The sequence below is a fragment of the Priestia sp. SB1 genome, from assembly GCF_038898415.1.
The window spans coordinates 461,200-922,572 of the sequence record NZ_JBBJSS010000002.1; the positions used below are offsets into that span (position 1 = coordinate 461,200).

The 461,373-nt window shown below is 32.5% G+C and carries 529 protein-coding genes and 5 pseudogenes (2 of these 534 cut by a window edge); 215 read left to right on the plus strand and 319 right to left on the minus strand.

Translation table 11 applies throughout. From position 1 onward, the window contains the following. Positions 1-692: the 5' portion of a hypothetical protein gene (locus WKH56_RS07770; RefSeq protein ID WP_342835167.1), read on the minus strand. 1 nt of this gene lie to the left of the window's left edge; the window shows 692 of its 693 coding nt (coding positions 1-692); the start codon lies at positions 690-692; the stop codon is cut by the window's left edge — 2 of its three bases fall inside, at positions 1-2. Between the two features lie 113 nt (positions 693-805). Next, complete coding sequence (locus tag WKH56_RS07775; RefSeq protein WP_316911385.1) at positions 806-1,270, minus strand: hypothetical protein; 465 nt, start codon at positions 1,268-1,270, stop codon at positions 806-808. 32 nt (positions 1,271-1,302) lie between these two features. On the opposite strand from WKH56_RS07775, the gene WKH56_RS07780 reads away from it, so the two are divergent. Next, entirely contained in the window at positions 1,303-1,890 is a 588-nt protein-coding gene (locus WKH56_RS07780) for a hypothetical protein (protein ID WP_316911384.1), read from the plus strand. Between the two features lie 28 nt (positions 1,891-1,918). Here the strand turns inward: WKH56_RS07780 and WKH56_RS07785 are convergent, their stop codons facing one another. Beyond that, complete coding sequence (locus WKH56_RS07785; RefSeq protein WP_316911383.1) at positions 1,919-2,224, minus strand: hypothetical protein; 306 nt, start codon at positions 2,222-2,224, stop codon at positions 1,919-1,921. Positions 2,225-2,374: 150 nt separating this feature from the next. On the opposite strand from WKH56_RS07785, the gene WKH56_RS07790 reads away from it, so the two are divergent. Then, positions 2,375-3,973, plus strand: coding sequence for a putative polysaccharide biosynthesis protein (locus WKH56_RS07790; RefSeq protein WP_342835168.1), 1,599 nt, complete (start codon positions 2,375-2,377; stop codon positions 3,971-3,973). Between the two features lie 288 nt (positions 3,974-4,261). Here WKH56_RS07790 and WKH56_RS07795 read toward each other — a convergent pair whose 3' ends face one another. Then, on the minus strand, positions 4,262-4,693 hold the full coding sequence (locus tag WKH56_RS07795; RefSeq protein WP_342835169.1) for a terpene synthase: 432 nt from the start codon (positions 4,691-4,693) through the stop codon (positions 4,262-4,264). Between the two features lie 483 nt (positions 4,694-5,176). Further along, positions 5,177-5,344 carry a hypothetical protein gene (locus WKH56_RS07800; RefSeq protein WP_316911381.1) on the minus strand — a complete coding sequence of 56 codons (168 nt, stop codon included), beginning with the start codon at positions 5,342-5,344 and terminating at the stop codon, positions 5,177-5,179. A gap of 566 nt (positions 5,345-5,910) precedes the next feature. On the opposite strand from WKH56_RS07800, the gene WKH56_RS07805 reads away from it, so the two are divergent. Beyond that, the gene (locus tag WKH56_RS07805; RefSeq protein WP_342835170.1) at positions 5,911-6,171 is read left to right on the plus strand and encodes a hypothetical protein; all 261 of its coding nucleotides are present in this window, start codon (positions 5,911-5,913) and stop codon (positions 6,169-6,171) included. A 142-nt stretch (positions 6,172-6,313) separates the two neighbouring features. Here the strand turns inward: WKH56_RS07805 and WKH56_RS07810 are convergent, their stop codons facing one another. Continuing rightward, the gene (locus WKH56_RS07810) at positions 6,314-6,601 is read right to left on the minus strand and encodes a hypothetical protein (RefSeq protein WP_342835171.1); all 288 of its coding nucleotides are present in this window, start codon (positions 6,599-6,601) and stop codon (positions 6,314-6,316) included. Between the two features lie 169 nt (positions 6,602-6,770). Between WKH56_RS07810 and WKH56_RS07815 the strand changes: the two genes are divergently transcribed. From WKH56_RS07815 to WKH56_RS07830, 4 genes are all read left to right on the plus strand, one after another. Beyond that, entirely contained in the window at positions 6,771-7,028 is a 258-nt protein-coding gene (locus tag WKH56_RS07815) for a SunI/YnzG family protein (RefSeq protein ID WP_316911378.1), read from the plus strand. 47 nt (positions 7,029-7,075) lie between these two features. Then, entirely contained in the window at positions 7,076-7,249 is a 174-nt protein-coding gene (locus WKH56_RS07820) for a hypothetical protein (RefSeq protein ID WP_316911377.1), read from the plus strand. Between the two features lie 464 nt (positions 7,250-7,713). Next, positions 7,714-7,848, plus strand: coding sequence for a hypothetical protein (locus tag WKH56_RS07825; RefSeq protein WP_342835172.1), 135 nt, complete (start codon positions 7,714-7,716; stop codon positions 7,846-7,848). A 738-nt stretch (positions 7,849-8,586) separates the two neighbouring features. Beyond that, positions 8,587-8,823 (plus strand): hypothetical protein, encoded by a 237-nt coding sequence (locus WKH56_RS07830; RefSeq protein ID WP_316911376.1) that lies wholly within the window; start codon positions 8,587-8,589, stop codon positions 8,821-8,823. Positions 8,824-9,102: 279 nt separating this feature from the next. Here the strand turns inward: WKH56_RS07830 and WKH56_RS07835 are convergent, their stop codons facing one another. Next, positions 9,103-9,453, minus strand: coding sequence for a hypothetical protein (locus WKH56_RS07835; RefSeq protein WP_316911375.1), 351 nt, complete (start codon positions 9,451-9,453; stop codon positions 9,103-9,105). Positions 9,454-9,603: 150 nt separating this feature from the next. Between WKH56_RS07835 and WKH56_RS07840 the strand changes: the two genes are divergently transcribed. From WKH56_RS07840 to WKH56_RS07865, 6 genes are all read left to right on the plus strand, one after another. Continuing rightward, positions 9,604-10,128 (plus strand): DUF2695 domain-containing protein, encoded by a 525-nt coding sequence (locus WKH56_RS07840; RefSeq protein ID WP_316911374.1) that lies wholly within the window; start codon positions 9,604-9,606, stop codon positions 10,126-10,128. Between the two features lie 87 nt (positions 10,129-10,215). Further along, positions 10,216-10,602, plus strand: coding sequence for a DUF7668 domain-containing protein (locus WKH56_RS07845; protein ID WP_316911373.1), 387 nt, complete (start codon positions 10,216-10,218; stop codon positions 10,600-10,602). Between the two features lie 365 nt (positions 10,603-10,967). Then, positions 10,968-11,207, plus strand: a complete 240-nt coding sequence (locus WKH56_RS07850) for a DUF3923 family protein (protein ID WP_316911372.1) — start codon at positions 10,968-10,970, stop codon at positions 11,205-11,207. A 102-nt stretch (positions 11,208-11,309) separates the two neighbouring features. Beyond that, positions 11,310-11,795 carry a hypothetical protein gene (locus tag WKH56_RS07855; protein ID WP_342835173.1) on the plus strand — a complete coding sequence of 162 codons (486 nt, stop codon included), beginning with the start codon at positions 11,310-11,312 and terminating at the stop codon, positions 11,793-11,795. Positions 11,796-12,119: 324 nt separating this feature from the next. Next, entirely contained in the window at positions 12,120-12,713 is a 594-nt protein-coding gene (locus WKH56_RS07860) for a hypothetical protein (RefSeq protein WP_342835174.1), read from the plus strand. A 406-nt stretch (positions 12,714-13,119) separates the two neighbouring features. Beyond that, positions 13,120-13,389 (plus strand): hypothetical protein, encoded by a 270-nt coding sequence (locus tag WKH56_RS07865; RefSeq protein ID WP_342835175.1) that lies wholly within the window; start codon positions 13,120-13,122, stop codon positions 13,387-13,389. Between the two features lie 48 nt (positions 13,390-13,437). Here WKH56_RS07865 and WKH56_RS07870 read toward each other — a convergent pair whose 3' ends face one another. After that, entirely contained in the window at positions 13,438-14,022 is a 585-nt protein-coding gene (locus WKH56_RS07870; RefSeq protein ID WP_342835176.1) for a hypothetical protein, read from the minus strand. Positions 14,023-14,221: 199 nt separating this feature from the next. Between WKH56_RS07870 and WKH56_RS07875 the strand changes: the two genes are divergently transcribed. Continuing rightward, complete coding sequence (locus tag WKH56_RS07875) at positions 14,222-14,602, plus strand: hypothetical protein (RefSeq protein ID WP_342835177.1); 381 nt, start codon at positions 14,222-14,224, stop codon at positions 14,600-14,602. Between the two features lie 18 nt (positions 14,603-14,620). Here the strand turns inward: WKH56_RS07875 and WKH56_RS07880 are convergent, their stop codons facing one another. The 5 genes from WKH56_RS07880 to WKH56_RS07900 form a co-directional block, all read right to left on the minus strand. Next, a complete protein-coding gene (locus WKH56_RS07880) occupies positions 14,621-14,824 on the minus strand; it encodes a hypothetical protein (protein ID WP_316911366.1) in 204 nt (67 codons plus the stop codon). A gap of 116 nt (positions 14,825-14,940) precedes the next feature. Further along, the gene (locus WKH56_RS07885; RefSeq protein WP_342835178.1) at positions 14,941-15,345 is read right to left on the minus strand and encodes a hypothetical protein; all 405 of its coding nucleotides are present in this window, start codon (positions 15,343-15,345) and stop codon (positions 14,941-14,943) included. Between the two features lie 21 nt (positions 15,346-15,366). Then, on the minus strand, positions 15,367-16,131 hold the full coding sequence (locus WKH56_RS07890) for a hypothetical protein (protein ID WP_342835179.1): 765 nt from the start codon (positions 16,129-16,131) through the stop codon (positions 15,367-15,369). 88 nt (positions 16,132-16,219) lie between these two features. Beyond that, positions 16,220-16,642 (minus strand): hypothetical protein, encoded by a 423-nt coding sequence (locus tag WKH56_RS07895; protein ID WP_316911363.1) that lies wholly within the window; start codon positions 16,640-16,642, stop codon positions 16,220-16,222. A 25-nt stretch (positions 16,643-16,667) separates the two neighbouring features. Continuing rightward, complete coding sequence (locus WKH56_RS07900) at positions 16,668-17,633, minus strand: hypothetical protein (protein ID WP_316911362.1); 966 nt, start codon at positions 17,631-17,633, stop codon at positions 16,668-16,670. A gap of 289 nt (positions 17,634-17,922) precedes the next feature. Between WKH56_RS07900 and WKH56_RS07905 the strand changes: the two genes are divergently transcribed. After that, positions 17,923-18,666: an SGNH/GDSL hydrolase family protein gene (locus WKH56_RS07905; RefSeq protein ID WP_342835180.1), complete on the plus strand. Its 744-nt coding sequence runs from the start codon at positions 17,923-17,925 to the stop codon at positions 18,664-18,666. A gap of 70 nt (positions 18,667-18,736) precedes the next feature. Here the strand turns inward: WKH56_RS07905 and WKH56_RS07910 are convergent, their stop codons facing one another. Then, a complete protein-coding gene (locus WKH56_RS07910; protein WP_316911360.1) occupies positions 18,737-19,099 on the minus strand; it encodes a toprim domain-containing protein in 363 nt (120 codons plus the stop codon). Between the two features lie 178 nt (positions 19,100-19,277). Between WKH56_RS07910 and WKH56_RS07915 the strand changes: the two genes are divergently transcribed. After that, complete coding sequence (locus WKH56_RS07915; protein ID WP_316911359.1) at positions 19,278-19,655, plus strand: hypothetical protein; 378 nt, start codon at positions 19,278-19,280, stop codon at positions 19,653-19,655. Positions 19,656-19,849: 194 nt separating this feature from the next. Next, positions 19,850-20,146, plus strand: a complete 297-nt coding sequence (locus WKH56_RS07920; protein WP_316911358.1) for a hypothetical protein — start codon at positions 19,850-19,852, stop codon at positions 20,144-20,146. Positions 20,147-20,252: 106 nt separating this feature from the next. Here the strand turns inward: WKH56_RS07920 and bacA are convergent, their stop codons facing one another. Then, on the minus strand, positions 20,253-21,050 hold the full coding sequence (gene bacA, locus WKH56_RS07925) for an undecaprenyl-diphosphate phosphatase (RefSeq protein ID WP_316911357.1): 798 nt from the start codon (positions 21,048-21,050) through the stop codon (positions 20,253-20,255). Between the two features lie 422 nt (positions 21,051-21,472). On the opposite strand from bacA, the gene WKH56_RS07930 reads away from it, so the two are divergent. Next, on the plus strand, positions 21,473-22,261 hold the full coding sequence (locus tag WKH56_RS07930) for a hypothetical protein (protein ID WP_342835181.1): 789 nt from the start codon (positions 21,473-21,475) through the stop codon (positions 22,259-22,261). Next, on the plus strand, positions 22,254-23,432 hold the full coding sequence (alr, locus tag WKH56_RS07935) for an alanine racemase (protein ID WP_316911355.1): 1,179 nt from the start codon (positions 22,254-22,256) through the stop codon (positions 23,430-23,432). The genes WKH56_RS07930 and alr overlap by 8 nt, the downstream gene beginning before the upstream one ends. Before the next feature lie 25 nt (positions 23,433-23,457). Here the strand turns inward: alr and WKH56_RS07940 are convergent, their stop codons facing one another. Beyond that, on the minus strand, positions 23,458-24,399 hold the full coding sequence (locus tag WKH56_RS07940) for a hypothetical protein (RefSeq protein ID WP_316911354.1): 942 nt from the start codon (positions 24,397-24,399) through the stop codon (positions 23,458-23,460). A gap of 158 nt (positions 24,400-24,557) precedes the next feature. Then, a complete protein-coding gene (locus WKH56_RS07945) occupies positions 24,558-26,738 on the minus strand; it encodes an RHS repeat domain-containing protein (RefSeq protein WP_342835182.1) in 2,181 nt (726 codons plus the stop codon). Between the two features lie 223 nt (positions 26,739-26,961). On the opposite strand from WKH56_RS07945, the gene WKH56_RS07950 reads away from it, so the two are divergent. Next, entirely contained in the window at positions 26,962-27,282 is a 321-nt protein-coding gene (locus WKH56_RS07950) for a hypothetical protein (protein WP_342835183.1), read from the plus strand. A gap of 118 nt (positions 27,283-27,400) precedes the next feature. After that, the gene (locus WKH56_RS07955) at positions 27,401-27,637 is read left to right on the plus strand and encodes a hypothetical protein (RefSeq protein WP_316911351.1); all 237 of its coding nucleotides are present in this window, start codon (positions 27,401-27,403) and stop codon (positions 27,635-27,637) included. Between the two features lie 170 nt (positions 27,638-27,807). Here the strand turns inward: WKH56_RS07955 and WKH56_RS07960 are convergent, their stop codons facing one another. After that, entirely contained in the window at positions 27,808-28,422 is a 615-nt protein-coding gene (locus WKH56_RS07960; protein ID WP_342835184.1) for a hypothetical protein, read from the minus strand. A gap of 52 nt (positions 28,423-28,474) precedes the next feature. Beyond that, positions 28,475-29,026, minus strand: coding sequence for a hypothetical protein (locus WKH56_RS07965; RefSeq protein WP_316911349.1), 552 nt, complete (start codon positions 29,024-29,026; stop codon positions 28,475-28,477). Positions 29,027-29,149: 123 nt separating this feature from the next. Here WKH56_RS07965 and WKH56_RS07970 point away from each other — a divergent pair, with 123 nt between their 5' ends. After that, entirely contained in the window at positions 29,150-29,485 is a 336-nt protein-coding gene (locus WKH56_RS07970) for a PilZ domain-containing protein (protein WP_316911348.1), read from the plus strand. Positions 29,486-29,632: 147 nt separating this feature from the next. Here WKH56_RS07970 and WKH56_RS07975 read toward each other — a convergent pair whose 3' ends face one another. Next, the gene (locus tag WKH56_RS07975) at positions 29,633-29,929 is read right to left on the minus strand and encodes a hypothetical protein (RefSeq protein WP_316911347.1); all 297 of its coding nucleotides are present in this window, start codon (positions 29,927-29,929) and stop codon (positions 29,633-29,635) included. A 338-nt stretch (positions 29,930-30,267) separates the two neighbouring features. Between WKH56_RS07975 and WKH56_RS07980 the strand changes: the two genes are divergently transcribed. Next, positions 30,268-30,576 (plus strand): hypothetical protein, encoded by a 309-nt coding sequence (locus WKH56_RS07980; protein ID WP_316911346.1) that lies wholly within the window; start codon positions 30,268-30,270, stop codon positions 30,574-30,576. Between the two features lie 79 nt (positions 30,577-30,655). Further along, entirely contained in the window at positions 30,656-31,174 is a 519-nt protein-coding gene (locus WKH56_RS07985) for a hypothetical protein (RefSeq protein ID WP_316911345.1), read from the plus strand. A 78-nt stretch (positions 31,175-31,252) separates the two neighbouring features. Here WKH56_RS07985 and radA read toward each other — a convergent pair whose 3' ends face one another. Next, positions 31,253-32,641, minus strand: coding sequence for a DNA repair protein RadA (gene radA / locus WKH56_RS07990; protein ID WP_316911344.1), 1,389 nt, complete (start codon positions 32,639-32,641; stop codon positions 31,253-31,255). Positions 32,642-33,130: 489 nt separating this feature from the next. Between radA and WKH56_RS35110 the strand changes: the two are divergent. The 5 genes and pseudogenes from WKH56_RS35110 to WKH56_RS08005 all read left to right on the plus strand — a co-directional run. Beyond that, positions 33,131-33,838: pseudogene (locus tag WKH56_RS35110) on the plus strand (exonuclease domain-containing protein); the annotation flags it as partial. Positions 33,839-34,519: 681 nt separating this feature from the next. Continuing rightward, positions 34,520-35,221: pseudogene (locus tag WKH56_RS35115) on the plus strand (hypothetical protein); the annotation flags it as partial. Positions 35,222-36,083: 862 nt separating this feature from the next. Further along, a pseudogene (gene polC, locus WKH56_RS08000) lies at positions 36,084-37,070 on the plus strand (PolC-type DNA polymerase III); the annotation flags it as partial. Between the two features lie 186 nt (positions 37,071-37,256). Continuing rightward, positions 37,257-37,517, plus strand: a pseudogene (locus WKH56_RS35120) (helix-hairpin-helix domain-containing protein); the annotation flags it as partial. Between the two features lie 101 nt (positions 37,518-37,618). Continuing rightward, complete coding sequence (locus WKH56_RS08005; protein WP_316911341.1) at positions 37,619-38,011, plus strand: hypothetical protein; 393 nt, start codon at positions 37,619-37,621, stop codon at positions 38,009-38,011. A gap of 211 nt (positions 38,012-38,222) precedes the next feature. On the opposite strand, the gene WKH56_RS08010 is transcribed toward WKH56_RS08005, so the two are convergent. Together WKH56_RS08010 and WKH56_RS08015 are read right to left on the minus strand one after the other, a co-directional pair. After that, on the minus strand, positions 38,223-38,747 hold the full coding sequence (locus tag WKH56_RS08010; protein ID WP_342835187.1) for a hypothetical protein: 525 nt from the start codon (positions 38,745-38,747) through the stop codon (positions 38,223-38,225). A 13-nt stretch (positions 38,748-38,760) separates the two neighbouring features. Next, positions 38,761-39,975, minus strand: coding sequence for a S8 family peptidase (locus tag WKH56_RS08015; protein WP_342835188.1), 1,215 nt, complete (start codon positions 39,973-39,975; stop codon positions 38,761-38,763). 233 nt (positions 39,976-40,208) lie between these two features. Between WKH56_RS08015 and WKH56_RS08020 the strand changes: the two genes are divergently transcribed. From WKH56_RS08020 to WKH56_RS08035, 4 genes are all read left to right on the plus strand, one after another. After that, the gene (locus tag WKH56_RS08020) at positions 40,209-41,075 is read left to right on the plus strand and encodes a hypothetical protein (protein WP_342835189.1); all 867 of its coding nucleotides are present in this window, start codon (positions 40,209-40,211) and stop codon (positions 41,073-41,075) included. 399 nt (positions 41,076-41,474) lie between these two features. Beyond that, positions 41,475-42,341 carry a hypothetical protein gene (locus WKH56_RS08025; RefSeq protein WP_342835190.1) on the plus strand — a complete coding sequence of 289 codons (867 nt, stop codon included), beginning with the start codon at positions 41,475-41,477 and terminating at the stop codon, positions 42,339-42,341. Positions 42,342-42,478: 137 nt separating this feature from the next. After that, the gene (locus WKH56_RS08030) at positions 42,479-43,357 is read left to right on the plus strand and encodes a hypothetical protein (protein ID WP_342835191.1); all 879 of its coding nucleotides are present in this window, start codon (positions 42,479-42,481) and stop codon (positions 43,355-43,357) included. Positions 43,358-43,475: 118 nt separating this feature from the next. Further along, on the plus strand, positions 43,476-43,982 hold the full coding sequence (locus tag WKH56_RS08035) for an acyl-CoA thioesterase (protein ID WP_342835192.1): 507 nt from the start codon (positions 43,476-43,478) through the stop codon (positions 43,980-43,982). A 46-nt stretch (positions 43,983-44,028) separates the two neighbouring features. On the opposite strand, the gene WKH56_RS08040 is transcribed toward WKH56_RS08035, so the two are convergent. The 3 genes from WKH56_RS08040 to WKH56_RS08050 form a co-directional block, all read right to left on the minus strand. Next, positions 44,029-45,030, minus strand: a complete 1,002-nt coding sequence (locus WKH56_RS08040) for a DUF3137 domain-containing protein (protein ID WP_342835193.1) — start codon at positions 45,028-45,030, stop codon at positions 44,029-44,031. Then, positions 45,027-45,644, minus strand: a complete 618-nt coding sequence (locus WKH56_RS08045) for a LemA family protein (protein WP_342835194.1) — start codon at positions 45,642-45,644, stop codon at positions 45,027-45,029. Before WKH56_RS08045 ends, WKH56_RS08040 begins: the two co-directional genes overlap by 4 nt. A 737-nt stretch (positions 45,645-46,381) precedes the next feature. Continuing rightward, entirely contained in the window at positions 46,382-47,131 is a 750-nt protein-coding gene (locus WKH56_RS08050) for a GDSL-type esterase/lipase family protein (protein WP_342835195.1), read from the minus strand. Positions 47,132-47,490: 359 nt separating this feature from the next. On the opposite strand from WKH56_RS08050, the gene WKH56_RS08055 reads away from it, so the two are divergent. From WKH56_RS08055 to WKH56_RS08075, 5 genes are all read left to right on the plus strand, one after another. Continuing rightward, positions 47,491-47,703 (plus strand): hypothetical protein, encoded by a 213-nt coding sequence (locus WKH56_RS08055; RefSeq protein ID WP_342835196.1) that lies wholly within the window; start codon positions 47,491-47,493, stop codon positions 47,701-47,703. A 117-nt stretch (positions 47,704-47,820) separates the two neighbouring features. Continuing rightward, positions 47,821-48,147, plus strand: coding sequence for a hypothetical protein (locus tag WKH56_RS08060; RefSeq protein ID WP_342835197.1), 327 nt, complete (start codon positions 47,821-47,823; stop codon positions 48,145-48,147). Between the two features lie 350 nt (positions 48,148-48,497). Beyond that, a complete protein-coding gene (locus WKH56_RS08065; RefSeq protein WP_342835198.1) occupies positions 48,498-49,673 on the plus strand; it encodes an HNH endonuclease in 1,176 nt (391 codons plus the stop codon). A gap of 612 nt (positions 49,674-50,285) precedes the next feature. Next, positions 50,286-50,468 carry an aspartyl-phosphate phosphatase Spo0E family protein gene (locus WKH56_RS08070; RefSeq protein WP_316911327.1) on the plus strand — a complete coding sequence of 61 codons (183 nt, stop codon included), beginning with the start codon at positions 50,286-50,288 and terminating at the stop codon, positions 50,466-50,468. 110 nt (positions 50,469-50,578) lie between these two features. Further along, positions 50,579-50,755 (plus strand): hypothetical protein, encoded by a 177-nt coding sequence (locus WKH56_RS08075; RefSeq protein WP_316911326.1) that lies wholly within the window; start codon positions 50,579-50,581, stop codon positions 50,753-50,755. 91 nt (positions 50,756-50,846) lie between these two features. Here the strand turns inward: WKH56_RS08075 and WKH56_RS08080 are convergent, their stop codons facing one another. After that, the gene (locus WKH56_RS08080; RefSeq protein WP_342835199.1) at positions 50,847-51,263 is read right to left on the minus strand and encodes a hypothetical protein; all 417 of its coding nucleotides are present in this window, start codon (positions 51,261-51,263) and stop codon (positions 50,847-50,849) included. A 179-nt stretch (positions 51,264-51,442) separates the two neighbouring features. Between WKH56_RS08080 and WKH56_RS08085 the strand changes: the two genes are divergently transcribed. Beyond that, a complete protein-coding gene (locus WKH56_RS08085; protein WP_342835200.1) occupies positions 51,443-51,730 on the plus strand; it encodes a hypothetical protein in 288 nt (95 codons plus the stop codon). A gap of 72 nt (positions 51,731-51,802) precedes the next feature. On the opposite strand, the gene WKH56_RS08090 is transcribed toward WKH56_RS08085, so the two are convergent. Then, on the minus strand, positions 51,803-51,976 hold the full coding sequence (locus tag WKH56_RS08090) for a hypothetical protein (protein ID WP_316911323.1): 174 nt from the start codon (positions 51,974-51,976) through the stop codon (positions 51,803-51,805). Positions 51,977-52,261: 285 nt separating this feature from the next. On the opposite strand from WKH56_RS08090, the gene WKH56_RS08095 reads away from it, so the two are divergent. From WKH56_RS08095 to WKH56_RS08125, 7 genes are all read left to right on the plus strand, one after another. Beyond that, on the plus strand, positions 52,262-52,897 hold the full coding sequence (locus tag WKH56_RS08095; RefSeq protein WP_342835201.1) for a hypothetical protein: 636 nt from the start codon (positions 52,262-52,264) through the stop codon (positions 52,895-52,897). Between the two features lie 233 nt (positions 52,898-53,130). Then, entirely contained in the window at positions 53,131-53,445 is a 315-nt protein-coding gene (locus tag WKH56_RS08100; protein ID WP_316911321.1) for a hypothetical protein, read from the plus strand. Between the two features lie 361 nt (positions 53,446-53,806). After that, on the plus strand, positions 53,807-53,944 hold the full coding sequence (locus WKH56_RS08105) for a hypothetical protein (protein WP_316911320.1): 138 nt from the start codon (positions 53,807-53,809) through the stop codon (positions 53,942-53,944). Positions 53,945-54,256: 312 nt separating this feature from the next. Next, the gene (locus WKH56_RS08110) at positions 54,257-55,033 is read left to right on the plus strand and encodes a hypothetical protein (protein ID WP_342835202.1); all 777 of its coding nucleotides are present in this window, start codon (positions 54,257-54,259) and stop codon (positions 55,031-55,033) included. A gap of 83 nt (positions 55,034-55,116) precedes the next feature. Continuing rightward, a complete protein-coding gene (locus WKH56_RS08115) occupies positions 55,117-55,254 on the plus strand; it encodes a hypothetical protein (RefSeq protein ID WP_316911318.1) in 138 nt (45 codons plus the stop codon). Between the two features lie 101 nt (positions 55,255-55,355). After that, complete coding sequence (locus WKH56_RS08120; protein ID WP_342835203.1) at positions 55,356-55,913, plus strand: hypothetical protein; 558 nt, start codon at positions 55,356-55,358, stop codon at positions 55,911-55,913. A 200-nt stretch (positions 55,914-56,113) separates the two neighbouring features. Continuing rightward, positions 56,114-56,368, plus strand: a complete 255-nt coding sequence (locus tag WKH56_RS08125; protein WP_316911316.1) for a hypothetical protein — start codon at positions 56,114-56,116, stop codon at positions 56,366-56,368. Positions 56,369-56,414: 46 nt separating this feature from the next. On the opposite strand, the gene WKH56_RS08130 is transcribed toward WKH56_RS08125, so the two are convergent. The 3 genes from WKH56_RS08130 to WKH56_RS08140 all read right to left on the minus strand — a co-directional run bounded on the left by WKH56_RS08130 (position 56,415) and on the right by WKH56_RS08140 (position 58,401). Then, on the minus strand, positions 56,415-56,714 hold the full coding sequence (locus WKH56_RS08130) for a hypothetical protein (protein WP_316911315.1): 300 nt from the start codon (positions 56,712-56,714) through the stop codon (positions 56,415-56,417). 241 nt (positions 56,715-56,955) lie between these two features. Continuing rightward, complete coding sequence (locus WKH56_RS08135) at positions 56,956-57,777, minus strand: YwqG family protein (RefSeq protein WP_342835204.1); 822 nt, start codon at positions 57,775-57,777, stop codon at positions 56,956-56,958. Positions 57,778-57,933: 156 nt separating this feature from the next. Next, entirely contained in the window at positions 57,934-58,401 is a 468-nt protein-coding gene (locus WKH56_RS08140) for a hypothetical protein (RefSeq protein WP_342835205.1), read from the minus strand. 150 nt (positions 58,402-58,551) lie between these two features. Here WKH56_RS08140 and WKH56_RS08145 point away from each other — a divergent pair, with 150 nt between their 5' ends. The 4 genes from WKH56_RS08145 (at position 58,552) to WKH56_RS08160 (ending at position 60,669) form a co-directional block, all read left to right on the plus strand. Next, positions 58,552-59,034, plus strand: a complete 483-nt coding sequence (locus WKH56_RS08145) for a hypothetical protein (RefSeq protein WP_342835206.1) — start codon at positions 58,552-58,554, stop codon at positions 59,032-59,034. A gap of 125 nt (positions 59,035-59,159) precedes the next feature. After that, on the plus strand, positions 59,160-59,681 hold the full coding sequence (locus WKH56_RS08150; protein ID WP_342835207.1) for a YxiJ family protein: 522 nt from the start codon (positions 59,160-59,162) through the stop codon (positions 59,679-59,681). Position 59,682: 1 nt separating this feature from the next. Beyond that, positions 59,683-59,928 (plus strand): hypothetical protein, encoded by a 246-nt coding sequence (locus WKH56_RS08155; protein WP_342835208.1) that lies wholly within the window; start codon positions 59,683-59,685, stop codon positions 59,926-59,928. Between the two features lie 195 nt (positions 59,929-60,123). After that, entirely contained in the window at positions 60,124-60,669 is a 546-nt protein-coding gene (locus WKH56_RS08160; protein WP_342835209.1) for a hypothetical protein, read from the plus strand. A 322-nt stretch (positions 60,670-60,991) separates the two neighbouring features. Here the strand turns inward: WKH56_RS08160 and WKH56_RS08165 are convergent, their stop codons facing one another. Then, on the minus strand, positions 60,992-61,192 hold the full coding sequence (locus WKH56_RS08165; protein ID WP_342835210.1) for a hypothetical protein: 201 nt from the start codon (positions 61,190-61,192) through the stop codon (positions 60,992-60,994). A 174-nt stretch (positions 61,193-61,366) separates the two neighbouring features. On the opposite strand from WKH56_RS08165, the gene WKH56_RS08170 reads away from it, so the two are divergent. Beyond that, entirely contained in the window at positions 61,367-61,786 is a 420-nt protein-coding gene (locus WKH56_RS08170; RefSeq protein ID WP_342835211.1) for a DUF2283 domain-containing protein, read from the plus strand. Between the two features lie 181 nt (positions 61,787-61,967). Here the strand turns inward: WKH56_RS08170 and WKH56_RS08175 are convergent, their stop codons facing one another. Beyond that, positions 61,968-62,429, minus strand: coding sequence for a hypothetical protein (locus WKH56_RS08175; RefSeq protein ID WP_342835213.1), 462 nt, complete (start codon positions 62,427-62,429; stop codon positions 61,968-61,970). 453 nt (positions 62,430-62,882) lie between these two features. On the opposite strand from WKH56_RS08175, the gene WKH56_RS08180 reads away from it, so the two are divergent. The 3 genes from WKH56_RS08180 to WKH56_RS08190 all read left to right on the plus strand — a co-directional run bounded on the left by WKH56_RS08180 (position 62,883) and on the right by WKH56_RS08190 (position 66,805). Beyond that, positions 62,883-63,239: a PH domain-containing protein gene (locus tag WKH56_RS08180; RefSeq protein WP_342835214.1), complete on the plus strand. Its 357-nt coding sequence runs from the start codon at positions 62,883-62,885 to the stop codon at positions 63,237-63,239. A gap of 254 nt (positions 63,240-63,493) precedes the next feature. Further along, positions 63,494-65,374, plus strand: coding sequence for a phosphoadenosine phosphosulfate reductase domain-containing protein (locus WKH56_RS08185; RefSeq protein ID WP_342835215.1), 1,881 nt, complete (start codon positions 63,494-63,496; stop codon positions 65,372-65,374). Between the two features lie 318 nt (positions 65,375-65,692). Continuing rightward, positions 65,693-66,805 carry a hypothetical protein gene (locus tag WKH56_RS08190; protein ID WP_342835216.1) on the plus strand — a complete coding sequence of 371 codons (1,113 nt, stop codon included), beginning with the start codon at positions 65,693-65,695 and terminating at the stop codon, positions 66,803-66,805. A 100-nt stretch (positions 66,806-66,905) separates the two neighbouring features. Here the strand turns inward: WKH56_RS08190 and WKH56_RS08195 are convergent, their stop codons facing one another. Beyond that, on the minus strand, positions 66,906-67,223 hold the full coding sequence (locus WKH56_RS08195) for a hypothetical protein (RefSeq protein WP_342835217.1): 318 nt from the start codon (positions 67,221-67,223) through the stop codon (positions 66,906-66,908). 312 nt (positions 67,224-67,535) lie between these two features. Here WKH56_RS08195 and WKH56_RS08200 point away from each other — a divergent pair, with 312 nt between their 5' ends. Then, entirely contained in the window at positions 67,536-69,878 is a 2,343-nt protein-coding gene (locus WKH56_RS08200) for a class I SAM-dependent methyltransferase (RefSeq protein ID WP_342835218.1), read from the plus strand. A gap of 415 nt (positions 69,879-70,293) precedes the next feature. Here the strand turns inward: WKH56_RS08200 and WKH56_RS08205 are convergent, their stop codons facing one another. Together WKH56_RS08205 and WKH56_RS08210 are read right to left on the minus strand one after the other, a co-directional pair. Further along, positions 70,294-70,515, minus strand: a complete 222-nt coding sequence (locus WKH56_RS08205) for a hypothetical protein (protein ID WP_342835219.1) — start codon at positions 70,513-70,515, stop codon at positions 70,294-70,296. Positions 70,516-70,622: 107 nt separating this feature from the next. Then, positions 70,623-70,838, minus strand: coding sequence for a hypothetical protein (locus WKH56_RS08210; RefSeq protein WP_342835220.1), 216 nt, complete (start codon positions 70,836-70,838; stop codon positions 70,623-70,625). 256 nt (positions 70,839-71,094) lie between these two features. On the opposite strand from WKH56_RS08210, the gene WKH56_RS08215 reads away from it, so the two are divergent. The 3 genes from WKH56_RS08215 to WKH56_RS08225 all read left to right on the plus strand — a co-directional run bounded on the left by WKH56_RS08215 (position 71,095) and on the right by WKH56_RS08225 (position 72,535). Then, the gene (locus tag WKH56_RS08215) at positions 71,095-71,274 is read left to right on the plus strand and encodes a DUF8096 family protein (RefSeq protein WP_342835221.1); all 180 of its coding nucleotides are present in this window, start codon (positions 71,095-71,097) and stop codon (positions 71,272-71,274) included. Between the two features lie 201 nt (positions 71,275-71,475). Beyond that, positions 71,476-72,114 (plus strand): GIY-YIG nuclease family protein, encoded by a 639-nt coding sequence (locus WKH56_RS08220; RefSeq protein ID WP_342835222.1) that lies wholly within the window; start codon positions 71,476-71,478, stop codon positions 72,112-72,114. A 142-nt stretch (positions 72,115-72,256) separates the two neighbouring features. Further along, positions 72,257-72,535 carry a hypothetical protein gene (locus WKH56_RS08225; RefSeq protein ID WP_342835223.1) on the plus strand — a complete coding sequence of 93 codons (279 nt, stop codon included), beginning with the start codon at positions 72,257-72,259 and terminating at the stop codon, positions 72,533-72,535. Between the two features lie 478 nt (positions 72,536-73,013). Here WKH56_RS08225 and WKH56_RS08230 read toward each other — a convergent pair whose 3' ends face one another. The 3 genes from WKH56_RS08230 to WKH56_RS08240 form a co-directional block, all read right to left on the minus strand. Then, on the minus strand, positions 73,014-73,280 hold the full coding sequence (locus WKH56_RS08230) for a hypothetical protein (protein ID WP_342835224.1): 267 nt from the start codon (positions 73,278-73,280) through the stop codon (positions 73,014-73,016). Positions 73,281-73,387: 107 nt separating this feature from the next. Next, complete coding sequence (locus WKH56_RS08235; RefSeq protein WP_342835226.1) at positions 73,388-73,546, minus strand: hypothetical protein; 159 nt, start codon at positions 73,544-73,546, stop codon at positions 73,388-73,390. 75 nt (positions 73,547-73,621) lie between these two features. Beyond that, positions 73,622-74,404, minus strand: coding sequence for a hypothetical protein (locus tag WKH56_RS08240; RefSeq protein ID WP_342835227.1), 783 nt, complete (start codon positions 74,402-74,404; stop codon positions 73,622-73,624). Between the two features lie 405 nt (positions 74,405-74,809). Here WKH56_RS08240 and WKH56_RS08245 point away from each other — a divergent pair, with 405 nt between their 5' ends. Together WKH56_RS08245 and WKH56_RS08250 are read left to right on the plus strand one after the other, a co-directional pair. Further along, a complete protein-coding gene (locus WKH56_RS08245) occupies positions 74,810-75,007 on the plus strand; it encodes a hypothetical protein (RefSeq protein ID WP_342835228.1) in 198 nt (65 codons plus the stop codon). A gap of 33 nt (positions 75,008-75,040) precedes the next feature. Beyond that, complete coding sequence (locus WKH56_RS08250; RefSeq protein ID WP_342835229.1) at positions 75,041-75,289, plus strand: hypothetical protein; 249 nt, start codon at positions 75,041-75,043, stop codon at positions 75,287-75,289. 76 nt (positions 75,290-75,365) lie between these two features. Here the strand turns inward: WKH56_RS08250 and WKH56_RS08255 are convergent, their stop codons facing one another. After that, complete coding sequence (locus WKH56_RS08255; protein WP_342835230.1) at positions 75,366-75,833, minus strand: GyrI-like domain-containing protein; 468 nt, start codon at positions 75,831-75,833, stop codon at positions 75,366-75,368. 225 nt (positions 75,834-76,058) lie between these two features. Here WKH56_RS08255 and WKH56_RS08260 point away from each other — a divergent pair, with 225 nt between their 5' ends. The 6 genes from WKH56_RS08260 to WKH56_RS08285 all read left to right on the plus strand — a co-directional run bounded on the left by WKH56_RS08260 (position 76,059) and on the right by WKH56_RS08285 (position 79,949). Then, on the plus strand, positions 76,059-76,268 hold the full coding sequence (locus tag WKH56_RS08260) for a helix-turn-helix transcriptional regulator (protein WP_376186657.1): 210 nt from the start codon (positions 76,059-76,061) through the stop codon (positions 76,266-76,268). A gap of 3 nt (positions 76,269-76,271) precedes the next feature. Further along, positions 76,272-76,673 (plus strand): hypothetical protein, encoded by a 402-nt coding sequence (locus WKH56_RS08265; protein WP_342835231.1) that lies wholly within the window; start codon positions 76,272-76,274, stop codon positions 76,671-76,673. A 398-nt stretch (positions 76,674-77,071) separates the two neighbouring features. Beyond that, entirely contained in the window at positions 77,072-77,341 is a 270-nt protein-coding gene (locus WKH56_RS08270) for a CPCC family cysteine-rich protein (protein WP_342835232.1), read from the plus strand. Between the two features lie 408 nt (positions 77,342-77,749). Next, positions 77,750-78,331, plus strand: a complete 582-nt coding sequence (locus WKH56_RS08275) for an NDxxF motif lipoprotein (RefSeq protein WP_342835233.1) — start codon at positions 77,750-77,752, stop codon at positions 78,329-78,331. A gap of 659 nt (positions 78,332-78,990) precedes the next feature. Further along, entirely contained in the window at positions 78,991-79,737 is a 747-nt protein-coding gene (locus WKH56_RS08280) for a hypothetical protein (protein WP_342835235.1), read from the plus strand. Between the two features lie 23 nt (positions 79,738-79,760). After that, a complete protein-coding gene (locus WKH56_RS08285; protein ID WP_342835237.1) occupies positions 79,761-79,949 on the plus strand; it encodes a hypothetical protein in 189 nt (62 codons plus the stop codon). 23 nt (positions 79,950-79,972) lie between these two features. On the opposite strand, the gene WKH56_RS08290 is transcribed toward WKH56_RS08285, so the two are convergent. Further along, complete coding sequence (locus WKH56_RS08290) at positions 79,973-80,188, minus strand: hypothetical protein (RefSeq protein ID WP_342835238.1); 216 nt, start codon at positions 80,186-80,188, stop codon at positions 79,973-79,975. Positions 80,189-80,393: 205 nt separating this feature from the next. Between WKH56_RS08290 and WKH56_RS08295 the strand changes: the two genes are divergently transcribed. Together WKH56_RS08295 and WKH56_RS08300 are read left to right on the plus strand one after the other, a co-directional pair. Further along, positions 80,394-80,594 (plus strand): hypothetical protein, encoded by a 201-nt coding sequence (locus WKH56_RS08295; RefSeq protein WP_342835239.1) that lies wholly within the window; start codon positions 80,394-80,396, stop codon positions 80,592-80,594. A 181-nt stretch (positions 80,595-80,775) separates the two neighbouring features. Beyond that, positions 80,776-81,609: a hypothetical protein gene (locus WKH56_RS08300; protein ID WP_342835240.1), complete on the plus strand. Its 834-nt coding sequence runs from the start codon at positions 80,776-80,778 to the stop codon at positions 81,607-81,609. A 155-nt stretch (positions 81,610-81,764) separates the two neighbouring features. Here WKH56_RS08300 and WKH56_RS08305 read toward each other — a convergent pair whose 3' ends face one another. Further along, complete coding sequence (locus WKH56_RS08305) at positions 81,765-82,088, minus strand: hypothetical protein (protein WP_342835241.1); 324 nt, start codon at positions 82,086-82,088, stop codon at positions 81,765-81,767. 366 nt (positions 82,089-82,454) lie between these two features. Here WKH56_RS08305 and WKH56_RS08310 point away from each other — a divergent pair, with 366 nt between their 5' ends. Both WKH56_RS08310 and WKH56_RS08315 read left to right on the plus strand, forming a co-directional pair. Beyond that, entirely contained in the window at positions 82,455-83,276 is an 822-nt protein-coding gene (locus tag WKH56_RS08310) for a hypothetical protein (protein ID WP_342835242.1), read from the plus strand. A 270-nt stretch (positions 83,277-83,546) separates the two neighbouring features. After that, positions 83,547-84,293, plus strand: a complete 747-nt coding sequence (locus WKH56_RS08315) for a hypothetical protein (RefSeq protein WP_342835244.1) — start codon at positions 83,547-83,549, stop codon at positions 84,291-84,293. 100 nt (positions 84,294-84,393) lie between these two features. On the opposite strand, the gene WKH56_RS08320 is transcribed toward WKH56_RS08315, so the two are convergent. The 6 genes from WKH56_RS08320 to WKH56_RS08345 all read right to left on the minus strand — a co-directional run bounded on the left by WKH56_RS08320 (position 84,394) and on the right by WKH56_RS08345 (position 90,619). After that, positions 84,394-85,086 (minus strand): hypothetical protein, encoded by a 693-nt coding sequence (locus WKH56_RS08320; RefSeq protein ID WP_342835245.1) that lies wholly within the window; start codon positions 85,084-85,086, stop codon positions 84,394-84,396. A gap of 318 nt (positions 85,087-85,404) precedes the next feature. Then, complete coding sequence (locus WKH56_RS08325; RefSeq protein WP_342835246.1) at positions 85,405-86,121, minus strand: hypothetical protein; 717 nt, start codon at positions 86,119-86,121, stop codon at positions 85,405-85,407. Positions 86,122-86,307: 186 nt separating this feature from the next. Then, positions 86,308-86,970, minus strand: coding sequence for a hypothetical protein (locus tag WKH56_RS08330; RefSeq protein WP_342835247.1), 663 nt, complete (start codon positions 86,968-86,970; stop codon positions 86,308-86,310). Between the two features lie 232 nt (positions 86,971-87,202). Further along, positions 87,203-87,853: a hypothetical protein gene (locus WKH56_RS08335; RefSeq protein ID WP_342835248.1), complete on the minus strand. Its 651-nt coding sequence runs from the start codon at positions 87,851-87,853 to the stop codon at positions 87,203-87,205. Positions 87,854-87,855: 2 nt separating this feature from the next. Further along, positions 87,856-88,713: an ABC transporter ATP-binding protein gene (locus tag WKH56_RS08340; RefSeq protein WP_316911271.1), complete on the minus strand. Its 858-nt coding sequence runs from the start codon at positions 88,711-88,713 to the stop codon at positions 87,856-87,858. Between the two features lie 10 nt (positions 88,714-88,723). Further along, on the minus strand, positions 88,724-90,619 hold the full coding sequence (locus tag WKH56_RS08345; protein WP_342835249.1) for a hypothetical protein: 1,896 nt from the start codon (positions 90,617-90,619) through the stop codon (positions 88,724-88,726). A 548-nt stretch (positions 90,620-91,167) separates the two neighbouring features. Here WKH56_RS08345 and WKH56_RS08350 point away from each other — a divergent pair. Then, entirely contained in the window at positions 91,168-91,644 is a 477-nt protein-coding gene (locus tag WKH56_RS08350) for a DUF2975 domain-containing protein (protein ID WP_316911269.1), read from the plus strand. Between the two features lie 327 nt (positions 91,645-91,971). On the opposite strand, the gene WKH56_RS08355 is transcribed toward WKH56_RS08350, so the two are convergent. The 3 genes from WKH56_RS08355 to WKH56_RS08365 form a co-directional block, all read right to left on the minus strand. After that, a complete protein-coding gene (locus tag WKH56_RS08355) occupies positions 91,972-92,454 on the minus strand; it encodes a hypothetical protein (RefSeq protein ID WP_316911268.1) in 483 nt (160 codons plus the stop codon). Positions 92,455-92,750: 296 nt separating this feature from the next. Next, on the minus strand, positions 92,751-92,942 hold the full coding sequence (locus WKH56_RS08360; RefSeq protein ID WP_316911267.1) for a hypothetical protein: 192 nt from the start codon (positions 92,940-92,942) through the stop codon (positions 92,751-92,753). A gap of 58 nt (positions 92,943-93,000) precedes the next feature. After that, entirely contained in the window at positions 93,001-93,525 is a 525-nt protein-coding gene (locus WKH56_RS08365) for a hypothetical protein (protein ID WP_342835250.1), read from the minus strand. Positions 93,526-93,641: 116 nt separating this feature from the next. Here WKH56_RS08365 and WKH56_RS08370 point away from each other — a divergent pair, with 116 nt between their 5' ends. From WKH56_RS08370 to WKH56_RS08405, 8 genes are all read left to right on the plus strand, one after another. Further along, a complete protein-coding gene (locus tag WKH56_RS08370) occupies positions 93,642-93,932 on the plus strand; it encodes a hypothetical protein (RefSeq protein ID WP_342835251.1) in 291 nt (96 codons plus the stop codon). A 215-nt stretch (positions 93,933-94,147) separates the two neighbouring features. Beyond that, positions 94,148-94,534 carry a DUF4304 domain-containing protein gene (locus WKH56_RS08375; protein ID WP_316911264.1) on the plus strand — a complete coding sequence of 129 codons (387 nt, stop codon included), beginning with the start codon at positions 94,148-94,150 and terminating at the stop codon, positions 94,532-94,534. Between the two features lie 35 nt (positions 94,535-94,569). Further along, positions 94,570-94,980, plus strand: a complete 411-nt coding sequence (locus tag WKH56_RS08380) for a hypothetical protein (RefSeq protein WP_342835252.1) — start codon at positions 94,570-94,572, stop codon at positions 94,978-94,980. A 171-nt stretch (positions 94,981-95,151) separates the two neighbouring features. Further along, positions 95,152-95,565, plus strand: coding sequence for a GRAM domain-containing protein (locus WKH56_RS08385; protein WP_342835253.1), 414 nt, complete (start codon positions 95,152-95,154; stop codon positions 95,563-95,565). Positions 95,566-95,856: 291 nt separating this feature from the next. After that, entirely contained in the window at positions 95,857-96,459 is a 603-nt protein-coding gene (locus WKH56_RS08390) for a hypothetical protein (protein WP_316911261.1), read from the plus strand. A gap of 59 nt (positions 96,460-96,518) precedes the next feature. Then, positions 96,519-96,899 (plus strand): hypothetical protein, encoded by a 381-nt coding sequence (locus WKH56_RS08395; RefSeq protein WP_316911260.1) that lies wholly within the window; start codon positions 96,519-96,521, stop codon positions 96,897-96,899. Positions 96,900-96,924: 25 nt separating this feature from the next. Continuing rightward, a complete protein-coding gene (locus tag WKH56_RS08400) occupies positions 96,925-97,368 on the plus strand; it encodes a YrvL family regulatory protein (RefSeq protein WP_342835254.1) in 444 nt (147 codons plus the stop codon). Between the two features lie 372 nt (positions 97,369-97,740). Next, a complete protein-coding gene (locus tag WKH56_RS08405; RefSeq protein WP_342835255.1) occupies positions 97,741-98,472 on the plus strand; it encodes a hypothetical protein in 732 nt (243 codons plus the stop codon). A gap of 197 nt (positions 98,473-98,669) precedes the next feature. Here WKH56_RS08405 and WKH56_RS08410 read toward each other — a convergent pair whose 3' ends face one another. From WKH56_RS08410 to WKH56_RS08460, 11 genes are all read right to left on the minus strand, one after another. Beyond that, on the minus strand, positions 98,670-99,050 hold the full coding sequence (locus WKH56_RS08410) for a hypothetical protein (protein WP_316911257.1): 381 nt from the start codon (positions 99,048-99,050) through the stop codon (positions 98,670-98,672). A 953-nt stretch (positions 99,051-100,003) separates the two neighbouring features. Continuing rightward, entirely contained in the window at positions 100,004-100,351 is a 348-nt protein-coding gene (locus WKH56_RS08415; protein ID WP_316911256.1) for a hypothetical protein, read from the minus strand. A 149-nt stretch (positions 100,352-100,500) separates the two neighbouring features. Further along, entirely contained in the window at positions 100,501-100,713 is a 213-nt protein-coding gene (locus WKH56_RS08420) for a hypothetical protein (RefSeq protein WP_342835256.1), read from the minus strand. A 496-nt stretch (positions 100,714-101,209) separates the two neighbouring features. Beyond that, positions 101,210-101,755, minus strand: a complete 546-nt coding sequence (locus WKH56_RS08425) for an SMI1/KNR4 family protein (protein WP_342835257.1) — start codon at positions 101,753-101,755, stop codon at positions 101,210-101,212. A gap of 206 nt (positions 101,756-101,961) precedes the next feature. Further along, positions 101,962-102,924, minus strand: coding sequence for a hypothetical protein (locus WKH56_RS08430; protein WP_342835259.1), 963 nt, complete (start codon positions 102,922-102,924; stop codon positions 101,962-101,964). Between the two features lie 301 nt (positions 102,925-103,225). Then, a complete protein-coding gene (locus tag WKH56_RS08435) occupies positions 103,226-103,816 on the minus strand; it encodes a GNAT family N-acetyltransferase (RefSeq protein ID WP_342835260.1) in 591 nt (196 codons plus the stop codon). Positions 103,817-103,935: 119 nt separating this feature from the next. Next, the gene (locus tag WKH56_RS08440; protein WP_342835261.1) at positions 103,936-104,169 is read right to left on the minus strand and encodes a hypothetical protein; all 234 of its coding nucleotides are present in this window, start codon (positions 104,167-104,169) and stop codon (positions 103,936-103,938) included. Further along, entirely contained in the window at positions 104,169-104,294 is a 126-nt protein-coding gene (locus tag WKH56_RS08445; protein ID WP_342835262.1) for a hypothetical protein, read from the minus strand. The genes WKH56_RS08440 and WKH56_RS08445 overlap by 1 nt, the downstream gene beginning before the upstream one ends. Before the next feature lie 65 nt (positions 104,295-104,359). Then, positions 104,360-104,521 (minus strand): hypothetical protein, encoded by a 162-nt coding sequence (locus WKH56_RS08450; RefSeq protein ID WP_342835263.1) that lies wholly within the window; start codon positions 104,519-104,521, stop codon positions 104,360-104,362. A gap of 72 nt (positions 104,522-104,593) precedes the next feature. Further along, positions 104,594-104,779, minus strand: coding sequence for a hypothetical protein (locus WKH56_RS08455; RefSeq protein ID WP_342835264.1), 186 nt, complete (start codon positions 104,777-104,779; stop codon positions 104,594-104,596). 298 nt (positions 104,780-105,077) lie between these two features. Further along, positions 105,078-105,308 (minus strand): hypothetical protein, encoded by a 231-nt coding sequence (locus tag WKH56_RS08460; RefSeq protein WP_342835265.1) that lies wholly within the window; start codon positions 105,306-105,308, stop codon positions 105,078-105,080. 303 nt (positions 105,309-105,611) lie between these two features. On the opposite strand from WKH56_RS08460, the gene WKH56_RS08465 reads away from it, so the two are divergent. Continuing rightward, positions 105,612-105,791, plus strand: a complete 180-nt coding sequence (locus WKH56_RS08465) for a hypothetical protein (RefSeq protein ID WP_342835266.1) — start codon at positions 105,612-105,614, stop codon at positions 105,789-105,791. A gap of 375 nt (positions 105,792-106,166) precedes the next feature. On the opposite strand, the gene WKH56_RS08470 is transcribed toward WKH56_RS08465, so the two are convergent. The 3 genes from WKH56_RS08470 to ftsW all read right to left on the minus strand — a co-directional run bounded on the left by WKH56_RS08470 (position 106,167) and on the right by ftsW (position 108,027). Further along, the gene (locus tag WKH56_RS08470; RefSeq protein WP_342835267.1) at positions 106,167-106,385 is read right to left on the minus strand and encodes a hypothetical protein; all 219 of its coding nucleotides are present in this window, start codon (positions 106,383-106,385) and stop codon (positions 106,167-106,169) included. Between the two features lie 45 nt (positions 106,386-106,430). After that, a complete protein-coding gene (locus WKH56_RS08475; protein WP_316911246.1) occupies positions 106,431-106,619 on the minus strand; it encodes a hypothetical protein in 189 nt (62 codons plus the stop codon). A 214-nt stretch (positions 106,620-106,833) separates the two neighbouring features. Next, a complete protein-coding gene (gene ftsW, locus WKH56_RS08480) occupies positions 106,834-108,027 on the minus strand; it encodes a putative lipid II flippase FtsW (protein ID WP_342835268.1) in 1,194 nt (397 codons plus the stop codon). 528 nt (positions 108,028-108,555) lie between these two features. Here ftsW and WKH56_RS08485 point away from each other — a divergent pair. After that, positions 108,556-109,218 (plus strand): hypothetical protein, encoded by a 663-nt coding sequence (locus tag WKH56_RS08485; protein ID WP_342835269.1) that lies wholly within the window; start codon positions 108,556-108,558, stop codon positions 109,216-109,218. Positions 109,219-109,341: 123 nt separating this feature from the next. Here WKH56_RS08485 and WKH56_RS08490 read toward each other — a convergent pair whose 3' ends face one another. The 14 genes from WKH56_RS08490 to WKH56_RS08555 form a co-directional block, all read right to left on the minus strand. After that, positions 109,342-109,932 carry a hypothetical protein gene (locus WKH56_RS08490; protein WP_342835271.1) on the minus strand — a complete coding sequence of 197 codons (591 nt, stop codon included), beginning with the start codon at positions 109,930-109,932 and terminating at the stop codon, positions 109,342-109,344. A 42-nt stretch (positions 109,933-109,974) separates the two neighbouring features. Next, complete coding sequence (locus WKH56_RS08495; protein WP_342835272.1) at positions 109,975-110,559, minus strand: hypothetical protein; 585 nt, start codon at positions 110,557-110,559, stop codon at positions 109,975-109,977. Between the two features lie 224 nt (positions 110,560-110,783). After that, complete coding sequence (locus tag WKH56_RS08500; protein WP_342835273.1) at positions 110,784-111,041, minus strand: hypothetical protein; 258 nt, start codon at positions 111,039-111,041, stop codon at positions 110,784-110,786. Positions 111,042-111,217: 176 nt separating this feature from the next. Then, positions 111,218-111,820: a hypothetical protein gene (locus WKH56_RS08505; RefSeq protein WP_342835274.1), complete on the minus strand. Its 603-nt coding sequence runs from the start codon at positions 111,818-111,820 to the stop codon at positions 111,218-111,220. A 263-nt stretch (positions 111,821-112,083) separates the two neighbouring features. Continuing rightward, positions 112,084-112,947: a hypothetical protein gene (locus tag WKH56_RS08510; protein ID WP_342835275.1), complete on the minus strand. Its 864-nt coding sequence runs from the start codon at positions 112,945-112,947 to the stop codon at positions 112,084-112,086. A gap of 139 nt (positions 112,948-113,086) precedes the next feature. Next, positions 113,087-113,287: a transcription initiation factor TFIIIB gene (locus WKH56_RS08515; RefSeq protein WP_098433035.1), complete on the minus strand. Its 201-nt coding sequence runs from the start codon at positions 113,285-113,287 to the stop codon at positions 113,087-113,089. 362 nt (positions 113,288-113,649) lie between these two features. Then, entirely contained in the window at positions 113,650-115,818 is a 2,169-nt protein-coding gene (locus WKH56_RS08520) for an AAA family ATPase (RefSeq protein ID WP_342835277.1), read from the minus strand. Positions 115,819-115,945: 127 nt separating this feature from the next. Then, positions 115,946-117,115: an HNH endonuclease gene (locus tag WKH56_RS08525; protein WP_342835278.1), complete on the minus strand. Its 1,170-nt coding sequence runs from the start codon at positions 117,113-117,115 to the stop codon at positions 115,946-115,948. After that, the gene (locus WKH56_RS08530) at positions 117,102-119,369 is read right to left on the minus strand and encodes an AAA family ATPase (RefSeq protein ID WP_342835279.1); all 2,268 of its coding nucleotides are present in this window, start codon (positions 119,367-119,369) and stop codon (positions 117,102-117,104) included. The genes WKH56_RS08525 and WKH56_RS08530 overlap by 14 nt, the downstream gene beginning before the upstream one ends. A 393-nt stretch (positions 119,370-119,762) precedes the next feature. Continuing rightward, positions 119,763-121,079: a hemolysin family protein gene (locus WKH56_RS08535; protein ID WP_342835280.1), complete on the minus strand. Its 1,317-nt coding sequence runs from the start codon at positions 121,077-121,079 to the stop codon at positions 119,763-119,765. A 61-nt stretch (positions 121,080-121,140) separates the two neighbouring features. Next, positions 121,141-121,371 (minus strand): hypothetical protein, encoded by a 231-nt coding sequence (locus WKH56_RS08540; RefSeq protein ID WP_316911237.1) that lies wholly within the window; start codon positions 121,369-121,371, stop codon positions 121,141-121,143. Positions 121,372-121,579: 208 nt separating this feature from the next. Beyond that, positions 121,580-121,741 (minus strand): hypothetical protein, encoded by a 162-nt coding sequence (locus tag WKH56_RS08545; protein ID WP_316911236.1) that lies wholly within the window; start codon positions 121,739-121,741, stop codon positions 121,580-121,582. A 159-nt stretch (positions 121,742-121,900) separates the two neighbouring features. After that, positions 121,901-122,767 (minus strand): hypothetical protein, encoded by an 867-nt coding sequence (locus tag WKH56_RS08550; protein WP_342835281.1) that lies wholly within the window; start codon positions 122,765-122,767, stop codon positions 121,901-121,903. 321 nt (positions 122,768-123,088) lie between these two features. Continuing rightward, on the minus strand, positions 123,089-125,515 hold the full coding sequence (locus WKH56_RS08555) for an MMPL family transporter (protein WP_481861960.1): 2,427 nt from the start codon (positions 125,513-125,515) through the stop codon (positions 123,089-123,091). A 242-nt stretch (positions 125,516-125,757) separates the two neighbouring features. Here WKH56_RS08555 and WKH56_RS08560 point away from each other — a divergent pair, with 242 nt between their 5' ends. Together WKH56_RS08560 and WKH56_RS08565 are read left to right on the plus strand one after the other, a co-directional pair. Further along, positions 125,758-126,747, plus strand: a complete 990-nt coding sequence (locus WKH56_RS08560; protein WP_342835283.1) for a ketoacyl-ACP synthase III — start codon at positions 125,758-125,760, stop codon at positions 126,745-126,747. 5 nt (positions 126,748-126,752) lie between these two features. Continuing rightward, positions 126,753-127,355 carry a lysophospholipid acyltransferase family protein gene (locus tag WKH56_RS08565; RefSeq protein ID WP_342835284.1) on the plus strand — a complete coding sequence of 201 codons (603 nt, stop codon included), beginning with the start codon at positions 126,753-126,755 and terminating at the stop codon, positions 127,353-127,355. A 57-nt stretch (positions 127,356-127,412) separates the two neighbouring features. Here the strand turns inward: WKH56_RS08565 and WKH56_RS08570 are convergent, their stop codons facing one another. From WKH56_RS08570 to WKH56_RS08605, 8 genes are all read right to left on the minus strand, one after another. After that, positions 127,413-129,893 carry an ABC transporter permease gene (locus WKH56_RS08570; protein ID WP_342835285.1) on the minus strand — a complete coding sequence of 827 codons (2,481 nt, stop codon included), beginning with the start codon at positions 129,891-129,893 and terminating at the stop codon, positions 127,413-127,415. After that, on the minus strand, positions 129,890-130,657 hold the full coding sequence (locus WKH56_RS08575) for an ABC transporter ATP-binding protein (protein WP_342835286.1): 768 nt from the start codon (positions 130,655-130,657) through the stop codon (positions 129,890-129,892). Before WKH56_RS08575 ends, WKH56_RS08570 begins: the two co-directional genes overlap by 4 nt. Before the next feature lie 214 nt (positions 130,658-130,871). Next, positions 130,872-131,339 carry a hypothetical protein gene (locus tag WKH56_RS08580; RefSeq protein ID WP_316911229.1) on the minus strand — a complete coding sequence of 156 codons (468 nt, stop codon included), beginning with the start codon at positions 131,337-131,339 and terminating at the stop codon, positions 130,872-130,874. A gap of 199 nt (positions 131,340-131,538) precedes the next feature. Then, positions 131,539-132,225, minus strand: a complete 687-nt coding sequence (locus WKH56_RS08585; protein ID WP_342835287.1) for a hypothetical protein — start codon at positions 132,223-132,225, stop codon at positions 131,539-131,541. Between the two features lie 215 nt (positions 132,226-132,440). Continuing rightward, entirely contained in the window at positions 132,441-135,197 is a 2,757-nt protein-coding gene (locus tag WKH56_RS08590; RefSeq protein ID WP_342835288.1) for a hypothetical protein, read from the minus strand. 114 nt (positions 135,198-135,311) lie between these two features. Beyond that, entirely contained in the window at positions 135,312-135,803 is a 492-nt protein-coding gene (locus tag WKH56_RS08595) for a DUF2716 domain-containing protein (RefSeq protein ID WP_316911226.1), read from the minus strand. Positions 135,804-136,377: 574 nt separating this feature from the next. Continuing rightward, positions 136,378-136,584, minus strand: coding sequence for a transcription initiation factor TFIIIB (locus WKH56_RS08600; RefSeq protein ID WP_342835289.1), 207 nt, complete (start codon positions 136,582-136,584; stop codon positions 136,378-136,380). A gap of 329 nt (positions 136,585-136,913) precedes the next feature. Beyond that, positions 136,914-137,552, minus strand: a complete 639-nt coding sequence (locus WKH56_RS08605) for a GIY-YIG nuclease family protein (RefSeq protein WP_342835290.1) — start codon at positions 137,550-137,552, stop codon at positions 136,914-136,916. 205 nt (positions 137,553-137,757) lie between these two features. Between WKH56_RS08605 and WKH56_RS08610 the strand changes: the two genes are divergently transcribed. Beyond that, on the plus strand, positions 137,758-138,252 hold the full coding sequence (locus WKH56_RS08610) for a hypothetical protein (RefSeq protein ID WP_342835291.1): 495 nt from the start codon (positions 137,758-137,760) through the stop codon (positions 138,250-138,252). Positions 138,253-138,317: 65 nt separating this feature from the next. On the opposite strand, the gene WKH56_RS08615 is transcribed toward WKH56_RS08610, so the two are convergent. The 5 genes from WKH56_RS08615 to WKH56_RS08635 are packed head-to-tail and all read right to left on the minus strand — an operon-like array spanning position 138,318 to position 141,152. After that, complete coding sequence (locus WKH56_RS08615; RefSeq protein ID WP_342835293.1) at positions 138,318-139,001, minus strand: DUF7003 family protein; 684 nt, start codon at positions 138,999-139,001, stop codon at positions 138,318-138,320. Positions 139,002-139,018: 17 nt separating this feature from the next. Then, positions 139,019-139,435, minus strand: coding sequence for a hypothetical protein (locus WKH56_RS08620; RefSeq protein ID WP_342835294.1), 417 nt, complete (start codon positions 139,433-139,435; stop codon positions 139,019-139,021). Between the two features lie 46 nt (positions 139,436-139,481). Next, positions 139,482-140,117, minus strand: a complete 636-nt coding sequence (locus WKH56_RS08625; RefSeq protein WP_342835295.1) for a hypothetical protein — start codon at positions 140,115-140,117, stop codon at positions 139,482-139,484. Positions 140,118-140,160: 43 nt separating this feature from the next. Further along, positions 140,161-140,631: a hypothetical protein gene (locus tag WKH56_RS08630; RefSeq protein ID WP_342835296.1), complete on the minus strand. Its 471-nt coding sequence runs from the start codon at positions 140,629-140,631 to the stop codon at positions 140,161-140,163. A gap of 26 nt (positions 140,632-140,657) precedes the next feature. After that, a complete protein-coding gene (locus tag WKH56_RS08635; protein WP_342835597.1) occupies positions 140,658-141,152 on the minus strand; it encodes a DinB family protein in 495 nt (164 codons plus the stop codon). Positions 141,153-141,270: 118 nt separating this feature from the next. On the opposite strand from WKH56_RS08635, the gene WKH56_RS08640 reads away from it, so the two are divergent. Beyond that, the gene (locus WKH56_RS08640) at positions 141,271-142,014 is read left to right on the plus strand and encodes an alpha/beta fold hydrolase (RefSeq protein ID WP_342835298.1); all 744 of its coding nucleotides are present in this window, start codon (positions 141,271-141,273) and stop codon (positions 142,012-142,014) included. Positions 142,015-142,286: 272 nt separating this feature from the next. Next, the gene (locus WKH56_RS08645) at positions 142,287-142,730 is read left to right on the plus strand and encodes a hypothetical protein (RefSeq protein WP_316911217.1); all 444 of its coding nucleotides are present in this window, start codon (positions 142,287-142,289) and stop codon (positions 142,728-142,730) included. A 72-nt stretch (positions 142,731-142,802) separates the two neighbouring features. Here WKH56_RS08645 and WKH56_RS08650 read toward each other — a convergent pair whose 3' ends face one another. From WKH56_RS08650 to WKH56_RS08660, 3 genes are all read right to left on the minus strand, one after another. Continuing rightward, positions 142,803-143,168: a hypothetical protein gene (locus WKH56_RS08650; protein WP_342835299.1), complete on the minus strand. Its 366-nt coding sequence runs from the start codon at positions 143,166-143,168 to the stop codon at positions 142,803-142,805. A 207-nt stretch (positions 143,169-143,375) separates the two neighbouring features. Further along, positions 143,376-144,326: a hypothetical protein gene (locus WKH56_RS08655; RefSeq protein WP_342835301.1), complete on the minus strand. Its 951-nt coding sequence runs from the start codon at positions 144,324-144,326 to the stop codon at positions 143,376-143,378. A 175-nt stretch (positions 144,327-144,501) separates the two neighbouring features. Next, positions 144,502-145,203: a hypothetical protein gene (locus tag WKH56_RS08660; protein WP_342835302.1), complete on the minus strand. Its 702-nt coding sequence runs from the start codon at positions 145,201-145,203 to the stop codon at positions 144,502-144,504. A 245-nt stretch (positions 145,204-145,448) separates the two neighbouring features. On the opposite strand from WKH56_RS08660, the gene WKH56_RS08665 reads away from it, so the two are divergent. Beyond that, a complete protein-coding gene (locus WKH56_RS08665) occupies positions 145,449-145,829 on the plus strand; it encodes a hypothetical protein (RefSeq protein ID WP_342835303.1) in 381 nt (126 codons plus the stop codon). Positions 145,830-146,054: 225 nt separating this feature from the next. Here the strand turns inward: WKH56_RS08665 and WKH56_RS08670 are convergent, their stop codons facing one another. Next, on the minus strand, positions 146,055-146,678 hold the full coding sequence (locus tag WKH56_RS08670) for a stage II sporulation protein M (protein ID WP_342835304.1): 624 nt from the start codon (positions 146,676-146,678) through the stop codon (positions 146,055-146,057). Positions 146,679-146,912: 234 nt separating this feature from the next. On the opposite strand from WKH56_RS08670, the gene WKH56_RS08675 reads away from it, so the two are divergent. Beyond that, entirely contained in the window at positions 146,913-147,551 is a 639-nt protein-coding gene (locus tag WKH56_RS08675; RefSeq protein WP_342835305.1) for a class I SAM-dependent methyltransferase, read from the plus strand. Between the two features lie 107 nt (positions 147,552-147,658). Here the strand turns inward: WKH56_RS08675 and WKH56_RS08680 are convergent, their stop codons facing one another. Further along, the gene (locus tag WKH56_RS08680; protein ID WP_342835306.1) at positions 147,659-148,063 is read right to left on the minus strand and encodes a GyrI-like domain-containing protein; all 405 of its coding nucleotides are present in this window, start codon (positions 148,061-148,063) and stop codon (positions 147,659-147,661) included. A gap of 527 nt (positions 148,064-148,590) precedes the next feature. Here WKH56_RS08680 and WKH56_RS08685 point away from each other — a divergent pair. Continuing rightward, the gene (locus WKH56_RS08685) at positions 148,591-149,193 is read left to right on the plus strand and encodes a hypothetical protein (protein WP_316911209.1); all 603 of its coding nucleotides are present in this window, start codon (positions 148,591-148,593) and stop codon (positions 149,191-149,193) included. A gap of 51 nt (positions 149,194-149,244) precedes the next feature. On the opposite strand, the gene WKH56_RS08690 is transcribed toward WKH56_RS08685, so the two are convergent. The 5 genes from WKH56_RS08690 to WKH56_RS08710 form a co-directional block, all read right to left on the minus strand. After that, positions 149,245-150,279 carry a DUF4030 domain-containing protein gene (locus WKH56_RS08690; protein WP_342835307.1) on the minus strand — a complete coding sequence of 345 codons (1,035 nt, stop codon included), beginning with the start codon at positions 150,277-150,279 and terminating at the stop codon, positions 149,245-149,247. Next, positions 150,276-150,788, minus strand: a complete 513-nt coding sequence (locus WKH56_RS08695; RefSeq protein ID WP_316911207.1) for a sigma-70 family RNA polymerase sigma factor — start codon at positions 150,786-150,788, stop codon at positions 150,276-150,278. The genes WKH56_RS08690 and WKH56_RS08695 overlap by 4 nt, the downstream gene beginning before the upstream one ends. An 854-nt stretch (positions 150,789-151,642) precedes the next feature. Continuing rightward, positions 151,643-151,906, minus strand: a complete 264-nt coding sequence (locus tag WKH56_RS08700) for a hypothetical protein (protein ID WP_342835308.1) — start codon at positions 151,904-151,906, stop codon at positions 151,643-151,645. A 168-nt stretch (positions 151,907-152,074) separates the two neighbouring features. Next, positions 152,075-152,230, minus strand: a complete 156-nt coding sequence (locus tag WKH56_RS08705) for a hypothetical protein (RefSeq protein ID WP_342835309.1) — start codon at positions 152,228-152,230, stop codon at positions 152,075-152,077. 727 nt (positions 152,231-152,957) lie between these two features. Further along, positions 152,958-154,250 carry a hypothetical protein gene (locus WKH56_RS08710; protein WP_342835310.1) on the minus strand — a complete coding sequence of 431 codons (1,293 nt, stop codon included), beginning with the start codon at positions 154,248-154,250 and terminating at the stop codon, positions 152,958-152,960. A 174-nt stretch (positions 154,251-154,424) separates the two neighbouring features. Between WKH56_RS08710 and WKH56_RS08715 the strand changes: the two genes are divergently transcribed. From WKH56_RS08715 to WKH56_RS08725, 3 genes are all read left to right on the plus strand, one after another. Next, complete coding sequence (locus tag WKH56_RS08715; RefSeq protein WP_342835311.1) at positions 154,425-154,688, plus strand: hypothetical protein; 264 nt, start codon at positions 154,425-154,427, stop codon at positions 154,686-154,688. Between the two features lie 13 nt (positions 154,689-154,701). After that, positions 154,702-155,073, plus strand: coding sequence for a hypothetical protein (locus tag WKH56_RS08720; RefSeq protein ID WP_342835312.1), 372 nt, complete (start codon positions 154,702-154,704; stop codon positions 155,071-155,073). A gap of 207 nt (positions 155,074-155,280) precedes the next feature. Beyond that, a complete protein-coding gene (locus tag WKH56_RS08725; RefSeq protein ID WP_342835313.1) occupies positions 155,281-155,601 on the plus strand; it encodes a hypothetical protein in 321 nt (106 codons plus the stop codon). Between the two features lie 164 nt (positions 155,602-155,765). Here WKH56_RS08725 and WKH56_RS08730 read toward each other — a convergent pair whose 3' ends face one another. The 4 genes from WKH56_RS08730 to WKH56_RS08745 all read right to left on the minus strand — a co-directional run bounded on the left by WKH56_RS08730 (position 155,766) and on the right by WKH56_RS08745 (position 157,594). Continuing rightward, entirely contained in the window at positions 155,766-156,125 is a 360-nt protein-coding gene (locus WKH56_RS08730; RefSeq protein ID WP_342835314.1) for a hypothetical protein, read from the minus strand. Positions 156,126-156,141: 16 nt separating this feature from the next. Further along, positions 156,142-156,528, minus strand: a complete 387-nt coding sequence (locus WKH56_RS08735; RefSeq protein WP_342835315.1) for a hypothetical protein — start codon at positions 156,526-156,528, stop codon at positions 156,142-156,144. Between the two features lie 361 nt (positions 156,529-156,889). Next, positions 156,890-157,069 carry a hypothetical protein gene (locus WKH56_RS08740; protein WP_316911199.1) on the minus strand — a complete coding sequence of 60 codons (180 nt, stop codon included), beginning with the start codon at positions 157,067-157,069 and terminating at the stop codon, positions 156,890-156,892. Between the two features lie 165 nt (positions 157,070-157,234). Next, positions 157,235-157,594, minus strand: a complete 360-nt coding sequence (locus WKH56_RS08745) for a hypothetical protein (RefSeq protein WP_316911198.1) — start codon at positions 157,592-157,594, stop codon at positions 157,235-157,237. A gap of 151 nt (positions 157,595-157,745) precedes the next feature. Between WKH56_RS08745 and WKH56_RS08750 the strand changes: the two genes are divergently transcribed. Then, complete coding sequence (locus WKH56_RS08750; protein ID WP_316911197.1) at positions 157,746-158,033, plus strand: hypothetical protein; 288 nt, start codon at positions 157,746-157,748, stop codon at positions 158,031-158,033. Between the two features lie 170 nt (positions 158,034-158,203). Here the strand turns inward: WKH56_RS08750 and WKH56_RS08755 are convergent, their stop codons facing one another. After that, complete coding sequence (locus tag WKH56_RS08755; RefSeq protein WP_342835316.1) at positions 158,204-159,388, minus strand: hypothetical protein; 1,185 nt, start codon at positions 159,386-159,388, stop codon at positions 158,204-158,206. 114 nt (positions 159,389-159,502) lie between these two features. On the opposite strand from WKH56_RS08755, the gene WKH56_RS08760 reads away from it, so the two are divergent. The 5 genes from WKH56_RS08760 to WKH56_RS08780 all read left to right on the plus strand — a co-directional run bounded on the left by WKH56_RS08760 (position 159,503) and on the right by WKH56_RS08780 (position 163,254). Next, positions 159,503-159,796, plus strand: coding sequence for a hypothetical protein (locus WKH56_RS08760; RefSeq protein WP_342835317.1), 294 nt, complete (start codon positions 159,503-159,505; stop codon positions 159,794-159,796). A gap of 3 nt (positions 159,797-159,799) precedes the next feature. Beyond that, entirely contained in the window at positions 159,800-160,051 is a 252-nt protein-coding gene (locus tag WKH56_RS08765) for a hypothetical protein (RefSeq protein ID WP_342835318.1), read from the plus strand. 799 nt (positions 160,052-160,850) lie between these two features. Next, entirely contained in the window at positions 160,851-161,495 is a 645-nt protein-coding gene (locus WKH56_RS08770) for a hypothetical protein (protein WP_342835319.1), read from the plus strand. Between the two features lie 272 nt (positions 161,496-161,767). After that, a complete protein-coding gene (locus WKH56_RS08775; RefSeq protein ID WP_316911191.1) occupies positions 161,768-162,379 on the plus strand; it encodes a hypothetical protein in 612 nt (203 codons plus the stop codon). Between the two features lie 350 nt (positions 162,380-162,729). Continuing rightward, positions 162,730-163,254: a hypothetical protein gene (locus WKH56_RS08780; protein ID WP_342835320.1), complete on the plus strand. Its 525-nt coding sequence runs from the start codon at positions 162,730-162,732 to the stop codon at positions 163,252-163,254. A gap of 118 nt (positions 163,255-163,372) precedes the next feature. Here the strand turns inward: WKH56_RS08780 and WKH56_RS08785 are convergent, their stop codons facing one another. Beyond that, positions 163,373-163,927, minus strand: a complete 555-nt coding sequence (locus WKH56_RS08785) for a restriction endonuclease (RefSeq protein WP_342835321.1) — start codon at positions 163,925-163,927, stop codon at positions 163,373-163,375. 144 nt (positions 163,928-164,071) lie between these two features. Between WKH56_RS08785 and WKH56_RS08790 the strand changes: the two genes are divergently transcribed. Then, positions 164,072-164,578, plus strand: coding sequence for a hypothetical protein (locus tag WKH56_RS08790; protein ID WP_316911188.1), 507 nt, complete (start codon positions 164,072-164,074; stop codon positions 164,576-164,578). A 166-nt stretch (positions 164,579-164,744) separates the two neighbouring features. Here WKH56_RS08790 and WKH56_RS08795 read toward each other — a convergent pair whose 3' ends face one another. After that, entirely contained in the window at positions 164,745-165,041 is a 297-nt protein-coding gene (locus WKH56_RS08795) for a hypothetical protein (protein ID WP_342835322.1), read from the minus strand. Positions 165,042-165,204: 163 nt separating this feature from the next. Here WKH56_RS08795 and WKH56_RS08800 point away from each other — a divergent pair, with 163 nt between their 5' ends. Next, positions 165,205-165,486: a hypothetical protein gene (locus tag WKH56_RS08800; protein ID WP_342835323.1), complete on the plus strand. Its 282-nt coding sequence runs from the start codon at positions 165,205-165,207 to the stop codon at positions 165,484-165,486. A 165-nt stretch (positions 165,487-165,651) separates the two neighbouring features. Here WKH56_RS08800 and WKH56_RS08805 read toward each other — a convergent pair whose 3' ends face one another. The 11 genes from WKH56_RS08805 to WKH56_RS08855 all read right to left on the minus strand — a co-directional run bounded on the left by WKH56_RS08805 (position 165,652) and on the right by WKH56_RS08855 (position 173,710). Next, positions 165,652-165,906: a hypothetical protein gene (locus WKH56_RS08805; RefSeq protein ID WP_316911185.1), complete on the minus strand. Its 255-nt coding sequence runs from the start codon at positions 165,904-165,906 to the stop codon at positions 165,652-165,654. Between the two features lie 31 nt (positions 165,907-165,937). Further along, positions 165,938-166,435 carry a hypothetical protein gene (locus tag WKH56_RS08810; RefSeq protein WP_342835324.1) on the minus strand — a complete coding sequence of 166 codons (498 nt, stop codon included), beginning with the start codon at positions 166,433-166,435 and terminating at the stop codon, positions 165,938-165,940. A 250-nt stretch (positions 166,436-166,685) separates the two neighbouring features. Further along, positions 166,686-167,135: a hypothetical protein gene (locus WKH56_RS08815; protein WP_316911183.1), complete on the minus strand. Its 450-nt coding sequence runs from the start codon at positions 167,133-167,135 to the stop codon at positions 166,686-166,688. Positions 167,136-167,877: 742 nt separating this feature from the next. Continuing rightward, on the minus strand, positions 167,878-168,807 hold the full coding sequence (locus tag WKH56_RS08820; RefSeq protein WP_342835325.1) for a hypothetical protein: 930 nt from the start codon (positions 168,805-168,807) through the stop codon (positions 167,878-167,880). Between the two features lie 170 nt (positions 168,808-168,977). After that, positions 168,978-169,655, minus strand: coding sequence for a ribose-5-phosphate isomerase RpiA (gene rpiA / locus WKH56_RS08825; protein ID WP_316911181.1), 678 nt, complete (start codon positions 169,653-169,655; stop codon positions 168,978-168,980). Positions 169,656-170,134: 479 nt separating this feature from the next. After that, on the minus strand, positions 170,135-170,446 hold the full coding sequence (locus WKH56_RS08830; protein WP_316911180.1) for a hypothetical protein: 312 nt from the start codon (positions 170,444-170,446) through the stop codon (positions 170,135-170,137). Between the two features lie 108 nt (positions 170,447-170,554). Further along, positions 170,555-171,127: a hypothetical protein gene (locus WKH56_RS08835; RefSeq protein ID WP_316911179.1), complete on the minus strand. Its 573-nt coding sequence runs from the start codon at positions 171,125-171,127 to the stop codon at positions 170,555-170,557. 117 nt (positions 171,128-171,244) lie between these two features. Beyond that, entirely contained in the window at positions 171,245-171,610 is a 366-nt protein-coding gene (locus WKH56_RS08840) for a hypothetical protein (RefSeq protein WP_316911178.1), read from the minus strand. Positions 171,611-171,621: 11 nt separating this feature from the next. After that, positions 171,622-171,984, minus strand: coding sequence for a hypothetical protein (locus tag WKH56_RS08845; protein ID WP_316911177.1), 363 nt, complete (start codon positions 171,982-171,984; stop codon positions 171,622-171,624). Between the two features lie 349 nt (positions 171,985-172,333). Then, positions 172,334-172,900 (minus strand): tyrosine-type recombinase/integrase, encoded by a 567-nt coding sequence (locus tag WKH56_RS08850; RefSeq protein WP_316911176.1) that lies wholly within the window; start codon positions 172,898-172,900, stop codon positions 172,334-172,336. Positions 172,901-173,200: 300 nt separating this feature from the next. Further along, entirely contained in the window at positions 173,201-173,710 is a 510-nt protein-coding gene (locus tag WKH56_RS08855) for a hypothetical protein (RefSeq protein ID WP_316911175.1), read from the minus strand. A gap of 238 nt (positions 173,711-173,948) precedes the next feature. Here WKH56_RS08855 and WKH56_RS08860 point away from each other — a divergent pair, with 238 nt between their 5' ends. Continuing rightward, positions 173,949-174,686 (plus strand): HD-GYP domain-containing protein, encoded by a 738-nt coding sequence (locus WKH56_RS08860; protein ID WP_316911174.1) that lies wholly within the window; start codon positions 173,949-173,951, stop codon positions 174,684-174,686. 67 nt (positions 174,687-174,753) lie between these two features. Here the strand turns inward: WKH56_RS08860 and WKH56_RS08865 are convergent, their stop codons facing one another. The 5 genes from WKH56_RS08865 to WKH56_RS08885 form a co-directional block, all read right to left on the minus strand. After that, entirely contained in the window at positions 174,754-177,876 is a 3,123-nt protein-coding gene (locus WKH56_RS08865) for a fibronectin type III domain-containing protein (protein WP_342835330.1), read from the minus strand. Between the two features lie 298 nt (positions 177,877-178,174). Beyond that, entirely contained in the window at positions 178,175-178,474 is a 300-nt protein-coding gene (locus WKH56_RS08870) for a hypothetical protein (RefSeq protein WP_316911172.1), read from the minus strand. 209 nt (positions 178,475-178,683) lie between these two features. After that, positions 178,684-179,133, minus strand: a complete 450-nt coding sequence (locus tag WKH56_RS08875) for a hypothetical protein (RefSeq protein WP_342835331.1) — start codon at positions 179,131-179,133, stop codon at positions 178,684-178,686. A gap of 122 nt (positions 179,134-179,255) precedes the next feature. Then, positions 179,256-179,786 (minus strand): hypothetical protein, encoded by a 531-nt coding sequence (locus WKH56_RS08880; protein ID WP_342835332.1) that lies wholly within the window; start codon positions 179,784-179,786, stop codon positions 179,256-179,258. 142 nt (positions 179,787-179,928) lie between these two features. Beyond that, positions 179,929-180,459: a hypothetical protein gene (locus WKH56_RS08885; protein WP_342835333.1), complete on the minus strand. Its 531-nt coding sequence runs from the start codon at positions 180,457-180,459 to the stop codon at positions 179,929-179,931. Positions 180,460-180,727: 268 nt separating this feature from the next. Between WKH56_RS08885 and WKH56_RS08890 the strand changes: the two genes are divergently transcribed. Then, entirely contained in the window at positions 180,728-181,162 is a 435-nt protein-coding gene (locus tag WKH56_RS08890; RefSeq protein WP_316911168.1) for a hypothetical protein, read from the plus strand. 219 nt (positions 181,163-181,381) lie between these two features. Beyond that, entirely contained in the window at positions 181,382-182,104 is a 723-nt protein-coding gene (locus WKH56_RS08895; RefSeq protein WP_342835334.1) for a hypothetical protein, read from the plus strand. A 69-nt stretch (positions 182,105-182,173) separates the two neighbouring features. Here the strand turns inward: WKH56_RS08895 and WKH56_RS08900 are convergent, their stop codons facing one another. Together WKH56_RS08900 and WKH56_RS08905 are read right to left on the minus strand one after the other, a co-directional pair. Continuing rightward, entirely contained in the window at positions 182,174-183,265 is a 1,092-nt protein-coding gene (locus WKH56_RS08900; protein WP_316911166.1) for an HTH domain-containing protein, read from the minus strand. 81 nt (positions 183,266-183,346) lie between these two features. Beyond that, complete coding sequence (locus WKH56_RS08905; RefSeq protein ID WP_316911165.1) at positions 183,347-183,625, minus strand: hypothetical protein; 279 nt, start codon at positions 183,623-183,625, stop codon at positions 183,347-183,349. Between the two features lie 178 nt (positions 183,626-183,803). Here WKH56_RS08905 and WKH56_RS08910 point away from each other — a divergent pair, with 178 nt between their 5' ends. The 3 genes from WKH56_RS08910 to WKH56_RS08920 all read left to right on the plus strand — a co-directional run bounded on the left by WKH56_RS08910 (position 183,804) and on the right by WKH56_RS08920 (position 187,052). Then, on the plus strand, positions 183,804-183,992 hold the full coding sequence (locus WKH56_RS08910; protein ID WP_316911164.1) for a hypothetical protein: 189 nt from the start codon (positions 183,804-183,806) through the stop codon (positions 183,990-183,992). Positions 183,993-184,298: 306 nt separating this feature from the next. Further along, positions 184,299-185,729: a flagellin N-terminal helical domain-containing protein gene (locus tag WKH56_RS08915; protein WP_316911163.1), complete on the plus strand. Its 1,431-nt coding sequence runs from the start codon at positions 184,299-184,301 to the stop codon at positions 185,727-185,729. A 156-nt stretch (positions 185,730-185,885) separates the two neighbouring features. Next, on the plus strand, positions 185,886-187,052 hold the full coding sequence (locus tag WKH56_RS08920) for a cation:proton antiporter (protein ID WP_316911162.1): 1,167 nt from the start codon (positions 185,886-185,888) through the stop codon (positions 187,050-187,052). 61 nt (positions 187,053-187,113) lie between these two features. Here the strand turns inward: WKH56_RS08920 and WKH56_RS08925 are convergent, their stop codons facing one another. Then, a complete protein-coding gene (locus WKH56_RS08925; protein WP_316911161.1) occupies positions 187,114-187,479 on the minus strand; it encodes a hypothetical protein in 366 nt (121 codons plus the stop codon). Between the two features lie 143 nt (positions 187,480-187,622). Here WKH56_RS08925 and WKH56_RS08930 point away from each other — a divergent pair, with 143 nt between their 5' ends. Next, positions 187,623-188,162, plus strand: coding sequence for a hypothetical protein (locus tag WKH56_RS08930; RefSeq protein ID WP_342835335.1), 540 nt, complete (start codon positions 187,623-187,625; stop codon positions 188,160-188,162). Positions 188,163-188,330: 168 nt separating this feature from the next. On the opposite strand, the gene WKH56_RS08935 is transcribed toward WKH56_RS08930, so the two are convergent. The 9 genes from WKH56_RS08935 to WKH56_RS08975 form a co-directional block, all read right to left on the minus strand. Beyond that, entirely contained in the window at positions 188,331-189,788 is a 1,458-nt protein-coding gene (locus tag WKH56_RS08935; RefSeq protein ID WP_342835336.1) for a flagellin N-terminal helical domain-containing protein, read from the minus strand. 220 nt (positions 189,789-190,008) lie between these two features. Next, positions 190,009-190,518 carry a hypothetical protein gene (locus tag WKH56_RS08940; protein WP_316911158.1) on the minus strand — a complete coding sequence of 170 codons (510 nt, stop codon included), beginning with the start codon at positions 190,516-190,518 and terminating at the stop codon, positions 190,009-190,011. Between the two features lie 11 nt (positions 190,519-190,529). Then, positions 190,530-191,150 carry a leucine-rich repeat domain-containing protein gene (locus tag WKH56_RS08945; protein ID WP_316911157.1) on the minus strand — a complete coding sequence of 207 codons (621 nt, stop codon included), beginning with the start codon at positions 191,148-191,150 and terminating at the stop codon, positions 190,530-190,532. Between the two features lie 100 nt (positions 191,151-191,250). Then, positions 191,251-192,072, minus strand: coding sequence for a leucine-rich repeat domain-containing protein (locus WKH56_RS08950; protein ID WP_342835337.1), 822 nt, complete (start codon positions 192,070-192,072; stop codon positions 191,251-191,253). A 372-nt stretch (positions 192,073-192,444) separates the two neighbouring features. Beyond that, a complete protein-coding gene (locus WKH56_RS08955) occupies positions 192,445-192,717 on the minus strand; it encodes a hypothetical protein (RefSeq protein ID WP_316911155.1) in 273 nt (90 codons plus the stop codon). 77 nt (positions 192,718-192,794) lie between these two features. After that, positions 192,795-193,397: a hypothetical protein gene (locus tag WKH56_RS08960; RefSeq protein ID WP_316911154.1), complete on the minus strand. Its 603-nt coding sequence runs from the start codon at positions 193,395-193,397 to the stop codon at positions 192,795-192,797. A gap of 105 nt (positions 193,398-193,502) precedes the next feature. Next, on the minus strand, positions 193,503-194,093 hold the full coding sequence (locus WKH56_RS08965) for a hypothetical protein (protein ID WP_316911153.1): 591 nt from the start codon (positions 194,091-194,093) through the stop codon (positions 193,503-193,505). A 138-nt stretch (positions 194,094-194,231) separates the two neighbouring features. Continuing rightward, the gene (locus WKH56_RS08970) at positions 194,232-194,822 is read right to left on the minus strand and encodes a hypothetical protein (RefSeq protein ID WP_316911152.1); all 591 of its coding nucleotides are present in this window, start codon (positions 194,820-194,822) and stop codon (positions 194,232-194,234) included. Between the two features lie 131 nt (positions 194,823-194,953). Continuing rightward, positions 194,954-195,880, minus strand: coding sequence for a hypothetical protein (locus WKH56_RS08975; RefSeq protein ID WP_342835340.1), 927 nt, complete (start codon positions 195,878-195,880; stop codon positions 194,954-194,956). Positions 195,881-196,046: 166 nt separating this feature from the next. On the opposite strand from WKH56_RS08975, the gene WKH56_RS08980 reads away from it, so the two are divergent. The 3 genes from WKH56_RS08980 to WKH56_RS08990 all read left to right on the plus strand — a co-directional run bounded on the left by WKH56_RS08980 (position 196,047) and on the right by WKH56_RS08990 (position 197,736). Further along, positions 196,047-196,217 carry a hypothetical protein gene (locus tag WKH56_RS08980; protein WP_342835341.1) on the plus strand — a complete coding sequence of 57 codons (171 nt, stop codon included), beginning with the start codon at positions 196,047-196,049 and terminating at the stop codon, positions 196,215-196,217. Between the two features lie 262 nt (positions 196,218-196,479). After that, complete coding sequence (locus WKH56_RS08985) at positions 196,480-197,325, plus strand: hypothetical protein (protein ID WP_342835342.1); 846 nt, start codon at positions 196,480-196,482, stop codon at positions 197,323-197,325. Positions 197,326-197,379: 54 nt separating this feature from the next. Then, positions 197,380-197,736, plus strand: coding sequence for a DUF4181 domain-containing protein (locus WKH56_RS08990; protein WP_342835343.1), 357 nt, complete (start codon positions 197,380-197,382; stop codon positions 197,734-197,736). An 89-nt stretch (positions 197,737-197,825) separates the two neighbouring features. On the opposite strand, the gene WKH56_RS08995 is transcribed toward WKH56_RS08990, so the two are convergent. From WKH56_RS08995 to WKH56_RS09010, 4 genes are all read right to left on the minus strand, one after another. Continuing rightward, a complete protein-coding gene (locus WKH56_RS08995) occupies positions 197,826-198,422 on the minus strand; it encodes a hypothetical protein (RefSeq protein ID WP_342835344.1) in 597 nt (198 codons plus the stop codon). 88 nt (positions 198,423-198,510) lie between these two features. Continuing rightward, complete coding sequence (locus tag WKH56_RS09000; RefSeq protein WP_342835345.1) at positions 198,511-199,122, minus strand: YdcF family protein; 612 nt, start codon at positions 199,120-199,122, stop codon at positions 198,511-198,513. Continuing rightward, entirely contained in the window at positions 199,103-199,432 is a 330-nt protein-coding gene (locus tag WKH56_RS09005; protein WP_342835346.1) for a hypothetical protein, read from the minus strand. Before WKH56_RS09005 ends, WKH56_RS09000 begins: the two co-directional genes overlap by 20 nt. A gap of 139 nt (positions 199,433-199,571) precedes the next feature. Continuing rightward, complete coding sequence (locus tag WKH56_RS09010) at positions 199,572-199,871, minus strand: TIGR04104 family putative zinc finger protein (protein WP_342835348.1); 300 nt, start codon at positions 199,869-199,871, stop codon at positions 199,572-199,574. Positions 199,872-200,060: 189 nt separating this feature from the next. Here WKH56_RS09010 and WKH56_RS09015 point away from each other — a divergent pair, with 189 nt between their 5' ends. Then, on the plus strand, positions 200,061-200,756 hold the full coding sequence (locus tag WKH56_RS09015; protein WP_342835349.1) for a hypothetical protein: 696 nt from the start codon (positions 200,061-200,063) through the stop codon (positions 200,754-200,756). Positions 200,757-200,782: 26 nt separating this feature from the next. On the opposite strand, the gene WKH56_RS09020 is transcribed toward WKH56_RS09015, so the two are convergent. Continuing rightward, positions 200,783-201,187, minus strand: coding sequence for a hypothetical protein (locus WKH56_RS09020; protein WP_342835351.1), 405 nt, complete (start codon positions 201,185-201,187; stop codon positions 200,783-200,785). 155 nt (positions 201,188-201,342) lie between these two features. After that, positions 201,343-201,732, minus strand: coding sequence for a hypothetical protein (locus WKH56_RS09025; RefSeq protein WP_342835352.1), 390 nt, complete (start codon positions 201,730-201,732; stop codon positions 201,343-201,345). Positions 201,733-202,206: 474 nt separating this feature from the next. Here WKH56_RS09025 and WKH56_RS09030 point away from each other — a divergent pair, with 474 nt between their 5' ends. Next, positions 202,207-203,112, plus strand: coding sequence for a hypothetical protein (locus WKH56_RS09030; RefSeq protein ID WP_316911139.1), 906 nt, complete (start codon positions 202,207-202,209; stop codon positions 203,110-203,112). 80 nt (positions 203,113-203,192) lie between these two features. Here the strand turns inward: WKH56_RS09030 and WKH56_RS35125 are convergent. From WKH56_RS35125 to WKH56_RS09035, 3 genes and pseudogenes are all read right to left on the minus strand, one after another. Beyond that, positions 203,193-203,324, minus strand: a pseudogene (locus WKH56_RS35125) (glutathionylspermidine synthase family protein); the annotation flags it as partial. A 98-nt stretch (positions 203,325-203,422) separates the two neighbouring features. Next, positions 203,423-203,554, minus strand: a complete 132-nt coding sequence (locus WKH56_RS35130) for a glutathionylspermidine synthase family protein (RefSeq protein WP_481861961.1) — start codon at positions 203,552-203,554, stop codon at positions 203,423-203,425. 235 nt (positions 203,555-203,789) lie between these two features. Further along, positions 203,790-204,200, minus strand: a complete 411-nt coding sequence (locus WKH56_RS09035; RefSeq protein ID WP_342835354.1) for a hypothetical protein — start codon at positions 204,198-204,200, stop codon at positions 203,790-203,792. A gap of 414 nt (positions 204,201-204,614) precedes the next feature. On the opposite strand from WKH56_RS09035, the gene WKH56_RS09040 reads away from it, so the two are divergent. Beyond that, complete coding sequence (locus WKH56_RS09040; RefSeq protein WP_342835355.1) at positions 204,615-205,193, plus strand: PH domain-containing protein; 579 nt, start codon at positions 204,615-204,617, stop codon at positions 205,191-205,193. A gap of 85 nt (positions 205,194-205,278) precedes the next feature. Here the strand turns inward: WKH56_RS09040 and WKH56_RS09045 are convergent, their stop codons facing one another. The 4 genes from WKH56_RS09045 to WKH56_RS09060 all read right to left on the minus strand — a co-directional run bounded on the left by WKH56_RS09045 (position 205,279) and on the right by WKH56_RS09060 (position 209,673). Then, positions 205,279-206,535, minus strand: a complete 1,257-nt coding sequence (locus WKH56_RS09045; protein ID WP_342835357.1) for a stalk domain-containing protein — start codon at positions 206,533-206,535, stop codon at positions 205,279-205,281. A gap of 220 nt (positions 206,536-206,755) precedes the next feature. Continuing rightward, positions 206,756-208,036, minus strand: coding sequence for a stalk domain-containing protein (locus WKH56_RS09050; protein ID WP_342835358.1), 1,281 nt, complete (start codon positions 208,034-208,036; stop codon positions 206,756-206,758). A gap of 218 nt (positions 208,037-208,254) precedes the next feature. Then, positions 208,255-209,253 carry a DNA methyltransferase gene (locus WKH56_RS09055; protein ID WP_342835359.1) on the minus strand — a complete coding sequence of 333 codons (999 nt, stop codon included), beginning with the start codon at positions 209,251-209,253 and terminating at the stop codon, positions 208,255-208,257. Between the two features lie 192 nt (positions 209,254-209,445). Continuing rightward, positions 209,446-209,673, minus strand: coding sequence for a hypothetical protein (locus WKH56_RS09060; protein WP_342835360.1), 228 nt, complete (start codon positions 209,671-209,673; stop codon positions 209,446-209,448). Between the two features lie 284 nt (positions 209,674-209,957). Here WKH56_RS09060 and WKH56_RS09065 point away from each other — a divergent pair, with 284 nt between their 5' ends. Continuing rightward, on the plus strand, positions 209,958-210,338 hold the full coding sequence (locus tag WKH56_RS09065; protein WP_342835361.1) for a hypothetical protein: 381 nt from the start codon (positions 209,958-209,960) through the stop codon (positions 210,336-210,338). A gap of 41 nt (positions 210,339-210,379) precedes the next feature. On the opposite strand, the gene WKH56_RS09070 is transcribed toward WKH56_RS09065, so the two are convergent. The 4 genes from WKH56_RS09070 to WKH56_RS09085 all read right to left on the minus strand — a co-directional run bounded on the left by WKH56_RS09070 (position 210,380) and on the right by WKH56_RS09085 (position 212,092). Beyond that, a complete protein-coding gene (locus tag WKH56_RS09070; RefSeq protein WP_342835362.1) occupies positions 210,380-210,751 on the minus strand; it encodes a hypothetical protein in 372 nt (123 codons plus the stop codon). A gap of 140 nt (positions 210,752-210,891) precedes the next feature. Further along, a complete protein-coding gene (locus WKH56_RS09075; protein WP_342835363.1) occupies positions 210,892-211,389 on the minus strand; it encodes a hypothetical protein in 498 nt (165 codons plus the stop codon). 113 nt (positions 211,390-211,502) lie between these two features. Next, entirely contained in the window at positions 211,503-211,727 is a 225-nt protein-coding gene (locus tag WKH56_RS09080) for a hypothetical protein (protein ID WP_342835364.1), read from the minus strand. 2 nt (positions 211,728-211,729) lie between these two features. Beyond that, positions 211,730-212,092 carry a hypothetical protein gene (locus WKH56_RS09085; protein ID WP_342835365.1) on the minus strand — a complete coding sequence of 121 codons (363 nt, stop codon included), beginning with the start codon at positions 212,090-212,092 and terminating at the stop codon, positions 211,730-211,732. A 193-nt stretch (positions 212,093-212,285) separates the two neighbouring features. Between WKH56_RS09085 and WKH56_RS09090 the strand changes: the two genes are divergently transcribed. Then, the gene (locus WKH56_RS09090) at positions 212,286-213,416 is read left to right on the plus strand and encodes a flagellin (RefSeq protein ID WP_342835366.1); all 1,131 of its coding nucleotides are present in this window, start codon (positions 212,286-212,288) and stop codon (positions 213,414-213,416) included. A gap of 32 nt (positions 213,417-213,448) precedes the next feature. Here WKH56_RS09090 and WKH56_RS09095 read toward each other — a convergent pair whose 3' ends face one another. The 11 genes from WKH56_RS09095 to WKH56_RS09145 form a co-directional block, all read right to left on the minus strand. Next, positions 213,449-213,898 (minus strand): hypothetical protein, encoded by a 450-nt coding sequence (locus tag WKH56_RS09095; RefSeq protein WP_342835367.1) that lies wholly within the window; start codon positions 213,896-213,898, stop codon positions 213,449-213,451. Between the two features lie 116 nt (positions 213,899-214,014). Beyond that, the gene (locus WKH56_RS09100; RefSeq protein ID WP_342835368.1) at positions 214,015-214,668 is read right to left on the minus strand and encodes a hypothetical protein; all 654 of its coding nucleotides are present in this window, start codon (positions 214,666-214,668) and stop codon (positions 214,015-214,017) included. Between the two features lie 126 nt (positions 214,669-214,794). Continuing rightward, complete coding sequence (locus WKH56_RS09105) at positions 214,795-215,490, minus strand: hypothetical protein (protein ID WP_342835369.1); 696 nt, start codon at positions 215,488-215,490, stop codon at positions 214,795-214,797. Positions 215,491-215,660: 170 nt separating this feature from the next. After that, positions 215,661-216,335, minus strand: coding sequence for a hypothetical protein (locus WKH56_RS09110; RefSeq protein ID WP_342835371.1), 675 nt, complete (start codon positions 216,333-216,335; stop codon positions 215,661-215,663). A gap of 207 nt (positions 216,336-216,542) precedes the next feature. Then, positions 216,543-216,740 (minus strand): hypothetical protein, encoded by a 198-nt coding sequence (locus tag WKH56_RS09115; protein WP_342835372.1) that lies wholly within the window; start codon positions 216,738-216,740, stop codon positions 216,543-216,545. A 214-nt stretch (positions 216,741-216,954) separates the two neighbouring features. Beyond that, positions 216,955-217,374 carry a hypothetical protein gene (locus tag WKH56_RS09120; protein ID WP_316911121.1) on the minus strand — a complete coding sequence of 140 codons (420 nt, stop codon included), beginning with the start codon at positions 217,372-217,374 and terminating at the stop codon, positions 216,955-216,957. 201 nt (positions 217,375-217,575) lie between these two features. Next, positions 217,576-218,061, minus strand: a complete 486-nt coding sequence (locus tag WKH56_RS09125) for a hypothetical protein (protein ID WP_342835374.1) — start codon at positions 218,059-218,061, stop codon at positions 217,576-217,578. 125 nt (positions 218,062-218,186) lie between these two features. Then, positions 218,187-218,702 (minus strand): hypothetical protein, encoded by a 516-nt coding sequence (locus tag WKH56_RS09130; RefSeq protein WP_342835376.1) that lies wholly within the window; start codon positions 218,700-218,702, stop codon positions 218,187-218,189. Between the two features lie 184 nt (positions 218,703-218,886). Beyond that, complete coding sequence (locus WKH56_RS09135; RefSeq protein WP_342835378.1) at positions 218,887-219,342, minus strand: hypothetical protein; 456 nt, start codon at positions 219,340-219,342, stop codon at positions 218,887-218,889. 165 nt (positions 219,343-219,507) lie between these two features. Next, on the minus strand, positions 219,508-219,984 hold the full coding sequence (locus WKH56_RS09140) for a hypothetical protein (protein WP_342835380.1): 477 nt from the start codon (positions 219,982-219,984) through the stop codon (positions 219,508-219,510). A 492-nt stretch (positions 219,985-220,476) separates the two neighbouring features. Then, positions 220,477-221,313, minus strand: a complete 837-nt coding sequence (locus tag WKH56_RS09145; RefSeq protein WP_342835382.1) for a hypothetical protein — start codon at positions 221,311-221,313, stop codon at positions 220,477-220,479. A 513-nt stretch (positions 221,314-221,826) separates the two neighbouring features. Between WKH56_RS09145 and WKH56_RS09150 the strand changes: the two genes are divergently transcribed. Together WKH56_RS09150 and WKH56_RS09155 are read left to right on the plus strand one after the other, a co-directional pair. Then, complete coding sequence (locus tag WKH56_RS09150; RefSeq protein WP_342835383.1) at positions 221,827-222,219, plus strand: hypothetical protein; 393 nt, start codon at positions 221,827-221,829, stop codon at positions 222,217-222,219. A gap of 138 nt (positions 222,220-222,357) precedes the next feature. After that, a complete protein-coding gene (locus tag WKH56_RS09155; RefSeq protein ID WP_342835385.1) occupies positions 222,358-222,702 on the plus strand; it encodes a hypothetical protein in 345 nt (114 codons plus the stop codon). A gap of 49 nt (positions 222,703-222,751) precedes the next feature. Here WKH56_RS09155 and WKH56_RS09160 read toward each other — a convergent pair whose 3' ends face one another. Further along, positions 222,752-223,189 carry a hypothetical protein gene (locus tag WKH56_RS09160; RefSeq protein WP_342835386.1) on the minus strand — a complete coding sequence of 146 codons (438 nt, stop codon included), beginning with the start codon at positions 223,187-223,189 and terminating at the stop codon, positions 222,752-222,754. 149 nt (positions 223,190-223,338) lie between these two features. Beyond that, a complete protein-coding gene (locus WKH56_RS09165) occupies positions 223,339-224,490 on the minus strand; it encodes a tetratricopeptide repeat protein (protein WP_342835387.1) in 1,152 nt (383 codons plus the stop codon). Between the two features lie 338 nt (positions 224,491-224,828). Here WKH56_RS09165 and WKH56_RS09170 point away from each other — a divergent pair, with 338 nt between their 5' ends. Further along, the gene (locus WKH56_RS09170) at positions 224,829-225,269 is read left to right on the plus strand and encodes a hypothetical protein (RefSeq protein ID WP_342835388.1); all 441 of its coding nucleotides are present in this window, start codon (positions 224,829-224,831) and stop codon (positions 225,267-225,269) included. A gap of 564 nt (positions 225,270-225,833) precedes the next feature. Here the strand turns inward: WKH56_RS09170 and WKH56_RS09175 are convergent. The 3 genes from WKH56_RS09175 to WKH56_RS09185 form a co-directional block, all read right to left on the minus strand. Continuing rightward, on the minus strand, positions 225,834-226,121 hold the full coding sequence (locus tag WKH56_RS09175) for a hypothetical protein (RefSeq protein ID WP_342835389.1): 288 nt from the start codon (positions 226,119-226,121) through the stop codon (positions 225,834-225,836). A 242-nt stretch (positions 226,122-226,363) separates the two neighbouring features. After that, a complete protein-coding gene (locus WKH56_RS09180; protein ID WP_342835390.1) occupies positions 226,364-226,648 on the minus strand; it encodes a hypothetical protein in 285 nt (94 codons plus the stop codon). Positions 226,649-226,818: 170 nt separating this feature from the next. After that, complete coding sequence (locus WKH56_RS09185; protein WP_342835391.1) at positions 226,819-227,463, minus strand: hypothetical protein; 645 nt, start codon at positions 227,461-227,463, stop codon at positions 226,819-226,821. 270 nt (positions 227,464-227,733) lie between these two features. On the opposite strand from WKH56_RS09185, the gene WKH56_RS09190 reads away from it, so the two are divergent. Further along, complete coding sequence (locus tag WKH56_RS09190; protein WP_342835392.1) at positions 227,734-230,241, plus strand: VgrG-related protein; 2,508 nt, start codon at positions 227,734-227,736, stop codon at positions 230,239-230,241. Between the two features lie 25 nt (positions 230,242-230,266). Here WKH56_RS09190 and WKH56_RS09195 read toward each other — a convergent pair whose 3' ends face one another. Next, complete coding sequence (locus WKH56_RS09195) at positions 230,267-231,427, minus strand: hypothetical protein (RefSeq protein ID WP_342835393.1); 1,161 nt, start codon at positions 231,425-231,427, stop codon at positions 230,267-230,269. A 111-nt stretch (positions 231,428-231,538) separates the two neighbouring features. Next, positions 231,539-232,999, minus strand: a complete 1,461-nt coding sequence (locus WKH56_RS09200; RefSeq protein WP_342835394.1) for a hypothetical protein — start codon at positions 232,997-232,999, stop codon at positions 231,539-231,541. A 205-nt stretch (positions 233,000-233,204) separates the two neighbouring features. On the opposite strand from WKH56_RS09200, the gene WKH56_RS09205 reads away from it, so the two are divergent. The 3 genes from WKH56_RS09205 (at position 233,205) to WKH56_RS09215 (ending at position 234,740) form a co-directional block, all read left to right on the plus strand. Further along, on the plus strand, positions 233,205-233,558 hold the full coding sequence (locus WKH56_RS09205) for a hypothetical protein (RefSeq protein ID WP_342835395.1): 354 nt from the start codon (positions 233,205-233,207) through the stop codon (positions 233,556-233,558). A gap of 122 nt (positions 233,559-233,680) precedes the next feature. Next, positions 233,681-234,109 carry an IS200/IS605 family transposase gene (tnpA, locus tag WKH56_RS09210; protein ID WP_342835396.1) on the plus strand — a complete coding sequence of 143 codons (429 nt, stop codon included), beginning with the start codon at positions 233,681-233,683 and terminating at the stop codon, positions 234,107-234,109. A 157-nt stretch (positions 234,110-234,266) separates the two neighbouring features. Continuing rightward, entirely contained in the window at positions 234,267-234,740 is a 474-nt protein-coding gene (locus tag WKH56_RS09215) for a hypothetical protein (protein ID WP_342835397.1), read from the plus strand. A gap of 63 nt (positions 234,741-234,803) precedes the next feature. Here WKH56_RS09215 and WKH56_RS09220 read toward each other — a convergent pair whose 3' ends face one another. From WKH56_RS09220 to WKH56_RS09260, 9 genes are all read right to left on the minus strand, one after another. Beyond that, complete coding sequence (locus WKH56_RS09220) at positions 234,804-235,775, minus strand: DNA adenine methylase (RefSeq protein WP_342835398.1); 972 nt, start codon at positions 235,773-235,775, stop codon at positions 234,804-234,806. 276 nt (positions 235,776-236,051) lie between these two features. Beyond that, the gene (locus tag WKH56_RS09225) at positions 236,052-236,465 is read right to left on the minus strand and encodes a hypothetical protein (RefSeq protein WP_342835399.1); all 414 of its coding nucleotides are present in this window, start codon (positions 236,463-236,465) and stop codon (positions 236,052-236,054) included. 27 nt (positions 236,466-236,492) lie between these two features. Next, the gene (locus WKH56_RS09230; RefSeq protein ID WP_342835400.1) at positions 236,493-237,560 is read right to left on the minus strand and encodes a hypothetical protein; all 1,068 of its coding nucleotides are present in this window, start codon (positions 237,558-237,560) and stop codon (positions 236,493-236,495) included. 134 nt (positions 237,561-237,694) lie between these two features. Next, positions 237,695-238,681, minus strand: a complete 987-nt coding sequence (locus WKH56_RS09235) for a GIY-YIG nuclease family protein (protein WP_342835401.1) — start codon at positions 238,679-238,681, stop codon at positions 237,695-237,697. Between the two features lie 128 nt (positions 238,682-238,809). Further along, the gene (locus WKH56_RS09240) at positions 238,810-239,688 is read right to left on the minus strand and encodes a hypothetical protein (RefSeq protein ID WP_342835402.1); all 879 of its coding nucleotides are present in this window, start codon (positions 239,686-239,688) and stop codon (positions 238,810-238,812) included. Positions 239,689-239,848: 160 nt separating this feature from the next. Then, the gene (locus WKH56_RS09245) at positions 239,849-240,292 is read right to left on the minus strand and encodes a hypothetical protein (RefSeq protein WP_342835403.1); all 444 of its coding nucleotides are present in this window, start codon (positions 240,290-240,292) and stop codon (positions 239,849-239,851) included. A gap of 483 nt (positions 240,293-240,775) precedes the next feature. Continuing rightward, positions 240,776-241,339, minus strand: coding sequence for a hypothetical protein (locus WKH56_RS09250; protein ID WP_342835404.1), 564 nt, complete (start codon positions 241,337-241,339; stop codon positions 240,776-240,778). Between the two features lie 140 nt (positions 241,340-241,479). Further along, positions 241,480-242,358, minus strand: a complete 879-nt coding sequence (locus WKH56_RS09255; RefSeq protein ID WP_342835405.1) for a hypothetical protein — start codon at positions 242,356-242,358, stop codon at positions 241,480-241,482. A gap of 362 nt (positions 242,359-242,720) precedes the next feature. Then, complete coding sequence (locus WKH56_RS09260; protein WP_342835406.1) at positions 242,721-243,170, minus strand: hypothetical protein; 450 nt, start codon at positions 243,168-243,170, stop codon at positions 242,721-242,723. A gap of 226 nt (positions 243,171-243,396) precedes the next feature. On the opposite strand from WKH56_RS09260, the gene WKH56_RS09265 reads away from it, so the two are divergent. Beyond that, the gene (locus tag WKH56_RS09265) at positions 243,397-243,804 is read left to right on the plus strand and encodes a hypothetical protein (RefSeq protein ID WP_342835407.1); all 408 of its coding nucleotides are present in this window, start codon (positions 243,397-243,399) and stop codon (positions 243,802-243,804) included. Positions 243,805-243,836: 32 nt separating this feature from the next. Here WKH56_RS09265 and WKH56_RS09270 read toward each other — a convergent pair whose 3' ends face one another. From WKH56_RS09270 to WKH56_RS09285, 4 genes are all read right to left on the minus strand, one after another. After that, positions 243,837-244,247 carry a hypothetical protein gene (locus WKH56_RS09270; protein ID WP_342835408.1) on the minus strand — a complete coding sequence of 137 codons (411 nt, stop codon included), beginning with the start codon at positions 244,245-244,247 and terminating at the stop codon, positions 243,837-243,839. 38 nt (positions 244,248-244,285) lie between these two features. After that, the gene (locus tag WKH56_RS09275; protein ID WP_342835409.1) at positions 244,286-244,747 is read right to left on the minus strand and encodes a DUF2691 family protein; all 462 of its coding nucleotides are present in this window, start codon (positions 244,745-244,747) and stop codon (positions 244,286-244,288) included. 70 nt (positions 244,748-244,817) lie between these two features. Then, entirely contained in the window at positions 244,818-245,012 is a 195-nt protein-coding gene (locus WKH56_RS09280; RefSeq protein ID WP_342835410.1) for a DUF4083 family protein, read from the minus strand. A 191-nt stretch (positions 245,013-245,203) separates the two neighbouring features. Further along, complete coding sequence (locus tag WKH56_RS09285) at positions 245,204-246,043, minus strand: hypothetical protein (RefSeq protein ID WP_342835411.1); 840 nt, start codon at positions 246,041-246,043, stop codon at positions 245,204-245,206. 227 nt (positions 246,044-246,270) lie between these two features. Between WKH56_RS09285 and WKH56_RS09290 the strand changes: the two genes are divergently transcribed. From WKH56_RS09290 to WKH56_RS09300, 3 genes are all read left to right on the plus strand, one after another. Continuing rightward, positions 246,271-247,215: an AEC family transporter gene (locus WKH56_RS09290; protein ID WP_342835412.1), complete on the plus strand. Its 945-nt coding sequence runs from the start codon at positions 246,271-246,273 to the stop codon at positions 247,213-247,215. Positions 247,216-247,332: 117 nt separating this feature from the next. Further along, positions 247,333-247,755, plus strand: coding sequence for a hypothetical protein (locus tag WKH56_RS09295; protein ID WP_342835413.1), 423 nt, complete (start codon positions 247,333-247,335; stop codon positions 247,753-247,755). Between the two features lie 186 nt (positions 247,756-247,941). Next, positions 247,942-248,439: a hypothetical protein gene (locus WKH56_RS09300; protein ID WP_342835414.1), complete on the plus strand. Its 498-nt coding sequence runs from the start codon at positions 247,942-247,944 to the stop codon at positions 248,437-248,439. An 89-nt stretch (positions 248,440-248,528) separates the two neighbouring features. Here WKH56_RS09300 and WKH56_RS09305 read toward each other — a convergent pair whose 3' ends face one another. The 4 genes from WKH56_RS09305 to WKH56_RS09320 all read right to left on the minus strand — a co-directional run bounded on the left by WKH56_RS09305 (position 248,529) and on the right by WKH56_RS09320 (position 251,712). Further along, positions 248,529-249,038, minus strand: coding sequence for a DUF2179 domain-containing protein (locus WKH56_RS09305; protein ID WP_342835415.1), 510 nt, complete (start codon positions 249,036-249,038; stop codon positions 248,529-248,531). Between the two features lie 319 nt (positions 249,039-249,357). Next, positions 249,358-250,185 (minus strand): TetR family transcriptional regulator, encoded by an 828-nt coding sequence (locus WKH56_RS09310; RefSeq protein ID WP_342835416.1) that lies wholly within the window; start codon positions 250,183-250,185, stop codon positions 249,358-249,360. Positions 250,186-250,207: 22 nt separating this feature from the next. After that, positions 250,208-251,041, minus strand: coding sequence for a hypothetical protein (locus WKH56_RS09315; protein WP_342835417.1), 834 nt, complete (start codon positions 251,039-251,041; stop codon positions 250,208-250,210). Positions 251,042-251,268: 227 nt separating this feature from the next. Further along, positions 251,269-251,712: a hypothetical protein gene (locus WKH56_RS09320; RefSeq protein ID WP_342835418.1), complete on the minus strand. Its 444-nt coding sequence runs from the start codon at positions 251,710-251,712 to the stop codon at positions 251,269-251,271. Between the two features lie 176 nt (positions 251,713-251,888). Between WKH56_RS09320 and WKH56_RS09325 the strand changes: the two genes are divergently transcribed. The 3 genes from WKH56_RS09325 to trhA all read left to right on the plus strand — a co-directional run bounded on the left by WKH56_RS09325 (position 251,889) and on the right by trhA (position 253,702). Further along, positions 251,889-252,293, plus strand: a complete 405-nt coding sequence (locus WKH56_RS09325) for a hypothetical protein (protein ID WP_316911078.1) — start codon at positions 251,889-251,891, stop codon at positions 252,291-252,293. A 57-nt stretch (positions 252,294-252,350) separates the two neighbouring features. After that, complete coding sequence (locus tag WKH56_RS09330; protein WP_342835419.1) at positions 252,351-252,641, plus strand: YesK family protein; 291 nt, start codon at positions 252,351-252,353, stop codon at positions 252,639-252,641. Positions 252,642-253,057: 416 nt separating this feature from the next. Continuing rightward, positions 253,058-253,702 carry a PAQR family membrane homeostasis protein TrhA gene (trhA, locus tag WKH56_RS09335; RefSeq protein WP_316911459.1) on the plus strand — a complete coding sequence of 215 codons (645 nt, stop codon included), beginning with the start codon at positions 253,058-253,060 and terminating at the stop codon, positions 253,700-253,702. A gap of 87 nt (positions 253,703-253,789) precedes the next feature. On the opposite strand, the gene WKH56_RS09340 is transcribed toward trhA, so the two are convergent. Then, on the minus strand, positions 253,790-254,125 hold the full coding sequence (locus tag WKH56_RS09340; protein WP_316911076.1) for a hypothetical protein: 336 nt from the start codon (positions 254,123-254,125) through the stop codon (positions 253,790-253,792). A 179-nt stretch (positions 254,126-254,304) separates the two neighbouring features. Between WKH56_RS09340 and WKH56_RS09345 the strand changes: the two genes are divergently transcribed. The 3 genes from WKH56_RS09345 to WKH56_RS09355 all read left to right on the plus strand — a co-directional run bounded on the left by WKH56_RS09345 (position 254,305) and on the right by WKH56_RS09355 (position 257,855). Beyond that, positions 254,305-254,802 carry a hypothetical protein gene (locus tag WKH56_RS09345; protein ID WP_316911075.1) on the plus strand — a complete coding sequence of 166 codons (498 nt, stop codon included), beginning with the start codon at positions 254,305-254,307 and terminating at the stop codon, positions 254,800-254,802. Between the two features lie 1,124 nt (positions 254,803-255,926). After that, positions 255,927-257,090, plus strand: coding sequence for an FtsW/RodA/SpoVE family cell cycle protein (locus tag WKH56_RS09350; RefSeq protein ID WP_342835420.1), 1,164 nt, complete (start codon positions 255,927-255,929; stop codon positions 257,088-257,090). Between the two features lie 498 nt (positions 257,091-257,588). Beyond that, positions 257,589-257,855, plus strand: coding sequence for a hypothetical protein (locus WKH56_RS09355; RefSeq protein ID WP_316911073.1), 267 nt, complete (start codon positions 257,589-257,591; stop codon positions 257,853-257,855). Positions 257,856-257,976: 121 nt separating this feature from the next. Here WKH56_RS09355 and WKH56_RS09360 read toward each other — a convergent pair whose 3' ends face one another. From WKH56_RS09360 to WKH56_RS09390, 7 genes are all read right to left on the minus strand, one after another. Continuing rightward, on the minus strand, positions 257,977-258,288 hold the full coding sequence (locus tag WKH56_RS09360; RefSeq protein WP_342835421.1) for a hypothetical protein: 312 nt from the start codon (positions 258,286-258,288) through the stop codon (positions 257,977-257,979). A 138-nt stretch (positions 258,289-258,426) separates the two neighbouring features. Beyond that, the gene (locus WKH56_RS09365; protein ID WP_316911071.1) at positions 258,427-258,720 is read right to left on the minus strand and encodes a hypothetical protein; all 294 of its coding nucleotides are present in this window, start codon (positions 258,718-258,720) and stop codon (positions 258,427-258,429) included. Between the two features lie 118 nt (positions 258,721-258,838). Then, positions 258,839-259,024 (minus strand): hypothetical protein, encoded by a 186-nt coding sequence (locus WKH56_RS09370; RefSeq protein WP_342835422.1) that lies wholly within the window; start codon positions 259,022-259,024, stop codon positions 258,839-258,841. Between the two features lie 109 nt (positions 259,025-259,133). Next, complete coding sequence (locus WKH56_RS09375) at positions 259,134-259,403, minus strand: hypothetical protein (RefSeq protein ID WP_316911069.1); 270 nt, start codon at positions 259,401-259,403, stop codon at positions 259,134-259,136. Positions 259,404-259,613: 210 nt separating this feature from the next. Continuing rightward, the gene (locus WKH56_RS09380; RefSeq protein ID WP_342835423.1) at positions 259,614-259,955 is read right to left on the minus strand and encodes a hypothetical protein; all 342 of its coding nucleotides are present in this window, start codon (positions 259,953-259,955) and stop codon (positions 259,614-259,616) included. Positions 259,956-260,113: 158 nt separating this feature from the next. Continuing rightward, complete coding sequence (locus tag WKH56_RS09385) at positions 260,114-260,329, minus strand: helix-turn-helix domain-containing protein (protein ID WP_316911067.1); 216 nt, start codon at positions 260,327-260,329, stop codon at positions 260,114-260,116. A 10-nt stretch (positions 260,330-260,339) separates the two neighbouring features. Next, complete coding sequence (locus WKH56_RS09390; protein ID WP_342835424.1) at positions 260,340-260,816, minus strand: DUF2975 domain-containing protein; 477 nt, start codon at positions 260,814-260,816, stop codon at positions 260,340-260,342. Between the two features lie 905 nt (positions 260,817-261,721). Here WKH56_RS09390 and WKH56_RS09395 point away from each other — a divergent pair. After that, the gene (locus tag WKH56_RS09395) at positions 261,722-262,612 is read left to right on the plus strand and encodes a hypothetical protein (RefSeq protein ID WP_342835425.1); all 891 of its coding nucleotides are present in this window, start codon (positions 261,722-261,724) and stop codon (positions 262,610-262,612) included. Between the two features lie 106 nt (positions 262,613-262,718). Here the strand turns inward: WKH56_RS09395 and WKH56_RS09400 are convergent, their stop codons facing one another. The 3 genes from WKH56_RS09400 to WKH56_RS09410 form a co-directional block, all read right to left on the minus strand. Next, on the minus strand, positions 262,719-263,156 hold the full coding sequence (locus WKH56_RS09400; RefSeq protein WP_316911064.1) for a helix-turn-helix domain-containing protein: 438 nt from the start codon (positions 263,154-263,156) through the stop codon (positions 262,719-262,721). A 195-nt stretch (positions 263,157-263,351) separates the two neighbouring features. Next, positions 263,352-263,948 (minus strand): hypothetical protein, encoded by a 597-nt coding sequence (locus tag WKH56_RS09405; protein ID WP_316911063.1) that lies wholly within the window; start codon positions 263,946-263,948, stop codon positions 263,352-263,354. Between the two features lie 500 nt (positions 263,949-264,448). After that, positions 264,449-264,943 carry a YqeG family HAD IIIA-type phosphatase gene (locus WKH56_RS09410; RefSeq protein ID WP_342835426.1) on the minus strand — a complete coding sequence of 165 codons (495 nt, stop codon included), beginning with the start codon at positions 264,941-264,943 and terminating at the stop codon, positions 264,449-264,451. A 109-nt stretch (positions 264,944-265,052) separates the two neighbouring features. On the opposite strand from WKH56_RS09410, the gene WKH56_RS09415 reads away from it, so the two are divergent. Then, on the plus strand, positions 265,053-266,051 hold the full coding sequence (locus WKH56_RS09415; RefSeq protein ID WP_342835427.1) for a 5'-3' exonuclease: 999 nt from the start codon (positions 265,053-265,055) through the stop codon (positions 266,049-266,051). An 82-nt stretch (positions 266,052-266,133) separates the two neighbouring features. Then, positions 266,134-266,415, plus strand: a complete 282-nt coding sequence (locus tag WKH56_RS09420) for a hypothetical protein (protein WP_342835428.1) — start codon at positions 266,134-266,136, stop codon at positions 266,413-266,415. A gap of 118 nt (positions 266,416-266,533) precedes the next feature. Here WKH56_RS09420 and WKH56_RS09425 read toward each other — a convergent pair whose 3' ends face one another. The 5 genes from WKH56_RS09425 to WKH56_RS09445 all read right to left on the minus strand — a co-directional run bounded on the left by WKH56_RS09425 (position 266,534) and on the right by WKH56_RS09445 (position 269,612). Then, positions 266,534-266,908, minus strand: a complete 375-nt coding sequence (locus WKH56_RS09425; protein ID WP_342835429.1) for a hypothetical protein — start codon at positions 266,906-266,908, stop codon at positions 266,534-266,536. Positions 266,909-267,160: 252 nt separating this feature from the next. Beyond that, positions 267,161-267,400 (minus strand): hypothetical protein, encoded by a 240-nt coding sequence (locus tag WKH56_RS09430; protein WP_342835430.1) that lies wholly within the window; start codon positions 267,398-267,400, stop codon positions 267,161-267,163. Between the two features lie 174 nt (positions 267,401-267,574). Continuing rightward, complete coding sequence (locus WKH56_RS09435) at positions 267,575-267,799, minus strand: hypothetical protein (RefSeq protein ID WP_342835431.1); 225 nt, start codon at positions 267,797-267,799, stop codon at positions 267,575-267,577. Between the two features lie 117 nt (positions 267,800-267,916). Next, entirely contained in the window at positions 267,917-269,080 is a 1,164-nt protein-coding gene (locus tag WKH56_RS09440) for a YfbR-like 5'-deoxynucleotidase (protein ID WP_342835432.1), read from the minus strand. Continuing rightward, the gene (locus WKH56_RS09445; RefSeq protein ID WP_342835433.1) at positions 269,070-269,612 is read right to left on the minus strand and encodes a hypothetical protein; all 543 of its coding nucleotides are present in this window, start codon (positions 269,610-269,612) and stop codon (positions 269,070-269,072) included. The genes WKH56_RS09440 and WKH56_RS09445 overlap by 11 nt, the downstream gene beginning before the upstream one ends. A gap of 165 nt (positions 269,613-269,777) precedes the next feature. Between WKH56_RS09445 and WKH56_RS09450 the strand changes: the two genes are divergently transcribed. Next, positions 269,778-270,701 (plus strand): tRNA nucleotidyltransferase/poly(A) polymerase family protein, encoded by a 924-nt coding sequence (locus WKH56_RS09450; protein WP_342835434.1) that lies wholly within the window; start codon positions 269,778-269,780, stop codon positions 270,699-270,701. A gap of 40 nt (positions 270,702-270,741) precedes the next feature. Here WKH56_RS09450 and WKH56_RS09455 read toward each other — a convergent pair whose 3' ends face one another. Beyond that, positions 270,742-271,656, minus strand: a complete 915-nt coding sequence (locus tag WKH56_RS09455) for a hypothetical protein (protein ID WP_342835435.1) — start codon at positions 271,654-271,656, stop codon at positions 270,742-270,744. Positions 271,657-271,824: 168 nt separating this feature from the next. Between WKH56_RS09455 and WKH56_RS09460 the strand changes: the two genes are divergently transcribed. Next, complete coding sequence (locus WKH56_RS09460) at positions 271,825-272,301, plus strand: GreA/GreB family elongation factor (protein ID WP_342835436.1); 477 nt, start codon at positions 271,825-271,827, stop codon at positions 272,299-272,301. 107 nt (positions 272,302-272,408) lie between these two features. Here WKH56_RS09460 and WKH56_RS09465 read toward each other — a convergent pair whose 3' ends face one another. The 4 genes from WKH56_RS09465 to WKH56_RS09480 form a co-directional block, all read right to left on the minus strand. Next, positions 272,409-272,591: a hypothetical protein gene (locus tag WKH56_RS09465; protein WP_342835437.1), complete on the minus strand. Its 183-nt coding sequence runs from the start codon at positions 272,589-272,591 to the stop codon at positions 272,409-272,411. A gap of 44 nt (positions 272,592-272,635) precedes the next feature. Next, positions 272,636-272,815 carry a hypothetical protein gene (locus WKH56_RS09470; RefSeq protein ID WP_342835438.1) on the minus strand — a complete coding sequence of 60 codons (180 nt, stop codon included), beginning with the start codon at positions 272,813-272,815 and terminating at the stop codon, positions 272,636-272,638. A 117-nt stretch (positions 272,816-272,932) separates the two neighbouring features. Next, positions 272,933-273,118 (minus strand): hypothetical protein, encoded by a 186-nt coding sequence (locus tag WKH56_RS09475; RefSeq protein ID WP_342835439.1) that lies wholly within the window; start codon positions 273,116-273,118, stop codon positions 272,933-272,935. Between the two features lie 188 nt (positions 273,119-273,306). Then, a complete protein-coding gene (locus WKH56_RS09480) occupies positions 273,307-274,614 on the minus strand; it encodes a D-alanyl-D-alanine carboxypeptidase family protein (RefSeq protein ID WP_342835440.1) in 1,308 nt (435 codons plus the stop codon). 150 nt (positions 274,615-274,764) lie between these two features. Between WKH56_RS09480 and WKH56_RS09485 the strand changes: the two genes are divergently transcribed. Next, positions 274,765-275,811 carry a site-2 protease family protein gene (locus WKH56_RS09485; protein WP_342835441.1) on the plus strand — a complete coding sequence of 349 codons (1,047 nt, stop codon included), beginning with the start codon at positions 274,765-274,767 and terminating at the stop codon, positions 275,809-275,811. A 16-nt stretch (positions 275,812-275,827) separates the two neighbouring features. Next, entirely contained in the window at positions 275,828-276,286 is a 459-nt protein-coding gene (locus WKH56_RS09490) for a hypothetical protein (protein WP_342835442.1), read from the plus strand. A gap of 615 nt (positions 276,287-276,901) precedes the next feature. On the opposite strand, the gene WKH56_RS09495 is transcribed toward WKH56_RS09490, so the two are convergent. From WKH56_RS09495 to WKH56_RS09525, 7 genes are all read right to left on the minus strand, one after another. Further along, positions 276,902-277,606 (minus strand): hypothetical protein, encoded by a 705-nt coding sequence (locus tag WKH56_RS09495; RefSeq protein ID WP_342835443.1) that lies wholly within the window; start codon positions 277,604-277,606, stop codon positions 276,902-276,904. Between the two features lie 14 nt (positions 277,607-277,620). After that, the gene (locus tag WKH56_RS09500) at positions 277,621-278,079 is read right to left on the minus strand and encodes a DUF6843 domain-containing protein (RefSeq protein ID WP_342835444.1); all 459 of its coding nucleotides are present in this window, start codon (positions 278,077-278,079) and stop codon (positions 277,621-277,623) included. Positions 278,080-278,222: 143 nt separating this feature from the next. Beyond that, the gene (locus WKH56_RS09505) at positions 278,223-279,164 is read right to left on the minus strand and encodes a DNA-directed RNA polymerase subunit alpha (protein ID WP_342835445.1); all 942 of its coding nucleotides are present in this window, start codon (positions 279,162-279,164) and stop codon (positions 278,223-278,225) included. A 53-nt stretch (positions 279,165-279,217) separates the two neighbouring features. Further along, positions 279,218-282,802, minus strand: a complete 3,585-nt coding sequence (rpoC, locus tag WKH56_RS09510; RefSeq protein ID WP_342835446.1) for a DNA-directed RNA polymerase subunit beta' — start codon at positions 282,800-282,802, stop codon at positions 279,218-279,220. A gap of 64 nt (positions 282,803-282,866) precedes the next feature. Next, a complete protein-coding gene (rpoB, locus tag WKH56_RS09515) occupies positions 282,867-286,343 on the minus strand; it encodes a DNA-directed RNA polymerase subunit beta (RefSeq protein WP_342835447.1) in 3,477 nt (1,158 codons plus the stop codon). Between the two features lie 103 nt (positions 286,344-286,446). Next, entirely contained in the window at positions 286,447-288,087 is a 1,641-nt protein-coding gene (locus WKH56_RS09520; RefSeq protein ID WP_342835448.1) for a ribonuclease J, read from the minus strand. Between the two features lie 49 nt (positions 288,088-288,136). Beyond that, a complete protein-coding gene (locus WKH56_RS09525) occupies positions 288,137-289,981 on the minus strand; it encodes a glycosyltransferase (RefSeq protein ID WP_342835449.1) in 1,845 nt (614 codons plus the stop codon). A gap of 156 nt (positions 289,982-290,137) precedes the next feature. Between WKH56_RS09525 and WKH56_RS09530 the strand changes: the two genes are divergently transcribed. Next, entirely contained in the window at positions 290,138-290,353 is a 216-nt protein-coding gene (locus tag WKH56_RS09530) for a hypothetical protein (protein WP_342835450.1), read from the plus strand. 43 nt (positions 290,354-290,396) lie between these two features. On the opposite strand, the gene WKH56_RS09535 is transcribed toward WKH56_RS09530, so the two are convergent. From WKH56_RS09535 to WKH56_RS09565, 7 genes are all read right to left on the minus strand, one after another. After that, complete coding sequence (locus tag WKH56_RS09535) at positions 290,397-291,107, minus strand: tetratricopeptide repeat protein (protein WP_342835451.1); 711 nt, start codon at positions 291,105-291,107, stop codon at positions 290,397-290,399. Between the two features lie 102 nt (positions 291,108-291,209). Next, entirely contained in the window at positions 291,210-291,554 is a 345-nt protein-coding gene (locus WKH56_RS09540) for a hypothetical protein (RefSeq protein WP_342835452.1), read from the minus strand. Positions 291,555-291,584: 30 nt separating this feature from the next. Further along, the gene (locus WKH56_RS09545; RefSeq protein WP_316911038.1) at positions 291,585-291,884 is read right to left on the minus strand and encodes a hypothetical protein; all 300 of its coding nucleotides are present in this window, start codon (positions 291,882-291,884) and stop codon (positions 291,585-291,587) included. Between the two features lie 150 nt (positions 291,885-292,034). Continuing rightward, complete coding sequence (locus tag WKH56_RS09550; RefSeq protein WP_342835453.1) at positions 292,035-292,733, minus strand: tyrosine-type recombinase/integrase; 699 nt, start codon at positions 292,731-292,733, stop codon at positions 292,035-292,037. After that, positions 292,663-293,313 carry a hypothetical protein gene (locus tag WKH56_RS09555; protein WP_316911036.1) on the minus strand — a complete coding sequence of 217 codons (651 nt, stop codon included), beginning with the start codon at positions 293,311-293,313 and terminating at the stop codon, positions 292,663-292,665. Before WKH56_RS09555 ends, WKH56_RS09550 begins: the two co-directional genes overlap by 71 nt. A 13-nt stretch (positions 293,314-293,326) precedes the next feature. Next, positions 293,327-294,151, minus strand: coding sequence for a TIM barrel protein (locus WKH56_RS09560; protein ID WP_316911035.1), 825 nt, complete (start codon positions 294,149-294,151; stop codon positions 293,327-293,329). Then, positions 294,148-295,602 (minus strand): GGDEF domain-containing protein, encoded by a 1,455-nt coding sequence (locus WKH56_RS09565; RefSeq protein ID WP_316911034.1) that lies wholly within the window; start codon positions 295,600-295,602, stop codon positions 294,148-294,150. The genes WKH56_RS09560 and WKH56_RS09565 overlap by 4 nt, the downstream gene beginning before the upstream one ends. 183 nt (positions 295,603-295,785) lie before the next feature. Between WKH56_RS09565 and WKH56_RS09570 the strand changes: the two genes are divergently transcribed. Beyond that, on the plus strand, positions 295,786-295,953 hold the full coding sequence (locus WKH56_RS09570) for a hypothetical protein (protein ID WP_316911033.1): 168 nt from the start codon (positions 295,786-295,788) through the stop codon (positions 295,951-295,953). Positions 295,954-295,973: 20 nt separating this feature from the next. On the opposite strand, the gene WKH56_RS09575 is transcribed toward WKH56_RS09570, so the two are convergent. The 6 genes from WKH56_RS09575 to ftsZ all read right to left on the minus strand — a co-directional run bounded on the left by WKH56_RS09575 (position 295,974) and on the right by ftsZ (position 302,103). Next, positions 295,974-296,849 carry a cell division protein FtsX gene (locus tag WKH56_RS09575; protein WP_342835454.1) on the minus strand — a complete coding sequence of 292 codons (876 nt, stop codon included), beginning with the start codon at positions 296,847-296,849 and terminating at the stop codon, positions 295,974-295,976. Beyond that, a complete protein-coding gene (locus WKH56_RS09580) occupies positions 296,849-297,562 on the minus strand; it encodes a cell division ATP-binding protein FtsE (protein ID WP_342835455.1) in 714 nt (237 codons plus the stop codon). The genes WKH56_RS09575 and WKH56_RS09580 overlap by 1 nt, the downstream gene beginning before the upstream one ends. 120 nt (positions 297,563-297,682) lie before the next feature. Then, positions 297,683-298,615 (minus strand): hypothetical protein, encoded by a 933-nt coding sequence (locus WKH56_RS09585; protein WP_316911030.1) that lies wholly within the window; start codon positions 298,613-298,615, stop codon positions 297,683-297,685. Positions 298,616-298,930: 315 nt separating this feature from the next. Continuing rightward, the gene (locus WKH56_RS09590; RefSeq protein WP_316911029.1) at positions 298,931-300,049 is read right to left on the minus strand and encodes an FtsW/RodA/SpoVE family cell cycle protein; all 1,119 of its coding nucleotides are present in this window, start codon (positions 300,047-300,049) and stop codon (positions 298,931-298,933) included. Positions 300,050-300,168: 119 nt separating this feature from the next. Next, on the minus strand, positions 300,169-300,819 hold the full coding sequence (locus tag WKH56_RS09595; RefSeq protein ID WP_316911028.1) for a DivIVA domain-containing protein: 651 nt from the start codon (positions 300,817-300,819) through the stop codon (positions 300,169-300,171). Between the two features lie 75 nt (positions 300,820-300,894). Further along, the gene (ftsZ, locus tag WKH56_RS09600; RefSeq protein WP_316911027.1) at positions 300,895-302,103 is read right to left on the minus strand and encodes a cell division protein FtsZ; all 1,209 of its coding nucleotides are present in this window, start codon (positions 302,101-302,103) and stop codon (positions 300,895-300,897) included. A gap of 213 nt (positions 302,104-302,316) precedes the next feature. On the opposite strand from ftsZ, the gene tnpA (WKH56_RS09605) reads away from it, so the two are divergent. Both tnpA (WKH56_RS09605) and WKH56_RS09610 read left to right on the plus strand, forming a co-directional pair. Beyond that, complete coding sequence (tnpA, locus tag WKH56_RS09605; RefSeq protein WP_316911026.1) at positions 302,317-302,721, plus strand: IS200/IS605 family transposase; 405 nt, start codon at positions 302,317-302,319, stop codon at positions 302,719-302,721. A gap of 110 nt (positions 302,722-302,831) precedes the next feature. Beyond that, positions 302,832-303,110, plus strand: coding sequence for a hypothetical protein (locus WKH56_RS09610; protein ID WP_316911025.1), 279 nt, complete (start codon positions 302,832-302,834; stop codon positions 303,108-303,110). A 124-nt stretch (positions 303,111-303,234) separates the two neighbouring features. Here the strand turns inward: WKH56_RS09610 and WKH56_RS09615 are convergent, their stop codons facing one another. Further along, a complete protein-coding gene (locus WKH56_RS09615) occupies positions 303,235-305,976 on the minus strand; it encodes a type IA DNA topoisomerase (RefSeq protein WP_342835456.1) in 2,742 nt (913 codons plus the stop codon). A 52-nt stretch (positions 305,977-306,028) separates the two neighbouring features. Then, complete coding sequence (locus tag WKH56_RS09620; protein WP_342835457.1) at positions 306,029-307,051, minus strand: HD-GYP domain-containing protein; 1,023 nt, start codon at positions 307,049-307,051, stop codon at positions 306,029-306,031. Between the two features lie 118 nt (positions 307,052-307,169). Here WKH56_RS09620 and WKH56_RS09625 point away from each other — a divergent pair, with 118 nt between their 5' ends. Next, positions 307,170-307,355 carry a hypothetical protein gene (locus WKH56_RS09625; RefSeq protein ID WP_316911022.1) on the plus strand — a complete coding sequence of 62 codons (186 nt, stop codon included), beginning with the start codon at positions 307,170-307,172 and terminating at the stop codon, positions 307,353-307,355. 6 nt (positions 307,356-307,361) lie between these two features. Here the strand turns inward: WKH56_RS09625 and WKH56_RS09630 are convergent, their stop codons facing one another. The 44 genes from WKH56_RS09630 to WKH56_RS09845 all read right to left on the minus strand — a co-directional run bounded on the left by WKH56_RS09630 (position 307,362) and on the right by WKH56_RS09845 (position 346,316). Then, a complete protein-coding gene (locus WKH56_RS09630; protein WP_316911021.1) occupies positions 307,362-307,760 on the minus strand; it encodes a septum formation initiator family protein in 399 nt (132 codons plus the stop codon). 194 nt (positions 307,761-307,954) lie between these two features. Beyond that, complete coding sequence (gene dnaE / locus WKH56_RS09635) at positions 307,955-310,873, minus strand: DNA polymerase III subunit alpha (protein WP_342835458.1); 2,919 nt, start codon at positions 310,871-310,873, stop codon at positions 307,955-307,957. A 193-nt stretch (positions 310,874-311,066) separates the two neighbouring features. Beyond that, positions 311,067-311,873 carry a hypothetical protein gene (locus tag WKH56_RS09640; RefSeq protein ID WP_342835459.1) on the minus strand — a complete coding sequence of 269 codons (807 nt, stop codon included), beginning with the start codon at positions 311,871-311,873 and terminating at the stop codon, positions 311,067-311,069. A gap of 37 nt (positions 311,874-311,910) precedes the next feature. Continuing rightward, positions 311,911-312,498, minus strand: a complete 588-nt coding sequence (locus WKH56_RS09645) for a hypothetical protein (protein ID WP_342835460.1) — start codon at positions 312,496-312,498, stop codon at positions 311,911-311,913. Between the two features lie 146 nt (positions 312,499-312,644). Beyond that, on the minus strand, positions 312,645-313,553 hold the full coding sequence (locus WKH56_RS09650; protein WP_342835461.1) for a flagellar hook-basal body protein: 909 nt from the start codon (positions 313,551-313,553) through the stop codon (positions 312,645-312,647). A gap of 9 nt (positions 313,554-313,562) precedes the next feature. Next, positions 313,563-314,300 carry a sigma-70 family RNA polymerase sigma factor gene (locus WKH56_RS09655; RefSeq protein WP_316911016.1) on the minus strand — a complete coding sequence of 246 codons (738 nt, stop codon included), beginning with the start codon at positions 314,298-314,300 and terminating at the stop codon, positions 313,563-313,565. Positions 314,301-314,402: 102 nt separating this feature from the next. Further along, a complete protein-coding gene (locus WKH56_RS09660; protein WP_342835462.1) occupies positions 314,403-315,464 on the minus strand; it encodes a flagellar biosynthesis protein FlhF in 1,062 nt (353 codons plus the stop codon). Between the two features lie 33 nt (positions 315,465-315,497). After that, on the minus strand, positions 315,498-317,576 hold the full coding sequence (locus tag WKH56_RS09665) for an FHIPEP family type III secretion protein (RefSeq protein ID WP_342835463.1): 2,079 nt from the start codon (positions 317,574-317,576) through the stop codon (positions 315,498-315,500). A 22-nt stretch (positions 317,577-317,598) separates the two neighbouring features. Next, on the minus strand, positions 317,599-318,657 hold the full coding sequence (locus WKH56_RS09670; protein WP_342835464.1) for an EscU/YscU/HrcU family type III secretion system export apparatus switch protein: 1,059 nt from the start codon (positions 318,655-318,657) through the stop codon (positions 317,599-317,601). Positions 318,658-318,673: 16 nt separating this feature from the next. Next, positions 318,674-319,438: a flagellar biosynthetic protein FliR gene (locus WKH56_RS09675; protein ID WP_342835465.1), complete on the minus strand. Its 765-nt coding sequence runs from the start codon at positions 319,436-319,438 to the stop codon at positions 318,674-318,676. Between the two features lie 14 nt (positions 319,439-319,452). Beyond that, complete coding sequence (locus WKH56_RS09680) at positions 319,453-319,719, minus strand: flagellar biosynthetic protein FliQ (protein WP_316911011.1); 267 nt, start codon at positions 319,717-319,719, stop codon at positions 319,453-319,455. Positions 319,720-319,814: 95 nt separating this feature from the next. Beyond that, entirely contained in the window at positions 319,815-320,567 is a 753-nt protein-coding gene (locus WKH56_RS09685; protein WP_316911010.1) for a flagellar type III secretion system pore protein FliP, read from the minus strand. Next, positions 320,557-320,805, minus strand: coding sequence for a nuclear hormone receptor family protein (locus WKH56_RS09690; protein ID WP_316911009.1), 249 nt, complete (start codon positions 320,803-320,805; stop codon positions 320,557-320,559). The genes WKH56_RS09685 and WKH56_RS09690 overlap by 11 nt, the downstream gene beginning before the upstream one ends. Positions 320,806-320,933: 128 nt before the next feature. Further along, positions 320,934-321,305: a FliM/FliN family flagellar motor switch protein gene (locus tag WKH56_RS09695; RefSeq protein WP_316911008.1), complete on the minus strand. Its 372-nt coding sequence runs from the start codon at positions 321,303-321,305 to the stop codon at positions 320,934-320,936. A 31-nt stretch (positions 321,306-321,336) separates the two neighbouring features. Then, positions 321,337-322,323, minus strand: coding sequence for a flagellar motor switch protein FliM (locus WKH56_RS09700; protein WP_342835466.1), 987 nt, complete (start codon positions 322,321-322,323; stop codon positions 321,337-321,339). An 11-nt stretch (positions 322,324-322,334) separates the two neighbouring features. Continuing rightward, positions 322,335-322,709 carry a response regulator transcription factor gene (locus tag WKH56_RS09705; protein ID WP_316911006.1) on the minus strand — a complete coding sequence of 125 codons (375 nt, stop codon included), beginning with the start codon at positions 322,707-322,709 and terminating at the stop codon, positions 322,335-322,337. After that, a complete protein-coding gene (locus WKH56_RS09710) occupies positions 322,684-322,971 on the minus strand; it encodes a FliM/FliN family flagellar motor switch protein (protein ID WP_316911005.1) in 288 nt (95 codons plus the stop codon). Before WKH56_RS09710 ends, WKH56_RS09705 begins: the two co-directional genes overlap by 26 nt. A 16-nt stretch (positions 322,972-322,987) precedes the next feature. Then, positions 322,988-323,224, minus strand: coding sequence for a flagellar FlbD family protein (locus WKH56_RS09715; protein WP_316911004.1), 237 nt, complete (start codon positions 323,222-323,224; stop codon positions 322,988-322,990). Between the two features lie 108 nt (positions 323,225-323,332). After that, the gene (locus WKH56_RS09720) at positions 323,333-324,847 is read right to left on the minus strand and encodes a flagellar hook protein FlgE (RefSeq protein WP_316911003.1); all 1,515 of its coding nucleotides are present in this window, start codon (positions 324,845-324,847) and stop codon (positions 323,333-323,335) included. Positions 324,848-324,961: 114 nt separating this feature from the next. Continuing rightward, the gene (locus WKH56_RS09725; protein ID WP_342835467.1) at positions 324,962-325,444 is read right to left on the minus strand and encodes a flagellar hook assembly protein FlgD; all 483 of its coding nucleotides are present in this window, start codon (positions 325,442-325,444) and stop codon (positions 324,962-324,964) included. Then, a complete protein-coding gene (locus tag WKH56_RS09730) occupies positions 325,413-326,831 on the minus strand; it encodes a hypothetical protein (RefSeq protein WP_342835468.1) in 1,419 nt (472 codons plus the stop codon). The genes WKH56_RS09725 and WKH56_RS09730 overlap by 32 nt, the downstream gene beginning before the upstream one ends. Beyond that, the gene (locus WKH56_RS09735; RefSeq protein ID WP_316911000.1) at positions 326,821-327,264 is read right to left on the minus strand and encodes a hypothetical protein; all 444 of its coding nucleotides are present in this window, start codon (positions 327,262-327,264) and stop codon (positions 326,821-326,823) included. The genes WKH56_RS09730 and WKH56_RS09735 overlap by 11 nt, the downstream gene beginning before the upstream one ends. A gap of 11 nt (positions 327,265-327,275) precedes the next feature. Continuing rightward, the gene (locus WKH56_RS09740) at positions 327,276-328,571 is read right to left on the minus strand and encodes a FliI/YscN family ATPase (RefSeq protein ID WP_342835469.1); all 1,296 of its coding nucleotides are present in this window, start codon (positions 328,569-328,571) and stop codon (positions 327,276-327,278) included. Further along, positions 328,549-329,292 (minus strand): FliH/SctL family protein, encoded by a 744-nt coding sequence (locus tag WKH56_RS09745; RefSeq protein ID WP_342835470.1) that lies wholly within the window; start codon positions 329,290-329,292, stop codon positions 328,549-328,551. Before WKH56_RS09745 ends, WKH56_RS09740 begins: the two co-directional genes overlap by 23 nt. Continuing rightward, positions 329,279-330,289: a flagellar motor switch protein FliG gene (locus WKH56_RS09750; protein ID WP_342835471.1), complete on the minus strand. Its 1,011-nt coding sequence runs from the start codon at positions 330,287-330,289 to the stop codon at positions 329,279-329,281. The genes WKH56_RS09745 and WKH56_RS09750 overlap by 14 nt, the downstream gene beginning before the upstream one ends. Positions 330,290-330,337: 48 nt before the next feature. Beyond that, positions 330,338-331,978 carry a flagellar basal-body MS-ring/collar protein FliF gene (gene fliF / locus WKH56_RS09755; RefSeq protein WP_342835472.1) on the minus strand — a complete coding sequence of 547 codons (1,641 nt, stop codon included), beginning with the start codon at positions 331,976-331,978 and terminating at the stop codon, positions 330,338-330,340. A 21-nt stretch (positions 331,979-331,999) separates the two neighbouring features. Beyond that, positions 332,000-332,299 carry a flagellar hook-basal body complex protein FliE gene (fliE, locus tag WKH56_RS09760; RefSeq protein WP_316910995.1) on the minus strand — a complete coding sequence of 100 codons (300 nt, stop codon included), beginning with the start codon at positions 332,297-332,299 and terminating at the stop codon, positions 332,000-332,002. Positions 332,300-332,324: 25 nt separating this feature from the next. Further along, positions 332,325-332,738, minus strand: coding sequence for a flagellar basal body rod protein FlgC (gene flgC / locus WKH56_RS09765; RefSeq protein WP_316910994.1), 414 nt, complete (start codon positions 332,736-332,738; stop codon positions 332,325-332,327). 14 nt (positions 332,739-332,752) lie between these two features. After that, on the minus strand, positions 332,753-333,136 hold the full coding sequence (flgB, locus tag WKH56_RS09770; protein WP_342835473.1) for a flagellar basal body rod protein FlgB: 384 nt from the start codon (positions 333,134-333,136) through the stop codon (positions 332,753-332,755). Positions 333,137-333,242: 106 nt separating this feature from the next. Continuing rightward, a complete protein-coding gene (locus tag WKH56_RS09775; protein ID WP_342835474.1) occupies positions 333,243-333,524 on the minus strand; it encodes a hypothetical protein in 282 nt (93 codons plus the stop codon). Further along, positions 333,508-333,966, minus strand: coding sequence for a hypothetical protein (locus tag WKH56_RS09780; protein WP_342835475.1), 459 nt, complete (start codon positions 333,964-333,966; stop codon positions 333,508-333,510). The genes WKH56_RS09775 and WKH56_RS09780 overlap by 17 nt, the downstream gene beginning before the upstream one ends. 43 nt (positions 333,967-334,009) lie before the next feature. After that, a complete protein-coding gene (gene fliD / locus WKH56_RS09785; protein WP_342835476.1) occupies positions 334,010-335,344 on the minus strand; it encodes a flagellar filament capping protein FliD in 1,335 nt (444 codons plus the stop codon). A gap of 29 nt (positions 335,345-335,373) precedes the next feature. Continuing rightward, positions 335,374-336,246, minus strand: a complete 873-nt coding sequence (gene flgL / locus WKH56_RS09790; RefSeq protein ID WP_342835477.1) for a flagellar hook-associated protein FlgL — start codon at positions 336,244-336,246, stop codon at positions 335,374-335,376. A gap of 43 nt (positions 336,247-336,289) precedes the next feature. Further along, complete coding sequence (flgK, locus tag WKH56_RS09795; protein ID WP_342835478.1) at positions 336,290-337,645, minus strand: flagellar hook-associated protein FlgK; 1,356 nt, start codon at positions 337,643-337,645, stop codon at positions 336,290-336,292. A 24-nt stretch (positions 337,646-337,669) separates the two neighbouring features. Continuing rightward, positions 337,670-338,128 carry a hypothetical protein gene (locus WKH56_RS09800; RefSeq protein WP_342835479.1) on the minus strand — a complete coding sequence of 153 codons (459 nt, stop codon included), beginning with the start codon at positions 338,126-338,128 and terminating at the stop codon, positions 337,670-337,672. Positions 338,129-338,256: 128 nt separating this feature from the next. After that, complete coding sequence (locus tag WKH56_RS09805) at positions 338,257-338,721, minus strand: DUF327 family protein (RefSeq protein WP_342835480.1); 465 nt, start codon at positions 338,719-338,721, stop codon at positions 338,257-338,259. A gap of 147 nt (positions 338,722-338,868) precedes the next feature. Further along, a complete protein-coding gene (locus tag WKH56_RS09810; RefSeq protein ID WP_342835481.1) occupies positions 338,869-340,458 on the minus strand; it encodes a DNA cytosine methyltransferase in 1,590 nt (529 codons plus the stop codon). Between the two features lie 647 nt (positions 340,459-341,105). Beyond that, positions 341,106-341,594: a hypothetical protein gene (locus WKH56_RS09815; RefSeq protein WP_316910982.1), complete on the minus strand. Its 489-nt coding sequence runs from the start codon at positions 341,592-341,594 to the stop codon at positions 341,106-341,108. A 175-nt stretch (positions 341,595-341,769) separates the two neighbouring features. After that, complete coding sequence (locus tag WKH56_RS09820) at positions 341,770-342,009, minus strand: hypothetical protein (protein ID WP_316910981.1); 240 nt, start codon at positions 342,007-342,009, stop codon at positions 341,770-341,772. Between the two features lie 333 nt (positions 342,010-342,342). Continuing rightward, positions 342,343-343,170, minus strand: a complete 828-nt coding sequence (locus WKH56_RS09825; protein WP_342835482.1) for a VirB4 family type IV secretion system protein — start codon at positions 343,168-343,170, stop codon at positions 342,343-342,345. A 289-nt stretch (positions 343,171-343,459) separates the two neighbouring features. Beyond that, positions 343,460-344,239, minus strand: a complete 780-nt coding sequence (locus WKH56_RS09830) for a hypothetical protein (RefSeq protein ID WP_316910979.1) — start codon at positions 344,237-344,239, stop codon at positions 343,460-343,462. A 1-nt stretch (position 344,240) separates the two neighbouring features. After that, positions 344,241-345,059, minus strand: a complete 819-nt coding sequence (locus tag WKH56_RS09835; RefSeq protein WP_316910978.1) for a TraC-like domain-containing protein — start codon at positions 345,057-345,059, stop codon at positions 344,241-344,243. A 29-nt stretch (positions 345,060-345,088) separates the two neighbouring features. Further along, positions 345,089-345,439, minus strand: coding sequence for a PrgI family protein (locus WKH56_RS09840; protein ID WP_316910977.1), 351 nt, complete (start codon positions 345,437-345,439; stop codon positions 345,089-345,091). Between the two features lie 478 nt (positions 345,440-345,917). Beyond that, complete coding sequence (locus WKH56_RS09845; protein ID WP_342835483.1) at positions 345,918-346,316, minus strand: pilin; 399 nt, start codon at positions 346,314-346,316, stop codon at positions 345,918-345,920. Between the two features lie 240 nt (positions 346,317-346,556). Between WKH56_RS09845 and WKH56_RS09850 the strand changes: the two genes are divergently transcribed. Beyond that, positions 346,557-347,915, plus strand: a complete 1,359-nt coding sequence (locus tag WKH56_RS09850; protein WP_316910975.1) for a CpaE/TadZ family protein — start codon at positions 346,557-346,559, stop codon at positions 347,913-347,915. Between the two features lie 27 nt (positions 347,916-347,942). Here WKH56_RS09850 and WKH56_RS09855 read toward each other — a convergent pair whose 3' ends face one another. Next, the gene (locus WKH56_RS09855; protein ID WP_316910974.1) at positions 347,943-348,545 is read right to left on the minus strand and encodes a chemotaxis protein CheW; all 603 of its coding nucleotides are present in this window, start codon (positions 348,543-348,545) and stop codon (positions 347,943-347,945) included. A 187-nt stretch (positions 348,546-348,732) separates the two neighbouring features. On the opposite strand from WKH56_RS09855, the gene WKH56_RS09860 reads away from it, so the two are divergent. The 3 genes from WKH56_RS09860 to WKH56_RS09870 all read left to right on the plus strand — a co-directional run bounded on the left by WKH56_RS09860 (position 348,733) and on the right by WKH56_RS09870 (position 351,795). After that, positions 348,733-350,055, plus strand: a complete 1,323-nt coding sequence (locus tag WKH56_RS09860) for a DUF8128 domain-containing protein (protein WP_316910973.1) — start codon at positions 348,733-348,735, stop codon at positions 350,053-350,055. Positions 350,056-350,314: 259 nt separating this feature from the next. Continuing rightward, positions 350,315-351,154 (plus strand): type IV secretory system conjugative DNA transfer family protein, encoded by an 840-nt coding sequence (locus WKH56_RS09865; protein ID WP_316910972.1) that lies wholly within the window; start codon positions 350,315-350,317, stop codon positions 351,152-351,154. A 290-nt stretch (positions 351,155-351,444) separates the two neighbouring features. After that, entirely contained in the window at positions 351,445-351,795 is a 351-nt protein-coding gene (locus WKH56_RS09870) for a hypothetical protein (protein WP_342835484.1), read from the plus strand. 20 nt (positions 351,796-351,815) lie between these two features. On the opposite strand, the gene WKH56_RS09875 is transcribed toward WKH56_RS09870, so the two are convergent. Continuing rightward, positions 351,816-352,196 (minus strand): hypothetical protein, encoded by a 381-nt coding sequence (locus WKH56_RS09875; protein WP_316910970.1) that lies wholly within the window; start codon positions 352,194-352,196, stop codon positions 351,816-351,818. A gap of 149 nt (positions 352,197-352,345) precedes the next feature. Here WKH56_RS09875 and WKH56_RS09880 point away from each other — a divergent pair, with 149 nt between their 5' ends. Together WKH56_RS09880 and WKH56_RS09885 are read left to right on the plus strand one after the other, a co-directional pair. Further along, positions 352,346-352,642 carry a hypothetical protein gene (locus WKH56_RS09880; RefSeq protein ID WP_316910969.1) on the plus strand — a complete coding sequence of 99 codons (297 nt, stop codon included), beginning with the start codon at positions 352,346-352,348 and terminating at the stop codon, positions 352,640-352,642. A gap of 101 nt (positions 352,643-352,743) precedes the next feature. After that, positions 352,744-353,433 carry a sigma-70 family RNA polymerase sigma factor gene (locus WKH56_RS09885; RefSeq protein ID WP_316910968.1) on the plus strand — a complete coding sequence of 230 codons (690 nt, stop codon included), beginning with the start codon at positions 352,744-352,746 and terminating at the stop codon, positions 353,431-353,433. 160 nt (positions 353,434-353,593) lie between these two features. Here the strand turns inward: WKH56_RS09885 and WKH56_RS09890 are convergent, their stop codons facing one another. The 6 genes from WKH56_RS09890 to WKH56_RS09915 all read right to left on the minus strand — a co-directional run bounded on the left by WKH56_RS09890 (position 353,594) and on the right by WKH56_RS09915 (position 361,295). Beyond that, positions 353,594-354,433 carry a sigma-70 family RNA polymerase sigma factor gene (locus WKH56_RS09890; RefSeq protein ID WP_316910967.1) on the minus strand — a complete coding sequence of 280 codons (840 nt, stop codon included), beginning with the start codon at positions 354,431-354,433 and terminating at the stop codon, positions 353,594-353,596. A gap of 235 nt (positions 354,434-354,668) precedes the next feature. Beyond that, on the minus strand, positions 354,669-355,784 hold the full coding sequence (locus WKH56_RS09895) for an FUSC family protein (RefSeq protein ID WP_342835485.1): 1,116 nt from the start codon (positions 355,782-355,784) through the stop codon (positions 354,669-354,671). 45 nt (positions 355,785-355,829) lie between these two features. Then, positions 355,830-356,741 (minus strand): GGDEF domain-containing protein, encoded by a 912-nt coding sequence (locus tag WKH56_RS09900; protein WP_342835486.1) that lies wholly within the window; start codon positions 356,739-356,741, stop codon positions 355,830-355,832. Positions 356,742-356,955: 214 nt separating this feature from the next. Beyond that, complete coding sequence (locus tag WKH56_RS09905; protein ID WP_316910964.1) at positions 356,956-357,537, minus strand: hypothetical protein; 582 nt, start codon at positions 357,535-357,537, stop codon at positions 356,956-356,958. Between the two features lie 322 nt (positions 357,538-357,859). After that, positions 357,860-358,978: an ATP-dependent Clp protease ATP-binding subunit ClpX gene (gene clpX, locus WKH56_RS09910; protein WP_316910963.1), complete on the minus strand. Its 1,119-nt coding sequence runs from the start codon at positions 358,976-358,978 to the stop codon at positions 357,860-357,862. Between the two features lie 217 nt (positions 358,979-359,195). Further along, positions 359,196-361,295 carry a penicillin-binding transpeptidase domain-containing protein gene (locus WKH56_RS09915; protein ID WP_342835487.1) on the minus strand — a complete coding sequence of 700 codons (2,100 nt, stop codon included), beginning with the start codon at positions 361,293-361,295 and terminating at the stop codon, positions 359,196-359,198. A gap of 165 nt (positions 361,296-361,460) precedes the next feature. Between WKH56_RS09915 and WKH56_RS09920 the strand changes: the two genes are divergently transcribed. The 18 genes from WKH56_RS09920 to WKH56_RS10005 all read left to right on the plus strand — a co-directional run bounded on the left by WKH56_RS09920 (position 361,461) and on the right by WKH56_RS10005 (position 379,111). Then, complete coding sequence (locus WKH56_RS09920; protein ID WP_316910961.1) at positions 361,461-361,937, plus strand: hypothetical protein; 477 nt, start codon at positions 361,461-361,463, stop codon at positions 361,935-361,937. 13 nt (positions 361,938-361,950) lie between these two features. Further along, entirely contained in the window at positions 361,951-362,922 is a 972-nt protein-coding gene (locus tag WKH56_RS09925) for a single-stranded DNA-binding protein (RefSeq protein WP_316910960.1), read from the plus strand. Between the two features lie 82 nt (positions 362,923-363,004). Next, positions 363,005-363,607, plus strand: a complete 603-nt coding sequence (locus tag WKH56_RS09930) for a DUF1064 domain-containing protein (protein ID WP_342835488.1) — start codon at positions 363,005-363,007, stop codon at positions 363,605-363,607. Positions 363,608-363,643: 36 nt separating this feature from the next. Further along, positions 363,644-365,620 (plus strand): hypothetical protein, encoded by a 1,977-nt coding sequence (locus tag WKH56_RS09935; RefSeq protein WP_342835489.1) that lies wholly within the window; start codon positions 363,644-363,646, stop codon positions 365,618-365,620. Between the two features lie 95 nt (positions 365,621-365,715). Then, the gene (locus WKH56_RS09940; RefSeq protein ID WP_342835490.1) at positions 365,716-366,636 is read left to right on the plus strand and encodes a hypothetical protein; all 921 of its coding nucleotides are present in this window, start codon (positions 365,716-365,718) and stop codon (positions 366,634-366,636) included. Next, positions 366,623-368,164, plus strand: a complete 1,542-nt coding sequence (locus WKH56_RS09945) for a CpaE/TadZ family protein (RefSeq protein ID WP_342835491.1) — start codon at positions 366,623-366,625, stop codon at positions 368,162-368,164. The genes WKH56_RS09940 and WKH56_RS09945 overlap by 14 nt, the downstream gene beginning before the upstream one ends. Before the next feature lie 111 nt (positions 368,165-368,275). Next, positions 368,276-369,586, plus strand: a complete 1,311-nt coding sequence (locus WKH56_RS09950) for a TadA family conjugal transfer-associated ATPase (protein ID WP_316910956.1) — start codon at positions 368,276-368,278, stop codon at positions 369,584-369,586. A gap of 21 nt (positions 369,587-369,607) precedes the next feature. Further along, complete coding sequence (locus tag WKH56_RS09955; RefSeq protein WP_342835492.1) at positions 369,608-370,654, plus strand: type II secretion system F family protein; 1,047 nt, start codon at positions 369,608-369,610, stop codon at positions 370,652-370,654. A gap of 21 nt (positions 370,655-370,675) precedes the next feature. Further along, positions 370,676-371,587, plus strand: coding sequence for a type II secretion system F family protein (locus tag WKH56_RS09960; RefSeq protein ID WP_342835493.1), 912 nt, complete (start codon positions 370,676-370,678; stop codon positions 371,585-371,587). A gap of 109 nt (positions 371,588-371,696) precedes the next feature. After that, positions 371,697-372,218, plus strand: a complete 522-nt coding sequence (locus WKH56_RS09965) for a prepilin peptidase (protein ID WP_316910953.1) — start codon at positions 371,697-371,699, stop codon at positions 372,216-372,218. Positions 372,219-372,223: 5 nt separating this feature from the next. Continuing rightward, positions 372,224-372,790 carry a TadE/TadG family type IV pilus assembly protein gene (locus tag WKH56_RS09970; RefSeq protein ID WP_316910952.1) on the plus strand — a complete coding sequence of 189 codons (567 nt, stop codon included), beginning with the start codon at positions 372,224-372,226 and terminating at the stop codon, positions 372,788-372,790. Positions 372,791-372,826: 36 nt separating this feature from the next. Further along, positions 372,827-373,606 (plus strand): TadE/TadG family type IV pilus assembly protein, encoded by a 780-nt coding sequence (locus WKH56_RS09975; protein WP_316910951.1) that lies wholly within the window; start codon positions 372,827-372,829, stop codon positions 373,604-373,606. A 105-nt stretch (positions 373,607-373,711) separates the two neighbouring features. Further along, positions 373,712-373,951, plus strand: coding sequence for a hypothetical protein (locus WKH56_RS09980; protein ID WP_342835494.1), 240 nt, complete (start codon positions 373,712-373,714; stop codon positions 373,949-373,951). Between the two features lie 111 nt (positions 373,952-374,062). Continuing rightward, the gene (locus WKH56_RS09985; protein WP_342835495.1) at positions 374,063-374,332 is read left to right on the plus strand and encodes a hypothetical protein; all 270 of its coding nucleotides are present in this window, start codon (positions 374,063-374,065) and stop codon (positions 374,330-374,332) included. 2 nt (positions 374,333-374,334) lie between these two features. Next, complete coding sequence (locus tag WKH56_RS09990) at positions 374,335-375,273, plus strand: ATP-binding protein (protein WP_342835496.1); 939 nt, start codon at positions 374,335-374,337, stop codon at positions 375,271-375,273. 23 nt (positions 375,274-375,296) lie between these two features. Then, positions 375,297-375,692 carry a hypothetical protein gene (locus tag WKH56_RS09995; protein WP_342835497.1) on the plus strand — a complete coding sequence of 132 codons (396 nt, stop codon included), beginning with the start codon at positions 375,297-375,299 and terminating at the stop codon, positions 375,690-375,692. Positions 375,693-375,701: 9 nt separating this feature from the next. Further along, positions 375,702-376,706 (plus strand): replicative DNA helicase, encoded by a 1,005-nt coding sequence (locus WKH56_RS10000; protein ID WP_342835498.1) that lies wholly within the window; start codon positions 375,702-375,704, stop codon positions 376,704-376,706. 347 nt (positions 376,707-377,053) lie between these two features. Next, a complete protein-coding gene (locus WKH56_RS10005) occupies positions 377,054-379,111 on the plus strand; it encodes a DEAD/DEAH box helicase (protein WP_342835499.1) in 2,058 nt (685 codons plus the stop codon). Positions 379,112-379,346: 235 nt separating this feature from the next. Here the strand turns inward: WKH56_RS10005 and WKH56_RS10010 are convergent, their stop codons facing one another. The 4 genes from WKH56_RS10010 to WKH56_RS10025 form a co-directional block, all read right to left on the minus strand. Then, positions 379,347-380,165, minus strand: a complete 819-nt coding sequence (locus tag WKH56_RS10010) for a hypothetical protein (RefSeq protein ID WP_342835500.1) — start codon at positions 380,163-380,165, stop codon at positions 379,347-379,349. A gap of 334 nt (positions 380,166-380,499) precedes the next feature. Further along, positions 380,500-380,808 (minus strand): hypothetical protein, encoded by a 309-nt coding sequence (locus tag WKH56_RS10015; RefSeq protein WP_342835501.1) that lies wholly within the window; start codon positions 380,806-380,808, stop codon positions 380,500-380,502. Positions 380,809-381,088: 280 nt separating this feature from the next. Continuing rightward, positions 381,089-381,925 carry a hypothetical protein gene (locus WKH56_RS10020; RefSeq protein WP_342835502.1) on the minus strand — a complete coding sequence of 279 codons (837 nt, stop codon included), beginning with the start codon at positions 381,923-381,925 and terminating at the stop codon, positions 381,089-381,091. Between the two features lie 67 nt (positions 381,926-381,992). Continuing rightward, the gene (locus WKH56_RS10025) at positions 381,993-382,496 is read right to left on the minus strand and encodes a hypothetical protein (protein WP_316910940.1); all 504 of its coding nucleotides are present in this window, start codon (positions 382,494-382,496) and stop codon (positions 381,993-381,995) included. Between the two features lie 132 nt (positions 382,497-382,628). Here WKH56_RS10025 and WKH56_RS10030 point away from each other — a divergent pair, with 132 nt between their 5' ends. The 5 genes from WKH56_RS10030 (at position 382,629) to WKH56_RS10050 (ending at position 387,778) form a co-directional block, all read left to right on the plus strand. After that, positions 382,629-383,726 carry a hypothetical protein gene (locus WKH56_RS10030; protein WP_342835503.1) on the plus strand — a complete coding sequence of 366 codons (1,098 nt, stop codon included), beginning with the start codon at positions 382,629-382,631 and terminating at the stop codon, positions 383,724-383,726. Between the two features lie 112 nt (positions 383,727-383,838). Next, positions 383,839-385,038, plus strand: coding sequence for a D-alanyl-D-alanine carboxypeptidase family protein (locus WKH56_RS10035; RefSeq protein WP_342835504.1), 1,200 nt, complete (start codon positions 383,839-383,841; stop codon positions 385,036-385,038). A gap of 375 nt (positions 385,039-385,413) precedes the next feature. Then, on the plus strand, positions 385,414-386,157 hold the full coding sequence (locus tag WKH56_RS10040; RefSeq protein ID WP_342835505.1) for a DsbA family protein: 744 nt from the start codon (positions 385,414-385,416) through the stop codon (positions 386,155-386,157). Then, the gene (locus tag WKH56_RS10045; RefSeq protein ID WP_342835506.1) at positions 386,154-386,579 is read left to right on the plus strand and encodes a disulfide oxidoreductase; all 426 of its coding nucleotides are present in this window, start codon (positions 386,154-386,156) and stop codon (positions 386,577-386,579) included. The genes WKH56_RS10040 and WKH56_RS10045 overlap by 4 nt, the downstream gene beginning before the upstream one ends. A gap of 125 nt (positions 386,580-386,704) precedes the next feature. Next, positions 386,705-387,778, plus strand: coding sequence for a tyrosine-type recombinase/integrase (locus WKH56_RS10050; RefSeq protein WP_342835507.1), 1,074 nt, complete (start codon positions 386,705-386,707; stop codon positions 387,776-387,778). Positions 387,779-387,889: 111 nt separating this feature from the next. Here the strand turns inward: WKH56_RS10050 and WKH56_RS10055 are convergent, their stop codons facing one another. The 6 genes from WKH56_RS10055 to WKH56_RS10080 form a co-directional block, all read right to left on the minus strand. Beyond that, positions 387,890-388,243 (minus strand): macro domain-containing protein, encoded by a 354-nt coding sequence (locus tag WKH56_RS10055; protein ID WP_342835508.1) that lies wholly within the window; start codon positions 388,241-388,243, stop codon positions 387,890-387,892. A 189-nt stretch (positions 388,244-388,432) separates the two neighbouring features. Beyond that, a complete protein-coding gene (locus WKH56_RS10060) occupies positions 388,433-388,933 on the minus strand; it encodes a dihydrofolate reductase (protein ID WP_342835509.1) in 501 nt (166 codons plus the stop codon). 12 nt (positions 388,934-388,945) lie between these two features. Next, positions 388,946-390,085, minus strand: a complete 1,140-nt coding sequence (locus tag WKH56_RS10065) for a thymidylate synthase (RefSeq protein ID WP_342835510.1) — start codon at positions 390,083-390,085, stop codon at positions 388,946-388,948. Then, positions 390,082-390,852, minus strand: coding sequence for a glutamate racemase (locus WKH56_RS10070; RefSeq protein WP_342835598.1), 771 nt, complete (start codon positions 390,850-390,852; stop codon positions 390,082-390,084). Before WKH56_RS10070 ends, WKH56_RS10065 begins: the two co-directional genes overlap by 4 nt. Before the next feature lie 119 nt (positions 390,853-390,971). After that, positions 390,972-392,459, minus strand: coding sequence for a type II toxin-antitoxin system PemK/MazF family toxin (locus WKH56_RS10075; protein WP_342835511.1), 1,488 nt, complete (start codon positions 392,457-392,459; stop codon positions 390,972-390,974). A 448-nt stretch (positions 392,460-392,907) separates the two neighbouring features. Then, positions 392,908-395,097, minus strand: a complete 2,190-nt coding sequence (locus WKH56_RS10080; RefSeq protein ID WP_342835512.1) for an ATP-dependent Clp protease ATP-binding subunit — start codon at positions 395,095-395,097, stop codon at positions 392,908-392,910. A gap of 327 nt (positions 395,098-395,424) precedes the next feature. Here WKH56_RS10080 and WKH56_RS10085 point away from each other — a divergent pair, with 327 nt between their 5' ends. Further along, positions 395,425-395,820: a hypothetical protein gene (locus WKH56_RS10085; RefSeq protein WP_342835513.1), complete on the plus strand. Its 396-nt coding sequence runs from the start codon at positions 395,425-395,427 to the stop codon at positions 395,818-395,820. 132 nt (positions 395,821-395,952) lie between these two features. After that, positions 395,953-396,249 carry a hypothetical protein gene (locus WKH56_RS10090; RefSeq protein ID WP_342835514.1) on the plus strand — a complete coding sequence of 99 codons (297 nt, stop codon included), beginning with the start codon at positions 395,953-395,955 and terminating at the stop codon, positions 396,247-396,249. A gap of 63 nt (positions 396,250-396,312) precedes the next feature. On the opposite strand, the gene WKH56_RS10095 is transcribed toward WKH56_RS10090, so the two are convergent. Continuing rightward, positions 396,313-397,197 (minus strand): hypothetical protein, encoded by an 885-nt coding sequence (locus WKH56_RS10095; RefSeq protein ID WP_342835515.1) that lies wholly within the window; start codon positions 397,195-397,197, stop codon positions 396,313-396,315. A gap of 267 nt (positions 397,198-397,464) precedes the next feature. On the opposite strand from WKH56_RS10095, the gene WKH56_RS10100 reads away from it, so the two are divergent. Both WKH56_RS10100 and WKH56_RS10105 read left to right on the plus strand, forming a co-directional pair. Continuing rightward, a complete protein-coding gene (locus WKH56_RS10100; RefSeq protein ID WP_342835516.1) occupies positions 397,465-398,925 on the plus strand; it encodes a hypothetical protein in 1,461 nt (486 codons plus the stop codon). 73 nt (positions 398,926-398,998) lie between these two features. Beyond that, positions 398,999-400,309 (plus strand): vWA domain-containing protein, encoded by a 1,311-nt coding sequence (locus WKH56_RS10105; RefSeq protein ID WP_342835517.1) that lies wholly within the window; start codon positions 398,999-399,001, stop codon positions 400,307-400,309. Positions 400,310-400,451: 142 nt separating this feature from the next. Here the strand turns inward: WKH56_RS10105 and lepB are convergent, their stop codons facing one another. Beyond that, positions 400,452-400,976: a signal peptidase I gene (gene lepB / locus WKH56_RS10110; RefSeq protein WP_342835518.1), complete on the minus strand. Its 525-nt coding sequence runs from the start codon at positions 400,974-400,976 to the stop codon at positions 400,452-400,454. A gap of 113 nt (positions 400,977-401,089) precedes the next feature. On the opposite strand from lepB, the gene WKH56_RS10115 reads away from it, so the two are divergent. From WKH56_RS10115 to ssb, 3 genes are all read left to right on the plus strand, one after another. Then, on the plus strand, positions 401,090-401,479 hold the full coding sequence (locus tag WKH56_RS10115) for a hypothetical protein (RefSeq protein WP_316910924.1): 390 nt from the start codon (positions 401,090-401,092) through the stop codon (positions 401,477-401,479). A gap of 74 nt (positions 401,480-401,553) precedes the next feature. Next, complete coding sequence (locus tag WKH56_RS10120; RefSeq protein ID WP_342835519.1) at positions 401,554-402,051, plus strand: hypothetical protein; 498 nt, start codon at positions 401,554-401,556, stop codon at positions 402,049-402,051. Positions 402,052-402,166: 115 nt separating this feature from the next. Then, entirely contained in the window at positions 402,167-402,688 is a 522-nt protein-coding gene (gene ssb / locus WKH56_RS10125; RefSeq protein ID WP_481861962.1) for a single-stranded DNA-binding protein, read from the plus strand. Between the two features lie 153 nt (positions 402,689-402,841). Here the strand turns inward: ssb and WKH56_RS10130 are convergent, their stop codons facing one another. From WKH56_RS10130 to WKH56_RS10150, 5 genes are all read right to left on the minus strand, one after another. Then, a complete protein-coding gene (locus WKH56_RS10130) occupies positions 402,842-404,164 on the minus strand; it encodes a GIY-YIG nuclease family protein (RefSeq protein WP_342835521.1) in 1,323 nt (440 codons plus the stop codon). Between the two features lie 148 nt (positions 404,165-404,312). Further along, positions 404,313-405,068, minus strand: a complete 756-nt coding sequence (locus WKH56_RS10135) for a TPM domain-containing protein (RefSeq protein WP_342835522.1) — start codon at positions 405,066-405,068, stop codon at positions 404,313-404,315. Next, positions 405,068-405,637: a LemA family protein gene (locus WKH56_RS10140; protein WP_342835523.1), complete on the minus strand. Its 570-nt coding sequence runs from the start codon at positions 405,635-405,637 to the stop codon at positions 405,068-405,070. Before WKH56_RS10140 ends, WKH56_RS10135 begins: the two co-directional genes overlap by 1 nt. A 198-nt stretch (positions 405,638-405,835) precedes the next feature. After that, positions 405,836-406,324, minus strand: a complete 489-nt coding sequence (locus WKH56_RS10145; protein ID WP_342835524.1) for a phosphatidylglycerophosphatase A family protein — start codon at positions 406,322-406,324, stop codon at positions 405,836-405,838. A 91-nt stretch (positions 406,325-406,415) separates the two neighbouring features. Beyond that, positions 406,416-408,059, minus strand: coding sequence for a LysM peptidoglycan-binding domain-containing protein (locus WKH56_RS10150; RefSeq protein WP_342835525.1), 1,644 nt, complete (start codon positions 408,057-408,059; stop codon positions 406,416-406,418). 127 nt (positions 408,060-408,186) lie between these two features. Here WKH56_RS10150 and WKH56_RS10155 point away from each other — a divergent pair, with 127 nt between their 5' ends. The 6 genes from WKH56_RS10155 (at position 408,187) to WKH56_RS10180 (ending at position 415,142) form a co-directional block, all read left to right on the plus strand. Next, a complete protein-coding gene (locus WKH56_RS10155; RefSeq protein ID WP_342835526.1) occupies positions 408,187-408,459 on the plus strand; it encodes a hypothetical protein in 273 nt (90 codons plus the stop codon). 101 nt (positions 408,460-408,560) lie between these two features. After that, the gene (locus tag WKH56_RS10160) at positions 408,561-410,462 is read left to right on the plus strand and encodes an AAA family ATPase (protein WP_342835527.1); all 1,902 of its coding nucleotides are present in this window, start codon (positions 408,561-408,563) and stop codon (positions 410,460-410,462) included. A gap of 125 nt (positions 410,463-410,587) precedes the next feature. Beyond that, positions 410,588-411,703 carry a non-hydrolyzing UDP-N-acetylglucosamine 2-epimerase gene (gene wecB, locus WKH56_RS10165; protein ID WP_342835528.1) on the plus strand — a complete coding sequence of 372 codons (1,116 nt, stop codon included), beginning with the start codon at positions 410,588-410,590 and terminating at the stop codon, positions 411,701-411,703. A 14-nt stretch (positions 411,704-411,717) separates the two neighbouring features. Continuing rightward, the gene (locus WKH56_RS10170) at positions 411,718-412,434 is read left to right on the plus strand and encodes a DUF1963 domain-containing protein (protein ID WP_342835529.1); all 717 of its coding nucleotides are present in this window, start codon (positions 411,718-411,720) and stop codon (positions 412,432-412,434) included. 118 nt (positions 412,435-412,552) lie between these two features. After that, positions 412,553-413,953, plus strand: a complete 1,401-nt coding sequence (locus tag WKH56_RS10175) for a hypothetical protein (RefSeq protein ID WP_342835530.1) — start codon at positions 412,553-412,555, stop codon at positions 413,951-413,953. A gap of 889 nt (positions 413,954-414,842) precedes the next feature. Further along, entirely contained in the window at positions 414,843-415,142 is a 300-nt protein-coding gene (locus WKH56_RS10180) for a hypothetical protein (RefSeq protein ID WP_342835531.1), read from the plus strand. Here WKH56_RS10180 and WKH56_RS10185 read toward each other — a convergent pair. The 3 genes from WKH56_RS10185 to WKH56_RS10195 all read right to left on the minus strand — a co-directional run bounded on the left by WKH56_RS10185 (position 415,135) and on the right by WKH56_RS10195 (position 417,108). Then, positions 415,135-415,809, minus strand: a complete 675-nt coding sequence (locus WKH56_RS10185) for a hypothetical protein (RefSeq protein ID WP_342835532.1) — start codon at positions 415,807-415,809, stop codon at positions 415,135-415,137. The two genes, WKH56_RS10180 and WKH56_RS10185, sit on opposite strands and share 8 nt — an antisense overlap. An 82-nt stretch (positions 415,810-415,891) precedes the next feature. Then, a complete protein-coding gene (locus tag WKH56_RS10190; protein WP_342835533.1) occupies positions 415,892-416,671 on the minus strand; it encodes a hypothetical protein in 780 nt (259 codons plus the stop codon). 89 nt (positions 416,672-416,760) lie between these two features. Next, entirely contained in the window at positions 416,761-417,108 is a 348-nt protein-coding gene (locus WKH56_RS10195; protein WP_316910908.1) for a hypothetical protein, read from the minus strand. 84 nt (positions 417,109-417,192) lie between these two features. On the opposite strand from WKH56_RS10195, the gene WKH56_RS10200 reads away from it, so the two are divergent. Next, positions 417,193-418,944: a single-stranded-DNA-specific exonuclease RecJ gene (locus tag WKH56_RS10200; RefSeq protein ID WP_342835534.1), complete on the plus strand. Its 1,752-nt coding sequence runs from the start codon at positions 417,193-417,195 to the stop codon at positions 418,942-418,944. Between the two features lie 273 nt (positions 418,945-419,217). Here WKH56_RS10200 and WKH56_RS10205 read toward each other — a convergent pair whose 3' ends face one another. Beyond that, entirely contained in the window at positions 419,218-419,697 is a 480-nt protein-coding gene (locus WKH56_RS10205; RefSeq protein ID WP_316910906.1) for a cell division protein SepF, read from the minus strand. Between WKH56_RS10205 and WKH56_RS10210 the strand changes: the two genes are divergently transcribed. The 3 genes from WKH56_RS10210 to WKH56_RS10220 all read left to right on the plus strand — a co-directional run bounded on the left by WKH56_RS10210 (position 419,664) and on the right by WKH56_RS10220 (position 423,969). Beyond that, entirely contained in the window at positions 419,664-421,484 is a 1,821-nt protein-coding gene (locus tag WKH56_RS10210; protein WP_342835535.1) for a pyruvate formate lyase family protein, read from the plus strand. The two genes, WKH56_RS10205 and WKH56_RS10210, sit on opposite strands and share 34 nt — an antisense overlap. Before the next feature lie 73 nt (positions 421,485-421,557). Next, the gene (locus tag WKH56_RS10215) at positions 421,558-423,552 is read left to right on the plus strand and encodes a hypothetical protein (RefSeq protein WP_342835536.1); all 1,995 of its coding nucleotides are present in this window, start codon (positions 421,558-421,560) and stop codon (positions 423,550-423,552) included. Between the two features lie 114 nt (positions 423,553-423,666). After that, the gene (locus WKH56_RS10220) at positions 423,667-423,969 is read left to right on the plus strand and encodes an ATP cone domain-containing protein (protein ID WP_342835537.1); all 303 of its coding nucleotides are present in this window, start codon (positions 423,667-423,669) and stop codon (positions 423,967-423,969) included. Between the two features lie 47 nt (positions 423,970-424,016). On the opposite strand, the gene tmk is transcribed toward WKH56_RS10220, so the two are convergent. Beyond that, positions 424,017-424,784, minus strand: coding sequence for a dTMP kinase (tmk, locus tag WKH56_RS10225; RefSeq protein WP_342835538.1), 768 nt, complete (start codon positions 424,782-424,784; stop codon positions 424,017-424,019). A gap of 526 nt (positions 424,785-425,310) precedes the next feature. Between tmk and WKH56_RS10230 the strand changes: the two genes are divergently transcribed. Continuing rightward, the gene (locus WKH56_RS10230) at positions 425,311-425,646 is read left to right on the plus strand and encodes a hypothetical protein (RefSeq protein ID WP_342835539.1); all 336 of its coding nucleotides are present in this window, start codon (positions 425,311-425,313) and stop codon (positions 425,644-425,646) included. A 104-nt stretch (positions 425,647-425,750) separates the two neighbouring features. Here the strand turns inward: WKH56_RS10230 and WKH56_RS10235 are convergent, their stop codons facing one another. Next, positions 425,751-426,101 (minus strand): transcription termination/antitermination NusG family protein, encoded by a 351-nt coding sequence (locus WKH56_RS10235; protein WP_171778688.1) that lies wholly within the window; start codon positions 426,099-426,101, stop codon positions 425,751-425,753. Positions 426,102-426,208: 107 nt separating this feature from the next. On the opposite strand from WKH56_RS10235, the gene WKH56_RS10240 reads away from it, so the two are divergent. From WKH56_RS10240 to WKH56_RS10285, 10 genes are all read left to right on the plus strand, one after another. Next, on the plus strand, positions 426,209-428,155 hold the full coding sequence (locus WKH56_RS10240) for a DNA gyrase/topoisomerase IV subunit B (RefSeq protein ID WP_342835540.1): 1,947 nt from the start codon (positions 426,209-426,211) through the stop codon (positions 428,153-428,155). 14 nt (positions 428,156-428,169) lie between these two features. Further along, the gene (locus tag WKH56_RS10245) at positions 428,170-430,722 is read left to right on the plus strand and encodes a DNA topoisomerase (ATP-hydrolyzing) (RefSeq protein ID WP_342835541.1); all 2,553 of its coding nucleotides are present in this window, start codon (positions 428,170-428,172) and stop codon (positions 430,720-430,722) included. A 4-nt stretch (positions 430,723-430,726) separates the two neighbouring features. Continuing rightward, positions 430,727-431,530: a hypothetical protein gene (locus WKH56_RS10250; protein ID WP_342835542.1), complete on the plus strand. Its 804-nt coding sequence runs from the start codon at positions 430,727-430,729 to the stop codon at positions 431,528-431,530. A 116-nt stretch (positions 431,531-431,646) separates the two neighbouring features. Then, complete coding sequence (locus tag WKH56_RS10255; RefSeq protein ID WP_342835543.1) at positions 431,647-432,621, plus strand: DNA double-strand break repair nuclease NurA; 975 nt, start codon at positions 431,647-431,649, stop codon at positions 432,619-432,621. 201 nt (positions 432,622-432,822) lie between these two features. Beyond that, positions 432,823-434,535 (plus strand): ATP-binding protein, encoded by a 1,713-nt coding sequence (locus WKH56_RS10260; RefSeq protein ID WP_316910895.1) that lies wholly within the window; start codon positions 432,823-432,825, stop codon positions 434,533-434,535. A 49-nt stretch (positions 434,536-434,584) separates the two neighbouring features. Beyond that, on the plus strand, positions 434,585-435,595 hold the full coding sequence (locus WKH56_RS10265) for an acyltransferase (RefSeq protein WP_342835544.1): 1,011 nt from the start codon (positions 434,585-434,587) through the stop codon (positions 435,593-435,595). Positions 435,596-435,750: 155 nt separating this feature from the next. Further along, a complete protein-coding gene (locus WKH56_RS10270) occupies positions 435,751-436,965 on the plus strand; it encodes a metallophosphoesterase family protein (RefSeq protein WP_342835545.1) in 1,215 nt (404 codons plus the stop codon). After that, positions 436,952-439,363: an AAA family ATPase gene (locus WKH56_RS10275; protein WP_342835546.1), complete on the plus strand. Its 2,412-nt coding sequence runs from the start codon at positions 436,952-436,954 to the stop codon at positions 439,361-439,363. The genes WKH56_RS10270 and WKH56_RS10275 overlap by 14 nt, the downstream gene beginning before the upstream one ends. Positions 439,364-439,575: 212 nt before the next feature. Further along, positions 439,576-440,844, plus strand: coding sequence for a UDP-N-acetylglucosamine 1-carboxyvinyltransferase (murA, locus tag WKH56_RS10280; protein ID WP_316910891.1), 1,269 nt, complete (start codon positions 439,576-439,578; stop codon positions 440,842-440,844). 170 nt (positions 440,845-441,014) lie between these two features. Further along, positions 441,015-441,287: an HU family DNA-binding protein gene (locus WKH56_RS10285; RefSeq protein ID WP_316910890.1), complete on the plus strand. Its 273-nt coding sequence runs from the start codon at positions 441,015-441,017 to the stop codon at positions 441,285-441,287. Positions 441,288-441,382: 95 nt separating this feature from the next. Here the strand turns inward: WKH56_RS10285 and WKH56_RS10290 are convergent, their stop codons facing one another. Both WKH56_RS10290 and WKH56_RS10295 read right to left on the minus strand, forming a co-directional pair. Then, the gene (locus WKH56_RS10290) at positions 441,383-442,276 is read right to left on the minus strand and encodes an RpnC/YadD family protein (RefSeq protein WP_342835547.1); all 894 of its coding nucleotides are present in this window, start codon (positions 442,274-442,276) and stop codon (positions 441,383-441,385) included. Positions 442,277-442,459: 183 nt separating this feature from the next. Beyond that, positions 442,460-443,032: a hypothetical protein gene (locus WKH56_RS10295; RefSeq protein WP_342835548.1), complete on the minus strand. Its 573-nt coding sequence runs from the start codon at positions 443,030-443,032 to the stop codon at positions 442,460-442,462. 26 nt (positions 443,033-443,058) lie between these two features. Here WKH56_RS10295 and WKH56_RS10300 point away from each other — a divergent pair, with 26 nt between their 5' ends. After that, positions 443,059-443,775 carry a hypothetical protein gene (locus tag WKH56_RS10300; protein WP_342835549.1) on the plus strand — a complete coding sequence of 239 codons (717 nt, stop codon included), beginning with the start codon at positions 443,059-443,061 and terminating at the stop codon, positions 443,773-443,775. 61 nt (positions 443,776-443,836) lie between these two features. Here WKH56_RS10300 and recA read toward each other — a convergent pair whose 3' ends face one another. Both recA and WKH56_RS10310 read right to left on the minus strand, forming a co-directional pair. Further along, positions 443,837-444,883, minus strand: a complete 1,047-nt coding sequence (recA, locus tag WKH56_RS10305; protein WP_316910886.1) for a recombinase RecA — start codon at positions 444,881-444,883, stop codon at positions 443,837-443,839. A gap of 435 nt (positions 444,884-445,318) precedes the next feature. Continuing rightward, positions 445,319-445,867, minus strand: a complete 549-nt coding sequence (locus WKH56_RS10310; protein WP_316910885.1) for a hypothetical protein — start codon at positions 445,865-445,867, stop codon at positions 445,319-445,321. A 228-nt stretch (positions 445,868-446,095) separates the two neighbouring features. Between WKH56_RS10310 and WKH56_RS10315 the strand changes: the two genes are divergently transcribed. The 5 genes from WKH56_RS10315 (at position 446,096) to WKH56_RS10335 (ending at position 450,238) form a co-directional block, all read left to right on the plus strand. Next, on the plus strand, positions 446,096-446,476 hold the full coding sequence (locus tag WKH56_RS10315) for a hypothetical protein (RefSeq protein ID WP_342835550.1): 381 nt from the start codon (positions 446,096-446,098) through the stop codon (positions 446,474-446,476). A 717-nt stretch (positions 446,477-447,193) separates the two neighbouring features. Next, positions 447,194-447,622, plus strand: coding sequence for a LytTR family transcriptional regulator DNA-binding domain-containing protein (locus tag WKH56_RS10320; RefSeq protein WP_316910883.1), 429 nt, complete (start codon positions 447,194-447,196; stop codon positions 447,620-447,622). Continuing rightward, positions 447,619-448,356 carry a hypothetical protein gene (locus tag WKH56_RS10325; RefSeq protein ID WP_342835551.1) on the plus strand — a complete coding sequence of 246 codons (738 nt, stop codon included), beginning with the start codon at positions 447,619-447,621 and terminating at the stop codon, positions 448,354-448,356. Before WKH56_RS10320 ends, WKH56_RS10325 begins: the two co-directional genes overlap by 4 nt. An 84-nt stretch (positions 448,357-448,440) precedes the next feature. Continuing rightward, positions 448,441-448,917, plus strand: a complete 477-nt coding sequence (locus WKH56_RS10330; protein WP_316910881.1) for a hypothetical protein — start codon at positions 448,441-448,443, stop codon at positions 448,915-448,917. 460 nt (positions 448,918-449,377) lie between these two features. Further along, positions 449,378-450,238, plus strand: coding sequence for a sigma factor (locus WKH56_RS10335; RefSeq protein ID WP_342835552.1), 861 nt, complete (start codon positions 449,378-449,380; stop codon positions 450,236-450,238). A gap of 67 nt (positions 450,239-450,305) precedes the next feature. Here WKH56_RS10335 and WKH56_RS10340 read toward each other — a convergent pair whose 3' ends face one another. Together WKH56_RS10340 and WKH56_RS10345 are read right to left on the minus strand one after the other, a co-directional pair. Beyond that, entirely contained in the window at positions 450,306-450,791 is a 486-nt protein-coding gene (locus WKH56_RS10340; protein WP_342835553.1) for a metal-binding protein, read from the minus strand. A gap of 105 nt (positions 450,792-450,896) precedes the next feature. Then, positions 450,897-451,298, minus strand: a complete 402-nt coding sequence (locus WKH56_RS10345; RefSeq protein ID WP_342835554.1) for an SH3 domain-containing protein — start codon at positions 451,296-451,298, stop codon at positions 450,897-450,899. 186 nt (positions 451,299-451,484) lie between these two features. Between WKH56_RS10345 and WKH56_RS10350 the strand changes: the two genes are divergently transcribed. Continuing rightward, positions 451,485-451,856, plus strand: coding sequence for a S1 RNA-binding domain-containing protein (locus WKH56_RS10350; protein ID WP_316910877.1), 372 nt, complete (start codon positions 451,485-451,487; stop codon positions 451,854-451,856). 46 nt (positions 451,857-451,902) lie between these two features. Here WKH56_RS10350 and WKH56_RS10355 read toward each other — a convergent pair whose 3' ends face one another. Together WKH56_RS10355 and WKH56_RS10360 are read right to left on the minus strand one after the other, a co-directional pair. Next, on the minus strand, positions 451,903-452,052 hold the full coding sequence (locus tag WKH56_RS10355) for a hypothetical protein (protein ID WP_316910876.1): 150 nt from the start codon (positions 452,050-452,052) through the stop codon (positions 451,903-451,905). Between the two features lie 103 nt (positions 452,053-452,155). After that, complete coding sequence (locus WKH56_RS10360; RefSeq protein WP_342835555.1) at positions 452,156-452,947, minus strand: NAD(+)/NADH kinase; 792 nt, start codon at positions 452,945-452,947, stop codon at positions 452,156-452,158. Positions 452,948-453,104: 157 nt separating this feature from the next. On the opposite strand from WKH56_RS10360, the gene WKH56_RS10365 reads away from it, so the two are divergent. Both WKH56_RS10365 and WKH56_RS10370 read left to right on the plus strand, forming a co-directional pair. Next, positions 453,105-453,380: a hypothetical protein gene (locus WKH56_RS10365; RefSeq protein ID WP_342835556.1), complete on the plus strand. Its 276-nt coding sequence runs from the start codon at positions 453,105-453,107 to the stop codon at positions 453,378-453,380. Between the two features lie 15 nt (positions 453,381-453,395). Further along, positions 453,396-453,665, plus strand: coding sequence for a hypothetical protein (locus WKH56_RS10370; protein WP_171778713.1), 270 nt, complete (start codon positions 453,396-453,398; stop codon positions 453,663-453,665). 10 nt (positions 453,666-453,675) lie between these two features. Here the strand turns inward: WKH56_RS10370 and WKH56_RS10375 are convergent, their stop codons facing one another. The 3 genes from WKH56_RS10375 to WKH56_RS10385 are packed head-to-tail and all read right to left on the minus strand — an operon-like array spanning position 453,676 to position 455,784. Continuing rightward, positions 453,676-454,206 (minus strand): flagellar basal body-associated FliL family protein, encoded by a 531-nt coding sequence (locus WKH56_RS10375; protein ID WP_316910873.1) that lies wholly within the window; start codon positions 454,204-454,206, stop codon positions 453,676-453,678. Then, positions 454,199-454,981, minus strand: a complete 783-nt coding sequence (locus WKH56_RS10380) for a flagellar motor protein MotB (RefSeq protein ID WP_316910872.1) — start codon at positions 454,979-454,981, stop codon at positions 454,199-454,201. The genes WKH56_RS10375 and WKH56_RS10380 overlap by 8 nt, the downstream gene beginning before the upstream one ends. Beyond that, positions 454,981-455,784, minus strand: coding sequence for a motility protein A (locus tag WKH56_RS10385; protein ID WP_342835557.1), 804 nt, complete (start codon positions 455,782-455,784; stop codon positions 454,981-454,983). The genes WKH56_RS10380 and WKH56_RS10385 overlap by 1 nt, the downstream gene beginning before the upstream one ends. Positions 455,785-455,874: 90 nt before the next feature. Here WKH56_RS10385 and WKH56_RS10390 point away from each other — a divergent pair, with 90 nt between their 5' ends. The 5 genes from WKH56_RS10390 to WKH56_RS10410 all read left to right on the plus strand — a co-directional run bounded on the left by WKH56_RS10390 (position 455,875) and on the right by WKH56_RS10410 (position 461,334). Next, positions 455,875-456,309, plus strand: a complete 435-nt coding sequence (locus tag WKH56_RS10390; RefSeq protein WP_316910870.1) for a hypothetical protein — start codon at positions 455,875-455,877, stop codon at positions 456,307-456,309. Between the two features lie 88 nt (positions 456,310-456,397). Further along, positions 456,398-456,982, plus strand: a complete 585-nt coding sequence (locus WKH56_RS10395; protein ID WP_342835558.1) for an ATP-dependent Clp protease proteolytic subunit — start codon at positions 456,398-456,400, stop codon at positions 456,980-456,982. A 148-nt stretch (positions 456,983-457,130) separates the two neighbouring features. After that, positions 457,131-457,847 carry an HNH endonuclease gene (locus WKH56_RS10400; RefSeq protein ID WP_316910869.1) on the plus strand — a complete coding sequence of 239 codons (717 nt, stop codon included), beginning with the start codon at positions 457,131-457,133 and terminating at the stop codon, positions 457,845-457,847. 201 nt (positions 457,848-458,048) lie between these two features. Continuing rightward, positions 458,049-459,938 carry a hypothetical protein gene (locus WKH56_RS10405; protein WP_342835559.1) on the plus strand — a complete coding sequence of 630 codons (1,890 nt, stop codon included), beginning with the start codon at positions 458,049-458,051 and terminating at the stop codon, positions 459,936-459,938. 250 nt (positions 459,939-460,188) lie between these two features. Then, entirely contained in the window at positions 460,189-461,334 is a 1,146-nt protein-coding gene (locus tag WKH56_RS10410; RefSeq protein ID WP_342835560.1) for a hypothetical protein, read from the plus strand. Positions 461,335-461,354: 20 nt separating this feature from the next. On the opposite strand, the gene murC is transcribed toward WKH56_RS10410, so the two are convergent. Then, on the minus strand, positions 461,355-461,373 hold the end of the coding sequence (gene murC, locus WKH56_RS10415; protein WP_342835561.1) for a UDP-N-acetylmuramate--L-alanine ligase. Its footprint extends 1,298 nt past the window's final position; the window shows 19 of its 1,317 coding nt (coding positions 1,299-1,317); the start codon falls outside the window, past its right edge — the gene reads right to left on this strand; it ends in the stop codon at positions 461,355-461,357.

Consider the following 461,373-nt stretch of genomic DNA (forward strand, 5'->3'; position numbering starts at 1 on the left):
CACCTCCTTCTGAAAAAGATGAATAAGACAATTGCTACTACAACAACAATTCCTGCAATTATGTATGCAAGGGTATTTTCATACCACTTAACACGTAAATCTTCTGCATATTTTTCTGTCACTTTATACAACTCTTCTTTATTAGAATAGGGGGTAAAGTTTTTTAGAAACGGTTTGCTGTCGTTGTAACTAGAATAAAGCACTTCTTTATCTTCTTTGGAGATGCTTAACTTCTCATTTTTCTTGATATATTCAAGTGATAAATTTAAGTTCTCTGAAGCGGTAGGTGCATAATCCTTTGAAATGGAAATTTTAGATTTTGGAATTTCGGGGATGAACTGAAGAAGTAATTCATTTAAACCTACTATGTTATTTACCTCATTGCTATCGTAATACTTCGCAAGCAAAGCGGTAACCTCTTGAATAGCCTCAGGATCTTTTGTCTTAACCTTCTCCTGAATTGCTTTAGGAACATTAATAAATTCAATATAATTTCTTCCTTTCTTATCAGTGTCATCATACCTCAGTGTTCTTATTAAGGTTGTACCATCGTATTTTTCGCTCATTAGAGTTAATGATGGGATATCGTATTTTTGTTGAGCTGCTTCTACTTTAGTTGCAGTACTTGTCGAAAGTGCAAGTGCAGGAACTAGAAGGGTAGAAAGTGTAAAAGCAGTTATAATTTTTTTCATAGTTTCACCCCTTTATGAAATTAAGATTCCTATAAAGAATATAGTCGCGAATTAACTAAAATCAAGGAGAAAAATAAAACAACGTGTGTATATAAGTAGCGTTTTGAAACGAATTAAAAACGCGTTTTTAGATTGAAAAGATCTGTTAAATGGAAGAGGGAGCTCACGTTTAGTTCTTGAGCTTTTAAAAGAAATTTATTATCTGTACAGTGAGTAAATACGCTAACTGGAATTTTTGTATCATTCAGTTGTTTTAATAAGGCAAGTTCTTCTCGACTTCCAGAACTAACTTCCACAATAATCTTGGTGTAATCTTTATTTTGACATTCTTCAATAACTTTCTGAATGGACTTATTGGTAAGAATAACTCGGCTCGGATCTGATAGAACACCGCTTTTGTGAAGCTTTCTTCGCTTTTGTTCTTGTATCTGTATGTAAAAATGTTCTGCTTGAGATGATAAGTTTTTATTTAAGTACCTAAGAAGATAGGGAGTCACCTCAAAATCGTTTTTATACAAGGAACAAAAAGAGAAATGGAATAACATACTATTTGAAAGTAACAAAATTTTGGGTTTCAATTTAATTCTCCTTTCATATATGGAGGTGGAAAATGGTAGCATTTATAGTTGCTATTGTTCTATCAGTTACACAATTGCTATTTTCTCGCTACATTAACACTAAGAAAGCAAAACCTCTGCATAATGCTTCTGCTAGGATTAAGAAGGAGCTCCTTAGTTATGTAGAAAAACTTGAAGAAGAGCATAGCATAGAAGTTAAAGTAGAGATATACAGGTTAAGAGTGCTGGGGCTTTTTGCGTCTATTAAAGATGAGGACAAAAAAGAAGAAATACGTACTCGAATGAAGGAGATTGTGCAAGAAAATAAAGGACAACCAAAGAAATTAATGTTTTTCACTATACTTCCTATGGCTACCGCTTCATTTTGTGCAATGTTTTTAGCGTTTGCTTTTCGTACTGAGCCAATACTATGGCTTTCAATTGCACTTAATATACTATTAATCTTTTTGCTCATAGCAAGAAAAATGTGGGTTTTTTTATTCATTTTCGGAACTGTAGGATTTATCTTGTATCCACATTTACCGGCCCATCTTGTAACTTTTGCTTTATTAAGTCCGCTAGTGTATTTAACATTAACAATTAAAAAGATAATTAAAACAAAAAATAAGAAGAGCGCTTAATCTGCTCTTCTTATTTTTTGTTTTCTTGTTATTTTTTTGACAGAAATTCTTCTAAAATGTTGCAGTAATCTTCTAGATGTTCTTGTTCATCATCTAGTACCTGCTTGCGATCTCTAAGTTCAAAGTACAATGCTGCAAATTCTTCAATTGTAAATACTTTTGTACTTAAAGAAGCTGGTTCAAAGTCTCCCACCGCTAAAATATCTAAATCTAAAGCGTGTGCTACTAGTTTAAATTCATCCGTTCTATCGCCTGTTTCAATGTACTGTACGTTGCTATACATATATTCTAAATAGTAATAAACATACTCTTTACGAGCTACTAATACTTTCATTAACCACACCTCCTATGATTATTTATCAAATTAATAATCAAATAACGATCTCCTTTATTTATTGCTGTGTTCAAACATTGAACTTATCATACTGAAAAAAATAAAATTAGTAGGAAATTTTAAGAATTTTGGAGAGAAGGGAATGGTTAAGTGAGTAACTCGTTTCTAAGAGGGACGTTTATGCTTACAATTGCTTCGTTTATCGTTAAGATATTTGGATTTATATATGTAATTCCATTCGTAGCAATGGTAGGAGAAGAAAAATATATCCTCTTTGAATATGCATACAAACCTTATATTATTTTACTGTCAATTGCTACACTAGGTATCCCAAGCGCAGTATCAAAATTTGTGTCTAAGTATAGAGAAAAAGGAGAGTTCCATATTATAAGAGCCTTGATGACATCAGGCTCAATAGCGGTAACACTGATGGGCATTACTTCTTTCTTAGTTCTATATCTAGGTGCAGATACAGTAGCTTCTTGGCTTGTAGATCCATCTGATAAAACAGGAAACTCTGTGCAGGATGTAGCTTATGTCATTAGAATGGTAAGTTATGCGCTAGTTATTGTTCCGTTACTTGCTATGACACGGGGATTTATTCAAGGGTATCAAGAAATGGGACCTACGGCTATTTCTCAAATCATTGAACAGATTGTCCGTATAGCAATTATCTTGTTAGGTACATACATTATTGTGGTTGTATTGCACGGATCTCCTGTAAAGGCTGTAGGACTAGCTACGTTTACAGCATTCATTTCTGCAGTAGCAGCTCTCATCGTAATCTTCTGGTATCTTCGTAAAAAGGATTTTGGAATAAAAGGTGCCAAAGGGAAAGTTTCTTATAAAAAGCTTTACAAGGAACTTGTTATGTTTGCTATACCTTTTGTATTTGTAGGTTTGGCTATCCCATTATTCCAAAGTATTGATACATTTATGATTAACAATGTCTTAATGAACAAAGGGTATAACCTCGGCCAAGCAGAGTTAATTAACACACTGGTTGCTCTAATTCAAAAAATCATTGTAATTCCAGTAGCATTAGCAACTGCATTCAGTGTTTCATTAGTGGCTTATGTAACAAAGGCGCACCAGGGAAACAGAGTAGATGAGATAAGAGGTCATATTAACCAATCGTTTAAGGTAATGATGATCTTCGTCCTTCCATCAACAGCGGGTATGCTTATTCTTTCAAGACCTATTTATGGTTCAGTATTTGGTACAGGGTATTTAGAACAAGGCGGAACTCTAATGGCTTGGTATGCTGCAAGTGCATTATTCTATTCGATGTTTTCTATTACATCGGCAGTACTTCAAGGATTAGACCAACAAAAGTGGGTTGTGTACAGCTTACTAATAGGTCTAGTTGTAAAGGTTATCTCAAATTATCCACTTATCCTTATATTTGATGGGGAAGGAACGGCTATTTCTACATACGTAGGCTTCGGAGTAGCAATTATAATACAGATGGCGCTTATTCAGAAAGTAGGGAAGTATAAGTGGTCTGAAAACTACGTTGCTCTAAAAAATGTGATCAAGCAAACACTTGTAATGGCGGTTGCTTTAATTCCGCTGGGAGTAATTTCATACTTTTTCACATCGTATATCTCGCAGGCCGTTATTTTATTTGTAGGATTAATTGTTGCAGGAATTATTTACTGTGTCCTAGCTTACAAGAATAAAACATTATTTGAAGTAGTAAGCAAAAATAAAATAGATAAAATACTAAAGAAATTAAAATTAGCATAAACAAAAGCCCATTCCAAAGAATGGGCTTTTAGTTAATAAAGAATAAAATTAAATCAAATCCTAAAATTCGGCAATCGGACATATGAATAAAAGGTGTGGTTTCTATACATCTTCCTGCTTTTGATTTTTCAATTCATCGTTGATTTATCAAAGGTGTATAAAAATCTGCATAAATCATAAAGAGGGCCGTTTTGAGAACCTTTGCTCTCAAGGGTTCCTTTTTGTGATATCTTCCGAAAAGAGTGTTTATATAAACTAGTTTTGTATATGGTATACATAGCTTATATTTTAATCTTGAGATAAATAAATCCAATTTCTTTCATCAAATTCTTCAATAATATAACTTGAACCTATATCTTTTAAAATTTTATTGAAAAATTTTATGTCAACTTCGTGATCATACAAATCTTCTTGAACGTATTCTGTAAAGATAAAATTTGTTAAATTTGTATTGTTAACAAAATCTGAAAAGAATGATTTTAGAAAGTATGAATTTTCTTTACTTAATTTTTCGTCATTGATTAATGAAATCCTGAAAACATTTAAAATCGCATTAATATCTTCTTCATCCATATAACATAATGGATCTAGTTTTTTATCTTCTTCTGTGAATGGTTTTCTAGTGTCTTCAATTACTACATAAGAGAAGATTTGTCCGTCTTTTGATACTCGAAAAATTTCCAAATCCCGCAATTTTATAATTCTATTAAACGATACCATAATTTCCTCCTACCCAAATAACAATTCAAATTAGATACTACTAAGTTTAAAGGTATAGTATTTATTTTATAGTAAAATAATCTTATTTGTTGTTAATGAATATATACATACACATAAAAAAGGGATTTGCAGGTATAAATTTCTTTTCTGTTCCCTAGAATATGGATTATACAAATCTAATTTGCATACGATGTGCATATTATAATAGGTCGATTAATGCAAAGATAATACCTAATATGAGCGAAAGAGTAAGTATTAATTTCCATTTAGTTTTTTTCTCTAACTGAAAGACATTTAGTTTTTCTAATGCAAATGAAACAAGCCACGTTATAATTATCGTTTCGAAAAATTCAACTATAAAATTAAAAATAAAGTCCATTCGTTCTGACTTTCTTGTTTTTAAATATTTACATTTCTAATAATCCGCTTATAGATAAACATTAAAAAATGTTCATTTCAATAATGCTACTATGGTAACTATCTTTAGTTACTGAGTTTATCTAACTTGTCAGAAATAGCTCTTAAAATCTTAACCTTTTCTTGTTGTAATTTAAGAAGTTTAATTGCATACCAAATAATTAAGACAATCGGAACTATGTACAAGCATAAAATTAAAATCCTTAAAAGAATAAATATTGCGTCTGCTTGCATCCTACTGAACCCTCCTGAAATGTAATATCCTTATGTTATCACATTATGGAAATTCTGTAATTTAATGAGTGTTACTAAAATAATGGTTATAAAAACTATTTTTGTATGTGGTATTCAAAGCGTTTTTGCTAAAAAGGCACAAACCTAATTGATGAATAGAGACACAAAACCATAAATAAGCATAATTGCTAATGAAGATGCCAATATCCACCACGCAAACAAACTTATAGGGTTTTTTAAATTCATTGCTTCTTGCCAGGATACTTTGAAAGATCGTTCATTTAGTTTGTACCGTTTTAATTGAACGTACTGAAAAATATTCAGGAGTATAGAAAATAGAAATAATATTAGTACACAGGTTAGTACTTGTTCATTCATTCTTTTCACCACCCAATATGTATTAGTTTATATATATTACGTTTTTCTTTAAAAAAAGTTTCTTTTTATGGAATTTATTTCTTTTCTCACTTCGATAAGAGGTGTTATGGAAGCTGCAGTTGTATATAGTATGCATAGTCATTAATGTGCTGATATCCAATAAGATGTAGTTATGGGAGGGTAATCAGATGGAGGAGTTTAAAGATTTACTGTCTTACAGTATTTTAATGAGGCCAACTTCTTATTCAAAACGAAAACTAGCGATAGAAGAATTAACATCTGAAGAGTGGTTTAGAGAATTATACAAAGTTTCATCTTACAATACTGTTATCTGGAAGAATAAAAAGATCAAAAAAATCCTTTTAGATCCTAAAAAAGTAAAGATGATAAAGAAAAATCAACAGCATTCAATGGACTTTATTAATTTAGTCAAAGAACTAGCTAAATAAATGATTAAACCTCTGCTTCTTGGTAGAGTTTTTTTAGAAATAAGATTTCGGATAATGCACATTATGTTAACTAAATGTATGAAATATGCATTGCACAGAATTAAAAAAATAGCACTACCCAAATTGGGTAGTGCTATTTTCCCTAATTTATTATATAGATTAATGCTGCTAACAAATTAGGAACAGCTAGTGAAATATACCTTTTGGCGTTTTCTCTACGCCCTATTTTACGTGTTTCTTTTTCTGAAGAGAAAGATCCTTTGTTTCCTAAAATTAAACTATCAATTAGACTTGCTAAGGATAATGCAACAAATGCTACTCCTAAGGTTCCTGAGATGTAATAAAGATAACTCCAATTTCCAGTAAAATAAGAAATTCCTAATACAATGATTAATGTTATTGTCCCTGCTATGAACCCTTTTTTAATCATAATAATCCCTCTTTTCCAAAAAACAACTTATCTATATCTTACCATAATATTCCTTTTGATGTGAGAGTGCCAGGATTACATAAATTAGTTCTATATATGGAATTTATTACTTTTTCTGTACTTATAATGTGTTAAAATGTAATTATAAGGAAAAAAGAGGGGTGTTTATATGTTCACAGTGGGGATTGATGTTAAGAAAACTGAAAAAGAATTAATTATAAAATGGCAACTTGCTAAATTCAATATTGCACTAGAAGATATTATTGAAGTTACGGAAGACGATACATATGGCGGTAAACAAGCTGATGCTATCCGTATAGGTCCTCCATATGGAACAACTGATCGAATTTTTATTAAAACTAAAAAGCAAAATTACATACTTTTCACTACAAACAAGGCAACAGTCTTAAACAGAATACACTCATAATCAATTAATTCATATGTTATCCGTAAGTAGAAGCGAGGAAAGTATAAATGAAAAAGAGGAATATGTTAGTCAAATTAATGTTTTGGTTAAGCTCACTTTCTGTAATAGTTTTTAGTTTTATATTAAAGCAGGGATTAACTGCATTACTTGTTTCTGCTGCTTTTATTGCGTTAGCAGGAATTTTTATGAAAACTAAACCTACAAATAAAGAAAGCAACTAATTTTATATTGGCTGCTTTCTTTATTTGTTCCTTTTGAAATGAAGATCAGAGGTCTATTTCATTTATGGATTCTGTAATTTCTGGCGTATTGTTGTTCATTTATATGGCTCTTATGAAAGTAAGCTGTGAATTCATTTTTAAAAGAATGGACCAAAAAGGTTTCAGCTATGAAGTTTGTTTAGTCCCTTGTTATATGCTTGTGTCTGCTACGTCTTGTTTAATATCTGCTTTTTCTTTTAAGTTTCCTGGAAAGCTATTTATTACATTTACAATGCACTTCTCTTTAATATTATTATCTTTGCTTATATGCCTGAGGTTATTAAAAAACATTAATGGCAGATGGTACAGCAGTATTCTAAGTAGAATAAAAAGGTAAAAGTTCTTCTAAATAATATAATTCTTTAAATTATGTAAATATGTAACTTTTATGGAACTTATTCGTATATATTATAGGAGGCGATATTATGAACATTATAAGTATTAATTGGGTAGATATAACTTTTCAATTTTTTTGGTTAATTTTCTTATTTTCTCTAGGCTTGTTTATTTGGAAAGTTGTTAAAGTTAAAAAACAAAATAAGCGTTTAAATAGGAACTAATAATTTGATTGCACCCAGAATAATGATATTTTCATTGCGGTCTTAGTAAGTATTTCAATTCTGTTCTTTGCTTGGTTTTTTAAACGAAAAGAAGAGCAAAAAGAAATAAGCATACTATGTTAAGCCTATATGTATGTAAAATGAACAGTTTTAAATAATTTATTTTAAATGATTAAATCACGAGTTTGATCTCTGGAGGGAGTGAAGTTATTTGTCTCTTAGAAAAATGTACATTGTAACATTTCTAGAAGTTGTTTTATTTATAGTAATTGGCTCAATTACAAGTGAAACTTTGTTAAAGTATGTATATGAAGGGCTAGGTATTTCTTTTACAGGAAATATAGGAGTTATATTTTTAGCGGTTTCTTTCCTATTATTTTGTTTATATACACTGTTTAGAACCTACTTATTGTCCATAAAAAATATGTTACTAAAAGAAAGAGTAACCTCTTTAACTTTTTGGCTTGTCTTTATATGGTCTGCTTACTCTGTATTTTCGCCTTTTATTAGAGGTTCCATATAAAAGCCAATTTCCACCTGAAGGGTAAACAAGTATTTAAGATTTATCAGCTCTTTTAAATGTTTACTAATATTAATAATACAAACTTTTTATATGTGGAAAATGAGAAATTCATATGGATGTTTTTAAACTATAATATCGTAAATATAGTTTTGTTGTAGAACCAATATTTTAACAATATAAAGAACTTGCAGGCTGAAAAAAGAGGGGGTAATATTTTGAAGAAGTATATAGTATTTATTTCTAGCTTTATAGTATTGTTGTTAACTTTTCAAATTCTTTCAGGTTTATTTCTTACACTTACATACGCACCTGACACTTCTCAACAATTTAGTAGTTCAACCGTAAATTTCTATGACAATAAAGGCTTTAATTACACGATTTTAAGTGCTGTTGTATCAGCAACTTTTTCATTTATTATTTCTAAAAAAGTGTTTGTATCAAAAAAGTCATAAAATAATTGTTGATATAATTATTAAGAGAAAATTTATTAGGAGAACTTAATGTGAAAGAGTTTGTAATTACAGTGATATTCAGTTTAATTATTATAGTATTAATTTTCACTATCGCTGATTGGTTTAATATAGTATGGCTTCAAGGGAGTACTATTCGTATTCTTCTTATCTTTCCTGTTACTTTTGTTACTAGTTGGATAGTTTCTTATATCAATCAAAAAAGACGTCTTAATTGAACGTCTTTTTTTGATTGGGCATTAATAATTCCCTTTATAATAACTAGTCTTTTATATCATACTTATCTAAATAAATATTGATCATCTCTACGTTCTTTAATATATAATTACAACCTTCAACTGTTTTTGAAGCTAAAAGTTCATTAATTGGTTCACCATAATATTCCCATCTATCTGAAATAGACTCTAATAAATACTTTAATTCGCTAAGGGTTAAATCTTTCTTCACTTCTAAACTTAATTCTACAACATACATATCATTAAATTTCCAGTAAGGTTCTAATTTTTCTACGTTTGTTTTAATTAATATTGATTTTAACTTTTCTAAAACAATTATTAAATTTCCTTTTGCTTCAGGTTCATTTTGCGCTGTGATATATAAGCGTACAAACAATATTAATGCCTCCCATAAAAAAGCGATTTCTATATGGTTCTAGAACATTATTGTACAGGATGATAAACTTAAATGGGGACAATTTAATGCTTTTAAAATTTATATTAAGGATTGTTTGTTTCTTAATTCCATTAATAAGGAGTTATTTAAATGAGCTGTTTATTAAAATTGCAAAATGAACTAATTAAAGGTCAAAAATTAGCAATGCAAGGTTCTTATCAAAGAAGAGCTCCTTCGAAAAAAGCCATTCCTCATCTATTGGTAGCAAGAAAAGGACTTAAAGAATATGTCAAACAGTATCCGAATAGCTCTTTAGCTTGGCAACTTCTATCTCTGGCAGAGGAGTATTTGCTAAATTATAATGCAGCTTTGACTGCTCTTCAGAACGCAGTATTTCTTAATGAAAAAGATAAGAAATTGTTAAAAAGGTTAGCTTTATTAACAGAGTATGCGGGTAAATGGCAAGAGTTAGATATGACACCAGAGCATTTGCGTTCATTAGAAACCTACCTACAAGAAAGGTTAGAATTACGCCTATGTGATCATACACTTATATACACAAAAGAGTGGATAGATATAAGCACTCTACATAGAAAGAAATCCCATATAGTGAAGGCAATACAAAATCAAGGTGGTTTTTGTGACTGTGAAGTTCTTATGAATGTAATTGATTAGGTTATTGTATAACCAAGAAGGACGTTCACGTAAACTAGTTTGTTTATAAATACATATGTGTTACACGCAAAGAGGAGAGAAGCTCTGGTGGAGAATGAAAAGAAAGTCGCAGAATTAGTTAAATGCGCTGTCGAAAAGTTAGTTAAAAACAATATAGATACACTGCCTTTAGAAGATAATACTGATATAGAGGATTTAAGAGAGGAATTAGATTACTACCCAGGATTTATGACACTTCCTCCAGAAAAAGCCTATTATCAATTAGATGATGTTCTTTATATTTATAAACAAACCGTTCCGCATTTCCGTTTGGGGAAAAATGGTTTTAAAGAGGTGTTTCCTAAATTGCTGTATATGGTGGACTTTGATCTGTATTATGATAATGAGCGGAGTGACTTGACTCTTCAAGGTAATGTCTATGAAGATAAAAATGGAGAATGGTTTTTTAGAGTTAGTAATATACACGTAATGTGATAAACGTCTTCTAATATGCCCATAATTTAAGTAAGGCTTTTAAAACATATTAAGCCTAAATTTTTGTTTGGGTAAGGAACATTGTGCTAAGTCAGTTCAAACAAACAGACTATTTCTTTGGAACAAGTTTTTAAGTCCCCTATAATTAAAACAAAGAAGTCATAAGTAAAATAATGGAAGGATATATATATGGAAGGTGTATTGCTTTTGTGTTCTCCTTGTAGTTTCTAGAATTATCGTTAATTTTTAGGGAATGTATAAAAAGCTACACAAACTAAAAGAGAACTCAACAAGCCCCTTGTGCCGCAAGGGGTCTCTTTTGTTATGTTTTCTAAAGCTATTTATTAAAAGAAAGTGGGGATAAAGTGAAAATAAGTTGGATTTGTTGGTGGATAGCCAATCTTATCTGGGGTGTTCTTTTTGGGGTAGGGCTTGTTATTGTTTGGGTAAGAGATGTTGATGCAGCTGGTGTAACTCAAACTCCTACTTTGAAGCTAATTGCATTTTCGGTTTTAATAATAGCGTTTATCATTCCTCTTATAATTCAATTGGTATGGTTAATTGTTAATTTTACAATAGGTAACAAAAAGCAAACTAAAAATTGAAGAAATTACTGCAGAGACTAACGTTTTTCAGAAGCAGGTATAATTACTGTTAGCTTCGAATACTAGCTTTATGCTCTTAAAAGAAAAGTGGAGGTAAGTATAATGTTGGTAAAAGAAGTTTTAAATAAAATACACGAAAAAGAACTAACAATTAAAGAATTGGCGGATTTGTATGGGGTAAGCGCGCGAACCATTCAAATGAAAATTAAAAATTTAGGATACGAGTGGAATAATAAGCAAAGCGCCTATTATTATACAGGAACAGGATTAGAACCTTTAAATACTAATTTTAGCGGCCTTTTCTCTAAAGCTAACCAAAAGCTAGTAGAGCAAAAGCAAGCTAATAGTGAAATAGCTTCCGCTTCTGAAGGTAACAGAAACCTAGAAGAAAGCATAGCAAATGGAGAATTAGATACCATAGATATTCTGTTGCAAAGCCCAAAAGATCGCTCTAAAAGAGTGTACAGAGGTTTTTATTTTGACAACGATGTGTTAAATATTATTGAACGAGTTCCTAAGAGTTATAAATCCGAATTAGTAAATGAAGCTCTTAGAAAGGTGTTTAAGGAAAAAGGTTTATTGGACTAATTTTTCAGTCAGTTATCTTATTGTAGGTAAGGTAACTTTTTGAGTTAAAACAAGGAGATGCACTACGGGTTATCTTCTTGTTTTAACGTCTTATATTGAAATACCTCCACTTAACAAGCTTGGTGTAGGGGTCTTCTCAGTTAAAGTGAAAAAGAAAAATAAAATTTAATGAGAGAACAGGGCGTAGGAATGTTAAAGTACATAAAAAATAAATGTTGTTTCTATTCAAATACCATTTTTGTTTAAAACTAATATATACATCACTATAAGAACAAATATATAATTAAGCTCTAAAAATGAGTAATCTCGGAAAGAGGAAAATGTGTGAAACATAGTAAGTTTTTAATTTTATCGTTTATAAGTAGTCTGTTAGTTATCCTGGTGAGATTGTTTCAGTGGGATTTGGTCGATGCAATAACAGAATTTTTAATGTTACCTGTTTGGTTATTTGTATATGTATTTTTCATTATAGTAACTGTATGTACAGTAATTCATCTTTTTAAAAATAAAAAGTGGCAGCCACTTGCTATTCAACTCATTGCTATTGTGATGTGGATTTACTTTCCGTTCAATCAAGTCAATTTAGACCTAAACTTCAAAATGCATCAAAATAAGAGAGAAGAAATTGCGACTAAGATAGAAAATGGGGTTGTTAAACCTAATGTGCCGGATAGTCCATCGCTCATCCAATTACCGAAAGAGGATAGAGTATTATCTAAAGGTGGTGGGGAGGTTGTTCTAGAACCAAAAGGGAAAATCAAATCAATTCTTTTCTTCACATACCGAGGGATGCCGGATGGTTTTTCAGGCTTTGTGTATAGTCCAAACGATGCTAGACCTTTAAAAAACGATTTTAATGGAAATATTAGCGAGATAGAAAGAGTACATAAAAACTGGTATTACGTATCTTCGGACTAAAAATGCGTGTAATTATTTTTTATGGTTTTTAAAACCATTTTACAATAAAATTGTAAGTAGTACTAATTCAATGCATAGCAAATCGTTTTAAAAAATAAAGATTATGGGAGGGAATTAATAATGGAATTAACAGTACTATTCATTATGATTTTATCTGTTTTTCTTTTACTGCTAATAATTAGTTCAACCCTAAACATACTTTTTAAAATGACTGAAAGAAAACATTGGGTTATATCCTTAATGTTAAGTATAGCGCTATCAGTTATCATAGTTGCGATATACAATTTAGAAAATTGGAGATTTTAAACTTTATTACGTAAGGGGAAAAGGAAGAATGGAAAGTATCTTCTTTGTCATAGTGTCTTTTGTGTGTATATTGTTTTTAGTTGATCACCTTGCTAAAATTATGGCTCATAATAAATTCAAAGAAATAGAAAAAATGTCACGTAAAACAAAATTCTACATAACGTTCTTGTTTCTAATAGGAACATTCTTATACTTGTTTATAATTGGGAATATATACGAACTATTTGTTTTTCTGGGAGGTCCTGATCAAGGGGCGGTACCATTTTACATTCTGTTTGCTGTAGGGGTAGCACTACTTATATTCATTAATAAGTATTCAACGTTTACAGAAAACAGAGAAAAAGAAAGATTAAAGCAAATAGATAGTTAAAATAAAAAAGCACCACTGCTGCGTTTACACAGCTGGTGCTTTTTTATTTTAATTTTTTAAGACCATCAAACCAAAGTTAACAAAGTCAGGCTTAGTAATGTTTGTTATGTAGTAATGTTCTTCAAATTTCTTTTCTTTATTTGTTTTTACCTTTACAAAATCGAAATCAATTACTACATCGTTATAAAACATCGAATGAGGACCTTCGGGGACAAATACGTTTGCTAAGGAAATAAAATGAGGGGGAATGCTTAATTTTTTAAGCTCTAAAAGGAGGCATTTATTTAAATAAACTTTTCTACCATCGGGATATGATCTGAAAAACTCAGGTTCTTTAATATCATTAATGGCATCTTTAAGGCTAGAAATCCATTTGTTCTCAAAGATATTTAAACGTTTCATATCTAGAAAGTACAATTTGTTTGGGTGTTTAATTTCTACGCCAAACAGAATATTTTGTTCGGCATAGTAGTAAGTACTGTGTTGCTTTTCAATGCGGCTTACGAGCCTTGCTGTGGCTCCTAGGAATATACCTTCGTGCAAGCCTATTTCTTGCGCTTTTCTTTTTGTATCCTCCGTTAAATAAACTTCGTAATTTACGTCGTTCCAAGAAAAGTCTTTTATACGAATCATTTTTTGCACCTTCCATCTTTACATAGTCAAACAGATTATATTATTATGCTTTATCAAAAAAAATAGATAAGCGGTTAAAAGCATAGTTTTCTTTGTATCCCTTTTGACAGAAGTGAAAGTTAAATATTCTGATAAATTTTTAGTGGATTATTGATTTTTTTATAAAAATAGTTATAAAAGAACAAAGGGGGCGGTGAAAATGCAATATGTACAAGAAGAACTATTTCATTTTCTGGAGGACTCTTCATATTTTTATGAAAAAACTCCGGCTGTTGCTATGCAAAGGAGTGATGACTCAACTGCAAGAGAGGGAGATTTAACGCATATAATTTATACATTTTTCGAACAGGAAAATCCTTATCAAGCGATTGCAGAAATCTCTATACCTGTAAGTAACCCTAGCGAAGAAATAAAGTGGAAGTTTATTCAGATGAGCGAAGACACGAATAAACCAACCTTTCAATCATTGAATCCAGATATTCACTTAATGCCAGAATGGTTTCGTCCATTACTGTTAGAGACACAAGTATTGTATGAGAAAAAAACGATCTTATTTAAAATATTTTCTCCTGAAATATAAAAAGCTGATGTGCATTCATCAGCTTTTCTTTTGCAATAAAGTCATATATTTTTGTAAGCGAAACACGTCATTCATAATTTCATTTTTAAAAATAGAAACGTAAGCCTCGTTTTCGCTTTTCTTTTCTTTGGTTAAAATAAGGTTTAGTCGAAACTGTAAAAGACGATCAGTTTGAACTAACTCTTTTACGATGTTTTCCTCGTAAGCAATTGATAAATGCATTAAAATTCCCCTCTCAAAATTCACTTATACATATTATAAGAAGGTAAAATAATTAGAAAAAAGGGAAGAGGAGGAAGAATTTTATATTTCATTATAAAAAAAGGGGTTAACCCCTCTTATGCAGCTCGAACAAGTTTCTTAACATAAAATAAATACTTTAGTGATCGATTTAAATAAAATTTATTTGTTTCTCCGTATTCTAGAATAAATAAGAAACGTTTTCTATCTTTTTTTGTCAGAAGGTTTCCTGACCAGAAACTGATTAAAGCTAAACGTAGAACTTCTAAATAGTAGTGTGGGAATACTACAGATTCAAATCTAAAAGAATAATAATCGTATACTTCTCCTGTGTAACCTCTAATTTCGCATTCTAACGAAATCTTTTGATCAACAATTTTAACGTTTGAAAATACAGCCTTTACAGCTTCACCGGCTAAAGAGGTTTTTTCTTTCTGAGACTTTAGTGCTTCTTTAAAACACTCATCGATAAAAGAAGACAATTCATTTTCTACTAATGGCATATTTAAAATCCTCCAACGAAATTAGATTAGTTTATAAATAATTCTAAAAATGATTAAGAGTAAAATAACACCTAAACCAGACATCCATACAGCGGGTTTCTCTACAACGTCTACAACTTGAGTAAAGAAGGTGTCATTTTTCCCTACATTAGATAGTAATTTATTGTTTAAGAAATCCATTTTACCCTCTTTTATATTTGAACTAAGGGCACTTGGTGAAATAGTGAACGAATTATTAATAGTAGTTGCTTGTTTGAAAAGCTCTTCGTTATTTTCAAAATGATAAAATTCAAGTTCAATTAAAGTTCCTTTAAACTCTTTCCAAAATATTGTAGTTCGAATTTCTCCAAAAGCAGAAGAAGTTTGACTCATCTGCAACTCCACTGTTTCATTCAATTCGTCTATATTGTAACTCTTAATGGTTCTTCCTAATTCAATTGAGATAGGATCCAACACCTTGTTTAACTTCTGTTTTTCTTTGGGAGTCTTCTCAACGTAACTAATTAAGTTTGTATATAATTCAAATTTGTTGTTATTAGATGATAAATGTCTTATGTACATTTGAGACGAACCATCTTCTTTTGTAAACATAGCTGGAGAGTTTTCTCGAACATCAGGGGAAAGACTTTGCTCCATTTCGGTAGAAAAGATATACCAGTCACTAGGGAAGGTGATTGTATATTGATAATCTTTGTTATAGTAAATATTGTTTTCCTCTGCTGATACGTGGTGTTGAGGAATTAAAAAAGCCATTAGAAGTAGTGTAGGAATAAAACGTTTAAACATAGAACCCCTCCTCATAATGTTGACTTATAGTAATTTTCGTAGGCAATGTAAAGAAAAGAAGCAAAAAAAATAAGGGACTATGCCCTTATTAAAAGTCGTATTTGTCATCAATAGCAGTTATTTTCCATTTGTTATTACTAACTGATTTGAAAGTAAAAGTCTGCATAACATTATAGCTGTCATACTCTTGACTCTGGTTTACTCCGGATACAGTTAGGGACACACTTGCTACTACAACATCTTTAGAAACTTCATCATACGAAATTTCTTTCAGTTGATAAGAGTAATTAAACTTTTGAAAAGTATCGCGATATTGATCGTATAAGTCATAATACTGCTCACTATCCGTAGAAATTTGTTTCATAACGGCATCGATATCTTCCATAAGTAAGTTGTCGTAGAAGCTATTTATTTCCTGTTCTATTGTCTTTTTTACAGTTTCTTCGCTGAAGGTGGAACAGCCGCTCAGAGTAACGACTGCACATAGAAGCAATAGTAGTAACTTTTTCATTTAATAAGGCTCCTTATGAAGAAGTTTATTGAGTAGTCACAGTCCCATCTTCGACTGTTTTTGTTACAGGTGCGGTTTTAGTTGTAGTTGTTAATTGAGTAGTGGGTTGAGCGGTTTCTTCGGAAGCTTCTTTTTCAACTTTTTTCTTTTCTTCGTAGGCCTTAGTTAATTGAAGTGTATTTTTTATGTATCTTTTAGCTTCGCCTTTTTCGTTCTTTTCTTTAACATAACCGTCCATTTTGTCTTGGACGAGTAAGAATGCACTATTTAATGAATCTGGGGATAGACTATCTGTTTGGCTTACATACGATGACACTGAATTAGACGACTCAAAACTCATAATTTGAGAAAAATCATTTTCCATACCTACCACGTAACTAAATAATGATGAGTTCGCTTCTTGAAAGGCTGTGTCACTTCCTCCGTTTAACGTAAATGATTGCGCATTGACTTTTTCACGAAGGGAAATAACCTCGGGATAGATGTTCCTAGCTGCAAGAAGTAAAGAGATTGGTTGTGTTTTTCCGGTCTCTGCTAACTTAACTGCGTTGTCCCATTCCTCGGCAATGTCTTTTGTTTCAATATAAGATTCCTCTAAATAACGGGCGAATTTATCAAATTTAACCTGTTCATCGTTCGCTTTTTTTACTAAACTATATGCTTTTTTTACTTCTTTATCGTCAGGAGCTCCCGCTTTAGCAACTTCTGCATACTTTAATGCATTTTTTAAATCTTTTCTCTCGTAGGCCGCATTAGCTAATTCCTTAGCTTTTGTAATTAATGCGTTATCCACTTTTGCAACCCACTTATCTACACTGCCATCTTTAGGGTTTTTTGCAGTGTAATCGTTAAAGAATTCTTTAGCTTTAATCAAATTTTCGTAATCACCTTTTTCGTATAATGAAACGCCTTTTGCGTATTCGTCTTTCGGTCCACCGCACCCGCTTAATAGTAAAGCTACAGATGCAAAACCTAATGTCGCTTGTTTCAACAAAATAATCACCTCTTATCAAAAAGACAAAAAACAAAGCGTAAAAATTTGTTTCGTAAACAGCTTTCACAACTATGGTGTGAAAATCATATTTATAAATAACCACTTATTATTGAAGTCATACTATATAAGATTAAATCAAATATTAACCCTATAAAGTGAATGTTAATGAGGTTATCTTAAAAGGATTTTGTGTGCCGTTCAGTATATTTTCTGAACATAAAATACCCGAAAATTTTAATTCAGGGGAATTTTTTCATTATGATAATGATAAGGAGGGGATAAATCAATGAAAAATGATTATAAAAAGATGTTTGTTGCCTTCACACCTATTGTTGCCGGTGCAGTTGGTTATGGTGTTTACCAAGAGACGGTAAGAAAACGCCGTATAAGCGCTATTCGTCTTAATCTTATGGAGAACATACCAAAGCTTCAAAATGTACTTATATTGGGCGATTCTGTAGCTAGAGGGTGCGGTTCATCTAATGGGGGATTCGGATCTATTCTAATCTCGCTAATTGAAGAAAGAACAGGGAGAAAAGCGCAATTAACAAACTTAGGCGTAGATGGTTTAACATCTGGAGGATTAGTTAACATCTTAAAAGCAGAAGAAACAAAAGATTCTATTGCTCGCGCTGATTTAATTGTTTTAAACATTGGAGGAAACGACTTGTTAGAGTTGTTTACAAGCGGCGGTCCTCATAAAGTAATTAAAGAATTTAGAGAGACGAGAAAAACATTTAAGAAAAATTTGCTCTACATAAAAGAAACCATTCGCACCATTAATCCTAACGCAGCATTAATTGCAAATGGTCTGTATAATCCTTGTGAAAAAGAGTATGCGTATTATTCTGTAGCTGGACAGCTTATAAAAAGCTGGAATAAAACGTATAGGTGCTCAAACAGCATATTCGTAGATACTTTCGGTTTGAGTAGAGAGGGGATTTATTGGGCAGATGAAGTCCATCCAAGTGAGGAGGGATATAAGATTTTAGCTGACCTCATATTTAAACAAGCGGTTGATTGTTCTTAGAGTCTCTAATAAGAGGCTTTTTTAGTTTTGTTAAATCTTTGTGAATAAATAGCTTGTTGGAAGGAATGAATTAAGATATTAGAGAAGTTAATTCCATATAGGAAGAAAAAAGAGCACGTAAGTACTTATTGCTACAATATTCAACTCCGTACTTGTAGCCTCTCTTTTTTAAAACCTTTGCTTCATTAGGATCTACTTTTAGCCTTTCTAGTTCAGGGAAGTTCTTTTTAATTAATTCTGCAACCTTGTTGCCAGCTTCATCCGGGTCTGTTAACACAAACACACTATCGCAAGTATCGATAGCTTTATTAATTTGATTAATTTGTTCTTCTCTAAAGTTAATTCCGTTTAAAACAACAAAATAAACTTCTTCTTTTAAGACCATTTTTATCTTTTTTACATCGCTTTTACCTTCAACAATGAGTCCAATCATATATGCAACCTCCAACGACTATAGTTATATAAATAACATTCACTTTTTTAGTCGTTTTTCCTTGAATTTGATGGGTAACTCATTACAAACAACCTTGTATTTTAAATGTTTTTTTCGTTCGAATATTTTTTTATGCTACAATTCTCAAAGTGAATTTACAAAAGGAAGTGTACGGAAATTGTTATTAGAAAAATGGAAGATGAAAAGACATAAAGGCAAGATAGAAAAATTAATAAAGAAGGTCCTTTCAAATGATATCGAGGTCGTAGAAAGTGTAGCTAATATATCTCCGCAACAAAAAGTGAAGTATCGTACTATGGAAGATAATAATCAAGAGAATTATTTAATAATAAGAAGAGAAGATGACGATACCAAAAGAATTTTATTTGGGTATAGAGATATGAGCAGGCTTAACAAAAGTAACGCAGCAATAGATATCAAGAGAATCTTCTTGTACGATTGGATATATAAGGACGGAACACTTAAGGAAGGCGCAAAGCCAAATAAATATATAAAATTAGAAGATATTTTAGGTGTCCTGAATATAAGTCTATAAAAATATATACATATTAAGAAACGTTCTTTTAAAGAATAAAGAACGTTTTTAACTTGAAAGTTGTTAAATTTTGAACCATCAAAGCCAAAAGAAATTACAATTTGAAAATAATTTTTATTTACACCTCTTTTTTTACACTTTATGTTTTTGGTGATTTAAAATTATAAAGTAAAAAACAAAAAGAGGTGACTGTATTGACAGTAAAGGCAACTGTAGAGGAAAAATACATCGGTAATGAAATTACGAAAGGGAAAGAAGTTTTAACAGGTTCGGTTTTCACAGATTTACAATCACTATTTAAAAAACACAATTTTGTTTACATCAAAGAGTATGTAGACGCAAAAGATACAATGGCTAAAATTACATATGTCGGTGCGCGTTTTGCAACGGTGGAGTTACCAAATGGTTATAAAATCGCTATCAATTATGGCGGAATTTTAGATAATCAAAATCAAAAAGAAGAAATTGTATCTCAAATTAAATTTGTTTAATTATTAATACATATATACATAACATACATAATTACATACGCTTTAGAGCAAAAAAGCCCATTACTTTTATACAAGTAACGGGCTTTTTACTATTAGGTTTTAATGCTTATAGAATAATAAATGCAAAAACAATAGCTAGAGCAATACGATAATATCCGAAAACAGAAAGTTTTAATTTGTCGAGGAGTTTTAGGAAACTAACTACCGCGATCATTGCTACTACAAATGCTGTAAGGAAGCCAATAACAAACACCGGGATGTCTCCACCCGCTAATTGATCATAACTTTTAATTAAATCTAGACCAGTAGCACCAATCATAATAGGTAATGCTAAGATAAACGAAAATTCTGCCGCAACTTTTTGGTTAGCACCGAATAACAATCCACCGGAGATAGTCGAACCTGCTCTTGAGAAGCCTGGCCATACAGCTAGACACTGAAAGAGACCAATGGTTAAAGCTTGCTTATAAGAAAGTTCATCTAAGGTATTAGCCGTAATATTTGTTTTCTTCTTATCAGCGAAAATCAATAATAGAGCTCCTAAAACCAATCCAATTAATACTGCTTTAGGAGAGAAAAGAACATCTTTAATAAAATCGTGCAACAATAATCCAACAATAACCGCTGGGATAATCCCTAGAAAAATATGAATTAAATTTAACTGCTTATTTGTTTTGTCTGTTAACGTTTTGGGGTTCAAAAGTGAGAATAGCTTTTTTCTATATAAAACTGCGATAGCTAATATAGATCCCAACTGAATTACTACTTCAAATGTTTTAGCTTTTTCTCCTTCAAAACCAAATAAGTGCCCCGCTAAAATTAAATGACCTGTTGAAGACACAGGTAAAAACTCAGTTAATCCTTCAATAATACCCATAAAAAAAGCTATTAAATGCTCGCTCATTACAACAATCACTTCCTATAAAATTATTCTGTTTAACCTTTACTAAAAATGCGTATTACCCTTTGACATTATGTTAAAAAGCGAGCTTGTTTTAAAAGAGAAGAGTTTATCAAATTTATATATCACCAATTGTTATATTTTAAAATTGTTCTTAATAAAACTTTAAAAAAGAATAAATAACTTTAGAAAAGTGCTATATACGGTGGAAAATAAGCAATAAGTAAAAGAAAAAGATCTATTTTGAAATAAATAACAAAGATTTAAATGGTGGTTTTCGATGGTGTAAACAGAGGTGACAAATAGAAGAACATTTGTGGAGAAATAGTGTGAACAAGCTCTTTTAAAACAAAAAGTTTAAGAATAAAATTAGCAAAACAAATAGCCGCTAAAACTACATAAGGTGTAATCGGAGGAAGTTTCATATGACATTGTTATACGCTGATTTTATTTGCCCTGTTTGTCAAAATGAAGATAAACAAATGCACGAAATTAAAGATGGTAAGAAGAAAATGTTATTTCCAGGAGATGCTTTTTTAGAAGAAAGGGTCTTTGAAGCGGAATGTGAGTATTGTGATGGGAAATCCAAAGTACATTTAAAAGTCACAAATAATAAATTTGCAGGGTTTGCTAATGAGAATGAATTAACCAACAGCAAGTATAAGAATGATCCTGATAAAGGTGAAGTATTTGAAAAATGGAAAGGGGAAAAAACTTTTTCTCCTAGTGAACGATTTGATTTTAAAAAACAACCATTTAAGCCTAATACGGATATAACTTTAAATAATGAGAAGTTTAGTATAGAAAAAGTGTACCGAACTGAATGGGTAGAAAAAGATGTAGATATTAGATTAGATCACCCTAGACCAGATATCTACTGGTATGAGTTAAGAACTCAAAGCGGGTTAAAACGTTGGTTGAAAGTAGAGAATGTTGAAGGTGATAATGTCTTTTTATCTGATAAAGGGATTGTTGTAATGGATAAGGAAGATATGGTTGAAGATATCACTCATAATCCAACTAAAATTAAAGTGATTTATAAAGACAACTGGTTTGGTGGTCGTGAGATTGAAGCCTATCAGTATGTAAATGGTGTTCGTATTATTGTATTAGATCATAAAAAACGCACTGAGATGGATATATTTGAAGATACATTCGAAGAAGCAATGGAAGCAGTTGAAGAGAATATGGAATTAGGTGTCTTTAATGAATAACCTCAAAATTGGTTACTCGGAATTATTAACGTCTTCTAAGGTTTCTAGTCCAGTTTTCAATAGAGCTACAAAAGCTGTTATTAATTTAAATACTTACAAGGAAAACTTATTAAAAGTAAAAGAAACTGTTAACAAGAAGGTAATGGCTATTGTAAAAGCTAATGCTTATGGGCACGGAATTACCCCTCTATCAATAGAAGCTGAAGAGGTGGTTGATTCTTTTGGAGTAGCTATAATTGAAGAGGCAGCTACACTAAGAAATGTAGGTATTAAAAAACCGATACTTGTATTGGGCTACGTTGATTCAGAGTACTTTGCATATGTAGCTAATGAAAATATAAGGGTTACTTTATATTCCTATGCTCAGTGGAAAAAGTGGCAAGAGCAAATTTTTAAGAAGAACCGTTTAACTAATAAACCGGTAATTTTCCATTTAAAAATTAACACCGGTATGAATAGACTGGGATTTAAGAGTGAAGAGGAAATGTTAAAAACCATACAGGAAATAGAATCAACAAAAGGTGCTTCCATAGAAGGGGTGTTTACTCATTTTGCTACTGCAGATGAACCTGGTGACTCGTTAATTATTGAACAGGAAAATGCTTTTTTGAAGATGATATCTAAAATTGATAAAAATAAATATATTGTACATATAGCTAACAGCGCTTATGCATTAAATAGAGATTCAAAAGTTCCTTTCGATATGATTCGTTTAGGAATTTCAAGTTACGGAATGCTCCCTGACTCTAAATTAGAAAATCTATTAAAAGTAAAAACTAAGCCTGTTTTGCAGTTAAAAACAAAAATTGTTCATATTCAAGAGCTAGAAGCGGGAGATAGAGTTGGGTACGGAGCAACTTACGAAGCGAAGAAGAATGAAAGAGTAGGAATAATCCCTATTGGATATGCAGATGGTCTTTTAAGGAGATACGCTTTAAATGCTTACGTTTTGGTAAATGGAGAACGAAGATACTTTGCTGGAAGGGTCTGTATGGATCAGGCAATGATTAAACTAGAACCAGAAGATTGTTTGGAAGATGAAGTTGTTATTTACGGAGAACAAGGTGAGGAAAAAGTTTCTTTGGAAATGGCTGCGGAATGGTCTAATAGCATTAATTATGAATTATCCTGTCTTATTTCTGAACGCGTAAAAAGAATATATACTAAATAAAAAAAGCTAGAATACCTAGCTTTTTTTATTTTCCTTTTGCACCAGCATCTGAAATGCCTGTTACTGAAAAATTGTATTTCATAGTATATAGATTGCTTGATCCATTATCCAAAGTTACACACTTAGGTCGGAAATTAGTAGCAGTAACAGAAGAAGGAGAAAATCCTTTGTAAGAACAGTTAATAAGGTTTGAGGAAGCGGCTTTATATGTAATAGTTACTGTATAACTATATTTATAATTCTTGTAATCTGTACCACCTTTATAAACTTCTCCTGAATAATCTTGTCTCCATTTTCTAGTATCGTTATCCTTTGAATAAACGGTACCTGAATAATACTGAACATAATCTCCATTAATATTTACTACGTAATTGTTGTTTTTAAATAATGTTCCACTGTAGTTATTTTTGTTATATTCAAGTTTATCCGGTAAATAAGAAGGATTAGAGACCGTTTGAGAGACTGTAACTGTTTTGTTTGAAGGAGGAGTGTAAGATCCGCTAACTATATAGGCAGAACTTAGGGGAGTCAATGTTCCACTATAGTCATTGTCATCTAGATAACTAACAGCGTCAGGAAAAGAATTTGTATCAGAGTATTTGACAGAAATTGCTTCCTTAGAATGTAAGGTAGGGTTATAAAAGCTTTCCTTACTTGAAACCTTTCCATTAAAGACATTGATTGTCATTTCGTTTCCGCTAATAGAATAGTCTACTTCACCTGTGTTAACTGAAACTAATTCAATAGAATCGAAATTAGAAGGTAGAGTTATTACCTTGTTCTGCTCCTGAGTGGGACTTTCAGCAAAAGTAACTGTTAAATCTTCTGTTCCCGCAGCAAACGTTTTTACTGGATGGAATACGATGGATGAAGTTAATAATATGCTTAAAGACAATGTTAAGGTTTTGTTAAGAGTACTTTTTTGTCTTTTGTGCTTTAAATTTAGAGATTGCTCTTTAGTTTGCATTAAAAATCACCACGCTTTCTAAATAGGTTATAACTCAAATTGAGTGCTTTATTGTAAATTTGCACAAAAAAAATTGAGCGAAAGATACCCACCGTTCCTGTTTTTTAATAATAAATAAAAAAATAAAAAGACCAGAAGTTGGTCTTTTTATTTTAACCTTAGTTTGCGCTACTACTGTTAGAAATACCGGTTACGGTAAAGTCATATTTAAATAAATATAAATTGTTTGAACCGCTATCTAGGGTTACGCATTTAGGAAGATAATTAGAAAGTGTATTGGAGGCTGGTGACATACCTTTGTAAGAACAAGGGCTAATAGTGGTTCCACCAGATGTACCTACCACATTATAGTTGATAACAGCATTATAAGCATACTTATAATTAGTGTAATCAGTAGCACTCTTATAAGCGGTGCCGCTATAATCCTGTCTCCAAATTCTTGTATCTACGTTATCTGCGCTAACTGTTCCAGTGTAATATTGAGTATAAATATATTCGCGAGTATCTGATGCTGGTTTATTTACTGTTCCAGTATAATCATTTTGCCATACGCGCGTATCAAGCGGCTCTGGTGTTATCGCAGTGCCGGCATAATCTTGAACGTAAGTACGGTCTATTTTTGTCCAGAACCATTCTGTAGCATATCCAGGCATAATGGAGAAGTCCCCGTATCTTATGTCAAATTTACTATCTCCACCGTGATTATTGTAAAAATCCCACCAATCGTATTGACATTCAAGCGATAAACCTGATTTTACCCATAGGTTAGAAGAAGAAGTAGGGCAAGGATCTCCTGTTTTAGAAATGTACCAACCCGTACTTCCGTTGTGAGTATCTCTAAACTTAGGGTATACCAAACTAAAGCCTCCTACTGATGTTCCTTTTACCCAATAACCATACTGTGTAGGTTTAGTTCTCGGTTGACCCAGATCTCTGTCAGTAACAATTGCACTCGTATAATTGGAAGTTTCTACATCTATTGTTCTGTAAGAACCATTTTTACCTAGTGTAGCAGTATAACCTGAACCATCAGAGTATGGAATTGTATCAGGTATATCCGCTACATCTGCAAAATTCTTATTATTAATGGCAACAGATTTTTTAGAAGCTGCCTTTGTAACGGTACCTGAATAAGTCTGTGTGTATGTACGATCTATTTTTGTCCAAACCCACGTTTTAGCATAAGCAGTTGTTTTATAGAAAGTGGGTTGATTAATATCAAAGTTATATTTACCACCGTGATTGTCGTAATAATCCCACCAATCGTATTGACAGTTCCAGTTAGGACTAAAACCAGCAATTGTTGTCCACTCGTTACAAGATTGAGAATCAGAGGAATCTTTTATATACCAACCTTTACTGAGTGTGTTTGAAATAGGTGACCACACCTGTATGTAATCTACGCCTGATGTAACAGCTGTATTAGTCCAGTAACCTAAAGTAGTCGGTTTATAACTAGGAGCCTCGTTTTTACTAATACCTACAGTTTTATCAGTTTTATAATTTGGAGTCTCAACATCTTTAATGACCATAGCAGCATTTTTAGTAAGAGTTCCTATATACCCATTAGCATCTGAGTAATTAATGCTATCTGGAATAGCACTAAGGTCTGTTCCTGTTTTAGTATCGTTCACAACTTTAGTTTGTTTAGGCGTATAACTACCGCTCTTTACATAAGGAGTTCCTCCAGTAAGAGTTCCTGAAAATCCATCTTTGTTATAACTAATAGTAGACGGAAAGCTATTTGTATTACTTGTTAAGCTTTCTGTAACACTTTTATCTTCTGCAGGAAAACTTTCACCATTAGTAATGCTCTTAGTCGGAGTTCCTGATTTAGAGAGTGTTCCTTTATATCCATCTTTATCGTAAGCCATAGTAGAAGGAAAATTCGAAGTACTTGTACTAGTCTGGGTCTCAGTAACTGTTTTACTTGAGCCTGCACTATAACTACCGCTAGTTACATAAGGAGATCCAGAAGCATTCAGTGTACCTGAAAAGCCATCATAATCAGTAAAAGAGTATGTACTAGGAAACGAATTAGTTGAGTTGTACTGCATTGTATCAACCTGTTTTTGCTCGGCTTGAGGATTTGTATAAGAGTCTCTGCTAGTATATGCTCCATTGTCAACTGTAACTGTCATTTGAGAACCATCTACTTCATACGAAATGTCACCAGTGTTTACAGTTGCTGAACTGACAGAATCAAAATCCGAAGGTAGAGTTATCTTTTTAGTCTGTTTTTGCGATGTGCTTTCTGGAAATGAAATGTTAATTTGCTTCGTAGCGGCGTAAACTATTTCATTTGTAAGAGCATATGGAAAAGATATTGATAAAGCCATTCCAACAGCTAAAATTTTTTTGGTTCTAGAAGAGAGATTGACTTTTTTGTTAATAGGTTTCCTTAAAAAAGTTTTATTTTTCATATTTTCACCTCACTTAATATTTAATTAAATTAATATCCTTATTTTTATAAACGAAATTAAGAAAAAGTGTACTTTTTTTAGAAATTTTCTTTGTTTAGAAGTGGTTAGGAGTAAAATCTGATGGAGAGGAGGCGATAAGATGTTTTATTATGAAGAAAAGGCTGATAAAAAGCCGGGGGATATTGCAAAACACTTAAATACGACTTCTGAAAAAATTAGCGAATGGGCAAAAGACTTAGAGAGATACGGGGTTATTAAATTTAGTAGAAGTGGATATGGATCCTTAATGTTTAAAGAAAGCGATATAAAAGTATTAAGGGAGTATGGTCTTCTTAAAAGTGCATTAGGAAACCCAAAGGATGCTATTGAGATATTAAAAGAAACGGATGTTATGCCTACGGAACAAGAAGATATGTCTTGGACTAAAGAATTAAAATTTGCCATTTGGAGAAGACATTGACAGTGCCTTTTATGTTTTTCGGCTAATAAAAAAATATGAGGAAAAATGATTGCTTATAAAATGAAGTATATGGTAATATATTTACAGAAATCAACAAAGAGCCAAGGAGGAAAGATGAGTGGCACAACTTAGTCGCATCCAAGAATACATAGAAGAACCAAAAGGGTTTGTAATTTTCTTAGGAAATAAATGTCCGGTAACGTGGAAAAGAGAAACCCAAAGGTATGTCTTTGATGTACGCAGAATTGAAAAAACTGAGGAAGATGATCAAATGTGGATGATAAACAAAAAAGTCTTTGACGAGAAAATGGATAAGGAAGAAATTTACCTTATGAATGGAAGTACATATCGTTAATTTAGAAACATATTGTTAATCGTTAGCCAATACATACTTACATACTTACATATTTAACATACAGTTATAAATTAATACCTTTACATACATATGGAGTTTATAATATCTTTTCAAGTCAAGACGTGTTTATGCACGTCTTTTAATTATGAAAAAAGCAGCTGCTATGCTGGTTAATTTGCCTTTTCGTACACTTGCTTAATTAATTCTTTAAAAGACTTTTCATTTAACGTGTTTTGATCAGTTGTGACAGAAACAAAAACAGGTATTAAAGAATCATCTAAAGTTGTAATGCCATATGCTTGAAACTTTAAAGGGTTTGAAGACTCAATGGGAACCACAGGAACAATTCCATCAAGATAACCCACTACTTTTTCTGCTGATACTTCTTCGTTATAGAATAAAATTGTATGATGTTTCTTCGCTAATTCAATAAAGAGTTTTTGATTTTCTTTAACCATATACTTGTCATCAACAATAACTATAGAAGTTTTCTCTAAATTAGAAAGTTGCTTTAAAGTTGTTTTATGGAACATTGCATAGCTATCATTTTCAAAAGGAGACTTACCAAGCGATAAAACATTAATTGGCTTTTTTGGGGCTTTTGAAGTTGTACTCACAGTCGTTGTGACAGTCTTGTCCTCAGTGGATGTAGTAGTCGTCTTGGGGCTTACCTGTTTAGTGTTATTAACATAATGATTCCAAATAAAAGCTAATACAATAACTGATGCTAATACAAAGATACTTCGGTATACAAGGCCTTTTTTAAATTGTTTATGTTTATCCATTAATTGCACCCCTTTGCTAGTAAAAAGGAAAGGTTGTTAAGTAGGTAAATGCTTATAGTTTAAAGGAATTATCTATGCGCTTTTGAAAAATCCCTTTATCAATTTGGCAATCTAAACAAACTACTTTATTGTAAAGTGGGCTGTTTAATTCATAATCCCAATTACCTTCAGCGCGTCCCCAAGAGTTAATTTTTTCATAAAGACTAAAGTGAATTGGTTGCTTGCATAAATCACATATACACTTGTTGGATGTTTTAGATTTGTAAGTAGTTTTCTTCTTTTTATATTTCTTTTCATTGTCTACTTTTTGTTCTTGCTTAACGGCATTTAGAATTGCTTCTTCCATTTTTTCTTTTCTTATATATCCTTCGGATTTAACCTCATAAAATTTATTGTAGGCTAGTTTTTTTGCTTTTAAGTACGAATCTTCACCATTAAAGCGGTTAATAACATTTCTACCTTTATTGTTAAATTTACCCTGATGAAATACAACTTGGAAGTTGTTATAACCTAGTTTAATTAGCTCAATATTAAAAAACTCAAATCTACCGCTATTTAAATCAATAAAAACTAATTCTTTAGGCCACTCTTTTTGCTTTGTCAAAGGTACAACACCTCCTATGCAGATATACTACTGATACACTAAAAAAACACAAGAAAAAAATATGGAAAACATTTCTCTTAAACAATTTTTTCATTATAATCTTTTCGGATTGGAGGGATGGTTATGGATAACAAAAGAGAATTCTTCCGCTTAGAATTGAAAGATGAGGATGTAACAGTTATTCATCCTGGCGGTAAGGAAGCTGCAATGATTAAAGACATTAGTGCCACGGGATTAAGCTTTGAAGCTCACTATGAGTTTGTTTTTGAATGGGCTATATTATTGTTTCAAGTAAATAAAATTAAGTTCGAAAGAAAAGCTCTCTTTGTAAGAAGAAATGGTCTTGCGTCTGGTAAGTATTTTTACGCTGTTCGCTTTATTAACTTCGATGAAGAAGAGAGGAAAAAGTTATTTCAAGCCATTATGCAAGAACAAGCAAAGAAATTAGGCAATGGATAACAGATAGGTTATGACTGTGCCAAGTTAAATTTTAATTAGCACCTAACAATTAAAAGTGGTTAATAGCCGCTTTTTCTATAAGTAAAAAAAACACTTTTATATGTAATAAAAAGTGTTTTAGGTGTATATGCGATTTAAAGAGAAGAATTAAACCTCGTCTTTTTTCATCTGACTACCAACGGCATAGATGAATGTTTTAAGTTCTTCATTAGTTACGTCATTAGTAACCTCTGGAAGAAGGATACCTGCAGTACCTTTAGCATAAACGGAAGAGTAAAAACCTTTCTTGCGATCTTCAGAAATGCTAACGGTATAACCTTGGCAATTCGATAAACTAATATTAGCCTCATTAAATAATTTTCCATCAAATGTACTCACTTCATTAATGATTTGTCCTAAAAAGTTAATCGGTTGTTCTAGTGTCTCTCTTTTATAAATGCTCATAATAGAGCCTCCTTTAAAGTTATGTTAGGAATGTTATACCTGAATTTTGGCTTAATGGTATAAATTTTTCATTTTATTTATGAAGATATTATTTAGTCTATGTAAGTCGGTGAGCCTACTGCTTCTAAAAATTAAATTACACAGTTCTCAAGTTGTCCCTTTAGTATTAATTAAAATGAGCTTTGCTGAAGTTTGCATAAATGAGTCCTTACTATTATTTATGTTAAATGTTAATGTGCCTTTTATCCTCATTTAAATATAACGAATTATTTTTTTTACCCAAAAAATATAAATGGTGTTATATATATAAAGGAGTTTTAAATGAAAGGTTGGAAAAAATGAACAACATTAGCGGAAACCTTAGGGGTATGATTGGTAGTTTAAAAAACAATATTGTTATTGATAAAATTGTGGGTTTTGGAAAACACTTTGTTTTTCGTTTTGACAATTCCTACGGTCTTTCCGTTTTAGAAAAAGGGGAAGGACAGGGACCACAATATATTGCTACAGTAACAAAGTTTGATGTTGCCGATGAAGATTATGAATTGGATTACACAACACCTGTAGCTAATAATGACGTCCAAACAGATAACACAGATACAATTAAGCATTTATTGTATTTGGTTAAGAAATTAAAAAGCAACTGACAAACTTTATATATAAAATAAAGCATCATTTTATTTAACATAGATAGAAATAAGAAAATAAATAAGGATGTGAATGATAATGGGGGAAAAGTTCAAGTTTAGCAAAGATGGTTTCTGGCTTGAATTAAGGATAATGGAAGACAACCGACTGCACATTGATACTAATAAAGAGGAACGTAGGGAGTGGCCTGAAGAAGGTTGTATATTCTACGCAAAAGTTCTTCTTGATTACACTGTTAAATGCGGGGATAGCTTAGACGAAATAACTAGAAAAGCTAATTTTTTTGAAGCCAAAGGCTTTAGATACAAAAAAAGATTATATAAAGAGTTATTTCGGATGCCTTGGGGAGATTATTCGGAAGAAGATCTTAAATACATAGAAGAAACTAAGCAAGAAGCGGAAAAATTCTTTTCAAGTGTATTTAATAAAACCGCTAACCCAAGTAGTGTAAAAGACAATATAAAAGAACAAGTTGTTAGTGAAATTTCTCTAGATAAGAAAAAGAAATTAGAAAGCGAATTGCTTCACTTAAATTCTCTAGAGATAGATCACGAAAACACGCAACTAGAGTTATTTAAAGACTACGCTGTTTCATAACCTTTGCTTTATTTGCAAATTGACAATAAATAAAAAAGATCTAATTAATAGATCTTTTTAATTGGTGTAATGCTTCAATTAAAACAATACTTTAATGCAGTCATTTAAATTTCGGACAGGGGTAATAAGGAAATCCTCGGTTTGAAGTTTTTTTAATTGTTCAAAAGATCCCATTGGTACAATTACCTGTTTAAACCCTACGCGCTGAACCTCTCTTACAAGTTGCTCAATTCTAGAAACAGGCCTTACTTCTCCAGCTAATCCTACTTCTCCAATCATTACTGTTGATGAATCAATCACTTTATTTACATTAGAGGAGTAAATGGTCATAGCTACACCTAAATCAGCTCCAGGTTCCTCTACATCCATACCACCTACTACATTTACATAAATATCTTTAGCGGACAGTTCTCGAGAATTACATTTCCTTTCTAAAACAGCGGTTAAAATGCTTAAATTATTTCGGGAAAAACCTTTTGCTGTTCGACGAGGGTTAGTGCCGGGGACTACAGGCGCGGATACTAGAGCTTGTACTTCTATTAGTAAGGGTCTTGTGTCACTGATACATACAACGCCTGAACCACTAGAATCTTCAGGTCGATTAGCTAACAAGTACTCCGAAGGATTAGGAACCTCAATTAAACCTTCCTCTGCCATTCTGAATACACCAAGCTCCATATCACTGCCAAATCGGTTTTTCCGACACCTTACTAACCTCAAATCACTGTACTTTTCCCCCTCAAGATAGAGGACAGTATCTACCATATGCTCCAACTCTTTTGGACCTTTAATGTCTCCATTCTTTGTTACCTGCACAATAATAAAAATTGTAATACCGTGTTCCTTTGCCAAGTTCATTAATCTGTTAATACAATGCCTTACTTGAGATATATCGCCAGGATTACCGGCCACCATTGGATCGCCTATTGTATTAATAGAATCTAGTATCATTAATTTAGGGCGATATTCTAACGCTTCTGTTTCTATTTCATCTAAATTACGTGAGAAAATAATCTTGAAATTGTTATTATCTGCACTCATTTTCATTCTTCCTTGCATTCTTTTCTTTAATTGATATTCTGATTCTTCTCCAGAAGCGTAAAACACCTTTTCGTTTTTAGAAACATTATCGGAGACTTTTGATAATAAAGTGGATTTTCCATTACCAGGATCACCACCAAGTAGAACGAGAGAGCCTTCTGTTATTTGACCTCCCAGTACTCTGTCCAACTCTCCAATACCGCTAGAAAAACCTTGTTCCACAAAACCTTCATTTACTTGATGTAAATAAACAGCCTTTTTATTATTAGCGGAAATAGTCTTTGAAGATTTTGTTTCTTTTTCTTTGCCTGTGAAGTAACTTTCTTCTCGGAGAGAGCCAAAAGTACCGCAACCAAAACACTTTCCAGCTGCTTTATATGTTTCATAACCGCATTCTTTGCATACGAACTTTGATTTTTTAGCCAAATTAACACCGTCTCTTTTATGTTTTTCGCCTAAAAAAAATATCAGTCTATTTTTGAATTATTTTATATGTATTTATGATATTATTATTAAGCTATAAAAGAAAAGAAAGGGTGATGTAAAAGAATGATGAAAGTTGACATCTTAGATATATTCTCAGGGAAACTTACTAACTTGAGAAACATAATGATTGAGGGAGAAGTTATTGAATTAAATTACCGTAAAACAAAAAATGATTCCCTTATTATAGAAGGAACTATTTTTGACGGAACTTCTTCTATGTACTTTTCCTACTTTGATGAAAATGAACCTACATACAAAGTAAATGACATACTAGAGCTAAAAGGTAGTGCAGCCCCCAATAAATTTAATCAATGGGAACTAACTTTTAATCCAACAAAAAATGGTGTTAAGAAAGTTGGTACAAAACAACCTAAAGTGTATGACGATGGTTCAGAGGAACACCGCGTAGAATTACAGACTTTCTCCTTTATGACAGAGAAAAGAGGAGCGGTACCTGTTTCAAAGTATTTCGAGGTAGCAAAAGCTCTAGGTCATAAAGCGGTTGCTATTACAGATGTTAGCGTGGCTCAATCGTTTCCTGAAGCATATTCCGCTTCAAAAAAACACGGTGTTAAAGCTATCTTTGGGATGACTGCTTTATTAGCTCCTCAAACGCATATGGTTTATAACAATGAAAAAAGATTGTTAACATCTGATATTGTAGTATTTGACGTTGAAACCACAGGTTTATCTTCGCGCAATGATCATATTATCGAACTCGGGGCTGCTAAAATATCAAATGGTAAAGTAGTAGATAGATTTCAAAAGTTAGTTAAATCACCTAAATCAGTAAATCCTTTTATTGAGGAGCTAACTGGTATTAATGATGCAATGTTAGCTAAATCAGGTGAAGATTTAAAAAGTGTCCTTGAAGAATTCAATGAATTTGTGGGCAGTTCAATGTTAGCCGCTCATAATGCTTGGTTCGATCTCCATCATCTCGAAATGGCGTATATAAAAGCTAATATAGATGTCCCGAAATTAATTGTCATTGATACACTCAAGATATCACGAAAAATTCATACTGAAGGTTTTAAAAACCACCAACTAAAAACATTAGCTAAAAAATATGACATACCTTTACATAATGCCCACAGAGCTTGTGATGATGCTGAAGCAACTGCTTGGGTACTAATTAAGATGATTGAAAAGTTAGATGCTGTAGATATAAGAGATACAGAAGAACTTGAAAGTTTTAAAACAGATATTAACCCGTTAATTGAATTCCCTAATGAAATTACAATATGGGTTAAAAACCAAGTTGGTTTAAAAAATTTATATAACATAATTACTGATTCTCATATACATAGCCTTTCGTCAATGGGTAGTCCAACAGGATCAAACAGACCAATTGTTTCGTGGGATCTTATTAATAAATACAGAGAAGGATTAATTATAGGTTCAGGTTCACACGAAGGGATGGTATTTTCTAACGCTTTAAATAAACCGGATTATGTTATAGCGGAGGAAATGGAAAAATACGATGTGATTGAAATGCAACCAGCAGAATTAGCAAGACATTGGTGGCATAACGAAAGAACAGAAACAGATAAAGAAGAGTACATCATAGATGCTTGGAAAACTGTTTATCGTATTGCAAAAGAAAAGAATAAATTTATTGTGGCATCAGGACACGCGCATTTTGTAGAAATAGAAGATGCACTTCTTCATAACATATTAATATATTCGCAATTACCTCCTAAACGTCCACACTTCTCAAGAAAAGGAAAAATGGAATTTCCATTTGGTCCCGCTCCGTTTCGAACTACAAAAGAAATGCTTGAGTCGTTCCCATACTTATCAAAACAAGAAGTACATCAAATTGTTATTACAAATCCTAATTTGTTAGCGGATCGTGTAGAAGAGCTTTCTCCAATTCCTCTTGATGAAAAGGAATTTCCAAAGTTGTTCACACCAAAAATTGATGGAATTGACGATAAGTTCCGAGAGCTAGCAATGAAGAACGCTCGTAAGAAATATGGAAACCAGCTTCCTGAACTTGTGGAAAGTCGTTTAACTAGAGAGCTTGATGCTATTATTGATAACGGTTATGCAGTAATCTATATGATTTCAAGAGACCTTGTAAAGAAATCTTTAGAAGATGGATATTTAGTAGGTTCCCGCGGTTCGGTTGGTTCATCTTTTGCTGCTACAATGACTGAAATTACAGAAGTAAATCCATTACCTCCGCATTATGTTTGTAAAGAGTGCCAATGGAATTTATTTTTTACTAAGACTGAGGAAGTTTTATCAGGATTTGACCTACCGCCTTCTTTTAGTGCTTTGCTTAATTCAGAAAAGTACACAGAAGAGGGAATTAACTATTTTGTTGAAACGTTTATGGAAAACTTTAATATAACGGATAAAGATAAGATGGTTATATCTATGAAAAATCATAACCCTAAAGTTTGTCCTCAATGCAAGAAAGAGTCTCTGATAGCTGATGGACATAACATTCAGTTTGAAACATTTTTAGGTTTCGATGGAGATAAGGTGCCGGATATTGATCTCAGTGCGTCACGTTGCTAATTGAAAAGATTAGCCACTAGTTTTTAAAGCTAGTAGAACTGCTATTTTGAAGTGTGGAATGATGGGGTAACGCTCTGAAACGCACTCACTGAAGCTGCGGCAGGCATTAGAAGTATTGCAAAAACAACTTTTGTCTGAAGCCCGCTAAAGTGGGCTGAAGTTCACCCTAACAGTACGGCTGAGGAAAGGGAGCTATAAAGCTTCCGTGAATGATAGGTCTGGTGTCTATAAAATCTATATGGTTAGAATCAGTAGAATAACTGGGACGAACCCTTGATTGACTTCTCGTGAATGTCACATATCAGAAATGATATGGGTTCCTAATAGGAATTTTGAGTGTGGATGAGTAAGCGTTTGGTTATGAAAGTCCATACTGTGTTAAAGGTACAGTCAAGCTCAACGGGATTTAGGGGGAACCTAAGTAGATTATGTAAAGATAGAAATAGTGGAACGTGAGAAGCTTCCAACACATCAGAAGGTTGCACTTCGTTAAAAGTGTTTCTATGGAAAAGTAACAATTATAACATAGATTTATGGAAGTGGCAGTGATGCCGTAGTACCGCTTACAAGATTGCCTATGATGACTGAATAAACAATAAGTCGGAGGATAAAACACTCTTGAGGGAAGGGCATTAGTCGTTAACGTCGATACAAACCTACAAAAGTCAGGTTCTAGTAAAACTTAAAGAAACGAAAACTTTCGAGAGGAAGTGATTAGTTGACTGACTTAAACTTAGCTGAGTAACTTCGACAATGTTAACGATGGAACGCCGTATGACACTGAAAGGGTCACGTACGGTGTGAGATGGGGGAAAAGCTGGAGATAACTTCAAATGCTTACCTATCATCATATTTCAGTTCAGTTTATCAAAGTAGAGCCCACGCTTATACAAAGGTTTTGTTTGGTGAAAACAACGTCTTTAGAGCTGGAACTATTGGTACCGTAGCGGATAGAACAGCATTTGGATCAGTCCGTGGATACTTTGCAAATCACGGTGTAACAGTATCAAAGGCTGAAATTAACCGAATAGCTAATAAGATAACTGGGGCCAAAAACTCAACTGGGCAACATCCTGGTGGTATCATTGTTTTGCCTGATTATATGGATATGACAGATGTAGCTCCTGCTCAACTTCCAGCCAACAACAAAGATGCGGAGTGGAAGACTACACATTTTGACTTTCATTCTATACACGATAATCTTTTAAAATTAGATATTTTAGGACACGATGCTCCTACTTTGCTAAGATATGCAAAAGATTATACTGGGATTGATCCACGCGATGTGCCATCAGCAGATCCAGATGTAATGAAGTTGTTTTATTCTCCTGAGGAAGTATTAGGGTTTAGCCCAAAAGAAGTGGGAGTAAAAGCAGGAACATTAGGTTTACCGGAAATGTGGACAAGGGTTGTTCAAGACGTTATTAATGAAACAAAACCAAAAACCTTTGCAGAGCTAATTACACTATCTGGATTAACCCACGGAACGGATGTATATTACGGAAACGCTCAAACGCTTATACAAGAAGGTACTTGCACAATTCGCGAAGTAATAGGTTGCCGTGATGATATTATGCGTTATCTTACGGCCAAAGACTTAATCCCATCCCACGCCTTTAAAATTATGGAGTCTGTACGTAAGGGGAAGGGTGTAACAGAAGATTGGGAAAAGGAGATGCGCGATCATAATGTGCCAGATTGGTATATTTGGTCTTGCAAGCTTATTAAGTATATGTTTCCTCGCGCTCACGCTGTAGCATACGTACTGGATGCTACACGAATGGGTTGGTATAAATTAAATACGCCTGTAGAATTTTATGCTTCTATTATGTCCTCGCGGTATAAGACTGAAAACATATTTGAATTTCAATATGATATAGCTGGCACTAAAAAGCGTATGGAAGAAATGGATAAAGAAATTAAACAATTAACAAAAGATGGGGAAACAAATGCCGCTAATAACTTAAAGAGAACTAGAGCGGCAATGAATGTTGTTTTGGAAGCTAAATTACGCGGAGTAAAATTCGGTAAGGTAGACATCTACAAATCTCATTCTTATCGTTATCTAATTGATCCAGAGACAAAGGAATTAATTCCTCCATTTATCTCAATACCTGACCTAGGTGATACTGTAGCAATTAAGTTATATGAGGAAAGACAAAATGGAGTATTTAAAGGAATTAAAGACTTAAAAAAACGCACAAAGGCTAAAGAGAAAAATATTATTGCTTTACGTCAATTGGGTTGTCTTGAAGAAGTAGAAGAGATTCAGCCTACATTATTTTGATAAAAAGAGGTGACGAGATATCGTCATCTTTTTTTATTATTTTTCCGTGCCAACTAAATTAGGCTATATACTTTTAACAATACATTTAAGGAGGATTTACAATGTCAGCACACGATTTTTACACAGTTGTACAACAAAATAACCAAGGAGGTTTAGGTTTCTTTGAAGCTGTAGACTTTGGTGAATTTGAGGACTATATGAGAGATACAATTAGAATTTATGAGAAAAATACAGATATATCTCATCAACAATTCGCAAAAGTTCCCAATAATGTAGAAGGGTTATGGTTTGTTGCTACTTTAACTAAAAAAGAGCAATTAGCGGGTTACGAGTTTAGAACAGCAGGGGAACTGAGAACGCAAATGCCTATATTGTTAGACGAGGCTCTTAAGTGTGATGATTGTCATATAGAGCATTCGGTAGTTATTTATCCTCCAACCGCTAAGTTGGTTAACGAAAGTATGTGGAGACATATGAAAGAAAACTGTTTATAAATAAAAAACTCCATTCTTTTGAGTGGAGTTTTTTGCTACTTAAAGATGCAAAGGGTAGGGAAGAAAAAGTAAAGAAAGTAATGCCTGATAACTTCCTTAAGAGACTAAGTAATGCTATTACAGCACTTGTAAAACAATGATTGATTAATAAAAAGACAACCAGTTTTTTTAAAACTGATTGTCTTTTTTATTACTTGTATTATGTTTTCATTTATTTGAAACTAATATTATCTGCAGCGGTTATTTCCTGTTGCGTTTTTTCTTTGTTATCTTTGTTAACCCAAGAAGTCTTAATTTCATTAGTTTCTAAAGCAGTTTTTATATCATCTTCACCTAAATTTTTTGTATATAAAACGAACTCCTGAGTAAAGACCTCTTGATTGCCCTCGTCGTCCTCTTTGGCATCTCCTTTACCAAACCAGTACCTTGTTTGCTCGTCTTTATCAATATTATTAAAGATTTTTTTATAATTTGGCATATCCACTTTCTCTTTTTCAATCTTATCAACTTCAGATAAGGTTACTTTAATATTAACTTTACGGAAATCTTCTTTTTTAGGGTCCTTGAGTTCATCAGTACCAACCTCTCCGTACTCTTTATCGCTCAAAGTGGAAACCTTTGTAACAACTTTTGCTGCTGGCTGATCTGTGTTTGAAGCATTGCTTTCGTTACTACAAGCTCCAAGTAGTGATGCTGACATTAATAATGGAATAACTAATAAAGGCTTAAACTTCATACTAATTTCTCCTTCAGTTCCAATGTATTTTTTGGTACGTTTGTAAAACAGCGGGTTTCTCTTTTTTTGCTAAAGAAGATTTTAAAGCACTTGTTATGTTTAAAATACCATTTCCGTATTCATAATGTCTACCGAATTTTATAGAATTATTAACAAAAATGTATGTTATTTCATCATTTGTAACATTTGGGTTCGCACTCTTGATAAGAGCTGCAGCTGCGGCCACATAAGGTGATGCCATAGAAGTCCCGCTATTGTAATCGTAACTATTATTAAGAGAGGTACTAAAAATTTCTTGTCCAGGTGCCATTGTATCAATTTCGTTTCCTACGCTTGAAAAGTTTGAACGTTTGCCTGTAATATCAACAGAACCGACTGCGAAAACGTGTTTAAATTTAGCAGGGTATGTAACATTTGATGATTTATCATAACCGTTATTACCAACAGGAGCCACAATAAATATGCCCTTTTCATATGCCTTATTAATTGCCTCTTCTAAACCTCTAGAATATTCTGATGTTCCAACACTCATATTTAAGATATCCATCTTATTATTTATAGCCCAGTCAATACCTCGTATAATATTAGACCAACTTCCGTCTCCTGAATCAGATATTGATTTTATTGCATAGACTTCGGCATCTGGTGCAATTCCAGTCTTTCTTGAGGCAATAATGCCAGCAACAAATGTACCGTGTCCTACATAATCCATATAATTCGTTCCTTCATTCCTATCAACAGGTGCAGTTCCACCCTTTATATTTAAATCGCTATGGTGATAGTCAATTCCAGTGTCCAAAACACCTATTTTTACACCTTTACCTGTATATGTATTATATAATTTGTTGTTTCTAAACTTTTCAGCATTAAAAAAACCGATATATTGATTCTCTTCAAGGGAAGGTTTAATATTTGAAGCATTTTTGGTTGAAGCATACGAGTCTTTTTCTATAAAACTTAAATGATCTCTGTAATTTTGTTTTAAAAGTTTAACTTGTTTTTGCGAAATTAGGACACGTGCAATATGCAAATTCTTATAGTCTTCAACTATCTTTATATTATTTTCTTTCGTAAATAAGTCAGTTTTCAAGGTGTTCTTATATCCAATAAGATAATACTTAGGGTTATTAGAAGTAGGCATTGCAAAAACTGGGTTAGTTAAGCAAAGTATTATAAAAATGATAAAAAAAGAGGTGATAATATATCTAATTAAAAGAAAAAAATTCACATAAAATACCTCCTATTTACTTACTCATAGGTATATATAAAATAATTTAGCACATAAAAATGCAATATACTACTATTTTTTTACATAATTAAAATAAATTTAAAAATATTTAAAAAATTGTAGAATATTGGAATTTGGTGTGATAATGTATATTTAAATCCGGCCGGATAACAAAAACTTCCTTGTTTAACATAATGTTCTTAATACAAAAACACATTTTTCGGGGGTTATTTATGTTAAAGAAAACGTTCGCTGTAGTAGCTACATTGGGGTTAAGCGTATCTATTTTTGGGGGAAGTGCATATGCACAGAACTCTACTCAGAGCAAAATAGAGTCTGCTCAAGAACAGAAGGCGCAAGAAGAATACGAAGCTAAGGAAGAGGTTCAATTAGCGGCTGAGGTAAAAGATGATAGCGTTGAAAACATTGAGGAACAAAGCGAAGAGTTAACAGAAGAAGTCGCTGACCTTTCTGATGAAGAATATACTCGATTCATTCACAATTATGTTTCAGAAAATAACGAGTCCACTGAAGAGATGCAAGAGAAACTGGATCTTGTGGGGGTAGAGTTTGTGCCTGAAGAAGATAAAGGCGTACAAACAATGGCAATAAAAGATCCTTCAAAAATATCTCTTTCTGTCTATTCTACGAAACGAACTGGTCAAAACTATTGGTACCTTCAAACATCTTGGAGAAGCAAAGAAATAGAGTTTGACCCAGCTACGCTTGATGTGGTATCACTTGAGTGGGATCCTAAATACGGAAAGTTTTATACTGCAATAGCTGGAGGAAAAGGGATATCAACTAAAAGAGATGGTTCGAAACGCGATAAAGGAATTTATCTCTTCAACGTAAATGACTCAAAGTACAACTTTGATTCTTATGCTTCTGTTCAAGTAACCAAAAAGAAAAAAGGTTGGTTAGAATATGGAGCAAAATACACACATACTTATTCTACAACTAAAAAAACTAAGACTGGACAAGCTGGCATAAACTTTGATGCAACTGGTCCTTCAGGTGGTTATAGTTATTCTGTTACTAAAACAACAAATGTATCTAGCTGGCCTAAGTACAACGAAAATGCTGTTAAATTAAATTAAATGCCAATATATATGGAACATCGTATTTATTCTTCATTCTAAATACGATGTTTTTTTGCTATTTGAGTACTGAAGTCTTTAGTAACATACGTTTTAGAAGAATGTTTTAATTTGAGGAATAAAAACAAAAAAAGCTGATTGATCAAAGCTAATCAAACAGACTTTTTAACCTTCATAATAGAAAAATATGTATGCGATCTAAATATATTAGCACGTATAAAAGTTAATTACTACTATTTATTCTAAATATTAAAAATATTTTACATATTGAGAAAAAGTTGTAGAAGACTGGAATTTATTGTGCTAATGTATATATAAATCCGGCCGGATAACATTACATCTTTGTAACCCATCTTTGTATTTTAAAAATCGATTAAATAGATTTTACGGGGGTTATTTATGCTAAAGAAGACTTTTGCTGTGGTAGCTACATTAGGGTTAAGCGCATCTATTTTTGGAGGAAGTGCATATGCACAGAACTCTACTGAAAACAAACCAGGGCCTGTTCAATACGAAAAGGCTCTAAAAGAATATGAATCAAAAGAAGAAGTGCAATTAGCTTTAGATGTTAAAGATAGTAACCTAACAGAAATAAAGGCTGAAAGAAAAGATCTGACAGAGCAAGTAAAGGACTTAAGTGACCCAGAGTTTGATCGTTTCTTGCACAACTTTGTTAAAGAAAATAGTGACACAGTGAAAGAGAAAAAGGAAAAACTCAATCTTCTTGGTGTGGAATTTGATCAAAAAGCTGGCAATAAAGTAAAAACAATGGCTATCACAGACCCTGCTAGAATTAAATTATCTGTGTACTCTGCAAAAAGGGGCGGGCAAAACTACTATCATATTGGAGTTAGTTGGATAAGCAAAGATTTTGAAACTAAGCCCGCTACATTAGATGTAGTTTCTTTGGAGTGGAATCCAAAGTACGGAAAGTTTTATACAGCAAGCGTTCCTGCTGATGGTGTTACAACGAAGCGTGACGGTTCTAAATATGATAAAGGTATCTACCTTTTTAATGTAAATGACTCTAAACTCATCTTTGATTCATATGCAACTGTCCAAGTCACACCTAAGAAATCAGGTTGGTTAGAATATGGAGCAAAATACACTCATACTTATTCAACAACGTCTAAAACTACCACTGGTCAAGCGAGCATCGGATTTGATTCTACTGGACCTAGCGGAGGGTATAGCTATTCTGTAACAAAAACTACGAATGTATCTAGCTGGCCAAAGTATGACGAAAATGCTGTTAAATTGAATTAAATTAATCTTGTTATAAAAACATCGTGTTTATACAGCTTATAAATACGATGTTTTAATTATGTGAATTCCTTTAGATATAAGTTGAAGACCTTTGCATTTTATCTTGTAAATAGAAAATAAATTTAATGGGGGCATTTATGTTAAAGAAAACTTTTGCTGCAGTAGCTACATTAGGGTTAAGTATATCTATCTTTGGAGGGAGTGCGTATGCTCAGACACAAAGCTACACTCAAAGTAAACTTGAATTAGCTCAGTATGAAAAAGAACTAAAAGAATATAACGCAAAGGAAGAAGTGCAGCTTGCTTCTAATATTCAAGACAGTAGTTTAAAAGAAATAAAAGCGGAAAAGAAAGAATTGATGGATCAAGTAGAGAATCTAAGCGATGATGAGTTTAATCGCTTCCTATACAATATTGCTAAAGATAATAGTGATACTATAAAAGAAAAACAGAAAAAATTAGATCTTTTAGATGTGGAATTTAGGCAAGAGGAAAAAAGGCCAATAAGCACAATGGCTATAACTAACCCAACTAAAATATGGATAGGTGTTTATGATGGAAAGAGGGGTGGGCAGGATTTCTACCATATAGGAGTTGCCTGGCAAAACAAAGAAGTTGAAAAAAATCCAGCTACGTTAGATGTAGTTTCTATAGAATGGGATCCTAAATACGGAAAATTTTATACTGCTAGTTCCACTGGAGATGGTATAACAACAAAGCGCGATGGGTCTAATCGCGATAAGGGGATATATCTCTTTAATGTAAATGACTCTAAAAAGAAGTTTGATTCATATGCTACTGTCCAAGTTACCCGTAAGAAAGCGGGATGGTTGGAATATGGAGCAAAGTATACTCACACTTACTCAACAAAATCTAAATCTACGACTGGTCAAGCGGGTATTAACTTTAATAAGGGAGGTTCGAGCGGGGGTTATAGTTATTCAGTAACTAAGACTACCAATATATCTAGTTGGCCAAGATATGATGAAAATGCAGTTAACATTAAGCCCTTTTAAAATAAGATAGCTAGTCGATAAACACCGTGATTATATTTACCATAAACACGGTGTTTTTATTTTGGTCAAAGTTGAATATCATTAAAAAGTTCTTAATTTTATGTAGGAGATGCTTTTTATGAAAAGATATTCAAAAGAATCTAGGGTAATTAGAACAAGCAGGGTTTTTCCTAATGATGTAAATAATCATAATACCCTGTTTGGTGGAAAGCTAATGAGTGACATAGATATGGTTGCTTCTATATCAGCAGCCAGACACTCTAGAAGTGGTTGTGTTACTGCCTCAACAGACTCAGTAGATTTCCTTTCCCCGATTGGTGTAACGGATTCTGTGTGCTTTGAAGCTTACGTAAGCTGGGTAGGAAAGAGCTCAATGGAGGTCTTTGTGAAGGTTGTGGCAGAGGATTTGATGTCAGGTATTCGCAGAATGGCCGCTACAGCTTTTTTAACGTTTGTCGCCCTAGATAAAAGCGGAAAAGCCTCTATTGTTCCAGAGATTATTCCCGAGACAGAAGAAGAAAAGAAATTGTTTCAAACAGGGGAAGAAAGAGCAAAAGCAAGGAAGGTTAGACGAGAAAAAAGCAAAGACCTTGCTAATTATTTAACAACTGATAAGCCTTGGTAAGGTAATAATATACACAAAAAAAGAAGAACTGCTAGCTCTTCTTTTTTTATTGTGCTTTTTTAAAATCCAAACCTATTTGTTCAACATAGGAAATAGTATCTAAAACGATAAGAATTTCTTCCCAAATCACATCAGGATTAAAGTTTTCAGGGGTAAGAATCTCAAATAAATCACGATCACTTTTAACTACAAGCATTATTTTTCCATTCTTCACACCAAGACTGATGTATTTATTAGTTCTTTCCATTAGTTGAACCAACTTATCTATATTTCTCGGTTGAAGGAGTTTATTTGTAACTACACTATCATTAGTTAAAACTCTATAGTGTTGATCAACATATAAATTTGAAAGACTTATTTCGTGCAAGGTTTTTCGGTTACTTGCTTTAAAAGAATCGTTGTTATACGTTTTATAAGTAAGATACAGTTCGACATTAGAATCAAGCTTCATATCCACTTCTACAACAAGAGAATCGAGGAATTTAATTTCCCGTCTTGAGTCTTTATCCTCTTCTACTCTGTAAATAGAAACTTCACTTACACGAACTTCTTTGTCGTTAAAGTTCCCTATTATTGCATCATCTGTTTTAGCAATGTCTAAAATTTTTTCTGAAAAGAAGGACGTGTTTTTTAGTTCTTTTTCGGTAATGCCTTTACTAGGAGCATAGGTGAAATTAGGTAAAACAGCGGGAATAATCTCTTCAAGAATTGGTTTTTTCGAAGCCATCTGAAAATTATTGTAGCTTCCATAAGAAGAAAGTGTAACTATAGAATCTTTACTATCTGTTTTAATAAACTTTGCTCTTATACGAGCGTATAGTGTTAAAAGCCCCACAAGAACAAAAAATCCAATAAAAACACCGCTTACTCCAAAAACTATATTACAAGCAACTAAAAAGAAGAAAAACAATAAACCAATAGCAATACCAACTGTTCTATATTTCTGAAACCTCTCTTCTATTAATGCTACTTTTTCTATTTCTCCTTCATACTTAGGTCTAATATTATTTTCAAAGTAATCTACAAATTCTCTCTTATTTCGAATCATAGAAGAGGATTCTCTTTTCTAGAAGCAGGTGTTTCATAAAGATCTTCTTTTTCAAAGTTAAACAGCTTAGCAAGAATGTTCGAAGGAAACATAGCAATAGATGTATTATATCTATTTACATAGTCATTATAACCTTTTCTAGAAGAAGCAATGTTTGCTTCATTATTTTCTATCGAGTCTTGTAACCTCAAAAAGTTCTCATTTGATTGTAATTCTGGATAGTTCTCAAATGTCGCTAATACTCCTGGAATTTGTCTTTCAATTTCGTTATGAATTTTTGTTTTATCTTTAAATGACATATTTTCTTGTGCTACTAACTGTCTAAGCTTAATGATTTGTTTAAGTGTATCAACTTCATAATTTTTAAATTCCTGTACTATTTTATACATTGTAGAGATCTCTTCAAATCTTTGTTGTAAGTAAACACCCATATTTGATTTAGCTTCAGATATTTTAATTTTTTCTGCTTTCATTCTATTGTAAGCACTAACTATATTTGCAACTAATAATACCAAGACAACAATAATAGCCACAGGTATTCCTAAGCTAGCACCATAACTAGTAGAAGCAAATATTATTGCAATAAAGCCTAAAACCATAATAGTATGATTCATTTCATCACCTCGAGAATGAACATACTCAATATTAATATGTTGTAAAGAAAAAAATTAGTTTTAAAAAAACAAAAAGCAACCGTACTGTAGTCCACATACAGTAGGGTTGCTTTTTGTAACTCATAAAAATTGATGCTATAATCTTATAATCTTATATTTGCTATGTAATCCTTTTATAACAACAATAGCCGCTATAAATGGTACTTAGCTAGTATATAACGGGTTTTTAAAAAACGCAACATTTATTTTTTGATAGAAAAACATAAAAGGTAAGAAGGTTAAAATTGTTATATAGATAAAAAAACAGACTTCTCAGGTGCTTGAGAAATCTGTTTTTTTGGAAACGTTATGTAGTATTTGTTTAGCGTGCGTTTTTTGTTAATGTTATTACAATAGATATGAACCAATTATTCATTCGTATAAGACATATTATATTAGAATTAAATTTAAAAATCAACAAATTTATAAAAGGTACGAAAAATATAAAAGGTAAGATGGGTGATTGGAGTTAAATTTGGATTTTGAGTTTTCGTTTATGGATTAACATAAAAAAAACGGACATCTCTTTAAGAGGTGTCCGTTTTTAGAGAACTTGCATTGGCGAAGCCAATTATATCATTATAGTTAGAAATGAACTACTATTTTATACTCAGAAAAAGAAGGAGGAGGAACCCTCCATATGTTATCGTATGCCACGCACGTATAGTATTTGCTTAGTATCAAAAATATATAAGTGTTTATTTTTGATTTAAATTAATACTTTTCATAAACTCATTCGCTACAAGTTGGTAGGCGTCTAGTGTCAAATGAATATCTTTTGGATTAGGAACATACTCTTTTTCATTTGTTTTAATAATATCAGCAGTAGGAACATAAATATCTCCATTTGCAGCTGCCAGTCCTTGAATAGTCTTATTTAAGTTATCTAATAAAACTAAAAGGGGAGCTTGTTGTTCTGCCGGATAGTGAGGGAATGGATTATAGTAACCCATAACATATACTTTGGCTTTAGGATTTAGATTATTAATTGTTTCAAGAATTATTTTTAAGTTACTATTTACGCTTACAAGAGCGTCAGTTATATGTGAAGGATCTGTGTAAAGCTTTTTGACAAGATCGTTTGCACCAATATCCAAAGTAATAACATCCGCTTTTTTAATTTCTTTTCTCATTTCATCGTTAGTTAAGACATCATTCTTTACATTTTCGGTTGTATATCCGCTAGCTCCAAAATTGTCGTAGAATACTTTGTGATTAGCTTGCTCAAGAGATTGTACTATGTAATCAGGGTAACCTTTATCAAACAAATCGTATGGAGTGCGGCCTGCTGCTAGAGAATCACCTAATGCTACGTAATCAACTTTATGTTTTAAACTATCTTTATGTAATTGACCAATATCGCTTGCTGCACCTGCAGTTAAAGGTAGGCTCATAACTACTGTTCCAGCAATTAAAATACCTGAAAGTTTCTTTTTAATAGATGTCATTTGTATTCCTCCTTGTATGTATAGTTATTATAACTATTTATAAAGTAAATTTTTGTCGAAATTTGTTGAACTTAAGAAAAAAATAACAAAAAAAAGAGTATATTTTATTATAAAAATACAGTTAATGTAAAAATATAAGGAAATAGACTTCGCTTTATTAAAAACACCGAAATAAACAACGCTAAATAAGTTAGCAGCCACTATAAAAATACAAGCAAAACACTTCCAGAATGTACGCTTGTTATGTTCTTTACTTATCTTTTTTATAATAATATTTTGCTATTAGAAAATAATAAGGAGGAGACATATAAAGGTTTGCCGAATTTATAAATCACACTTTAAAAAAAGGGGATGGTAATATGCTGAAAGAAGATTTGCTTAGAGATATTAGAGAAGCTAGCCACAAAAACCAATTCTCTTTAACATTAGAAAGAGCATCTATAGACAATGAAGAAAGCTTTGAAAGTTTAATAAGAGAGCTTCAAGATGAACAAAAAATTAGAATAAGAGAGTACTCAAAAAAAGAGGACTCTATAAATTTAATTGGCTTCTTAAAATACGCATCCGACTAATTGGGTGCTTTTTTGTATCTTTTTTACATACTATCTTTTTAAGAATCTATGTATTATTATAGTTATTATACATATAATTTAACAGCTAAAGTGTTAGAGAGGACAAAGTGATTACTTATGAGCTCGCGTTACGAAATTGAAAAGGCAAAGGGAAAGCAACGTAGAAAGGTAGCTTATGTTTATATGTTGTTTGGTATTGTAAATAACATATTTGTAACATTATCAGTTAAAAATTCTACTTTAGGACATCTTGAGCCTGGTATTATTTTTAATATTTCTGTTTGGTCTTCAGTTGTTTGGGTTTTTGCTCTTATTTATTTAAAAGATTATATAAGCGGAGCATCTTGGAATAAAGTGCCGATACTTGGAAGAGTATTGTGGTGGGTATTTTTTATATTGCCACTAATGCATTGCGCTAATGCTGTCTGCACGATGTTTTTTTAAGAATAGTTAAAGTTATTATAAAACGGTATACCAAAAGGAGAATCCAAGTACAGGGTTCTCCTTTTGTCTTTTGTTAAACGTGGATTTCTTGCGGTTTTAAACGTATGGATATATAGGAAATTAAGTATTTTATAATTCACTGTTTATAACATCTATATCTGCATACGCTGCAATTACACCATTAAAATAAAAAAGACATACCTTGGTCCGCATTGTTAAGAGGCGTGGTATGTTCTGTTGAAATAATCGTAACCTTTAATTTAAACTGTGTCAAACTTTAATAGACAGGAGAATTCACCATTGGTAAGATTAACTAAAATAGTGTGGCGAATGTTAAGGGGGATTGGGATGTGTCAAAAGAAAGTTATGTACATAAATATTATTTTTACGAAGGAACTGAAACAATTGAAGAGCTAGAGGAACATTTAACCTTTTTAAAACTTTCAAAGTCCAAATGTTATTTTGTGAAGTTTTTAAATCAATACTATGCCGTTTTTTACGACACGATTGATCGTGAGATAATAATAGGTAAAGAAAAAATGTTTTATACAGATAACGGCCGATTAGAGGAAGTAGTCGTAGGAGCTGTAAAAATTCCTTACGATATTAAAACCAGAAGTGTAGGATATATAACTGATACATTGGCACAGGAATTAAATAGAATTGATCCAGAACTTCAATTATTTTATTATCCCAACGTTAGAAGCAAACATTTAAAAGAAGCGTCAGATGAAGTCAAATTTTCGAAATTTGTTGTAATCTTGGCTGTTACTTTCGCTTCGAAATTTTATAATGTAACAAATTCAAACGAAATGTACCCGTATTTTAAATTAACTTCTGAATTAATTGGTTTTCTAAGAAGAACAGCGGGAGCGGTAGCAATTGATCCTTTTTCCCAGTACATAAAATTTCAAGATGGTAGCTTAGGTAAGTATTCAATTACCTTTTATGCGGATAGCTATTATTCCAGAAGAGCTACTTTTGTCCTCACAGAAAGAAACCCTTATCGCCAACAAGGAAGGCAATGGATTTCCCTAACAAGATATCAAGCTCTGTACCCAGGTGATTTTATTATGTACCCTAAACCTGACTATAGAGTAGAAAAAGAAACTTGCAAGTGGTGTGGTACTAAGATTTCTGAAGGTAAAAAACACTACTGTACAGATTCCTGTAAATATAATTTCTTAAAAGCCACTACAATAGATAAAGGTTCGTCTCTCCCTTATAAAATACTGTGCCGGGACAATTTCACTTGTCAAAAGTGCTATAAGGATTTAGCTATGATAAATGAACACGGAATGAAAATTCCAATTTCTAAAAAAGCGGATTCGCCTGATAAAAATGGTAGATATAGAAGTGAGGCAGAAGTACACCATTTAACGGCTGCAGAAGACGGAGGAGAAGATTTCCAAGAAAATTTGAGCACCCGTTGTCAAAGTTGCCATAAAAGAGAACACGCCTCAAGAACTCCTAAAGAAAAAACAAATGTAATTCCTTTTAGACCTAGAAAAAAAACGCGTTTTTAATAATATAAATAAAGAATATCTCTGTTTAGATTAACTAGAGAGTATTAATAAGCATTATATTAATACTCTTTTTTTGTAGGTTAAATGCATTGGAAAAGCGTGTGTGACAAATAACAATAATTATGAAAAACACATTTTTGCCTCTTGTCTGCAATTGGTTAAATATAGTAATATAAACTCATACAAAAAACAGGTATTACCAAAAATGGTGTCTAATAGGTCTGAATTGGATTCTTAAATTTGTTCTAAAACCTGTAATAAGAAAAAAGAAGGGAGGGTTATCTAACTTCTATGTTTGGGCACTTATTTAACAAATTGTTATAATTCATTTTGAATTGTTTCACACTATAAAAATAAATTCTTATAAGGTAGCTACAAAAATAAGTATATAAACGGAATCAATATGGTTGTCTTAGGAGAAATTACCTTTTATTTTTTGCTAAAATTTGTAGATATAAAGGATATTTTTAGTGTATGATTGTCTTTTGTTGTTAATTACTTAACAAAGTTAAGTTTATTCGGTTTAACAATTAGTAAGAAAAACAAAGACTTTTTATATAACAAATTGTAAATAAATAAGTTAATTCCGAATAGAAGGGATAGATAAAGTATATGAGCGTTAAGGAAAACATATATGTTAACTGTTTACCTTTAAAAGAAAAGATAGAACACTTTAGGAATTTAATGATAAGAACTGGTATGGAAGAGGGATTTTCTAATCCTAAGACAATAGAATTAAGCCAAAATCTTGACAATCTTTTAATAGAATATTTCATTGTTAAAAAGAAAAGTTAAGGTTTTTTTTTGTGGACTGTTAAATTATAATAAATAGACTTAATCGCAATTTAAGAATTGATTAATTCTAGATGTTAATAATATTATGTGTATAGTAAAGGAGTATATCATTGCAAGAGAAGAGCTTTTTAAAGAAAGATATATTGAAAATAGTAGACGTACTGAAACATCAGAAAAAGAATATGCCTGGGTGCAATTCATATAAAGATGCTTGGGAAAATTATATGAACCCACTTATAAAGAAACAAGCAACCCTTGAGGAAGTAATGAAACATATAGGCAAATAGAACAAAAAAATAGTACATATAGAAAATAGACATAGTATACATAAAAAACGAAAACCCTGTACATAAAATACAGGGTTTTCGTATGTGAATATTAGTTATTTTGAACAAGAGGTTTCTTCACTTCGTCTATATCTTTATAAAGGTCTTCATCTTCCTCGTAATGAAGATTTGCAAGAACAATAGGTGTTTCTACTTCTTTTTCTTCATAAACTTTAGGTTGTTTAAATTGACTTGGTAAATCATTTAATGATCCGCCGTTATTAATATGTTCTCTATCCATTTTATAAGTTTCTTGAATGTCTACTAAAGTCTCTTTTGCGACTCTTACTGCAAGTTTACACTTTGCCATTGTTTTTTCTGCAGACATTTGCGTTTTAGTAACACTCTTTCTAACAACTGTTAAATCTTTAAATGACTTAACGCCTTCTTTTTCTTTTTGCTTATTTACTGCCTTAATCGCTAGTAAAGTCGAAGCAGCTACCACTGATGCAATATATCTCTTTTTCAATTCTTGTTCCCCCAAAAGTTTCTTTTTTTACATATATATAGATTAAATTATATATTTTTCTGGATTAAAAACAAGATAAAAGTTATTGTGTTCAAAATAACATAAACACCCCAGTCGGGAGGAGATTCTGGATACAACCTCGAAGTGCTATCTTAAATATGTTACAAGAGGGAGGAAAAATGATACTTATAAATAACTGTGAAGATAGAAATCCGCTACTGTTTATTAGCGGTGAACATTTAGAATCAAATGAAAAGTTCAACTTATATCTCTTGTATGATGAAAAAACTCTTAAGTGGAAAAAAGATCTTGGTACTAATCCGAAAATAACAGAGGCGTTTTGTGAAGCGGTAGTAGAAATCGTAAAAAACAGTCCCCACAATAAAACAATTAAAGAAATGGAAACAAGAGATATGGAGATAGGGAATTTTGTGAAATATACTTTAGAAGAAAACAACGAGCTATAGAATTAGATGAATTTTTTAACGGGAAAATTTTAAAAATAAAAGCACTTGAACTTTGACTAAGTTTAAGTGCTTTTATTTTGCTCGTTTATTAGGGTGTTTTTCTTGTATTTCCTCTAGTGCTTTAAGAACCTTCTTGCTCGATTGTCCAACTTTCTCCATATAATCCGCTGTGTATCTCTTTCTTTCAGAAGACGGCTTTGAAGAGATAACGACTACCTCTGTATTATCATACTGCATTTTTTTCATTGTAGTTTACCACACCTCCAACAACAAATAATACGATCTAATTATAACGGTTCCTTCTTAAATAGACATTATTCTGTAAGAGGAAATATCAGTTTGAAAACAAGTTTTAGTAGTTAGTTTGTGTTATTCCTTTTAGGTTTTAAGGCATCGTCTATAAACAGCTGATACATATACCTAATGCTTTTTATGTAAGTTCGACTTAAACAGAAAAAAATGTTTTTCCTCCAAAAATTAAGAAGAGACACTAAAATATTAAAAATGATCAATAAATGGAGGAAAATCACTATGAATAAGTTAAAGAATGAAAATAAGGAAAAGAAAATTAACTACAAAAAAGCCGGCGCTAAGCTTGCTAATGGGCTAAAAATTAACGAGTTAATAGAAGAAATTGAAAGACAATACACTACCAGTGATACGATTATGACAGATAACGGTGTGTATAAATCGATGTTTATTAAATCGTTGCTTACTGTTGAAAGTCCCTATCAGCATTTAAGAATAGAAATGGCTGCAGAATACGAGATCATTACAGAGAAACAGAAAAACAACTCCTATTTAAAAGGGTTGAAAGAAAGGGAAGCATTCGCAAATTCTTTCCGAAAGCGTATCTTGTCGTTCGAAAGTGGGTTTAGTGCTCGTTTAAAGGAGATAAGCAACTTACCTGGAGCGTTTCATTTAAGTGTTAAGAGGGATGCAAATAGTCCAGAAATAGAAGAATACGGCATCTTTTACAAAGGAGAACCTTTTAATTTAAAGTGTTCAAAATGTGAAGCAAAGTTTTATGAAGGGTTAAACGTTAGTGGTATTAACACTATAACTTGCCATAACAAAAGAGGAAACTGCAGTAATAAGGAGGAAGCGGTGAATGGGAATTTTCGTTACTTCACAAAAATTAACGAAAGAGCTTCGCAGCTAGTGTAATTTAATACTAAAAGTAAAAGCCTTAGCTCTTGTAGGTATTTGGTAAACATATTAGAGACTGCACTCTTTTAGAGAGCGGTCTTTTTTTTACTATTACTCTTAAAGCTTTAGTCTTAAAAAGCCGTAAAAGTTTTTTAGACTAATTGCTCTTTTTCCATTAATGGTATATTCTGAAATGTATAGTACTTGTTAGTTTTGTGTTATTCATCTAATTAGGAAAGGGATGATTCGCAATGTCAGTAAATCAACAAGTAACGAACTGTGAAATTTCAGAGTTGAAAATGCAATTTAAAAAGTATGATACTTTTGCTAGTGACAACTATGAATTAACAGATATCTTTCCAGAAGCTAGATCCTTTGGTAATGTAAGTGACATTTTAAAAGATGCTCCTCGTTGCCTTCGCAAAGTGTATGAGTATATGGGAAACATCTATATTTCCGGAGATATAAATGATACTGGAAATATAGAAGATGAAATTATTGTAGTAGGAAAAGTTAAGCCGTTCCTTGAAACTAAAGTAAGAGATGCCTTAAAAAGAATGCAGTAAGGACTGAAAATCGTACTAGGAGCTGCTTACTATGAGTAAAACAAACGAAAAATAGTAATAGACCTTGATAAATCAGAAATTGACATTAAGACAATAGAAAGGTATGCCCGAAAAGCTAGAAGCATTTTAATGGTACTTATAAAGGCCATAAAAAAGATGCTACTGGTCCTAAAAATAGATAGAAACAGCATTATAGTCCAAAAAATGCTCGGACATATTAAATAATTAAAAAGACAAGATTTTTAAACTTACAAATAGTTTAAGGGTCTTGTTTTTTTTGTATTTAATTAGGTTAATTACCATTTAAGTGTTGTTATTACAAAAAAATTACATTATTCTTAATTAAAGGGGGAGAAGCTATATGAGTAGTAACAAAAGGGAGAATACAGCTTTAGTATTAAGGGTTGTAACAGTTGTTTTATTACTTGCAATAACGGTTGCGCTTTACAGAATTTCCGGCAGTTTGATGGACATTGCACAAGCGCTAATGGGTTCTTAATTAAGGTGTGTTTTTTAATAAAGGCTGTAAGTTAAGAAAGGAAGACTTTTTAAGTGGATTACGATATATTGGTGGCTGTTAGTATATGTATTTGTGCTGGACTCACTATTTTTTTGTTCAGTAAACCAAATAAAGAAGATGAATAAACTCGTAAAGGTTACATAACAAATTAGTAATTATTAGCGGGCTTGAGTAGTGTTAAACTAATTCAAGCTTTTTTGTATTTAATGAAAAGAACGTTAATGACACAAGCAAAATAAGTATTTTACATAGGTAGAGTTACAATATTGATAAGTTTAAAAGGAGAAAAAAATGAAAATTCTAGATTGTTCTAATGTAAAGACTACAATAACATCATTATGTAAACTATTTAACACTACTGAAAAACACTTAGAAGAATTCATTAAACAAAACACCTATAGAGTAGTTAAAGATAGAGGAATGACCACTTACAACGGTTTAACGATAGAAGACGTGACAACATACTTCGGCGTAAAGAAGGAAGGAATACTACCGGATAGAGTATTAATGTTCCACTTGACTTCTGCTGCAAATCCAGAGACTTATACTCAAAATGGGCTGTTAAATTTACATACAATAGTAACAAAAGGATTGATGGATGAATTTTTTAGCGAATGTGATTTAAGACTAATTTACAAAGAAGGCGAAATGCCTTTAGTCCAATTTAATAATAACGTTGTGGAATTTGCTATGCTTGATCATAGATTTAAAAGTGATCAGTGCATTAACGGATTTTTAATAAAGGAAGACGCTGAACATAACAGCAATGTTGAACATTTAAGAAACTGTCCTGAATTTATAATTGATATGGGAAAATTGCCTGGGATTCCAAGCTTGAAAGAAACCTGGACTAGAAAAGCGGTGCCTTTAAAATTAACCTTAGAAGTTAACTTTGATGATATTAACGAGTGGGATGTCTATAATTACATTTTGGAACCTTTAAAATATCTCATATTTAAGAAAACATTTAGTTGGAGTTCAGGTGATAACTTTATGGTTTACCTAAAAGAGAATATAGATGTACCGCCTGAAAAGATTATAAAGATTGAGGAATTAGAAGAAATTTAAACCATTGCTAAATATAGAAAGAACGCCTATAAAAAGGGCATTCTTTCTATATTTAAAAACTTTAAATGGAGAGGAGGTTAAGTGTGCGGAAAATCAAATCACCATTCTTAAAAAACAAATTAAAAAACGAGTTACCTAAACAAGAAAGAAAAGGATCATATCAGTATGAATTGCTAATTAGAGCTGACAACGCTATAGAAAAATTAAAAAAGAAAACATAAATAGAAGAAGATTAGTGTTTACCTCTGTCGCATTATTTTGTTTTTATTAACTCTGGTTAAGAGTATATAATTGTATGTAATTAACAAGACGGGGTGATGTTTTGAGGGGTTCTAGAGATTTAGAGAGAGTAGACACGCTAATATGTTCTGTTATTAATAAGGATATAAATATTTACAATGGTCTAGAAGTTATTAATGATGCTATTGACGAATTAAAAAGAGACTCATTTAACGTAAACCAATATAAAACTTATTTACATATTGGTTATGAGCAATTCGAGGAAAACATTAATAAGATTATAAAGGAAAATCCGCTTCCCGCTACTATTAATGCTTTTAACTTTGGATTATATGAGAGCAGTTTGCAATTTCACTTGTATTTAACCGGTTCTGAGGAATGGGATAATGACGATGATGATTGGGCTACAAATAACGATTTTCTTCCAGAAGAACATATAATTAATAATAGTCTCCTTCGAAAACTATATCAGTATTGGCGATTTAACCCTGATTTAGGCGTATTTTTGACTGTTGTATCCGTTGCAATGCTTGTTAATACATACGTTAATAAGTATCCAGAGGATTTTCCAAACAATGTTGTATTGGCTACGGGATTTGACGATGGTGATCTCTATACTTTTCGTAACGCCCTTACTTAATTTATTTTGCTGGAGTGCGGTTTTTTTTAACAAAACATAAATTATGCTACTACCTTGTTGATTAAAAGAAGTTAAAATAGTTAACCCTACCAATTAAACCTGAGTAGGGTTTTTAAATGCGGAAATTAAATAGTTTTTTCCATTTCCTTAAATAGCAGTTAATATATTGACAAATAATTGTTATTAAAAGGAGAATAAATATGCCAAGTGAAAAGGAATTAGTAGAAGAAGTAGAAAATTTTTTTAATGAAGAGGATCGTGAGGTTGGTTTCTTTGCAGTAGGTGTAATTGATAAAATAGTTATAGATGAGTTTAAAGAAGCATTTTGTGGAATTGAAGTGATTTCGTATACTAAAAGTGATTTAGAGTTTAAAGTTGGTAATGATAGTTATATGTTAGCATCAAGTACCGCTTATGACCGATGGAGAGTCTACAAACTAATTAAACTTTGTTAAACAAAAAAAGCAGAGGAAATTTATTTTCCGCTGCTTTTACTCTGTATTAGTTTGTTTCAGTGTATTTAGGGTGTTTCTTAGCAAATTCAATTAACCCCTCTTTAATCTCAGGTGTAAACCCAATAGGTAGATCATCTGCATCTACTCCATTTTGATAAACTAAAACGCTGGTTGCACCATCATTATGAAATGTCACGCTAACAAAATAAGCTGGAAGTTTTTGTTCAACCCCTACAATATTTAGAAAATCAACATTAATACATACTTCTGTTCTATTTTCTAATTCCTCAAAACCTTTTGCTTTGTAAGTCATTTCCCCTAATTCTGTAACTGTAGTGTTATACATATTATCCTCCTCGTGCGCATCCTTAATAGGTGCCACTCATTTGTTTTTTCATCCTAAAGAGTTTACCTTGCAATATTTTTTTATGTGAAAATAAATAAAATTTTTACTGGAATTAGGAATAAAAGAGTAGTTGAATATAAAAAGCAACCGATTTAAAATAAGCCGGTTGCTTTTATGTATATTAGCCGCGTAGCAATGATTAAATTTCTAAAGTAAAGGTTAACTCTTAATATGTTAATGATCAGCTGCAATCCCAATTATATAAAACGTCTTTAAAGCTAAGTTTCTTTAAATCTTCTTTTTTAATAAAAAAGTTGGCAACGCCTGCATCTCCAAACATAATATCTCCAGCTTCATTCTCATCTGAATCAATTTGAAGGAGGAGGACATCGTATTCTCTAAGTTCATCGCTATAAACTCGAGGATCTGTTTGAGTACAATAGCAATAACCACCCACTTTATGTCCTCTTCCATAAAGGTCAGAGTATAGATCAAAATCATCGTCATTTTCGCACAACGCATTCATACTTTCGTTTGTATCACATAGCTCTTCAAAACGATAATCTTCACAAGAAAGCGGCTCCTCGTTCATCTCGAATGAAAGTCCAATCTCTCGTTGAATTGGGAACATATCAAAATCCAGATCGTACTCGTTAATGTATGAAAAATCTGTAGTTAACTGAGTTTCTTCTGTAATGACATTATCATAATAGATAACTCTAAAGTTCTTCTGACTGGTTATATCGTCGGGATCTTGTCCGTAATCAATTTCTTCTTTTGCTGTTATAAAGAATTGAAGTATACCTGTTTCCGGCATATCTTCAATGCTAGGTGCTTCTGAAAAGTTAATTTGAGCTAATAGCAACATTGGTGCTCCATAAGAGTCAATTGGATGCTCTGCTCCTTTAGGTAAATAAGGGTTTCCTCCAAACTTACTTTCAAAAATTTTAGGCTCTTTATCTAATTGCTCCCTTATTTTAATAAATGGTAAAATTGTATGCTCTAGTGCTTTTTCGTAGGGCTCTAATTCTTTTGGGAAAGTAAATGTAGTTTCTTTTTTCAATTTAACACTACTCCTTTTTGCTTTAATTAAGTTTGAGTACTTAGTGTATCTAGCGGTTCTAGATAGGTTACTATGTATATTATTTTAAAGAAGTATGACACATAAAGCGGTTTATAGAAAGATAATTATACATAATAATATAGAAGTAAAAAAGCTTTAGGCAGATGCCGAAAGCTTTTTATTTTTACAATTATTATAGGAACCTTCTGTATCTAGTTTAAAGGTGAATTCGTGATTAGGTATGATAACATCAGCAATGATATCTCCGTACTTACTTAAGAGGGTAAGAATAGAATAGCTGCCATCTTCGTTATCTATCCATTCTACTTTGACTTCCATAAGTGCTTTGGCTTTGTTAAGTATCTCAAGGTCCAATTGCTCATTCATAATAGAATGGTGTTCTATTTTAGTAACAACATATCCATACTCAATATCGTTGTCCATACTGTCATCGTTATTAACTTCTTCTTTATATTCGTCATCAATTTCTTCAATGACAATATGCATAGGTTTATGAAGATGGTTCGCTCCAAACCCACCATAATTAAGAATAAGAACTTCTTTTTCCTCAATTACATTCTCTTCTTTGGTTCTTTTATATGCTTGATACAATTTATATAACATAATCGATCCTCCATATTTGTTTGATAGTGCTAAAAGCATAATCAATAATTATATGTTTTGAAGAAAAAGCACAAAAACAAAAGTCTGATATTTCTGTCAATTAAGTTATATAATTAAAGTTGGGAGTATTAAAAAAATTAGGGGGATAAAATGAAAAAGGTATTTAAAGTATTTATTATTTTGTTGGTTGTTACTGGAACACTTTTCTTCTCTTCAACCGCTAGTGCAGCATCTGGTGAAATTATGCTAAAGAAAACTACGTTAGATCAGACAAAAGGAGTGAGTATTACAACAAAGGTTTATATAAAAACCGAAGAGAAAAAGAACGTAGAATACTACTCTATAAAGAAAGTAACTGGTACTGTCAAATTGCTCGATGGTAGAACGTATATTAAGGGAATTAAGCTAAGAATAGGTCAAAACGGTTCTTACAGCGGGAAGCCTATTGCCACCCAAACAAAATATGAAGATATAAAAGCAAAAAATTTCTTTTCATTTACATCATATCCAGTATCCACTTGGAAACCAGTTGCAAAGACTGGCCCCTGGTCAATTGTAGGGAGCAGTGCTACGGTGAGCCTTCAAAGAGGGACATCAAAGTGGAGTTTTAACCATATAAACAATTTGCCTTAACTTTAAGATTTAAAAGAAGTCTATCTATTTAGAGGCTTCTTTTTTCTCCTCGTTGCTTATATATGCCCTGTAATGATTAAAACGTGCTATAATTTTGAAACAACGTACATAATAGGTGATATTTATTGAATTCCGAATTAAAGCAAATTGAGTTAAGACAGATGCATCAAGCAATTAATGTAAAAATCAATACTCCCAAATACTCGTTAGAATACTTTTATAGATATGTAACAGATCTAGTTATTAGTGAACCGTTTCCAAGTATTCTAGCGGAAATTCTAAGGCTACCTCTTAATAGCCCATTCCCCACCAGAGGGGTGAGCAAAATAGAGAATAACTATGCTGGTGAATTAGGAAAAGAAAATTCTTTTAGTACTAATTTGAACTACTACTGGTCTTCTATAGCTGGAGTAGTTAGTCGCATTATAAAAGGGCGTATTAGCGAATATTTACAAGAAGCAAAAGAAATACTGCAAACATCTTTTTGGGAGCTTCATACAACATATAAGAGCTTTAAAGAAGACTTTAAAGAGTTTGAAGACGTTTATAAAGAGTTTTTAATTTTTGAAAGGGCTAGGATGTTAGGCCTTATATACATAACTTTAATGGATTGCAAAAGTTTTAATATAAAAAGTGAGGAACATTAACTTGGTAGCAGTAATTATAATATCTTTAATGATTTTAGTTGGTTTGTTTTTAATGGGTGCCGCTTTCTTTGCAAAAAAGGAAAGTTTTGAGAAAATTTTTATAAGCGGGCAAGATAATATTATAGTGGGAATAATTGCTCTTATTTTTCAAAATGCACCTATAAGGGTACAACGCATTATGCTATTTACTTTTGGGTTATTGTGGTCAGGAGGATTTGCATATTTTTTGATAACCGGAAAATATTAATACAATATAAAAAATACAAAGCTATAGAAAGCCTTAAAAAAAGAGTAAAGATACCCTCATCTTGCTCTTTTTTTGTTATATAAATTCGAATAACAAATAGATAATACTTTCTTTTAACTTTAAGTAAAAGAAGGGGTATTCAAATAATTTCCATACTCTTGTATAATAATTCCAAAAGGTAAAAAGGAGTGTAAGATGACAATTTACATAAGCATAGCAATTACATTTGCTATAGTATTCGGCATACTTTTTGTGTTATTTCAAAAAATGAAGAGAAGCACTGAGCAAACAACAGTTTCAATGCTTTTTGCTATGATGATTGCTTCGGGATCAATTTGTTTAATATTTGTATTGCCTGCAGCAATCCTTTTTTGTTCATTTTGGGGTATAAGTTATGCATTTCCCAACTTAATAGATATCAGTAATTTTAAGTCACTGTTTTCTTTATCATTCTTGGCTATAGGTATTGCTTTTATAGTTGAGATTTTCTTTAGTGGAATATTCTCCGGCATAATTAGGCATTTTAATCTGCATTTAGTCGTAAGTATGATTCTTAAAATAGTTGTTTACTCTACACTTCTTTACGTGCTGTCATCAAACTTACTTTTAAATATTAAACTTACTTTTCTAGCGGCTTTAATTGTATCAACGTTCATTATTCTCCTAGAGAAATCAATAGAGGATATCTATGTAAAGAGGAAAGGTAAGAATGCAAATATTGATACAAATAAACATATGTAGTTGGCACAAATGTTTATGTGAAAATGATAAAAAAGAAAAGACTTAAAAATACATATTTTAAGTCTTTTCTTTTTTATCAATTGTGTGCCTTTATTCCTCTGTGTTATTAGATACCTTAAAGCTTTCTATAGCTTCTTTATGCAAGGGCTATCGACAAGTGTTAAATATGAAAATAAAAAGTCGTAGAATAACAACATAATATTTTTATATAATATATTTTTGGTGAAAACCCGTGATTTTTAGCATATTAGCTATTAAAAGTTATCTCCTGAAAATAATTTGGCTATATTTAAACTAAATAATGTCTTCGTTTTCTTTAAAATTAGTAGCCTTTTTTCTTTTTTAACCTATTAAAAGTCTTCTGTAAATCTGGAGAATTGGGAAATACTGATTCAGCATCAAGTGCCCAGAAATCAAAAGAGTAGTCGCCTAACGGAAACTTAATTGGACTATCTTCGTATGGCTTTAGCTCCTCTAATTGTTGTTTTACAAAATCAGAAAGTTCTTTAGAATTATGGTTCATATATGATCCCCCTTAATTACATTATATACAGTTTAAATATACAGTTTAAAAATTGAATTATATTTTAGCATTAAATACAAATAAAACATTGTTTTACAAAAATGACTTAACCATATACTATTAAATTGTTAAACAAAGAGAGTAATTTACACAAGTAATTTCTAAGGAGTAAAAATGATAAGTTCTTTTAAACACATTACATATGATAAAGAAAGTAAAATGGCTTATATATACTTAGTTGACCCGTTAAAACACAGAATAGCAAGCACAGAAGAGTTAGAACAGAATGATGAAATTGTTCTTGATTTAGGAGAGAGTTGTCCGATTGTAGGTATTGAATTAGAGGGAAAAGCGGCTTCGCAAATTGTAACTTTACCTGAACACCCTAAATATAAGAAAGTAACATCAAAAGATGGAAGTATAAATTACATACTGCTATTAAGTAATCAAGAAATTAAAAGAGAAGTGCAATACCCAGGCGTTAACACTGTGACATTTCTTTTTGCCAATCAGGAATGTGAGGAGTTTGTTGGGATCTCAATTGTAGAGAGTAAGTGGTATTGTGAGGCACATTTTCTTGGTGGAAATAGTTAAGAACATAAAAAAGAGAGGGGAACAAAGCCTCTCTTTTCATTTTGCAAGCTATTCTTTACTTGCAATGTCTAAAATTTATGTGCAATTCAGGAAGAACGTGTCAAATAACGCGTTTCGAATAAAGTATATATTAATGACTACTATTTGTAAATAACTCCAATAGATAAACCTCGTATTAAAATCATTTTACAACAATGTTTCCTACGTATTGAGCTTGACCTCTATCTGTGTAAAGATCAACTTCAATAACGTACTTTCCTTTTTCTTTTGGAAAGCTGAAAGTTCTATCTTCCTCGTTTAGTTTAAGCTCCTGTTTCTTGTTGTTTTTGATTACGGAAACAGTTAACCCACCTATAGAAAAATCTTGACTGTCGAATCTTATATTTCCTTCTGTTTCTGTGCCTACTGCTAAGGACTGCTGTTTCATAGCTAATTTGGAAATGTCTTTTGTCTCTTTCTTATAAGGTTCGTTATTTTCTCCTTTCCAATCTACGTTAGCCTCTTTTAGTTCAGTGTCAATAATGTCATTTACAGTTGGAGATATAGTAACAGTGGGTGGGGAGAAATCGTAGTCTTCACCAAAGCAACCTCCTAAAGGTAATAGAGCCATAATACCAAGACACATCTTTAAGATATTCTTCATAAAAGATAACTCCTTTCTTCTTTGTTCTCTGTATAAAAGAATTGCTACTATGTATATTCTGGTCTTTAAATACTTTTAAAGATATATGTTCAAACTCCTAGTAAAGATTACTTTTCCAAAGTAAAAAGGTCCAAAGTAAAAAGGAGCGGTTACAGCAGTACCGCTCCTTCTTCGTATATCAATGTGTGCAGCATTGATATCCATTAATATTGTTGTTCTACTTGGAAAAAGTAAGTGAGAATAAAATATAACATAAAAATTAAATTGTGTAAATTTCTTAACTATTATGCTTTTATGTATCAATTTTACATATTACCTAAACAGAAAACCTCGTATTATATAAGTCTATAAAGAATAATCTAAACACCTTTAATTGGATAAATTCTATATAATAGGAGAGAAGTTATTTTTAAGATGTGCACGCATTGGCAATCTTTAAGGGAGAGTTAATCTATGAAGGCAAGTTTGGTAACAGCAAAGAAGTATTTAAAAGAAAATGAACAGTTATTATCCTCTCTATATTGCAAGATTCACCTTAATAACATTAGTAGATCAGGAATTTTGGTAGCAACTACAGAAAGACTGTTGTTTTGTGCAGACGCAATAGTAGGAAAAGGATATAAATGGGATTTTTTATACTGTGAAATTTCCAATATTAGCGAAAATAAAGGGTTTGTACTAGGAACGACTCCATTTATTAAAAAGTTACTTGTGTACACCCAGGAAGAAATAGTGATTTTTGAAAACTTTTCTAATTCATACGAAGTAGATGAGTTTTTAAAATTAATTAAGTTAAAAATAAACAAATAAAAAAAGAGCGGTGGAATGGCCGCTCTTTTTTGCATTAATTAATGTGCATACTCATTAATCAAAGGTAGAAATAAAAATGACAAATCTTTTGTTAGAATTTATACAGCAGGTTAAATAATAACATACAGGATAATATACGTAAAGTTAGATATATAATCCTTTAATGGCTTTAATTCGTTGTTATTTCTCTTTTTTTCACACATACGCCCAATATTTTTTACAATCATAAAAAATATTCAAAAGGTGTGATTGAATTGGCAACGGAACAATTAACTTTGGATTTAAGCTACATTAATACTTTAGACACAATAAATTGGGATCTAGAACCTGCAGGAATGATTAATAATGAGGGCAGTGAGTTTGACGAACTTTATGATACATTGCGTCTATTAGGTGAATTAAATTCTGGAGAATTTGAACAAAAGTTTGAAGAGATTATCTCTTTCTTAGAAGAACTTTATTTTAAAGAAGATAAGGAATGGATGGTAACCTATTCTGGAGGAAAAGACAGTACTTTAGTGTTGGTTCTAGTCTTTAGGATGTTGAGTCGCCTAACTAAAGAGAAGCGATTTAAACGTGTTCATATTGTGAGCGCGGATACAAAAGTAGAAACATATCAAATGAGTACATACTTAAAAAAGAATTTACAATTAATTAAGCTTTTTGAAACGGAACTAAATCTAGTTGTGCATCTAGTTGAACCAGACCTAAAAAACTCATTCTTTTGGAATGTTATAGGTAGAGGCGTAGTAGCTCCTAAGCCACCTTCACCTTTTCAGTGGTGTACAAAAAAGATGAAGATTAATCCAATGAATGAAAAAACGAAAGAAATTATTTCACAAGCTCCTGTTGACTTAACAGAAAACTTACTTGAAAGCGAAGATGTAGATAAGGAGCAAGAAAGACATTACGATGTCATAATGATGCTAGGAAGTCGTTTAGATGAATCTAGTAAACGAGCAAAATCTATAGAAAAGTATTCATCAGAAGAAATGTACTTTGGGTGGAATCCGGACTTCAATAATGTAAAGATGTGTTATCCGATTAAAAAAGTAATAACAACTGATTTGTGGGCTTATATTATGACCGAAGAAAAGCTTCCTTGGGGACTACCTACTGCAGAACTGTATGCAATGTACTCAGATGGTACGGAATGTCCAATGACTAAAACGGAGCTTGCAAGTGAAAAAGGCTGTGGCTCTACTAACAGTCGAAATGGTTGTTGGGTCTGTCTCTATAGTGGATCCACCGACAAAATGTTAGAAACACTTATTTCATCAGGGCAAACTGAGGTACAGTATTTAGCAGACTGGAAAAGATTTTTATACGATGTTACATTTGATATTCGTTACCGCGAATCTCTTAGACGTATAGAAGTAAAACAAAACAATAAAAAGTTGGTTCAATCTAGATTTGAAACGTTAGATATGTTTAACTTTTTAGAAGATGATCCAATTGTATACCGTTACAATCAGTATAAACTTGGTGGGAAAGAGGAGTATGAACCAGGTGGTTTTACCATTGAGCTGCGTTTAATTCTACTCCAGAAATTGCTTTATACTCAGGAGATGGCGGGCTATGAGTTAATTTCAAACGAAGAATTATTTGCTATCTTAGATAACTGGAAAGAAGAAGGTTATTTGATTCCGGAAGAGGAAATTAAACCAGTTAATCATCAATACGATGGAGCCTTAGTGTTTGCTAAGGATGGTGAAATTAACTACAAAGAAACAACTAACAGCAATGATACTTTCTTTGTAGAAGTACACTTACGCTACAATGAAATGGATATTAAAGAATTAATTAAAGAAAGACAAAGAGCAACAGGAAAGAGCTTTTATTGTTTCTTTAAAAATCAAGACCTTAAAAATCATCACGTTGCTTATCACACCTTAACTATCGTTGTCTGTAAAGAGGAAATAACAACTCAGACAGATGCTGAAAACCTTGTTTACAATTGGTTGTTTGGTAAGGATGTAAATCATTTAAGTAAACCTGTGCCTTATAAGGATCAAGATCGTTTTAATAACTCATTAATTGTTAGTGCTATTAATAATGTTCTACCAAACATTGGTGAAATACCAGCAGAATTTGCTGAGTTTGTAAAAGATTTAACATTAAAGAACTTAATGTAATATTAAATATAAAAGCGGCTAATTTATTAGGCTGCTTTTTCTATTGTTTTATATAATTAAAAAGTTTATCTTCGTAAAGTTTCTGCATTTTTATAAATAAAAAAGATACTCCCCCGTTGTTATAGGGATAAACGGGGAAATCAACAGAGGAAAGTATTGTTTTTTGCAGTTCTATGCTTTTTAACAATTTTAATAGTATCTATTTTTATAAGAATGAGTACAACTACAATAAACGGTGTATAGAACCCTTCATTTGTAATGCCTAAATAGAAGAGATAAGATATAATTATAAATAAAAAATGGATAAGAGGGATAATTATGGGTGGGAAAGACGGTGCAAGAGGTTACTTATATCAAACTATCGCTTCTGTTTTAGAATCATTACATAATGATGGTTGGAAATATGTGAAAATTGAGCCTAATACTCCAAAAGAAAAAATAGATGTTTTATGGGAATATAAAAATAGCAAGGAAAAAGCGGTACAAGTAAAATCTTCAATCAATAATTTGAGTAAGGCTGATATTAATAACTGGCTAACGGAATTGGCTGGCGACGCAAGTAGTGTTGAAAAAATATCGCTGCTTTTAATAGGAACTGTCAATGATACTACCAAGGCTTTTCTTAACAAACTAAACAACCTAAATGAACTTAGTCAAGAGGAAAAAGAAAGTTTAGAAATTCCATTTTTATCTTCTTATGAGGGCGACGTCTGTATACAATTAGAAAATTTTGAACATAAGGCTTTAGAAGCAAAGATAAACACAGCGCTAGATAATTTCCTGACGAAGAGAGGATATATTGCAAGTTTTCCTCAAAGGGAAATGATGGTAGGAGCTATAATTTATCAATTTTTCGGATTTACAATGAGCGGGAAAAAAGTTAGTAGAGAAGAGTTTGAAAATAATATCTTAGAGTGGGTGCGTTTTAATTACCCTCAAATAACGAATTCAATTCATACAAATTATCTTCCATTTAAAGTTGCTGAATATGATTACAGAAAAATGCTGGAGCTAAGCGACATATTCTACAGCCTTCATCAATTAGATAACATTATAATTGTGGGGAGTAACAAGGTTCACGATGGGTGGGCAAATTTTGTAGAAGGCTTGGATCAATATTGGAAAAACTCTTTTGGACCATTCATAGATGGTAAAAACCAACAATTATTTTCCGAGCTACTTTTAACAATAAATAAATATGCAAAAACTCTTTCTAATGCTTCAGACCCAACGCTTATGCAACATTACAAGGAGAATCCTATTATTAAAATTTGGGGAGAAGATCTCTCTTTAAACGTTTATGGTATTAGTCAAGTGGAGTTCTCCGATATAAAAATGCAAGCAGAGAAATGCTTAGAGTGTTGGGGAAGGTTAAAAGCGGAAATAGAAAATCGGTACTATAGAGAGAGGGCAAGGGGCATTTATTTGTAAATAAGTGTTTTGATTAACTCGTATATAAAAATTCTGACAAAAGAACAAAGTTGTTCATAAAACTTTGTTCTTTTGTGTTAAAAAAAGTGTTTTTTATATTTTAGTTTTCATTAAACTCAACTTCCAACTCTGCCATAGCTGCTAACACCTTATCTAAGTCCTGACCCAGAATATGACAAGGATAAAGTTCTCTAATTTCCTTTTTTCTTCTTGCTAAATCAAAGTCAGAAGTAGTTCCGTACTGTACAAATGGAACACAAGCTTTATGGTAATTACCAGCATCCGCTTCTCTCCAATGGACAAGTCCATAAAATATTCTATAGTACCGTTTTTGTCCCTTTAATTCTCCCGCACTAGAGGGAATAATTCTGTGTCCCCATTCCTGATATATGCCATCCTTAATCCCTTGAGTTCTCATACTCACATCATCTCCTTATTTCTTATACATAAAGATACTCTCGTTGTTTATGAATGGCAAACAACCATATCGACTGTTTTTGTTATGAACTTCCTATGCCGTCGCTATAAAAATCTTTAAATTTCTCTCGTTTTCTTAAAGATTTAAATTATTAAAGTTTAAAGAAAACGATTTGCATAACTAAGTCATATACCTGCAATTTAGTTAGTTGAAGGGTGTTCTATAGAAGTAACAAACAATTTTAATTTTTTACCTCCAAAAATTAAAAATTCCATTAGAATGAGAAAAATAATTTTTGAGGTGTGTGAGACTATGAATAACAATCCAAACTTTTATCCAACTCCAAAGGGACTACTTAAAAAAATGACTGACAGTATTGATTTTAAATACATTAAGAGTGTGTTGGAACCAAGTGCAGGTAAAGGAAATATTGCAGAATTTATTATTGAACAGCATAAGGAGGCTCACTCTTACAGAGGACGTTATTATGATGGTGGAAAACTTGATTTAGACGTTATAGAACTTGATTCTAACCTTCAACATATATTAACGGGAAAGAAGTTTAGACTGGTACACAATGATTTCTTAACTTACCCATCAATGAAGCGTTATGATCTAATAATAATGAATCCTCCTTTTGATAGAGCGGACGAACACTTGCTTCAGGCAATTAAAATGCAGGAAAAAGGCGGTAAAATTGTTTGCTTAATGAATGCTGAAACAATAAAAAATCCATACTCAAATACAAGGAAAGACTTAAAGCGAAAGTTGGAAGAGCTAGATGCTGAAGTTGAATTTCTAAAAGATTCATTTGCTAAGGCTGAACGTAAGACAAACGTTGAAGTTGCAATGATTAAAATAGATATTCCACAAGCTGAACTAAAGAGTACCATAATTACAGGTATGAAAAGTGAGGAACAATACAAGTTTTATGAAGAAAACGAAGAAATAGGAAAAGACTTAGTAATAGATGAATTCCTAAAAAGAATTGTTGAACATTATAAATTTGAGGTAAACGCTGGTGTTCGTTTTATAAATGAATACCATAGTATGAAACCTAATTTTATTAATAGCTTTAAGGAAGATAGTTTTAAAAAAAGCATTTTAACACTTACTGTAGATGGAGATAGTCATTCTGAGTCCAACAGGGATATGATTAATAGCTACATAAAGTCAGTTCGCTATAAATATTGGGAAACTCTGTTTACTAGTAATCAATTTAACGATCTGTTTACTTCGGCTCTCAGAACTGAATATCACAATCGAATTAGTTCATTGGTTGATTTTGATTTTTCGTTGTATAACATCTATAAAATACAAGAAGAAATTAGCAAAGCATTAACAAAAAGTGTAGATGATAGTTTAATTGAATTGTTTGATGAGTTTTCACACAAACATTCTTGGTATGATGAAATGAGTAAGAACATTCATTTATATAACGGATGGAAAACCAATAAAAGTTGGAAAATAAACAAGAAAGTTATTATCCCTTTGAGAAGTTACTCTACTTGGGACAAAGATAGACTTGAAATTAGCTACTATGATGTAGTAAATAAACTAACGGACATTGAAAAGGTGCTTAATTACTTAGGGCAAGGCTTAGTTAATCACGATGAGTTACGTTCCACGCTACAAGCTGCTCAGGATAAATGGAGAAAAGCTCAAGATAGCGGGGATAAAAAGATGATAAAAGCAGCCGAACCTAAAAAGATTAAGTTAAAATACTTTATGGTATCCTTCTTTAAGAAAGGAACCTGTCATATTGAATTTACGAACCAAGAATTGCTGGATAGATTTAACCTTTACGGAAGTATGCAAAAAGGTTGGCTACCACCGACTTACGGTAAAAAAGAATATGCTGATATGTCCAAAACTGAACAAAAAGTAGTAGATGAATTCCAAGGAGAAGCAGAATACCAGAAGGTAATGGATAACAAAGAACTGTATCTCCCTGAATACACTACGATTAACCTTATGGGTAAAGGATTACCCGCTCTTGAACAATTACAACAACCAGAAGAAATCAATGTTGCTTCTAAAGTAGTTCAAGAGGAAACTGATTCTGATGTTTCTGAGACTATTGATGTTGCTGAAGTTTTAGTAAGTGAAGTTGTAGTAGAAAAAAGCACCGAATCAGAAAAAACAGTTGTCGGTCCAGTTAATTCTGTTGATGATCATAATGTTAATAACAAACTGGACGTAGCTATTGTTGAATCTAATGAAGTTACATCTTCTGAAATTAATAGCGCACCAATTGAAAAGCCTAATTTAACAAGTGCTTTAGGTGAAAATGTGACTCTTATTACTAAAGTTGAAAAACCAAAGAAAAGCTCTCAACCAGTAAAAGAGATTATTATTGATGCTGAAGATGTAGAAGTTGTCTTACCAAGTGCTGTACAACAGGCGAAAGAAATTGCATCTAGTACCAATGTGAAAACTCCTTTGTTACTGTGTGCTCCTGTTACAGAAGTGGCTGAAATTGTTGAAGCTAAACCACTTGAAGACAAAAGTACAAAACAAAACTTAAAAGAAATAAACATAGAAGATAAAGAAATAAAAAAGAAGTCAAAACCTGAAGATACATTACCTGAATTTATCTCCATTAATAAAGAGGTTAAAGAAGGTGAGAATATTCAACTAGGTTTTGCAATTTAACCTTATAAAAACAACAGACTGCTTACACACAATTAAGCAGTCTTTTTTTATTTCAATACTTGATATAAGGTTAATTAGAACTATATTTTTACTTTAAATAGCATCATTATAAATCTTTAGTTATAGTATAATTTATAAAAAGTGTTTTGGAATAAATTATGCTGAGGAGAAAAAATGATAAAAAAATTAAGATTGTATCTATTTAATAAAGCTGTGTACTGGTATATGAAAGAAAGGAAAGAATATAGAGAGAAATATAAGGAAGTCTACGGGAAGTATCCTGACTAAACAAACTCTACATACAAACTACCTAAAAACCCCTACTCAATTAGTTGAAGGTAGGGGTTTTTATACTTATATGTATTTTGTTTATGCACTTTCACTTAAAGTAAGAGTAGGGTTTGTTAAGTGTGAGCTACCTTTTAATAAGTGCAATAATTGAGTCAATCTTTTCTAAAACTTGTGGTGTACACTGTTCTTTTGGGATATTAGAAACTATGTCATAAATAGCATTTAATCTATCCTCTTTAGCATCGACTGCTCCAAATACGCAACTAATTTCTTCTGGAGCAATTTCACTAGTGTTAATCCACTTATTTTCAACGGCTTTTAAATCAAACTTATTAATATCAAACACAATTTTCATATCCTTTCGGTGACTTCAGTATAAGTAATTAAGCAACTAATTATAGCAAATCCTGCTATTGCTTTGGGAATTAGATTTAAATCTCATTTCGAGTCTAATTATACGCGAAGAGAATTGCTAATAGAGCTGTATATGGCGCTTGGATAGCTCTTATATTCCTCGGTTGCTTCATATATGTCAAAACTAACAGTATTAATGTTAGTTAGATCATAACGATTTAACAGATCGATTAACTGTTTACCGCTCAAGTAATTAATTTTTATTGATTTGTTATTAATAATTAAAACTTCATCAATTCCACGATCAACTACCACTAGTTTTTTATTCATTTAATTTTCCCTTTCTAGATGCCTATAAAGTGGACTTTGAGCTCATTATACATAAATGTACCTTGTCGTTGTAAAAAACGTCTGTGCACCCTTAAAAACCCTTAAAACCTATGCGTATTTGTCTCTCAAACTATGAGTTAATAAAGATGTTTGTCCAAAAGGTGTAACAAACCAGGTATAGCATTAAGACGCTTTTTGTTATAATGAATGTAACAAAAATAATTAGAAGAGAGTGTTCTTATTGGAAGAGAAGCAACAGGAAGAAGTTATAGATCTTAATAAAGTTTATAATTATGAGGAATATCCAGATAAAAGAAGCGGCCGGTGTGATAACTGCAACTCAGCTGCATTCAAAAACTCCATAAAAGGTGGAGTGTTCCTTAGAGAATGTAATCAATGCGGTATGAAGAAGAGCATTTAAATATAAAGGATTATGAGGGGAAGTTTTATTGCTTCTTCTTTTTTGCGATTTTAGAAGCTCTAGTTCAGGTTATATATACTATATATGTGCTATTTTAAATCTAAATCCGGTGTTTAATAAAAATACGTTTTGTTCTCTAAAATCAAAGAAAAGGTTTGTTATTTAAATGCATTCAAATCCTTGCTAAATGGAGTGAAATAAATGAGAAAGGAATTATTAAAAGCTGGAATATACGCCATTATTAATAAACGATTAAAAATGGTTTACATAGGAATAACTCAAGATTGCTTTTTAGTTAGATGGATTGAACATTTAAAGCGTATGCCTATGTACTTACATAATAACGATAGAACAAGGCTCTATTTGGCTAAAGATACGCAGTATATTGTGTTAAAAGAAATAGATGTTGCAATAAGCGATAAAAAGATGTTTTACGAATTAGAAATAAAGGCTCAGGAATTTTATAAGGAAAGAGGCTGGATAGTATTATCAACCTCAACTTACAACAAAGCTACTGAGTACTCACCTTGGAATTCTACCATAGAAGCAAAGAAAAAACGTTACAGACGAGCTATTAGTCATATGGTTGCTACTATTGGTAAAGAAATTAACCAAAGTGAAGTTGTAGCTAGGCTCTATACAGCTCATCACAATGAGGTTAACCGTTCATTTGATACCTATATGTGTAACAAACCAAGACAAACCACTATAGAGGAATTAGGAGCCACTGAGCTCCAGCTTATAATGTTAGATTTATACCCGCGATACAAAGTAAAGTCCACTGATAAAATGCGTGAACAATACATACAGACAGATAGACAATTAGATTTATTTACGTGAATTGTGAATCTTTAAGAGTGACTAATAAACACAAGGGGGATTACAAATCGAAGAAAAGCGCCACTTTAAAACAATTAGTAAGCTAACGAAAAACTCTATAACGGAAATACGCAATTATGATACGTTTGAGGAAATGCTAGAAGTGTATGGAAAGAAAAGTGATTATTACGAAATTAAATTTCTAGACTCTGTTGATGATACAGAACTGGTACAACATTTCATTAATGGTGAGAATCAGAGAAAAGAAAAAGTACTAAAGGTTCCGGATCAACCTCTGAATGACGAAGACAATTTCTTAACTAGGTACTTTAAAGCTGCTCCTAGTCGCAGGGAAAACCAAGTTGAATTATTTATTGATGCACTATCTGGAGAAGATACCTCTAAACCAAAAGTTTCGGTCCTTAAAGGTGGTAAGGATTAAATTTTTAAAAAACCAATTGTAGATGGAAGCATTCGATACATTGTTTAAGCTAATAAAGAAAAAAGACGATCAGAACTTTGATCGTCTTTTTATTGATTGTTTCGTTGAAATTATTTGCTGTTCCAAAATCTTAGTAAGATAAAAAAGCAACGAATATCAGTTGGAAAGATGCAGATTATGGTTGAATTATTAACATATGTGGTTTGTAAATAATGCCACTAGTGTCTTTCTTTTTGTTTGCGGTCATCTATCCAAATTAAAATTCTTAAGGATAACAAAATCAAAAAACAACAAAATGTAAAATAACCAGGCCATTCAATACCTTTCCATACAAGGTTAACAACCATAGAGGAAAGAATTAAAGTGAACGCAATTACATAATAACTACTTTTAATAATTTTCAAGTTTTAACTCCTTTGCATTTGCACGCATTATAGAACTAATGTGTTAGTTATTACATATAGAATAACATTTAAGATTAGACAGTTTTACCAGGAGTATTTTTGTATTTTGTAAAAAAAGCCGCTAACAGTAAGAAAAGCACACCAATCCCCCAACTAATAATACCAAAGTTGTTTAATAGGAGAGACACAAAGCAGTTTAAAGAAAATAGGAGCAAAAACAGATTCGACATAATTGTCTTCATACGAACGTTGCCATTATTATTTTTCTTCTCAGTTGAAATTGCTGTTAAAAATGCGCCTATAGCAAAAACGGTCATAATAACTATAAAAAATAGTTTCAATTTAAAAACTCCTTTATAACATTATTTAATGAATATAGCGGATAAATCTAATTTCAATATAAAACAAAAACCACTCCTCAATAAAAAGGAAGTGGTTTTTGCTTTGCCTATCTTAGTTTGGCTCTTGCTATTCCTGTAACTATAAGGCTTGTAACAAAAATAACTACAATTCCGATATTGCTTGGGGTATGAAAAAATATTTTAGAAACGGCTAAAGCAATAATAAGTCCAATAGCTATAATTGATAATTCTTTAATTAATTTCAATGCTAACACCTCTTAAAAAATAACAATCAGGAAAAGCTTAACATTCTTGGTAAAGTAATTTCAAATGATAGTAGGTTATCCGAAGAATTGTGTGCAGATTTCATTAGCACTTGCTTTACCATATTGTGATTCAATGAAAGCACATAGGCCAATACATACAGCAGCTCCTACAACTCCAAATAGAGCTCCGCACGTTAAACCACAACTTGCTAGTCCACCATTAGTAACAATGTCACCAACTAAGTCTTTACATTTACTTAACTTGCTATCTGCCTTTACTGCCATCGTTGATACTTTTGCTGTTGAATCATTATATGCTTTAGTTAATGTTTCAGTAGTAGGAGAAGTCTTGTTCTCAAATTCGTTAGGATCAATAACTTTTCCGTTTTCATTGTTGATTAATTTACCATCACTTTGGACAGTGATATTTGCCATTAAAATGCCATCAGCAAACATTTTATATTTTACGTCGCCTGTTTCTTTATCAACGTTTACTTCACCTTTATATGTAATAAACACATCTTCTGTATTTAAATTAACATAGTGCTGATAAGTGTTGCCTTCAGATGAATATTGAACTAATGCTACCTTGTTTGTGTCGTCGTCTAATACTGTTACAAATAGTGTATTAGGGTCTACTGTTAGTCCTTTAAACTTAGATTTAACAATATCAAATGCTTTGTCTTTGTCTTCTTGAGATCCTTGCGCTTTAACTGTTTCGTGGCAAGATGGACATTCTACAGAGTCGAGCATTTTTTCGCTGTTTGTAGCTGCTAAAGAACTGCTAGCAAACGTAAAAACTAGTACTGCTGACATTAGAGATAGAATCCATTTCTTGCTGTTTCTGATGAAATCCATCAAATTCCTCCTTTGTATTTGTAATACATTAGAAAGTCTAACATAAGACATTTTTTATCGTAAATTGTATATTATACCTATTTTAGGAAGGGTGTAGGCAATGTAACAATATGGGTTTTTATTAATAACGGTAATAAATTTCACCGTTATTTAAATGAAAAAACCAAATATTTAGGACGTTTTGCCCTCGTTTGATGTCACCTGTAAAATCCAAAAAATAGTGTAAAAATTTTATAAATGTAATAAAAGTAATCTGTTATAAATAAGACATAGTTAAAAATACTTGGCTTTCTCTTTAACTCGTAATTAATTTTCAAGTGTTTATTTCTGCTTTTTCCCCTAAAACAAAAAAATCGCATTAGAATTGTTACAGTACTTAGTAAATTAACAAAAGGAGACCTGATAATGATTAAAGTAAAAGCGCTAACAACTGATGAATCTCTAAGAGTAACCCAAGGAAAAGTTTATCTAGCCGAAGAAAATGATGGTGAAAAAGAGTTAATTATTTTAGATGATGATCAAAGTAGAAACTCAAGTGTTGCATATCACAAAAAGGGCTATATGTACGATCAAGATTTTCAGAAGAAATTTTTATGCTTATAAACATAGAAACAAGAACTTACTGGAGGAATTACGATGAAGAAAGAAAAAACGTTTGTATATGAGGGGTTAGTGTTTGAGCCTTATAAATTGTTACAAGGAGAAGAGGCTACGCTTTTCAATATAAATCAAAGAAGAGTTCATTCAGGCCTTACGCCAGTTAATTGGGACAGCGAAACATTCTTTCAAGCTGCTCAAGTGGTAAATGGAAAAGAGTATGATTTATTTAAGGTAAAAGGGATAGTTGTTTTACCAGGAAAGACTAGTCTATACGAATATAAATAACAAAACAAGAGCTGCTATGAATTTAATAGCAGCTCTTTATTTTAAGTAATTGGATAAGATGGGTGTAGATAACTATTTAAAAGGTTTCTATAGGAATCCATATTTCCATTTCATATCCGCTAGACTCTTCTTGCCCAAACATATTAATATCTACTATTTCGATTTCAGGCATCCCAGGTTTCATTGTGTAGCCTTTTTTATCAAATGTATCCCATAGCTCTCTATATGTATTAGAAATTGTAGTAGCGGGCCCAGTGTGTTTGAATACAACATAATTTCGCAAAGGGAAAGTGTGAATGGTCATTCCTTCTCTAATTTCACTATAGAGAACAGCATCTATTTCTATTCCGCACGTATAGAAATAGTGATCGCTACGTGGCGGTAAGCATACACCTATAATTTGTTTTGGATTTTTATTAGAAAAAGATAAATAAGCTTTTTCCCACAGTTTAGGGATTGGGTACGCAATATCTTTAGTCCACTTTCCCGCGTCACTAAAGCCTACAATCACAAAATCTTCTTTAATGATCTCCTTAAATTCCAAAGTTAACCCCGCCTTTTTAAAAAAGATTAGATATCAATTATAAAAGAGAGAGGATTTTTAAACTTAACCATTCTTGCTAATATTCCTGGTAATAGAAAAAGCTTTACGTTTAAACTACACCGCTTACATTTCACACCTATAATATGTAAAATATGTTTGACTTTTCTTTTTAATTATCATAATATGGAAATGTAAAAGATGTTTTACTTTTAAAAAGACGAGTTGATAAACGTGAACAATCGAATTAAAGAACTTAGAAAGGGTAAAAAACTGTCGCAAGAGGATTTGGCAAACGTTTGTGAGGTTTCAAGACAAACCATTAATGCTGTTGAAAAGAGTAAATATGATCCTAGTTTAGAATTAGCTTTTCGTTTAGCTGAAAACTTAGGAGTTAGTGTTAATGAATTGTTTTTGTATAAAGAACAGGAGGGGTAAACAATGAAAAAAGAAACGTTAAACAATTTATTAGGCTATGGTTTTTTAACATTAGTAACTTTGTTTGCTGCATCAATGTATATAACTGATTATAAGAACGGTCTTAAAATAGAATCTAGCGGTGTCTTAGGAATAGTAGTGTTAGTAATGGGGTGGGCACAGTTTATTACTTGGGGAAATAATAAAAAAGCCCAAAAAGATGAACTGGGTAAAAAGATTACAACGGTAAGCGCAAAAACAAGTTACCATATTTTGAATATAAGTCTTTTTATTCTCTGGATGGCTGATTACACAGTGTTTAATAGAGAGAATGATTTTGGGAATATTTCTTTGTTTGTAGCTGTATGTCTCTCTATGTTGGTGTTTCCAATAGTACAGTTAATTTCAGCAAGAAAATATAGATAAAAGCATAATAAATAGCAGTATGAGTACAGATAGTTAGTAAGAAAAGAACCGACTTAATTTAAGTTGGTTCTTTTCTTATTTTAAACATAAAAAAGAGAGGGGTTACCAATCCCTCTCTTAAAGAGAATATTCGAGGATTCTCTTATGCATTAATTGTTAGTGGAGAAACAATTAGTGCAGAAACTTTTTTTACCAAGGAGTATTATACCCCTAGTTTATGAGTTATGTAAAGTTGTTATTATAAACCCTTAAAAATCTCAATTTTGCTACTTGAAGTTATTGTATTAGCTTTCCACTTATTCTACTAAAAGGTATTATTATTGCATATTCACCAATGTTTCTAAGGATTAGTCCGAAGATATGCAGAAATATATATAGAATATAGAGAGGGGAATTTTATGAGTCATAAATATACTTGTCCTTGTTGTGGTTACAAGACGCTTGAAGAAGAACCCCCTGGCACCTTTGATATATGCGAAATATGTTTTTGGGAAGACGATGGCGTGCAGTTTAATGATCCTGATTATGAAGGTGGAGCTAATGTTATTTCATTGAAAGAAGCGCAGAGAAACTTTGCTGAATACGGAGCTTGTGACAAGGATAGTGTGAAATTTGTAAGAAAGCGAAATGAATTTGATAAGAAGGATCCTCAATGGAGACCTTTCTAACTTCGGGAGTACTTTTATTAAATATTTTTTAGGTAATAGGAAGGAAGAGATTAAAATTAACAAAGTAAACGTTATAAGCGCACTAGTTATACTGTTAATACTAAGTGCTTTACTTTATCCAGCAGGATACATAAAGTCATTTACCGCTTTTATATTATTGTACGTAATGGGTATGGCTTTAATTGTGACAGGAAGAATAATGATTAAGAAGAAGTCTTGATCATTATATATCTAATTAAAGGACATATAGCTATGGAAAATAGAGAGATATTTAACTTAAATATCCTTTTATAACAAAATGCAATAAAAAGATATCAGTCTCTAGACGTATAGCACCACCTGATTTTTAATGTTAAAATTTTCAATGTAAATAATTGGTGTTTGTTAGCGCTAGAGGGAGAGTTTTAATTGAAAAAATTTTTTATTAGTGTCAGTTTGTTGTTTGTAATGCTATTAGGTGCCTGTTCTCAGGAAGAAAGTTCAAAAGAAGTTAGTAAAGAAATAGTAGTACCCACATCCATATTTAGTTCCGCTAAGAAAGATAGTCTAATTCAAGAAGAAGAAATGAAAAAAAGTATAGAAACATACTTGAATAGCAATGAACGTTTATCTAATGTAAGTGATCAGTTCGATGATGTTACGGATTCTGATGGGAACTTAAATAAAGAAAACAAAAAGAAGTTAAAACAAGTAAAAAGCTTAATTAGAGAAAACGATGCTAATTTTTCGAGTTACATATCGCATAACACTTTGCCCTCAGGATACGAAAAGGCTTCGCAAAGAATTTATAAATACATACAGGGCACTAATCAAATGTTAGAGGACGTAGATCAAGCAATTGATAACATAGATGATGATAGTTATTCTGATTTAGATATTGATTTAATAACTAGCAAAGATTCAAATGTAAGCGGAAGAGAACAGAAAAAAATAGAAAAGTTTTTAGATAAAAATGAAATTGATACAATTGCATTTGGTCGAGGAAATTAGTCGAGGAAATTAAATGTTATTTCAACAAATAGTTTCGTCTTTTTAAAGTTGTCAACGTACATAAAAAATTATAATTTTCTTAATAGTAGCAGTTCTTTCTATTAGAAAGAGCTGCTTTTTAATCGTTTTTTGTTGGGTTTTTTAAAGAGTAAATGGGGCCGTGAAAGTAAGAAATACAAAAAAGTGCTATCGCTTTCCGATGTCCTCTACATTTGAAGAATTATAACTAGATTTACTGCTTATGTCTGTGTAGATAGAGAATAGTAAAACACTGAGCCAAATCACCCCACCGATTAAAAATATCACATATTTACATAAGTTCTTCATATTCCTCAATCCCCCATATTCTAAAAGAAAACAACTATCTCCATAAGAAGATAGCCGCTTTCTACTGATAAATATAGTTGAGAGTGAATCCTGTTAGGACCTCAATAATAGTTTGCACGACTAACTTCATTTTATTCAAGGCTCCTAAAATTAATATTAAATACTATAGTTTTTAGGTCCAAGCATTAGAAAAATGGACTTTTTTTTATTGAAGATTAAAAAGTGAGTATGATTAGTTTCGGAAAGGAGGGCGCTCATAAGCAAACATTGCACTACAAAAACGGAAAGGTGTGTTTATCAACTTAGAGAAGAGTACAGGGGGTAACTGTTTTATGAAAAAAAGTAATTTAATAATGAATGTTTGTATTTTAGTGTTAGGAATTGTATCTGGTATTATTACATACCAAACAATTGATTTAACCGCATTTAAAAGCAAGTCAATTTTAATGGCTATACTGTTCACAAAGCTAAATGTTAGCATTGTAGCTTGTGTTGTGTACACAATCTTATTCTTGTTTGTAAAAACACTATTAACGAGTGAGACAAAGAGTTTCGGTATTCCTAAGTTTTTAACCTGGGAAGCAAAAGATACTCCAGTAGAAACTGTATTGAGTCAAACTGAAACAATGTTATCCAACAGCACTTTTTTAAATTCATTCCGAATAGCAAGTCAGTATCCTTTACTAGCCTCAGTAGAACGTGACCAACATATTAATGTATTTTTAAAGAAAATCGTTGAAGAGATTCATTTATTTTGGAAAAACGAAAGCGGTTTAAACCTTCAATACAATATGGTCGAATACAATGAGATAGAGGATGAAACAATTAAAGAATTATTCGAGGAATCTTTAGAAAGTGGAAAAGCTGAGATTATGGAGCAAGTTGGTTTGATTAAAAAATCACGCGTTTTACTTTATGCTTATGAATTTGAAGATAAACAGTATGCTGTCATATTTAAATCATATAAAGCTCTAAGCCACAGCGATGCAGAATTTGTAACCGCTATGTTTGGTATGGGCTTTGATTGGTATGCCTATGCAACATTGCTGCTTGATATACAAGAAGACCATTCTGGATAAACAAGATTGAAAGGATGATTACAATGTTTGGGAAACAAACACAAAGTATGAAGCGACACAAGAATGGAAGAAGCAAAGGAGATACCAGAACAAGTTATGACTCTTATGTTCCAGGTCAGGCTTATACGCATTTTCTCAAAGAAAAGAAAAAGCCCAGCTATACTGCAACAATAAGAAACTTCAAGAACCTTCTTGGAGTAAAGATTAGGTAAATATAAAAACCTCTAAATTTATTTTAGAGGTTATTTCTTTTTTTAAAAACCTTTTGTTTCTTTTTATTGAAAGCATCTTGCATCTCTTGGGAATCTGGATAAACGGCCTCAGCATCTAAAGACCAAAAGTCGAAAGAGTGCTTGGTAACAGGGGAGTTAAATATATTACCTTTATGAGATTGGATTTTCTCAATTTCCTTCTTAGTAAAATCTGATAACTTGGTTTGCTTGTTGTTCATAAAGATCACTCCTTCTCTGTTTATATAGTACCAGTATAGCTAAATTACGTTTTTTTGGCACTATTTATGATATTTAAATACAACAGATATAACGCGTGCGTTCTTTTTAATTCCTGCTTAAAAAAGCATTAACAAAAAGTTATTATGTTAAAATTGCTTAGAACCTTTTGGTTAGATAATTGAATTAAATAAGGTGGTAATATTATTGCGTAAATACGGAGCAATATTCTTTGTAACTATTTTTATATGTATAGCTCTTTACGGTGTCTTTGGATTCCTTTTTGGTAATGGTGGAGACATAGCAGAAGATGCAATTAAAACTTTTGGTTTAATCATTGTTGTACTGCTATCATTTTTAATTGCGCAGATGTTTTATGCAATTGATTTGCTGAAAAAGAAAAACTAAAAAAGTAAGAAGAGGTGGTTAAATGACACACTCTAATAACGATTGTGAAGCTTGTAAACTGTCGGCTGTAAACAAAGTAGAAACAGTTGATGATAATGAACAACCCTATAAAGTATGTCGTGACTGTCACCAAAGGTCAGTAACATATTCTTTACGCCCTATAGAATGGTACAACTTAGCGGTGATCCACTCACACAACAAGTATTTGCTAAGCGATGATTTTTACGATGATAACGGGGTATCTTACGAATCAGAAGAAGATACAACCTCATTTTCAGGTTATCAGTCCCCAACATTAAAAAACGTGGAAGGTAATTTAGCTGACTTAATAGACTTTTCTATAACAAGGTGGTCCCTTGAAGATGAAGTTATAGTTTCCCTAAGTGCTCATAGTCCTTTATATGTCTTGGATTATGTTAAAACAAAATTTCATAGCGTAAACAACCTTGAAATTAAATCCCGTATGTTAGAGATAGCAGCAGAAGTCTTGGGGCCGGTTGCTGCTGATTGGATAAGAGAACTGTGGAATAATTACAGTGAGGAATTGCTATATCCGCTATCGCTGGCCACAGCAACTAGTCTACCTACTAAAGAAGGCTTACATAATGTTTTAACAAGATTAGATATCATAAATGAAAAAGACTTGCCTATAGTTGCGTTTAGCTGTTTATACCGCTTTTGTTCAAGTGACGTTTTAGACTGGATTGAAGAAACGTGTACAGAGTTCAATGATAATTGGGGACGTTTAGCAGCAGTTAGTCATCCTACCTGGGATAGAATGAAGGATTGGTTAAATAAAGGAAGACCATTGAGTTTGGTTGCTCTTGATGCGATGGAAAACTGCATTAAGAACTTGGATGATCCAATCGTTGAAAAAATCTCTCCTAAAGTAGCAGGCTTAGGTACAGATAACCTTGAGCAGGTATTAACTGCTTATTATCAAAACGATGCTGTTCCTCGAGTTAAAAGAAAAGTAGAAGGAATAATGGAAAATAAAGACGTTGTTTTTGAGTAAACTTTGGAGTATTAACAAGGATAATGTCTCTATATAAGAATTTAAAAGCTTAAGGAAGTAACTTTTAAAATGATAAAAGCCACGACTCGTGAATATGAGTTGCGGCTTTTTTATTTACCATAGTACAAGCACACTTTTGAATTAAAATGTTTTCGTTATAGAATTACTTTGAAATTGTGATGTACCTTGTGATCAGACGCTCCTAAAATAACCTCGTTCTCAGTAGATATTCTTACACAAGATATTTTTAATGTAAGTTCATTAGCCTCACTAAATTTTGCGAACATATATTTAGGGTAAATTATTTCCCAAGTACACGTTTTTAGTTTTAATTTAGCATTCACAATTTCGTGATCGGAAAAATGATATTTAACAAGATTTAGTTGTTTAAACATTGAATAAATTTTACTTTTTATATCAATAGGTATTTCACTTTTAAATTCCAGTTTTTTATTTGGGTCTAATTTAATTAATTGCATTTCTTCCACTCCAATATGATTAGTTTTAATTTAGTTCCTTCGTCTGGAAATATTATACTTCTGTTTTTTGGAGTATAAGAAAATAATAAAAATTGCTGATAGAAGAGAATTGTTAAGTCTTTGCTAAAGAAATACTGCTTACTAGGTGCAAACTGGATAAACAGTACAAAACAAAGAGGAAAATTGTGCTAGAATAGTAATAAACAGTTTTACAGGTTGTTATTATTAAGCAGGAAGGACATAAGGAATACCGCTATGTTGTGTTTAAAACAAATAATTCTAATTAATTAGCGGTAGAGATAAAAGAGGAACTAAAGAAAGTTCATCGTAGTAGCAGTTAAACAAAAAAGGAAATGGAGTTTCACAATGAAGAATGCAAGTAAAATAGCGGCCGGAGCAGCTACTCTAACATTAGCTCTTAGCTTAATAGGATGTACCTCAAAAGAACCGGTTAACAAAACCTCAGAACAAGAAGAAGCTCAAAAGAAAATAAAAATAGAGCTTTCTTTTCTCCAGAATGAATGTGATCGCCTTATTAATAAAGAAGAGGACACTGAAAAAACATTCCCAAGCTATAAAAATGATTTTAACTTGTTGTCTACATCGGTTAACAGTGCTTCAAGGGTTGCTGAAATGGATAATAATGAGTTGCAAGTAAGCATTAATTGGCTTGAAAAAGATATAGAGAAACTAGATGAAAAAGAATCTTTAAAAGCTTACAAAAAATATACTTCAGCCAAGACAATATACCAGGTAACAATGGAGGATAATTTGCACTCAATTGTAGATGCCACTAGTGGATGGGACGATGGAAAAGATCGGGGTGCCGCTTTCTTCTATAGCCATATTCACTCTTCACAAAAGGATATTAATAAAGATATAAAGCCGGCGCTCAATGATATAAAAAACGGGCCAGTATACAAGTTGACTTTAGTGCAAGACGAATTACAAAAACATCGTGATGACTTTAGTAAAAAACAACTTGAACAGTTAGAAAATGCGACTCAATCTTTTAAATCTTCCTTAAATGCCCAAATAGTAACAGTGAACTCTTATAAAAATTTAATTAAAAATCCATACAATACTAGTACCTATACTATGGAGGAGGAAGAAAGACACAACAATGCTCTTACTTACCTCACGGATTTTGAATCAGACCTAGGGATTGTTAATCCAAAAACACACTAAAGATTTGCTGTTATTTTTATTAAATAAAAAAAGAGATTTATTCGAAAGTTAAATTGCAACAAAACAGGTGGCTTATATAAGTCGCCTGTTTTGTTCAGGGGTTATATACGTAGCAGGAAGTTGACTATTGTTTAAAACTTGTAAGCTTGTCTTACCTTTAAGTTGTATTCAAAAAAAACGTATGTATATAATTGGAATGTATAAATTTTCTAAATCTTATACAGGTTCACAATAGTAAATTGGCACCACACTAGAAAGGAGTTACCATTAATGAAAAAAAGCAAATCATTGTTCACAGCATCATCGTTATTATCTATTTCTTTACTCTTATTATCTGCTTGTGGCACCACGTCCAGCGAAGATCATTCACAACCTACCAGTAAGGCCGAAACATCAAACGCTCATAAAGAAGGTGAAAAAAACAATACTGAAACTGGCAGTAAAGGCAGCGACAATAAGAAAAGCGAAACAAAAGATGTAGCCACACAAACTATGTCTCAGGAGAGTCAATCACATTCTAATGCTGATTCTAAAACTGCTAATTCTTCTAACAATGCTAATAAAAGTAGTAATGACACACAAAAAGTTAGCATTAGTGAAGAGAAAAAGTCATCAACAGCTACAAATGATGTATCTAGACAAAAGGAATCACAAACCAACAATATCTCTAATTCAAGCGGTGCTTCTTCAGCGACTCAGCCAAACACAAATCAAGTAACTAATAAAATTACAAATGAACAGAGCGCAACATCAGATGCTACAAACGAAAGCGAAAAAAGCATCTCAACACCTGATAATTCTTTAAGCCAAAATAACGAAAAGAGCGTGGCAATAAACCGTCCATCAGGAGCTTGGGTTGATAAGTTTGAAAAAGATTTGTACGCTGGTTATCACGTTACACCAAGTCGCTATAAAAGTATAGGAAGCGGGTACTGGGAGGTCTGGGTTAAAGAAGTGGACACCGGAGAAAACGGCTATGTAACTGTAAATCAGAATACAGGTAATTTTCACGGTTAAAAAAACAAAAGTAGCAAGTGCATTAGTATTAAGCTAACCCCAATAATTGAACAAGTAAAAAAGCCTGCTGTATAATACGGCTGGCTTTTTACGTTTAACATTAAAAGATAGTCTCATCTGGCTTTAGTTTAAATAATTTAATTCCTTTTACATCAGCTTTATCCAGTAAATCTTGTTGGTACTTAGTTACATCAACTACCTTATTTTTGCTTGCAATAAGGTAGAGGCGATAATAGTTAGCATCTAAATCTATCATTTTTGAATTGTTTTCTTTATCATACAAAACAGAATCGGACAATTGACTAAAGTTTTTCTTATCTTCACCCTTTAGAGAATTATATGTTTTTTTCATAGTAGTGTCGTTTACTAAATACTTCTTGGCATATGCTTTTGATAATGTTTGATGCAAGAAATAACCTTGTGGAATAACGCTAATATTCCCCTTAGTTTTATCCTTTTCTACAAAATCAACAATTTCCGCATATTTTTTATCAAGTTGTTCTTGTGTAAAACCTAGATCTTTTAACATTTCCTCTTCTATGGCAATGTTTTTAATAACAGATTGAGAGTCTAAATTCATTTTTTTATATGTATCCTGCATATAATTCTTTTTATATTGCTTTATATCTTTCTCGCTTAATTTTTTTCCATTGATACTTATGTTAGAAACCTCGGACATAGAAATACTCTGACTAGTTTTTCCGCTAGCGGAAGTAGAAGACTCTTTTCCGCAGGCTCCTAAGATAGATGTTGCTAATACCAATGATGCTCCAATTAATACAGTTTTCTTCATAGTTGTGTGTTTCCTCCTTGAATTATAGTACCAAAGAATTATACTCTACATTTTTGTTGACAAGGTAAAAATATCTACTTTTATTGAAAAAAATATAAGATAAAGGTGATATGTATCCTCTATTTAACACGTTTTTAAATATTATTTTTAATTAATGCCTAGTACTGCAGCGATAAAAAGGTTGCTTTATTGGTAAAAGGGAGGGGGATATTAAAAACTTTTCTACGAAAAACGAGACTGTTTCTTGATTGATCAGTTCTTTTATATTAAGTGAAAAAGTCTGCAGTACTATATACGGCAGACTTTTTGTATTTATAATTACAACATAACTTCGTCATCTTTTAATTTTGTTAATTTAATGCCTTTTACGCTTGATTTATTAATTTGCTTTTGCTGGTATTTAAGCATATCTACTACTTCGTATTTTTGAGCAACATAATACAATGAATAAGCATCAAAGAAAGTTAATTTGCTATTACCACGATTGTTCTTCATATCGGCTTTTACTGTTTGGAACAATTGGTCATAAGCCTTTTTCTCTTCTCCATTTACAGAGTTAGATAATTTTTTAAGAGTAGAATCATTCAGCAAATATTTTTTTGCGTATTCTCCTCCAAGTGTTTGATGTAAGTATAGACCTTTAGACTGAATAGTAGCCTTATCGTTGGGATCTCTCTTTTTCAGTTCTTTCAAAAACTTAAGGTTCTCGTCATAATTTTTATTAAATTGCTCTTGAGTCATACCTAAATCTTTTAATAAAGCGTCTCTTAAAGCTATATTCTTAATAGCTGATTGAGTGTCCAAATTTAAATCAAGGATATTGGATTCTTTAATCTCCATATAATCTTTTATGTATTGTTTTAGTTCCTTTTCACTTAACTGGTCACCATTTACTGTTACTTTAGAAACCTGTGACATAGAAATAGTTTGACTAGATCCACCGCTAGCAGCAGTTGAAGACTCTTTTCCGCAACCCGCTAAGACAGAAGTCGCTAATACCAATGATGATACCCCAATTAATACAGTTTTTTTCATAGTTGTGTGTTTCCTCCTTGAATTATAGTACTAAAGGATTATACACTACGTTTTGGTTGTTAAGGTAAAAATATCTACTTTTATTGAAATATTAAATTGTTAAGGTGAGTTAATACTGTGTTATGAATGCAAAAAAGCTGAAATCCAATATCGTAGAGGGTTCAGCTTTTTGTGCGTATATAAAAGTTAAATCTTTCGTCTATATAGAATAAAATGTCCTATACTCGCTAGAGCAAGTCCCACTACAGCGTTTTTAATAGCTAATACGATGATCCTTGGATACAGCTGCATATCTATATTAAATGACATTATGTTATATAGCGGAATTATATTGTCCCCCATAGTCCAGTACTTAAAAGCAACATATGCTAACAATATAAAGAGTGGAACCGTAATGTTTCGTGATAGAACCATAAGGAAAAATCCTAAATAACAGTACACTATAGTCTGCGGAACATAGATAACACTTAAATTAAGTAGTGAAATGTAAGGGTAAGGGTACCTTAATGTAATAGTAAAAAACAAAACGTATAATGCCGCTAGAAAAATAAGAAAGAAAGCTGTTACCCTAATAAGTCCATAAGACAAAGCAGATGTAGCGTATTTAGAGTTCAAATTAGTTTCTTTATCTTTCTCTACAGAACGTTCTGAAAATAAATATACGGGCCACCAAGCCGCTATAGGACATACAACAAATTCTATTATTCTTGATATATACTGCAAATTAACCAAATCAGGAGAAAAGCACGTATAAAGTATTGCTATTAGAATTACTAAAAAGGGAACATAGAAGTCCATTCCCATTAATTTAGCTTCTGACGAGATATTTATTTTCTTAACAAAGGTCATTGTTTGTCTCCATTCTCTTAATTCTAAAATTGCGTTTGTAGAAGCTTTAATGACCTCTACAATAAAGGTTCGATGAAAAATAATTACTATTGTATAATTAAAACATATTTAGGAAAACAAGTAAAATAGTAATTTATCTATATAAAAATTCTCAAAAGGTTATAAACACCATAAAATAAAAAGCTGAATCCCAATGTTGTAGAGGGTTCAGCTTTTTGTACATATATAAAAGTTAAATTTTTCGTCTAGATAGAATAAAATGCCCCATAGTTGCTAGAACAAATGCTAGTGCAATATTCTTTATTGCTAATAAAATAATTCTTGGATATAGCTGCATATCTACAGAGAATGACATTACATTATACAGCGGAAATAAACGATCACCCATTGTCCAATACTTCATTGCTACGTATGCTAATAGTATTAACATAGGCACAGTAATGTTTCGTGACAGTACCATAAGAAAGAACCCTAAATAGCAATACAAGATCGCCTGAGGAACATAAAGAACCACTAAGTTGAAGAATGAAACATAAGGGTATTTTAATGTGATAATAAGTAACAGAATTAAGAATGCTGATAGATACATTATAAAAAAAGTTGTTACCCTCATAATGCCGTGATACAAGGTAGATAGCGGGTAGCTAAAGAGCGTTTCAGCTGTCTTATCTTCGTAATAATCGAGGAATAACTCCATAGACCACCAAGCCGCTACAGGGCAGACAATAAACTCTAATATCCTTGACGTGTATTGAATAATGTCAACGTTAGGAGAGAAGCAGGTATAAAGTATTCCAATAAAGATAGCTAAGAAAGGAATATAGAAATTTGCCTCCATTGATTTAATTTCAAATGATAAATTTAGCTTTTTAAACGAATTCACGGTTATTCTCCTTTCCTAGTGAGGAATAAATAAGCATCCTCAATAGTTGGGGAAATAGTGGTCTGTTCTGTAATCTTCTCATCTACAAAATAACGAACAAGACATCGTTCATTTTCTTGCTTAAGAGAGATAACTCTATCTTGAATAGCATCAGCTTCATCAAGTGTTAAGTATTCTTCTTTAATCTTATCTTCAACAAGGGATTTAAGTTCTTCTTTTCTTCCTACAAAAATAAGCTTTCCTTGTTTTAATATTCCGATGTAATCACAAATCATTTCAACGTCTTCTACAATGTGCGTAGAAATAAGGATAGTACGATCCTTTCCAATTGTTCTTAACAAATTTCTAAAACGAACACGTTCTTCGATATCTAAACCGACAGTAGGCTCGTCCACAATTAAAAACGGGGGATTCCCAAGTAGTGCTTGAGCAATACCGACTCGTCTAAGCATACCACCAGATAATTGCTTTATTTTTTTCTTTTTTTGCTCCTGCAAGTTTACTTCTTGAAGGAGAGAAGAAATTTCTTCTTTTGCTTTTGATTTTTTAATTCCTTTTAAGATAGCTAAATGAAGTAAACACTCATTTACAGTCATATTTTTATACAGAGAAAAATGCTGTGGTAAGTATCCAATATAAGAACGGACTGTATTAGGATCGTTCCAAGATACCGCATCGTCCATAAGGATTTCTCCTGAGTCAGCGGGTACCAGTGTAGTTAAAATTCTCATTAGTGTTGTTTTTCCGGCACCGTTAGGTCCTAAAAGACCAAACGAACCTTTTATGTCAAACGTGAGGTTTTGAAGAACTTGTTTGTCTTTATATGTTTTATTAATTTCTTTTAAATAAATTTGTTTCATATTGAGCTCCTTATTGTACTTGTTCTTTTTTTAGGATGTCGTTAAGTAAATTCCACTTTTGAGGAGTCGGATTTTGTATAAGAGAGTACCATTCCTTATAAACTTGATTATTAGCATCCGTTGAACTTTTAGTTCTTAGCCATAAAGTTAGTAATCTAGTTGTCTCTAATGGTGCTGAGCTTTCACTTAATGAACTAACAAGATTATCAAGTGAATCTTCTACATCGTCATTAGGGAGGTGGAATTGATTATTTAATGCGCGACTATAAGCATAAGAAAACAACATATTAAAGCTAAAGTCATTTTCTTTTTCATACTCTTCATACCTTTTTGTTTCTCCGAAAATCAACTCTGGAGTAACACGCCCTAAATGGTCTTTGGTAAAGAAGGAGTTACCTGAATAAGGGTAGTCTGCCTGATGGAATCCCCAAATTAAATAGTTGTCATTCCACCAAGTTCCTTCGCCGCTAACTCCGTCATCTAAGTTTTGATTTGGTATAAAATAGATAGTGTGCGGCATAGCAATATGCTTATCATTAAGCGTGTCTTTCATAGAGGTCATAAGGTTTTGCAAGTAGTTACGAATGCTGTCTGTTTGTTTAAATTGGGCCTCCCAAGCATTAGGGAAAACATAGGTTATTCCATTGTCTTCTCTTGAAGTTAGTTGCCCAGACAGTATGGAAAGTCCATCACTAGAAAAACCTTCCCACGTATTAAAAGTAACTTCTTTTAAATTGGTATGTATTCTTTTACCATTCTTAACGACTAGATGGTATTCCTTTTTCTCATTAGGCTGATGAGGTACTCTGTGTAATAAGTGATACTTAGTAACAATACTAAAAGCGGGACTTAGATTTTCGCTTGGTAGCCAAGAGAAATAATTTGGTAAATATATGGCTTGTTTGTTGCCAAAGTAGAGGTTTGATTGCAATCCGCTGTATTCAAATTCAATCTCTCTCCTATCATTTGGTTTCCAAGGCCTATTTTTAAAGGCTAGCGTAACTAAATCTCCATCTTGTTTAAAATCAATTTTTTTAGCATCCATTTTTACTTGTTTAATGCGTAGTTCGTGAAACAAGGTTAAATTAAGTTGTTTAATGCTTGTGTTTCCTGTGTTGTGTGCTTGTATTTTAACCGTAGCTTCGAGGTTAGCGCTGTTCTCTAATTTTATATCGTACTTTTTAAAGGAAACCGGACTGCTAATGGGTTTAGGGTCATTATCTTTATAATTTCGATAGTAACCTTTATATACATAGTCATTATCAGAAAGCACCTGAAAAGGTTTGGATAAATATAAAGAAGATCCTGCTAAGCAGACTAACAGGGGTATAAAAAGTATTTTAAAGGTAGTGGTAGATATCGTTTTTCTTCTCCGCCAAATCACTGTGTATATAGTTAACAGAAGGGCAATAACAAATATCTTTTTATACCAGTGAATGACATCTAACGAGAAACCATAAAAGCTATTATATACTCGAGTTAAATTAGGCTCTCCTAAATTTAAAATCTTATCTACTCTAAAGTGAGAGGATGTCATTATTTCGGTTCCAAACACAGCATAGTTTATAGGAATGGTAACAGCGAATATAATAAGGGCTAATAAATAGACAAGTTTTCCTCTTAATAAGAGTGTTAATAAGTTTCCGGTTAAAAACATAATCAAAGAGGACATTCCCCAATAGAGCCAGATATATTTCAACGCGGACCAAAAGAAAGTTAAATCGTTAAAATCTTTTGTGAAGAAAAAATAAACAAAGAGTACAAAGAAAAAAACAGTCATTAAAACGACAAAGCTCAAGACAAGCAAGAACTTCGAGATGGTTTTATGTAGTATAGCGTTTCTTATAACACCAATGGTTTCTTGAATTTCTTCCTTTTCATCAATTTTCCCTAAGTAGATACCCATAAATAAGTAGCAGGCCATAAATCCACAGACAATGGGGTTTGCGACTAAGGTAGTAGGGGCGTCCTTTAACGAGGCGTATAGGTAAAAAACATATATACCGTATACAAAAGTTCCTATTAACAGTATGGGGACAACCTTTGTTCGAGCTAAAAGCTTAAGATAAAATGTGTAACAATTAATTAGTTTCAATCTTTTACATCCTTTCAAAAAAGCATCACAAACAACCAGTGTATAATTAAAACATATTTAGAAAAACAAGTAAAATAATATGAGGATTAGACGTAAATGGCGCTCTCTACTTACTAAATAAAGAAAATAACATAATTAAAACGTGTATCTAGTTAATAATGTTTCAATTGAGAGACAGCTAATAACCCACTCAAACAGCTCTTTTAAAAAGCGAAAAATACAAAAAACTATCCTTATAATAAGCTAATTAAAAAACATCACTCCAAAATTAAGAGTGATATTTTATTATATTAAAGAATAAATATTTATTGTTAAACGATATACATTGAATTATACTGGTAAAAAAAGGCGGTGCTTTTATGGGATATAAAAAAATAAGTTTTTTAAGGATGTCCATTTTTTCAATTGGGTTTATTGTGTTAATAATGTGTGCTTTTTGGTTACCTACTGTGGCAAGGAAAGCGGCGGTTATGAATCCTGAGTATGCATATTTAAGGTTTCCAGTTCTTTTTGCTTTATATATAACAGCAATACCTTTTTTTATAGCTTTATATCAGTCCTTAAAGCTGTTGAATTCTATTAAGAAGGATAATGCTTTTTCTAAGTTAGCGGTAAACTCATTAGGAAACATTAAAAATTGTGCACTTATTATTATTGTTTTGTATGTTTTAGGAATGCTTACTCTTGCTATGTTAAATGCATTACATCCGGGGCTAGCTGTTATGGGTACGGTTATTGTATTTGCGACACTTGTTATAATTCTTTTTACTATGCTTTTACAACAGTTATTGAAAAATGCAATTAGTTTAAAATCAGAAAACGAATTGACAGTATAAAAGCTAGTTGTAATTCAATTAGTGACCATTTATGGGGTGCTGCTAGAATCTTATAAATAGAAAAAGGAGACTAAACTTTGTTTTAGTCTCCTTTTTTATCTAACCTAATATACATAAGTGCAAAAAATAACAGGAATACAATGCTAATAGGGAATACGATGTAGGAGTCTGTATAATGACTTACACTAGGCTTTAGTGTGTAGCTATAAATGCAATATGCAATTCCTACAATAGCTATTAATACCTGATATGTTCTTTTTTTAGTAAACATAAAAGACGATCTCCTTTATTAAAGTCTTAAACGGATTTATTGGCGCTTAACTCTAATTATAATATTGCTTCCTGTTTTTTATATGTATCACTGAATAAGAAGAAATAAGAATAAATTAGAAAGAATGCTGCAAGTAAAAGGCTGTTTGAACAGTGGATTCTTTGAAATAAACCTAATACAACTACTCTAGTTAACAAAAAGCTACAGGAGACCAATAAGACAAACGATAGTAACTTATGATATAACGATGACAATTTTATAATATTACGTTGTTTGAGAACGATAAAAATCACTTCTAAGATCATTAATACGCTATAGACAGATGATAATGCTAAGAGTATGTATAAGACGTTAAAAATATTGCTATCAAAATAATTTACGTATAGCAGGCTGTTTAGTTGAAACTTTTCAAAGATATTCATTAATCCGTAGAAACCAAAGACAGGGAGAGAAGCAGCTGCAGCTACAACAACAAGTATAAATGCCGCTAAAATTACAAACCCCGCTACAGTAGGTAGATCTTTCTTCTTATTAAACATAGGCACAACTCCTTTTTATTTACCTTTTTTGTAAAATATATCTAATTTTATTATAAACGTTTTATTGCTGGATGGCATTGCTTAAAAATAGAATTAATTTAATAAAAAATAAAAGAGCACGCATTTAAGAATAAGTAGTTCAGTTTTGAAGTAGAAAATGTTAAAAAGCAAACAGTATAACAAGTGGTTTCATACCATTTTTTTGGCGCAAAACTACAAACTAAAAAGCATAAAAAAAGGTGCCAGCTTTTTCTGACACCTTTTTTAGTCTTATTAGTCATCTCAAAATGAGTAATTCATTCATCTTTAACATCTTTAAACACCTTTTTTATTGCATAAATTTCAACAAGGAACATACCAAATGCACAGCCGAATGCAACTGAAAAGGCTGTTAGTGTATTCAAATTATGCTTTAACAAGGCATTTACAATTAAATTGCTAATGAAAAAGAATACAAAAGTTAATAAAAATCTGTAAAACGATTTCAAGACTTTACCTCCTGAAAAATAGAAGTCATTCATTTAATTATTAGTTTCCATTTATTCCTTATACAAAGGCTTCTTGTTTTCTGTATGTATCTTTAAATGAGAACAAGAAAGAATAATAAGTAAAGAAAGCGACAAGTAAGAGTATACTTGAACAGTGTACTTTTTGAAAAAGATTTAATATCACTACTTTAGTCAATAAGGAACTAAAGAAGACTAATAATATAAAAGAAACTACCTTTTGAGAGGTTAGAGAGAGATTTGTAATATTTCTCTTCTTTAAAAACGTAAGAATCATCTCCAATACTACAGTTACTATATATGCGGATAGTAACATCAAGTGTATGTAGATAGCTTTCGCAACATTGCTATCAATGTCATCAATTTTTATAATTCCTCCTAAATGATGTCTTTCAAGTATGCCTATCCATCCCTGGATTCCTAAGAATGGGAGATAGGAGGCAGCAATAATAGCAGTTATAACAATTACTGCAATAATTGCATTACCTATCTTACTGGATAAAAAATTCTTAATACTAAACACAAACAAAACTCCTTTTAGATCTTTTATTAAACCTTTTAACAAATGTCAGAAGGTTTATGTACTAATTATAGCCATTTAAAAGGAAATTTGGTAAAATAATACCTTAATTTGTGATATTACATTACAAATCATATTTATATATTTAAAGGTGGAATTAGATGGAGAATTTATTTACCCTTGGTCTCATTATAGTGGCATCTTTAGGAACGATTGGCCATTATGTGTTAGAAAGCATAAAAGTTAAAAACGGCAATATTGGTCGCTATCAAGGTTATAGCGGAGGTTTATTAGTGCCAAAAGAAGAGTTAAATAGTTTTCTAGGTATTAGAAAAAAAGATCTTCAAGACTTTCTTGATCAGTTTGAAAAACAGTTAACTATACATACGTTTAATGGCAGGGAGTACTATAGCGCTGATAATATAAGAGAAGTTATTAATGCTAATAAATAAACATAACAAAAAGGTCTTGGACAAGTATCAAGACCTTTTTGTTATATTGTAAACTTAGAATAGCGAAGGATACCAAACAGAAGCTTCGCAGCGTCTTTTTTAGTATGTTCTTAATGAACTGTTTTAATTCAAGTAATGAGTTTTCCTTTTAAAGTATACAGCTTTATCTAATTAGTGAAGGGATTGATAACAGAGTGACCATAGAGAGGGAAAATATGATACATTCCTTAAAAAAGAATGTTGTGCCTATTTTAAGGGAATGTGGCTTTAAAGGATCCTTTCCTCATTTTTATCGTAAACTTGAGTGCCGCTTAGATTTAATAATGTTTCAATTTAGTGCTTGGGGTGGAACTCTTTATGTGGAAGTCTCTAAATGTGCTCCAGACGGCCATTTAGACGTCTCAGGAGAGTTTTATACACCAAATAAGGTGAAAGTATATTGCATTGATTTAGCGCACAGGAAAAGATTAGGAAGACATACACAAGAGATGTTTAAGTTTAATGAAAATAATACAGTAGTGGTTTCTACATATGTAAGAGAAGCGTTACAAGAAGCTGAGGACTGGTGGAGCTCTTATCCTAACTGGTGGATCCAATATTAGTAAGTATAAATGCCAATGCAATAGGGAGGTAAGTAATGAGAGAGATTCTAATAAAGAAGATATATGAGCAAGGTTATCCTGATGAAAAAACTGCACCCCTAGTATCTCTAGAAGAGTTTTTCGAGGGGAATAAAGATGAGGATTCTATTGGATGTAACCTTATGGAGCATCCAGGCATTAACACCTTTTATAAAGTATTGCTCCAAATTAGAAATAAACCGAATGTTCAAGTTGTATTTGTTGAAATTATGGAAGTAGAAGAGGATGATTATTGGCCATTTTCCGAAAGAGTATATATTCTAGCTAGTGCTAGCTTTGATGAAATAAAAAATTGGGTTAGCATATTAGAACCTAGTGAAGTTGAGGAAGGTTATATGTTTGGTAAACCTCCAATAGCTCCAGACTTACAATCTAATCATAAGGTTTTTGGGGTTTGGTGGGACTAACAAAAAAAGTGCTTGCGTCTGTGGAGATGCAAGCACTTTTTCTACGAGAATTAAGTACGACTAAAAGAATTAGTTTACGTAATAAGTCTCTAATTTTACAAATAAATGTAATTAATATAAAATTTAGGTAGAAAGACTTTTTAAAAACGTAATTTTACAGGGGGAGATAGTATGAGCTTAAAAGAGAGAGCGGTTAAAGAGTTCCAAGAAAAAATAGATAGTGGGGAAGAAATTAAAGAGTCTATTTTAACTTACTATGAATGCGAAAGTGGGCTTTCGGGACTTGTAGGTGTACCTAACGGAAATCCTGTACCTGTTAGAGGTGTTTTGGCTTATACAAATAAAAGTCTCCTTTTTTACGGAGAGATTTTTACTAAGTTACCTGTTGTACTACATATTCCATTTAAAGAAATTAATGAAATAAAAACAGGAAAACAAATTCTTACAATATTTAAATCATCTCTTACTATGGTTGTGGTTCATAATGATTGGGAAATTTTCTCCACCCGTGGAAACAAGGAAGAGTTTATTAGTTTAAAGACATTTTTTGAAAATGCAACCGAAGAAATGTTTATTACTAAATAATTAAATAAGGTCTGTTTTAATATGGCATTTGTCAGGAACCTTTTTAACAAGAGTTTAGTAGAAAGCGGTTGTTACGTTTAAATTATAATAATATTTAACTTTAAAGGTAGGTGTTAATTATGCTTAAAAAAGATAAGGGGTTCTGGATAGCTTATCTTGTTTTTGCAGTTCTTATGGTTTTGAATTATATATATGTTCCAGCTGAGACCAAGTTTATTGTTATTATTGTGCTTCCTCTAGCCTTTTGGTTTGTTTATGAGTTTGTATTAAAGCGCAAGAATAAACGTTCCAATGAATAAACTAAAAAGAATATTAGTTAATATAGTTGTTTTCTTGGCTCTAGGCGGAGCTTTAGGAGCGGTAGCAAAATACTTAGATACTATGGAGAGTTTCGATGGTGGTTGGCAAAAAAACATTCTCCCACACCTAGGAGATTTGTTTTCAAGATTAGGGGTTTGGATATTCATTGCTACTATTATTGCTGCGTATAGCAAAACACGAATTACAGCGGCTCTTAATACGTTTATGTTCTTTATAGGTATGTTAGTTAGTTATTACATATATTCAGCTTATCTATTTGGATTCTTCCCAACTAATTATTTTGTTGGTTGGGGATTAATTGCGTTATTCTCTCCGTTATTAGCGGTCATTGTATGGGAAGGAAAGAATAATATAAGTTTGTCTTGGATCCTACCGGCCTTACCTATAGGATTATTGTTAAGTCTTTCTATAGGCATTGGATTATTTTATTTACGTCTAAATTATTTAGAAGAGTTAATTATGTGCTTTGGTTTATGTCTAGTCTTTTATAAATCAATAAAGCAAATGCCTGGAGTAATTATAATAACGTTTGTTGTTGCATTTATTGTAAAACAAATAAACCCATTCGTTTAAGTCTAGAAAAAACAAAATGAGTCCGCTAAGAATACAATACTGGTACGGAGTGAATAGAGTTGAGTAAAGTCTTTAAAATAATTTTAGGTGCCTTTATAACTGTTGTTGTTTTAATGGTTGTTACGCTTATTAATTGGGAGTATATATTTGGTGATAATCGCCCAATAGCAAATGCTAAAGCTGTTTATCAGATAGAATTTAAGGACAAAGATATTGCAGAGACATCAGATGTAGACAATAGAATCTTATACGTAGTCCCTAAAGGGCATTTAGATACATATATTAAGATGATGCGTAAAAAAGGATATGAATTGACAGAGAGAGATCCAAAACATAATACTTTGTTATTAAAAAAGGGGAACAGCTACACAGAGATTAATTACAGAAAGTTTGCACGTAAATATACGATAATTGATAGTCCGTTTCTAAAAGAAGTTTAAAAAGGTTGTGTTTAACATAAATAAAGTGAAAACGATAGTTATTTGTTTATCTATTGTGCTAATAATTTTATTTGCTATTATGTTCTTTGAATTTTTCACTTTAAAACTACTCGGATTGCAATATGATTCAATTGGTTCTTTAGTTTACTTCTTTGTCTTATATTTACTACTTGAAATACCTCTTTCATTAATAGTGAGTGCAATACCAAAAGCATTAAAATCTGTTGGTATAATTCAATCCAGTAAAGGGTTGTTATCATTTTTGTTAGATACGGGGTTAACATTTGCGATAATTAATTTGCTTGATATTTTTATGACACACATTAAGATGGAATGGCTAGGTGCTATTTTATTTTCAATTATTGCTGGGTTTATTAGTTCGAAATTAAAAGAGAAAGACGAAGAGCCGCCATTGATTGATAGTGAAGAATTTAAAGAAATAGAAAAAGGATTTGAATTAAGAAAATAACAGTAAAACACTAAGGGTATGGAAAAGATACCAAGTGTTAATATCTATATTGGTGGTCAACCTTGTATTGATTTTGTGCTTCTAGATAAATATAATAATTTTACAAACTTAAAGGTGAAGTATGTATCTAAAGCTCGGTAGCAATTACCGTTTTAGTGCTTACTTTGCCTTTTTTATTTAACAAAGCGGGAGTAGTGGAGGACATCACATAGAAACGAACCGCTGCGCTTTAGTAATTTAGAAATCCTATAACACAGCCCTTTAAGACACGAACAGACGTTTGGTATCAGAACTAACACTGATATATATTAATGGTACAGTTTATAAATTGGTAGAACTTACTAGTCGTTTTAAAAGGGGAGCGGTAAACAGGTGAAAACTTATTCATTACAAGTTTCAGAAAAAGAGTTAAGAGCAATGTTAGACAGCTTATATTTCACGGCTCAAAAGCAAATATCGGATTTCTATGGGTTGTTTATACAAAGTTACGCTGCTGCTTATCCAGATGATACAATTAGTAGCATAGAAGAATTGTCTAAACTACAAGAATGGCTACCTAATCCAGGGGAGTCAAAATACTTGATAGTTGCCCTAATGCGTTGTTTTAGAACGTTAGAAGGTAAAGACAAGCACGAGAATATTATCTTGCCACCTGATATTGGAGGCACCACAGAGGAGATTCTTCCTAATTCATTACGAGTTTCAGAAGAAGAGTTTCGGGAGATCTTAGGGAGTTTGTTTTATGCAGCTCAAGAGCAAATACCAGGCTTTTACGAGTTGTTTATGCAATGTTACGCTGTTAGTTTTCCAAATGAAACGATTAACGCTAAAGAAGCGTTGTTTAATCTACGAGATCAGCTACCAAATGAAATGAAGCAAGAATTCTTAATGGTTTCTCTAATACGTTGTTATAGAACGTTAGAAGGCCAAGAAAAGCACGAGAACGTTACCTTTCCTCCTGGTATTGAAAAAGTGACAGAGGAACTTCTTTCTAATTATCCTGAACTGCGTAATATGAGCCTTAAAGAAATGGAACAGTTTATGAAAGATAATAGCGGAGCCATTTCAAAGATGTTTAATAAGGGATGGCGTAACAATGGATAAAAAAGAAGCTCTTTATAAACAAAGCTATTGGATGGAAGTTGAAACTCTAAATACACGGCTGGAAGTTAAGATAATTAATTGTTAAAAAAAGCGGCAAGGAATACAAACATTCCCTGTCGCTTTTTTAGTGTTAGTGACTAATTAAAGTATTATCTTTTGGAAAAAGTGATTGTCCCAAGTTAATCACGGTTTAAAATTTAAAAACAGGTAAAAGAAACGATTTGTCTTGTATCAATGCCTAATATCGTCCAAAAGCGCCCATTCCATCTAAAACCAGCAACTGATCCTGTTCCTACAAAAATAGGGAAGTACCAAAAACTAGATCCATTTCTTAGCCAAACATAGGTGTTGCGAAATAAACACAAGGAAATGGCTCCTGGGTCAACAACGGATGAAGGAAATGGAGGAGTAAAGGAAGGGGATGGCGGTAATATAAAAGGGAGAATTAGCAAGTTTAGTAATAAGTTTAAGTTCGGAAAAATGTTAGGGGTAATTTGATTGTTTATGCTTGTCATTTCATTTTTCTGGTTTTGATTTCCTGTGTTACTGCAATTTTGACAAGCTTTGCGATTATCCATTTTATTCATCTCCTTTTTGAAAGTATGTCTTACATAATAGAATATGTAATTAAGTTAAGGAGGGTTTGGACAAGCGTTGATATATGAAAAAATAATTAGATGAACTATATTTTAGTTTTGTGTTTCGGAATTGGTTCAAGTATTAGCTACTTATTGTCTTGGAAGCTACGGTCATCAAGTTCTGGTGGAGTCCGAAAAGTTTAACTTTGAAGATGGATTTAATAATATAAATAAGCTACGATCTCATACATAGAGATCGTTTTTTTATTATTCCTTTTTAAAAAACTACGGAGTACGCTTGTAACTGGAATTCTCAGATAAAATGTACAAGGAGGGGAGTAACAAGCATTTAACAAGAAATGAGTTATCAAGTTTCATTTAACAAATAACAAATTTTAATACGAAGTTATTTAGAAGTTATATTATTAGATATGGTAAAAATAGGATTTACCGGTAAGAGTTAAGAATGTTAGGGTAATGGAGTATGTGTATATAGAAACAAAAGATGCCATAATAACGTGTTTATAAGTGGCAGCGTCATTATTTATTAAATGCAATTGAAGTTAACACATAGCAAACTAAATTAAACATTATCAAATTAATAAGTATTAACAAGAATTATTAATCATATACATAGCTTGTCCATAAAAATTTTCAGAGCTGCTGATGAAAATTTTTGAATGGATTTTGAAAACCAAATTTACGACTGATTCTTTTTTATTTTTTCTGTCTCAATGATTAAAGTATACTTTTAGAAATGAGATATTTATAGTACATTCCAGATAATTCTATATTATCTGGAATGTAGAATCGCTTTAAAATAGAGGTTTTTGAGCATTTTTTTAAAGAAAATAATATTATCTCGGAATGTAAAAACGTTTTTTAAAAATTCATCTTAAAAAAAATCCGTCTCAAATTTGAAACAGATTTTAACTTTAAATATGCATTTTGACTCAATCATAAATTTGCGGCGCTGTTCTTATACCACAAACAAATTGAATTGATGGTCGAATCAAATCAAACAATTCTTCAGTAGTCATTCCTTTTTCTAAACAGATTTCTTTTGAATTACCGTCTCTGAATTGCAATCTCCAGTTTTGTGTATCTATTGTACTAATGTACATTTGTGTCATCCCTGGATATTTTGTTTCTTCAAACTCCCAATTCCATAGATCAACCATAACAGCTGACCAAAAATATTGAGGATATTTCTTCTTTAATTCTTTCTTATTCAGCGCAATCATTTCTGGTAAGTACTTTTTTAATCCAAATAGTATTTCTAACTTATGGTTTTCCTGCATTTTAATTCATCTCCCAAATCATTTGATATTTTGTTTATACAGGTTTTTATCAAATATGTGAGATTTTGCAAAAAATATAAATTGTGATATATTTGTTCGGAATTCTGCATTGAGGTGAAATTAATGGATCGCTTTAAGTATTTCTTATATCAATCAATTTTCTTTTGCTCAGTTTTACTTGTTAACGTCATATTTAACAAGTACGTCAGTAAGCCATTTACACAGACGGATATAATCGCAATATGTTCTAGCATCCCTTTTTTTCTAGCCATTATTGCTGTAATACCTAAGATATACAACAAGAAAAATATTGGTCTAACAAATAAGTTTTGGCTTTCCGTGCCTGCATTTGTATTAGCCATAGTCTTTATGGATTTACTAGAGTTCTTGATTTTCTAAACACCCTCCCTCTGACTACTGCCAGCCGCTACCGATAGCAAATACCAACGACTGGAATTATATGTTAAAATGGGGAGGTAACTCATTTTAAAGCTATAAGGCTGATTAGCAACCGGTCGTGGTTATGTGATTATTATGATTGATGGTTTTTTTCACAAAGAAATTTTTCTTACAGGAAAAAAATGCTCTAAACAACAATTGCGACAGTTATATTTTGAGGCAAGAAAATTTACTTATGAGGAAACAGATTTCTCTAACGTGTTTTGTAGGCTTCATAAGTTCGATAGAATTCCCTTTTCAAAAGGTATAAAGGCTGATTTTATTTTAGATACAGATACAGACAGAGTTTATTCGCCATCATATTAGATATGATCTTAGGGAGCTTTTGTAACAAAGGGCTCCCTTCTTATTTTCAAGTAGAACAACAGCGAAAATTAATTACTTAATCATATAAAATAACTAATTAAATTCAAAGTAAACTTCATCTTTTAGATTCTTCTTCCCCTCTTTAATAACCTCAACGATAAACTCTTTAAGAGTTCTAAATGTCTTAACAACTTTCTTTGTTCTAAAATCAATCTCCAACACGTTCTCATTGCTATCTATTACATAATATGAGTTATACACCAGAGAATCAGCAAAAATAAAATGATTTTTAGGTGTTCGCTTTCTTAAATGTATTTCTTGAATATCCTGAACATCTACAGTAGATCGAGTTGTTTCCTCAATAGATAAACCTTTATAGCTATCTAATTCCTTCCCACCCATTCTTAATAGATCAAATAAGTAGCAACCGTTATAAAAAGTTAAAAATTCTTTATATGCTAAAGGAAACTGTGTGCCTGTCCTCGCTTCAAACTGTTTAATTTCGTCTGTTGTTAGTCCAGGATGAAGTTGAGTATGCCATCTACCTTCTAATGCCCCATATAACACCGTTTTTGTTCTTAATCTTTTATAATCGTCTTTATAAACATTTTCAATTTCTTGTTTTATAAACTTATACATTGGATTCCCCTCAATAACTATTAGTGTTACTACCGCTAAATACAAAGAAAAATGTATATACTACTTTAATTAACAATTCTAGCGGATAAATTTAGTATAACTCCTTGCTCTTCTTAAGAGTGAGGTTTTTCGATTTTGCTGTAAGTTGAACAATAATAAAAGCCACAATACTTAATAGTACGGTGGCTTAATTAATTTATTTTATATTACATTTGCTCTGCTAGTGACTTCTTTAACCATAAACCTGTTTCGTCTAGCGAGGTATTAAGTGATACATAATCTCGTTCTAAAACTGAAACATCTATTGGTTCGGCAGTTACTCCCCAATTATCAAAAATTTTATCAAATACTTTCTTGTTATCTGTTACTTTTAATAATTCGGCATAGGAGCTAACTAACATAGACTTATTGTTAAAATGGGATAACGACTTTGTTCCTGTAGCGGTTGCAGAATCAAACCAATTACTTGACCAAAAAAATCCAGTGATATAGTCGTGTCTTTTTGAAGGTTCTACATTCTTAAAGACGTAGGTTAAAAAGGATTTTACACTTGAGTTATACTCATAACCGTGCTTATGCTTTTTATCCATAATCTCTGCCTCAACTTCATCTGGTGTAGTGGCAGCAAGAATAGCCTTATCCCACATAGCGCTAAGTAACTTACTCCATTCTACTTCGCAATGAGGATAAAATTTACAAAAATCTCTATATGTTTTAATTCTATCGGCAAACGGAACTGCTTTTAACTTTTCTACAAGTTTAGAATAAATGGTATCTGGATCGTCAAGCTTATAATTAGGCTTATACCCCTTGGTAATAATCTCGACTTCTGCTCTTACATTATTAGTAAAATCAACAAATCCCCTCTTTTCCATTACTCTTTCCTTACCTTTTCCGTTATAACGAGGCATCCATTCTTCAAAAAAGTAATGTGTACCTTCTACGCTTACTCGGGGACCGCTGAGAACAAAAATACCTTCTCTTGAAAAATGTTCACCATATGTAATTCGAATGTAGTCTCCAGGAGTTAAGTCTTTTAAATCTTTACACTTTATTATTGCCTCTTTTACTTCTTCTCTTACTTCCTCTGGCATAGAAGCAAATAAAGGGTTAACCTCTAAGTCCAGTGTAAAAAATCCTAATTGATTAGCTGTGTCTAATGTAGTCACTTGAAATTTCTCCTTTGTATAAGGTGAATTCACCCATATTTTTTAGTATTATACAAAGGATTTATAAAAATAGAGGAATTTGTTCATATTCTTATTTGTTCTGCATCTCACTTATATAGGTAGATACAACACAACAAACCATAAAACTATTAAGGAGATAATTATATAAGCTGTTATAAGAAATACGGCAGCCGCTAGGCTCTTTAAAAGACCTCTGTTTGGGTTTTATATATAGACATAAGAAAAAGCCCTTAAAGGTACCTGTATAGTTCTTAAAGAGCTTTTAAAGCTAGTTATAAGCTTAGTGTGTTTTATTGTATGATCTTGCTAATAGTTTTTCTAGTTTACCTTTAACAAGAGTCCAATCGTTATTGGTAATGCTATATACTACTGCATCACGAATACGTCCATTATGTAAGATTCTTTCGTTTCTTAGAACTCCTTCTTTAATTGCTCCAATGCGCTCTAAGGCTTTTTGTGCTTGTATGTTTTTAACGTCTGTCTTAATCTGAACTCTAATCATATGTAGGTCTTCAAAAGCCAACTTTAACAACAAGTATTTGCACTCTGTATTAATGCTAGTCTTCTGAGCAGATTTATCGTAAAAAGTAGATCCTAACTCTACAGTTAAACGTTCATAAGAGATATCGTATAAACGAGTGCTTCCAATAATGCTATTGCTGTCTTGATCGATTACTACAAAGGGTAGTTCTGTTTTCTTCTCTAGGTTAGTTAGAGCCTCCGCTACTAGTGTTTGCATATCTTCAAAGGAATTCATTCTTCTAACCATATAAGTCCATAAGGTAGGATTTTTCTGCACAATGTTATAAAGTTCTACCACATCATTACTTGTCATTAATCTTAACTTAGCTTTATTTCCGCTTAACTTCATAAAAAGCATCCTCCTATTGCGTACTATTTGTCTAAAGGAGATAAATAAGAAAACAAATATAGCTGCTATCTACGATCAACGTAATTAACTGCTATTAAATTGTGTAATATGGATACACTTTACTGTTTTTTAGTAGATCTCTTATAAGTAAGAGCAATAATTGTCACGGTTATTAATGCTCCTATAGCAATCCAAATGTTTAAGATATGTAACCAAATACAAATACCTACTATTAAAATAAACAAAAATGCGTTTACAGCGTATGGAATTTTTTTGCGCGTATTAATGGCTGTATAAAATAGACTAAATGCAAAGAAAATTATTATAAGTCCAAGGGTTATGTTGATCTTCATCACTCCTCGTTTTTAAATGTAGTTACTTTATTTACATTTACAATTACGTTCGGACCTTTAAAAATAAATAAACAAATTAAACCAATAACACCTACCAGTACTGAAGCAAATCCATACTTATTCACTACCTCACCCCCTTTGCTTAGTAACTTAATTACTAGCATACTCCGCTGCAAAATATATAGGGTTCCTATACAGGTTTATTAAATAGCTTATGTATTGATAAAAAGATAAGCATACTCCCTAGAACACCAACGCTTACGAAAGCGGCCGACTTACTAGAAAGATAAATACCAATTGTTTGCAAACAAAATCCGCTAATTAATAAAAAGATAAAAAATACTTTCCTCACGCTTTCCAACTCCTTATGCCTTTAAGCCTGCATATCCTGGGTTAAAATTTTATTCCGCTAGTTACTAGCCGCTTAATCAACAGAATAAAAGCTAATTAGCCCTAGAATAAATAAGAAAACAAATATAGCCGCTATTACAATTAATGAAATTAATACAATCTTCTTAAGACTGATTTTGTTTTGGTTCTTTTCCTCTGTTAGTGCTATTAAATATTCGACTTTCTTTTCAAGTTCTTTTAAACGTTCATCTGTATTCAAAAATGTTCCTCCTAATATATCGGTTGTTCTAATATTTAATTGAATTCTCTATAAAATTTCTTTAAGTAGCAACATAATATATACATAGAGCAATAGCCGTCTGGACAGTTGAGATTATACCTAGATCACTTAATGGGCTCTTTGCTTTTTTTATATACGTGTCATAAATAAAGTTTATAACGAAGAAACATACAAATCCTATAATAATCTCTAGAATTATCATTTAAACGCCCCTTTTAGATAATCTTTTTTTCAAGCGGTTATATCTAATATAAAGGATGTTGTAACTCAAGAATATTTAACTTTTTCTAGTTGGTTTTTTTACTATAAGTACGATAACCGCTACAGTTATTAGTGCTCCAATAGCAACCCATATGTTTAAGATATGCAACCAAACGCAAATGCCAAGTATAGAAATAAACAAAATTGTCTCAGTAAGTGGTAACTGCCTTTTCATACGTGCGTTCATCCCTGTATAAAGTAAGCTGAAAATGATAAAAACAATGGTAAGTCCAAAGCCTATATTCATTCTTTATCACTCCATATTGTTAAAGGTGTTTACTATTATAGGATTCACAATTACATTAGGACTTTTTTTGTGACAATTAAACGCAATAAGTTAGTGGTGGATACACACAATGAAGAAAGTTTGTGCTTATACCCTGCTGTTTCATTTCTGTGGTGTTAACTTATTTACTAACATACTCTATTTACACTCGATTGTAAAATTATAGATTAATTGGATTTTATTTTCCTTTTAAAGTGTTATAATTAATCTATTAAATACTTAGCAAGGTGGAGTTTTATGCAAAACAAAAAGCTTTTAGGATAGGTGTTAATTATTTTATCTTTTGGTGCGGCTATTTATTTACTAAGTAGTCAAAGCGCATTAATGCCGGCAGGATATGATTTAGGTGTTAATGGATATCTAGTAGCAAGAGCTCTTATCTTTTTATTTATTCTTTATGCCTTATTTAAATTTGGATACTTTCTTCTAACAAAAAAGGACTAGTTATCTTGCTAGTCCTTTTTTGTTTGGACTCCCATAAATGAGTTCCAGCTTACTCTCGTAGTTATAAAACTAATTTTTTTCGTTTCTTTTAGAATTAGGGGATTTTTCATTTTGCATAAACTTCATAAGTATACTGAAACCACAAATGTTTAATAATACGCTAATACCTAGTAACGCAGCAAACAAGAAACCAGATATATTCATTGTTAAGGTCAAAAGCAAAAAGATTGATCCTGTACAAACTAGAAGTATTCCTAAATTACGATTACCCAGGTAAATCACCACCAATATTTACAATTAAGATTATATGAATAAGCTTTAATAAAGTTATTGTAAAAACCATTTCGCTTCATATGTATTAACTAGACATTACACTTAGAGAATTGATTCATCTTTATTGCTTAACTTAATAATAAACGGAAAAATAATTACAAAAGCTAGACTAACCCAACCTAGAGTAAGCCATTTTTTAGTTTTGGCGGATACGTACTGTTTTTTTCTGCAGTTAGGACATTCTTTGCCGGTTGTTGAAAAACCAACTGTCCATACATCACCTAAACTCCACTCGCTGTTGCAATTCGAGCATTTAGTCAACGGTCTCCCTCCTCTCTGCCTTAATATAAATTTACTATGTAGTTGTTATTGGCTCTTCTCCTTATTTACTCTGGCGTCAAGTAACGTAATCATAAGAGCCCAGAATATTAAGCCTACGCTTGTAAATGTCATAAGCAACTTCAGAACAAGGTTTGTGTGCAAAATAAGAGATAAAGAGCATAGCGGCAAACCAATACCAAGTAGCGTTAAAGCCTTTTGATTTAAAGAATTCACTTTTATCACCTCCTGACATTACATTGAGTATACATAAAAAATAAAACTACATTTAATTAATAAATAGTCGTACTTGTATAGTTGTCCTAATACATATACGTGTGAATAACAAGAAAAGTTCCATTTTTATCTAAAATTTCTAATATATTGTCTATCAGCTGTATCTTTTATACATAAAAAAGGTAGCGGCTTAATATGATCCGCTACCTTTTATTTAGACACTTTCCAAATGTGTGGGCTTTGTAGTGCTTTGTTTATATTTCTTTTTAAACTTGTCCACCATAGAGATATTTGCTAGTACTCCAGTTGAAAATAGTAGCAAGGTTATTGATGAACCACCGTAACTCACAAATGGTAGCGTTACACCGGTAATTGGTAAGATACCAGATACAGCACCTAAATTAACAAATGATTGAATACCAATCATAGTAGAGATACCAATGGCCAGTAGAGAACCAAAAGGATCTGAACATCTTTTTGCAATTAATAGCCCTTGTAAGACAATGAAGAAGAGTAGTCCTAATACGACTATTACTCCAGCAAAGCCTAGCTCTTCTGATATAACAGCCATAATAAAGTCAGTGTGTGATTCGGGAAGATAACCAAATTTTTGAACACCTTGTCCTAAACCTTCACCGCCAAGGCCTCCACTCCCAATTGCTAGGTAAGAATTAACTAACTGATACCCTTTTCCATCTGGATCAGCAAATGGATCCACAAAGCCTGTAAAACGCCCTAAACGGGTTGGAGATAATATTTTGTCCACTTTGCCGGTTACCCAAATCACAAAAGTCATTAAGCTGGTTCCTATTAAAGTAATAAAAAAGATTTTAAATCCTGTTTTTACAGAGATTCCTGAGCAAAAGACAAGTGCTGCCACAGTTCCTAACATAAGAAGAACTCCGCCATAATCCGGTTGCGCAGCTAACAGGAAACAAATAAGCATTACAATAATAATTGGTGGAATAAAAGCGCGAGTTAGTTGATTTATGTACTCTTGTTTTTTTGTAAAGGCAGAGGCTAAATAGACAATAACCGCTAACTTTGCAATTTCTAGTGGTTGTATACGAAGAGGTCCAATTGTAATCCAGCTTTTTGCACCACCAGCTGTATGCCCTAGAACTAATACCAATCCAAGAAGAAGAAACGAAACCATTAATATAGAGATAATGACCGCTTTTTCTTTAAAAATCTTGTATGGCACAAAGAAAGCAGTTGCAAAGAAAAGGAAAAAACCTAATATAAGAGCGCCCATCTGCTTTTTATAAAAGTAATCTGTTGGAACGTGGTAACGGGTAATAGCTGTAATCATACTGGAACTATACACCATTACAAGACCAATAAGACATAGCACAACTAAGGAGATTATAAGTTTATAATCTTGGCTTTTAAGTATGTTTTTTAACATAAAAAATCCTCATTTCTTGCGTTCATTAATATGTAGTGAGTTACCACAGGAAAAGCTTTAATACGTTGCATAGGAAGAAACTAATACTACCTATTGCAAATGCCATTCCTAGTGATTTATTTCTTGCTGTTAAATAGTAATTAATACTATGGAATATAAAAGCAAGGGAAACGATAAGGATTACTATGTCGTACCACACCGAGCTTTTAAAATACCAAGCTAAGCCCATAAAAATAAAAAGTAGAGCCAATGTGGTGTTGGTTATTCTACTCTCTGTTACAATTTCTGCGTACCTCATATAACACTCCTTACTTTTAATACAAATTCTTACTTTTTCCCCTCTTTTGATAATAAAAGGGAAAACAGTAGTAAAATTATATCACAATGTAAACTTAAGTAAATACAGTTATTTGAGCCCAATAGGTGTAGGAAGTGGAATACTTTTTCGGTTTTTTCTCTAATTTTCTCTAAATATTATTTTTTTGCTTATAATCTTGGAAATCAACACATTATAAGGAGAATGATAATATGTATTCAATCGTTAGTTCTAAAGATGGAGCAGAAAATTACAAATCACTTTTTACAGAGGCTTTAGGAGAAATTACAAAAGAACTAAAGTTATTTCAGGGTGAGGAGTTAAATTTCACAGCAAGTAAAGAAATTAAAAACCCCTCTAACTTTAAGTTAATGGCACCAGTAAGTTTAGATCCTTTAAAATGGATGGGTTACGCTGCTGAAAATATGCATTTTTGGATTAGTGTAGATATGGTTTCTAATCAAAGAGAAATTGTCTACAAACCTGCTTTAAAGTTTTATAAACTTAATGGGGATATAATAACTTTAGATGTTTCTAGTTATGCTAATACTGATGTTGAGTTTGTGTACGACAGAATTAATATGAGCTACACTTGCCGCTTTAAACATCATAAGCTAATTAAACATTTAGAGATTATTGAGTATTATGCTACTAAATGTATAAAGAATGTCTCATTTTCTGTAGGTATTGATATGCTTACTAAAAAGGCTAATAAGTACGAAGATGAGGATAAGATGGTAATAGCCACTTGCTTAAAAGGGATTATTAATACTATTAATGAGCACCTCTCAGTAAAGACGTTAACTGCTGAAGACAAGAGGATCCAAACACTTACAAACGAACTGAAAGATATTATGTTAGAAATGGAATGTTAATTAAATAAGTAAGTAATAAACATAAAAAGCTAAATGCACTTAATGCATTTAGCTTTTTGACATATTAACAAGTTACTATCTGTCGCTAAAATGGTAAATGTGTCAGGCCTAAAGCATCCTTCTTTAAATATGTTTATTGTAGCGATTTAAATCTGAATAGGAAGAACTTTTCTTTCTAACCCAGGACATAACAACCTTAGAAAATATAAGAGATGCTATCATAAATAACGCATAATAAAAGGGGAATTTTAAACTGTCTATTAAACCAGGTGGTTGGTTGATCATAAATTCCTCCATTGGCATCCCTGCTAGTGCTAAATCCACAAACATTAGAGGAAAAAGAAATGAGAACAAACCTAGGCTGGATAAGTGGAACATAAAATTAAAAAAACTACTATATCCTTGTTTTCTCTTCGCGAAATAAAAAGTCACAACAAACATTATCATAATTACAAGTCCAGTTATTTGAGCAAGTTCAACTAACATATGAGAAACGGCTATGGCAACGGGATACAATATAAAGCATATAGCTATCAAAATACCAAATACAATTCCCCACCCGCTAGCGCCTCCAGAATAATAATCGTCATCATTGTCGTTATACTGATCTAGCCCTCGTCTTTTGTATTCGTCTTCTGCTCTTTGATTAGACGGTTCATTTTTATGCTCACGTTCTACTTCCCAATCGAGCATTTTTCTATAATCCTTCCCCAAATTATCACTTCCTTAATCTTATTATTTTACAAATGCGTATTGTTACATTCGTTTTGTGTAATGAGAGAACTCTGCATACAATGCATATTTTTTCTTAGTTCGAGAAATGACAAATCTAGCGAAGAAATAAGAAACTACCATAAACAAAGCATAAAATAACGGAAACTTTATTATATCAACAAGGCTTTTTGAACCTTCTACATACTGATCAAAGGATAATCCTTTTAAGGCCAAATCTTCAAAGAAAAGAGGGAAAAGAAGTGTAAACATACCGTAGGATCCTATGAAGAAGAAAATATTAAAAAATTTGTTATAGCCTTGTTTTCTAAACATAAAGTAGTAAGTTGCAAAAAATAGCCCTAAGGTAAAAAGCCAATGATTTAGTGCCACTTGAACAGCGTACATAGAAATGACTGCGCTTATAAACATAATAATTGCTAGTAGAATTAAAAAAACCGCCAGACCACCAATACCAGCCACATCTGCTTCTGAATAAGAATCGTCACTATCATACTGATCTAGCCCTCGTCTTTTATACTCTTGCTCCGCCCCCCAGCTGCCGGGATTATTATATTTGTGCTCCCATTCTAATTCTGAATCCGACATATTTTCGTACTTCCTCCCCAAAATATTACCTCCTTCGACTTTTAAAGATTAAACATTCCATAAACAGGATAGAATTTCCTTCTAATATCATATTTTATTTTCATTTTATCGAAATATTCAGGTTATAAGTTCTAGTTCTTTATGCTGATTTGAGTTTAGGGGGATTAACAATAAAGTTTAAAGGAAAAAAACCTGATTCAATTTATGAGAATCAGGTTTTTTAATTAGTAAAATTATAGGTTTTTCTACAAAAAGCGCGTGCATACACCAACTACTACAATAATAGCAAGTATAGCTAGTACTACGCCAAATCCCCCACCGCCAGCACCACCAGGACTTCCTCCTTCAGAACCACCCTTGCCACCACCTAACCCTCCAGAACCACCGCTACCACCAGCTAAGGCGTATAAATAGCCACTACCTAGCTTTAAGAAAGGTTTTAAATTATTTGTGTAGTACTTTTTACTATTGGCATTAAAGACGTTTTCAAGAGCTTTTTGCACACTAGTTCCTCCTTTGAGTTTTCAAAGAATAAACATTCCGTAAAAAGGGTAATGTATCCTTCTTAAACTATAAATATGTGCTCCCTACCGCATAAACAGTCTCTCAACAATAAAACCCTCATTCTAAAGATAAGAACGAGGATCTGTTTAATGATTAAAGGTAAAAGATTATAGAATTAATTTGAATTCACTTTTTTCTTATTTAGAATATAAAAATACCAAAGACTTATAGCTAACATTAAACAATTAGTTGTACTTTGAGCTATGCCAATTGTATCTACCCAAGCGCGTGTGCCGTTGATACATAGCTGCAAGATTACTCCTGCCGGAAAGATTAATAATACATAGGGTTTACTTCTAAAGACAAAACCTGTAATACCTCCTAAAATCCCTCCAAGTACAGAAGCGCCGTACCAAGTTATTAATACGTAGGCTAAGCTTTTTAAACCCAAAGCAAGGATATTTGGGCCACCGCTATAACTGCTGCCAATCACAAAGTAAATAGTAATTGCTATTAGAGTATATATAGTGCTGTAAGTAGCGGCGCTTTTTATGTTTTTTCCAAATATACGTCCTGTTATCATAGCTAGGAGAAACCATATTGGTAACGAATCAAACATAATTGCAAGATATGAAATGATAAACCGCGGTGTTGTTATGGGGCCATCCAAATATATAAACTGGAGATTGTCAGATATAACAGAAAGAATGGCTGTTGCTCCACCTAAAAATAGCGCATATAAGATAAACCATAATTTATTTTTTTGCTTTTTGTGCACTTATAAACCACCTCCATACTGCCTAGTACTACAATAAATAAGACGTTTAAAAGACAAAAGAGTTTCAAACGGTGTAAATAACTTAAAACATATAGTTAGTGTTAATAGTGCTTGGTTATAACAAATTATAGTTGAGCGGCTAGCATAAATATCTTCGCGTAGTTATTATGTAATTAGCAGAGTTTTAGTTTGGTACTATTTTGTAAAAAAAAGAAACCATAAAGAATATTTAGTTCTTTACGGTTTTCGGTTTATTAATTGTCTTATAGGGTTTGAACTACTCCTTCAACCTCTAATTTATCCCACATATCAAGGATTCTATTTTTCATCCAACTGTGCTTTAAATAAATTGCGCCAATACAGGGTATTTCTTTGTCACAATAACATTCTTGTTTAATATGTTTTTCTGAAAACTTAATTAGTCTTTTCTGTTTGTCGATTCGCATAGATAAACTTTGTACTAACTGTTTTTCTTTAATATAATCCAATATCTGTTTAATTTGTTTATCGCTTAGCACATTATTTGTCTTATTTTTATCATCTAAAACACCTACATTTTTAAAATTAGATTCTAAATCATAGACAACATCTGCTACATCGTATACATAATAAAGATCTTTAACTTTTTCTTCTGGGCGCACTATATTTAAGTAAATGCTAGCTGTGCTTTCTTCAGTAATTAAACGATTAAAGCTAATGCTCATAGGTTCAGGTTGAATTTGACTATTTTCGTTTAGGAAGGGTGTATTGTTCGCTTTATTGTCTGTTTCACTTTCCTTTTCATAAACTGTCCCAACTATATAAGTGTAGAAGTTGTACAATACTTCATCATAGTCATCTCCAACAATGTTACCAATAGCTAAAGATAAGAGCTCTACAAAATTATCTTCAACAATATTTTTGGTGTAACCTCCCTCAGCTAATTCTTTCTCAGCAGCATCCCAAAAGTCACCATCTACAAAACCTTGATTGGTTATTTCGGTAAATAGTAGATTAATTTCTTCTTTAATTTTTTTGGCTTTCTTTAATTCTTGCGGATAGCTAGGGTTTAGAACAATTTTCCCTGTTGCATATTTTAAGAAATTACGATTTGCAGTTATTGCTGTTTCTAATAAGATGTTATTCATTATTTTTCTCTCCTTAGGCTTTATGATTTTTAAAAGTTTAAATCAAATAAAGTTTTTTAGAGAAAAAAACAAAAAATGCTCTTATCTAGTTTGATAAAAACATTTTTAATAATAAACACAAATAAAAAACAGTCTGCTATTAGAGTGTATTCTTAAATTTTTGTGGGTTTTTTACGTAACTTTCAATAAGTAAACCGCAGTTTGTGCAAACCTTATGTTCGACCTCTGTTCCAATACTCAATTTGTTAGCAGGGTGTACGTTTGCGTGGCCACCTTGTTTTCCTAAACCTAGTTCTGTGCTTTTGCATTGCGGGCATTCTGTTGTAGTAGAATTAGTCATTGCATTCACCTCTTTCTCTTATAAATTAGAGAACTGTAAGTTTTGTTTCCGATGTCTTTGCTACCTTATAGAAAAGTTCCCTTCTTTTACGTATTAATTTTATGGAATATAATTCCTTTTATTTTATGCATTTGTTATTTTTTCTCTGTAATAGAAGTAATCCTATGTTGACTGTAAAAAAGCGTTGTTATAAATTGAATAGGCTAATAAAAAAATAGCAATGTCCCTAACCACCTTATTTATTTAAATGAGGTGGTTTTGTATATAAAAAGCCAATGGCTGTTAATCCATTGGCTTTTTATAGCTGCTTTAAATACATAATGTTTATGCTTTTAGTAGTATCTGTTAATGGCAATGTACTACTATTTTTTTGAGTTATGCTGTATTTCGCTTAATAAAGAATTAACTTTTTCAACGCTATAATCTCCAGCCTCTCTAAAATTTTCTATTAGTGACCTTACTTTCTCTTCGCTTTTCCTTTTGTTAAACTTTTTATTGTACATATCTTGTAGTTTATTTCTTATAATAGGCTCACCAATAATTTGAATTATCCTTTGTATCTCTTGTTGAGAATGTATTGTTGCTTCTTCAGAATCTGAATTTAACATATTAATTATGTCTCTTATTTTCCTTTCGGAGAATTGTCCAATTGTAGAATCCATAAAGAAGTTATTCATTAACAAGCTGTGGATATTGGCAGCGAACGTTTGAGTGAAAATTTCTTTATTAGTAGGTACTTTTTCTTCTACACCATCCAATTGTTTTCTTTCTAAATAAATTATATTTTGAGTAGGGATATCTGCTATTAAAAATGGAACATTGGTTGCTAAAACGATTTGTATGGACTTACATTTAGAATAAACATATGGAAGGTATTCTAAAAGGTTGTTAATAAGTATTCGTTGCCATTCAGGATGCAAAGAATGTTCGATCTCATCTAAGAGAATTACAAGATTATCTCCCAAATCTTCTTTTGATATGCTGAAAAAACGAGAATATATTCCCAACAGCGTATCTTCCCCGCTACTAAGACCTTCCCACTGTATCTTTATAAAATCTGTACCTGTATCAATCTTACCGTATTGATCTACAAATTGTTGAAGAAAGTCCATTCCTTCAGAATCTAATGGCACCTCTATAATTGCTGTTTCCTGTTCGATTATAGACGTTTCTTTGTCAGACTTTTCTTTTGACAATTTAACGCTCCCTCTTCGGAGATGGAATGTTGAGCTTTGAGTCATTACATTCTCAGTAAAATATCTAATAAAGTTAACGTAACTTTCAGTCAATGTTCTAAACTGGAACTCGTTAAACTTTAGGTTAAATTGTTTTAATTCTGGGGAGCTAGCATCTCTTAAGGTATCAATTGTTATTTTATTAAATGCTTCCAGTAAATCAAGCAAACCTTTTCCTTCTAGTTCACTATCTTCCATAGCATTAATTGTCTCTGTTAAGAACTCGTATCTCTTTGATACCGCTATAAAACGCTCTACATCGTCAAAATAAGCATCTAGAATTCTAGTTAAATATGTTTGTTTGGCTAAGTTTTTAATATTTCGATTTACAGGTATTGAATCAAGTTCATTATAAACAAGTCTTTCTATTTTATTACAGGTAGTTCTATCTTTTTCAAATCTCAATAGCTCCGACTTCTTTATGTTAAAAAAATCAAAGTTATTGTTCTTATAAAGAATGTAGTCCAAATTTAAAAAAACACTTTTTGGAAAAAAACCGTGCTTTTCTATAATTTCTTTACTTCGAACATCATTTAATAAATTTATTCGATTTTTTAACTCTGAAATATAATATTCGTTTAAAATCCCTACGTTAAAACGCAAATCTTTATTTGTTAACTGGTTTGGATTCTTGATGCTAAAGGTTGGCTTAAGTTTCATTTCGGTGTCAATTTCAGTAAGGATGCCTTTAGTTGAAATATCAAAATACTTTTGTTTTTTAACGGTAGAGTCCTGATTAAAATCAACATTAAAGGTATGAGAGAAAAACACACAAGAGGTATGCTCTAGCACCTCTGTACCGTTTACTCTGTGTAAATCGTGACTAAATTTGTGCATACTTTCTTCGCTAATACCGTGGCTAATAAATTCAAACTTGAATTTTTCTTCTAGTTGATTTCCCTCAAAACTTATTGAATCATTACCAAGAGATAACAAGTCCTGATGATATATAATTTTGTAAACATCCTGATGTTTAATGACCAAAATTCTTTTAGTACGATACTCGACCTTATCTTTTATACGTTTCCCAAGAATTCCGCCTTCATAAATTAGGCCTCTTAAAGCTTTTAAAAACGTGCTTTTTCCAACACCGTTTTTTCCAACGACAGCGGTTACATTTGTAATTTGATTGTTTTTTTCTATATTAAACAAACCATTTACATAAAATTTATTTTCCTTAATTACTAAATTCATTCTAAGTGGATCAAAATTAAAGATTAATTCACTTCCGAAGTTGTAACCTTGTCCTTTAATAGTGTCTCTGTATTCATCCAACCAGTAATAACAAATTTCCATTCTTTATTCTCCTCTAACGTATGTTATTGCTTACGCCTTAAAGTGAAGTAATCGCAAGCAATAGATAAAATTTTAACTGTGTGTTATAAAAGAACTCGTTTTACAAATGTTAACGAGTTCTTGTTAATTAACTATCTTTATCTATTTGGGTCTCTAACAGACCTAGTTCTTTGCAAATATCTTGAGTAAGTTTAGCTAGGGGTCTCTTTCCTAAATCTTGATCATTTACGTAATTTAAAAATACACTCTGCAGTACTTCATCTCGATTATTAAACAGATCTCCGAACTTATCGTAGATTTCGTCTATTCTACTTTTATTGTTTACAATACCATTTCTAATTAAGTCTCTTACAAAGTCTTGATGCGTATTGTATAACCTGTCCAAGCCAAAAGTGTAAATCGTTTTATTTATTTTCCCTTTTAAGTCTTCATTCTTTGTATTTATGTCTAATATGATTTTAAAATCTTTTGATAGGCCTAAAAGATATCTATAATCATACGGCTCTTTTTTATTAAAGTCTGTTTTAAATGTCGCTGCACCCAAAAATTCCTCTTGATAAGGATGAATTGCATTTTCTTCATAAAAATCGACTACGCCTTTAAAGCTCCCGTTACAAGTACTGCAAGACGGAATTAAATTATAAAAAGATAATGCTAGATAAGGGTATCTTGACTTAGGATAATAGTGATCAAGTTCAGGACGTGTTTGCTTATCATCGTCTTCTACCCTTAATAAGGTGGTTATATAAGACCTATTACAGTATGGACAAACACTAATATCTAAGTCTGTTACAAGTTGATAGGCACCCCAACCATCTTTATTCTCACTAAAAGCATTATAATTAAATATTTCTTTGAGGGTTTCAAGATAACTGCCCCATTTTCCCCCTTCCTTGTGTAGTGAGTTAACCTCTTCCTCAAATTGTTTAACAGTAAAAAAGGCGCCCTCTGATAGGTGGTTAAAAAGGTGTTCCTCTTGTGCGAATTTAGTGAGAAGCGTAAACTTTTCATCTTTCTTCAATTTTTGTGCCGATTCTCGTCTACTAAGAATAGTAGTCATCTTCTTTTCTGAGATAAAGTAATTTTCTTCAATGTATTTTATTTTGCTTATAAGCTCAGATGGGGTTCCGCAAAGTAGAACGTCTATCTCTTCATTTAAAAACTTTAGGAAATTGCCCAAATTACTGTCCTGCTCAAGAGCAATTTTCTCTTCTAATTTCTTTTGTACTTCTGGTTTTAAATTGTCTAAGTGTTTTTGGCGCAGTTCCTCTTCGTTTGCTAAATTAATTTTTATCATTTTTTGTCTTCCTTAATATTTTTTCTAAAAGATCTTTAACATTATCAGGAATTTCTTTTTGTGTTTGCTGAAACTTATCTATTAACTGAACTATCTCTGTATTCTTCTTATCGTCTCTATACTTACTTGAATACATTGATTTAAGTTTGTTTTTTATAATTGGTTCTCCTATAACTTCAATTGTCGCTTTGATTTCATCTGGCGTATAAGTTTTTCTTTCTTTAATAGCATTTTCACTTGTACTACCAACGCTATTTAAATTTTCTATTAGGTCTGTAATTTTTGTTTCAGAAAGCTGACCTAAAGTTGAACTCATAAAGAAATTATTCATTAACAAACTATGAATATTGGCCGCAAATGTTTGACTTGAAAGGCTTGGTTTTTCACTAACTCCTAATTTGTTTTCAAAATGAACCTTTCCGGTTTCCGGATTTACTTTTTTTTGTTTAAAACGTTCTAGGTAAATAACATTAGAGGTAGGAATATCCGCTATTAAAAAAGGGACATTGGTTGCCAATATTATTTGTATAGACTTACTGCTAGAGAATACATAAGGTAAGAAACTAATAAGCTTATAAAGGAGAGTTCTTTGCCACTCTGGGTGTAAGGAGTGTTCAATTTCATCTAAAAGAATTATTACATTATCGTTAGAATGTTTTGAACCTCGTTTTTCGACTAAAGGTTTTACATTAAAAAATCTGGAATAAATATTTAATAATGTATCCTCTCCCGTGCTAATATTTCCCCATTCAACCTTTATAAAATTATTATTAGTGTCAAGTGAGTCGTACACTTCTAAAAAATCTCTTAGCAACTCCAATGCATCAAAGTTTATAGTCTGTGAGTTTGATCCTATGCTTATCTCAATAGTTTTTATATTTTTATCTAATATGTGTCTGCCACCATCGTTTCCTGTTTTAGCTAGTACTGTATAGTTATTTTTGAATTTTATTAGGGGGTGTGGACTTAGTAGCATTTTAATAATCAATTTTACAAATTCCTTATAACTTTCTGTTAGGTTTTCGAAATCCAGTTTATTAAAATTAAAATTTTCTTTGTCGTAAAGCTCTATAATTCTTTCCTTAAAGTAATTTAACAATCCTAATATGTTTAAACCTTTATACTCATTTTCTTCAATTTTGTTAAGTTTCGATTTTATGTTACTTAGTTTAAAGAAAAGAAACCGTTCTACATCTATAAAATAAGAGTCTATAATTCGTCTTAAATAGGTTTGAAATACTACTTGTGAATCACGAGTTAACCCCTCTAAAAGCTTATCTTTGTCTAGCGTTTCTATATAGTCATAAATGTAAATTTCAATTTTATTAAGATTTCCCCTAAATCCTTCAGACCTTAGAAGTGCAGATGATTCTTCATTGTCTACAGCTTCTCTGTTATCAAATCTATATATAATATAATCCAAATTTAGTTCAACGGTTTTTGGAAAGATGCCAAGTTCTAAGATGGTATTAATACATCTTTTATCTTTTAGTAGTTTTATTCTTTCTTTGGTTTCTGATATATAAAACTCTTTTAATATACCTATATCAAAACGTTGATCATTAAAATTTAAATGATTTGGTTGATTGGTTGCTAAACCAAAGGGGCTATGGGGTGTTAATTCTTTTTTAAGTTTATTTAGTATTCCTTTTGTAGAGATATCAAAATAACCCCTATTCATTTGAGTAAAGTCGCTATATAGATTATGGTCAAAAGAATGTGAAAAATATATAGCGGAAGTATTAGAAAGAATTTCTGATTCATTTACTCTCCAAAAGTGATCGCTAAATTTATGCATATTATTTACTCCATCGCCGTAGGGAATAAACTCAATAGCACCTACATACTTGGTTTTTATTTCTCCGCTCGCAAATTTCACATCATCAGTTGAGAATAAATCCTTATGGTACATTATTTTATACTTACCTTTTGACTTTAGGACCAGTATGCGATTAGGGTATTTAAACTTATCTTTCTCTTTTTGAAGTACTCTAACCAATAAACCGTTATCTCTCAACAGTCCTTTAAGGGCTCTTAAAAAGGTACTTTTACCAACCCCGTTTTCTCCACAAATCGCTGTAACATTTTTAATTAAATTGCTGTTATTCAAATTAAAGAACCCTTCAATATATTGGCTGTTTTCATCAATAAACAACGTTTTATTTTTATACTCAAATGTTAGTTGACTTCCAAAGTTATATCCTTGTCCTTCTATTGCAGCAAATTTATCAATCCAATAAAAACAAATCTCCATATTCCTTCTGCTCCTAGTTGCCCTTTTATTCGTATATAATAGCAAGGCAATATTATGTAAAACTTGAACGGTAAGTATATCTATTTAGTTACTTATAAAAATTTTTCATAAAAAAAGTATTTATTAGATACTCCAATAAATACTCTAAACCTTCCAACACTTATCGTAAATACCTATTTTAACTTTTAAAGTAAAGAATATCCTTTGTTTATGTGAGAAAGCTTTTCATTTTTTATTAATATAGCCATTCTATTTTTTTAGTGGATTCCACAGTTGAAATAGATAAAAAGCTTGCTATGATTTAGGAATTATAAAGTATTTATCTTATTCAGAAAAAAACAATAAAAAACAGCAAAAGAGATAAATATTCTAATGCTGCAAGATCAGGGTATATTATTTAGTTACTGTCAATAATTCTCTACGTACTGCTTCAATTGTTTGGATATGCCGTCCTTTAAGTTCTTTTACACTAAATTCAAAGTCACCATAGAAAAACGATTCGTTGACCTGGGTATTAATCTTTTGAGACAAAATCCATCCACCTAGAGTGTCTATGCCTTCATTGCTAATGTCAGTGCCTAACATAGTATTTATTTCCTCTAGCAAGATACGGCCGTTAAAAATGTAGTGGTTATCGCGAACTTTTTGAACATCAAGCACTTCATCTGCATCAAACTCATCCTGTATCTCACCAACAATCTCCTCTAAAATATCTTCAACTGTTACTAAGCCTGCCGTTCCACCGTATTCATCTAATAAGATGGCCATATGAATCTGTTCTTGTTGCATTCGTTTTAATAACTGATTAATAGGAGTTGTTTCAATAACTTGAATAACCGGCATTACATAATCGTGAACTAAGTCCTTGTTTAGGTTGTTAGTAAAGACTTTATCGCTTAAGACTTCTTTTGTATTAATAAAACCCACTATCCGGTCTTTATCCGCACCAATTGTTACTGGGTAGCGGGTGTATTTCTCTACTACCGCTACTTCTAAAAACGACTTAATTGTGTCGTTTTCTGAGATAATTAACATCTCTGTTCGAGGAACCATAATTTCTTTAGATAACCGCTCGTCAAATTCAAAGATGTTGTTTACATAGTTTAATTCGCTTTGATTAATCGCACCGCTCTTATAACACTCTGATAAGAGAAGACGCAGTTCTTCTTCTGAATGGGCTAATTCGTGTTCGGACGCAGGTTTTAGTCCAAATAATCCAACTAATAGACGTGCAGATCCATTTAGCACCCATATGAAGGGATACATCACCTTATAAAATAAAATAATTGCAGGAGCAAATAACAGTGTCACAGCTTCTGCTTTTTGTATAGCAAAGGTTTTAGGTGCTAGTTCTCCTATGACAACGTGAAGATACGTCATTACAATAAATGCAATACCAAAAGATAGAAAGTGAGTAAGGGATTGATTTAGGTTAAATTCTACAAAAATAGGATGTAATAATCGTTCTACCGTGGGCTCACCTAACACTCCTAATCCCATTGCAGTTACAGTAATACCTAACTGACACGCAGATAGATACTCGTCAAGATGAGAAATAACTTTCTTAGCGGAAGCGGCACCTTTTTTTCCTTCCGCTACAAGTTGATCAATTCGAGAACTCCGAACTTTAACAATAGCAAATTCAGTGGCTACAAAGAAGCCGGTTAAACCAATAAGTGCTGCTATTAATAACAAGTTAACTATGTCCAAATAAATGTCTTACTCTAGTAAGACTCTCACCTCCAAAAATTTATGTAAACTACATATTTTTTTATACTTCCTTTAGAACCACTCTTTGTGTAGGTACGCCGAACATACTGATTGTTTTTTCAAATACTGTGTATTTTTGACCGTCAACTTCTATTGTATGCTGGTCAATTATTTCGCAACTTTTCCCTTCTTCTCCAAAGTGCTTTACCAAGGCTTTTTTTAGGTCAGTTAAATTGTAATATCTTGTATTAAGCCTGATAACTATCTTCTTTTTCTTAAAAAAGTTTAACAATTACATCCCCTCCTAAATGTATATACGAGAACAGGAGTCAAAAGTTCCTTATTTTCTTAAATATTGAAATATTTTCATTGTTTTTAAAATACAGATCCTCTTTAAACAATAAAACTCTATTTCTAAGTATTTTAAGGCACTAAAAAAACCGCTATATCGTATTTGATAAGCGGCTTAATTATTTTATTTTAAATCTATATGTTATAAATTATTTCGTATGTTCTGTTTGACTATCTTCTAATTCAAGATGTTCTTCTAATTCATCTAAATACTTTTTTATCTTTTCGGTATCTTTTTCACTTCTAATAAGTCTAAATAACTCAACCGCTTTTTGGTCTCGCGCTTCTTTGTTTTCCTCTAAAGAACTCATTAACAACACTCCTTATAATACTTATGTAATTTTAACTATTCCTGTAACGTCATACACAAAAATAGGAACGTTTGTTCTATTCTATACTATTTCTCAAATATGGTAAATACATTTAAACTAAATATAGGATTTATTTTGTGTTTTTTACTATAAATACATTTAGCCATCATTCAAACTTGTTGCAAAGTCTTTGTGCATTAAGTGAGCACACTGTTGTAGGTTTCTTAAAAAGAGCAACACTTCGGAGTTATCCATATTGCAGTGTGTTAAGTGAAAGATGTTATTTTTCCCTATAATTAACTCATCTAAAGATAAATGAAGAGGCAAGTTCCGGAATACATACCAAGGATAATACAAGGAAACAAAAGTCTCCTTAAAATAGATGCCTTCTTCAGAAATAATGATTCCGTCCATTTTTTTTAGAGAGAATGTAGATAGAAACGCGATAATATGGTTATCCGGTCGTAAATTAAAATGCTCTCTCAGCTTTTCATTCGTTTTTTCGGAAATATGTCCTCCTACTACTAAACCGTTATTAATTTCAAATGCCTTATCGTATTTTTCAAATAGAGTACAAGTGTTTTTTATTTCGTTAGTTGTTGTATAAGAAGGAAGAGAATACGCTTTAAGAAGTAACTCGACTGAATGTTCTCTTAAGTAATCTCTTATAACTACTAATAGCTCTATAAATAACGTAGCGGGATAATTAGAACCTCCACCTAACAAAAAAACTTTTTCGTGATCAAAATTAACTTCCACATTGTTATAGACACTTATATCATTTACATTTGCAAAGTCTTCCCAACTTATACTCCCAGGCTTGCCGCCTAAACTACGGTATCTAATTCCATAATCCGTAAAATAAATGCCGTTCTTTCCTGAGCCTAATATTGTGGTATCCAAATAAGCTATTGCTTTTTCTTCTGTTAAAAGGTTAAACCTTTTTTGCGATTTTAATAGAATGGAATGAGGAACTTCTTCACCATATAATTTATCTTGCTGATACTTATAGCATAATTCACTCAAATGGTTGTAACTCTTATTCATAAGCATAATGTAACTCCAATCATTATTATAATTACTCGTCCTTTTTCCTTTTTTGCGCCTCTCCTATATAACCAACAGCAATACAAGCAAAAATGCTTCCTATTAAGATTAAGATTGTCGTCAACATTCTCCCTCCTGTATGCTTTCGTGTATAATTTTTCAATATTATAAAATATATAACATATATACATTTTAGCAGATAATGGTAGTTGAAGTAACTAATAGGACTTAACAAAGCTTTAAGGACGCTTTTAGAGAAAAAACCACTACCTTAATAAAGGACAGTGGTTTTTCTTTAATTTATTTTTTTGCATCTTTCAACGACTTATTTTGTTTTTCATTCTGTTCTTCAATTATACTTTCTCCCTCTACATCTATATTAGGTAGAAGTTTATCAAGCCATTTTGGTAAATACCAAGCTGACTTACCCATTAATGTCATTATAGCGGGAACAATAGTAAGTCTAACTACAAATGCGTCAAATAACACACCAAATGCTAACGCCATTCCCATTGCTTTAATCATTGCATCTGGTGTCATCATAAAGCCAATGAAAACAGACATCATAATTAGACCTGCAGCAGTAACGACTTTTCCACTATCCCGTATACCATCTAAAATTGCTTTTCGGGGGTCACCTGTACAAACGTATACTTCTCGCATTTTACTTACTAAGAAGATCTCGTAGTCCATTGCTAGTCCGAATAGAATTCCAATTAAGATGACCGGTAAGAACGCCAGTATAGAACTTGAAGCCGGAAAGCCAAATAGGTTAAGGAGATGACCATCTTGAATGACGAACACTACAAACCCAAGTGTGGCTCCTAGGGATAGCAAGAACCCTAAAACCGCTTTTAGAGGAAGTAAGATGGATCTAAATACTAACACCAGTAGAATATAAGCTAATCCTACAATTAGTGAAGCAAATATAGGCAGAGCGTCATTTAACTTCTGAGAGATATCAATATTCATTGCTGTTGTGCCCGTTACCATTAATTCAATGTCGCTTTCTTTTTCAGTTTGACTTGATTTATTGCGAATTAATTTAACAAGTTTCTTTGTTTTTATGTCATCGGGCCCAGAGTTTGGAACCACGTTAATCATATATACTTTTCCTGAAGGACCAGGGATAGCTGGAGTAACCATCTTAACATTCGATAGCTTTTGAAGGTCTTGTGTAATGCTATTCAAAGCATTAGGGGTTTTATCAGTAGGTTTACTTGTTCTTGCTACTACCACTAAAGAAGAATGAATACCTTCTCCATATCCTTCTGTCAGTAGGTCGTATGCTCTTCTCTCGGTTGTCTCTGTAGACTTCGAAGTGCCTTCTGTAGGCAATCCAAGATTCATATGAAAGAACGGAAGCGCAATAACAACTAGTAATGCAATTGATACAAACGAAACGATAAACGGATGCTTAGTAACCATTCTTCCCCAAGCATTCGAGTCATCTTTTTCTTTAATTTTATCCTTGGTAGCGTTTTGTTTCTTTAATGAAGAGCGGGTGTATTTAAATAGTGAAAATAAAACCGGTAAGACAACGATAGCTACAAATACGTCCTTTAAAATCATATTTAGAGAAGATGAAACACCGATTTCCGCAAAGAGTGAAGTCTTTGTTAGAGCAAACCCTATCATACCAATGATTATTATAGTAGCTATAAATATTACTGGGTTTTCTTCACGCTTCTCTTTATTAGAAACTTTCTTTTTGGCAGGTGCAATTTTGTGTCCGATTATTCCTAATATAGATGGCAAGACAACAATGGATACTAACACCGCCGTTAGAATGCTCACAGCTGCCGATATACCCATCATTGTTAAGAAAGGTATCTTTGTAACAGCTAATCCTAAAAGACCAATAATAACGGTTAAACCGGCAAATACGACTGCGCTACCTGCAGTTCCGGTTGCGATGGCTACAGATTCTTGAACAGAAGATCCTTTAGATAGCTGTTGTCTAAATCTTGTAATAATAAATAGAGAGTAATCAATGCCTACAGCTAGCCCTAACATAGCGGCTAATGTCATTGAAACAGACTGGATGTTAATAAAATTAGTTCCAATTAAAATGACTAACAAACCAATGCCTAAGCCAATAATGGCCGTAAGAATAGGTAATCCCGCTGCTATGAAGGAAGCAAACGTTATAGCTAAGATAAGGAATGCCATTACAATACCGGCAATCTCAGCAAATTTGTTCATTGATTCTGAGAAAGAAATATTATCTCCTCTTACCTCTGTTTGAATGCCTTTATCATTTGTTTTACTAATACGATCTACTATTTTGTCTTTAGAAGAACTAGTCACCTTTTCTGGCGATACCTTGTACGTAACTTCTGCATACCCAATTTTCTTATTTAAGCTAACATTGTTTAATTGAAATGGAGACATTACGGTGTCTACAGAAGAATCCTGTTTCTTAATATCAGCTAAGGTATTAGTAATTTCATTCATTACCTTTTCTGATTCTAATGTATCGCTTTTAGGTGCTTTAAACACTATTTGTATTTTGGCTTTAGGATTTTCATCTACATTGAATTCTTTACTAATTACTTTTCCTGCTTGATCAGCGGGAGTATTAGGAATTGTCATTTCTTCGTTAAATGACGTACCTAACTTAAAAGTAAGAACCGCTAGAATGATAAGAATCCCCAAAGTACTAAAGAATACTTTCTTTCGATGCCTAAAAGACCAGTTTCCTAATTTGTATAAATACTTTGCTATGTTAATCCCCTCCAGTTATATAAGGTTCATTCTTTTTATTATGCGTAGTGATAGTTACCCCTTGTGTTTTCACTAATCAGTACAGATTAGTTTGAACGGGTACTTAGAACTCGTAAATTTTCCGTTACTTACATACAAAAAATAACACTAATTAACATTTTTTTCTTATAAAACTATTGACTATATTAGTACCTAGTACTAATATCTATTAATATAACTTAATAATAAAAAGGGTGAATTGTATGAAATCAACTGCTAGAATTACAGCATTAGGTACCTATGTGCCGGAAAAGCGACTTACTAATGACGATTTAGAAAGAATTGTAGACACGAACGATGAGTGGATTGTCCAAAGAACTGGTATGAAGGAAAGGAGAATTGCTTTTGAAAATGAATACTCCTCCCATCTAGCTATTAAAGCGGTTGAAAGCTTAATAAGCGACTACAACAAGAAACTAAACGATGTAGGGTGTATTATTGTATCAACAACGACTCCTGACTATGCATTCCCTAGCGTAGCCTGTCAAGTTCAGGAATATTTTGATATCCCAAATACAGGTGCATTAGATTACAATGCTACTTGTGCAGGATTTACCTATGGATTACATATGGCTAATGCGTTTATTACGTCTGGACTTCACAAAAAGGTTCTAGTTATTACTGCTGAGACCCTTTCAAAAGTTACGGATTATACAGACCGTAGTACTTGTGTATTGTTTGGGGATGGAGCCGCAGCTGTTTTATTGGAGGAAGATTTACATAATTCAAGTTTTAAGGCGACGCATATAGGCACAAATGGTAAAGGTGGAAAACACGTATACCGTACAAATTTATCAACAAGTATGCACGGTCAACCTTTAGAAACAAGTGGTAAGATGGTTCAGAATGGTAGGGAGGTTTACAGATGGGCTTCTCGAACAATTCCATTAGGAATAACTGAGCTACTAAAAGAGGCAAGATTAGAGCGAAATGATATTAATTGGTTTGTTCCACATAGCGCTAATTTAAGAATGATAGAATCAATTTGCGGTAGAGCAGATATCCCTGTGGAAAAAACGTTAACTAGCGTAGAGTATTTTGGAAATACTTCGTCCGTTTCCATTCCTTTGGCACTAAAGTTAGGAGTAGAACAAGGAAAGTTACTTAAAGGAAATACCCTCCTACTTTATGGATTTGGTGGAGGCTTAACCCACGCCGGGCATATAATTAAATGGGATCTAGATGAGGTGTAAGAAATATGTATAGCTTTGCAACAAAGATTTTAAAACTTCTATTGTTTATAGTAAATGGACAAATGAACGTAATAAATAAGCAAAAACTACCCACTAATCAACCTTTCATTATAGTTTGCACACATAAAAGTTGGATTGATGTAGTTTGCTTGGGCATAGCTTTATATCCCCTGCCTGTCTACTTTATGGCGAAAAAAGAATTGTTTCAAACAAAACTAATTAGAAAGCTATTAGAAAATTTGAATGCATTTCCTGTAGATAGAGAAAACCCTGGTCCCAGCGTCTTAAAAATTCCTTTAAAATTACTTAGACAAAACAAAGTGGTGGGGATTTTTCCAAGCGGGACAAGGGACTCAGAAGAGAAGGCATTAAAAAACGGAGCAATTCACATTGCTTCAAAGGCAAATGTACCAATTATGCCTGCAGTTTATATTGGGCCATCTTCTATAAAAGGATTGTTAGCAAGAAAGAAAAGAACAATCATAATAGGTGATTGCATTGAAGTTCCTAAATTAAATAACGACAAAGAAACTATTATAAAAGCAGCAAATGAATTAATTTCAAACGAGTTTAAAAAGTTAATACACACGGAAAGTAATCTCATATAAACACATAAAAACAACTTAGTCGCTAAAGATATCTTAGCCGCTAAGTTGTTTTTTAGTTTATTTGTTATCATTGGTAAGCTCAATAGAAAGCTCTTGAAAAGAAATTTTGTTGCCAACAAACCAAAATATAAACGTGCTGCCTACCAACATTGAAAGCGATACAGCAATAATTACTTTATAATCTATTATAAACTTCCCAGGGTCTACTAGTAGTAATATAAAGGTCATTAATAAGCCCATTATTATACCAATAATTAATCCAATAAAAATATAAAGGTTTACTTGTGACAGTATGACTTTACGAAGACCTTTTGGAGTCACACCCATTGCACGTAAAACCGCAAATTCTTTTCGTTTAGAGTAAATATTATTTACTAAGGAGTTAAATACTCCTACCATTGTTGATACAACTAATGTAGCTATAACTAGAATAAAAATTCCCCAGCGCTGGTAAAACATTTTATCTGCTTCTTTAGCTGACTGTTCGTAATTACTGATTTTTATTTCTGGATATTGACTCTTTAAACCCTCTAATTCGCTCACTGCGCTTTTTATGTGATTAGACTCAACATAAAGTGAATAAAAATCGACATCCATAAATCTTCGGTTACTCCAATCTAAATACGCGTCTCCACCATTTAACATCTTCTTCTGAATAGATGTAACAATGTAGCTCCCATTTGGTTCTACAGCTTGTTTAGGTTCAGAAAACTCCCCTAGTTGAACGGCTTGACCCATTTTTAAATGATTCTGTTTAGCAAAGCGCTCAGATATAATTAAGCTGTTATCAGCAACTTTGCTTTTTAATGGAGAAATTAACCCTTGGGTTTGTAACCTTTTTAGGTCAACTACTGCATAATCTATATTTATATCTTTGCCCTCTTCTTGTAAATATGCCAATCCTAAAGTACTAAAATTACTAACGGACTTTACATCCGGTAATTCTTCTACCACTTTTGTAAATTCTACAGGGTTTATTTTTGTATTATTGAGTCGAGTTTCAACTAAAATTGGAGTTGCATAATTCTCCTTTAATTGATCCTGCTGGCTTACTTGAATAGTACGTAATGTAACAGATCCAAATACAGCAATTATCATTAAGCTGCTAATCATTAAAATAATAGCGGTGTTCTTCCTAACTTGTGGAATAAGGTTTTTTATAGAAATATAAAACTCTTGTCCAAATAACTTTTGCCCATAAGGTAAGAACCATTCTAAGACCTTTGGTAGCAAGATAGGGAAAATCAACACAAAGCCTAGCAATACAAAAACTACTGAAATTAATAGAATAGCGGGTCCATATGTCTCCCTAGTAGGGAGTACTTGGCTACAAACAATTAAGAACAATGAAATACCTACTAAAACTTTAAAGACAATAACTCTTGCCTTTGAATAACTAAAGTTAAGTTTTTCGTTTTTCTCCATTGTTTTAAGCGGCAATACTTTTGTACTTCGATACGCCGGAATAATTAAAAAAAGTTGGATAACTATAAACGCTAGAATTGCAATAATAACAGCAGCGCTTATACTAAATTCCGATGGTGTGGTTGGAATATTAAATAGCTTTTCTATCCACTTATATAGGCTTCTCTGGCTAAAAAAGGTTAATATAAAACCTAAACATATACCAGCAATATTTATTGCGGTACTTTGTATCGTGATAATTTTACTGATTTGCTTGGTACTTGCCCCTAGTGAACGCATAATTGCGAACTGATTACGCATTTTATAAAGCAGCAATTCAAAATTTGAAATGATAATAAGAGAAGTAACAATTAGCACTAATACAGATAATACAACAATAAATATATGTAAGGATTGCAAATTGCTTTTAATGCCGTAATCTAGCTCAGCGACATCAATACGTAAGTTCTTGTTGTAAGATTTTATTTCATTGGATAAAGTTAATGGATTTACGCCCTTCTTTGCTTTAATTAATAGATAAGTGGCTTCAGCATTATTATTCTGCTTGGTTTGGATGTATTTTTTTACAACCTCTTGGTTAAGAAATAGCATATCTGGGGCAGCACCCGTAGCAGTTAAGTCATTTACTGTTTCTACTAACGTGTATCTTTTGTTTTCGATAAGAAACTTGTCACCGATCTTTGCGTGTAAAGCTCTTGCTAACCCTTTATTCATTACAACAGATTCTTTATCAAGATATTTAGTAAAATGGTATCTGCTTTTAGTTAGGTAATCATTTTCTACGCCTACTGTATAGATAGCGCTATCCAGTTTATTTAAATTTAAATGAGCAATAGAGACTTTTGATACCTTATCAACCATTTTGGTTTGATCAATACTTTCTACTAGCTTTGGAGTTAAAACATCGCTCTGATCCATATTAAAACCTACAGATAAATCCATTTCCCCATAAGACTGTTTTAGTTGACTTTTAAGTGTATCTTGAGCGTTAAATGAAAACAATATCATACTAAGTACAAGCATTGTAGAGATAGCAATGCTTAGAATAGATGAGAAAACAATAAACTTATTGGCTTTAAACAAACGCAAAGCTACTCCCTGTATGGTTCTCATAGCGTTTGTTTCTCCGGTTTTGTGATAAGTTTAAATTTCTCCAATATGTAGTCCAAATCATTACTTCCGTTACAGTTATACATATCAACAATGCTCCCATCGTGAAAGAATAAAACACGATCTGCATAAGTAGCTACGTTAGGATCGTGAGTAACGAGCAATATACTTTGGTTAAGCTGCTTCTTCGTAGACACTAATGTGTTTAATATATCTTCTGAAGTATTAAAATCTAAATTACCTGTTGGCTCATCTGCCAATATAATAGGTGGTTCTGTTATAATAGCTCTTCCTATTGCTACCCGCTGTTGCTGACCACCTGAGAGTTGAACAGGTCGATGTTTTCTCCAGCTAGTTAAGCCCATCAGGTTAATAATTTTTTCTACCTTAGTATCAATTGCATCTTCTTTTATTCCTTTTAGAACTAAAGGAAGAGCGATATTTTCTTCCACTGATAAATCCTTAAGTAGATGAAAAGACTGAAAGATAAAACCTACGTTATCTCGTCTGTATGCTGATGCCTGGGGCTCCTGAAACATATCTTTTGAATACACTCCGTTTAACTTAATTGTGCCTGTAGTTGGTTCATCAAGTGCTCCTAAAATGTTTAATAATGTACTTTTTCCTGAGCCGCTAGTTCCCATAATAGCAACCATTTCTCCTAGTTCTAATTCAAAGGATATTTGGTTTAATGCTTTTACCTCATAACCTTCTCCTTTATAAACTTTAGATAAATCTTTGATGTCTAATATAACTTGCCTATTCACAACTTCACCTCAATATAAATTTCTATATTTAATTTTAAAACAAAAACAGTAAATCTTTAGCGGGCGATAATCGCTACGAACCTCCACTATAACTATTACGTTTAACAACAGGAATAGTTTTACATTTTTTAAAATTTCTCAAATTTGTTGTGAATTATAAACTCATAAAAAAACACAGCTGGGATTTTTCAGCTGTGTTTTTTATTAGCGTTTATTATCTATCAAGACGTGTAATTTCTATAGTAACTACTTTATTTTTCTTATCAATGCTTTTTACTTTTATATATGTTTCTAAATCGATATCAAAAGATAAAAGACCAACGCCTTGGTATCCTAAAGTTGTGCCACTGAAACTTCCTCTAGTTTTAGCAATCTCGCTACTGCCGTGAGATGCTTTGTTAACAATTTTAGTCCCATCTTTTTTTACAGACATAGGAAGAGAAACGTTTTCTACTTTTTGAGTTACTTCGTTAATTCCAATCCCATATTGATTAGCTGTAAAATAAGTAGTTGTGTTAATAGTGCTACCGTGCATAACTTTTCTATTAACAATTCCATAACCACTTCCGTACTTTACTTTTTGTGTAACTGTTGATGTTGCTGCACTTGCTGATGATGGAATTAAGTTTGTAAATGCAACTACAATCACCAAAGCCATAAGAATACTAACTATTTTTTTCATTTTTGTTGTTCTCCTTCTAGATGAGTAATTATTACTAGGTAATTATACCCCGAAATAACTATATTGCAATACATATTTTTTTGTGTTTTACAATAAAAATTTACGTAAAAACTATTGACAAAATAACTTTATTAATCCATCTATGTATAAAAAATCCTTCTTTTTTTTGTAGCATTAAACATTGATTAGGCTTAAAAGCTTATACTTTATTTGTTTTCCTGTCTTTTCTTCTTATAAAAGTCGCCCATACAGCATAATAAGCAAATGAAACAATAATAACCGGTAGCAATGAAACTGGAACAAAATATTTGTATTGAGATAAAGGAAGTTCGTAATGAAAAACTGTTATTCTTACAGTCTTTCTAACAAGTGGAGGTATAGAAAAGAGGTTAATGGCAATAAACCCGCTCATAACAAATAAATGAATTTTTGATCTTGTAAATTTGAAAGGCCGGGATTCAGTTTTAGGCGTTAAATAAATATTCTTAAGAGCAACCCATAGATAAACGATAAAAAAGATTACATTAGGAATTACTTCATACCAAATTAAATGAGAATAAATTACTTTAAAAGATTCTTGAGAATAATTATATAGAGATGCTGCGAGTGAAAACATCGGGGCATTAACTGAAGCAAATATAGCAAACGCTGTAACGTTATTTAAATATGATTGTTTAAATAATTGATTAATGGGTTTATTACCCGCAAGGATAAATATTATGCCAAATAGCAAAGTGTAACTAATGACATCCGCTGCTACTACGTCTAAAGTCAGGTGGTTTCTATAGTTGGACTGCGCTCCAGAATAAGAACAGGCAAGTAAAATTGACAGCCATAGGAGTATCCAAAGGAAAAACACTCCTTTTTTTATAAAGATTTTTTTCATTAATTCTCCCCCTCGTTAATGCTTAAATTTGATTTAAATTATTTTATCTTTATTAGTTTGTCAAGAAATCATTTGAAATTAAAGTGCGGTTTATTATTTTTTACATTTTGCACATACATAAAAGGTAGCAACTTATTAAATAAGCCACTACCTTTTAAAGTTAAATATATATTTATAAGTGATTCACTAAAATAATTAATCACATTTTAGGGTTTTTATTTTGGAATTCTGACTAAGGATTGTGACAACCAAGAAAGTTTAGTTGGATTCGTACTGTCAACTTCTAATCCTGTTAATAGACTAAAATAGTTAGGTAAAACCTGTTGGAATTCCGGTTCAATACCTTCTAATTTAATCCCGGTACTCTCAATAGCCGCAAGCAACCTACTGCCCGATACACGGCATCCATCTTCGTCGCAGATTAACTCGACTCCGTTACCTTCGCTGTTTAAACTAATGGCAACTATTTCTTTGTTTGAATTGTATCCTACATCTATAAATGTTTTTTTAGAATCTTTAATAATGGTATTAAAAGCGGCCGATAAAACTAAAACGGTTTTATTTGCTTTCTTAAAGTATAAAGGAGAAGCATTTGAAACTCTTAGCACCTTATTATCTTTAATGCTATCTTGTGTAGAAACATCTTCTGAATTCACTATCTTAAATAGTGATGAATCAATTTCTTCAAGTACGTATGTCTTATTTGCTTTAAAATGTGCAACTTTGCTATTTACTCTATTAAAGAAGTGAGAGGCTCCAAGCCCACTCGGATGATGAGGTAAATAATCTCTATTGGAATCAATTAAAGAAAACCCATCACCGTTGTTATTGAGTTCTACGAATGCGTGGTTATGGAATAGAGCAAGTTGAAAATGCGTAAATTGATGTTCAACGCAGGTATTATAAAAAGCCTTAGATAGTGATAAATATGTGCTAGTTTTACGAGTTATAAATTTAAAAGTAAGTTTTTCCTTTTTAATTTCATCTATCTCTCTGTTTGTTCCGTTTTTCTGATAAATGCTCATTTTTTCAAATAACTGTTTATCCGCTTGGTCTTCCTTGATTTTTGCTGCCTTCAGCATCTCTTTAACAGATTTCAATTCTTTTGTTTTTAGTTCTTTTGACAACTGTTGCTTAGCATTCGTTATGATAGATAAGGTTTGGGATACCCAAAAAACACGATCAGAGTGTTGAAAGTCGTTCAGGTCTTGATTAGAAATAATGTTAAAGGAGTTAGGTGACGTTTTTCTAAATTCGTATTCAACATTGTATTCCATTTTTATACCGACTTCTTTAATAACAGCTAATAATCTTGCTGAAAAACGATCTCTTTTGACCCCTTCTTTCCTTAGCAGTACTCCTCCGTCATTATCATTAAATTTTAAAGCCACAATTTGCATATTCTCATTATAGCCAATATCTAAATACTTATTTTGAGATTGCTTTATTGTTCTTTCTAAAATGTTTGAGAAAGTCAATTTGTCTCTATTATATGAATCAGTCTGCTTTTTCAAGGTTAAAGGAGGGGTGTTTAATAACCAAACTACATCCTCAGTGTTCGTCTCATTACTTAACGCAAGTACTTCGGTACCTTCCACCAAGTATATCGTGTCAGTTAATCGTTTTAGGGTATATGTTTCGTTCAGTTTTAAACGTTCAACTTCTTTGTTTATTTCTTTAAGTGAATAAGTTGCTCCGAACTGAAGTCCTTTGTATTCACCTCTAGAGTCAACCAAAGAAATTCCCTCAGTATTTTCGGTAACCCTTAAAAAAATGTTGTGATCCGTTATTCCAAATTGAAGATGAGTAGCTTGTTGCTGAATGCAAGCGCGTCGGAAAGCTTTCGATATAGAGAACATAGTTCCTTTTTTACCTGGTTTGTCCGCAAACCTGAAAGTAAATCTATGAAACGGGCTGTTTTGGTTTTCTTGATTTTTTTCTCTTAATTTTTTCGTTTGATGTTGGTTTTCATCAAACTCTGCAGTAATTCGATTCTCTTCTTTTAGTTCTTTAGCTTCCAGTGTTAAAGATTTTCGTTTCTCAATTATTAGTTTGCGTTTTTTGCGCTCCTCAGCTTTTTCTTTAATACTTTTTAAGTGTCTTTCTCTAAACTCTATTTGTTCAGGAGCAGATGGTTTTTTTGTAGGTATCCAAACTATTGATTCGCTATTTACATTTGCTGTAGGTTTAGAAGTTGAAATCTCGTAGATAGAATTGTCTACTGGATGTAAAAAATAAGGGTTTAAATACTCAACATCAATACCTGTTAAGCTAAGGTGAGCTAGAATGTTGTTCGCGACAATTTGTGACTCCTTGTATTCATTTAACGCATCTAACAGTCCCGCTCCATTTCCACGGTTATTTGCTCTTATGAAAAGAGATTTCGTTTCTCTATTGAACCCAAATTCCAAATGCGTCATTTCACGTTCACTCAAAATAGTTAATAATCCCTTAGAAATGCGAATAAATCCTCTTCTTATACCAGTATTGTAAAATTTAATCCATAAATCATTATTTAAAGATTCACTTTGAATTTTAGCCTTACTAGATTCCGTACTAAGCCATTTAATAGAAAGTTGGCTATCATCTATTTTTTCTTCTTTTGTAGCATCAACAGTCAACAGATAAATATCTTTGCTTACTTGTTGCAGAAAAAGAGGTTTAGATAAGTCGTATTCAATGTCCTCATTAATTAAATATCTAATAAGAATTGATGCTGCTATTGTATTTCTTGGTTCTCCTTCTTTCCCTAATAAGGAACTTCCTTTTTCTTCATTATTTAATCTTACATATATTCCGTTTTGCTTAGTGTCAATGCCATATTCTAAATAAGATGCATTGCTGGCTTGAAATAATTCTCTTAATCCCTTTGAGATACTTGCTGTCCCAACCTTTTTTTGTCTGACAACACTAAACTTTATATATTTTGGTTCTTTATTAATAGCGTTTATTGTATTTTCCTTTTGAAACATTCAAAATGCTCCTTCATATGTAAATCGTTTTTTTGTACAATCTATTATAACAAATTTAAGCTTGATAACAAAAATGAAGACAGCAGTTTATATAAGCCGCTGTCTTTAATAAGTCTAGCCCTGTCTTAAAATATTACACATTATTTTAGGTTGCTGTTCATTAAAAGATTTTATAAAATCTTCTCCAAAAATAGTTATGCTTTTTTCCCAAGGATGCCCTAAGAAACCCCACTGAAAATCTTTTTGAATAAAGAAGTAATAATCGCCATTTGGAACCACTGGCACCACCCATTCCCCAAACTTATCTTTTTTAAATTCTAGGTGTGGATTTACCCAATAACATTCGTGTTGCCAATCCAGCGCTAGTATGTACTCATCAACTAATGTATTATTTTTAAATGCGTTTAACGCCTTATTTTCAATTCTGTCATAGAGTTCTAAGTCTGCTGTTTCTCCAAAGAAGTTTGAAATATCATAGGTAATAAAAGGAGACGGTACCTTAAACGAAGGAAACCTGGAGGTACTTGGCTTAAACTTAAATTCTTTATAAATTCTTTTCCAAAACTTTTTCTCTTCTTGTTCCGAGAGCTGGATCCAATTCTTCATAAAATAACAGCTTTTCCTCTCTATTTGCTCTTTTTCTTTTTAAAAAGGTTGTAAACAAATATTCCTAAACCGATAAATACGACTAAAACAAAAAGTTACCAAATAACATTTAGAAGATTTATATTTACTGTGCTCATAGTTATTCTTCCCATCCTTCGTATTTTCTAATTAACCCCTCTAATTATTAGAGCAGTGTCAACAGACTGCAGAGTAACCAAATATTAATACTTGTTAAATATATAAGGGAAATTAAACTCCTTAGTTCCATTGATAATTTCAATAATTTAAATCCTACCCACAATACAAATGCTAAGTATAAGAGCTATAATTATAATGCAGATTTGAGAATTAAACACTGAAAAAAAAGTATTTAATTCTACATTTAGCGTATCCCACATTTTAAATATCCTCCTGAAAATGACTGCTTATGTATTTCTTTAATAGCTGCGTTCAAAACAGCTTTTAAAGCCTTTAAATTCACTATTGGTCTTCCTTTCTAATCTGCACTAATATAATTCCAAGTTTTGAATAATAAATTATAGCTCTGATAATAAGACTTATAATTTATTATTCATTAAAAAGAACCTTTAAACTTCTCAGGGTTCTTAACATAGCTTTCAATGATAAGCCCACAGTCTGTACAAATAACGTGTTCAACTGCAGAACCTAAGCTCACTCTTTTATATATCGGACGTACTACGGCATAACTATCTTGTCTACCTTTCCCCAATTCTTTGCTTCCGCATTTTGGGCATTCTCTGGCCAGCCGACTGTTTCCCATTTTATTCACCTCTTCTTAGTTTTAATAGGAATATGTATAACGTTCTGCACCTTATAAATTTTCTTCTTATTAATTAATACGTTTTACTGTCCTAAAAGTTACACTTTTACCGCAGATTGTATAAAATTAGCATTTTTTAAGAGCATTTTCTTTTGAAACAGATTAAAACAAATTTGATAAAGTGGTTTTACAAACAAAAGAAGGCAGCAGCTTATGTATTAAGCTGCTACCTTACTAGCTAAACAAGAACGATTTTGAGGATCTTGGGTAAGTAAAATAGAATATGGTTTCTTGCTCTAATATATAGCTTTTTTCTATTATATATGGTGTTACAAAGACAAAGTTTTTTTCTCCATAACTCCTTTTTCTGTTGTAAACTTAACGCTCTCCGATAATTGGCGAACACATTCTGCTAAAGTTTCAATTTGTTCCCCATTTTTATCTAACGACTTTAGGAAATAATTATTAAAGTTATTTTGTTGCTCAATTACTCTACTGACAAGTGTATTATTAGCATCTAAGAGTTTTTGTATTTCTTTTGCTATTGATGGAGAACTATCATTTTCCACTTTCTGTGAGTCGCCACTACTTTCCACATCTACGTCTTTAAATAACCCTTTTTTATCTCTCTTATCCTGTTTGTTATGCCTTCCAAGATATAAACCAGAGTTTATAAAATAGTACTCTAAAATCACAGCATCGAGATCCGTTTGGCAACAAAAGATTTTAATTTCTTTAACACTGCCTTTGGTTATTTCATTTAAAACCTCTGAGTCACAATTTGAAGTAGTATAAGCCTTTATTCTTGTTCGTAAGTTCTCTGCTTGTTCCGTGAAGATAACTTTATCGTCTTGATCAATCATAACGTACACGCCTGGACACTCTGGGTAATTGAGAGGCTCAATAGATTTATTAATACGTTCAATAAAGCTAGGAGCCGGAACAAATGAACTTAAACTAAAACTCATACACTTACCACCCTTTTCCTTTTTCTTATCTTTTACAGGAAGTAATTATAATCTTCTAATCCTTTTATAAGTTAAATGACAAAAAGAAAAATTTAATTTATATAACTTCTACTAATATGAAAAGGTTAATTTAAAAACATATTTTTATCCAAGATGGAAGCTTTATAGATTAAAATAAGAAAAATTTAAGGATGGTGCTTTAATAATGATTAAGCAATTAGAAAATGAAAAAGTATTAGTAACTCATATTACCTTTGATAGTAAAAACGCTGGAAAAGAATACGTTGAGGATATTATTGATGTGTGTCTAAGCTACCTTCAACCTTACGTGACCGGCGTAGTATTAGATTCAAAAGAATTGGATGCTAAGTATGCTGGAAAGCCTGTCACGATTGAAGAGTTCATTGAAAAAGAACAGTACGCTTTAAGTAAACACAATGCAATAGACATTGATTTTAAAACAGTTGGAAGCTCAATCGATATTTTTATATCTGCTAATCAGTCCACATACGAGAAGTCAATTTTCGCTAATGAAGAGTTGTTAAAGAGTCGTTATGGAATTAAAAATGTTACATTAGATATGGTAGTTAAAGAACTGGAATACAATATTGAGAAAAAGAAACTTCCCTTTATGTTTGTCATTCCGGAAACTAGGCATTTAATTGTTAACAGATTTAAACGAGTTAGTTGTAATAGCTAAAATTTTTACATAAATACACTAAAAGCCAAGTGCATATTAAAGATGTACTTGGCTTTTTAAATTATCTAATTCTCTTCCTGTTTCTCAAAGTCACTCCAGACCCAATTAGACCAATGAGTATTAGGATTGCTATTAACTATTATAGATGTGTCATTTAATTCAATTGCTTTTGCTAGGCTTTGAAAAAACGTGTTTTCGCTTGGCTTTTCTTCATCTGTATGTGCCCATTCCTCAGTCTGATAAAATAAATTAAGTTTATCACTAAGTTCAATTTCTTCTGATAGCATTTCTCTATCCAACCAAAACCTCTCTTTACATACAGAACTCAAGTAACGACTAAGCTTTGTTGGCGTAAACGGTTGAATTGATAGGTCTAAATTGTTATATTCATCCGCTTCCGGTTTTAAACAAAGTGGCTCACCATTAATCATAAGATTTAAGTGAAGCGGATCTACTAAAAATTCTCCATCGTCATCAAATAAGTCCTCTCCATTTTCAGACGATACAATATCATCTATGCTTATAATAATACCTTGTTGTTTAGCATCACTACCGTATACAAAAAGGTCATTAGCTATAAACAAGTTTGCATTGACGCCAACTATTTCAAATGCAATTAACCATTTGTCTGTACTTCTATATACAGAAAGTCTGCATTGGGCTAGATGGAAGTTATAGTTATCTAATACTGGAAAATTATAATCCTCTGCATATTTATCTAAGATTTTAAGGATAAGGTTAGCTTCCATTATGCTAATTACACCTCTCAAAAGGGTCTCTGTAGTATAAATCTAGGTGACGGAAGAACTTCTTGTTCCGCTTCGAAATAAGCTAGTTTGTTCGGTATACAAGCTATAATGGTGGGCATTCCATATCCAACGGCTTTCTCTAAAGCTGTCAACAAAGGAAGTTCCTTACCGTCTATTTCTTCATTCCAGGATACCACGTAACAGGTGTTTCCAGCACCATTCTTTTTAAGTAACGCCGCTATTTCTACAGGGTCTGAGTTTGGCTTTTCTATAGCGATCATATACTCTTCCTTTAAGGTTGTCTTATATGTGTGGCAGAGGCGACTTAAGGCATCTTTTCGTTTCTTAGTAGAAGACAATTCAAACAAAACTCTATCCTGAATTCTTTTAGCAAAAAACGATTTTATAATTATTTTTTCTATCTCTGTATTCACGCCAAAAACCTCTTTCTTACCTTGAAATATTTTATAATTCAAGTATTTAATTATGAATTTCTCCTACTTCATTACCAGCGGGTAAGATGCTAATTGTTAACGGAAAATGATTTGATATATGTTCTGCTGATGAAAATAGCTTACTATTTGATATTGCTGTAATGTGTTGACCGTCAAAACCAACCCAAAATACGCTGCTATTATCTTCTAATGACACTATAGGGGTATGTAACTTTCTTTTACCAAAAATCGTTTTAAATTCTCTTTTCCCGAGACTAAAAACATCTTTTTCTAATGACCATAGGGCTACATTGTTCATACTTCCTGTGCTATATAGGTAAGGAAATATTGCATTGAAAGATTGATTATTTTTAACGGTTGCCTTATATGCTCCATCTCTTTTATTTTTTATATTTAGTGTTTCGTATTCAATATTGTGGGCATTGCAAAGTTGTTCAAATTCATCTTTTTGAAATTCAAAAATTTCAACATATATATAAATGGGGAATCTATTTATATTAACCATCCACGCGGGCACAACCTGAAATGGATCCGCGTCATCAAATAAAAAATCCACTACATTGTTTGGGGCACTCCCCTCTATAACAAAAGGAAAATCATTGCCATTGTTGGACATACCCGAAATAGTTTTTGGTGACATAAAGCATACTTCAACTATCATTAATGAACCTGCTTTCTTATTAGTTATTTAATTGCAACCATATCTATTTAAAACTTTCTTTATCAGCGAGAAGGTCATTTAAGAGTTTTTCAATATCTCCTTTTAAATTATAAGTAAAAGAGTTATACAAGGTGCCTTGACCTTTGTTGTATCCCCCGTGGTAATACCACAACTGTATGTATGTAACAAAAATATCGTCATTATCTTCATAGTCAAAATTAATAGCAACTAAAGATCGGTATTCCTTTTCAAAGAACCTATTAAAAGTTATATCTTTAATCTCATCCCCATCAATATCACGCTGAACCCATATTTTTAAGTTAGGTTTTCCTTCTTCTTTAAACTGTATCACATATTTACGTTGAAGCTCCTGCGCAAGGATCTTCGCATTATTCTCTAGTTTGTATATTCTATTCTTTAATTCGCTATCCATTTCATTTTCTTCTACAGTAATATAAGCATCACTCTCTTTCTTATCTTGCTTTGTAAGAAATCTTCTAAATCTGTTGAACATATTGTTATTCTCCCTTGAATATATATCTATTTTTCTAAGTGTTGCTTATAGTACCTTCTTAGTAACGCTATGTGAGCTTGATGATAACGGCTATGATCAGCTATATGCCAAATCCCCCAACGTATTGTCGCTTTTTTGCCTTTTTCGTAAACAACAACCTTGCTTATATCTTTATTAGATAGGTTTTTACATTCAAAATAAAACAACTTTTGAACTGCTTCATAATTTCTCATTAATTCTAAAAAGGTTGTATTTTTTGATATCGTAGGAAGCTTTCCATATGAATTAAGTAGAGGACCAAACCTCATTTTAATCTCTAGCGGAATTGGTTGACCTCTAAACCGATACACCCAATGTAAGTCAACCACAGCTAAATGTTTAAGTAATTGTCCAATGCTATTCATATCTCCAGTGGGGCCTGTATAGTTTAATTCCTCTATTTCTACACCTTTTACAAGATCCTTTAATCGTTTATATGTATCAGCAACAATCGCATAAAGCAGAGCTACAGTTTGTTCCATTTCACTATCTAACTTTAAATCTACTAACAAAGTTCTACACCACCTTCTATTTTTTTCTTGTAAATCCATAATAGCACATTTACACTAATGTATATGGTTATATATGGGAGGTTGTAGTATGAAAGATACAGTTGGAATTGGAAAGATGCAAGATATTGGCGGTATAAATCTCTACTACGAATTTGTAGAACAACCAAAATCCACTGTTACGGTGGTTTTTGAGTCTGGTTATGGTTGCTCTTCAGAATATTGGGGACCAATCAAAGAAACAGTTGGTGAATTTGCGCAGTATGTTATGTACGATAGACAAGGGTTAGGGAAAAGTGAAAATGATGATAGACCTAAAGACAGTAACCAAGCTGTAAAAAACTTACGAGCATTGTTACAAGGAGCTAACATAAAGCCACCATACGTGCTTGTAGGTCATTCAATCGGAGGGATTAACGTAAGGCTGTATGCAAGTGAGTATCCGGAAGAAGTAGCTGCTATAGTAATGCTTGATTCTTGCCACCCTGATCAAAACATCATATTACCTCCTTTGTTTGATACTGAACTCAAAAAAAATTATTTTAAACAGTTTGTTGTTGAAGGTAATTTAGATGATATTGACACTAGCTTTAATGAAGCGCAATATTGCTCTTCACTGGGAGACACTCCCCTTAAAGTTGTAAGTGCAGGTTTGCAAACATACCATACAAAAGCTTCTCATACGGCTTGGAATCTACTTCAAAGAGATTTGTTGCATTTATCGAAGAACAGCAAGCAAATTGTAGTAGAAAACGCTGGGCACGTTATACATATTGATCAGCCAAATGTTGTGACTAGTATTATTCGGTATACATTAGAAGAAATTAATTTTTAATTTAATAAAATTTATTTATTAAAAACCCCTTTATATCTGTAAACAAAGCGGTTTTTCGTGTATTGTTCAATAATATTTTCTTATTCTGTAGCTTCTATTGCGTAAGAGTGTTCGTTCCTTTAAAAAGAATAGGAGAAATAACAAATTAGAATAATACAAATTGCGTCAATATAATCCAAATAATCCCATAATGTGTGCTATTATAATGCTTAAGTTAATTCTTATTGTTATAAAATTTTACGTTAACATTACAAAAGAAATGGGGAGATGTAATGAAAAAATTTGCACAATTAACACTAGCGGGAGCAATTGCGATTGGTGGTTTAGGACTTGGAGCTGCGGCTGATTTACCATTGCCAGGTGGTAAAGCGCAAACTGCAGATGCTGCCTCTTCATATGGCGTATCCGTTAACCCTACTAAAACTTATTGGACAAACAAAGATGGAATTAGTATTAAAGTAGTTAATAGTAATACTTATGAGGTTCGCCTTATTGGGCAACTACAAAAATTAGAAAAGGGTAAATGGGTAAACAAACGTTCTACAAGTCAATGGTACGCACTTCCAGGGGAGAAATTTGGCTTGGGTCTAGATCCTATTGCAACCAATGGCACATATCGCTATCGTATGGCTGTATACAAGGTTACTCAGCCTGAAACTAACTACGATGGAACATTTGCCGGTTATTTGTATACAAGTAATTTTCACGTTAAATAAGAACGTTTTAAAGGTCTTGCCAAAAGCAAGACCTTGTTTTGACAATGTGAAATTCAGTAAGTTTAGCGTTAACTACTTTTTAATGCCTAGTTTTTTAAGTTCTTTTTCCACTCTCTCATTAATAGCATATTGAAGAGTAGCATCCCACTCTCTTTTTGCCTTTAATTCCGCTTCATACATAGCCAATGTAGCTTTATCAGCAAAAGCAGCTGTAATGCGGTCAAACTTTTCTTGTAGCACGGGATCTACGTCAGGCTCAAAGCTACTGACTTCTCTAAATTTACCCTTATAAAATTCCACTTTTTCTTTGTCCAACAATATTGCTTCACCAAATTCTTCTTTTAGAGCATATTCAAAAGTGGCCATTCTATCCCTTCTTATATCGTTTACCTCTTCGTATGCGGCTAATGTTTTTTTATCAGCAAAAATAGCATCCAATTCTTTAAATTTCTCCTCTTTGCTCATAGTTATTTTAACTCCTCCTTAATGATCTAACATTTAATTAACCGTATTTTAATTGGTTTTTTTGGTAAGTATATTTTACTGTAAAATTCTATATAAATCTTTACGAATGAATCTTAACACCATATAAGTAAGTAAAAAAACAACCCCTATTTATTTAGAGATTGTTTTAGATTTTTATTATTATTTATATTTAATTTGCTTCATATCAATAGAAAGTGATTTATCTAACCACAGACCGCTATTTTCTTCAGCTGATTCTACTAAATAATACTTTTTCAATAAGTCTTCTTCACTTACGCCACGACTTTGTACTCCCCAAACATCAAAGAGTTTATTGAAAACTTTTTTATCATTAGTAACTGCTAGTAGCTTAGCATATACTCCATCTGACATCATATTTGTTGTAAAGGTGTTCAAACTTCTATGCTTTTTCTTCAATCCACGATGATACCAAACCTTTGACCAGGCACATCCTTTAATGTATTCAAACCTTTGGGAAGGTTCAATGTTCTCAAAAACGTAATCTAAGAAAGGTTTTACAAATGGTTCGTAATATCTTCCGTGCTCTTTCTTTTCAGTCATAATCATCTCTTCAACCTCTTCAGGAGTAGTTACTTCGGCAATTGCGTAGTCCCATACATCATTTAATAAGCGATGCCAAGTTACTTCATACTGTGGATACGACTGACAAAACAATCTATATGTTTCTATTCTCTTATTTAAGGGAACACTTTTAAGCTCTTCTACAAGCTTTGGGTAGACAGCGCTTTTATTAGGGAGCTGATAATCTGGAGCGTAATTCTTGCTTAGAATTTGAACCTGATCTCCCTCTGAAAACTCGGCATAACATCTTCCTTCAATTACCTTTGGTCTTCCCCCATAGTGACTAACTTTTTTTTCGAAAAAATATGTAGTTTCCCTTGCAGATACTCTGTCGCCATAAAAAGCGTAGATACCTTCGGAAGTGTAACCATTCCTTAGAGTAACCTTAATAAGGTCTCCACGAGTTAATTCGCTTAATTTATTGTATTTTATTGGTTGATTCAAATAATTAGAATTAACTTCTAAGCTATCTGTAAAGAATCCTAGTTGATCCATTGTATCTAAAGCTGAGTGTGTGTTCATCGTCATTTAGAAAATCTCCTTTGTATTAGGTTAATCCACCTAAATTTTTCATATTATACAAGGAGATTTATTAAAAAGAGGAATTTTTAAATTTAGTCACCTTTTAAAAAGAAGACAATAAAATAACCAGCACTTACAGTTATAAGGCCGGTTATTACTCTACTCTAAAAATTATAGTGCTTTAATCTAGAATTACTTCTTCAAGTTGCTCTACCCCCATATCAATAATTGAAAAGTCGCAGCTAACTTTGTATTGGTTTAATACATAGTCAGATACCATTTTCTTTTCAAACTCAGGAGTGTATTTATTATGTTCTATTTTAACTTTAATGACTTTGCTTTTTCCGTTCTTGTTAAAATGAACACCGTATGTTTTAAAGATCTTCGGCAATAAGTTAATTTCACTACCTCTGTTATCTAATTCGGACTCAGGGAGTTGATTTTCATCAACGTTAAACAGATCCTCTTGAGGCTGTTTCCTTTTTTCCTGTTCGAATTTGTAAACAAATCTGTCTCCTTCCTTTTCAAAGGAGAATTTATCTCTTGCTTTGACACCTGCAAGATCGACTAGCTTAGCAAAAACCTTGGCAGCAAACGCTTGAGTCGTGTATTCTTTTTTACCGTCTTGAGTAGTTTTTACATAGGATAATGCCTCAGCATTGTCAGTAAAGGTTAAAATTAAACGATGAAATACTATATCGTATGTAAAAAGTATACGTGAGTAACCTGATTCTTCAAGCTCACTTAATAAAGCTCTGCTTATACTAAATTTAACTGCCGAAATTTCATTAGATTCAATTTCTTTTTTGCTTGTAGGTACAATTTTAAGAGTGTACGTTTCTTTATTCCTTAAGGTTTTTTCGCATAAATTAATAGTTGTCATTTTATAATCCTCTTTCCTTTTGGTGTGCTTTAAATCTTTAATAGTCTACTAAGAAAATGAGAATATGGATAAAAAAGATCAAATAGTATTTAGGAAATAATCTAACTCAAATTTTGCATACTTCACCTATTTTGGAAATTAATTATGTCAAAAGTAACATTTAACATATATAATAGGAACGGCCGTTCCGTATTTTGCGGTTAACATAACATCTAGAATTACACTTAATAAGGAGATATTTAATAATGAGAACAGAGGATTTAAAACGAATTATCACTGAGGAATTTACACATCAAATCACAATAAAAAGAGAGAGCTTACTCAAAAAGAATAAAAGTCAATTTAACTCTGCAGATAACCAAGAAGAAAGTAATTCAGCTTTTAATAAAGCAGTGCTAGAAGAATGTGAGTTTTTATCAAATGTATTATATGAGCACAAACTCATTCCACGAGTAAGTATATTTAAATTAGTTGGACCCTACATTTATACTTACGGAACTATTTCAGGTGAGAAAAACACACTAACTGAACAAGAGAAGCTAATTTTATTTGCTGAGAGAGTGCGCGAACATTCAGATGGGAAATTCGCGTTGTTTTCAGATCGAATTGCTAGTAACAATAATTAATTATGCTAAAGAAGGCAGTTTTACATAAGAATAATGCTTAGTAATTAACCAAGGATACATAGTAAAAAAACCGATTTTAATTAATCGGTTTTTTCTCTACGTTAAGAGTTTTAATGCCCTCTTTTGTTGTATGGAGGTTATTTTTCGTTTTAAAGTTATGTATAAACTTTTAATGTAGCAGGAGCATTAAGTTTATGTACTTTACTTATATTTGTTGTTTTAAAATCAATAATTCAATAAAAAACGACTTAAATATCCTTCAATAAATGCCGCTAAGAATATAGCTGGGGTAATTACACAGACAAATATTATTAAGGTTTCTTTCACTTGTTTCCATAGCTGCGGTACATCTTTGTTTTTAGAGCGCAACTTGTTTGTTATTTTTCCTATAATAATTTTATTAATCTTTCTGCCATAGTAAATAGCCAGAATAAACGTTGAAATTTCAAGTACAGCGTGTGGTAGTAAACCCGCTAAAATTGTATGAATTAGACCAAGTCCTGCTTTTTGAGATAAATATACCACGACTCCTATAAGTGCATTAGTTAAGATTAACGAATACGTGTACAAAAATGGAATTGGTATAAAGGACAAAATTAATACTTGAAGGCATACTCCCCAATTGTTTTTAAAGATTGTGAAAGTCCCTTCCCAGTAGCTTTCCTTTCCACCTGTTCCAGAAAGTGCATTACGTATACCATTCATAGTTTTCTTAACATCAGGATCTACAAGGTAAGTAATGAGATAAGCTACAACAATAATGGCAAAAGAGGCTACCCACCATTTCCAAAGTGTCTTTCCTACATTGCTTAAATGTTCTTTTGAAAAGAATTGAGTTAAATAATCCAAAGATGTTCCCCCTTAAAATTGTCTCCTACTCTCCTATATTGCTATTAACAATCTTAAGTTATTGTTATATATAACCTTACTGGCTACTTCTTTTGTAATTGCAATAATAAAAAGAATAGAAAAGTTTCCAAAACTAATTATTAGCATTTTTTTCTAATATTGTAAAGACTTTATTCTACATTTAACTAGGATTATAATAGGAGAAATTTTATATTGATTGGAGATGTAGGATAGTTGATTAAGCAGAGAGAATATTGGGATGAAGTAGCAAATGATAAGAATTTTACAACTCCTTTTCGTCACGATTTATTTTCTAAATACGTGAGTCAAAATGCTGTTATTTTGGATTACGGATGTGGGTATGGCAGAAGCCTAGTTGAATTAAAAAATAATGGCTATAAGAATCTTCACGGTGTAGATTTTTCTAAAGAGATGATAAAAAGAGCAATATTAAATAGCGATGAAATTAATTACCAAGTCGTTACTAGTGGTAAACTTCCCTATCCTACTAACTATTTCGATTCTGTTCTCTTGTTTGCGGTACTAACTTGTATACACAGCGATGAAGAGCAAAACAAAATTTTAAATGAATTAAAAAGGGTTTTAAAGCCTAATGGGATTATTTATGTTAATGATTTTCTGTTAAATAGCGATGAACGCAATAAAAATCGTTATGAAAAATTTTATAGCAAATATAATACATATGGTGTATTTGAATTGCCGGATGGAGCTATTCTGCGCCACCATAATACAGAACGCACTTATGAGTGGGTAAATGACTTTGAACACTTAGAATATCAAACTGTGGAATATGTAACAATGAATAATAACCGCTCTAATGGCTTAGTTTATATGGGTAAACTGAGGAAGTAATTAAATATGGAATTTGGACATAGTATCTAAAAAACAGCGTACTATGTCCTTTTTAATCTAAATAGAAAACTTTATAAGTTACTGACAAATTAAGATTACATAAAACATTATGCTATAGCGATAAATATTTCGATCTTTCCATTTGGGTCGTATTTTTCAAAATCATATGTGTAAGTCCTCTTTAGCTCTCCTGATTCTTCAAGCTTCCATATCTTCTTCCAGGTATTTATAACCCCCAGTTCATCTTTAAGGTCAACTTGAAATTGTTCATAATTTATGTCATCCGGTATATTTAAAGTGGTCTCGCTATTGTTGCTATCATCTGCAATAGCTATACTTAAGGTGTAATCCCCTTTGTAATTACTGCTATATTTGTGATATACACCATATGTAGCAACCTTATCTTTCGGAAAATGAATGGAGGCTTCTCTCCATATTCTTTGTATTTTGTCCTCTAAATAAATGTCGTTAAAATTATTAGTGCGAATGCTTTTAAGAATCTTTAATTTCAAGTGCTTCCATCCTTTCTAAATCATTTTACAAGTACGTAGATTAAAGCAAGAATACCTTGTAACATTACTGAAATCTCAGTAAGAAAACGATTATTAATGAGTGACTTTATTAGATTTTCTTTGTTGTTAGAAAACATAAAAAGATTCCCTCCCTAATTATTCTTGCATAAAATTACTGTATTTACTTTATATTACCTTACGAATTGTGCTGTATCCAGATGAATATATATAACTGTTTGTTATAAAAACCTAAATAGTAAGGATAAAAAAATTTGTTTTACCTGTTTACTGCTTATGGCAGATAGAAGTTAAATAACTACATTATTCCGTTAGGAATAAAAGGTAGACTTTACGCGAACAAAATAGCAAAATGTGTCTACTGGCAATGCATATTATTGTAATTTAATAGGTTATTTTCTCCTTTTTTATCCATAAACAGTAATTTCGGTCTTACTTTGTTTATTCCATTTATGTATAATAGTGGTAGTTTCAGAAAACTAAATTAATAGATAAAAAGAGGGGAATTTATGAAGAAACTCGCACTAACAGTTGGAGCAACAGTCATTCTTGGATTTTCTACAATTAGTTTTGGCGCACAAGCAAGTGCTGCAACAGTCTCAACATCTACGGAAAAACAAGTAAGTACTAATTATGATCCGCTAGGCAAAAAATATGGCACGAAAGAAGGAACTAGCAACCCTGCACTTCAAGTAGAAAACGAACAAGATGGCGACAACATTATGGTTACACCTATAATTACAAAGGTATCTGATAGCATTAATCCAGATGCCGGAGGATATACTACAATGGCATCTGGTTGGCAAAAGTTAGGTACTTCTACCTTTAAACAGAGATCAAAAACTTTTTACTCTGGTGGTGGAAGAATAAAGATTAAAATAGTGCGACCGGATCTTGGACCAGGCTTTAATTGGCTATTTTACCTAAAAGAAGATGACGGTGGTGTAGGCGATGATCTAGTTTCTAAGTTTACACTAAACAATGGCCCAGGAACTTACATACTAGAGTTTCCTGTAAGTGGTGATGTTGATGGAGCTAACAAAAAAGCAGAACTGTATTTAACAAAAGTTGGAACTTCATCTGCTAGTGTAACTACAACTTGGTGGGATTAATTATTAATAGCAAAAAGCCTTTAAGGATTACCTTAAAGGCTTTTCTGCAACCTAATTCAATTTCTCGCCGTTTTTACTGTAAATTACTACTTTGTATGATTTTCCGTTTAGTTTTTCTTTTACATTTTTTAATTCTATTAATTGGTTTACTTCTTTTGCTATGCTTTGTGCTAGAGCCTTGGATGAAGAATCTGAAGCACTAACAGACGTTTTGATATTAAATGTTAGCGGATCTTCAACATAACCTACTTCTGTAACTTTGTATTCTTTTTTGGAAAGAAGACCCTCTCCAATTTTAGATGTAATATCGCCACCGACATCGTTTTGTTTTTTTATAATTATTGGCGTAGAGTTAGTAATGTGTACTTTATATTCGCTGTGGTCTACCTTACTTAAAGCTTCTTTAACTGCCGTGTTTGCTAAATCTTTGTGGTCATCATAGTAGGAAATATCACCTTTTAAATCAACAAAAACTTCTTTCCCAAATGGATCAACTTCTATTGTGTTGAAATTATATTTTTTCTGGGCCATTTCTTTTGAAACTGCTTCTGCTATCACTTTTTTATCTTTTTGTTGTTGCTCAGTTAATCCTGGGTTTTTCAGCTCCTTATATTTTGTCAGTTTAATGCTATAGCTGTCGTAACCTTTTGCTTGTAATATTTGTTGTACCTCATCTTTTACATCCGCTTTAACAGCATTGAAGTATTGGTCGTTTCCCATAATGTTAATTTCCATTTCTTTTGATGGAAGATAAGTTGCAGATACACTATTAATTTTGTATCCCTTTTTATCAAGATCGTTCATAACTACACCGGTTAGATCACTTGATTGGAAGACAGCGCCTAGATAAGGAATTTTAGAAGCCATACTCCCTATCGGAGCAAAAACAAAAGCTGAACCAATAAAAATTGAGAAAAATAAGATTGCTGCTGCAGATACATAAATAGCTAATCTATTCTTTGGAGTTTTTATTTTTTGTTTTTTTCCTTTGTTTATAGCCTCTTGTATTGCTGTATCTAATTTACCTTGAGGAACTTCTATTTTATCGATTTCATTTTTTAAAACGCTAGGTGTATCTTGTTTCATTTCGCATACTCCTTCCCTAAGTCGAGCTTCAGTTTTTGCATTGCTCTGTGTATATGGGTTTTGACTGTACCTTCTGGGCATTCAAGCGTTTCACCAATTTGCTTAATAGTAAAATCTTTATAAAAACGAAGTATGATTGTTGTTTTGTAAGGTTCTTCTAACCGTTTTACTGCTTCTAACACATCAATTCTGTCGTCCATCCTGTCATTTTCAGCATTGTTTAGTCTGTCTATTTCGTTTGATAAAACAATTTTTTTCTTGTTTTTCAAAAAATTAAGAGCTGTATTTATCAGTATTCGCGTAATCCACGTTGAAAAGTACTCTTCCTTAACCAAAGTATCCCTATTTATAAAAGCCTTGTAGACAGCATCCTGAACAATATCTAGGGCATCCGTCTCGTTTTTTACGTATAAGAAAGCGATGCGGTATAATTGTTGCTTTTCTTTCTCAAGTAACTCTTCAAATGCTTTCTCATCCCTCTGTTTTTTTGCTTTTCTGTAAAAAGACATTTTCTCCCTCCGTTCATATATACATTAGACAATCCAACGGTTAAAAACGTTTCAATAAATTTAATTTTTTTATGTATTTTTGAAAAAATGTTAAAAAGATGTTTGTATGTTTATTTTAACAAGAAATAAAAAGGTATGTACAAGAGAGATTAAGTAGCCAGTGTAGAATTTCACAGCAAACCATTGCTTATAAAATAAAACCACAAAAAAGAGCCTACAACTTAATGTAATGACTCCTCTTACACATTTTCTTTTTTAGAAAGCATCTCAATTATAATACTCAATATTAAAGTAAAGATGGTAGCTAGAAAAAAAGTACTGATCCACGCTATGCTTGTTAAGATTGCAAAACCTCTTACAAAAAGCAAACAAAACATTACAGCTAACAAGCTCAAAGCTGAAAATAGCAAATTAACAATTAGGTTATACGGTTTTGTCGGAAATTGTTTTTTTATAAAATAAGAAATGAGCATTTCTAATACAAAGATGGTTAGACCTATCTCAATGAAAAATTCCACTTTTACCCCTCTTTAGTTCTTTTTCTTTTCTCTTGAATTTTTTTATCAACAAAGTAAACAAGTCCTACTGCAATTAAATAAACTAAAATAATAACGTAATGAGCTATTAATTGCCTATAATTATTTTTTAAAAGGTTCCATATCGTAGAAACTATTATCCAGACCGTAGGATATATAATAAATAAAGACTTAAATTTATCACTCAGTATAAACACCGCCTTCATTTTTCCATTTTGTAAAAACATCCTAATAATTATAGTTGCTTTCTTTATAGGTTTTCAGCACACGAAATTTAATAAAAGCGTTATTAAGTACAACTACTTTTAATAGTGTCTCTTAAAAATGAACAATACTTATTCCTGCTATACCATTGCCAATTATCAAGAAAAATGTAAACACTAGAATTAATCCGTTAGTTAAAACGCCCAATACTCCATAAGTCCATCTTTTAGAAATTAACGCAAATATGATACCTAATAGCGAAAGGAATCCTAATATGTAGATTGTTGTTGTCAAATTTACATTGGGTCCTCTGGTTGCAAAAAAATAAATAACATTTACTAAAACCATTGCTATAGATAAAAGACCAAACTTGTTCATATGAGTAGAACCTCCTGTAATCGCCATAATGGTTATTTATAACAATAATATCATAATTCACCATATTTGATGTGCATAATCTCACAAAAGGGTCCTATAAAATTTAAAGGAACTCATAGAAAAGAGCGGCAATAAAATACCGCCGCTTTTCAAACGAGAGAATGGTTGCTACTTGGTCTTTCTTAGATCATTAAGTTCAATTTCAGTTATGCGGGTGCTTAATAATATAAGTTCGTCTTCGACATATCCTATTAAACCTTTAGCGGCTTCAAGTTTAGCTTCATTTTGCACTTTCAGGTTTAATATTTTAAATATTTTTTTCAAATTATACCCTCTTTTTTAAACATATTTAGAGAAGTATTGACCTTAATGTTCTTCATTATTTAGTACGAATACAGTAAAAAGGAAGTCAATGTTTCCATACTAACAATTGCTTATAATGCTTGCCCATCTGTAATATATTCCATATTAAACACAATTTTAAAAACTTGTTTATTTAAACATTAATACTTTTTTAAATCATTGCTTATACAGATCCTTTATCATTTTGTTAAAGGCTAAATAATTTCTTCTTGAAATATATTATGGTGAACTGTAGCTTTGTACACCCTATAGTAAGAAAAGGAGAAAAGATGTTAGATAAAATAACCTTGCCTCAAGCTTTATTTTTATTGTTTTTTGTTTTGCTGGTTGGAATTGTTTTAAAGATCTGTCACATCCCAATGTATGGGCTTATGCAGTGGAATTTTCTATTTTCCATTGAGTAGTGTTATAAGGGGTTTTTATTTTTTATGAAATAAAGTTGCTCTAAAATGCTGAAGGCTGCTCCCCAGGAAGGAAACAGCCTTTTTTGACAGCATATTTTTGCTTTTTCTATAATATGGGTATGTATGACTAGATATCCACTAAAAAGTAAGGATTAGTCATACAGTTGACTTAATAATAATATCAAAACTTTGAAAGATTTACTAGCCTTTTGTCACATATATAACAACCAGCCCCTGCTATTGTGCTAGTAGCAAGGGCTATTTGTTTTGTATATGACGTATTTTTAAAATAAATCTAGAGATAGCTGGGTGGTTTCATATTCGCTTTCAACAGAAGTTTCTAGAACTTCGTTTTTATCAGGGGTTTGTTTTATATTTTTATTGTCATTAAAATGCGTGTCGTAGTCAATTAACCCAAATTCAAAGGCTTTCTCTCGTATTTGTGAAGCGTATGTCCTAAATTTATAGCTATTGAACTCCCTTGCAATATAAGAGCAAGTCTTTTTCTCTAAAGCCTTTTCTAGCCACGCCTTATTTTCATATGAGAATTGGAGGTTTTCCGCTTGCATATATGCTATTAATCGATAGCTTCTTATTCGAGATCCTGAAATTTCTTCTATTTCTTCTGTCATTTCGGAAATACTCATTTTAAAATGATTTTCATTAACATATTCTCGCCACTGCTTTTCAAGAATATCATAGTTAATTACTTCCACAGGGCTATTAGTATGTAAATTAAGATGGCATTGCTCACATAGCGTTATTAAATTTTCTATATCATTAAGTCTACTATCCGCTACGCATATTTCTATAAATTTTTCCTTATCTTCTTCTATTTGAATGTTTAGCTCAGGATGCTCGCTTCTAATTTCTTCAATTATTTCTGCAAAGGCTCTTTTATGATGAACGTGTTTTGTGCCTGCTCGAACTCCGCAATTTTGACAGGTGTAATTATCTAGCCTCATTCTTTTTTCAGAAACGGCTGCCAAACGATTTCTAATAGCATTCCTAATAGGCGCTACGCCACCCTTCCAGAGACCGTGTTGTTCTCCCCTTCTTCCGTACTTTTCCTTTCTTTCTTCTAGGGTATAGTCTTGCATTGAAGTTCTTGTCTCTATCTCATAGTGCTTTAAACGCTTTCCAATTAATGTGCTACTGCACTCGGCTATATCAGCTATATCTCTTATTGAAAGCCGTTGGTTAGTATAGTGTTCTATAAGAAACTCTTCATTAACATTTGGGAATTCTTTAAAATCGGTTGTTTCTTCTTTTTCAATACCGAACTTTAAAAGGTATCTTACAATGGCGTCTGTGCTGCAATTAGCAGCTTTAGCAACTCCCTTTATAGTTAAATCTTGTTTTATGTAGTGTTCAACTAAAAATTCTTTAGTAACGTGAGGAATGTTGCTCCCTTTTGAATTTTTTATTTCAATTTGAAATAGGTGTAGCCTCCTTAAAATGATGCTGTGCGAACATTTAGCTAATTTCGCTACCGCCCTTACAGATAGATTATCGTCAACATAGTGTTTAATAAGAAACTCCTTATTAACGTGTAAGTGTTTTTTTATTTCTTGCATAACTGTTCCCCCTTATACAAAGTTAATTATTGCACATTTATAGGGACTAATCAGCTTAGAGATTCACAACAGAGAAATATATTACAAATAAATGGTTTAAATTGGTATAATTAACACTTAAGTATTTCTGTAAATAAATATAAATTTCATTAAGGGAGAAAGGTGGGAACCTACTTGGGTCCAGAACAACAGTTGATTTTTTTAGGAGGATTGTTTGTTGGCATTGCTTTTTTTATAATTGTTTACCTTATTTTTAAACAATCTATTAGAGATTCTGGGCTAGCCACAATAGTACTAGGAGCTATTGGCATATTCTTTTGTTTACCTTTTGGGTTTACAGGAATGGCATATAGCTTTGGTGCGGCCGGTATAATTGCAGCTGGAGTTATAACTTTTTTTGTTGGTTTAGCCAGCACTAAACAAGTGAACCGTAAGTAGAAAGAAGAAGATTATGAAAGATATAGTAAAAGCAATTTTGTTTGGGTTTATAGCAATGTGCGTTATTGGATTAGGTTTTGCAGGCTATTACGTATATGAAGTTTTTCTCAAGGAGACTCCTGTATTAACAGATGTGTCTGATGATCAAAAAGCAAGTATTAAAATTGTACAGACTGGGGAACCCTCCTTTTTTGGACCAACTTCGATTAAAGCTTACTACCAAAAAGATAATGGTTATCAGGAGTCAAAAACTGGAACTCTTTATAACGATGGTGGACCCGCTACTTCAAATGATTTTTCAATCAAGTGGCAAGACGAAGATAATGTAACCATTACACTTAATAGTGAAAATGGATCTACTTTAGATGAAATTACCTTTAAGTAATTCACAAAAAAGCAAAAGTCTTTTATGTTTTAAGCTAAAGACTTTTGCTTTTAACGTTTGGGTTTTAATCTAATCGCTGTTATCCTAAATTGGAAATAGAAAAGTATTGAAAAGATAATAGAAGGTGATGAACCTTTGTTTTTTACACTCTGTTATTTCAATCTGTTATAATTCGTCTTGCAAATACATACCAAGGAGTTTCTAATTATGACACTTGATGAATTAAAGCAATATCTACTGCCATTAGCACATACGGGGAAATTAACATTAGAGATAACAGATTCAGAAGATGGTGGGAAGAAAATTTCGGCTATTGATAAAGACATTAATGAAGTAGAAATAGACGGTGGAAAAAGGTTACTGGATTCTAGCACAACAATAGGCTGTTTTTACACTTCAACCCATAATGTAGACGGTGTACAACGAATTAGTTTCATTGAGCATAACTATAATGCTATTACAGCTGCTAACCATAAGGATATTGTACACCTCTGTAACTTAATAAATACCCCTATTATGTTTAACTAAATACTACAAAAACGACTGTTTTCGCAACAGTCGTTTTTGTATGGATAGCGTTATTTTATTTAATCATAAAAAATTTAAAGTCTCTTAGTCAATAAATTCTAATTTATCCTTTGTATATTTAAGCATACCGCTATGTATTTAGCTTGGCTTGATATGTGTTATTTCTACACCAGTTTAATTCCTCTTCCTAAATCTTTAATTATAGTTTTTACACGTTTTAGGAATAACTGTTTGTGCCTTCTTGTAACAGGTTTACCGTCATCTGTTATCTCTTTTTGTTCAATTAATGCTTTTACCATAGATTCTTCTAAACCAATACTGAGGTTATCCCCTTGATCAACCTCTTTCTTCGTTAGAATTACCTCTAAAACATTTCTCAAAATAAACTTTTCTTCTACTGTTAACAACCTATCATTAAAATAAAGTTGGTTTGCTAAAAGAAGTTTTATAATGCCGTCATTAGGAAGTTTTAGCGTGTGTCTTGCTGTTGGTTTAAATTTTATGACATTGCTCGCTTCTTTCATTGCATACAAGCTCCTTTCAAGAAATGATATGGGGCTTTTCCTCTAAAGAAATTACATTTATAATATGATCTTCGCATACAAATTGATAGTGCACAAGAGGTGACTCAGGGTGAATTTCTTCAGCGTAAGTCATTGACCTTATATAATTCAAGTAATTGGATTCCTTATAAATTCTAATTAGTTTTCCACTGAAAATTTCTTTCTCATCCACGCGATCAAATTGTTCTGCTATTACTTCAAAGGCAACATAACTTTCAAATAATATTTTTCTTGTTATTGTTTTTTCTTTAGAGCTTGGCGAATCCATAAACTCTAAAGTAATTTCTAATTCAAGTGGACCAAACTCTTTTATGTCAATTAAGAATAGAAAATTATCAAATGGCATTAAGTCCCTAAATTTCATAATTTGTTACCTCTCATATATAGTAGTTATTGTCTTAAGTATCCCTTTTGAAAGCCGCTAACTATAAAGGTATTATACATCGGCGCCACATAATAAATATACTAATTGAATTAAATAACACAAAAAAGTCATTATGTTGCAGGGGCATAATGTGTGGTATCACTTTTCTTATTTATAAGTGTTAGAGGTGGAACAAGTTTTTTGTAAAAGTGACGTGAAAAATTTCTATATAAAATTGACTTAAATCCTAAACAGCAAGCTTATTATCAGTAACCTTTTATAAAATCCCTTTTAATAGACAAAAAAGAACACTTATTAACTAAGCAATTCTTTTTCTATTACTCGATATTCACTTAACCATTTAAAAGAAAAAATTAATTAGCTTAAGACCAACCTGGAAGCCAATTATGGCCGCTGCTACACTTAAAACAATAAGTAGTCCTTTTCTAAGAGCTTTTCTATTTTTATTTTCTTTCTCCGTCCTAGTTATTATTAAATCCACTTTTTTATCTATTTCGATTGGATGTTCATCTGTATTCATAAAATCTCCTTCTTATGCAACTTATATAGAGTTGCCCTTTAAAAAAGTGTCTAATTAAAAGCTCCAACCCTTATTGCATTCTCAGTATATATTTTATTTTAAAACAGTGAAAAATTCCATATATGTAACAAATATACTAAAGGCACCCATTTGTTAAAGTGCTTTCTAGCTTATTTTGGAGTACTGAACTAATATGTTTTGCTTTCTAACTTTCTTTTGCGCTAATGTATAAATGTAAGAAGAATTCCTAAAAGCATTAAATGCGGGCAAAGTAATTCTGAGTTCACTTGTTGCTTCTACAACCGCTGCAACAAAATCAGGATCTCTTTCAGTAGCTAACTTAATTTTTGCGAACTCTTCTAAACAATCGCTTGATAGGTCATAAAGAAAAGTAGCGTTTTTTATAATATCTCTATACTTACTATTACGATTTTTATACCAATTTTTAAAATAAAACAATGCCTCGTCAATTGTAGGCGTAGTTTCTATAAGTTGTTCAATAGTTGTGTTTTCTAAGTTTCTCAATTAATATTCTCCTTTACTTCTTCCTTCTTTGTAGTTTACAGATTTGGTGAGCAGAAGTGGAAAAAAGATATTATAATTGATAGAAAAGATGGTTTTTGTACATAAAGATGTTTTTGAAACTTAATTCAATGAAAAACGAGGTGATTTAATAATGGATAAAGACTTTAAAAAATACATTAAGTGTATGGAGTTTATAGAAGCTCACCCAGAATTACGTGGTAGATATGAGGTTTATGTTAAGAATCAAGCCGAAAAAGAGCAATTGCATAAAGCTGAACAAAGAATATATGAGGCCTCTTATCAAAAGGCTTTGAATGCAGAGAATGGCGAAAAAGTTAATGAAGTAAAGAAACGATTTGTTGAGCACTTCGAAGCTCAAGGTTTGACTAAAGATCAAATAAAAGAGCAATATGGAGATATAATAGGTGATTACATTTAATCCTTTTATTTTTAACGAAACAAAACAAGCTGCGCATTTTAAGCGCAGCTTGTTTTGTCTTCTAGAGTTTCAAGTAAACATACAAAGTTGGAAGAAAGTTTAACAGCAACCATCCTAAAACCTATTTTAACCTTACTTTCTGAACTTTATACAATGACCTTTTCAAGCATTTAGCCAAAAATGTCACTAATCTTAAATGAATACTCATCTGGCAATTTATCTGCCCTTCTTGAAAGTTCTGCTCTATAACTACTTCTGCCTTTGATTGTAATAGAATCTTTTTTTAAATTAAGGCTACCAAAGCTATAAGGGCACCAAAACAAGTTAATATCGTCTATTTTCGCTGTTTTAACGATACCAGAAGCAAGATCCGTAACCCTTAAAACAAATGGAGCATTTATTAAGTGCGATTGTGGTACTTTATAAATAACTTCAGCTAAATACTTGCTGTTTCGCTTTGAGAAATAAGTTAGTTCAAGATCAGTTCCCTCTTCTTCTACTCTTTTAATAACAGCCTCTATTTTGCTCTTATCTAAGTGTTCAAAGTCAGCAATGTATCTCAGCGCTTCTGCTATGCTATTTAACATCATTTTTGATTTAGTGGTCGTATCACTCGTTATATATTTTTTAGTATCTAAAATAGCAAATGTATCTTTTCCACGGTCATTTGGAGCACTTTCTTGTTTTGCTTCTACCATTGTATCCGCTAGACGTATAAAAATGTGGTTATAACCAGGTAGCATTACTTCCGCTTTTCTAAGAAGATTGCTAAATATCTCTGTGTATATAAAGGAAAAGTCCGGTTCTGTTTCATCAATCGGGCTTGATACGTTAACCGTTATTAAAGGTTTTGTTAGCGGCCTTGGATTTAGTGCTGCTCTTTCAATTAAAAGGTCAACCATCTTAGCCCAGTTATACTGCTTTGTTTGTTTTTGGTACGCTGAGTATGCTTTTAACTCATTTACAGTAGTTGGAGCACTTTTAATAGCATTTTGTAAATCGCTTAAAATTTTATGTTCATTAAAATCAAGCTCAGTTTTTAGCGTAATTGTCTTAACCATTAAAATAGCCTCTTCTATTTTATGTAAACCGGTTGAAAAATCATCAATATTCAACTTGGTATCTTTTCTAAAATGACCTTCTAGTTCAATCTCCGCAATATCGTCATATAACACGCGTTTTCTGTATTTCTTTTTTGAAGTTGGATTATTTATAAAGCGAACTAAAATGCATTCAAACGTACTGCCGTAAAACTCTCCTATTAAGTGTTCATTTAGAAAAGTTTCCAATAATTCTAGAGAGACTTGCTTCTCTTCTTTTGTTCTAAAATCTTTGTATTCAATAAGAAATCTCATAAGAATCTCCCTTTTTTATAGTATAATTTTACTATAGCTCATAACTAAACATATATCTATTGTGCAATTGTACACACGTAAAAAATCCTTCAAAGTAGAAAAGAGGAATGGCTTATGGAAGAAGGTTTTAAAAAATACATTGAGTGTATGGAGTATATCCAATCGCATCCTGAATATAAAGATGAATACGAAGCTTATTTCAAAAACGTTACCGATGAAGCAAACAGATTATATACGGCAAGAGAAGAAGGAAAACAAGAAGCAAGAGACGAAACTAGAAAAAACCTAGTCACCATATTGCTTGAAGAAGGTTATTCTCCTACATATATAGAAAAAGAGTTTGATTATGATCCTATCCCTTATATTGAGTCCCTATATAATATATCTTTAAACCAAAAGAAGGAATAGCATATGGAGAAAGGCTTTAAGAAATATATTCAATTACACCCAGAATACAAAGATAGATATGAAGCTTATTTTAAAAATGTTACCGACGAAACAAATAGGTTATATACCGTTGAACGTGAAGGTGAGCGTGAAGGATATTTAAAGAGAATACAAAAAGCGGAACTAAAAATTGTTAAGAATTGTCTAAATCACGGATTGACGGTTAAACAAATTGAAGAAATGGTTGGTTTTGATTCAAGGCCATACATAGACTAAAAAACAATCCCTCTGCCTATTTAGACAAAGGGATTGTTTTACTCATAAGAACTAAGTATAGTCACTTCGGAGAACTATAAGAACCTCACTACTGGTTCTTTGCAATTGTTACCTTATTATTGCTTTTTCATACACGATTAAGGACCAAATATTAAAGTTCCTAAAATCATATAAGCAAAAGGAACTAAAAACAAAATGGAACATAAAATTATTCCCCATAAACATAATCTATCTTTTTTAGTTGTATACCCGAAAATAGATGGAACAACTGCTATCGGAGCTAAAAACGCAGGAGCCAAGATTGGCATACCTTCTAACTCACCAAAAAGATTACCTCCGTCAACTACTTCCGTAAAGAAATTTACAATGAGTAAAGTATTGATTACGAAATAGATAATAGAAATGCTTCCTTGGATTTTGGTTAGAGTAGTGCTTCGATTGTTGTTGTTATTGTTTTTGTTAGTGCTAATACTAGTACTTATTACTCTCCCCTCCTTACTACGATAAAATGACTGTTATTTAGACTATTTGGCGTTAGTCAATGTCTTCTGTTACGTATAGAAAAGACAAATTAATCATACAACTATATGGATTTTATTGTAAAGGTATAATTTATCATTTAAAGAAAAAAGAGCAAACTTCCTTATACAGTTTGCTCTTTTTATAATTTATTTTACCCAAAAGAATTAGTTCTGTTCTATAATAACAAGGCATTAGGACTTAGATATTTCTTAAATATGGATATAACGGTGAATATAACCACGTATTAGTGTATAATATTTACTGTTGTAAATAGAGTTTGAAGGAGATTTTAGAAAAGATGAATTTTCGGAGAGAAGAACAGATTAGAGACAATGCTATTAATGACGCACAAAACTCTAATGGATGGGCTAGCAACAGGCCATCTGATTATGAGGGAAGAATGATCTACGATAGAGCATTTGAGGATGCTCAGGAGGCCAATCGAAGCGACGAAGAGATAGACGCTGAGGTTGCAGAAGAAATGGAAATGCACGACGCTAACGCCAAGGGAGTAATGTTTATTGCTATGGCAATAGGTTTGTTGTTCTTTTCAATACTTGCTCAAGGGGCACTTGTAGGATATTCAGTCAACTATACACCTTTTGTAATCATCGGTTTTATACTAACAGGTGTATTTATGTATATGGCGAATGGTTCGAACGCATTTTTAAACGGCCTTTTCTATGTAGGTTGCTTTGCAATTGCTACTCGTTTCTTTGCAGTAATAGTTGAATATTATGAAGGTGTTCCCTACGTAAATTACATAATGGCAGATACTACGCACTTAGGCGATCTTATTAAATATACGTTCTTTTATTTTGTATATATTTGCCTGGTTCCTTATGGATTAATGAAACTAGTTACTATGATGGTAAGAGAATTTAAGACTCCTAAACAACAAGAAAAAAAGTTAAATATATAAGCTAAAAAGCAGAGGAATCCCCTCCTCTGCTTTTTTTATGCTGTTTTTAATGTATTAGCTCCCCCTATTCTCTTGTATCCTTTACGCCCTCTAGCGAATATATAGAAATTTTTTATCTTTATTTTTTCCCTAATGAAAAATTCGATATATACTCTCTGAGAGTATTAAGAACTATCGATTTCACAAATATGGATATAGCGGTGAATATTATCATTATTTCCTGTATAATATTTTCGTTATAAATAAATTTTAAAGGAGCCTATTAGGAAATTATGAAAGCTTACGAAAAAGAGAGTATTAGAAGAGACGCAGAACAAGATGCTGCTAATGGGAATTATAGTCACCAACCTTCGGCCTTTATGAATTATAAAGCTCGTGATATTTATGACGAAGCTCATAGGAAAAGCGTAGAGTTAAATGGATATGGAGGTCAGGATCCTTTTCATAATGTAGAAGATGCTGACAGAAACATCAAAATTGTTCTTATAGGAGTTGGAATTCTAGCCGCTATATTAATTGCTGTACTTATAGCAGCAGTGATTATAGTAACACAAGAAGAAATTGTTGTGTATGCGGTAAAATTTCAATACTACGTATATGTAGCAGCCGCTTTAACAACATTACTTATGTATTTTGTAGGTAAAGGTGCTAATAAATCTTTAAATATTCTTTTCTACATAGGGATTGGTGCAGTGGCTTCTCGCTTTTTTGCGGTAATTGTAGAAATGCGAGAAGGCGTTACATATATTAACTACGTAAAAGCATACACTAATGGATTTTGGTATTTAGCAAAATATACACTTCTTTATTTTGGATATATTGCTGTAATTGTTGGAATAATGATGTTAATTACACTCTTAATTCGAAAAAATAAGAGCTCTTAAATCATAGAGACAAATTAAATACATACATAGTAAAAAGCAAAAGATTAGTCTTTTGCTTTTTTTTATTTTTCTAATCTCTTCCCCTTCTTCTCTTTTATGTTTTTTTGACAATTTATTTTTTTAGTATATAATTGGTTGTGCATAAAAAAATATACATAACTAGTAACAACAAAGGTTCCACTATTTAGAAGAGATTTTTAATCGCTTATTATTTTGCTTTTAACGCGCATTCTTTTTTACATTTTCAGCAGAACTTTGTTTCATTAAGTTCTGCTTTTTGTTTTGGGTATTAAAGTACATATGATTCGGTTGTATTGTTGGTTGTTAGTTGGAGAAAGTTGGAGAAGGAAATGAACAAATTAGCAAAAGGATTATTAGTAACAGCTTTAGCAACATCAGTCTTAGGAGTAGCAGCTTGTGGAAATCAAGATAGCAGCAGCAAAACTGAAGACACTAAACAAGCATCTACTAAAGAAAATGCTACAAAAAAACCAGTAAGTAAGTACCCTTTCCCTAGTGATATCAAAGAGTCTGGAGACGCTAAAATTGTTTTAACTTCAGATTCAGGTTCTTCTGAGAACGGAAACGTACCAGTAGTATTTGCTTCAAGTGATGACATTTTAATTCAACTTGGATTAGACGCTTATGACTTTGACGGTGGTAAACAATCATTCATCTATGTTGATAAAATTTTCTCTAACACTGAGCAATTTGGTGAAGAAACATCTACTTCTGTAGAACTTGACCAAGAAATGGGACACTTAAAACCAGGTGTTCACACAGTTTCTATCGTTCAATTTGAAAACGATGATCCTAAAAAAGGCGCTGTAACAGTTTATACTCAAGCTAAATATGAAATTAAAGAGAAGAAGTAAAAAGACACACAATGGCTAACTGCCCTAAATAATAGCGACCTGTAAAACCACCCATAAAAAAGAGAGCAAAGGAGCTTTATGAAGCTGCCTCTGCTCTCTTTTTTTCTCCTTTATAGGTTCATTTTAAAAGACGATGACTTAATTTGATAAGCCCTTCCCTATCGATAAGTCGTACATTGTTAACAGATCCCAAGTTTATAGCTGATTTTGAATAATAGCTGTTTGTTACTACCCATATGTCATCAGCATTATAATACTTTTGAGCACCTATTATCTCTTGAACGGCGCTTATACCTACGCATCCCTTATACCTTTTTGCTTGAACAGCTATAGTGCGTCTATTTTTTCTTAGTATCAGATCCGCTCCATAGTCACCACTACGAGGAGTGCTTTTTACTTTATAACCCAAAGTTGTAAACAGCTCCATTAGATACTCTTCAAATTGCACACCATTCATAAGATCTATTTGTTCAATATTAGACTTTCTTAAAGCACTATGCTTTTTAAACTTTATGTACAAAAGAAAGGAAACTACAAATAGAGAAATTATAAAAGGAGTAACAAATACTTCAGGGACTGTGAAAACACCCCATAACATCACAAAACCAAAAATAAAGATTGCAGAGGCATCAGTGCTTTTAGCCTTCTTTTTGGTTAATTTAAGCTTAGTCATATAACGCAGTCTCCCCTAAATTTAGTAAGTTAAAGTACCTAATACTACGGAATATTTATATTTAATATATTTTATCCATATATGTACTGATTTAGTAATATATACTATAATTAAACGAACTTAAATTTTACAGCGGAGGATATTATGAAAAAGACTTATATGTTATTTTTGGGTTGCTTCTTAGTTTTCAGTAGCCTTTTAGGATGCTCGAAAACTAGCGAGAGCGACGTGAAGGAAAAAGAAGTAAAATGGTATTCAAGTGAAGAAAAAGCCTTTAACGAGGCAAAAAAAGAGCGTTCTGATATTCAGGACATAATCGGAGAGAGTAAGTATTATGAAAACGAAAAAATTGTTATCTATACCATTAAAGATAAATCTAGCGTGGGTGTAGGAACCGCTACAATTACTCAAAAAGATAATAAAGTTAGTTGGGAGACTAACAACAATCCGTTTATTATACAACAACCCAAGGGTGATACAGATGCATCGTATGAATTTAAAACTACCTCAGGTAAAAAGTATGAACTATACGCTGGTACTCCGACTGGGCCAAATATGAAAATAGAAACAAAAATCGATACGGAAGTTAGTCCGCATATAGATAAAGAACAAAACATTTATTATTTCCTTTCACCTATTCCAAGTAATTAAATTATTTACCTATTTCTAAATACAAAAAACCTCTAGGGTACAGTGTCTTAGAGGTTTTTTGACGAGTACATTTTGGAGGAAGAGATAAAAGTAATTCAAGCTCTTCATTAGTAATATGTGCTATTAACTTTAATGTATTCTCACTTGAACAAATACCGGAGAAGTTTTAAGATAACTGATAACTAAACAGCAAAGCGTCATCTAACCTTTTATCACCGGTAGTAAACCCTTCTTTTAAGTATTCTTTTACAACTTTAGCAAGGAACTCCATATTTTCATCTAGTTCTAATTCTTCGGGACTGGTAATTTTTCCGTAAGCAAGTAATATTGCGATACTGTAAGCTTCTACTTGGCCTTTCGCGTTTTCAATAGTAAGAAGATCATAGCCTCCATACACAGTGTTTGCAGCTATTTTTGCACTTTGATCACAAAGCTTTTTTAACAGTACTTTTCTCGTATCCACTTGGCCATCTCCTTTGCTTTTTATAACCGTTCTATTCTTTATTGATTGGTAAAAATCCTTCTCTAAAGCCTATAAGCAAAGAAACCAAAGAACATATTCCTCATCTTAAACACTTGGTGTAAAATTAAAGAAAAATAAAATATGTTATTTAGGAGGTTTTTCAATGGATCAAAAGGAAGAAGCACCATTAGACTTAGTAATTGTTCGATCTTTAATTATTGATATGTATGGACGATATGGAATGGAGCAACAGCTAAAATCTACTAGACCTGGAGTGCTAGCAACAATGTTTGAAGATTGGCAAGAACGGGTTTCTATAGAACTTCTCCACAAAGGCTTAATAAATGAGGTTTACAAAGCTGAAAATTACAACAAACTAGGCGACTACGATGCACAAGTACTCTTAAATGAAAAGTTTTTGTGTGATTATGATGATTACCGTTAAATACATAACATTACCGCTATAAACAACAAAAAACGCCTCAGGAGGGCGTTTTTTTGTTGTATACGTGTGAAATAACTCAGCAATGAAAAAATCGACTTACATATATAATGTCCATTAACAACATTACTATACAACGAATATAAAAGTCTTTATGTAAATGCTCTTCTATAACCAAGTTTCAACAATTGTGGGATGTTCATCAGGCTGCCTATTAATGCGTGTTAATCCTGCAGGTATAACGTTTCGAATTTCTTCTAATGTGTTTTTAATAACAACAACATTCGTGGGGCGGTTTAGATCCAGTAACCTCGCTGCGTATTTATTGGGAATATCTAATGTATTATAAAAAACAGCAATGACAGGCATCTGCAATCCTCGCATATCTACGTTTGTAAAATTATCTAGTATATGTTGTTTCATAAAAAAACCCTTCCTTTAAAAGCTTCCTTGATTATTTCAACTTTATTTTGTTTATAATTTTCAGCAAATCTTCGCGGTTTTTGCTAAGTTTAATCCATTTAGGAAGAGTGCTCTCTACACTGAGATAGTAAGGTGCCGGATCTCTTAATTCGGCTCTAATGTATCCCTCTAAATAGTTTAAATGCTCATAATTAAAAGCCCAAAACGTATTTCCTTTAAAAGGCGCTTGTAAATAGAGAGGTAAACCGAAAAACCAATCAACTGCCTCTTCGCTTATGTTTACTTCTTGATATTCGTATTTCCAATCGCTAAATGGACCTCTTTTAGCTTTCGTTTCTTTCATATAACCACAACCAGTACATACTAGCCGTCTTTTTAAGCTGTTCCAACGATCTCCGTATTCTTCGCTATTGTCTATTTTTTCAGGAATAACAATTTTAGCTACGTTATTGCATTCCGGACACTCAACAAGTACTTGATCAGTAAATCTAAATAACATTTTATTTCCGTTAAGAAATCTTTCTTTCATAAATATCACCTTAAATTATAATAGCATATAGCCACTAAATTTTGCTTCTGGTATTAAAAAATAAAAAATACATTTCTTAGAAAGCAATTGAACTTCCCCATTCTGCAAACTTGAAGCGGGATTTTATCGGTCATCTTTGATAAAAAAAGCAACTCTTATGAAAAGAGATGCTTTTGGATGGTTTACATTATATATGATAAATCCACGAAACTTTAAGGCTTATTAATTTTAGTCTTGAGATGTATATTCCTTACTTGCTCTTAGGTGATGTTTTTAACAATTGTCTAATAAAATTAGAGACAATAACTTTGTGATTGTCATTAAGATCGGAGTATAGGTTTTTAAACAGTTCTACATATTGCTTACAGTCATTATCATCTAAAATGTAGTAAACAAAGCTAGGTTTTTTATCGCCATTTCTTGGATAGACATTCATACTTTGAATGTTTCTGGAACCAATTAATATATTTGACTGTTGCCTAATTGTTAATTCCATTCCAGATGCCAAATTATCTATAATTACCTTTTCTTCTTCTGCAATGTCTTCTGTCATTAACTCTTTAAATGTTAAGTAAAGATCGGCTAATTGTTTATCTAACAAAAATAAATATCTTAATCCGTATTCATTTAAGTTTAAAGGTATAGAGTTAAGTTCTACTGGATAACGTTTTTGTCTGTTCTCTTCTCTTCCATTATGCATAGCAATTCTCCGTTTCCATTTAAGTTTTACCATAAGAAAGTTAAGGTCACAAATATGCAAATACTATTACTAACTTTAAAAATTGCATAAAATAAATCTTAGCGGCAAACAATAAAAAGACACCTGTTTTCAAAGATGTCCTGCTTAAGAATTTAAGTGTTAAGAGTTTTATATTTAACTGGTGCAAAACTACACCCTAAAATTTCTACTGACGTTTTAACATAAATAACATTATGTAGACTAATTTTAACACAATTTGAGGAGATAAATTGTTGGCATTTCCTTCCGAGTTACATATAAAGAGCTAAATACACAAAAGAACTTTTTGACTTCTTATAATTATATTTAGTTTGTAAGAAATAATAACAATTTTTTTAAATTCATTTTAGTTTACATAACTATATTACAGTAAAGACAAACCTTGTATAAAAATATTAACTCGTCTATTGTCTTTTTTGAAATGTAAAAATTAGATCTTCTTTAGTATATAGACATATATTATATTATTGACGAATAGAAATTGTGGTTTTTGGTTAAGATGTTCATATGGGGAGTGAATGTCCAACCCACTCCTTTTATACCTCGAATGAAATTTTTACATAAAAAAACTACCTAGAGAGAGGTAGTTTTTTTATGTATCCGATGTATTGTATATAGAACAAAAAGTCGTGTATTATTTAAAATAAACGACTTTTTATAGTTTAAAATCGTGTAATCGTTCAAATAAAATCAAAAGTTTTTATCACATTGTATCTTCTAAAATATTGTAGACCTTTAATTGATGTTCAAAAGCCTCTATCTCACCTATTTCTACGTTGTTATGGATACTCCCTATCCTTACTGTATTTGAGTAAATTTCTATTTCATTAGGAACAGTTCTTCTCTGACCGGACACTGTTACAACAGTAACGTTTAGTACGGTTTTCAGTTCATTATGTAGTAATTTAAAAGCTTTAATTGCCTTTCTTACACGCTCGTCTAATATTAATTCTCTTTTCAACTCTTTATCCGCTGCTATACGTGCTAATTGGTTCTGAGTTGACTTAGGGCTTTTCTCAATATAGTTGGATACAAACTCTTTTATATACTGTATAGGGTTAGATAAGTAGCGGTAATACATTTCATAAGAAACTTCACGTCTAAATTTCACTGGATCTAAGTTTAACAAGTAAGGTAACACTTCACCTCTAATTATCTTTCTAAAGACAATAGCTCGTTGTTTAACTTTCATTTTTTCAATGGAATCAGTAGAAATGTTTGTTAAAGAGGATACTCTGCTGGTTCTTTCTCCTAGTTCTTCTTCTACTTCGTTGCTTATTTTTTCCGTTAATTCTTTTTTTGAAAAGGAAAGAATATCTTTTAAACCACTAAACACATCGTTTGCAACATATTTATCTTCGTAAATAAAAGCATTTAATTTTGTAAAGAATACGCCACAGGGAATTATGTTTTTATCTAACCTTATTGAAGATAAATAAGGAAAATTGGTATTTGCTATATCCGATACAAGAACTATTGGATTATTATTAAAGTAGTCTAATACCTTTGTAAGTCTTCGCGTAACATTCTTACCATTTTCTTTTGTTATAAAGTTATAAAGGTAAGAAAAATCCTTATCTTTAAGGAACTCTTTAAAGTTATTTTCTTCAAAAGTAGTTATTTCCGTTTTCATAGGTTATTGCTCCTTAATTCTATATATGTAAATTACAATTAATTATTGTATTTTTTTAAATCACTTTCATAAAGGGTATGTAGTAGGAATATAACATATTTTATGTATTATTCACATCATTTTCTCTTTACATACAAAGAAACTCTGCATACTCGTTGCAGAGTTTCGCTTCAATTTTTTAGATTTTGAAACATTTTCACCTTTTCATTTAAGATAGTAATGACATCTGTAGGAACATCCACAAATAGGCCATTTTCTACTACTCCTGGAATCATATTTAAGCTCACTTCCAGCTGAGCAGGATTAGTTATAAAGTTAAAATTACAGTCTAATATATAGTTTTTATTATCTGTTACGTATGGCTTGTTATCGGAGCGTAAGCGAAGCTTGGAAGAACCTCCAAGGCGTTGAATATGCCTAGCAGTCATTTCCCAACCAAACGGAATTATTTCTACTGGTAAAAGAAATCCACCTAATTTCTCAACATTTTTTGAGGAATCGGCAATAATCACCATTCTCTTAGCTGCTTTGGCAATCATTTTTTCACGCAGTAATGCTCCCCCTCCACCTTTTATAAGATTAAAATATGGATCCATTTCATCTGCTCCATCAATAGCGATGTCAATGTGCTCAACTGCTCCTAAATTGACAAGCGGAATTTTAAATTCTCTTGCGAGTTCAGCAGTCTTATCGGATGTAGCAACTCCTTGAATATGCAATCCTTCGCTCACTAAAGAGCCAAGTTTTTTCAAAGTGTAGAAAACAGTACTTCCGGAACCTAAACCAACCACCATTTTATTTTCTACAAGCCTAGCGGCCGCTTCACCAACTAATTGTTTTTGATGCAATTAAAGTCCCCCATTTTATTAAAATTTGCTTAAGTATGTGTTTTAAAATGTAAAAACTTAAAGAGTAAAAAACATTAATTTACTACTGAATAACTTTAATAAATCCTTGTTTAATGGACTTTTGTTCAATTTAGTCACTCTGTATGGATATAATTACCACGAGCGTTTTTATAGCAGCTGAATATAATGTTAGCGTACTTCCTAGTTCTAATTTAATTTGATGTACACCCTAATTCCTATTGCACAGCAAGTTTTTAACTTGCTGTATTTTTTGTACTTTAATGCTAATTGATGAATATACTGTACAGATAAGACATTTGTGTGCTCCGATTCTAGCTAAATAATTATAATCCGTACCTTGAAGCAGCCTAATGGCTTGCTTTTTTTTTAGTAAATATAAAAAAGTTTTAAAAAAGCTACAACTCTTATGAGTGGTAGCTTTGTTGTTTATTTATAGAGATAATTAAAAAGTAGGTTTATTAAGATATTAAGAATTCTTCAATGCTATTGTATCGATTTTTACTATTTGCATTTTCATTAAACTCATTTAAGATGTGGAGAATTGCCTTGTTAGGGTTGTAATATCTTCGGCTACACGTACTTGTGCCATTTGTGTTGACTCCTTCTAAAGAGAATGCAAATGGTGCATAATTAGGTTCTTCTTTTTTAAGCGTTAAATTCCAGTGTCTATATGTGAAATTTTCAGATTCCCCTATGTGCCACTCGTTGCATCGTTTCAATAAATCAACTAAATACCTCTTATTAGTTAAATAATTTACATCTTTAAACATCATTCATTTCTCCTTTTATGTCATTTGGTAGGTCTAGCACTTTGAAATGTGTTGCTATAAAAGCCTTGTTTTTTATAAATAAAAATTCGTAATCTAAATGATTTACTTTTAATCCTTAAAAAGTTCGTAATAAGGAACTAGTTGATCTTTTGTTATTTTTCCTTCGTCAGATAGCAAATGTAGCAAACTTGTATAGATGCTTTTTGAACACATATTTTCGGGTGCTATTATTAAAAGTGCCTCGTTTACAAACCCTCTTTTATTTGCTCTATCCACACGAATATTATATTCTTCAATAGTTACCTGAAAATCAGGCTTCTTCCTATCAACTGAGTCATTAAAGGCTTTACGGGTCTCAAATATTTTTTTCTGTAAATTATTTAACTCATCCTGTTTAAAGGCTAATAATTTTTCTAATTTCTTTAAATCAGTTTCGCGAGCAATTCTGCTGGGTTGTCTATACATAATTTGGTCATCTTTTTGTACATACTCAAATACAATTATTTCATTCTCGTAAGGAAGAAATAGTAGCCAGTCACCTGCTATTTTACCTTGAGTCAATTCCATAGGGCTAAACAAGTAATAACCTTTCGGGACCAATGCTTGCTGTTCCAATACATCAGATATATAGCTAACCTTGTCAAGTAAAGACATAATACTTTCCACTGCTGAATTCTTCATCTAATAACTCTCCTTTAAATTTAATCTGTTTATAAGATTATTTTAGTAGCAATTATTCAAAATGGTAAAAATAACAAAAAAAGACCGCTATTTAATTAAATAACGGCCCTAACAAGTTTAGATATCTATATTTAATTTTTTATACTCTTCTTCTGAAATTGGATAATACTTTAAAATTACCTTTAACTCGTCACCACTAACCCCATCACTCAGTACTCTCTTTACAAACCTAATATTCATTTCTTTTTCTATTTTTTTGACTTCCTTATCCACTTCTTTTTTAATATACTTTCCAAATGGACCAGGATACCTTTCATCATAATGAACTTCACGATCATTTAACTCAGTCTCAATATCTTTAATGTGTGTTTCTAACAGTCTGCCTACATTATTTAGTTCTTTATTAGATTTTATAAAAGCTTTACTGTTCTTTCTTATTTCTAGGAGTCTTTCTGTAGTTAGTAGAATGACGTTTAAACTCATATGTATTCTCCTTATACCCTGGTACAAAATTTGTTTTCTAATTCCTCCAATATACCTTCAGGAAGCTCATAATACTTCATAACCGTTGCTACACTTTCAGTAAATTCGCCAGTTTCGAGAGCTTCACTAACTATTGATTCTGCTTTCTGCTGATCGTCTTTATCAATAACTTCTTGAATGAATCTTTTCATAAAACCGGCTTCCTCATTTTTTAGCTTTTTATAATATTTACTCCCTGCATATTCTATCTCTTCTTTGTTTGTTGAATCAAATAGACTAAACATCTCGTCTGCTATTTCTTCAATTATTGAGTTGTTTAACCCTTTTGTTTTTGCTGCTGTTAGAAAGTAAGCTACTGCCTGACGGTTATTCAATTTTCTTCCTCCTATGTATCCTTTATAAGTTCTTTGCTATTAAAGGGGTTGCTTTTAAACATTAGTAATTGAAGCTGGACAAATTATTTTCTGATACTAATCTTGTTCTTCCTTGAATTTATATTTTTTAGAGTGAGTAACTTATAAAATTCTATATAAACCCAACAAAATCCTATGTAATATCTGACAAAAAATAAATTCTGAAACAAAAAAGAGCAAATCCGTTTTCACTACGGATTTGCTCTTTAAATTTGTGACTTTAATTCGTATACTTAATTAAAAACTGTAAATACTATGCTTTACCATCTATATTTTAAGACTACATTAAAGGGGGCTGAATTAGCCCTCTTTAAATTTGTACAGCAAGCTTTCTTGATACTCTTATAATTGTTTTCTCATCCATACCAATATATCTTAAAGAATCTGATGGGTACTTATGGCCAAATTCCATTTGAAGTGAAACAGCATCTTGTGTTCGTTCATATAAGTGATAACCATAGGTTTTTCTCATTGTATGTGCTCCTATATTTCCCGACACACCACTGACTTTTGCCGCGTCGTTAATAAAGCGCCATATTGTTTGCCTGCCAATTGGCTTGTCACCTTTTCTTGATGGAAAAAGAAGCTGTTCCTCTTTCTTGTGATCGGTATATTTAGAAATTTCTTTCTTGAGTCCATTTGAAAATACAATTGTTCTTATTCTTCCTGAACCGTTCTCATCTACTTTTATGTAATCTTTATCACGAATATCTTTTACGCGCAAAGCTAAAATATCGCTTAAATATAATCCAGTATTGATACCAAAAACAAATATGAAATAATTACGATATGATTGTTCTGCTAAGTATTGCTTCATTAAATTTATTTTTTCTTTTTCACGGATAGGTTCAACGAATTGTCTTCCTGCTCGTTTCATTCTTTCTCTCTCCTCGTTGATCGTAAGCTGCAAATTAAATTTAAAAACCGAAATAGGTCTATATAAAAAAGGGTCAAATGTTTTTTATAAAGTAGTAGATAATGAAGTGAAACTTAAGATATGTATTGTTACAACACACGTATATGCGTATTACTAAAGTTATATTGTGTTCATAAGTATAGCATAGGTTTTCGAAAAACGGTTAAAATTTTTTTGGTACAAAAAAATAAAAGAGCTTCTTGATGAAATGCTTATTTACTTAAAAATAAAAAAACACATAAAACAAAAATTTTGGACAGTTTAATCCAGTTTTTTTGTTTTGTATGTTTTCAATAAATCTATTGGGTCTTCATCTCCCGTTACCGCTCTTTGTTCATATATAAACCATTTGTCTTTCTTTTGTTTAAATATATAGTAATAGGTCATTTCAACATTAGTAGCGGTAGTGCTCGTTTTGTAGGTGGCATCTTCAACAACAGTAGCAATTGCCAAATTATCTTGAACATCTAATAATTTATAGTCTGAAATCTCAATGTATGTCTTTGTTTTATCACTGTTGTTGTTACGCTGTTCGTTTTTATTAGGAATATAGTACTTTACGCGTTTATAGTAAGGAGAGTTTTTATAGGCAATATTTTTATAATCCTTAAAATTACTATGTTGCTGGATCTCTTTATTTTCATTAATTAACTTAATAAAGGGGTCTTTATTAGAGTTTATATCGGTTGTTTCTCCAATGGTATCTGTACAAAGAAAGAACACCGACAACACTGCTAGAAGAGTTACGCTAATTATTATATATTTTTTCATAATGCCCTCCTCTAATGTAAGTTGGCTAAAAGGCTAAATAGAGTATACTAAAATTTTTCAGTTCGTTAGAGTATAAACATACTAATCGAAAAAGGAACCTAATTGATTACTTTTTTATCATCTTGTACTAATTGTTGCAAATATATAAGCCTTTGTACATTTTTTAAAAAAATTCTCCCTAAACTCATTTTTTAATTATAGTAAAGTCACTACAGGAACAAACAAGGAGAGAATTAAAATGACAAAAGAAATGTACAATGAATTCACTTATAACTTAAATCACATTAACTTCACTAACTTAGTAGCTACTACTGGGGCTATGATGAGTTTACTAAAGAACCATCATTACGGTTCATTTAAAACTGCTGTAGATACTTCAATTATTTGTAGTGCTCTAGAGGTTGAACACGGTACAATGCAATCAACTAAGAAAATGGATAACTTTGAAATTTACTTACTTCACGATGCCGGTAAACTGGGTATGTCATCTGAATTTCTAAATTTTAAAGGAAGATACACAGGTGAAATGTTTGCCGAAATGAAGAAACATTCTCTAGGAGGAACTAATCTTCTTATGAGGATAGGTTTTGATGAAACGGTTTATCAAACAGTAAATTACCATCACAGCAATTATGATGGTAGCGGTTATCCAAGTGGTGTAAAAGGCGAAAACATTCCAGAGCTTGCTCGAGTAATTAGAATCGCTGATAGTGTGAATGCTTTCTTAACAAAGTTTTGTGAAAAAGAAGGTGGTTCAGGAGTCTTTAACGATTTAGACAAATGGACTGGAGATTGGTATGATCCAAGCTTAATTACTTCTTTTGAGTCTCTTCATAACAAAGTGATGGACGCTTGTAAGAAACTAGGGGTTTCTAATCCGTCTAAATCTGTGTATATGGAGCAATTGGTTCACTTATACTCTAACTCTCTTCCGCTTAAAAGCGTTGAAGAAGTTGAACAGCATTATTCGCTGTAAAAGATCTATTTAAACCACAAAAAAGACGTAAACTTTATACGTCTTTTTTCTTTTGGGTAAAATCTTATTAGAGTTTTATTTTAAGTATTTTAGTAAGTAGAAAACTAATTGCTCCTAAAGATAATACTGAAATACCTATTGAAGACCAAAGTATCCATTTAGAATTTTTATGGCTTTCTGTTTCAGGTGTTGGTGAACCTTCTCTTTCTTTCTTGTTATTTATAGAAATCTTACTTTCATCATTTAAAGGATCGGTAATATTCTTTTTAACGTAAATCGAAGAGGGAGAAGCGCCAACATTTGAGTTAATGGTATCTAAATCCCCTTTTTCCGCTGACGGAAGTGGCCTTCTATTATTGGTTGTTTTTGTTTCAAGATTTTTTGGAGTACTTATCGAAACCTTAGTTCCTGAGCTTGGTTCTTCCTTAACTGCAGAGTTATTATCTCCACTGCTTTTCAATTGTTCTTCTATAGCATAACGGATTTTCTTTGGAGATTCCGCTGGTATAGTTAAATCTTCTTTCGGTTCATTCGGATTTGCTTGAACTGGGTTAATAATGTCTAAAGCTTTTCCTGTGATCTGATTTTCCCTATTTTTAATGCTTTCAATTATGTTATCTACATATTTAGGCGCATAAAGTTGGGGTGTATCTGTTTTCTTATTTTCTACAGTATAAGTAATAACGGGAGAAGAAATAGATTCATTTCCAAACTCATCTACAGCTGTAGCAGCTATTCGATATATACCAGGTGCTAAATTAATTGAACTATCTTGCTCTCTAATTAATACAACGTTACTTTTGGTATCATTAACATAAAGATTAAAACCCTTGGTGTCCATATCATTTGCCATTAGTTTAATATTTAATTGTTGTGTTTCTGGGTTATAATTTGGAATCGCTACACTAGGAGGATTAGGTGCTATTGTATCTTTTACTAATACGTCAATTAAGTTGCTTTGAGCTGATTCATTTGCTGATGTATCTATTGATGAAACACTAACTTGATATGTTTTGCCGTCCGCTACTCCTGATATTTCATAGTAATTACCTTTCACGGGAGAGCTGTTTTGCTTCACTCCGTTTAAGTAAACATTGTACCCCTCTAAGTCGGCTTCAATATTTGAATCCCAATTAATTTTTATTGTTCTGTTTTCTCCATTAGCTCGTATGTTAGTTGGAATTTCTGGAGGAGTTCCGTCCACAACTAGTTCTATAGGTTGTGAAATCTCTGATTCATTAAAAAATTGGTCTAGTGAGGTTGCAGAAAAGCGGTATACGCCTGGGAGCAAATCTAGGGTAACGGTTTGCTCTTGAATAAGAGAGGAATTATAAACGATACCGTTTATATAGAGGTTGGTCCCGTAGACGTCAGGATCACGGTTTTCTATTTCTAAAGTTACCTTGCGTTCAGGAGCATTGTACGAAAGTACTCTTAATGCTGGTCTGTTAGGAGCAATGGTATCAAATACATATGCGTTAATTACATCACTTGAAGGTGATTCGTTATTAGCCGTATCCACTGCAGTAATAGATATTTGATAGGTTTTCCCACTGTCTAAACCCGTTACTTGATATTGATTATTCTGTGTCGGAATAGAATTTTGTTTTATGCCGTTAACATAAACGTTATACCCTAAGAAATCTGGCTCAGTGTTAGCCGCCCAACTTATATGAATAACTCCGTCCTTGCCTACTGCTTCGCTATCGGCTGGAACGGCTGGAGGTGTAATATCAACAGTTTTAATGTGGAGCATCGTGCCCAATGACTCGTTTCCAAATTTATCTACTGTAGAAATTCTGTAATCATAATCTGCCCCATCATTTAGACCAATTTCATAAAAGAAATTAGATGTCACAGAATGAACTAATACGCCATCTCTATATACATTAACGTGATCAAAATACTTGTCTGTAGGGTTAAACCAATTTAGGGTTACAGAATTGTAGTTGTGAACTTCACCTAAATTGCTAATTTCTGAAGGAGGAGTGTGGTCCCCTTCAATTCTATAAACTGCTGCATCGGCTCCCATAAGTGAATAATCTTGGCCATACGTTGTTCCAGTAAAGAGATAGTCTCCTGTATTAGTTAAAACTCCGTCCATAATATTATCTCCACCAATTCCTCCAACTGCTTTTTTCCACATAATATTTCCATAAGGATCGTACTTAACAACAATCCCATCGCTTACACCATTAATTTCCGGCACTTCTGAATTAGAAGGTGAATTGGTAAACCCACTGGCAACATATCCTCCATCTGGAGATTCTAAAATTGAGTAAAACGCGTCACTCCCTGTTCCTCCAAAGCTTTTCATCCAAAGCTTATTACCGTTGCTATCAACTTTAATTATAGTGGCGTCAATAACTCCTTTGTTTAATCCAGTCATATCTCCGTTTGTTGATTCTGAGTAGCCAACGCCAACAAAGCTGCCATCACTAGTTTCAATTACTGATGAGAGATAGTCGTTTTTTGATCCACCAAAACTCTTATGCCATAATTGATTTCCATTAAAATCGTACTTTGCAATCACCATATCAGCATAACCTCTCCCGCCAATAAGATCGCCATTAATAGAAGAAGATTCAGCTGACAATATTAAATTGCCATCCTTAGTAAGGTTTACTGTATTAAAATCTTCTTGTTTAGAACCTCCTATGTTCTTAACCCATATTTTATTTCCGTTCTTATCAACTCTAACCATTACAGCATCGTATGACCCCTTTAAGGCTGTAATATCTCCATTAGATGACGCTGTTAAACCAACGGCTATATAATCCCCTCCTGGTATTTCTACGACATCATAAAGGAAGTCTGATGCAGTCCCACCATAATTTTTAATCCACTGCTTATTTCCGTTTGAATCAAACTTTGCAAGAATCATATCTTCATAACCATTATTGCCAGGAATGTCCTTGTCATTAGACGATGAAAACCCCGCTGCTATATAACCCCCACCTACTGTAGGTCTTATTCCATAAAAATAATCAGATTTACTTCCACCGTAACTCTTAATCCATTCTTTATTACCTTGTCCATCAAACTTTGCTATTAGAAAATCTGAGCCGCCTTCGTTTTTGGTAAAATCGCCATCAGAAGAACTTGTATAACCTCCCGTTATGTAACCTCCATCAGGGGTATTTGCGGTTGTCATAAAACTTTCATTACCTGTACCGGCATAACTTTTCATTGATAAGATATCCCCCTCTTGAGCTTGGACAGTGATTGTAGTGAGTGATAAGCAAACGAACACGGAAAACATAGCAACAAGGTTCTTGCCATTAAAGCACTGTGAACTCATATATTTCATTTTTCATCACTCCCTTAGGGTGTTTATAAAATAGTTTTTTAAATTTAATACTGATAAAAATTACAAAGTCAATTAAATAACGAGAACATAAAAAAATCCACTTCATAGAAGAAGTGGACCATATTTTTAAATAATAAGTTCATAAATTAAAAGTTGTTATTACATTAACTTTTTAAAATCACCAAGAAATAGTTGTTGTGTTATTTATGATTAACTGATTACTATTGATGACTATATCCTTAATAAGTTTAAGCGGTAAACCAAACATTATATTAGAAGGCATTTTACTAGTAGAGATTTCTATCCTATCTGCAGAAGATATTTCGTCATATACCTTGTCCCCTTTAAGTAAATCACCTTTGTAAACAATCTCTCTTGGTCCTTTATGAGTTAAAACCTTCATTTTAAAAGTTACTGGTTTTCCTCTTAACAATTCAAGGTTTTCAAACAGCTCGTTAATCTGATTTCTTCGTGACATAACAACATTCCCCTTTTGCTAGTGAATTTTTAGAATTATAAACCCTAAAAAGTGAAATGAGAAAAAATGTAAAATTATGTTTTGTATGTAGATTATTTACCCAAGTTAGAGTAAGACTTAATCTTTTTTCTAAGTAAAGCTGCTTTAAGCGTTTGTATACAAAAAAGGAGCTAACTTATTTATGTTAAAGTTGCTCCTTACGTTTATACTTATACTGGTAACAAGTGAGTAACCAGAAGTCCAGCCATATATTTTTCTACATCAGTGAACTGCTTAAATCTCTTTGGGTCAGAAATTACTGATAAAGTTGAACCATATTTTTTTAATTGTTTATTTCTTAATCTTTTCTTTTTTGGCAAAGGGTTATTAGGGACTTTATCAGTAAACTTGGTAGTTGCTACCTCCCAAAAACCTTGAGTGTGACTCCCTCTCACTACACTAGTACCGTAGTTATTAGGGAATTTATAATGGAACTGTTGGTAAATACCATCATTAAACAAAATATCTCTACCTATAACATTTCTTATTTTCATATATTCTTCTAAAGTATAGTTTTTTGTTTTATCAAACAATAAAAACTTGTCGTAAAACTTATCTCTACTAGCTAATTGTTGCTTAATATCCTCCTCAGACAAGCCACCGAATAGGCTAAAATCCATTGGGCCTAAATCTAAAATATTAGATTTAAATACACTTGTTTTTTTCTCATAAATGTTTCTCCTTCAATTTTGCTGTTTGCCTGTATGTATAATTTCTTCTTTTTCCAGTTCTCGGCATTTAATTATTTATTACTATGAAGTAGTTTTAAGTCGCTTCCATTTTCATCGTCACAGGCTATAGCTGTTATTTCTTCAACTCGCAAAATTGTCTCGCCATCTTCATTACCGAATGTATCTATATTAGTGATTTTAAGGAAAGCCTCATCGCTTTCTTTTACAAAACCTTGAACTGCATATACATCTGAATCCAACATCACAATTGATACAATTAATCTTTTTTGTTTAGCGAACTCCAGTAAACCTAAAAATAGATTGTCTTTATCGCCATCATATTTTAAATGTTCTTGTTGTTTTAAACTGTACAATTTTTTTATTTTTTTAATGTAGTTTGTTTCTGTTTGCCAACCGTTAACATTTGTGTGTTTTAACAAGTAAAAGCCATCTGAATTTCCTCCAGGCGTTACATTAGCTAAAAGATAGTAATCATCATCTTCCGCTATAAGTTTAGCTACAGAAAAACTTTCAAAGTCACTGTCATCCGTATAAATTTCCAACCAAGTATCGGTTTGTACCGTTTTATTTTTAAGTGCCATAATATACTCCCCTATATAAAAATTCTTATGAAATTACTCATTTATTATCTCATATATTCTCTTTAACACGAACAGAAATAGAGTTAACAAAATAAAACCGCCTTATTATAAAGCGGTTTTTGAGGTATAGGAACTAATATTCTTATTTGTGATAGGCATAAACTTTTGCCATATGCTCTTCAACATCGCTAAAAAGTAAATAGCGATTTATATTAGAAGTTGTTACAGGATCTGAATTGTATTTTGCCATTAGCTTTTTTCTTAACCTTTTTTTCTTAGGTAGAGACTTCTTTATGGGCTTGGTTGAGAAATTCATATCCGTTACTTCCCAATAACCTGCTGTGTAAATACTCATTACCACGCTAATACCGCTGCCATTAGGGAACTTATAAATTAAACGCCGGAAATCCCCTTCCCACATTTGCAATTCTCTTCCTAATAGCTTTTTCAATTTGTTATTCTCCTCTATTGAAAGAGATTTAGAGCTATCAAATATTATAAATTGATTATAGAAAGGATCGCGTTTCTTTAGTTGTAAATTAACTTTTCGTTTAGCGCTAGTGGTACTATCAACGGGCTTTTTATTCACTCTTTTTTGAGGTTTCTTGCTTTTGGTTACTTCTGTCTTAAAACATAGGACTGTTTCCTTCTCTTGTTGTTTTAACAGTTCCATAAAGTTCTCTAGACCTTCTCCTGAGCTAGACACTTGTTAACACTCCCTTTTCCTTATGGCATTTGTTTTATACAACAGTTATTTCCATAAAAGAAATTTGTTAAAAGCTGTTTTAAATATTTAATGCTATAGTTGAATCGTTTACATTAAAACCTTGCTTGTGGGAATATAAATTTGAAACGTTAATCTCCATTCTACATTTATTGTTTATTTTTCTTTTCCGTCATTATGTGAAGTAAAATAGTTAAAATTTAAGGAGGCTATTATAATGCCAGAAAAGGAAAGAGAACAAATGATGAAGTTTATTGAAACGTTAGAGGATCTTATAGGAAAGAAAAAAAGCAAGGTTATACAAGATTCACTTATAAAAGCGATGGTACAACTTATATCTGACAATGGAGAAAATGATACATCAACTAAATGCACTTGTGCTGATGATGTGTTCTATTTATTCCAAGCAATTGAAGCAGTTATACCCGTTCTTAATAAAGAGCAACAAACCGTTAAGCTTCGTATTCAGATGAACCGTAAAGTGTATAGAAATTTTCTAGAAGTCTTACACAAATTAAATTTGGAGAAGGACGATTCACTAAATAATGAAAACAGAGATAATTGGATTATTAGCGTTAGGTATTGTAAGTCCACCAGTGGTTTAAATATGTTTTTTAATCCTTTTCATCGTTTAAGACAATTAAGACCGTAATAGACTCATTAAAGAAGCGGAGCAAACTTAACCTCCGCTTCTTTTTTTGCTTATTTTAAACAATCACAACTCTTTGTAGGTTTGAATAGAAACTTTTTATGAAAAACGATTACTTTTTAGATAAGACAGTGTTATATTAATTGATAACCTAATATTTAGAAAATATATACTGAATTAGACATTTATTCTGTTGCAGCTAAATAGATAAGTTAGGAGATGGTGATTATTAAAATCAACCGTGCTTTTTTATGGTATTTAGGAATGGCTTTAGCGGTATTGTTATCAGGTTGCTCAAGTAATGAGGAAGATCCGGCTCCTACATCTGCAACAAGTCAAAATGAAACCTCGAACAAAAAAAATAAAGAAAGTGTCAATCCTACTGATAACTCTTTTATTGATCAAGATTGCGAAAAAGCTTATAGCAAGGAAGAATGCGCTCAGTTTGCTGAATATTATAATTCTGGAGATGGAACGAATGAGTCTACTACACCTCAAGTAGACAGCGGTAACCAAGAGCAAACAACTGATCAAACACAAAAGATTTATAATACGGTTGAATACGTAGTCAAGAGAATGTTTAACGCTCCAGAACGTACCACAGTGGCTTCTTTTGAGGATACTGTTATAAACAAGCGAGATGATGGACTGTATTACATCTCCTCTTCATATGTGATTTCAGGTAACGCTAATCAACCAGTTGCTCATTACACGTTTGAAATGTTAATGAGTGATGACTACAATATTGTGGATGCCTATTTTCCTGGAAGCTATGGGAGGTTTTCTCGCCCAATGGTTTATGACCGGTTAAAGGATTATACTCCTCCGCCGAAAGTTGAAGTTTCTCCTGAAGAACAAAGAAAACAAGATGAAAGAAATAAAGAAATTATGGAAAGTATATATGGAAAAGAAACTATGGAAAACGCAGGTGAAAATAATAACTAATTGCTGAATTTTATAAACGCCCATATAAAAAAACAAAAAAGTAAAATCGTTAAGATTTTACTTTTTTCATTATACTTCTGTTTCTTTTTCAACTTTATTAAACTTAAACTTGCTGTGATTCTCTTTATACATTTTTTTGTTTAATATTTCTATACGTCGCTTTATAGCAACCTTAGTGCGATTTAATCTCTCAGCTATTTCGTTGTTGGAAAGGTGCAATCCATACTTTAAATAAAGCAACTGATTTTCCTCTTCGGTAGTCCACGACTTCCCTTGTCTTTGAGGAATACTTAAAATTTTCTTTTTTATTTCTTCTTCCAACCATTTTGGTTCTGGAACTAAAACCCTCCGCTCCATCTTATGGAATGGAACAAGGTGCTTATTGTCCTCTGCCCATCTCCAGAACTTAGGAATATCAATCATTAAATGTTCTTTTTTATATTTTAATATTACTCTTTTGTGAGGAAGTTCTTTTGTTTTAATCCATTTTAGAACTGTATGAGTATCCACGTTTAATATTTGTGATAGCTTATGGGCAGTAATTAATCCTGCATATTCTGTTGTAGAACCAAGGTTTTCTTTCTCGATTTTCCTTCGTATCTTTTTTCTACCTAGCTTTTTTTCTATTTTGTAAACCGGCATTTCTCCATAGTTCTCTAATAAAATTCCCTCTTCTTCTGCCGTCCATTTGGGTCTTATGTTGTTTTGTCTTGCAACTATTTCTTCATCATTTTTTCTGGCTTCTTTAACCCATTTAGGTTCAAAGGATAATGTATTAGGTGCTATCTTAGAGAAATAGATTAATTCTTTGTGTTGTTCTGCCCATATCCAAAATTCTTTACAATTAATATAAACCGTTTTTTCTTCATATCCATAATCTACTCTCTTGCAAGGTAAAGCCTCATCCTCTACCCATTTAAGTATAGTTTTTGGATGTACCTTAACAATTCTTGCAAAGTCACTGGAATTTATATAGAATTTTTCTTTTTTTCTTTTTTTCAGTCCCAATCTTTTTGCCTTTTTTTGAATTGACTGTATGCTATTTATTTTAAGTGTCTTAGCAATATTACGAGCTGTAGTAGTGGGATAAAGCTTTATTAACTGCTCTTCTTCTTCTTTTGTCCAAACGTGTAGCCCCTTCTTTTCGTTTACGTTATTCATCTTTAAATCATTCCTTTAAAATCTTTTTGCATATCAAAATCCGTATACATAGGTATACGGATCAGTCATTTTTGTTAAGTTTTAAGCTTTACGGCTTGCCTTTAGGATTAATTCTGAAAAATTGATTGCCAGGCTTTCGTAACTCAAGTTCTTTTCATTACTGCTATTTTCATATGCTTCTTTACCTATAACGCTGAGCACATCATCCTCATACATCTTTTTAATAAGAAGTCCTAAACTTCCTATAAAACCGCTATTCCCTTGAGATTCTAATCGATAACGACGAATGGTGTTAGCTGTTTCCAATTCAAATGATTTTATAACCTTGCTATCTTGTGTGGTGATGCCTAAAGCTGCCATTGTAAAACCTCCGTTATGTTATGTATATATACCATTATTAATTTAACTTGTAGTTGCTTAAAAATGCAAAAAAACTCAAAAATTAATTTTCCACTGCTTTTATTTACTATGATAAGATAAAAAAGTGTTTTTTAAAAGAAAATTTTTTTACTAAAAAAATATAAAGGAGTCGCTGGGAATGGTTGATATAGAAAAGGTCGATTGGAACAAAGTAAGCGGCCTTAACATTGGTATGTTTCGATTTGATAATGTATGTGGATTGCCAATAGTTTGGAATTCCGAAACAAAATCTGTTGATGTGCTAGTGAATGGAAAAGTTCTTCTTAGTTACAATCAAAATCAAGTTACAGGCGTAGTATATAACTAAGCTTGACATAACTTTAAGTGTACATAATTAACATTGACTGCTGCACAATATTTATAATAGTATTTATATACTGATATACATAACTTATTACATCGTTACTTAAAGAACCGTATTCTTTAATCGATGTAAAAAACAGAACCCACTAAGAAAAGGTCGGGGCCCTTTTACTTAGTGGGTTTTTTTGTTTGAATAATACCTCTAGAAATGGTCAATACCTCTTTAACCCTCGCGCTCTTGGCAATTTTAAAAATCTTATTGACAGATAAAAAAGTGTATTTATGATGCGCCTTATAAGGGGTGATAAATGTGAATATACGTACTGATCAATTGAATTTGCAGCTTCTACAACAACAAAAGCTATCACTTAAGATGATTAATCAAGCCACAGAAAGAATTGCATCTAATTCAAGAATTAATCAATATTCTGATGATATAGGAGCCTTAGCTGTAAGTTCACAATTAAATAGTTTGTTAAGAGCAAACGCTCAAGGAATTAATAATACTCAGGATGGCATTAACTTGTTAAATGTAATGGACAGCGGATCTTCCACAATTAAAGATATGGTCCAACATCTTCACGATTTAATTGTAAAAAATCAAGACAGCAGTTTATCTCAATCAGAAAAAAGTGCTTTGCAATTCGAATTTAAACAAACCATTAGCAATATACAAGACATTGCTGAAAACACTAAGTACGCTAATAGAACGGTGTTAAATAATCAATCTATTCAACTTAATGGATCTAATATGTACGTGGATATGGGGCTTTCATATAGAGGTATCGCTACAACAAATCACACATTAGAAACTACGTTTACAATTGACAAACTTCCGACTGACAAACGAGCTTTTATTTATGGTTTTGAAGGAAAACATCACGCTATTGAGTTAAATCCGGATGGAAGTCTTATGTTCCAGACTTGGTTTGTGGATTCTTCCGGAAACGCCACTTCAAATACAGTTGAAACCAAAGCTGGATTTGTTAAAGAAGGCGAAACTTATAAGGCTATTGGTGTAATTGATACAGATAACAGAATGATGCGTTTTTATGTAAATGGCAGCGAAATTGGGAACCTTGCTATTCCTCCTGATCAAACTTTGTTTGACTATACAACTAGTTACTGGGGTAATCTCCGTGTCGGTATTGGAAACAATCCTGGAGGTACATTTGACTACCCTTTCTCGGGCACAGTTAGTAATGGGAAACTATATAATTCAGCATTAACAGCCGGCCAAGTTACTTCCGCTTTTAACAGTAAAGATCCGGCTAGTGGCTTACTAAATGAATGGTCTGCATCAAGCGGGAAATATAATACAACTGGAACGCTAATGAATGGTGCTACTTACGTAAATGATCAAATTGGAATTCGTAGTGGAGCTAGTATAGAAGATAAAACTCATATTGAGTTAGCTAATCTTTCTGCTAAAGGGTTAAACCTATATTCTTTATCAATAGATGATGCAAATGCTTTACAGACAGTAGATTCCGCTCTAAGTACAGTATTGAGTACGAGAAGTAAAATTGGGGCACAACTAAATGCTATGAATTACAGACAACAACAGCTCTATTCCTCATTTACATCCTCAAGTAAAGCGGTAGATAATATATTCAGCGTAGATACTGCAAAAGAATCAAGTGTAATTTCTAAAGAACAAATGCGTCTACAGACTACATTAACAATGATACAAAATTACAATGACTTTAAATTAAAGGCTGTTAAACTGTTAAATGAATAAAAAATATTTTTTTGAAACCTTTTTGAAACTAATTCGTATATAAAGGTAAGAAAAATATTGTTTTATTTGGAGGAGCCTGTCACCAAGGGATACGTATGCCCTTGGTGACAGGCTTTTTCTGTTTTCTTGCATATTTTAACGAAAGATGGTGTATATATGGAGATCATTTTACAATTGCTTATTATTCTTGTCGCTTCTAAAGTTGCAGGAAGTATTAGTGTCAAACTCGGTCAACCAGCTGTACTAGGAAAGCTTTTAATCGGTATTGTAATTGGACCAACAGTATTAGGGTTAGTAAGTGAAACAACAACATTAGCAGAATTTAGTCAAATAGGTGTCATTTTATTAATGTTTATTGCAGGACTAGAAACGGATGTTAATGAATTTAAACGCACAGGAAAAGCCTCTGCGCTTGTAGGTTTTGCTGGTATTATTGTTCCCCTTTTATGTGGTTTCCTTGCGGGTCTTGCCCTCAATCTTAGTACTATTCAATCTTGGTTCCTTGGGTTAATGTTATCAGCTACAAGCGTGAGTATTTCTGTTCAGGCACTCAAAGAAATGAATAAGTTAAAAACTCGTGAGGGTGCAACAATATTAGGAGCTGCAGTTATTGATGATGTAGTAGTTATTATTGCCTTAGCTTTCCTAATGAGTTTATCAGGCGGTGATGTTAACTTATCAGTAGTAATTTTGAAAAAAGTATTGTTCTTTGCTGGAGCTATTCTAGTGGCGTGGAAAGTAGTTCCTTGGTTCTTAGCTAAATTCTCTAATTTAAAAGTAACAGAGACTGTTATTTCTGCGGCTTTAATTGTTTGCTTTGCTTATGCTTATTTAGCTGAGTATACAGGCGTTGCCGCTATTATTGGGGCCTACATTGCCGGTGTAGCAATAAGTCTAACAAATTTTAAAGAAGAAGTTTTTGAGAAGGTTGAAACAATTGGTTATTCTATATTTGTTCCAGTTTTCTTTGCATCTATTGGTATTAACGCTAAGTTTGATGGCATTGCTAACCACATTGGGCTAATTATCGGGTTAAGTGTATTAGCTATCTTAACAAAGTTAGTTGGTTCAGCATTAGGAGCTAAAATTGCAGGGTTCTCTTGGAACAGTTCATTGGGCATTGGATCAGCAATGGTTTCTCGTGGTGAAGTTGCTCTTATCATTGCTTCTATCGGTCTAGAGGCTAAGCTATTAAGTGCCGATTTATTTGCGGCATTAGTAGTTGTAGTTCTGATAACCACTATCGTTACCCCGCCTATGATGAAGCTGTTTTTCAATAAGAAAAATGAAACAGTTAATAAAAAAGTTTCAAAAGCTATGTAAAAATTATAAAATGAAATAAAAGAAGCTCAAAATACAAAACGTATTTTGAGCTTCTTTTATTTCATTTGGAATTCTCGTAGTATTCGGTTATATCAATTTCCTTTGTAAAAGCGGAAAGATCCACTAATCTACCGTCCTTGGTATAGTTCTGAGATGCTCCCATCCTTTCTCCTTGTCTCCATCCCCACAGCCACAATGCCATATCATAAAATGGCGTAATTCCTCTCTCTTCATAAGAGAAACTCCATTTATAACGATTTGCAGTATAACCTTCTTTCTTATCATTTTTAGACTTAAAAAGGTGGGCTTCTCTTGGTACTGGAAATCCTTTAATTCCTTCGGCTTCAACATAAGCAAATTTAAAATAACAAAAAAGCAAAGCTATTATTGCAATTGGGACTAAAATTTTCTTTCGATGTTTTTTCAAGTGTTCTTCCTCCTGATAAGCAACTTACTTTCCTTAATAATAAAAGATGCAACTAACTAAAGATACACTTTTTTCTATTTTTGAGTTTTTTTCACTAATGGTTTTAATTCCTGTTATAGTTTCCTTGGATTAAATCCTATTTTTTGGAGGGAGTGATTTTAATGAAACAAAAATATCTAATCAAAAGTTTAGCGGTGAGTACTTTAGCTCTAAGTTTACTGGTGCCAACAGCGGGAGCAGTTCAGGTTCACGCAGCCACTACTACAGCTTCTGTTTCTACTTCTAACTTAGATGCCTTCTACGATAAAGTAGACTATAACTTTGAACAAGAGGTGTTGGAACACATAAACGATAAAAGCCATTTTGCAGAACGTAAGGGAATTTCTGATACATTAGATCTTTATGATAATTACAAAGATACTAAAGAACAAAAATTCGGTATTTCAAAGGCCATACGAGCAATTTACGCTAAAAATCAAGTGAAGATTAAGTATCAAACAATTGATGCCATTAATTCAAATTATAAGGGCTCTTCTATTGTGGATTACTTAAAGTCTGCTAAACAGCCTTCTAGTTTTAAGGATCGTAAAGCATTAGCGGAAAAATTGCTATTTAATGATTACTCAGGTACAGCAAAACAGAATGCTGAAATGCTTAAGTTACTGCGAAGTAACGGCAAATAAACATAGCGCCAAAATGATGTAAAAAGCCCTTCCGACTTCTTAAAACAGGAGGGCTTTTTTGCAGATTTAAAAGTCACACAAGAACGCTATTATCTAAATGACTTAAAAAAGCTATTCCCGCATTAGAGGAATAGCTCTTTTAAGTTGAGTGAAGAGTGTTAATAGATCTTATTTCTTAAGGGACTTTAAAATAATATCCATTTTTTCTTGAGAGTATTTTAAATCCTTAGAGAGCATCTTGTTAGTTGTTTCTAACTGTAGCTGGTTCTTTGACATTTCAGATGAAACCTCTACCATATCTGCTCCTACCATATTCTCTAAACTCTTTTCTTGTACAGTCAACGAACTATTTAAATCGTTTAATTTAAAATTAAACACATTCATTTTTGCTCCCAAGCTTGTTCTTTGTGTCCCGACACTATTTAGTGCATTATCTATCTTGTTTACTAAATTGGGATCATCTAAAGAGATATTGGTTAGATTTAAGGATTGGGTACTTAAATTATATAGGCCTATATTATCTGAGGAACCTGCAGTTGCATCAGTATGCACTCTTATGCCTTGTGAGATTCCACTTCCTAATGAAGCTCCATTAATAAATTGACCATTATTTCCGTTTTTGGTTTCATCCTTTAAAGAAGCATCATCAAACGTCCAATAACCTAATAGATTTTTTTCGTTCCCTGATAAAGAAGAGGTCATTTCGGACTGTATTTGAGACTGTGTTCTAGCACCATCCCAAATTCTTAAATCATCAATACTTCCGCCGAAATCATAGTTGTTATCGTTTCCCCAACCTCCTATATAAATTGTATCTGTAACGGTTCTACTAGAAGTTGTCGGATAGCCTGGAACCATATCCTGTATAGCCTGCTTTTGGCCATTAAGGTACAATTCTACGTTATTGGTATCAGGGAGACCATTTGTAAATACCGCTGCTACGTGTACCCACGTATTTGCCATACCTGATGACTGAACCCCTAAAATGTTTTGATTTCCTGTGTTAAATCCAAAGGCCGGATTAGTTGTGCCTTGAAAACCTAAATCATACTGATTGTTCCAACCGAATGGTTTTTCGGTCCCTAGCGTACCATCCCATTTCATCCAGAATTCTACAGTTGTTTTAGCACCGGCTGCGGTATTAACGGGAATACCTGAAATTTTAATTCTCTGATTAGCAATGCTATCACCGCTAACAGTGGCTCCTGTACCCCCTGCAAAAAGAGATATGCCGTTATACGAGGTGTTCTCTGCTAGCTTATTTATAGAGTTTAACGTCAAATTCATTTCATTTTGCATACTTTGTTTTTGGTCCGCAGTATATGTAGTGTTGCTACCTTTAATAGCAAGTTCTCTTACGTGTTGAAGCATTTCTTGTACTTGACTAAGTGTACCATCAGCAACTTTCATAAGTGACATACCGCTATTAACATTTTGAATAGCCATTTTAGTACTAGTAACCTTCGAACTTAAACGCGTACTAACTTGAATAGCAGCTGGATCGTCTACTCCTCTATTTACGCGCTTTCCTGTTGCTACTTGCTCTACATTGGTATTTAAAAGTCTAGTGTATTTATTAATTAAACTTTGTTGAAATTGATTGAGGCCAACATTCATAAATGTCATTTAATCCCCTCCTTCTACGCATTATCTTCATAAACGGAGGATGGAGAATGTCAAACAAATAATTAAAATTCGTCTTACTATGAAAACTATGGTATTATATATGTAATTGCGGTGTACATCTTCGGAGTACACTTAGGGTAGCTGGATGCGTCTGGCTACCTTTTTATTTATGGAATTAAAATACCCGTTTAGGCTAATTTTTAGCTAAACGGGTATCGTCTTATCTATCTAATTTAAAAATATAATTAAAAGAACTGCTTATTTGCAAAGTATATTTTTGATTCTTTTTACTAGTCGTTAAATTATATATTCCTTTGTCTTTATAACTACTTACCCTTCTTAAAGAATTGTCTTCTCCGGAAAAGTAAAAGCCGTCTTTTTCTTGATGAAGTTTCTTTTCTCCGGGGAAATAAACTTCAATTTCAACACCTCTTTTTTTACTGTTAGGATAAGGGAGAAGAGAGGCATTCTTATAATAATTTAGTATTTCTTCCTTGCTTAGGCTAGTTGATAAATTCATATTAGCTACTACAGGCATCTCGCCTCCGCTACCAAGTAAATGACCAAATGAATATCCGTAGAAATAATGTCTTTCCAGCACTTTTGTTTGTGGTGGAAGGGAATAATCAAAAAGATTGTTAGCAAATTCTTTTGAATATCTTTCTTTTTCGGTCGAAGCATAGATTACAACTGCTATTATTGCACATAGAGCTATTATTGCAATAACCAAATAACGTTTCCTCATTTAGATTTCAACTTTTCTTTTAAGAGTTCATCCATTTTTTGATCTTTAATGTTGTAGTGTCTTTTGTTCATATAGCCTGTACTCTCAATAGTTGGATGATTAACTATAGGGCTTAAATCACCATCTAAAACATTTGTATCAACAAATCTAAAGTCAATTAAGTTCGGTAGCTCTTTTAAAAAAGATAAATCTTTTAGGTCTCCACAAGAGTTTAAGCGTAGGTAACGTAAATTTTTTAATTTTACTAACTCGTCCGACGGAATGAATTTTTTGCAGTTGTTAATATACAAGTGTTCTAGTGTTTCGCAAACTTCACCTAATCCCATATCTGAAGAGATTTTAGTGCAATAATGAAGTTCTAGCCTTTTAAGATTTGTAAACTTCCCTAATCCTTCAAAATTCTTTATGTTTGACCAAGTTAAATCTAAAAAATGAAGACTTTCGGGAAAAGGGGCCGCAGTAAGTTTTCCTTCCCTTGTGTTGTAGTGCCACAGCGTGAGATATTCAGTTAAAGAACTCGTGCATTCTTTCATATTTTCTTCTTCATAGTTAAACCAACTACCAAACATTTTTGGTAACTTCTCAAAATTAACTGTATGTTCTCTCCAGTACTCCATTGCTTCACCTATTTACGCTTTTTTTGTAATTCTGTTTTTAGCTTAATAATACATAACTTATATTAAAGCGCTTTTTGTTACATAAATTATCTCATAAATATTATATCTTATATTTTTCTTGTAAAGCTTTAAACCGCTCTACATACTTTTGTAACCTTATTTTGTCTTCTCTAGTGCTTAATAGTGGTTTTCTCTTACCTACTACCATTACATTTTTTCCATCTATAGGGCTTCCTAAAAAAGTATAAGCTTTAAATTTTTCGCATTTAGTGTGTGGTAGCTTCACCGATAACTTTGCATACTCTTCTGTAGGAAATTGATTTGAAATACTAAGTTCTTTTAACTGTTTTAGTTCTGTAATGGGTTCAAGCGACTGATCCAAAACTTTAATATTTGAAAGTCCTAGGTATTTCAATTGCTTTAATTCAGCTAATTCTTTAAGCGTATCAAGCTTTAAAGGCTTTGAATTCCCTCCTGCTAGGCTTAAGATATTTATATTGTAGCCGCCTGTAATTTGAGATATATCGTGTAACCTAGAAAAATCCTTTATGCACAGAGCTTTTAACGACTTATTTCTAGATATATCCCATAATTTTTCGGCTTTTGTATTCCACTCTATGTCCAATACCTCTAAATTTGTTAATCCCTCTATAGGAGATAGATTACTTACTTTAACATCATAAATGTATAACATTTTTGGGTTAATTAAATTAATAATTAAGTTAAACTCTTTTTGGTTCACATAAGATAACCATACCTTTGTCAATTCGGAAAAATAGCTTAGCCTATTAATGTTTTTGGTGTCTCCGTGAATGTAAAGCTCTGTTACATCTGGAGTTTCCTCATTCAAATCTTTCGTATATTTTGGGCGTTTCTTTTCTCGAAAAACATACTTCGGATTTACTTCTATATAATGTTCCATTGCATAGCACACGCTCCTAAAGTACTTGTTTCAGAAATAAACCCAAGAAAAGTACTGCCATTAGAATATGTAGCCAGACCATAATTCTTATAACAACTATTGCCCATACTTTTTCTTTTTCACCAAAGTAAATAACTACAAAAGAAAAAATGAGAGTAAATATTCCTCGAGCAATGTGGTTTCCTGCTGTAAATGATATTGAATTGTAAATGCTAACAAGGATAAAAAGTATTAAATAGACATTAAGCTTTTTATTAAGGTTCTTATTAGCTATAGGTAATAGTTTTATAGTTTTCGCCTCTTCCTAATTGGTATATTTCTTATATATAGTAAACATAACTTTTTTGTTTTTTATTAAAGTTTTTATTCTATTTAAATTTGGTTTAGAGAATAAGCGGAAATAATAATTCCTATTATACAAATTACCGTTGAAAGTAACCACTTCAAAGTTACAGGCATTTTAAAACGATCAAATAAGGCTGTCAGACAAGCTGCTATTACACCTGTTAATAAAACTGCCCAAATACCTTTCCTGGCAGTAGGTGTAAAAAAATATATACACCAGTAAACTCCAAACAAAAACATAGTGCTTGGCCAATTTATATAGCTGGCATTTTTATGACGTTCCTTCCTGGTTGGAAACATACTATTACTCCTCCTTAAAGTGATAATAAAAACAACCCCTGCTTACTGCAAAGGATTGTTTCTACTAGTGGTTTTGTCTAGTCAATTTTGTTAATACTTTTTAAATCAAAGCGGGCTATTTCTTGGTCATTTTTCATTACAACTAAAGTGCCTTTTAAAGCATTTTCTTTGAGCTCATTAAGTTTGTCTTTGCTAGGTAACTTAGGAATTTCATCGCTATCCACATTAGCACCTAGTATGTATGTAAAATCCAAAACCCCTTTTCCTTCAGAATTAAAATCTGAAACTCCTTGACCAGAGCCATACAAATCAGAATCATCGGTATTAAACAAATTAAAACCTACAGCTTTTTTAGAAGCGTTTAATAATTCTTGATTTGGAACAATTTTTAATTCTATTTTGTCCTTTGTAGTTTTAAGAAGTTTGCTACTTCCGTTACGTTCTAATTTAAATTCATAATGTAAGGATGTTGGGACTACTTCTACTTTCTTTCCATCTTTAGTTTCTATTGTATCCGAGCCCACTAAAGATTTGTCATTAGTTATAATTGCAGTTGCTTCTTTAATTTTAAAGGTATAACTTTCTTTTTTAGGTTCTGTTTCAGGCTTACTTGTCGAACTGGAACAAGCAGATAGTGCCAGTGTTAAGACTAAGCCTAAAATTAAAGGTAACTTTTTCATACTGCCTTCCTCCTCTATTATTAACTTCTATGTAATTGGGTTTACTAATGTGCTTTCCTCATAAAAATAAAAAACAACCTATTAACAAGGTTGTTTGCCAATTTGTTAATGATTATCATTCTTTGAGTAATCGTAAGCTAATAACTGAATGCCAATTACCTCATTGCTTTCTATAGAAAACTCTAAATTTAATTTGTTGACCTTATCAAAGTAGCCGTATACTTTTGCTCCAGTGTCATTCCTCTTATAATAATTATTACCATAAGCTTTAATGACATCATTTTTGGAACTACCTACACGAATTCCTTTAGAGGATCCATATTTTTCAGTGTAGAGTGTATAACTTGTTACTGCATTCTTAACTATTCTAAAATCCAAATCATAATTGTTTTTCGACTTTCCATAGGAAAAGTACTCTGATTTTGGTTCGGAAACAAGTTCAATAGAAGTTGGTTTTCCAAACAACTTTGTTACATCATATTTGTTAGAACCAATATGTAAGCGTTCAATACCCTCTTGTGATAGGTTTGTACTTTTTGTCGATTTGTAGTAATCATCTTTAGAGGTAGCGGACGGATCACAACCTGAAAAGACGAGGATTAATAACATTAATCCTAAAAATAGGTACATCTTTTTAAATATCATAACTTGTGAAACTTCACCCTTTCTAACTGTACAGCAACGCAATTGTACCATAAAATTACACCAATGTTACAGAGTGTAAAAAACATAAATGAATAATAACTTTTACAACGTTTCTATTAATAGAAAAAAACTCCAAGCAATTATGCTGGAGTTTCAATTTTATATACAATAATTAACCTTAGTTCTTCCTTACTTCTTTTTTTTACATACTAATTGCTTCTCGCACTCTGCTGCTACCTTTAAAGGTTCTTTAAAAATATTGGTAGCTTCGAAGTGATCGCTGAAGAAAATTGAAATTTCTTTACTTTTTTCAATAGATTTATCAACCTTTAGGTAAAACTGGTTACTTCTTTTACGTGTTTCTGTGCAAATAAGATCTTTATTAGTTTTAAATAAAATAGTTTGAATAGAATCCTCCTGAGAAGACCTAACAACTTCAATACTTACTGTATTAATTAAGGTCCCTTCCTTATCACAAACAAATAATTCGTTGCCCTCATTAAGAATAAGATTACAATAATTTGATAACGCTGTTGAATTGTTATAAAGATTATCAATATTCATTGAGTTACCGTTAAGTTCTCTATACTCAGTTACTATAGCTGCCTGAATATAGCTCCATTCTCTTTTGAGAAAACCAATTTGCTCGTCAATTAGTTTAATTTGTTGAGTATCTTTGATTAATTCTGCAAAGTGTTTCTGTGTATGCAATGAGATAGACTCTTTTTCGTTCTTTAAATATCTGGCTGCATAGACTTTTAAATAAGAACTTGTATTCATAATATATTTCTCCCTTTGTGAGTGCTTATAGCACGTATTTTTAATATTATAGGGTGTATATTTGGAATATGGAAAAAAAGTTAAAATAAAAAAGCCTTTACAAATAAGTAAAAGGCTTTTGGTTTTTATCATTAAGAAATTAATTCTTGCTCGTGCTTAAGGCTTTTATTTTTGTAAGCTTCTTCGCACTTTTTATAAGTTTTAATTGGGTTATAAAAAATATGATTTACTTGCTCTGATAGCACCTCTGATTTGTACTCATTGCCTGGGTTAATATCCTTCACAATAGGATAGATGAGAATGCGATTTATACCGGTATACTCCTTTGTGTAAGTAAGGTGAAAGCGCGTATACTTAGAGCCAGTTCTTTCGTCAACAATAGGATCAAAAGTTAAAAACGTATAACTAATAATTTCCGCAGTTTTGGTTGAATTGTAAGTTCTTTTTGTTACAATTACCTCTTCAACATTTTCATCCTCTTTAGCGTTTTTCTTATTCCAAAACTCTAAATATTCGTCAGTAAAGTCATAAACTAATTCTGCTTGGTCTTGCTTTATACACTCCTCTAGCAGTAATCTAGCATCATCAAAACCGTAACTAACTTCCCCTGTAGTATGGAAGTGATCAACATCGCAAATATATAAGCACATCGTTCCAAGTTTTTTATTGTAATCTAGACGAAACAAGTCCGTATCTTCGTATTCGGTTGGAACCATTTCGCTTGTTTCAAATATATACATTAACTCATTATCCTTTTCAATCTTACTAAGAACATCAATTTTTACAGAAAAAATAATTTTCTCATCTGAGTTTATCACTGATAAACAATTGTTCACAACCTTATCGCAATAATTAAATAACTGCTTTTCACTGAATGGTTTTGCTGGATTACTATCTAGAAATAAAAGTTTTAATAAAGGATTTTTGATTGAATTCAACTTATGTACCTGTTCAGTTATCGCATCTTTTTCAGACATATTAGTTATAGTTTGAATTGTGTTGTATACCTCTAGGTATGCCTTCGATAATTGATAAAGTTCTGTAGTCATTTTTGTCATAATTACTATCTCCTTTTAAAGTGTGGGTCACACTAAATTTTTAAAATTATACATTCATAAATGTTTTCTTTATAAAAATCATAAAAAAAGATAGTTTTTAATATGTATCTTGAAATTATAGATATATAATCTTTTTAACAAGCACATCAAACTGGAGGAATTTGATTTGGAGAAAAAAAGCATTAGTAAACCTATGATGACATTAAAAGATAAAGAAAAAATTAAAGGTATAGTGTCGGAACGAAGAGTTCAGCGCAACCAAGAACTATCCAATATTGAAGAAAGTTTTGAAAAGAAAATTAGTGAGTTAAAAGAGTCTTTAAACTCTAGGAAGTAAATTATACAAAAAAAGAAACCTTTCGCCACTACATAGGAGTGAAGAAAGGTTTCTTTTTGCTTTAACAGATGTGTGATAAAGCTATTTGCATACGCCAATATACTCTTAGTATAATAAACGTTTCATTCTTGTTATGTCAAGCCAACACGCAAAACGACATACACACAACCTTAATATACCAAAAATATAGTGCTAAAAAATCACTTAAATGCTATATTGTAACTATATTTATTTTAAGTAGACAAAAAGCTAGGAGGGAAAAATGCGAGGTTATAGATACTATGGGAAATCCTCTTTTGGTTGCGTTGGTATGCTGTTTTTCATTTTTGGTTTACCTATTTTAATAGTTACTTCGTATATTTGGCTTCCTATTTTAAGATTCTTTTGGGATATTTTTTTATTTTTTGCCGACATAGGCGAAATGATTTTTGGAGAAGGAAATGCCGCTCCTTTTTTTCTTATACTAGGAATTATTTTTATGATACTTCTTGTTGCAGTAAACAGATTTCTACAGATACAACCTACTGATGTGAAAGGAACGGATAAAATAATAATGACAAGAACTCAATACAGACTTAGACAAGAAGGCTGGTTACATAAAGTGAGAAAGTTTTATAATGCCCCAACTACTCAGGAAAGAATTCATCTAGAAAAAATTGATTTACTAAAAGCCCAAATAGACATCGCAGATGAGTTTTTACGTAATAAAGTAAATATAATAAAAAGGTTTGAAAATAGAAAAGATGCAATTGAAAAATGGTTTCACCAGTACTTCTATTTAAAAGAGGAACCTAAGTACTTTACTCAGTCCTCCGTAGTAAATAATTCTATAAGCTTGACGATAGCTGAGACAGTTTCACTTGAAGAACTACTTAACTTAAGGTCGGAACATTATATCCCTCATAGAAGCAAAGATCCTTCTAAAGAGGCAACGATGTTATTCATAATTGAGAATTGTCCAGTTATAAAAGAGTTAACTGCAATTCAAAAGAGCAGAGGTTATAGATTATCCATTGATTTTCACTTGGTAAATCAACAAAAAAAATCTGTTGTGGTTTGTTTTGGGTTAGCTAACATAGTGAAGCCCGTTCCCTTCTACAAACGTTAAATAGAAATGTATTGTATATTATTTAAGCTTATATAGTATGTATCCGGAGGTATTATGATAAAAACAATAATATTCATAGTAATAATGATAGTAATTGCACATTTCTTAGAAAAGTATCTGCGAAGAAAAATGAATTTAGAAACTGATGTGGAAAAGCTAAAAGAATCAGTTTCTAAAAGCCATAAATGGGTTTCCAACTCCTTTTATATTATATTTATTGCCACATTCATATACTTTGATAACGTTCCAATATGGGTAATGTTAGCTGCATACTGCATATGTTATCAGGGGTATAAAATATTTATGGAGTTCAAGCACGATAAAGCTTCAAGAGAATATGTTTTATCAGTACTCTTCTTCTGTTTTTATGGAGTTAGCATAGTCTTAGGTACCTTTATTGGTGTATTTTAAACAAATGTATTAAATAAAAAAAGAGTACCCTTTTATTAGGTACTCTTTTACTTCGCAAGTATGTGCATTAATTGCTAATTATTTTGTAACTATTGGTCGAACTTATTTAAGTTTGTTACTTCCCATTCATCTGTTATAGGATCTGCCTTACTTTCAATATTAAACATATACTTATCTTCAATTGTTGGTACTTCAAAAGACACATCTAAGGTTAAAGAGTTATTAGGTTCTAATTTATATGTCATTGGGTTTCTATCTGGAAGAAGTCTTCCCTCAAAGTTCTTGTCTGTCTTTGAATCATTAAGGTTAAATCTTAATTCTGACAGATCTGCTATTTTACCATTATCACTAACATTAGCTACCTTTACACTAACTACCACCATATAAGGGCTACGGCTGTTATTGCCGTCTTCTGGCATAATTCTTTCTGAATAGGCAGTATTAACTGTTGTTAAATATAAACCACCTTTTGTTCCTTCTCCGTATACTAAAATGCCCTTTTCCATACGTTTTAATCTTGCTTCTTCTTCTTTAGAAACAGCATTAGGATCATTCTCAGAAGACTGCTTTTGCTTTTCGTTAACTACCTCTTCATCAACTGATTTGGATTCTGTTTCCCAGCTACAGGCTGCGAGAGTGCTACTAAGGGCTAATGCTCCAATTGTTGCAATAACTATTTTCTTCATATTTTTCCTCCGTGTATACCGTATTTTTAGTAATAATGAATTAAAATCTACGCTTTTTTTAATGCTTATAAACAGGTAATGTTAGAAATTATTTTGTATATGTAGAGTTTCTAAAAGGATAAGTTATTAAGTAACCTTCGTAGAAAAACAATTCTCTAAAGAAAAATAAAGTTTTACTTTTAAATGACTTATATACACTAGTCTGCGTTGGAGAAGAGTTTACAGCCAAACCAAGGTTATGAGCCATAACAGTAGAGCGTTTCATATGTAGCGGATCGCTCACTAAAATAAATGTTTTAAGATTATGTTCTCTAGAAACATTAAAAGCATATTCAAGGTTTTCTTCTGTTATTTTTGACTGCGTTTCTATAAGTATGTCGATTTCAGGAATTCCTTTGTCCATTGCATATTGCTTTGCTACTTCGGATTCTGAATAAGCGGCCCCTTCTCCTCTTCCACCGGTAAAGATAATTTTTTTAACATAACTGTGTTTATAAAGCCATATTGAATGATTTACTCTTTCTCTGAGTACAGGAGATGGTTTGTCACCCCAAGCAGCTGCACCTAGCACTATGGCTGCATCAGCTTTAACCAATTCGTTTTTATGACTAAACGCTATTATTGAGTAACCCAAATAGCTTGTTAGTAACACAAATACCGCTAAGATTATAAATAGTGTTTTAACTACTAATTTTCTCATCATTGACTATCTTGCTTTTAGTTATTTTTTTAAATATAAAATAGATAATTATTAAATATATAGGTAGCGCAATTATTACCCCCACCACATTTAAAATCCAAGGAAGTGTTCCCATAAGTACGGTTGAAGAAGCTTTATCGTACCAACTAACAATTGCTATTAAAAATACAAAGCTAGCAATTAAAGTGCCTAAGAACCCCTTTTTATGGCTACGGGTCTTCAAAGATACAAAAAGACCAATTATTAAAGCTAGAGCTGCAGCTATTAATACAAAGATTAAAAAAAGGTTTGCTACTTGTTGTACATCCATCTTTCTACACCTCTCTTGCTTAAAGTTTTCTTATTTTTAAACGTTTGTTATAGATAGTGGTGGACCCTTACATTAATAAGAAAGGCAGAAATTACAGCTTCTGCCCTCTTAAAAAATAATTATAAAATTATGTATTAGCTTAAAAAAAGTATTCTTTTTCATTACTTAGTTTGTAGAAGAAAGGCAAAACTAATATAACTAGTGCGTACCCTATTATTTCTACAGTTATTATGATGGCTGTAGTAACACTAAAAGCTATTAATATAAAACAGATTAGCATTGGAATCATTGCTACCATACTCATATGGTTTCTAGCTTGTTTAGATACATATTGAGCTGACTGGCAAGAAGGACAGTAAACTTCATCCTTAAAAGTAAATAGTTTTTTGAAACTATAAGACCAGCTCCAACTGTGCTTACAGTTATTACATTGAGCCATTTTTGTCCTCCTCTCTTTTATTAGGAATTTCAACAACTTACTTATTATACCATTATTGGTTATATTCTGAGAATGATTTAAGTATTATTTTTTCAATGCCGCAGGAGTTTATCAGACACTTAAAGAATTAATAGAAAATAAATTTCTTTATATAATTAGAGACAGTTTTTTAACTGGAGGTTATTGATGGTGAGCACGGTAATAGCAAAAACTAAAGAAGAGCGTATGGAAAAGATTTATAGCGGAGAATTCGAAAAAACATTAGAGAAATTAATTACTGCTTTTGCTGCTGAAAAAGGAACTTTTGTTTTAAATGACTTCTTTTTAAGTGATTATACAGAAGAGCTAAGGAATAATATTTTAAGTAGAGTTGCTGAAGTTACTGACAATAAAGTTAATCTATTAGACAGTTATAAGAAAAATGAAACGGCCGCTTATTTTGAGGATGAGGAATTAAAATTTAGTATTATCCTTAAGCAAATAGATAAAAAACTAAAAGAAATATCCGAAGGTTCTCTTTTAAGGCCGGATAATATGCAAGAATTCCGATCTAAAAGTCATTGGAGATTATTAGAACTAGTTCAATTTATTCTAAAACAAATGTCCAAAAGTACACTAGACTTAATTCGATTTGAATGTGATCCAGCTCTTATTAAAGAAATTAAAATAGATAAAGAAAATTACTTCGAAGAGAAGTTTCAACCAGGGACTACTTTTTTATATGGGGATATTAGTTGTAAAAGAGCTAAATTAAAATTGGTATACAACCATTCAACTCAAAAATACAATCTCTTAAATTTAGAAGACTATAGCCTATTATTTGAAAGCGGCGTTGATTTAAACCTTATAATAGATGATGCGTTACTTACTCCTTGCTATGAATGAATAAAATAAAACAAAGAGAAGAAAGTTTACACTCTCTTCTCTTTGTTTGTACTGTTGGATTTAATGCTATTTATGTACCCTTTAGCAAACTTTCTTGCTAGGTTGTAGAAGATTAATTGCAGAACAAGACTTATGACTGTAATTAGCAGTAACTGCTCTACAGGGTTAACTGGTGTGAAAAAACCAGCTCTCTTTTTATCAATCATTGCTAGAGAGTTGTAAAAATAGGAAATACTAAAAGAAAGTATATTCCCCAATATCAAAGGTAAATCGCCTCGAATAAGCCCGCAAAAATAAGATAAGGATACAATAACAAAAAACATTATTATGTAGTACACCTTTGAATCTGATACATAGTCCTTTTGCAATGATAAATAAGCAAAAGGAATAGAATAAAGACCTATAATACAAAGTTTTATAAAGAACTTCACTATAACGCTCCCCTTAACCTTTGAAAATTTCTATTAATTATAAAGTAAGCTGCTAAATTTTGCTATTGCCTGTTATGTATCTATTATCAATCTTTTGTAAATAGTGCATTTCTTTTAAACTTAAAGAGGTAAAGTCAAATTGTACTGCAGTATGTTTAGTATAGGTATCCAGGAGAATGAGCCCAAAAATGTTTCTGTAAAAAACAAAGCAATTCTTCTTCTGAATGGAGAATCACCCTGTTTGTATAACGTGAATGCAGTCTTGAATAAACCTCTAAATTATTACTATCTATTGAGAGAAAGATTTCTCCCTCGCTCTCAGGATCTAAAAAATAATCTAAAGTAAACTGATTATTCTCTTTCGTTACGCTGAAAAGTTCATCCCGCTGTATTTCATCTACTGAGCTGAAAAACCGCCCTGATTTATAAACACTTACTACGCTGTCGTCCTTAATGTCAACTTCTACAGTAACAGCGTCAGTAATTGATTTTTCTATAGCCCATTGCAATGTTTTTTGTTTAATAAAATTTAAAATATTCTCCAAAAGTAGTCCCCCTAATGTGTATAGAGCTTTCCTTTCTTTTTAAGGAAAGCTATTAACAGTAAACAATATTATAGATTAAATTAGATATATTTACCACTTATCAGTCTCATTGTACTATTTCTCAAGATTTGCACCTATAAGGTATTGTATTACCGCTTAAAACATATTCTATTTGTTGCTTACCTTTCCGATAGTCTTACCAAAAGTAATATAGACAAAGTAAGTAGTAAGCCAATAAGAAAAAGTGTCTGCAGGAATACAGACACTTTTATATTACGCTATCGGGAAAAATGGCTACTTATTTGCTATGGGGAGCTAAGTAGCCGTACACAAAATTTAATTGCTAGAATATAATATCTTTTATTCAAAGAATTGTCAATATCTTATGTGTGAGCCCATTCTTTTTTTGTTTTTTATCTCCACTCCTGAAAATGATGCTAAAATCTTCAAAACCTTTAAGGAGTGTTTATTTCTATGAACAGTTTAAACAAAGTAAGTAAGGAAGAATATTTGGATTTTGAGTTAATCTTCCACGGAAGTGTAAGAAATGTGGTAAGCCTATTTTCAAAAAGAGAAGGATTTAATCCTGACTACATTACAGAAGAACTAGTTGAAACAATTAGCAGAAATGTTATAAAAGCAGTCTCTACAGTGACTAACAACCAAGTGAATTTGAATGGATATAAATCTTCAGAAGTTAAAAAGTCTGTTAATTCTCTTCACACTAGGTATTTAGCAGAAATGCTTAATGAAAAAGCAGAGAAAGTATTTTCTTCTGTGAGCGAATCTGGACTAAAGTTAAGTGTAATAGATCGCATAATTTCCTTCGTAATTTATGCCCAAGCGGGAGTATTAAAGCCCAATTTAGAGGGTATCAGTAATTCTTATAATAATTTTTACTTATTAGAAAATAATGTATTAAGCACTTCAACTCCAACTAATTTCTTTGATACAACCTTATATTATTTAGTTTGTACCTTTGTAGCAAGGCAAGGGTTGAATTTGAGCTTAATAACTAAAGAACTGATAGATGATGTCGGAACAAGAATAATTGAAGGTGTTTTCGACTGTTCTAAGGGAAAAATTAATTTGTCCCAAGTTAGATCAACTATCAAATCTAACAATTCGCTTAATCAAATCGAAAGTTTGCACTTAAAATGTTTAGAACAAATTGTGAGAAAAGAAATGAATTCTTACCTATTTTTTAGAAGTAATTCATATAAGAATTTTAGCCTAATTGATCGCATCATTCATTTGGTGAATAGCTTAATCTTTAGAACACTTGAAGATCCAATGGAAATAATACAAGATTACGGATTAGATTTTTTTGAAGAAGTAACTACAAGTGATGTAGCTGCTTTTATGAATATTAACGCTTAACAAAAGAGTGAAATTTATTTTCTAACAGTTATTAAAAGAGTCAAGGCGGGCCTAAAAATATTTAGCCTGCTTTTTTTGTTTTATTGCTCCTGTGCAATTCCACAAGGTAGAAAGTAAGATAAGTTATCTGTTATTTGATTACCATCCCTAAATCCAAAGGCGCTTGGTATACCATTCAGTAGAAAAGTTCCTATCATAATGTGACCTTCCTGCTGTGCTTTTTGTGTCTGGAATTTTACTTTTGGTAAATTTACATACTTCTGATAAACAGAAACATATTTAGCCTAGCTCTTATGTGGGTCTTCTAAGACTAAATTCTCAGAGGAAAATAGATTTCTACAGTATACCCTTCTCTTCCAAATACCGGTTTTTTTACATACTTCTCTTTTTGTTCTACAAATTTGCTGCTATCGAGGTAAGTAGGTAAAAAGTATGCGTTAATTCAGCTATGTTCTTCTTCTGTGAAAAAGGAGCTATTCTCTTCGTGTAATCCCTATATAACAGCCATAACCGCTTTGTTTTGAAGCAAAAAAGCACTTGGTGGATTAATCCGCAAATTATTAAGCGTTTTTTATTCCCTTGACTATAAACACATAATATAGCCAATCAAGTAAATAAGGAGTAAAGACAAATAAAAAAGTTCCCAAAAAGGAACTCTCTTTTAATTAATAAAATTTTTATAAGAAATGTTGAATTCGATAACTGAAACCACCAGTTATCATAATACGTCGTATAAATTTCTCAGTACAATTATAAGATGTTCTGTACTCACTTCTCATTTCAAAGTACTGGTCTGTTTCTTTCACAAAGGTATGGTAGGCCCTATGTGTAATACGTTTTAAGTGCTGAGCTGCTTCAAAATCTTTGCTCTTTAATTTTTCCTTTAAAATATCTAATTCTTTGAGTATCATTTGATCAACAATTGAAAGAAAATATTCAAAATCACTTAGACAAACTTCCTCATCATTAAAAGATACCAAATAAGTTTGAAGAGCATAAATGGTAGTGAGTTTATCCTCTCCAATTATTTCTAGAGATACTAAGGGCTGGGTTAGATCTGTCCAATGATCATAACATTCTGTAATCATTTGCTTTCCTCCATATATAGTAGTCCTTATAGTTATAACGTATAACTTTAAAAATGGATAAAAAAGTGAAATTAACACTATATAAACTTATTATTACTTTTGTAAAGTTAATTACTTTTTTTAAGGATTGATAAGAAGGCATTATCTGGCGTTTCCCAATTAGAGCGTTAAAGCAGATTTGTAAAATTAGTAGAAATATGACTCTTCAAATTCGTTTGTATAGGGTTTTTAATTATTTTTAGCGCCGTAGGTATCACTTAATATAAATCTTCATATAGATAGTTTTGAAGACTTTAGAAAACTATTAAGTTTAAAACGCATATTTATCAGGAATATATATATTCAAATTCTTTTCTCCAGTGTAAAATTATTCTATAGAAAGAAAAAATAGAAGTTTAAAAGCGGGGGCTATATATGTCAAAAACGTTAGAACAACTCGAAGATGAATGTAGAGAAGCTTACACAAAACACACTGATATAAATAAATACGAAAGAACATACAATGACGTAAAAAAAGCATTAAAAACCATTTCTGTTGATATGGATGAACAAATTATTTTTTGTACAGAATTTATTGCTGGTAGCGCCTCGTTCGGGCTGTTTATTTTAACTAATAGACAATTTATTGTCACCAAACCTAAAATTGCAAGGGTTGAAGTTGAATACTACCCTTTTGATAAAATAAAGACAGTAAAATACAAAAAGACAATAATATGGTCTCTAGTTCAAATTTATGTAGATTCTGATAAGGATGTAGAATTTACACATTCTAAGTGCGACAAAATTGTTAATGTTATTAACGAAGCTATTAACAACTATAAATATCCAAAAAAAGAGCTAAATGAGAAAGAACAAAAAGATAAAAATTTAGAAAAAGTAGATAAACCAGATCCAATTAGCGAAATTGAAAGATTAGGTAGCTTACTCGAAAAGCAGTTAATTACAGAGGAAGAATTTCAACTATTAAAAACTAAAGTCATTAATAGTTTATAAAGATAAAAAAACACTTGGAAAAGTTAGTTCCCAAGTGTTTTTTGTTTACGTACTGCTATTTATAGTAATACAGCATACCCTTGTGTTAGTATGTCCACTCGTAATTAGGTTTACCGTTTTTATATGGAACAGCGTAACCCCAATACTTAGTTTTAGGTGCAAAAAAGTGACCATAAAAATTAAATATACTATGCGATTCCATTGCAAACAAGCTATTAGGATACGGCCTTACATTGTAATAAACTGAACGGCCGAAATGACTTCTCAAACTTTCAACCTTGTCTTCTACTATGCGATAATTTACCACCTGTTTTGTGGATGAAGGAGTTCCTATTCCAAAAGCATTATAAGTGTATCCCTGTTTCACATTTTTAGGGTAATATTGTGTTACTGCTTGAGTGAGATTACCTCCAAGAGAATGACCAACAAGATATACAACTGGTTTATTGTATTTTGAATATACTTTTGTAAATAACTTAAGTGCGTATGGTTTTTGAGAATTTGCAATTACTGTTCCTTTTGAAGCTGATAAAAAGTCAGATGGCTGCTCGGACCCACGATAAGCAATGACAACTTCTTTTGTTTTTAAATTTCTAAAAGCAAAACCATCAAATCCTGTTTTTTTCATTTTGTCATATTCTTTTGTGCTTGTGAAATCTGACTTTGTTAAATACGTAAGAAATTCCCAGTCTCCCATTTGATAGTATTCTTTTAAGAAACGATCTACGGATATATTTCCTTTTCCATCAGAGTTATAAATGTATAGCTTTTTTTGAACCCTTTCAAAATCTGCTTTAATTTTTGGTAAGTTATTAAAGTTAATATCCTTTAATTTTTTCCCTTGGGGCACACTGTATAAATTGTCATAGGAAAGGTTCGCTAATATAAGTAATTGATTCTGCCACAGCTCGTAAGAGGAAACATAAATATTATTTGTGCTAGCTTCCCAAAACACCTTTGCGTCAAAAGCTTCAAATAAACGAATTGGTACATATGTTACACCGTTAATTGCTACTGAATTTTGTAATAAAGTTCGACTTTTGCTTCCCACATTAACTTTATTGGTGCCTATTTTATGAGTAATGTTTGTAGAATGATATGGATCTTTAAATGTAATTGTATTTGTTTTGCCATCATATCCCACGGTTAGACCTAATTTTTCAGCAATTTGCCTAACGGGTACTAATGTAGTCCCATTCTTTACAATGGGTTTGTTAGAGAGACTTAATATGTTGCCATCAATATAAATTTTAGGTGTAGTTGAAGCGGCACTAGCTGTTTGCCAGGTAGCACCCATTAGGCCTGCAAATAAAATAATTAATACGGTAAGCTTTTTAAACAAATCTATCTCCCCCTATGTTTCTTCATTTTTTGAATCACACTACCCACCTTTTTAGAATTATTTTCTAACAAAGTAATTATATAATACTCTATACAAATATAGGACATATTTCTTACGAGTTTAAAAGAATTATAATTCTAACGTTACATTGCTAACGCAAATTAGTAGAAACAAGTAGAAAAAGCAACACCTATATTCTATAGATGTTGCTTTATAAGTTTTATTTGTCTTTATAAGTCCATAAATAATCTGGAAGCCCGTAAGTATAAGGTATATCCTTTCCCCAGTACTTTGTCCTAGGGAGAAAATAGTATCCGTAAAAGTTAAATAGCCTATGAGAGGCAAATCCCATAGGATCCAAAATATTAGATATTTGACTTACATAAAAAACAGAAGTGCGACCATAGTGAGAATAGAAACTAGAAACGGGATCAGTATAAATGCGGCTGTTAAGTACTTTTGTGGTAAGCATTTTATGATTGGTGCCTGTAGCATTATACGTGTAGGCTTGCTTGTATTCATCTGGAAAATGAGAAGCAGTGTCTTCAACTAAGTTCCCGCCTAGAGAGTGGCCAGTTAAATATATTGTAGGTTTGTCATACTTTTCCACAACTTTTTCAAACAATTTAAAAGCATATTGCTTTTGGTTGTTAGTTCGTAATAGACCGATACCTAAATTTGTTTTTATATCACCGCTAGCCCAATTAAACTCTGTGCCTCTATAGGCAACCGTAAACTCATTTGTCTTTCGGTTACGAAATGCATAACCTTGGAAACCACTTTTAATCATCTTATTATATTTAGATTTAGAAGAAAAGTCTGATGGGCGTAAGTAAGTTGCAACTTCCCAATCACCTAACCTTACATATTTTTTAAAGAATATATCTGTAGTTAGTGCGTCGTTTTTCTCAGTGGTGTATATGCCTAAATTATCTTGTACTTTTTTAAAGGTTTTATTAATCTTAGGCATTCTGTTGAGGTCAACATCCTTTAAATGCTTTCCTTCAGGAAGAAGCTGAATGTTGTCGTATGCAAGGTCTGCAAAAGCTAGCGCTTGGAGTTGCTTTAATTCGTATGTATATATGTATATTGAGTTTTTAGCAGGTCTCCAAAAAACATTAGCGTCAAACGCTTTAAATAATTCAAGGGGTACATAAACTATGTCTTCAACCTTAAAAGATTTGTTTCGTAATTTCATATACCTATTCCCGACCAGCACCTTCTTTGTGCCAACTTGGTGTGTAGCGTCAATAGAACGATACGGGTGTTTAAATGTAATTTTACCTAATGAACCATTGTGAGCAATTTTTAATCCTAGTTTTGGTGCAATTTCTTGTACCGGAACATAAATAACTTTGTTTATTACTATGGGTTTATTAGACGTGCTTATTAATTTTCCATCAACATAGACTTTTGGAGGATTTGCCGCTGCAAAAATTCTATTTGTGTTAAGTCCCACCACTCCCAATATAAAAATTAGTATTAAAACGATTATTTTCAACAGTTTAGCTCCCCCTACATTCTTCTATCCTTTCCAAAGATAAACTCTCTACCCACCTTTATCCTATATTTTCTATTAAAGTAATTATATATTACCAATACAAATTAAGGGGTTTTTTTCATAAAATTAACTAATTGTAAGCCTTACCAATTTTCAAAAAAGAAGAAAATAACTAGAAAAAAAGCCAACTTGTATAAATAGCTGGCTTTTTATAATATTTATGCGTTTAATTGATAAACTACTTGATCTTTCTTCGCAAAGTAATTAAGTCGTTTACAAATTTTTTGTACATTTTCATTCAATTTTTCTATTAAGAATGCAAATCGGTTAGTTAATAGTGCTGCTGCGCCTAGATTACCACTACCTGCGAACTGATCTAATACAATTTCTCCAGGCTTAGTAACAAAATTAATAATTTGTTGATATAGTTCAATGGGTTTTTCTGCCTGATGTATCTTGTTACGATTACTAGCCGGTTGAGCATCTATCTCTGAAACTTCTCTTAAATCCATTTCCATTTCAGTTTCAAAATCTGTTGGGAGCATACCTGCAGCACCTGACATATAGTGTTCTCCACCTAAACGTTTTCGTTTGCTTTGGTCAGGTCTTAATGACCGGGCTTTCCCTTTAGTAAAAAACATAATATCTTCAGTGTTTTTACTCTTTCTTCCTGTATTAAATATCAAGTTGCCTTTGCGCCACGGAACCTTAGCATAGTATAACAATCCACACTCTTCTGCCATTTCTTTAATTTTGTAGAGATACTTGTAGTTATTTTCATTTTCTGCAGGTAATATTTCAACCAAAAATGATCCATTTTTAAGTACTCTTGCTTTTTCTTTAAAATCCTCTAACTTATATAAGAACGTATCATACGAGTTATCAAATTTACGATTTGTACCCTTATTAGATTTTGGATCGTGCCAAGGATGATCTGTGATAATTGCGTCTACAGACTCATCTTCAATATAAGACATATCTAAGCCGTTGCCTTCTAATAGCATTACACCAGAGGTTTCTTCCTCACTAACAAACCAATAGACTCCTCTTGCTACTCGTTTAAATAACTTATTTACATTTTCGTTAATTCTTCCTCTAATGGTTGTTACAGGCTTATCAGAAATTTCTCCTGAAATCTCCTTAATACTTGCTGGTCTACCGATGTTTTTTAATACGCTAACAATTCTATATTTTAATGCCTTTTCATTTGCACTCATTTATATCTCTCCATTCATTTCTTTATGCTTTCTGGAGAAATTATATATGAAAAAGTAAAAGTTGATGGAAAAAAGTTTATTTAAAAAAGCTTTGCACTTTGGCAAAGCTTTTTTCTTATTTCATAGTAAACGTAATGTATACTTTAAAATTATAAATAATTACTATGATATCTTAGCGTTATAAAGCCTTATTTATGCAAGAAGATGTTCTATAAAGCCATATCTTATGTCATAAATTAATTTCGTACTTCCATCAGGCTTAATTTTTAATATATGCAAGACATCATTATCCTTTAAACCGCACTCTGCTACGTATTGTTTCTCTCCTTTTATTACCTGCTCTAGGGATTGATTTTCCTTAATATCTAGTGTGTAACCTTCTCCAACTGTAAAGAATAGTACAGCGTACTTCTCCTGCAATGAAATTACTCCCTTTGCTATGTATTTCTTGATGTTTGCTTTAACTACCTTAAGTTAAAGACCGCTCGTTAATGCTAATGCCTAGCTGAAGTTTCTTCTTTTTTTATGTACATATCTTTTAAATACTGTTATTTAATAATTCTACACTAAAATTTCAATTTAGAAAAAACATACAATTAAACCATAATATATTCACTTATCTACTGTACCAACTTATAATGTAAACAGACAACTGAAAATTTCATCTTAACAAACTATTTTAACTTTTGATTGGAGAATTTGTAATGAAACAATTATTATCAGTCTTTATATTCTTGCTGTATTGTGTACCCTATGTATATCTATCAATGCACAATGATTTTGCTAGCCATTCAATGCTTATGTATGGAATAATGCTTCTTGCTGTTATTGTTTTAGCGGGAACAAGCGGCTATTTAGGAGTCTGGATACCAGTTATTCTAGGGAATATAGCATCTGTGGCATTTTCTTATTATTTTAACAGTAAAATGACTTTAGTTCCTAGATGGGAAGATTATTTTGTACCTTTGTTTTCAGTCAGATTATTAATTTTGGTAAGTTTTTTAATCATCATCCTTCAATTTATTTTTTATAAAATAGGCAAGAAGATCAAACAAAAGAGATTAAGAAATTCTGTCACTACTTAACATACTAAAAATAAAAAAGGCTATAATAAGCCTTTTTTGTTTTATTGCCCTGGTTGAGTATATATAACTTGTTGCTGAGGTACCGGTTGTGTATAAATCACCTGCGGTTGCGGAGCTGGAGCTACAATTACAGGTGGAGCTGTTTGAGTGTATATTGGGACTGGAACAGAGTAGATAGGTGGACGTCCCCACCAAGGTTTTCCCCAAGGTCCACCCCAAGGTCCACCTCCCCAGTGTCCACCTCCACCCCAAGGTCCTCCGTGTCCGCCTCCAGGTCCGTGTCCACCACCGCCCCAAGGTCCGCCTCCTCCAGTTCCGCCTCCTGGATGGTGTGATAACCCACCTCCTGTGCCCTGACCTCCTTGATAAAACCGCGTATCTTCTTCATATAAATGATGATAATTATAATCCATATCAAACTCTCCTATCTATTTTTTGTCTTTGCAATTTATGTAGATATTCTCTTTAATGTCACTGTTATATAAGCCTATCTTTATAATAAGGAGTATGTGTTCAGGTATTAAGTCACGAAGTTTCGAAGAAAAAGCATCTACTAAATTAGATGCTTTTTTTGTGTATTTATAATGAACTGTTCATATAACCCAACTCCACGTCTTAAGTTAAGTATTTTCTCTATTTTTGCTGATTCGTCGCTGTAAAAGCTAATTGATTCTTCCAGTTCTTTAATTTCGATATCCATAATTTCTTTTTTTGTAAGGCTTGTAGGTATTCTTTGGCTATTATGTATATCAGGCATTACTGCTACTTCAATAAACGTGTCTATACCATAACCACAAAACGAGTAAAATAACCTATTTACAATCTTATCTATGTTTTTATCTGCGTTATAGATTAAAACAGCTACATAATCAGAATAAAATTCTAGATTAACCAGAACTGATTCTTCATACTTTTCAACTTCACTTACTTGTACTAATTCAGCAATACCTTCATCTACATCTACTGTATAATTCCAACGGAATATTTCTGGGAAAACCCCACCTGATACGCTATAAAAGAAATATTGAGTGGCTAGTTCTAAATTGTTCATTCTTTTGCTCCTTTGCAACTGTGTATTTTTAATATCATAGTTACTTCTGGAGCCTTTTAAAAAAATAATACAAAAATAAAAAACAGGTATTTTATGCACCTGTTTTCTAACGTTTATTTACTATTTTTGCTTATTTCTTGTTTCTCTTTCGAATCGCACTTTTCCTTACAAGGTACGCATATGCACCATTCATCGTTTTTCTGTTTTTCAAATACATAATCTATTCCTTCTTTAGATTCAATTAAATAATGGTCAATACCGCAGTGTGAACAAACTAAATCTGCAGCTGTTTTTAATTCATTACTTTTAATAACTTGGATTTTTTCCGTTGTTTGCATTATTAATCATCCTTTTTTCTTTTATGTAGTATTTGAAAAATAAATCGTATAAAACGTAATATAAAGTTCTCTTTTTTACACTTTTTCAAAAGAGTCGCATTCTCTATTAAGGCTTTTTTCTGTTTTAAATTTTTGGACGGGTAATGTATAAAGTACGGACCATCTGAAAATTCTAATGGATCCTCTGTAGGTAACGCGCCTGTAAACTTATTAAATTTCCCCTCCTGTATCCTTTTAATATCATCTATAGGTAATTTCTTTAGTGCGTCTACTGTAGCGGATATAGTTTCTGACTCACCAATAGTGTCATCAAACATTTGTAGTATTCTTTTCCTAGAATTACTACTACCGCTTTTTTCATTCAAAGTAGTACCTCCTTATCAAAACCTGCTCTTTAGATTTTTACTATATTACCACAATATTAAATTTATTATAATAAATTTAATACATTTATGCTCTATTTATAAATAACTAAAAGATAAAATAAGCATTAAAAAACAACCTCTATTTGTTGACGTATAATCTTATTTTTTTATACCTTCATACGGAGGTGACTTTGTGTTTATACAAACCAATATTCGAAATAATAAATTACAATATTTACAGAAAGTAAACTCTTCTCTTACCTTAGAAAATATTGAAAAGTTATCTACTGGATTAAGAATTAACACCACCAAAGATGATGTTGCAGCTGCAAATGTTAGTGTAAGAATGTCTTCTCAACTAAACGAGGGTAAAGAAAGAATTAACACAGAATTACAATTAAAATCATTATATGAAACAGCAGATGGCTATCTCTCCGGAATAATTGATCAAATACAAAGAATACGAGAACTTACCATACAAAATCATAACGGCACTCTCTCCAATAACGATCACGCTTCATTGCAAACTGAAGCAAATATGCTGGTAAATTCAATAACTAATACAATTAAGAGTGCAACCTATAATACCTTAAACATTTTTCAAAAGAGTAATAATCTATTTGATCTTTCACAATATATTGCTAAGAATCCAACAGCATACCAGCTAGAGGATGAAAATAGTTTTAAGGTAAACGAGTTGGGATATTTTTATTACAATCACCCTACTTTAGACTTAAAAGCTGGTAAAACCTATACTGTTTCTTATTCTAATTCATCAGAACCAATGATTCTTGAATTAAAAAGAAATGACGGTTCTATCTTAGTAAATCAAGTTATAAACGGGGCTTATTCCTTTACTCCATCTACTGATGAAACAGTGTATACTAAATTTTTCACTTCTACAGAAGGCACAATTTTTAAGGGTTTGCAAATTAAAGAAGATGGTAACGTAACTCCTTATGAAAGTTATGGTTTAAAGTACTTGGGCTATGGTACAGAAAGCATTGACTTAGATTCTTTAGACTTAAACAATCTAGATCTTAATAGTAAGGAAGCTTTAACAAAGCTTGATAATGCAATGAGTATATTATTAAAAAATAGAACTGCTTTAGGTACAAAGCTTGAAAAGGTTAATTTCGCTATAGATATCTATCAAAACCAAGTAGTTAATAATACTGGTGGACTGTCAAAAATACAGGATACAGATTTCGAAAAAACAAGCAGCGAGCTCACAAAGAATGAATTGACAGCACAAACCATCGTTCTGCTAATGAACGAGAATAAACAAACAAGAGAAAACGCAATGCAGTTACTAAAGGGATAGCTGCTATTCAACCTCATTTAATTATGGGGTTTTTAAGTTCCGTAAGGTTCGTCTATAACCCAAGGTACTTCTACTGAAAAATCTAATTGCAATACAGGTGAAGGCATAGTCCCAGGCACAAATATTAAATCTTTTGAAAACACAAATGAGAAATTATCTACTTCTGCAACGTTATGATCATCCCAGCTGCTTGTGTTTACTGATTTTCCTTCTTTTATACGGCCTATTATATGGTAGCAACCCATATACAAGTTTAGACCGCTCTCAGTGGGACCGAATTCAGATAAATGAACACATTTTGATGGAATGATTCCAAGACTGTTAAATAAGTCAGTTAACTTACTGCTAGTGGTTTTCATTGCTTGGAAAAAATTTAAGCAATATGTACAGTCGCATAAATCCCACTTTTCATTTTTATACTGTTCATAAGTTTTTTTAACATCTACTTCTAATGTCCAGTTATGTATCTTTAGTTCCTTCATTTATCTTAAAGCCTCCCTTTTGTAGTAGAGAATACCTAATACAAATATAACTTATATAATCTTGTTAAGATAGCTATTAAAAAAGGCTCGCCTATATATAAGACGAACCCTTTTTTTTAGATATATAATAATAAGTAAAGCCCACTTTTAAGTTTATACCCCTTAATATCATCCACAAGAACGTATTCTGTAGGAGTACCTATACTAATTTCTTTATGACTAATTTGTAATGTCTTAGGGACAGTGACCTTGCTACCGTCTCTTTTCACAATAGTTACCGTCTGTTCATCTTTAAGTGTAGAATTAAGAATTCGGAAAATCTTAAGAGTGTGTTGATAACTTTCTCTATCTTTCCATTCCTTTTGTAATTTTTCGAATGCTAAAGACGTTAAAAATATTTCTTTAACAGATTCCACGTGATCTTTCATAAAGTTTTTAATAAAGCTCTGAATATATCCCTCTGTTTCTTTAAAGTGTTGTAAAACTAAAAAACCTAAGTCAACACCTTCTATACGAGAAATGTTTTCTTGAAACCAGTTCTCTTGAGTTTCCTCTTGCAATATTCTCGAAACGAAGAAACAATAGTTCTCAGAGATAAAACTATCTGCTACCTCCAGCAGATGATGCGCTTGAATGAAATCATCCTTATGCTTAAAAAGTTCTGTGTTTAATTGCGCTTTAATTTCATTTGTTATTGTATCCTCTTCGGAGAAATAAGTTGGTCTTCCTTTCCTTTTAATAACAGTATTTTCATTAGTGTTTTCTGGCATTATAAGCCCTCCTATGTAAGGTTATTCACCTTTAATTTATAAGATACTACCACGCCTTTATTTACCTTGGAGAAAAAAATAAAAAAAGCTTGCTACATAATATAGCAAACCTCGAACAATTTCAGTTTAAAAAATAGCCTCTTCCGTTTTTAGTTTGGATAACTTAATACCTTTTACATTAGCTTTATTCAACAGGTTCTGTTGATACTTGAGGACTTCGGCTTCGTTGTGTTTGTTAGCGCCGTTATAAAATAAGAATAGGTTATAATAATTAAAAGGTAGATCGTATGTACCTGGCGTTTTTTTATCCCCTGGTATCATAGAAGTGTTGGAAATAAAACTTTCTTTTTTATCTCCTTTGAATGAATCAGATAACGTTTTTAAAGTATTATCGTCTGATAAGTATTTTTTTGCGTATGCTTTTACGAGTGACTCGTGTAAAATCAAACCTTTAGATGAAACTGATAATCCTTTTGGGCCATTCTTTACTCGTTCGACGTTTAAAGAAAACTCTTTCTCAAGTTGCTCTTGCGTTACGCCAAGGTCTTTCATTAACTCTTCTTTTAGTGTTATATTTTTAATAATAGATTGATTGTCTTGAGTAAGTTTTTTTCGTGTATCCTGCATATATTCTTCTTTATATTGTTTTACTTCCTTCTCACTTAATTGTTTACCATTTACCGTTACCTTAGAAACTTGTGATAAAGCTATTTGTTGATTTGAGCTTTCTCCACTAGCAGCAGTTGATGATTCTTTTCCGCACGCTCCTAAAATAGATGTTGCTAATACTAATGACGCTCCAATTAATACAGGTTTTTTCATAGTTGTCTTCCTCCTTGAGTTCTAGTACTAAAGGATTATACAACAGAAATTTACTTACAGGTAAGAAATACTAAAAATACATATATTCTGAAAATATCCCAAAGCATATTTAATTATACAAACTAAAAAGAACTTACTGTATATGTACAGTAAGTTCCATTGATATGTAATTAAAAGATAATTTCATCTGTTTTTAACTTGGGTAATTTTACACCTTTAATATCTGCTTTATTCAATAGATCCTGTTGATACTTATCTGTATCCATTAAATCGTATTTTTGAGCTAAATAAAATAAATATACATAAGAGTAATCACCAATTGGATGGTCTTCTTTCATCGTAGATATATGGTTTTTAAAACCTTTTTCATCTTCTTTTGTCATTTTCTTCTTGGCTAGACTATCTGTTGTGCTGCTAGTAGATAAGTATTTTTTTCCATAGGCATCTTCAAATACCATTTCTAAAACTACTCCTTTAGCTACAACTTTCTTACCATCTAACTTAACACTTGGAGCTCCATCTTTTACCGCCTTCTCATATATATTATCAATATCTTTTTGAGTCACACCTAAATCTTTCATCATACCGTCTTTTAAGATCATATGTTTAATAACCGCTTGAGTATCCTTATTCATACCAACGTATTTTCCCGCCTGCATATACTCTTCTCTATACTCTTTAATCTTCTTATTGCTTAATCGCTCTCCGTTTAACGTTATATCAGCAACTTGCGACTGAGTAATCTTTTGATTTTCAGCATTAGCGGTTGACGACTCTTTACCGCACGCTCCTAAAATAGATGTTGCTAATACAAGTGATGCTCCAATTAATACAGGTTTTTTCATAGATGTCTTCCTCCTCCAGTTCTAGTACTAAAGAATTATACAATAGAAATTTATTTACAGGTAAGAAATGCTAAAAATACATATATTCTGAATATATAGGAGTTTTATTAGCAAGTGGAAATTTTCTTTTACAGTAGCTTATTATGGTACAAAAAAAGAATGCTGCTAGCATCCTTTTTATTTATTCTTAGAAAATTAGAAGTGTTTTTACGTAGGAAATCTCATACCCTTTTGTTCTTTTAGTTCTTGCATTAATAACAAGTAAAGATCTTTGCTAATATCTTTCCATTCTAGCTTAGACACTGTTCTAAGTCCTATGCTATATGAGTTGGTCATATCATCCTTTACAACAGTAAGTGCGCCTTCTGATGTTTCTAATAAGGCTGTTATAGTAGCTCCGTTCATATGTATCGTCCTCACTATCTTTATAATTTCTAATTTATATATAGGTCACAATTATGTATATCTTTTAATTGTTCATTTCCACTTTATTTTAAACGAAGAAGAATATAGAGTGGAAAAAAGATTTTACATATTAAATATTATTTCAACAAAAAAAGAATGCAGATCGCATTCTTTTTACTTTTTTATTAAAGCGACACAAATGACTATGCCTATTTTATTTTTCGTAAAAAGCCTTTATTGTTATATCATCACCTTGCCAATTAAGACCAGGAGCATACATATCATTTTTCATAGCAGCTGAGTTAAGTCCATACTTATCCAACCATATTTCACCCAACTCAAACATTCTAGAGATATTATTGATATACCGCTCATCTAATTCCTGAGTAGTTAAGTTACCGTCATTATGTGTTAAATAATTAATTCTAGCCTCTAAAGAACACATTGTGACATTTCCTCTAAGGTAAGCTTGTACTTTCCACCGCTTACCTAACTCAGGAGTTACATAAACATATACTTCTTTATTTACTTTCTGGAAAACATTAAACTCGTTAAAAATGTATCCTTCTGGAACAACTACACCTGCTAGAGCCAGATTAGATGCCCAAACCTTTGTTTTAATATCTGTTTTCACTTTATCACCTGCTCTGATATGTATTTTTTATAAATCTATTTATTTTGCATAACTTTTCATAATTCTTCTTGAGTTCGCATAACTGTTCTGTGTATTGCATACTTCATACTAACATTTCTAGCACTTATAAAAAAGTCAATAAACAATAAGAAAAGAGTCATTTCTAGGATAGAAAACGACTCTTTTTTTTATCTAAAGTAATTAAATTTCTAGCGTAGCACTGTAATTCCAGACTTCTGTTGCGCATTCCTTTTCATCAGAAGAATTAAATTTAAAGATTACTAAATCGTCATTTTCGGGTCTATAACGTTCAGTATCCAGTATTGCTAGTTCCTCGTCTTTGACTTGCTCCAATGTTGTATTCCGGTAGATTCTTAGTGCTCCTCCTTCTCTAAATAATTTCATAACCAAGAAAGAAGTTTCCCTAACGAATTTCGGCTCATTTTCTAAATAACTTAAACCGGTTGATACTCCACCCCATTTAAGATCAAATGCCTCGTGTAATTCCTTAGCGTCTGAATTAGGATCAATAGCGTAAATAGTCAAGATATCTCTGTCTAAATCAAGCTCAGCTTCTTCTGCATATCTAAATTGTTCTTCTTTTACCTCTTCAATTGTGCTATCTTCCCATAATTCAATAACTGGTGCGTCATCAACTATACCTACTACTAAATAATTTTTTCTCATTACTAGTTCTCCTTTTTGCTTGCTTCATAATCAATAAGGCAGATTATAAAAACATTTTTTATATATTAATGCCTTCTATGGATTTGCAGGCAAAATAATTTAAAAATATGTTTTAGAACAAAGCTTTAATCCTTAATTAAATTTGCATAAACCTCATCTTTTTTAAGATTTATAGCAGTAGTAGCGTATGGAGAACTAAATGTTATAACGCTGTTACCTTTAGACCATTTAACATCATCAGTACCCAATAGCGCAAGATCATCTCCCACATAGCTTCTAGTCATAATATCCACTAAATCAGTGTTAATTTTTTTGCTAACGCCTGGGATAACTGTTGTTTTATAAAAATTATAAAAATGATGAGTTTCTCCTAAGCTAGCATTTCGATACTCAATAGTTATTTTATGAGGACCACTTGGATACCTCACTGTGCTATAAGAGTTATCAATCAGTAGAGCGTTAAGGATGAAATTGAATAAAAGTATAGGCAAACAAAGTATTAACACACAAATAGCGGCATACTTTCTTGCTTTTGATTTAAATTGAAATGCTACTATAAATGCAGCTATTACTGAAAGAACTGTTAAGGCAAGGTTGCCGGTGTTCATTAATAGTGAAAAATAGTAGCCTTTTGTTTTCATTATGCAGATAAGAATATCAAACAAGATTATTACTACTAAAAACTTTTGCATTCCATTTAACTTTTTTATATAGCTAAGCATTGTATAAAATTATTCCTTCCTAAATTATTCCTTCCTTAGTTGTAATTATATCGCAAGAAAAAGAAACTGGACACTTTATCCAATTCCTTTTGCACATATATACTCAATAAACTTTATTAAACTGTGTTTTCTTGCGTTTATACCTATTTTCTTCTATCCAAGTGAAGCATAAATTTTTTGGGTTAACTTTTTTAGCATCTATTAAGGAGGTATTCATTGCTAATATATCCTTATCAACCTTTACTAAATTATAAGCTGTGCATAACTTAATTTCTGGTAACAAATTAATTAGGTATCGAAGTAAAGTTGTAGTAGCTACTGCGGCCTTAAGCTTCCCGTTATCGTTACAGACACGTAAGCCTTTGGTTCTGTTAATTTTTACAGCCAACACTTTATAATCCAAGTTATAGCCCAATTCTATGTAATCCATCTCTAAGTACTTAATAAACTCTCTTAGACCGGAGGATAAATATAAAGAAGTCATATCGTCATATCCTGCTTTGTTAAATTTAATAAACATCTTTTCTTTAGGGTTTTTGTTTTCTAACGTAAAGTTCACTTATGTATTCTCCTTATCTCTTTTCGTAATTACACTTCTACTTTAAAGCTTTAATATTTTAGTGCATATTTTACATTAAATTTACATTTTTTTAAATAGTAAGAACTATAAAATATATAATTTTTGTAATTAGTATAACTAAAGGAATAAAAAACAGCAATTTACTTAATCACTGTTTTTTCGTTTAATGCAGATAGTGTATATAAGAGAGTATACTGCCATTATTATTAGATTCGGTATGATTGTTGCAAATAAAATATTGACATTAACATTTGGGGTTTCACTCATACTAAACAGACCTCTAAGGTCTAAAAAAGCCGTTAATCCACTAACATTTACTAGTACTAAAAATATAACTAATATACTGTGACGATATAAAAACACCAATACCTTATTGTCTTTTCTGTTGCCATTATCTTTAACCTTTCCGGACTTAAATCTTTTGTACTTGCTTATAAAATATAAGAGGAAGAACAAGTTAGGAAGAAAGATTAAGTAAAATGCTGGCCAATAATAGAAAGGAACTAACGCTGCAGAGTCAGCTGCTATCGCTTGTGCAAACACTCCAAATGGAAATAAAGTCAAATTTGTTATTGCAAAGAAAACAACAGCATCAGGAATTTGTTTTAAGAATCTATTCATTGTTTCACCTCTTTATCTGTAATTATTAGATAATAACTAATTGACTAAAAAAAGCCATTAATTATTTCAATATTAATAAGTTTATTTGTATTATTTTGGGTATAGATTAAAAAGGCTTAGCTAATAATGTAAATTACAAAAGAAATGCATTTAAGGAAGAAAAATACGAAATTCAGTATTTAGATTTTAATTAGGAGGATTATAAAATGTTATTTATGTCCCAAATTAAAAAATGCTTGTTTTGCGGAAATACTAAAAACGTTGTATTTTATCCCAGTGAATGCACAAAAAATGCTTATGTTTGCCAAGAGGGTTGTGGCTGTAGAGAAAACAATGACAACCGCTTGAAAGTGAAGAACAGCCTTTTCCAGTCCTGATTAATTTATTAAACTACTTAATAAATGTTAAAAATAAAACGCACCATTAAAATTGTTTTTAATGAGAAAACAGTTTTAATAGTGCGTTTTTAAATTAAATTATTTTAGTTCTAATTTATAGAAATGGTACTTCTTCTATGTGATTACTTTTTATATTTTTATCAGTTAATAATGGAATTGAAGCCGTGTTATATTCAATGCTAACTACATCATCTATTTCCACGCTATCAGCTGCAGTTCCAATTCTAACAACAGTTTCAAGTATTTTAATTTCATTTTTAACTTTTTTACGATCACCAGACTCTAATGTTACCCAAGCGGTTCTAGCTCTTTTAAAAGTTTCATTATCATAAAGCATTTGTCCAAGTCTTGCGGTCTTCTCTGCTTTACATTCTTTATTAAATTCTACGTACTTATCTATAAAGTTAGATACTGCCTCAGCAGGATTCGCTATATATTGCTGAAGAATATCGTATGGTTCATATTTTCTAAACTTATAAATCCCCATAGGAAGCCCTTTTTTACCTTTTCTTTTTGTGATTAGCTTTTCAAATACTGGCTTCCCTTCTTCATCCTTTAAATCCTTATATCTTGCTGTTAGTTCAGCGTTTGCTTCCATATAAAGTTGATGAAAAAGCTTCTCCTGAGAGTACACTTGAAACTCTGTACAGGCTTCCCCTATCTCTCCAAAGATAGAATCTTCTGTGTATATAAAGTAGTCTCCGTATTTAAAATATATACCACAAAATTTCTTCGCTTCTTTTGGAAACAAATTTTCTAATGTAGAAATTCCTACTAGTGAAATATCCAAAACTACTACATAGCTTCCCGTTGGATCAGCTACTTTTGCTAGGGAAACTTCTTTAAAACCATCTTCTGCACTTGTACAAAAGCTATATGGTTTGGGGGATGTATTAATAAGAAAATCAACGAAGTCATCTTCATTGAACATACTTTGATCTGAAAGCATAATATTTTTTCTCCTCAAAACTTTAAATATTTTCTATTTACAAAAGGAATGTACCTAAAGATATATTTTTGACTTCTACTAGTATATAAAATTTTTTCTTTTAACGCGATACTTACATTCAAATTTGTACAAAAAAATATTATAGAGCAAAAATATAAAAGAAGATCATCATATTTGCACAACTTCTTTATTTATAACTTTAGGAATTTTAGTTAAATTGTATTTTTACCGGTTTTTTAAATAAATTTAGCATAACTCATAAATTCCAATTCTAAAATCACGGAATATTATACGTGTATTTTGTGTATAACTTGAGGAAAAAATACGGAAAAACACCTATGAAACCCTCTCCCATCAATGGAAAACTCTTGTCAAGATGTAATTTCACATTTATAATGGAATTATTATGTAAGCGAACTAACGTTCCAGCTTTTTATATACTAATAAATGTGTCGAAAATATAATATAAGGAATAAAAGAAAGCGGGGTGTTACTATGGATGTAACACAGGTAAAAGAAATGATTATTAAAGAGCAGATTTCTGTCATATCAGGTTCTACCATTGAAAAATTTGGATGTAGTAAAATTCATATAACCGAAGAAGCGATAAAAAATACTGGTCTAAAAGCAGTTGTTATCGATTGCGCCTTTTTTAATAGCGGCTATTCTATTATTAAAAGTATAATAGAGACTCAAGAAAGAGATACCTTAATATTTAATAATCTTTTTCAATTAAATACTAAGAAGGCTGTTGAGACTTTTATTAACTTTATTGAAAAGTGTAAATTTAAAATTGTATTTCTGAATCCTAAAGAACGTACAATTCATACGGCTATAGAGGAATTCTTAAATAAATTCCCTTCAACAGATTTTTCTTTAATCCACTAATATATGAAACAGGCAACTAACCCTAGTTTGGATTAGTTGCCTGTTTCTTTTTTGATACAACTTTTTTGTTTTTTTATCCAATAATGTTTTTTACATTCTATAATCAATTCATAAATATTAATGAAATGAGGAATTAAAATGGCAGATGTAGAAACTTATGGTGGTAAATGTCCAAAATGTACAAAGGCTATGTTACAAAAAGGCGACGATAAGGGTTATGATACTTGGTTCTCTTATGATGCTTGCCCTTGGTGTGGATTTGCATATGGAACTTCTCCAGAATCTGAAACACCTTGTAATGAAACCTATATTTGGGATGCTATATTTGAACATCATAATGTAAAAAGTCGTGAAGAACTAATTAAAACTTTGAAGTTAGTGGAATTTGTATCTAAAGAGGCCTCTGAATTCTATCCTAGTTATTTTAGGTACACACGAAAAGACTTTTTTAAGGATTATGAAAAGTTAAATTCTTGTTCTTAAAAGAATAGATTTTAAAAAAGCTCAATTTACTTATTGAGCTTTTTTTTTATTAATCATAAAAGTTAACCGGTAACTCAAAGGCCTCAATAAGTAACGAGAAATCTCCATCAACCTCTTTAAGAGCTTCTTTGAGTGTAAGATTTTCAATTGTTTTAACCTTATGTTCCAGCACTTTAACTATTTCTTCGTTTGTTACAGGCTTAATAATTTTTACATCTAATTTGGACCACCGTTGGCCAAATTCCTCAAGAGTTCCATAAGCATAACAGCACCCGTAACCGCTGTTCCTGTTATACTCCACTTTTTCAATAGTTGGTAGATCCCTATGAGACGTTGCCACGACAATATTGTTTTTTATATAGCTTTTTAAAGGCTTATAATGCTTATTTTTTGTGTTTATATAAAGGTAAGGCAGATTAAATAAAGGTTCCTTATCAGGCAATTCAACATTGCTGTCGTACTCATTATCATTAAGTATGTTATTCATTTTTTATGTCTCCTTTTATTTTTTAATACTGTACCATTCACTAAATAGTTTTAAGAAATTTTTAGTGAATAATTATTTTAATAACTCAATACGACAAAAAAAACCTCCATACAGAGGTCTTATCTTTGTTATAAATGTTACAGTGGTTGTTATCTTTCATAATTTAAATTTGGGTTATTGTGTCTAAAACAACCATAGAAATAACAAGTTGTTTCTAAATAAGGCTCAAACCTCACAGTAGGTCTGATGCCAGCGGATACATCTTGTATAGTCTTTCTAACAAATGCTATTTCTTCTCTTGTTTCAGCTGCATACTCTACTGGATCGAAATCATCACACTCTTCAGGATCATTTAGCACTTCTTCTATTTCTTTTTCCTTATTCTCAATTATTTTGGCTGCTAATTTTTCAATCTCTTCTGTATGCCCAAGTTTCCACAGAGAATAAAAATATGGTGGTAAATATTCTACGGAATAAAAAACCCAATCTAATTTTGAGTATTCATTAACAAACTCTTCGTAATCATCTATGAAGTAATAAATTTCTGCAATATCAGACTGAAACTCTTGCTCTTCTTTTATGCTTAAAATTAACATTTCCTTAGCAACTGCCTTAGCTTCCTCTTTTCTTCCTAATTTAGCTAGACAAACGCCATAGCATAGCATTGGCCATAATGTTAAATTTCTTTCTGTGCGAAGTGCGTGAGCCTTACCGAAATAGTCTACAGCTGTTTCTATCATTCCTTTTTTGTAATAGCACATACCAAGATTATGTAAGTTCTCAAGAGAAGGTGTATGGCCGACAGCGCGTTCTAAAAAAGTAATGGCTACTTCATACTCTTCTTTTTTCATATACATCTCTGCCATTAAATTATATGGAAAGTAATGTTGCGGATTTAATTTTATAATTTTTTCTAACAGCTCAAAAGCTTCATCATCAGCTATTTCCCAACTATATTCCTCTTCTTCCTCTATCTCTTCTTCCGAATTTTTGTTTTTTGGCTTCTCTTCTTCAACGGCCGGTTCAACTGTTATTGGCTTACCTTCCGTAGAATAGAAAAAAGCCAAATTAAAAAGTGATTGAATATTTGGGTCACGCTTTGCTGCTTCCTCAAAATGAAAAAAGGCTTCCTCATAACGATTTGCTTCCATTAAGGATATGGCTAAGTTATTTCTTAATTTAGTATTATTGGGCTCTTTAGTAATTTGCTTCTCAAGTTTATTTACATAGTCGTTAGCAAGTTTTATATGTTCTTCATACTTAGTCTCATATTCTGTAAAATCGATTTCTTCAAAGTTCAAAATGGATTCTCCTTGTTAAATAGTTATAGTCTTCGTTTATTATAATCTAAAAATTAGCATAAAGAATTTAATTTGATTTCTAATTTGATGAGTAATTATAAAAAAATTATTAGCATTTTAAAAACGATTCTATAGTCTTGATCTGATATAATATTTTAGACACATAAATTTTACATTTATCATATTTTTTGGATGTTAAAAGTTGAACATATTACCATTAATATAGTTAATTTGAATTGTATCACTGGTACCTTTTATGTTTTTTGCTGTTTTTTATTTTAAACAGAAAAACGATATGTTAAGCTATAAAAATCGTATAGAAATCTTGGAGGGTTAAAATGGCACTAACAGCATATACAGAAACAATAATTAATTCTTTATTAGAAGCAAATAATAGCGAATTTAATATAAATAAATATATTGATCTTGTAACGAAAATGGACAAGTGCTACCCTACTGAACTTGAACGTGGTAACTATTCATTGCTTGAGTTAGAAAATAATCACAGCAACATAACGTATATCCAAAAACAAATTAACACACTAAATGATAAATCTTTTATATGGTTGTATTCTTCCATTATGGAGACAATTCTTTCTGAGAATATGGTGTCTTGCAAAGGCGCATTGCACATCCTCCTTGGAGCTAATGAAGCACAAGTACGAATTGAAAGCATTATTGGCTTTTGCAAAAAAGAACAGTGGTATCAAAATGCCTATTATCAGTTGTTAAATATGAATAACAAAAGTAATTCCTCAATAGAACTAAAAGCTGTATAACAAAAGAAGCCTTCTAATTAGTTGGCTTCTTTTGTTATTTAATAAAATTACGATTTAAAATACATTATTTCATTATATAAACGATAATACTTTGTTGTCATTTATGTTTTTCATATAAAATAATTATTTACAAATTTCTATATGTGTTTTATAATGTTTTTTGTCGAGTCTAGCAGATGACGTTGATCTACATATTATTAAAGTTTTCTCATTTTGTTCAATCCCATATTATTGATTCGGTTATAGTAGTAAAGTTATAATGTCACAAAAAGAGGTTCTTCAATGAGAAGAGCTTCTTTTTGTGACAAAAATTATCTTGCAGAAAAGTTATTTTTTGCTTATAATAGAGGAGAAATTCCATAAAATTTTCGTCCGAAAAGCCACCCTCTTCCTAAATCAAGGGTGGCTTTTCACGTTCATATAATATTATTATGAACACGAATATTATTATTTGCATATGTCTATTGAGTTCTTCGGAATTCCTACATTGTTGATAAAAAAAGGATTCACTATAGAGTGAATCCTTTTTTCAATAATATATGTATATATTTTTTATTCTTTTAATTAAAATGCTCCGCCTTTCGGATCAAAATTCTCTTGATTACTAGGCTCTGAGTAACTTACATCTTCTTGTTTAACAAATTCAGTATCTTCGCTGTCGATATTGTGGCGCTGTTTATACTGTCTTGATCTTTTGAGGCTTCTGAAAAACATAAAATATGCCCCGGCAGCCATTACTGCACCTACTCCTGCAGAAATGTAGTGTTCTTTATGCTGTCCATAAACTGCTTTAATAAGAGCATTTATTGCTGGAATTGCACAGAAAAACGTAGCAAATATAAACCAAAACAATCTGTAAATGGCACCTGTTATTCCTAACATAACTAAAATCATTCCTTTTTCTAAAAATGTGTATTAACCTATTTCGCAATAGAAAAAAGCTGTTATATAAGCCAAAATAAGTTAATAAGCTCATAAATAGTATTGTACACTTTTATCCTTTCCAAATATATATAATGTAGGAAAGAAAAAGAATTCATTTCAAATGAATTCTTTTTTACGTTTTAATCGTTTATTTTTTAACACAGTAAGACTTAAAAAGCACCACTATTTGGATTGTAGTTATTAGTTTCTTGATTTTCAGACGAATTCAAATCATCTTCAAGGTCTTGATTATTAATATTGTGGCGTTGCTTATATTGTTTTTCTCTTTTTCTTTCTCTGAATATAAAGCTATAACCGATATAAGAAGTTATTACGCAAAATAATACAGCAACTATCTGAATTAATTCACCTTTAAACACAAGAAATTTTAGAGCAACATAACCAGGTAAAGCAAAGAAAAATGTAACTAATAAAAACTTAATAAGAAATTTCATAATTATCCCATTCCTTTTTTTGTATTTTTGGTTTTAAGTTCTACTGATTAAATCTTTTCTAATTCAACTATATAAGCCTCCTTAATCCTATTGATTATCAGCATTATAACGAAAAATATTGAAAAAAGAGTTTTTTTCAATATTTTCAAATGAAGTTTATTAGAAGCTTGCTATATTAAAGAAATTCCTATAAAAAGCAACATTAATATTACTGTTATAACGATGGCTATTCTCAGTTGTACTGTTCTATCCAAATTATTAAACTTCTCTTTGGTAAAACTCTTAACAGGTTCAGTTAAAAAATTCGGGTTTTTTTCTTTTTGTTCTTCCTCTATTTTTCCTAACCCTTTTTCCTCATCTGTAAGAATATAATCATAGATAACAAATTCTATAGGATCTGTATCAATAAATTCTTCTAATTCCATAATTTCCTGAATTAACAACTCTTCCTCTGATTGATGCTTTTCTACTTCTTCCCGCTCTCCCTTTGTGCCCATTAGAAGGTTCTTAGTAGCGTTAATTCCCAATTCTAAAACGTTAAATTTGTATAATTTCTTTAAACCCTTACCTGTGCTTTTAAGTACAGATGCGGCCTTATTGCTGTTTTCGCCGTTGTAATACTTGTATTTTAATTTTTCTAATACTATTTCCGCTTTTTGTTGCTCCTTTTCTATTTCAGCGTAATATTTATCTACAGCTGGATCAGTTTCAATTAATTGAATAGCTTTATCAATATATTCTTGGCAATTCTTACATAAGGGGTTATTAGTATCTTTTAATTCATCTCCACACCTACCACACACTTTTTCTTCCAAGTTTAAACACCACCTACGATACGAAAAATTAAAGTTCAAATTAGACTTCCGTGCAATGGTAGAAATTTTATTTACTTTGCTATAAAAGTCAATTTTTAAAGTATCTAAGTTATTGAAAGGTTTATAAAGCCTACATAGTAAAGTTTCTATTTTTACTAAGATTAGTGAATAGAAACTCTTTTTTATTGAAATTTTACATTCTGCATTTATAATTAGAAAAATTTTAAAATGAAAGTAGGTGATGATTTGCCTATAGCTCTAAAATACGCTGTGAAAGCACTCTGGAAGTTGTTTAAACAATACGCTAAGAACAAAGTCAAAGACTCTGACCTTTTTAAAAATATAATTATTATAGCTGCTGTTTTAATTGTCTCGGTTTTAATTTTAATCTTTAGCTTATTTGGCTCATTGCTTTGTCCTATCCTTTCTTGTGATGATGACACTGGAAAAAAGGAAGACGTTGTTACAATTGGAATGTTGAAAGATGTGTCTGAACGAATGGTTCAACTCAGAATGAGTGCAAATTCGAGTGTTAGCAGTCCAGGAAAAAACTATGGTTGGTTTAATATTCAAGCTGACTCTAAAGTAGATAAGACTGCAACTGAGAATAGGGGTGCCGAAGATAGCGTTAAACCTATTGAAACGAACGAAGAAGTAGAAGCTCAACAAGCTAGTACAACTACTGTTCCTACTGCGAACCCCTCACAATGGATAAAAGGTGAAACGGCAGGATTAAATCAAGGATTCCTTAATAGATTAGCAGCTTTTGGTGAAGCATACGGTAAGCCTGTTCCAATAAATTCTGGATTTCGTACTTTTGAAAAACAAGCATATTTGTATGCAGGTTATAAAGCTGGGAAACCTGGTTTTAATAAAGCGGCTGCTCCAGGAGCCTCTAGGCATAATTACGGTTATGCAGCAGACCTTTCAGGTTGGCCGCAACAGCTCCCTAGTTCAGCTCTAGCACCCTTTGGACTTTACAAAGCCGTTGAGGGCGAAAACTGGCACGTAGAGCCTGTAGAAACAAAAGGATTACACGCGGCTCAATTAACAGGATTAAAGATAGATGGAATGGGTTCTAGTGTCACTGGTGCTGGTATGTCTGGTAGTGCTGAACAAGGCGATGTTTCGGAAGCTTATGTACATTTACTAGCTCTACAACAAGCTGACGACACAGAAATGGTATTTTACACTAAGAGTGATTTAGATGCAGAAGAAAAGAAAAAATCAAACTTAGGTAAAACGTGGACATTGGCTAAAGCGATGAAAAAATTAATAAAGAATCATTCCTATAGTGATCCTGATATTAATAAACGAGCCAACGACGACAAATGGACAAATTTACAGTATATGAAATTAGCCCGCTGGGAAATACAAAAATGCTTTTTAATTGGTGATGAAAGTAAAGATGGTATTTTCGAAAAAATTTTCGGTGGTCCTAAACCTTGTGCTCAGGTCAAAAAATTATCTGGTATGGAAATTGTTCCGGAAAAACTACAAGGTACAATCTCAAAAACAAAGAAAACTGACAACGGCGAGACGATTGCTTTTCAAAAGCCTGAAGACATACTATACTCTTATGGTGAAATTAGCCTTTACAAAAAGCAAAAGCAATTTAAACCAGTTATGAAGGAAATTTTAGAATTTTTATTTGAAAAATACGTTGCCGCACAAGATTTATCCTCCGGTGGAATGACTGCCCCAACATTTATTTCCCCAATTGCAAACGGAACATATACAATTGAAACAAAATACGGAGAAAAACTAGAAGATGGTTCTCTTTCAAAAGGAATTGTAATGAAAACAACAGCCTCCATTCCTATTTGGTCACCTATTGGAGGTAAAGTGGTTGGGACATACAAAGACGAAAGTGGCGGTAATACAGTAGTAATACAAAGCCCTACATATGGATTTGTAGAAATTAAGGGTCTTCAAGAAGTTTTAGTAATAAAAGACGCTACCGTTTCTCAAGCGATACTACTAGGAGCAACTTTTAAAGATAAGCCTTTTGAGTTTAGAACCTGCACAAAAGTTTCTACTAACTCACCTACTCCTACGTGTGAAGATTCTAGCGATCCTTCGGCTGGAAATGCTAATATCTCATTCTCTTCAGGAATAAATCAAAGTGAAAGCGATAAAGCTGCGAAAGCATATCCTTCTCAGAAAAGTGATGCTTTAAGCGGAAAAATAGTAACTATGCCGGGCTATTCAAATTTATCTATGCTGGGAACGTTAAGTGCTGAATATGAGAGTTCAGGAGATCCAGGGGTATGTGAAATGGATACTGCACAAGGCGGTTTACAATGTGGTACTTATCAAATATCTGTTGCTACAGGAACTATGACCGACTTTATGAATTACTTGAAAGCCAACTATCCCCAATATTATCAAGTGTTGGGTCCAGTACCAAAAGTAATTGGTTCCTTTAAGCCTGCTTGGAGAAACTTGTATAATTCAGATAAACAAGGATTTGCTACAGCTCAACATAACTTTATTGGAGCTACTCACTATACTCCTGTTAATGAGAAGATAAAGAAGAAATATGGATTTGATGCTAATACAAGATCAAGAGCAGTTCAAGAAATGATTTGGTCGTATGCGGTTCAACATAGATACAACACAGTTACAGCTTGGGGAAATGCCATTGGAACTGGTTGGACAAATATGAGTGATGCCGAAATTGTAACAAAAATGTATGATTATAGATTAGCGCACTGGCCTTATACGACTCGCTATAAAGCGGAAAAAGCAAAAGCCCTTGCTATGTTAGGGCAATAAAAAAAGAGAACTTAGTTCTCTTTTTTTATTGCTTTTCGTAATAGAAATAATATCCGGATCCTTCTGATTCATAAGTTGGTGAGACATCGCCTGTTTCTACGGATTGGGAGAAAATAATATTTCCATCAACTACCGCTGCATTATTTGCGTTTTTAGATACTACTTTATTTGTAAGTGTATCCTTATTAATAATCATTAGATTATTTCTTACATTTGCTAACAAATACGTGTCATCAATTGGATACATATCAAATATATCGTTATTTTGAAGTATAACTTTACCTTGGTAAATGACCTTTGATATCTTTGCTTTTTCGTCATATGCATAGATTAGCGGTTGATGATTCCATATCTTAGTATCCTGAATTGTATAATTGGGAAGCACTCCTAATTTTTGCAGTTTCCCTTGAACAACTTTATAGTAGGCTGCACTGTTTATTAAATAAACGTCGTTTCCATCCTGTTTTAAGAAGCTTCCGGCAGGAATTTCGTACATTAAGTTGTGTATGTAGGAGATATCATTGTTGGGGCTCATATTTACTGCCGTAAGGTAACTTTTGCCTTTCTCAACTAATATGTAATAAATTACACCCCCGCTTTTAGCTACACCACCAATATTCTGACCATAACTAAAGTTATTAACTTCTTCTTTGTCTTTAGTAACAATGTCGTATTCCATTAATCTTGTGCCTATTTTATCTTGAACTTCTAAATAATATATTTTATCTCCCTCTTGGTAATGTAAGAAAGATACGTCTGAAATTACATTCTTTTTGCCAGTCTCTAAATTGTATGTATAAAGACCATTTTCAACAGTCTGAAATAATATGTGGTTTTTGTAAGAGTCTAATACTAAATCCGTTGTATTAATAAAAGCATTGCTTAATTTAGTAATGTCAGGCGTTTTGTATGTTAGTTTTTCAAACACGAAAGAATTTGTTAAACTTTGATTTAAAATAGTCGCCTGCTGTTCTTTTTCCGCTTTTGCCTCTATTTCTGCTTCTTTTATTACTTTTTCTTTTACAATATCTTTGCTTACAGGTGCTGGTTTTGCACTTTCCTTTGCGCTTAATATGAAAATCACGAGCAAACAAACTATTAATCCCCCTCCTATAATTAACCCAATGACTCGACTGTGTTTAATTAAATAATCGGGATCAGTTAAATTTTTAAATATCGTTTTCATTAGCTCACCTCCCCAAAAAGTATGTTTACTATAATTGTTTTTTTCATTTATGTACTTTTTCCTAAAAAAAAGAGCCAAAGGGCTCTTTTTGCTTTAAATCCTTTTTTATTTTTATTTGTCGTCTTGTTCAATTTTAACTCTTTGAACTCGATTTGCTTTTGCTGCTTCTTTCCTATCTTTGCTATACTGCTGACCAAAGCCTGCTCGTGTAATCTTGCTTTTTGTATGACTGGCAGCAGATGATGCAAATGCTCTTGTCGCTCTGTTTGCGAAACTTCTTTTTGTACCAGACTTAGCGTCTGCTGCCCTAATTTCTTTGTATTTATTACGAGTAGCAAGATGCATATCTTGAGCCTCACCTTTAAAGAAACCAGGTAAATTCATTCTAGCCATCCCTCTTTCAAATTTGTGTCCATTTCCTAAAGTATTATACGAACCTAGTAATTGATCTACATACCCAGGGATAGCAGTTAAAATATTTAAGTAAAACGCCAAGATAAATACTTTCAACAAAGGTGCGCTAATCATATTTACCATATCATTAATTACAAAAGGCGCAGATGCTAAGTAAATAATTCCAAACACCACAGGGGCAAAAGCGGAAGTAACTACAGTTTTAAAGTATTGACTAAAAATATCTTTCGTTTTGTAAGAAGGTATTAGACCAGCAAGTATTGGCACTAAAATAGCTGATGAAACTAATGTAATTAACCTTTTTAAGCCATACACAGCTATTTGAAGTAAATCCTTAATCATAAATATTATTACAATAAGCTTAACGAGTGTCATAACTCCCAATAATCCTACAGAAAATCCAGGAATCTCATTAAGTACATCAGGGGCAAATGCAAATTCAAGGTACGTAGAAAATATAGTAGGAAAATTTAATAAGTCCACTGGTACTACATCTTCCTTACCTGCAATATTTACATCTACCTGATAATGTGACACAAAGTATCCTAATACATTTGCTATATCAAATATACCCTGCAATATATACCCTGAGAAGGCTATCATTCCACCGGCGAATAGGAACATTCCTACCTTCGAAACAATTTCTTCTCCAATAGTCCCCTCTTTTCGGTTTAACTCGTATATTGCTAATACGGTTACAATCCCTAATACTAAAATACTAATTGTACTAACAACACTAGATAGAGTACCTATAAATGAAAAATTCTCAAGAACAACTGGGAAGAACATTACTTGCAACAATTGAGAAGGTGCAAATCCTAAGTAGCAAGCAGCATCAAAGATCCATTTAGAAACTAGATTTCCTATGTAAATCATTATTGAATTAAGCATATCAACTGCTTTCCCAGCCAATCCAGATACTTCATCATCACCATCAAATTTAAACTTATCTTGTTGAATATCATTTATCTTCGTATAGAACTTGTTGTATGATTCAGAGCAACTATCTTTATCAAAAGCAAGTTTCCCCATAAATTGGGTTCCGTACTTTTTGGATGTAACTGCTTCTTCTTTGGCATATACCGTCACAAGCGGAGGCCCAACAGCGCTAAAGAAAATAAAAAACGACAAGAGCATAAATAATGTTTTTTTAAACAAATACTTCACCTCCATTAAATATAAGATTTTTAATATAATAATGGATTTTATAAAAAGCACAAGAAAATTTGACAGTCTATTTGACTTTCTTAGAATATCGTTGAAAATATAGACAGTGAAAAACGTTAATTTATTTTTACATTTTGTGCCTACATATCTTTTGTTCAATAGAAGGCTATGTAGTTACTAAGGTGAGGTGAGTGAAATGATTATTAACAAGCTTAAATTTATTATTTTCGGTGTTTTAAATACATTTATATTATTTGTTTCTTCGCCGCTGTTTGTTCTAGCAGATAGCGGTAGTAAAGCTGCAAACGCAAAATTAAAAGCAGCGGTAGAAACACAAATAGTTGAAGTAATGGACGCGTGGATTAAAATAGGTCTTGCAACAATGTTGCTACCAATTATTGCTGGTGGTGCATTAATGATGATGGCCGGAGCAAATATTAAACTAGCTACATCCGGAAAGTCATTAGTGCTTGGTTCGGGTATAACTATTTTGCTTCTATCTTCTGTATATGCAATTATAAGAATTTTCTTAGGTATTTTTGGTTTATAAGCTATTTCAAAAAATATTGAATGTCTTTTATTCAATATTTTTTTCACTGCATAAACAACTATATGTAAGTCCAAAATTACTTTTATATTGCTTTTAATAAGTAGTTTTTTTATACTATATGTATGGAAAAATTTACAGAGTCGGGTGTAATTAGCGCTAGAACTTGTGTTTATGAAATGATGTATCGTTTAATTTGGACTGTACACGATGGAAGATGCGTTCTTGAATATGATATTGAGCTCTTTATACAGGATGTCTTAAGGCAAATAGCTAATGAAAAAGATTTTATTGTACATAGCGTAAAAGTTTTAAATCAAAACTATATTGATGTGACAGTATCCGCTCATCCTAAGATCGCACCTTCTTACATCGTAAAAATGTTAAAAGGAATATCCGGTAGAAAAATTTATTTGAAATTTCCAGATATTAAACAAAAACTAGAGAAAGGAATGTTATGGACTAATAATTTTTATATACAAACTATAGGCAACTATTCGGAAGAGACTGTAGAGGATTATATAAAGAAACAGTTCAAAAAAACTAAACAATAGATTTTTTGTGTTATTCAAACTTCATTTAACTAATAGTTAGTTTGGCTAAAGAATTTAAACCGCTGTAAAGTACTTTCCTCCACAAAGATTATATTTCAAAGATTGTTTAAGCTAAAATTTACGGATGTTTTAAGGATGTTGGCGGAGGTATAAAATTATGTTGTCATTTATAGCAAGTTATTTTGTTGGTGAAATAAGGTATCCAAAGCTTCGTTTCTTTACGAATGCCATACTTATGCTGGCGTTTATATCGTTTACTTATTATATGGATTATGACTCTGGATTAATAAGTGACGATACTTCGCACGAGGCACACGTTAAACACTTTTATTATTTTTATGGCTTCTATGCCCTGTTTATAGTATGGCAGTTTAATAAATGGGTAATTAACGGTAAAGTAAGTAGTGTGTACACAATGGATATAGAGTGCGATAGTTGCGAATACATTTACTATGGTAAATATCATTACTGCCCAAATTGTAACCAAGAGAACTTTGTAATTGCTGAAGCTAAAGGTAGAAAATCTGCAAGACGCCAGCGAAGAGCAGAGGCATCTGCTAGCAAAGCTTCAAGGAAGCAACCAAAACCACCAAAAAAGAATACAAATAATCCTAACGATGCTGCGTTTTAAATTAAATACATAATAAGAAAAGCACTTAAGAAAATTTCTTAAGTGCTTTTTGCTTTATTATTTTTAGAAGAAACTTAATTGGGTCTCCTCTTCTTTACCAAAATTGAATAAGTCAATTTCTACTTTTGGTTGTACAGTTAAATGCTGTTCAAAACTAATTTTATTATGATTTTCATCATAGTTCATTAAAAACAGCTCTGTTTCTTTCTTTTTCTTATGACCTTCTCCTCGCGCAACAGTGCCGACATAAGCCTCTTTTTCGTGTCTTCTCCACCCTTTATAAATTTCATCGATTAGCGAATCAGGATAATACGTTACAAGTGCTTTACCTTTAATGTTGCGAAGTAGTTCAGCCAATTCACGATGTGTGTCCTCTGTCCATCCACCCTTATACATAGATTCACGTCCAACGTAAGGTGGATCAATGAAGAAAAGTGTCTGTTCAGAATCATATCTACGAATACAGTCTTTAAAATCCAGCATTTCAATATTTACAGTGCGCAGTCTTTTCTCAAATTGTTGTAAGCGAACAACGGAATTTTGAAAGTCTACTGCTACGCTCTTTTTCTTTCCTGATCTAAAACCACTTCGGATTTCTGAATTGTTAGGAATGAGCATATGACGAAGATTGTAGTACCACCGTACAGCTCTTTCAAAAGAATCTTCAGGTAAAGGTTCTTTTGACCATTGGTTAAAAAGTTTACGACTAGTATGTAAGGATTCTAAGGCGGACAGCAGTTCCTCTCGAGAGCTTCTAAGCGTTAATAGAAAGTTTATTAAATTCTCATCCAAATCGTTATAAACTTCCACCTTGCTAGGCTCTTTTTGTGTCAAAACGTGACCACCTCCCCCAAATGGCTCTACATAACAATGATGTTTAGGCATTAAAGAGATAAGTTCCTTAGCGAGATAATACTTGCCACCGAACCAACGAATAGGTGAATGAATACCTTTCACTCGTTTTACAGGGCTTTCTACTAGCTGTTCAAATGTATTTGAAATTTCGATATCATTATTTAATAGTAAGTTTGTCATTAGAAAACACTCTCCATATTCCGATTTAATTTATACAATCGGATGGAGGCGGAACTCTATTGTTGTTCCTTCCCTACTTACAGTTACAAGGGGTAAGCTGGGCGCTACTCTTCCCGGTCGGGACGTCAGCAGAGGTGGCCTCATTGGACACAAACTTAAAATAGCTCAATACAATTCCCTCAAAGTGTATCGTTTCAAGTTCCTCTATCGCACCTTAATTACTGAGGTTTTCTAAACAATCTATCTATCCACTTCATTAAAATCATTCCTTTATATTTATACTGCTTTCTTTTTAGCTTTAGCGGCTAAGTTTGTAATGAAAGCTTCTAATTTGTCTCGAATTTCTTTATAAAGATCATCTGATAAATTTTTTTCATACTTTTCGTTTACAATTTTAAAAATAGTTTTTACCATTTTTGTTTTTGCTTCTTCTTCTCTTCCTTTTTTGACTAACATCATATAAGCACCTGATGGACGCTTTTGACCAAAAGGCATAAGCACATATAGCTTTTTCGTGTCCTTAATATTAATTTCGCCTTCTTTGTTACTTTTTTTGAAGAAGTGTCTAAATTCTAGACTTATGTCTTCTAAGCTTTTGACTTCCTCTTCATCGAGTTGAATTTTAATTCTGTCTTCATCATTAATGAAGTCGAAAAAGTCTCCTACATAGAAATATAGCGCTGTATACAACTGCGTTCTCCCCTTTACAAGTAATTATTATGAAACCCCGTCTAGCATCTTTGTCTTGTTATTTTTAGCACCTTTTCTTTCTTTCCTTCCGTTAACGTTTTTAATTGTTTTCTTTGGTCTTTCCGGTTGAAACGTTGTATTAATAGAAGGAATTGACCGTGTAGAAGTAATACCTTTAACAGCCTTTGTTTTTGTGGCATTCTTCTTCATTAATAAGATGCTCAAACGATGCATAATTGTGTGAATACGATATTCTGCGTTTACTACATAACCTTGTTTAATTTTGTAGTATTCGTATTTAGAAAGCTCTTTATTAAACTTTTTATTAAAGTATTCATATCTAGAATCTTCCTTATAAAGACCTTGTAAGGTTTCTGCTTCTTGAATGAATTCCTGGAGCTCTTCTCCATCGATATGTAGATTTAGAGCATCTTCAAACTCATTAAGAGCTTTACGCATATCTTTGCTGCGATTATAGTGCTTTTTACGATAAGCTTTTAGCTCTTCAAAGCTTGCAACTACTTCCGGTTCATAAATAGCCGGATTTGTTTCGTATTGTTTGATAGCCATTTCTGCTTGGGCAGGTGTTTGATATTCAAGTGAGTTCACTAATCGCAAACGTCCTCTTTTAATTTCTTTTGCTCTAAGCTTTTGATCTTCTTTTTCAATTAAATCCTCGTATACTCCAGGTTTTTTGCCTAGCGGTACAGATTCAGCATAAATTTTATAGGAAAATCCATACTCATCCAGTAATTTGCAAAGAGAAACTGAAATGTCTTTACCTGTATGAAGTTCTATAAATGGCTTTTCTTTAAATCTCAATAAAAAATCAAGTATCTTTAATGCAAAAGTATTTTTTTCATCCGCAGTAATTCTTTTTTCACTTACTGGGTAGTAGTTAATAACCTCATTAAAAGAGATAATTCGCTGCCCATCAAAGTTAAGAAAGTAACTAGCATCTTCCATACCCCGTTTTTCAATATACTTAATAATTTTATTTACCCAGTGATTATAAGAACCTTGATAGAATTTTTTTGCTACTGTTGGTTTTTCTTTCCTTGCTTTAGAACTTGTTACAAGTGCTATTCTTTTCAAAGTGCATTACCTCCGTAATTTTTTTTGAGTATACTCGCTTATAAAAAAACGTGGAGATATTCTAAAAATAAAAAAAGACCACCTTTAGTTAATAAAAGTGGTCTTACATTTTATGAAATTTTCAAATGTAACAATTAAGCTGACTGAACATCATAATCTTTTAACTTTTTACCATTAATGTCTCGCCATACACTAGGACCGCTGGTTCTAGTACGGGCAACAAAGTTCCCTGCTGCAGACACTGTATCAAAAAGATAATCTTCTACAAACACGTAACAGTCTTCTTTTTCCTCAATTACACCAGATGCCAAGAGATCGTAAAATTTATCTTCGTGAGTTTTTTTCAAATTTTCAGGGAAATTTGTTGTTGTAAAATCGCCCATAACTGAACCTTTACACACTAAGAAACTCTTTCCATCCATTTTCTTTCCAATGCCTTTTGAGTCATTATTAGAAAGATAGAAAGTAATGTCGGCTAACGGTTTACTTTCAGGAAGTACTGCCGTTTGAACTGCAGTTCTTTCTGCTTCATTTGAAGTATATGTATTTACAGCTACTTCTTCTTCAACAACAATATTGGCAGGAACATCTTGTTCCTCTTTATTCGTATGTCCTTCGCCTAAAAGCGGGAAATCTAAAGAACCTAATAAATATCTAATGTCCTCGAAAATTCTATTCAGTTCATTTATATGGAATTGGTCTATCTCCTGGAATGACGGAATAGTTTGGTTTAAATTATAAACGTTCGCTTCCATCGCGATAAGGTAAGCCATATTTTCCAAGTTTTGAGCATCCATCTTATTTAAATCGTTTGATGAATTTTTCCCAACAATGGCTACTGCAACTTCCCAAAACTCTTTACCGCTTGGACTAGCGTGTTGTTTTAGCCTGTCATAAACTTTTGCTGCTTCTCCAATATAAGCTTCTCTTCCGTTTCCGAACAAGAAGTATATAGCCGGTCTTTTAAGCTCTTCTTCGTCTTTTAGCTGATGCAATAACGGTCTAGGTATAAAGACTGCCTGAATGTTAGAATTACGCATCTCGACAATTTTAATACCATTCGGATTGTTGTCATCATAAAAACAAGTATGTACTCTTCTACCGCTATTTTCTTTTAACATTTCAATTTCCTCCGTATTCACCTTTTTGTAAGCATTATGATAATACCATAAAAAATGAAGAATATGGTTAGAGAACACAAAAAAACCACCCCTTTATAATTAAGGAGTGGCGCAATTTATACTTTAAATCATTTCATTAAGGCTAATGAATCATTCATTTGATCTTCATTAGCTAACACAAACTGACTACCTACAACTTCCGCACCACGATACGTGTACTTTGTATTTTGTAAGAAATCAAATGCAAATTCTTTAATAGGTGTACTTGAACTATAATGTTCATCGATTGCTGTTGATTTGAAAATGTTTGTTAACATATACTCGTCGTTATGAATATCTTTCAAATAATTATTTGTTTTATATTCATTAACAATAGAGTCTTCAAATTCTTTTAACTCTTGATCAGTTAAACTATATTCCATAGCCAACTTACTCACTTCGTCAAACTTCTCAGTTTCTGATTTGTCAGAACCGGCAATATCTTTCACTTGAACTTTCCAATCATTTAAGTCCACCGTACCATCTTTTGAAGTCTCAGTGTTACTGTCTTCGCTTAGTAAGCCTAATTCACTTTTTAAAACAACTTTTTTATCTTTGTTTGAAAAATATATGTAAGCCAAACCAAAATTATCGTCTGAGTAAGACCACATAGTTCGGCCCTTACTTTGAACAACATTATCCTCAGTTACTTCTCCAAGGTCTTTTTTAATTTGATCTTGTGTAGCACCCATTTGCACATTTTCGTATTGCTCTTTTGTAATGTTCGCTTGTTCTTCTTCTGTTTCTTCTGGTTCTTCAGTATCTGCAGAAACTTCCTCACTAGCTTTATCATCACTATCAGAAGAATCGGCAAAATTTATCATAACAGCTCCAATGAGCGTAACTACTATAGCTGACGCCGTAATTACCCTTCCTTTTTTTCTGGTTTTTGGAATTGCTAATGTAACAAGACCTACAAGTATTGCAAGTCCCCCAAGCAATATCAGAATGACCGCTAAATATTCCATTACTTTCTCTCCTTTTATGTTTTTCGCTAATTAAAAAAACTAACCTTTTGATTATACACCTCCCAATAAAGGATTAGGGTGTTTAATCAAAATTTGTAATTATATTATTTCTTACTTTTAAAAAGTCACTACCTATTAGAAAGTAGTGACTTTTACAGTTTTATTTCTTTTGAGACATAAAAATCATATTTTTGACAATTACATCTTTATAACAAATACTATAAGTTAACTCTTCTGTAGTCGCATTGTGTTCAGAATCTACAAAAAAATCTCCTTTAAGGTTAATATTGGTGTTTAAAAAATCCGTAAAGCGTTTTTCATATTCCTCTACAAGCACCTCTGCTATCCTTTGTGTGGCAATGCCATATTGAGTTGAGTTCTTAAGCAACTTATACTCTATTGCACGCATAATTTCAGACTTCTCGCCTAATTCTATTGTGAATTTCATAAATTCCTTAACCTTAATAACTTGTTCATACGTACCTAACCCTATAAAACTACGGTCTGCTACTTTATATAAAATTCGTGCAGCCTCCTTTAGTTTTTTAAGGTCAAGACCACTTGCATATTCTTCTGCTATTTCTTTTACTGAACCTATTATCATAGGATAACCCTCCGTTATATATAATTTTCCTTATCATACACGGGTCTTCAGTTTTGTCACTAAATATATGGATTTTTATCTTATGCCCTTCCTTCATCGCGATTAATTTCCACATAAATATGATCTCTAGAAGCAGAGTTAATAATTTTGTATCCATAGGTTTCTATTTTCTGGACTACAAAGTTCCTTTCATACTTATTAGGAATGTAGAAGGACCATACAACTTCCTTGAACTCCTCAATCTGTTTATACAAAAAAGGTAACGACAGGTGGTTATATTTTACTGTAGTTAGTTAAGTTTATGAAAACTTACTACATTTGCATAAAAACTAATAAGTTAGCGTATTTTTTCATAAATATTATGTATCATTCATCTCGTTACGTTTTATTTAGTTTTTATTCATAGTATTTCATTTGAAATATGAAACAATAGTATTTAATGTGAAATTAAAAGACTGCATATAAATATATGCAGTCTTTTTTTTATCTACTTAAAGTTAAACATTCTTTGCTGTTGTTGCTTTCATTATCTTTTAAAGCATCTGTAGTATAATACACAGATAATTTGTTTGGTTCTGCTGCAATAGTAAAGTGTGCAACACTCTTTCCGCTTTTTGAACCTTTAAACAAGTACACTTTGTTTACCTCATCCGTGCGAATATGTTCTAGATTACTAAAGCCATTTGTTTCTAGAAGAGTTTTTATAGATTCCTTCTCTTTGTTATTTTGCATTACTCTAATTACTTCCTTAATGTTTCGAAGAAATTTTTCGTTAGTACTATGATCCCGAACAGCAAACCACTCGTCCGCTTTTTTTAATAGCAAGTCTTTAATATGAGAAACTTCAAAATCTGTTTTATACTCAAGTTTCCAAACATTATTGCTAGGCGTCCAAACATTTAAATAGGTTCCATCCTTTGCATCTACAAAAAGCGTGTAGGTTTCAGAATGTAGTTCATTAAGCTTATACCTCATAAATAGAATGTTATTAAACCTTTGCACTTCCCCTGTGGTAAATACGTTAATTACTTCTCTGTTATCCTTCATTTTCTTTCACTCCTAATACAAATTCATTCAGATTATAAACGTGAAAAGTCCATCATTATAAAAATTTTTAAAATAGAGAGGTTGAACTATCAACAAAGAAAAAAAGCCTCTTCCTAAATAGGAAAAGAGACTTTTTAGGTTTATGCTTTATCGTTTGAAAGTTTAAGCAATGTTGAGAAAGAATAAATAACTTTATTTTTATCCTTAAACTCAAGTGTTTCTTCTTCCAAAAACTCGTAGCCGCTTGTTTCAACTAAATTATTAAATTCACTTATACCAAGGGAAACAAGTTCATTAAAGTTAGCTGCTTTTTGTTCAACAATTTTGACCATTTCTTCTCTAAATGAACGCGTTTTGGCATCTACAATTTCTACACAAGTTTCTTTTAATACGTTTATAAAAATTAATTCAAATCCAAATTTATATAACTCAAGAAGGACTTGGCTATAGTTATCTGCATCAAAAATAAATTTCTTCGGTTCATATGTGTACGATGATGTTTCTGTAGGTACATTAGCATTCAATTTAGATTCGTAAATTGTTACTTCTTTATTACCCATTGAGACACAGATGTGCTTTCTTACGCTATTCATTGTCGCCTGGAAATAAACGTTACCTGCATTGTTGTGCATAAAATTTAAATGAGAGCAGCCAATGTGTTTTAATACTTTTTCTGCTTGCTCTATACAAAATACATAACCCAAATGTTCACGAACATCATTGAACATTTTTTGGATGCACATATCGCCTGTATTAACTGCTTCTTTAAATTCTGTTGCGTTAACAAGATGTGTCTTAAGTTCTTGATAATAAAGATGATCCACAGGGCTCCAATGCCATTGTGTATGACTTTGCGAATAAAAATTAACTCCGTTTCCAGTGTTCTTATTTAAATAATAGGTAAATTGCATATCTGGTTTATCTTTAAACGTATAGGATACATATACAAGCTCCTCATATTTAAATACATTACCTAAATCTAAATTGTTAATTCCCTTTTTCTCTGCTACTTGGTTCATATGTGACACTCCTTAAAACTTTATTTTGCTTAGTTTACATCGTAATTTTTTTTTAGGTAGAAATAATAAGAAAAGTAAGAAGTGCTTTATTTAGAAGCATATTTTCTTAATCATTCACCAATAGTGATATATAAAAATTGTTACGAGTATTTTTAAGAAATATTGATAAATTAACCAGAAACCTATGTTTTATGATAAAAAAACCGTTCTACAGAAGAAAAAAAGTATTAAGTTCATAGAAATACTAATAAATTTAATTTATTAATTTTATTCTGCGTAGCTCTTTGTATAAGTTCTTAAACAAAGAAAAAAGAACCTGAGTCAGGTTCTTTTTCTAAAATATATTTCTACATATTAATGACTTATGGTTGGATTTTAATAATCTCTAAATTATCCAATAGAAGTTTATATGGATCATTTATTTCACCCAACTTTATTGTTATAGGGGGGTTAGAAGAGCATTTGTCTTCTTCCCCATCACCGCACGTAAACATTTCAATTTGTTGGCTTTTAGATAGCTTAGATACAGCTTCTTTTAAATAATTGAATAGAATTTCCACACATTTCTTTTCATCTTCATTACGTGTTTCTTTTCCTTTTAACGGTATTTTGTTTGCATAAGCTATTGCTTCAAATTCATTTGTTAAGCACTTACTATAAGAAAACTTCTTTGTTGCTTTACTTTTGGGGTTATGTTCAAAGTATAAGTGAGTAAAATCAAGTTCTGTAGCCTGTGCCGGCAAAGTTGAATTTGAGCCGAAATTATTTTTAGGTAACTCTTTTGGAGATGAAATCATTATATATTGATTCATTACTAGTTCCTTTCTAAAACAAAGCTAGTGTTTACACAATAGTGATAACACTAGCTTTGTTCGGTAATAATATGTAATGTAATTGCTTTTTCTTAAACTGAGTTAAATCTATTATCAAGGTACTGGTTTAACTCTGTGAGAAAAGCTCTGCACATTGTGTCTTTATATACTCTTCCTTTATATGTATACTATGTTTAGTATTAAAATAATTATAGGAGAGTTCTAGATGGCTGAAAACAAGAAAATAAAAGATAAATTTTCTACTGACTTTTTAAGTGGTCAGAGCAAATTTAAACACCATACAGAAGTTATGGAAAGAATTGAATCGCTCAGTGTATCTACTTTAGATGCCATAATCCTTAGAATAAGACACTGCTCTATTGCTTTGCAATTTTTGGATCCATATAACTTTATAAATTACTCAAAAGAAGAAGACGAATTTATTAGTAATGATATTAAAGAGCAAGAAACGCTTTATCAGACGCAAATGAATGAGATTTTGCACTTGCTAGAAATAGACGATATGGAAGAAAGAAACCATCACTTCTCTATAATTAAATACAGTATGTCAGACAAACCCTTTCATATCCTCTACGAAATCATAGAAAACTCTATGCTTTATCATAAAAACTGAACATATAACGGTTGTGTTTGGTGCTTAGTTTTTTATAAATACTTTAATTCTTGCTTACTGTACGTGCTACCATTCCAAGAAAAAATTAATTCTTCAACACCCAATAAAGCGGTACTAGGTTTATCCCTTTGATTATTAATCCATTCTTTAATGTTAGGTATTACAGTATTAGAGAATTGAGCTGCCGCTTCTATGGTTAACTTACTTTTTGAAATGTGGTACAGAGATAAGAGAAACTCTTTTTCTCGATCATAGCTTATTGAAATAAGAACTGGTTTTGTAAGTGTAAGTTTCGTTGAACACCTGCTGTCTGTGTCATATTCCCTGCTTAAACCGAACACTATCGACATTCCTTCGACATCTTTAAAATAATCTTTGATGACCTTTTTGGAAGCTAAATAAGTTTCGTTTTCATTTAGTCCCCTATAGTATGTAATTCTCATATGAACCTCTCGCACCCTTTATGTATAATGTAATATTGTTAATTACTTAAGTGAGTTCTGGCATCGTTTTCATTTGTTATATACTCTATATTTTTAAAGCCTTTAGCAATCGCTTGATTATATAGAACCTCTAATAAGTGAGGATTTTTACAGTAGATTGTTACAACAGTACAATCAGCTATTAGTAAAACCAATTGGCAATTACTCTGTAAGAAGTCTGCATACGTGCTTGCTACGTCAATAGTGGGTGTAGAATAAGCTTTCAAGTCACTAAATATAATGTAATATTCGTTTCCTTCTAACCTCTCCCAAAAGGGCTTGTTTTCTATAGTTGTATTGTTTGGAAACAGAAGTGTATCGCTTAATCTATCACCTTGTACAGTATATATTTCTTGTTCCTCTATTGACCAAAATAGTTCAAGTGCGCTTAATGGTTCTAATATGTCCGATAAATAGTTTCCATAAGTATTTGGGATTTCAAATGTGATTCCACGTTTCATCCTTAATTCTTTCCTCTCAGTACTTTAGCTAAGTGAATCTTAAAAATAAGCTATCCTTATTATGCCTTAATTACATACTTTTGTCCTTTTCAAGAAGTTCAATAATTCTATCCAATTTCTCCTCGAGTTTTGCTGAATTTACGTTTCTTGTAGAGGTATTGTTAATCATCCTCCTTACAAATACGAAAAAGGAAAAAACAAACAGAATGATAAGGATAAAAACTACGCATATAAGTACTATTGAGAGTGCATTATATAGATCCATTTTAACTCCTCCGCTTTCTATATTTAATACAACTATTCATTTATACAACCATTTAGTTCAGCAATAAAGAATTATATTCTAGAAAGATAATTGAATATCCTTTAAATTCCATATAGGTTTAATAACGTAAAAAGAACAAAGCATATTCCTGCTCTGTTCTTTTCTTATTTATACTTTGACTTATATTAACTTTAAATTACCAAGGGAATTATATCCTTGTAAGTTTCAATTGCATTCTCCCAACGCTCAAGTTCCTCTGCCGGGCACCATCCACCGTACACTTGCTCTAAAAAATCCTCTAAACTAGGAACGAATTTAAAATCTTGTTTTTCTGCTACGTTTATCTTTAGTTTGCTCTTAGCATATCTGTATAGTTCTATTAACGAGCCTTCAAAAGCCATTGCCATAGTAAAGATATCTATAGCTTCCTCTATTTCTCCTAATTCTACTGCAGCGGCCGCTAGACAAATAGACTGATCAAAATAATGTTTATACTCTTCATTTAAGTCAATTGTTGAAAAATACTTTTCTAAAGCTTTCCTTTTTAACTGAAAAATCATTAGGTTATTCTTTTTGGTGCGCCCTATATATTTAAAACCCACTGCTCTAAAGCTAAACCCAGGATTAACGGAATTTACTTTGCTGTCGTCTACATAGGTGATAATACCATCTTTAAGGTTATCTACTCCTACGTGTAGAAAGCTTGCAAGACAGGCATAAGAAATTAGGTAGCTTGATAAATGTAAGGACTCATTGCGAAAGATAGTGCATTCGCAAGCATCCAGACCATCTCTCCTGAACTTTCCGTACCAAGTTGCCCATACAGCATCTCCTTCAGCGGTTCTAAGAACTAAATTCTTTCCTGGTCTTGTGAATCTTGCTGCGCCTATTGTTTGTCTTGAATAGTGACGATCAGCAAGCTTCCTTCCGGCCTCATCACAATTATGCGTTTGTATCCAAGGACCAAATACTTCTTTATCTTCAAAATTAAATAAAAGCTGTGTATCTTCTTTAAAAGCTAAGGTGCTCATTAGAATTACCTCTCCTTATTTGTTTTTTATGGTCACATTGTAGTCTGTTTTTTTCTACTTTTTATAAAAAGAAAAACAAAATAAGAGGTAGCAATGCTTGAAAAGATAATTAAATTGAGTAGCATTATTTTTTAGTTCCGCTGTTAATACTTTATCCATTAGCTTTAGAAGTGCGGTAATACTATTAATAGGTTGAACTCCATATTTTATTTTAGGAGATGTTTTAAATGAATGTGCAACAAATTTTAGTTATTCTTGCTCCTGTTTTCTTTGTAATCTTTTTAGGTTATATGGCGGGTAGGTTCAAGAAGATTAGCGCAGAAAATGCCAAAGGCTTAACTACATTCGTAACGAAATTTGCATTACCGGCTTTCTTATTTGTAGGAATTATGTCTACATCTAGATCTAAAGTTATTGAGAATATGCCTTTCTTCTTAACTATTGTAAGCGGATTATTAGGATTCTACATAGTTGTTATGTTGGTTAGTAAGTTTGTATTTAAAACTCCTCTAACAAGAGCTTCAATTTACGGATTAAACTCTACTCAACCTTCATTCGCATTTGTTGGTATTCCGGTTTTAGGTGGTATATTCGGAACAGACGCCGCTACTATTCCTATTGCTATTACTGGGGTTGTAGTTAACGCTATGCTTATTCCATTAGCTTCAATCTTTGCCACTATAGGACAAAATCAAGATAAAGATAGAAGCTTGATTAAAGTGTTTTTCTCATCTTTATTAAAAGGATTATCTTCTCCGCTAGCTTGGGTACCTTTATTAGCATTGGCATTAACAATGTTAAACTCCCCTACGTACCCTCTATTCCACAAAATGTTAGAAATGGTTGGTGAAACAACTTCTGGTGTTGCTTTATTCGCTATTGGTGCGACAGTAGGTATTAGAAAAATTAATTTAAGCGGTAAAGCAATAGGACTAGCTGGTTTAAAAATGATTGCACTACCTTTATTTGCGTTCTTTGTAGCTCAATTGTTTAACTTATCTTCTGATGATATAGTAAAAGCTGTTTTAATTGTTTGCTTCCCTTGTTCTTCGGTAGCGGCTATGGTAGCTTCCGAGTTTAAAGAACTTGAAAGCGAAACTTCTTCAGCGTTTGTACTTAGCACAATTTCTTCTTTAATAACGGTACCAATTATTATTAGTCTTTTAATGTAACGTTGTTCTAAATAGATTACTTAGGATGGAGAATAGGTGAATTAAATTCATTTATTTCTCCATTTTTTTGTCTTTCAACTAGAATTAAATAAATGTTAATAGAAGGAGCTAGTATAAATGAGCAAAAAAGAAGTGTTAACACCTTATCAGTATGGAGAAAAAGCTTGTAGAGAGAATAAAGCATTTCTTTCGTTTATGGATAAACAGTTTGAAAAGAACCATATAGACGGTAAAAACTTGGAGGAAATGAGAGTCTCAGACGCAGAGTGGTGCAAAGGTTTTCAAGATGAATCAGCTAGGATAGGAAGAACTATGGAAGATTCCAACAAAGCTAAGAATAAACTAATGACACCATACGAATATGGAGAGAAGTCGGGCAGAGGAAAAAAAATCCCCTCTTCCAATTTGGATAAAGAGTTCTTTGATAACTATTTGAGTGGCAAAGATAAGGAAACGGTTGAATCTTTAGAAGCGCAATGGATCGATGGTTATATGGATGGGTTTATTGCTAAAGTTTTGAGATCTGGAAGTATGTTTTAGTAAAATATTTAAATTTGTCTGTTTAAAATGAGTTGTAATATTAAGAGTAATCAACGATAAAGATCAAAAGAGACCTGAGTAGTGAATTACAGGTCTTTTTTACATTTAATTAATTCCATTTATTTCTCCTTTTCTATTTATATTGACTAAAATATATAAAATCGTATTTAAAAGGAGCTACTAATTATGAACAAGAATAAAATGTTAACACCTTACCAATATGGTCAGAGAGCTTTTAGAGAAATGAAACCGCTTGTATCTCATCTTGATCAAAATTTCTTCGATAACTATTTAAACGGAAAAAATGAGTTTCAATTCGTTATGTTGGATGCAGAATGGACGCAAGGATATATGGATGAGTCAAATAAAGTTAAGACATTAAATGCACGTATGGAATTATATAAAAGCAAGGTATTAACACCGTTTGAATATGGAGAGAAAGCTTGCAGAAACAAAATACTGTCATCTCCTTATTTAGATATCGAGTTTTGTAATACTCATCTATCTGGTGGAAAAGGTGATCAAGAAATTTACAACCTAGAAAACCAATGGTACAAGGGATATGAAAATGAGCTAGATAAACAAAAAGCGGAGTTAGCAAAACTACAATTTAAGTTACAACAAGATCGATTAGCTGCTTTAGATAAAATTAAGCAAGCGTATCACTTGTTACAAAGCCGTTAAATCTTATATTACTTAACAAAATAAATACAAAAAAAGACCTGAATAATTACAATTCAGGTCTTTTTACATTAAATATAGATGCCCGCTGCTTATTTCACTCTATTCAGTAAGAATCCACCTTTAAATCTTCTAGGTTCATAAGAGATAATAAATGCTTTTGGTTCGTAATGTTCTACCGTAGCAATCAATTCATTTTCACGGTTTCTTTTTGTTAGAACTTCCATTCTAAATCGATTACTATCTCTTCCCTCTCCTGTATAAACAGTAACTCCAAATCCATTATTTCTTAACATATTGATAAGCTCTGTATTTTTTTGTTGCGTATTTACAGTTACATTTATATATCCAATAGCAAGTTTGTTTTCTAGCATTGTACCTAGAATAATTCCTATTCCAAATCCTACTGCATAGACAACCATTTGAACGAGACTTTGCTCGCCGCTAAATACAATAGATAAACCAAATACGTATATTAACATCTCAGCCACACCAAGGATGGCCGCCAGCGCCGTCACGTTTTTTACAAGGAATATGGTACGCAGTGTATAGATAGGAACATATAACAGCTGCAACACAAGGATTAACAAAATATCTTTCATACGTAGCACCTTCTAATTAGAATTTAATATAGCATAGATTAATTAACAAATAAGACTAGATATTCCTCTGGAAATATAAATGTTATAATATTCTTTTTAATTCCCCCGTTTTTGCGCAATAAACTTTTTAATTGCTTTTGATTGCACGTATTTTGTTTACATAATAATATTATGGTTTTATTATTTTGCATAGAAAAACCGCTACCTATACAGTTAATGTATAAACAGCGGCTCGGTGTTATAAGACATATTACTTGCTAAGTATAGTATGTACAGATATCCAAAAATAAATACCTATTTAAACAATAAAGTTTCAAGATTAGTTGTAAGCACTCTCTTCTTCTATTCTTATACCTTTTAAGGAGCTGTCCGAAATGGAAACAAAATTATTGTGCTCCCTGGGGCCCAAACCACGAACTGTATGAACTTCTAAGAAACCTACTTTAACAGCATTTCCGTTCCCTAGTTCACACCTATATAATTCATAGCGGTTATTGTGAGGGCTATAGAAATAAGCAACACGATTTCTTATGTTTATGGCTTTGGATCCTTCCATTCCACTCGGTATAGTATAAAGACCAGAAACTTTCTTATTCTTATCCAATTCAACTATATCAAAGTCAGGAAAGGCACATAACCATAATGCATTTGCTTTGGATTTACAAATGGCATAACAATCGCCAATAACAAGCTCTCTATCTAGGTCTGAATGAAATCTAAATATGGGTTGGCCGCCGTAACTAAATAGCACTAAGCCCTCTGTAGAAATTCCTTTCCCAAATACACCCTCATCAAAGTAACTTATCCAGATCCCCTCTTTATTAGGAGACACATCTTCAACAGCATCTCCGCAATAAAAAGAACTCTTAGCCTCTCCATCTTTACTTAGAATATATAAGTTATGGCTTTTTGAACGAGTTCGGGAATTTACGATGAGAAATTCTTGTTCGTTAACCCAACGGATTAAGGGAGTGGTGATTTTAAAGGGAGAGTCTATTGCGCAGTTATTAATTACTATCTGATATTTAGTTCCTGTTTTGAGAACAACAAGATGGCCATATCTGTCGTTCCAATCCGCATCTACAATTACGCTTTTCTTTTGTTCTGCAGGTATAGAATATAAGTTAGTTTCAATAACATTTACCATATAGACACCCCTTTTTACATCATTAAGATACTTTAAACACAGCAACCGTTGAATTATTAAAGCCTATAAAATGATTATTCTGGCTTTCTGGTAGTCCACGGAGGCGTTCACTTTTAATATCACCAATTTTGCGTGGAGCACCTTTTTTACGTTGGTCCCAAGCGTATAAATCAGTACTTGTCCGATATGGACTATGAAAGAAAGTGATAGTTCCGTCAAAGCTGATTGCATTAGTTCCGTGTAGCTTCTCTGGGATTTTTATTTTTTTAGAAATCTTCTTATCTTTATCTAACTGTATTAAATTAAAGTTAGAGTAAGGTAATAACCATACTCCTCCCTCAGCCGCTCCGCACATTGCATAGCAATCCTCAATAATGAAGTCGTCTTCATCTTCGTTGTCACTCAGGTATCCTAACTCTTTATTGAATTTAAAACGTGGTTTTCCGCTATAGTCAAAAAAGACAAGTCCTTCTGTAGAAATGCCTTGCCCGTATATCCCTTCTTCAGAGTAACTAACCCATATTCCTTTATCCGTAGGAAAGATCTCTTGTACACAATCACCGCACTCAAAAGAAGACAACATTTCACCTTCGCTATTTACTATAAAAGCATTGTGTTCTGACGAGTCGTTAATTGGATTAACCAAGATGAATTGTTGGTTATTAATCCAACGAATGAGCGGATAATCCAGTTTTAACCTTGGATAAATTAATTGCTCATTAAAAAGAATGCCGTAGCTCTTTTCAAACTTAAGAACAACCAATAATCCGTATTCATCGTGGTAATCAGCGTCTATAACTTTTGCTTTCTCATATATGTCAGGTATTGTGTACAGTTCATTTTTTGTAACTTTCATTTTAGCGCCCCTTTTATTAAATAGATAAACAGAATTATACAGGAAATGTTTAGGTGACAACTAGCAAAAAGCGTTGACTATTCTTTAGTGCTTTGATAGATTAAAACATAGTAACTCTCTTTTGTTAAGTAGTTAATTTATTAACCCCTTAACATTTATTCAGTTAAGTTAAAAACAACGCGAAAAGAAAGCCAAAGGATTAAATTCCTTTGGCTTTCTTTTTTACTCTAAATAATTTTTTCTTTTAAATAAGGTTTGGTTCTCTTGGGGGATTTACGTTTCTTTTTTCTGCCTTCCTCAGCATCCCACCGCTCTCCATCCCACTTAAAGGTTAGCTCGTATTGTTGACCGTTTTTTTCTCTCTCTAAGACTAGCTTTCCCTCTAACATTAAGTCACAAAGCCCTTCTTCTACATCGTATCCCCAATCCGTAACGCTCCCTTCATAATATAGATCATCTCTTGCTGGAATGTAATCGGGATATTGATCTCTAAGTCTTTTTATATGTTCGTAATTAAGGTGGTAAGGTCCATATGTCTTTGTATTCTCAGGATGCTTAATAGGAAATAGAACTGGGCTTCCGTAATAATGAAGTGCAATAATTACTTCATTTCCTTTGTAACCGTATGATTGACCCTTAAATCCGTTTACAGTAATTACTTTTTGTTCCACTTTATCTCCTCCAATGTATACAAATTGCTGGTCATTCCTATCTCTTACATTCCATCTTACATATTGAATTGAACAATTACCATAATTCTTTTATACAGTAAATATATTCTACAATTGTATATATCAGTGTGGTAGGATAGAAAGTGGATTTATAAAGTAGAGAGGAGGTTACGAAAGTGAAATTTCTAGAGTATTTACCGCTACTCATTATTGTTGCAGTTACTCTCTTATACGTGTTGATTCCTAAAAGTACAAAACCGCTATACAAAAAGATATTCTCTATATACTTCGTGGCTATTGCTGTTATCTTTGTTATTGGCCGTGAGTACATAGCTTATAAATATAACGGAACACCCGTACCAGATAGTTTTTGGAACTTAAATACAGGTTGGACTGACATAATAACTTTTGCTTACCTTGTACCAGCTGCTATATTCTTTTTGTTTATATACGTAAGAACCATTCGCTTCACAAAAGAAAGAATACTGAAGTGGTTTATAGGTTTTAGTATCATTCCAATGAGTTTAGGTTTTATCGTAGCTTTATTTATTTTCGGTTTAGGATACGGATATAGCCCTTAATTACATTTAATGAGAGATTAATACATATAAGATTTTAAATTCAGGAGGAAGAAAATAATGATTGGCGTACCACTCTTAGCAGCTCTTTTACCAGGAGCATTTATAATACTTCTTACTTGGTGGTTTAGAAAGAACGAAACAACTCTTTTGTTACAAGTGTTACCTGCAACTTTAACAATTATAGCGGGTCTAATTTACCTTTACATAGGATTTGTTCACATCGGAGGATTTGCAGGAGCAGCTTATGGATATCTAGCTTTCTTCCTTATTTTATTTGCAATTATTGCGCTCGCATTAGCACTAAGGAAGGTTCCGACTAGTAGCGGAAATGCAACTCCTTCTAAATAAGATATGGGCAGAAATATAAAAAAGATCTTAACATTGCGTTTAAGATCTTTTTTATATGAATTAACTGTTATCAGGGTCCCTCATAATTTCAACCATAGCGTAAAATACATAAATCCAAAAAGCAGTGAAAAAGTATTTGGTAACGAGGTTTATATGAAAACCTTCGTATACAAAAAGCAGTAAAGCAGCTCCTCCGAAAATTAAAAGGATTAGTCTTATATTATAAGACAACAAAAGCGTATGAATCTTTTTACTTATTCTACTCTGCTTCCTAAACTTTATGATTTTTGCCACTGCTTATTCACTCCTCAATTAAAAGATTCTGTATTAGACATTACTACCGCTATTAAAGGATTCGTTTCTTACCTAAGTAAAAGTATTATAGTGCTTGTGAAAACGAAAGGAGTTGTATTTTAATGGCTGACACTCATACTTATACAAAGGGTGAAGAAATAGCAAACTCAATATCTCACGGCATTGGAGCGCTTCTAAGTATTGCCGCTTTAGTATTGTTAATTGTCTACTCTTCTTTGTATGGCACACCTTGGCATATTGTTAGTTTTACGATATTTGGTTCCACAATGTTGCTTCTGTACATCTCTTCTACAATGGTTCATAGCCTTCCACAAGGAAAAGGAAAAGATATTTTTGAAATACTTGATCATTCCTCAATTTATTTCTTTATTGCCGGTACTTACACGCCTTTTTTATTAATAGCTGTTAAAGGTACATTAGGTTGGACGTTATTCGGAATTGTTTGGGGTGTAGCAATAGTAGGTACAATCTTTAAAGTGTTTTTTGTAAAGAAGTTTCTGTATACTTCCACTGCCTTGTATATTCTAATGGGATGGATGATTGTTTTCGCTTGGAATCCGCTAAATGATACAATTCAACGCGAAGGCATTTATTATCTAGTAGCTGGTGGAATAGCATATACAGTTGGAGCTGCTTTTTATGTTTGGCGATCTCGATTTAATCATTTAATATGGCACATATTTGTTATTGTAGGTAGCTTATTGCATTTCTTCTGTATATTCTTATATGTATTGCCAATTAGATAAAAAAGAATAACTAGAGGAATATTAACTAAAAAAAGCAGGATAGACCCTATAAGGTTTATCCTGCTTTTTATATACCATTATTTCATTCTATATTGCGCGTCTGTCTTTCTTACAAAACCCAATAACGAACAAAATAGAAACCATACCGCCGTAGCCGATAATTGATTTTATAGGTTCTGGCATTAAATTTTGAGCGACTATTAAAAATAATGCGGTAAATATAATAAGTGTATCGTATTCACCTTTAACTAATGACCAAACTCCGCGATAGTTATGCTTCTTCTTCTTGCTCTTTAAAATAATGAAATAACTAGCAATCAGCAAAGCAAAAGATATTATGTACAGTGAGATCCACGAAAAAACATTAAACGCACCTAACAGCATACCAACAAACATTAATAAGATAGGAAACCGATATTCCAAATAATCCCCTCTTTTTCTACTAATTTAACCGCTGTGCAAGTATGAAACATTCACCCTTTTTACATTACGGTAACTATACTTACTCTCTATAATATATAATTTCTTCTTTTTTTACCATATTGTCAAATTGCTTTTATACTCTTAGCAAGAATATAGAAATTTATAGGAGGCTCTTATTTATGAGTAAAGTAAAGGAAAATAAAAAGTTTAAAATTGTAGAAAAAGACAACAAACCTAATACGCTAAAAGTAGTTTGGTTTATTGACGATGAGCTAGGATATGGAGTTGAGTATTCTGATGCTGAAGCTATCATTGCTTCTTGGTCATTTGGAGATAACGGTATTGAATCTTTCATTCTTTCTAAAAAATTGTATGGTTATATGGTCAATATCCTGAGTGAATTAGAAAGTAAGCAAAAACTTAGCAGAAAAGATCCTAATTCACCATTTGTAGAGGTATCTTTGCCAAGTAAGCTTACATCTGCTACGTTCTCCATTAATAATGGAAAGACAACAAAAAAGAATAATGACGATGTGTTATCTGTTGTTCAGCTTCTTGAAGAACATTTTGGTCAACATCCTTTAAAAAACTATGCAGAAAAAAAGAAACAAGATATCCAGTTAGTTAAAGAAAAGGGTTTATGGACACCCCTAACATTCGTTCAACATTCTGCTTAATCAATTTAGGTATTATACATTAAGGACTGTATGCTTAGCATAACAGTCTTTTTCTCTGCTTTAAATAGTTTAAATCTCTTTTATACTTTAGAGATTTAAACTATTTAACTGTTCACCTAAGGGTTAGGTTTATATATACTGTATTTATCCTTATAAATCACTTATGTGGTAAATTTTTATAGTAACAATTTCAATTATGGAAATTATAATAGTTGAGTGTTTCTGGCTGATTTTTAAATGTTTTAGAATATTTAATGAGCTATCTGATTCACAGCATTCAGAATCATCTTTGTTCATCTATTTATAGGTATAAGTTCTATATCTATGCCATCTCCCTAGAAAAAGTTAGTTTATTTTACAGACAACTTTTCCGTCATTTACTTTACTATCCTTTTATATTTTTCACCTTTTATTTTTTTCTCAGTAAAAAAGAAGTGACATTTCTTTTTCTTTGTTGTACAATTCTCTTTGTAAGATATATTGATGACACAATGCAGAAACTTCAACCAACCTTGTTAATGCTTTAAACCTTATCTTATTAATCAAACATTTCTGGATGTGCTACTAATAAAAAGTAGTCATTCAACCTCAGTAATACATAACTGTTTTGAAAATGTGAAAATTTTATTTTGAATTGATACTAGGTACTAAGTATAAAATTCAGCTAACATCTTAGGTATAAACTTTCCATATTTGCAAGTAAGTTTATGTAAAAAAAGATCTATCACTTATGTTGTTGTATATTAAATATTTCTGACTTGACTAATGACTTATTTATCACATTCATACAATATGTCCTAATGTAAATGATAGTATCGCTAGAAACAATAAGGAACTATACTCTGTATAGTAAGGCGCTTTAATTAACCGTTAGGCCGCGGTGTTAAAGTGACTCAACCTTATTGTTTCTTTTTTTGCTTAAAAAGAGATATGATCTGCTAGGTGCAAACCTACAATAGAAAAGCACTTTGCTTCTCAAGGAAAGTATAATGTAAATCATATAACTTGTGCTGTTATGTAGTAGGTATTTAAAATTCAACTCAATCCTTGATTGTGTTTTTTTATGATGCAAATCTATAAATAGTAACTTAGAACTAACAAACAATGTAGAAAATGGTGTAACGATGCGTAACAGAAAATTAGAAAGCTTTAACTTTAATATAGCTGCAACTTTGCTTCTTCTCTTTTGTGTAAGTTGCTTTGCAATTTATGCAGCTCAACAAACTGGTCAATATGGTTCGAATTTTGTTTTAAGGCAAGCGATATGGTATACAATCGGAGCGGTTATTATTGCAATAGCAATGAGACCAGACTTAGAACAACTTAATCAGTTTACTTGGTATTTTTATGGATTTAATATTCTTTTGCTTATATTGCTCATAATCTCCCCTTCCAGCATTGCTCCCTTAAAGAATAATGCAAAGAGCTGGTTTGTATTGCCGGGAATAGGTTCTATTCAGCCATCAGAGTTTATGAAGATTGCTTTGGTTCTTGCTCTCAGTAAAGTTGTATCTAAACATAACGAAGCGAACCCTTCAAGAGATATGCGAAGTGATATTGCGCTTATTATTAAATTATCCGCTACACTTTTTGTACCAATACTTTTAGTAATGAAACAACCTGATTTAGGAACAACACTGGTAATGGTATTTTTATTTTTTACAATGTTGTTTATATCAGGTATAACATTTAAATTAATTATCCCAATCTTCTCCTCTATTGTAGCTATTGGGGTAGCACTCATCTATATGGTGCTTTATCACGCCACGCTATTAGAGAAATACTTAAAAGTGCAGGCTTATCAGTTTGATCGTATTTATGCCTGGTTTAAACCTGAAGACTATGCCGGAAGCTTATCTTATAATTATATGCAGGTCTTAAAAGCTATTGGATCAGGACAAATAGTTGGTCGAGATTTATCTAGCGGAGCGGTTTATGTTCCTGAAAAACATTCGGACTTTATTTTTAGTGCTATTGGAGAAAACTATGGTTTTCTTGGTACCAGCGTAGTGCTTCTTATGTTTATGTTGCTGATCTATCATATTGTTATGGTTGCTCATAATACAAAAGACGCGTTTGCTTCTTACATATGCACAGGTGTTATTGCTATTATCCTCTTCCACGTTCTTGAGAACGTTGGAATGTGTATTGGTATTCTTCCGATCACCGGAATTCCGCTACCTTTTATAAGCTATGGAGGAAGTTCCCTTATGAGCAGTATGTTTTTAATCGGGATTGTTCTAAATATTAGTTACAGGTCAAAAGTGTATATGTTTAATCAAAAATAAGACCTAACTATAAAAATACTTATTGATATTAACGCGGTAAATCACTATACTTACATATGAAGAGCTTGATACACTCTTTACATAACCCCCTTCATCTAATAGTTATTTGAAGGAATTAAAGTAAATCTCCTGCAAGGTTTACTTTACGAAAACAGACCGCTTCAACGGTCTGTTTTTTTGTGGTGTTTATTAACGTAAGGTCTTGACCACAAGGCTGAATATATTCTAGTACAAAGCGCTCTGGTTTCCACTCCTATTCCCATTACTTTCTTGGCACATCAACTACTACACACAATTCTTTCAATTATACTGAAGGTGGTTAATTGCTCTCAGGTAGATTCCCAGTAGATACAATTAATTTGTAAAGTAATTACCACACATTTAAAATTCTTTTTTTCACACACTAAGAGAAATGAATATATAATCTAAAGGCGCTCTAAGAAGCAGATAAAATTCAATACTACATAATTTACGTTGTAGAAAAAAGGAGATATAACATTGAAAAAATATTACGGATTATATGATTTACAACTAGATGATTTTAAACCAGGAATCGCAGGAACCAATTACAGTTCTGTAGAAGAAATTGGTGCTGAAAGAGCATTTGTCCTTTCGCAAGCTGTTGATGAACCGACTTCTGATAATATGACTAATAAAGAAATTTTAGATGAATATGGATACGAAGTACGTGAGGTATCTGAGGAAGAATACAAAGAAATCCTAATAAGCCAAAAAAGCGCTTTGCTAACCTCAGTAACGCTCTAACGGTAAATGTTTAATATTTAAAAACATTAGTGGAAAGAGCTAAACAATGCTTCCTAAGAAACAACTACTTAAATCGAAAAAGACGTAAGGTTTATAATGTACCCCTACGTCTTTTTGCTTTTTATTGAATGGAGTTATCCCATTCTTCTAGCCATTGTTTAGGCATTTTAACTTCTTTTTGTTCAAGTTTCTGTAATTCTTCAAATGTATATGTATTGGATAAGTAAAGCTCCCATTGATTTTCTATATCCAAAGCAACCATTATTGCCTTTTTATTTTTTGACCTGTTTATGCTAATGCTTGTGTCCTTAGAGTTTTCTTGCAAAAATCCCTCACACCAATCAACCAAGTCCTTGTGTGAAATAGAATTAATAACCGCTAGTTTTATTACTTTCTTTAGTGAGTCTGCTGTATAACTGTATTTTCCTAACATATGAACACCTACTTATAAACGTTTCCATAACAATATAACCTTTCGAGTAAAACTTCTACTTTTAGTAATTAATTAAAGAAGAAAAACAAAAAGAACCGCTAGTTTTCATAGCGGTCCCCTTCAAATGAGTTAATAAAATTATGAGTTCTCTTTATGATCTTCTTTGTTATTGCCCTTCTTAAATCTATTAAGCAGTTTATGGTATACATAAATACCTGCTCCGGTCAGATAAACAATAGCTCCCCAGCGCCCTGGTAAGAACTTAATTAGCCATATAGCCATTGTAATAGTTGCTACTGCTAAAAGACCTACCCAATGATCGTGTTTTAATTGTTTTTTCTTAGTTAGAACAACAATATAGCCAATTGGCGGAGCAAGGATGCATAAAACAATATAAAACTCAAAAGATTTATACCACGGCCTCTTTTTCATAGATAATCACCAACTTTATGTAAACATCTTCTGCAGCAAGTATAGGTAAACCTTAAAACGCTATTTAATCTACTTAATGTTCATAATGCATACCTTTAATTGGTCGAGTTTTTTAAGGTTAATTTTCTTCTTTACTTATTTCTTTGTTTTGTTTTTGGTTTAAGATTACGATTAAATTGTAGGCAAAGATTAACACTCCACAACCTACCATTATCCACTCAAAAACACCCCTAAACCCAGGGTTTATGTAGTTAGCTACTGCAATAAAAATTCCAGTTAACATATTTAAATAATTCCAAAACAAAAAGATTGCTCCCTTTTAAGTAATTTTATAAAGGAAATACTTCATAGCAGTTCTACAAATTGCTAATATCTCCAAAACAAGTCCACTCTAACATAATTAGAAAATCCTTTCAAATGACTCTTGCTTCTTTTATTCTTATTGCAATCTTTTTAGTTACCCAAAATAGAGAGTAAAAGAAAAAGAAATTAAAGATTAGATTAAACACTTGAAAGCTAAGTTGCCCACCACCACTTAGATGAAACCCTAACCAGCGTGCAGGAAATCCAAAATAGTATGAGCGAAACACTTCGTTAACTACCTTAATTCCGATAACGGGAATAAACGACACGACTATCACCGCAATAATACTAAATAGAGATAATTTTTTATTGAATTTCAAAAAGACACTCCTTATAAAATATTGTACTTTGTAATTACATTTACCATTTTATCAAATAATTAGGCGCTACATTATTAATAAAAAGAATTTACATTGTTAAGATTAAATAAAAAACTACCCAGCGAGACTAACTGAATAGTTAAATTGGGTAGTTTTTTATGCTATATAATTAACGATTATTAGGGTTACTATGTATATAAACTGCAATACTTACATTGATGTGATAAACATTAGCAATAGCATTAAGACACCTAATAGGCCGCTTATAAAGATATTTATTAAAGATATAATAACATTGTGTTTGATTTTTATTGCACCAACTATTAACCCAGCTATAACCACAACCCACCAAATTGTTTCAAAGAGTCTTTCATTGTATTCAGTAGTGTCGCTAAAAAATAAGACAAATAGCAATAGTTGTAGTATAAGTGTAGCAACACTTAATAAAGACGGTCTGCGCTGTTTGTATTTGCGATGTAAAACTGCTCCAATCATTGTAAGACCAATAGCAGCTGATAAAAGAATAAGCAGTAGTAATACGCTAAAACCCATTTATTTAAATTCCCCTTTTATAAAAAAGTTCGCCCATCAAGTTCTAACTTTTAAACATTGCTAAACCAGAATGTTTAGTAATTGCTTTTTCAGTAGTACTTAACTTTCAGTTATGACTAGTCAAAAAATAGTAAAGAACAGCTCTTGAACAATCTTAGTTACTCTTCCTCATCGCTTCTATATTCTAAGATATCGCCTGGCTGACATTCTAACGCCTCACATATTTTTTCTAATGTTGTAAACCTAACTGCTTTAGCCTTCCCGTTTTTTAAAATAGAAAGATTAGCCATTGTTATGCCTACTCTCTCAGAGAGCTCAGTAACACTCATTTTTCTTTTTGCTAACATTACGTCAATGTTAATAATAATAGCCATTTTATTCACCTCAGACTGTGTAGTCGTTCTCTGACTTAATATCAATTGCTTCATTTAAAAGTCTTTTGAGAACAGCGGCAAAAACCGCGATTACGAGCGAAGCAAAGATGGGAATCATACCAATAATTATAAGACCTGGTGCATCATCCTTTTCCGCTACAAGATAAACAAATGGTAGCATTACAACGTATAAACCGCTAATTATAAGCCCACAGTACTTTATTTTATTAAGTGCCTCTACAGAAACATTGGAAAAACCTTCGTTATTGTCAATTAACATCAAAAGTCTAAAAGCCTGATAGAGTGCTGTGCAATAAGGAATGACTGAAATATACATTATTATTAACGCCGGATATAAGTTGCTAGCATAGTTAGGATCTACTGAATTGCCGGCCAAATAAAATATGCCGTATATAGCTAAGGCAAGAATAGGAGCTCCCATAAGGAACAGGGCTAGTTTTAAGAAGATTGTTGAACTTTGTTTCATAAACATACACCTCTCTTATTAATTCTGAGTATGAATTTATCATATTTTTTATCGTTTTACAATAAATACTTATCTTTTTTTATTATATTATTATTGTTATATTCATCAAATCCTATTTTTATTACTTATTGTAATCCAACCTTTTAAAGACTTACTGAAAAAAAATTAATAAGAGATAACACAGAATCAACAGTTATTTTTTAAAAAAGGCAATAATTATTGTCCAGGCTTATATTAATACTATTTTCTAAACAATTCATCCCTTTGGATTAAAATAGGATGTTTTTCTCATTCTAAATTATTGCTATTTTTAAGCATTGTTTGTTGTCGAGAAGGTCTATTTCCCTCTGGAAAGAAAACTCCCTAGTTAAGCTAGTTTGCAGTATTTAAAAGTGGGTCCAAACTTCTTATTAGCCTATCGAGATCTATTTATAGTTACATCTAAAAATAGGGTCGAGGTAAAATAAAAATTAATATTGATTATTTAGAACATATTTTAATTAAAACAACTTGTTTGTTATAGTTCTTTTTAAAAATAAAAACCACTCAATAATTTTTGAGCGGCACTTAGTTGCTATAGTATTTGAAAAATATTTTAAAATTTGTCTCTATATTTGAAGCTCTTTGTTTTATTTGATTGAGGGTGTCCTCAATGTTATCTATTGAGTTTTCTATGTTGTCTAATGAGCTAGAAATACAGTTGCTATTATCACTAGACTCTTTCATACTTCCTTTTATATCTTGGATATCACTTAATATCTTATTAGCGAGCTCCTCAAATTTTTCCAGTGTTGTTCCTCCTTTAAAAAATATTCATTTTACCGATTTTGTATTAAAATAACTATAGTTATTATACCAAATTTATCTAGATTACCTTACAAGTACGTTGAAGAAAAGAGGAAAAAATGAAAAGAAAAAGTCTCATTAAAATTATTGTTGTTATTTTTATATGTTTTATAGCTGTTTATTTTAGTAAAAGCTTTATTTCTAAACACTTTTTTAACGCAATGTGTGGAGAAGAAGTAATACAAAAAACATCTTTGAATAGTAGGTATAAACTAAAATTGCATCAAGTTGATTGTGGTGCTACTACTGGATTTTCTTACAATTTAACTATTAGCAAAGACAATAAAAACTCTAAGGAAATTATGAACTTCGAAATGTTAGAAGATGATCCTGACATAGAAGCGAACTTAAGTGAGAACAAACTAAACATTACATATAGTCAACCAACTGTAATCTCTAATACAAATAGCTCTTATAATGATTTAGACATTCGCTTTGTTAGAAAAGGAAAAGATTTTAAAGTGCCCTCTTCTTTTAAGGGGCAGAGGAAAAACTCAGATATTGACTATGTATCATTGTACGATAATGAGTTAGAAATTTATCAAAACGAAGAAATCCCCGCCGCTCAAGTAGGTTTTGCAGTAAATAATAAGGGTGAAGTAAAGTCTGGCTGGAATAAAGATTGGTTAGTAGTTGGTACTCTTAATTATGAGATGCCAATATTTATTGATACCGCCAAACACAACTCCCCTATTTATGTAGGTCAGAAAAGAAATTCCAAGTGGGAAAAGGTTCAAATTTCTACTAACAATAGTCAACTACAAGCCATAAATAAGAAAATTGATAAGATTTCTGATGATCGTTTTACACCGGAAGACGCAAAGGAAAATCCGGTAAAAGAAAAAGATTTTAAAGAAATAATAAAAACTGCTAATGAAGATCAAAACCACATCAAGTTTTGGGAAGATTTTTTACGTGGCATAACATTGAAACCAAATACCTTTCTATAAGTAGTAGCATTGCCTGCTTTAATAAACTAAAAAGAGAACTGTGTAATAAACACAATTCTCTTTTTTATATTCATATTAAGTAATAAAGTTAGTAGTTAAAACTAACTTACGGTTCCATAAACCTTGAAAAGTCTAGATCTTTTTTCTTTTCAAGGTTATCCATCATTAGATGAATAAGTGATAACGGTTTTTCTTTTGTTTTTTTCCAATATTCGCTTTCCCTCTTAAACTGCTCCTCCATTTCTTCTGGCAAGCGAATTTCAAAAAGCTGTTCAAAGCTTGTTAAACGTAATGCGGCCATTAATGCAAGCATTTGAACATAGTTAACATTTGTTCCTTTGCCATTAACAAGTTCAGATATAGTAGCTACCCTCATACCAGTCATAGCAGCTAGTTGTTTTTGTGTTAACTTCCTTTCTTTTAAAGCATCATCTATTTTATATACAACCTTTGCACCTTTTAAATGTGACGCAGTACCCACAACTATGGGGTTCATCAATTTATGTGTCTCTTCAATAATGTGTTCTGCCTTTTGTGAAATCATCTTAGCACTCCTTTGGTTACGGTTTTCTGTAAAGGAGCTTTTGCCCTCGGTATTATACTATATTTTATATTCGTTGCAAGACCTAACTGGTATATGTAAAAAAACTCGAAATCTGTTCTGTTCGAGTTTTCAGGTAGTTATAAAATATAATGTAGCAATCTAACACTAAAATGTTAACGTCAGTTTCACTTTTGCTTAATTTACATTAAGTGTTGCCAGCTCCATTTTTTTGTTTCGGTATAACATTCGAAAGGTAGCGCTATTTACTACGCTTACTATATTATCCAAATAAGTTTCTCCAATAGTATTAGAAAAACGGTGAAAAAATTCTTCTTCTGATCCGGCACCATAGCCTCTAGCGGATTTAAAAAAACCATCATAATCAAACATCCCCGCTTCTATGACAAAAGAAACTCTAAAGAAGTTGAAATGCCTAATGCCGCCTTCAATGCTATCTATATAGCAATGGAGTTCTAAGTCTGACATATCATCCTCTTCCACGTCTATATCTACAATATAGCAATTACTTTCGGGATGCTTGCTATATTTGGTAGTAGCTCTCGGAACTTTATAATAAGATGCTTCTTGAACAGATGCCCAAATTAACTCTCGTAGCTCGGTTTGCATCTTACAGCGTGTTTCAATTTCCTTTTTATTAAGAAGAAGAGTCTGGCTATTTACGTTTGTAAGCTTGTTTATTGCCCTATTTTGTTCAGAATGTTGGGCACATAATTCTATGAGTTGATCCATTACTTTGTCTCTTTCTAAATTCCCTAAACTTTTAGTTTTCATATTTCCTCCGATGAAGCCCTTATTAAAACACTATTATTTAGAATACAGGTTAGACTCCAGAATTTCAAAGGATGTTTTATACAAAAACGCCAACATAAACTTCTCTGAAGACTGGTCAAGTGATGATGTCACAAGACTGAGAAAGAGAAATGAATAATTTATTTCTTTTTTAACATTAAAGTAGCATATTATATATTTTTTCGCATATACATATAAGTTGGTCGCTTATCGCACGTTGATAAAATAAAATCACGAATATAATAATGGATTTTAAGCAACCTTTTTTAAAACTGCTTGTTAATTTGGAACACAGTAAAATTGGAACATTAAAATCACATAAATTTAATACAAACTAAACTTAGCGTAAGTTAATACAAAAAAGCTTATTAGAATTTTCATCTAATAAGCTTTTGTTTTTTTAAATATAAATTGTGCTAAGGATGTTTATTTAGAACATCATTTAATTAAACATACCTTCTTGCCTGTTCGAAGAATTTTTTTCATCTAATTTCTTTCCAGATTTTAAATAACCATTTTTCTGGGTTTCTTTTAATTTTTGTTTTCCACGTTTCTTTTCCTGGGATTGGTGTTACAATGGCTGCTTGTACTCCCATTCTTTTTGCACACCATACATCTGTAAATAGTTGATCACCCAAGAATAAGATTTGATTTAGTTCGATATCCTTAATCTCAGCAATCTGCTTAATTCGTCTTGTAGCGGGTTTTCCAGACTTCCCTATTCCTGATATTCCGTACTTGTCAATGAAGCTTTTTACGCGATTCTCGTTGTTATTAGAGACAATTATAAGGTTAATACCTAATTCTCTTAAAGATTTTAACCATTCTTCAAACTGATCGTCACCCATTTCATTCTCTGCTGCTAGGGTTCCATCTAAATCTGAAAGAATTACTTTAATATCTTTTTCTTTTAAGAACTTTTCGTCTATATCAAAAAAACTTGTTAAAAAATGTGCTGGTTTCAAATAGTTAATCATTTTTAATTCTCCTTTTCAATGTAACAAAAATAATTAAATCATCTAATTCCACCTATTTCAACCAAACTGTAATAAAATGTAGATAATTTTTTATTAAGGCGGTGTTTATTTGAAAAAAATATTTTTAATTGATGGTTCGTCAATGTTAAGTACTCAGTATTATGGAAATCTTCCAAAATCCTATACATATGCAAAATCTAAAGAAGAGAAATTAGCGGCTATGAATGATATTCTTCAAACTTCTACTGGCATTTATACAAATGCGGTATTTAATATGACTAAGACTATTTTAAAGCTTATAAAGGACTATAATATTGAATATTTAGGGGTTTGTTGGGATATATCGAGAAAAACCTTTAGACGAACGCTTTATCCTCAATATAAAGCTCATAGAGATGAAACTCCCCGTCCATTAAGTTCTCAATTTTCTCTAATGCAAAAAGTATTGGGTCATATGGGTATTCCTCAATTTAAACTAGAAAATTATGAGGCAGATGATTTAATTGGTAGCCTTTCAAAAAATCTCTCTTCTAACAATCAAGTGTACATACTTTCAAAAGACCGTGATGTTCTGCAGTTAATTAATACAAATACGACTGTATGGTTAAACACTAAACAAAGTAGCAAACTATTTCCTCAGATTAAAGAGCTAGACAACGAGTTTAAACACGCTCCTTACAGCTACTTCCCTTTCTCATTAGATGCATTTAGAATTATTTACGGATTAGAGCCAAAACAGCTAATAGACTTAAAAGGTCTTACTGGTGATACATCAGATGGTATACCTGGAATTAGCAATATGGGTGAAAAAACCGCTACTCCAATACTTCAACGTTACGATACCATTGAAAATTTTTATGAAGAGATTGAAAAACTTGAAATAAGAGATGCCCAACAGCTAATTAAAGATAAGGGCATTAAGCGGGTTAAGGTAGAGAAGATGTTAGAGAATAAAGAAGTAGCTCTTTTAAGTAAAGGTCTAGCGACTATTAATACAGAGGTACCAGAATATAAAAATTTATCTTTAAGTGATTTAAAGATAAACCTAAACAAAGAAAAGGCTTCAACTATCTTTAGTAAGTTAGAATTCCACTCCTTAAAATTATAGTTATTCTTCCCTTTTTGTAAGATGCTGCATATACACTGATTATTTAGAAGTATAATTATCTAAAAAACAAGGGGAGATAAATTTGAGCAGCATTGTTAGAAACTTCGAAGAAGCAGTTATAAAGGATATAAAAAAAATAACTAATTATAGCGGTATTAATTGGGATGCAGTATTTCTTAATGGCGGAGATATTGACTTTCACGATGAAGAGATAGAAATTACTTTTTTGGTTGACGATTACAATGGAGAGAGGTATAAATTTTGGTACGATTATGAGATGAAACGAGGTGCTTTATTAAAAGTAGAGGTTAAAAACAATGAAGAGGATTTCATTACAATATGGAAACAAGGCCTTTTTGAATAATTTAATAGAGCAACTGCTGTCCTTCTGTATTCTGTGTTTTCGGAAGCAAATGAAACAAAGAAAAAGCCTGCAATATATTATATTATTGCAGGCTTTTTCTTTGTTTGGGTCCTTTTAATTAGCGATATTGTTCTAGATTTTTCTCTCTTTTAATTGGTCCCTTATGAAATTTACTCCACTCTACTATACGGTCTGCTATTCTGTCATAAAGATCGTCTTCTAAGTACGGATAGTCATAATCCAAAAGCCTTTTGATATTAGCTACTAACTCCTCTTGTGTTTCCGCACTAAATGCTTTGTCATTAGCTAATGTTTCTAAAAGGTAGTCGCAAAACATTTTGAAGCCTTCATCCCAGTTACCATTACCATTACTTTGGGCTTCATATCTCAATTTTTCTACAGCTCTAAGTAACTCTCCTTCTACTGTGTCAGATTGACCGCTGCGCGGTACGTAATTTTGCCAAATCTTCTTTGCTTCTTCAAAGTATCTCATATGTATTCTCCAATCATATAATTTGTTTAAATAAAATTTATTATATTTATGAGTTATTCAAACTAGCAATAGGCGTTTAAAAAGCGCAAATGAGAATGTTTGTAACCCAGAAGCAATTTCCTTATTTAATTTACTACAACTATATTACAAGAGATTGGAAAAGAATCAATATGTTACACGCACCTAGAACCATTAATAGCTATAACTTTTTTCAAAAAAAGACCTTTACACAATGCAAAAGGTCTTTTCAAATTATTTATCTTGTTTTTCTAGTTGTTTGTTCTTTAAAATGTCTTGAGCTGATACTTTAATAGCCTGAGCTAGTTCACTAAAATCCTCTGTGTTTTTTATTAGTAACTCTATTTGTACAGCACTAAAGTATTCTGCGTCTGTTCCATCCAACGTAATATCTTTTAGTTTCTTTAATTTTTCGTTAAATGCTTTTAGTTCGTTATTTAACTCATTAATTTCTTCATATACGGTTGGTATCATTATTTTCCCTACCTCTATTTATTATTTAGATTGTTATTCCGCTTGTATTATACATTAAAAGCAAGAACAACAACTTAAATATTCTTAAAAATATAATAATTTTAGAATTGATTTATAAATCCTGTTGTTAAAAAATTGTGGTGCCTAACAGCAAACTCGTATAAATACTATTCATTAATTGCTTACATTCTTATTTAATTGAATAGTCTTGTGTTTGGTATGGTACGGTAAATAAAGCGGTGCATTTCTTGTTTCCTTTACAAGCAAGCCTTCACCAGGTATTGAATTTATAACTTTCATATCTACAGGAATAATCTTTCCTTCTCTTTCAACTTTTAAAAAGATATCTAACAGTACCCATTGATTAGGATACAGGGAACGGACTTCTTCCCATTTCATTTAACATCACCGCTCCTTTTATTTTTAAGGTTCTTAATTGACTCTACACTCAAGTTTATTCTCTGTAAACCTTTTACATTTATTTGTTTGTAGTTAGCAAAAAAGTAGAGAATAACTCTACTTTTCAAAATCAGAAGCAAAATATAAGTCGTGAAGAATTGTTGCTAAGAAGAACTGTACTGAAGGACGCTCGAAGTATTTATTTTGAAGAATTCCAATTTGTCGTTTAAAAGCAAGCTCATATTCCTTAGAATTACGTTTCATTTCAAGTAATGATTTTATTAATGCATCCGTTTTATCTACAATATCTACTCTTATCCCCTCTGGAGTGTTATCTTTTGGATCTAGTAAATAATCATCTACATATTCCCTTAAGTAAGATGGCACCCACTGAACTATTTCTTTTGCTACCGATGTCTCGTATTCTTCAAAAGCCTTCTTTATATTCTCGCTTTGGTGTTTAACGGGCCCATTTACGTCACCTGATATAGCCTCTGGTAAATCGTGAAATAAAATTTTACCTATTAAACGTGTAATATCAATGTTAATTCCGTGTTTTTCCTTCTCGTATAAAGCAAAGAATAATCCAATAGCGGCTGCCCTAAATGAATGAGTAGCATCATTATCAGCATAAGCATTAAATCTTCCTGACCATCGCTTAATTTGATCCATCTTTAATACGGTCATTAAAAATTTTCTGTATGTGCTATCCGGTCGTTCAAACTCCTCTACTAAATCTTTTACTGATTGGTATTCGCTTTTTAAGATTCTTCTTTTAGAGTCCTCATAAGCTTGAGGAAAATGAAAGTAGTTAAGAGCTTGTAATTCACGAGCACTAAATAACATTGCATCAAATGTATCCGCTAAATCAACTATTCTTCCTTCTGGTGTATTATCTTCTGCATTTACTATGTATGTATAGAAATAGTCTTTTAACGAACCAGAGACGCATTCAGCTATACTAATTGAAGCTTCTCTTTCCAACTCTTTTATGTATTTCCCTACAATCTCGTTCTTTTTCGTACTATGTTTAATCGGGCCTGTAATTACCTCATTTAAATCGTGAAAAATAGCTTTTCCTAGTATTTTTTCTATATCAAGATTTCGGTTATATTTTACGTTTTCAGTTAGACCTATTAAAAGAGATAAAACCGCTACACGGTAACTATGACTAGCGGTAGAGTCTTCGTATTTTGGTGAGAAGTCGCTCCATCTTGGGATAATAGACAATCTGTATAAAACGTGGAAAAGCTCACTGTTTTTCGGATTTTTATTTCCCATCTTTTTCACCTGTATTCTCATTTGGCTCTTCGGTGATAGTAGCTTGCTTCTCTTCTTTAACTTCTCCTTTTACCTCTTCTTTTATAGGTTCTTTAGTAACCTCTCTTGGTTTTTCTTCGTTTTTATATTTAATTGCTTCTATCTTTATTTCTTCTTCTTCCACCACATCAAATTTCAATGTAATTTCATCTTTAATTCCAAACTTCTCTTCTAACTCTGACTCAATTTTCTTTCTTAAATCCTCCACTAAGATAATGACATTGACCTTTTCAATCTTTTTTACGTTAATGTCTACAGTTAACAATCTATCTTGCATTTTATGAGAAATTACCTTTGTTTCGTCACTGCTGTTAATGACAGTAGATAAAAACTCGTCAATTATTTGTTTTTTGATTTCATATTTCTTAAAATAATAACTCTCTTCTGTATCAACTTTTTTTGTTTTTTTCTCATCATCAGAATAAATAAATATAACAGCAAATGTAACAGCAAACATAATAACTAAAATCACAATACCTATTGTTGTATTCATTAGATGTAGGATGTCGAAATCTTTAGTAACAGCTAAAAGACATCCAAAAAGTATTACACTAATGCCCAGTAGATAGACAGTATGAAAAAACTTTTTCACAAGCATCACCTCTTAATTACTTGTTAATAGGACAAGTTGTTTTTCCTTTTAAAGGAGGCTTTTATTTTGGATAAAGAACAGATCATTTCAGAGGTATTAATTAAATGTCAGGCTCAAGGGGAAACCGTTATAGTAGGAGGTTATATTCGCAACAAATTATTAGGATATGACTTTAAAGACGTAGACTTACTTACTACCTGCACACCAGAGGAGTTAAAGACACTCTTTCCGCAGCTTAATTGGACGGAGCAAGGTTTAGAGTTAGGCATTACACGAATGACTTACAGAAGTATACAGTTTGAGTTTAGTTCCTGTTTTAAAGAAGCTTTTAAATACAAATTAGAGAAGAGAGATTTCACCATTAATCAATTCTACTTTGATGGCCACAATTTAACTTCCCAATCAACAGGTGCTAATGACATAGAACTAAAACTTCTCAAAGCTTCTGATTACTTACAGAACTCTACTATTGAGTGTTTAAAGAATAGCCCACAAGCATTTATAAGAGCGTTTAGGTTTGTAAGTTTATACGATCTTAAATGGGACGATAGCTTGCTTACTCTTTTTCAAAACAACAAAAATTTATTTAAAACCGTTCCTGATGGTCGATTACAAAATGAGGCATATGAAATTTTAAAAGGAAAAAACATTTTAAGAAGTCTGTACTATTACGAGCAAGTTGGATTAATTAGCACAAACCCTAAGTTGGAAGAAATGCAGGAGGTTCAAATACCTCTTTACACACAAAACCTTGCCGCTAGGCTAATTTACTTAAGCTACTTACTAGGAAAGCAGACCGTTATTGAATGGCTAACTCTCCATCACCTGTCTCAAAAGCTTGTTGAGGAAATTCAACTGTACCTTCCCTACTTAAAAACAGACAATTTAGAAATCCATCCTAAAAAACTCCCTTTTATGACTCTTTTAAAGAGATACCAATATCAAGATGACAAAGAAAAAATTAAGGAATTTCTAAAAAACAGTAGATAACAACAGAAAAAACCTACTTGCAAAATAAATGCAAATAGGTTTATTTTTTTTGCTGATCCATCATATTTGATAATCGTTGTAAACGTGCAAAGATGTCGTCATCGTCATCCTCATCTATAGGAGAATTATTTTGTTTTGATGGAGTAGTTCTTCTGTTCTCAGTTTCTTTTGCAGGAGCTATTTTAGTTGTAGGCTCTTCATCCCAATCATCAAAACTTTCAGTGGTAACGTCTACTGTTTTTGGTTGCTCTGGAATTAACGTTTTATTTCTTGCACGTTCAAAAATATCATCATCTAAATTATCATTCTCTTCCTTGCCAAAATCGTAATTTTTCAAGAAATCATAAGCATCTTCGTTTTCATCTTGTGGATTTTTTGGCTTTTCTTCTAAGGATTCATTACCTAAGTCGAAATTTTCAAAGTCTGAGAAATCATTAAACTGTGGTTCTTCTTTTTGGGGTTTAGATGGTTTTTGAAATTCAAACGACTCATCAAACTGGTCTTTTTCATCATCACTAAATAATTCAGCAAATTCATCTTCAATTGTTTTATTCTTGCCGGGACTATTCTGCTCTTTAGAATTTTTTAGATCTTGCACCGTTAAGTAATCATCATCGTTCTGACTACCAACGCCTAATAAATCGTCCATTTCTCTTCTATCAGCAACTAAACTTTTATCTCTCTCCACTATACCGAAGCTATTCCAAGCAATGTCTTCTTCGAATTCATTCTGTTTTGTCTTCTTTTTACTTTTCTTTTTGGCACTACTCTTTGTAGGTTTAGGCGCTCTTTCTCTTCTAGGTTCATTGTACGTATCTTCAAAAGGTGGATCTGAATTTCTAGATGAAGTGGCGGTACTATATGAAGTTCCTTTTTCTTCCCGATTCCATTGGAACCACAGGAAGAATGATATCCCTATGACTATTAACTCTATAAACATCAATATATAGAACATCTTTTTTTCACTCCCTTCTGTTTTAATTATTCATTAAAGGATTGAACCATTTTTTGATAAATAGAAAATTAGTTCGTTATACTTTAGTCCGTTTTATTTACACATTTATTAAAACTAAATATGTATAAAATTCAAGTATTTTACTAATTTTTTTAGGGGGTTTTTAGGATGAAAAAAGAAAACATTCGCTTAACGCAAGCCCAGTATGATGCCCTTGTTTTACGCCGCAAACAGATTATTGAAGTGGAAAGACCACGAATTGCTGAACAAATTGATATCGCTCGTGGATTTGGGGATTTATCAGAGAATGCGGAGTATCACGCTGCCAAAGAAGAACAGGGATTACTTGAAGCTGAATTCCAAACGATTGAACGCCAAATTAAGTTTGCTCAGATCATTAAACACAGCGGCAGCAATGATGTTGTTGAATTAGGTCATTTAGTTTCAATAGAATCTCTAAATGGCGATAACAAAACATTCTCTTTTACCTTAATTGGACAAGATGGAAATGGAGAAACAGAGGTTGATATTGCCTCAAAACTAGGTTCTGTGGTTTTAGGTAAAAAAGCTGGTGATATTGTTTCCTATGAAGCAAATGAAGCGTCTTTAGGTGTTCTAAAGTTCAAAATTTCTAAAATTCAATAACTAGACACACTTGCTTTGTCAGGGCTCAGGTTATTATCTTGTAACAAACTTGCTTAAAAGAATTTCAAAATATAAAAAAGATGGATAGCATTTGCTAACCATCTTTTTTAATGATTGTTCTTATGTCTCGTTTTGTATTTATAAATATAATCAGCGCCAATAAAAACTAGCATAGTAATGGCAAATCCGTTAACCACTGTTTTAAAGGTATAATAATCTGCAAGGTTATTTACTATCATTATTAATGAAATTATTAAGAGCATTCCTAAGTTAAAGATTTTGATTTTCATATATTATCCCCTTTTCTCACGGTAATAATATTTAATAAGTAATCTTATCGCACATTAGATTTTTTATAATTTTTACTTGCGAAATATACAGCAAACAAAAGTGATAATGTTCCTACACCCGCTCCAACTAACATTGAGTATTCGTATACACTTTTTAATGCTAAACCACCTGCAATTGACGCTACAAAAAGCATTAGAAAAGCTACAGTATAGTTCTTAGACATATTGTTTTCACCTCTCATTTAAAAAGTAAAAGTCATTAACTATTAAGAATCCTTTCTTTTAAACACTCCCAAAAGAAAGCGCTCCCTATTTCTGCATTTAATTATCTTCATACAACTTTAAACGTTTTTTTCGTCGTTTCCTCTTAGAAAATATTCAATAATCACTAATCCCAATGACACACTAAAAGATGTTGAAATGGCAGTGTACCAGTTTGGTTTGTCTAAAAAAAATAAATTAATAGCAATATTAACTAATAATACTACTGCAGAAAAAACAAAAAACTTTAGAACAATCTTTTTCATTAAAAATAACCTCTTTTTTACCTAGATAGAAATTAATTACATTATATCATAATATATCGATCATTAAGCTTTAATAATGGTCATTTTAATCAATGTTTAACCTAAATATAAAAAACCAGACCTATACTATTTTATATGAGGTCTGGTTTTTTTATATTGCCACTCTATATTTGAATTACTTTAACAACTTACATTCTGCTTCGTTTTCTTTTTTGGTTTAGGAACGTGTTTAAACCGATAAATGTTAGTAACGGTATTGCGAATATCAATGTAAAAGTCCAAATGTAAGATTTGCTTGAGTTTGAAGGATAATCCGGTCCTACTTCTCCATTATTGCTCATCTTTTTCTTTTGCTTATCTACAGCGGTAGCTTTAAATGTTTTGTTTGTTTGCAATTCAAATTTACCAATTTCTTTTTTGCCGTCTTTGATTACAAGCCACGCTACTGTTTCACCTTTTTTGTATTCTTTTTCTTTAGTGTTCCACTTTACTTCTTGAGTAATATTCTTTTTCTTACCTTCTTCAGCAGTTAATACCGCTTCTTCTTTTAGCATTAAAGGATATTCTTCTCCATTAAATTCAAATATATGAAAGATTTCACCCTTTTCATACAGAGGAATAGTTTCTTTAGTGATGTGATTAAATGCATATTCACTCATCGTGTTCATATCATCGTATTTACCCTGTTTTGTAGAGTGCATAGTAACAGCAATTACTTTCTTGTTACCGTCTTGTAAAATCTCGACTAGTGTGTGCTGTGCATCATTTGTAAATCCTGTTTTACCACCAATAGCTTTTGGGTTTGCTTGTGGGATAATATTCGGTGATGTAATTGTAACAGTTCTTTCGTTCGTTTTAATTACAGCTTTTCGCAGTCCCATCTTTTTAACGATGTCTGGGTATTTAGAAGCTTCTCTAGCAATGAGGGCCATATCGTGAGCAGTTGTGTAGTGATCAGGGTTTGGTAGTCCATTTGGAGAAGCAAAATGTGTGTGTGTTGCGCCTAATTCTTTTGCTTTTTGGTTCATCATTTTAGAAAACCCTTTTATTGATCCACCAATTCTTTCGGCAAATGCAAAAGCTACATCATTTGAACTAACAATCATTAGTGATTCAAATGCATCATCGGCTGATATTTTTTCCCCTTCGTGGTACAAAACTTGATCATTACTTGCTTCTTGGCTAGCTGCATTCTTACTAAATGTAATAACATCATCTTTTTTCAGGTGTTCTTTAATTAAGATGGCAGTCATTACTTTCGTGATGCTTGCGGGATACATTTTTTCATCAGGGTTTTTAGCATATAGAACCTTACCTGTATAGGCATCAATTGCGGTACCAGCTTGTCCAATAATATCTGGAGCATCCGTGCTAATCTGTTCCGTTTGGGTATGTTCATTATTTGTGTTCATTTCTGCAGCACTTGCGCTTAGAGTTCCGAACCCTGCTTGAAGTACTAAACCTGCCGCTAATGCTGTTCCAATCCATTTATTCAAGGTAGTATCCTCCTTTGTATTTTGCATATATTATTTTTTGTGTTTTTCTCCTATCCCTTTAGTGAGTTGGTGAAGAATGCTTATTTTCTTAAGGAAAAGGATAACCACGACTAACCACGAAAACGATATAGGATTTAGGAGGGATTATTTTTGGTCATTTTACATATACTCATTGCAATTTTTGCATTTGGATTTTTAATTTTCTTTCACGAACTCTTTCATTATTTGGCTGCAAGAGCTGTGGGAGTTAAGCCAAAAGAATTTGCAATTGGCTTTGGAAGAAGTTTAATAGCATATCAAAGAAAGAAATTTTATTTCCTTCCAAAAAAGGGTCAGGAAAAATATAACCTTGATGAAATTAGCTATCACATTAAATTATTACCTTTGGGTGGATATGTATTATTTGAACGTCCTGTAGAGAATGAAAAAGGAGAATTAGAGGTAAAAGGAGATTATCTAAAAATACATCCTCTTAAGCGTATATTTATTGCTGTAGCTGGTCCTATTGGAAACTTCTTATTAGCTTTTGTTTTAATGTTTACTCTATTCTCTCCTTATATATCTTTAAATCCGGCAGGAAAAGTTATTTATGTAAAAGAGCATTCTATTGCTGATAAAACTGGAATTGAAGTTAAAGATCGAATTACGTCTTTTAACGATAAACCGGTTAAATCAATTAGCAATATTTCTAAATACGTTACTTCACAAGATAAGTTGTGCATTAAGTGGAAGAACCAAGATGGAAGTCAGAAGAAATGTGTGGAAAACAATAAACAGAAAATTGGTGTAACATTCAGTATGTCCTTATGGCAAGGTATAGTATTCACAGCTGATGGATTTGGAAACCTCGTTAAACAGTACACCACTGCATTCTTTAAGGTATTTTTACACCTAGATATAATGAATTTTAATGGCCCAATTGGAACAGTAGATGCAATACAGCAGTCAGTTCCAGTGTGGGAAAACTTTTTAGGCATTCTTATTTTAATTAACACTGCTTTAGGTGCCGCTAACCTGTTGTTACCTCTATCCGTAACTGATGGCGGAAAAATTATTATAGATATTATTTGTTTGTTGAGAAGAAAACGCTCTATCAATACAACTTATCTTGATATTGTTAGCTTTGGTTTAATGGCTTGTTTGTTTATACTCACTTTCTTCTTAGATATGCACCGCATAATAGAAAGATTTCTATAACAAGGAGGTATGGTAAATGAGTAACATACTAAAATTTGAACACTACTTAAAAGCAGATCGCTTTCGTGAACAAGTCATCCTTCCACTCCTTGATAAAAACCCTATTTATGAGTCTTTACGTCAAGAAGATGAAGCAATTGCCTTTCTACACTATCATTTATATATTTATGTTTTTCTTACATATATACCTTACGGAGTTCAAACTCATTTACCTGCTGTAGAAGATTCTTTTAACAATGTTACTTCTAAGCCTCGAGTTTCTAGTGGTGAATGGGTTATTAAAGAGTTTTATCGTTTAAAAAAGGAAGATGCTCTTAGTATCTATCCTCTTATCTATTCTAAGAATAAGAAAGATGAGTGGTTTAACGACTTAAAAGAAACAATTAGGGAAAAGTCAGAGATACACTTAAAGGAGTTAGAGGAAGAACGAAAACAAAAAGAGAAAAAAGAAGTTATTAAAAAACTTTCATATTAAATATGGAAGTTTTTTAAGTGTTTCTAAAAAGGCGGGAGAATAAATATGATTATCACCAAGTCTTTTGATTATATTTTGAGGTGTTTAAAATATAAATAGCAAAAATGAAATGGTGTCTTTTTAAAAAGAAATCGTTCAAAAAGCTTAGTATTGTGAAGAAAATTCTACTAAAGCTCTCCTACTTATGATTGGTTTAACAAAGTTATTTACCAAAGGTCCAGTTATGATTAAAGACAGAAAAGGGTAGCCCCGATGACATAGGCTACCCTTTTCTGTTAGTACATATCAAATTGTAAATCTGACAGTTTCAAATTGAGTGAAGTACTTTTATTATATACTTTATTTATTATGTGACAATTAAGATAGCTACCGCTAAACTATGTTTTTTTAATTAAATGCAATGTATTTAGTTGCAAATTTTATAAATTACAGCGGGATTCCGTTTGTATGTTACAAGTGTTTATTAGCGTTATAACAGGCTTTTTAGTACTTTTGTTTACACCTTTTGTATTTGGGCTGTTTGCAAACTAACTGTTCCAGTTTAAAAAGACTATCATTGCGATTAAGCTCATTTTAGCTAATTATTAGTAAGAATATTACTGCTATTTCTCTTAATTAAAGATACTCATATATAGCCCAGGGAATCCAAAGAACTTCTTCGGATTCTAATTCCTCTTCATTACTGAATGTAGCACATTTTTCAGCTTCTTCAAGGGTTTCCATAAGACCAAAATTATTTACTTTAAAATTAAAATGTTTGCTGTAATCTTTTTCAAGGCCATTACACAAATATGAGTGGAAGCTACCAGTACCCTTTATATAACCTAAAATCTCATAACCTAAAAGCTTTCGTTTGTCCTCGCTTATTAGATTACTTCTTAAAAGTAAATTTTCAACTACCACTCGATCTTTCGGTAACAAATCCCTTAAGCTTTCAAATTCAATAAGTTCATTAATGTATTTTTCTAAAGTTGCAATCCCTATAATTTTAGTATTTAATGTCTTCCCTACCCAATTTCTATAAAAAGTTTTAGCATATTCTACATCTACAAAAACGTTAGGATAACCAAAAAGATTAAGGTGACTCATATGCATTATCCATTTTTCAAGTTTTTCATATTCAGTATTGGATATGAGCAAAGCTTGAGCATATTTACGTTTTTCCTCCACATCCCCGTTCCACAAAACGTCTAGAGAAGGATAAAAAGAAGTTATACAACTACTTGCTGAAAGTAAGCTTTTCGGAATAACTTTCTCGCACGTATAATTTGGTCTTTCAGTTGCAGAAACAATGTAATAACCACCACTTATATTATTCATCTTTGCCATCCTTGTTATTTATTGTCGCATTCTACGATATCAGGAAACTTATTTTTCTCTTTACTTATATAAAAAGTATAAGATCGTATAGTGTCTCCTGAACTATCAGAGTATTCATTTGTATATTCGTATCCAATTTTTTCGTGAGATATTTTTTTAATCTTCTCATCTTGTTCATTTACATAATAAAACGTCGCATCGTGCCAACCGGAATCGTCCATTCTTGCCCACCCGAAGTTTTGAGGTGATGACGTCATTAATTTTCCGCTTTGAGGAAATTTATAAATAACCTTATCATCAGTCTTTGATAGGGGCTTAGAATTCTCTTGATTATAATAAATCCCAAAACAGCCTGTAAGACCTTCAGGAATTAAAAAGACTTCATCCGTTCCTCTTACTTCTCTAAAAAAGAAAAAATAAATTGCTGCTAACGCTAGTACTATAGCGCTAATTGTTAAAATAATTTTCTTCATTACTTCCCCCGCCTCGTAAATTCCTCTTAATGATTTTCTAATTATACCCTACAAATAATGTTTATTAGTAAGATATTTCCTAGAGAAGCTAAAATTATAAAATTCTTTTTTAAAATAAATAAAAAAGGCATATAAATGCCTTTTTAAAAGTCTCCTAAAACTACTCCTAGACTAGTTAACACTTTCTTAACCTCATCTACAGAAGTTTTACCCATATTTCGAAGATCTGCTAATTCTGTTTCAGTCATTTTACGAAGTTCTCCAACAGTTCGTACTTTTGCTCCTGTAAGAGCATTTGTAGAACGTACACTTAGCTTTAATTCTTCAATTGTCATATTATTAATACTTTCAACTTCTTTTTCTTTCTCTTTGTAAATTTCATATTCTGTTAAGCGATCTTTCATATCTTCAAAGAAGTCAAAGTGCGTCTTAATAATTTTCGCAGATAACATTACTGCTTCTTTAGGGTTAATATTACCGAAGGTTTCAACATCTAACACTAGTCGTTCGTGCGTTACAATGTCTCCAGTACGAATATCTTCTGTAGAACTAGCTACACGTTTAATTGGAGAAAAGAGACCGTCCACACCAATTAAGTTATCGACATTTAAAGTAGCTGTATGTTCGCTAGCCTGAACAAAACCGCGTCCCTTTTTGATGAAGATTTCAATTTCAACTTCCTTTTCACCCAATACATTTACCAGATCAATATCAGGTGTTTTAAGCTCTACCCCTTTTGGCAACTTTAAATGTGATGCCTTATAAATGCCTGCTTTAGTCGCTTTAAAAACTACTTTTTCAAGTTTGTCCTCAGCAAGTTCAAACTTTAACTTTTTAAGGTTACTAACCAGCTCCACAGCATCCGTTGCTGTCCCTGGCATAGTCATTAATTGATGTGTAACGCCTTGCATACGGAAGCCCACTACACTAGTTCCTGGCATAGAACTTAGCATAACTCTACGTAGTGCCGTTCCTAATGTAAGACCGTACCCTCTCTCTAGAGGTTCAATATAAATTCGAGCAAAATTATTTTTGGTAATTTCTTTGTCTACCAATACTTCAATCTTTTTAAAGTCTAAATTCACGATGTTCCCTCCCTGGTGGATATGTATATAAAGAAGCGGGAAAACTCCCGCTTCTATTCAGTTTGTTTTCCTTTTTCTATCTTTCTTTTATATTCGTAATATCCTGTACCTGCAGGAATTAATTTTCCTACAATTACGGACTCTTTTAAGCCACGAATTTTATCTTTCTTTCCTCTAATAGACGCTTCAGATAAGATTTCAGATGTTCTTTCAAAACTTGATGCAGACAAGAAAGAATCAACCGATAAAGAAGCTTCTGTAATTCCTTGTACCTTTTCCATTACAACAATTTCTCGTTTGCCTTCTTTGTTTAGCTTTTGATTTAGCTTTTTAATACGGCTACGATCAACTAAACGTCCAATATTTAAAGTAGAATCTCCAGGATCGCGCACTACGACTTTCTTAGTCATTTGTCGTGCAATAACTTCAATATGCTTATCAGAAATTGCTACCCCTTGTGATTTATATACTTTTTGAACTTCATCTACTAAGTAACGGCGTACTGTTTCCATATCTCTTACTTTTAATAATTCGTGTGGGCTTACAGGTCCCGCTGTTAAAGCAGTACCTTTCTCTATAACCTCACCATTTTCAACCGTTAATCCGTATCCGTATGGAATAGGATAAGTTACAGGTTCTAACTCAGGATCATTAGGTGTAATTGTAATTTCTTTAAGAATACCTACTTCTTTAATCTCAACTTGACCAGCTACTTCTGTTAAAACAGCTTTTCTATCTTTAGGTCCATTTAATTTACGGGCTTCAAAAATTTCCTCAATACGTGGTAAACCTTGTGTAATATCTCCTTCACCAGCTACACCGCCCGTATGGAACGTTCTCATCGTTAACTGCGTACCAGGCTCACCAATTGATTGAGCTGCAATAACTCCTACAGGTTGTCCTACATTCACAAGTTTACGAGTAGCTAAATCCATACCGTAGCATTTTTGACAGATGCCTCGTTTAGACTCACAAGTTACAACATTACGGATTTTCACTTTATCATTCGTCTGAGAAATTTCTTCCGCTTTTTGCGCAGAAATCATTTCGTCCATTGAAGCAATTAAGTTGCCTTCTGTGTCGAAAATATCTTCTGCCGGGAAACGGCCAATTAATCTCTCTTCTAATGTAGCAATGTTTGGTTTGATTGCCTCCATTGTTACATATTCTTCTGTTCCGCAATCCTCTTCCACAATGACAACATCTTGGGCTACATCAACCATTCTTCGCGTTAAGTACCCTGAGTTAGCTGTTTTCAGAGCGGTATCAACCATCCCTTTTCGACTTCCGTGAGTTGAGATAAAGTATTCGTTTACTGTTAAACCTTCACTAAAGTTAGATTTAATTGGTTTCTCAATTGTTTTACCTGATGGATCCGCCATTAGTCCACGGTTGGCAGCTAACTGACGATACTGAGCATTACTACCACGGGCACCAGAAAGAATCATCATAGCAATTGAGTTTAATGGATTCTGAATTAAGTTGTTATACGCTATATCAGCAAGTTGCTCACTTACTTCGCTCCAAATTTTAACTGACTTTTTATAACGGTATTCATCAGTAATAAATCCATAAGCATATAGTTCCTTAACCTGTTCAACACGTTTTTCTGCAGCTGCTAAAAGTTCCGGTTTTTCTTCAGGTGTCTCAATATCAAATAATGAAATTGATAGACCACCCTTCATTGCGTACTTAAATCCGAGATCCATCATTGCATCGTGAAGTTGAACCGTGCTTTCTTTGCTAATTGTGTCAAAAGCAAAATCAATAATTTTACCTAAGAATTTTTTATCAAATGGAGTGTTTTCTTTTAGTGGAATATAGTTTTTAGCTTCTTCGATTGAATTGAATAGTCCGTTTGGTTGGGGAAGAAGAATTTTAGCGTCATTAAAATACACTAAATCTTGAGGCATAGATAAGTTAAAAATAACTTTACCTGGAGTTGTTACTAAGTATTTATATCCTTTAATCTTACTGTGTTCTCGCACATCTAAAATAATTTTACTGTGTAACGTAACCCACCCCATTTCATAAGCACGAACTACTTCCTCTTCTGTGCTAAAGAATTCACCTTCTCCTTTTAAACCATTTTGCTCAATTGTTAAGTAGTGACAACCTAATACCATATCTTGAGAAGGAGTCTTTGCAGCTTTACCATTTTGAGGGTGAATTAAATTTTCAGTCGAGAACATTAGTAGTCTTGCTTCTAATTGTGCTTTGCGTGAAATAGGAACGTGGACCGCCATTTGATCTCCATCGAAGTCCGCATTAAATGGGGCTGTAGCAAGAGGATGAAGCTGAATAGCATTCCCTTCAACAATGACAGGTTCAAACGACTGAATGGACAATTTGTGAAGTGTTGGAGCACGGTTTAATAGAACAGGGTGATTCTTTGTAACTGCTTCTAATACCGGCCAAACATCAGGATGTCCGCTCTCAATTTTATTCTTAGCATTTTTAATGTTTAATGCTTTTTTCTGTTGGATTAGTTGGTACATTACAAAAGGCTTAAATAGCTCAATAGCCATTTTTCGTGGAATTCCACACTGATTCATACGTAATGTAGGACCAGAGATAATTACTGAACGTCCAGAATAATCCACACGTTTACCTAATAGGTTTTGACGGAAACGGCCTTGTTTACCTTTTAGTGAGTCTTCTAAAGATTTTAAAGGACGATTACCAGGACCTGTTACTGGCCTACGTGTTTTTTGGTTTGCAATTAGTGTATCAACAGCTTCTTGAAGCATACGCATTTCATTTTCAATAACAATGCCTGGGGCACCCATTTCTTTTAATCTCTTTAAACGAATGTTACGGTTAATAACACGGCGATAAAGATCGTTTAAATCACTACTTGCAAAACGCCCTCCGTCAATTTGAACCATTGGTCTTAATTCCGGTGGCAATACAGGTAATGCTAATAGAATCATCCATTCAGGACGGTTGTTAGAGCGTAAGAAAGCTTGAACAATCTTCAAGCGTTTTTCAATTGCTTTTTTATTTGTTTGAGATTTTTCTGTTTTAAATCTTGTTTTTAATTCTTTTTCAAGTTCAGCTAAGTCTACTTTTTCTAACATTTCTCTAATTACTTTTGCACCAATTCCCGCTTTAAAACCAATTGTGTAGCCGTTTTCTTCTGTATAAGCATCAAGAGCCTTGGCATACTCTGTTTCTGATAGAAGTTGCATATACTCAAGTTCAGTGTCTCCTGGGTCAGTTACAATGCGGCTATCGCAATATATAACACGTTGAAGACTATCCTTTGTAATACCTAAAATTGCTGAGATATAGTTATCTTTCCCTTTAAAAAACCAAAAGTGAGCTACTGGAGCTTCCAAGTTAATATGACCAAATCTTTCGCGACGAACGCGAGATAGTGTAACTTCTACTCCACATTTAGGACATACTTGCCCAATATGTCTATCTTTTTTATAGTGACCGCAATGTGAAGAACATTGATTGTCCTTAACTGGACCAAAAGTTCTTTCACAAAACAAACCACCTTTTTCAGGCTTATGTGTTCGGTAGTTAATAGTCTCGGGTTTTTTAACTTCCCCAAAAGACCATTCATCTATAATTTTTTCAGGAGAGGCAATCCTAATAGGGATGTAATCAATTTTATTTAAAATACTCATCTTCTACCTCCAAATGTTAGGGAAAGTAAGCCGCTTAAATTAGCGGCTTATTTTATTGTTATGATTATTCTTGTTCGTCATCTATATCGTCTTCTTCAATAACGGAATCAAGGTCTACAGTATCTGTATCTTCTTCTTCCTCTTCTTTATCGTTAGAGTTTAGACCTAAATCGTCATCGTCTTCTTCTTCCACTGCGACTTGTTCTGGTTTATATTTAGGTTTTAATAACTCTTGTCCATCCCTTGTAACAATATCTGTATCCATACCGATAGCCTTCATTTCAGAAAGTAATAACTTTAAGCTTTCTGTTAAATTTGGCTCAGGAAGTTCAAATCCGTGAACTAAGTTTTTATACATTTTTGAGCGGCCAATAAAGTCATCAGATTTTAATGTCATCATTTCTTGAAGAGTATGAGCAGCACCATATGCTTCTAACGCCCAAACCTCCATCTCTCCAAAACGTTGACCTCCATTTTGAGCTTTACCACCTAAAGGTTGTTGAGTTACTAGAGAGTAAGGCCCGATTGATCTTGCGTGGCGCTTATCTTTCACTTGGTGATTTAGCTTCATCATATACATAACGCCAACGCTGACTTTATTCTCAAATTTCTCTCCAGTACGTCCATCGTACAAGTCAAATTTTCCGTCTTCGGGAAAATCATTTTCTTTTAGGATCTTTTGAATTTCTTCTTTAGCGTTTACTCCACCAAAGACAGGCGTTTCAAATTTAATTCCTAGCGTTCGAGCAACCATACCTAAATGAAGTTCCATTAATTGTCCTATATTCATACGGCTTGGTACGCCTAGTGGGTTTAACACGACATCCACAGGAGTTCCATCTGCTAAGTGAGGCATATCCTCTACTGCACGAATAGAAGAAACTACCCCTTTATTACCGTGTCTTCCGGCCATTTTGTCTCCAATGTCGATTTTACGAATTTCCGCTATTGTCACTTTTACTTCTTCTAAGATTCCTTTTTTAAGGTTCGAGTCTGAATCTTTCATTGAGTTACGTACTACTTTAACTACAACGCCTTCTTTATTTCCGCTTAGTGTAAGTGAATTATCACGGTAATCATCCGTTTTCCCGATAAAGATAGCATCTAATAATCTACCTTCTGCTGTTTTGTCATCTTTTGCTTTTGGAGTACGTTTACCAACTAGAATGTCTCCGCCTTTAACGTATGTACCAACTTTTACAATTCCGTTTTCATCTAAATTTTTCTTTTGTGGTTCTCCTGTTTGAGGAATATCTAATGTAATTTCTTCTGCTCCTAATCGAGTAGAACGAACTTCCGTTTTATACTCTTGAAGCATAATAACTGTCATTACGTCTTCATTAACTAATCGTTTACTTAACACGATTGAATCCTCGAAGTTGTATCCTTCCATTGGCATAAAGGCAACTAGTAGATTTTGCCCTACTGCTAGTTCTCCATTATTAGAAGAAGTAGAATCAGCTAAAACATCACCTTTTTTAACCTTCTGACCAGCGTGACAGCGAACATAATGATTCCAACACGTACCATCATTTGTTCTCATAAATTTATTAAGAATGAAATCTTTCACTTCGCCTTTTTTGGTTTGCATAACAATACGCTCGTCTGTAATCGATTGAATAACACCGTCTTCTTTCGCTACGATAGAAGCCATTGTATCTTGAGCAATACGAGCTTCAATACCTGTACCTATTAAAGGTTCTTGTGGTCTTACAGTCGGAACACCTTGACGTTGCATATTGGCGCCCATCAATGCACGGTTAGCATCATCGTTTTCTAAGAAAGGAATACTAACTGCACCAATACCAAAAGGCTGTTTTGAAGAAACCGCTACATAGTCTACTTCAGTGTAATCAACAGTTAAATACTCTTTCCCATAGCGAACGTTTATTTTATCAAAAGTAAAGTTTCCGTTTTCATCTACAGCAGAAGACTCTGCAATATAGTACTTTTCTTCGTCATCAGCTGTAAGCAGATGAACTTGATCTGTTGCTTTTGATTTTTTACGATCTATTTTTCGATATGGTGAAGTAATAAAACCAAACTCATTAATGTGTGCATAAGTGCTCAATTGGTTGATTAGACCAACGTTTGCTCCCTCTGGTGTTTCAATTGGGCAAATGCGTCCGTAGTGAGTTGAGTTAACATCACGTACTTCTACACCAGCGCGTTCTTTTGAAAAGCCACCAGGACCAATTGCACTTGTTCTTCGAATGTTTGAAAGTTCTCCAAGAGGATTGATTTGATCAACATATTGAGATAATTGAGAGCTACCGAGGAATTCACGGAATTTCGCTTCAAGAGGTCTTGTGTACACAAGAGATTGTGGAGTAAGTTCGTCTAATTCTTTTTTGCCTGTATTGGCATTTAACATTAATTGATCGCGGATATTTTTTTCTACCCTTTTCATACCTACTAAAAATTCTTTTTGAAGGCTCTTTCCTACCTGTCTAATGTGACGGTTAGCTAAGTGATCAATGTCATCAATATCGCCAATATCATCTTCTAGATGGATAAGGTAATTGATAGAAGAGAAAATGTCCTCTAATGTAAGATAACGAGCATCTGAAATTACGTTACCCATTACATTTACTATTTTCCCTTCTTTGTTTTCTACTTTAAGCTCCCTGACATTTAATTCAGCAAGCATTTCATCATCAACAATTGTTCCCTTTTTAAAAGAACCAATATCTTCACCAAGCGGTTTTTTCAGTACTCGCTGGCGTAGATTTAGCTTCTGATTCATTTTAAAACGTCCTACACGTTCTAAATCGTAGCGTTTGGCATCAAACAGAGCTGATTCAATATAACTCTTTGCACGCTCTACAGAAGGAATTTCACTAGGTCTAACCTTTTTATAGAACTCAATAATGGCTTCTTCAAATGTTTCAGTTTTGTCCTTCTCTAACGTAGCAAGTATGTACTTGTTATCACCATACATACTAAGGATTTCTTCATTGCCGCCAATCCCTAAAGCTTTTAAAAATACTGTTAGTAGCATTTTTCTTGTTTTATCAACTCGAACCCACATAACATCTTTAGCATCTGTTTCAAAATAAAGCCACGTACCACGATCAGGCTGTATGCGTGCCTTGTATAATACTTTACCTTTATCATTAATAGAAGATTCAAAGAAAACCCCTGGGGATTTAACAATTTGGGTTACAATAGCACGTTCATTTCCGTTAAAAATGAACTTCCCGCTATCTGTCATATATGGAATATCTCCAAAAAAGACATCAGAATCTTTAATTTCTCCAAAAACCTTACTAATTAGGCGAAGCTTCATCATTAGCTTACCTGAATAAGTTCCATTTTTCTCTTTTACTTGGTTTGGAGTTTGTGTAGGAGGATCGACTCTATAACCTAAGCATTGTAATTCATACATTCCATCATTATCTTTATCTTTAATTGGGTAAATTTGATCTAACACTTCCCCAATACCTCTATTTATAAAATCTTTATAAGAATCGATTTGATGGGCAATTAAACTTGGAAGCTCCATATAATCTTTCATTTTTGCAAATGGGATACGATTCACTAAGTTCACCTCTTTTTTCAATAAACAAAGCTAAAGGCTGTTTTCCTTTAGCTCCGTTCTTATCAGCAATAGTTATTTAACAAAAATTGTTTCTTTACCTTTTTTAATCGCGAATAAACTCAATGTACGGTACAATAAGCGGTCTTCTTTTAATATGCTTATAAACAACGTCTACAAAGTCATCAATTAAAGCACGTCTTAATGTTCCTTCTTTCTTCTCAGAGCTTAATCTACTTTCAACTGCTTCGGCTAGCTCTTTATTTAATTGCGGCTTATCTAACCTTGCAGCAATTCCCTTAAGTTCAAAGCGAACACTTACCGTTTTTTCTTTGGTGTAAACTTTTGCAAAGACAACAACTAATCCTTGCTCTGCCATACGTCTGCGATCACGCATAATATTAATATTTACATCGCCTAATCCTGAATTATCTACTAATACTGGCCCTGCTTGTACCTTTTCTCCAACAGAAGCACCATCAGAAGTAATTTCTAAAACGTCTCCATTTTCAAACACAAATATATTATCCTCTTTAATACCTACCTGAGTGGCTAACTCTTTATGCTTAACCAACATACGGTATTCACCGTGGCAAGGGATAAAATATTCAGGGCGCAGAATGCTTAGTAAGAGCTTTTGCTCTTCTTGATAACCGTGACCGGATGTATGAATTTCCTTTTTCTGAACTACTTTTACTTGTTTCTTTAGTAAGTTATTAATAAGGGAACCTACTGATTTCTCGTTTCCTAGAATAACACCTGAAGAAAAGATAACTGTATCGTCTTTCTCTAACTTAAAGAATTTATTTTCATCTTGAGAAAGCCTACTTACTGCAGCCATAACTTCTCCTTGAGCACCAGTCGCTAAAATTAGTAGTTGCTCTCTTGGATAATCGTTTGCTTCTTTTTGAGCAATGATTGTTTCCTCTTTAGCAACAATGTGCCCTAGCTGAATAGCTAACTTTATATTTTTCTCCATACTTTTACCAACAACAACAACCTTTTTACCAAGTTTCTCCGAAATCTCAATAATGCTTCTTACTCGATGTAAGCTTGATGCGAAGGTTGCAACAACAGTACGTCCTGTAGCTTGAAATACCTCTTTTTCAAGGTTTGCAGCAACAATTGATTCAGGTACAGAAACGCCTTCTTTTTCGGCATTCGTGCTATCAGACAATAAGACTTTAACACCTTGTTTTCCAATCTCTCCAAGACGCTGAAAGTCAATGAAATTTTTATCTACTGGATGGTAATCAATTTTGAAGTCGCCTGTGTGAACGATATTGCCAATTGGCGTTTCGATGACAATACCTACGCTATCGGGGATACTGTGGATAGTACCGAAGAAAGAAACTTTTACTTTATTGTATGTAAATACTTCATTAACTGACTTAATAATGCGAATTACAGATCTATCTACTTTGTGGTATTTTAGCTTATTCGTAATCATACCTGCTGTAAGTTTTGTCGCATAGATAGGAACTTTCGGAAATTCCTTCATAAAGTATGGAAGTGCTCCAATGTGATCTTCGTGCCCGTGAGTTACAAATAGTGCTTTAACTTTGTGTTTATTTTGCCTTACATATTCAAAGTCCGGCGTAATAACATCTACACCATACATATCCTCGTCAGGGAAGATAATTCCGGCATCAATAATGAACATTTGATCGTTGTATTCTACAACGGTCATATTTTTTCCGACTTCTCCTAAACCGCCTAGCGGAATAATTCTAATTTTATTTTTCATATAAATAAACGCTGCTCCTTTTAGAAGAGCAGCTATTCACACTCCTTTCTTACATCTGTCTGCTATTTATAAAGTGGGAGTGATCAATTTGATTTTTAACTTCTTTAACAATTTGGTTAACTAATTGAATTTCGTTTTTCTTCTCTAATGAAAGAATCATCAATTCAACTGGTCTGAAGTTATTTCCATTCATTTGGCTTGCTTTGTTAGCTATTAGCAAACAATCATCCCATTTTTCTTGCGTATATAGTAATTCAGCAGCTTTTATCCAAGTGTCAAAGTCACCAGTAACATTTTGCAAATACTCTACGTACATAGAAACGGCTGTTTCATCATAGTAGTAAGCTTCTAAAACATCACCAACTTCTTTCCAATACTTCGCTGGGTAATAATGATACATTTGTATAATTGCACTGAATTCACTTAGGTTACGTTGCTTAATTAACTCTTCGATAATTGAAACATACAACTTACCCTCAAGGTTAATTTTACGTACTTCTTGCCCGCTCTTAAACTGTTCAATAGCACGAATAGTTTTATTTTCTAACAACCAATTAGATATACTATCACTTCTTTTTTCTAAGTTGCCTACATATAGAAGACCTAGCGCTTTAATTTTTGATTGTTCATCTAATTGATTCGCTTCTTTTATTACTTGTTCATATTTGCTGCTTTCCCATAATTTCATAATACGGTTTTCAGCTGATGTTACTTTATTCATAGGAATTTCTTTAATCCCTTTTCTAACGCTGTACTCGAAAAATAATTCGGTTTGTTTTGTTTCGCTAGCCACATTATCTTTAATAAAGTTGTATAAGCCATCTTTCTCAAAGTTTTGTAGCATTACATTAATATACTCCTTCATAATAGTTACATTGTTTTCTGTAATTTTATTTAATGTATTTAACACCTTAATAGCTGTGTCAAAATCTCTTTTTCTTTTTGAAATTTTAAGCATTTCCATAAGTAAATACAAGTTTTCCGTTCCGTCATTTGTCTTACCAATGTTTAAAAAGGCTCCTAACCCTTTTTTCATTTCTAGTTCAGCGTCTTCTACACGGCCAGTTTTCAATAGGATTTGAGCTAGAATAAAATAAAATCTAGTTTCCTTTTGGAAGCTCTTTATACATTCCCTAGCCACCTCTTCTGCTTCTGCAAAACGCTTTGTGTTAACCAAGCAATAGATAATATTCCTATAAACTTCGCTCTCGAAAGTTTTTCCCGTACTACGTTTTGCTGCTTTTTTAAGATGTAACAGTGCTTCATTATATTTTTTGATATTGATTAGCTCTGTAGACATATTATAGTTATGAAAAGGGTTATTAGGATCTTTCTTCAGCTCCATTTGAAGGATTCTCATATTTCTCTTACGTTTACCTTTAGTTCTAATAACCTCTAAGCGATATCCGTAGTGACGAAGAAGTAGAGAAGTGATTTTTGGGGTATGGCCATTTTTGTGTTTTAACTGTTCGTGAATGTTGCCTTCATAATAGAAGTTTCCATCGTTTTTAAATAAACGAATATTAATATGTGTTGAATTTAATTTATTATCATCTGTAATATTCAATATTTTTACTTCATAAGAAAGATCATTTGACCGAACAGCTTCTTTCATTTGTTCCACAAATTCTTCATTAATTCTTTCATCAGCATCTAACATTAAAATATAGTCGCCTTTAGCCGCTTTAATTAGTTCATTCCTAACATCTGCGAAGCTATAATTCCATTTTGTTTGTAGCAAATTGATCTTTTGCTCTTTTAAATATTCTATTGTTCCATCAGTAGAGCCGGTATCTATAATTAAAACTTCTTCAAAGTGTTCTTTAAAGAAAGGAACTGTTTCTACTAAGTTTATTTTTTCGTTTTTCACCATTAATGCAACTGTAATGTTCATTTGAACACCTCCTTTTGTTTTTTCGGTCATTTTGCATTTCTATCCTTTTTTCTAATTCATTTTTTCAATAGGAATATCATAATAGGGATATTGTTGGTATAATGTGGTTATAGAATAAAAATCAGTAAGCAAATTATCATATACGGGGGATTTTTTATGCGTAAATTGGAAAGAAAAATGTTATTTAGAGATCGCACGGGTAGTACTATTCTTGATTACTATGAAGACGCTGTAGGAAATCTTTTAATTGAGGCGCACAATGGAACTCAAAGTGCTCATTCTAGTGTTACTATCATTCCTCGCTCACAACTTGATGAAGAACAGATGAGACTTTTACTAAATAAGGGTTTTAGTAACACTCTTTCTAAATGATTAATCCGCAATATAAAACGCCCACTCAGTATGAATGGGCGTTTTAAAATGATTTTAACAAACCTATTGCTTCTATATTACTTTTTACTAATTCTTTTTCAGCAGGAACTTTTTGTTCTAATTTCTGTAAAATATTAATAGCATTATCAAATTCTCCAGTCTTACAATAGGCTCTGGATAAAATATAATAAGACATTACATTTTGAGGATCGCTGTTAATGCTTTTTAATAAAACTTTTTCCGCTTTTTTAAATTCTAATTCTTTAACATAGGAGTATCCTAGTTCGTATAGCATTTCAGGAGTAGCATTATCCTCCCCTACACACTTTTCAATAATGTCTTTAACCTTTTCATATTCTTCTAAGCGATTTAATACCTTAATTAAATAATGAATCACTTTTTCGTTACTATCATCTAAACTATATGCATATAGCAGTACCTTTTTAGCTTCACCAAAGTTTTCATCTCGATATAAAGAAATGCCATACCACATCTGATAATCTACTTCTTCCATACTCATCATAGCGGCCTTTTCAAAGTAACTAGTTGCATTTTCTTCTTGAAAATAATAAGAAGCTAATCCTGCAAAAAAGAAGTACTTTGATTCATTTGGATCAGACTCTATTGCATCAAGAAAACAGTAATATGCCTTTCCGTATTCTCCATCAGTAATTCGTTCCATTCCTTGTTCAAAAGCCTCATTAGCTTTTTCCTTATAGAAACTATCCGGATAAAGCTTAAAAACTTTTTTCAATGTACATCACTCCTTTCTAAGAAAAGCAGGTTACATATCTCGATGAACCATACTTTTTTCAGAAAAATTGTAAAGGAATTAAGACAGTTTTTAATATAATTGCTAACTTTTACTGTCTTTTGCATTCCAACTAGTATACCAATTCGTGAAGTATTCTTGGTCGCTTCTCTTTTCAAAAACTACTATTGGAAAACCTGAAAAACTACTTAATTCTTGGACTTCTTTAATAATTTCCTTAGCTGATGCCTCTTTATAATTTTTAATATAGACTCTCTTCTCCATATCAAAAATCCAAATTTTAAAGTTTTTCATTTGTTCATTGGTATATCCAGCATTATCTCTAAACCAATACCAAGCAATTTTCTTTGATTGGCTTATGACAACCTCATAATTGTCATCGCCAATTGCATAAGCACTTAATTCATTCACTGCTTTTTTCTTTAACAATTTACTGTCCTCTTATTCTTTAATATTTATTTAGCGATCAATTATTTTTTCTTCTCCTACATTTTCAATTTCTTGTAGGTATTGTAATATTAACACAGTATCTTCGCGACTTAATTGCACACTTGAGTTGTTACCATTTTTTATCGCTTCTTTTACCCTGCTTATTAAATTTGGTAATTCTAGTCTTAAATGATTACATTCATATTCCACCCAACACCCCACGCACCTTGTCATACCACGATATTGAGCATAATCACCAATTTCTACACCACACTCATCACATATACGATTCTTTTCGGGTTTGTGATGTCCATAATTCACCTTAAACATTAATACCACCATCCTATGAATTGTTATTTATGTAGTCTATTTCCCTAATTAAAAACAAACAACTATGCAGAACCTTTTTTCTAATTATAAATACAAACATTACTTTTGTAACGCTTTTTTCCATTTATGGAAAAGAAAAAGACAACTAAATTAGTTAGCTGCCTTTCGTACCTTCATTAAATTTTTTGGTTTTATTGTCACATCGTTTAGTGATGACAAATACTCATTAATAACGAAATAGATGCCTGACTCTTTTAGGGGATGTCCGTGCTGGTTAGTAAGCAGAAAGCCTTCTTGGTTTACATCTTTTAATTCCTTGATTTGCTTTGCTGTTTCCTCACTAATTGTTATAGCCCTCTTCTCTACAAAAGCGCCGCTATTTTCTAAATAAATTAATCTTTTATCCAAGTCACAATCTTTGTAAGTAATTCTAATCATTTCGCTTGGTTTAACACCGTCATTCATTAACAAGCCGAAGATAACCTGGTCTCTTATATTTTTACTTTCCATAACTTTTCCCCAAATAAAGTTTCTTTCTTCATTTGAGACTTCTCTTTTTTGTTCAACTACTTTTGGTTGTTGAATATCATCCATTGGGTTATGTATCATTTCACCGTTCTTACGTAACCATTTAAAGTATTTACGTAGAAGACTAATCTTTTTTGTAACGGTCGAATTGGCACAATTATTTTCTCGTAACCAATGAATGTATTCTCTAATATCGGTTTCAGTAGCTTGTTGTGGAATTAACTGTTTTTCTTTAACAAACTCCAAAAAGTCAAGATAATCCTTGATGTATCCCTTCGCTACTTTCTCTGAGTGCTCTCTCTTTAAATACTCTTGAAACATTGGCATTTCCTCCTGTTTTCCATTTCATTAACGTCCATAGGACAATGCCCGCTACAAAGTATATTTTCATACTGTCTTGGATTATAAAGTTATCCAACTGATAAGCGGAAGTAATTTGAATAACTGCAAATAGCAACACTGTAAACCTTGATGTTAATATCCAGTCACTCATTCTCATAAAACCTAAGTATAAAGTTACAAAAAGCAATATACCCATATCAATCTGCATTAGATCTGTAATGAAGTCTAAAAATATAGGCACGCTTAGTGTAAATAATAAATACAAATATCCATTTACATTATTGTTAATAAACCATTCTTTCCCTTTGTATCGAAAGAATAGATAAACTAAAACGTATAAAAAGTACTCTAACTGAATTATTCCTGTACCACTATAAAGAAAGTAACCTTCGCACAGAAACATACCTATTAAGTAAGAAAAACCTGACGTTTTCTTAGTTCCCAAAGTTGCAAACAACTCAATTACTACCATCATTGCAATGATTGAATAAGCTCCTATATATGGAGTTAAGAATAAAGCAATCGAACCAATAATTATTGCGCCTAATTCTCTGAACATTTACATCACCTTTTTAATCAAAAAAACGCAGGAGATAATCTATGGTTCTGAGATAATAAGAAGCATCTGGTGAGTTTTCAACAATCCAGATTTTTTCTTTTACTTTTGGTTTGCTTAGAATATGTCGATAACCTACAAACCCTATTGTACCCTCACCTAACGGAGGTGGTGATCTATCATCTCTTCTAGAACCTAATGTATAATGTGTATCATTTATATAAATAACTTTAATATTTTCCCAACCTATATAATCTTCTATTACACAATAAAACTTCTCTGAATTTTCTTCTCCTATAAAGTTATAACCAGCTACATAGGCTCTCGATAGGTCTAGAGCTCCTTTTACCTGTGGATGAAATGTAATAAGTTCTCTCCACTCTCTAAGGTCTGCTGCCATTTCCGTTCCTGCTCCACGCATATTTTTAACTAGTATTTGTCCCATCCAATCCGTTTTGTTCAATATATCCCATAACTGATATTTTACGTTTTCCATCGCTATTAATGGGTGTTGCTTTGTGTAATACCCTGGGTGTACAACATAATAAGGAGCTCGAAATTGCTTGGCGTACTCTAAATCCTCTAATACTTTTTCTTCATCTAAGCTTTCAAGATTTGCAAGATTGTACACATAGGGAGCGTGCAAAATGACAGGTTTAATGTTTTTGTACTCTATATGTTCTTGAAGTGCGTTTAAGTTTTTCTTGTTTAATTCGTGAAGTGTTCCACCGCGTAAACCACGAGCGAATATTTGAAATGTATTACCTCGACTTGATGAAATACGTTCTTTTAGTTTCTTAAGACCTCCAGAAAAAGGGAAATGGAATCCGATTCTCATCATTCCATCCCCCTTTTATATACGGTCACGCGATTTCTACCATTTTCTTTTGAATAATAGAGTGCTGCATCTGCTTTTTGGGATACGTCCTCTAAATTTGTTCCGTCTTTACCCATAAAAGCGAGTCCAATTGAAACTGTAACGTTTCTATACTTAAACTGGAATTTTTCTATTTCGTGTCGTACCATTTCCGCTTTTTTTGCACATTGTTCAGGGGTTCCAACTAAGAATGCCATAAACTCTTCTCCACCCCATCTTCCAATAGCGTCATCCTCTTTAAAATCCTTTAAAGTTTCATTGGCTACTCTAGCAACTACTCGCAATACTTCGTCGCCTATAGAGTGTCCGTAGGTATCATTAAAGCTTTTAAAGTGATCAATGTCTAATAAGAGAACAGCAAATGGTTTGTTTTCTTTTTTCATTTGCATCAACTTTTCATTATACAAATCTCCTTCAATATAAGCCCTGTTAGGTAAAGTTGTTAAGCGATCATACAGAGCAGCCCTTTTTAATTTGTCGTTTCTTCGAATCTCTTTAAGCCTAGACATAACAGAATCAACATAAATAGATAAGATTTCAAAATCAGATTCTTCAAAGGGGAAAAATACAATTTGTCCATCTTCTCCTAATCTTGATCGTTTTCCGTAGACAGAAATAGCTCCCCACGGTTTCTTTTCGTATGTAATTGGAACTCTCATTACCTTGCTGTCATAATAAACTTCTTTTCCTTTTTCGAGACTTAGGTTAACTGGAACATCATATTTCCTCTTATCTCCTTTGTCCGATATTTGATGAAAGATTCCATCTTTGTAATAGTAAATCGTTACATAATATGCATTAAAGTAATCCATTGATGAAACAAGCATTTGTTCAACTAGTGTATCTATGTTATTAATATCATCTAGATGTTGCTTGTGAATAAAAAGTTTAGAAACAACTTCTATTTGATTTGTTTTAACGGAGTTTTCTATGAGGAGACTTTCATTATCTTGCTTTTCTTCTTTTAGCATTTTTTCTAATACGGAAATTTTGCTAAAATTTAAATTTAATACATACCCTGCTACATAAACTGCACAACCCATTGCTACTATTTCAAGTACACTTTTATCAATTAGCACTTCAAATATTGATATGGTTGCTGCCAAATAAAGAAAATCATAAAACTTAGCTTTTAACGAAATGATCTGTAAGAAAGGCGTCAGTAACAAAAAGTATACTATTAGTAACGCTGGGGTGTAATAAGCTAAAACTAGAACGACTAGCCATTCAATGTAAGATATAACGCGCTTGTTTCCAAAAATGGAAAACACTAAAGCATATCCACCAAAAATAGCGGCCATAATCATCTTTTCCTCAGTAATACCTTTGGAATCAATAGACCAAAAAATTGATATAGACACCAGAGCTAAGATTACTCTGTAGCCAGATGTTAAAAATAAATAACCTCTTTCCATCTGATCACCTCACTGTTTGAAATCAGATATTTTTTTTGGTTCTACCACATAATATCTAAAAAGTATAAGTTTTTAAGTATTTTTTTTAATTGTTTTTGTTACTATTTTAAAAAATTGTGGACACTCACACATTCCTATAATTATAATTTATGTAAGTTACTAACTAATTAGGGGGTAAATACGATGGTATCTCGAAATGATATAGTCCTTTACAATCAAAAAGAGTTTGTTGTTCTTTGGGTGTATTCTAACGGCAATTTAGAAATACGAGATACACAAAATAATCGTGATATAGTAGTTGTTGATATTAACGATGTGCACGCCAATACAACAAAAGGTCCTTCTTATTAAGAAAGAACCTTCTTCCTAAATTAATGTCGTTTTAAATATTTTTGTGTAGATAGAACACTACTTACTATACCAATTACTATAGCTGCAAGATACATTGGAGGAATTAGGCTTTTCATAACCTCTCCCACACTCATAAAAGTAGCAATAGGCAAGTCATTTAAAAGCATTTTAATCATATCTTCATAGTAAAAATATATTCCCATTAGTACTATTGAAGCTGATATTATCGTTAAAATTAACGCTTCAAATACAAAGGGGATCCGTACATTCAGCATTCCCGCTCCTACTAAATCCTTAATTTCTATTTCTTTATTACGATTTAAAATATTCATTCTGATGGAAGAATAAATAACTGAAGCAGTTGAAAAAGCCATTACTATAATAACCCAGAATGCAATCTTATTAATACGATCTGTCACTTTAAAATAATTGTCCAGAAATTCCGCTCCATACTTTACGTTTTCATCTACACCCCAAGATTCAAGTATTTTCACTACTTTCTTTACATCTCTGGGATTTTTAAGGTTCATTTCAAATGATGCCGGAAGTGGATTGAAGTTCAAGTCTGTTAGCATATCTTGTTTTTTTCCTAGTGACTGCTTCATCTGTTCATAAGCTTCATCTTTGCTGACAAAAACAAAAGATTTTACTTCTGGCAGCTGCCTTATTCTATCCTCAATTTGCTGATAATTTGTAACATTATCCTTTAAATGAAGTATTACTTGGATTTTCTCCTCTTGGTTTGCTGATATGTATTTGGCGTTTATCCCTATAGTTGTGGAAATCGCAAGTATGGCAAAACAGACAACGGATAACAATAAGGCAAATGAATTCATTATAAAATTACGAAATAACCCCTTATTTGCTTCTTTCAACCAAAACCAAATTGCCCACATTATTTACGTCCCCCTTGGTTTAGGCGGTGAATATATTCAGATAAACTCACATTATTTTTGTAAGTTTTGTCTACGATATAGCCATCCTGAACATAAATAATTCTCTTTTTCATCTCTCTGACAATTTCTTTATTATGAGTCGCCATCAGCACAGTGGTCCCTTTTTCGTTAATTTCTTTAAGGTAATTCATAACATTTTGAGCATTTTCATCGTCCAAGTTACCAGTTGGTTCATCGCAAATCAATATTTGAGGGTTGTTTACCATTGCCCTTGCAATAGCAACCCTTTGCCTTTCTCCTCCGGACATTTCATAAGGATATTGTTTTTCTTTACCTACAAGGCCCAACATTGCGAGAGTTTCTAAAGCTTTCTTCTTTGATTTTCTAGGACTAACACCGTAACATTCCAAAACATAGGAAACATTCTCAAGTGCTGTTTTATTTTCTACTAACTCAAACGTCTGAAACACAACTCCTATATTTCTTCTTAATGTTGTTTTACTTATTTTTTTAATATCTTTTCCAAAACTCATTATTATTCCGCCACTAGGCTTTTCCGCTTTATAAAGCATTTTTAATAAAGTTGTTTTTCCTGCGCCACTTTTCCCCATAAAAAAGACAAATTCGCCGTTTTCAATTTTAAAACTAGCGTCTTTAATAGCGTGTATACGTGAATTAGGATAAAACTTTTCTATGCCAATAAATTCAATCATTTAAAAACCACCTTTCGGCATATAGCTACTTACCTAATTTGGTTTTTAAAACTTCTTTCCTTTGCTTGTTACTGAACAAAAAAAGACAGCCGGTAATTCGACTGTCTTTTTAAACATATATTAAGCTTGTTTTTCCAAATCTTTTGTTTTCGTAAGTTCTTCTCTTGCATTTCTTAAGCCACCAAGTACATTTTTAACGGCCAACCACATTCGCATATTCTTCCTTGCAAGTTCAGAATCTTTCATAGCAGGATCTAATTTACTTACGTACTCAAGAATTTCTTCTCTTGGCATTTTAGCAGACTCTTTAAGCACATCTGCATTTTCTGAAGAAATGTAACCAATTGCTTCAAGTGTACTAATATCAATCCCAGGTCTGCCAGTCGGTAACGCTTCATTCTCTTCAATTTCTTGAATTTCCTGATCTAAACCTGTATTAGTATTCGTTTCAGTATTTGTTGCAGCAGCTGCAGCAATTTCCGGAGGATTGATCATAAAGCGTTTAACGTATTCTTTGTAGAAATTTTCAACAGCCTTATCAGCATCTCCATCTTTCCCCTTAAAAATCTCAATTAAGTATTCATACATAATTGGGTTTTTTTCAGCTAACTCGTGGGGTTCAGCTCCTGTAATAAAAAGGTTATGCGCTTCAAAAATTACTCTATCTTCATTCCACATTTCATTAATAAAATTTGTAAGGTTTTTAACTGAGCCAAAATTTTCGGAGATTTTTTCTTTTAAATCTTCTCCAATGTTTTTATGACGAAGCGCTTCAATTTCAGCATCTGGACCAAATCTTTTTTTATCCTGAGAACGTAATTTCATCATTTTATATAAAAGAAACTTTTCTCTTTCTTTTAAATGACGTTGTAAAAATCCTGTTTCTTTCTCAAATCTGCTCCAAGATTCAAAGGTATTTATTACTTCTGTAAAAAATTCAATATTAGTATTAAATATTTCTTTTTCTGTTACTGGTTTATATGATAAAAAAAGTCTATAAAATTTATTTTTAAGTTCTTCCTTTTTAAGTTCGATCTTTTCTTGTTGATTCATTAAAATTCAAGCTCCTTTTTTTCGCCTAATAATATTATTAGCAAAAAAACATAAAAAAAGCTAGACGTTTTCATCAAAAAACTTAGGAAAAAAGACGTATTTTTATTTTTTACTAAGTTTTTTCACGAAATATATACTAAATTATACTGAAAAACAGGTTTCCGATATATCAAATTTACCACCAAAATCCCCCGAAAAAATTATCGCCCTATTTTCGAAACTTTTTTTGAGAATAATTGAAGCTTTTTTAACTACTTTTTAGGCAACAAATTTAATTAATAAAAAAAGCCTCAATATTAATTAAGGCTTTTTTTATTAATTTAACTCTGAATTTTTAGTGTGGGAATAAACGTTATAGACGCAACCCATCATCATACACATTATTATATTCGAGGTACCTCCATAGCTTACGAAAGGCAAAGGCATACCTGTAACAGGAAAAAGACCAGATATTACAGCCATATTAATAGCAGCTTGGAACAATAAGAGCAACATAACTCCCATAACAAGTATTGATCCAAAGTCATCTTTTGCTCCTAAAGCGATTGAAGTTCCAAATAAATAAAGGCCTACTATTAGCACAATTACAAATAGCACTCCAGCTAAACCTAACTCTTCTCCAATTACACCTAAAATGAAATCTGTATGATTTTCAGGTAACCAGCCAAATTTCTGTCTTCCTAGACCTAAGCCTACTCCAAACAATTCTCCGGAACCTAAAGCATACCAGTTTTGAGTGATTTGATATCCATCTCCCAGCTTATCTGCTAGCGGATTTAAGAATGTCAAAACCCTTTGTCGTCTGAATTCTGATGTTAAAATAATTAGTGCTCCTACTGCAACACCACTAAAAATCCCACCAAAAAACAGTAGTCTATTTAAACCGGCAAAGTAAAGCATTGTTCCAGTTACTAAAATAATAATCATAACTACAGAAGCGTGATTCTCTGGAATACCAATTAACGCACCCATACCAATTATGTAGATTGCTATTTTACCAAGAGTATTTACGGTATTTAAGTTATTGCGCTTCTTAGCAACAGATAGCCAGTAAGCTACTGTAATAATCATAACAACTTTCGCTAATTCTGAAGGTTGAAATTGGAATACTCCTAAATCAAGCCATCTCTTCGCACCGTTAACTGTTAAACCTAATGGAGTGAATCCTACTAACATTAACAGAACAACCATAATTCCGTTGGCCCATAACATCCACCCTTTCCATTTTGTATAAGGGTACATCGCTACAACAACACCGGCTACAAGGCCTACAATGTTATTTTCCAGCTGTTTTTGAAAATATAGATACATACTGTGATTATGTGTTTCTGCAAGTGATTTTACTGAACTTGCGCTAAATATCATCATTAACCCAAACAACATAAGGGTTAAAAGTAGAAGTGTAAATAACGGGTGAAACCTTACTTTCTGCATAAATTAGAACCTCCTTAAACTACCCTGTTTTTTCTGATAAAAAGAAAAAAACCCCTCTTTTAAGAGGGATTTATTCTGAAGTTGAAGTTGAAATTTAAAAGATAAAACTATAACACCTTTTAAGCAGAAGTATTCTCCACAAGACCGCGTAACTTTTGGCTCATTAAAGTAAGGCCGCCCTTCATTTCATCCAATTGATTTGCTTTTGCAACAATTTCACTTTGAATTTCTTGAGCACGTTTATCCATCTCATATTTAATGAGCTTCGCTTCTCTAATTTTGTCTTCTGCAGAACGGCTAATATCATACGCATTTTTTTGTGCTTCGTTAATAATACGCTCTGCTTCCATCTTAGCATCTTGAAGAATTTGTTCTCTTTCAAGTTCAGCATCGTCTACAATACCCTCGGCTTTAGTTACTGCGCCTTCGAATAATTCAGTGATTTGTTTTTGCATACGTTCCATACGCTGATCTTTTGATTTAAGGCGTTGCATCACTTCTAACTCGTTATCTTCCGTTTTAGGCTGAGAAGAACTGACAGTAGTTTCGGCTACGCGCCCTTTTTTGTTGTTCTCATAAAATTGAAGTAACTGCTTTGAAGTTTTTTCTAAATGCTCAACATCAGCTGAGATTTTAGTTAAAAAATTATCTACCATATCAGCGTTATATAAACGTTTTTGCGTAAAAGGAACCTTGATTTCCTCAAATGCTTCGCTAAGAATTTCTTCGCTAATAGGAATATTATTTCTTCTCATTTGTCTATTTGCCATTTATAGCCCCTCTAAGGGTTTTCCCCTCCTTATAGTTTTGCTCCCTTACTAGAAGGGAGCAATATTATGTATTATTTAGCCTTGGCGACGGCGAAGAAATGTTGGAATTTCAATTTCGATATCTTTTTCAATTTCTGCTAAAGTAGCATATCTTGAAGAAGTACTCATTGCTTCTTTTTCTTCACGTCGAGGAACTGTAAGTTCAACGTCTTCGTTTCTCATTGTTTGCATTGGCTGCATTGATTGTTGGTCCTTTTCCATACCTTGAGAAGACCAACTTTGACGAGTTTGAGATTCTGATAATTCATCTTCAAAACCAGTCGCTACAATTGTAACTTCCACGCGATCTTCTTCCCACTTCGGATCGTCTGTAATAACGTGACCAAATAGAATTTCAGCATCTTCATCAGCGTGCTCTTCAATCATTAACGCAGCACGGTTAATTTCCATAAATGAAAGTTTGCTTGAACCAGTAAAGTTCATTACAATACCTTTTGCTCCGGTAATTCCGTGAGTTAAAAGTGGGTTTGTCATAGCTTGTTTAGCTGCTTTAATAGCGGCTTGCTCACCTTTTGCTTCTCCGATACCCATTAAAGCTGAACCACCTACCCGTACAGCAGTACGGATGTCTGCATAGTCGAGGTTGATATGACCTTTTTTATTAATTAAGTTAGAGATACCAATTGCAGATTTAGCTAGAACTGAATCTGCTAATCTGAATGCATCTTCCACTGAAATTTTTTGAGCTTCGCCTTCTTCAAGCGATTCAAGAATTTTGTCGTTAGGAATTGTAATTAACGTATCTGTGTTTTCGAACGTCTCTTTGCGTCCTTTTTGACCTGAACGCATACGTTTACGTCCTTCAAAAGAGAACGGTAATGTTACAACTCCAATAGTTAAGATATCTAACTCTTTACAAATAGCTGCTACAACAGGAGCTGCTCCAGTACCAGTTCCGCCACCCATACCTGCTGTGATGAATACTAAGTCTGCACCTTCTACTGCTTGGCGAATTTCTTCTCTAGTTTCTTCCGCTGCTTTTTTTCCGATCTCTGGGTTTGCACCTGCACCTAAACCGCGAGTTGTTTTAGAACCGATTAATACAGTCTTAGCTTTTGTATTCTCTAATACTTGATTATCAGTATTAATAACGATGTATTCAACACCTGAAATTTGGTCTTCTACCATACGGTTTACAGCATTACACCCTGCTCCACCAACACCAATAACCTTAATAATTGCATTCTCTGCTTTTTTTAGAGTGAGATCTTTTTCTTTTTCCATCTTAAAACTTACCTCCTAGAATTCCATATACATTTTTTTCTTGATATCTTAACGGTGAAAAACGACTTATTTCGTCCTTATTGTTAATTTTCGTAGTCATTATATTTTCTAAAAAAATTAAAAAACAATAGTTCTTAATAGTATTTTTAAATTTTTTATCAGATTTTTTCACTCTGAGTTGCATTAGATTTATACCTGCTATATAATCCAGTTATGATAAAATTTACAGAAAAGAAATTTCATAGTAAAGTTATTCACTCTTGTAAGTATCAAGTGGTTTGGTGCACTCATAACCAAAGAGATATTTTAAAAGATGGAGTGGAATTAAGGTTAAAGGAAATTATTGAGGAGACAATGAGTGAAGTCTCAGGAGAAATACTTGAACTAGAAATACTGCCAGAACAAGTTCACTTAACAGTAGCGATAAATCCTCAATACGGAATTGATAAATTAGTTCGACATTTAAAAAGGGAATCTTCAGCACCATTACGAAATGAATTCCCTGCTGTGAAAAGTCGTGTCCCGTCAACTTGGACATCAAGCTACTACGTCTGTACTCTAGACTCAACTACAAAAGGAGCCATAGAAGAATATTTAAGTAGTCAAAAGACTAAGTAACTAATTAAAAGGCAGCTTTAATTACACTAATAAATAAATTAAAGTTGCCAATAATTCCAAAATACATATACAGAAAATTCATAATATTAAAATAATAGGAGGAAATAATTATGTTATTAACACGCTGGAATCCAATTACTATTCAAGGTAGAGAATTTAAAGTAGATGAAATTTACGAAGGACAATACGAAATTTCTACAACGTTAACTGATAAGCGTAAAACAAAAAACTGTCTTAAAAAACTAATTAAAGAAGCTCTTCAATGGGATGACCTACCTCTAGAAAATCGCTCTATTTGCGAAGTGAAGGTGGGAAGTAAATTATATATGTTAATTGAAGATGCTAAATATAATATGTCAATGCCAAATACAGAACTACTAAGTGCATAAAAAACCCTAATAAAAATAGTAATAATAATATAGATCATAGTGATAGCCATAATAGTTACATAAAAAAAACGACTGCTTATAGATTACGGCAGTCGTTTTTAAATATGCTGATCATAGTATTGCATTAATTAAAAGACATTTCTATTGTTTTCTTTTTCTCATTCCAAACTAATTTTGCTTGATAAGGCTTACCCGCTTTACTGACAAACCCATCTAATTTTTCAGTTTCCTTCTTATTAATTACTTCTTCTATTAAATCAACTGTCATTGGTTTCCCTCCAATATTCTTCCATACAGTAAACTTGCAGTTCTTAGAAGAAAAGTTGTTGCAACCGAATAACTTTTCCATTTCTACTATAGTTCCACCACAGCAAGGGCACTGAGCAGAAGTCTCTGTTCGTTCCAATGGTTTTCTTTCCGGAAACTCAAATTCTAATTTTCCATTTGCATATTTTAAGTGTGCTTTGAAAGAATTTTTTGTTGTCTTGCTTTTAAAGCCATCTAACAACTCTGTCTTATTATTAGTTATTAAGTCGGTAATAACCTTTTGTGAAAGCTTCTTCCCGCCATACTCTTTGGGTAAGGATAAGCAAGAGTGCTCCTTTGTATTGTTTTCACAATGCACAAACTTACCTCGATCAAACACTTTACCTCCGCAAGTTGGGCAAGATATTTCTAATTCTTTTACCTCTGCTTGTTCAAAAACAAACTCAAATCCGCTGTATTCCTGATTTAACTTTAATTTAGCATCAAATGTCTTACCAGCTTTAGTTTTAAAACCTTTTATTTGGTTTGTTTCTCCTTTTGAAAGCATCTGTTTTAATTGGTTAGCTGTGATTTTTTTATTTAAGAACCCTTTCCAAACTCGAAAACAAGCTTGCTCCCTGTTACTGCTTTTACAAGCAAATCCTTTTTGAAACTCTATAATAGGTTGATTGCATTTAGGGCAAACGCCTACCGTATTTTCGCTTTCTTCGCTTTCAAATTCTACTGATAATGTTTTTTCTTTTAATTCTTTAATTTCTTCCGAAACGAACTGAACGATCCGCTCATAAAAGTCGTCTTTATGTACCTTTTCTTCTTCAATGAGGCGTAATTCTTTTTCCCACTGAGCGGTTACCTCTGGTGATTTAAGACGTTCTGGAGCAATTTCAATGAGTTTAACGGCTAAGTCAGTTGCTATTATTTGTTTTCCTTTCCGGATAACATACTTTCGTGCAATTAGGTTCTCTATAATTTGAGCACGAGTCGCCACAGTACCTAAGCCGACATCAGCTTCTTTCATTTCTTTTTTTAAAGCGGCTTCTTCCAAGTAATCTTTTGCATTCTCCATAGCCTTACCAATAGTACCCTCAGTATAATGAGGCTTCGCTTTCGTCTGTTTTGCTAGCAGGCCAGATTTTGCGATAATGTTTTCTTCACCTTTTTCAATAGGAGGTAATGTTTTTTCCTCATTGTCGCTATCTTCTTCTATATCTACTGCATCTTTTCCATATACTACTTCCCAACCTGGATCTTTTAAGATACGTCCATTTGTTTTAAAAGTTTCTCCTTCTACCTCTGTTACAATTTCTGTTTTCTCGTAAATTGCTTCCGGATAAAACACAGCTAGAAAACGACGTATAACTAGGTCGTATATGTTTTCAATATCCTCTTTAGTTGCAATTACTTGCTTGTTTTTCACTTCATCGGTAACTTCGTTTAAATTTAAAGATTTTTTAGTAGGGATAATTGCATAATGATCGCTAACCTTTTTATCGTTAACGAAGTTTTTACTTATCGGAATGTTTCTAGAAATGATATTTGTTACAAACTCGGAGTATTTTGTGGAGTTTACAGCTTGAAGTAATTGAGGTAGTTCCGGTACTTGAGAGTTCATAATATATTTAGAATCTGTTCGCGGATAACTTAGTACCTTATATTTATCATAGAGCACTTGAGCAACATCTAACGTTTTCTGCATAGTGAAACCAAACTTTTTATTGGCTTCAGCTTGTAATGAACCTAAATCAAATAACTCTTTTGGGTTTACTTTTTGCTCTATTACATCTTTTACAGTTACCTTGCCTGATTTTCCATTAATTTTATTAAGTATTGCTTCTGCGTCAGATTTCAATTCAAACTTTGTGTTCCCCTTAGCATCTTTAAACCACATACCTTCATACTTATTATTAAAATTAACTTTTAACTCGTAGAAATCTTTTGGTTTAAAGTTTTCTATTTCTAAGCGTCTTTGAACTAGCAGACTTAAAGTAGGAGTTTGAACCCGACCAACGTGTAATCTTCTTCCCGTTTTAATACTAAAAGCTACTGTCAAATTATGACCTAAAATATAATCAGCGAATTGTCTTGCGTATGCTGCATCTACTCTAGGAGCAAGAAAATCTTGACCTCTTAAGTTTTCAAATGCTATTCTAATATCATCTTCAACCTTTGATTGAACCCATAGACGTTTTACAGGCTCTTTCATACCGATAACCTCTATCACCTCACTTCCAATGAGATGACCCTCTCTTTCCGCGTCACAGGCACTAATTATTTCAGTATAAGAAAATTGTTTGTACACTTTCTTTATATTTTGTAATTGTTTCTTACGAACATTGTCGAATTCATTCTTTATGGGCAAATGATACTCAAGTTTACCCGTTGGAGGAACAAACGGTATAGACTCCCAATTCCACCCTCCGAATTCCTCTTTCGAATATTCTGCAGGTTCTTTCGAATTAACTAAGTGACCATAAGCCCATACGATGACGTATTCATTATTCTTAAAATAACCATCACCTTTGGTAAACTTCCCTGTAAAACTCATTGCTGCTGCGAATGCTTTTGCCATATCTGGTTTTTCGGCTATTACTAACTTCAAATTGCATCACTCCTTGCTGCATATAAAGAAATGAAGTTAAAATGAAAGCGGTTTATAACCGCTCTTTTGGTAAAACTCTTGCTATACGAACATCTCTATAGCGGTACAGATTAATTTTTGTATATACTTCACCTGTGGTTTCATTATAGACGCCTATTAAAGGAAATAGCGGGATTTGTGAATTTACTTGAATAATCTCACCGGACATCCCATTGTTTAATTCAACTCGGGCGCCTTCTTGATAAGGGTTAAATTTTTCTTTAAATAACATAACGTAATCTTCTGCAAAAGCTTTGTTCTTCTCTTCTTCTATCTTTTCAGAAACTTCAATTGGATGAAACGGAGGTCTGTGAGGTCTAAAACTTGATAATGCATTATACGTTTCTGCAATTGCTATCACTTGAGCTATTGGTTGTATCTCATACCCTTTTATATGTAGTGGATAGCCGCCACCATCAAACCGTTCGTGTGTTTGTATAACAAAATTAACATCATTTTTACTAAAACCATATTTCTCTAGTAATTCTCTTGAGTAATGTGGGTGTTGTTGTACTTTTTTAAATTCTGAATCTGTTAATCCGCCTTGTTTGTGTGTTATTTTCGCTACTTTAACCTTGCCAATATCGTGAATTAATGAATAAAATACAATTTCAATTAGATGCCTGTCTATACGGTTATCAAGCATTAAAAGTTGCGCTACTACCATCGACATATTAATTGATGAAACAAAAGAATAATGATCAACTTCTCTCATTAAAGATAAGACTGATAGAATTTTTTTGTTTCGCTGTAATTTCTTTTCTAACCCTGTATATAATTTTTTTGAAGATGACATATCCCATAAACTACAGCTGTATACGACATCCTCTATAATTTCTAATGTTTCCTCGTTCGTAAATGTACGTTGATAATAAGGAGCAACATAAACATATTGCATTTGCAAATCTTCGATGCATTCCTTCTCAACATCACGAATAGAGGTACCTTTCGCCAAGGCTAAAAGCCCATCGTGACGATATAAGTTTTGCTCTAAGAAATCACCGTACTTAATTTCGGGGATTGCTACCATATCCATTCGTTCATCACCTCTTTTCTGAATTTTATTGGTATTTATTTATTTTTCAAATATAAACACAAAAAAAATGGCTGAATATAATATAAACAAATAACATTCGTATTTGGAGGAGAAGATTATGAGTAAATCAAAATCTAAAAAAACAAGACAAAAACTAATTAGAGAGGGGAAAATGGACCCTCAACTAAATCGTAGTTTTTTCACAAAAAATAGAGATGCATTTAATTTCACTACTGAAAAGAAAGGCAAATCTAAAAAAGATTTAATCTATAAACAAATAGAAAACGATCCTTCGGAAGACTAGGATCGTTTATTTTTTCTCTACCCATATTTTCATTTGGTTGTACCAATCTTTTAAATAAATCCGTACTTTATCTTGCTTTACTTGTTCTTCAACTTTCTTATCTAGAGCGTCATCTTGGCCTGATACATAAATTTTAACAGGAGTATCCCCGCTTTTGACCATACCTAGGCGTTGAGTGGCTTGTTTCTCTATATAAGAATCCGTTTTAGCTTGTTGAAGCTCTTGTTTAGCTCCTTTAATACGATTATCCAATTCAGAAATATCATTTTTTAGTTCGCTATTCTCAAACTTTAATTGAATGGTGAATAAAACGTTCATTAAAAATGCAAACCCAACTACGAATGCGATGATTAAATAAGTATATGTCTTATTTCCCGCAAACCACAGTAATATTTTCTTAGCCACGCTGTCACCCTCCTTAACACTATTTATCCAACCTTTTTTTATGATTTTTTACTTTAATTCCTCTAAAAAAATACCCTAAAAAAACAAAACGGTTAATTATTTAGCCTTAAAGCAAAAGCGTTTATAATAATTCTCACCTAGCTACAACATTTTAGGGAACAACAATTTACTACATAAAAAATGAGCCTTATATTTTAAGACTCATTTTTTACTTTAAAAGATGTTGCTATATTTTCATCTTTAATTTGTGGTGTAATTATTGTCCCAACACTGAGCTTGTCTTTAAAGTTAGCCCACACATTGTAGTAAACGACTAATTCCTTGGCACCTTCTTTACTAGCTACTTTTAGAAAAGCCATTTTTCTTCCCTTTTTATCTTTTATTGGGGAAATTGATTCAATTACGTACTCTTCAGTATCCAGCGTTTCAATAATTTCATTGAAATTGCTAAATGTGTACTGGAGTAGTTCCTGTTCCCAATCAATGTAGTGAAGAGTAGGATTTTGTCCATTTAAAGGTTTTTGATTCTTCTTGTCCTTTACACTTTGCCAAATTTGATATCGATCACCAAAGCAGTCAAAAACACCTGCACGTATTAAGATGTCCATAGTTCTACCTGACATTTCTTTTAGAAGATCTTTGGCTTCTGAGAATGATTTCACTTGTTTATTTGAGATTAACTGCTTTATTTTAGAAGCTTGTTCAGGGCCCACCCCTGCTATAGCTGCTAAACCCATCTGTATTTCTCCATTTTTAGTCACTTCGAAATGGACATTTGATTTAAATAAGTCAGGCTTTAAAAGCTTTATATTCATATTTCTGACTTCATCTAAATAGACTTTCAATTTCTTTCTCTTGTCAATAGACACATTCATTGATGAAGTCATAAATTCTACAGGGTAATGAGCTTTTTGGAATGCTGTTTCGAATGAAAACACTGCATATCCTCCAGCGTGTGAACGGTTAAAACCGTAATCAGAAAACTTCTCAATTAAATAGTAAATATACTCTGTAATTTCAAGTTCTCTACCATTAGCAATAGAGCGTTCAATAAATTTTTTCTTTTCAGCTTCTAATAAACTTCTTTTCTTACCAGATATAGCTCGCCTTAATAAATCCGCTTCACCTAGGGCATATCCTGCCCATACCGATGCCATCTCCAATATTTGCTCTTGGTAAGTGATAATACCGTGCGTTTTATCTAAAATAGGTACAATATCTTTGAATTCAGGAGAGCTTGGATCTAGTTTTTCAAATGACCAATATCCTTTTGTTTTATTTTCTACATAACGAGGTATTTCTTCCATAGGACCTGGTCGATATAGGCTTAAAATATCCATTAAATCTTCTATACTGCTTGGCATAACTTCCTGACACGTTTTCCGCATTCCTTGAGACTTCATTTGGAAAACTCCCACAGATTTACCTGAACGATAAAGGTCAAATGTTTTTTGGTCGTTAAAGTCCAACTTATATACAGGCTTACCTAGCTTCTCTCTAATTTTCTCCGTACCTAACGTAATATCTAGCGTTTTTACTTTTAAGAAATCAAATTTTGTTACTCCTAAACGTTCAACCTGATCGTCTTGCTTAGTAAACGCTAAAACTAATTCTCCGTCCCTATTTATAAGCGGAAGTTCGTTTAATTCTTGGCTAATGATTACGCCCGCTGGATGAATTGATATTGCTTGAGGTAGACTAGCTATACCGTTCACATATTCAAGTACGTGTGAATAACCTTTTTCTTCTAATCTTTTTTCTACTTTTTTACCCGCAGCTGTCTCTAAAAATTCATCTAAATTATCTAACCCTTTTGGAAACCAAGTCTCGATCCGCTCATTAATACCAAAGATATTTTTCACAGACTGAATAGCATTAATTACACCAAACGTATTAAACGTTAAAATTTTAGAAACACAATCTGTTCCATACTTCTCTTTAACATAATCAAAAAGTAAGTAGATAAGACTTGCTGGTAAATCAATATCAATGTCTGGTTTATTTGAACGGTATGGGTTCAAAAACCGTTCAAATTTCAATTCATATGTAATAGGGTCAATTTCAATAATATCTAAGCAGTAGGCTAACACACTACCTACGACTGAACCTCGGCCTCTTCCCACACGAATGTTCCTACTTCGACAATACCTAATAAAGTCTGCTACCATAAGAAAATAAGTGTAAAAGCCTTTTTCGACAATAACCGAAAGCTCGTGTTTAAGCCTTGCAATTGCATAAGTTTTGTTTTCCTTATTATAACGTTCATTAAAACCGTATCCTGCTTTATAACATAATAATGCTATCTTTTTCTGTTCCCAACTAGATTCAGGAATTTTAATTTCCCTGCCAAAGAAGCGATTCCAACTTGCCGGTATTGGAGTGTTTTTAATTTCATCCTGGTTCCAATATTCCATCTTTTTTTCTCTAAATTCCTTATGACCTTCAACAATAAAATCCTGTTTTATGTTCTCAAAAAATCTTTTAGTTCTATTAAATTCAAAAGGGCTCATTTCATCCTTTAAGAATTGAAGCGGCAGCATAAAAGAGCGGTAATTATCTTCTACTAACTTCCCAACCTTTATTGCTTTTCTCATTAAACTTACCTCGCGTTCAGTAGGATCAAGGTAAGTAATTTCTTTAATCTTTAGTGTATGTACACCTGATTTTTCTTTTATTATTCGTGTACTACGAAAAGACTCCTTACGGTCTAGAATATAAACTCTATCAGCAATAGCCTTTAACCACTTCAGTGCGTCTAATTCCTTTTGAATAATCTCTTTTTTGGTAACTTGATTTGGCACTAACATAACTTCAAAATCTTCTTTTTTTATGTAAGAAAAGTCGTTAGTACGATAAGCTTTTTCTAACTGAGCAACCTTTATTAGTACGTTCCCTTTAGGGATCCAAAGCAGCTTTACCCCATCGTTTTCTTTTTCAATAGAATAAAGGATATTTATATTGTATTCGTGATTAAGTTTTTCAATTTCTAACCAAGCATAAGGACCATTATCAGCGATTAACAATGTGTCTACGCTTAATTCTTTTGCTTGTTCTAAAAGAGAAAGTGGCTCAATATTTGTTTCTAAGCTGTATTTTGTTTTTACTATGTACAATGCCTTCCCCTCCTTTGCACATTATACCTCGTTCGTTTTTATACTATGAAAAAAACTTTGCGGAAAATAAATCACAAAAAAGACCACTTTTTCCAATTTGTAAAAGTGGTCTTTTTAATATAGCTTTGTTTTAAACTATAAAGATTTTCTATACACTATGCATTTCATCTTAAATATGTATATTTAAGAAAAATTACTCTTCTGTAGATTCTTCAACAGAAGAACCTTCTTCTTTAACAGGAGTGATACGAGTGATAACCGGCTCATATACATATTCACCTTCAAAACCGTTTTTCGGACGGCGGCGGATATAACCACGAGCTTTTACCTTTGTATCTAGCTCAATTTCCTTAGCAATTTGCCAAGCAACTGCACCGTAAGCAATCATTGGAATGTAATCAGTATAAAGAGTTTTAACTTCTCCATTCTCATCAATGATTTCTTTAGCTACTTCAAGAACAAAGTCGTTTACCGTTAAGCCTTCTGTGTTACGACGAACCCAAGGGATTTTGTTTCCTTCTTCATCTAACACTGCAACTGGACGGCCTTTTTCGTCTTTTTCAAGAACGCCTTCTTCGTTGAATTTAGCTTTGTAAAGTTTACTTTTTAATACGCCGTGGAATTCAATCTTGTTTCGTGTACGAGTATAGCCTTCCACTTTTTCATTCTTTTTAGAAAGAATGCGCGTAATTGTGTGACGTCTGCCGCTCTCTTCGTCACGGCGATCATACGCACGATACTCACCTTTAACAAATAATAAGTCGCCTTCTTGGATTCCGCCAAGGCTGTCCATTTTTGTTTTAGTAATTAATACAGGCAAAACTGATGTATCTGTAACAGTTTTTTTAGAGTTTTCAAACTCTACTTCTACTTCAACAACGAAGTATTGTTCAATAACTTCAACAGTTTCTTTGTTTCTTAAGTCGTGATTGAATTCAGGTCCTTTCACAACTTTGCCGCACCATACACCACGATTTAATCCAAATGTTTGTTTTTCCATAATAATTCCTGGTCAAGTGACCAGTTCGCACCTCCTATTAATATCTATCTCTATCATTTTGTATTAAGCCTTTAATTGACTGTGAGGCCTTAAAATTATTTTCAAATAATTTGTATTTAACCTTCCAGTCATCATATTCTTTTTGTAAAACAAGAATTTCTTCCTCTAAGGGTTCAATTTGGGTAGTTACGAACTCTCGGGTAACAAATTCTGCTTTATCGGATAGGTCCGCTTCTCTAGGCTTCTCAGGTCTACGAAGACGCACAATTTCTTTTGCTTCGACGCGAGTATATCCTGTTTCCATCAATTTCTTCATTTCTTCTACTTCATTAGTTAGAGCTTCTTCTAGCTTTTTTCTGTATGCATTAATAGTTCCTAACCGAATCTCGCTTTTTTTAATAGCTAACTCTCTATTTTTCTTACTAATTAGGAGCTTTTTATTAGATATCTGCGATTCTAAGTCCACTAAAATATTACCGATCCAACCAATTACAGCTGGATTTTTTGCTAATATTTCTGCTATCTCAGATGGTTGAGGATCAGATGGAATCTGTGTTAACAAAGGATCATTAATTAATTCTTCAATTTTTTTATAACGGCTATTATCGTCTTGATAACGGGACAAAATTTTCCCTCCCCATAATATCGAAGAATATATATGTAGTTTTTCTTTTTCTTTCAACTTCGAGTGAATTATATTCTTCGTTTTTTTATAAAAACAAGAGGACTATATAAAAATATTTGAGCAAACAAAAAAGGAACCTAATTCGTTTAGGCTCCAATTTGGTTAGCATCTTTTTCATTTACTTTATCGAATGTTGTTACCGCTTTAGAATTAGCCTGAAAACCCTTTTGGGCTAGCATTAACTCGTTCATTTCATATGCAATATCTACATTGGATTGCTCCAAAGTCTGAGGTGCAACAATTACATTATTAACGGGATTGAAAATATTTATTTGACCGGTGTTATTAGCCTGAGTAAGAACCTGTTTGTTCTTTAATACTTTTAGAAGTGATTGGTTAGTATCAAAAGCTCCTAACACTTTGTCTAGTGATCCAAATGTATCTTGAATATCGGCAACCGTCATTACTTTAAACATACTTCCTTCGGTCTTCTTTAGGTATCCTGTATTCTCTTCGTCTACTGTACGAATTTGAAGCTTTGCAATCTCTTCTCCGCTCTCTTTGTTTAGAACTCTTCCTTCTTTATCTATTGTAGCTTCTACACCAGTTGGAATTTGAATACGATTACCTTCCACATCTAATAAAAAGGCACCATTCATTAATGACAAGTTTCGCTCCTCATCAAGTTGAAAATGACCATCTCTGGTTAGTCTTTTTTCTCCGTTAATCCCTACTTCAAAGAAAGAAATGCTTTTATTTCCGTTTTCATCTGTTGTATTTTGCAAAGAAACATCTAATGGACTTTCAGTAACTTGCAACAATCCTGGATCAAAATTAGTTTGAATATCGTCTGTATGTACCTCTTCCTGAAATTTACCTATTACTCCGGTTTTATCGTTTGAGATGATTCTCCTTAAACCTTCTTCAAAAACACTAAAAGTCTCGTGGTCTTTTTTATAGCCGTTACTTCTAGAATTAGCTATGTTATTTCCTATTACATCAAGTTTGTTTTGGAATGATATCATTCCCATTGCACCAGTATATACGTTTGCCATATAGCACCTCTATTCGTTATTTAGTAATAGTCTTAGTTTATTTATTCCATCGTGGTGAAGCTGAGAAATCCTAGCTTCTGATACGCCTAATTCGTTTGCAATTACACTTATGTTTTTATGTTGAAAATAATAATTATCTATTACATACTTTTCTTTGTATTTTAACTTATCTAAATAAAATCTAACTTCTTTTTTCTTTTCATCTTCAAGCATTTGAACTTCTGCATCTTCTGTTTTATCTACTTTTTTCTCGAAATTTGGATTTTCATAAAACGCATCTATAGACATACCATTGTAAATTAGTGTTTTTAATTGCAACTTGCTAAATTCTTTTTCATTCAGGTTTAAGTAATCCATAATTTCCTTTTCATTAACTTTGTCATTCTTAGCTATCTCTATCTCATTTTTAATACGTTCCATTTTTTTAATACGTTCTAATGTAGATCTAGATACACCCTGAGAATGTTTGGCATATTGCCTTAAATGATCTACTATTTCCCCTCGTATTCTTATAGAGGCGTAAGCTTCAAACTTCTCTACCTTATCGGGATCGCAATTATCAACGGCCTTTATTAGACCTAGTACTCCGAATTGATATATATCCTGTTTTTCTATGCCAACAGGTACTTTTATTTTTTGAGTCTCTTGTTTAACTAAATTTAAATAACTTTCAACAATTTGATTTCTAATTTTTTGGCTTTTTTCTTGAGTATAAAGATTCCAAAGCTCGTTACGAGACGGATTCATTTGAAACCACCTCTACTTTCTAAAAAAATTACTAAACAACCTATCATCTATTTATCCATTATTTGCTGAAACTCTTTTCAAAACAAAAAAAAGCCTTCTCATTTAATTAGAGAAGGCCTCCCAAAGCTTTTGGGTATAGTTCTTTGTTGAAAATAATTCAATATCATCTGGAACCTTTTGTCCATAGGTTAAATATGAGATTGGAATATTGAATTCCTTATATAAGTTGTAAATAAACCCATAAGAATCTGTTTCATCCATCTTCGTAATAATTAGATGATCTATGCTAACACCATCATAGGCACGAATTGTTTTAACCATATCTTTATACTTCTGATTTGCGGCCAATACTAAACTTACACTCTCAGGGTTAACCGTTTTAAGATACATTTCAATTTCTTCTTTCATTTCAGTATCTTTTGGATTTCTTCCATACGTATCAATAAGGATGTAATCCATCCCTTTTTGATGTTTAAATACGTTAACTGGAATCTTTAGTTCATCAATATTACTTTGGATAAGCGGAAAATCTAGTTTTTCAGAGTAATTTTTCATTTGCTCATAAGCGCCCACTCGAAAGTTATCTGTTGTAATAACTCCAATTTTTTTAGAACCTTTTTGAAGACGATTCATAATTTTAATAAGTGTGGTTGTTTTACCTACACCTGTAGGGCCAAATAGTGTTAAGATCTGATAGTCATTTTTTTCTGCCCAATCAGTCATTTCCTGTTCAATAACACTATTTACTTTTTGTTTCCACTCTTCAAGTGTTTTAGGATTGTCTTTTTGCGCTGTTTCTAGTAAATGCTCAATCCATTTCGAATCCACTTCTTGTTCTTTTAGATAATCCCAAACCGCTGAGAACTCTGAACTTAATACTTTTTCAGTTTCTGGTTTAATTTGTTCAATTTTAGTTAAGGTTTCTTCATTTTTTAAATTAGATACTCTTTCGTTTTTTGATTCTTTAAGAATATCAATAATTGTTTTGCGATCCTTTTTCTTTTGATCTTGAATTAGCTCAAATTCAAATATGTATTGTTTTCTAAACCATTTTCTTTTTTTACCTTTGTTTAAAACTCTATAGCTGCTGCTGCCGTACTCTTCATCAAGTTTTCTATAAATTTCTTCCGGAGAAAACCCGATCTCTTTTCTAATTTGAGACATATTTTCTGGGGAAATTCCCCATTCACCTCCTCATTAAATACTTGCTATTACCTTGTTTTTCACATTCGATGGCAACTCGTAAATGGATATTACAGGAGTATCTGTATCAAAGTTTTCCATCATTCTACTAATTGCGGGGCGAAGTTCAGGTCTTTGAGTTACTATCACTGGTTCAATTTTTAACGTTCGAGCGTTATCTTTTTCTTTCTTTAACCGCTCTAAAAATTTAACTTGCCAATCATAGTTCATAGAAAGAACGTTTACGCCATTATGGGAGTTTACAACAAGCTCTTCTTCGTCCTTTACTGAAACAAGATAAAGCTTGCCATCATTGTTGATATAGTTTTCACATATTTGACGTGAAATCCTTTGTCTTACAAATGAAACGATTGTATCAATATCCTTGGTTTGATTGTAAGCTTCAATAAAGGATTCAATAATAGTAGGTAAATCTTTAATTGAAACTTTTTCTTTTAAAAGAGAAACAATTACTTTTTGAAGTAAGTATAGGTCATCTATTTTATCCATCTTATCCTTGAGAATCGGATGTTCTTCTCCTACTTCTTGAACCATATCTGCTACCTGTTGAAGGGAAATAAATTGATAGAGGTTTTTTTCCATAATTTGATGTAAATGCGTAGCGATAATTGTGATAGGACTCCAAACGTCATAACCTTTGTCAGCCGCATCGTCTAGTTGGTTTTCATTAATCCAATAAGCTTCTTGACCAAAGATTGGATCTTTCGTTTTCTCACCTTCAATTTCGCTAATTACTAGGGGAGTAGGAATGGCTAGAATTTTATCTTTCTTTATTACTCCAGAGGCTACAGCACTTTCTTTTACTTTTATAACGTACTTAGTCGAAGGGTGAAGTGATACGTTATCTCGTATTTTAATCGGGGGGATTTTAATACCTAACTTATTAGCAAAGATTTGTCTCATTAAATCTGTTTTGTCGTGAATACTCTCTTTTTTATTACCAAAAACATCTGTACTATCTGCCATAAAGTATGGTGCCAATTTATATCCTACCTCTAGAACAACTGGCTCAACAGAGCGTTTAACTTTAACTTCTTTTGAAGTAGTTTGTTCTGTCTTTCTTTTTCGTAGCTCCTCATTAGCTTTATTTTCTTCCTCAGCTTTTTTATTTCTTTGCATCATATAGCCTGCAAATATTAATAGCGCACCTGGAACTGCTAGTTGGAAAAATGGTAAGCCTGTAATTCCTAAGACAATTAATACTGAACCTGCTATGTAGAGATTGCGGGAGTTTGGAATAAGTTCTTGTAGAATCCTTTGGATAACACTATTGCTTTTCGCTTCTCCACCTTCATCGTCTTCCTCTACTTTTGCCATAACAATTGCGCCAGATACTGTAATCATAAGAGCAGAAATTAAGTTAACTACTCCGTCACCGACAGTTAATAAAGTAAAGCGGTTGGCGGCTTCTGCAAATGGAAGGTCTAGTTCTACCATACCAACAATTAAACCTACGATTAAGTTAACAACAATCATTGCTATACTGGCAAAAACGTCACCTTTAATGTATTTACCGGCACCATCTAAAGAACCATAGAAATCGACTTGCATTTGAAGTCTTCTTTTTTGCTTCTTAGCCGTTTGGTCGTCAATTGCTCCTTGATTTAACTCATTATCAATACTCATTTGTTTACCAGGCAAAGCATCTAGCATAAATCTTGCTGATACTTCCCCAAAACGACTTGCTCCATTGGCAACTATAAATTGAACAATTAATAAGATAATAAACATTACTAGACCAATAATGATTTCATCCTGAACAATCAAGTGTCCGGCAGATTCAATTACTGTCCCTGTATTACCACCAGATATAATCTTTCGAGTAGTTGCGATGTTAAAAGCAATTCGAAAGATTGTGCTCATTAACAATATCATTGGAAATGTTCGCAGCTTGTCCCAGCTATCAATGGTTGAAGATGTTAATAAAACAATCATTGAAAATGCTAGGGAGGCTGAAATACATAAATCGATAATTATGCCTGGCATAGGTATAATTAAGAAGATTACCCACGCTATAACACCGAAAATTAATAACGTGGTTTTAAACTCTTCATAAAATGGTTTTAAATTCATTAACTTTCCCCCTGCTTAACCACTATTTATCAATTTTTATTCTGTTGTCTCTTACTAGTTTTGCAATAATTTTTCCTACAACTTCATAAAGATCTTCGGGGATATAGTCACCTTCATCTATTTCAGCGTGCATTCTTCTTGCTAAAGGGATGTTTTGTATTATAGGAATATTATTTTCTCTAGCCACTTCTTTCATATATAACGCTAAGTGGTCTACACCTTTAGCGATAACCTTTGGGACTTTATCTCCGTCTTTCTTTTTGTAACGGAGCGCTACTGCGTAGTGAGTCGGGTTTACTATAACTACGGAAGCGTCGGGAACTGTTTTGGCTACCTGCTTTTTCATAATTTCTCTAAACTGAGCTTTTTGTCTGGAACGAACCTCGGGGTTACCCATCTGGTTTTTCATTTCATCCTTAATGTCCTCTTTTTTCATCTTAAGGCCATCTTCGTACTGATATTTTTGAAACAGGTAGTCTGCTATTCCTAAAGCCGTAAAAACAATTCCTAACTTAATTAATAACTCATTTATTATACCTTGAAACTGTTGAAGTGACTCAAACCAAGACAGTAACAGAAGCTCTTGAAATTTATGAGCATTGTTTAAGTAAACGTTGTAGACTACAGCAGATATAATCACAAATACAACTAGATTTTTGACTAGTTCAAAGCCGCTCTTTTTCATATCTGTTATTTGTTTAAAATAATTAGCTGGATTTAATTTTTTAATATTAGGTTTAGCAGCTTCGGGAGAAAATAAAAAACCTACCTGAAGATAATAACCCACTAATGTAAAAATTAAATACATTAAAAAAGCTCCTATAAGAAGAGGCGCGCCTTCTATCGTCATTTCCTTTATAATTTGCGTTGGAGTGGCTTTAACTTGTATTTGTTCAAACATCGTTACCATTATTTTAAAAAATACAGAAACCACATAAGAACTAAAAAAAACAACACCAATAAACAACATTCCATAGTTTAATAAATTACTTAGCTCTTTACTTCTTAGAACCTGCCCCTTTTTCCTGGCATCCTGCCTTCTCTTGGGGGTGGCTTTCTCGGTTCTTCCGTCTTTTGCCACAGGCTCTCACCTACCTTTAACTCTTACGTACAAACATATAGTTCATTGCGTCAAAGAATTTCTCAATTAAATTGTCATTCACTTGTTGAAAAACTACCGTTATTGTAGGGATTGCAACAAAAACAAGCATTATACCTACTAAAATTTTAATTCCAAATACATTTGCTAGAATGTTTATTTTATCAACCGACTTACTCATTAATAGTAGCGCTAAATTCACTAAGAATGTCGCCATCATAAAAGGCAATGCTATTTGCAGTGCACCAAAAAACATATATGTAAATGTTTTTAGTAAAAAGTCTAGTAAGTTTCCTCCCAGTAAAAACTGTTTGGAAATATCAAGACCAAATGAGTATATAAACCCTGCAAATACATCGTTAAAACCGCCTGTAACCAAAAACACTAATACAAACATTAAATAGAACAAACTTGAGAAGACTGTAGTTTGTGTATGGTTGATATCCATAAATGGATTTGAAAAACCAACATCTATATCAACAATTGATCCAGCGATTCTTACAATTGAAACCATTAGTTCTACTACGTAGGCTAAAATTAACCCAACAATGATTTCTAGTAACATCATTGCTAAGAAAGTCCATAGACTATCAACGCCAATAGGCTCCATTCTGTATGCAACAAAAAGGGAAATACCTATTGCAATAGATGCCTTTGCCATAGTTGGGAAACCTGATATTTTAAGGAAAGGTAAAAAATAAATAAATGTTATACTCCTTGCAAGGGCTAATAATACAAGTACCCAATATTGATCAAACGACATATCTTATCTACTCCTTAAAAAATTGTAGGAGCTAACCGTAGCGTTTCTTGAATTAACTGGACCAACTTATCGAACATAATTCCTCCAAACGCTAAGATCATTAAAAATACAACTAACAATTTTGGTGTGAACGATAATGTTTGTTCATTAATTTGTGTCATCGCTTGAAAAATACCTACTACGATAGCTAAAACAAAGGTAATGGCGAGCACCGGAAACAATATAACTAGTGTAGTCATCATATATTGCTGAAAAATATAATTTACATTTGAGACATCCAACCTTCTCACCTCTTTCTTACCTTTATTTTTTTTTGTGAAATCCCTATAATAATTGATGTTTCTCAAAAAAAAGAAAGTGCCCTTTATATGGGCACTTATACTTTTATTCCTTGAACTAATATTTCAATAATTAGTTCGTAACCTCCAGCGGCAAGGAACGTAATTATTTTAATTGGTAAGCTTATTAAGTTTGGTGGTAACATAATCATTCCCAATAACATTAATACAGCGGCAACAATCATATCTATTACAACGAATGCAGCCATAATTAGCACTCCCATACCTAGTGCATCTTGAGTTTGAGTGATAATGTTTGCTAATGTGGCTACTAAGAATGGGACATCTTCTTTTTTATCGATTTTAACATCCGCCAGTTTTGCAGCCATCTTAATATGGTTTTCATCAGCATTATCTACCATAAACTTCTTTAAAGGCTTTTCAGCAATTCCTACTGTTTCTTCAAAGCTTGCTTTTCCATCCTTATAGGGAAGGTAAGCATCATTGTAAATATTCTGGGCAACAGGTGCCATTACAAACATTGTTACAATTAAAGCAAGACCTGTAATAACTTGATTAGGGGGCGCTGTCATTACACCTAATGCTTGTCTGGTTAGAGATAATACAATTACAATCTTAACGTAGCAAGTCATTGTAATAACAATGGCTGGTAGAAATGATAGAAGAGTAATAATAGCGAAGATTTCAACAGATGAAGACAAGTCACCACTTTGGCCAACTTGTAAGTTTATTAGAGAGTCAGTTGTTTCAGCAGCAAAAGCTGGAGTATTAATAAATAATATAGAAAAAAGGAAAGTGGATAGAAGTGAAAAGAGTATTTTATTTTTCATTCTTCAACACTTCTCCTAATGCTTGGAAGGATTCTGTGTGATCTTCTCCCATAACTTCTCTTTCCCATTTCATTTGCTGACTTTCTATCTTTGATGCCTCTAATTTATGAAATGCTACTCCACTTTGCCCATATGAATAAGCAAAGTATTCTTTATCTATTTTTATAATAGAAATCTTTTGTCCAAATCCCATTTGTATACCGTCATCAATTATTTTTACGTGTTCACTCCTCTTCATTCCTGACCACGTTTTTTTACCGCTTTTCTTTAATATGAACCAAATAATTCCTAGTAGTATACAAAAAATAATAAGGATATTTAGAAAGTTCAATAGCATTTAAATTACCTACTTTTTTTATTTTCTTTTCATTTTAATGCAGAAGGTCCCAAACGTTCTCCAGATGGCAAAATATCTACAATACGAACTCCGAAGCAATCATCGACAACTGTAATCTCGCCTTTGGCAAACACGCGATCTCCTACAAGAATATCTACGGGTTCCCCAGCGAATCGATTTAGCTTTACAATATCCCCTTCAGAGATAGCAAGCACAGCTTCAAAAGTCTTTACAACATTTGCAAATACTACTCGAACAGGAAGTTCAACATCTCCAAGCTTTTGAATAGCTTCGAGTGACATACCCTTTGTCTCATCAGATAGCTCTTCAAGAACTACAGGACTAACATTTTTCTCGTCACCCGTTTTATCTAATGTATCTTTATCAAATTTATCACTCATAGTATTGTCCCGCTAAAGCGGTTCCTCCCCTCTAGCCTTCTTTTATTTCAATTGCACTATCTTCTACAGTGCTGTTACTGTCTTTTATTTTTTTAATTTTTTCCTCTTTACCTTCTACGTCTTTAACAATTCCTAAAATTTTAACCGCTGCTTTCCCATCTTTTGCACCTATTTTACCTACAAATTTCTTTTGTCCACCAAAGTGACAAACCATTGGTTTGCTAACTTCATTTAATACTAAAACATCATCTTTATCTAAGGTAAGGAGCTGATTAACTGGCAAATTTAAAACACCCATTTCCACTTCAAAATTACGTTCTATTTGTAGTAAATGGTCATTTAAGTAGAAGATTTGTTCAGGCGGAGTTTCAATTTTTCTATTTTTAAGTACATTATCTGTACTTAAACTTTCAATAAACTGTTCTATAGATAGGAATGGAATAACGATTTGAACTTGAGTATGTTCAGTTCTAACTCTTACATCTAGCGTTATAAGAGCAACCATATCTTGAGGAAGTGTAATTTTTGCATATTGAGGATCGGTTTCTATTCGGTCAATAATATATCTAAAATCCCATACATTTTTAAAGGCTTCTTTTAAAGGTGGATACATATAGTTTTCTACTAGATGTTCTACAGTTATCTTTTCAAAATCAGTAATGTTCTTTTTTACTTTTTCTATTTTTTCAAACACTCCACCACACTGCTTTGAATGAACTGCTAATAAAAAGCCCACATCAAGCTGCAGAATAATCTGTTCTTTGTCACCTAAATTTGTTACTGCGTAAATATGTTCATCTCTTTCTCTTTTTTCAAGATATTCTGAAGCAAAGGGTACCTGTTCTACTTTCTTCACTTCAACCTCTGCTGGCATTCTTAACAATCCTGATAGATCTGTTGCGAAGTTACGAGCAAAGCCGGATAGTAAAGAATCCAAACTTCTTAAATTTTCAAAGCTAAATTTATCGGGGCGGTCAAAGTCATAGACACTAAGACCAAGTTGTTCTAATTTGTCCACTTGGTTTCACCTCACATACTTTTGAAGATGGTTTTTACATTTTTTGCTTTATAGGGTTTAGCGACAAAACGCTTTACACCTAAATCTATACCGGTCTTAATGTTTTCATCTGTTAAACTAACCCCTCCAGATAAAATTACTTCTAAAGAAGGTTCTATTCCTTTTACTTGTCTCAAAAGAGCAATTCCATCTTCTCTTCTCATTTCTAAATCTAAAAACAAGTAGTTGTAAGTACTATTTTTTTGCTGACTTTTTTCTAGTTCGTTAATTAAGTCCTTGCCGCTTTCAACTTCAACAATGATAAATTGACCAATTTGATCTAATATATTCTTTAATAATGTGCGGCTATAAACCATATCGTCACAGATTAATATTTTGGGATACATTTGTTAATCCCCTTTCGTCCATTAGCACTTTGCTAACCCTTAAACTCATTTCTCCATCAACGTTTCTTAAAACGTCCCCATATGCAAAGTATTGGTTGTTAACATAAACCCTCAAGACATTAACAGTCGAATCTTCTAATTTAATAGTTGCGCCTCTTCTCCAAAGTAGAATATCTTCTACAGCTTTATGAGTTTTACCGGCCTCTACAACTATATTTAGCGGAAGATTTTTTAACCACGTTGGATCCTGATTGCTATTCATAGTATTTCACCTACCTTTAATTAAATTGTTTTATTTCTTCAAGAGCTTTTTTTATAGCTCGTTCTATAATAGTAGCCTCATAACTAATAATTTTTTCATTAATTTCTTCTTCGGTTTCTGCTACCGTAAAAACTTTCCCGTTGTCTGTATGTACATTACTTTTGCCGCCAATGCTTTTTTCAACGGTTAAAATATTTCTGTGATTTATTGAGAATTTTGTTTTTTCCTCATCAATTTTTGTTAAATAAATCATAGTAAGCCTCCAAAGATTTAGATTATCTATAAATAAATTTATTGCTTTTCTTGTTTTTCCTTTAAAAAACACCAGGACAAAGCCCTGATGTTTTTTGGAATTATATAGTTAACGGATTAAACCAATTGCAACGTTTAAAATTTGGTCTGCAATAGTAATTGTTTTAGAGTTTGCTGTATACGCTTTTTGGTAGAACATTAACTCTGTTAATTCCTTAGATGTATCAACGTTTGAACCTTCTAAAGAACCAGATTTAATAACCCCTTTATCTCCAAGTCCCGAAACACCAATTTCCGGATCACCAGAGCTAGCACTAGTAGCAAATAAGTTTTCTCCTTCCACAGATAAACCAGAAGGGTTAGCAAATGTTGCAACCGCGACTTGACCAATTTGCTTAACTGAACCATCGCTAAAATAACCGCTAATTACTCCTCTATCTCCAATGCTGTAACCTTTAAGGATAGCGGCTGGGAAACCATCTGAATCCGATACTGAAGTAATATCATCAGCAGCTACTCCTGATAACGAAGTTAAATCTACATTGACAGACATTGCTTTTCCTGTAGTTTGAGGGATGAAATCAATTTGTGCAGTTCCGTTTACTCCTGAACCACTCATTGTTACTAATTTTCCGTATGCATCATATTCAAGAGTTCCTACTTCTCCAACTTGGAAGTTTGCTGTTGATGGTGCTCCGCCTTTTTTATACTCAACGGTAAACCATTGGTTAGTGCCATCATCTAAAGATACAGTTTGGTCAGTATCTGTAACAGTTTTTGTTAAAATTGTTGTGCCTGAAGGGTCTTTTAGCATAATATCAACCGAACCTGGGGTAGCACTTGCAGATGTAGCAATTGAGTAATTACCTTTTTGAACAAGACCAGCAATGTTTAATGACGGCTGGAATGCTACTTGATCAATACTTGCAGATTTTACGAAGTCTTTTGCCGGAGAAGCAATGTAGGCATATTTGCTTGGGGTACTTGATGTCTTAATAAAATTCATATCAATGTCGTGACGAGATCCTAATGAGTCATATGTCGGAATTTGCATTCCGACTACATTACCTACTTCTGAGTTAGCACTTAAGTTACCACCGACTTTGGCGCTTGTCGTTTCTGAAGCTTTTGAAATAGCATTCATATTGATTTCAATTGGCGTAACAGCTGCACCAGTATTAACTTTCCCTGTTAACTGATCAACGTTCCATCCCATTACATACTGACCACCAGAAGAAACTAACTTATTGTCCGAAGAAAGCTCAAATGCTCCATCTCGAGTATAATATCTATCATCACCGTTACTATCACCTACAACAAAGTATCCATTGCCCGAAATAGCTAAGTCTGTAGTACGTCCAGTACTATTTAAGCTACCTTGCCCTTGGTCAATAGCAACACCTTTCATTTTTGAACCATTACCTAACGCAATTGCGTTTGTTCCCGCATATTTGTCGCTAGTTGAAGTGGCTGCTTTCATTTCTTGATAGTACATATCTTCAAATAAAGCTTGCTTTGTTTTATAACCATTAGTTCGTGCGTTTGCTATATTATTCCCTGCAACTGATAAACCATCTGACATTGCTTTCATACCTGCAATACCCTGATAAAAAGAACGTAACATCTGTAATTCACCTCTAATTAAAAAGAAAACTAAGTAAACCTAAATGATTGTATGTATAAACTATGTTTTGTACTCAATAGAACATAATATCTAGATTAGTATAATGTCATTTATTTAAGCCTCGGTAACGCCAATTATTTGATTAACGTTATACGAGTCGCCATTCATTAATTCAAACACAACATTTTCTCCATCTTTTCCAACTGAAAGAACTTGACCTTCTGTGGATTCATTATTGTCATTTTGAACTTTTACAGTTTTTCCAATAAGGTCTAAGAATTGACCGACTGGATTTTGACTTTGAATAGATGATGCTAAATCTTTAAGTATTTCTTTCATATTCATTGTGTTTTGAATTTCAGTTAATTGAGTGAGCTGTCCCATCATTTCACTGTTAGACATTGGTGACATAGGGTCCTGATTTTTTAAACCTTCTATAAATAATTTTAAGAAGCCCTCTTCGTCTATTGAAGATGCGTCATTTTTTGTGTTTGTAGTCGTATTTGATGTATCCGCTGTATTGCCAATATTTGAAGCTGTATTGCCAATATTTGAAGTTGTATAGTTATTTAGCGGATTGATTGTGCTGTCTACCATCTTTATGACCTCCCTGTTGCTGTTGATTATTTTTTTGATTTTCTTTTTCCTCATCGCTGTTATCATCATTATCTTTCTTGTTATCCTGTTCTTGTTTTATATCTACTTTGACTTCAATTCCTTTTTCCTTCATTTCACTTTGTATTTCAGCAAGTATGATATTTAGGTTATCCGTCATTTTATCTGTAACTTTAGCTTCAATAAGAATAAAAGAGTCTTTCTTTTCTACTAGTATTCTTAACTGCTCATCCTGTTCCTTTAATAACATTGACACTTTTTGTTTGTTCTCAATTCTAAAATCTGCAAGTTTATCTATCTCTTGCTTAAAAGAATTTACCCAATCATCAAGCTTTAATTGTGATTTCTTTTCACTAGTAACTTGCCAGTTGTTATATTCTGTCTCGGAGTGAGAAATATGCTTTGGTTCAAGAGAATCTAGCTCTAATCTGTGTTTTTTTAATTCTGAAAATATATCTTCTTCTTTAGAAGGCTCTACTGATGTTTTGCTACCCATCTTTGCTGAAAAATTATTTTGATTTTTATTCTTATTATCAACGTGCTCTTTGGTGCTTAAGCTGTTGATTTTTGTGCTAAGTGCTATCTCTTGTTCGTTATCAACATCAGAATTATTGAAAAGGTCAATTTCAGCATTAGAGCTCAGCTTGCTAGAATTCCCATCTGTTTTTCCCTCTAACTTTTCTACTTTTTGATATTCAAGTGCTGTCGTATTATTGGTTGGAATATCCTTGTTTTTTAAATTTATTTCTTTTTGCACCTTTTTACTGTTATTAGCTATGCTTTGCTTATCGCTATTCTTTAAAGAGTTTTCATCTAATTTAAGATTACTTGCTTCTAAGTTATCTTTGTTTAAGCTATCCTTATTTTTAATATCTTTGTTTATATTCACTTCTTTAACTAAATTTACACCTTTAAGAGCACTCTCTCTTTCAGATAAATTAAATTCAATTTTTTGATTAATGCTCTTCTCAATTTTTCTAATTAGTTCTTTAAATTCTTTAACAGGTACTTCAAGACTTAAATTACTTTCTTTATTAACAAGCTCTTTTTTTAGTGCAAATATGTCTTTTAACTGAATAGATGTTTCATCAGAATTAGATTTCAACTTATTAGCTTTTAGCAATTCATTTATTGCTTCTGTAACCGCTATTTTATCTTTTGAGCTAGTCATTTTTTCTTCTAATTCAATTAATTTTTTAGCTGATATTAATACATTTTCTTTAGAAGAGGTGGATTGCTTAGATACCTCTTTCTTTCCTTGTAAGTTTTGATTAAATAAAATTTCAAAAATATCTTTTTTGTTCTTACCTTTGCTTGTGCTTGCATTTTGGACGTTATTAGTTTGACTCTGATTTAATTCAACCTTCAAATGTTCCACCTTCTTTCTCTAAAAAACGTTTTGAAACATAGTCACTTTGAATTAATTTAAGTTCTTTTGTTGTTTTCATCTCTTCTAGTTCTTTTTCCTTTTTTTCTTTTTGCTCATTTATCTTCTCTTTTCTGTTTTTAATTCTTAGATATTCTCTTTTTAGAAGCAAAATCTCTTTATTTACCACTTCTAATTGTTTATTAATTTTTTCTTTATCGATGCTACTTATTTCAGTGTTTAAAATAAGAATGGAGGGAGAGATTTGCTTCTCTTCCTCCATTAAAGTCTTAATACGCTTTTGTAATTCCTTTTCTCTTTCAAAAAAGCTTTCCAACTCTCTCTTCTTTACATTCTTTTCTTGAAGCATCTTTTCTAATGTGGTTTGCTCTTGTTGCACTTTTATTAAAGCTAATTCATAAACATTTTTCTTCAAATGATTTTCCCCTATCTAACAATATCGTTCATCATTTGTAATGTTTCCTGCTTATCATATGATTCCTTTATGTCTTGTCTTAATAGTTCATTAATTCTTTTATTTAGGAACACCGACTTATCAATTTCAACATCTTTTCCTTTTTCTATTAAACCCAAATTGTATTGGTCTTCAATCTCGTTGTATATGCTCAAATACTTCTTAATACTTCTTGCTGATTTCCAGTGATTTTCATCAACGACTTCTTGCATTACACGAGAAACTGATGCTAATACATCAATAGCAGGGAAGTGATTTCTATCTGCTAATTTTCTTGTTAACACAATATGTCCGTCTAATATACCTCGTGCCATATCAGGAATAGGACCATTAAAATCATCATTTTCCACTAAAACGGTATAAATGCCTGTAATAGAACCTCTTTCGTTGTTACCCGATCTCTCAAGCAAGCGTTGCAAACTAGGTTCCATACCCAAAGTTCTACCACCGCCTAGCGGTATATCTCCATTCGCAATATCTAAAACACGCCTCGCCATTGCATATCTTGTTACAGAGTCCATCATTAATAAAACGCGTTTTCCCTTTTCACGAAATTCTTCTGCAATCCTAGTTGCTAATTCCGCTGCTTTTATTTGCATTAGTGAAGATTCATTAGAAGTAGAAACCACTACCACGGATCTTTTCATTCCCTCTTCCCCTAATTCTCTTTCTATAAATTCTCTTACCTCACGCCCACGTTCTCCAATTAAAGCTATAACATTGACATCTTCTGTGGATTGTTTTGTTAAGAGTCCCAATAGTGTAGATTTCCCCACACCTGTACCAGCGAAAATCCCTATTTTTTGACCTCTACCGATTGTAAGAAAGCCATCTATAGCTTTAATTTTCGTTTCTATAGCTTCTTTAATCCTAGCTCTCTTCAAAGGGCTTGGAGGTTTACCTGCTGATTCCCACCGAACCTTATTTTTAAAGCGATACCCTTCTATGGATTCGCCATAAGCATCTAGCACATTACCAAGTAACTCATAGGGGTTTTCTGGTAACTCTATTTCATTAGAAGCTGGATATAATTTATCTCCTCTCACTAATTGATCACTTGTACTTAAAGGCATTAAAACATTGGTTTCCTCTTTAATGCCAACTACTTCAAATTTAAGCTTACTCTCTCTTTTTTCAAAAATAGACCCAATCGGTACGACTGGGCCTTTTGTTATTACAAAGTTTTCATACACTGCTTGAACTACTGCCGCTCTTGAGAGTAATGTATTATGTTGTATTTGTTCTTTAAGTTTCGCTAAGGAGGTCATTGTTTTCTACCCACTCCTCAATAATTTTTTTTAGGTTTTCAATTTTATTTTGTACAGTAGAATCAATCCATTCTGACTCTGTTTCAACTAGAACATCTAAATACGATAAAGTTGGATCAGAAATCCATTCAATTTTTCTTTCATCCCATTTTTGAGAGTCAATCTTTCTTTTTACATCTGGGTTAACACGCACCCATATTGTTTTACTTTTATCGTTTACTTCGCTAATGGATTGTCTAATTACTGCCGCCACATCTTCTGGTTGAATTTCAACTTGATTTACCAGGATATTTTCAACAGCAGAAATTAGAATAGTCACAATATCATTTTCATTAATCTTGATCCATTCTCGCTTCTTATCATCTAATAAAGCTTTTTGTTCTATTAAATATGAATTTGCCTGTTGATATAATTCAAACACTTTCTCAAATTCAACAGATAACTCTTCCTTCACTTTTGCTTCTAATTCCGGCCTTAGTTCATTTAATGCTTGTTCTTTTCCTTCAATAAAGGCGTTTTCTCTTATAAGATTTGCCTCTTGCTTTACCTTATCTAATTCCACACTGCGGTAGCTATCTATTTCCTTTTGAAACTCTTCAAGTCTCTTGCGTGAAGTTTTTGAATAATAGTCATCTTGAAAAGAGGCTAGATGTTCATCAACGTGAACTGCTTTTTCTTGACGATTTGTTCTTTTTATAATTTTCGAATTAGAAAATGACATCTCCGCCACCTCTATCAATTACGATTTCTTTATTTCTTTCCATTTCTTTTACTTGGTTTGCGATAACTTGCTGTGCTTCCTCAGAATCATCGCGTCTAATAGGTCCTAAACCTTCAAGTTCTTCTTCTAAGATGTCTTTACGCTGCTTCGGCAAAGAAGACATAATCTTCTCTTTAAGCTCTGGACTAGCCGTTTTAATTGCTTTAGCAATCATTTCATTATCAGTAATGGTAGAGAACACTTTTTGCATTGATCGTGAATCCAATAGACCAATGTCTTCAAAAACAAACATATTGTTTTTAATTGTCTTAGCCAATTCTGGATTTTTATCTTCCAATGCTTCAAAGAATGTTCTTTCAGTTGCACGAGTAACTCCGTTTAAAATTGCTACGATATTTTTTAGACCATTTGTTTCAGGAGAAGCATCTGAGAAATGGAAACTTTGAATTTTCTTCCCTAAGTATTCTTCCCACTTCTGTAGCACCGATGGATTCGTTTGTCCCATCATAGCAATGCCTTCACCTACATCACGCATTTTTTCTTTTGGTAAAGTTGATAGTAATTCTGCTGCCATATTTGGACGCATATAGCTTGCCATTAAAGCAATTAACTGAGGTTCTTCGTTTAAAAGAAGGGCAACTATTGGAGAAACATCTTTTAGAGTTTTCAGGGACTCAAATAAGTTATTATCATCATTAAATAAATTCTGTAGAATATGCTCTCTCTCTTCTTCCGAAAGAATACCTTCCATAATGTCCATTGCTCTCTCAATACCAGCTTCAATTAGACCTGAAGGACTACCCTTTAAGATATTGACGTACTCTAATACAGATGCTTCAACATCATCAAAATCAGTTACTTTAAGACGCCCAATGGATTTCACCAAGTCGCGTTTCTCCACGTCTCTTAAGTGAACAAAAACTTCTCTTGCCGTATCTAAGGGTAAAAAGCCCATTATAATAGCGGCTTTTTCCGGACCAGTCAAAGGTCTATCCATTAAAATTCCCCTCCTACGCAATAGGCCGACCAAAAGGCCAGCCTATTTTTATTTTTTCATAATCTTACTAATAACTTCTGCAGTTTCTTTTGGATAACGACTAGCAACGTTATTTGTTAAATCGCGCAAGTCTTTTTGCTCTTGAGTCCATTCAATTTCTAATGTTCCATCCAAGCTCTGCACCATTTCTTCTTCTAACTCACTAGGGGCACTAAATGAAATAGTTTCTTCTTTTTCTTTTATGCTCTCGCTGTTGTTTGTGGTTGAAGCATTATCTTTAGAATTAATTAGTTCCTTGTTCGATACGACTTTATTCTTTTTGGAGCGGCGCGCTAAGAATATAATTATAATGACAAGAACAAGTAGAACTAATCCAGCGGCTGCGTAAGCGTACCAAGGAAGACTTTCAATAAATCCTTTTTCTACTTCTTTTTCTGTAGTAGTTCCTGTTACTAACTCCTCAGCAAATTTCTTTTTAGTCACTTTTACAGAGCCATTGTTATACACTGCTTTGTCATTCGCTACTCTTTGGACTGTTCCTGTTAAACCAGAGGCAACAGCTACCATTTCTTCTGCGTCATATAAGTCAGGCTGTGTTAAACGAGTATCATTAAACCAAACAGAAATATTCGTGTTTCTAAGTTCTGGTTGTTTAATAATCTTTTCTACCGTTTCTCCAACGGCAAAATTTTCTATGATACTGTCTTTGTCCTCGACATCAAGAATTTTACTTGAGTCTACTTTACTCATATCATAATTTGGCACTTCGCCATTTTCATCCGTCCCAGGTACCGTTACATCATCACCTGATATTTTTCGAATTTTACTCGGATTCTGTTCTTTTGATACAAGTGTTCCTTCTGGATCATATTTCTTTATATTCCTTGCAATTTCATCAAAATTAATATCTACATTCACAATAACTTTAACTCTACCGTAAACTTCTGATAGTGCTGATTCCAATTCCGATTCCATTTTCCTTTTTGTCTCTTCTACAATTTGACGTTGCTTGGTCAAACTCGTATCTTTTGTATTTGATGAAGAAAGGAGATTGAAGTTCTGATCTACTACTTGTACATCTGAGGCTTTAACGTTACTAATTGCTCCAGCTACATATGCTTGAACTGCTTTTACTTGTTCTGGAGTTAATTCATAACCTGAGCGTAGTTTTAAAGCAACTGAAACTTGCGTAGCGTTTTTCTTATCGTCAAAGATACTTTTTTCTTCTGGTTTAGGAAGCTTAACATCTGCTGTAGCAATACCTTCAAACATTCCTTCTAAACTACTGTCCAGCTCTTTTTGTAAAGCGTTTTGATACTGAACATCCTTGTCATATTTAGTAGCACCTAGACTCATACTATTAAAAATATCTAATCCACCTGACGAACCGCCTTCAGGCAACCCTTCAAGGGCAAGATCTTTCTTTAGTTTAACTACGTCTCCGTCAACCTTTAGAGCTTGTGTATTTGGGTCAACAGTATAGTCAATCCCCTTGTTGGACAAGTACTTTTCAATTTCTGTTTGATCTTTTTCTTGCAAACCAGAGTAAAGAACTTGATATTTATCAGGCATAAAGAAACTAAAAAATATAAAAATGATTACCGCTAATCCTACCGTGCCGATGGCTAGCTTAATAGGAAAGCCTATGTTTTTCCACTTCTGTTTCAGCATTTGGGCACGCTGGTTCATTCTATCAACACCTTACCTATTCTAGATTTGCATATTAAATAGTTGGTTTACGCCTTGAACCACTTTGTCTCTAACAGAAGCAGCAAAAGACATTTGTAATTCAGCCTCCTGAAGAGCAATTAAAGCTCCGTGAGAGTTTTCAGACCGTCCCATTAATACATCAGCCATCTCAGTTTTAGCAGCAACTTGTGTTTTTTCCATTGCTGAAAAAGAATCTAAAATTTGTTCAAACATAGCAGGATTTGCTTTTTGCTCCACTCCTGTTTCACTCAAGGCTTGATTTACTTTTAACTCAACAGGTGACAGACTTGTTAAAACCATATTTAACACCTCTCTTCAATTTTTATTAGACCTTACCGATGTCATATTCTTTTTCCATTACTTTCTTCGATGCACTTAGCACTGTAGCATTAGCTTCATAACCACGCTGAGCCATTAATAAATCAGTCATTTCAGATGTCATATTAATATCTGGGTATGACACATAACCTTCTTTATTTGCATCTGGATGATCAGGATCATATACCAATCTAGTATTGTTATCTTGAACTACCTTAGAAACTTGAATACCATCTCCAAGTTCTTGGTTCATTACATCATCAAACTTTTCTTTCCCTTCAAAAACAACTGATTGGCGTTTATACGGACTGCCATCTTTTGTTCTTGTTGTGTTAATATTGGCAAGGTTATTACTGATTGATTCCATCCATTCTTTATGAGCCGTCATTCCTGAACCACTAATATCTAATAGACTGTACATCTGCTACACCCCTTTTAACGTCCAATTGCGATTTTGATTAGTGAGAATTCTTTATTTATTGCGTTAACACTATTGGTAAACATAGAGTTATTTTTCAACATATTAATCATTTCAACAGTCTGATTTACGTTGTTTCCATCCACTCTTGATGAACCATCACTTGTCTCAACTTCTTTATAAGCCGGTAGACTAAGTGGAGACGAATGGTTGGTTATATGTTTTTCATTTGTTGTGTTTAACGGAATTCCTGATTCACTATTGACAATTTGTTCAAAACGTAAGGTTTTAGCCTTGTAACCAGGCGTATTATAATTAGAAATGTTGTCAGCAATTACTTTTCTATTAACAGAAGAGTAGTCCATTACATCATTTACATAAGGTATAAAGTCTCCAAACAATATCTGACACCCCTTTCCAAAAAAAAGACGGGTTTCATTTTGTTTATTCTTAAGCTTTTTATTTTCTCCTTATTTTTAGGTTATAAAAAAAGAAACAGAGGAATAGTCATTCATATAATTTGAATGTTCCTCTATTTCTATTTAATTGCTCTTCTTCTAAAATTTTTTCCTGCAAAGCTTCTGATTTCTGTTTTAACAAATTGTTTAATTTTTCATCAGTTTCTAATATCCAATAAAGAACATCTTTACGGTCTGGTTCATTATAAGTTTTAAGCCATTTTTCTCTGTCTAAAAGGATTGCATCAAGTTTTATATGGTCTTCCATTGACTTTGCTTGCGTTATTGTTTCCTCTAACTGATGGTGAAACCTTTCAGCGATTTGGTTCATCCGGTTCATTCCTAACTATGTATTCATCTTCATTTTTTACTGTATACTCATTTTCATTATCATCTCTCATACCTGCAAATCCTTCATACAAATTATCTATAACCGTATCTGACTCTTCAAGAATTTGATTAAACCTATTTTCATTGAAAGTATCTTCTTCAATTGTTAATAAAATTTCTTCGTATCCCTGCATTAACCATTGGTAGTGTATTGAAACCCTCTCTACAGTAGGATTAATAATATCCCTATTTAGTGACATATCCAATTCTTCCAAAAGATGAATAGAATTAATAAGCCTTTCTTTAATACCTTCAAAATTTTCTATTTTAAAATATTTTCTCATATTTAAACTGTTAAGTTGGATTTTTTTTATCATTTTGAGGACTAAATCTTTGGGGTTGTAAGAGGCTGAACCAAGCATACTATAATCCGAATTATTCAATTAAATATCATCCCTTCTTCCTGAAAAGCATCAGCTATTATCATTAGTTGTCGTTGTTATTTTTCAAACCCAAAGCTGCATTGATATAATCGCTTTGCTTAGACATACTTCCCATCATCGTTTCAAAAGTAGCATACTTTTGAATCATTGCCTCTTTTTGTTGCTCGAACTGATTATCGTAGCGGTCTAGCGTATCTTGAATTCTTTTAATTCGATTATTTAAACCATCTATCTCAGTCTGTACCAAACCTGATGATTTACTATAATTATCAATTACGTTGTACAGTTGACCTGAGAATCCATCTTTACCAAGCATCTGTTGAGCTTTTTGTGGATCTGAATTATACATTTCTCGGAGTTTTGTTTGATCAAAAGTTAGAGAACCATTTTTGGCATCCTTGTTTAAGCTAATCCCCAGATCGTATAACATTGAACCTCCATTATTAACTCCATATAGGAGATTGTTCATTTCTCTTTTTAGATTTCTAGGAATGCCTTCGCCTTGTAGAACTCCTTTTTCTCCTCCTAAGCTATTAATGTTGTTAATTGTAGAATTGTAAGCATTAATAACAGCAGTTACTTTTTCCACTAATTGATCGGCACTTCGAGAAACATTAACGTCAATATTGCTTGTTGTCTCCTTTGTAAAGTTGAGTGTAAGACCATCTATCTCAGTGTAGCTGTTTTCGTTACTAGTAATTTGAATATCATTAATAGTAAAGATAGCTCCTTTTGCTGGCTGTAATTCATTTTTAATAGCTCCACCTTGAGTTAGACCTAACGTTTCCCAAGCAGGTGAGTCACTAAACTTAATTACATTGTCTGTTCCAGACTGTTTTGAAGTTAAAACTAATTTATTATTTAATACGACTGCATCTACACCATAATCTCCGCTATTAATTTCTTTTGCAATTCCCTTTAAATCCATATCAGCAGTAATAGTCAAATCTTTTCCGTTTAATTGGACTTTTTCATCAATACTAAGAGGCCCTTCAGAAACTTGATCACTCATTAACCTTTGTTTTGTTGCCAATTGCTGTACACTCACTGAATATGATGTATCTAATGCATTCCCTGTTGCACTTGCTGTGAAAAAACCTTCTTCGGATAACTTAACATCCTTACCACCAGTGTTTAAATCCTTCAAATCTGTAACAATTTTATTAAAGTTTGTTAAAGAGTTTTGTAGTGCTGTCCAAGTTTGTTTCTCCGATTCATAATCTGATTTTTTAGTTTCAAATGGTTTCTGTCTTAGCTTTAAAATGTTTAATTCTGCTTCCAAAATTGATTTTGTATCCCATTGTGAACCTAAACCAAAAATTTGCATTCGATCCCCATATGAAGTTATCTTAGCGTTATCAAATGAACTAGTTGCCATATAATATATCCCTCCAGTCTAAATAGCTTTTAAATATAATCTAAAATAGAATTCTGCATCATTTTCAGACTACTTTGGATAGTAGCCTGGTATATTGACTGCATATATGAAAAATCAGAAATAGCTGCGGTCATATCTACGTCATCATTCTCTTGTCTTTTGACAGATAAATCTAACTTTACTTGGCTGTATGATTCATTAAGGAGTTCTACGGATTGAGTTTGAACGCCAATTTTTGCACGCTTATCAATAAAATTATTACTTTCCGCTTGTACACCGCCTAACGCTGATTCAATACCATCTTGATCATTATTTTTCAAAGCATCTCTTAACTTAATCAGTTCATTTAAAGCGGGAAGAAAAACTTGTTCAGCAGATTGTGTGACCTTGACATTAACATCATCAGAAACCCTAACTGACATATCCTTGTCATTACCGTTATAAGTGAATGTTGTTCCATTATAATCAATAGGTTTTACGTTTATTTTCTCTCCGCTAAACATATATCTGTCTAAATGTTGAGAATTGGCTAAGCCTACAACTTGCTTTATAATTTCTTCTACTGAATTAGAAAGTGTTATTCTGTCTGAGTCGCTATATGTACCGTTGGCTCCTTTAATACCTATCTCTTTTGCTTCATCTAGAGCTGTTGATGCTGAATCAAATGCTACATCCATATATTGAAGCAAACTTTTTGTATCATTCGCATTTGCTTGATACTGATTTAATCGACTTTCCGTTACATCCATAAGCATTGAACGATTTACACGAACAGGATCATCGCTCACTCGGCTAAATTGTTTACCAGTTGCAATTTGTTGTTGCTTTTTCACGCTTTCAGTTTCAATTTTTGTAAGGTAATGTTGCGTCATTTGAAATTTATCGTAACCTGTTACTCTCATCTACTCCACCTCCACCAAAAAGGAGAAATACTTATTAATACATTTAAATAATAGAGAACAATTGATCTAACATATCTTTAGTAGTTGATAATGTTTTTGCATTTGCTTGATAAAATTTTTGTACCATTAAAAGATTAGACATTTCTTCATCAACATTGACTCCTTGAACCTCTTGTCTCTGACTCTCTAAGGATTTTTGTATATCTGTATGTATCTCTTCATTCTGTTTAGCGATATTTAAATCCATTGCTAAACGAGAAGTATATTCTTGATAAAAGTTTGCTGGCGGCTTACTGTCCATAAATGGCTTTTCTTTTAAGTCTGCAATTGCTTTTGCAAGGTCGCTGTTACCAATAACTCCATTCTCCGAACTAAGAGCAAGCTTTTCAGGATTTAATTCTAAAACTGCATTAATTTTAATTGTTCTGCTATCAGTTCCTTGAAAGAAGTCTAACCCAGTAGATCCATCCATACCGTAACCGCTATTATGTATCGTATTAACTTCGTTAATTAGATTGTTAACTAACTTATTTAAATCGTTCTGATACGTAGCAATATATCCGTTTCTTGTATTTAATGTACCTGCTAAGGAACCAGCTTTAGGTTTGAATTGCACGTCAGAAGCTCCCAAAACCCATTCGTCTCTTTCTTTAACGTACATTGCTTTTACATCATACGTGTTTGTACCAGCTAACAAAGTTGCATTGCCTACTTTAATAGTCATATCTTGTGGCTTTGTCGTGTACTTAACCTGTACATCTACATAAGAAGAAAGCTCATCTAAATATTTATCTCGCTCATCCATTAAAGCATTTGGTTTATCAGTTTGAACATTCTCTATTCTCTTGTTTACATCTGCTATCTTTTTTAACAACTGATTGACCTGAGTAATTTCAGTAGTTAATTTTTGATCAGTCTGGTTTTTAACCTCGTCCAACTGTTGAGTTACACCTCTCAATTTATCAGATAGCATTTTGCCTGAATAAATTGCGCCCAAGCGATAAGAACTTTGTTCTGGAAATTTGCTTACTTCTTCAAAAGAATTAAAGAAGTTTTGCATTAAGTCGGAAATAGAGTTCTCACCTGTTTCATTAAAAACTGTCTCTATATTTGACAATACATCTTTAGCAGCACTGTAATAGCCAATTGATCCTAATTCAGTTCTAGATTGCTGAATAAATAATTCATCACGAATCCTCGAAATTTCTTCTACTATAGCGCCAGAACCTAATTGAGAATTTACACCGGAAGTACCTTGAGTAATTCCGACTACATTAACTTCTGCGCGTTGACGAGCATAGCTGCTATTTTGCGCATTAGCAATGTTGTTTTGTGCCACTGATATCATTTTTTCTCCAACACTTAAACCTGTTAAAGCTACATTAAAATCCAATCCCATATTATAGATTCCCCTCTCGAGTCATTAAAGGTCTTCGTTCAATAGCATAGGGCCATTCATCTGATATTGTTCTCTTTGAACCGCTTCAAACATAAATTCTAGTTCTTTTCCTTTTACTTCAATAAAAGACTTTGCAAACTCTATATTTCTTTTTAAATAAAATTGAAACTGTTGTATCTTGCTTAACATTTTTTCAAGCTCGTATTGTACAAGCATTTTCTCTTCACCATCTGGATAAATATCTAAAATTGCCTCAATTCGTCTATCATCTAAATTTAGAGAATTAGCTTTTTCTTTAACGAGATGAATTAAATATATTTCAGCTCTTTCTTTTAGAGCGTATAACTCCTGCAGTTGTTCTTCTAGGCTATCCTTTGTTTTGTAGTCTTTTGTTTTTAAAGCGTTAAATATCAAATTTGTGTTTTTAGCTAACACTTCATATACACTTGAGAGACTCTGAATTGCCTCCACTATTTCTTTCATTTAACTTCCCCCGTTTACAAAAATGGTTTATTTCTTAAGAAAAGAATTATACCCTTCAAATACCTGTGTTCTTTCCTCATTATTTTTTTCCTCTAATAAAAAAACCTCTCTTTTTAAAGAAAGGTTTTTTACACAGTCAATTCAAATAGCAAACCTTGTATATTGCCGGTCTGTCTTAAAATTTCAAGTCTTCCCATCTGGCTATCTACAAGCTTATCTGTTAGTTTATCAATTTTATCATCTACTGCCTTAAGAACTTGAATTCTTTTTGTGTATACGCCATCTCTTGTAGTGTGCTCTTTTAAATACAGGTCGTTATTTACGTAGTAATCTAAAAATTTCTTTACTGAATCCTTATACATATCTAAGTTATCCTTGGTAATATCCTGTTCTAATTTATCCTTCATATCTTCTATAGAATGAATCCATTGTTCTAAAGTTTCTGTTCGTTCTGTTCCATCAATTTCTTTGGTTTTTAAAGCTTCTTCGAATTTATCGGCTTTTTCTTTTATTTCAGAAGTGTTAAAAGGCTTTGCCTCTACAAATCGTTCAATTTTCCCTAAAAAAAGCTCGTTAGGTATCTTAATATTCAAAGCATATCACCGCCTATTTTTTATTTAAAACACTTTTAGTATTTCTTATCTTTTTAAGAGCGGCTTAAAAATATCCTGAAAAATCACTTGAAATAATTCTAGATAAAAAAACGAGTCATAAAGACCCGTCATTAGTTTATAAGGAATTTACATAAAAATGTTGAAACTAAGTTGCTTTTGGTTATGAATAGAAGTTTCTTCTTCTATAATATCCAGTTTATTACCTTCAAAAGAATGTACATCTTTTATAATATCCTTCTTATCGTTTTCAGTGAGTGGTAATTCTTCGCTGACATCCTGCTTAACCTTTATAATAGTTGACACTTCTTTTGTGACACTTGACTTTTCATTTTCACAAGTCAATAAATCATCTATACTAAGTTGCCCATCGCTATTAGTAGATGCTGTTTTTTTAATAACAAGATTCTCTGTATTCTCAACAATCAATACCTCATCACCGCTAACTGGTTCGCAGTTTTGAAGAGTTGTAGCTTCATTTTCAAGAATTGAAATTGCCGAAACAGGAAAATTGTATGCTTGTTCGCTAACTTCATTTGAAGTAACCAATGTATAATCTTGTTCTATTTCCTTTAGTTGGTTTAAAAACTCAACAATTGGTTTAGATATAACCTTGGCCATAAGTACAGGTACAGCATTACCAATTTGTTTATACAACTTATCAATTTTTGTGCTTCGAGCTACGTCCTCTGTTCCGTAATTAAATTTAAACCAGTCTGGAAATGTTTGAATACGCGCTGCCTCTTTAACTGAAATTCTTCTTTCACTTTTCCCATCGTTTGCAAACTTCCAATGTTGCGAATCTATTTTAATCATCGGATCTCCCTCGGGATGTACAGGGGATTGTCTTGCGCTAGCTTGAATTGTATAAGAATATTGATTCCAATTCTTTTTGCGATTCCTCCCCATAAATTGGCTAGAAGCTGTTCCTTCATAACCCCAGCCCGGATTTTCTCTTAAATCCCAAATAGCTCTTCTAAGAGTCGCAAAAGGTTTTAAACCTAAACCTTCTCCGTGAGTAGGTTCAGGAAAGTTATAAACGAAATCTAAATCCTTTCTTACTCCTACCATTACTACCCGTTCACGAGTTTGGGGAACGCCATAATCACGACTATCTAACAATTTTGCGTAAATGTTATATCCAGCAGCAGCAAAATCTGCTTTAATTTGCCTATAAGCTTCTCCCTTACCTAATGTTAATAAGCCCTTTACATTTTCTGCAATAAAGACTTTAGGTTGTGCTTGTAACAGTGCGCGACAACAATGAATATACATAAAGTTTCTTTTGTCATCTATCATACGCGGACCGCCCAGCGAAAATCCGGGACAGGGAAAACCAAACGTATACAAATCAGCTTTTGGAAAATTTTTAAGCTTTTTGATATTTGCTTTTTGAGCTACTGTATCTTTAAAGTTCATAGAATACGTATTAATCGCTTCAGTGAACGCGTCTGTAGCATACACCGTGTGTAGAACGCTGCTATCTTGAATTTGGTCAAATACTTCTTTATTAGCAATGTTTACTTTTTTATTCATACCAACTTCAATACCAGACCATAATACACCAAGATCTAAACCACCCGCTCCACAAAACAGTGAAACGTGACTAAACTTATTTTTCTTATAAGTTATTGGAGGAAGATCAATTGTTCTTTTCCCGCTTTTTTCTTCTGATACCTTCTTACTTAAAATTGCTTTTACTTCGTTAATATTTGTCATTTGTTCATTCTCTTTTCGAATGTTTTTTAATTTAACAGACGAAAAGGATAAGAAAGAAATCCAGAGCTTGAGTGACAAACCCCAAGTATGCCTTTGACTGTCCTGCTCTTCTTTCTTTTACATCAGTACAGATATTTCCGTATCCACACCGTTTCTCTTGTCAGTGAGAAAAAGCCTTATAGACGCTTATAACCTGCTCTAGCAGGATTGAATAAACATAACAAAATGATTATTAACAATGTGTTTTTCTACTAGTTTTTTCACTTTGTCTTCACCTTTCTGAAAGAAAATTATTAAATAATAATCAGACAGAATGGTAAGAAATGATCGTGTGTTGGAAGTGACTAGCTTCCTCAACTTGTTCGCAATGACAAGTTTACTCCTAACCATTTTCTTTTATATCAATATAAGTTGTTTATATCGTCTCTTTTGTCAATAAAGAGAAAGCAATTTACGACTGCTTATAACCTGTAATTACAGGATTTTAAGACAAAAAAGTATGTAGTAATTGGTTTTTTCCATATGAATTATTGCTCCTTTTTAATGCTTATTTCAAAGAGTTTAATACAAAAAAATTACTTGTTGGAAAAAACATAAAAAAAGGAGAACGATTTATAATTAATCGCTCTCCTTTTAAACACACATAACTATTTAAAAACACTTGCAAGTCCATTGAATAACTTTTCAAAGATGCTAAAAACATTATCTCCGATAGCAGCGAATAGCTTTGCAAAACCATCCGGACCAGTTTTAAAGATCTCCTTAAACTGCTGCTGGTACCATTCAATATTCCACATACCTTTAGACTCTAGGTAATCTTTAAAGAAAAATATATCTTTAAATTCATATTTGTAAAACACGAAGATTGCGAGCAACAGCAATAATAGATATCTTATATATGTTAAGTCCATTGTTAATCTTATTAGTAATAAATAAGTAGCAATTGATAAGATAAGTACGACTACAAAATAAATAGAATGGTTTTCTAAGCCAATACTTTTAAACCATTCAAAAGGTATTAACGTAGCATATGTTCTATACGTAAATAGAATGAAAAATAACCAAAGAAATCTAACTGATAAACCTAAAACCGCTACTATAGCAATAATATAAGCGGCTATTGTGGCTATAATCACATAATTCGCCACCTTTCATTGAAAGAAAAATAGTAAGTATATATTTAACTTGTATATATACTTTGTTGCGAATAGCAAAATGCTTATTAGTATCATAGTTCAGATTTCTAAGAAGTAAAGAAGATTTCTAAGCTTCCTACTTTCTATAAAAAAGATGGATATTATCCATCTTTTTTTATTCTTCAGCTCCTGATATACAGAGTTGATGTTCAAAATCATTTGCTGTAATTTTAACTAACGTTTTATTCTGTCCAACGTACATCAAGGCTTCCCCTCGTTCCGCTGTTCTCAGCAAACCTTTTTCACTTTCTGTAATACCTAAAACCGCTTCTAAATAATGCAATTCATTTGGGTTCTGTTTAAGTAGGATCTGCATACTTGTATTGGATATAATACTTTCTCCACCGTTCTCCATAAAATCTCGAACGTTTTGAGAAACAATTGATACAACTATCTTCCATAAGGTTCGCTACAACCTTATGCGTTCATCTATGAACTGCTCACAGTCGCCTGCGAAATGTTGAGACTATATCTTCATCCTAAATAGAGTATTTTCTACATAGGAGCTCCCCGTTACGGATACCAAAAGCTTGTATCCTCTCGACAATATAATATTACACTGTCAGTTAGTCGTTGCACCTTCTTATGATGTCATAAGCTTGGCTCAGGATTGTCTTATTATCATACAAACGAATAAGAGTTTCCCTGAATTAAAGGAGTGATCGATACGCATTACTGCGTAAAGGAGCTATCTAATTAACCCCGCATTAAATTTACGTGCAGTTTTTGCTACTTTTTCTAAGAACCTACCCGAAGACTCGTTTTTAAGCATTATCCAAGCTTCATCAACAATAATTAAACGGCGCTTTTTATCACCAGATTTAATTTTGTTCCAAATAAACTCTAAACATATAAACATAGCAACATCGGTCATACTTTGTTCTAAGTCTCTAATACCGAATACAACAAAATCATTATTTAGATCAACGTTTGTTTCTCCGTTAAATAAATCCATAACACCATTAACAAACGGTTCTAATTCTTTTGCTATCTCTGATGAATCTTTTATTTCTCTCATAGAAGTGTCCAAGTCAGATAGCGTTGGCATTTTTTGCGAGCTGTTTCCTACCATAATGAATTCCTCGTTAATTACTAATTCATCTTCGGCATTCATTTGGTAACCAGCATCGGTAATTCCAAATCTTTCGTACATTTTTTGAATTGCATATAAGATTGCCCGCTTTTCATTTGCGCTTAGTTTTTTATCTTTACCTAGCATTACTTGAATGATTAGGAATACGTCCATAATCTTTGTGGATAGAAAACTCCGTGCGTCTTCTTCTAATTCCACATCAGCGGTTATTTCAAGAGGATTGATTCTATCTTTGGAATTGGAGCTTAAATTAATAAACTGTCCTCCCAAACTTTCGGTTATTGCGCGGTACTCATTTTGAGGATCAATAACAATTACTCGTGTACCCATTAAATAGTGTCTAATAGCTTCTAGTTTTACAAAATATGATTTCGTTCTACCCCAGCTTTCGCTGTATTTATATCTAGGGACTAGACTATCCAATATTCACTTACTAATATCTTTTTTTGCACACTAATTAAACCTCCTTCTTATAGAAGCAGGTGTCCAGTTTCCGTTGTTTTTTTATTATAAGGAATCTCCCATTATAGTCGTTGAACCTTCCCCTAAGTTTTTTAGGAGCTTGGATGCTGATTATCCATTGGTACATTTAATTCATTTTTAAGCATTCACGCTCGTCGTTGCCAACCACGTTGTAGCTGAATTAACTTTAGGACTTTCCAGCAGTTTAGAGAGTTATTCGACTACCATTACTGATAGAAGGGGCTAGTTATTAACCCGCACCACTAGTTGCTAGTGTTACACTATTAAATGAATTCAATTTAAATCGATCAAACATTACAAGTGAGTTATTAATTTGGTTAATACCATATAGGATTGGTACGCCTTCGGTATTAGTTAACTCTGCGCTAACTAACGGAAAGCAAGTAGACAGAGATTCTGTATCAAAGTTACGTGTTTTTCTAATCCTATCGTCATTTAGCGGCAATACTGTCATAAACCCTTTATCTTGCTGCAGCACAGCAATTCTAGTTGTCAACTGCATTGAACCACACAATGACTCTACTTCCTCAGTTAATTGGTCTAAGTCATCTACATACCTAGCGCTTACTGAAATATATATGGCCTGATAAAAGAATCTTGATATACCAGTATGAAGCTTATCTCGGAGATCCTCTGCATCCTCCAAAGCAGTTACAACTTCAACATCTGTAATTCTGCCATTTCGGTCATCCATCGAAATTGTAGACATATACTGCCCTATTCTTCTATTTAATGTCTTAATAACTTTAGTTCTAGACCAAGGAGTAATGTGTAGGGAAATGTCTATGTTTGCATCATAAGAATAAAGTGAGTCTAACCATCCCATCCTTACTGTTCTAGGATACCCTACTACTACAAAGGTACGAACTAATCTATTACCTACTACGTAAAATGTTTTTTCATTTTGAATAGTATCTGGAGCAATTAAATCATTTATTTTGTTTTCGCCTCTTGATAAAATATCTGTTTGTATGCCCTCCTGTTTTTTTGTATTTCTATTACCAAACAAGTTATTCCCCTCCTGTTTCTTTATGTTTTACATAAAGAGTAGTAAAATTATTTGGGTTTACGCCTTTTAACGATTGATGCACGGAACGTTCTTTATTATAAGCAATATAGAATAGTTCAAATGCTTCTTTATCATTTAAAAACGTTGCGTTCATACCAAATCTTCTCAATTGCTTTTGAAGAGTTTTTTCTCTTTGAGTCAGAGTTTTATAAGCCTTTTCAAACATTCTTTCTTCTTTAATTGCTTCTGCTTCCTCGTGAATTTGAGTGTCTTCCTCTCCTTTTCTATATTTTTTTAATCTGTCGTCCGTAATACTTTTCTTGTTTTGTTTCTCGTCTCTGAATGACACTACTAAGAAGTCTTTTTTAGTTTGTACCGAATTTTCTTTGACTAGTTCCATAATAAACCTTGAATAGTATTGAAGCCCCATTGTTTTGAAATCGTTAACTGAGGCAGACTCTTTCTCTTTGAGGAAAGCGAGGTAATCATTAATATCAACCAATCGAGATTGTTTATAGAACTGAACTTTAAAATCTAAAGAATTTAAGAGACCCATATATGTCTCCCTGACAATCTCCTTTTCTTCCTCTTCCATTAATTGAGTATTAATAGATGGCACTTGCATTAATTTTATATACTGGCCGTTTTTGAGTTTTACAACTCCTCTTCTTATATAGTCAAACGGCAGCTGTTCCTGTGTTGTATGAATTTTTACATCTTTTTCTTCCTTGGTACTTTTTTGCTTCTTCATAATAATAAAGATAAATGCACCTAATCCTAATAGTAATAAAACGATTAGGGCTACAAATAACAAAATCATTGTTTACCTCCCTTTTTCTTTTAATAGCTTTAAGCAATAATTAAATTTTCTTCTACTTCTGCATTGTCATCAAACTCATCAAGTTCAATTTCACTTTCCGTAGCACTATAGATCATTTCTTGAGGTAAGGTTTTGTAAACCATTAAAACTATCAAGTACTCATACATAGGCATATCGTATTTTCTAAAGAATGCCAAAAACAGGCAAAGCACTACGACAGGAACTCCAACTAATATGGAAACCCACATCGGAATATTTTTAGAAATAAGCATAGTCATAATGACTAACATACCCCCTGCAAGAAATCCCCATTGCGCAAAAGTAAATTTACCAATTCTATCAGCAATGTTCAGTTCTTGTGGAATGATAAAATCGTACATTACATAACCTCCTTTTCTTATCTTTTGTGTCGTTTGTTGGAAAAGAAAAATTAAAAGTTTAAAAAAAGCGCATTGTGTGTTTCTTCGTTTAAAAGGCTTACAAGCGGTTTAGAAAAGCTTTCTTTTTCATTTCTTTTCTCTAGACAAACCATATAGTTTGGGACCACCAATAATCTCCAATATAAATTCACAAGGCTTTTTCGCATAAAAATTCTTCATTTAAAACCCTTTTATTTTGGTGGGCTAATCACTATATAAATATTTTCTCAATAATCTCAAGTACCAATCGATAAAATTTTAGTTCAAACTCCCTTATTAATTTTTGTTTAAGAAAAGAGAAAAGAGAAAATAGCTTTAACAACTGACAATTACTTTCTAGAGTTTGTTTAAAACTTAATGATGTATATAGAAAAAGTGAAAAATGCATACAAAACTAATTAAAGCTTTGTATACATTTTTCACTTTTTCTAACGCTTGGTTAGAAGGATAAACCTGCGAAGATTCTCGCAATAACGAATGCACTTAGTGCAATGACAATACCAATACCAGAGTAAATAAGAATCATTTTACCTTGTTCAGCTTGTCTTTGATCACCATTAGATAAGATATAACGCAGTCCACCTACGATAATCATAATGATTGAAACTCCTAATACGAATCCAGCAAAGATATTTGCTGCTTTATATATAGCATCCAGTACCCCTTTAGCATCCTTGCCGTTAGCAGCACCTTCATTTACAGACTTACCATCGAAAATCGAACTAGCTTTTACTACGTGAGTAGCAGTAGCTGGAGTTGTATCAGCAACAGTCGCAACACTAAAAACTGCGCTAAATGCAACTGCAAATGTAACAAATAATTGAGATAGTTTTTTCATAACTCATCCCTCCTTTTCCAAACACATAGTAATGCATTTTTTTCCTATTTCAAGAAAAAAACAAAAAAAAATACAGAACCTCAGTAAGGTCTGTATTCCAGCAATCTTTTTGTTGTATTGGAGAAAGAAAATTTAAATATATATAGTAATCTTTCTTTAAATATGTCTAATTACTTTTTTCATTAAAATGATTGATTTATTTAAAAGCATATTTAATATATGGAGCAAGAGGTGATCGAAATGATTTCCATTTTACTTGCTACGGGATTTGAAAAATTAGATAACACACTAGATAAACTTTTTGCAAAAGACACTAAAGTTGACATCGCTAAACCTCGAGTTTATTTTCGTGAAGGCTTAAGTGATACCATTATACGTGTACAACCTGATATTATCTTAATGTCAGATAAGCTTGATGGAAACACTTTATCTTTAGAACAACTTATTAAATTAACACGGAAACGTCATCCTGAAAAAAGAATCGTCTTTATATTAACCGATAATGACAACATAAAACTTATTAAATTGCTGTATCAATTAAGCGTTTACGATGTTTTTAGAATAGATCCAAAGCTAAATATAAAAGAAATGTATGAATCTTTTCTTCATCCTAAGACTTGGAAAGATGTAGCTGATAAGTTTCCAGATTTAGAGGAAGAAAACTTTGATGTAGACGAAGACTTTATTCTAAATTCAAAAGATGGGTTAATAGTTGAAGAAGAATATTCAAGCTTTGATACTGAGATTAAACCTAACGCTTCAGGAAGTAGTCACACCTCAGCCGCTTTTTGGGCAATTAGACAACAATCCGGCTCTACCTTCTTAACAGTAAACACTGGGATAATGCTTGCGCAACATTCAGAACAAAAAATACTACTAGCCGATTTTAATGTAAATAATCCTAATGTTCATATCCAGTTTGGATTAAATGATCCGGACGGAAATAGAAACTTAGGTGCTTTATGTGAAGATATTGATTCTCAAGTCGCTTTAAAATCATCTGACGTTGACGATTATTTAATGACTCATCCATATTATAAGAACCTTCGTATTATGTTAGGCTTAATTTTAAAAGATAAAAAACCAAATCAAGAAACACTGGTTACGGCATTCGATTTAATAATGGATTATGCTCAAAAAGAGGGCTACACATCTGTACTTTTTGATGTTGAGAGCGGTTTAGAAGAACCATATATTGCTCATATTATGAAGCATATAGAAGTGATAATTAACCCTATTAATGAGACACCTGGAAGTATAATTGCTACACAGAAAATTTTTGATCGAGAGTTCGGCCCATTCTTTCTTAACTTTCTAGACTTAAAGAAGTTGTATCCCGTTTTAAATAAGTCCTATTTAAATGATGACACTCCGAAGATGCAGCATATTCTTCAATCTACTATCTCTAAAAAGATAGAAGTTATAATTCCACGAGATCAAAAGATTTATGACTCCATTCAAATTGCTTCTCCAATATTAAAAAAGCAGTGTCCTCCTTCAATAATGAGGCCGCTTACGATGACTGCTAACTATATCCATAATATCTTTGAAGTGGTGGCTGAAGATAAAAAGGACAAAAGAAAATTTGGTCTATTTTAAAAGCTAAGTTTTATAAACTTAGCTTTTTTACATCTTTTCAATCATTCTATGTATTTTCATCATTCCATCAATATAAAAGTCATCAATTTTTCTTCTATTCGATTCAATTAAAAAGTTAAGTGATTCTAATTTTAATTCTTCCAGCATTGCTTCTCTTTCATTCCAACGTTGACTTAACATTTCCTCTCCATCTAATACTACACTTACGTTAATTTCTAGAGCTTTCTTTATAAGAGGAAGTGTATCTGCATTAATAAAATGCCCAAAATCAACAATTTTGTAAGAACCAAGTATATTTTTAACAAATCTCTTTTCTGACACATTTGGTTCTTTCATATCCTCTAACTTTAATTCTTCAATACCTATTATTTTTTCTACTAAGAAGCCTACCTTCATATTTTTTGCTTCTATAATAACAATCTTAGATTGCTTTGTAATTGGCGTCTCCTCAATTGTTAATAAAGATACAGGATCTAACACTGGCATAGTTCTCTTTTTCCAAGATGTTAATTTCATTTCTTCTCGGCTTGTTTTAACCATCTGGTTTAAATCCAATACTTCAACTACCTCATTTATCGGAGATGCAAATAACTGTCCCATCCAACTATATACTATGTGCTTTTCTTTCAAATGCTCCACCCTCTTCTTAAGACTATTTAATAGTAGAAATACTCCCCTATCTACGCAAACATTCATTTTAGTTTGTTTGTTTCCTTTGTCACGCAGATAATTCTAGGAATGATTAATAGCCGTTCGGTTTGACATTTTTAAAAGATTGTTTATAAGGCTTTAAGAATTTCTTAAAAGGAGGGATTTAATGTTTAATGAGACTACTACAAGCACAAATGACTTTAGTACTTTTCAAATAGTACTCACTGCTATCTTGGCACTCATAGTTATTTCAACAGTGTTGCACATTTTATGGGTAGTATATCAAAACAATTTAATGAAGCAGTCTTCTACTAAAGGAGTTTTACTAAAAGTACTGCTAGAAAAAGATTCGGAAGTAACTCCCTTTGAAATAAGTCAAATGTGGACCTCTTTCCACTTGTACCTACCTTGGTATAAGAGATTAAAAAAATCTCAAGAGCACTTTTCTTTTGAGATTGTGTCTACAAATGAACTAAAAAAAGGAGACGCAAAAAAGCTAATCTCTTTTAATTTTTGGGTTCCGGAAAATATGGTAGAACACGTAGAAGAACGACTTCTAGCAACATATCGCTATTGTGAAGTTGTTAGAGAAAAAGAAGATTATATGCCTGAACCTGATAACCCTGACTTAGCTTTTGATGCAGCTGAACTTACTTTGCGTGAAGATAATGCATTTTCTATAAAGCAATTTCAAGATATTGAGGTTGATCCACTATCTTCTATATTGAGTTCATTATCAACCGTTAATGAGAATGAACTGGCTGTGGTTCAAGTAATGATGAGACCAGCGCCTTACAAATGGAATGGAAGAGCCGCTAAAACATTAGCACGATACGAAAAAACAAAGAAAAAACCAGGCAAGACGCCTGAGTGGACAAACTATGTTGGTCGTTTTATGAGAAGTTTCTTCGCGGTACTTGATCACATTATTTCTGGATTTGGCGGAAAACCAGAGGATATTAAAGTTGATTCGCCTCAACAATCCAGCTTAGATACAGTAAATCAAAAACAAATGCTCGAAAAAGTTCAACATATGGGATTTGAGACTCAAATTAGAGTTATGGTTGGTTCCCCTATTGGAAAAGATGCGGCAAAAGCACGATTAAGACGTATCTTAAGCAACTTCCAAGAACTTAACAGTCTTCACAACGGATTTAAGAAAAACAAGTATACAAACTCCTATAAGGTTCACGAACGAATGAAAAACCGCTATTTCAATGTGATAAAGAATCAAGATGTCTTATCAACAATTGAAATTGCTGGTTTTGCCCACCTAGTGAACAAGACAACTACCACTCCTGGTATTGTCTATATCCAAAACAAAAAACAACCATTTCCAAATGGAATCGCAAAAGAAGATCCATTTGCTATGGCACCAGATGAATCAGGTAACTTACAACCTGTTGGTCTAGATTTGCTAGCACGTCTTCGACACGTATATATCAGCGGGATGACCGGAGTTGGTGAACTTATTAATATTGCCGTCTAGTTAGGAAACTATCTAGATTATGAGCGAGGAAATTCGAAGAACCCTGGGATGGGAACATCGAGCGGGCTGTCATCAACAGTCTGTGTAACGCATAGAAGTTGAGCGCTAATGAGAGCAAAAATACTTCCACGAGTCTTCGCTACCCTAACGTAAAGTCGAGGGTAAATATGTATGCTGACCTATCTCTAATAAGAAGAGATAGATTTAGAGGATAAAAAGCCTCTAAGTTAACAATGTGAAATCCACCCTGCTGGAAAATATGATTATAAACGATATAGAACGCGGTCGTGGAGCAGTTGTCATAGACCCCCACGGTGAGCTAGTAGATGTTGTTTTGGAGAAAATTTCGACACGACGAAAAGATGTCTATGTTTTGGATCCCACCGACATAAGCTGGCCTTTTGGATTAAACCTCCTAGAGATATCTACCAAAGATCCAGACCGAAGAGAAATGGAAAAATCACTAGTGGTTGATAGTTATATTACTTTATTTAAACGCGTATTCGGTGATGCAGCAATAGGACCGAACACAGATGACATATTCAGAATGAGTTGTTCTGCAATTCTCGATTCACCGTCTGGTGGAGGTCTACTAGAGATGCTCCTCATTCTTGTAAATGACGGATATAGAAAAACTATTATTCCACACATTAAAGATCCAATTGTTAAAAATTATTGGGATACTGTATTCCCAAGTTTAAATCAAAATAAGCAGTTTGCTACTGCTAATTTAAATGCTCCGTTGAATAAGATCCGAAGATTCCTATCGGATACCTTAGTAGCAAATATTATTTGTCAAAAGAAATCAACAATTGATGTTGCCGAAGTAATTAACTCCGGTGGCGTTATCTTAGCCAGATTTAGCCGAGGCGACATTGGTTTCGAGAATTCGGCTTTATTAGGGACAATGTTAATTTCAAAAGTTCAAATAGCGGCAATGCAGCGCGTATCAATACCTATGGATTTACGTGTACCTACATTTTTATATGTAGATGAATTCCAAAACTTTGTTGGTGATTCCGGCGGTGCTAAGTCATTTGCCGAAATACTTTCAGAAGCACGTAAATATAGACTGGGCTTGGTCAATATGGCCGTCTAAGTAGGAAACTATTTAGATTATCAGTGAGGAAATTCGAAGAACCCTGGGATGGGAACATCGAGCGGGCTGTCATCAACAGTCTGTGTAACGCATAGTGGTTGAGCGTTAACGAGAGCAAAAATACCACCACGAGTCTTCGCTACCCTAACGTAAAGTCGAGGGTAAATATGTATGCTGACCTACCTCTAATAAGAAGAGATAGATTTAAAGGATAAAAAGCCTTTAAGATAACATAGTGCATAGCCCATCAGTTCTTAGATCAACTTCGTCAGAGTGGCGGTGATTTCTTAATGAGCGCCATCTTCAACAACTGTGGAACGTTGTTAACCTTCCGTGTTGGTCCTACTGATGCTAAGTTTTTCTCGGAATTCTATTACAATCCGGATAATAACACCGGATACAAGACACAGGATATAGCTAACTTAGGTAAGTTTACTATTATAGCAAGGGTAATGACTAAGGACGGTTTACAGAGTCATCCATTCACGGCTTATCCATTACCGCCTGTTAAAGCAAATCCACACGCAAATCCAGAACTAGTAAAAGAAAGATCAAGACAGCTTATTGGTTCACCAAAAGCGGTTGTGCGTGATTCAATTAATCAAAGAGCAGCGTTAGATACTATTTCTTCTAACGACTAATAAAAGAAGTCACAAAGACATTATGTTCTTTTGTGACTTCTTTTATTTATCTTATATTTATTTCTATTGTTAAATATCCAGTCTATAAACTTTTCGCGCTCTATATCTTTATATTCTTCTCTAAGACAAAATTTACTTTTAAAATCATTATTTTGAAATAAACAAGATAGTTGGTTATTACATAAACTGCAAACTGGAATTTCTTCGTTATCTATACTGACATTTATTTGGTTTTCCGGGTTCCCTTCACACTCTACACCCTGCCAACATTCATAACGTCCTAGTTTGTGGCTGTAAATGGTGCAGTATATTAATTCTTTATAAATAATTATTTCGTTTTCCTTTTTAATTACAGAACCATTAGGAGGAATTATTCCTTTTTTAGATTTAATTTCTCCCAAATTCGGATTCCAATCTATCCGGATTCTGATGATATATCCCCTCTCACTTTTCATATTTTTACAAATTGAAAAAATTTTCAAGGAAAGTAATTAGCAAAATTGTATTTTATAAATGAAAATCAAAACAACACTCTAGGAGGAATTTTCATATGAGCAAGTTACATCTTAAAGCTGCTTCAACAAAAATGAAAGCAAACGATATTGGTCGTTTCGATGTTTATAAATTAGAAGAGGTAGGTTTCGAAGTTTCTTACCACACTGTAGTAGGAAGTAAAGAAACTATTCCAGCCGCTCCAGTTGATCGTGTATTAATCGTTATTAACGGTTTTGCAAATACAACTGATACTAAACAAGTTATTCGCGATGGTTCTGTTATTGAACTTAAAGCTGGAGAAACTTTTGAGTATCAAGGTCAAATGAAATATTACTTAGTAGCTACAAAATAAAAAAGAAACGAGATTAATCTCGTTTCTTTTTTTCCTTTTCAAAGGTTTAAATATATTTCTCGTAAATTATATCTTAACTCAACCCTGAAGGAGGCTTGAAAATGTCTACGAAGATTGAACAATTGGATTTAAAAGATATATTAATTTTAGCCAGGGAAAATGATGAGAGAGCAACTCGATACTTAATTAATCGTTACAAGTCAATGATTTCAACTATCATTAATACTGAACAATACTTCCTACGTTGCGGGGACAGAGATGACTTATTTTCAGAGGGGTTAATAGGGTTAACTAGAGCTATACACGATTTTGACGAAACAAAAGGAAACGCTGGTAATTTCCAAAAAAACTTAGAAAACTTCCTATATATGTGTATTACTCGTGCACTCATTAGTGCTATTAAAACCTCGAACCGAAAGAAGCATAGTCCTCTTAATGATATGGTTTCTTTTGACCGCCCTCTTCAAGATAATGAAAACTTAACCTCTATGGATATAATCGCTGCCCGACCTGAAGTTCAAAAAACCACTAGCTTAGAATTTATGAGCCCAGAAGAACGTCTAATCTTAGAAGAAAGTGTTGATCGTTATCAGGAGCTACTTGATAAAGAGTTAAGTGATAACGAAAGAGAAGTATATTTGTTGCGCCTCCAAAAGTATTCTTACAAGGAGATTCAACAAAAGCTTAACTTGGATAAGGCTAAAACAATCGATAATGCTCTACAGCGCGTTAAAACAAAGTTGCTTCAAATCATTGAACAAGAAGAAAGAAGAGCTCAAAGTTTTGATTAATTAAAAGGGACGCTATACTTAAATATACTTTAAGTATAGCGTCCCTTTTTTGAGGTCTTTCCGACAAATAAATTTGTCATATGTAAGTTTTTTTGGAACATATGTACCGCTTGGTTTCTATTATTTTATGTATGTATTTATGTATAATTAAAACTTTCTTCTACACGTACTCGCGTAAACGTCTTCTACGTTCTGTTCGTCCGCCGCCTTCACGCAATGTTTCTAAAGCTTTCTTTTCAATTTGCCTTACTCGCTCTTTACTGATACCTACAATTTCTGAAACATCTTTTAACGTTCTTCCTTCTGATACTCCATCTAAACCAAAACGGAGAATTAAAACTTCCTGAGCGCGATCTGATAATGTATCTAAAGCATCAAATATAGCTCTTTTACATTCATTCACTTCTTCAGATTGTTCAAACTTTACTTCAGGACGTTCAAATGTTTCTTGTTCAATTGTATTTGAAAACTCGGAGTTTTCTTTTTCATATTCAAGACTAAGATTACGCTTCATATGTCTCATAGCAACTTTTACTTTTCTTTCTTCTTCACCAATTAACTTTGCAATAGCGTCAACTGTAGGCTTTTTACCTCCGGCATAAAGTTCCTCTTTGGCAATTGAAATTCGGTTAATCATTTCGTGAATGTACACAGGAACTCTAATTGTTCTTGATTTATTTTGAACCACCTTATAAATCCGTTGCATAATCCAGTAGTAAGCATATGTGCTAAATTTATACCCGCTGTTTAAATCAAATCTTTCAATAGCTACAATAAGACCTTCTGAACCTTCTTGTATCAAATCTTCTAATTCAACGCCTCTTTTATTAAATCTTTTCGCTACGTTCACAACTAATTTTAAGTTGTGATTAATCATAATGTCGCGTGCTTCTCTATCACCGGCTTGAGCTAAAGATAAATATGTTTTTTCTTCCTCTTCGTTTAAAAGCTTATATGGTGAAATGTCCTCCAGTAACATTGTTAAAGCGGATTTAGCCACAAATGTTCCCCCTCGCCTTATTATTATCTATATTGATTTTAATTTTTCATTTTAAATGGTTAAATAAGAGGAACAGTAACATCCTTCTAGTTGCTTTTCCTTTTTTTATTATATAAGCGTTTATAATAAGAGTGGAAAAAAAGTATTTAAGAAATTTAACATTAAGTTTGAAACTTATAATTCAAACTACGCAAAAAAGGTTATTTAATCTGTGAGTGACTAAATAACCTTTTTATTATTTTTCAAGTTGCTCTATTGCTTTTTTAACAACTCTCTTTGTTTTACCCTTTTTCTCTTTTCTTCTTAACTTATAATTTACTACCAGAATTTCTAGCTGTTCTAACTCATTTTCAGTCTCTATTAAAGCATTAACTATAGGAAATAACCTCCACCATAACTCTTCATTTGCAGGGTCATAATGCTTCATTAACTCATTTACAGTACACTTTAATTTACCTACAATTCTTTCTCTTTTTTCTTTGCTACCCTTGGCAGAAGTAGGTTTAGGAACTATCTTACCTTCATACACCCAAAATATAGATTCTTGATATTGAAGAAGTTCATTAAGTGTATCTTTTACTTCTTGAATTCCTTTGTTTGATATTTCGTCCATATTATTAAGATTTTTTTCAATTTTCTCAAACAGTCCTATTTCCTTCTGAACAACCTTTATAGCTTGTCTAAATATAACTATTCTTTTTATAAACATATGTCGGTCCTTTACCCACATTCTACGTTTTTCTTCATTTAACAAATCAAATAACTCTCTTGTTTTATTGTATAGCTTGTCCAAAGAATTCTTTTCTTCCTTATATGTCGCAATAGACATTTCCTTTTCCGGAGCAACTCTTAGAAGAGTGCTCAATTTTTCGTTTAACTTCCTTATTGAGTCGTAAAATCGTTGATCGTGCTTTGGTGGTAGCACAAAAATATTAATTAAGAACGAAGATATAACACCAATTGCCACCAAAGAGAACCGATTACCCGCTGTACTTAGAGTTGATTCGTGCAAAGGAGATGTTAATATTGCAATTACAGTTAAAACAGATAAATTTACTGATTTGCTTAAACCTAACTTTAGATTAACTGCAATTGTTAAGATTACTATAATTCCTATAAAAATTGGCTGCGTACCAAATGCATAAAAGCCTAAGGTAGCAAATAAAGCACCTACAACATTGGTTACGGTCACTTCTTTTATATACTTCCAAGATCTCATAATAGATGGTTGGATAGCAATTACCGCTGCTACCGCCGAAATTACTGCAGGTTGCATATTTAACAGGTTAGCAATTATTAAGGCCAGTGTTACGGAAAGTCCTGTTTTAATTATCCTGGCTCCTATGTTCATATTTTCACTCCTAACTTACTATTTAAAAACGCCTATTATAGGCGTTTATATTTTTTTTGCCTCTTCCAAGAATTCTTCGCTGCTCATTAGCTTTGAATATTCAACTAAATTATGTTCTAACTGTAAAGAAAAACTATAGCCTTGGGCTACAATAGGAACTTCGCTCAAGTACCTCTCTAAACGTTGAATGTACTTTTGAGCTCCTTGTAAATCAGTTTCATACAATAAGATAGCAAACATTTCATCGTTCAACCTTGAAGGCATATCTGTTTTTCTGCTTATTTTCTTTAAGGTAGATCCAAAGAGTTTTAAAACCTGTTCTCCACCTTCAAACCCTAATTTTTTATTAATTTCATCGAAATCTTTAACCTTCATCGTTGCAAGCGTTAACGATTTTTTAAAGCGCTTTGCTTTTTCCACTTCTAAATCAATTTGCAATCTAAAATGTCTATAGTTGTATAGGCCTGTAATTACATCCACTACGGACATCTCTTTCATTAAGTCAATCATTTCATAATATTTTAATGTAAAACCTAATAATTGTACGATAAGATACACATTGAGCCATTTATCGCCCAATTCTATATTTTGGTGCAAACAGAAATATCCGACTACCTCTTCTCGTGAAATGATTGGTACCATTAGGTTAAAGCCTTCCGCTTCAAAATCAGCTAGAGGTTTCTTGTTTTTTTGTACTTTTGAAAAAATATGTTGGTTATTTAAATACCCTTCTTTTTTGTCTTTATCACCATTAAACATAAGTAATTGAATGTCCTTATCTCGGTTATATTCCCAGACAGAGTATTCGGCCTCAAGATTTTCAAGATACTTATTAATTTTTTTGAAGATGTTTTTTAACTCCTGTTGATTACCTAACATTTCAAAGATGTCTGTTATTTCCTTTACGTTCCCCATCTCAATTTTGTTAGATTTCAATATTTGTTTTAAATATTCCAAGTTTCTGACCTCCCCAAAGAAAATTTTTAAAAAAATACCATCTTTCTTCCAGGAACACAAGAAAATAAGACAAAAAAAGACGCCCACTTTTGTTCCGAAAAACAAGAGGCGTCTGTTTTTAATATCACATTGAAAAGAAATCCTTATTTTTTGAAGAGGGTTTCTTTTAGATGGGATTATGTATTGTATTAAATATAATAGGGCAAGGCATCTATTAAGAAGCTTGCGTTGTTTCCTCGGTATCAGTCTTTACCATAGGGGCAATTTCTTCATAAGCAATCATTAATTTCTCGCGATGTGATTCAAGAGAATTAAATAAATGCTTTTGATTTTCATCAAACGTAATTAAAGAGCTTTTTAAAACATTCTCTAAGAACTGGTGGCCTTGATTAATAAGTTCGTTTTTAACCTTTTCACCGTGAGAAATTGTATTATCTCTTGTTTCTAATGCTTCCATACGAATTCTTTCTGCTTCTTCTTGTGCTTTCTCTACAATTTGCTGAGCGAATAATTCGGCTTCTTTAACAGGGTCTAGATTAGCAATCATTTCCTCAGTCTCACGAATCATTTCTTCCTTCTTTTTTTCTGCTTCTTCATAAATCTTTTGCTCTCTAATTTCAATCTTACGAGCCTTCTCAAGCTCTTGCGTAAGTGCCGCTCTTGAGTTAGTAATTGCTTCAATAAAGCGATTTTTATCTATCCAACATTTACCGAATGCTTTAAAAACAGAAGCATCGTAAACATATTCTAAGTCGTCCAAATATTCGAATGCATTCTTAGTATTAGTTTCTTTCATTAGAAATACCGTCAGGCGACGGATGCACTCCCTTCCTACTAAATTACCTATTTTAAAGTATTATTTTCTGCTGTCCACTTGGAATAACATTTAGTGCTTTCATCAAATATTGAAGCTGCTCCGCCTGCTAAGTTGATTCTTTTTATCAGGACTTTGTTTCAAGAAAAAAATAATCCTCACGCATTCATTTACTTCCTTTTTTTTTGATTTTTCAAGAGGTGAACAAAATGAAAAATATTATTTATCCTTTGGCCCCAATACTTCTTTACTAACTACAGAACCAAAGTAGGTATAAAATAGGAAAAGGACAATGTTAAACACATTATCCTAATTTACTCTGTACATCCTCTATTTTAATGACTTTTTTCTCTCCATTATAAATGTAGTCAAAAGTCACTTCTTCTAAAATTGCTCTTAATCCCCTTGCTCCTACTTTGCGTTCAATAGCTTTTTTAGCAATCTCATTAACAGATTCCGGTTCAAACTCAATGTCAAATTGGTTGTACTCATTTTCCAAATTCAACTTCATTATCTGTACCAATTCATCTTCTTTTAATTCATTCAAAGTAGCTACAATAGGAATACGGCCTACAAACTCAGGAATAAGTCCAAACTTAGTTAAATCATCCACTGTAACTGCATTGTTATTAAATGCTTTCTTATCCTTGGCACTATCTTTTTTTCCAAATCCAATTACATTCTCTTTAGAAATGCGTTTTTCAATTATTTTATCTAAACCTTCAAACGCACCACCGAATATAAATAGAATATTACTAGTATCCATTTGAATAAACTTAGCATTAGGGTGTTTTCTTCCGCCCTCTGGAGGAATGTTTGCAATAGTACCTTCTACTATTTTTAAAAGTGCTTGCTGTACTCCTTCTCCTGACACATCTCTAGTAATTGAAACGTTTTCACCTTTTCTTGTGATTTTATCAATTTCATCTATGTATATAATTCCATTCTCGGCTTTTGCAATATCGTTATCCGCTGCCTGAATCAATTTTAATAGAATAGTTTCAACATCTTCTCCTACATAACCCGCTTCTGTTAATGGTGTAGCATCGGCAATTGCAAAAGGAACTCCGTGGATCTTTGCAATTGAACGAGCAAGTTCAGTTTTGCCGACACCTGAAGGACCAATTAACAATACGTTACTTTTATTTACACCTTTTTTTCTAGAAAGATGTTTATAAATAGCTACTGCTAACTTTTTCTTAGCTTCTTCTTGACCAATTACGTATTTATCTAACTGCTCCTTAATTTCTTTTGCGTTTTTAAATTTTGTTTCTAATACTTCACCATCTGCTAGATTTTTCTCTAAAATACCTGTGCAATGCGTTACACACTGATTACATATAGCAGAAGATCCTGTACCTTGTATAAGACTCTCAACTTGGTCTTCTGTACGGTTACAAAATCCACAACGTAGTTTATTCATATAAACCTCCTACCAACGAATAGCCTTTGTTTGAGCTTTCGTTCCCCATTTATGTAATGTTTTTTTATCTTCTTTTTTAACTGTAGACATTTGTTTTATAAATTCAGCTTTTGAAAGTTTTTTCAAAATATCTCCCTCCTACCATATTGGTTATATACATTTATTTCCCTTTAACTCCTTATGAAGAAAAGAAAAAACGGGTTCATAACGAACCCGTTTAGTTGCACCACACAGTTAACTTTTTAATCTTTTTGCTATATTCCCCTGGCTCGGTTTCTTGGTAAACAATGTTACCTGTGCCGTGAGACTGTAATTTAATATTATATCGTCCTAAAAGAGATTTAACTTGATCAACCGGTAATCCTTCAATTTTAGGTATGTAAGTTGCTCCTGTACCTTTAATATTAACTGTCTTTAAGTTCACGTAAAGCGTACCGTCTTTATAGTTATAATCTTGAGAAATCACTACTTCTCCAAGACCTTTTTTCGTAACTACCACGCTACCTTTAACCGTTTCTTTAAGCTTCTCTTCTGCTACATCAAACAGTTCATATTTTAAGTCTGGAACATTTATTTTTATGTTTTCTTCTATTTTATCTTTCCCTTTTAAAGGCTTAGTTTTTGGCTCACCTTTATAACGTAAAATTTCTGTCATAGCATTGTGAAAGATTGGTCCACCTGATTGAGCACCGAAACCAATGCCCTCTGGTTCATCAACTACGGCTAGCATTACATACTTAGGGTTGTCTCGTGGGATGAATCCCATAAACGAACCTATAATAGCGCCCGGCTTATATCTCCCGTTTTCTACTTTCCAAGCGGAACCAGTCTTTGCTCCGCCATCATATCCATCAATTTTTATTGTTTTACCTGAACCTATTTCATAGTTAGCAGCTAAATATTTCTTCATTAACTGAACAGTTTTTTCCTTATGTGCTCTTTCTTTCTTACCAGGTGCCCACTGGTATTGAACATTTCCGTACTCATCTTCTACCTTTTCGAGTATTGTTGGAGTAATGTTATATCCACCATTAATTACTTCTGAAAAAGCTGTAATTAATTGTACTGGTGTAACACTAATCCCCTGTCCAAAGGATACGGTAGCCTTCGCTTGAGGATCGCTATTTAGTCGTTTAGCTGTTGGAACCAAACCTATTTCTTCGTTTGGAAACTCAATGCCTGTTTTCTGACCAAATCCCATTTTCTTTAGACCTTCAAGTGTCTGCTTACTAGTCATCGTTTGTGATATTCTCACCATACCAACGTTACTTGAGTTTACGATAATATCTTGTAAGCCCATTTGCCCTAAGCCTACACCATCGAAGTTTCTAATTCTTGCTCCTCCGATATTAACGGAACCCACACCATCATACCAACTAGAATTTTCATTAATATAACCGCCATCTAGAGCAGCTGCCATATATTCTGGTTTGAACGTAGAACCAGGCTCATATACATACGAAGCCGGATTTAAGTTAATACTACCTGGTTTTGCAGAAGTATAATCATTAGGGTCAAATGAAGGATAACTAGCCATACCTAAAATCTTTCCAGTGTTAGGATCCATTACAACAGCGTGCATAGCTTTAGGCTTCATATCTTTTGCCGCTTTTTTTAGAGTTTCTTCTAACGTATATTGAATATAACTATCAATAGTCAGTGTAATTTGTTGTCCTGGTACCGGTTTAGATGCCGTTTGAAACCCAATAGGAATTTCTTTTTTTGAATGATCTACCTCAGCTACTGTATATCCAGGGATACCGGACAAGTAGTGATTTAGAGACATCTCAATTCCTGCACCTGGTTGATTTTCGTAGTTTACAAAGCCTAAAATCGTACTTGCTAATGAACCGTTTGGATAATACCTTTTAGGTGCATTAGAAATTTCAATGTAACCTGCATAATCTGAGTCTTTAAGCTTTTCGCCTTTTTCAGGACTTACACGATTAGCAATAGATGTCCACTGTACAAGCTTCCCTTTTGAATCTCTAGTTCCAACTTTTTTCAAAACATCTTTATAAGGAAGTTCCAATACATCACTTAAAACCTTAGCAACCTTTTCTCTTGTCTCTTTTGATTTCATAAGGTTAGGATATACCGCGATGTTTTTTGCGTTTAAGCTCATCGCTAAAACTCTTCCCTCATTATCCTTTATTTCTCCTCTGTCAGGCATTTCTTTGATTTTTCTTACCCTTTGTTCTACGGTTTCTTTTTGCAGTTTATCAGCTTGAAACAACTGAATGTAAGCGAATTTCCCCGCTATAATTATAAATACTGCCATTACCACGATTAAAGATCTTGCAATCGTCTGTTTCAAGTTTGGAACACCTCTTATTCTTTCAAACTTTTACTGAAGAAAATCTTCATTTTTTTTTAAAAATACCATTGTTTTTCTGACTATTTCTTTTTCGTTTTCTAAAGGTTTTTATAGTACGAAGATTAATTTGATACAAGGAAACGTTACAACACTGGGGTGATTTAAGTGACAAAGAAGAAACGAAAGAATAAAGTTGAACAACAAAAGAAGAAAATTTTGTTAGATTCAATTCTTGATAAATGGGTTTTTGTAAAGCAGATTATCGATGATGAAGAAAGATTTATCTTTATTAAACATCGATTACGTGATCAAAGTTCACACAATCGTATTGAACAAACTGTCCTTAGTCCAGAACCATTTGAGTGTGGAATTTACTACATTACAGACTATGAAATAGATAAGATTCTAGATTGGTCAGTAAATCAAGAGATCATCGAGATTCGTCCAGTACGTTTTGACCTTGAGATTGGATTATATTCTGAAAAAGAAAAAATAACATCTTATGAACAGCTAGAAGATTATTTATTATCAATGAATTATATAACTTCTCAAGATATACAAAACTTTGGTGATTACCGTCAAAAATTGAGCGGAGCACAAGAAATTTTGCTTGGCTACAACTCAAGAAAAAAATCTATGTAAAGAAGGTGAAAGCGTGAAAGAAATTAAAACTAAACCATTTAAAAATAAAGTTACTATTAGCGGCGAGATATACTCGAAGGATGAGTCTATTAATTACATTCCCTTCCCTCTTGCCGGTTTTGATGTTCGCTCTTATAGAGAACAAAAAGATTTAAATGAAGAAGCGGTATTTGATGAAATTAGAATTATCCGTTTTAACGATGAAGATGTACTTGATAACCTCGAGATTGGCGATAGAGTATTAATTAAAGGCGAAGCTCAAAGCCGTAATTATAAAACTACTCACCCCTTAGATAATGATTTAATTCAAAATGCAGTGGATTTATATACAAATTTTTTTCAAGAAGGCGAATTACCTACTGAAAAACAACCTACTTCTAGAATTAAGCAACCAATTTCTTGGGACAAGCTTTTTGAATACAACTTAATTGATGAAATTCCGACGGATTCTATTATTAGAGAAGACGGTCAACGTGAAAGAACTGATACACAATCATACATATACAGGGTTGATTATAACGGTGAAGTATTTAAAGAAACTGAACATACAGCTTTTGAAGTTATTGCTCACGACATAACTAAATTGGACGAAGTTTTAGATCCTCTTAGTGGTGATCAAAACACAATAACGTATCACGGTAGAATAAGTAGACCTCCCTCTTTTGATGTAGTTGAAGGCAATCAATTTGCAAAAGTTACGGTTCAGTCATTTGTAGAATATTTCCTTCCGGATGAAAAGCGCTTTGTTTTCTTTAACTTCTTTGTGTGGGGTAAAAACGCAGAAATTATTTTAGCTGAATTAGACGAAGGAGATATGGTTAGGTTTACAGGAAGAATTCAAAGCAGAGTTATAGAAAGAACTATTAGATTAAAGAAGAAGAACGCTGCTGGTAAAACGAAACGTAAGAAAATTACTGTAAACGAAATTACTAGAGAAGTATCAATTGTTAAGATGGCAAAAATTTCATCAAAAGCATCGTCATAAGACGGTGCTATTTTATTGTTCGTTTTCTTGCTTTTTTAAGAAAAGTATATTATTTTCCTTACAACAAAATTGAGGTGATTCTTTGGTTAAAACAGCAATAAAAAAAGACACTGCAGCTAAGAAAAAACGAGAAAAAAAGGTATATGAAATGAATGGAGTTATTTTCAAAAATAACGAAAGCTTAAAATACTATAAGAAGTTAAATACACTGCTGGAAGAAGGTTTTATTTACTCTTTTAATTTAGATTCCCTATCTATAAATCAAACCAAATCTAAATATGGAGCTAATAAAATTGTTATAAATGATATTAAGTTTGACTCAATGCTAGAGGCAAATTACTACTTACATTTACTTAAAGAAAAAGCGCAAGGAACTATAATTAACTTTGATTTAAAGCCTTCTTTTATTCTGCAACCTTCTTTTAAGAAAAACGAGAAGAAATACCACCCTATTAAATACATAGCCGATTTTTCTGTTAGTCTTCCATCTGGAGAAACCTTAATTATTGATACTAAAGGTGTAATAACACCAGACTTTAAAATTAAACAGAAATTGTTTGAATACACGCACCCTCACTTAGCTCTAAAAGTTATAAAATATGTGGAGTCTTATGGAGGATGGATTGAATATGACTACTGGTTAAAAGAAAAAAATAAGAGAAAAAAGGAAAAGAAAAAACCTTAATCTTTATTAAAAAGTTTTAGAAAGGGGGAAAAAATAATGAGCGAAAATAGAAATGTTTTTAAAATGTTGTTGGAAGGTGCCAACAAAAAAAGAGCTCAAACTGCTACTAGTGACAAGTTGAATAGTATCTTAAATAACGCTGAAACAAGAGACTATGAAAATCGTAGCACAGGACATAGCTCTGACGATTCCTTCTCTGATTTTAGCGATTTTTCCGTTGGAGAAGAAAGAGATAAAGTGGATCATTTATCCGATGTAGATAAGCTCTCATTAAAAGAACTTGATAAAAAGAGCCCAAAAGAACAATTGAAAATTCTTAAAATAGAATATAACCGTCTTTATGACAAGTTAAGTTTTATGAATGAATCTGCATCAAACAATGAAAGATTGATTAGCGATCTACAAATGGAAAGAAGAGCTGATGAGGAAGAAGTTCGACAAATGAAGAATTTGGTACGAAAAATCGTCCACCTATTCCCTGGTCAAGGTGATTTAAAGTCAGTAGTTGATCGAGGACTTTGGAAAGTTGATGATGTATTTGAGGACATTGAAGGTCTAGTTGTCAAACTGCTAAATCGCTTAAAAGAAACAGACGATATTATTGAACAAGAAATTGGTAAAGTACGGGATGAAAATTCAGCTCTTAAGGAAAAACTTTTACAATATAAGGCTTACTTCAAAAAAATCACTGAATTAGAGGAAATGATACTTCAGCAACAAAATTCTACGGTTCAAGCACATAATCCTCAGTCGGCTCCATACAATGCACCATCCCCTAGTGAACTTACACCTAGAGATGAAGATTCAGATGAACTACTTAATGAAACAGAAAACAATTTGCTTTTACCAGATGAAGAAGTACCTGAAACAGGGTCATTTGAATCAAATGAAGAAGTACAAGAAAATACTGCAGAACATAGTCCACACTTTTCAGACTTCTTTAATGAATTTACTGCTTCATTCAATAAAATGAAAGAAGACGAAAAGAAAGAAGTATTAAAACAAACTGATGTTGTTAAAGAAACACCAGAATTAGTAGATGTATCACCTAAATCAGTAGGAGATTTAAAACCTGATTTTGTTGAAAAGAAATCTTCGCCAACCCCTCCTTCTGCTGAACCATCTAAAAAGAAACCGGAACCTCAAGAAACAAAGGCCGCTACTAAGCACCCTTTATCTCCAGACTATGTAGAGACTGAAAAAGAAGAGGTTGATGACTTATTTGACGATAGCATTGATGCTTACCTTCAAAATCTTAGCGTGCAACAAGAGTTTCTTATGACCGTTATCGGTAAAACAGGCATTTCACGAAACTCTGACTTAAAAGAGTATTTAAAAGAGGATTCATTAGGACAACAATATTACTTTGTAGGAAAGAAATATAACTCCAATGCACTTAACAGAGATATTGCCGAACTGCGCGATAAAAGTATTTTAAATGATGAACAAGTTAGCTACGGTGGTAAGGGTGGCGGAACTTTCAATGTTTATGAGCTATCGAAAACAGGAAAGTCTTGCTTCAAAAAAATCACAAACGATAATCCGGTAGTCCCTGAAAAGAAAAGAATTGTCGGCCACCACGCCAGCCTTGAGCACGGATACTTAATAAAAGATAGTGCAAAAATCTTTAGAGAGATGGGTTATAAGGTATATACAGATTTAGAAGATGTATCTATAAAAATTGATCCTAAACACAGAAAAGTCTTTGATTTTATAGTTGAGGATGAAGAAGGAAAGCTAATGCATATTGAAGTTGAACGAGGTACTCACACTCAAGAGGGATTCTCAGACGCTATGGATAAGATTTATGAAATCACGAAAGATTTTTATTTCATTTGCCCTAATGAGCAAGTAAAAAATAAAAACACTAAGAAAAAATTTTTCACTTGGGTAACAAAAACTCTAGGTGGCATACAAAATGCTGATGTAACCCTTAATATGACTACAATAGAACAATTAAGAAAGAAACCTAAAAACCTATGGGAAGTTACTGATTTAAGAAACGTAAAATAAGCGCCATTTAACTTGGCGTTTATTTTATTTTTTTGATTTTATTACTTGATTTTTTCGAATAAATAGCTAGATTTTTTTTAAGCGAGGTGATCTAGATGAAAGGTCGATTTAAAGATCGAGCAAAGCAAATCACGTTGATTGCGCTTTTCCTCATCATATCAGTTTTAACCATTAGTCTTATAGCAGGAAGAATTAGTACTCAAACAATTATCGTGTTAAAGAAAAATGGTATTAATACTAGTATTCCGCTGGATCAACAATTGGAGTTCTTTGAGAAAAAAGATATCCTAAAAAGTGAATATAAGTATTTTAAAGGCACGGTAGTTACTAACGTAAATCAACTAAAAGATAAAACCCTTGTCTATAAGTTAAAAGCTGGTAGTCCTATCCCGACAACAGCATTAATGGAACCAAATGGTGCAGGTCAATTTGCTGCTGTAATGCCTGAAGGAAGAACCGTTTATATGTTACCTGAAGCAGTATTAGGATTACCTCCTGTTCAAGAAGGAGATTTAATTAATATTGCTCTGTCTTATAAACAAAAAGCTGGCGAAGAAGACGATACTGAATCTGTTCAAACAGGAATACTTTTATCTAATGTGAAGATTTACAAAATCATTGATAACAACATTTATGTTGATGTTAGTCTAGAAGAACACTTAGTTTTATCAACTGCTTCACAACTAGGAGCATTTGTATATCAAATTCCTGGTCAAAAATCAGAACTTTGTGGAGAGAATGATACAAGCTGTGACACTAGTAGCTCTAACTCTACTGTTATTAAGCAAGGTGACATTTTTGATGCAATACTTAACAAGACATATTCAAATGCAACTAACACTAGTGCCAAACAAGATTCTGACGATAACTCTACTACTGCCGAAGAACTTTCTAGAAATGTAGTAAGTCCTAAAGATAATGAAGATGATAATGATAGTAGTGATAAAAAGGAAGAAGAATCTAATAATAAAGGCTCAGGTGATAACACCGGAGGTGATTCAGATGAACAGCAATAAAATTAAGCTATACATTGTTGACCCTAACACTACTTTCATAACTACGATTGAAGGATTGTTCTTTGAAAAAGATGAGTTTGGCATTAACGTAATAGGTTCTAGTACTACAAACTCTGCGTTTGAACAAGACAGGAAAAAAATACCTCAAGCAGATATTTATATTGTTTCAGCCAATCTGCCTGATGGTACAGGAATAAAAATCGTTGAATTTCTCAAAAAGAATTCGGTAACGGCTTCAAAACCAATTATATTTACAATTGATAAGCAAACGAGAAATCACGCAACGATAGCAAGACAACGAGGAGTAAATAAAATTTTCCAAAAACCTTTCTCCATTAAAGAGTTAATTCAAAGTATCTACACTCTTACAGGTTCTCCATTAGCGGAAAGTCAATCTACTCCTCTGGCTCCCGAAACCAAGCCTACTAGTACTAAACTAGTTACCCGTGATTCAAAGCCCCCTCAAAAAAAGGATAAGGAAGCTGGTTCTATATTTAGGCCGGCTCCACCTACCCCTCCTTCTCCTTTTAAAAGTTCACAAAAAGTGAAAGAAACAAAGGAGGAAAAGAAAGCAACAAAAACGCCTGAAAAAGAAATTCAAAATCCTTTTAAAACAAATAAACAAGATGATTTATTTAACAAGATTGAGAATAACCCATTACTAAATATTCAGGAAGTTGACACTGCTAATGATCATCAATCTAATCAGGCTGTTAAAACAATAGTAACCTTTACTTCTGTTTCAAGTACTGGTAAAACTTCATTACTGGTTAACGTTGCATATGCTATACGAAAGTACGCAAAAATTAAACCAAAAATATGTTTATTGGACCTTAACCTTTTATTCCCTTCTGTTGCTTTTCACTTCTTAAATAATGAGTTGAAATTGGCAAGAAGAGATATTTATGATATTAGTGCTGATTTAAACTATTTAAATGAAGATTTATTGATGGAAGCCTTAACGTATCATAAGCCAAGTGGCATTTATATGTTAAACACCCCTGCTGAAACAGAATTTATTCATAAGATTGGAACTATTAAGGCTGAACAAATCGAAAGAATTTTGGTTCATTTAAGAGATATATTTGATGTAATTCTTATTGATACATCTAATGCTATTACAGAGGATTTAGTTCTCTTCCCTATGCAATTTGCTGACAAAAATCTAGTTGTATTAGAACCTAACTATTTAAACGTTGTAGGAGTAAATAAGTTCTTCTACGTTTTAAATCGCTTAGAGGATTCAATGAAAGAACCTATCATTAGCAAAACACACATTTTGCTTAATAAGGAGACTAGAAATAAATCAATTTATTCCGATACCGCTAGAGACTTTCTATACGACAAAAAATTTATAGCAAGAGTTCCAGAAGATCCTAAATTTATTGATTTTGCGAACAAAGGAAAATTTATTGTTGATAGTGACTCTATTGCCACTTCTTCGATCATTGATTTAGCAAACTTTATTTATCCAATTAATCCAAAAGATGAAAAAAGAAAAAGTAAATTTCCAATCTTTAAAAAGTAATCCCGCTTACTCACGTAGCGGGGTTACTTTTTTGTCTATTTCCTTGATTTTTACCCCTAATTGAATAGTTTATAAGCAGATAACTATTAACAGTTAATTGGAGGTGTAATTATGTCGGATTATTTAGATAAAATTATAAATCAAAACAAGGAATCCGAATCAAGATCCAGAGAATCTGAAATTAAGCGTGTAAAAGATTTAGTCCAAAAACGTTTACCAAGTTATGTAGAGAAACAAAATATATTTGGGATATCTGATCCGCAACAGCTCGAAAAGATTAAGCAACATATGAAGCAAATTATTTATAAAGATGGAACGTTTTTAAGAAATTATGAAATTGCTCAGCTAGTCGAAACATTAGTATTGGAGATAACGAGCTTAGGTAAATTAAGTCCCCTTATGGATGATAATACAATATCTGAAATAATGATTAATGCACACGATGAAATTTGGGTAGATCGTGGGGGAAGAAAGGAACGTACTGACATTGTTTACAAAAACGACGATGAAATATTAGAGTTAGGTCAGCGAATTGCGCGAAATATTGGTAGATTAATTGACGTAAGTCATCCAATGGTTGATGCTCGCCTTCCTGATGGTAGTCGTGTAAATATCATTATTCCCCCTGCTGCTAGAAAAGGAACCACTATTACCATTCGTAAATTCTTTAAAGAAAAAATTGGTATTGATGATCTTGTTAAATTTAACACGGTAACTCCTGAAATGGCACGCTTCCTTAGGGACCTTGTATACTCGCGCACAAATATTATGGTTAGTGGTGGTACAGGTTCAGGTAAAACAACTACTTTAAATGTCCTCACTAATTTTATTCCCGATAGCGAACGAATCATTACAATTGAAGACTCTGCAGAGTTACAACCTAATAATGCACACATAGTTTCTCTAGAAACTAAAGAAGCCAACGCTGAAGGACGTGGGCGAGTTACTATTCAAGATTTAGTTAAAAATGCTCTACGTATGTTCCCAGATCGTATTATCATTGGTGAGTTACGTGACTTTGTAGCATACAATTTCTTGCAGGCGGCTAATACGGGACACGAGGGATCTATGGCCACCACCCACTCTAATTCCCCAGACGAATGTATCTCTCGTTTAACGTCACTTGTAATGGAAGGTGGAATATATAAAGATTCTGAACTGGTAAGACGTATGGTTGGTGAAACCTTAGACATTGTAGTTCAAATCTCACGAATGAGAGATGGAAAGAGAAGAATTGAATATATCTCTGAAGTTATTATTGATAAAAAAGGAGAAGTTTACACCGTTCCTATTTTTGAATATAAAGTTCTTGAAGTAACAGAGACCGAAGAGATAATTGGTGAATTTGTCCGTACCGAACACCCTATCTCCAATAATCTTCTTTATAAATTTAAGCAAAATGGAATCAAGACTAGATTTTAGTAGAAACGGGAGGTGTAAATTTTGTTTATCTTTACGAAAATAGCTGACCTTTACAGCAATGACTTGGTAACAATGCTACAAATAAATGCTTTAACACTCCTTTTTGCTATTATCTTATACGAATTTTGGATTGGTAGAAAAAACCCCTTGTCTAAACAAGTGCTGGATAGAATGAAAAAGAGTAAAAATAAAACAAAACGCTTTAATTATAATGATATTTTGGATGAATGGCGCTCTAGACTTGTGAAAGTTGAAAAGAAAGCGGAATTACGTTTAGCTCGTGCCAATTTAGATTTCTCTCCTAAAGAATATGTTACTTTTTATATATTCGGCGTATTAGCTGGAGTTATTATTGGTTTTGTTTTCTTCCCGTTTGCAGGAGTTTTTAAATCTATTTTTTTCTTCCTAGGAGATAATATTTTTAAAACGCTTGTTGCAAGAATTGCCTCTGGAGCAGCTTTTGCGCTAATTGGCACTTTCACTCCTCACGTATGGACGTATCACCTTATTAACAAACGTAAAAAGGCTTTAGAAGAACAACTTTTAGAATTTCTTATGAGCTTAGCTGATGGCGTTAAATCTAGTCCTACAGTTCAAGAGGCCTTAAGTATTGTAGCCAAAGAAATTCAGGAACCTCTTTCTTCTGAACTTACAAAGACCGTACAGGAACTTCAATATGCTAAACCTTTTGAACAAGCCCTGGAAGCTCTTGCTGAAAGGATTGGGGTAAAGGAGTATACGCTGGCAATTAACGCAATGCAAATTCAAGATAGAACCGGTGGAGAGTTAGAGAAATTATTAAGAAATATGGCGAAAGTTTTCCAAGAGCGACAAGAACTAATGGCGGAAGTGAAAAAGATTGTTCGAGGACCTAAAACTACAAGTTATATCCTCCTTGCAGCACCTTTTGTATTTGCTATTCTTTTCTCTACTTTTTCAAAAGGATTCTTCTCTGCTCTATTCACATCTACTGTTGGATGGGGCTGTGTTATTGGAGCAATTGTACTGTACGTTATTGCTTTCTTCCTCATCATCAAAATTAATAAATATATAGATAAAGTAGTTTAATAACACAAAGGAGGTGCGGGAATGCTCAAAATGTTTTCAAGTTTTGGATTGGTTGAATACATTCTTATAGTTTGTTTAACCGTATTCCTATACATTATCGGTTTACCTTTACTAACAACTAATGCTGATCGTGCGCATAAACGGTTATCGGCTTTATTAAACTTTTCAAAACCAAAAAAAGATGCAAGTTTTAAAGAGGGCTCCATCTTTGTTAGAACATATAAAATGCTTGAGAATAGATTGGCTACGTTAATTGAACAGCAAATAAGAAAAGGGAATTTCGGTAAGTTAGAATTAAAACTTAAGCAAGCTGGAGTGAAAGCTACTCCTATTCAGTTTTGGACAAAGAAAATAATTTTTGCGCTTTCAGGTTCTTTTATTGGAATTCTAACTAAAAATCCATTACTAGTTGTCATATTTGCAGCTGTAGGATTTATTATTCTTGACCTAAGGTTAAAAGAGAAAATTGATAAAAGGCAGTTTATCTTTAAAAATGAAATTCCAGATTTTCTAGATTTAGTTTCTGTAACCTTTCCTGCTTGCGCTAACATTGAACAAACTTTTGAGCTTGTTTGCGCAAAAGTTAAGAATAAAATATCTAACGAGTTTTTGATTGCACTCAATGAGATTAAGGTTGGTCGTAAGAAACGAGTAGTTTTTAATGAACTTGCTGAAAGAACTGGTATCCGTGAAGTTAGCTCGTTAGTAACTCAACTTAATCAAGCTGAAACGTTTGGTACCGGATTAGAAGATGTGTTAATAACACAAGCAAAGTCCATAAGACAAGCAAAGAAAGAATTAGCTGAAGAACGAGGAAACAAAGCTTCTTATCTAATTTTAGCACCTGCTGCCTTATTATTAATGACATCTATTCTAATGATGGCTGGTCCTTTTATAGTTCAATTCATTACTTCTATGACAATGTTTCAATAAGTAAAAAAAACGGCGGTTCCCTACCGCTGTTTTTTGCGATTTTCTTTTGAAAAAATGCTATTTATCATTATATTTAACTTAGGGAACTTCTAATTTTGGAGGCGACACAATGTATTTGTTTATTGTTTTTATTTTACTTTCTATCGCCGCATATTTTGATTGGAAAACCTTAAAGATTCCAAACTGGGTTCATTGGGTTGGAATAGGTGTAGCAATTATCTTGTGTATATTTAGAATGAACGTTGTCCCTATAGAAAAAATGGCTTTAAATGCTTTTTTAGTATTTATTCCACTTTGCTTACTATGGGGTACTACCACTCTTATTAACTTTAAAGCTATTGGTGCCGGTGATGTAAAGTTATTTGGTGTAGCTGCCCTCTTTATTCCTCTGGGCGATACCTATCTACTTCTACTAATAACAATAGTGCTCTCCTCACTTATCGCTATATTCAAAATTCGTTCTGGACGTTTCTTAGAAATGTTTAATGATTTAAGTTTCTTCCTTTTCTATGGGATACCAGGGAAAAGTGATAGCAAAATGCAAAAGGTGCCATTAGGTCCTATCCTATTAATTGCTTTTGCTTTCTATTTAACACCTTATTATGATTTGTTTTCGTCTTATTGGAGGTGAACAGTATGAACAAATTTCGTAAGAAAGGCCAAATTTTTATTGAATACCTTATTGTATTGCCCTTAATGATTATTTCTTTATGGTTAATACTTCAACTAATTATTTACGTGTATGCAAACAACCAAGTAGATCACGCAGCAGATGCGGGAGCTTCAATTGTAGCAGAAGAATTAAGGGGTACAACAGCAACATTAGATACTATGTCTAACAAAGCAGAAATAATAGATGATCTTTATGTGCGTTTAAATCAATCATTAAATAACAATGGATTCGTCTTATTTAACAAAGACTACGATGGAAACAATTTAACGTTAGATAACTTTAATAAATACATAGAAGATGAAGCTAATTGTCAATCCGCATTACAAGATGTAAATAACACTCGAACACTCTGTGTGTTTACAAAGTCTGTAACAGTCAATGGCCGAAACCACGAACAAATGATTGTTAGAGTTAAAGTACCTTTTATGATTATTGGTAATTTCGTTCCTGGACTTAAAGACAAAGTATTCTTATATGGTAACGGTGCAACAACAAAAGATATTTCCGGAAGGTTCCAATATTATAATTAATCTTCTTCCTTTTCACAGAACAAGGGAGGTGTTTCTATGAAGAAGTTTAGAAAAGAAGGAAGTGTTATCTTATTTGCTTTGTTTTACTTCTTGTTCATAGCCTTAATTGTAGCAATCTTTATCAGCCTTACAATGATGTCTGAAACGTATCAACGTGTTCAAACAGCGGCTGAATCGGGTGCTAGAACTCGTGCTTTATCGGTTAATATACCTTTAAAAGAGCAATACGGTATTATAGAGACATTTAGACCAGATGTTTCTGAAGGTTATAGACCTAACTACAAAGAACCTGAATATAGTTTCTCTCCTACTCCTGGCTACGAACAAGCTATTCTAAGTCCTACTTCTACTAAATATAAAAAGGCTCTGTCTGATGCTAGTGATGCAGCTAAACAAATGGTTATGACTACGCTACAAGATTCTTTAGGGACAAACGAAGCTGGTGATAAAATTGTAGATTTAAAAAAGGAAAACATTTGTGTACAAGTCTTACCTCTTCCTGCAGGAGATTCTATTACTAAAAAAGGAAAGTTAAATTTCACCTGTACCGCTACGGTTAATGGTAAGCCTGTTACTATAACGGCTAATAATGTTGAGGTATACGGTTATAATCATTCGCTAAACACTTCAGGTAAATTAAGAGTTTATAATGTGGCGTTTGTGGGTGTTGCGTATGAAGATAGACATATGTTCTTTAACTTATTGCAAAGATTAATTAACGGAGAAGATGAATCTAAGTGGAATGATCCTCCTGTTCGAGGAACTTATGCGATTGGTTATCCTCAAATCGATAGTTGTACAACTGATGAATGTTAAAGAGGTGTTTAATCACCTCTTTTTGTTTATTGATAGAATAAACAAAATATGGTAATATTTATTAAAATAACCGCCGTTATATTATCCATTTTAGGAGCTGTTCATATGATATTTAAAAGATATATCATCGGTTTTCTTGCACTTATCTTATCGACTTCATTACTTCTCTGTATAGGGCATACTTTTAAAATTTCGATATTAATGTTCCACTATGAATACGTGAATAACGAAGATGGGATGATGTTTTCAACGGGATCATTATTACCTTTTGTTTTAGGTCTAATCATTAGCTATATCGCTGAAAAAATTTATATGCACCGGCACCAAAAGAACTTGTTTAACTAACAAGTTCTTTTTTTATGCTCTGATATCTTTTTTCATATCAAACTTTGTTACCTGCTAATATAAAAAAGAATCTAACAACTATTATTAATTTATAGGTTAGCGGGTGAAAAAATGATAAAAAACAGACCTCTTACTTGGAATGAAAAGCAAAAGCTACACCCTAATTATATAGACATCATTAGACACTATGAACAGGTAACAAAAAGACCTTTTATGAGAGAAGAGCTAATTGTACTCAAGCTATTAGTCGAAAAAGCCTACCCTGCCCAAATCAAGCAAACTATTAGTAGATTTCAAAAATCCTGTCCTGACCGCTTTACATCGCTCTCCTACATATACCGTCCCGTTACTAATATGTTTAAAAATAAGAGAGGTAATTGACAATGAATGAACACAAAATAAATTTTTTAGATGTTATCGGGAAAAACACTGGCAAAACAAAAGAGGATGAAGCAATTGAAAAAGCACAACATCCAGAAGAAAACATAACCGATTGCCCATATAACGTTTGTGACGGTAGCGGGATGATACGTCAAAAGAATGAAAATGGAGCAGCTTATGTTGACTTCTGCCAATGCTATGAAGACATTGTTTTAAGACAAAAGTTGCTTAACGCTAACATTTCGCTTGATTTTCTAAACGAAGATTTCAGCTTTGATGATGGTAGAACTAAAACCTCTATTCTCAAGCCAAAATTAGTTGAAGATGAACTTAAAATCAAGAAAAAAAATCAAACCAAGCAGGAAGCGCTTATTGAAGAAGATCCTAATCTTTTCATTGAACGTCACTTTTCTATTAAGGAAGAAACGAGGACTCTTGGAGAAATTTTTAAATCATATTCAGAAAAGAACTTTGAATTAATGACTCAAAGTAAAAAACCGGCAAACCTTTTACTCTTTGGTGACTCAGGAAATGGTAAGACTTCCTTTGCCTGTTTAATAGGTTCTTTCTTTCTTCAAAAGAACAAAAAAGTTTATTTTTCTAACACCGAAAAATTTCTTAATTCTATTTACGATAAGAAAGTAGATGTAAAAGAAATCTCCTCTAAATATGACGTTTTAATTTTAGATGAATTCTTTGCAGAATACCATACAGACAGCAAATGGGCTAAAACAAAACTTAAAGAAATTCTTAAAATACGTGATGAGCTTAAGTTAATAACTATTTGTACGTCTAATGGTAATCCTAAAGAATTTTCTCTCCTCTATGGACAAGCAATAATGAGTTTATTAAAAGGAACTTTCTTTCACTTCTATTTAGAGCGTGACGGTGATGGCCGTATAGAAAAAATGCAAAATACATTTGAAGAATTCGGTTTTTAATACATCTTATGAGGTGAAGTATATTGCCATCTACACAACAAAGAGTACTACCCGAAAATCAATTCACTGTAAGGAGAAGAGAAAATATAATTCTCTCCTCCCTTCTATTTGATAAAGATTGTCGAGAATTTTCTATTCAAAAGCGAATAGAAACCGCCTATTTTCAAGATCAGCGGATTAAGAAAATTATTGATATTTTTAATGGTCTTTGCAGTTCTAATATTCCTCCTAGGCTGGACATCATCGTAGAACAGTTCTTTCCTAAAGATGAGGATGAAGCCAAAAGAAAAAAACTTCTTGAAGACTTAATGAAGTTAAGAGACACTTGCCCTCCTTCTGATGTAGAGCTTTTTAAGCAACATACATTTTTTCTAAAGAAACATAAAAGCTTAGAGAAACTTAGAAAACTCTTAAATTAGGCTTTGTCTATGATTGATAAAGAAGAACAAAATCCTTCTTATGATAAGGAAACAAAAACCTTTGATTTCCTATCCAATCAGTTTGATGAGCTAATAAAAGATTTCACTTTAGACGAAGCAAAGAGTCTTAATTTGTCTGAGGGATTAATAGGACTAGTAAAGAGAATTCGAGAACAACAGAAAAATCCGACTATAAGTGAAACTGTTAGCACAGGATATGATGAAATTGATGAAAAGCTTTCAGGTGGTTACAGGCGTGGCGTGTTCTCCCTCATCTGCGCTCGCCCGGCGATGGGAAAAACCGTATATATGCTTAACCAAGCTATTGAAGCGGCTAAGAAAGGTGCTAAGGTTCTCTTTGTATCTATAGAGATGGATTTAACACAATGTTTGCAACGTGTCCTCTCTAAAGTTTCCGCTGTTAAAATGAAAAAGATTTTACAACCTGAACATATTTCTGATCCGGAAATTGCAGAACTGGATGCCGCTGCAAATGAAGCTGCTAAACTGTATGGAAAAAACCTATTCATTGAAGAAGTAACCTCTATTAACGCTCCTCAGTTAGAAGCAAAAATCAAATTTTATCAAAAGCAATTTGGTGTAGAACTTGTCTTTGTGGATTATATTCAAATTATGAAGACAAGAAACAATAATACTCCTAAAGAAGTATCTGATTTCTCAGAGATATCCTATGACCTTCGTGAATTAGCCAAAGCAACTCAAGTGGCATTAGTATTAGGTGCTCAATTATCCCGTGATGTTGAAAAACGTGATGATAAACGTCCACTTGATTCAGATTTAAAAAACAGTGGTAGTTTTGAGCAAGATGCAGCTGCTATTATCCATCTTTATCGAGATGTAGTTTATAACAAAGATACTGAAGAAAAACGAATACTTGAAGTTATTATTGGAAAGAACCGTTTTGGAGAAGGAAATATTACAATTAAACTTCCATATGACTATTCTGTACAATCAATTTATCAAAAATCTATTCAAACGGATACTGCTGCTTAAAAGATACTATACATACTTTAACTTTCTAAATAGCAATAACAACTGTTATTTAACTACTCACTTACATATGCGTTTTATAACGCTGAAATACCCCAAAAGGCTACGTGCAGGTAATATGCGCGTAGCCTTTTAAATTTGAAATACCTAAATTTTAAGGAGACCAAATCTTTATCAGAAATACATACAGTGAACAAGTTATTAACTCAATAGATTAATTAAACAAAATTAACGCAATAAGTGGAGGTGAATTCAGAAGACACAACAGACCTACACCGCTTGTGTTTTCTATAAATATGAACTACCTAGAAGGTTTAACTCTAACGAAACCAAAATCTTATACAACTGTCGTGTTAACTAAAGAGCCTAGCGGTTTTTTAGTTGAATTCCCACAGAATAAAAGAATATTTGCTAAATTGGTTAACATACCAGGTGCTTTGTTTGGTGACGAATCCCCTTATGATCGCTCCTTTTATATTCCTCGACATCAACTAAATGCTTTAAAGCTTGTTCTCGGGAACAAAGCCATATGGAGAGAAGCACCAGAACTCCAAAAAGATTTAGACTTTCAAAATATGCCCCAAGAAACACTACAAGATGTTCTTAGTAGAATTACACCAGAAATTGATACTTCTTATATGAAAATTGAACCTTATTCTTTTCAAAAACTCGCTGTAGCTTGGGCTGCTACTCAAAAAGGACTTAATCAAGAAGTAAAAGGTGGTCTTTTAGCAGATCAAATGGGTTTAGGAAAAACAATTGAAGCAATGGCCATAGCGGGCTACTTTAAGTCCCAAGGATGGATAAAAAACTGCCTAGTAATTACGCCTGCTACAATTAAAACTCAGTTCGCACAAGAAATTGATAAATTCACATATGAACGCTCTGTTGTTATCAAATCTCGCTATAAAGGATTTGAAGATAGAAAGGCTTTATATAATCAAATACGGGAAGAAAACCCTTTTTTTACTGTTATTAATTATGAGCTTTTATATCAAAAGGAAGTAGCAGATATGGTTGTTGTTGGGAAGAACAAAGAGACTGGAAAAGAAAAGAAGAAAAAAGTCTTTGGCGATTACTTAGACTTGAACGAAATAAAGGATATTGGTTACGATATGGTCATAATTGATGAAGCACACAAGATGAAAAATCCTAAAACGGAAATTGCTACGGCAATACGTCAAATTAATGCTAAATATAAGTTATTAATGACTGGTACCCCTATACAAAAAGAGCTGAAAAATATATTTCAACTTTTTGATTATATAGATCCTAGTATACTAGCTGATCCCTCTCTCTCCTTTGAAGAAAGAAAAGAGTTTTTTGAAACTCAGTTTTTAATGATTAGAATTAACCCCTTTATTCGCTTGCCTCAAAATCCAGAAAATATAAATGATGAACTCTTACAAGTATTCGGTGAGAAAAACGAAGTGGCACTCCGCAAGAAGTTTAATCCATTCTTACTTAGAAGATTAACAAATGATGTTAGTGATGAAATGCCTGATGAAATCATTCAGGAAATTGTAGTCGAGTTTAATGAGGAACAATTAAGTATTTTAGAAAAGATACACACTACTATTGAGGACTATAAAGAAGACATTGAGAAAGAAAAAGATGCTGAAAAACGAAAGTCTCTTGAAGATATGATGAAAGGTCTTCTTCAAACAAAAATGGTTGTTTGCGATTCCCCTTCACTTCTCCTAGAAAGTAAGTCATCCCTTATAAAAAGATTAGTTGGTAAAAAGAAAAAGTTTAAGATGGTTCAAAAACTGGAGCGCTTACTAGAAATAGCAGAAGAAATTGTCTTTGAGAACAATGAAAAAGTAGTCATCTTTTCAAAATATGCTCGCACAGCGGATTTAATTCAACAGGAATTAGTAAAATTAATTCAGAAGCGTTGCAAGGATGAAAAAATAGATTTTTATCAATCACTTGTATACAAAGGTCAGACTAAACAAGGATGCAAATATAGAGATGTCTTGCAAAAGCAGAAAAAAGATACTTCACTAGCTGTCTGCTCAGAATGTCCATTCTTTAATCAATGTGAAACTAGAACAAAGTATGCTTGGTTATTCCAAAACGATCCTCAAACACGCGTTATAGTGGCTACAGACGCTGCTAACTTTGGCGTAAACCTACAAGAAGGCAAACACCTTGTGAACTATGATTTCCCGGATGAATTTAGTACTTATTTACAAAGGAACGGACGTATTAGAAGATTGGGTTCTAAACACGATAAAGTGTTTATCTATAATATGTTTACTAAAGACGGAAAAGATGAGCAAGTTTATAAAGCCATTAAAAAGCAGATTAAGCTTAATGACAAAATTATTGAAAATAAGGAATTAGACAACAAGGCAATTAGACAAGCTAACAAAGAAATTTCGAAGGTTGTTAATCAGTTGTGAATTTAAAATGCAGATTAGTTAAGGTTAACTAAAAAACTTTAACATTTCTCTTTCTCTTTCTTGTTAATTTGGAACATTGTTTTATTTTGATACCAAGGCAACAAAAAACCGCTAAGTTCATTATTTAAGAATTTAGCGGTTTTAAATATCTAATATTTTTTCTTACTTGAATTTAAAAGAACGAAAAGCTCAAAGCATCCATTTTTGTACCCTCGTACTTATATAATTCATTTTGCTAGTATTTCTTTTGTAGTTTCCCACTAAGCATTTTACCTTTGTTGTTCCCGTTTGTCTTAACTGAATAAACAAACTCATAGCTATGGGCTCCGTCAGGCTCAAATGTTGTTTCGCTGACCGCTAAGGTAATTTTGTTACTCTGGCTTGAAATAACATATACATTATATACATCGTGGTATACATCTTTATATCCAGTTTTAAACTTTGCGTATGAATGGTTTTTCTTCCAGTGGGAACTCCACATTTTATAGGCAGCTTTATAATTCTCATCATTTAAGCTATCAAAATAGCTGTATATAACCTCTATTGCCTCATCTTCGTTTAAATTGTTTAGCTTGGAACTTTTAGGACTAGCAACCTTATCATTAAAATTTGTTGTCGCCAATCCTGAAGAAAGGTTTTTGTTAAACTCTTTGGCATTTTCCACAATATCTGTGCTAACCACCTTCTCAGGTTCTTTACAAACCGGAATAGAAGGATTGTTGCCAAATGCGCTACTATCTAGGTATTCTTCGCACCCAGGAGCAATTTTTGGAGTTGGGCTATAACTAGGAATTCCAGCGGAGTAATTAGGGCCATAGTAATTGCTATCGGAGGCTGATTTTTTTGTTCCTTTCTTTCCTGTATACGGGTTAAAGTTTCCGTAGCTTGAATAATTGTTACTAAAAATACCGTCTGGATCACTTTTCATATATCCTTTCACAAATGTTCCGTCTTTTTTCGTGTAAGATTTAACATAAGAATCTGCTTGTGCGTGCCCAGTACCTAACAACAGACCAAACCCTAATAAAGTAGACAACCAAATAACATTTTTCATAAACAGACTCCCCCAGACCGCAGTTATTAATTCCATTATAATGAAAAACAACCAAACTGAATATAGGCTTAAAAAATATTATTCTTTTAGGAATACATTTAGTTTTCCGGAAATGTTTCCTCGAAAATTAAAGACGTAATCAAATTTTGAAATTACGTCTTTTAAAAAGAGTGGGGTGTTATTATTTACGACATTTCTTTATTATTTTATATACATTCTAGATAATTCTAATATGCAAAAAGATATATGAAAACAATATCTATTGTTCTAATTTCACATTTAAAAAATACAGATTAGACTTCAACTTGAAATAGATAAAATCTTAAACTGTATGCTATTTAATCTTTAAAGGACGAAAATACATTCTTGGACCTACTTCATTGTATTCAACATAATCGGAGTCAAAACAATATGGTTTATCAATATATTCCTCATCTCTATTTATTACTATTATTCCTTTTTCTATTAGCGTTGATAAGTGGTTCTTAAATGACTTCATTTGCTTATAATCACAAGCTCTCATCATTTCTTTCTCAGTCAGATTAATTCGCTCTCCCTCCATCATATCTAAGGATAATCTAAAACATATTAAAGATTCCTTTGTACTCAAATGCCGTCTCCAATCCTTAGACTCTTCATTCATTTTTATCATTCCTTTCCCGTTCCTATTACACTTTAGTAAGCGATCTAAAACTAATCTAACATCTATTATATTCCCACAATACAGTCCCTGTAAAAATAAAACAAATACAAAAGCACGGTGGCTTTATTTAAGACACCGTGCTTTTGTAGGACCCTTCCTACACTAACCTTAGTAATAAAAGGAACAAGATCTGCTTTATTTTTTTGAATACTCATAAAGCATCTCAAGCTCCGTATCTTGTATTTCCTATCTTAAGCTGTTTGCAGTAAAATTTAAACCTTTAATTTGTAGAACCAATTCCACCTAAGCGCTTGTTGTTACTCTCGACTTCATTTTCTAACACATAATATTTCTCAGTGCTCCACGTCATTAATTTTGTGCCTTTGCTTATTTTAAGATTCTCGTTAGTTAGATTAACTAGCGCAACGAAACAGTGTCCATAATTGCCTGTAAAAGCGTAGTCTCTGTCGATAACCCCTGTTTGATTGGCTAATATTAATTTCCCCTTTACATCCTTATGAATTTTAACAGCAGTCCACGTATTCTCATTAATAAGTGAGCGGTAACCAGTAGCATATACTTTTTGTTCACCAGGAGCGAATACCAATTCTTCTTCTATTGTATATTCAAAAAAATAAGGATTTGTTTCTTTAATTCTACTCTCTAAAACTGTGTGTTTTTGCATTTCTTCGGCAGGAACCGTTAATAATTTCATTTCTTCTAGTTTAGGTTCTTTTTCACAAAAAATAAATTGTGCAAAGTGTTCCCCGCTGTTAATAACTAAGTCCTCTTCGCCATCGTTAATTACATTAATAACGTGATTTTTGTCCTTGACATTTAACATTAAATAATCAATATCTTTATTGTATTTGTGGACTAATCTAAGTTTTTTCTTAATACCAAAAGAACTGCGTGCAAATAGTCTAATTTCTAACCCCTCTTTAAGTTCGCCTACAAAGTTAAAAGGAAGGTTAATGCAAACTACTGTTTTTGAAGGAAGAACTAACTTTCTACTAGAAAACACATCAAAACCTGCACTTCCATCAGTTGATCTCATTGGAATTTTTGTAGTGTTATTTTTTACGATTAAATCTAAATTTTTAACTATATTTTTCATTTTTATGCCTCCGCTTGATGTAAAAAACACAAAAAGAAGCCGTTTAAACTCCTTTTTGTATTATGTATTATAAAATTTTCACTTTCTCGTCTCTGTCGTATAGTTCTATGCATTTATCAATTGTAACAGCTTGTTTCGTTTGAAGATATGCTTCGAATTGCTTAAGCATAGCTATGTTATGTAATTCTGTCTCTAACATAGAGATTGTCTTTAACTCATACTCTTTATCGCCCTTTTGTCTATATAGACTATCTATTAAAGCTTCATTATCATCTAATTGCTTTTTGTAAAGAGAATTGCTAACACGCTCAGAGATAATACTTCCTCTAAAAACCCAATAGAGAATAGGCATTAAAAGTAAGTGATAACCTAAAAAATTAAATGCCATTACGGAAAAAATTGAAATCCAAGCTAAGTTAACAAAAGCAGTAATCATCTTCTTTTGCACTTCTGTAACTGGCTCTTTATAAATTTCTGCAATTTGTTTATCAATTGCTTCTAACTCTTCAAGTTTTTCTCTAGTTGCTAAAATATTTTTTTGTAAGTAGCCACCTGTTAATTCGGTTTTCACATTGTATCCCTCCTCTAAATTTAATTTCATTGCTAGAAGCTTGTTTCCCTTATGTTTTTTACTATTTTTTATAACAATCTTTAAAATATAACTTAGTATATATATTTTTTTACGCAACAGGAGGAAACATCTTTGTCTTTTGAAGAAACTTTTGAAGAATACATAAACTGCTATACAGAACATAAAGAAAAAGAAATAAAATTAAAAGTTATTAAAGATGCAATTAAAACTCATTACAACAACCAAGAAGAGCGGCTTATGAAGATAAATGGCGTTGTAGCAAGATTAAAGACTAAAAAGGAATATAGTATTAAGGAAGATATCTACGATTATCTTGAGGACTATGGTTATTTACCGCTAGTTGTATCGGTCAATAAAGCTTTAGAAAAACAATTTAATTTATCGTCCGCTAGAACTAATCAAAAGTCTTCCGTGCGTCTATACACAGGTGGAAAAGCTATTGTAGATAGCAAATCAATCGCTAATAGATACAGTTATATTCAGGATTATAACTTAGAAAAGTTGTCTGATGAATTTAAAAGAAGTTTTACAGAAGAGAAGCTAGCAAAGGCATCCCTTGAAGAAGTTAAAGAGCAACTCAAAGATGAAATGCCAAGTAATAGTATTTCTACTGATTACGGAACACTTAAACTTACTAAATCCTACGATTTTGATATGAATGTGGTATTTGATCGTATATCAAAAAACAAAGAAGCTTTTATAAAAATGTTAGAACAGAACGTTTTCGAAGTTCTTATTTTCCCTGAAGAAACAAGAATATTAATGAGCGGGAATGATTTTTTAGGAGAACAGACTGTAGAAGCACTTTATAACAGACCAAATGTTAGAACAGAAAGTCTTTTTGTTAAAAAGCGTGCCTTAAATCAATACAAAAAAGATGAATACGTGTTTAGCCATTTTGAAATTGATATAGATCCTTTTGAGTTCTTTAAAACTTGTAAAATATCTAAGACAAAAGTGAATGATTTAATTCAACAAGGAATTATTCCTGAGAAGGATATAGAGCCTTTCTTAGAAGTTGTTGGTGAAACAGAGTTTATAGAAGTATTAAATGAGGGATCTGTTGAACAGCAATCAAACTTACATCACCAAAAGTTAATAGAGCGTTCTCAAAAATACCGTAGTGATACAGAAGAGCATTATGTTGTAGATAGTTCCCTTTCCTCTTCTACAGACATCAAAATTGACATAGAAGATTTTAATTTTTAACAGAACAGGCGCTTAGAAAATAAGCGTGCTTTTTTTCCATTTATATCAAAGGTTTTTTAATTTTCACAAGAATAATTTGAAAGATATGTAATTTTAGCAGGGGGAATTTTATGTGAAAAATAAACGAGCACGTTGGGTCCTAATTATACTTAGTTTATTACTTGTTGTCTCTATGCTCCTTCCTTACTTAGCATATGCCGCTGAGGATGAAGGTCCGCAACTTTCGTCAGATGCCGCTTACCTATATAATACTGGCACTGGTGAAGAGCTCTATGGTAAGAATGAAGATAAACAATTTGCTATCCATAATTTATCTATGTTAATGACAACATATATTTTAATTAAGGATATTGAAGAGGGTAAAGTATCTGTTAAAGATAAGGCTAAGATTAGCGAAAAATCTTGGAGAGCGCCAGCACCAAGAATGTTTTTAGAAGTAGGAAGAAAAGTTTCTGTTCAAAAATTACTTGAGGGTTTAACAATTGCAGCTGGTAACGATGCCGCTATCACTACAGCAGAATACTTAAGCGGTAGTACAGATAAATTTGTTAAACGAATGAATAAAGAAGCTAAAAAAATCGGTATGAAAAATACTGAATTCCGTACTCCAAATGGGAGTAATCAGGATATGTCCACGGCAAAAGATTTATTTATTTTAGCTAAAGTTCTTACAGATAAATATCCACAGTATCAGGATTATTTCACTCAAAGTAAAATGAAATATGATACAAGACCAGGAAAAACAGTTGTTTTAAAAAACCAAAATAACTTTATTAACGACAACCCACATTCAACTGGTTTAAAATCTGGTTGGGGAAACCACCAGTACCATTTAGTTGCTTCTGTTAATAAGAATGGTATGAAGTTTATTGCAGTAACTTTAAACGCTTCTACCCCTTCTAAACGTTCTACGGATATTTATCACCTTCTTATCTATGGATATAATCAATATCAAGTAATCAACATTGCAAGAGCGGGTGAAAAGTACACAGATTTCTCAGTCTATAAGAGTACTACACCTGGTCCTTCCACTGTGGCTTATAAAGATAATGTAAGTGTTGTTACACGAGTTGGTGTACCTCAAGAAGAGCTTGAATTAGACTATGAGGGACACAGCTATATATTAGGTGGCACAAAAGCAGGTGACGAGCTAGGAACAGTAAATATCTATCACGCTGGAAAATTACTTACTAAGGCTCCAGTAGTAGCAACTGAATCCTTTGAACGTGTTAAAGGTTTTCACGCAGCTCTTGATTCAATTGCACTAGTCTTTAGACAGATCTTTGATTTTGTTTCTAATGCCCATCATTAAACAAAAAAACTCAGGAATTAGCTTTCTGAGTTTTTTTGTTTTTTATTTACGAATATTCGGCTTTAATAATCACCAATAGAGATTATTAAAAAATGTTCTTAAAAATTTAAAGGAAATCCGTTATATATCTCAGAAAACCTCTGTTTCTTATGAAAAATAGCCTATAAACATATAAGAAATAATAATTAACCAAAAAATAACCTACTGTTTTAAAGATTTTTTTATGGAGTAATAATGGCAACTTTTTATAAACTTATCTAGCAATTTATCTCTGTTTCAAAATATAATTCGCAAGTATGTTTTAAAGGAATGAGTTAAAAAGAATCTAAAGAAACTAAATGATTTTGCAGTCTAAAAATAGAGGAGGTAATTAAAATGGCTAAGAAGGCTAAGAAGAAAATAAGCGGTGATCGAATTTTTGGTATTGTTATGGTTGTTTTGGTTGTTGCAATCTTGCTAAGCTTATTCTTTTTTAGTGATAAGTTGAGGAAAAATGATTCGGACACACCTGAATACACAGACAATGTAGAACATAAAATTGACATTAAAAATCAACCTACTATCGGTGAACAAGATGCTCCAATAACACTTGTTGAGTATGGGGATTATAAATGTCCTGCTTGTGGATACTTTTCTAACGGCATAATGCCACAACTAGAAAAAGATTACGTTTCAACTGGGAAAATAAAAGTTGTATTTAAAAACTATCCATTTATCTATACAGATTCAACTAGAGCTGCAGTTTATGCAGAAGGTATTTATAGAAAACTAGGTAACGATGCTTTCTGGAAGTTCCATAAAGCAATATATGAATACCAAAATACATACTATGCAAATCAAAATTCTCAAAACGAACATAAAGATATACTGTCTGAAGACTACCTTAACAAGACTACCAAAACCTTGTTCGGGAAAGACAAAATGGAATTACTTAGACATATACTAGACGATAAGAATCTAAAACAAGAGGTTCAAATGGATCGTAAACAAGGGCGTAATGACAACGTTTCTTCTACACCTTCAGTATTTGTAAACGGTAAAGAAGTATACGAACCGCTAAATTATGATGCTATTAAAGGAGCAATAGATGAAGCTTTAGAAAGTGGCAATAGCAAATGATCAAAAAGATAAACCCTTTCTTATTCCCTTGGATAGTCTCTATCATTGCTACATCTGGAAGCCTATATTTTAGCGAAGTGATGAAATTTGTCCCTTGTACTTTCTGTTGGTATCAAAGAATTCTAATGTATCCTTTGACCATTTTATATGGTTTTGGTTTCTTTAAACGGGATAAAAACCTCTTTTTGTATACCTACCCTGCTGTACTTATAGGTAATGTTCTAAGTTTTTATCATTATGGTATTCAAAAGTTCGGTTTCTATCACCCAATGAACGTTTGCTCTGCAGGAGTATCTTGTTCAGGAATCTATATAGAATGGCTTGGTTTCATTACAATACCTTTGCTTTCGTTTGTTGCTTTTACTTTATTAAATATCTATCTTGTTTGTACGTTCAGAAAGCCAAAACAAAAAACACTCTAATTTTTTAGGGTGTTTTTTGTTTTGGAGACCTAGATTTGAATAATACAAAAAATATTTTGGTCATATTTGCAGAACTTGGTACATTTTAATAGAATATATAAGAAGAACCTAAAGAGGTGGGCAATATGGCGAATAAGGCAAATGAGTTCAATAAGTACATTGAACAAGACGGAAGACTTAATTTTAAAGGTGCTCCCGATGAAATTTTTATTGAGGCATTTAAAAAAATAAAACTGTTTTCTAAACCTTTGTCTGAACATACAGTTAAGGCTTATAACGAGGATGTAGACAGTTTTATGGATTTCATTCTAAATAAAGAGGTCTTGTTAAGTGAGGTAAACGTTATAACAATACAAGAATACCAAGTACATTTAGCAAATAATTTTGCAACTAGATCAGCAGCAAGAAAACTTGGCATTCTCAAGCGTTTGGTTTCATTTGGATACCTAACTAAATTTTATAGCTTTTCTATGTTGGAATATATAGACACTCCTAGAAACGTTAAATTTCTTACTTCTGATACAACTGGAACAGGTAAAAGTGAAAGACGTAAACTAGATGTAGAAAAGGCTCTTGTAATTATTGAAGCCCTAGAGAACGTTGTTATAACAAAGAAAAAATTTAGAGACGTTTTAATTCTAAGAAATAAACTTATTGGTTTTATTCTTCTAACAACGGGGCTAAGAGCTAGTGAAGTTGTTAAGTTAAGATGGTCAGATATAGTAATCCAACACGATAGAAAAAATGATATATCACATTTTTCTCTTGAATTTAGCGGAAAAGGAGCAAAAACTAGAAGAGTTCCATTAAATGAAAAAGTTGTAGATGTATTATATGTGTATAGAAGAACATTATGTGTTACTTACCCTGCATATTCAGATGACTTTAGGGGAGATGAAAGACCAATTTTCATTTCAACTACAAGAACAGATTCACGATCAGATATGCCACAAATGTCTTATGATGCACTCTATAAACTAATAAAAAAAGCTGTCACACTTGCTTCGGCTAATAAAAAGATATCCCCACACTGGTTTAGACATACTTTTGTTACGCAATTATTGGAACAAGATGTACCCCTTGCTATTGTAAAGGATCTTGCTGGACATTCGGACATAGCAACTACTAACCTTTATATAGAAAGTATGAATGATAACGTTGTTAATAGAGAGTACAGCAAAGTTGATTTTGGAATATAACCTCCATAAACTTATGATTATATTTTAAGAACAGAAACCGCTAGAAATTAAATAACTAGCGGTTTTTGTTTGGTTAACTTTAAGGCAATAAACGTATAGTCACCAATCTAACTAACTTTCTTTTTTATAAATGTACAAATCAATTTTCTGTTCTTCTGAAACAGCTAATAAAATCTCTAAAATTCTTTCCCAACTTCCTCCGGCCATATCTGAAGCCATCTTATAAGGAATACCTACTTTATACCTTTTTTGTTCCTTTGTTTGTTTTTTGTTTAAATCCACTAAGAATGATGTCAAACTCTCTCTCAAAAAGATATATCTTTCATTTTGTTCTTTTGCAGACTTTGCTTTACCTCTAAATAGTTGCCCATATAAGTTAACTATGTATAAGTTATTTTTTAAAATTGTTGCTATTGAATACTTTCCTAGCCTTTCTTTAGGAGTGTGAGGGAATTCTTTGTCCACCTTTTCTGCTAGAGGATATAAGCGCGCAATTGTTTGGGCTATCCCCTTACCCATTAAACTTTCGCAGTTTGCTTGATGAAGTATAAAATTGACATTTGCTTTAAAGAGGTCTCCACTTTGAATATGTATCATTTAAGACACCCTTTCTCTAACGATGTTATGATTATAGACCAAAAAAACAGCAAACTTCTATTGTTTGCTGCCTTTTATTATAGCCTTTTTCTTTTCATAAACTAGGAAATAGTAATTATAAGGATTGCTTTCATTGACAACGCCCTTTTCTTTCTTTACTTGCTTCCAATTATCTCGGTTAATTTGGGGAAAGAAAGCATCTCCTTCAAAGAACTCATCCACGTAGGTAATATACATCCGTTCTACAAACGGCAAAATTTGCTCATATATTGTTTCTCCGCCTATAAAAATGATCTCTTCACTGGGTAGCTGAATTTCGTCTAATGAGTGTATAACTTCCACCCCTTGATGTTGCCATTCTAAGTTACTCGTTAAAACAACATTTTTTCTATTTGGGAGCGGTCTTCCTATAGACTCAAATGTTTTTCTTCCCATAATTATGGTCTTCTCTGATGTTACTTCTTTAAAATATTTTAAATCGTTAGGTATGTGCCAAAGCAATTTATTATCTTTGCCTATTGCTCTGTTTCTAGAAAACGCAACTATTAAAGATATCATCAGTCCACCTCTTTAAACAGCTACAGGAGCTTTAATAACCGGATGTGGATTATAACCCTCTAAACTAACATCTTCGGGTTCAAAATCGAAAATAGAAGCTAATTCAGGGTTAATTACTAGTTCTGGTAACTCTCTTGGCTCCCTTTCAAGTTGAGTCTGTACTTGTTCGTAATGATTTGAATATATATGTATATCTCCACCATCATAGATTAGTTTATCAACTTCTAATCCGCATTCTCTTGCTACTAAATGTGTTAATAATGCGTAAGATGACAAGTTGAAGGGTAATCCGATCACTAAATCGCTGCTTCTCATCATAAATTTACAACTTATCTTTCCATTTATTACATAGAACTGAAAAGCAAAATGGCAAGGTGGTAAAACAGCATTTTGTTTAACCATTACAGGATGCCAAGCTGATACGAGGAGCCTTCTTGAATCAGGATTATTTTTAATTTGCTTTATAACATCCTTAAGTTGATCAGCCGTTTCCCCATTAGGCCCGTTAAAACTTCTCCACTGAGCTCCATAAGCTCCGGAGCCAATACTTCCGTATTTTTCTGCAAATTTGTCATCTTCAAGAATTCTCTTACAGAACCTATCCTTTTCCGTTTTATATACCGCTGCAAACTCAGGATCTTTTTCTGCTCTGTGAGCGAAGTTTGTCATATCAGGACCTTTATAATCTTCACTTTCTACGAATTTTTGGAACGGCCATTCATCCCAAATATGATTATTATGCTTCAACAGATACTGAATGTTTGTATCTCCCTTAATAAACCAAGCAAGTTCACTTGCAATAACTTTTAATGGTAGTCTCTTTGTAGTTAACATCGGAAAACCTTTTTTTAAGTCAATTACTAGTTGTCTACTAAACACACTTGTTGTTCCGGTGCCTGTTCTATCCTCTTTCTTATGTCCGTTTTTTAGAACATCTCTTAGTAAACCTAAGTATGCCTGATCTACGTTTTCACCATCAGTGTTTAGCAACTCAAGAAATGAATTTAACTGAGCTACTGAATTCACAAGGTTTTCTAACTTTTCTTTTGGAATAGCCTCTGCTACGTCCTTGTCTTGTAAAACCTCGTTAAGTTGGTTTGTAATATTAATTACGCTTTCTTTCATTTCTTGTTGTAATAAGATATTTGTCATCGTATCAATCCCCCTTCTGTTTGTCTGATTTTAGCAGAAGAAATCTTCTTTTGATTTTTTTCATTAAAAAAAGAGCGTACTTGTTCTTCTAGTAAACTTGCATTCCCTGTAGTATACATAATAATGTTACTGTTAACACCAGAACACATAAGATAGTCTGACAACTTTTCTACAATTGTTTCTGCCGGATCTATAAACTGTTTGTTAGGCCATATTAGTTCTAACTGATTTTTAATTAAAGGATAATGTGTGCAACCTAAAATCATAGATTCCCAATTACTACCCGCTATATTTTCTACTTCAAGTTTTAACATATCTAATTCTATTTCAGTTAAAAAAAACTTCTTTTCTATAGTAGCCGCTAACCACGTACTTCCTGCTAAAAAGAGATTTTTATTAGGAAATATCTTATTATACCAACCACTTTTAACCGTGCTTACAGTCGCCAACAGCACAAGATTCTCTTCGCTTATTGAATCTTCTATAAGTCCATCAGTCGTCCCGTAGACTGGCACATTTAGGTGTCTCTGGAACGTTGTTTTAAATGAAGCGGTTAATGTATTACAAGCTAAAATTAATAAATCAATTTCTTGCTCTTTAAATAAAGAAATCCAATTGTGAGTAATAGCTTCTAATTCACTAAAACTCTTATTCCCATATGGAGAATTTTTTTGATCAGCGTAATATAAATATGTATGTTGAGGGTATTTCTCTTCAATTTTAGTTAAAAAGCTCCAGCCACCTATACCCGAATCAAGTAATGCCACTTTCAATTTACTCACCCTATCCAGTTTTATTTAACATTAAATTTTAATTATTTTCATTTTATCCCTAAAAAAGCACAAAAAAGAAGGAACGATCTAAAATAGACCGGTCCTCTATTTGTTTATTCAAGGATAACTCCTAAAGAGACACAGTACGCATCAAATATCTCTTTACTTTTCTCTTTATTCAGTATATCAAATGTCTCTACTATACGGCTTTTATCAATAACTCTAACCTGCTCTAATGCAGCAAGTTTGGTTTCATCTGTTCCGTTAAAGTTTTCTAATTTAACTTGTGTTGGCAAAGCTCTACTTCTTTTGCTAGAAATTATTGGAGCTACTATTGTTGATGATGAATACTTGTTTCCTAAATTGTTTTGAATACACACTGCAGGAATTGGTTCCTTTGATCTTTGTTCGTGTCCAATTCCATCGCTAGAAGTGTAATAAATCAGTTTAAATCTAAGTTTGTTGATATATTCTGTTGAGGTTAAGAAGCTGTTATCTATCCCTTCAATACCACTAGATAGTAAACCATCATCTAACCCTTGCAAAACATTAGCCAATAAACCATTATCTATTCTTCCCATAACATTACTTGCAAAAATACAATTATCAACTCTTTTAATTCTAGTTGAATCAATAGCTTGAATTTGATTACATAGCACGTTAGATGAACGATAGTCATAACTGGAACCTATAAACTCTTCTTTCTTCACATTTACATTAACTGCTAAGTTAACTTTTGAAGTACTCGAAGTTAAAGGTAAAATAATAGTAGTTGGTGAAAGTTTATTCCCTGTATCATTCTGTATAATTACGCAAGGTCTAAGCCCTCTTTGTTCACTACCTATTCCTTCTAGGTCTACGAAAACAATTTGTCCTCTTTTATATAGCTGTAAACTTAAATTATTGACAAAAGCTCTTGCTATTTCTAATGAGAGTGATTTGGGAAACTCTATGTTATCTTGCGTGGAGTGTGAAACTATTCGAGTTCTATCAATTACTCTCATTTGTTCCAATGATAAAATTTTCTCATTAGATTCAGAAGGTATACAACCGCTTGGTATCTTCACTTGAGTAGGAAGCACATATCCTTTTTTTACTTTTGTAAGTGGTGCAATAAGCACGGTTTGTTTTTTCGTATTATCACGCCCAATGACCAAAGAAGGAAATGCCTTTTCAGAACTTTGCTCATTTCCTACTCCATCATTATAAATAACCCAAACAAGCTTATATAGTTTGTTTGTTTTGCCATAGCCAATTTTATTTAAAAAATAATTTTCTATTTGCTCTGTTTTCTCTTCTGAAAGAAGCGATTTTACCGCTTTGGTAATTCTTTTTTTGTCTATTACTCTAATTTGGTCACAGACAGCAATTGAATCCTCTATATCTAAGTTATAAAAATCATCTTTTCCAATATGTACGTAAGCAGAAGAATGAGATTTTATATAATTAGACTTCGCTATTATAGGCACAACAATGGTGGTATTCGAAACAGTATTCCCCTTATTATTTTGCAAAATAATACAAGGAGTGTTTTTACCTTTTAGCTCTCCGCCTCTTCCATTTAGATCTGCCCAAACAATTTGTCTTCTCTTTAAATCCATATTTATATAACCTCACTTCTTATACCATTATCCTTAACTTCTATATGTATATCTATCTGTAAATTATGGTTTAACTTTATTTTTTTGTTTTTTTCTCTTAATAACTTTAACTTCCGTAGAAATATTATTTTAATTAACCGCTTTTTTCTTATGATTTTTTCATTGATATGTATTCATCTCTATTATTTCAAATTAGACTTAATAATGGTACCTATATATCTTATTTTATGTATCATTTGTGGTAGCCAAAAGCATTCCATTTTCTCCTTTGCTCATTTTTTAACACATACTATATTTATAAATGATAATCTTTGTTTTATAGCAAAAACAGTTAATTAGTTCTTAACAACAGTATTTTTAAATTATTTTTCACTATTCGCTAAAACATCGGCCCGTTACTTTTCATCTAATAATAGCTAATTACAAAAAAATAGAGTGCGAAAGCACTCTATTTTACAATTAACTGTTCATTTTCAACTGTTACCATATACTCTTCTTTTTCAACATCCAAAATTCGATTAGCTAATAAATCTGTAACAGCTTCTACTTTCCTCTTTGCTTCTCGGGCACCAAACTCTGGACGGTAGCCTTCTTTTTTCAGTAATTCTAAAGCTTCATCAGAGAAAACTAATTTATAGCCTTCCTTGTCAATTCTGTCTGCTAACTCACTAGCTTGTTTTTCAACGATTTCCTTCATTGCTTTGTCTGTTAATGGGTTGAATACTACTGTTGCATCAAGGCGGTTTAAGAACTCAGGACGGAAGAAACCATCTTTACGAACAAACTCAATAACTTTCTTCTCTAAATCTTTTGTTTGAGCTTCTTCAGATTTTGAAGAGAAACCTAAGTTATTTGTTTGGTTAGTAGAATATAACTTACTTCCTAAGTTACTTGTTAGAATAAACACCGCATTTTTAGCATCCACTGTTTTCCCTTTGTTATCTGTAATAATGCCGTCTTCAAAAATTTGAAGCATAACATTAAATACATCTGGATGAGCTTTTTCAACTTCATCTAACAATACGATACTAAACGGTTTTCTTCGAAGAAGATTTGTAAGTTTTCCGCCTTCTTCGTGACCGACATAGCCAGGAGGAGATCCTATTAGTTTAGAAACACTATGTTTTTCTGCAAACTCACTCATATCAATTCTAATCATAGCTTTTTTATCACCGAACATCTCGTGAGCTAAGGCTTTTGCTAGTTCTGTTTTCCCTACTCCTGTAGGTCCTAAGAATAGAAAAGCTCCAATAGGTCGATTTGGATCTTTTAGCTTTAATTTAGAGCGGCGAATAGCTAGAGTGGTTAACTCAATTGCACGTTCTTGCCCTTTAACAAACTTCCTTAAACTCTCATCCATTAACTTTAGTTTTTCTCTATCTTCCTTATCAGTATCCTTAACAGGTATGCCAGTTTTCTTTTCGAGGATGCTTGTTACGTGCCCAATAGTAACTACGGAATTCTTCTTCTTTTCGCTCTCCGCTTTTTCTTTAATCTCTTTAATTTGTGCTTCTAAGTCTTTTTCTTTAATAAGTTGCTGTTTGGCTTCTTCATATTTTTCATCAAGAATTAAGTTATTCTTTAATTCTGTTGCGTTGATCTTCTCAGCTTCTAATTTTTTGTAGTCATAACTTGGAGTTGATTGACTAATTTTTCGATTAGCAGCAGTCTCATCAATTAAGTCAATTGCTTTATCAGGTAAGTATCTTTCAGTTAAATATCTCTTCGATAAATCTACAGCTTTTTTCACTACATTGTTTTCAAACTTAACACCGTGATGTTGTTCAAAAATTGGTAGTAAACCGCTAATAATCTCTACTGCTTCCTCAGTGGTTGGCTCCTCTACCTGAACGTTAATCATTCTTCGAGACAAAGCACCGTCTTTCTGGATATACATACGGTATTCATCAAAGGTAGTGGCTCCAATTACTTGAATGTTACCTCTTGCAAGAGATGGTTTTAAAATGTTTGCTGCGTCTACTGAGCCTTCTGCTCCGCCAGCACCTGCAATTGTATGAAATTCATCTAAGAAAAGAATTACATTCTTATGTTGCTCTACTTCTTCAATGATCTTCTTTAGACGAGCTTCAAACTCACCACGGAATTTTGTACCCGCTACCAAGTTTCCAATATTTAATTCAATTAAACGTTTGTTTTGTAAACCTTCCGGAACAGTCCCATCTGCAATAAGCTGAGAAACTCCCTCGATAATTGCTGTCTTACCTACTCCGGGTTCACCTAACAGCAAAGGATTTGTTTTAAATTTGCGGCTAAGAATTAAAATAGTTTCCTCAATTTCTTTTTTTCTGCCGATAACTGGTGTAAGTTTTCCTTGTCGAGCAAGACTTGTTAAATCACGTCCAAATTGAAGAACAAATAATTCTGCATCTAAATTCTGTTCTTGAACCTTCATTAAGCTTCTTTCTTCTGATCCGGTATTCTCTTCTGGCATTTCTTCCAACATTCTCACAATTGTTTCATATTGCTTTTCTCCGAATGATTGAATTTCGCCTTTTCTCATTTTTTCTTCAAGGCAGTTAATACAGATTTGAAGGTCTTCACCTAGGATTTTCTCTAAATCTTTAAAAACAAATCTTTCGTTACAAACGGTGCATTTTTTATTAGTTTCGTGAGACACGGTATAACCCCCTATTTCTCTGTGTAAAAGGAGTGAGAAAATATTTTGAATTTATTGTTGTATTGTTTAAGTTTTGGTATCATCCTTTATTTTTTCAGTAAGTTTCATAAAACTTCCATTAGGAAAGAAAAACTAAAGTATGGCTTTTTCTCAGCACTTTACATACTATTTGTAATTAGCTACAACCCATATTTCGAATGGAAAGTTTGGATTCTTATAGCGTTACTTATCTACTGTGTATTAGATGATATTTTCCATAAGGAATTCAATATCTTAATACCGCTTTTTGTTTCTATAGGGCTCCTTATAATTGAACGAAATATAATTATGACAACTGCCATTATATTTGTGTTTGTTGCATTCTATCTATTTGCTTTAGTCATTCATTTTTTAAAAAGTAGCACCGGAAAGAAAAACAAAGTGAGTGCAAAAGATAACAAAACTGAAATTAAAACGGTTAGTAGAAAAAATCCTTTTACTTTTATGGCAAAGGTCTTCTCAAGAAATTCTGGTATGGGAGAAGGAGATCCGTGGATTATTTGTAGCTTTCTTTTGTTAATTCATTTTAATAACTGGATTATCTACTTATTTTTAAATTGGATATTAATTGCTTTATTCTTTATTGTAAATCGGTTTATAAAGCAACCAAGAAAGTCCATCCCTCTTGCTCCAATTTTATTGTTATCACTAACAATGCTTCTATTAGTTAATAGATTTTTATAGAATCATAAGCCATAAAACAAATTAAGAGTCCTATCGCAGGACTTTTTTTCATCTCTAGTTTTATCCAGTGCTAAACTTTGGGTATTGATTGTTCTAAAGAAAAAAAGATAGATACTGAGGAGATGAAGGAAATTGCCTTATTATAAGCGCACATCACAGATATACGCGATTCAATTTTATGAAAAAGATTACCTCATAAAGAAGGAAAAATACTTAGAAGTTAGGGATCGTGCAATGTTTAGTACGTTATGGGCAGATAAAACCGCATCTGACGGACGATATTATATACCTAGAGAAAAGGATACCTTTTTTTCAACTGAGTGTATTACGGTGTACGAAGGTGACTACATTATGCAAGAAGAATCAGGAATCACATATACGCTACCAAGTGCTGTGTTTGAAGCAAGCTTTAAATTAGCTGCTAAGTAGGAATTTGTAAAGTACGGAAGTCTTAAATTGCATTTTTAAAAAACAAAAAAGCTAACAGTGCACTTAACTGTTGGCTTTTTCCTTTTTAGAAAGATGTCTCAATTTTAATAAAGCAAGGTAAGATACTAAGGAAGTGCCTTTTGCTAGTTGTGTAAGTTTGCTTTGATCATTAATTTTCCAAACTAGTTCACCGTCAGAAGATTTAATTTCTTTGCACATTTGGTTAACCAACTTTTTGTTTTTTAATTCTTGCTGCTTTAGTTTCTCTTGTAACAATTTATATTGTCTTTCTTCTTTTTCCCCTCTAGCTTCTAACACTTCGTTTTCATCATTTAATTCATAGAGTCCAATATAACCAGAACGATAAAAAGCTCTATGCATTCCACGTTTCCTAGCCATTATAGGTAGATTAGCGCCTGAAATTGGATCTGGGCAGTTCATTCGATTTGCAATTCCATAATCTTCATTAGTCGTGCCATCAGGGAATAGTACCGTTGCTTCAATCCACACTTGTTCCCTATCTCTAGAGGTAGCATCACTTTGCTTTTCTATTACGATAATTTTTGGAAAGGTAGCTCCTGTGGCCTCTATTAATTTCTTTGTGCCTGGGTCAGAAATAATTGGTTTTTTCTTCTTAGGTGAGTACCAAATATCTTGTTCTGTATCTATTACTTCTCCTACAGTCTTTATCACATAGGTTTCCGTTTCTCCGCTTTCCTCTAAAACTTTTATTGGGTGAGTTAATATTCTTTCTAACCACCGTTTTTCCGCACTGTCTTCTTCCTTGTCTAACGATTCTTCGGCTACAATGTTTTCTTCTTTTTGTACTTCTTCTTCATCTTTAATTTCCGTATTTTTATCGCCTGTATCTATTTGAATTTCTTTTTCTTCTTCATTATGTAATGGGTTTTTCTTGTTTATTTCTTCTTTTTTCTTACCTCTAGCCAAGGATATACCCCCTCTATGATGTTCTGAACAATTCTACCACTTCTTAATTTTGTTCTGAGAAAAAAATAATTTCAATGTTACGTACTTTTTTTCCACTTGTATTTCCGCTTCATTTAAAATAATTCTAGTTGCGAAAATACCCTAATATTTTTTTTTAAGAAAAACATAAAAGACACAGTTAAAAAATGGAAAATAATAATATCTTTAAAAATACACAAACACATAAGATTGAAATTTTAAATTTATACATAGGTAGGAGAGTTTTAAATGATAGGTAAGCAAATGCAACAAGCAGTTACTAGTATTGCTGGAGCCATTATGGATCCTGAATTTCGTGCTAGAAAAAACTTTGAGAGACCACCTTTTGTTTTTTGGGGACCGGCTGGTGCTGGTAAATCATACACTATGAAAAAAGCTGGGACTGCTTTACATATACCCGTTATTGGGATTCGTCTTGGACAAGAGTTAGCAGAAGATATGAGTTACCCTGAAATTGTGGAAGAGAATAAACAAAAGTACTTAAGTAAAATTATCGCTGAAATGTTTCCTCGCTATAAAAGAGATGCCCAAGGTAACAAAATCCCCCGACGTAAAGTTGTTAATGGAGAAATTGCAATTGTCTCTGGAGAATATCAACTTAATTTCACTAAAATAAAAAATTACATAGAGAACTGGAAGCAGTTAGAAGAGTACTATACCTCTATTGGTCTTTCAATAGATGACGCACCAGGAGGAATTGTATTTTTAGATGAAGTCAATCGTATTGAAGATAAACAAATGTTTCAAATGATCTTCCAATTGTTTGATAGCGGTAAATTTAAGGGGTATGTAACTCCAGAGGAACTAAGCTTCTTTGCTGCAGCAAACCCAAATGAAGGACATATTGTGCAGGACTGGTTTGCAGACGATGCCTTCACTAACCGCTGCGTTCATTTGCGAACTAAGTATGACTTTGACACTTGGTTGGAATATGCTAATGAAACTGATTCTGGATATGATGATTTAACAATTCAATTTTACAAAACATACCCTAAAGCTTTATTTAATCCTAAGAAGAATGATTTTAAAATCCCAGCATTTTCATCCTCATATCGTAATGCAGCCTTCTTAAGTTTATATGTTAACACTGTTCAGTATCCTGACCCTGCCATTCGTGAAGAGATCCTTCTTGCCATTGTTGGAGAGGCTGAAGTACCTCACTTCCATTTAGTCGAAGATAAATTAGCTGAAAAGGCACCTACAGCTGAAGAAATTTTAACTTCCTATGATGAGTATGAAATTGGTTCTAATCCTCTTATTACTATTGAGATGGGAAAAACTCGTTCGGGAAAACCCATTCCTGCTTATGAGATTGATACATTAAAGGATGCTTTGGAATATCAAGAACCTAAAGGTGAATTACGTAAGAGAATCTTGCAGGCTCAACAAGATGGAAAAACGGATTTAATAAATGAAGCAACTCAAGATTTAGTAGATTATTTTCATCAAAATATTAAAGACCAAAAATTTAAAGATTTAATAGATGAAAATAGATTACGCTTTTTGCGTTTTGTGCTTGACCTTCCTAGAGGTAAATTTGGAACAACTTTTCAACAGTTAGTCTCTAACCACAGTCATAAAGAAACCTCCCCTTTAATTGCTGATATTTTAACGAGTGGAGAAACTGGGCTTTATGTTACTCAACTTATTAAATATATCGATGTAAAAGTCGTAGCTAATTCTCAGTAATTAATACAAAAAGCCAATTCATTGTAATTGGCTTTTTTGTAAAACCCGTGAAACTACATCAGGAGGTAACTTTATGCGCATTAAGGGACAAGCTGAGTTAACTGAAGAACAAAAAACAATTATGATTAGCCATACGACTAATCGACTTCAAGATAATATTTATTTAATGTTACGGGAACATCCTTTTTATTCTACGTTACTAGCTAATTTTGGAATTAAAACCGAAATAGACGACAAGATACCGGTAGCGGCTGTTACTATTCAAAAAGGAAGACCTTTTAGACACACTAATCCATTAGGTTATATGACTTATCAGCAAAATGAACAAATTTTTATTGATATTCACGAAATTTTACATATTACTGATCTCCATCACTTGAGAGGGAAAGGAAAAGATTCTGGTTTATGGAATATTTGCTGTGACATAGAGATTAATCAGCTTATTAAATCCGCTATTGCAGTGCTTCCTAAAAACTGTTTAATGTATTACCATTTTAATTTACCTGCCGGACTATCAGCAGAAGAGTACTACGAGATATTAGAAAGCCGTGAAGAACCAATAACACTTCCTCCAGAACTCCAAAACACTCTTATGGACGATTTAATCAATGGTAATAATAACGAAGGTGAACAATCAAATAATAATAGCGGACAGAAGTCACAAAAAGCTCCTGGTTTTGAAAACCTTCATCCTCATTGGGAAGAAGCTGCTAATGATGCTCCAGAGGTTCAAAAAGCTGTTATTCAAGGAATGGTTCGTCAAGCTATGGTAAGCTCCCCTGGTAAAATTCCAGGAGAAATGGAAGCAATTATTGAAAGACTCTTTGAAGCTCAACTAAACTGGCCAAAACTTTTATCAACTTTTGCTCGTTCTTTACTTTCAACTCAAAGACGTAACACTTGGTCCCGCCCTTCTAGAAAATTTGGATCAATTAAAATGGGTTCCCTTCGTACCAAACGCCTAAATTTAATGGTTGCAATAGATACTAGTTACTCTACAAAACAGTACCTTGAATCATTCCTGTCTGAAATTGAAGGTATGAAGCATTACGCTAATATTAATCTTGTACAATGTGACTACGGAATTCAATCAGTGGAAAAATTTGATATGATTAATCTAGATTCTTTTGTCGTACACGGTTTAGGAGGTACATCATTCCTTCCTGTCTTTGAGCTTGCTACTGCAAAGGAGATTGATAACGGTAAGAGGTTTACTATTGACGAAAAACCGGATGGTATTGTTTATTTAACTGATGGAGAAGGTTCGGCACCTGATTTTTGTAGCATTCCTACCCTATGGGTTTTAACTCCTAATGCTCCCCTTCCTAAAGCGGAGTCTGGAGGACAAATTACTTGGGGAAGGCACGTATACTTAGACGAATAGAAAAAAACCAAAATTTTACTAGTTTTTTAGAGGATTAAAAGACTTAATAGAGAAATACTTATATTGGGATGGGAGATTTTTCTCCTAATATAAAACAAAAGACCGCTTATTTAGATATAGCGGTCTTTTGTTATTTTGTAAATTAATATAATTTAAAGTTATTCCAGAACTCTAGGACAACTTTACCTTCGTAGTGCTTCTTCAAATCAAATGTTCCATATTTCCTACTGTCTGCTGAAATATTGCGGTTATCACCCATAACAAATATTTCACTTTTTGGTACAGTAATTTTCTCATAATCGTAATCAAACATAGGTTCCATAATGTAATCTTCTTTTTTCTCTTTTCCATTAACATAGAGAGTACCATTTTTTATTTCTACAGTATCTCCTTCTAAGCCTATTACTCGTTTTATAATCTTTGTACCTTCTGGCGTAACTACAACTACTATGTCACCCTTATCTGGTTTAGAGAGTTTAGAATATACTATTCTGTCTCCATCTTGAATTGTATTTAACATTGAGGGACCATCAACTATAGCTAATCCTACAATAAATGTTCGTAACAAAAATACAACAATAATTGCAAAAGCAAAGCTAAAGATCCACTCTTTAGAACTTGCTTGATTTTGTTTTCTTCGGGCTACGCGACTATTTTCGATCTCCATAATTTCCCCTACCTTCCTCTCTTTCTTATGTAAAACAAAAAGTTTAACTTTCCTTTAAATTTGTAGTTAGATTTGTTAGTTTGCAATTGCTTTCTACAAAGGAGGAATTACATATGAACATTGAGTCACTATTGGATTCTGCCCTTCATTATTACCCTGATGATTTTGCGCTTCTGTTGCAACACCTCAATAAATGCAGTAATCAGTTAAAGCTATCTACTCCCGATAAACATTTGCCGCTTTTAATATTTAAACCAAATGATATTTATTTATGGATTAAAGACGAAGGTGTATCTGACTATCCTTTTCTGTTTACTGATCCTGAAGAGATTCTCTTTATTCTTTATCAACACTTATCTACCGGAGATTCCGTTTTTCTGTCAAGAGAATTCCCGCTTCACCTAACTAAGAAACAAATTCAGGAAAATATTGATAAGTGCTTACTGGAAGATGATCAAGAAGGATTTAAATACTGGTTAAGGATGTTGAAGAACGAAGTTTAGTAGAACAATGTAATTTAATTTTTTTTAGAAAAGATGTTGAGGATAATAAACATTAAACAAGGAGGCACACTGTTATGAATCGAATCGCATTATTTGCGCCTTATCATCTTAATGACCGAGAATTAGAAAAAGTATTTGAATTTCTTTATGATGTAATTGACGAAACACACCTTTCAGTATTGTTTTATCGAACTATTGATTTAGATATTATTCGTTTCTTTTTAGAACTTCCTGAAGAGTATGCCAAACATTTGACTATTCATTTACCAGGAAACTTAGAGACAATTAGGGACGCCGCACTTAAAGAAGGTATTAAATTTCTAATAGAAAACGGTACGGAATTAGTTGAGCATCAGTTTGGTTCAGAAACACTTATACGTGAAGAATATGACCATATTCTCAAACAAATTATAATGGGTGTTGATGAAGTATTGAGCTTTTACAAAAGAGATGAAAAACAAATTTCCAAACTTTTAATGCCCTTTAATCATTCAAAACGCTTCAAAAAAATTGGATATATTGGCCACTTAGATCGTGATAAAGACTTTGAATTGGTGCCATATATAGACTGAAAAAATAAGTGGGAAAAAATTTAGGTTTTTTCCACTTATTTTTCTTTTTCCTCTATAATCAGTTTGAGACATATTCATAGCAGTTTTTTAAAAACGAGGAGATTGATATATAATGATGAACCGTACAATTTTAGTTGGTCGATTGACTAAAGATCCAGAACTTAGATATACGCCAAGTGGTGTTGCTGTAGCAACCTTTACACTTGCAGTTAATAGAACTTTTACTAATCAAAGTGGTGAGCGTGAGGCAGATTTCATTAACTGTGTAGTTTGGAGAAAACAAGCAGAAAATGTAGCAAACTTCCTTAAAAAAGGTAGTCTAGCAGGGATTGATGGACGTATTCAAACACGTAGCTTTGAAGGACAGGACGGAAAACGTGTTTATGTCACTGAGGTAGTAGCAGAATCAGTTCAATTCCTTGAACCAAAGAGCGGCAGCGGAAACCCTGGAGGTAGTAGCAATAACAGCTCACAAGGTGGAAACCGTGGTGGAGGAAATCGTAACGCTTCTCAAGGTGGTAGTGGTAGCGGTAACGGACAACAAGGTAATCAAGGCTATACTAGAGTAGATGAAGATCCTTTTGCAAATAACAGCACCGAAACTATTGATATTAGCGATGACGATTTACCTTTTTGAGTATCGTTAGAAAAAATGAGTAATTAAAAAACCCTTATAAATCCTGTAATAGAGGAGTTTATGAGGGTTTTTTAATTCATTACATTAGTTTATTTTTAAATTTTTGTATGCATAAGTGATAAGCTTTTTCACAAGCAAACTCGTGATTACAGGTTAGTTTATACCTTCTTTTTTCTTTTTTAATAAAATAGCTTTTTCTCTGCGTTCTTTTATTTCCAGAATAAAAGACTCATTTACGCCGCCATCCGTTGTTTGGGAACGTTCAATTGCTTCGTCAATAATTGCAATTTCATTGTCATAATCTTTAAGTTTTCTAAAAGCCATTGTGTATGATTTATACAGTGCCGGGGCCTCATAACCGTTGTATCGGGCCAAATCAAATAACTCAATTGCGCGTTCTAAGTTACCTTTTTTTCGCTCCTTGTCACCTTCTTGCCAATACGGCATACCCTCATCAAAACCTTTGCTCACATCATACAAATTCTTTATTCCCTCTAAGGGAACACGATTATGAGTGGGGTTAAGATTAGTTAGCTCGTTAATTGGTGAAACAGTAGGGAATTCATCTGTATTATCTTTTAAAAATCTCCATACATCAATTAAATGATACGTTGGTATCTTTCTTCCGATTCTATCTAATGCGTTTTTTTGAAATAAATCATATTTAGTGACAGATTCATCGCCTATATAAATCCAAGCAGTAGTGGATTTTGCATATTGACTTTTAAGTACTTTGCTGCCGTTTTTTAATAATAAGCTTTTAGTTTCACTTAAGTATTTTTCCACGTTCCCACCATAAATAGTGTTTACTTGATCATCAACGTTCCAATTCATAAATACTGGAGCCTTTAAGCTTTCAAGAATAACTTTATCAAATAATTGAGGTTTTAAATTATAATAATGTTCTTCTATTTCGTTTACGTAAAGAGTTGGAGCTGTTTCAAATTGAAAAGAAGGTGTGTTGCTGCTACGATCATAACCGTTACCTCTCTTAGTGAAGAATGGAATCATACGATTTGTTAGTCTATCATTTGTTTCGTTTAAAATTCTAGTCATTTCTTGAGATTCCAACTCTACTGCTTCTTCTTCGGTTAAGCCTTTCTTTACAAATCGAACATCTGTGTCATACATTCCACGAATTTTCTCGGCTTCATATGCTCTTTCGTGGTGCGCTTTATAGCGGTTACCACGTCCCTTGCCAACATAGAATATTTCGCCTGTCTCTTTAATAAACCATTCATATACATAAAAATCTGTTGCGGTGCTCCCAGTAGTAACGCCTACGGGACCAGATGAAAAAGTTATTAAGTCTCCAAGCGACTCAAGGTTAATAGCACTTTCTAATTCTGCACTTTCATTAGTATCATCGGCTAATTCATCTCCTTTTCTTTGTTCCAATAACTCTTTTTTTTCGTCTTGATTTACTGGTTGGTTTTCTTGTTTTTTGTTTCCAAAGAGTTTATCTAAAAAGCTCATCTTCTCAATCCCCTTTTTAATTGGCTGTTGAAAGTCCTTGCATCCATTTTACCAAATAAATGCAAAAACGTATTTAACAACTTAAAAGGATTTATGCAGAAGAAAATGCTGGCATAAAAAAGAGCCTCTCACTAAATGAGAGCCCCTTTTACCATCCTCTGCTAGCACCGCCACCACCAGAACTACCTCCACCGCCTCCGCGTGGGCCGTCTCCGCCTCCACCTCTTGCTGACAATAGCATATAAAGTACAGCTTCAGTGATTGCTCCTTTAAAAAATATAAAGTCTAGTATAATCAAAATAATTACTGCAATGACAATAAGAATAACTTGCCAAGCCTTTAGTCCAGACTCTTCTTTAGATGAATGTGGTGCTTTAGAAACTTTTTGTTGAAAATCTTTTCCCAATTCGTATTCTTTAGCTGCTTCGTTATATACAGCTTTGTATGTATTCATTATTGCTTTATCATACTTTTTATCTTTTAAGTATGGAATTGCATAGTTATCAAGAATTTCTCCTGACTTAATATCAGTTACTCTTCCTTCTAAACCATATCCGACTTCTACACGAACCTGTTTTTCTTTTAGAGCTAATATAATTAATATACCATTATTAAGCTCCTTACTCCCTAAACCGTATTCTCTAAACGCTTCGTTTGAAAAGCTCTCTATGTCAGAATCATTTAATGAATTGACTGTTAGTATCCCTATTTGAGCTTCAGTTTCATCATCTAGCTTCTCTGCCATATCAATAATTTCTGACTTTTCTTCTTCGTTAAGGATATTAGCAAAGTCTTGAACGTAGATATCTCCTACTGGTTTAGGTATGTCGGAAGCAGCAAACGCAACACTTGACGTATTAAATAATAGCGCAATTATAAAAACAAATGGCGCTAATAATTTCATTAATTATCGCTCCCAAAGTCAACTTTCGGAGTTTCTTTTTCTTGCTCAGTAGTTTCGAAATATTCTTTTTTATCGAAGTTAAACAAATTAGCTATGATGTTTTTAGGGAACTTTTTAATCTTATTGTTATAAACAGTCACTTTGTCATTATAGTCTTTTCTTGCTATAGATAGCCTATTTTCCGACCCCTCTAACGAATCCATAAGTGATTGGTAATTTTTGTCAGCTTTTAAATTAGGGTAATTTTCTGCTACTACCAGTAATCGACTTAATGCTCCACTTAGTTCTTGATCAGCCGCTACTTTGTCTGCAGGTGTTTTAGCTCCAGCTAGTTGAGCTCTTGCGTTAGTTACTGAATCTATTGCTTTTTGCTCGTGGTTTGTGTAACCTTTTACCGATTCAACAAGATTAGGTATTAAATCAGCACGTCTTTTTAGCTGATTGTCAACTTGAGAATATTTATTACTGACGTTCTCCTGCGCTACGACTAAACCGTTATATGACGTAACTCCATATATTAAAATTAGACCAGCTGCAACTCCTGAAATAATTAGTGCTTTATTTTTCATTTAACAAACCCCTTTTCGTTTTAAATTTATTTTGCTTAAAGTATTTTTTACTTCTATCCATATTAAACATTATAAAAGTATTAATTTTATAGCATATTTCAATTCTAAAATAACAATTTTTGTTTATTTTTTTTAAAAGCCTTTATCTTACACCAATCAAAGATAAAGGCTTTTTCGACTATTTATAACTAATTTTAGTTAGCCATTTCTATGAGCTAATCGGCTGCAGGAGGCCGCTACAATTGAACAAAGTATGTCATCCAAAAAGGTATGTACCTCTCCAGGCTTTGCTTTCTTGTCATTATACAAGCCGATAATACCTGGTTTAGTAATATCAAAATATCCAAAGTTTGAGCTAGCAATACTTCCATAACAACCTGTTATAGACATTGCTAATGTTTCATCTACACCGTATAAACCCTCGTCTCTTTCAATAATACCTAAAAGCGGTTCGGGTAATAATTTTTGTTCTGCTGCTACATCGAGTGCTATACCTGTTAAGATAGCGTGCTGTATTTCTCTCTTTTTTAACACTGAATTTATGTGATGCATTGCTATTTCTTCCGTGATTTCTGGATTATGCTTTCTTTGAGCATTGCACACTAAAATTGCTAGCTCATTTAAGTCTACTCCTCTATCCAATAATGCTGTTTTAGCCGCTAAGTATAAATCTTGTTGATTATTCATTATAAACACTCTCCTTGCCAACTAACTTTCAATATTTTCTAATTTCACCTTCCCTTGTATAGAAAAAAGGTGGGTTTCCCCACCTTTTTTATTAATTCACTTTTGCAAAGTAAGCATTTATTCCTTTAGCAATTCCATTAGAAATACTATTTTGGTATGTATCGTTAATCATTTTATTTAAGTCCCTGTAATCAGAGATAAATCCAATTTCTATAAGTGTTGCAGGAACGGTATTTTTTCTTAAAACATACAGGGAACTATCGTGAACTCCACGATCCGTACTTCCCATTTGAGGTTGGAAGTAGCTATGTACTGTTTGTGCAAGAACTTTACTGTTACTTGGCTGTTTATTCATAGAACCATCATAACTTGAGTTAGCATTATAGTAGCTTTCAGTACCTATCGCTCCAGGTACAGCAGCATTGATATGAATACTTACAAAAGCATCAGCATCATATGTTTTTGCTTTATCTACTCGACACTGTAAATCAGGAGTTAAAGTATAAACCGGAAGACAGCTGCCGCTAGAAGTTCTAGTTACGTATACTCTATATCCCATATTTTCTAAGTACTGCTTCGCTTTAGTTGCTAGAGCATAAGTCAGGTTTTTTTCATAATAACTTCCGTTTACTGCTCCTGCATCAGCACCGCCGTGACCAGGATCTAATACTACAACCTTGCCAGAAGAACTTATTGGTGAGCTTCCGCTATTTGCTCCTAAGTAGTCGCTAGAAACCCAACCTAAATAACTACCGTACTTTACGTTGCTCCAGTTACCGGATGTAGAAACAACCTGTACTTTAGCACCATTAGGTAGTACTGTTACCACTGAACCATTGGGTGATGTTCTCATATTTAAAGCACTAGCGGTTACGTAAGCATAATTAACTGTTGTAATTGGTGGAGGTGTAGCTGGGGTTGTTGGAGTGCTATCACCGCTTGCTACTAGCTTTAAATAACTAATAGAAGCCCAACCAGTATAATTTCCATATTTAACTTGGTTCCATCCGCTAGAAGTTTGAATAACTTCTACTTTCGCTCCTTGTGGCATTGCAGTAATAATTGATCCGTTTGGTGAGTTTCTTAGGTTAAGAGAAGTAGCAGCTACCGTTGCATATACCTTTGAAGGTGTTGTGGGTGTTGTTGGTGTTGATGGAGAGGTTGTAGAAGCATTTAGGGAGAGTTTTTGCCCTACATATAAAGATGATGATTTTAGGTTGTTCCAACCCATAATATTGTTTACTGTCACATTATAATTTCTACTAATGCTAAAGAGTGTATCCCCTGCTTTAACTGTATATGTTTGTATACTTGTCGATGGAGAAGTAGGGTTAGTTGGAGAAACGTTTGTTTGAGCAACAACCAGCTTTTGACCTACAAATACAGAAGAAGTAGACATCTTATTTAAAGACATTAATTGCTGAACTGTTGTTTTATAATTCGTAGCAATACTCCATAAAGTATCATCTTTTTTTACATAGTAAGTTTGAACTCCTGTTATGTCCTGTGTATTACTACTTTGAGGGTTACTAACACTTAGAACTTCCCCTGTATAAATACTATTACTTTTTAAGTTATTCCAACTCATTAGTTGAGAAACGCTAACTTTATATTTTTGGCTTACGCTAAATAAAGTCTCCCCTTTTTGAACTGTGTGTACTGTTTCAGCGTGCACACTAGATAAAGGAGCTACCATTAAAAAAGCGGCCGTACTAAATAATAATTTTTTCTTCAAGGAACATTCCTCCTTTGGGCTTTTTATTGGATAACCCAAATTAATAAATATTTAAATAACGCTTAGGATTTTTTTTCTTTTTCGGCAAAGAAGGTATAAATACAGGATTTTAGAAAGGTGATTATTAATGAAATTACTTATCGGTATTCCGCTACAAATAGTAATATCCTTGTTTAGAATGTTATTTGTGGGTTTTCTATCGGCATTATTTTGTGTTTATACCGTAGATTATTTACTTTCTTCTTCTTTTAGAACTTTTAACCTTGTTATAATTGCAACTTATTTCGCAACAATATGCACATTCGCAGTAATATTTGTAGAAGTGTTTTATTTTTTCCAAAGACGTTCTAAAAAGAAAAATGTAGTTCAAAAAGATAAAGAAAAGTATGTTTTAAAATAGAAAGAAGCTCCTGCTTTTTTCTATTTTTTTATTTTTTTTAAAATCTTTCTACTAAAATAAATTTATATGAAAAAGGAAATTTTAAGGAGGAAGATTTAGTAATGACATTAGGATTAGAAGTAACGGGAGAAGAAATTAAAGCTACAAGTAATCAAAGCGGTAAAGGTGACTTACATATAGATGGAAGTAATAAATGCAATGAGTATCTTATTAATCTAACTGAGAAAATTCAAAGAAACTACAGAGATATATTGTATAGAGATCTGGAGGTTGAGCGAATTGCTCAGATAATTAGAAAGAAGCGGGAAAACATTCCTGTTATTGTAGGTGAATTAGGAGCAGGAAAACATTCTATTGTAGAATTACTTGCACAAAAGATTTTAAATAACCAAATTCTCACCTTGGAAGGTCACAATATTTATTCCTTAGATGACATTAGCCTTACTAATAGTGTAGAAAAGCGAACAGAACTTATTGAACGTGCTAAGAGTATATTTGAGAGTCTTAAGTCATCAGACATCTTATATATAAATAATACGTGTAACCTTATTGGTTCTGGTAAGATGCCCTCTGTTGGTTATGATATTTCTTCTGTGCTGCTTCCGTATCTAGAAGCGAACAAATTTAAAGTAATGATAGTAACAGAAACCTCAAAATATGAGGAAACTATAAAGACAAATACGCTGTTAAATAACCACCTAAAATGCATTGAAATTAAACCTCTTAATAAAGAGCAAACACTTGAGGTGTTAAATACAACGGTTCCTTCTTTCGAAAGATTTCATAACGTAGAAGTAGCTAAAAATGCTCTTTCCGTAATTGTGGAATTATCGGACAAATATATGAAAAAACGCAACTTTCCTCAAAAGGCCATTGATGTTTTAGATGAAGCCTGTAGTGCGGCTTCTCTGACCTCCCTTAAAAAAGATAAAAAAACTTCTACTGAGGTTATATATGAAGAATTGGATAGTGATTATGTTTTAGGCAGCGTAAAAAAGGAATATGAAATCTCTATGGATATTACAAGACCTATAGTAACTGATGATATTGCTTTAAAAGTTATTGAACAAATTACAAATTTACCTGTGGGTAAACTATCTTTTGAAGCAAAGAAACAATTAAGAAATCTTGAGGAAGATTTAAATAGGGAATTAATTGGTCAAGCTAGTGCGGTTAATACTTTATCAAGGGCAATAAAACATTTCAGAAGTGAATTAACAGAAAAGAAAAAACCAATAGTTTTATTCTTTGCTGGTCCGATTGGTGTAGGAAAAACAGAATCAGCTAAGCTTTTGGCTAAGAATTTAATGTTTAGCGAAGATGCAATGATTAGACTTAATATGAGTGAATATATGGAGCAAGCTTCTCTTTCAAAATTAATTGGTACTAGCCCAGGATATATTGGGTTTGAACAAAACGGAAGACTTACTGAGGCTGTAAGTAAAAACCCTAATACTATTATTTTGCTTGACGAGTTTGAGAAAGCGCACCCTAGAATCTCTGATATCTTTTTATCAATATTTGACGAGGGAGAAATTGCAGATTCAAAAAATAATGTAATTGATTTCAGAAATACTATTATTATCCTTACAAGCAACATCGGTACTCAAAAGAAAAGCAATCTAGGTTTTCAAAGTGATCAGCCGAATGATGTTACAAAGGAAGCACTAAATGAAGCATATAGAAAAGAATTTATAAACAGACTTGATGAAGTGGTTACTTTTAATTCTTTATCTAAAGCAGACATTGAAAAGATTTTAGATATCAGAATTCAAAAATATAAAAACCATTTATCCAAAAATGGTATAACACTTCATATTGAAGAAGAAGTTAAGTCGGTTTTAGTTGAAAAAGGTTTTAAGCCTGAATATGGGGCTAGAGAACTTCTTAATAGAGTGTTTCGTAAAGAAATTGAAGATTTAGTAATTGATTTTTCATTAGAAAAAGAAGTAGTAACACAAATCTTAATTTCTTATGAGAATGATCAAATAAAGGCTAGTTAATAGACAAAAAAGCGTACTGAGCTTAGATTTCAGTACGCTTTTCTTTATCTAATTTTCAAGGGAATTCCAAAAAATAAAATAAATAAATGTTAAGAATTGTATCGGAAAATTTTGAGGTGAAGACTTTGAAAAAAATAAAAGTAATGTCTGTAATAGGTACTCGTCCAGAAGGAATTAAAATGATTCCTCTTGTGAAGGCGCTTAAAAATGACTCTGCATTTGAATCTATATTTGTAAATACCGGACAACATAAAGAACAGCTTGACCAAGTATTAGAGCTATTTTCAGTAGAACCCGACTATAACCTTAACATAATGGAGCGTAAGCCAAAGTTAGAAGAAATACTTGCAGTTATACTTGTGGAATTGTCAAAAATTCTTGATAAGGAAAAACCAGATATTGTTTTAGTTCACGGTGACACGGCTACTACTTTAGCCGGAGCTCAAGCTGCCTTCTTTCGTCAAATCCCTGTTGGGCACATTGAAGCGGGACTTAGAACTTTTGATAGATACTCCCCTTTTCCTGAAGAAATGAACAGGCAAGTAGTTGGTAAATATACTACTCTTCACTTTGCTGCTACAGAGACAAATAAAAGCAATTTGTTAGCTGAATTGGTAAACGAAAAAGATATTTTTGTTGTTGGAAATACAGTGATAGATGCTCTTTTTGATGTCACTTCAAAAAAATTAGATATTCCATTAGAAATTAAATCTATTATAGAAAATCCTTATCATACAATATTGCTTACTACGCATAGGAGAGAGAATTTAGAAGAATTAAATGGCGTCTACAGTGCTGTAAATCATTTGATTAAGGAATATAATGATATTCAATTTGTATTTCCCATTCATAAAAATCCTGCAGTTAGAAAAAAAGTTTATGCTTCTCTATCTAAAGATCCTCGGGTACACCTTCTAGAACCGCTAGACTACTACGTATTCTCTCAATTAATGAATAGTAGTTATTTTATCATTACTGATTCAGGTGGAATTCAAGAAGAAGCACCTGCCCTAAAAAAGCCTGTACTAGTTGCTAGAAAGTCTACTGAACGAACTGAAGGTATTGAGGCTGGCACGTTAAAGCTTGTTGGAACTAATACAGAAACAATTATTAATGAAAGTATAAAATTACTTGAACAACCTAGTTATTATCAATCATTTTCAAGAAACAGAAATCCTTATGGGGATGGAAAGACTTCAGAAAAAATTGTATCCATTATTAAAAATTACTTTTCTTCTTAAGGGGGGAATCTTCATTGTCCCAAAACATTAATTTAGCTGAACTGATGAAACCTATTAAAAAGCCATCTTTAAATATGCTGTTTTTAAAATATAAAAATGAGGAGCCTAACAACGAATCTCATTTAGGTGGATATCCTTATTTTACGAATGACGATAAGTGGCCAACTTGCTCTGAATGCAAAAAAGAAATGATTTTCTTTATGCAACTTAGAGAAGTTACTAGCGATGGAAATATAGTGTTAAGAACATATTATCAGTGCTCTTGTGAACTGGAGAATTTTATACCTATTATTAACACCATTGAATATCATAACCCTAGTATGGAACATTGTGTAAAGACTCAATTAGGTCCCAAAACACTACCTTTTGTAGAAATTAAATACGAACCATCTTGGTCAATTCCAAACTGGGCTCTCCTCCCGCTATACAATAAAGAAATGCACGATCAAATACTGACAATGCACAATGACAACAACGAACAAGCTGAAGACTACTACGAATCTCTAAGATGGAATGAAAATTATCTAGCTACTGAACCTTATAGTTTAATTAGTGGTTATCCTGAATTCATTTCTGATCCTAAGGTATTTAAATGTCAATGTTGTAAGAAACCTACTGAATTTGTCTTCCAACTTGATACAGATGAAGAATTCCAAATCAGCTGGAATAGCGGTGTCCTATACTGTTTTAGATGCCCAAATACAAGGACTCTTTATTTTACTATTAACTAGGCTAAGTCATTTTGATTTAGCCTTTTTAATGAGAAAAAAGGTTAATCCTGCATTAGCTTGACTTTTGAGTAAAATGTTTATAATCAGACCATCTAAATATTAATTGGAGGTGTTCTGATTGTCTTCTAACGAACAATATTTACAATCTATTGGTCAAAAAGGAAAAGTAATGTCTAAAGAAGAAATGACGTTTGATTCCTATTATGCTAAAGCTATGGAAAATCCACTACTAGCACGAAATGCTGTCCAGAGAGTCTACGATATGATTATGTCATATGGTACTTACGAAGATGAAAAAGGAAAAGTTCATTATAACTTTTTTCGAGGTAGGATGTTTGGTGCCGAAAAGCAAATAGCACAGATAATGGATTATTTTAAAGCCGCTAGTATGGGACTAGATATTAAGAAACGTATACTATTCTTTTTAGGTCCCCCAGGTGGCGGGAAAAGTATGTTTTTATCCTTTATAAAAAAAGGTCTTGCTGATTACTCTAAAAATGAAAAGGGAGCTATGTATAAGATTCAAGGTTGCCCTATTAATGAGGATCCATTGCACTTAATTGAGGATGAAGAAACCAGAAAAGAAATATGGGAAAGGTACGGTGTGAAAATAGAAGGGAAATTGTGCCCCTTTTGTAAACACAAACTTGATCACGACTGGAAAAACAATATATCACACGTTAACGTTGAAAGGTTTTTTGTGGATGAGGATAGCCGTAATGGTATAGGTACTTTCGCTCCAGCAGAAGAGAATGATATGTCTGAATTATGGGGTGCACCTAACTTAAGAAGAGTTGAAGAAATAGGTAATGAAGCTGACCCTAGGGCATATGATTTTAACGGTGAACTTCATAAAGCCAACAGAGGTATTATGGAATTTATTGAGGTTCTAAAAGCTGATGCTGCTTTCTTGCACATCCTGTTAACTTTAGCAGAAGAAAGAGAATTTAAAACACCTAGATTCCCCCTCCAATTCGTTGACGAATGTCTTATAGCTCATACTAATGAAGGTGAATTCTATCGTTTTATTGCTGTAAAAGAAAATGAAGCAATTGTTGATCGTCTCTATATTGTACAGATGCCATACAATATGTCGTATAAATATGAAGAGATGATTTACCACTCTGCGCTTAAGACTAAATTAGTTGTAAAAGGAGTTAAAGTTCATCCTGGTGCTGTTCGCTTAGCTTCTATCTTTGCTATCTCCACTCGCTACTCTACTGATAATGATAAGCTTCGTGATGGTATGCAAGGTATCTCCCCCCGCTTTATACTCAATGCTCTCGCTATTTCCCTAGTTAGAACCTCGAGTGATACCGTGACTCCTCTTGATATGTATGAAACTCTTTATGATCAAGTTGAACGTTATCCTGTTCTTGATGTTGATACTCGAGTTAAGTATTTAAAAATCTTAGATGAATTAAAAGAAACAATTGAGGAATTTAACAAGGTATCTGACTCAGATATTAAGTTAGACAAAGTTATTAATAACAGAACTAAGCTGTTTGACAGAATTTAATGGGTTAGAGCATATCCTGATGTGTGGTGGTGAAGCCCAGAATTCACCCTTCACTATGAGGGTGGAATTCGGCAAAAAGCACTCCTGTTTTTAGCGTATGGAGCCGCCACATTGTGATACCAGTATGTGCTCCTTAAGCACTCCTGAACTGCCCAGGTCTCGCTTTACCAGTCGTTTCAACCACGAAACATACCACAATCCACCTTGCACTTAAGCAACGAGCACGGGATGTTTTACTACTAACAAAAAAGACCACTCTATACTTGAGTAGTCTTTTTAAAATTTAGGTTCAATCTGGGTAGCTAACGCCCCTCTAACGGGCTTACATCACGATGGTGAGTCGTGAGCGAGGTTGACGGGAAACTCTAACAATTCTTTTGCGTCTTTTTTGCATTTCATTAAAGCCTACCATTAACGAAATGGGCACACTGCCAGTTATATAAAATTGTATATGTATGCTATTTGTTTGATTATATTATTTTTTCATTTTCCCTAGGAAAAAAATAAGCAGAAAAATTTAATTTACTCCAGGGAAACGCCAAATTTACTCATCTATTCAATATAAATAAATATTTATTAATGACTTGTTAATTAATAGTCATTAAATTCCCAAAAGGCAAACCTATATTTACATAAAACTTAAACACAATACGTAAAATAGAAATTTAAGTGTTCGAAACCACCATACCTTTTATATTTTTTAGCATTTATTTAATTTAACACATATTAAAAAAGTAGTGAGAAAAAAATAAGGTAAAAAACTTTTTCTTTTTCAAGAAACGGTTTTTTACCATTTTTATTTCTTTGATATATAATGAAATTCATAATAATAACATACAGAGATAAATTAAATTTTTTTATTGTGGCCGTACATATGGAGGGACTAAAAATGCAGATGACTGCTTTAAATACTAAGAAAATAAATAAAAAATTAAAACAAGATGGATTTAGAGGTTGGTCTTTCGAGTATGAATCTGTATCTAAAAGATACTGTTTATCAATTTTCGATGATCATAACCCTGAAGATGAATTGGTATTCTTTTTACACGTATTTGATCCAACAAACATTTCACACGCTGTTCGAGTGAAAAAGAATGGATCTGAAAACACTGTAGATAAAAAACATCAATTTTATGTAGAAGCGGAAAAAATTGTGCAAAAGTTTGTTAGCGATTTTGTGGCTAGCTAATATTTTTAACCCTTCCTTTTAGCTCTTTTAATATTTTGTTAGCCGCTTTTAAATCACCATTTTGCAAGTGAATAAAAAGTTCTTGTTTTTTATTAAAATAAGGAACAGTTTCTTTTTTGGTTTTTAAGCCTTTTTCGTATTTCTCTAATTTAATAAGCATTATTTCTACTTTCCCTTTTATTTCTTTATAGAAAGAGACTTTGTCTTTTTGTTCTTTTATAAATGCCTTTATCTCTTCTAAAGATTTAAGGGGATTGTTTAGCTGAAATTCTCGCGCTTTTTCTATTTCAGTTCGCATTCTGTTTATATCAAATGCATATTCTCTAGGGTAAAAATTCCCTTGGCTAACAAATGCCGTTCTTTCCTCTATCATCTGAGAGAGTTCTTCCTGAACTCCTTCCCAATCGGTGTAACCTTTTGATATTAATTTTTTAAGTGATCTTATTTCTACTATATCTTTGTTGTCTATTCCTGCTTTATCAATCTTCTTCTTCAAATCTATAATAGCTTTATTCGTCTCATCGTAGTAAGCCTTCTCATTTGGTAATTCTATTAAGTCTTCATCGTTGAGATCCTCCGGCAAAGTCTCTATGATTTTTCCCATACGTTTATTTAGGTTTATAAATAAGACTAAAATTAATAGTGCTACAACTAGTAGAAAAACCATACTATCTCCCCTTTCGATTATTCCGAAAATCTAACACATAAAAAAAAGAACGCCAATGATTAGCGCTCTTTTTTTGTATATATTAAATTACTATTGCAGCTTCTTCCTTCAAGATGTTTACTACTTCTTTAACAGCTCCTTGTGTATCGGCATCGTTCTTAACATCACCGGAATACCCTAGCCTTTTAGACCACTGTACAGCTATGTCTTGAAGCATTTCTGTTGTAGAAAACCCCAATTGTAACATCCCCTTAACTTCAGTGAAGTGTAGGCGTATTTGTTGGTGTTCATTAGCATCATTATTTTTGGCAAAAGTAGTAATCCACTTATCAATTTTTGATTCCTTTGTTTCCAGTTTATAAAGTTCTACGAACTTTCTAATTTGAGAATATTTCGTTTCTGTTTGGATTAGTTCAGCAATTTTATAAGGAGATAAGCGTAACAGTTCTTCATTTGTTGATTCTTTTAAAAGATTTAGGACGTATGGAGTGTGAATAGTATGCTCGTTTATTTTGTTGAATGTAGCGTGAGTTATTAATTCTTTTTGTAGAAACTTAGTCTTCTTTGTAATCTTAATGAAGTCTTCCTTAAAAGTGTTGTTAATTAGACTCTCAACTTTTTCAGTTAGATATGCTTTGTCTTTTTTTAACTGCTGTCTTAGAGCATTTAGTTCTTCCTCTAAGATAGGAGACTCTATCCCTACGAATTTAACTGCCGCTAAAGCTTCTTGAAGTGAATTAATTTTCGCCTCTCTTATTACAACTAATTCATATACTTCTTTCTGTAAGTTAGCCATATCTTCAGAGACTTCCCTTTTTTGTAACTCCTGCTGAATGTGCTCATTTAATTTCTCTAAACTCAATATGAACGCTCCCTCTTGTTTTGATTCTAATATTTTAACTCTTCACTATCAGGGATTGTAAAAAAAAATAAGTTCACATTTAAATGAACTTATAATGATTCAATTTCTCGATTCCAAAAGCCTTTCCAACTGGAATCAATTTCTCCCGCTTGTTCTGCAGATCTAACAGCTTCATCAAACCGCTGTTTTATATGCAGTAAAATTAATTTTTTGTCTTCAAAGACTTCAAAATCTCTGTTGGGTCCCGATAAGAAGTACCAACTATTAATTTTTCCTAAGTAAATACTACTGCCGTTCCCTGTATAAATTTTCTTAGAGAACGTGTAGCTATCCCCTAAACTTTCGTCTAATTCTTGTTCTTTTTCTACAAGCTTTTCGGGTAAACCTCGCAAGTCCCTAAACTCAGGTAATTCATAAAATTTATTTACTCTATCCAACTTCAGAACCCTCCAAAATGTTTTTTCCACTCGTAAAATTGCTGGCTATATAATTATAAAAAAAGAAAGAAGGAGCAATTTGTTTTGATTTCAATTGAACGATTAAATAGTCTGTACCCTTACGCTACACCTACAGACATTGACAATTACAAAAGAGTATTAGAATACATAGGAGTTAATGACAAAGGTGTAGATGGTTTTTTGAATCCTTCTTTAAAGCTTTTTCATCACCCTTACGAAATGAAAGATTTAGAAAAGGCTTTAGATCGTTTATTAAAGGCTTTTGCTAAAAATGAGAAAATCCTCTTTTTTGGTGATTATGATACAGATGGTTGTACAACAACAGCTCTGTTTGTAAAAGTTCTAAGAGATAAAGGAATACACGTAGATTACTATGTTCCCCACCGCCATAAAGACGGTTACGGATTGAATGCAACAAAAATGAAAGAGTTTGCAGAACAATATGATTTAATTGTTACCGGTGATACTGGAATAAAAGAGATGGAAACTGTATATAACTGTCCAATTGATGTAATAATTACGGATCACCACGAACCTTTTGTAACTGCTGATGAAGAGTTGTTAAGCCAATACAGAGGAATCGCTGACATTATTGAAAAAGATGGAGAAACTATGGTTATACCAAGTGCGTATGCAGTAGTTAACCCTAAACGTATTGATTGTGACTATCCTAATAAATGCTTATCCGGTGTAGCGGTTATATTTAAGCTTCTTCAAGGACTATTTATAAAAAATGGTTGGAAGCAGGTAGATTTAACACAACATTTGGATCTAGTTGCTACTGGTTTAGTAGCTGATTTAGTTCCACAGTTTGATATAGATTACCAAGACAGTGAAGTACGAATGATGACTAAGGTCGGGTTACAGATAATGAACCAAGCTCCTAAACCTTGGGTTAATTCTATTGTAGAAATATCTAAAATAGAGGAAGTTAACCATAATGCTTTAGGCTTTGTGTTTGGGCCACGATTTAATGCAGCTGGCAGATTAGATAGTCCATTTCCTGTTGTGAAATATCTTTTAGAAGATGATGAAGAAGCTTCTAGAGAAAAAGCTCTTGTTCTTGAACAATATAATACCGACCGTAAGGAGTTACAAAGAGAAGCTACTGAGAGCATTGTGGAGTTTCTTAAAGATAAAGATAAATCTTGGACAGACCGGATTGTAGTAGTTAAAGCGGAACCTCAGTACCATAGTGGTATTGCTGGTCTAGTGGCTAGTAGACTGGTCGGACAATACAATGTTCCCGCTATTGTATTGTGTGAAAAAGAAATCGATGGACAAATATTTTTAACCGGATCTTGTCGTTCTACTGAAGGTATAGATATTCTTAGCTTACTTCAAAAGACAGAAAAGAAGATGGGCGCTTATAAATACGGTGGGCACGAAATGGCAGCGGGTCTAACTATAACATTAGAACAATTTGATGTGTTCCGCGAGTCTATGAGAGATGCGGCACTAGAACTTGGTGATTCTAAGTTTTCTAATACGTTGTTCTATGAGTTAGAAATCCCCTTAAACAAATTAACATTACCTACCGTTCACTTTATTAGAGATACTTTCTACAAAATTCGCTTATTCAGTCCGAATAATAAGCTATACTCCGCTCCTACTCCTATGAAAAATAAAGAAAATGCTAATGTGTATCTCCAAAAAGATAGCGCTCGTTATAGAGCTGCTTTATGGGGAATAGGAAAAGAATTTTGTGAACAATATGTTAGCGAAGGTTTTAAAGAAATTGATGTAGTTTACTCTGCCGGTATATGGAATGATAGAGTCTCACTAGAAATGCAAAATTATAAAGTGGTTTCTTGAAAGAGGCAATAATATTAAAGGCTGAATTTTTCAGCCTTTTTTATTTGTATTTTCAACCTTTTTTGGTATCTTATTTTAAATTAGGAGGTGTGTACTTTGTCTCAAATATACTCAAGTTGTACAGTATGTTACGAACAATTGACTGAAGAAGATAAAACGATAAATGCAGAAAAGGACAACTTTTACTTCCCTGTTTGTAAAAGTTGTATTGATAAAGCTATAAAGGAAATTGAGGGGAACTAAAAAATGAGCCCTTACAGGACTCATTTAATATTACTTCTTAAGATTTGGATCAATTAAGATCATTTGTGCGCCAATCTTTTCAATAGCAATGTTACCTAAGTGACAAGCACCGTAAATTGTATCTAGAATTGATTTTTGAACAGCTGGCTCCACTGAGTCAAATAACACTAGTACTGGTTGACCATCGCGAATTTCATCAATTACAAGGTATGAATCATCTTTCTCTTTCATTTCCATTGCACGAACTGCTTTACTCTCGTTAATGTAAACCGCACGGCGTGGCTTGTTCTTTTGTGATACAGAGGAAATAATTCTACCTGAGTAATCGTTTTCTACTTTGTTTAAAGTACGACGATATTTTTCAACCGTTTCCTCGTTTACTTCAGGAGTAGCAGTTGCTGTAGCTGTTTTAGCTTTATCTTTCTCCTCTTGAGCTGGTTGATCTTCATTTTTAAACGCGCTGGAGAATTGAGAAATTGTTTTCTTTAATTCTTTACCGATTTGTGCCATTTGTTCTCCTCCTCTTTCTTTTTAAAACTCCAAGGGGGTGTGTTAGATTGAATACCGAACGATTTACCCCTGGAAAATGGGTCGATAATATTGACGTTAATGATTTTGTAAATTTAAATAAAAAACCTTTTTTTAACGAACCGAAATTTTTGATTGATTCCAAAACTTTTGATCCATACGTCCAGTGCTTAAATTTATATCTATCAAAAAACGAAGTGTCTCAAATCCCTAATGAGAAGTTATTATCTCTCTCCTTCATTCTTCAGGAATTAACGAGCCTTCCCTTTGAAGAAAAAAGGTTTTCTTTCTCTTTTACAGAGCCAAAGAAATTTAAAGACCTGTTTAACGAGACTGTATCTTATGATTTGCGTAAAGCTATTAAAATGGAACTATTGGAAAAGAACTTTGGACTTCACATTCCACCAATCTTTACACCTGATATAAGGCAACTGCCGCTATATGGTGTTCAAAGAATTATTCAGGATAAGAAAAATAAATTAAAGATGTTAGAAAAATTTTTACAGACAACTGATTGGATGGAGAAACGCATTGAGATTAACAGACAAATTGAATCCCTTGAAAAGTTTGAAGCTAACTTCCCTTTTCCAATGAAAAAACCCGCTAAGCATACAGAAGATGCATTAAACGGGTTATTATCAGCTGTTATCTATGCGATTAAAGAAAATCCTTTTGTTACATTTCATTTGCCTTCCCTTATTCATTTTATAGATATTTATGTTGAAAATGAAATTCAAACTAAGAAGAAGACAGAAGAAGAAGCACAGCTACTAATTGCTGAATTTTATACTAAACTTTTGTTTATTCAATACTTTTTTGAAAAGAAACAAATTAAATTTTTAGTACTAGAGACGTTATTCTCTGCTGAACCTTCAAAGACAACGTTTAGATTTTTCAATTTTTACTCACAGCTCGAAATGTTGCAGTTTCCAATAATGATTATTCCTCATAATGAAACTCCTGATTCTCTAAAGAACATCTATAACAAGTTAATGCGTGAGAAAAGGCCGATTCGCTTCTTGCATCCACGATTATTTAAAGAAAATCAGTTTTATTCTATTTCTCATCTTGGGTTTCCGTATAGAGCTGACCGAGACGTCATCTTATTTAATAAACCGTGCGATACAGTAAAGTTATTTTATTTAACTATTAACGGAGGCAAAGATACCTCTACAAATCACAATCTTTTCCCTATTAGAAATCAATTCACAGACGAGAATATAGAATTCGAGGAGTTTTGGAAAAACTTCGAAAGGACTGTTTCAAATTTATTTACTATGTACTCAGAAGCAAATAACCTTCTTATGCATTTGTCGGAAAAATATTTTTCTCATCCTTTTCGTAACAGTTTTAAGGATTACTTGTGGTTGTACAGCTACTTCTTTTCCTTTACTCAAATAGATGAACTCGCTATGCAAATGCTAGCTATAAAAGCTGGAGTTTATAAGCTCGAAAGAAATCAAAAAGGATTTGTGACTTCTATTCATATTAAGGGAGAATTCTCTGACGATGAAGTGTCCGATATGATAAGTGATATTGCTTTATTATTTCAAGAGCAGCTAGATAGAGTTCCCTTTTACCAGAATGGGAAAGCAAGAATTCATTATTTTTTAAATCAACCACTTACCTCAATTAAGAAATATAAATATATTTTACCCCCTCCTGAATACCTTCCAGCCCACTTTATTTTTCATAATAAAGCTCGATTCTTAAATTACGATCAAGTGCTGGCCATTAGTAATTCTGATGTCTTGGATATTCAATTCTAATTTTAGTTTTTTTCCACCTAAATGAAGATTTTGATTATACTTTTTTAAAAATACGGAGAGGTGAATCTCAAAAATGACTGGTAAAGATTTTCTAAAAAGATTTGAAGCATCGGGTATTCCCCTATCAGCGGTTTATAAAGTTTGTGTTAATGCACCTGAATTTGACAAAGAGATTTTCAAAAAAAATGCACCTGGTGCGTTTGATTACAAAGGAAATTTAAGTACCGTTTTTAAGGACCACCAAAATACTTTCGCTACATATTGTCCATTTCCAGAGCACCAAAAAAAGCAAACAAAAGGAGATGCTTTTGTACTACACAATAAAAGCCACTCATTTTATTGCTACGGAGGATGCGGTTCCGATAGAAACATACATTTAAATGTCGTTCAATTTGTTATGTGCTTAATTCTAGGAGTAAGCCCAGAAGTTGCAGTGGAATTTGAATTATCGAAAATATTCTTTTGGCCTGCTGTAAGATTCCTTGTTAAAAATTTTGAAAAGGAATTAGGTATTTCTCTTGCAGATGTCAGTAAGAAAGCTGTATACAAAGAAGATGTAAAACAAAAAATCTTACAAGCAACAGTTGATTACTATCATTTCCTAGCAACTGAAATTGGTAAATACTCTGACAAAATAGATCGCTATTATTTAGAGGAACGTTTCTTCAAGTATGTATATACAAAAGAAGAGTTTCAAGAACATAAAATTAATAGCAAAATAGGAATTACACCATCTTCTCCCGACAATGATATGCTTTATAAAAAGCTTAAAAAGTTAAAGTTCAGTGATAAAGATATATTAAACGCTCGAGTCTGTATTAAATTAGATGACGGTAGGATAATTGATGCTTATAGAAATCACGCTATTCTTCCCTATACATATGGAGACAGAATCATTGGTTTATATGGAAAGAACTTTAATAAGAACGCAAAGATTAAGCATAAAAGATTAGATGGTTACTATGAAACTCCTACTAGTTTACAAAACATTGTTAACCAAGAAGAGTTTTATTTTGTAGAGGGTGATAATACAAAAGAAGCTCTTAAGGCTATTTTAAAAAAACTTGGACTTTACGAATCCCTTAAACAGAAACCTATATTAAATACAATGGGTTCAAAGGGTTTTAAAGATGAACACGCTGTTATCCTTGAAAATTATCGAAAAGCAGATCCAAAAAAATTAAAAACAGGTTATTCTATTTTTGATCCGGATGACGCTGGACGAAAAGGTACATTGTCAGTGGGTAGAAAACTTCAAAACATCTCTAAAATAAAAATAATGGTGATAAGAATGCCTGTATTAGAGAAAAACGGAAAACCTTGGTACTTGGACGTAAATGATCTCTTTGAGGCATATCAAGAAAATGCAGGTGTGATTTTTGAGAAGCTGAAGAAAAACGCCATTTCTTTAGATGCTTTCACCCTACTTTATTTCCTTGAAGAAGAAGGAATTGAAGATTATGCAGATGCGCGAATAGCTTTAAGTAGACACGCTCAATATTTAGATTATGTACCAAAAGAAGAACGACTGTTTATTATGGAAGAGTTATTAAATTTATTAGTTCCTGTATTTGAGGGTGAAATTAATAGAACAGAACTTCGAAAAGATTTAAAGGAGCTTTTAATGGATAGACCGGTATTAAACCGAACAGAAAGCACTATTCCTGAAGATGAAGAAGAGGCTCTTAAAGAATTAGATTTAGGTCTGGATGAAGATGAAGAAACAATTGAAGAAGACGATTTAGAGGATGTTGGTCCAATTGGTCCTGCTATACCCGCTATCGAAGGCTTTGAGGTTTTTGAAACCGTCCCTTCTTCTCCATTATGGATGATTACTCAAGATGAAGAGTTCTATAAGCAGCATAAAGAAAAAATGGTAGGACTTCTATTTGTTAATAAATTAGAAAGAATGGAAGAAGAAATTCCTAATGGAACAAAGATGGTTCTTTATGATGATTCATTTAATAAGGATGATTTCAATTCAATTAGTAAATTTGAGACTTTCAAATTTCATTTTGAAGAGGACGAAAAAGGAGTACTCCAAACTATATACGAGAGAAAAAAATAAAGCAAAAAAGATTCTGTCTTAGTGATAGAATCTTTCTTTTTTCTTTTTTTCTTTTTTTTCGTTATTTTGCTATTACCATATAAGAGCATAGAGTTAAGTTTGGAGGTGTTCAATATGTATGCAATTAAAAAATGTTCTAAACGAGATGGCCGTGTTGTAAAATTTGATAGAAATCGAATACAAAATGCTATCTCAAAAACCTTCATTGAATCTAATGAGGGAAATGTTGATATTGCTAAAAAAGTAACAGAATCAGTTATTGAAAGAATTGTTCGTTCACACATTGAGAATGTACCTAACGTTGAACAAATACAGGATTTAGTTGAATATACATTAATGGATCTAAGCTTTACACAAACTGCGAAATGCTATATCCTCTATCGTGAAAAGAGAAATCGTGATCGAGAACAAGATTAAAAAATGATAGTACCTACTCTACAAATTAAGAGCGGTACTATCATTTTTTAATTTTGGCTATATTTATTAAGTACATCAAGCACTTTTAGTGTGTTCTCTTCAATTGTGCCTGATGCATCTATTTTATAAACAGGATAAGGACAGTATTTTTCATAGTAGTCTAAGTACCCTTCTCTTGTTTTTCTGTGAAATTCAAAACTCTCATTGTCTAGACGATCTTGTTTGCCAGTTCTATCGCTCAACCTATCCATTGCTAATTCAGTGGGGATATCTAAATAAATTTCAAAATCCGGTGTTTTAGTTAGTACTGGCTTATTAATATTCCACACTACTTCATAACCTAAATTACGAGCGTTTGCTTGGTATGCCATAGAGCAAGCTACACTTCTTGAACCTATTACTGTCAAACCCTCTTCTAATGATGGTGTAACAAGTTTGTTGTTCGTCTCATTTCTTGAAGCAGCATACAAGTAAGCTTCCATTAAACCTACAGTTTCATCATTTGCTTGGTCAAGGTTACCGCTTTGTTTAAATATATCGTAAGCTTTTTTTATATAATCCTTTGTTAAAGGGAGTAAATTAAGCGTTTTAACTTGCTCGAAAAAACTCTCCCTTTGATCATCATCAATACATAGAATAATTTCTCTAATGACTTCGGCTTCCTTTGTGCCACCAGGTTCTCTAAATGTCTTATAACCGGTTAGTAATTTAAGAATGTTTTTTAAAACACTGTCTTTACCTACTCCATCTGCTCCAGTAACATTGAAGTATATATTTTCTAATTTAATATAATTATTGTTGTTATTTGGGATCATTACGGTACCATCCTCGTTAAAAAGTACATTTTTTACAAAAAATAATAAAATTTCATAAAAACTTATATTATAAGGTGTTTTATGATTAACAAATGCGTGCAAACGTTATATAATTCATATGTCGCGAAAGTAACATAAAATATGAATTACACTATTCTCTTTGTTTTTTAAACTTGGTATCCTTTTAATTGAATAGGTACTATTCTAATTTATTTACTTTTCGTACTGGAAAAAAGTTAAGGAGGAATTTTCGCATAAAAAAAAGGCAGCTTCAGAAGCTACCTTTCTAAGAGGAACATTGAGGATATTATGAGGTCAAATATTACTTAAGGAAACCTGGGAATTCCTTGAGTTTGTAACTATATTTTATTTTATAGAGTTTTTAAAAGAAAAGTATCTAATAAACGAAATTAAGAAAGGCAAATATATTTAGCTATTATAGGGTAAACTACATATATTTATTGAATCGTTAACTTAAGTCTCGTTACTTAATTAGATATAACCTAACGGAGGTATTATTAGAGCTATGGCAGAAAAACCAAAAGAAAAGGTTATAAATATAAAAGATAGACAAGGGAATGACGTTAAAACAGTTACATTAAATGAAGATGAATCGTATTTAGTGCATAATGGAAAACTTTATACTTTAAAAGATTTTCTATTCGCAGGTGAAATATATACTATGAGTGATGAAGGGAAAAAAATCCCTCTTAATCGTGAAGATGCAGGTAGAGCGTTTTTGGCCTCAGAACTTTCTGCAGATGAAATGACTGTGCTTTCACACGGTTTAAGAATGTGGGTAGATGACAAAAACCTTAAGCTTTATAATTATTTCGGGAATCCACCACGTAACAACAAATAAAAAAATCTTTGCTTTTTAAAAAGCAAAGATTTTTTTATTTTCTTTTTCTAGTAATTAATTTAATAGTTAATCACCTTTCAAGACACAACGTTTCTCACAATAGCTTAATCATTTCTAAAACGGAATAAGCCCTGCATTTGTTCTTCTGGAACCGGTGACGGATCTTTTGGAGGGAGCGGTGTTCTAAACCCTTCAATTTTAATAGCGCTATATACATCTTGTGTAAGTACCATTTTTATATAAATATTCTCCTTAATAAGAACTTTTAATTTCTCTTTCCCCTTCTTATCTACTGTTTTCTCTGTAGGCACAAAAACATCAAATATATATTGACTCCATTTAGGATGTTGAATTAATTTCTTTAACTCGTTAGCTACTTTCATTTCGTGTCCGGATGTCACCTTGCAAGCAAACCAGCCAGTTTTATATTTTAAATCTTCGCTCCATTCAGTCATACTAACCCCTCGCTTTCCCTTTAAAATAAAGGTTTCATACAATTTCTTAAAAATATATTTAAGAAGTCCTTTCCAGATTTTTAGATAAACCAATTGAGGTGAATTTCTTGAGTAACGAAAAACAGCAATATGGTGAAGACCAAATTAGAGTCTTAGAAGGCTTGGAAGCTGTCAGATTAAGACCAGGTATGTACATTGGTTCTACATCTTCTAAAGGATTACATCACCTTGTATGGGAGATTGTAGATAACAGTATAGATGAGCATATGGGCGGCTTCGGTAAAGAAATAAACGTAACCATTCATTCTGATAATTCTATAACTGTGTCTGATAGAGGCCGTGGTATTCCAGTAGGTATTCATAAAGAAAAAGGTATCCCTACAGTTGAAGTTGTTTTGACTGTACTTCACGCTGGAGGTAAATTCGGTGGAGAAGGAAGTGCTTATAAATCATCAGGTGGCTTACACGGTGTAGGTTCGTCTGTAACTAATGCCCTTTCAGAGAACTTTAAAGTAACTGTTCGTAGAGAAGGAAAAATTCATTATATGGAGTTTAGTCGTGGTGAAACGACTAAGAAATTAGAAGTAATTGGTGATACGGATGAAAACGATACCGGAACTACTATTTGGTTTAAACCAGATCGTTTAATTTTCAAAGAAACAACAGAATTTGATTACCAAACTATTTATAACCGCCTAAGGGAATGTGCATTTTTAAATGCCGGATTAAAAATAACTTTGACGGATGAACGTGTGGTTCAAGAGGATGGTGAATACCAATCTGCGGAATTCTTGTTTGAAAACGGAATTCTAGACTACATTACTTATCTTAATCGTAAAAGAACCCCGCTTCATCAAAATGTAATTCATTTAACTGATATTCAAGATGATATTCGCGTTGAAGTAGGTTTTCAATATACGTCCGATTACAAAGAACATATAACAAGCTTTACAAACAATATTAAAACCTATGAGGGTGGTACACACGAAACAGGTTTTAAATCAGCTATTTCTCAAGTTATTAAACAAATTATTGATGAAAAGAACTTAATTAAAAGCACTCAAAGGGACGAGCAACTTGAAAGTAGCGACACCAGAATTGGATTAGTAAGTGTTATCTCTGTCAAGGTTCCAAACCCTGAATTTGAAGGTCAAACAAAAACAAAGCTCGGGAACCCTGAAGCTAAACCTATTGTGCAAAAAATTGTACAAGAACAATTCATTAAGTTTTTAGCTGAAAATCCTAAAGAGTTAAATTTAATTCTTGATAAAGTAATGGAATCCTATAATGAGCGTATGACGTTGAAACGTGCTAGACAAGCTATTCGTCAACAATCAAAACGCGAAGATAGTTCTTTCTCATTACCTCCTAAACTAACTGATTGTCGTCAAAGTACTCCTCCGGAACTAAGAGAATTATACATTGTCGAAGGTGACTCAGCTGGAGGTACAGCAAAAAAAGCGGCTGATTCTGTATTCCAAGCTATTTTGCCACTGAGAGGTAAAATTTTAAATGTAGAGAAAGCGTCTCTGAAAAAAATTCTTGATAATGCCGAAATTAGAAACATTGCAGCTGCTATTGGTGCGGGTATGGGTGATAACTTTAACATTGAAGACATTCGCTACCATAAAATTGTTATTATGACCGATGCAGATGTAGACGGATCTCATATTCAAACTCTTCTTCTTACCTTCTTTTATCGTTATATGAAACCACTAATTGATAACGGCCACATTTACATAGCACAACCCCCTCTTTATGGTATTAAGCGCGGTAGTAAAATTCTCAAATTTGCTAGAAATGATGGAGAACTTAAAACAGCGAAAACAGAGTTTCCAAACGGCTTTGTTCAAAGATACAAAGGTCTTGGTGAAATGAACGCAAACGAACTTGAAGAAACAACAATGAATCCAGAGCAAAGACTTTTGGTTCGCGTAAGAATTGAAGATACTGAATTAGTTAATGACATCTTTGAAGCCTTGATGGGAGACACTCCTGCTGAAAGAAAACGTTTCATTGAAGAAAATTCTCATAAAGCTGATATTGATATTTAAAGAGGTGTAAAGTCTTGAGACCTGATGAAAACATTGAAGAAAGACCTATAGAAAACGAACTAAGAAGTTCTTTTTTAGATTATGCAATGAGCGTTATTACTTCTCGTGCATTACCTGATGTACGTGATGGACTTAAACCTGTACACAGACGTATTTTATACGCTATGTCAGATCTAGGTATGACTCATAGTAAACCATATAATAAAAGCGCTCGTATCGTTGGGGACGTTATTGGTAAATACCACCCTCACGGTGACTCATCTGTTTATGATGCACTAGTTAGATTAGCGCAGGAATGGAATATGCTAGCTCCCTTAGTTGAAGGACAAGGTAACTTTGGCTCTATGGATGGAGACAGAGCTGCTGCAATGCGTTATACAGAAGCTAGAATGGCAAAGTTAACCGAAGAGCTCTTAGATGGATTAAAGAAAGACACGGTTGATTTTAGAGACAACTATGATGGGAGAAATAAAGAACCTATTGTTCTTCCTGCTAAGTTTCCGCAATTACTTGTAAACGGGACTTCTGGTATTGCTGTGGGTATGGCTAGCCATATGGTATCTCATAATTTAAGAGAAGTTATAGACGGTATTATCGCTCATATTAATAATCCTGATATTACAATTGATCAATTAATGGAATATATTAAGGGTCCTGACTTCCCTACTGCCGGAACTATCTTCGGTGAAGAAGGTATTGAAAAAGCATTTAAAACAGGACGAGGAACTATTATTGTGCGTGGTAAGGCTCATATTGAAGAAATTGATGGTAGTGCAGCTATCATTATAACGCAGCTACCGTATCAAGTTGGCAAGCACGTTATTAAAGAAGAAATTCGTACAATTCAACATATGTATGATGAGTTCAAAAACAAAAATAGAGGCCAAAAGAAAAAGCGTTTTTATGTAAATAAGCCAAAAAAAGCTTTAGATTTCGCTAAAAAAGACCGTCTTTATGAAGACAATAATAAAGATTCCACAGAAGATAATATGAGAATTATTGTAGAGTTAAAGAAAGGCGTAGATCCTCAAGTTGTTTTAAACCACCTCTACAAATATACATCCCTTCAAACTACCATCTCCATTAACAATACGGCATTAATCCCGACTAAAGAAGGTAAAACAAGACCTCGTTGCTTAAATCTAAAGCAAATGGTTGAAGAATACATTAAACATCAAAAAGAAGTGTTTTCTAGAGAAGCTACTTTTGACTTAAAAAAACACGAAAAAGAGTTTAAAGAGCTTGAGGGTTTAACTAAAGCTTTAAAAGAATTAGATCGCACTTTAAAAATTATTAGGCAAGCCGACACTGATCAGGAAGCCATTGAAGGATTAATGAACCTTCTAAAAATAGATAAAGACCAGGCTGTATATATTATGGATCGTAAAATCCGCTCTATTTCCAATATGGAACAATCTAAAATTAAAAGCAGAGCTGACTACTTAAATCAAGAAGTTAGACGTTTAAAAGAAATTATTGAAAACGAAGAAGTACTAAAAACGGTAATTATTAATCATTTAGAACGACTTAAAGAAGACTACGGAAAAGACCGCAAAACAGCTATCCTCCCGCCCGTTGGAGATATCACTATTGAAGACTTAATTCAAAACGAGCGTGTTGTAGTTACAGTTAGCAATAATGGCTATATTAAAACTACAATGGAATCAAATTATAAAACTCAAAGAAGAAATGGTCGTGGTGTTAATTCAATGGGACTAGATGATGATGATTTTGTAAAACATTTAGACATTCTATATAAACACGATCATCTCCTATTGTTTACTGACCACGGAAAAGTTTATAGTTTAAAAGGATATGACATCCCTGAGACACAATCGAACGCAAAAGGAATTCACATTTTTAACCTACTACCAGGACTTGAAGATGAAGAGCAAATACAATCTGTTGTTTCTGTAAAAGATTTTAGCGCTGACCTTTCTTTATTCTTTACTACTGCAAAAGGTAAAGTTAAAAAGACTTCGCTTGCTGATTATAAAAACATACGTAGAACTGGAATAGTAGCAATTAAATTTGAAGAAAAAAATGATAGATTGGTAAACGTATCTCTTACAAATGGTGCAAATAACATTGTATTAGTTACTAAATTCGGACAAGCTATTAAGTTTTCTGAAACAGAGATTCGTCAAACTAGCCGGGACACTCAAGGCGTAAAAGGTATTTCCTTACGAAAAGACGATTACGTTATTTCATCCGATATTGAGGAATCCTTTGGGGACTTGTTTGTAATTACTGAGTATGGTTATGGTAAAAGAACTCAACTTAACTTGTTTAAGACGCAAATTCGTGGAGGTGTAGGTGTTAAGGCTATTAAGACCAATGACAAAACTGGTAACGTAGTTGGAGCACTTATTATCGATTCTCAGGATGCGGTTTACGTTCTTTCTACTCAGGGTTCCCTTATTAAATTAAAAGCTGAAAGCCTATCTCAGTTCAGCAGAAATGCTCAAGGAACTAAAGTTATAAACCTTAGAGAAAATGATAGTGCTCAAACAATTGCTCGATTATCCGATCAAGAACAAGATGAAGATGACAATACGGAGGAATGATTAGGTGAAAATCTTCAAAAAAACTTCACCACTTTGGACGATAATTGTTGTAGTTGGCCTTCTCTTTTTAATCATACAAAGTTTTTATGTTGATCATAACTACGCTGAGTCTCAAAACGTTGCGGATTTTCCTATAAACAAAACAATCTTTTTTACTGTTAAAGAGCACCAGTTTACCATACATAAAAAAGGTTTTGATTCTTTAAATGAAAGCTTAAAGTTATGGGAATACGACAAAAAAGACAATAATGTTTATCTACGAGAAGAGGCTTTAATGCCTACGCAATATACACCCCTAATGGTAATATATGATCGTGGTGAAGATACATATGAAAAACAAGAAAATATGGTACCTGTTAGCTCGTTCCCTTTTTCATTTAAAAACGCTGGAACTTCCCTTCAAGTAAACCAAGTAGATAAAGATGGTAAAGTATACTTTCAGTATCAAGATAAAGAACTATCATTAAATAGCGGTGATACGTATCGTCTACCTTACTTTGATGGGTATAGGCTTAAAATGGTCACAATTAAAAACCACGGACTATTTAGTTCTAAACAGTTCCGTGTACAGAAAACAGGAACCTATGTTAAAAAGATAGATTCTAAAAATATCGAGATTCAAGCTGAATCTAAAGTGGATAATGCTGAGACCATTTATATCAAAGGATTTAAACTCCCTAAAGTAAGTAAAGGTGCTATAGTATCCTATAGTTTTTATAAAGAACAGCAAGGAAATGGGATAACAAGAAAAGTGTTAACAGATTTTAAAGTTCTAGAAGAACCTACAGATACAAAACAAGATAAATAATGAAGATTAAAAGGGCTCCAGGGATTATGCCAATCTTGAGCCCTTTTAATTTGTTGTGGAGAGAAAATATAATTCTTTTCAATAGATTTAGTCCTAGCAATGAGAGGAGAGTTTTTTTGCATTTTATTATTGATCAAACCTCTATTAGAAGAGCTGCCGAATTTATGGAAACTGTAAGAAGTCAGTTGCAAATTGATTCTGAATTAGAAGATGCTTATAACCTACTTCCTTTTAAAGCCAAAAATCATAGCAATGTACTTGCGGCTATAGATGGAAGCCACCATTCTGTAAAAGGTAAAAGTTTTGTATTCTCGGCTATTAATAGTGGTTTCCAACTCTTTCAAGAAGACAAATTAGTACACACTGAAATAAGCCGAACAAAAATAGAAATTCTGACTAAGGATAACTACAAAAAGCGTCACAATGAATACTACAAAAATGTTACTGGTCAAAAACCACAAGGCCACTTGGATTTTGATAAAGCTACGGAAAGAATAAGAACACTTCTTGAATGGGACAAAGTAAAATACCTTATTTCCTACTTAGGAAAAGGAGACATTATATTATTTGATGGTTCAATGATATCTGGTGTTATTTCCACTAATAAGAGCTTCTTTGATGATTTATGTCAACAAGCCAAAGATAAAGGAATTGTCTTGGCTGGTCTTTCTAAAGACACCTCTTTATTAAAGGATAATGTACCTATCCCAATGATTTTAGCTTCTCATATGAAGAAACAAAGCATTAAGTCAAATTGGTACCATTACTACGAAACCGAAAAAACCTATTTTGTAAAATTCCGCAAACATATAGACCTCATTTTTCGTCTGGACTTGGTTTTACCAGATGATATTAATCCTGAAAATGCGATTAAATTAATAGCTTCTTACTGCTACAACGAAGGAAACCAAGGCTACCCCTATCCTCTTCAATGGATTCACGATGAAGTTCGAATTAGTGAACAGCAGTTCTTAAGCTGTTTAGAAGAATTTAAAGTTGAATGTAGAAAGCGTGGCATATCACGGGCTTTTATTGATGAGCTTTTTACCATATATCACGATCAACTAGATGTAATGTCGTTTGGCAGGTAAATTTTTAGGAATAATTGCCTTTGAATAGAGAATTAATTTTTATGTTAGAAACAATGAAAAACCCTAAAAATATTGAGTACTTTCTTAGTTCCCTGACGATGGATGAAAAAGAAAAAATCCCCTATCTTATGAGTTAAGTCTCAAAAAAAGTTAGAAAGCTATGGGAAAGTCATTTTTAATTGAATGTGGAGTGTATTGCTTATGTATGAAAAAGAATTTATTGGCGGTCACATTTTTGATGGTAGCATTGCTAACTTAAAATTTGCTTACGATGCGCTAACGCGTACAAATAACGAGTTTGTAAAAACACCTATTGAAAATGGTGAAATCCTAATATCGGAAGAACCCTTTTCAAGTGAAAAATATTTCTTGAGAGTAAACGAAATTAAATATGGCGGTAACGCTGCTTGGGCACTTGAAATGGCTAGAGAACACAACTATTTTGAAAAAAATAGAGACCTAAGTGATGAGCACGAAAATCCAGATGAACCTTTCCGAGCACAAAGAGAAGAGCAACGATTTAACATAGCTGAATGTGAAATACTTGGTGTATCAAGGGAAAACGGTTTTTATTCAGCTAGAACCCCTATATCTGTCTTCTCCAGAGTGCGAAAGTTAACTCCTCAAGACTTTGACGGCCCTCTCAAACAAACAATGGGCGATCTAAAAATTGGTCATCTCCGCTCCGGAAGTCAGGTGCTTAGCTTAGAGGCTGGCATTTTTAAGAAAGCCCTTAGCACACATACATTTATTACAGCAAGAACCGGTGGCGGTAAATCAAACACAATGAAAGTCCTTAACGGTGTAATGTTAGAAAGTAAAGGAGAAGTTTCCCCACTTATTTTTGAACCTCACGGTGAGTATATCCAAGACTTAAAACGTCATCCCTTACAAAAAGAACGATTAGTTATATACAATCAAGATGGTCGAGATGGAGACAATAAAATTAAAATTGCTTATAAACGCGTCACAGTAGACTCCCTTATGAATATTCGTAAACAAATGAGATGGACGGAACCGCAAGAAAGGTTTATGACAGAGGCTCAAGCAGTTTTAAGGGATAATTGGTTTCAAGTACTAGTTGAAACTCCGTATGATGAAGAAGAATACTTTATAATGAATGGTAAACCTTTCGAGGATGATAATATGGGTGATTTGCAAGATTTTGTTACGCACTTTGGTAAAGGAACTGGTTCAAAACCTAAGCTTTTGAGGGACATCTTTAGAGGTGGGGCTCACGTAGATACTATTAAAGCAACAAAATCTAAGTTACAAAGATTAGCCCGATCTACTTTCTTGGTAGCTGATGAAAAACAGGATGATATGGAATTTATCATTGGTCATCTACTTAATGGAAAAGGTGTATTAGTTGATATGGCTTCACTTTCAGGACTTCAAGAGTTATTCTTGTCTTCTCTTTTAACTAGTGAAGTACTAGAAAGGCAAAAAGATCTCTATAAGAAAGATAGAAAAGGTTTTGAAGAAGGAAAATATCCTACAATCGCTATAGTTCTTGAAGAGTGCCAGCGTGTACTTGGTAAGGGTGAGGATACAGAAGGAAATGTGTTTAGAAGCGTAGTAAATGAGGGCCGCAAATTCTTGTTAGGTTTGATTGCGATTACGCAGCAAGCCAAACTTATGGATCCTGTTGTGTTATCTCAAATGAATACTCATATTATTTTGGGTATATCTGACGAAACTGATTTTGATTTATTAAAAGGTAGAGTACAAAAATCAATCAAAAACTTAGAAATGGACATAAATCAATTAATGCCTGGTGAGGCTATTATTTCTTCCCCTACTTCCCCTTTTGCACTTCCTATAAAAATCTTTGAATACAACCAATATATAGAAAAAGTAAAAAGAGAACTTCCCTCAAACCAAAGCAATTCAAATTTTTCTTTATTTAACTAATTAATATACCTATAAAACGTATTCACTTTTCAATGATGGGGGTTCTATAATGCAACCTAACAGAAATGTTGGAATAGATGTTGTTAAAGCATCTGCAGTTTTATTTGTTCCTTCAGTTCACTTTTTTCTTCATACATACTTCTATAATACACCGCTAAATGGTATTAATATGTTTGTTCAGCTTTTCTGTAGAATGATGTTTTTAATTTGTGTGCCTTTGTTTTTAATTCTTACTGGTTATCTTCAAGCTAATAAGAGACCAGAGGGTAAATACTTTAAAAAGATATGGTCTATTATAATAATCTATCTTATTTACTCTGTTATAGCCATTCTAGTTCGTGAATTTTACTTTCAAGATCACAAGGACATAGGAGAATGGATAAGATTAATTCTTCTATTTAAAGCTAACGGTTATTCTTGGTATATCAATATGTTTATTGGACTGTTTTTGTTAAGTCCTTATTTAAACATCTTATATAAAGGAATTCCCACAAAGAGGGGCAAACTTCTTCTTATCGGTATCTTGTTATTCCTTACATCGGTACCTGAACTATTAAACGGAAAGGCTCAAGGTTTTTTAAACTTTCCGGATTTTTGGAAATTACTTTATCCACTAACTTATTATTTTATAGGTAGTTTTATAAAAGAATTTCAAGTTACTATGAAAACTGGCTTAAATATTTTCTTAGTTTTATTATTTGGATTAGCTTCTGCAATAACAGAATACTTGTATGCAAACGAAGGAAAGTTTCTACAAAAGGTAGGATATTACCCGTCTTTATTGGTTGTAATGCTATCTGTTTCATTTTTTATAATGTTTTACAGATGCAATATAAAAAATAGAATTATTGTTAAAACGATTTCTCTTCTTTCTATACTCTCATTAGATATTTATTTAGCATCTTACATTACAGATTTATTTGTATATGAGTACGTTTCAGAACATTTTCCTCATTCCCAAACAAAAATTATCTATTACTCTCCACTTGTAGTCGGTGCGACGGTAACTGGCGCTTTTATACTCGCTTACCTACGTCACAAAATAATAAAAATAAGGTGAAACAACTCATAAAAAAGAAGGCTTTCTATAGCCTTCTTTTTTTATGTCCTTTTTCTAAATACAGAAATAACAAATATTACTTCCCGCCCTAACTACTTAAATTGAAAACAAAATATAGAATATAATCCCCACAAATTACTATTAGGGGTGTAAATATGTCGCAAAGAAAAATTAAATTTATGCATATTGCTGATACGCATAATGGGTATAGCGGAAATGCAAGCCTTCATAACGAGTTTTCAGAACTTAAGATAAATAAATATACTGAGACCGGTGAAAACATACGCACAGCTGATATAAACAATGCGTTTGCACAAGCTATTGACATTGCTCTTGAGGAAAACGTAGATTTTGTTATTCACGCTGGAGACGGAATGAATGAAGTTGGTTATAAGAATCCTGCGCATTATAACTTTTATATGGATCAAGTAGAACGCTTTTCATCTACGGGTCGTACTTGGTTAGAAATAGCGGGTAATCACAACTTTTCTAAAAAGGCTGGAGTTGGCAGTGAACTTTTTAAATTAGGTAAAATGCAAAACGTTATTTCTGTGTTTAAGGGTTTATATGAGCAGCGCACTATTAAAGGAATTGATGATGTTGTATGCCACTGTCTCCCCTCCTCTTATGATAATGTAACGTTCAAGGATGAATTAGAAAAAGTTAAAAAGGTGGAAGAAAAAGTTAATATCTTAGTTACTCACTGTGGAGTTTCTTCTATTCCCCAATATGCAGAGAATGAAAGTTCTATCGTTGTTCATCTTGATGATTTAATTAACAAAAAAATGGATTATGTTGCATTAGGAGACTATCACATTTACACAGATTTAGGTCATAACATTATTTACCCAGGACCAATTGAACATCTGGCTTTTGGACAAGAGAAAATGCCAAGGGTATTAATTGTGGAGATTGATTTGGAAACAAAGGAAGTAACTAAAACAAACAAGTTTTTAAATGTTAGGCCTATGATTGATATGAAAGAAATAAATGCTGAAGGAATGCTTATAGAGGACATCCAATCTCAAATTATCCAAAGATTTAAGAGTGAGAAAGTTGAAGGCGGTATTGTAAGACTTATTATTAAAAATCTGCCTAAAAATTTAAAGCATCGTCACTTATTTCTTACTGACGATATTCGCAATGAAATTGACCGCTGCTTATATTTTAAATTCGACTTTAAAAACAAAGTAGAGTTATCGGAAAGTGTGAAAACTAAGGAAATGGATAGTGATGAATTCGAGAGTCTGCAAGACGGATTATCAAATTTCGTTAACCAGATCCCTGAAGATCCTAACTTCCCTAAAAAAGAGCTCCTCACGTTTATGATGCCATATCTAGCGGAGGTTCTCGAAAATGCTGATAACTAAACTTCAAGGTGAATTTGTGCGACAATACCCTTCTATATTAGTGAACTTTCCTGAAGAAGGTCTTATGAACATTAACGGTCCTAACGGAGCTGGTAAAACTACTATCCTCACCCTAATCGAGCTTGCTTTATTCGGCAATATATCTGGAATAAAGGCTTCGGAAATAAAATATGACCAAGCTAAGAAGAGTCAAAAATGGTGGATAGAACTTACATTTTTAAAGGATGGGAATGAATACTGTGTTCATCGACACGAAACAACAGCAAAAGCGAACCTTTCTGTTAATGGAAAAGTGCTAATAACCGGTGGTCAGTCAGAGGTAACGGATCATATTGTTAATAAAATTTTACGAATGGACCAGACTTCTTTTACAAATGCCTTTTATGCTAGACAAGATGATTTTGATAATTTAATTAAGTTGAGTCCGGAAAAACGTAAGAAAGAAATATCTCGTCTTTTAAAAATAGATAAGATTGATGATGCTATAAAAAAAGTTCGTTCGGACAAAAATCAATTAATCACCATAATTGATGAGCAAGAAAGGCACATTAAAAATCCTTCTGAGTTTGATGAAGCAAATTGCGCCCTGAAAGAATCCCTTGCCACTACTAACAGTAACCTAAAGATGCAAGAACAAATTGTTAAAGAGAGAGAAATTTCTTATAAGTATCTTCTTGAACATAAAAACATTCTTGATAATAACTACGAAAAGCACCAGGAACTTTTATCAAATCTTAAAGAGAAAACTCAAGAAAGAAAGTATTTAACGGAAATGAGCCTGCCTGCTGTGGGTAAGGAGCTTAAAGAGATTGCCGACAGTAAAGTTGAGTTTTCAAAAATGGAACAAGATATAAAGAAATATGATGTAGCACTTCTTAAACTTCAAGGAATGCACGAAATAAAATTACTTTTCGTTCAGAAGACACAACTAATTGATCATATTATGACTCTTAAGAATAGATTAACCGCTAAAAAAGATCGGATGGACAGCCTTAAAGGATGTATTCTTGACACTAACTATACTGAGCAAATACAAAATGTAATAAAAGAAATAACTAACTTAGAAAATATAATATTGAGTGTTGATAAGGACTTAATTTATTTTCGAAGTGAATTAGTTTATGTAACTAATCAAGGTAAGCATTTTAAGGAAGAACGAAATTCATTGCTAAATGTGGGTCAGGATGCCTCTTGTCCTGTATGTAAACGCGCTATGGGTGAACACTTCCATACACTAACTGATGATTACAAACAAAAATTAGAAAGCTTAGCTACTCAACATAATGAGCTAGTAAAAGAGATTGAAACTAGAGAAGAAAAGAAACAAGATATGTTTAAAAAAATTAATTCTTTAAAACTCACAAGAGAAAATTTAGAAAATGAAAGTCGGAAATTGGACAAGTTGCTGGATGAATTTAAAATGTTGCAACAAGATTTTCAAAATGAGAAACAGGATTATCTGAACGTTGAAAAACAACTTAACAATTTTAAAGATATTCGCTTTGATGAAGAGGAATTTAAGTTGTTAAGTATTGAGGTAGAAAAATTGCAAAAGAAAAAGGATCGTTTTAGCATTCTCTCTTCTTTAATGGCAAAGGAACCTGGGCTTCTTCAACAAGAAAAAGAAATACATAATAAAATTAAGTTAATTAGTGATGATATCCACCGCGTAGAGAGTTCATTAGAAAAGCTGAAATTCAATTTAGAAGAATACCGTTCCCACCAACATAAAATTAATAAAGAAGTAGAATTGTTACGCGCAGCAGAGAAAGAATTATCTGTAGTTAAAGAAGAGAAAAAGAACGTAGAAGTGCGTATGGAACATTTAGAGAAAGATCGTAATGAAAATCAGATAAAAATTAAGGATATGGAAGAACGAAAACGTAAGCTTGCTTATTTAATTAAAACAGAAGAAGTCTTTAAAAATTATAAAATTGATCGGATGTCTAAAGTTAGGCCTCGTTTAGAGAGTATAATGCAAGATTTACTCTCATTTATAACAGATGGTAAGTATGATTTAGTTCAATTGGATGATCATTACAATGTATTTGTTTATCGAAACGGGATTAAGAAGCCCTTCCACCTCTTCTCTGGAGGAGAACAAAAGTTAATAGCGCTCTGTATGCGATTAGCTATTAGTAGAATTTTAACTTCTCAAGGAGAGCATAAGAACTTTGATTATTTGGCCTTGGATGAAGTTTTGGGTTCAATGGATGAAGGAAGACAAGAAACAATTATAGATGCGCTCCGTAAACTAACCGGTGTTTTCAAACAAATTTTTATGATTACTCATAATTCAAATATAAAAGACCTTTTTGACTATACCTTGCAGGTTGAGCAAAACTTAGACCTTTCTTCTAGAGTGTATTGGACTTCCGATATAGTAGAAAGCATTTAATATTACATATTTATTTATAAAAATTTACAGAGACACAAATTGACGCTTTCATTTATGTTTTTTATGTAATATAATTTCATAGTCAAAAACTATAAAAGAAGATTTTTTTTATTCTAAAAATAAAGGGAATAAATTGAAACTTAATAATTTTTTAATTGATATCAACTAAAATTGAAAGAGGTGTACAGTCGCTTTAAGCGGCGATTATATATATGAGCGTATTAACGAAATCTGATTCTGTTGTTGTATCCGGACAAACTCCCCTATTTGGAACTGTAACTACACAAGGGAGTAAAAATTCAGCACTGCCACTATTGGCTTCTTTACCTCTTTTTGATGAAGTTGAGATTGCTAACTGCCCTGATCTTACTGATATTCACGTTATGGTAGACACTTTGAAATACTTAGGTGCTACAGGTTCGTTTTCAGATGGCGTAGTAAAGTTAAACCTTCGTAACATTATGAATCGACCTATTTCTGAGGAGTTTACAAACAAATTGCGTGCCTCTTCCCTATTCCTTGGTTCTCTACTAGCAAGATTTGGTGAAGCTCGTGTCGGAATGCCTGGTGGTTGTGTAATCGGTTCCCGCCCTCTTGATATTCACCTTAATGGTTTTAAAAGCTTAGGAGCTGAGGTAGATAAAGGTGCTGGTAATATTACTGTTACTTCTAACGGATTAGAAGGACAATTTACGTTACCAATTCCATCGGTAGGTGCCACTCAAAACTTAATTTACGCATCTGTTTTCTCTCCAAGTGAAGTGAAGTTACATAACATTGCTATTGAGCCGGAAATCTTTGAATTAGTTGATTTCTTAAATGCAGCTGGTGCTAATATTACATTTGAAAACCCTAAAACTTTAACGATCCGTGGTGTTAAACGTTTAAACCCAATTCAATTTAATGTTCAACCTGACCGTATTGAGGCCTTCACTCTTTTAGTAGCTGGTGTAGCTACAAAAGGTAGCGTGAAAGTAACTCATTGTCGCCCTGAACATTTAACTGCTCCACTTCAAGCATTAGAAGCTATGGGCGCTAAAGTAGAAATTGGAGATGACTGGGTTGAAGCTTCTTATATTGGGCCTCTAAAAGGAATTCAAGTAGAAACTGGTTTCTACCCTGCTTTCCCTACTGATTGCCAACAACAAATTTCTATTTTAATGGCGTTAGCAGAAACTCCATCCATTCTATCTGAAAAAGTCTTTAATAGCCGTTTCCGTCATTTAGATGAACTAAGAAATATGGGTGCTGAAATTAAAATTAACGATAACTCTGCTGTTATCCAACGTTCTGAAAATGAAAGAGGTATGATTGGTTGTAAAGTGGACAGCTATGATTTACGTGGAGCTGCTAGTATGATTATTGCTGGTATGGTTTCTGAAGGTGTTACAACTGTTCAATCACTTAGATACTTATATCGTGGATATGAAGAGTTTATCGAAAAACTTAACCGTTTAGGTGCTGAAATTTCATACCGATAATAATTAGGATTAAAGGCGTTGTTAACTAACGCCTTTTCTTTTTTGAAGTAAAATGTTAACAAAATAGTACGTTTTCACTTTTTCTTTGAAGGATAAAGCAAAAAACGTTACAATATTATTGTTGGGCTGGTAAACCAGCTACATACATAACATTTCGGAGGTTTATACATATGAATAAAACAGAATTAATCAATGCAGTTGCTGAACAATCAGAACTTACTAAAAAAGACGCTACTAAAGCGGTTGACGCTTTATTTGATACAATTCAAGATGCACTTAAAAACGGCGAAAAAGTACAACTAATTGGTTTCGGTACTTTTGAAGTTCGCGAGCGTGCTGCACGTAAAGGTCGTAACCCACAAACTGGTGAAGAGATTGAAATTAAAGCATCAAAACAACCCGCTTTTAAAGCAGGTAAAGCACTAAAGGACGCTATTAAGTAAATTTATTAAAGATAAAGAGTGGGTAATCCACTCTTTTTTTGTACTCATTCGTAAAAAAGAACTTACCTTTTATGATAAGTTCTAAATAAATTTACTTATGAATTTAAGCTGCGCTTTATTTCTTCAAACTCTTCGCTGGTTACGTGTTCAGAATACTTAAAAAGAACTTTAGCTTCGGCTAAATCTCCTGCTATTAAAGCTTTTTTAATTTTTTCAATCTCTTTATCTTTTTCTTTTTCATTAAACATTTCATTCATCTCTTTTTGAAACACTCCGTTCATTTCAAAAACCTCCCAAATTCCAGAAATGGTTTCAGCATCTAAAAACTTTTTGGCTAATGCAGTAACCGTTCCGATAATTTTAAATTTAATCATTTCATCGGTTAGTTTAGAGGCTATCTCAACAACTTTCTTAGTTCGAGCAGCAACTGTATCTGTATTTTCTTTTAACATTAATGGATTGTACACTAGATATATTAGTTCTTCGTTAGATAATTTGACGTCTGGGTTTTCTAATATTTTTCGAGAAAGAGTGTTAAAATGTTCGTCACCTGGATGTTCATTTAAAAATACTGCTTCAAATTTAAATTGTAACTGGTTAGAATTTAAAACATCTGTAACCTTTTCTCTGCTTATATTGGGCATATAAATTACAATAGTCCTAATTTGCCCAACACCATTTTTGTTTGCAATGATATCTTTATGCCTATTATATAACTCTAGATGATATTTGCAAAACCTTAAGATGTCCCATTTTTTGCTTGTACTTTGGAACTCGACGTGAAGTATAGTATCGTCCTCCAGTAAAAATACGATATCCGCTTTATCGTCTTTGGTTTCAATAGCTGGAAACTCATTTGATAAAACTTGTTTCACTACAGCTGAATGGATACCTAAGAATTCAAATGGTTCTGTTCCAATTGATTGCAACTCAAGACTCTTAGATGCTATATCCATATTATTATGATGAAATTTCATAAATTCCTGCAATACGCTTCCACCTTCTTTAATTTATTGTTTTACCAAAAAAATATACACAGTAAATGGAATTTTTGGCATATTAACAAAAATTCTTTTGACGATCAATACTGCAAGATAAGTGATTTAGAAAATGTAAAAAATGAAATTACATAAGATAATTTGAAACAAATAAAAAAAGGCCTAAGGGCCTTTTTATTTTACTATTTTTAAAACGTTTGACTTTGATTTTTCCACTTTCAAAGTTCGTTCAAAATTGTCTTTTTCCTCTTCCACCAATTCTCCACCTTTTGGTGAACAACACTTACAGCATCTCATACCTGGAGCCGTTTTATAAAACCTTTTGTTGCATTCAACACAGTATCGAGGACGTGGCATCATAGGTGTCTTTACTTCAATGTATTCTCCTGTAGAAACTAACTGCCCTCCAGTTGTAGAACAATCCGAGCAATAGTACATTGTAGGAGCAATTTTATAAAAATCGCTATGGCAGTCTACGCATTGAGCCACAGAGGGATTCTTTTTCATTCGTTGAGAAACAGATTCGCGTTTGTTATGTTTTTCAGACTTTTTTTGACATTTTTCGCAAAAATGCTGTGCGATATGCTTCTGCTCATACGGTTCGCCACACTCTTGGCATTCTCTTGTCACTAAAGTCCAATTAATTTCACGCTTAACTGATTCAAATTCTTTTATAGGATCTAAATCCAAAATAAATTGATCAAGTTCCTTCATATCTGAAAATACTTGGTATGTTTTTTGCGTCATAAAAAAACCTCCTAACGCAACATAGTATGTTTATTAGTCATTCTTCTGCATTATTTAATAATAGCAAGGTTTTTATAAGAAAACAACTAATTATTGACTGGGTGATGCTAGTTATGCTTGACAGATATGATGTATTTTATGGTGTCTCAAAAGAAACAAAAGAAAAATTTTTATACTGGGCATACTCCACATTCTTCTCTTTCTTAGTGTTGTTGTGGGTTAATGACCGAAAAGGTTTTTTGTTTGTTAAAGCGGCTACAAATTCAAAAGAATTTCTTTCGCTGTTGTTTTCTGTCTTCTTTCTTGGGTTAATAATATATTTTATTGTAGTTAGCGTACTAATTCATAAAGATATTAAAAGATTTAAGAAAGGTGATAAAGCTTTTTTTATATACTCTAGAGTCTTGAATGACTCTCAAAAAGTAAAAGTGCTTAAAAATATTTATATCCGCAAATATTTGTACACTCTTCTTTTAGGGAATGTTGAAAATCAGGAGTTAATATTGTCGGATCAACAATGGAGATATTACCATAAAAAAATAGGCACACCAAAAACCTTAACACTTAAACTTAAAGTTCTTCACTCAGTTGAAAAGAAAATTAAAAGCGAGGAACCGCTTAAAGATAAAGAAATTGACTTTGTTAACACAATCTTATTCAGTAAAGAAGACACGGTACTATTACGAAAATTAGAAAAAGATGTAAAAAATAAAAGAATATTCAATAAAATTTTTGGACTTTAAGCTTGTACGTTACATAAGTAAAAGAACACCTTTCCATATGGCAAGGTGTTCTTTATTTTTATTATTCTTCGCTATAGTTCTCAAAATCATTATTGCTGTCATTATCGTCACTGTTAGTAGCATCAGTGCCGTATTTGACTTCAACAATAGCTTTTCTAATCTCTTCTCTAATTTCAGGATTTTCTTTCAAGAATGCTTTGGCGTTTTCGCGTCCTTGTCCTAAGCGCTCTTCATTATATGAAAACCAAGAACCAGATTTTTGTACGATATCTAATTCAGAACCGATATCTAAGATTTCCCCTTCTTTAGAGATTCCTTCTCCATACATAATATCTACTTCGGCAACGCGGAAAGGAGGAGCCATCTTATTTTTAACTACTTTAATTCTTGTTTTGTTACCTACAATATCATTTCCTAGCTTAAGTTGTTCAGCACGACGAACTTCAAGGCGTACTGAAGAATAGAATTTAAGAGCACGTCCACCAGGAGTTGTTTCAGGGTTACCGAACATAACGCCGACTTTTTCACGAATTTGGTTAATGAAAATAGCAATGGTTTTAGACTTATTGATTGCTCCAGAAAGTTTACGAAGAGCTTGAGACATCAAACGAGCTTGTAGACCTACGTGAGAATCTCCCATTTCCCCTTCAATTTCTTTTTGTGGAACTAATGCTGCTACTGAGTCAACAACAATAATGTCAACGGCTCCACTTCTAACTAATGCTTCAGCAATTTCAAGTGCTTGTTCACCAGTATCTGGTTGAGATAACAGTAACTCATCAATATCTACACCTAGTTTTCTTGCATAAACTGGATCAAGTGCGTGTTCAGCATCAATAAAGGCAGCACGTCCTCCATTTTTTTGTACCTCTGCAATAGCGTGTAAAGAGACTGTAGTTTTACCTGAACTTTCGGGTCCATAAACTTCCATAATTCTACCTTTAGGATAACCATTGATCCCAAGAGCAATATCTAAACTTAAAGAACCTGAGCTAGATGCTTCAACTTTTGTGTGTGTACCTTCCCCCATTTTAATTACAGATCCTTTACCAAATTGTTTCTCAATTTGTTTTAAAGCCATATCTAAAGCTGCTTGTCTTTCGTTCATAATTTAATGTACCTCCAAGAATTAGTTGTATTTTTTTAATGATTTCTTACTGCCTAAAGTATAGAGTATTTTTTAAATAAAAATGAAAATAAACAAAAAATATATATTAAATAAAAGTGGGTTTTTCCCGCTCAGAGATATTGTTTTAAGCGTTCAATAATATCTAAAAAAGTAACAGCTTCTCTTCTTAGTGGTTATCTTTTAATATTAAAACTAAAAGTACTTAAATCTAGATACCGAACAAACGTTCTCTATGGGATAATCATACATTAAAAGAAATTAGTTGTAAAGCAGAACTAACTTTACAACTAATTTCTTTTCAAGCTCTGTGGTAAATTGAAAATTAAAGTATTTTATTACGCAACAAACCCCCTCTATACGTAAAGCGTTGTAGAAGGGGTTTTTAATGCTTTTATTTGTGTTTAGACCATAATTCTATTCTTTTGTGTTAGGGCTTTTCACTCTTTTTTCACTAAACTTTGATAACTTCTTACTAGTGCTATCCTTTAGTTCGCTTTTTAATAATGAAAAATAATTCTTAGGAGATTTTACTTTTTGAGGATTATTTTCTCTGTCGTTACCAGAATCCCTAAGTTTATCTTTTAATTCCATTTTATTCTTGATTCTTTGTTTCTTATTTGTTAACCTAGATACTAGGGATGACAAAAAACCTATTACTAAATAACTTGCTATTACAATTCTGTTAACTGCCCAGTCCATTTCGGTATATTGGGCTATATAAAATAATACAATTGTACTAGTAAATATAGCTATAATTAAACCATTTATTTCTGCGTATCGATCACTTATAGTTCCAACGTAGAAACCTGATACTGCCATTACTACCAACAAAATCAAGGTAAATAAAGGTAATGAGGCATTGAAGCCAGTTACAACTAAAAAACCAATTACAATCATATGTAAAATGATACTTAAGACAATACCTTTTGAAACAATATGGATATTGTTTATAGTTTCCTTCATATGTGTACCCTCCGAATCACTGAGAATTAACTCTCTTCTCTTAAATAATTCGAAGAATTTAATGAATATCCTTATCCGATTTTTTAAAAAAGGATAATTTCGTTAGATTTTTTTGCGTTTTTTCAATTTTTTTCTTGCACTTCTCCCCTACTCAATTTATAATCTAATTTGTCGAACTTAACTAAAACAACAAAGAATATTATACAGTACGTAATGAGGTGCAATTTTATGAGGGTCGCAGTAAAAAAGATTTTCGAAGTAGAACAACGCAAGGGTAAAGAATATTTTGAGGTAAAAACAGCTCTTTTCAAAGCCAAGAAAGAAGGTTCTTTATTTTTTCCAAACGATGTATCTTCTCTAACAGAACAAGAAGATATTGATATATATTATTCAGAATTCCCTGGAATGGATGCAAATCGTAATGCTTTTCCTGTACCGGCAGAAAACTTTTTTCTACCTAGTTGTGAGCAAGAAAGATACGATTTTGTTAAACCATATTATGAGTCTTACTATGCAGGTGAAGAACTGGATCAAGATACTTTTATGTCTTTTAACACAAAACCATTTAAAGCAAAGCAACAAGTATGGTTTTATTGTCAAGAAGCATAAATTTTTGTTTTCTCTTGTGAAAACATTCGATATATGGAACATTTTAACTTGTCAGACATCCTATAAGTTAACTCAATTATAAGTGTCATATGCATACATATCGCAAGGGGTATCTATACCTAAATCACTTAAAAATATTTTTCTGAGAGTCCCCTTCTTTTATACGCATAATTAAAAAATGGCCTTTAAATTATTTTAAGAAGGTTATAAAATCGTTACTAATTTCTATGGAGAATAAAACAATTAAACTCTTATTTTAATTAATAAAAGATAAAGGCAGCCATTATTGATGTAATGGTTTTTTTATTTCCACGTTTATTATAAGTAACAATCTTTCCCCTTGTAAACAGCATTTAAAGTACGTGAATTTTTATTGACATTTAAGTTAAAACGTGATTCTATCTTAAAAACAAAATAATGACCTATAAACGAGTACCATTAAAATATACATTATTATAAATGGTATTTTCTTTTTACATTATAATGTCGAATTATGTCGAAGTCAAACCAAAACCTCTTCTTTTAAATTATTTTGTCGAATTATGTCGTATACCTGAAATGATTACTTCTTTTATTATAATGCTGGTTCTTAGGATTATAAAGTCCTTTTCGTGTACCTGAAATTATATTGACATTAATACAAGGGTATAATATCATTGGGAATTGTGTTTTCTTCTTAATCTTAGAGTTTTACATTGAAAATCTGGAGTGAATCTTGTGGAAGAAAGAAATATGACAGTTATAAATGAAGACTTTGAATTAGAGAGCATTAACTTATATGATGTTGATTTTATAGAGACTGATAAGCGGAAAATCATCTATTTCATTGGTGAAAAGAAATATTATCAAATAACCACAAAGTCTGAACTAGATCAGTTTCTATATAATGAGGGATTTGAGTCACTAGATCGCCCAAACCTCGTTAACCTTAGTAAAATTCGTAAATTCGATGAAGACTTAGGGAAAGTTTATTTTGTTGAAAAACCAAATGAAAAATCTACTTTTGCTACCGTAGCAAAGATTAAATATAAATTTGTTTCTGACATAATTAGACGTATTATTTCTTATAATAACGATACAAATACAGTCGTTAAGCCAGAAAATGAAAAGTTAAAAAATAAACTTTGGAGATACCTACGCCAATGAATGAAACCTTCTTTTCTTTTGTTAAGTTGATTACTGGAACATTCGAAGTATTTGGGATGTTGTTTTTAGGCATTAGCTTAATGCGTATACCCTTCCGTTCTTTCCTTAAGGAGCTTATAGTTGCTTCCTTTATCACGTCTATCACACAGGTTATAGCATACGATATAATTTATTCCCCCGCTTCTATAAATGAATTTGTGGGGCTTGTGTTTATGACCATTTTAACTAAATATCTATTTAAGGTGACGTACTGGTATGGGTTTCTAATATCAGTGACCGGTTATATTAGTAGTATTTTAGTTTTAGCTTGTATTTACACAGCATTTAAAGTTGTGGGTAATACTTTTTCAATACACGATATAATATTTAATCCTCTTATAGTATCAATTGATCAATGCATTATACTGCTTAGCCTAGTAAGAATAGGATTACTCCTATACACACGCGGAATAGGATTTTGGTTTATGACCGAAGAGCTAAGCTTCAAACCTAGCGTAAGGTCAGTAAATACATTTTTAGTTATTTCAATAATTTTTAGTATACTTTCTCTTGAAACAACTATTTTTTTGGCAGCAAGAGAGCTTAATTACGTTAATCTTCTTGTTGCGGTAACTATAGTTGCTATCCCTGTTGTATTCATTACAACTTACATTTCTTCTGTTAAGCAGTTAAAAATTTTCTATAAAGATAGAAAGAAAAAAATCATTAGATCTTTAAAAGATAGAAGCGTATAAATACGCTTCTTTTTTTAAATGCTTTTTCTTGATATTCTAGAGTATTTAACTAATATATTTTCTAGCTAGGAGGTGTTTTTCCCTATGGATATTAGTCAAATTGTTTCTAAATTAAAAAGTGCGCATAAAAAATATGAACCTGTACTGGAAACTAGAAGTGAAATTATTGAGGAAGAAGTAACATTGTTACTTAAATTTGTGGAAAAAATCTATTCATTTACCACAAAGAAAACAATAAACGAAAAAGAATGTGTTCTAATTTATATGTTTCCTGCAAATGATCGCGATCTAATTAGTGATGATGTTTATTTATCTCCTGATGGATACATAACTTATCAAGTATTTAATAAAGCTGCCTACCTTGAAATTGTTAATAATGCAAACATTGAAAATGGCTATGTAAAAGTGCCTATTCATTATTTTCTCGAAACTGTGCCTTTAATTAAAATTCTTAAATTCTTTGAAAAACGTCCTTCCATTTTATTTGACCGTGCTTATGAAACGGATGAGTTAAATGAAAAAAGAAGAAGTTTAATTAAACAACTAAAAGAAATTCTATAAAAAAACAACCAATACATATTATTGGTTGTTTTTTTATAGAAATATTAAGAAAATAACATATTCTTTAGGTTGTCGAACTAAAAAGATATGTAACAGTATTTTGCAATATATTATAAATAAGCCGCTTGCAGTTTATGCATACGTATGCAAATTTAAAATTTTAAAAAAACGCGAACTAAACCACCTTAATACTGGTGGTTTTTTACTAACCTTAACCATTGTTTTTATAAGGGCATCTTCAATATAATTCTTTTAAATATTAAAAGGTGTCGAACTTTTAATAATAACAATACGAATGATGTAAATAGAAGTTTGTCGAACTAACTAATTTACTATACCTTACGTAATTTACTTTCACTATATAATACGTAACCCTCCTCTTTTTTGTGGGGGTTGATAAATATTTTTTATTATAAAAATTATATTTTTTAGAAAGGTGGAATTCCTTCTTAGGAAACCTATGAATACAGTTATTGAAAAACAGACTAAACAATTAACTGATTTAAGCAATGAAGAATTGGTAGAGCTGTACAGAGAGGATTATAGTGTTACACCTCTACGTATTCTATACTCTAGAAATAAACAGAATTTATCCGCTTTAACTGAAGAAATGATGGTCGTTTTACTGCAAAATGGATATACGGACGTAAAGAAGAAATTATATGATCTTGTTAAGATAAACAAATACAAAACATCAGACGAAGTACTTGTCATAATGTCACAGGATGGAATTGAAGACGCGAAAGACATTATTTCTGTACAGTACGTAGACTTTGTAAAAAGAACTGTTTTACAACTAAAAAAACGCGGCCGCTACAATCGTGGAGACGATGATGATGATTTAATTCAGTCAGGATATATTGGCTTTTGTAAAGCAATTAGAGATTTCAAGATTGAAAAAAAGCGCCCATTTAAAATATTTGTTCAGCACGTTATTAAACGACATATCGATTCTATTATAAGTCGTTCTGGAAACAATAAACTTCGCACGTTAAATGATGCCTTCAGTTATCACTCTCCTGTTAGTAAAAACGATTCCGAAAACACTTTTGAACAGTTATTAAAATCAGAAGAATATCAACCAGAACACCATTTGATTGTCGAAGAAACCTTTTGGGAGCTATGGGAAACTTTATCAGAAACAGAAAAGTGTGTTTGCTGGTACTACTCAGAAGATTATTCATATGAGGAAATCGGGAAAATTGTGTTTAGAGATACCCACCCTACTATTGAAGCACAGATTAAAGCAGTAGATAATACAATGCAACGAGTAAAAACTAAACGTGAAGACTATATCGAGACACTTAAAAAAGTGAAATAAGTGCGCGTTAATATATTCTTTATAAAAAGGTTCAGGCTATTTTAGTTATAGTCTGAACCTTTTTTCTTTAAAAAAACTTTTTAAATGTAGAAGTTGTTTTATCGGTTAGTGTGTGTGCTGCAGATGAAAGAACATTACCAAAGAAAACTGAAATAAATATAGTTTTATGAAGTGCTATGTATTGGATTGTACTATTTAATATTTCTCCAAAAGACGGTTTTAATACTAGGCCTAATATGACTAATAGTAGAAGGCACCAAACACTTAAATAAGCATATCTAATAATGTCTCCTATTATGTAACCGTGAGTCCAAATTGACCGGTGTTTAAACGTTTGATATGGTATCCAAATAAATCTAAGCCATTTCCACCTTCTGTATGGCCTACTTTTTAAATCTAAATCAGGTCCTATAAAAAAAGTTCCTATAATAAAACCAACAATTACAAATATGCCTTCAAATGTTGATTCTTTATGGATAAGAGCGGCTGAAACTACTATACCAATTGCTAAAAAGATTAAATTAATTCTTTCGTGGGCTTTTCCGTTTGCCAATGATGTCACCTCTTTGCTTGTAAAATCTCTTATGTGTATAAGCCTATTTTCATATTTTACTACATAAGCATTTTTTTAGAAAAAAAAAATAAACGCATTAAGCGTTTATTTTATATACGTACTTACTACCCAACCTTGATTTCCTTTTGGATCTTTAACTTGAATCCATTGAAAACCTGCCGAACTTGCTGTAATACCAGTCGGTGTTACCTGTTCTCCTTTTGGCAACTGTCGAACTACCTTACCATTGGTAGAAGGACCAGATCTCATATTAACACTTCCGCTAACTACGGTCTTTGTTGTTACAGCGGTAGTCGGTGGAGTTGTTACTGGAGTATTTGCCGCTTGTGTTGTTGTAGCTGGAGTAGATACAGGCGTACCATCTCCCACTTTTGTATCTAATTCTTTCGTTGTAACCTTTAGTTCATTTACTTGTTTTGATAGTTGCTCATAACCGGTTTTTAGTTCGCCTACATCTTCATTACTATTTTGATGTGAGAAAGCCATAAAAGCCAATAAAACACTAATTAATGATATAAAGAGCAAAAACAAAATGATTAAAGAAAGTTTTTTATTCATCGTTAACACCTCTCTCTCTTAATTATTATTCTTTTATTTTTTTCCTTTTTGAAAAGGATTTCTTTCTTTTTTGGAATAAAAACTAATAGAGTTATATTTAGGAGGTTTATACCAATGCCAAAAATAGGCGACATTATTGAAGCAAAAGTAGTAAAATTATTACCTAGTGGTGCAATCCTATCCACTGGTGATTCATATGATTACTTCCTACCGATTAAAGAAGCGGGTACGGGTTATGTAAAACGTATGGAAGATGTCGTGTCTGAAGGTGAAACTATAAAAGCGAGGATTACTCGATCTAAAAAACATAAAGGGAAACTTTCTTTTCAATTGTCTCTTGCCCTTTTAGATAATGAAGTTTACAAAAAAGAAGTTTTTGATTCTCAAATGAAAGCTTTTTTAAAGTCTTCTGATGAAATTCAAAAACAAGTTCGTAAAAATCGAGAGCGTAAACAGACCGGTCGCAAACATAGACCACTGAAATAATTAAAAACCAGAATCTAATCATAACGGTTAGAGTCTGGTTTTTTTGTTATTTTTGATTATCGGCAAATTTTAAAAATTTCTCTTTTTCCTGAAATGTCTTTAATCTAAATAAACACTCTTGAATAGTGTTATCTTTGCACTTCCCCTTGTTAATTGAATTAATGTAGTAATCTTTCATAAAATGTAGACGTTTCATCCTCTCCCCCCTTTTCAACTTGCTATCTTTATGTTCTAAATGTTAGGGGATATTTTTTATTTATGCTAAAAAAACAAAAAAATCTCTTGGCTTATCCAAGAGATTATTCATTATTAAGGATTTTCTCCACAATGTTTCCAGTGAAATTATAATTGGGGCTTCGCAACATCTTTACACTAAAAGGCGATTTTTTTATTGAGATGCTGCGAATGTCTGTCGCTTTAATTCTATTTCCGTCACAAATTAACCTTATAGGTCTTCCCTTTTTATGATACGGATTTATTGTAACTTCGTTCTTATTTTCTAGGATAATACTCTTTGTTAGGGACTTGTATTTTTTATTATGCATCGCCACTAATGGTGTAATAGAAAGTATTTTAGTGCCATCGTAATTTAAGGGGCCTCCAGCTGACAAATTGTAAGCTGTGGATCCTAAATGTGTCGATACAATAATTCCATCCCCAGATATATTAGCAATCTTCTCATCGTTTATATGCAAGCCTAAATGGATAGCATCATCGAATTCTTTTACAACCAAGTCGTTTACAAAGTATAAGCGCTTAACTTGATTTTTCATAGTTACAATTGCTTCATAGATTTGAATAGTTTCTAGCTGATATTCTTTCTTTTTAATCATATCTACAATACGATCAACATCGTTAAATGTAAATTCTGATAAAAAACCTAAGTTACCTGTATTAATCCCAATAAAAATAGGATTTGTTTTCATATTTCTTTGTATTGCCTTGAGAAATGTTCCGTCTCCACCAATGACAAACATAAACTCTCCTTCTCTACCTGTACCAAAACCGCTTTTCTTTATTTTTTCTGTTAATATCTCTCTACGCTCTTTATTGTCTTTTAAATCATTATTATAAATACTAATCGTTCTCATAGATCCACCTCTTCTTTTCCTTCCTTGAAAGAAGCGGTTTCCCTTTTGCAACAAAAATGTAATACATTATTTTTTGTTTTTAGAGAAGGAAATGAGGAATTTCTATTGCAATATCAATTTAAGCATAGCCTGAGTTTTATGTGAAAGGGTGTAAGTATTGGAACGCATTGAAATTTCGTTAGAGAAATTATTTGATTCTATTCGACAAAAAGTAGAAAATGTCGGTAATTATGACTCATATTCTGAGATATTAACTATTTCCTCTCATCAAAAAGCTGAATTTGGTGATATTCTAAATCAGTCTGTTGAAGAATTCTTAAATACAGAATTAGAGGAAGACACACAAGAGGAAACTTTAGACTTTATGGACGAAGATGTGTTTCTCCTTAGTGAAGACGACGATGATGACGATGACGATGATGAAGAATATTAATTAAGGGGGATTGAAATGATTTCAATCATTCTTCTTATGTTGCTTGTTATTCCTTTTATTGTGAAGTGGAAAGCATCAGAATTTTTATTTTCAGAAAAAGTATACGGATTATTTCTCATTTGGCTTTCAAGATTATTAACAAGCTTTTTAGTAATTTCATCTGTCTACTACTGGATAGGCCATCACGCATACTATCTAGGATACGGCTTTGGATTTTATTTTACATATTGTATATACCAAGAACGTAGATTATATTTGAAGCAACGAAAAACAGCTCTTTATTAGAGCTGTTTTTTTATTGAAGAATTAAGTTTTCTATGTAAAGTTCTTTAATAACCTCTTTGTCAAAGTCTAATTTACGGTTAATTCCATCTTTAAGGTATGTCTTTAACATTTCTCGATCAGTCAATTGATTATGATTTGCGTCCATTAATAGTTGACCAATAATGTCGTTAATTTTAAGTTCCATTGGTGTAGCTGTGTCTTCACTGCCGCCGTGCTCACTACCTTTTTCAGCTTTTTTGGCTTCTTTTTCTGTTTTATAACCTTTGAATTTATAATAAGCTTCGTCACTAGCAAAATCTAATGTAATATTCATTTTCACTACATAGTCTCCTCCGCTAGCACTTAACAATTGATCAGTTAAAGTGACTTGGTGGTGGTCCTCAGTTGCATAAGGATTCCAATCCTTCGTGCTTGAATGAGCTGCCTCTGCATTTTTAGGAGTTGCTTTATTGCTTTCTTTTGTTTTCATCCAAAAGCCTAAAGCTCCACCAATAATTACTACTAAGCATATCACAAGAATAATCATTACTTTTTTATTCATTTTTATTATCACCTCTTTCCGCTTTTAATAAGCCTTCTGAATTTGTACGTTTTACTAATATTTCAACTCGTCTATTTCTTTGCCTTCCAGCATCGCTGCCATTATCAGCAATTGGTTTAAATTCTCCGTATCCTGTAGCTGAGAATCTTGTAGGTTCCAATGCAGGTGTAAAGGAGACCATTTCTCTTAATACAGATAATGATCTTGCAGCTGATAGCTCCCAGTTTGAAGGATATGTTGGATTGTTAATTGGTACGTTGTCTGTGTGGCCTTCAATAGAAACTCCGTTATCAATGGTAGCTAAAATGTATCCTATCTCATCTAACAACCCCATTGTATTTGGATTGTTTAATACTGCCGAACCAGTTTCAAACAACACTCTATCCGTTAAAGTAATTTTTAATCCTGATTCGTTTAAAGATGTCTTTACATCTTTCTCAAGCCCTCTTTCTTCTACTTCTTTTTCGATTTTTTCTTTTGTCTCCCTAAGACTATTCTGCTCCGCAACAGAAGCCATTGTTTTTTGTTCCTGTGCCGTAGCTCCCTGACCGCGTGTTCTTGGGCTTACATTTTTGTTATCGAGTGAAGGAGCAATTGATTCTGCTTTTGGACTAAATTGAATACTAAGTTGATTAGCCAACGCCTCCATTTTTTTTGCATCTGGAGTGCTCATAGCATATAAAATTATAAAAAATGCTAATAGTAGAGTTATAAGATCAGAGTAAGTAACGAGGTATCTTTCGTGGTTAACGTGTCCTTCGTGCTTTTTCTTCATTATTGACCCTCTTTTCCACTACTTGTTTCTACATTTTTTTGAGATTCTGGTAAGTAAGCAATTAGTTTTTTACGTAGTGTTTTTGGGTTTACTCCTGATTGAATACCTAATACTCCTTGCATAGCAATTTCCTTATAAAGTACTTCTTTTGCACTTTTACCTTTTAGCTTCTCATTAAAAGGTAAAAAGATTAAGTTAGCCGAAGCAACACCCATAAACGTGGCCAAGAATGCAGTTGCAATTCCTTCGCCTAGTTCTTCGATCCCGGCACTACCCAAACCACCTAGAATTACCACTAGTCCTAATACAGTTCCAATGATACCCATAGTTGGTGCAAAGGCACCGGCCTGTTCAAATGGTTTCGCTCCTGCTGAATGACGCTCCATCATAGCTTCTATTTCTTTTTCTAGTAACTCTTTAATTGTGTCGTAATCACTTCCGTCAAGTATGTATTCTATTCCTCTTTTTACGAAAGGATCTTCTATTGTCTCTGCTACGTTACCCAACGCTACAATTCCATCTTTTCTAGATACTTTTGTCCAATCACACAAATTGTTAATTAATACTTGAAAATCATAGGTAACATCTGTGAAAATGTTTCTAAATAGTTTAGGCATACTTTTTAAACCAGATATGCTCATCGTTATGGTTACTACGCCTATGGTACCTCCAAAGATAATTAAAAGAGGAGATACAGCAAGAAGGGCTAATAAACTTCCACCTTCCATTAAGTAACCTGAGAAAATTCCACCCAAGCATAAAAGTAAACCGCCGACTGTGGTTAAATCTATTTTTCTTTTCATCAAACGGTTCCTCCTTTCTAACTGGGAGTACATTATAAAATTAAGAATGAAAAAACAAGTTTTTAATACACTTTTTTGAGGAGTTAGCAAATGAAAAAACGTAACGGAATTTATATATATAGCGCCTATCCAATAGTGGATGTCGGAACATATTTTTCCGAAAGAGCCATCAAACCAATTACATTCAATAAGAAGATAGATCCTACTACCTTACTTCCTGTTTCCGGCGGATTTCCTAAATCATATTTGCTAAAAGTCGAACACGAACTATCGCTAAAGTCAGAAGTGCACCTTTTCAGTTCATTTTTAAGTGAATTGGATATTGAACCTTTTCGTGAGTTAGCTACTAAGTATAATGCAGATATTACTTTTGTTCACTTTAATGTCTATTTCGATAATTTATATGAGTTCTTTAAAAAGAAAGGCGGAGAGCTGCCATATAGTAAATTTAGCAATGCCTATTTAGATGCTTTTCACTTACCTTACGAAGGTATTAAAAAAGGAATACTTTACGAATTATTTTAGTAGCTACCTCCCCCTCTTTTTTTAGTTTTGTTGAGAATATAATGTGTTCGCAATAAATTTACTGAGAAAAACTGGGGGTACATACATAATGCCAATTATTCCTTATGTAACTGAAGAATCGCATCGTGGAGAAAAGACATACGATTTATTTTCTCGTCTTTTAAAAGATAGAATTATTTTAATGAATGGTCCTGTAGATGGTGATATGGCTCTTTCTATTACATCGCAGCTACTTTATTTAGAAAGCCAAGACTCTGAAAAAGACATTACTATGTATATTAATAGTCCTGGTGGTTCTGTAACTGATGGTATGGCCATTTACGATACAATGAAATTCATTAAGCCTGATGTAAGCACAGTGTGCATTGGCTTAGCAGCTTCTATGGGTGCTTTTTTACTGTCTTCGGGTGAAAAAGGCAAGCGATTCGCTCTACCAAATGCAGAAATTATGATTCACCAGCCTTTAGGTGGTGCACAAGGACAAGCAACGGAAATTGAAATTTCAGCGAAACGTATTGTTGAAATGAAGCGCCGTTTAACTCAAACATTAGCGGATAACAGTGATCAACCATTTGATAAAGTGGCTTCAGATTGTGAACGTGATTACTGGATGTATGCAGATGGAGCAAAAGAATACGGCTTAATTGATGATGTAATTAGTAAACGTTCATAATTAAAAACCTTGGAGACACTTAAATTGTCTCTAAGGTTTTTTAATAGGCAATAAACGAAAATCTCTTTTCTCTCTGGTTCCTTGAATTTCTTTTTATCAATTAAATATAATGCATACAAATTAATTGGTAAGAGGAGTGAAAGTAAGAATGAATGCTATTGAATTATTAAATGATATGCGCCGTGTACAGGAAAGCATAAGTGTAAAAAGAGTAAGAAGAAAAAATGAATCTAGAGATGATTATATAAAAAGAAAAGCAAAATACCGCTGTTCTTACTGTCATAAAGTATATAACAAGAAAGATCTCCACACTTCTCTTGAACCATTTCACGTAGTTAAAAAGAGTGAAGACCTAAAATTCGTATTAAATTATTACCGAATTAATGAAAAAACATTATTAAAGCTTAATCCTGGGCTAAAACTAAGTAGTGTTAAAACAGGAACGCTTCTAATGGTGCCTGATAGCTATAAAATCTTTCCAAATACACACGGAGTTTGTTATTGTGAAAAATGTAAAATTAAACGATACTCCTTAGAATTAGATCACGTTTCGTTCACTAGACTTTTAGTGAAGAAGAGAAGAAAAATTAGAGACCAAATAACGAATAGCTTACGTAAAAAGATTCTTCAAAGAGATAATTATAAATGTGCTTATTGTGAAATTGAATTTGATGGTAAGAAAACAAACTCAAAATTAACTGTCGATCATATGAAACCTATTGCTAGGGGTGGAAGTAATAACGAAAAGAACTTGTGTACTTCTTGTGAATTTCATAATAATGAGAAAGACTCACTTACATATGAAGAATACGTACCTAAAATAAAAGAAAGAAAATTGCTTAGAGAAAACGGGGTAACATTTTGAATAAAAGCAGTGTGTTAAAATCACTTGCAAACTGTATTGTTTAAAGTGCCCTTCTTCTATTTTCTTCTACTTCTTTTTAAACAAACCTGACTTTATGCATAGAGTCAGGTTTGTTTTGTGTATTGAGTGACTCAAGATTAAGGAAGTTGCCGCTTTTTACGTAAGGGAGTTAATAAATAACCTTTAAAAAGGAGTGATAATATGAAGAAAAGCCTCTATCTACTGCTAAGAGATATTTCTATTTCTCAGGGGCATATGGCCAATATCCACAACGATGAGTTAGTAATATATTTCTTTCAAGAGCCTAGCTTAGATGTTAATGACTCATTTAGAATTCATATAAAGATAAGTAAATTAGATATTACTATTCGTTTTTCCTTCAACAAAAGAAGATTTAAAATTTCTGAGCGTGGTGAATCTAAACTAACAAGCCTATTTAACGAATTTAAAAACCAAGCAAACTATAAAGGTGTTTTTAAAATACGGGATTGGTACGGAGATGACGATTATGAATTTAATTTTGGTTTCTTAGATTTCTTGAAGAAGGAGAAAAAAAGTTTTGAAAAAGAAGAACTTAATGCCTTTTCAAATGCGTTATCTTTTGACCACCACATTCTTGAAGAGGATGATTATATCGTAGAAGATTTAACTACAACACTACACTTTCTAGAGAAGTCTTCTGGCTGTGTTATTAGAAGGAGCCCAAATAACAGAGTGGGGCTCATTCAAAAATACAATGATGAACAATTGCTTTCCTTTGACACTTTGAAGGAACTAGCTGCGTTTTTTAATAAATGCTTTAATGACGCAACAAAAGTAAGAAAAGAATGGGAAAGCATATTAGAAACTACTTTTTCTCATACCTTTCGTATAGAAGGAAGCTGTTTAGTATTTAATCAATGGTATTATTCATCAAATGTAAATGAACTTTTTAATAAGTTTACTGATTCTGTTGCAGAGGCAAAAGATAGGTTTTTAAGAATTGGCCAAGACTACAAACAAAGTTTTGAAAATTTTTTATTTGAATATCCACAGATTAACCCCTCTCCTTATATTTCAGAAGTTAAGTTAGTTCCAAATAAAGATTTAATAAGTTTTCAATTACTTCACTATAATTTTTCACTCTTAAATAAAAGATACACTTTAAAGCTTACCGTTGAACCTATGATGAATGGATTGGTATTAGAAGTTGGGAGAACATCAAAAGTATTTAACTTATGTGATTCAAATAATTGTGAGCAAATATTTGATGAGATTCAAGCTGAACTTGGCACCTTCTTTAGCAGGGTTAAAGCGGAGTTTTTGGATACGTTAGAAGTTTTAAACACCAGTCAGAAATATTCTATTTTAGATGGTGATTTATCTTTTGTGTCGTTGATTGGAGTTGATCGTTATCGGTTTAATCGTATACCTCCTTCCCTCTCCTCTATATCTTTAATTTACGGTGAACCTTCATTTACTATAAGGAGCTTTACAAAAACAGAGTTTCTAACTCAATTAAGAACTTTTGTAAAGCTGGATAATTTAATATTAGAGCATTTACCCACAATCATTTCTCATTTTAACTACGTAAGGAAGTACGATAAATACCAGGTATTTTTTGCTTTTAAAAGAGAAAAATTGTTTATTGCTACTCCTGCAGGAAACTTTGAAGCTGTATTTAAGGTAAACAATGACAGCTCTATTAAATTTGTTTTATTGAATAAAAATCTATCCTACCCTATTCATACTTCTGCATTTTTTGAAACTGTTCTAAAAGCTGTAGAAAACATAGAAAAGCACATTCTTTTAGCTTATATATTTGATTCAGAAAACCAGAATAGTTCAGATGAACTAAGTCAAATCTTCTCGCGTTACACAGTAGATACAAGTGGCTTATTTGAAAACCATACTAAGTATGAAATGAGTGAATTAACGGAAGAAATCGTAAAAATAATATCAAGTAATAGATTTAAACCTTTAAACTGTTCATCTATGTTTGAATTTGACAATTTTAAGGAAAAACGAATTATAGAGTTTGTAGAACTACTTAGTTCCAATAAAGTGCTATTAGAATATCTTCCTCTAACTGGTGCGTTTCACATAAATTAAAGAAAAAGTAAATTTAGTTACAATCATTTCCTTTTTTGTACTTAAAAAGATTTAGTTGAAAAAGATACCTTAATTAAGATAAACTATACTTAAATAATGGAACGCTAGTTCTGAGTTTTAGCAAATAATCAATTCTTACTCTTTTTTGATATTATTGTAATAAGTTTTTCCTGCGTTAAAGGTAAACCACTTATTTCCTAATGACAAGTTTGCTAGAATATTATAATTTTAGAAATGAGGGGTGATTGGCTTGCCGCTTACCAGAATTAAAGGAAAACCAACTGGTATTAAAGAAATAACTTTAGAAACTAAAGATATGATTGCTATGGGATTTGAAGCTGCAGCAGATTCAGATCTACCTAAAGGGTTATCTAGTAAAGAGTTACTTGTTTTAATGGATCTAAACCAATGGCAAGAGCTAGTACAATCTATTATGTCAACTGGTGATTCTTTAAATAATGCAAATGACATTATTATTGAAGGCGAAGTTAAAAATATAAAATTGCCTGATGATAATCCGAAAGGGGTCTCAACTATTGTTTGTTCAAAAACTGAATATTATAAAGAAGAGAAAAGAGAGAAAGTTGAAAAAGAAAAGCCTCAACGAGAGGATGAAAAACATATTGAGCAAGAACCAAAGTCCAAGTCAAAACCAAAATCAAACAGCCGCTCAGTAAAGCAAAAAAATAAAGATATAGCTGAGTTACATAAAAAGTACAATGGGGTTTGTCAAGGATGCGGGCAGCGTTGCGATAAAAAAGTCGTTACAATTAAAAAGAAAAAAGGAGAGAGAGTTATTGCCTGTCCTGATTGTAGTAAAAAGCAAAAACGCCCTAATTTTAGAGCGAACAACAATCTAGTCAAATGGTACTCTCAAACTTCAAATATAGATGAAGAAAAGGCTCGCAAAGAGTTAGAATCTTTCCCAACTAACTATGCTTTAGTAGCGTTTGGATCAGTAACTAGGGTTTATTGGTCTTGGGAAAAAGACGGAAAGATTGAAGCCCTCTTTGTTAATCATACTGGGGATATTTTTAATTTACGTTATGAAGATGGCACTCAGTTTTTGACACACCTTGATAAACCAAAATTCAAGCGAAAAAACCAAGGGGAATTCTTCATTCGGGGTGATGCATACCAAATTGTTAAGACAGAGGAAATTCCAGTAGAAAAAATTGAAGTTCCTGAACGTTTCCTTAACTCTTCTCCAAGAAGAGAAAAAATTGATGAGAAAATTAACTATTACAAGCAACATAAAAAGTTTGATCGCGATGTTGTCGTAATAAAAAAAGGCGATAAAGCTGAATTGGCAGATGGCTACATTAGATACGTTGTTATTAAAGAATTAAATTTAAATAAAGCAAAAGTTGTCTACGTAGAAAAAGCTAACTCTTAATACTAAGAGTTAGCTTTTTCTTATGCGTGTTGTTGCATT

What these genes read in the sequence shown, in the direction of transcription:
- WKH56_RS07780 (WP_316911384.1), top strand. Translation starts at nt 1,303, where the DNA reads ATGGTAGCATTTATAGTTGCTATTGTTCTATCAGTTACACAATTGCTA.
- WKH56_RS07785 (WP_316911383.1), bottom strand. Translation starts at nt 2,224, where the DNA reads ATGAAAGTATTAGTAGCTCGTAAAGAGTATGTTTATTACTATTTAGAA.
- WKH56_RS07795 (WP_342835169.1), bottom strand. Translation starts at nt 4,693, where the DNA reads ATGGTATCGTTTAATAGAATTATAAAATTGCGGGATTTGGAAATTTTT.
- WKH56_RS07800 (WP_316911381.1), bottom strand. Translation starts at nt 5,344, where the DNA reads ATGCAAGCAGACGCAATATTTATTCTTTTAAGGATTTTAATTTTATGC.
- WKH56_RS07805 (WP_342835170.1), top strand. Translation starts at nt 5,911, where the DNA reads ATGGAGGAGTTTAAAGATTTACTGTCTTACAGTATTTTAATGAGGCCA.
- WKH56_RS07810 (WP_342835171.1), bottom strand. Translation starts at nt 6,601, where the DNA reads ATGATTAAAAAAGGGTTCATAGCAGGGACAATAACATTAATCATTGTA.
- WKH56_RS07815 (WP_316911378.1), top strand. Translation starts at nt 6,771, where the DNA reads ATGTTCACAGTGGGGATTGATGTTAAGAAAACTGAAAAAGAATTAATT.
- WKH56_RS07820 (WP_316911377.1), top strand. Translation starts at nt 7,076, where the DNA reads ATGAAAAAGAGGAATATGTTAGTCAAATTAATGTTTTGGTTAAGCTCA.
- WKH56_RS07825 (WP_342835172.1), top strand. Translation starts at nt 7,714, where the DNA reads ATGAACATTATAAGTATTAATTGGGTAGATATAACTTTTCAATTTTTT.
- WKH56_RS07840 (WP_316911374.1), top strand. Translation starts at nt 9,604, where the DNA reads ATGAGCTGTTTATTAAAATTGCAAAATGAACTAATTAAAGGTCAAAAA.
- WKH56_RS07855 (WP_342835173.1), top strand. Translation starts at nt 11,310, where the DNA reads ATGTTGGTAAAAGAAGTTTTAAATAAAATACACGAAAAAGAACTAACA.
- WKH56_RS07865 (WP_342835175.1), top strand. Translation starts at nt 13,120, where the DNA reads ATGGCTCATAATAAATTCAAAGAAATAGAAAAAATGTCACGTAAAACA.
- WKH56_RS07870 (WP_342835176.1), bottom strand. Translation starts at nt 14,022, where the DNA reads ATGATTCGTATAAAAGACTTTTCTTGGAACGACGTAAATTACGAAGTT.
- WKH56_RS07875 (WP_342835177.1), top strand. Translation starts at nt 14,222, where the DNA reads ATGCAATATGTACAAGAAGAACTATTTCATTTTCTGGAGGACTCTTCA.
- WKH56_RS07880 (WP_316911366.1), bottom strand. Translation starts at nt 14,824, where the DNA reads ATGCATTTATCAATTGCTTACGAGGAAAACATCGTAAAAGAGTTAGTT.
- WKH56_RS07885 (WP_342835178.1), bottom strand. Translation starts at nt 15,345, where the DNA reads ATGCCATTAGTAGAAAATGAATTGTCTTCTTTTATCGATGAGTGTTTT.
- WKH56_RS07890 (WP_342835179.1), bottom strand. Translation starts at nt 16,131, where the DNA reads ATGTTTAAACGTTTTATTCCTACACTACTTCTAATGGCTTTTTTAATT.
- WKH56_RS07895 (WP_316911363.1), bottom strand. Translation starts at nt 16,642, where the DNA reads ATGAAAAAGTTACTACTATTGCTTCTATGTGCAGTCGTTACTCTGAGC.
- WKH56_RS07905 (WP_342835180.1), top strand. Translation starts at nt 17,923, where the DNA reads ATGAAAAATGATTATAAAAAGATGTTTGTTGCCTTCACACCTATTGTT.
- WKH56_RS07910 (WP_316911360.1), bottom strand. Translation starts at nt 19,099, where the DNA reads ATGATTGGACTCATTGTTGAAGGTAAAAGCGATGTAAAAAAGATAAAA.
- bacA (WP_316911357.1), bottom strand. Translation starts at nt 21,050, where the DNA reads ATGAGCGAGCATTTAATAGCTTTTTTTATGGGTATTATTGAAGGATTA.
- WKH56_RS07930 (WP_342835181.1), top strand. Translation starts at nt 21,473, where the DNA reads ATGACATTGTTATACGCTGATTTTATTTGCCCTGTTTGTCAAAATGAA.
- alr (WP_316911355.1), top strand. Translation starts at nt 22,254, where the DNA reads ATGAATAACCTCAAAATTGGTTACTCGGAATTATTAACGTCTTCTAAG.
- WKH56_RS07940 (WP_316911354.1), bottom strand. Translation starts at nt 24,399, where the DNA reads ATGCAAACTAAAGAGCAATCTCTAAATTTAAAGCACAAAAGACAAAAA.
- WKH56_RS07945 (WP_342835182.1), bottom strand. Translation starts at nt 26,738, where the DNA reads ATGGCTTTATCAATATCTTTTCCATATGCTCTTACAAATGAAATAGTT.
- WKH56_RS07950 (WP_342835183.1), top strand. Translation starts at nt 26,962, where the DNA reads ATGTTTTATTATGAAGAAAAGGCTGATAAAAAGCCGGGGGATATTGCA.
- WKH56_RS07960 (WP_342835184.1), bottom strand. Translation starts at nt 28,422, where the DNA reads ATGGATAAACATAAACAATTTAAAAAAGGCCTTGTATACCGAAGTATC.
- WKH56_RS07970 (WP_316911348.1), top strand. Translation starts at nt 29,150, where the DNA reads ATGGATAACAAAAGAGAATTCTTCCGCTTAGAATTGAAAGATGAGGAT.
- WKH56_RS07975 (WP_316911347.1), bottom strand. Translation starts at nt 29,929, where the DNA reads ATGAGCATTTATAAAAGAGAGACACTAGAACAACCGATTAACTTTTTA.
- WKH56_RS07980 (WP_316911346.1), top strand. Translation starts at nt 30,268, where the DNA reads ATGAACAACATTAGCGGAAACCTTAGGGGTATGATTGGTAGTTTAAAA.
- WKH56_RS07985 (WP_316911345.1), top strand. Translation starts at nt 30,656, where the DNA reads ATGGGGGAAAAGTTCAAGTTTAGCAAAGATGGTTTCTGGCTTGAATTA.
- WKH56_RS08005 (WP_316911341.1), top strand. Translation starts at nt 37,619, where the DNA reads ATGTCAGCACACGATTTTTACACAGTTGTACAACAAAATAACCAAGGA.
- WKH56_RS08010 (WP_342835187.1), bottom strand. Translation starts at nt 38,747, where the DNA reads ATGAAGTTTAAGCCTTTATTAGTTATTCCATTATTAATGTCAGCATCA.
- WKH56_RS08020 (WP_342835189.1), top strand. Translation starts at nt 40,209, where the DNA reads ATGTTAAAGAAAACGTTCGCTGTAGTAGCTACATTGGGGTTAAGCGTA.
- WKH56_RS08025 (WP_342835190.1), top strand. Translation starts at nt 41,475, where the DNA reads ATGCTAAAGAAGACTTTTGCTGTGGTAGCTACATTAGGGTTAAGCGCA.
- WKH56_RS08030 (WP_342835191.1), top strand. Translation starts at nt 42,479, where the DNA reads ATGTTAAAGAAAACTTTTGCTGCAGTAGCTACATTAGGGTTAAGTATA.
- WKH56_RS08035 (WP_342835192.1), top strand. Translation starts at nt 43,476, where the DNA reads ATGAAAAGATATTCAAAAGAATCTAGGGTAATTAGAACAAGCAGGGTT.
- WKH56_RS08040 (WP_342835193.1), bottom strand. Translation starts at nt 45,030, where the DNA reads ATGATTCGAAATAAGAGAGAATTTGTAGATTACTTTGAAAATAATATT.
- WKH56_RS08045 (WP_342835194.1), bottom strand. Translation starts at nt 45,644, where the DNA reads ATGAATCATACTATTATGGTTTTAGGCTTTATTGCAATAATATTTGCT.
- WKH56_RS08050 (WP_342835195.1), bottom strand. Translation starts at nt 47,131, where the DNA reads ATGACATCTATTAAAAAGAAACTTTCAGGTATTTTAATTGCTGGAACA.
- WKH56_RS08055 (WP_342835196.1), top strand. Translation starts at nt 47,491, where the DNA reads ATGCTGAAAGAAGATTTGCTTAGAGATATTAGAGAAGCTAGCCACAAA.
- WKH56_RS08060 (WP_342835197.1), top strand. Translation starts at nt 47,821, where the DNA reads ATGAGCTCGCGTTACGAAATTGAAAAGGCAAAGGGAAAGCAACGTAGA.
- WKH56_RS08070 (WP_316911327.1), top strand. Translation starts at nt 50,286, where the DNA reads ATGAGCGTTAAGGAAAACATATATGTTAACTGTTTACCTTTAAAAGAA.
- WKH56_RS08085 (WP_342835200.1), top strand. Translation starts at nt 51,443, where the DNA reads ATGATACTTATAAATAACTGTGAAGATAGAAATCCGCTACTGTTTATT.
- WKH56_RS08090 (WP_316911323.1), bottom strand. Translation starts at nt 51,976, where the DNA reads ATGAAAAAAATGCAGTATGATAATACAGAGGTAGTCGTTATCTCTTCA.
- WKH56_RS08095 (WP_342835201.1), top strand. Translation starts at nt 52,262, where the DNA reads ATGAATAAGTTAAAGAATGAAAATAAGGAAAAGAAAATTAACTACAAA.
- WKH56_RS08100 (WP_316911321.1), top strand. Translation starts at nt 53,131, where the DNA reads ATGTCAGTAAATCAACAAGTAACGAACTGTGAAATTTCAGAGTTGAAA.
- WKH56_RS08105 (WP_316911320.1), top strand. Translation starts at nt 53,807, where the DNA reads ATGAGTAGTAACAAAAGGGAGAATACAGCTTTAGTATTAAGGGTTGTA.
- WKH56_RS08110 (WP_342835202.1), top strand. Translation starts at nt 54,257, where the DNA reads ATGAAAATTCTAGATTGTTCTAATGTAAAGACTACAATAACATCATTA.
- WKH56_RS08125 (WP_316911316.1), top strand. Translation starts at nt 56,114, where the DNA reads ATGCCAAGTGAAAAGGAATTAGTAGAAGAAGTAGAAAATTTTTTTAAT.
- WKH56_RS08130 (WP_316911315.1), bottom strand. Translation starts at nt 56,714, where the DNA reads ATGTATAACACTACAGTTACAGAATTAGGGGAAATGACTTACAAAGCA.
- WKH56_RS08140 (WP_342835205.1), bottom strand. Translation starts at nt 58,401, where the DNA reads ATGTTATATAAATTGTATCAAGCATATAAAAGAACCAAAGAAGAGAAT.
- WKH56_RS08145 (WP_342835206.1), top strand. Translation starts at nt 58,552, where the DNA reads ATGAAAAAGGTATTTAAAGTATTTATTATTTTGTTGGTTGTTACTGGA.
- WKH56_RS08160 (WP_342835209.1), top strand. Translation starts at nt 60,124, where the DNA reads ATGACAATTTACATAAGCATAGCAATTACATTTGCTATAGTATTCGGC.
- WKH56_RS08165 (WP_342835210.1), bottom strand. Translation starts at nt 61,192, where the DNA reads ATGAACCATAATTCTAAAGAACTTTCTGATTTTGTAAAACAACAATTA.
- WKH56_RS08170 (WP_342835211.1), top strand. Translation starts at nt 61,367, where the DNA reads ATGATAAGTTCTTTTAAACACATTACATATGATAAAGAAAGTAAAATG.
- WKH56_RS08175 (WP_342835213.1), bottom strand. Translation starts at nt 62,429, where the DNA reads ATGAAGAATATCTTAAAGATGTGTCTTGGTATTATGGCTCTATTACCT.
- WKH56_RS08180 (WP_342835214.1), top strand. Translation starts at nt 62,883, where the DNA reads ATGAAGGCAAGTTTGGTAACAGCAAAGAAGTATTTAAAAGAAAATGAA.
- WKH56_RS08190 (WP_342835216.1), top strand. Translation starts at nt 65,693, where the DNA reads ATGGGTGGGAAAGACGGTGCAAGAGGTTACTTATATCAAACTATCGCT.
- WKH56_RS08195 (WP_342835217.1), bottom strand. Translation starts at nt 67,223, where the DNA reads ATGAGAACTCAAGGGATTAAGGATGGCATATATCAGGAATGGGGACAC.
- WKH56_RS08200 (WP_342835218.1), top strand. Translation starts at nt 67,536, where the DNA reads ATGAATAACAATCCAAACTTTTATCCAACTCCAAAGGGACTACTTAAA.
- WKH56_RS08220 (WP_342835222.1), top strand. Translation starts at nt 71,476, where the DNA reads ATGAGAAAGGAATTATTAAAAGCTGGAATATACGCCATTATTAATAAA.
- WKH56_RS08240 (WP_342835227.1), bottom strand. Translation starts at nt 74,404, where the DNA reads ATGGATTTCATCAGAAACAGCAAGAAATGGATTCTATCTCTAATGTCA.
- WKH56_RS08245 (WP_342835228.1), top strand. Translation starts at nt 74,810, where the DNA reads ATGATTAAAGTAAAAGCGCTAACAACTGATGAATCTCTAAGAGTAACC.
- WKH56_RS08250 (WP_342835229.1), top strand. Translation starts at nt 75,041, where the DNA reads ATGAAGAAAGAAAAAACGTTTGTATATGAGGGGTTAGTGTTTGAGCCT.
- WKH56_RS08265 (WP_342835231.1), top strand. Translation starts at nt 76,272, where the DNA reads ATGAAAAAAGAAACGTTAAACAATTTATTAGGCTATGGTTTTTTAACA.
- WKH56_RS08270 (WP_342835232.1), top strand. Translation starts at nt 77,072, where the DNA reads ATGAGTCATAAATATACTTGTCCTTGTTGTGGTTACAAGACGCTTGAA.
- WKH56_RS08280 (WP_342835235.1), top strand. Translation starts at nt 78,991, where the DNA reads ATGAAAAAAAGTAATTTAATAATGAATGTTTGTATTTTAGTGTTAGGA.
- WKH56_RS08285 (WP_342835237.1), top strand. Translation starts at nt 79,761, where the DNA reads ATGTTTGGGAAACAAACACAAAGTATGAAGCGACACAAGAATGGAAGA.
- WKH56_RS08290 (WP_342835238.1), bottom strand. Translation starts at nt 80,188, where the DNA reads ATGAACAACAAGCAAACCAAGTTATCAGATTTTACTAAGAAGGAAATT.
- WKH56_RS08305 (WP_342835241.1), bottom strand. Translation starts at nt 82,088, where the DNA reads ATGCAATTAATTAAATTAGACCCAAATAAAAAACTGGAATTTAAAAGT.
- WKH56_RS08310 (WP_342835242.1), top strand. Translation starts at nt 82,455, where the DNA reads ATGAAGAATGCAAGTAAAATAGCGGCCGGAGCAGCTACTCTAACATTA.
- WKH56_RS08315 (WP_342835244.1), top strand. Translation starts at nt 83,547, where the DNA reads ATGAAAAAAAGCAAATCATTGTTCACAGCATCATCGTTATTATCTATT.
- WKH56_RS08320 (WP_342835245.1), bottom strand. Translation starts at nt 85,086, where the DNA reads ATGAAGAAAACTGTATTAATTGGAGCATCATTGGTATTAGCAACATCT.
- WKH56_RS08325 (WP_342835246.1), bottom strand. Translation starts at nt 86,121, where the DNA reads ATGAAAAAAACTGTATTAATTGGGGTATCATCATTGGTATTAGCGACT.
- WKH56_RS08330 (WP_342835247.1), bottom strand. Translation starts at nt 86,970, where the DNA reads ATGACCTTTGTTAAGAAAATAAATATCTCGTCAGAAGCTAAATTAATG.
- WKH56_RS08340 (WP_316911271.1), bottom strand. Translation starts at nt 88,713, where the DNA reads ATGAAACAAATTTATTTAAAAGAAATTAATAAAACATATAAAGACAAA.
- WKH56_RS08345 (WP_342835249.1), bottom strand. Translation starts at nt 90,619, where the DNA reads ATGGGTATCTACTTAGGGAAAATTGATGAAAAGGAAGAAATTCAAGAA.
- WKH56_RS08350 (WP_316911269.1), top strand. Translation starts at nt 91,168, where the DNA reads ATGGGATATAAAAAAATAAGTTTTTTAAGGATGTCCATTTTTTCAATT.
- WKH56_RS08355 (WP_316911268.1), bottom strand. Translation starts at nt 92,454, where the DNA reads ATGTTTAATAAGAAGAAAGATCTACCTACTGTAGCGGGGTTTGTAATT.
- WKH56_RS08370 (WP_342835251.1), top strand. Translation starts at nt 93,642, where the DNA reads ATGGAGAATTTATTTACCCTTGGTCTCATTATAGTGGCATCTTTAGGA.
- WKH56_RS08375 (WP_316911264.1), top strand. Translation starts at nt 94,148, where the DNA reads ATGATACATTCCTTAAAAAAGAATGTTGTGCCTATTTTAAGGGAATGT.
- WKH56_RS08380 (WP_342835252.1), top strand. Translation starts at nt 94,570, where the DNA reads ATGAGAGAGATTCTAATAAAGAAGATATATGAGCAAGGTTATCCTGAT.
- WKH56_RS08385 (WP_342835253.1), top strand. Translation starts at nt 95,152, where the DNA reads ATGAGCTTAAAAGAGAGAGCGGTTAAAGAGTTCCAAGAAAAAATAGAT.
- WKH56_RS08390 (WP_316911261.1), top strand. Translation starts at nt 95,857, where the DNA reads ATGAATAAACTAAAAAGAATATTAGTTAATATAGTTGTTTTCTTGGCT.
- WKH56_RS08410 (WP_316911257.1), bottom strand. Translation starts at nt 99,050, where the DNA reads ATGGATAATCGCAAAGCTTGTCAAAATTGCAGTAACACAGGAAATCAA.
- WKH56_RS08415 (WP_316911256.1), bottom strand. Translation starts at nt 100,351, where the DNA reads ATGCAGGAAAACCATAAGTTAGAAATACTATTTGGATTAAAAAAGTAC.
- WKH56_RS08420 (WP_342835256.1), bottom strand. Translation starts at nt 100,713, where the DNA reads ATGGCTAATACAAATGCAGGCACGGAAAGCCAAAACTTATTTGTTAGA.
- WKH56_RS08425 (WP_342835257.1), bottom strand. Translation starts at nt 101,755, where the DNA reads ATGTATAAGTTTATAAAACAAGAAATTGAAAATGTTTATAAAGACGAT.
- WKH56_RS08435 (WP_342835260.1), bottom strand. Translation starts at nt 103,816, where the DNA reads ATGAAGTTAAGCGGAAATAAAGCTAAGTTAAGATTAATGACAAGTAAT.
- WKH56_RS08440 (WP_342835261.1), bottom strand. Translation starts at nt 104,169, where the DNA reads ATGAAGATCAACATAACCCTTGGACTTATAATAATTTTCTTTGCATTT.
- WKH56_RS08460 (WP_342835265.1), bottom strand. Translation starts at nt 105,308, where the DNA reads ATGAATATAGGCTTTGGACTTACCATTGTTTTTATCATTTTCAGCTTA.
- ftsW (WP_342835268.1), bottom strand. Translation starts at nt 108,027, where the DNA reads ATGTTAAAAAACATACTTAAAAGCCAAGATTATAAACTTATAATCTCC.
- WKH56_RS08485 (WP_342835269.1), top strand. Translation starts at nt 108,556, where the DNA reads ATGTATTCAATCGTTAGTTCTAAAGATGGAGCAGAAAATTACAAATCA.
- WKH56_RS08510 (WP_342835275.1), bottom strand. Translation starts at nt 112,947, where the DNA reads ATGAATAACATCTTATTAGAAACAGCAATAACTGCAAATCGTAATTTC.
- WKH56_RS08515 (WP_098433035.1), bottom strand. Translation starts at nt 113,287, where the DNA reads ATGACTAATTCTACTACAACAGAATGCCCGCAATGCAAAAGCACAGAA.
- WKH56_RS08520 (WP_342835277.1), bottom strand. Translation starts at nt 115,818, where the DNA reads ATGGAAATTTGTTATTACTGGTTGGATGAATACAGAGACACTATTAAA.
- WKH56_RS08525 (WP_342835278.1), bottom strand. Translation starts at nt 117,115, where the DNA reads ATGATAAAAATTAATTTAGCAAACGAAGAGGAACTGCGCCAAAAACAC.
- WKH56_RS08530 (WP_342835279.1), bottom strand. Translation starts at nt 119,369, where the DNA reads ATGGAGATTTGTTTTTATTGGATTGATAAATTTGCTGCAATAGAAGGA.
- WKH56_RS08545 (WP_316911236.1), bottom strand. Translation starts at nt 121,741, where the DNA reads ATGAGTTCTTTAGAGGAAAACAAAGAAGCGCGAGACCAAAAAGCGGTT.
- WKH56_RS08560 (WP_342835283.1), top strand. Translation starts at nt 125,758, where the DNA reads ATGAAATCAACTGCTAGAATTACAGCATTAGGTACCTATGTGCCGGAA.
- WKH56_RS08565 (WP_342835284.1), top strand. Translation starts at nt 126,753, where the DNA reads ATGTATAGCTTTGCAACAAAGATTTTAAAACTTCTATTGTTTATAGTA.
- WKH56_RS08570 (WP_342835285.1), bottom strand. Translation starts at nt 129,893, where the DNA reads ATGAGAACCATACAGGGAGTAGCTTTGCGTTTGTTTAAAGCCAATAAG.
- WKH56_RS08580 (WP_316911229.1), bottom strand. Translation starts at nt 131,339, where the DNA reads ATGAAAAAAATAGTTAGTATTCTTATGGCTTTGGTGATTGTAGTTGCA.
- WKH56_RS08585 (WP_342835287.1), bottom strand. Translation starts at nt 132,225, where the DNA reads ATGAAAAAAATCTTTATAAAAAAAGGAGTGTTTTTCCTTTGGATACTC.
- WKH56_RS08590 (WP_342835288.1), bottom strand. Translation starts at nt 135,197, where the DNA reads ATGTTTCAAAAGGAAAATACAATAAACGCTATTAATAAAGAACCAAAA.
- WKH56_RS08595 (WP_316911226.1), bottom strand. Translation starts at nt 135,803, where the DNA reads ATGAAGAATTGGATCCAGCTCTCGGAACAAGAAGAGAAAAAGTTTTGG.
- WKH56_RS08600 (WP_342835289.1), bottom strand. Translation starts at nt 136,584, where the DNA reads ATGGGAAACAGTCGGCTGGCCAGAGAATGCCCAAAATGCGGAAGCAAA.
- WKH56_RS08605 (WP_342835290.1), bottom strand. Translation starts at nt 137,552, where the DNA reads ATGAGTTTTAGTTTAAGTTCATTTGTTCCGGCTCCTAGCTTTATTGAA.
- WKH56_RS08610 (WP_342835291.1), top strand. Translation starts at nt 137,758, where the DNA reads ATGATTAAGCAATTAGAAAATGAAAAAGTATTAGTAACTCATATTACC.
- WKH56_RS08615 (WP_342835293.1), bottom strand. Translation starts at nt 139,001, where the DNA reads ATGGAAGCTAACCTTATCCTTAAAATCTTAGATAAATATGCAGAGGAT.
- WKH56_RS08625 (WP_342835295.1), bottom strand. Translation starts at nt 140,117, where the DNA reads ATGATAGTTGAAGTATGCTTTATGTCACCAAAAACTATTTCGGGTATG.
- WKH56_RS08630 (WP_342835296.1), bottom strand. Translation starts at nt 140,631, where the DNA reads ATGTTCAACAGATTTAGAAGATTTCTTACAAAGCAAGATAAGAAAGAG.
- WKH56_RS08635 (WP_342835597.1), bottom strand. Translation starts at nt 141,152, where the DNA reads ATGGAACAAACTGTAGCTCTGCTTTATGCGATTGTTGCTGATACATAT.
- WKH56_RS08640 (WP_342835298.1), top strand. Translation starts at nt 141,271, where the DNA reads ATGAAAGATACAGTTGGAATTGGAAAGATGCAAGATATTGGCGGTATA.
- WKH56_RS08645 (WP_316911217.1), top strand. Translation starts at nt 142,287, where the DNA reads ATGAAAAAATTTGCACAATTAACACTAGCGGGAGCAATTGCGATTGGT.
- WKH56_RS08655 (WP_342835301.1), bottom strand. Translation starts at nt 144,326, where the DNA reads ATGACGATGAACACACACTCAGCTTTAGATACAATGGATCAACTAGGA.
- WKH56_RS08660 (WP_342835302.1), bottom strand. Translation starts at nt 145,203, where the DNA reads ATGACAACTATTAATTTATGCGAAAAAACCTTAAGGAATAAAGAAACG.
- WKH56_RS08665 (WP_342835303.1), top strand. Translation starts at nt 145,449, where the DNA reads ATGAGAACAGAGGATTTAAAACGAATTATCACTGAGGAATTTACACAT.
- WKH56_RS08685 (WP_316911209.1), top strand. Translation starts at nt 148,591, where the DNA reads ATGAAGAAACTCGCACTAACAGTTGGAGCAACAGTCATTCTTGGATTT.
- WKH56_RS08690 (WP_342835307.1), bottom strand. Translation starts at nt 150,279, where the DNA reads ATGAAACAAGATACACCTAGCGTTTTAAAAAATGAAATCGATAAAATA.
- WKH56_RS08695 (WP_316911207.1), bottom strand. Translation starts at nt 150,788, where the DNA reads ATGTCTTTTTACAGAAAAGCAAAAAAACAGAGGGATGAGAAAGCATTT.
- WKH56_RS08700 (WP_342835308.1), bottom strand. Translation starts at nt 151,906, where the DNA reads ATGAACAAGTTTGGTCTTTTATCTATAGCAATGGTTTTAGTAAATGTT.
- WKH56_RS08710 (WP_342835310.1), bottom strand. Translation starts at nt 154,250, where the DNA reads ATGCAAGAAATAAAAAAACACTTACACGTTAATAAGGAGTTTCTTATT.
- WKH56_RS08720 (WP_342835312.1), top strand. Translation starts at nt 154,702, where the DNA reads ATGAAAGATATAGTAAAAGCAATTTTGTTTGGGTTTATAGCAATGTGC.
- WKH56_RS08725 (WP_342835313.1), top strand. Translation starts at nt 155,281, where the DNA reads ATGACACTTGATGAATTAAAGCAATATCTACTGCCATTAGCACATACG.
- WKH56_RS08730 (WP_342835314.1), bottom strand. Translation starts at nt 156,125, where the DNA reads ATGAAAGAAGCGAGCAATGTCATAAAATTTAAACCAACAGCAAGACAC.
- WKH56_RS08735 (WP_342835315.1), bottom strand. Translation starts at nt 156,528, where the DNA reads ATGAAATTTAGGGACTTAATGCCATTTGATAATTTTCTATTCTTAATT.
- WKH56_RS08740 (WP_316911199.1), bottom strand. Translation starts at nt 157,069, where the DNA reads ATGAATACAGATGAACATCCAATCGAAATAGATAAAAAAGTGGATTTA.
- WKH56_RS08750 (WP_316911197.1), top strand. Translation starts at nt 157,746, where the DNA reads ATGGATAAAGACTTTAAAAAATACATTAAGTGTATGGAGTTTATAGAA.
- WKH56_RS08755 (WP_342835316.1), bottom strand. Translation starts at nt 159,388, where the DNA reads ATGAGATTTCTTATTGAATACAAAGATTTTAGAACAAAAGAAGAGAAG.
- WKH56_RS08760 (WP_342835317.1), top strand. Translation starts at nt 159,503, where the DNA reads ATGGAAGAAGGTTTTAAAAAATACATTGAGTGTATGGAGTATATCCAA.
- WKH56_RS08765 (WP_342835318.1), top strand. Translation starts at nt 159,800, where the DNA reads ATGGAGAAAGGCTTTAAGAAATATATTCAATTACACCCAGAATACAAA.
- WKH56_RS08775 (WP_316911191.1), top strand. Translation starts at nt 161,768, where the DNA reads ATGAAAGCTTACGAAAAAGAGAGTATTAGAAGAGACGCAGAACAAGAT.
- WKH56_RS08780 (WP_342835320.1), top strand. Translation starts at nt 162,730, where the DNA reads ATGAACAAATTAGCAAAAGGATTATTAGTAACAGCTTTAGCAACATCA.
- WKH56_RS08785 (WP_342835321.1), bottom strand. Translation starts at nt 163,927, where the DNA reads ATGACTAAGCTTAAATTAACCAAAAAGAAGGCTAAAAGCACTGATGCC.
- WKH56_RS08790 (WP_316911188.1), top strand. Translation starts at nt 164,072, where the DNA reads ATGAAAAAGACTTATATGTTATTTTTGGGTTGCTTCTTAGTTTTCAGT.
- WKH56_RS08800 (WP_342835323.1), top strand. Translation starts at nt 165,205, where the DNA reads ATGGATCAAAAGGAAGAAGCACCATTAGACTTAGTAATTGTTCGATCT.
- WKH56_RS08805 (WP_316911185.1), bottom strand. Translation starts at nt 165,906, where the DNA reads ATGAAACAACATATACTAGATAATTTTACAAACGTAGATATGCGAGGA.
- WKH56_RS08810 (WP_342835324.1), bottom strand. Translation starts at nt 166,435, where the DNA reads ATGAAAGAAAGATTTCTTAACGGAAATAAAATGTTATTTAGATTTACT.
- WKH56_RS08815 (WP_316911183.1), bottom strand. Translation starts at nt 167,135, where the DNA reads ATGCATAATGGAAGAGAAGAGAACAGACAAAAACGTTATCCAGTAGAA.
- WKH56_RS08820 (WP_342835325.1), bottom strand. Translation starts at nt 168,807, where the DNA reads ATGAAAACGGAAATAACTACTTTTGAAGAAAATAACTTTAAAGAGTTC.
- WKH56_RS08830 (WP_316911180.1), bottom strand. Translation starts at nt 170,446, where the DNA reads ATGTTTAAAGATGTAAATTATTTAACTAATAAGAGGTATTTAGTTGAT.
- WKH56_RS08835 (WP_316911179.1), bottom strand. Translation starts at nt 171,127, where the DNA reads ATGAAGAATTCAGCAGTGGAAAGTATTATGTCTTTACTTGACAAGGTT.
- WKH56_RS08840 (WP_316911178.1), bottom strand. Translation starts at nt 171,610, where the DNA reads ATGAGTTTAAACGTCATTCTACTAACTACAGAAAGACTCCTAGAAATA.
- WKH56_RS08850 (WP_316911176.1), bottom strand. Translation starts at nt 172,900, where the DNA reads ATGAAACGAGCAGGAAGACAATTCGTTGAACCTATCCGTGAAAAAGAA.
- WKH56_RS08855 (WP_316911175.1), bottom strand. Translation starts at nt 173,710, where the DNA reads ATGAAAAAATATATAATAATTAGCGTAACTCTTCTAGCAGTGTTGTCG.
- WKH56_RS08860 (WP_316911174.1), top strand. Translation starts at nt 173,949, where the DNA reads ATGACAAAAGAAATGTACAATGAATTCACTTATAACTTAAATCACATT.
- WKH56_RS08865 (WP_342835330.1), bottom strand. Translation starts at nt 177,876, where the DNA reads ATGAAAAGTTATGCCGGTACAGGTAATGAAAGTTTTATGACAACCGCA.
- WKH56_RS08870 (WP_316911172.1), bottom strand. Translation starts at nt 178,474, where the DNA reads ATGTCACGAAGAAATCAGATTAACGAGCTGTTTGAAAACCTTGAATTG.
- WKH56_RS08875 (WP_342835331.1), bottom strand. Translation starts at nt 179,133, where the DNA reads ATGGATTTTAGCCTATTCGGTGGCTTGTCTGAGGAGGATATTAAGCAA.
- WKH56_RS08880 (WP_342835332.1), bottom strand. Translation starts at nt 179,786, where the DNA reads ATGGCACTTAAAAATAAAACGGTACAAACCGATACTTGGTTGGAAATT.
- WKH56_RS08885 (WP_342835333.1), bottom strand. Translation starts at nt 180,459, where the DNA reads ATGGAACTGTTAAAACAACAAGAGAAGGAAACAGTCCTATGTTTTAAG.
- WKH56_RS08890 (WP_316911168.1), top strand. Translation starts at nt 180,728, where the DNA reads ATGCCAGAAAAGGAAAGAGAACAAATGATGAAGTTTATTGAAACGTTA.
- WKH56_RS08900 (WP_316911166.1), bottom strand. Translation starts at nt 183,265, where the DNA reads ATGAATAACGTAAACGAAAAGAAGGGGCTACACGTTTGGACAAAAGAA.
- WKH56_RS08905 (WP_316911165.1), bottom strand. Translation starts at nt 183,625, where the DNA reads ATGGCAGCTTTAGGCATCACCACACAAGATAGCAAGGTTATAAAATCA.
- WKH56_RS08910 (WP_316911164.1), top strand. Translation starts at nt 183,804, where the DNA reads ATGGTTGATATAGAAAAGGTCGATTGGAACAAAGTAAGCGGCCTTAAC.
- WKH56_RS08920 (WP_316911162.1), top strand. Translation starts at nt 185,886, where the DNA reads ATGGAGATCATTTTACAATTGCTTATTATTCTTGTCGCTTCTAAAGTT.
- WKH56_RS08935 (WP_342835336.1), bottom strand. Translation starts at nt 189,788, where the DNA reads ATGACATTTATGAATGTTGGCCTCAATCAATTTCAACAAAGTTTAATT.
- WKH56_RS08945 (WP_316911157.1), bottom strand. Translation starts at nt 191,150, where the DNA reads ATGGAGTACTGGAGAGAACATACAGTTAATTTTGAGAAGTTACCAAAA.
- WKH56_RS08950 (WP_342835337.1), bottom strand. Translation starts at nt 192,072, where the DNA reads ATGGAACATTATATAGAAGTAAATCCGAAGTATGTTTTTCGAGAAAAG.
- WKH56_RS08955 (WP_316911155.1), bottom strand. Translation starts at nt 192,717, where the DNA reads ATGTTTCCAACCAGGAAGGAACGTCATAAAAATGCCAGCTATATAAAT.
- WKH56_RS08960 (WP_316911154.1), bottom strand. Translation starts at nt 193,397, where the DNA reads ATGAAAAAGTTACCTTTAATTTTAGGCTTAGTCTTAACACTGGCACTA.
- WKH56_RS08965 (WP_316911153.1), bottom strand. Translation starts at nt 194,093, where the DNA reads ATGGTACAATTGCGTTGCTGTACAGTTAGAAAGGGTGAAGTTTCACAA.
- WKH56_RS08970 (WP_316911152.1), bottom strand. Translation starts at nt 194,822, where the DNA reads ATGAATACAAGTTCTTATTTAAAAGTCTATGCAGCCAGATATTTAAAG.
- WKH56_RS08975 (WP_342835340.1), bottom strand. Translation starts at nt 195,880, where the DNA reads ATGACAAAAATGACTACAGAACTTTATCAATTATCGAAGGCATACCTA.
- WKH56_RS08985 (WP_342835342.1), top strand. Translation starts at nt 196,480, where the DNA reads ATGCGAGGTTATAGATACTATGGGAAATCCTCTTTTGGTTGCGTTGGT.
- WKH56_RS08990 (WP_342835343.1), top strand. Translation starts at nt 197,380, where the DNA reads ATGATAAAAACAATAATATTCATAGTAATAATGATAGTAATTGCACAT.
- WKH56_RS08995 (WP_342835344.1), bottom strand. Translation starts at nt 198,422, where the DNA reads ATGAAGAAAATAGTTATTGCAACAATTGGAGCATTAGCCCTTAGTAGC.
- WKH56_RS09000 (WP_342835345.1), bottom strand. Translation starts at nt 199,122, where the DNA reads ATGAGAAAATTAGTAGTTAAAACACTATTTATAATCTTAGCGGTATTT.
- WKH56_RS09005 (WP_342835346.1), bottom strand. Translation starts at nt 199,432, where the DNA reads ATGGATGTACAACAAGTAGCAAACCTTTTTTTAATCTTTGTATTAATA.
- WKH56_RS09010 (WP_342835348.1), bottom strand. Translation starts at nt 199,871, where the DNA reads ATGGCTCAATGTAATAACTGTAAGCACAGTTGGAGCTGGTCTTATAGT.
- WKH56_RS09030 (WP_316911139.1), top strand. Translation starts at nt 202,207, where the DNA reads ATGAACAGTTTAAACAAAGTAAGTAAGGAAGAATATTTGGATTTTGAG.
- WKH56_RS09035 (WP_342835354.1), bottom strand. Translation starts at nt 204,200, where the DNA reads ATGATTACAGAATGTTATGATCATTGGACAGATCTAACCCAGCCCTTA.
- WKH56_RS09040 (WP_342835355.1), top strand. Translation starts at nt 204,615, where the DNA reads ATGTCAAAAACGTTAGAACAACTCGAAGATGAATGTAGAGAAGCTTAC.
- WKH56_RS09055 (WP_342835359.1), bottom strand. Translation starts at nt 209,253, where the DNA reads ATGAGTGCAAATGAAAAGGCATTAAAATATAGAATTGTTAGCGTATTA.
- WKH56_RS09065 (WP_342835361.1), top strand. Translation starts at nt 209,958, where the DNA reads ATGAAACAATTATTATCAGTCTTTATATTCTTGCTGTATTGTGTACCC.
- WKH56_RS09070 (WP_342835362.1), bottom strand. Translation starts at nt 210,751, where the DNA reads ATGGATTATAATTATCATCATTTATATGAAGAAGATACGCGGTTTTAT.
- WKH56_RS09075 (WP_342835363.1), bottom strand. Translation starts at nt 211,389, where the DNA reads ATGAACAATTTAGAACTAGCCACTCAATATTTCTTTTATAGCGTATCA.
- WKH56_RS09080 (WP_342835364.1), bottom strand. Translation starts at nt 211,727, where the DNA reads ATGCAAACAACGGAAAAAATCCAAGTTATTAAAAGTAATGAATTAAAA.
- WKH56_RS09095 (WP_342835367.1), bottom strand. Translation starts at nt 213,898, where the DNA reads ATGAAGGAACTAAAGATACATAACTGGACATTAGAAGTAGATGTTAAA.
- WKH56_RS09100 (WP_342835368.1), bottom strand. Translation starts at nt 214,668, where the DNA reads ATGCCAGAAAACACTAATGAAAATACTGTTATTAAAAGGAAAGGAAGA.
- WKH56_RS09105 (WP_342835369.1), bottom strand. Translation starts at nt 215,490, where the DNA reads ATGAAAAAACCTGTATTAATTGGAGCGTCATTAGTATTAGCAACATCT.
- WKH56_RS09110 (WP_342835371.1), bottom strand. Translation starts at nt 216,335, where the DNA reads ATGAAAAAACCTGTATTAATTGGAGCATCACTTGTATTAGCAACATCT.
- WKH56_RS09115 (WP_342835372.1), bottom strand. Translation starts at nt 216,740, where the DNA reads ATGAACGGAGCTACTATAACAGCCTTATTAGAAACATCAGAAGGCGCA.
- WKH56_RS09125 (WP_342835374.1), bottom strand. Translation starts at nt 218,061, where the DNA reads ATGAGAAAAAATTATTTAGTAGTAGGTATAGTTGATGACGCACCAGTT.
- WKH56_RS09130 (WP_342835376.1), bottom strand. Translation starts at nt 218,702, where the DNA reads ATGAAAACAAAAGGCTACTATTTTTCACTATTAATGAACACCGGCAAC.
- WKH56_RS09140 (WP_342835380.1), bottom strand. Translation starts at nt 219,984, where the DNA reads ATGAATAGATTCTTAAAACAAATTCCTGATGCTGTTGTTTTCTTTGCA.
- WKH56_RS09145 (WP_342835382.1), bottom strand. Translation starts at nt 221,313, where the DNA reads ATGTTCAATGAAGATGACTTCGTTGATTTTCTTATTAATACATCCCCC.
- WKH56_RS09150 (WP_342835383.1), top strand. Translation starts at nt 221,827, where the DNA reads ATGGATGTAACACAGGTAAAAGAAATGATTATTAAAGAGCAGATTTCT.
- WKH56_RS09155 (WP_342835385.1), top strand. Translation starts at nt 222,358, where the DNA reads ATGGCAGATGTAGAAACTTATGGTGGTAAATGTCCAAAATGTACAAAG.
- WKH56_RS09160 (WP_342835386.1), bottom strand. Translation starts at nt 223,189, where the DNA reads ATGAATAACATACTTAATGATAATGAGTACGACAGCAATGTTGAATTG.
- WKH56_RS09170 (WP_342835388.1), top strand. Translation starts at nt 224,829, where the DNA reads ATGGCACTAACAGCATATACAGAAACAATAATTAATTCTTTATTAGAA.
- WKH56_RS09180 (WP_342835390.1), bottom strand. Translation starts at nt 226,648, where the DNA reads ATGAAATTTCTTATTAAGTTTTTATTAGTTACATTTTTCTTTGCTTTA.
- WKH56_RS09195 (WP_342835393.1), bottom strand. Translation starts at nt 231,427, where the DNA reads ATGAAAACGATATTTAAAAATTTAACTGATCCCGATTATTTAATTAAA.
- WKH56_RS09205 (WP_342835395.1), top strand. Translation starts at nt 233,205, where the DNA reads ATGATTATTAACAAGCTTAAATTTATTATTTTCGGTGTTTTAAATACA.
- tnpA (WP_342835396.1), top strand. Translation starts at nt 233,681, where the DNA reads ATGGAAAAATTTACAGAGTCGGGTGTAATTAGCGCTAGAACTTGTGTT.
- WKH56_RS09215 (WP_342835397.1), top strand. Translation starts at nt 234,267, where the DNA reads ATGTTGTCATTTATAGCAAGTTATTTTGTTGGTGAAATAAGGTATCCA.
- WKH56_RS09220 (WP_342835398.1), bottom strand. Translation starts at nt 235,775, where the DNA reads ATGACAAACTTACTATTAAATAATGATATCGAAATTTCAAATACATTT.
- WKH56_RS09235 (WP_342835401.1), bottom strand. Translation starts at nt 238,681, where the DNA reads ATGTTAAAAGAAAATAGCGGTAGAAGAGTACATACTTGTTTTTATGAT.
- WKH56_RS09240 (WP_342835402.1), bottom strand. Translation starts at nt 239,688, where the DNA reads ATGGAATATTTAGCGGTCATTCTGATATTGCTTGGGGGACTTGCAATA.
- WKH56_RS09245 (WP_342835403.1), bottom strand. Translation starts at nt 240,292, where the DNA reads ATGATAATAGGTTCAGTAAAAGAAATAGCAGAAGAATATGCAAGTGGT.
- WKH56_RS09250 (WP_342835404.1), bottom strand. Translation starts at nt 241,339, where the DNA reads ATGAAGGATAACAGAGAAGTAATTAACGTATTTACCACAGGGGAAGTG.
- WKH56_RS09255 (WP_342835405.1), bottom strand. Translation starts at nt 242,358, where the DNA reads ATGAACCAAGTAGCAGAGAAAAAGGGAATTAACAATTTAGATTTAGGT.
- WKH56_RS09260 (WP_342835406.1), bottom strand. Translation starts at nt 243,170, where the DNA reads ATGAATCAATATATAATGATTTCATCTCCAAAAGAGTTACCTAAAAAT.
- WKH56_RS09265 (WP_342835407.1), top strand. Translation starts at nt 243,397, where the DNA reads ATGGCTGAAAACAAGAAAATAAAAGATAAATTTTCTACTGACTTTTTA.
- WKH56_RS09270 (WP_342835408.1), bottom strand. Translation starts at nt 244,247, where the DNA reads ATGAGAATTACATACTATAGGGGACTAAATGAAAACGAAACTTATTTA.
- WKH56_RS09275 (WP_342835409.1), bottom strand. Translation starts at nt 244,747, where the DNA reads ATGAAACGTGGAATCACATTTGAAATCCCAAATACTTATGGAAACTAT.
- WKH56_RS09280 (WP_342835410.1), bottom strand. Translation starts at nt 245,012, where the DNA reads ATGGATCTATATAATGCACTCTCAATAGTACTTATATGCGTAGTTTTT.
- WKH56_RS09285 (WP_342835411.1), bottom strand. Translation starts at nt 246,043, where the DNA reads ATGAGCACCTTAGCTTTTAAAGAAGATACACAGCTTTTATTTAATTTT.
- WKH56_RS09290 (WP_342835412.1), top strand. Translation starts at nt 246,271, where the DNA reads ATGAATGTGCAACAAATTTTAGTTATTCTTGCTCCTGTTTTCTTTGTA.
- WKH56_RS09295 (WP_342835413.1), top strand. Translation starts at nt 247,333, where the DNA reads ATGAGCAAAAAAGAAGTGTTAACACCTTATCAGTATGGAGAAAAAGCT.
- WKH56_RS09300 (WP_342835414.1), top strand. Translation starts at nt 247,942, where the DNA reads ATGAACAAGAATAAAATGTTAACACCTTACCAATATGGTCAGAGAGCT.
- WKH56_RS09305 (WP_342835415.1), bottom strand. Translation starts at nt 249,038, where the DNA reads ATGAAAGATATTTTGTTAATCCTTGTGTTGCAGCTGTTATATGTTCCT.
- WKH56_RS09310 (WP_342835416.1), bottom strand. Translation starts at nt 250,185, where the DNA reads ATGGTAAATGTTATTGAAACTAACTTATATTCTATACCTGCAGAACAA.
- WKH56_RS09315 (WP_342835417.1), bottom strand. Translation starts at nt 251,041, where the DNA reads ATGAAAGTTACAAAAAATGAACTGTACACAATACCTGACATATATGAG.
- WKH56_RS09330 (WP_342835419.1), top strand. Translation starts at nt 252,351, where the DNA reads ATGATTGGCGTACCACTCTTAGCAGCTCTTTTACCAGGAGCATTTATA.
- trhA (WP_316911459.1), top strand. Translation starts at nt 253,058, where the DNA reads ATGGCTGACACTCATACTTATACAAAGGGTGAAGAAATAGCAAACTCA.
- WKH56_RS09345 (WP_316911075.1), top strand. Translation starts at nt 254,305, where the DNA reads ATGAGTAAAGTAAAGGAAAATAAAAAGTTTAAAATTGTAGAAAAAGAC.
- WKH56_RS09350 (WP_342835420.1), top strand. Translation starts at nt 255,927, where the DNA reads ATGCGTAACAGAAAATTAGAAAGCTTTAACTTTAATATAGCTGCAACT.
- WKH56_RS09360 (WP_342835421.1), bottom strand. Translation starts at nt 258,288, where the DNA reads ATGTTAGGAAAATACAGTTATACAGCAGACTCACTAAAGAAAGTAATA.
- WKH56_RS09365 (WP_316911071.1), bottom strand. Translation starts at nt 258,720, where the DNA reads ATGAAAAAGAGGCCGTGGTATAAATCTTTTGAGTTTTATATTGTTTTA.
- WKH56_RS09380 (WP_342835423.1), bottom strand. Translation starts at nt 259,955, where the DNA reads ATGGGTTTTAGCGTATTACTACTGCTTATTCTTTTATCAGCTGCTATT.
- WKH56_RS09385 (WP_316911067.1), bottom strand. Translation starts at nt 260,329, where the DNA reads ATGGCTATTATTATTAACATTGACGTAATGTTAGCAAAAAGAAAAATG.
- WKH56_RS09390 (WP_342835424.1), bottom strand. Translation starts at nt 260,816, where the DNA reads ATGAAACAAAGTTCAACAATCTTCTTAAAACTAGCCCTGTTCCTTATG.
- WKH56_RS09395 (WP_342835425.1), top strand. Translation starts at nt 261,722, where the DNA reads ATGAAAAGAAAAAGTCTCATTAAAATTATTGTTGTTATTTTTATATGT.
- WKH56_RS09400 (WP_316911064.1), bottom strand. Translation starts at nt 263,156, where the DNA reads ATGATTTCACAAAAGGCAGAACACATTATTGAAGAGACACATAAATTG.
- WKH56_RS09405 (WP_316911063.1), bottom strand. Translation starts at nt 263,948, where the DNA reads ATGAAAACTAAAAGTTTAGGGAATTTAGAAAGAGACAAAGTAATGGAT.
- WKH56_RS09410 (WP_342835426.1), bottom strand. Translation starts at nt 264,943, where the DNA reads ATGATTAACTATTTGAAACCAGCACATTTTTTAACAAGTTTTTTTGAT.
- WKH56_RS09425 (WP_342835429.1), bottom strand. Translation starts at nt 266,908, where the DNA reads ATGAGATACTTTGAAGAAGCAAAGAAGATTTGGCAAAATTACGTACCG.
- WKH56_RS09430 (WP_342835430.1), bottom strand. Translation starts at nt 267,400, where the DNA reads ATGATACCAACCGTATATGAAGAAATTAATGAGTTAAATAACGAACTA.
- WKH56_RS09435 (WP_342835431.1), bottom strand. Translation starts at nt 267,799, where the DNA reads ATGAAATGGGAAGAAGTCCGTTCCCTGTATCCTAATCAATGGGTACTG.
- WKH56_RS09440 (WP_342835432.1), bottom strand. Translation starts at nt 269,080, where the DNA reads ATGGGAAATAAAAATCCGAAAAACAGTGAGCTTTTCCACGTTTTATAC.
- WKH56_RS09445 (WP_342835433.1), bottom strand. Translation starts at nt 269,612, where the DNA reads ATGAATACAACAATAGGTATTGTGATTTTAGTTATTATGTTTGCTGTT.
- WKH56_RS09455 (WP_342835435.1), bottom strand. Translation starts at nt 271,656, where the DNA reads ATGTTCTATATATTGATGTTTATAGAGTTAATAGTCATAGGGATATCA.
- WKH56_RS09460 (WP_342835436.1), top strand. Translation starts at nt 271,825, where the DNA reads ATGAAAAAAGAAAACATTCGCTTAACGCAAGCCCAGTATGATGCCCTT.
- WKH56_RS09465 (WP_342835437.1), bottom strand. Translation starts at nt 272,591, where the DNA reads ATGAAAATCAAAATCTTTAACTTAGGAATGCTCTTAATAATTTCATTA.
- WKH56_RS09470 (WP_342835438.1), bottom strand. Translation starts at nt 272,815, where the DNA reads ATGTCTAAGAACTATACTGTAGCTTTTCTAATGCTTTTTGTAGCGTCA.
- WKH56_RS09475 (WP_342835439.1), bottom strand. Translation starts at nt 273,118, where the DNA reads ATGAAAAAGATTGTTCTAAAGTTTTTTGTTTTTTCTGCAGTAGTATTA.
- WKH56_RS09490 (WP_342835442.1), top strand. Translation starts at nt 275,828, where the DNA reads ATGAGTAACATACTAAAATTTGAACACTACTTAAAAGCAGATCGCTTT.
- WKH56_RS09495 (WP_342835443.1), bottom strand. Translation starts at nt 277,606, where the DNA reads ATGAATAATATAAGTGGTGGTTATTACATTGTTTCTGCAACTGAAAGA.
- WKH56_RS09500 (WP_342835444.1), bottom strand. Translation starts at nt 278,079, where the DNA reads ATGAAGAAAATTATTTTAACAATTAGCGCTATAGTACTAGCGTTAGCA.
- rpoC (WP_342835446.1), bottom strand. Translation starts at nt 282,802, where the DNA reads ATGAGTATTTTAAATAAAATTGATTACATCCCTATTAGGATTGCCTCT.
- WKH56_RS09520 (WP_342835448.1), bottom strand. Translation starts at nt 288,087, where the DNA reads ATGAAAAATAAAATTAGAATTATTCCGCTAGGCGGTTTAGGAGAAGTC.
- WKH56_RS09525 (WP_342835449.1), bottom strand. Translation starts at nt 289,981, where the DNA reads ATGAACATTACAGTTGCATTAATGGTGAAAAACGAAAAAATAAACTTA.
- WKH56_RS09530 (WP_342835450.1), top strand. Translation starts at nt 290,138, where the DNA reads ATGCGTAAATTGGAAAGAAAAATGTTATTTAGAGATCGCACGGGTAGT.
- WKH56_RS09545 (WP_316911038.1), bottom strand. Translation starts at nt 291,884, where the DNA reads ATGTTTAAGGTGAATTATGGACATCACAAACCCGAAAAGAATCGTATA.
- WKH56_RS09550 (WP_342835453.1), bottom strand. Translation starts at nt 292,733, where the DNA reads ATGTTTCAAGAGTATTTAAAGAGAGAGCACTCAGAGAAAGTAGCGAAG.
- WKH56_RS09555 (WP_316911036.1), bottom strand. Translation starts at nt 293,313, where the DNA reads ATGTTCAGAGAATTAGGCGCAATAATTATTGGTTCGATTGCTTTATTC.
- WKH56_RS09560 (WP_316911035.1), bottom strand. Translation starts at nt 294,151, where the DNA reads ATGATGAGAATCGGATTCCATTTCCCTTTTTCTGGAGGTCTTAAGAAA.
- WKH56_RS09565 (WP_316911034.1), bottom strand. Translation starts at nt 295,602, where the DNA reads ATGGAAAGAGGTTATTTATTTTTAACATCTGGCTACAGAGTAATCTTA.
- WKH56_RS09570 (WP_316911033.1), top strand. Translation starts at nt 295,786, where the DNA reads ATGGTATCTCGAAATGATATAGTCCTTTACAATCAAAAAGAGTTTGTT.
- WKH56_RS09575 (WP_342835454.1), bottom strand. Translation starts at nt 296,849, where the DNA reads ATGTGGGCAATTTGGTTTTGGTTGAAAGAAGCAAATAAGGGGTTATTT.
- WKH56_RS09580 (WP_342835455.1), bottom strand. Translation starts at nt 297,562, where the DNA reads ATGATTGAATTTATTGGCATAGAAAAGTTTTATCCTAATTCACGTATA.
- WKH56_RS09585 (WP_316911030.1), bottom strand. Translation starts at nt 298,615, where the DNA reads ATGAATCAACAAGAAAAGATCGAACTTAAAAAGGAAGAACTTAAAAAT.
- WKH56_RS09590 (WP_316911029.1), bottom strand. Translation starts at nt 300,049, where the DNA reads ATGCAGAAAGTAAGGTTTCACCCGTTATTTACACTTCTACTTTTAACC.
- WKH56_RS09595 (WP_316911028.1), bottom strand. Translation starts at nt 300,819, where the DNA reads ATGGCAAATAGACAAATGAGAAGAAATAATATTCCTATTAGCGAAGAA.
- ftsZ (WP_316911027.1), bottom strand. Translation starts at nt 302,103, where the DNA reads ATGGAAAAAGAAAAAGATCTCACTCTAAAAAAAGCAGAGAATGCAATT.
- tnpA (WP_316911026.1), top strand. Translation starts at nt 302,317, where the DNA reads ATGATAAAATTTACAGAAAAGAAATTTCATAGTAAAGTTATTCACTCT.
- WKH56_RS09610 (WP_316911025.1), top strand. Translation starts at nt 302,832, where the DNA reads ATGTTATTAACACGCTGGAATCCAATTACTATTCAAGGTAGAGAATTT.
- WKH56_RS09620 (WP_342835457.1), bottom strand. Translation starts at nt 307,051, where the DNA reads ATGGATATGGTAGCAATCCCCGAAATTAAGTACGGTGATTTCTTAGAG.
- WKH56_RS09625 (WP_316911022.1), top strand. Translation starts at nt 307,170, where the DNA reads ATGAGTAAATCAAAATCTAAAAAAACAAGACAAAAACTAATTAGAGAG.
- WKH56_RS09640 (WP_342835459.1), bottom strand. Translation starts at nt 311,873, where the DNA reads ATGGAAAAACAAACATTTGGATTAAATCGTGGTGTATGGTGCGGCAAA.
- WKH56_RS09650 (WP_342835461.1), bottom strand. Translation starts at nt 313,553, where the DNA reads ATGGCAAACGTATATACTGGTGCAATGGGAATGATATCATTCCAAAAC.
- WKH56_RS09655 (WP_316911016.1), bottom strand. Translation starts at nt 314,300, where the DNA reads ATGAATCCGTCTCGTAACGAGCTTTGGAATCTTTATACTCAAGAAAAA.
- WKH56_RS09660 (WP_342835462.1), bottom strand. Translation starts at nt 315,464, where the DNA reads ATGTCTCAAATTAGAAAAGAGATCGGGTTTTCTCCGGAAGAAATTTAT.
- WKH56_RS09665 (WP_342835463.1), bottom strand. Translation starts at nt 317,576, where the DNA reads ATGAATTTAAAACCATTTTATGAAGAGTTTAAAACCACGTTATTAATT.
- WKH56_RS09675 (WP_342835465.1), bottom strand. Translation starts at nt 319,438, where the DNA reads ATGTCGTTTGATCAATATTGGGTACTTGTATTATTAGCCCTTGCAAGG.
- WKH56_RS09685 (WP_316911010.1), bottom strand. Translation starts at nt 320,567, where the DNA reads ATGAAAAATAAAATACTCTTTTCACTTCTATCCACTTTCCTTTTTTCT.
- WKH56_RS09690 (WP_316911009.1), bottom strand. Translation starts at nt 320,805, where the DNA reads ATGAAGAGGAGTGAACACGTAAAAATAATTGATGACGGTATACAAATG.
- WKH56_RS09695 (WP_316911008.1), bottom strand. Translation starts at nt 321,305, where the DNA reads ATGAGTGATAAATTTGATAAAGATACATTAGATAAAACGGGTGACGAG.
- WKH56_RS09705 (WP_316911006.1), bottom strand. Translation starts at nt 322,709, where the DNA reads ATGTATCCCAAAATATTAATCTGTGACGATATGGTTTATAGCCGCACA.
- WKH56_RS09710 (WP_316911005.1), bottom strand. Translation starts at nt 322,971, where the DNA reads ATGAATAGCAATCAGGATCCAACGTGGTTAAAAAATCTTCCGCTAAAT.
- WKH56_RS09715 (WP_316911004.1), bottom strand. Translation starts at nt 323,224, where the DNA reads ATGATTTATTTAACAAAAATTGATGAGGAAAAAACAAAATTCTCAATA.
- WKH56_RS09720 (WP_316911003.1), bottom strand. Translation starts at nt 324,847, where the DNA reads ATGTTACGTTCTTTTTATCAGGGTATTGCAGGTATGAAAGCAATGTCA.
- WKH56_RS09725 (WP_342835467.1), bottom strand. Translation starts at nt 325,444, where the DNA reads ATGGTAGACAGCACAATCAATCCGCTAAATAACTATACAACTTCAAAT.
- WKH56_RS09740 (WP_342835469.1), bottom strand. Translation starts at nt 328,571, where the DNA reads ATGACCTCCTTAGCGAAACTTAAAGAACAAATACAACATAATACATTA.
- WKH56_RS09745 (WP_342835470.1), bottom strand. Translation starts at nt 329,292, where the DNA reads ATGTCATTTTCTAATTCGAAAATTATAAAAAGAACAAATCGTCAAGAA.
- WKH56_RS09750 (WP_342835471.1), bottom strand. Translation starts at nt 330,289, where the DNA reads ATGGATAGACCTTTGACTGGTCCGGAAAAAGCCGCTATTATAATGGGC.
- fliF (WP_342835472.1), bottom strand. Translation starts at nt 331,978, where the DNA reads ATGAACCAGCGTGCCCAAATGCTGAAACAGAAGTGGAAAAACATAGGC.
- fliE (WP_316910995.1), bottom strand. Translation starts at nt 332,299, where the DNA reads ATGGTTTTAACAAGTCTGTCACCTGTTGAGTTAAAAGTAAATCAAGCC.
- flgC (WP_316910994.1), bottom strand. Translation starts at nt 332,738, where the DNA reads ATGTACAGTCTATTAGATATTAGTGGTTCAGGAATGACGGCTCATAAA.
- WKH56_RS09775 (WP_342835474.1), bottom strand. Translation starts at nt 333,524, where the DNA reads ATGAACCAAATCGCTGAAAGGTTTCACCATCAGTTAGAGGAAACAATA.
- fliD (WP_342835476.1), bottom strand. Translation starts at nt 335,344, where the DNA reads ATGGCAACTAGTTCATTTGATAACGCTAAGATAACTTCATATGGGGAT.
- flgL (WP_342835477.1), bottom strand. Translation starts at nt 336,246, where the DNA reads ATGAGAGTAACAGGTTACGATAAATTTCAAATGACGCAACATTACCTT.
- flgK (WP_342835478.1), bottom strand. Translation starts at nt 337,645, where the DNA reads ATGGGATTGGATTTTAATGTAGCTTTAACAGGTTTAAGTGTTGGAGAA.
- WKH56_RS09800 (WP_342835479.1), bottom strand. Translation starts at nt 338,128, where the DNA reads ATGAAAGAAATAGTGGAGGCAATTCAGAGTCTCTCAAGTGTATATGAA.
- WKH56_RS09810 (WP_342835481.1), bottom strand. Translation starts at nt 340,458, where the DNA reads ATGACAAATATTAACGAAGTAAAAGCAATTTTAAGTAAGAAGGTATCA.
- WKH56_RS09820 (WP_316910981.1), bottom strand. Translation starts at nt 342,009, where the DNA reads ATGGAGAACGGTGGAGAAAGTATTATATCCAATACAAGTATGCAGATC.
- WKH56_RS09835 (WP_316910978.1), bottom strand. Translation starts at nt 345,059, where the DNA reads ATGATTTTGTTATTTGTAGCCCTAATCGTTTTATTACTATTAGGATTA.
- WKH56_RS09840 (WP_316910977.1), bottom strand. Translation starts at nt 345,439, where the DNA reads ATGTACGATTTTATCATTCCACAAGAACTGAACATTGCTGATAGAATT.
- WKH56_RS09845 (WP_342835483.1), bottom strand. Translation starts at nt 346,316, where the DNA reads ATGAAAAAACTATCTCAATTATTTGTTACATTTGCAGTTGCATTTAGC.
- WKH56_RS09850 (WP_316910975.1), top strand. Translation starts at nt 346,557, where the DNA reads ATGATTTCCATTTTACTTGCTACGGGATTTGAAAAATTAGATAACACA.
- WKH56_RS09860 (WP_316910973.1), top strand. Translation starts at nt 348,733, where the DNA reads ATGTTTAATGAGACTACTACAAGCACAAATGACTTTAGTACTTTTCAA.
- WKH56_RS09865 (WP_316910972.1), top strand. Translation starts at nt 350,315, where the DNA reads ATGATTATAAACGATATAGAACGCGGTCGTGGAGCAGTTGTCATAGAC.
- WKH56_RS09870 (WP_342835484.1), top strand. Translation starts at nt 351,445, where the DNA reads ATGAGCGCCATCTTCAACAACTGTGGAACGTTGTTAACCTTCCGTGTT.
- WKH56_RS09880 (WP_316910969.1), top strand. Translation starts at nt 352,346, where the DNA reads ATGAGCAAGTTACATCTTAAAGCTGCTTCAACAAAAATGAAAGCAAAC.
- WKH56_RS09885 (WP_316910968.1), top strand. Translation starts at nt 352,744, where the DNA reads ATGTCTACGAAGATTGAACAATTGGATTTAAAAGATATATTAATTTTA.
- WKH56_RS09895 (WP_342835485.1), bottom strand. Translation starts at nt 355,784, where the DNA reads ATGAACATAGGAGCCAGGATAATTAAAACAGGACTTTCCGTAACACTG.
- WKH56_RS09905 (WP_316910964.1), bottom strand. Translation starts at nt 357,537, where the DNA reads ATGAAAGAAACTAATACTAAGAATGCATTCGAATATTTGGACGACTTA.
- clpX (WP_316910963.1), bottom strand. Translation starts at nt 358,978, where the DNA reads ATGAATAAACTACGTTGTGGATTTTGTAACCGTACAGAAGACCAAGTT.
- WKH56_RS09935 (WP_342835489.1), top strand. Translation starts at nt 363,644, where the DNA reads ATGAGCGAAAATAGAAATGTTTTTAAAATGTTGTTGGAAGGTGCCAAC.
- WKH56_RS09940 (WP_342835490.1), top strand. Translation starts at nt 365,716, where the DNA reads ATGAAAGGTCGATTTAAAGATCGAGCAAAGCAAATCACGTTGATTGCG.
- WKH56_RS09945 (WP_342835491.1), top strand. Translation starts at nt 366,623, where the DNA reads ATGAACAGCAATAAAATTAAGCTATACATTGTTGACCCTAACACTACT.
- WKH56_RS09950 (WP_316910956.1), top strand. Translation starts at nt 368,276, where the DNA reads ATGTCGGATTATTTAGATAAAATTATAAATCAAAACAAGGAATCCGAA.
- WKH56_RS09960 (WP_342835493.1), top strand. Translation starts at nt 370,676, where the DNA reads ATGCTCAAAATGTTTTCAAGTTTTGGATTGGTTGAATACATTCTTATA.
- WKH56_RS09965 (WP_316910953.1), top strand. Translation starts at nt 371,697, where the DNA reads ATGTATTTGTTTATTGTTTTTATTTTACTTTCTATCGCCGCATATTTT.
- WKH56_RS09970 (WP_316910952.1), top strand. Translation starts at nt 372,224, where the DNA reads ATGAACAAATTTCGTAAGAAAGGCCAAATTTTTATTGAATACCTTATT.
- WKH56_RS09975 (WP_316910951.1), top strand. Translation starts at nt 372,827, where the DNA reads ATGAAGAAGTTTAGAAAAGAAGGAAGTGTTATCTTATTTGCTTTGTTT.
- WKH56_RS09980 (WP_342835494.1), top strand. Translation starts at nt 373,712, where the DNA reads ATGATATTTAAAAGATATATCATCGGTTTTCTTGCACTTATCTTATCG.
- WKH56_RS09985 (WP_342835495.1), top strand. Translation starts at nt 374,063, where the DNA reads ATGATAAAAAACAGACCTCTTACTTGGAATGAAAAGCAAAAGCTACAC.
- WKH56_RS09990 (WP_342835496.1), top strand. Translation starts at nt 374,335, where the DNA reads ATGAATGAACACAAAATAAATTTTTTAGATGTTATCGGGAAAAACACT.
- WKH56_RS10000 (WP_342835498.1), top strand. Translation starts at nt 375,702, where the DNA reads ATGATTGATAAAGAAGAACAAAATCCTTCTTATGATAAGGAAACAAAA.
- WKH56_RS10010 (WP_342835500.1), bottom strand. Translation starts at nt 380,165, where the DNA reads ATGAAAAATGTTATTTGGTTGTCTACTTTATTAGGGTTTGGTCTGTTG.
- WKH56_RS10015 (WP_342835501.1), bottom strand. Translation starts at nt 380,808, where the DNA reads ATGAATGAAGAGTCTAAGGATTGGAGACGGCATTTGAGTACAAAGGAA.
- WKH56_RS10020 (WP_342835502.1), bottom strand. Translation starts at nt 381,925, where the DNA reads ATGAAAAATATAGTTAAAAATTTAGATTTAATCGTAAAAAATAACACT.
- WKH56_RS10040 (WP_342835505.1), top strand. Translation starts at nt 385,414, where the DNA reads ATGGCTAAGAAGGCTAAGAAGAAAATAAGCGGTGATCGAATTTTTGGT.
- WKH56_RS10045 (WP_342835506.1), top strand. Translation starts at nt 386,154, where the DNA reads ATGATCAAAAAGATAAACCCTTTCTTATTCCCTTGGATAGTCTCTATC.
- WKH56_RS10050 (WP_342835507.1), top strand. Translation starts at nt 386,705, where the DNA reads ATGGCGAATAAGGCAAATGAGTTCAATAAGTACATTGAACAAGACGGA.
- WKH56_RS10060 (WP_342835509.1), bottom strand. Translation starts at nt 388,933, where the DNA reads ATGATATCTTTAATAGTTGCGTTTTCTAGAAACAGAGCAATAGGCAAA.
- WKH56_RS10065 (WP_342835510.1), bottom strand. Translation starts at nt 390,085, where the DNA reads ATGACAAATATCTTATTACAACAAGAAATGAAAGAAAGCGTAATTAAT.
- WKH56_RS10075 (WP_342835511.1), bottom strand. Translation starts at nt 392,459, where the DNA reads ATGGATTTAAAGAGAAGACAAATTGTTTGGGCAGATCTAAATGGAAGA.
- WKH56_RS10085 (WP_342835513.1), top strand. Translation starts at nt 395,425, where the DNA reads ATGACAACTGCCATTATATTTGTGTTTGTTGCATTCTATCTATTTGCT.
- WKH56_RS10100 (WP_342835516.1), top strand. Translation starts at nt 397,465, where the DNA reads ATGATAGGTAAGCAAATGCAACAAGCAGTTACTAGTATTGCTGGAGCC.
- WKH56_RS10105 (WP_342835517.1), top strand. Translation starts at nt 398,999, where the DNA reads ATGCGCATTAAGGGACAAGCTGAGTTAACTGAAGAACAAAAAACAATT.
- lepB (WP_342835518.1), bottom strand. Translation starts at nt 400,976, where the DNA reads ATGGAGATCGAAAATAGTCGCGTAGCCCGAAGAAAACAAAATCAAGCA.
- WKH56_RS10115 (WP_316910924.1), top strand. Translation starts at nt 401,090, where the DNA reads ATGAACATTGAGTCACTATTGGATTCTGCCCTTCATTATTACCCTGAT.
- WKH56_RS10120 (WP_342835519.1), top strand. Translation starts at nt 401,554, where the DNA reads ATGAATCGAATCGCATTATTTGCGCCTTATCATCTTAATGACCGAGAA.
- ssb (WP_481861962.1), top strand. Translation starts at nt 402,167, where the DNA reads ATGAACCGTACAATTTTAGTTGGTCGATTGACTAAAGATCCAGAACTT.
- WKH56_RS10130 (WP_342835521.1), bottom strand. Translation starts at nt 404,164, where the DNA reads ATGAGCTTTTTAGATAAACTCTTTGGAAACAAAAAACAAGAAAACCAA.
- WKH56_RS10135 (WP_342835522.1), bottom strand. Translation starts at nt 405,068, where the DNA reads ATGAAATTATTAGCGCCATTTGTTTTTATAATTGCGCTATTATTTAAT.
- WKH56_RS10140 (WP_342835523.1), bottom strand. Translation starts at nt 405,637, where the DNA reads ATGAAAAATAAAGCACTAATTATTTCAGGAGTTGCAGCTGGTCTAATT.
- WKH56_RS10145 (WP_342835524.1), bottom strand. Translation starts at nt 406,324, where the DNA reads ATGAATAATCAACAAGATTTATACTTAGCGGCTAAAACAGCATTATTG.
- WKH56_RS10155 (WP_342835526.1), top strand. Translation starts at nt 408,187, where the DNA reads ATGAAATTACTTATCGGTATTCCGCTACAAATAGTAATATCCTTGTTT.
- WKH56_RS10160 (WP_342835527.1), top strand. Translation starts at nt 408,561, where the DNA reads ATGACATTAGGATTAGAAGTAACGGGAGAAGAAATTAAAGCTACAAGT.
- WKH56_RS10180 (WP_342835531.1), top strand. Translation starts at nt 414,843, where the DNA reads ATGCAGATGACTGCTTTAAATACTAAGAAAATAAATAAAAAATTAAAA.
- WKH56_RS10185 (WP_342835532.1), bottom strand. Translation starts at nt 415,809, where the DNA reads ATGGTTTTTCTACTAGTTGTAGCACTATTAATTTTAGTCTTATTTATA.
- WKH56_RS10205 (WP_316910906.1), bottom strand. Translation starts at nt 419,697, where the DNA reads ATGGCACAAATCGGTAAAGAATTAAAGAAAACAATTTCTCAATTCTCC.
- WKH56_RS10215 (WP_342835536.1), top strand. Translation starts at nt 421,558, where the DNA reads ATGACTGGTAAAGATTTTCTAAAAAGATTTGAAGCATCGGGTATTCCC.
- WKH56_RS10220 (WP_342835537.1), top strand. Translation starts at nt 423,667, where the DNA reads ATGTATGCAATTAAAAAATGTTCTAAACGAGATGGCCGTGTTGTAAAA.
- tmk (WP_342835538.1), bottom strand. Translation starts at nt 424,784, where the DNA reads ATGATCCCAAATAACAACAATAATTATATTAAATTAGAAAATATATAC.
- WKH56_RS10230 (WP_342835539.1), top strand. Translation starts at nt 425,311, where the DNA reads ATGGCAGAAAAACCAAAAGAAAAGGTTATAAATATAAAAGATAGACAA.
- WKH56_RS10235 (WP_171778688.1), bottom strand. Translation starts at nt 426,101, where the DNA reads ATGACTGAATGGAGCGAAGATTTAAAATATAAAACTGGCTGGTTTGCT.
- WKH56_RS10260 (WP_316910895.1), top strand. Translation starts at nt 432,823, where the DNA reads ATGTATGAAAAAGAATTTATTGGCGGTCACATTTTTGATGGTAGCATT.
- WKH56_RS10265 (WP_342835544.1), top strand. Translation starts at nt 434,585, where the DNA reads ATGCAACCTAACAGAAATGTTGGAATAGATGTTGTTAAAGCATCTGCA.
- WKH56_RS10270 (WP_342835545.1), top strand. Translation starts at nt 435,751, where the DNA reads ATGTCGCAAAGAAAAATTAAATTTATGCATATTGCTGATACGCATAAT.
- WKH56_RS10275 (WP_342835546.1), top strand. Translation starts at nt 436,952, where the DNA reads ATGCTGATAACTAAACTTCAAGGTGAATTTGTGCGACAATACCCTTCT.
- murA (WP_316910891.1), top strand. Translation starts at nt 439,576, where the DNA reads ATGAGCGTATTAACGAAATCTGATTCTGTTGTTGTATCCGGACAAACT.
- WKH56_RS10285 (WP_316910890.1), top strand. Translation starts at nt 441,015, where the DNA reads ATGAATAAAACAGAATTAATCAATGCAGTTGCTGAACAATCAGAACTT.
- WKH56_RS10295 (WP_342835548.1), bottom strand. Translation starts at nt 443,032, where the DNA reads ATGACGCAAAAAACATACCAAGTATTTTCAGATATGAAGGAACTTGAT.
- WKH56_RS10300 (WP_342835549.1), top strand. Translation starts at nt 443,059, where the DNA reads ATGTTTATTAGTCATTCTTCTGCATTATTTAATAATAGCAAGGTTTTT.
- recA (WP_316910886.1), bottom strand. Translation starts at nt 444,883, where the DNA reads ATGAACGAAAGACAAGCAGCTTTAGATATGGCTTTAAAACAAATTGAG.
- WKH56_RS10310 (WP_316910885.1), bottom strand. Translation starts at nt 445,867, where the DNA reads ATGAAGGAAACTATAAACAATATCCATATTGTTTCAAAAGGTATTGTC.
- WKH56_RS10315 (WP_342835550.1), top strand. Translation starts at nt 446,096, where the DNA reads ATGAGGGTCGCAGTAAAAAAGATTTTCGAAGTAGAACAACGCAAGGGT.
- WKH56_RS10325 (WP_342835551.1), top strand. Translation starts at nt 447,619, where the DNA reads ATGAATGAAACCTTCTTTTCTTTTGTTAAGTTGATTACTGGAACATTC.
- WKH56_RS10330 (WP_316910881.1), top strand. Translation starts at nt 448,441, where the DNA reads ATGGATATTAGTCAAATTGTTTCTAAATTAAAAAGTGCGCATAAAAAA.
- WKH56_RS10335 (WP_342835552.1), top strand. Translation starts at nt 449,378, where the DNA reads ATGAATACAGTTATTGAAAAACAGACTAAACAATTAACTGATTTAAGC.
- WKH56_RS10345 (WP_342835554.1), bottom strand. Translation starts at nt 451,298, where the DNA reads ATGGCTTTCTCACATCAAAATAGTAATGAAGATGTAGGCGAACTAAAA.
- WKH56_RS10350 (WP_316910877.1), top strand. Translation starts at nt 451,485, where the DNA reads ATGCCAAAAATAGGCGACATTATTGAAGCAAAAGTAGTAAAATTATTA.
- WKH56_RS10355 (WP_316910876.1), bottom strand. Translation starts at nt 452,052, where the DNA reads ATGAAACGTCTACATTTTATGAAAGATTACTACATTAATTCAATTAAC.
- WKH56_RS10360 (WP_342835555.1), bottom strand. Translation starts at nt 452,947, where the DNA reads ATGAGAACGATTAGTATTTATAATAATGATTTAAAAGACAATAAAGAG.
- WKH56_RS10370 (WP_171778713.1), top strand. Translation starts at nt 453,396, where the DNA reads ATGATTTCAATCATTCTTCTTATGTTGCTTGTTATTCCTTTTATTGTG.
- WKH56_RS10375 (WP_316910873.1), bottom strand. Translation starts at nt 454,206, where the DNA reads ATGAATAAAAAAGTAATGATTATTCTTGTGATATGCTTAGTAGTAATT.
- WKH56_RS10380 (WP_316910872.1), bottom strand. Translation starts at nt 454,981, where the DNA reads ATGAAGAAAAAGCACGAAGGACACGTTAACCACGAAAGATACCTCGTT.
- WKH56_RS10385 (WP_342835557.1), bottom strand. Translation starts at nt 455,784, where the DNA reads ATGAAAAGAAAAATAGATTTAACCACAGTCGGCGGTTTACTTTTATGC.
- WKH56_RS10390 (WP_316910870.1), top strand. Translation starts at nt 455,875, where the DNA reads ATGAAAAAACGTAACGGAATTTATATATATAGCGCCTATCCAATAGTG.
- WKH56_RS10395 (WP_342835558.1), top strand. Translation starts at nt 456,398, where the DNA reads ATGCCAATTATTCCTTATGTAACTGAAGAATCGCATCGTGGAGAAAAG.
- WKH56_RS10400 (WP_316910869.1), top strand. Translation starts at nt 457,131, where the DNA reads ATGAATGCTATTGAATTATTAAATGATATGCGCCGTGTACAGGAAAGC.
- WKH56_RS10405 (WP_342835559.1), top strand. Translation starts at nt 458,049, where the DNA reads ATGAAGAAAAGCCTCTATCTACTGCTAAGAGATATTTCTATTTCTCAG.